The following is a 461373-nucleotide window of genomic DNA, read 5'->3' on the forward strand; positions in this document are numbered from 1 at the left end:
AACGTCCAGCTCCGCAAGGCCCACCAAATAAATATCTGAACCAGACCGATGACGTAAACGCATCGAACATAGGGGTATAGCTCAGCTGGTAGAGCAGCGGTCTCCAAAACCGCGTGCCGTGGGTTCGATCCCTACTGCCCCTGCCAAAATGGCCCGGTAGCTCAGTTGGTTAGAGCGCTAGCCTGTCACGCTAGAGGTCGTGGGTTCGAGCCCCATCCGGGTCGCCATTCTTTCTTTGGTGACAAACTGAATATGCTGTTGTAGCTCAGCAGGCAGAGCACTTCCTTGGTAAGGAAGAGGTCGACAGTTCGAATCTGTTCAACAGCTCCACAAGAGAAGCTCATAATGGGCTTCTCTTATTTTTTTACTATAACCAATCCGACGCAAGACACCATAGAAAGGAACGGTTTATTTTGGTAGGCAAAACACATTTGTGTGCAGGAGTATGCGCTGGCACAGCGTTTGCATTGTGGGCTGATTTGCCATTGGCACAGGCTGGAATTGCTGCTGCAGCCGGCCTGATCGGCGGTGTGATTCCTGATCTTGACCACAGAAAAAGTAAGGTTACGCAGAAAACCGGGTTATTTGGTTTTTTTTCCAGCCATTTATTAAAGCACCGCGGTATTTTACATACTCCTATTATCTATATCATATTATCTGCAATATTAACACTGTCTTTTGAGGACAGCCCCATGATTCATGCGGCAATCTTTGGCGCGTTCGTGGGTGAATTGTCGCATTTGTTTTTGGATATGCTCAACCCGAGTGGCATTCCGCTGCTCTGGCCGATGACACGCAAGCGAATCTCGCTGCTGCCCATTCAGACCGGTGGCAAAATGGATCGTGCGATTGGCGTTCTGGCTTTATGCCTTGCCGCATGGTTTACTGTTCAGATCCTCTTTTAATGTCTCCAAACAAAAAAGCCGCCCGTATAGAACAGGCGGCAAATGATCAGATGGGAAAAGTGCGGAAGGGGGAGAAACCGCACAGTCCCGTATCAGTGGTGAGCAGAGGGAACAAAAACGAGTCCGATGCGCTCCAGGATACTCTGGGGCAGAACGGAAAGTGTGTGAATGAAGCGGGTACCCTGACCGCGCTCTGCAAAAAATCTATACAAACGATACATGAGAAATTCTCTCCTTTCGATGGTCTTATTATACCAACATCTTGCCAAGGAGATATCACGGAATCATGGACAGACCATGAACGATTTGTAAACATTGGATTGGGTGTATCGCTTGACAAAGGGCGAAAGAACGCATAAAATGGTGCAATAAGAGCAAGAACGTATCAATATGTCGAAAGGAGACGAAACCTTGTTTATTTTAACCTGCGCCTGCGGAAATGAACTGTATTGTTCCAACGAAGAATCCCGCACGGCTTGGCAATGTGAAATGTGCGGGCAATGGTACGATATGTTTGGCTATCCGACCAGTCAGCCGGCTGGCGAAATCGTGCCCGAGGGTGTGACCTGCATGACACAGGAAGACTTTTAAGCCGATGACCGGCACAAAAGATCATAAACATGGGAGATTGAGATGAATCCACAAAAAATTGCACTTTTGACCGATTCCTGCGCAGATATCCCTGCCGAGCTGTGTCGACAGTATGATATCTTTGTCCTGCCGCTGCGATTGCTGTTTTCTGACGGTGAATACCTGGACGGGCAGACCATTACGGCAGATGAAGTCTACGAGCGGCTGCCGCACGAGATCCCCACGACATCGCTGCCGGCCGGACAGTCGGTCGAGCAGATTTTTGACCAGATGATCGCAGCAGGCTATGAGAAGGTGCTCGCCGTCCACCTTTCTGCGGGATTGAGCGGTACCTATAATTTGGTTCGCCTGATGGGTGAGGACTGCGAAGCGCTTGAGGTGCGCGCGTTCGACTCGGTCAGCGGTTCGCTGGGCATCGGCTTAACCCTGATTCAGGCTGCCCGCATGATCGAACAGGGCTGCACTTGGGAACAGCTTTTGCAGGCGGTACCCCAGATGCTTGCCGGTACCAAGGTCTTTTTCTGCGTTGACACCCTGGAATACTTGCAGAAGGGTGGACGAATCGGAAAGATCACAGCGGTTGCGGGTTCCTTGCTGCAAATTAAACCTATTATCACATTTGCACCGACCGGTGAACTCATCAACGTCGCAAAAGGCCGTGGCCGCAAGGCTGCGCTGGATAAACTCATGGCGCTGTTCCGCGAGTCCTGCCCCAAAGATGGGGACTTTTTGGCAGCGGTTGTGGATGGCGGCATCCCGGAAGAAGGGGATGCGTTGCGTGATCAGCTCATGCCGACCCTGCCGGACGGTACTGAGGTCATCCGTGGTCAAATTGACTGCACCCTCGGCACTTATGTCGGCCCGCATCTGCTTGGTGCAGGTTTTCAGGTCATTCCTGACTGGCGAGTACTGTAACATGTTTGGGAAAACTCGGCTATTTTTTAACGGTTCTGTTACCTGATTTTTGCTGAGCTTGTGGTATAATGGAATACGTACAGCAACATAGATTATATAGAAGGAGACACTGTATATGAAATGGAAAACAGGTGCGGCCTTGATGGTCGTGGTGCTGTTGATTGCCATGATCCCGGCAGCAGTCAGCGCACTGAAGACAGGCGGTCTGCCCTCGTTTGCACCAAAGCCGGACAGTCACCAGCTGGTATTGCAGATTGATAACAGCGCGGCACTGAAAGACGGCGAGGTTGTAAATCTGGACGACGGCAAGGGCAATGCAATTACCCCGTATATTGATGAGAGCGGCAACATGCTGGTGCCGATCCGTCCGCTGGTAGAAGGTCTGGGCGGTTCGCTGGTCTTTGAAGACGAGACCTTCAAGATCACGATGGGATCTAAGACCGTAGAACTCGGTCAGGATGCGTACAGCATCGAGGGCGTAGACGGCGAAAGTCATACGCTCCCGGTAAAGCCCACCCGCAATGGCAACTCGTTCTACGTTCCCGGACGTGCGGTGACCGAAGCACTGGGCGGCCAGATCGCTTATTATCCTCCGGCCGAGGGCGGCTATGTCATCTGCGCAATCGGTGACGTAGCAGAGGGCGATATGGATGCACTCAAGGCAACGGCACAGGAAAAGCTGGGCTATTCGGTACAGCAGTACCTCAAGGACTGCCTCGCAGTTCGTGATGGTTCGAGCTCTGTCATGTTGAACGGCGATACCGTACAGCTCGAGAGCAATGACAAGGTCAAGAAGGAAGAAGACGGCCTGTACTTCCCGGCAGAGTCGCTGTCCGAGATTTCCAGCGGTAGCCTGAAGTATGCAGACGGTGCAGTTACCAAGGACGGCAGCCGTCTGGATCTGGCAGTCAAGACCATTGATGATACCCCGTACGTTAAGATGAGTGATCTTGCAAGCGCACTGGGCAAGAATTACTGCGAACCGGCTGACGGTATGGCAGTACTGACCGGCTATGTACTGGATGGCCACAAGATGCAGATGGATGCCATCGCGGCACAGGCTTCCGGCCTGCCCAGCCTTGGCAATATTCCTCAGGCGGATGCGTATATCGCGCTGACCTTTGACGATGGCCCGACCGGCGGTTCGAGCGGTCTGACGGTCAAGCTGCTGGACGCACTCAAGGAGCACAACGCGCATGCAACCTTCTTTATGTGCGGCTACCGCATCAAGGACTTCCATACTCACATGGATCGTTACTTGGGTGAAGGCCATGAGGTTGGCAACCACACCATGAACCACCCGATGAAGACGCTCAAGGGACAGAGCAGCTCGTTTGTACACGAGGAAGTAGACTCCAACACCGATCTGATCGAGTCGTACGTTGGACAGAAGCCCACGGTGATGCGTCCGGTCGGCGGTGCTTATGACGATAACGTCAAGGAGTGCATGAAGGAAAGCGGACTGCCCATCATCAACTGGAGCCTGGATACGCTGGACTGGAAGAATCGTGATGCAGACATTATTTACCAGAAGATCGTAGACAACGCACAGGATGGCGATATCGTACTGATGCACGACCTGCGTCAGTGCACCGTAGATGGTGTCAGCCGTGCGATGGATACCCTGGCAGATCGCGGTTTCGCATTCGTGACCGTCTCCGAACTGGCGGCGATCAAGGGCGTGACCATGGAACCGGGCGAAGTTTACACCGACTTCCGCGATGAGACCGTTGCAAAGCTCAAGGGCACAAGCACTACTTCGGAAGAAGCATAAAGACAGGGAAAGCCACGGCTGATGCCGTGGCTTTTTTGTCGCTCATCAAGTGGTAAAAATCGTTTGCATGCGCACTTTATCCGGAAGCGGGCAGCTGTGGAGAGAAAATTTTGGAAACACTCACAATTACGAGCGGGACTTTGAATTTGTTATAATAATCCCTGCACGAAGAAGGGCAGTATTACTCGGTACTGCGTTCATCGGCCTGATCTTGTATTTTTTTAATAGAAAAAGGAGAAATATAACAATGCCTCAAAACAAGCGGGAAAGTCTGGTCTACTCGGTCATCATGTGCTTTTGTATGGTGCTGTGGATGAGTATTTACAATGTTGCACTCCAGCACGGCGGCCTGTCGCTGGAAGTTGTCCAGCAGGCATGGCTGGGATTCCCCATCGCCTACATTTTTGCCTTCTGCTGTGACTGGTTCTTTGTCTCCAAGCTGGCAAAGGGCGTCGCATTCGGCTTCCTGCTTCGTCCGGACAGCAGCGTACGCCGTAAGGTCATCACCATTTCTTCCTGCATGGTGGTTCCCATGGTGCTCATTATGTCGCTGTACGGTGCAGGTGAGGGCTGCTTCCATACCGGTATGTGGTCGGGCATCTTGATGCAGTGGCTGCACAACATTCCCTTTAACTTCATCATGGCGCTGCCGTTCCAGCTCATCATCGCTGGCCCGCTGGTTCGCTTTGTATTCCGCAAGGCGTTCCCGGTCGGCACCATTGCGGCATAAAACAAAAGACGCGGTCCAAACCGCGTCTTTTTCATTATCCGCCGATCTGGAAACCGGGGAAGTATTTTTTGACAAAAGGAACGTCGTGAACGGTAAAGGTCATGCCATCCAGATCGGACAGAATGCCGCTGTCGGTCTGGAAATTGAAGGTCAGCTTGTAGGAGTAGAGCAGCTGGCTGGTCTCTCCATAGGGCTTGTTTTTGGCATTGGTACCGTATTTTCCGTCACCCAGCAGCGGATGACCGATTGCCGCCATCTGCGCACGGATCTGGTGGGTACGGCCGGTCAGCAGGGTGCATTCAACCAGCGACAAGCCACCGCGGCTGGCCAGTACCTTATAAATGGTCTGCGCGGTCTTTGCACCCGGTGTCGGACGGGTGAATACCTCGACCTGCCTTTTGGCCTCGTCCCGGCGCAGGAAATGGGTGATCTTACCCGAACGTACCTTGGGGGAGCCGTGTACCACGCACAGATAACGCTTTTGCAGCTCGTGATTTTTAATCTTGTCGTTCATAATGCGCAGCGCTTCGGCGTTCTTGGCCGCAATGACAATGCCGCCGGTGTTGCGGTCGATGCGGTTGCACAGTGCCGGGACAAAGGATGCCTCATCCTTGGGATTCCATTGACCGGACTGCGCCAGATGTGCCTGGATGTGCGCGATCAGGGTGTCGGTGTCGCCGCGCTCGTCGGCATGTACCACCATGCCCGGCTGCTTGTCCGCAAGCAGGATGTTGTCATCCTCATACAAAACATGCACCCGCGGCGCGGTGATTTTTTCATAAGCCGCCTGCTCACTGGGTCTTTCAAAAAACTCATCATTGATGTATAATTGTAAGAGATCACCCTCGCACAGCTTGTACGCGGGCTCGGTTCGCTTGCCGTTGACCTTGATGCGCTTGAGACGCACATACTTGTGCATCAAGCCGCCGGGCAGGGCGGGAACCGCTTTCTCCAGAAATTTGTTCAGCCGCTGACCGCTGTCGTTTTTTTGAATGTGAAATTCTCTCAAAAGAGCGCCTCCTGTCGTATGCCGTAGTCTCTCGTCGTATCAATAGTATAAGCGATTGCGCGGCAAAAGAAAATATGTTTTTTTGTGATATTGCGGTTGACAAACGGGAAATGATTATAGTATACTGTTATATGTACCATGTGAGGTAGACATGAAGATTGATTTGAGAAAACTGGCACATAGCGATACGCTTCCGTTCTCCGGCACCATTGACCTGTCCGGGGAAGAGCTCTATGGCGCCAAGCCCTTTCAAAGCCCGGTCGTTTTTTCCGGCGAAGTCACCAGCCATCTGGACGCGCTCCGCTTGACCGGCGAAGTCAAGACAACGTATCATACCTGCTGCGCCAGATGCTTAAAGCCTCTGGAAATCCCGCTCTCGGCCGAAGTCGACGTGGTCCTCTCACGAAATCCGTCCGCTGAGGAAGAAGACGATGTATTTATCGTCGAGGGCACCGAGTTTGAGGTCGAGGATGTTCTCGTCCCCGCGCTCATTCTGCAGGTTGACATGATCTATCTGTGCAGGGAAGACTGCAAAGGACTTTGTCCCTCCTGCGGCTGTGATCTCAACGAGTCCGTGTGCTCTTGTGGGTCGAAGCAGGTCGATCCGCGTATGGCGGTATTGGCCAAGCTGCTTGAAGGCAATGAGGGCCGGCAGGACTGACAGGCCGTATTCCGGAAACGGAAACGACGGCGTGGACTGGTTTGCAAAAAACTTAGAACATAAAGTAGGAGGTGTTACCACATGGCAGTACCTAAGAGAAAGACGTCTAAAGCAAGACGTGATAAGAGACGTAACTCCCACTGGAAGCTTTCGCTCCCGGGCATGACCAAGTGCCCGAAGTGCGGTGAGTTCAAGCTCTCCCACAGAATGTGCAAGGCTTGCGGCTACTACAATGGCCGTGAGGTCGTTAAGACCGAAGCGTAAGCAAAAAAAGAGAAAAGTAGGGAAAGCGCAATGCTTTCTCTATTTTTTTGCCAAGAGAGCCGGAACGGCACCGGCCTGACCAATCAAAAGGGAGGAAAAAGCAAATGGCTTCCAAGATCGTATCGGTCGATCCGGGTTCCCCGGCGGAGCGCGCAGGCATCCTCGCAGGCGAGACCCTGCTGATGATCGACGGCGCAGCAGTACGCGACGTGCTGGACTATAAATTTTACGGCTATGATGCCCGCCTCACGCTCGAGCTGCTGGATGAGAACGGCCAGACGCGCACGGTGTCCGTTCGAAAGCAGGAGGGTGAGCCGCTCGGACTCAACTTCGAGCACTACCTGATGGATAAGATGAAGCGCTGCTCGAATAAGTGCGTTTTCTGCTTCATCGACCAGCTGCCCAAGGGCATGCGTGAGACACTGTACGTCAAGGATGATGACGCGCGCATGTCTTTCCTGCTGGGCAACTATATCTCTATGACCAATCTGTCCGAGGCCGATGTAGACCGTATTCTGCGCATGCACATTTCGCCGGTCAATATCTCGGTACAGACCACAAACCCCGAACTGCGCGTCAAGATGCTGCAAAATCCCAAGGCGGGCGAGGCGCTCAAACTGCTGCCCCGGTTTGCCGAGGGCGGCATCACCATGAATTGCCAGCTGGTCATCTGCGAAGGCTTAAACGACGGTGACGAGCTGCGCCGCTCGCTTGCTGATCTGGAAGCGCTCTATCCGGCGGTCAATTCCATTTCGGTCGTTCCCTTCGGCATGACCGACCACCGCGACGGCCTGTACCCCCTGAAGCCCATGACCTATGAGGGTGCCTGTGAGATGCTGGATATCGTAGAATCGTTCGCGGCAAAGTGCCTGGAAAAGCACGGCACCCGTTTGGTCTGGTGCGGTGATGAGGTTTACCTCAAGGCTGGCCGTCCGCTGCCCGATGCCGATTATTATGAGGACTTTACCCAGTTTGAGAACGGTATCGGTATGCTGTCGCTGTTCTCCGAGGAATTCCGACTGGCCTTGTCCGACTACGAAGGCCAGAGTGCGCGTCCGTGCTGTATCGCGACCGGTATGGCAGCTGCACCGACCATGACCGCACTCATTGACGAAGCGCGCCGGGTATGCGATAATTTAACTGTACCTGTATACGCGATCCAGAACGATTTCTTTGGCCATGGTGTCACGGTGGCCGGACTGATTACCGGTCAGGATCTGGTCGCACAGCTCAAAGGTAAGGATCTGGGCGAGCGGGTGCTGATCTCGGCCAATATGCTGCGCGACGGCGGCGACGTCTTCCTGGATGACATAACGCTTGCGCAGGCATCCGAGGCGCTCGGCGTACCGGTACAGACCGTTGAGATCGACGGCGGTGCACTGGTCGATCAAATTTTTGCACAATAACCCCCTATTGCGATAAAGGAGGCGAAACGCCATGTCCAAACCAACTGTTGCGATCGTCGGCCGCCCGAACGTGGGCAAGTCCCAGCTGTTCAACCGACTGGCCGGCAAGCGCCTGTCCATTGTTGAGGACACCCCGGGTGTCACCCGTGACCGTCTGTATGCGGAATGTGAGTGGCGCGGCCGCGTGTTCTCGATCATCGACACCGGCGGTATCGAGCCGTCCAACGATAACGAGATCCTGAAGTTCATGCGCTTTCAGGCAGAGACCGCGATTCATCATGCGGATGTCATCATTTTCATCACCGACCTGCGCACGGGCGTGACCGCTTCGGACATGGACGTTGCAGCCATGCTCCAGCGCAGCGGCAAGCCGGTTGTGCTGGCGGTCAATAAGTGCGACAAGCCCGGCCAGCCCGAGCCCGAGTTCTACGAGTTCTATAACCTCGGCCTGGGTGAGCCCTTCGGCATTTCTGCACTGCACGGCTACGGCACGGGCGACCTGCTCGACGAAGCATTCCAGTATTTCCCGCCCGAGGAAGAGGATGACGAGGACGAGGGACGCATTCGCGTTGCACTCATCGGTAAGCCCAACGTCGGCAAATCCAGTCTGCTCAACCGTGTCCTCGGTGAGGAGCGCGTCATTGTATCCAATGTCGCCGGTACTACTCGCGACAGCGTAGACGCCAAGCTGGACAACCAGTACGGTAAATTTACCTTTATTGATACCGCAGGTATTCGCCGTAAGTCCAAGGTCGAGGAAAAGATCGAGAAATTCTCGGTCATGCGCTCGCTCATGGCAGTGGAACGCGCTGACGTATGCGTCATTATGATCGACGCTACCGAGGGCGTAACCGAACAGGATACCAAGGTCGCAGGTGAGGCGCATAACGCCGGCAAGGCCTGCATCATCGTGGTCAATAAGTGGGATCTGGTCGAGAAGGACGGCGGCACGATGAAGGAGTATACCCTGCGCGTGCGCGAGGGTCTGGCTTATATGCCGTACGCACCGGTGCTGTTCATCTCTGCCAAGACCGGCCAGCGTGTCGATAAGATCTACGAGACCATCTGCCACGTTTACGAGCAGAACCATAAGCGTGTCCCGACCGGACAGCTCAACTCCATTTTGGCCGAGGCGACCGCGCGTGTGCAGCCGCCCACCGATAAGGGTCGCCGCCTGAAGATTTACTACATGACCCAGGCCGGTGTATGCCCGCCGACTTTTGTGTGCTTCTGCAACGATGCACGCCTGTTCCATTTCTCGTATCAGCGCTATCTGGAAAACCAGATCCGCGAGGTATTTGACCTGACCGGTACGCCGGTGCGTATGATCGTACGCCAGCGCGGCGATAAGGAATAAAAGTGGGGGAATGTGGTTATGATCCAATCACTGACACAGACACTGGGCACGGCAGGCTGCGCCATCGTCACCATGATTTGTGCCTATCTGCTGGGCTCGCTGAGTTTTGCGATCATTGTCTGTAAACTGACGCTCGGACGGGATATCCGCGACTACGGCAGCGGCAATGCCGGTCTGACCAATGCCTATCGCACGATGGGCGGCGCAAAGACCGGACTGGTTCTGTTGGGCGATCTGGCTAAGGCTGCGGCAGCACTGTCCATCGGTGGTGCGCTGCTCGGTCCGGGCGGCAAGCTGCTCGCGGGTGCGTTTGTCATTCTGGGACATGTCTATCCGCTCTATTTTGGATTTCGCGGCGGAAAGGGCGTGCTGGTCGGCGCAATGACATTGCTGCTGTTCGACTGGCGTATTTTCCTCGTCGCACTCGGCCTGTTTATCATTGCGGTTGCCCTGACGCGCTGGGTGTCGCTCGGCTCCATTCTGGGCGCCATCAGCTTCCCGTTCACCATGTACTATTTCTACCGCAGTCCGCTGTATACCGTGGTTGCGGTCATTCTGTCGGGCGCGGTCATCTATCTGCACCGCTCCAATATCAAGCGTATTTTAGCGGGTAAGGAAAACAAATTCACGCTGCACGGCAAGCCGCAGATTACGGGAGATGACCAAAAAGGAGAGAACGGCAAATGAAGATCACGGTTTATGGCGCAGGCAGCTGGGGCATTGCATTGTCGCTGGTGCTGGCGCATAATGGTCATCAGGTGACCACCTGGACGCATCGCGAGGAGCAGTGCAGACAGCTCCGGGAAACCCGTATGAATGCCAAGCTGCTGCCCGGTGTGCACATTCCCGAGCAGATCGCGCTGACAAGCGAGATCGATTGTGCACGCGATGCCGAGCTGGTCGTGCTGGCAGTACCCAGCTTTGCAGTCGCAGAGACCGCAGAGAAGGCCGCAGCCATCGTGCCCGCAGGCGTTCCGATTGTCAATGTCGGCAAGGGATTGGACGCAGCGCACGATTACTGCCGTTTTTCCGAGACCATCGACCGCGCATTTGACGGACAGAATCCGGTGGTTGCCCTGACCGGCCCTACCCACGCAGAGGAAGTCGCACGCGGCATTCCGACGGCCATTCTTGCGGCATCGGCTAGTCGTTCGGCAGCCGAACTGTGCCAGGATGTGTTTATGAATGAGGTATTTCGCGTGTATACCTCGTCAGACATCATCGGTGCAGAGATTGGCGGTGCATTTAAGAACGTCATTGCGCTGGCTGCTGGTATTGCCGACGGTCTGGGACTGGGAGATAACTCCAAGGCAGGACTAATGACCCGCGGACTGACTGAGATTGCACGCTTGGGCGTGACGCTGGGTGCCAAGCAGGAGACCTTTGCCGGTCTGTCCGGTATGGGTGACCTGATCGTTACCTGTACGTCTATGCATTCGCGTAACCGCCGGGCTGGTATTTTGATCGGTAAGGGCAAGAGCGTCCAGCAGGCCATGGAGGAGATCGGCGCGGTTGTCGAGGGATATTACGCGACCGAGGCAGGACATCACATGGCACAGAAGACCGGTGTGTCCATGCCGATTACCAGTGAACTGTATCACGTGCTCTACGAGGGCGGCGATGTGCACCGCGGTATTGCGGCGCTCATGGGACGCTCCAAGAAGGACGAGCACGAGAGTGAGACCACCTGGCTGACCTGATATATCCCCCTGTTTTTCTGATGACACAATATACCCGGGACGGAAAGTCCCGGGTTTTTTCATGTAAACGGTGCATAGAGTAAAGGGAGACATCGCGAACAAGATTGAGGCGAACTTGTTGCGCTGGGGGTGCAAATGGGATATAATAAACCTGTATACCATTTTATCATTTCTGAAAAAGGAGGCTCTTCATGCAAGATATCATTGCTGCTTTGAAGCCTTATGAATCATATATCCGCATCCGGGAACACGAACCGATGGCACATCATACGACCTTCCGCATCGGCGGCCCGGCTGATCTGTTTTTGGACTGCGCTTCGGGTGCACCGCTTGAGGAAATCGTCCCGATCATTCGCGGCGCAGGCGTTCCGCTCTATGTCGTGGGACGCGGTTCCAACCTGCTGGTGCACGACGAGGGCGTGCGTGGTGTCGTGCTGTGCACGGCTGAGATGCACGAGATCACGGTCTCGGGCAGTACCATCAGTGCCGAGGCGGGCGCATTGCTATTTTCCATCGCATCGTGCGCATTGCGTCAGGGACTGGGCGGCGCGGAGTTTGCCGCAGGCATTCCGGGTACGCTGGGCGGCGCGGTCTTTATGAACGCAGGCGCTTACGGCGGCCAAATGGCCGATATTGTGGTGCGCACGCACTATCTGGACGGCGAGGGTAAGATTGGGACAATCGAGGGGGACGCGCACCAGTTCGGGTACCGCGAGAGCGTGTTCAAGTCCAATCCAGATTGGATTGTCCTGTCGTCCGAGCTGCGCCTGTCGCCCGACTCTGCCGACGTCATCCGCGAAAAAATGCAGGATTACGCCCAGCGCCGTCGGGACAAACAGCCGCTTGAATTTCCGTCTGCCGGATCGACCTTTAAGCGCCCGGAAGGATACTTTGCGGGCAAGCTGATTCAGGACAGCGGACTGATGGGATATACCGTGGGGGGCGCGCAGGTTTCGGAAAAGCACGCTGGTTTTCTCATCAATCGCGGCGGTGCGACCTGTGCGGATATGCTGGCACTGATCGAGCATGTCCAGCAGACGGTTTTGAAAAATTTTGGCGTCGAGCTTCACTGTGAGGTTCGACTGGTCTGACCAAAGGGGGTCATTATTGTGCATTTTCTCATTGTAACGGGTATGTCTGGCGCGGGTAAGAGCCGCGCTGTGGCTGTGCTCGAGGACTTGGGCTATTACTGCGTGGATAACCTGCCCATTCCGCTGATTCCGAAGTTTGCGGAGATCTGCCTGGCTGCAACTGAGCAGTACGACAAGGTTGCGCTGGTCACCGACGTGCGCGCAGGTGACAGCTTCAGCAAACTGTTCACGTCGCTCGATAGCATCCGCAGCATGGGTTGCGACTATCGCATTCTGTATCTGGATACGGCAACGCAGACGCTGATCACGCGCTATAAGGAGACGCGGCGCAAGCATCCGCTGATGAACGAGGGCTTGAGCCTGGCTGAGGCCATCGACCGTGAGCGTGACCGTCTGGAAGCCGTGCGCGGTCGTGCGGATTACGTCGTAGATACCACAAAGCTGACTGCTGCCGGACTGCGTGAGCATCTGGTGCGCCTGTTTGCAGGTACGGACAGCGGACAGGTCTTCCAGATCATTGTCGAGTCGTTTGGCTTTAAGCACGGCATTCCGACCGAGGCCGATCTGGTGTTTGACGTGCGTTTTCTGCCCAATCCGTACTATGAGATCAGTCTGCGCGAACATAACGGCACCGAACCGGCTGTACGGGACTACGTGTTCCAGGGCGGCACGGCGGATGCCTTGATGATGCACCTCAACTCGCTGATGGATTTTTTGATTCCGCGATACATTTCGGAGGGCAAGACCTCGGTTGTAGTCTGCATCGGCTGCACGGGCGGCAAGCATCGCTCGGTTGCTATCACCGAGGCGCTGGCGGCACATCTGCGCGCCGAGGGCAATAAGAACCTGACCGTAGTGCATCGGGATTATCAGCGTGCTTGACCGGTCACCGCGCCAAGGAGGGCGACTATGCTGACCTTTTCTGCAAGAACCAAAAATGAACTGTGCCGCGCACCGGTTGGACGAGCCTGCTGTCGCACAGCCGAGCTGTATGGCATGTTGCTCTTCGGCGCGACATTTTCCTGCCGGGAAATTCGTCTGGTGAGTGAACAGCCGTCCATTATCCGGCGGGCAGCGATGCTGCTGAACAAGGTGTGCGGCGTGTCCGCACAGCCAGTGTCGGTTGGACGGCGCAAGGTCATCCAGCTGACCGAGCCGAGCGAAATCGCGGCAGTCATGGAACACATGGGCTATGACTTTCGCAGCTATATCACCTATCACTTGAATCGTAATGTGATCGAAAACGATTGCTGTGCCGCAGCGTTTGTGCGCGGCATGTTTTTGATGGCGGGCAGTGTCGCCGGGCCGGATAAAAAGAGTCATCTGGAGATCAAGACCGGACACGCTATTTTAGGGCGTGAGGTCATGAGTCTGCTGCTTGATCTGGAACTTATGCCCAAGATGATCGAGCGCCGGTCGACCTGGCTGCTGTACTGGAAGAACACCGCACAGGTCGAGGATTTTCTGACCCTCATCGGCGCACGGCATGCCGCTTTGGCGATTATGGAAGCCAAGGTGGAAAAGCAGCTGCGCGGAGAGATCAACCGCAAGGTCAACTGTGAGACCGCCAATCTGATTAAGATTACGAGCGCATCCACCAAGCAGATTTCGGCCATCGAGAAGGCATTAGCAATCGGCGGCATTGAGATTTTCCCGGAAAATCTGCGTCAGACCGTCGACCTGCGCGTTGCCAATCCGACCGCCAGCCTGGCCGAGCTTGCGGCTAAGTTTGACCCGCCAATCTCCAAGCCCGGTCTGAGTCACCGGCTGGGACGAATCATGGAGATTGCCATGCATGTCATTGATTCGGAATAAAAGGAGGGAATGCCGATTTGGAAAATTTCGCACATCTGCACGTACATACCGAATATAGCCTGCTCGACGGCGCATGCCGGATTGAGAAGCTGATGGATCGTGTCGCCGAACTGGGACAGACCGCGGTTGCAATGACCGACCACGGTGTCATGTACGGCGCCATTGATTTTTATAGAGCTGCCAAGGCGCGCGGCATTCACCCGGTCATCGGCTGCGAGGTCTACGTCACGCCGGGCTCGCGCTTTGAACGAGGTTACGCGCAGGGGCAGTGGCACAGACACTTGATTTTGCTGTGTGAGAACATGGAGGGCTACCGCAACCTCATTCATATGGTCAGCCTGAGTTTTTCCGAGGGCTTTTATGTCCGCCCCCGTGTCGATCTCGATTTGCTGCGCAAGCACAGCAAGGGACTGATCTGCCTGTCGGCCTGCCTGGCCGGTTCCATTCCGCAGGCATTGATGAACGGCGACTATGAGGGCGCCAAAAGACAGGCACTCGAGTTCCGTGAGATTTTCGGAGAGAATAATTTCTTTCTGGAAATTCAGGATCACGGCATCGAGGCACAGAAAGAAGTCAATATGGGTCTGTACCGTCTGTCGGACGAGACCGGCATTCCGCTGGTCGCGACCAATGACGCGCACTATCTGACCCGTGAAGATGCCCGTATTCAGGATGTGCTGATGGCCATTCAGATGGGCAAAACGGTGGACGACCCCACCCGCATGAAGTTTGAGACGAACGAGTTTTACATCAAGTCGGAAGAAGAGATGTTTGCGCTTTTTCCGACCCACCCGGATGCGATCGCACGCACAGTCGAGATCGCAAACCGCTGTCAGGTAGAATTCGAGTTCGGAAAATATCACCTGCCTCAGTTTGACGTACCAGACGGCTATACCGCACGGGAATATCTGGACAAGCTGTGTCTGGAAGGATTGCACGAGCGATACCCGGACGACGACGGCACGGTGCGTGAGCGACTGGACTATGAGATCAACATGATCGACAAGATGGGCTTTGTCGATTACTTCCTCATCGTCTCGGACTTTATCCACTATGCCAAGCGCAACGGCATCCCGGTCGGCCCCGGACGTGGTTCAGCAGCGGGTTCTATTGTATCTTACTGCCTGGGAATCACCGATCTTGACCCGATCAAGTATTCGCTGTACTTCGAACGTTTCCTCAACCCGGAACGTGTGTCCATGCCCGATATCGACGTCGATTTCTGCTATGTGCGCCGTCCCGAGGTCATCGAATACGTAACGCGAAAGTATGGTGCCGATCACGTCGCGCAGATCGTCACCTTTGGTACCATGGCAGCCCGCGCAGCCATCCGCGACGTCGGACGCGCCCTGTCAATTCCGTACAATGAGGCTGACGCGGTTGCCAAGCAGGTACCGATGGAACTGCATATTACCATTGACCGTGCACTGACCATCAACCCGGAACTCAAGAAGATGTATGACAGCAACCCGACGGTCAAGAATCTGATCGACACCGCACGGGCGCTCGAGGGCATGCCGCGTCATGCATCCACCCATGCGGCGGGCGTGGTCATCACCAAAGACCCGGTTGACACCTATGTACCGCTGGCGCGCAACGATGAGCAGATGGTGACCCAGTTCACCATGACTACGCTCGAAGAACTGGGTCTGCTCAAGATGGACTTTCTGGGTCTGCGCAACCTGACGGTTATCGCGGACGCTGAGAAGATGATCCGCCGTCATACGCCGGATTTCTCTATCGAGAAGGTATCCGACCACGACGCGGCGACCTTCCAGATGCTCGGTCAGGGACGCACCATGGGTGTGTTCCAGCTCGAGTCGGCTGGCATTACCAACGTCGTAACCGGACTGCGCCCGCAGTCGATCGAAGATATCACCGCAGTTGTTGCCCTGTACCGACCGGGCCCGATGCAGTCCATCCCGCGCTATATCGAGTGCCGTCACCATCCCGAGAAGGTGCGCTATAAGCATCCTCTGCTCGAACCTATCCTGTCGGTCACCTACGGCTGTATGGTCTATCAGGAACAGGTTATGGAGGCGTTCCGTAAGCTGGCCGGGTACTCGCTGGGCAAGGCAGATATGGTGCGCCGCGCGATGAGTAAGAAGAAGTTCAAGGAGCTGGAAAAGGAGCGCGTGAGCTTCATTTACGGCAATCCGGACGAGGGCATCGACGGTGCAATCGCACGCGGCGTGCCCGAGCAGACCGCAGCAGAGATCTTTGATGAGATCATGGACTTTGCAAACTACGCCTTCAATAAGGCGCATGCGGTGTGCTATGCGGTTGTATCCTACCGTACCGCTTATCTGAAATGTCACTATCCGCGCGAGTATCTGGCTGCGCTGCTGACCTCGGTGCTTGACGTGCCGGGTAAGATCTCGGAGTACATTGCCGAGGCAAAGGAGATGGGCATTCGCGTTCTGCCGCCCGATGTCAACAGCTCGGAGGACGGCTTCTCGGTATCCGGCGAGGATATCCGCTTTGGCTTGGCTGCGATTAAGAACGTCGGACGTGCCTTTATGCGCCAGCTGGTCGAGGAACGACAGGCGAACGGCCCGTATACGTCGCTCATGGATTTCTGCGAGCGTCTGTATGATAAGGACTTAAACCGCCGTGCACTGGAGAGCATGATTCAGGCGGGTGCGTTTGACTCCATGGGCTTTCACCGCAGCCAGATGCTGGCTGTATACGAGCGGGTGGTGGACGCAGTCGCCAATGAACGGCGCAAGAACGTCGAGGGACAGCTTGACCTGTTCGGCATGGGTGTTGAGAACGTGCAGGACGAGGAAATCGCCATGCCCAACCTGCCTGAGATGGGCAAAAAAGAGCTGCTGGCGTTGGAAAAGCAGACCACCGGCCTGTACCTGTCCGGTCATCCGATGGATGCCTACGAATCGCTTGCCAAGCGGGCGAATGCAGCCAAGATTCGTGCGATAGCAGATGATCTTATGCCGGACGCCGAGCAGCCCAAGTATAAAGATGGCATGTATGTCAATCTGGCCTGTGTTGTGTCGGCTGTCAAGCTCAAATCCACCAAATCGGGCAGCATGATGGCGTACGCGACTGTTGAAGATATGACCGGTATGATGGAACTGGTGGTCTTCCCGAATGCCTTGCAGCAGTTTGGCATGTATCTGAAGGAAGACGAGGCCGTTTTGATCAACGGACGTATTGACGCACGCGAAGATGAAGCACCCAAGCTGATCGTACAGTCGGCAGCGCCGCTGAGCGAGGAGAGCGTAAGCGCACTCGAATCCAAGGAACTGGCGAAAAAGCCCACCCTGACCGGTCAGCAGGCATTGGCAAAGGCTGGACAGCGCCTGTATTTGCGTCTGCCTGAACTGTCGGGCGAGCAGTTTGAACAGGTCAAACGATTTTTGGCCAAGCAGCCGGGTGAGATTCCGGTCGTCCTGTGCCTGACTTCGGGCGGGAAGCCGCGTCTTGCACCGCGCAGTTTGTGGTGTGCCGGCAATTTGCAGCTTATGCAGAACTTGCGCTTTTTGCTGGGCAATGAAAATGTCATTTTGAAGTGACCCATCCCCGTGAGAGAAAAAATTTATGAGTTTTTTTCGTGACACGAGATTGACCAACTTTCTGGAAAAATCGCAGGCAGAGTATGCGCCAAAATGGATGCGCGTGTTAGGCATCGTATGTTTGACCGCGTTATCTGTGCTTGCGGTTGCTGCACTGGCAGCGCTCCTGCTCGACGCACCGACCGGTAGATTGGAACGGGTCTGGTATGTGGCCCTGATTGTACTGGTTTTATGGTATGATGTTGGATTCTTCAGAAAAACGCTGAGACGATCTAAGAGGGACCGCCAGTGAGATTTTTAATTGAGATGATGTTATCTGCGTTCTTGGAAGGGTCGCAGTATGAAAAGATGCCCAAATGGATTCAGGTACTGGGATTGCTCCTTTTGACCGCGCTGGTCGCGCTTTCGGTGTTTGCGCTGTCTGCCGTGTTGCTTCATGCTGAACAAGGTGTTTCCAGACGGTTTATATGCCTGATGTTGATGGCGGCCATTCTGTGGTATTATATTGATGTTTTGAAAAACTTTGTCCGGCGCACAAAAAGGTAGATGTGTCCACAATACGTGCACATTGACATAACATCTGAGGGAAGTGTCTTGTACTTTGATATGAAAACTGCTATAATATATATAAATCTGCGGTATTTTTTTGCTGACCGCAGGGTGAGGGAAGAATAGCAAATATCAAGAATTAAGATCCTTTTCAGGAGGCGTAGTTATGGAACAGAAACCGATCCGAAGAATTGGCGTGCTGACCAGCGGCGGCGACGCACCCGGCATGAATGCCGTTATCCGTGCAGTCGTTCGTACCGCAGCTGCACATGGAATTTCCGTTTTGGGTATTCGCCGCGGTTACAGCGGACTGATCAACGGTGATATCATTGAACTTGCCGCACGCTCTGTCGATGGCATCAGCCGTAAGGGTGGTACCATGCTGTATACCGCACGCTGTAAGGAAATGCTGACCGAGGAAGGTCTGCAAAAGGCAGCCGACACCTGTAAGTATCTGGGCATTGACGGCCTGATCTGTGTCGGTGGTGACGGTACGTTCCGTGGCGCGCTGGCGCTGTCCCGTCTGGGTGTACCGTGCATCGGTATTCCGGGTACGATCGATAACGATATCGGCTGCTCGGAGTACACCATCGGCTTTGATACCGCGTGCAATACTGCGCTTGACTGTATCGATAAGCTGCGTGATACCATGCAGTCGCATGAACGCTGCTCGGTTGTAGAGGTTATGGGCCGTCATGCCGGCCATCTGGCACTGAATGTAGGCTGTGCCTGTGGTGCAACTGCGATTCTGCTGCCCGAGCGTGAAATTGATTTTGAGACCGATGTCATTGAGAAGATGCGCATGGGCCGTATCAAGGGCAGAAACCACCATATTATTATCGTCGCAGAGGGCTACGGCTCGGCACAGGTCGTCGCTGACCGCATCCACGACGCGACCGGTATCGATACCCGTCTGACCATTCTTGGCCATATCCAGCGCGGCGGTTCTCCGACCTCGCAGGATCGTGTGATGGGTACCCGTATGGGCTATGCCGCAGTGATCGCACTGGAAGAAGGCAAGAGCAAGCGTGTCGTTGCACTGAGAAGCGGCAGCGTCATCGATATCGATATCGAGGAAGCGCTCAGCCAGACCAAGGATCTCAATCAGTGCCTGTTTGAGGCACAGACCACGGTTGCGATCTAAGCCGAAGCAAAGTGGAATACCGACGGACAGGGCAAACCTGTCCGTCTTTTTTTGGAACAGGAGGAACAAACATGAGAAAAACCGTGTGGATTACCGGCGGCTCACGAGGCATTGGTGCCGCGGCTGTCCGCGCCTTTGTACAGGACGGTTGGAAGGTTGCGTTCTGTTATCGCAGCCGCACCGAACAGGCCGAGGCGCTGGCGGCTGAGACCGGTGCACTGGCCATTCAGGCAGACGTGACAAAACGGGAGGACGTACAGAAATGCATGGAGCGCATCCATGAAGTGCTGGGACCGGTGGGTGCTGTGGTGTGCAACGCCGGTGTCGCGCAGCAGAAAATGTTCTGTGATCTGACTGACGACGACTGGGATTATGTGATGAACGGCAATCTGCGCAGCGTGTTTTATACCATTCAGGCTGCGCTGCCCGATTTGGTGCACGATAAGGACGGTGCGATCGTGACCGTTTCTTCGGTCTGGGGCGTTGCCGGGGCATCGTGCGAGAGCCATTACGCAGCGTCCAAGGCGGGACTCATCGGTCTGAGCAAGTCGCTTGCACACGAATTGGGACTGTCAGGCATTCGAGTCAACTGCGTCGCACCCGGTGTTATCGATACCGAAATGAACGCCATGCACGATGCGGACACACTGCGCGGACTGGCGGAGGAAACTGACCTCGGACGATTGGGACGGGTGGATGAGGTTGCACGCACCATCCGCTATCTGTGTTCGGAGGACGCAACGTTCGTCACCGGTCAGATTTTGGGCGTGACAGGTGGATTTGTCATTTGAAGATTGAGACAATTTTGCGAATTTGTCCCAAAAGGTAACAGGGAGGGCAGGCTGTCACGGGGTGACGGCTTGCCCTTTGTTGCAGGTGCGCGTATCATAGAGCTGTATCAAAAATACAGCGGGGGAGAAGTCTGCCTTTTTTCCCCGGGAAAGGTTGGACGCACATGTCTGAAGAACGCAAATCCGAAGACTTCATGCTCAAACTCGCACGATTTATCGTCGATAAGCGCAAAGCCTTCTATCTGGTCTTTCTGGCAGCAGTCCTGTTCTGCGCGGCCTCGGTCAGTAAGGTGCATGTCAATAATGATATCACCTCGTACTTGCCGGCGGATACCGAGACCAGACGGGGATTGACCCTCATGGAAGAGGAATTCACGACGCTGGGCAGCGGACAGTTTATGCTGACCAATGTTACCTATGACGAGGCCGACCAGGTGGCCAAGGAGATCGAACACATAGACGGCGTGTCAGGTGTGGAGTTCGATGACACCGAAAAGCATTATACCGGCTCGTCGGCCCTCATCACCGTGACCTTTGACGGGGAGAAGGACGACCCGGTCGCTCTTCAGGCGATGGATCATCTGAAATCCATCCTTGCACCCTATGACACGTACATCTATTCTGAGGTCGGACTGGACACTTCGGCGCAGCTACAAAGTGAGATGGGCATTATCCTGGTCATTGCGGCCATTGTCATTGTCATCGTGCTGCTGTTTACCTCCAAGAGCTATATGGAAGTGCCGGTTTATGTGATCGTCTTCGGCGTGGCCGCCGTGCTCAATATGGGTACGAACTACTGGTTCGGTGAGGTATCGTATATCACAAACTCGGTCGCCATCGTCTTACAGCTTGCGCTGGCGATCGACTACGCGATTATTTTCTGTCACCGATACATGGAGGAGCGCGAGACTAAACCGGCCCGAGAGGCCGACATTGCAGCGCTGTCCAAGGCGATTGTCGAGATTTCGTCCTCCAGCCTGACCACGATTTCGGGTATGATTGCACTGATGCTCATGCAGTTCCGCATCGGTTTTGATATGGGTGCGGTCATGTCCAAGGGAATTATTTGCAGTATGCTCACGGTGTTCCTGCTCATGCCCGGATTGCTCATGCTGTTTTCAAACGGCATCGAGCGTACCCGACATCCCAATCTGGTGCCGCGTATCAGTCTGGTGGGCAAAGCGGTGGTCAAGCTGCGCTATATCCTGCCGCCTATCTTCCTTGTGACCATCATTGCGGGTATTTTCCTGTCGGGAAAGTGTGACTACTGTTTTTCGGAGAACGTTATTGACACCAATAACCCGCCTGAACAGCGCATCGCACTCGACCGTATTTCGGACACCTTCGGCAATCAGAATACGATTGCGCTCTTGGTACCCAAGGGGGACTATGAGAAGGAGGGCAAGATTCTGGCCAAGATTTCGGAACTGCCCGAAATCGATCGCGCGCAGGGCCTTGCCAATACTGAGGCCGAGGGGTATATGCTGACCGATAAGCTCAAGCCCCGCCAGTTTGCCGAGATTGCGGGTGTCGATATCGAGATGGCACGGCTGCTGTATCAGGCGTATGGTCTGGAACATGAAGAGTACGGCGCCATCTTCCAGAACCCGGATGATTATGAAATTCCGCTGGTTGACAGCTTCCAGTTCCTGTGTGAACAGAAGGATAAGGGCGTCATCAAGCTGGAGGGCGAACAGGCCGAGATGGTGGACGATCTGCAAGAGCAGCTGGATATCGGTCTGCCGCAGCTGCAAGGTGAGCACTGGTCGCGTTTGGTGTTCATCGCAGATGTGCCCGAAGAGAGCCCGCAGACCTTTGCGCTGCTCGATCAGATGCGCGCCATCGCCGCACAGTATTACGGGGATGATGTGCTGCTGGTCGGCAACTCGACCAACGCACGTGACCTGTCCGAGTCGTTCTCGGGTGATAACCTTAAGATCAGTGTGCTGACCGCACTGTTTGTTATGATCATCCTGCTCTTTACCTTCAAGTCGGCCGGTCTGCCGATCTTGCTGGTTCTGACCATTCAGGGCAGTATCTGGATCAACTTCTCCTTCCCGTATCTGACCCATACCAACTTGTTCTTCCTCAGTTACCTCGTCGTCAGCTCCATTCAGATGGGTGCGACCATCGACTACGCGATTGTCATTACCAACCGCTATATGGAACTTAAAACCATCATGAGTCACAGAGATGCGGTCATCGAGACGTTAAACCAGAGTTTCCCGACCATTTTGACCTCGGGTTCGATTATGACCGTTTCCGGTTTCCTCATCGGTATGATCTCGACCAACCCGCCCATCAGCTCGCTCGGCCTGGCGCTGGGACGCGGTACGCTGACCTCGATTTTCCTGGTCATGACCGTCCTGCCGCAGCTGCTTATTCTGGGCGATACCCTGATCGAGCGTACGGCCATCACGCTCAACATCGACCGCAAACAGCGTTTTTCGGGCGGCATTATGCACGTCGACGGACACATTCGCGGCCATGTATCAGGCTTTGTGGACGGTGAGATTCGCGGCCTGATTCGCGGTGATATCAACGCCATGATCGAGAGCAAGAAACCCATTAAGAAAGACCCGGCGGACCCGGAATCCCACACGGAGGAGGAGACAAGCAAATGAAACAGTATGTAAAACGCCTGTCCGCGCTGGGAATCGGAGTGCTGGTGGCGCTTATGCCGCTGGCACCGGGATTTTCGGCTTGGGCAGCCGATGCAAATACCCTACACATTTCGAGTGGCAGTGAATTTAAGGAATTTGCGCAGAAGTGCGCGGTAGATACCTACTCTCAGGGACTTACCGTGGTGCTCGATCGCGACATTGATCTCGCGGGCTATGGTTCGGTTACGGTTCCAGTGTTCTGTGGTACGTTTGACGGTGGTCATCATACGATTTCCGGATATAACAGCCTGGGTAAGGGTTCTGACCGCGGCTTGTTCCGATACGTCAAGCCGGGTGCGTCGATTACCAGCCTGACCGTGTCGGGTTCGGTTGCACCCGAGGGCACCAAGTCCGGTCTGGGACTGCTTGCCGGACGCAACGAGGGTACCATCCGTTCGTGCGCCGTTGAGGGCACCGTGACCGGTGATGAGAGCATCGGCGGTCTGGTCGGTGTCAACGAAAAGAGCGGTGTGATTCGCGACTGCGTCAGCCGTGTGACAGTGACCGGCTCGACCAACGCGGGCGGCATTGCCGGACGCAGTGATGGTACGATTTCGGGCTGCGTCAACGAGGGCACCATCAATACAGACGGCGATCAGGCACCGACCAACACGGGCGGTATCACGGGCAAGTCCACCGGACTGATTGAAAACTGTAAGAACACCGCCGAGATTGGTTATCAGCACGTAGGCTATAATACCGGCGGCATTGTGGGCAGTCAAAACGGTGTCGTGACCGGCTGTACCAACAGTGGCAAGATCTACGGACGCAAGGACGTCGGCGGTATCGTGGGACAGTTTGAGCCGTATGTCAATTTCACCTACGGCACATCGCCCATTGATGCCCTCGATCAGGCGCTCGATCAGCTGAGCAGCCTGATGAGCCAGCTGGCCGATCAGGTATCTTCGGCGGCAGGCGGCGCGATTGATGACTTTAAGGTCATGAATGATGCCATGAACTCCATTCGCGATACCGCGCACTCGGCAGGCACCGAGGCGATTGAGGACGCGGACGTTATGATCGGGGATGTGCACACGGCCGCGCAGTCTATCAACCATGCACTGTCCGGTCTCATCGGGGATACCGATGCATTTATTCAGGAGACTTCAGGCAATCTGGACGAAGTCAATCGACAGCTCAAAAAGGTGCGCAAGAACCTGATGGATGTACCGTACACACTGACAAACGGTATCACCACCGCAACCGAAGAGGTGGACACAGCGACGAGCAAGGTGCAGAACAACATCCAGCAGGCGATTGATGAGCTGAACGGTGCAAAGAATGACTTGAGAAAGCTGGCAACATTCAGCCAGACCGTATCGGACATTCTGCTCGGCGGCGGTTCTGCTGAGGATAAGCTGAATGATCTGGTCAGCGCACTGGAAGATCTGGGTAAGATTGACCCGTCCGCACGTGTTGAACGTGCACGGAAGGCCATGCAGGACGCAGTCGATGCTGTCAAGCTCATGACCGATAACGTCAAGTGGGGAATCAGCCAGTCCAATACCGAGATTCAGGTTGCACTGCGCGATGCGAATAACGCACTCAAGAAGCTGGAAAATCTGGCAAGTACCATCAATTCGGACACCGCTGCATACAGCAGCAACGCCATGAACAGCCTCAGACAGGTGAACGGTCATGTGAGCACGATTGAAAATACGCTGCGCTCGTATACCAGCACGTTGGGGGATAAGGGTCAGAAGACCATGGACGACGTGGATAGTCAACTGACCATCATCAATGATCGTGTTGGACAGATGACCGATGGTGCAGCCAGCACGAACACCGACCTGCATGCGACTACCCAGTCTATTATCACCACCATGTCTACGGTCGAGGACGCGATCAAAAATCTGGTCAAGGTACCGGAGAAGACCGTGGATGACGTTTCGGAAAGCCAAGGAGATAGCGGTCCGGGTCGTGTCATCTCGTGCAAGAATACCGGAGCCATTCAGGCAGACAGCAATGTCGGCGGCATCGCGGGTATGATTGCACCTGAGCTGGACATTGACCCCGAAGAAGATATTGATCTGGACAGCGATAAGCTCACCGTCGACACCCATGCATTCCTCAAGGCAACGCTCAAGGACTGCCGTAACGATGGAAATATCACGGCTAAGAACGAGTGTGCCGGTGGTATTCTGGGACGCTCCGAGCTGGGTGCTGCGATTGGATGCGTGAGTAAGTGTAAGGTTGAGACCGAGTCGGGCGGCAAAGCCGGCGGCATTGCGGGTGAGTCGAGCGGCAGCATTGAAAACTGTGCAGCGCAGGTCGATCTGAAGGGCGGAGACAACCTGGGAGGTATCGCCGGACAGGGTAAGGATATCACGAACTGTCGTGCCATGACCCGCGTGGACAGCGACGGAGAAAAGCTGGGCGCGATCGCGGGTGCAGCCTCGGGAACGGTTTCGGGCAATTACTACCTCAACGAAGACCTGGCAGGTGTGGACGGTATCAGCTATGCCGGAAAGAGCGACGGCGTGGACTTTGCCACCTTCGGCACACTGTCCGGTGTCCCAGCGGATTTCCTGACCTTTGCGGTATCCTTTGTCGCGGACGGCAAAACCATTGCCGAAATTCCGGTTTCGTACGGCGGCGCCGTGGATGAGAGCCTGATTCCGGAGGTTCCCGAAGCGGGCGGCACGTACGGCAGCTGGGATGAATTTGACCGGACTGACATCGTGCGCAGCCAGACCGTCCATGCGGTCTATGACGATCTCCGTTCGACCATCTCGTCGCCCGGACGTGTTCCGGTACTGTTGGCCGAGGGTGCATTCTCACCCGATGCCGAGATCGATGTGCGTACCTGGTCGCCGGATGATTCCCAGATTCCGAGCGGGTATGAGCTGGTTGCGGCCTACGCCTACGATATCGAGGACGATACCCCGATGCCCGATACGGTTACGCTGCACGTTGCAGCCGGAGAGAACGGCACCGACGTGGCTGTGATCCAGAATGGTGAGATGCAGGTCATCGACAGCACGCTCGACGGCAGCTATCTGATCTGTGAGGGAACACCGGAGGGCAGCCTGCTGGTTGTCAGACGCAATCACACTGTGCTGTTTGTTGCATTGGGCGGCGCAGCGGTCCTGATCATTTTGGGCTTGGCATTCTGCATCGTCCGCCGTCGCCGCAGACGCAAGGAAGCGGCAGCGCCGGATGACATCCAGAATGAGACCGAGCAGGCATCGAACGAAGAACCCCAGAAGATGGAATAAAAAAGAGGGAGTCCCTGAAAATCAGGGACTCCCTTTTGCTGTGCAGAATACTATTCTAAGATCTCCACAAACGTCTGGTAAAAGTCATAGACCACACCATCTTCGGCAGCATGGAGCAAAAAGCGGCTGATGATCGTGCCGGTTCGATGGCTTTTCTGGATGTGCGAGAGCAGTTCGGGCAGATTGCTGCGGTAGTCGTCTGGTACCGATTCCTGCACCAGACAGGCGATATAGCGGGAATCCGCAGAGCGTTCCCACAGAATTTGATCGGACGGGATGGCAAAGCGCTGCGCACGCGGTACGGTAAGTCCGCGATGCTCGATTGCAAGACAGTCGGAATGCTGCACACGGGAATACAGATAGGGATTTTCTATGTATCGACGCAGCTTCTCGATTTCGTTTAGGTCAAAGGAGACGATGCAGTCGGTATCGATCTCAGCCGGAGAGAACGGACACTGACGGAGCTTGTTCAGCGTCTTGATTGCAGAGAGGTGATTGTGCAGCTTTTGGATGCGCTGCGCGATTTCCAGCTGCTGGCGTTCCAACTCCTCGATTTTGCCGCACAGCAGGCGAGTGTGTTCTTCCGGTTCTGCTTGCTCCATCGCACCGATCTGCTGTAAGGAGATACCGAGATTTTTATAGAAAATAATGTCGGATATCGTCATCAAATCGGAGACCGTGTACTCCCGGTAGCTATTTGTATGATTTTTGTGCGGTGTCAGGATACCGACCTCATCCCAGTAGCGCAGGGTGGATGCCGGGAGATCGAAAAAGCGGGCAATCTGACCGATATGGAACTGCTGATCCAAGAAAACATTCCTCCAAATGATCTTTTTCTACATTATGCCATATTTGGTGTTGATCTTCAAGTAACTTTAAGGTTTATCATAGATGAGGGGAGGAATGAACATGGAAAAAACATTGATGTTCCGGTCGGCATCCGAGGTGCGCCTCAGCCGCGTGCTGCGGTTTATGATCCCGACCTATCTCACTTCGCTGTTCAACACGGTTTACACCATGGTGGACGGTATTTTTGTCTCGGCTTATGTGGGGACGAACGCACTGGCGGCGATCAATATTGTCTATCCGATCGTCAACGTACTGACCGGTATTGCACTGGCTTTTGCGACCGGCGGCAGTTCGATTGCAGCCCTGCATCTGGGCGGCGGACGGAAAGATCAGGCCGACCGTGCGTTTACGATCAGTGTGCTGGGCTCCATCCTGCTTGGCTGTGTGGTCTCGCTGCTGGTCTGGACCAATCTGTCTGTCATATTGACCTTGCTGGGCGCAACACCGATCACGATGGCGGACTGCCAAACCTATGCGTTCTGGTGGCTCATCGGCACACCGGTCGTCATTGGAAAAGAGCTGTCCACCTATTTTATCCGCGTGGATGGCAGCCCGACATACAGCTTTCTGACCGCATTAGCGGGTGGTATTTTAAATATTATCCTGGACTATGTGTTTGTCGGACGGATGCAGATGGGCATTCTGGGCGCGTCGCTGGCGACCATTTTGGGACTGTGCCTGTCGTTTGTTATGGGTGTGCTCTATTTTGTCGTGCGATCGGGTGCACTGCGGCTGACTCGACACGGCTTGTCGGCACGCACCGGACTATACTGCATGGTCAACGGTGCGTCGGAGTTCATCAACCAGCTTGCCATCGCCATCACAACCATCGTATTCAATCGTACTGCCATGGTGTTTGCCGGAGAGGACGGCATTGCAGCCGTGTCCATCATCATGTACTTGCAGTTTTTGTGCATCGGTATTTACTTCGGCTTTTCCATGGGCTTGGCGCCTCCGCTGAGCTATGCGTATGGCGACCACAGATATGATGTGTGTCGGGTGCTGGAACGGTACGCCCATCGTTTTCTGACCGTTGCACCGTTTGTCATGTACGCGGCAACCTATCTGTTAGCGCCGGTCGGCGTATCCTTTTTTGCGCAGCGGGGCAGCGTGGTGTATACCATGGCTGTCTGGGGCATGCGGCTGTATGGCATGGGTTTTCTGTTTTCAGGTGTCAATATTTTCTCTGCCATCCGTATGATGGCATACGGAAAGGGATATTTCTCGGGACTCATTACCTTTTTGCGTTCCTTTGCGCTGCTGCTGCTATTCTTAATTGTCCTGCCGCGCTTTTGGGGCATGAACGGCATCTGGTTGGCCGTACCCGCAGCCGAGATTCTGACCTTGATTGTCGCGCTCGGATTTCTGTTGTTTTTCCCAAAGACACTCAAACAGACAAAGGCGGAAATGAACCTGCAATCTGCCGATGAAAATTGAATGTGCGTGTGAGAACAAAAAAGACCGTCCATTTGGACGGTCTTTTGCATGCCTGCAATTAGCCTTCGGGCTGTGCAGTCTCAGTCTTTTCGGTTGTCGTCGCCGCACCGAGCAGCAGACGGAAGTACTCGAATGCCTCGGGCGCTTCGCGCTTGAGCGAGATCGGACGGCCGGCGCTCGAGAGGAAACAGTGCTTGGTCTCACCGGTCGCACGCAGGCTGCCGGTTGCATCGTCGCGAATCTCATAGCAAACGGTCATACGGGTGGGGCTGAGTTCGGTCACCTCAACGCCGATGACTAAGGTTTCACCAAAGCGGGACATCTGCTTGTAGTCACAGTGTACACTCAGTACCGGGATACCGAAGCCCATCGCTTCCAGACGGCTGTACGAGAAGCCCATCTGCTCGAGCAGATCGGTGCGTGCCTCCTCCATGAACCGGATATAGTTGGAGTGGTGCACGACACGCATGCCATCGGTTTCATAGTACTGCACTTTGTGACGATAAGGAACGAAATCCATAATAAAACAACTCCTTTGCATGAGGTGAAATGAAAATATAGGGGGAGAAATCTCCCCCTATATTGGTGTTACAGATAACAGAAGATCTTGGCGATCTCGGCACGGGTGATGCGTGCGTTGGGCTGGATGGAGCCATCCTTGTAGCCGCCAACCAGACCGATGGCCGAGACGATTTGTACATGGGTCAGTGCCCAGTCCGGGATCTTTGCCTGATCGGTGTAGGTCTTGGAGCTCGGAACATAACCGCGGGGCAGGCTGCGCGAGATGACCGTCATAACCTCGGCGCGGGTGATGTTGGAGTTCGGATTAAAGCGACCGGTGGACGAACCTTCCATCAGACCTGCGCGGACGCAGGCTGCAATCGGGCCGCGTGCCCAAGAGGGAATATCGTCATTGTCGACGAAGTTCAGACCTTCTTCGGACGAGGTGTCCAGATTCAGCGTACGGGCGATCATGGCAGCGAACTCGCTGCGCTTGAGGTTGGAGTTCGGGTAGTAGTATTTCTTGCCGTCTACCGTCGAGCCCTGCATGATGCCGCGTGCCGCCAGACGGTCGATGTAGCCGGCAGCCCAGCTGGTACCGATGTCAACGAATGCGTGATCGGTGACCTTGCCGACCGTGATCGTCACAGCCTGACGGGACAGATTGCCCGCATCGTCAGCCGCTTCGATGACAACCGTATGCAGGCCAGCGCCCAGCGAACCGGTGGGAACCGAGATGGAAGCCGAAGCCTCGTCATACTTTGCCGAGCTCAGGTTACCGTTGAGGTATGCCTTGACGTTTTTGCTGCGTACCGGATATGCACCGTTCTCCTGCGTGATCTTGGCGGTTACGGTGACCGAGGAACCGACCGATGCGGTTGTCGGCGCCGAGGTAAAGGAGATCGCCGGCGCACCGGTGGACAGGGGAGCGGTCTCGCTGACCTGAATGTGGTCGAGGTAGACTGAGCCGCTGCCGGTGATGCGCAGACCGGTGAGTGCCTGTGCACCGTCCGGTGCCTTGCACGACAGGAACTGCCAGTTTGCAGATGCAGTCGGGCCGAATGCCGCCTCGACGGTCTCACCGTCTGCCGTGGTGAAGATACCGGTCAGCGTTGCCGAACCGTCTGCCTTTGCCCAGAGCGAAACGGTCGGGGTCTTGGTAACAGCGGTCTGCGGGACGTTCAGTTCTGCCGAACCATTGACCGAAACCGCAAGCGCACCGTAGCCGCGGGCAACCTGATCGGCGTCCTTGGTCAGGGTAAGCGCAGTGCCATCCGACGTGGTCAGCGGCTGGCTGGATTCAAAGTCTGCAATCGTGGTCAGATCCTGCGGTGCGCCCATGCCGACCGTTACCGGAATGGACTTGGAGTAGCTGTCGTAAGAGACAACGATCGAGCCCGAACCCTTCTTGGTACCGGTGAACACACCGTTTTTATCGATGGTGCCGATATCGCCCTTGACCGTCCAGGTCAGCAGATCGTCGCGGGACGCGGTGGTAAAGCCGTTATAGAATACGGTAGCGTCCAGATCGATGCTCTCGTCGGCCTTGACCGATACCGAGGAGATTTCCTTGCCGCTCGAGGAGATGGTTGCCGAGGTGATGGCGCCAACGACCATGAGCTGCATTTCACCGGTTGCCGAACCCGACTGCGCGTAGACAGAAACCGGGCCAGTGGAGGAACCAGCGTGGAACTGGTTGTCCGATACCGAGCCGACGCCGCCGGCTACCGTGTAAGTGACTTCGCCGGGCAGGGAGGTCTTGACCGAAGCATCGTCCATCGCGGTGGTAGAGAAGGTCGTGGACGCGCCAGCCAGTACATAGCGGGTGACCGGCTGCATGTAGAGATAGGTTGCCACGCCGTCCGACTTCTTGTTGTTGACCAGAACGATGAAGTTGGAGACCTTGCGCTCGGAGCCGTCCGACGGCCTGGAAATGAGCTTGGAGGTGGACTCGCCGGGCTGCTGAATGCTCATCATGGACGAGCCGCCGCCGTCGAGACAGACAGCCGTGGTGCAGCCGCGTGCAATCATCTCTTCGGCCAGTGCGTTGGCGTTGAGGCCGCGGCTGTAAGAGGACTCGCCGTCGACCTCAAAGATGACAACCGTGCCGTCAGCCTTGGTGCCGACTGCTGTGCGGGCACAGTTTGCGGATGCACGGTCAATGGAAGTCGGGGTAGCCTGGCCGTTTGTGACCAGAGCCTTGCCGCCGACGGCGTACTTGACCTCATCCCAACCCTTCATCATGGTGTTGAAGGTGATGGTCAGCTCTTCGCCGATCGGATAGTCAATCCAGGCCGACTTGCAGTCATCGCGCTTGGTGAGAATCATCTGGTTTTCACCGATGGCGAAGGACTCCGAGCCGCTGACCTTGCCGACGACCTTGAACTTCGCCGGATGTCCGATGCGCAGATCGTTCTTGTTCTCGTATTCCAGAATGATGCTCTGTCCGGGGGTCGAGAAGCGGGTCTGACTGTAATAGTAGGAGTCGAGCAGATAGAGGCCGACCGAGGTGCGGGTCTTGTTGTAGCCGTATACACCGACGTTGCCCGACGCACCGGAAACCGTGATGGAGCTTACCGGCGTGCCGATGACTGCCGAGCCGTCTGCACGGAAGCCGACTGCATTCTGCCAGGTATTGCACGCGATAATGCGGCCATTGTCCACGACTAGACCGGTCGGAATACCGTTTTCGGTCGAGAAGAAGTCGGCGTTGACGCCGCCGATGACATCATAGCCCTGACCTTCCAGACGGGAAATCATCTGAGACAGGGTGATCTTGTTGCCATAGAACTGGGTACCCGAGCGCACACCCATGGGAGTGACCGCCGACGAAGGGGTGTACTCGATGGCGTTGGCACGCTGGGTGCCGGCGGAGTTTATGGCATAGGTATTGGAATAGGTTGTACCGGAACCGATCCGATACGAGTAGGTGAACCCACCATCGATCAGGGAGGCACCCGCCGCACTTACGAGCAGAACGGCGGATAATCCCACTGAAATCAAGCGGGTAACAAGCGGATGTTTCATGATTCAGCTCCTTATGCAAAAGTGTAGGGGGACAGAAAAACACCGTCCCCCATAAAGAATATTATACGCCAAAACGACAGGCGAATCAATGAAATTTTACTGGAAAAAGATAGTCGTGCAGATCGGAAATGCACAAAATCTGCGATCTGTTCGGAAATCAGATCGATTTGAGCGTGCGCTCGACGACCTCACCCAGACGCGGGCTGCGCACACGGCAGTCTGCCACCTGGTCATAGATGGGCTTGCGCATCTGGTAGAGTCTGCGCGTCTCGGCCAGCTTGTCCTCCTTTTCGAGCAGGGGACGGTTGGTCGAGTGCGACAGGTTTTTGACGATACGGAAGAATGGCGTGTCGAGCAGAATGAGCAGACCGGTGCGCTTAATGATCTCGACATTCTCGGGGCGCAGCACGGTTCCACCGCCTAGGGACAGCACACAGCCTTCCTCACGTTCGGAAATTTCGGTTACATATTTGGTCTCCAAATCGCGGAAATAAGGCTCACCATGCTGGGCAAAAATTTCCGGGATGGTCATGCCTTCCTGCGCCTCGATATAGCGGTCGAGATCGATAAACGGCAGGCCGGTCAGACGGGCGACCTTGCGGCCGACCGTGGTCTTGCCACTGCCCATGAAGCCGCACAGCGCAATGCTGCGCTTGTGGTACTTGTCGTGCAGACGCTTGCGCGCCATCTGTCCATACATGCGGCGCAGGATAGAGTCGCAGGCCGCGTCGGCAAACTGCGCATCGTACCAGATGGTCTGCGCACGCGCAGCCTGCATGACCAGCATGAACAGACCGTCACGTGTCTTGGTGCGCTTAGGGTTAGCGAGCTTCATCAGTGCAGTCACCGGCGGATTGTAGATCGCGTCAAAGACATAGCTGACCTTGTGCGGCAGGAAGTACAGCGGACTCTTGTCCTCGTGTGGGAACATACCGAGCGGGGTCGCGTTGAGAACGATCTGGATATCTCTGGGAATGCGGCGGCGGGTGCAGGTGAAGCACTTGGCACCGGGCAGAACCTCTACAAGCTGATCGCGCAGCGCGTCCGCCTTCTCAAGATTGCGTCCGCTGATGTAAAGTGATGCACCTTCACGCAAACAGTGGTAGGCCATAACTGCCGCTGCACCGCCATATCCGAGCAATAATACCTTCTTTCCGCGCAGGGAAATGCCATCCTTCTCAAGTGACTCTGCAAAGCCTAAAATGTCGGTGTTAAAGCCGATCGCTTTACAGTCCCGGAAGGCGACTGTGTTGACCGAGTGCAGGTCTGCCGCACTCGGGTCGACCTCGTCGAGCAGCGGGATGACCGCTTTCTTGTGCGGGATGGTCAGGTTGATGCCGGCGAGTTTTTGCCTGGCCAGTGCGAGCGCGTCAGAAAGCTTTTCGGGCGGCACGGTGACCGCGATGTAGTCGGCATCCCGACCGGTCGCCGCGAAGAGTGCGGCGTGCAGGTCGGGACTCATAGTGTGACCGAGCGGATAGCCGAACAGCGCGTAGGTCTCGCGCTGGGACTCGAAGGTCTGGAATTCTTCAAAAGACAGCAGCATGACAATCAGCCTCCCAAGCGGTGCAGTGCGTCGAAGAAATCGGGGTAAGAGATGGCGACGACGTTCTCGTCTAAGATCTCGCTGTCACCCGAGCAGGCCAGTGCACAGACAGCCATGCTCATGGCGATGCGGTGATCGTGGTAGGTCTCAAAGGCCGCACCGTGCAGCGGACGACCGCCGCGGATGATCATACCGTCCTCGGTTTCGGTTACATCTGCACCGGCTCTGGACAGCTCGCTGACCATCGCAGCGATGCGGTTTGACTCCTTGACTTTGAGCTCTGCCGCGTCGCGGATGACGGTCTCGCCCTGCGCGAAAGCGGCTGCGACTGCGAGTACAGGCAGCTCGTCGATCAGACGCGGAATGACCGCGCCGCCGATCTCCACGCCGTGCAGCTGAGACGAGCGCACGGTGATATCGCAGATGGGTTCGCCCTCGTCGCGCAGGTTGGAAAGCGTGATGTCAGCGCCCATGTTCTTGAGTACCTCGATCACACCGTCGCGGGTCGGATTGACGCCAACATCACGAATGGTAATTTCGGAGTTCGGGACGATGGCACCGGCAACCAGGAAGAAAGCAGCCGAGGAGATATCTGCCGGAACGACCACGTCACGTGCGGTCAGCTTTTCCGGGGGATAGAGCGTGATACGGCAGCCGTCGGTGTCCACGCGGCAACCCAGTGCGCGCAGCATGCGCTCGGTGTGATCGCGCGAGGGCGCAGGCTCGATGACGGTCGTCGGGGTGTCAGCATACAGACCGGCCAGCAGGATGGCGCTCTTGAGCTGTGCCGAGGCAACCGGCAGGGTGTATTCGATGCCGTGCAGCTTGCCCGGACGGATGGTCAGGGGACAGAACTTGTCGTCCACACCGGTGATGTCCGCGCCCATCTGGCGCAGCGGCTGGATGATGCGCCCCATCGGGCGCTTCTCGATGGAAGCGTCACCGGTGAGCGAGACCTCGAAGGACTGACCGGACAGAATGCCCGAGATCAGACGGGTGGTGGTACCGCTGTTGCCGGTGTACAGGCGCTCGGTGGGTTGCTTGAGACCGTGCAGACCGACACCGTGTACGGTGACCGTGCGGTCGTCACCGACCTCAATCGGTACACCCATCTTGCGGAAACAGTCGATGGTGGACAGACAATCCTCGCCCATCAGAAAGCCGGAGACGTGGGTCACGCCGTCGGCCAGCGCGCCCAGCATGACCGAGCGGTGAGAGACCGACTTGTCACCCGGCACCGAGATCGTGCCGTGCAGGCCGGTGGAAGGATGTAATTTCATAGCGCGTTACCTCGTTTCGGTGGAATCGGAAATGCGGTAGCTGCCCAGAATGCGGACGGTGGACAGCTCTTCGGACAGCTGGTAGATCATCGCGCGCACCGCAGGGTCGCACAGACTGCCCTCGAGATCGATGTAGAAGCGATAGTTCCAGGGCGTCTCGGGCAGCGGACGGGAGTGAATCTCGGTGAGATTGATCTCGTGATCGGCACAGACCGACAGCGCGGCCGCGAGCGAGCCGTTTTTGTGGGGCAGGGTGAAGACGAGCGAAATGCGGTTGTCGTCCGAGCGTGCGGACAGACCGCGGCTGACCGCGATGAAGCGGGTCTGATTGGTCTTGTCGTCGTTGATGTTGTGCGCGAGGACGGTCAAGCCGTAGAGCGCAGCAGCCTGTTCCGAGCATACCGCTGCCAGCGTCAGATCGCCCGAAGCCGCGACCATCTGCGCGGCAACCGCGGTGTTTGCAGCTTCCTGCTGTTCGAGACCGTGCTCTTTGAGGAAGTTCTGACACTGACCGAGGGCAGGTTTGATGGAATACGCCGTGCGCACCGATTGCAGCGTTGCACCGGGGCAGGCACACAGACAGTTGTAGATGTGGTCGACGTGGGAGTGCGAGATGTGCAGATCGTACTGCACGAGCAGGTCACACGCCTCGTGGATGGTGCCCACGGTCGAGTTTTCGACCGGAACGACACCGGCATCGGCACGGCCTTCGCTGACCGCGCGGAACACGTCCTCAAAGGTGGGAACGTGGCTGACTTCCTTGGCATCCGGGAACATGGCCGCTGCGGCCTGTGCCTGATAGGAGGCCGGCAACCCCTGATAGACCACACGGGCGGGCTGATCGCAGCGCGGTGCAAGGGTCAGCTCCAGACGGGCGGGTTCACAGGACAGGATGGTCTCATACTGGTGCTTGCGCGATACACGCATGACCGATTTGAGCATGGACACATATTCCTGACGCAGACCGTCGGGCGCCTGTGCGCCCAGCGTTTCGAGCAGATACTGTTCGCGGTCGGGCTTTAAGATGGCATCACCGGTCTTGAGCTTGTAGGCTGCGACCTGCTCAGCACAAGCCATGCGGCGCAGGAAGAGCTGCTGAATCTGCTGATCGATGGCAGTGATTTCTGCGCGCGTCTCGTCGAGGGGACGGGGATTATTCTGCATAGCCGTGACCCTCCAGGTAGAGATCGGCGAGCGCGACGGCTGCTGCGGCCTCGATGACCGGAGCGGCGCGGGTGACGATGCAGGGATCGTGACGGCCGTGGATCTCCAGCGGCTCGACCTTACCGGTCGTGACGTTCAATGTATTCTGACGCTTGGCAATGGACGGGGTAGGCTTGATGGCTGCGCGGAACAGAACGGGCATGCCGCTCGTGATGCCGCCCAGCACACCGCCGTTGTTGTTGGTCTCCGAGCGTACCTGGCCGTTTTCGTCCAGATACATCGGGTCGTTTGCATGCGAGCCGCGATACTCGGCAAAGCCGAAGCCCACACCGAACTCGACACCCTTGACCGCCGGGACGGCGAACAGGATGGAGGACAGACGGGACTCGACCGTGTCCATCATGGGCGAACCCAGACCGGCGGGCAGACCGACGGCAGCGCACTCGATGACACCGCCGACCGAGTCGCAGTCGTTGCGTGCGTCCTCGATAGCGGCCAGCATAGCGGTCAGCGCACGGGGATTGATGACCGGGTATTCCTGCATGCGCAGAGCGTCCAGTTCCTCAGCCGAGACGGCAACGTCGTCGAATGCAGTGTCCTGAATCTGAGCGATGGACTGGATATGTGCGCCGACCGTGATGCCCTTCTGCTTGAGATAGAGCTTGCACAGCGCACCGGCAAAGACCAGCGGAGCGGTCAGACGGCCGGAGAAGTGGCCGCCGCCGCGGGGGTCGTTGAAACCGTGGAAGCGCACCGAACCGGTGTAGTCTGCATGACCCGGACGGGGCTGGGCGAGCAGCGCCTGATAGTCCTGCGAGCGGGTGTTGGTGTTGCCGATGACCGCACAGATGGGGGTGCCGGTGGTCTTACCGTTGTAGATACCGGACAGAATCTGCGGCAGATCGGATTCCTTGCGGGCGGTGGATTGCTTGTTGCGGCCGGGTGCACGGCGCTCCATCTCGCGCAGTACGAACGCCTCGTCGTAGTCAATACCGGACGGGAAGCCGTCGAGCACAACGCCGATACCGGCACCATGCGATTCACCGAAGATGGAAATTTTGAGTGCGTTGCCCCAGGTAGAACCCATGTGGCGCACCTCCTTAGATTACAGATTTAAGATAAGCGGGTGCAGCGTTTCGGCTGCGATGGGTACGATTTCGGCCTTGCCGGGGGTGCGTACCAGAATAAAGTTGACGGTTGCGCCCATTTTTTTCTTGTCGGACAGCAGAGCGTGGAAGATTTCCTCGCGGTCATTGGTGAGTTCGGTGGGCAGACCAACCTTTTGCAGAATATCGATCAGACCGGGGAGCAGATCGGTGTCCGTGCCCAGCTGATTGGAAATCTGCATGGCAGCGACCATGCCGATGGCGACCGCCTGACCGTGCGTGAGCGCGGTGTAGTTGCCCAGTTTTTCGGCAGCGTGACCGACCGTGTGACCGAAATTCAGAATCATGCGCAGACCGGTGTCGCGCTCATCCTGTGCCACAACGTCGCGCTTCATCTTGACACATTCATAGATGATGTTCTCGATGTTTGCGCGGTAATCGGGTGCGGATACCATAGAAAGAATGTCCGGGTTTGCGATGTAGCCGGCCTTGATGACCTCAGCCATGCCGTCTACGAAGGTCTGCGCGGGCAGCGTGTCCAGCACGTCGGGATCGATGAGCACCAGACGGGGCTGGTAGAACGCGCCGACCAGGTTTTTGCCTTCGGGCAGATCGACACCGGTCTTGCCGCCGACCGAGGAGTCGACCTGCGCGAGCAGGGTGGTCGGTACCTGGCACAGCGAAACACCGCGCAGGAAGGTTGCGGCAGCAAAGCCGGTGATATCACCGGTCACACCGCCGCCCAGTGCGATGACCAGATCCTTGCGGGTCATACCGGCTTCCAACAGATCGCGGTAGATGGTCTCGACGGTTGTCAGACGTTTATACGCTTCGCCAGCCGGGATGACGGTCGAGGAGACCGGCAGATCGAACTGGGAAGCGAGCTTGTCAAGGTACAGCGGGGCGACGTTGGAGTCGGCGACGATGTGCACACGGCTGGGGGAAAAGACCTCAAGGATGTGCGACGCCGCCTGACCGAGCAGACCGCGGCCGATGAGAATATCCGAGCGGGACGAGGTACCGCTGAGGGTGAGCTGTTTCATAAGGGTCAACGCTCCTTTATGTTAGACGTTCCGGAAGACCGGATAGTTCCGAAAATTGACAGAATGCGCGCCGAAAAAGTTTCAGCGCGCATGGATTTGCCTGGACTTAAAAATCAGACTTCGCGGCCGACAGCTTCCGCGATGCGGCGAATGGAGGTCATGGTCTCCTGGAACGAGTCGTAGGTCAGGCTCTGCGCGCCGTCGGACAGCGCGTGTGCGGGGTCGTTGTGTACCTCGATGATGAGGCCGTCCGCGCCGGCAGCAATGGCAGCCTTTGCCAGGGGCTCTACCATCCAGTAGATGCCGCCTGCATGGGACGGGTCAACAACGACCGGCAGATGGCTCATACGCTTGAGCACCGGAACCGCCGAGATATCCAGCGTGTTGCGGGTGTAGGTCTCATAGGTACGGATACCGCGTTCGCACAGAATGACATTCTCGTTGCCGCCAGCCATGACGTATTCAGCCGACATGAGGAACTCTTCCATGGTGTTTGCGAAGCCGCGCTTTAAGAGGACGGGCTTGCGGGTCTGACCGAGCTCCTTGAGCAGATCGAAGTTCTGCATGTTGCGTGCGCCGACCTGGAAGCAGTCGCACTTATCCATGAACAGCTCGATGTTCTTGGGGTTGGTGATCTCGGTGACGACCGGCAGACCGGTTTCCTTGTGTGCCTCGTGCAGCAGCTCCAGACCTTCGGCCTTCAGACCCTGGAAGGAGTACGGGGAAGAGCGGGGCTTCCAAGCGCCGCCGCGCAGAACGGTTGCGCCCTGTTCCTTGACGTGCTTTGCCACATCAATGATCTGCTCGCGGCTCTCGACCGAGCACGGGCCAGCCATAACGACGATCTTCTTGCCGCCGATGACCACGCCGGGAGCGATCTCGACCGTGGTATCCTGCGGATGCATGCGGCGGTTTGCCAGCTTGAACGGCTCCTGTACCTTGGTGATGCGGTCGACCTGGGGATCGCGCAGCAGCGCGTCCTTGTCGACAGCGGCGGTGTCGCCGACCAGAGCCAGAACGGTGGTGCCGGTGCCGACGACCGTGTTAACGTGGATGCCGTACTGTTCGTTCAGCCAGTGGGAGAGATGGTCGATGTGTTCGTTGGTTGTGCCGTCTTTCATGACTACGATCATGGTGATTTCTTCCTTTCGATCTATGGGGATTTGAATTTAAAAACGTGATTTCAGAGGGACTCTGGAAAATAAAAAAGTCCTCCGTCCACAAACAGTTAGGGACGAAAGACAAACATTCCGCGGTACCACCCACATTCGGCACAGATTTGGCTGCGCCGCACTCATTTTTCGGATACAACATATCCTATCCCGTTAACGGAGGAATCCCGGCAAAGCCTACTGTGATTCAGCTCTGCGGCTCACGAGGGAACTTCATTTGGTCGGCGCCTGCGTCCACTTACAGTCTGGATGGACACTCCCTGAAAAGCGCGGATGACAAAACTACTTCCTCGGTCATCGCTTTTTTCAATATACGCCTTTATTATATCACTCAGCTAAAGAATGTCAAGCGTGGTCGAAGATTTTTTTGAAAACTTTTGGGACAAGGGTTCTGTGCAGGTGAGGGGTGGACATAGACTTGGGACAGGTGATGCAAAATGGACGAAAAGAGCAAAGGTTTACAGGCGTATGCGCAGGCAATTTCCTGCCTGCCGCCGCGATTGACACACGCGGCACTGAGTTTGCCGGATGATATCCGACTGCACGCAGAAGAATTGCGCCTGCGCGCGGGCCGACCGCTGTATTGGTGCGCAGGCGGTGTGGAACACGAGATTGCGGGCGAACCCATCCGCACCGAGGAATTGCGGGACACGCTGGCACGTGCCAGCCGGTGGTCGGTACATACCTATGAAGACCCCATTCGGCAGGGTTATCTGCCGCTTGCCGGCGGGCACCGCTTGGGCGTGTGCGGTACGGTGTCGATGGAAAGTGGACGACCAACCGGCGTGCGCACGGTGTCCTCACTGTGTCTGCGCATCGCGCGAGCCGTGCCGGGCGCGGCTGCGGCTTGTTTGGAGGACATACAGAACGGGGAACAGGTGCACGGCACGCTGATTCTGTCCCCACCGGGCGGCGGCAAAACCACATTTCTGCGTGATCTCATTCGCCAGCTGTCGCAGCAGGGTATCCGGGTGGCGGTTGCGGACGAGCGCGGTGAACTGGCCGCTATGCGCGGCGGGATGCCGCAGTTTGACCTCGGCCCCTCGTGCGACGTGCTCGACGGCTGCCCTAAGGCGGTCGGCGCTTTGCAGCTGGTGCGCACCATGACCCCGCGCGTGCTGGCGCTCGATGAGATCACCGACCCGGCCGATCTGGACGCCGTGCGCTTTGCCGCCAACTGCGGTGTGACCGTGCTGGCGACCATCCATGCCGCAGGTCGGGAAGAGCTGACGCGCAAACCGTTTTTCCGTGCGCTGTGCGATACCGGAGCCTTTACCCGTCTGGTTGTGCTGACCGCCGACGGTGACCGGCATGACAGCCGGATTGAGCATCTGGAAGGAGGGAAGCCGCCATGCTGCTGACCGCGATGGGCGCGATGCTGACGCTGGGGGCATGTGCGACACTGGGAATGGCGGCGCGCGGCAAATTGCGCCGCCGTATTTCAGTCCTGTCGTCTATGCTGGATGCGTGTACGTTTTTGCGTGCCGAGATTGAAGGCCCGCATACTCCGCTGCCCGACCTGATCGAAGTCCTAGCGCACAGCCAGAATCCCGACCAGAGAAGACTGTTCGGGGAGATGAAAAAGCGGATGGAACAGTCTCCGGGTATGTCGCTCGGCTATCATTGGAGCAGTACGGTGCGCGATCTGCGGGAAGAATTACAGCTTGGAGAGGAGGCGGCAGCCATTTTGCGCGACGCATCGGCATTTTTGGGACGGTATGACACATCCCAGCAGCTGCAATGTCTGTCGTATGCCATGACCCGGCTGGAGAGCTGCCGACAGCAAGCGTGCGAGGCCTACCGCAGACACGGCAGCGTGTACCGTACCTGCGGCATCGCGGCAGGCATCTTCGTGGTGCTGATTTTGATTTGACGGGAGGAAAGACCATGCAGGTCGATTTGATTTTCAAGATCGCGGCCATCGGCATTCTGGTCGCGGTCTTTAATCAGCTGCTCATCCGATCAGGACGAGAAGAGCAGGCCATGATGACCACCCTGGCTGGTCTGATCGTGGTGATGATGGTGCTGGTACAGCAGATCAGCAATCTGTTTACACTGATGAAGTCGGTGTTTGGATTTTGAGCGGGCAGATGGTAACGCTGATCGGGGCGGCATTGGCCGCAGCCGTCCTGGCACTTGTGCTCAAAAAGGACAGCCCGGCGCTCGCGCTGATGGTCGCGGTGGCCGGGGTGCTCGTGCTCATGACCGGACTGATCGAACCGGCTGGGCAGCTCATCCACGCGGCCAAAAGTTTACTGTCTGAGCTGGACGGCTCTGAGACCATCTACGTTCCGATCATCAAGGCAGTCGGGATTGCCGCGGCGGTACGGATTGCGGGTGCGGTATGTCAGGATGCCGGACAGGCCGCGCTTGCGGCACAGTTGGAGCTTGCCGGAACGGCGGCAGCGATCGTGGTCTGCCTGCCGCTTTTGACCGAGGTGCTCGAGCTGGTCAACCGTATGATCGTCTGACGGACAGATGAGGAAAGGCAGGAGGAAGATGAAATGGCATGTAAGATGCAGGAATGTGATGCGGCAGCTTGTCTGCCTTGTGAGCTGTATTTTTCTGTGTATCGGGATCGCAGGTGCGACCGATCAGACCACCGCTGCCGCGCAGCAGCAGGCGGACAGCCAGAGCGGTGTGCTGGTTGGTTCGCTGACCGGACAGTCGGCGGCACTCATGGACGGGGTGACGCTGGACGACGGCGTGGGACAGGCGGCAGCCCAGCTTTTGGACAACTTGGAGGGCAGCGGACGGACAGCGTGGACGGCTGCACTGACCAGTCTTGGCAAATTGCTCGTGGTGGCAGTTATCTGCGGTATTTTGCAGAGTGCCCGCGCAGCGGCAGGCGGCAGCGACCTGCCAATTGTGACGATGGCGGGTGCATTGGGCATGACCGGGGTCTTTCTGAGCGACCTGAGCGGTATGATGACACTATGCGAGGACACCCTGCACGAGGTGTCGACCTTTTCCAAGGCCATGCTGCCCGTGATGGCCGGTGCAATCTCGGCAACCGGTGCACCGACGACCGCAACCGTACTGCAAGGGGTGACCATGTTTTCGTTCGACCTGCTTGTGCGATTTTTGACCGGACTTTTGCTGCCGGGCGTCGGGGTATACATCGGGGTCGTGACCGTCAACACCGCGATCGGCGGCGGATTGCTCGGTCAGCTGGCCGGGTTTATCAAGTGGGTCATTACGGGCAGCATGAAACTGACCCTGACCGTGTTTATCGCCTACCTGACCATCTCCGGGGTCATTGGTGGCAGCGCAGATGCCCTTGCGGTCAAGACTGCCAAGTTTGCTGTATCCGGCTCGGTGCCCGTCGTGGGCGGTATCATCTCAGACGCTGCCGAATCCATGCTGGCAGGTGCTATGCTCATCCGCAATACAGTGGGCGTCATCGGCATGCTGTGCATCGCAGCGATTTGCCTGATTCCGTTTTTGAAGGTGGGCTGTAATTACCTGCTGTTTAAGGCCGGAGCGGCTGTACTGACACCGGTGTGCGGCAGTGCGCTGTCTGGTCTGGTTGCTGGACTGAGCGACAGTATGGGACTGATGCTGGGCATGCTCGGCACCTGTTCGGCAATTTTATTTTTTGAACTGGTATTTTCCATCACGCTGGTGAATCCAATATGATAGAGCTGTTTCAAACCATGCTGACCGGTGTCGCGGCAGCGGCGCTGTGCGGCGGGGCGGCACTGGCACTGACCAGAGGCAACGCCCTGCGTGAGGTCATCCGTCTGGCGGGCGGTCTGGCTGTTCTGCTGGCCGTGCTCCAGCCGTTGACCGGACTGCGGCTGCCCGATCTTGCGGGCAGTATCCGCCAGACCGTGCAGGACAACGCAGCACAGAGTGCGCAGTATCAGCAGGAGAACGAGGCGGTGCTGGCAGAGGCAGCCGTGCAGAGCATTGTCGATTACATCGAGCAGCGCGCGGCACAGCTTGGCGTTTCCTGTACCGTGACCCTTGTAGCCAGTCAGGACACGGACGGACGCACCGTGCTGACCGGGTTGACCCTGACCGCACAGGAGACCGAACAAAGCGAGCGGGAGACGATTGAAAGCATGATCGTGTCGGAATGCGGCATACCAAAGGAGCTTGTGACATGGAACTGGATCGAATAAAAATGCAGGTGCGGGAGGGGCTTGGCAGACTGCTGCCGCGTCTGAGTCAGTATAAATACGCCCTGATCGTGCTGCTTGTGGGCATTTTGTTGTTGTACGCAGGCGGCGGCGCACGGGATAGACCGGAGTCGAGCCAGCCCAGCGGAACCGAGGAGGCAGGCTTTGACCTGGACAGTTTTGAACAGGAGCTGACCGATAAGCTCAGTAAGATCGCGGGGATTGGACGGGTGGAGCTCATGCTGTCGCTCGAGCAGACCGGGGAGTCGGTTTACGCCTCCAATATCCGGGAGTCGGAAAGCGGCAGCGAGAGCGGTTCGTATGAGAGTACCTTGTCAACGGTCTCGGATGGCAGTTACGGGGAACAGCCTGTGCGCATCAAGGAGACCTGTCCGACCTTTCGCGGCGCGGTCGTGCTGTGCGATGGTGCGGGCGCGAGTGGGGTGAGATTGGCTGTGACCGAGGCGGTCGGCGCGGTTTGCGGACTGGGCGCAGATAAGATTTCGGTCATTCAGATGGGAACGGACAGATAAAACGAGCAGAAGGAGGCATATATTTATGGCAACGGGTAAAAAACGAGGTTTGGTGTACGGTGTGATTGGCGTCATGCTGTGCGCAGCGATCTATCTCAACTGGAGCTATGTCCAGTCACCCGAGGAACTGCTGGTCGCCGGACAGGCCGACGCCGAGCTGTCGGGTGCATCGGTGATGCAGAGCGGATCGGAAGAAGAGACTGCGGCCGATACGCAGGCGACCGTGACTTCGGGCAGCGATTACTTTGCACAGTCGAGACTGGCACGCGAGCAGGCGCGAGACGAGGCAATCAGCATTTTGCAGACCAGTTTGCAGGATGAGAAGGCCGACGAAAAGACCAAGGAAGATGCCGCAGGCCAGATTTCCCAGCTCGCGGACGATTCGGTGACCGAAGCAAGGGTGGAAAGCCTCATCAAGGCCAAAGGCTACGCGGACGCGGTGGTTTTCGTCAGTGCAGAGGCGGTAAATGTGATTATTCAGCCGCCCGCGGCCGGATTCCAGGCCGAAGACGCAGCTGTGGTGCGTGATATCGTTATGAGTGAGACCGGTGCGTCAGCCGATCAGATCAAGATCGTAGAGGCTTCATAAATAAATCTGTTTTGGGACTTAAATTTTTGCCGCTTGTGTGGTATAATACTTCAAATAGCTTTATTTTGAAGATTCCGCCAAAGGAGAGTGGCAGTATGGCAGAGCATAAGGATTATTGGGTCACTGCCGGTGACCAGGGTACGATCAAGATTTCTGAGGATGTCGTCGCGTCCATCGCGGCGCTGGCTGCGGCCGAGACCGAGGGCGTCGGCGGTCTGGCTGCCGGTCTGACGGCTGAGATTGCAAGCCTGCTGGGCAAGAAGAGCCAGAACAAGGGCGTGCGCGTGCAGCTGGGCGAGCAGGATACGGTCGGCGTAGAGCTGAGCATTCTGGTCGAGTTTGGCAAGAGCGTGGGCGAGGTTGCACTGGCCGTTCAGAAGGCTGTCAAGGCAGCGGTTGAGTCCATGACCGGTCTCAAGACTGCGGTTGTGAATGTCGTCGTGAGCGGCGTAACCTTTGATCAGCCCAAGCCGACAGAGGAAGCGCTGGCACCGGTTGAGTCGTAACTTCATACAAAACAAAAAAGCACGCGTAAGCGTGCTTTTTTATTATACTTTTTCCGGTTTTCCAAGTTTGCGATACTGTGTAAAGTACATGGTCAGGGAGGAAGCTGCGCCGCCGACAAAGTTGCTGATGGGTTCCGCCAGGAAGACACCGGTTATGCCGAGTCCGAACAGATGGGGGAGGATGAGCGTTAAGGGCACAACGATGATGATTTTACGGAAAAGAGAGAAGAAAATGGCATGTTTGGAACGTCCGAGTGCGACAAAGACCGACTGACCGGTAAATTGCAGGGACATCATAAAGTAGCCGAAGAAATAGAGATGCAGCGCGGGAATTGCGGCAGAGACCAGATTGGGGTCATCGTTAAAGAGCAGAACGAAGGGCGCGGGGAAGAAGAACAGGATTGCCCAGCATGCCGTCGCGTAGATGACGCCGGATACCACAGTGAAGCGGATGGCTTTTTTGACGCGCTCCCACTGAGATGCGCCGTAGTTGAAGCTGATGACCGGCTGTGCACCGTTGGTTAGACCACTGACCGGCATCTGGACGACTTCGCGAATGGCAATCAATACGGTCATAACACCGACGTAGAGATCACCGCCGAAGGCCTGTGCGGTCGAGTTGCAGGCAATCTGTACGACACCGTTGGTGCCCATTGCGATGAAGTTGCTCATGCCGAGGCCGATGATTCGGCGAATGCGATGCCATTCCCAGCGGAATGCATGGGGACGCAGACGCAGAAGTGCGCGTTTGCTGAACAGGAAGCCGAGTGCCCAGAGAGCGGAGACCGCCTGCGAGCAGATGGTAGCCAGTGCGGCACCGGCAACACCCATGTCAAGCACGAAGATAAACAGCGGATCAAGGATCAGATTGAGCACAGCACCGATGGAGACGGTCAGCATGCCGATTCCGGCAAAGCCCTGGGTGTTGATGAAATAGTTCATGCCCAGCGCGATCATAACGAAGATCGTGCCGACTAAGTAGATGCGCAGATAGCTTGTCGCATAGGGCATGGTCTCTGCGCTGGCACCGAACAAAGTGAGGATGGGGTGTAAAAACAGTTCGCCCAGGATGGTGAGCAGCAGACCGCAGCCGACCAGCAGGACAAAAGAGGTGTTCTGTACCTGTTCGGCTTCCTGAATGTCACCGCGTCCGCGTGCCATTGAGCAGATCGGCGCGCCGCCCATGCCAAACAGACCGGAAAAGGCAGAAATAACCGTGATGACCGGCATACACAGTCCGACACCAGTCAGCGGCAGAGCGCTGTTTCCGATATGTCCGATAAAGACGCGGTCGACAACATTGTAGAGCACATTGACAAGCTGTGCCAGCATTAGCGGCACGGCCAAACGGATGATGTTACCCGACACGCTGCCGCGTGAAAAATCATTTTGCATCGGTGAAATCCTCCTTGTTCGGAAAAAAGAACGGTATTCTTAAATTTATTATAACATAGATTTTACTGTTGTGATATACAAACGTGATACAAAAATTTTTCAAAACAAGGGGTTGACAAACGGGAAACACGAGCATATAATGCAGTACATAAAGTAACACAGCAAACCAATGAGTGAGAGGAGTAACCTCACAGAGTTGCTTGCAAAGAGAGCCGTGGATGGTGGGATCACGGTCAGGCACAGTGTGGTGAATGGACTCACGAGGGCGAGGGTGAAAGGCGTTTGTGCCGATTAGCTTTCGACGGGATCTCCACCCGTTACCAAGGGAGCATGCATGATGGTGCATGGAGCGAGCGGGTAAATATTTTTATTTACCAATCTGGGTGGTACCGCAGGAGTCAATTACAGCTCTTGTCCCTGAGAAAATCAGGGGCAAGAGCTTTTTTTAATGCTTGCCGCCAGGCGCAGACCGACCATCAAAATACAAACCGAGCCGCAAGGCGCACTATTTTGGAGGTATTTACGATGAAAAAGAAGACGATTGCAATGGCACTGGCAGCACTGACCGCAATGATGAGCCTGACCGCGTGCGGCGGCGGACAAACCGCAGAGAGCACGACGGCGGACGGCGAAAAGGAACAGTACACGATTGGCGTTGTACAGTATGCGACCCACCCGTCGCTGGATAACTGCTATGAGGGTTTTGTACAGGGTCTGGCAGCCGAGGGCTTTGTGGAGGGTGAAAACCTGACCATCGAGTTCCAGAACGCACAGGGCGATACCGGAAACTGTGACCTGATGGCAAAGACCATGGTCACCAACAAGGTTGACCTGCTGGCAGGCATTGCAACCCCGGCGGTTATGAGTGAGTACAGCGCAGCCAAGAACAGTGATATCCCGATCGTGTTCACTGCGGTTTCCGATCCGGTTTCGGCAGGACTGGTCAAGTCCATCGAGGAGCCGGGTACCAACTGCACCGGTACTTCGGATGTTCTGCCGCTGGAAGCACAGGTCAAGATGATCCGTGCATTCCTGCCGGACGCAACTAAGATCGGTGTCGTTTATACCACGAGCGAACCCAACTCGGTCAGCCAGCTGGAACGTCTCCAGACCATCGCAGCCGATAACGGCTTTGAGGTCATCGCAGTAGGCGTCACCAATTCGTCTGAGGTCGCATCGGCGGCAGCGTCGGTCGTTGCACAGGGTGCCGACTGCATCAATAACTTCACTGATAACAACGTCGTTGACAATCTGGCATCGGTCATCAAGGCAGCAAACGACGGCGGTATCCCGGTCTTTGGTTCGGAGATCGAGCAGGTCAAGAATGGCTGTCTGGCAGCTGAGGGTATTGACTACGTCGCACTGGGCGAGCAGACCGGCCGCATGGCAGCACAGGTGCTCAAGGGTGAGGACGTATCCACCATGCCGGTTGAGGAGATTAAGGAATCGACCCCGGTATATAACAAGACGGTTTGCGAGGCGCTGGGTCTGACCCTGCCCGAGGCATATCAGAACGCGGAGGATGTCAGCGCATCGTAATCTCACCGCGAAACGCAAGAAAGGAACACACTTATGGATATTCTGCTTGGTCTGCTCGTCAACGTCCTGGAAGAGGGTCTCATCTATGGCGTTATGGCGATGGGCGTGTACATCACCTATAAAATTCTGGATTTTCCCGATCTGTCGGTTGACGGCAGCTTCCCGATGGGCGCGTGCGTGACTGCCGTGCTCATCACAGCGGGTGTCAATCCGTGGCTCGCATGCATCGGTTCGTTCGTGTGCGGTGCGGTTGCAGGCTGCGTGACCGGTCTCCTGCATGTCAAATTGCATATCAGCGATCTGTTGTCGGGTATTTTGGTGATGACCGGTCTGTATAGTATCAACCTGCTGATTACCGGTGGTCAGGCGACCATGCAGTTTTACAATCAGAATACCATCTTTACATCGGGCCCGGCAGCGCTGCTGCCCGAGGCAGTCAAGTCTTACCGCGTCATCATCGTCGCGCTGATCGCGGTTGTTATTGTTAAGGTATTGCTCGACCTGTATCTGAAAACCAAGTCCGGTCTGCTGCTGCGCGCAGCGGGTAGCAATGCACAGTATGTCGTCTCGCTCGGACGCGACCCGGGCAAGATGAAGATTATCGGTTTGGCCATCGGCAACGGCTGCGCCGCTCTGTCGGGTGGATTGCTCAGCCAGCAGACCGAGACCGCGAATATTGCAAGCGGTACGGGTATGGTGGTCATGGCGCTGGCTTCGGTCATCATCGGCACCAGCCTGTTTCGCCGTGTGAAGTTCATCAAGGCGACCTGCGCGGTCGTACTGGGTGCGATTTTGTATAAGGCTTGTTTGGTCATTGCGATGCAGCTTGGTCTGCCGACCAACCTGCTCAAACTGCTCATGGCAGTCCTGTTCACCGTCGCCCTGGTTTCTAATAATCTGGTCTCCAAGAGGAGGAAAAAGCAGTATGTCGATCCCGTCCAGCGCTGAGCGTGCACAGCATAACCTCGTGAGCATGCAGCATATTTATAAGACGTTTAACCCGGATACGGTCAGCGAGGTGACCGTGTTCCAGGACTTTAATCTGGATATTCCGCGTGGACAGTTTGTCTCGGTCATCGGCTCGAATGGCTCGGGCAAGACGACCATGCTCAATCTGCTGTGCGGCAGTATTCCGATTGATATGGGTGCAATCTATCTGGGCGGTAAGACGCTTAAGGGACTTAAGGAGTACCAGAGAGCGGGAAAGATTGGTCGTGTATTTCAGGACCCGTCCCGCGGCACCTGCCCGGAATTGACCATCTTGGAAAATATGGCACTTGCCGATAATAAGGGCAAAGTGTTCGGTCTGGGTCGAGGCGTCAACCGTCGCAGAATGGATGAATACCGCACCCAGCTGGAACGCCTCAAACTCGGCTTGGAAGATAAAATGGATATCCCGGTAGGCAGCCTGTCAGGCGGTCAGCGTCAGGCACTGGCGCTGCTGATCTCCACGATGACCCCGATTGAACTGCTGATTTTGGATGAACATACCGCAGCTCTTGACCCCAATTCGAGCGCAACGGTCATGGAACTGACCGATCAGATCGTGAAAGAAAAGAATCTGACTGCGCTGATGGTTACCCATAACTTGAAATTTGCCGTGCAGTATGGCAATCGCCTGCTGATGATGCATCAGGGTCGCGCTGTGATCGATGCGGCAGATGCGGAGAAGGAAAAGCTCCAGATGAATGATATTTTGGAGAAGTTTAATACGATTAGTTTGGAACTCGGCAATTCTCTATGATTTCGCCCACAGGCGAATTAAAGTTTGGATCAAACCTTTTCAAAGGTTTGCGGAGTCTTGAGGCAGAGCCTCAAGTCGCGGCTCGCAAGCCGCGAAATCCCCTTTTTGATTCCGGTCTTTTGACCGGAATCAACCAAAATAAAAAAATAAAAGCGCGTCCACAGACGCGCAATTCTCTGGAAAGACCGTCCGACAGGACGGTCTTTCCTTTTGTGTTTTGTTTTAGTTGAAACCCGGGTGGGACACCGGGTTTCAAAGGGGAATTTCGCCCGTTGCGACGGGCGACTCAGGGCGCTGCCCTGAGAACCCGCAGCCTTTGAAAAGGCTGGCGAAACTTTTAGTGTTGGGTGCGGTGGTTTGGGTTAGGCTTGCGGTCTGGGATCGTCGTCGAACGCAGCTAGTGCATAGCGCAGCGCCAGCATGAGCGCTTCTTTTTCCTCCGAAGAGTTCGACGCTTCAATCAAATCGCGATACCGTCTGCTGACCGCGCCGCGCAGGTCATCCTGCTGTAAGTAGCGCCAGACCGGCTTTTTGGGTACGGTCTCGTCCACGACTTCACAGCTCAGAAAGACCTGTCCCAGTACCCGGCGCAGGGCAGTAAGGTTTGGCTCATAGATACGCTCACCGACCAGAGCAACTGTTGCACAGACACGGTCATGATTTTTTGGGATACGCTCAATAAGTACCTTCTGTAAACCGGTATCTGACGGGATGGGGGTCAAGTCAATTTCAAGGCGGGAAAATTCCACAGCCTTGGATTCAATAAACTGAGCCTTGATGGTTTCGCCGATTTCAATGCGCAGAAATCCTTTTCGGCCGGTCTCGGTGCTTGCGACTGCACTCATACCACCCGGGCAGCAAAAGACTGTACCGCCAGCGCGGCGCAGACCGCTGGGTGCGTGGTTGTGACCGGCAGCCAGATACGAGAATCCGCTGGCAGCGATCTCGTCGGGGGAATAGTGGTTGTATCCGCCGTCGGTTTTGAGGTCGGTATGTACCAGACAGATATTGACCGGACGGGAGAATTTGCGATGGGTGAGCGGAATGACCGCACTCTGGTCGTGGAAGGCTGCACCCCAAACGGTTGCCGCTTCACCCAGATGAACCGGTTCCAGTGTGGACTGGGTGAAAACATGCACATTGGAAGGCAGAGCGGAAGTCAGATAAGGACTGCCCGCGCAGATGTAGTCGTGATTGCCGGGAGCGATCAGAACCGGACAAGCTGCCTGAGATAAAATGGACATTGCACGGGAAAAGACCGTTGCCGAGGGCAGCGGAGAGTCGAACAAATCGCCTGCGATCAGGATTGCGTGCGCACGTTCCCGACCGGCTACGCGTACAGCGTGTTCTAGTGCAGCAAACTGCTTTTGCTGTGCGGACTCCGCAGCTTTTTGGGAGAGCATATCGAAAGCCGCGCCGAGGTGCAGGTCGGCGAGGTGGAGAAATCTGAGCATCGGGGAAAAAACCTCCTTATATCGTCCTTTTCATTATATCAGCGGCAGCAGGGGAATGCAACCGAAGACATTGGGGCGAGGAAAAGGCACAGACAAAAGCAAAAGCCCGCTCTTTCGAGCGGGCTTTCACCGGTTGTCTCACAAAATAAGGGGGTAAAAATAGGGGGGTAAAGAAACATTTGAAAGAATGATGGCATTTCTTCTATCAGGAAGGGTTTGCGGCATCCCTTGCTGATGTACTAAGTATACCCCACAAGTCAGGTGGATATGTGAATAAAGTTTGAACGACCTGTGAACCTTTTGTATCCCTTTTTCTTAAATTGTGAACAAATCATTTCAGTTCTTAAATTATAGCGTTCCACGGCGTTTTTTGGCACGAATATCGTCTCCAAAGAAGCGTAATTGTTCAAACTCGCCGGTCAGACGGGAGGCGATGGCCGGGGAATAACGCTTTTCAAATTCCGTAGGCAGGAGATTGGTGTTCACAATCATGGGACGGCGGCGCATGAGGCGGTCGGCGAGCAGGCCGTAGAGCGCAGAGACCGTGAACGCGGTCGCCATCTCGGTGCCCAGATCGTCAATGATGAGCAGGTCACACTGTTCATACTTGCGCACGCGGCGAGCGGCCTCGGACGCATCCGCAGCGCCAAACTTTACACTCTCGTAGCTGCTGAAGATACGGATGGAAGTGTCGTATGCGACCGAGAAGCCGTGTTCGGATACGACTTTTGCGATACAGGAAGACAGGAAGGTCTTGCCCAGACCGGTCGAGCCGTAGAGCAGCAGATTGGGAGAATGTACTGAGAATCTGTCCGCATACGCACGGCAGATCGACAGATTATATTCCATATTCTCGCGTGCCGACATGCCCAGACGGCCATCTGGCACATCGGAATAGTAGTCCAGACGGAAACGCTCGAAGTTCTGGTCTGTGATGGGGAGAATGGTGGATAACTCCTCGGTCAGACGGGCAGCATAGCGCTTTTTGAGGCAATCACACGGCTCGGTACCGACATAGCCGCTGTCGCCGCAGGCTTCGCACAGCGGTGTCTCATCCAGGTAGTTTGCGCCGAATCCATTCTGCTCAAGCAGCGCACGGCGCTGGGCTTGGAGTTCCAGATTGCGGGTCTTGAGCTGTTCGATGGCATCCGCCGGATCGTCTCCGGCAGCGAGCGCGGCGTGCAGGACGGCTGCTGCCGTGCCCGACAGTTCGCGGTCGATCTCGCGCACCCGGGGCAGACGGGCATAAACTTCTTCGCGGCGCTGCGCGAACAGTTCGGTGCGGGCGGTGTGTTCCCGTTCCATGTCCCGCAGGACGGAAGATAAAATCTCACGATTGTAGTGCATGGGTTATCCCTCCTCACGCGCAGCGCGGCGGCGCTTGACTTCTTCGAGCCATTCTTTTTCCCAGTCGGCCAGCTGTGCAGGCTGGGCAGATCCGGCAGCCGGGGCAGCGGCATTGCCGAACGGCGGCTCGGTGACCGGAGCGGTCGGTTGATTTTTGCGGATGGATTCCGGTTCCAGTGCGGTGATCTCAGCGACCGTGTGAACGCCCTTCTGATCCCAGGAGGACAGCATTTTACGCAGGTAGCTGGCCGAGAATTGACCGATGCCGCGCTTCATGCGCTGGATTGCAAGCTGCAACGTGTCGGGTGGGAATCCCTTTTCCAAACAAAGTGCGATGAGCGAGCGCTCTGCGGCAGTCGGCGCACGGCCAACCACGCCGAGTGTCTGAAAGAGTGCATCACGCAGCGGTTTTTCGGCTTCGACCTCGGACAGATAGCGCTGTGCGTCGGCGGTGGTCAGGATTCCCTTGTCCGACCAGATGCAGGCTTCCCGCTCGATATCACGGCCCTTGATGGCACCCTTGTCGCGCCCCAGATAGCTCAAAAGCTCAATGATGACTTCTGCGGGCAGACCGATGTGATTGTATACTGTATATAAGGTACGCTGTAAGGCATCGGTCAGCGGACGGCCGAGTATGCTTTCGGCGGTGTCGCAGACGGCGCGGAAGCGGTGGTCGTCCGCACGGGCGGCACGCAGCTCGGATGCCGTGTAGCGCGGCGCAGGGGACGGCGTGATTTCGGTGGCAGTGGGCGACTGCGCGATGGCAAGATTGGTCAGGGTAAAGACCGCACGTTCAAAGCGTTCTTTGGACAGCCGCAAATCGCGCATGGCCTGGGTCTCTTGAAAGCGATTGCCGTGCCGTATAATATAAAGATAGAGCAGCGCGGCGTCGCCGTCACCGCATTGGATGAGCTTGTCCGCGATCTCGCAGCGGATGACGCGGAACTCGCCCTCGGGCATCAAAAGGGATGCAAGGCTCATGGAAACCTCCAAACAGGCAAAGTGAAAAAATGCCGCCTCGACAGGGCGGTCTGAAACGAGATTATTATATCGTGTTTTGTCGGAATGTGCAAGGGGCGGGGCAAGACCGCGCATGACCAATGCCTGTTTGTATTGCCAGTGTTGGGCATATTGTGTTTCGGAATGTGAGACTTTGCGGGAGCAAAGCTGGAAGAAAGCAGATTCTTTGTCCAAAGGGCGTAGAACATCCAGAAAATTCCCTATAAATTTTCTCAATTTGACAGTGAAATCCCGGACATGATATAGTATAATTATATCTGGATTGGTATGGGTGCCACTGGCGCACCCGAACACGGAAATTGAAAGGACTAATTTCATGAGCCAAATTACGACAATCCTGCGTGGTGCACAAAAAGCCTACGAGACCCCTGTGCTGTTTCAGAGCGCGGGCGCATGGGTGAAGAGTGCGCTGGCAGAAGCGGGATTTCGGGAAGGGGTCATTGAGACGGCAGGAGACAACGTCCTGCTGATCGGTGCACCCTGTCCGGAACTGACCGCAGCAGAGTATCAGCGTCTGGTACAGAGCCATCTGGCCATCGGCGCAGATTTCACAGTGTTCGCCGCTCACATGCCGCCGCGCGATGCCGCCGACAGCATTACGCGCATTGCTCCGGATACTGTACCGGTCGTGTGCGCACGTACCGAAGCCCTTGCCGCCCTGCCGGACGGTGACCTGATCGCGGCTGTCAACCAGGCGATCAGTGCGGGTAAGTCGGTCGAGGTCGTTCTGGCCGAGCCGGTCGTGCCGGTTGTAGACGGCGTGAGCGCATTCGAGGCACAGAAGCGTCTGTGTGCGCGCATCAACATGCGTCACATTGCAGCAGGCGTACAGATTTTTGCACCCGACAGCGTGTACATTGCACCGGATGCAGTGATCGGCGCCGGAACGGTCATCCTGCCGGGAACCATCATTCGTGCAGGCTGCGTCATCGGCAGCGACTGCAAGATCGGTCCGAACAGCCTGCTTGAGCATGCTAAGGTCGGTGACCGCACGTCTGTCAACTCTTCTCAGGTTTACGAGAGCACCATCGGCGCAGATGCCACGGTCGGCCCGTTTGCTTATGTGCGCCCGGGCTGCAATGTAGGCAACAAGACCCGTATCGGTGACTTTGTTGAGCTGAAGAAGGCCGAGATCGGCAACGGCACCAAGGTTTCGCACCTGACTTATATCGGTGACGCAACCGTTGGTGAGCGTGTAAACTTTGGCTGCGGAACGGTTGTCGTCAATTATGACGGCTATCATAAATTCCATACTTATATCGGCGATGACTGCTTCATCGGCTGCAACACCAACCTTGTTTCTCCTGTTAAGCTCGGTGACCGTGTCTTCACGGCAGCGGGTACGACGGTGACCAAGGACGTGCCGGACGGCGCGCTGGCAGTTGCACGCGCACGTCAGACCACGCTTGAAGGCTGGAATGATAAGCGCCGCGCACGCATGGAAGCGGAAAAGGCTGATAAAAAATAAAAATGAATCTTAAAAATCAAAAAGAACAGTGTACGCAGGGGGTACAACACAAATGATTTCTCACGGTAAAAACATCAAGATTTTCTGCGGTAACTCTCACCCGGCACTCGCAATGCAGATCGCATCTGCACTGGGCCTGCCGCTCGGCAAGGCAACCGTCAACACCTTCTCGGATGGTGAAATTTCGGTTTCCATCGGTGAGTCTGTCCGTGGTTCGGACGTTTTCCTGATTCAGTCTACCTGTGAGCCGGTTAACAACAATCTGATGGAGCTGCTGATTATGATCGACGCATGCCGCCGTGCATCCGCTGGTCGAATCACCGCTGTTATGCCGTACTTTGGCTACGCACGTCAGGATCGTAAGAGCAAGGCACGTGATCCGATCTCTGCTAAGCTGATCGCTGACCTGCTGACCACCGCTGGTGCAGACCGTGTCCTGACCATGGACCTGCACGCAACCCAGATTCAGGGCTTCTTCAACATCCCGGTTGATAACATGATGGGCGCATCGGTTCTCATCCCGCATATCGCTGGTACCTTTGGCCTCAACCGCGACGATCTCGTCATCGTTTCCCCTGACCTTGGCTCGGTCAACCGTGCACGTAAGTTTGCTGAGAAGCTGGATCTGCCGCTGGCAATCATCGACAAGCGCCGTCCGAAGGCAAACGTTTCCGAGGTTATGAACATCATCGGCGACGTACGCGGCAAGAAGGTTATGCTGGTCGACGACCTGATCGATACTGCTGGTACCCTGGTACATGCAGCAGAGGCACTGGTTGAGAAGGGCGGCGCAACCGAGATTCACGCTTGCGCAAGCCACGGTGTTCTGTCCGGCCCGGCAATCGAGCGCATCCAGAACAGCCCGATCAAGACTCTGACCCTGCTCGACACCATCGCACTGCCGCAGGAGAAGATGATCGACAAGATCCACGTGCTGCAGGTTGCACCGGTATTCACCGAGGCGATCGCACGTATCTACGAGGAAGTTTCTGTTTCCCCGTTGTTCGACTAATTGAAGAACCCGGCGCATATATGCGCTGCTTACCGAGAGAGCCTGGACACAACGCCCAGGCTCTTTTCACAGCAAGAAAGGAAGCAATATGAATATTTTAGCGATTGGGGACGTGGTCTCCAAACCCGGCCTTGATACGCTCAGACGGCTGCTGCGCACGCTCAAAAAGCAGTACGCCATCGATTTCACCATCGTAAACGGCGAGAACGCTTCGGGCGTGGGCATCACACCCGATCAGGCAGATGATATTTTTGATGCCGGTGCCGATGTCATCACGCTGGGCAATCACGTTTACAATAAGCGCCAGATCATCCCGTATCTGGACGACTGCTCGTACATCCTGCGTCCGGCCAATAACGCGCCCCAGCAGCCAGGACGTGGCTGGGGCATCTATGATTGCAAGGGCTACCGCCTGCTCATCATGAACCTGATCGGCCGGTGCGAGATGGCCTTCGGCCCGGACAATCCATTTTTGTGTGTCGACCGTATTCTGCGCGAGCAAAAGGGCAAGTATGACCTAGCCGTCTGTGAGATTCATGCAGGCGCAACCAGTGAAAAACTGGCGATGGGATTTTACCTAGACGGCCGATGCAGCGCGGTCTATGGCACCCATACCCATGTCCAAACGGCCGATGCAAGAGTCAATCCGAAGGGCACGGGCTATATCACCGATCTCGGCATGACCGGTCCCTTGTGGTCGGTGCTTGGCGTGGAACCTGAGCAGTCGATTGCCATGTTCCGCGGTGACCTGACCGAGTATTTCCGTGCCGCAGGCGGTGAGACCGCCCTGATGGGTGCAGTCTTTGATATTGACCAGTCGACCGGCAAGTGCCGCAAGGTCACACCGTTGTTTGAACGCCTGGGAGGCTGACATGGACGACCGCTATCTGCGTAAGATCGTGCTGGAAGATGCAATTGCGCATGATCGGACATACATCCGTGATTTGCCGGTCGTGCGCAGCCTGCGCGAGCGGGAGGGACTGGAATTGTGTGCGCCGGTGACTTTTCTTGTGGGCGAAAACGGGACGGGAAAATCCACCTTGCTGGAAGCGATTGCGGTTGCATGGGGATTTAACCCGGAAGGCGGCTCGCGCAACTTTACCTTTTCCACACGCGAGACACATGCCGGGCTGCATCGGTATATCCGTCTGGTACGCGGCGCTTATCGTGCAAGAGGTGGATTTTTCCTGCGAGCTGAGAGCTTTTACAATGTCGCAAGTGAGATTGACCGTATACCCGACCTGTGTGAGGATGCTTACGGCGGGAGATCTCTGCATGAACAGTCGCATGGAGAGAGTTTTTTGGCTTTGCTGCAAAACCGCTTTCACGGACATGGGTTTTACGTGCTGGACGAACCGGAAGCTGCGCTGTCTCCGTCTCGTCAGATGACCATGCTGTGTGTGCTGCGCGATTTGGTGCAGCAGGGTGCGCAGTTTCTCATCGCGACCCATTCACCGATTTTGACCGCATTTCCCGGTGCGCAGATCTATGAGCTGGACGAGAACGGAATGCATGAATGCGCATACCGAGATACCCAGAACTATCAGTTGACCCGACGGTTTTTGGAAAATCCAGAGCGCATGCTGACCTATCTGTTTGCAGAACCGCCTGAGAATATGGACTGATATCTTTCGCAGAACGTAAAAAAACCGCTCAAATGAGCGGTTTTTCTTTTTATCTGACGGGTTTGGTTGTCCGCATGCTGCGCCAGTAAAGCACAACACCACAGACTGTGACAAGCAGCTCGGTCACCGGGAAGGTCAGCCAGACACCGGTGAGTGCAAAGAGTGCAGACAGTGCGAATGCCATGGGAACGATGAGCACCAGACCGCGCAGGAGCGAGATACAGTGCGCGGGCAGTGCACGGCCGATTGAGGTAAAGAAGAAAGAGAGTGCAATGTTGCAGCCTGCGACGGGAATTGCGAGGAAGTACAGACGCAAACCATCTTCGGCAATCGACTGAAGCGCAGCATCCTGCGCACTGTTGAATGCCGCAACGACCGGCGTGTCGCAGAAAATGAATAGGGCATAGATGGCAACCGAAAGTGTGAGCACGGTGACAATGAGATAGCGCATCAGCTGGCGGATGTCCGACTGCGCGTTGCGCCCGTAAGCATGACTGAGCAGCGGCTGTACACCCTGTGCAATGCCGGTGAGCAGGGCGATGACCACGAGGGACAGATTGGCAACCACACCGTAAGCCGCAACACCGGTATTGCCGCACAGACCGAGAATGATGAAGTTAAACACCAGAATGACAATGCCGGAGGACAGTTCGGTGACTAGAGAGGGCAGACCGAGTGCCAGCATGCGTCCGATGAGGGACGGGGTGACCGAACAGCGGCGCAGACCGAACCCTGCATGCTTGCGGTGGAAGGACAGTACAACCAGACTGATGCACGGTGCCAGACCGGTTGCCAGAACGGCGCCGAAAATACCCATCTGACAGGGGAAGATGAATACGTAGTCCAAAATAATGTTGGAAAAACTGCCTGCGAGCATGGCGGTCATGGACAGACGGGGAGAACCGTCATTGCGCACAAAGCAGACCAGAATGTCGTTGAGCAGGAAGGCAGGCGAGAAGAGCAGAATGACGCGCAGATAGGTTGCGGTCATGGTGAGCACCTGCGCATCAGCACCGAGCAGAGATGCGAGCGGTGTGGGGAAGAATAAACCAGCCGAGACGAAAATGATTGCGAGTAGCACAGCGGGATAGACCGAACTGACAAACGCTGCCGACGCGCCGTCGTTGTCTCGTTGGCCGCGGCAGATCGAGTACCGGGTCGCACCGCCCATGCCGAGCATCAGACCGCAGCCGTGCACCAAACTGTAAATCGGGATGGCGAGATTGAGCGCGGTCAGACCATCAGCACCCAGACCCTGGGCGATAAAAAAAGTGTCGGCCAGAATATAGCAGGAAAAGCCGAGCATGCCGAGTGCGTTGAGCGAAGCATACCGGGCGAATTCCCGGAACGCGTGTTTCATTGAAAATACCCCCTAAAACAAATAAAAACGCCGGCGTTCTGTATCTTCAAAGGCCTACGATACAGAATCCAAGCGTTTGCAGTCCGCTATCCGGCGATAACGAACGAGATAAGGATAACATGTGTGTACGGGAATGTCAAGACAGGAGAAAAAAGAAAACCGCTCCGAAAAACGGAGCGGTTTGTTTGCATGTTTTACAATCAGTCGATGGTGATGACCTGATCGCGCGCCGGGCCAACACCCAGCATGGTGACCTTACAGTCACAGATGCGCTCGAGCGCAGAGATATAATCCTTGACCGACTGGGGCAGTTCGTCGTAGGTGCGGCAAGCGGTGATGTCCTCGTCGAAGCCGTCGAACTCCTCGTAGATCGGGGTGCAGTGCTCGAGGTCGGCGAAGTTTGCCGGGAACTCGGTGATGCGCTGGCCGCCCAGATCGTAAGCGACACAGACCTTGAGCTTGGGCAGACCGCGCAGGGGGTCGATCTTGTTGATGACCATTTCGGTCAGACCGTTAACGCGAACGGCATAGCGTGCGATAACTGCATCGAACCAACCGGTACGACGTGCACGACCGGTAACTGTACCGAACTCGCCGCCGGCGTTGCGGATGTAGTCGCCGGTCTCGTCGAACAGTTCGGTCGGGAAGGGACCCTTGCCGACGCGGGTGGTGTAGCTCTTGAAGATACCCATGATATCGGTGATGGCAGAGGGGCCAACACCCGAACCGATGCAGCAGCCACCGGCAATCGGATGGGACGAAGTAACATAGGGATAGGTGCCCATGTCGAGGTCGAGCAGCGTACCCTGTGCACCCTCAAACAGAACGAACTTGCCGTCCTTGATGGCCTCGTAGGTCAGAATGGAGGTGTCACGAACATGTGCGCGCAGACGCTCTGCATAGGTGCGGTACTCCTCGAGAACGGCCTCGATGTCGATGGGCTTACCGCCGTAAACACCGGTGATGACCTTGTTCTTGCGTGCGCAGGCTGCACGCATCACGTTTTCAAAACGGTTGGGATCGATGAAGTCGTGCATGCGCACACCGATGCGCTCAGCCTTGTCCATGTAGGTGGGGCCGATGCCCTTCTTGGTGGTACCGATATCGTCGCCGCCGCGAGCCTTTTCGGACAGGGCATCCAGTTCGAGGTGCCAGGGCAGGATACAGTGGCAGCGTGCGTCGATGAACAGCTTGTCCGCCTTGACGCCCTTTTCTGCCAGACCGTCGATCTCACGCAGGATGTTGCGCGGGTCTACGACGACGCCCGGGCCGATGATGTTGATGCAGTCGGGGTAGAGGATACCCGAGGGAATGAGCTGCAGTTTGTACTTTTCACCATCAACAACGACCGTATGACCGGCGTTGTTGCCTCCCTGGCTGCGCACCACAAGATCGGCGTGTGCCGCAAAGATGTCGATGAATTTGCCTTTGCCTTCGTCGCCCCACTGAGCGCCTAAGATTACTTTGCCAGGCATAACTAGAAAGCCCCTTTCACAGATAGAAAAAATGAACAGGAAGGGAAGAAATCCCATCCTTTGGTATTGAATACAGGTTTTGCGATGCCGGAACGCATCCGGCATACATTCCATATTATAACGCAATCGGGTCCGCAGTACAATAGGACGGGTGTAAATTTTCGTATTTTGACAAAAAAACAGAGGAGGAAAGGGCGAAATAATGGTGAAAACCGTGTGATTCGAGGAGTTTCGTGCGGGAGCACGCAGTATGCAGAACGAGCGGGTGAAATCGACAGAAGGGCTTAAAAAAAGAGTCCGGCTATGGTATAATGGGTACAATCGAAAAAAATCAGGGAATTTTTCAGGAGGTTCCGATCAGATGATACACTATTTGGACAACGCCGCCACCTCGCGTGTGCTGCCTGCGGCTGCCGAGGCAGCGGTACACATGATGCGCGAGGAATTTGGCAATCCGTCGTCCCTGCATAAAATGGGCATTGAGGCTGCACGGGTGCTCAAGGACAGCCGGGAGGCCGTCGCAGCCGTTCTGGGCGGCACAGCTGCCGAGACATACTTTACTTCGGGCGGTACCGAGAGCATCAACACCGCGATTTTCGGTGCAGCACGTAAAAATCGCCATGCCGGACGGCATATCGTGACCACGGCCATCGAGCACGCAGCGACCTTGAACGCCTGCCGCAGACTGGAAAGCGAAGGCTTTGAGGTCACTTACGTCCAGCCGACCGCGGACGGTCACATTCTGGCCGAAGATATGGAAAACGCCATGCGTGAGGATACCATTCTGGTGTCCTGTATGCTGGTCAATAACGAGGTGGGCACGGTTCTGCCAGTTGCAGAGATCGGGCGCGCGCTGAAACGCAAGAACCCGTCTGCACTGTTCCATGTGGACGCAGTACAGGGACTGTTCCGCCTGCCGCTTACCCCTAAGAAGTGGAACTGTGATCTGCTCAGCGTCAGCGGCCATAAGATCGGTGCACCCAAGGGCATCGGTGCACTGTATATGAAGCGCGACGTGCGTCTCGCGCCGTACATCGTGGGCGGCGGTCAGGAGAGCGGCTTCCGCTCGGGCACCGAACCCATGCCGCAGATTGCAGCCTTTGCCGCAGCCTGCCGCGAGCGTGCCGCGCAGATGACCGAGGACGTTGCACATGTCGCCATGCTCAAGGACTACCTGACCGAGCAGGTAAATGCAAAATTTGATTTTGTGCAGTGGAACGGACAGGGAGACGTGCCCCATGTCGTCAATCTGTCGCTGCCCGGATGCAAGAGCGAGGTCATGCTGCGCGTGCTCGAGTCTAAGGATGTGTTTGTCTCGGCCGGTTCGGCCTGCTCGAAGGGCAAGGAAAGCCCGGTGCTGCGCGCCATGGGACTGGATAAAAAGCGCATCGACAGCGCACTGCGCATCTCGTTTGCACCCTTTAACACCAAAGAAGACGTGGACGCGCTGCTGGAAGGATTGGAAGCGGGCGTGCGCATGCTCAGACGATAAAGAAGAAAGGATTATCCCTCTATGAAAGAAGTATTGCTGCTCAAGTGCGGTGAGATCGTGCTCAAGGGTCTCAACCGTAAGAAGTTCGAAGACCGCCTGCTCGGCAACATCAAGCGCCGCTTGAAGCATATCGGTGACTGCACGGTGACCATGCGCCAGTCGGTTATTTATGTTGAGATTCCCGAGGGCGTAGACGGTGACGCTGTCATGGATGCCGTGCTCAAGATTTTCGGTATCGCGCTCATCTGCCGCGCAGCTGTGTGCGAGAAGACGCTGGAATCCATGCAGGCGACCGCAGAGTCCTACCTGGCCGACCGTATTGCCGATGCCAAGTCGTTTAAGGTTGAGACCAAGCGCGGCGACAAGCGCTTCCCGATGACCTCGGTACAGGTTTCCCAGCATCTGGGCGGTGAGCTGGCCGAGAAGTACAAGCATATGAAGCCGGACATGCATCATCCGGAGCTGACCATCCACTTTGAGATTCGCGACCAGTATGCGTTCGTTCATCCGGGGCCGGTACAGGGCGCAGGCGGTATGCCGGTCGGCACCAATGGCCGTGCAGCCCTGCTGCTGTCGGGCGGTATCGACTCGCCGGTTGCCGGTTATATGATGACCAAGCGCGGTCTGGAACTGATCGGCATTCACTTTTTCAGCTATCCGTACACCTCGGACCGCGCCAAGGAAAAGGTCTTTGAGCTCGGACGCAAGCTGACCGCATACTGTGGCCGCATGCCCATTCTGGTCGTACCGTTCACCAAGATTCAGGAAGAGATTCGCGACAAGTGCCATGAGGAGCTGTTTACGCTCATTATGCGCCGCTTTATGATGCGCATTGCCGAAAAGCTGGCCATTCAGTACGAGTGCGGCGGCCTGATCACGGGCGAGAGCCTGGGACAGGTGGCAAGCCAGACCATGCCGGCGATGGCGGTCACCAATGCGGTCTGTGAGACGCTGCCGGTCTTCCGTCCGGTCATCGGCATGGATAAGGAAGAAATCGTGCAGATTGCACGCAAGATCGATACCTTTGAGACCTCTATCCTGCCGTATGAGGATTGCTGCACGGTCTTCACGCCCAAGCATCCGAATACCAAGCCCAAGATGCCCAAGATTCTGGAAGCCGAGTCGCATCTGGATGTTGAGGCACTGGTAGATGAGGCAGTACAGAACACCGAGCGGGTGATCGTCTGATCATTTCCAACCATTTCCAACAAAATTTTACGCAGATTTGATTGTAGCGCGCACTGTGCTGTAGTATCGTTACATTGTACCGCGCCGCAGGCGTGAGAAAGAAGGAACCCCACTATGAAAGCAGAACTGATTGCAGTCGGTACCGAGATTCTGCTCGGCGACATTGTGAATACCGATGCCCAGGTCATCTCGCAGGGCTTGTCCGAGCTGGGCATTGACGTTTATTATCAGACCGTGGTCGGTGATAATCCGCAGCGTCTGGAGCGTGTCATTCGAGAGGCTAAAGAGCGTGCGGATATTATCATCACGACCGGCGGTCTGGGGCCGACGCTGGACGACCTGACCAAGGAGACGTTGGCACGGGTATTTGGCAAGAAAATGGCGCTCGATCAGGAGGCGCTTGCACGCATTCATGCTTTCTTTGATAACATTGGCCGTGAGATGACGCCGAACAATGAAAAGCAGGCATGGCTGCCAGAGGGCTGCGTACCGCTGCAAAACGACTGGGGTACCGCACCAGGCTGTGCGTTTGAGGCTGACGGCACGCACGTCATCATGCTGCCCGGTCCGCCGCGCGAGTGTGAACCGATGTTCAAGTATCGTGCGATGCCGTACCTGTACAAGCTGGCAGGCGGCTGCATTGTCTCGCGCAACGTGCGTGTATTCGGTCTGGGCGAGTCGGCCATGGAGACCATTCTGCACGACATGATGGCCTCGATGAAAAACCCAACCATCGCACCCTATGCCAAGACCAGCGAGTGCTTCGCACGTGTTACTGCTAAGGCAGACACGCCCGAGCAGGCCGAGCAGATGCTGGAACCTGTGGTCGAGCAGGTGGTATCCATGCTGGGCGACAGCGTGTACGGCGTGGATGTGGATTCCCTGGAACAGGTCGTGGGAGATGGCTTGCGCGAAAGAGGCATGACGCTGGCGGTTGCAGAGAGCTGCACGGGTGGTCTGCTGTCCAAGCGCATCACCGATCTGCCGGGTGCATCGGAATATTATAAGGGCGGCGTGTGCTCGTATGCCAACGAAGTCAAAGTCAAGGTGCTGGGCGTTTCTGAACAAACGCTGGCTGAAAAAGGTGCTGTTTCACCCGAAGTTGCCGAACAGATGGCGCGCGGGGTGATGGAACTGATGGGTACGGACTTTGGCGTTGGTATCACGGGGGTTGCAGGACCGGGCGGCGGAACCGAGGAAAAACCGGTGGGACTGGTTTATATCAGTGTATGCTTCCGGGGCGTATGTCACACCCGGGAAATGCGGTCGAGCCTTGGCCGTGACCGCGTTCGCAACCAGGCTGCTTCGACAGCACTCGACCTGGTGCGCCGTTTGATTCCGGAAGGTCAGTGTGACCAAAAGGGACGCTAAAAGTTCATAAAAATTGTCCAGTGTTTGCATAAAAAGCGAAATATCACTGGACTTTTTTTTGCTACGGTTGTATACTATACCTAGTAAAACAGATTTTAGCCTGCCGGAAACTGTGTAAAAACGACAAAGATCGACGGGAAGTTCTGGAATACTGAGGAAATCGCGCATTTTCGCGCATTTTAGAGGGAGATGAATGCATGACTTTGCAGACAAGGATGACAACCAAAGAAGAGCATGCCGCCTTGTTTCAATCCGGTCGGGATTGCCGTGCGTTTGAATTCATGGGTGCACATCCGCAGACGCGTGATGGTCAGGAAGGTTACTATTTTTCTGTCTACGCGCCGAATGCAGTGGAAGTTGCAGTAATGGGTGAATTCAACGGCTGGAGTCGCGACGCGCACAAAATGGTGCGCGATGAAACAGGCATTTGGGAGTGCTTTATTCCTGGTGTCAAGCAATATGATTCGTACAAGTATTCCGTTCATACGCAGGACGGACAGTTCTTTGATAAGGCCGACCCGTACGCCTTCCATTCGGAGACACGCCCGTCTAACGCTTCCAAGACCTTTGATCTTGCAGGCTATGAATGGCACGATAACAGCTGGATGGACTGGAGAGGCAAGCACCTGCCGTACACCGCACCGGTCAACATCTATGAGGTACATATGGGCTCGTGGAAGCGGCACGAGGATGGAAACTTCTATTCCTACCGCCAGCTGGCTGACGAGCTGATTCCTTACGTCAAGGAGATGGGCTACACCCACATCGAGTGCATGCCGCTCACCGAGCACCCGCTCGACGGTTCTTGGGGTTATCAGGTCACCGGCTATTTTGCCGCAACCTCGCGTTATGGCACGCCGCATGATCTCATGTATTTTGTGGACAAGTGCCATGAGGCTGGAATCGGTGTCATCATGGACTGGGTTCCGGCACACTTCCCCAAGGACGGACATGGCCTGGTTGAGTTTGACGGTTCGTACCTCTATGAGTACGCCGATCCGCTCAAGATGGAGCATAAGGAGTGGGGCACCCGCGTATTCGATTACGGTAAGGTGTCGGTACGTAACCTGCTGTTCTCCTCGGCAATGTTCTGGATTGAGCAGTTCCACATCGACGGCCTGCGCGTAGACGCGGTCGCATCCATGCTCTATTTGGATTACAACCGTCAGGGCGAGTGGAGACCCAATATCTACGGCGGACGTGAGAATCTGGAAGCGGTCGACTTCCTGCGTATGCTCAACCATATGGTACTCAGCGAGCATCCGGACGTCATGATGATCGCAGAGGAGTCCACGGCATGGCCGATGGTCACCAAGCCGGGTTCGGTCGGCGGACTGGGCTTTAACTTCAAATGGAACATGGGCTGGATGAACGATATGCTGTGCTACATGTCGGCAGACCCGTTCTTCCGCAAGGACATGCATGATAAGATCACCTTCTCCTTCATGTATGCCTTCTCTGAAAACTACATCCTGCCGCTCTCGCACGACGAGGTCGTGCACGGCAAACGCTCGCTCATCGACAAGATGCCCGAGCCGTATGAAAATAAATTTTCCTCGCTGCGTGCGCTCTATGGCTACATGATGGCGCACCCGGGCAAGAAGATGCTGTTCATGGGCGGCGAGTTTGCGCAGTTCTCCGAGTGGAACGAGGCACGCGGTCTGGATTGGATGCTGCTCGACTACGACGCACATCGCCAGATGCAGACCTACGTCAAGGCACTCAACGCAGCATACCTTGCCAATAAGCAGCTGTGGGAAAACGACATGGACTGGCAGGGCTTTGAGTGGATTTCGCACGACGATAATCGTAATAATATCATCGCCTTCCGCCGCGTCGCATCGGATGGCACCGACCTCATCTGCGTGGTCAACTTTGCACCCGTTTATCACCCGAGCTACCGCATCGGTGTCCCGTATCCGGGCACTTACGAGGAGATTTTCACCTCGGACGATGTCAAGTTCGGCGGATCGGGCGTGAAGAACGGCAAGGTTCGCTCCAAGGCAGCAGCCTCTGTCGTGGATAAGGTGCTTGATGAGGAGACCGGTAAGATGGTACCGGGCAAGATGCACGGTTTTGACGATCTGATCGATCTGGAAATCGCACCGCTGTCTGTCATGTACTTTAAGGGCAAGCCGCGCGTTGCGCGCCGCGCAAAGGCCACTCCGGCGACCAAGGTTGCCAAGGCCGAGAGCAAGACGGCAGACAAGAAGAACGAGAAGGCAAAAACCGAAAAGCCGCGTGCATCGGCACGCCGCACCAGAGCTTCCAAGACCGACGAGGCGTAAATCGCCTCGTTCGGATCGCATTCCGCGATGCCGCCGGACACAAGGCGACGGCACGATAGGGATATGGATATAAAAATAAGTGAGGAGAAACGGAGAGTAATCATGTATCGAAAGAAAGAATGCGTTGCCATGCTGCTGGCCGGCGGCCAGGGCAGCAGACTGTATGTCCTGACCACAAAGGTCGCAAAGCCGGCAGTTCCCTTCGGCGGCAAGTACAGAATCATTGACTTCCCGCTGTCTAACTGTATTAACTCCGGCATTGACACGGTCGGCGTACTGACCCAGTACGAGCCCCACGTGCTCAACGCGTACATCGGTTCCGGTCAGACTTGGGATCTTGACCGTATGCGCGGCGGTGTATACACCCTGCCGCCGTACCAGCGCGGCAAGGGCGCAGACTGGTACAAGGGTACTGCAAACGCAATCTACCAGAACATCGAGTTTGTGGACGAGTACGACCCGGATTACGTTCTGATCCTGTCGGGCGACCACATCTACAAGATGAACTACAACAAGATGCTCCAGCATCATAAGAAGGCGGGCGCGGACGCAACCATCGCAGTTATGGACGTACCGCTCGACGAGGCTTCCCGCTTCGGTATCATGAACTGCCGTGAGGACGGTTCGATCTACGAGTTCGAAGAGAAGCCCAAGCAGCCCAAGAGCACTCTGGCTTCCATGGGTATTTACATCTTCAGCTGGAAGAAGCTGCGCCAGTACCTCATCGACGATGAGAACAACACCGCTTCGTCCAACGACTTCGGTAAGGACATCATCCCGGCTATGCTGAATGCAGGCGAGAAGATGGTTGCATACCGCTTCGAGGGTTACTGGAAGGACGTCGGCACCATCGAGTCTCTGTGGGAGGCAAACATGGATCTGCTCTCGCCCAAGTCCGGCCTGAACCTGTCCGACGATACTTGGAAGATCTACGGACGCAACAACGGTGCACCCCCGCACTTCACCAGCAAGCAGTCCAAGGTTGTACACTCGCTGGTATCCGAGGGCTGTGAGATTTATGGCGACGTTTCCGAATCCATCCTGTTCTCGGACGTTACGATCGAGAAGGGTGCGAAGGTTGAGTATTCTATCCTGATGCCCGGTGCAGTGGTTGAAAAGGGCGCATCGGTACGCTATGCGATCGTTGCAGAGAACGCACACATCTGCGCAGGCGCATCGGTTGGTGCAGCACCGAGCGATGTTGCAGCAGATGACTGGGGTGTCGCTGTTGTCGCATCCGGTATTCGCATCGGTAAGAACGCAAAGCTTGGCGCTAAGGAGATGGCAGGCGAGGATCTGCCCGATCAGGAATAAGAGAAGGGGACGCAACCATGAAAAATGTTTTAGGCCTTATTATTGCTTTTGATACCGATAACGACCTGCGCGAGCTGACCGACCACCGTACGGTGGCGGCAGTTCCGTTCGGCGGCCGTTATCGCATTGTGGACTTCATGCTGTCCAATATGGTCAATGCGGGCATCTACCGCATCGGCCTGCTGATGAAGGATAAGTACCAGTCGCTGATCGACCATGTCGGTAACGGTAAGGACTGGGATCTGTCCCGTAAGAACGCAGGTATCACCCTGCTGCCGCCGTATTCTTACTCGAAGAAGGCATCTCCGCTGGTAACCGGCGAGTACCGCGGCAAGATCGACGCACTGGCTGGTGCAATCGATTACCTGCAGAAGAATCGCGCAGACTATGTTGTCCTGGCTGACGGCGACCTGATTGCAAATATCGATATCAGCGAAGTCGTACAGGCACACGAGAACGGCGGCAACGATATCACGATGGTTGTCACCAAGAAGTCTGCGGACAATCCGTTCACGACTTACTGTGAGCTCAACCGCAAGCGTGAGATCGTTGACATTCGCGTTGGCGATAACAACGACGGCAAGTGCAAGTATTCGGCACTGGGCGTTTATGTCATGTCCCGCCAGTACCTGATTCACCTGATTGCAGATTGTGTCACCCATAACTGCATCCACTTCGAGCGTGAGCTGCTGACCCGTGCACTCAACGACAGCAACATCGGCGCTTACGTATTCAACGAGTACAATACCAAGGTCTTTGATGCCAAGGATTACTTCCAGGCAAACATGGACATTTTGGATAAGGACTGCCGCAACGAGCTGTTCCTGCGTACCCGTCCGATCTTCACCCGCATTTACGATGAAGCACCGGCATACTATGGTGATCAGGCTGAGGTTTGCGACAGCCTGGTAGCAGATGGCTGCCATATCGAGGGTAAGGTTACCAACTCGGTTCTGTTCCGCGACGTACTGGTTGAGAAGGATGCCGAGATCAAGAATTCGATCATCATGGAGAATGGCCGCGTTCTGTCCGGTGCATCGCTGGCACACATCGTGCTGGACCGCGGTGTTACCATCCGTGAAGGCCGTACCATGATGGGTCACGAGAATTATCCGGTCGTTATCGCAAAGCGTTCGGTCGTATAAGCGTGACTTCAGGGTCGACAGCCCATATTTATCTTTCAGACTGTGTTCTGGATGTTCTATCTTAGATACCGTTTATATGAGCGGGAGCGTCCGATGTGGGAAGCTCCCGCTTTCTACTCTCTGGAGAGGGGATACCATTATGAAAATTATGTTTGTCAGCTCGGAGGTTGCGCCTTTTATCAAGACGGGCGGACTGGGAGATGTAGCCGGTGCATTGCCGGAGGCGCTTGCCGCCGCAGGCCATGACGTGCGCGTATTCTGCCCGCTGTATAGTGCCATCGGCCAGAACTGGCGTGAGAAGATGACCCATCTGAAAAACGCATACGTCCAGCTGGGCTGGCGCAATCAGTATTGCGGCATTTTCTACTGTGAAAAGGGCGGCGTGACTTATTATTTCATTGACAACGAATATTATTTTGCACGTACCCAGCTGTATGGCGAGTATGATGATGCAGAAAGATTCGCATACTTTAGTAAGGCAGTGCTCGAGATCCTGCCCGACCTGGATTGGAAACCCGATGTCATCCACTGCAACGATTGGCAGACCGCGCTTGTGCCGGTTTATTATAACCTGATGTTTGCCGGCCGTCCGGACTATGCCAATATCAAGACGGTCTTTACCATCCACAATATCGCATTCCAGGGCCGCTATGGCCGGGACGTGCTCGAGTATGTATTTGGCATTGACGATGCACATTTCCGCTCGGGCTTTATGGAGATGGACGGCGACGTCAACCTGATGAAGGCAGCGATTTTGGCTTCGGGCGCGGTGACAACGGTTTCCCCAAGCTACGCCGAGGAAATTCAGACGCCGTACTATGGTCATGGACTGGATTCCATCCTGCGCAATAACAGCTATAAGCTGCACGGTATTTTGAACGGTATCGATATGACGGCGTTCAATCCGGCGACCGACCCGGCACTTGCCAAGCACTATACCCCGAGCCGGATGGCAGGCAAGAAGGAAGATAAGGCCGATTTGCTGTCGCTGTGCGGACTGGAAGGCGACGAGAATACGCCGGTTATCGGCATGATTGGCCGACTGACCGACCAGAAGGGTCTGGATCTGGTCGAAGCTGTGCTGGACGATATCCTACAGGACGATGTAAGGCTGATCGTGCTGGGCAAGGGTGACTGGCGGTACGAGCAGATGTTCCTCGAGGCCAAGCGCCGTCATCCCGATAAGATTTCGGTATCTATCCTGTTCTCGGGTGAGCTGGCCAATAAGATTTATGCCGGTTCCGATATGTTCCTGATGCCGTCCAAGACCGAGCCGTGTGGCTTGGCGCAGATGATCGCGCTGCGTTACGGTACCATTCCGATCGTCCGCGAGACCGGCGGCCTCAAGGATACGGTAACCGCATTCGTCGATTATCTGGGCACGGGCAACGGCTTTACCTTCTTCAGCTATAACGCCCATGACATGCTCCATGTCGTGCGCGAGGCGTGTGAAGTGTATCGCTACAATCCGAAGGCTTGGAAGAAGCTCATGAAGGGCGGTATGGAAACCGATTTCAGTTGGACGAAATCTGCCGAAAAATATGTTGAGGTCTATCAAGCGATTTGATATGATAGAAGAGAGCCTGCGGGGCTGTGCCGGAAAACCGGGCAGCCCCTGCTTTCGCCAGAGCGTGTTTTTGCGAAGATCGATCCGCGAAGACCGTGGCGGTCTTGGCAAAAGCACTTTCCCAAAGGAGTGTCAACATGTTTGAACAGAGTATTTATACTTCCCGCGACGCAGCCTGCAAGCAGCCTTATGGCGCTGTACCGGCTGGTCAGGCGGTGAGCTTTTCGGTTTATCCCACCCGCGAAGTTTTTCTGCGCGGCGTGACTTTATATATCAGCGAGGACGGCAAGGAGCCGACGGCATACCCGATGCATTGGGGTGGCCTGCGCGGCGACTGCGACCGTTATTGTACAACATTCACCCCGGAAACGCCCGGACTGTATTGGTATTATTTTGCAGTCGAAGACCGTCACGGGGTGAGAAAATATATCTGCCGCGGCGCGGCCGGTGTCGGATATGAGAGCGATACCGTGCAGGACCTGTACCAGTTGACCGTCTTTGACGGTTCGTATGCGGTTGCCGATTGGTTTGGACGCGGTATCACCTATAATATTTTCCCCGATCGTTTCTGCCGCACCGAGGTGCCGCCCAAGGAGGGCTACCGCGCACATCGCGAGGTGCATGATAACTGGAACGATCTGCCGGTCTATCAGCCCGATGCACACGGCGAGATCTTGAACAATGACTTTTTTGGCGGCAGCCTCAAGGGTGTGCTGTCCAAACTGGACTATCTGGCATCGCTGCATGTGCAGACCATTTATTTCAACCCGATTTTTGAAGCTTATTCCAATCACCGGTATGACACCGGAAATTATAAGAACATCGATCCCATGATGGGCACCGAGGAGGACTTCAAGGAGCTGTGCGCTGAGGCTAAGAAGCGCGGTATGCGTGTCATTCTCGATGGCGTGTTCAGTCATAACGGCTATGACAGCGTATATTTCAATGCGCGCGGCCATTATGACAGCGTGGGCGCATTCCAGTCGCAGGAGTCTCCGTACTATGAGTGGTACGATTTCTCGCACTGGCCCGATCAGTACAGCTCGTGGTGGGGCATTTATACCCTGCCGCAGGTCAACGAACTCAACCCCAAGTATCTGGACTATATCATTGAGGACGAGGACAGCGTCATTCGCCGCTGGCTGCGCCTGGGCGCATCCGGTTGGAGACTGGACGTTGCCGACGAGCTGCCTGATGAATTCATCGCCAAGCTCAACGCCGCAGCGCGCCGCGAGAAGCCGGACGCACTGGTCGTCGGTGAGGTCTGGGAGGACGCATCCAATAAGATCAGCTACTCGGTGCGCCGCCGTTATTTCCAGGGCGGCGAGCTGGACAGCGTTATGAACTATCCGCTGCGTGACGGTGTTATGAGCTTTTTGGGCGGATCGCCTGCCGAGGATTTCGCAGAGAAAATGGAGTGCCTGCGCGAAAATTATCCGCGTGCGGTATTCTATAACCTGATGAACATTATCGGCACCCATGATACTCCGCGTGCCCTGACCGTTATGGGTGCAAAGCCTGAGGATTGGAGCGGTTCGCGCGACCATCGCGCACGTGCGCGCTTGATCGGAGAAGATTTGATTGCGGCACGCCGCAAGATGTATCTGGCTGCTGTCATCCAGTTCACCATGCCGGGTTCGCCGACCATTTACTATGGTGACGAGGCTGGCCTTCAGGGCTTTGAAGATCCGTTCAACCGCCGCACTTACCCGTGGGGCAATGAGGACGGCTCTCTGCTAGGCTTTTACCGCAAATTGTGCGCCGTGCGCACCCAGTCTTCGGCGCTGACCGGCGGCGAGATCGCGTTCCGAAAAGCCGAGGGTGGCCTGCTGATTTACGAGCGCTGGGATGCACAGGAGCATCTGTATATTGTAATCAATCGTGACGACGAAGCGGTTGTGCGCCTGCCCTGCCATGCGGCAGAGGACTTGCTGGACGATCAGACCCGCGTAGATACCGATACGGACGATCTGGTACTGCGTATTCCGGCCTGCTCGGCTCGCATTTTGCGCGTAACCGAGTGACATCAAGGAGGAAACTATGGATTTCACCGAGAAAAAACTGTCTGAGCGCTATTATTTTGAGGGTCGTATTATGAAGGCTCGTTTGGATGAAGCAGAATTGCCCAATGGCAAGCGCACCACCCGAGAGGTTTGTGAGCACGTGGGCGGCGTCGGCATTTTGCCGATCGACGACGAGGGTAATGTTATTCTGGTACGCCAGTTCCGCTATCCGTTTGCCGAAATGATGCTGGAGATTCCGGCAGGTAAGCTGGATCACGGCCCGAATGAAGATCATCGGGACTGCGGCGAGCGGGAACTCAAAGAAGAGACCGGCTGCACGGCAGATGAACTGACCTACCTGGGCTGCATCTATCCCTCGCCCGGATTTTTGACCGAGGTGACCCATCTGTACGCGGCACGCGGCCTGCACCAGGGTGAGGTACAGCCGGATGAAGACGAATTTTTGGAGCTGGTACGCATTCCGGTGGAAGAACTCGAGCAGATGATTGTCAACAATGAGGTGCGCGACGCAAAGACGGTCGCCGCCATGTATCGCGCAAGACTTAAGGGGCTGCTGGACGGACGGAGGTGATCCCTATGGCAAAGACCATCCTCGTCGTAGAGGACGAACAGGACATCGCAACCATTATTGATTTTAACTTAAAGCGCAGCGGATTTGATACCCTGATGGCCTATGACGGCCCGACCGGTCTCAAGCTGGCGCTGGAGAACGCACCCGACTTGATTTTACTCGACGTCATGCTGCCAGGCATGGACGGCTTCGAGATTTGCCGCCGAGTGCGCGAGAAGTCGCAGGTACCGATTATCATGCTGACCGCACGAGAAGAGGAGTCGGACAAGATTCTGGGTCTGGAACTTGGCGCGGACGATTATGTTACCAAGCCCTTTTCTAATCGCGAGCTGATTGCACGCATCAAGGCCAATATGCGCAGATTTTCGGCTGCTGAGGTACCGCAGGAAAAGACCGATGCCGGCGTAGGGCTGTCCATCTCCGAGGAGGACACTGCGGTTTATAAGGACGGCAAACCCATCGATCTGTCGGTGCGTGAGTTTGACATTCTGTCATATCTCGCTGCCGAGCCCGGTCGGGTGATATCGCGTGAAGAATTGATGGAAAAGGTCTGGGGATTTGAGTATTACGGCGATCTGCGTGCGGTGGATGTCGCTATCCGCCGCCTGCGTGAAAAGATCGAGGACGAACCGGCACAGCCTAAATACATCATTACCAAGCGCGGATTGGGTTATTATTTCGCGAAAAACTAAGGAGAACTGCTTATGTTCCGCAGTCTGCACATGAAGCTGGTGATCATACTGATTCTGTTGATCGTGTCGGTTATGGCGATCATGGGAACCTTTTTGGTCAACAGCGTCGGCAGCTATTACTTAAACGATTTTGAGACCCAGATCGAAAACGTAATGACCGAGAACAATTACGAGACCTACCGCTCACTTGAGCAGGCGGCACAGGAGAACGATGCGCCCGAGCGCATTATGGAGATCCTGTCGGCGTTTGTCGGTCGTCTGGGTATCGACTCTTACCGTACCTATGCGGTTTTGGATGGCAATGGCACCTTCCTGACCGGAGATAACGGCGCATTGGCCAGTGAACTGACGCGCACACCCAATATTCTGACCGCAGTCGGGGGTGAGGTGGGCGCTGCCAATACGACCATCGACAGCTATATGGATTACGCCATCCCGCTGGGTAAGGACGACGACGGAGAACCCAAGTACATCGTATATTTCTTTGACGATAAGCGCGAGACGCGAGACCTGTCGTGGAATTTCTTTGGTATCGTCGTCAAGGCAATGACGTTCGGTCTGCTGGTCGCGGTCTTGCTGAGCTTTTTGCTATCCAAGACTATTACCACACCAATCGAAAATATCCGTACTCGTGCGCAGATGGTTGCGGCAGGTGATTTCAGTCATCGACTGGATATCCAGTCCAACGACGAGATCGGTGAACTGACCGCAACCTTTAACCACATGGCTGACCGCCTGCATGACACCCTAGAAGAAATTCAGGGCGAGCGCGATAAGCTGGGCACGATCTTTCTGCATATGACCGACGGTGTTACCGCATTTAACGCTGAGGGCAAACTCATTCACATGAACCCGACCGCGGAGAACCTGCTGGGTGCAACCTTCCAGGAGGATGCGCATTTTAATGATGTCTTTGAGGGCATCGACGCCCCGACACCGATCGCAGCAGGGGAACAGGGCTTTGTGCAGATGGAGCTCGAGCGCATGGGACGTACATTGTCGGTACTGTTCGCGCCTTACGGTGAGAATGAGCGCGGCATCATTGCGGTGATTCACGATATCACCGAACAGCGTAAACTGGATGAGGCACGCCGAGAGTTCATCGCAAACGTCTCGCATGAACTGCGCACGCCGCTGACAAACGTTAAGAGTTACACCGAAACCCTGATCGACGCGGCAGGCGAACTGCCGACCGATACCGAGGTCAAGTTCCTGTCGGTCATCGCAGGCGAGACCGACCGCATGACGCGCATTGTTAAGGACTTGCTCACGCTGTCCAAGCTCGATTGCGGCAAGATGGACTTGCATTTCCATCGCTTCTCCATGCAGCACATGGTCGAGAGCGTTTACAATGCCATGGTGCTCGAGGCTGGCAACAACGGTCTGGAGCTCACACTCAACATACAGGGCAAAATGCCTGACATGAACGGCGACCGCGAGCGACTGGAACAGGTTGTCATCAATATCCTGTCCAACGCGGTCAAGTATACGCCGTCCGGCGGACATATTGTGCTGTCTGCCGCACGACGGGACGAGGGTCATGTGATGATTCGGGTCAAGGACGACGGTATGGGCATTCCCAAGGATGATATTCCGCGCCTGTTCGAGCGTTTTTATCGAGTCGATAAGGCTCGTTCGCGAGCCAAGGGCGGCAGCGGACTGGGACTTGCCATCGCCAAGGAGATGGTCGAGGCACACCGCGGCACGATCTATCTGGAATCGCAGCTGGATGAAGGCACGACCGTGACGGTTGTTCTGCCGACCAATCTGCCCGCCGATCAGGACGGTATGGTCTAAGTATCTATGAAACATCTCAATCCGAAACTGAAGAATCGGCTCAAAAACACAGCATTGTTTGTGCTGACGCTTTTGCTGGTCGTACTGACGGCGCTGAGCTGGCTGGGAGACCTCAACCTGGGCGACCTGCCGGCAGATTCCTGGCTGGGACGTCTGTACATTAGTCTCAGCTATGGCGAGGCAGGTGGTTTTACCTTGCGCTCGGGAGAATTTCCGGCGGCTCGTCCGGTGGAAATTGCCGTACAGACCGAAACCGGCATGAAGGGTGCCCAGTATAACGAAAATGCGGTCAGTGGATTTCTGTCGGTACTCGAGCAGCCGATCGGCGCAGCACTGAGCGCGGCGACCGATTTTGAGCTGGCAGAGGAAAACGAGCTGATCGAAGCACTGGGCAAGCCGGGCGTGTTTGTGCGGTATCATTGCGCGCTGCCGCTCTCGCTCATCGCGAGCTGGATGGGCGGAAGCTATCATGCTTCCAGTGACCCGAATGCACAGTCTCTGTTTTTTGGCGCGGATGGCGTTCTGTGGGTGCGCACCGATCTGGGCAATCTGTACCGGTGTGACCTGCACGCAGCACCCGACCCGGAACTTGCAGCAGAAGTGAGCGGACAGGCCTGCACCTTTGCGGCACAGACCATGCCCGAACAGACGGCGGTTAGGCCGGAGACTCTGCTGCTTTCGGACACGCTGACCCTGCCGACTGTGACCAGTACGCCGGTTGACATTGACATCGAGCACGCGGGAAATAGTCTGACGGTTATGCTGGAAGCGTTTGGCTATGACACCTATGTGCGTAACTATCCCGACCAGACGACCGGTATGCGTGTCTTTGTCAACAACCAGAGCACGCTGCGCGTAGGACAGGAAGGCGAGATCGTGTTCCGTGCCAATACCGCGGAAGGCGGACTGGAAGCCTACCTCAAAAATGAGATCGGCGAGAATGGCCCGCTGACCTATCAGGTGGACTACGCACGCCGACTGCTCGAGAGCATCCTGCAATCGTTTTCGACCGATGCCTCGTTTGCGTTTGACGGCTGTACCGAGAGTGAGGACGGCAAGAGCGCACGTTTGATGTTCCGCTATTTCATCGGCAGTGTGCCGGTGGAAGGGGAAGAGGGCATTTTGGCGGTGGTTGAATATCAGGATAACGTCCTGGTTTCGGCTGAAGTGCATTTGCGCACGTTTATCCAGTCGGGCATCAGCCATACCATTCTGCCGACCAGACAGGCGGCAGCAGCGGCGACCGGCGGGCCGTATCGATTGGCTGCGGGATACTTTGTATCGGGAACCGATCTGGTACCGCGCCGCTATTATCTCACAGATTGAGTGAAAGGGAAAACGACTTATGCAGTGGAGTCGCACCAAAACCATCCTGATTGTGATTTTACTCTTGGTGGATGGATTCCTGTTTTTTAATATTGCAGAAAAATATGTCTCGCGCTCTTATCGTGAGGCAGAAAATGCACATAATATCGTAGAGATTCTGACCGCGCGGGGCATCGGGATTGACCCGGGATTTGACCTGCCGGACACACAAGCGCTGCCCGTTTTGCAGGCTGATCGCAGCCGCGTCGAAGAAGACAAGTTTGCCTATGGCCTTTTGGGCGAGGATGCGATCAGTAGCGAGCAGGCGAGCGGGAGTACGGTGCGTTACACCTCCGACCGCGGCACGCTGGAGTGGCGGGACGGCGGAGCAGTTTCGGGTACGATCATGCCTGAAGCGTACACCCAGCCTGCGGATGAGGGGCAGGCGAAGGAGCAGGCAGAGCGTCTTCTGACGCAGGCAGGACTCACGACCGGCAGCCTGACGCTTGCAGCAAATGGGCAGACGGTTACAGCTTCGTTTCCGACGGCAGGCGTGCCGGTATTTAACCGTGTAATCACCTTGACGTTTGAAAAAGAACAGATTGTACTGTCAGGAGTCTGGACTTTTGGCATGCCGTATATTACAAAAAGCGGCAACTATGTGACCTTCGCAGCGGCAGATGCCCTGTTTATTTTGATTTCTGGTACGGAAATTGAGCAAATTACCGGGATGGAGCAAGGTTTTCTGCTCAGTGAGAGCGGTGGAGGACGTGTGCAGCTGACGCCGGGATGGCGGATCAACACGAACACAGGTTCTTTTTTCGTCGATTCGCTCAAAAAATCTGTATCTGTTCTGTAAAAATATGCAGGTAAAGCGGGGAAAATCTTTTGCAATCGGCCGCTAGTTATGGTAAAATGAATAATGCATGAATTTGCACATAGGAACGGTTTTACACCGCTTTCATATACTGGGGGAAAAGGGGCAGATTCCTTTTCCGATCAAGACTGGAATAGACGTTAAGGAGACGGTTGACTTGACGAAATATGTAATTAACGGCGGCAAGCCCTTGAACGGCGAAGTGACCATCAGCGGCGCAAAGAACGCAGCGGTCGCGATCGTGCCTGCGGCTCTGCTGGTTGACGGCCCGTGCCGTATTGAAAATGTACCCAAGATTATCGACGTAACCCTGCAGCTTGAGATTCTGCGCGAACTGGGCGTATCCATTCGCCTGCTCAATGCCTCCACGGTAGAGGTCAGCGGTGACTGCATGCCTGACGCAAAGATTCCGTACGATCTCATGCGCAAGATTCGCGCATCTTACTACCTCATCGGTGTCCTGCTCGGCAAGTACCACAAGGCTGAGGTTGCTATGCCGGGTGGCTGCAACTTTGGCGGCATTCGCCCCATTGACCAGCATATTAAGGGTTTTGAGGCCATGGGCGCAACGGTATCCATCCGCGAGGGCGGCTATATCCATGCTGAGGCGCCGAACGGCCTGCATGGTGCGCATATTTATTTTGACGTGGTTTCGGTTGGCGCAACCATCAATATCATGCTCGCAGCCGTTCTGGCAGAGGGTATGACTGTCATCGAGAACGCAGCCAAGGAGCCGCACATTGTAGACCTTGCAAACTTCCTCAACGCCATGGGCGCGGATGTCAAGGGCGCAGGTACCGACGTCATTAAGATTCGCGGCGTCAAGAAGCTGCACGGCGGCACTCATTCGATCATTCCCGATCAGATTGAAGCTGGCACGTTTATGGCAGCTGTCGCTGCAACCGGCGGTCAGGTGCTGATTAAGAATGTCATTCCGAAGCATCTGGAGTGCATCACCGCAAAGCTCAACGAGATGGGCGTAGAGATCACCGAATTTGACGATTCTGTGCTGGTACGCCGTACGGGCAAGCTGCACAAGGCTAATATCAAGACTCTGCCGTATCCGGGCTTCCCGACCGATATGCAGCCGCAGATGACGACTGCACTGTGTCTGGCAGAGGGTACGAGCATTGTCACCGAGGGCGTTTGGGACAATCGCTACCGCTACACCGAGGAACTGGTACGCATGGGTGCAAACATCCATGTTGACGGCAAGATCGCGGTTGTAGAGGGTGTGACCGAGCTCAAGGCAGCACCGGTACGCGCATTTGACCTGCGTGCAGGCGCCGCAATGGTCATTGCAGGTCTGGCAGCCAAGGGCGTGACCGAGGTTGAGCAGGTTACCCTGATCGAGCGCGGTTACGAGAATCTGGTTGAGAAGCTGGTCGGTCTGGGTGCAGATATGTACCGTTCGGAGATTCCGGACACCGTCAGCAACTCCATGGCAACTGCCAACTAAAGAGAATGTTGCCTTGTGCCGACATTTTGGCACGAAGCTATGGAATCGGTTTAGGCGTGTGCCGCACAGAGAAAAATCTTTGCCTGCGGCAGCGCCTGTCGAATTTCTATCATAGCGCGACAGCGCATGGGACAGGGGAGTGGGATTTTTTTTCACTCCTTTTCATTTTATGCGTGATTGAGTGCTAACCATTACGCTTTCAGGAGGCACACATGGACAATTTTTATTATAGCTTGGCCAGCGGTTCTTCGGGAAACTGCGGATTGCTTGCGCTCGACGGCACTTACATATTGATTGACCTCGGTGTGTCCGTGCGTCGCCTGACCGCATTGCTGGGAGGACTGGGCCTGACGATTGATGATCTGGATGCTGTATTGCTGACCCATGAGCACATCGACCATATCAAAGGTATGGCAACGTTCGTCAAGCGTCACAGCGTTCCCCTTTACACCGCAATTGGAACGGCTGAGGCACTTTCGCGTAAATTTCCGCAGGCAAATGACCATTTAAGACCCTTTTATAGCGGTGCAAACTTTACAGTCGGAAATGTAAAGGTTTACGCCTTTCCGACCCCGCATGACGCGGCAGAGAGCACGGGATACCGCTTTGAGGCGGACGGCATGCGCGTCGGCTACGCGACCGACCTGGGTTTTGTCCCCACACCGGTACGCGAAGCGCTGTTGGGATGCAGTACGGTCGTACTGGAATCCAATCATGACCCTGAAATGCTGCGCACCGGTCCCTATCCGTATGCCCTCCAGCAGCGCGTCGCAGGGCCGCGTGGTCATCTGTCTAACCCGGATTGTGCCAAGCTGGCGGTTGAACTGGTACAGAACGGAACGAGCCAGTTGATTTTGGCGCACCTGAGCGATAAAAATAACACGCCGGGTCATGCGCGTCTGGAAACCGAGGCTGCGCTGCGTGCTGCCGGTCTGTCCTGTACGATATTGGTTGCACCTAAGGATGAAATGGAGCAGCCGCTGCTTTTGACGCGAGAGGAGGCGTGCGTATGCTGTCCGTCCGCGTGATTTGTGTCGGGAAATTGGGGGAAAAGTTTTGGAAGCAGGCGTGTGACGAGTATATCAAGCGCCTGTCAGGCTATTGTAAACCCGAGGTCATCGAACTGCCCGAACAGAAACTGCCCGATACACCGAGTGCCGGGCAGATTCAGAATGCACTGGAGAAAGAAGCCAAGCTCATCCGCGAAAAGATCCCCCAGGGTGCGGCAGTTATCGCTATGTGCGTCGAGGGAAAAACTATGTCCAGCGAGCAGCTGGCGCAGACCATCGGCAATCTGACCGTGTCGGGTACCAGCAAGCTGGCGGTGCTGATCGGTGGCTCGTGCGGTCTGGATGAGGGGCTCAAGCGTGAGGCTAAAATTCGCCTGTCCATGTCGCCCATGACGTTCCCACATCATCTGGCACGTGTTATGGTGCTCGAGCAGATTTACCGTGCCCTGAACATTCAGGAGGGTGGAAAATACCATAAATAATCCCGATTTGAATGATTGGGACGGCAGCTGCGGATTCATTCACGTAAAGCATGAATGCGCAGAGAGATTCTGATGCAATAAAAAGAGGAGAAGATCGAAATGATCTTCTCCTCTTTGCATATCCGTGATAATTCGAACTTTCCGACGTGTACCTTCCCCACCCAACGTTAGACGGTATAAACCAGCAGAGTCTCGTAAACTTCGTAAACCTTTTTGAGCGTAGCCATTTCGGTACCAGCCAAACGCGCACAAGCACGGCCGGTTGCAACCGTAAACTTTGCCATATCTACAAAGCTGAGCTTCTTGTCGAGCGAGTTTGCAATTGCGCCGACCATCGCGTCGCCGGTACCGACAGCACCCTCATCGTAGATCTTGGGGTTACAGTTGACATACAGAACCTCAGGCTCGTTCTTGGAGGCAAACAGAGCGCCTTCTGCACCCATGGAAACACAGACAGCCTGTGCGCCCATGTCGAGCAGCTTGCGAGCGCTGTGTACCACCTGGTCGGGGTCTGCAGTGGGCTCATCACCGACCAGTTCAGCCAGCTCAAAGATATTGGGCTTGACAAAATCGGGTTCAAACTTGAGTGCTTCACGCATCAGATCACCGGCTTCGTCTACAATCAGACGGCATCCGGCTTTCTTGATGGTCTTGATCAGTTCAATAAAGTTTACAAGCGGGAATCCGGGCGGAACCGAGCCGGAGATTACAAAAATATTGTTGTTGTCCAGGTAGTGCTCAACGCGCTCGAGGAAGCGCAGGAAATCGCCATCGGAGATCTTGAAACCAGGTTCGTTGATCTCGGTGTGATTGCCGTCGAGATCGATGATCTGTACGTTCACACGGGTATTGCCGGGAACATCGACGAAATCGTGGTGGATATCGACCGAAGTCAGCGCGTCCTTCATGGCGCGGCCGTTGGAACCGGCGCTGAAGCCGAGGGCGACGCTTTCGCCGCCGAGTGCCTTGACAGCACGGGAGACGTTGATGCCCTTACCGCCGGGTTCGACCGAGGTGCTGGCTGCACGGTTGAGCTTATTGGGCTGCAATGGATGTTCGATGCGCAGGGTACGGTCCATTGCGGGATTGAGCGTGATAGTAATGATCATGAGGGTTTCCTCCTGCGGACACAATCTTAGATAAGAATATTATACCGAATGCAAAAGCGAATGTAAACAGGATTTTGTGAGCGCGTCCGAAGGGAGGGGGATTAGTCTTCCTGCTCTTCTGCCAGAATTTCGGCTAAGATTTTTTTATCCTGTTTGTCCTGCGGAGCCCACTGCGCGAAGAGATCGGGACGATCGCGGCGCGTGCGCTTGAGCGACATTTTGTGTCGCCAGCGGGCAATGTTAGCGTGATGGCCGGAGAGCAGGACGGGAGGAACCTCAAGACCGCGCCACTGGGCGGGGTGGGTGTACTGCGGATACTCCAAAAGACCGTTCCAGTGGCTCTCCTCCTGAAACGCAGTCTCATCGGGCAGGACACCGGGAACCATGCGGCAGACCGCGTCTGCGACCGCCATTGCAGGGATTTCGCCGCCGGTCAGGACAAAGTCACCGATGGAAATTTCTTCGTCTACACAGGTGTCAATGAAGCGCTGGTCAATGCCCTCGTAGTGACCGCAGACGATAATGAAGCGTTCGCGTGCGAGCAGCTCACGTGCTTTGGCCTGATTGAACGGTGCACCCTGTGCGCTCATCATAACCGTGTGCACATGCTCACCACCGGTCAGTGCCTCGTGGCAGAGGTAAAGCGGCTCGGGCAGCATGACCATGCCGCGGCCGCCGCCATACGGTGCATCATCTGCCTTGTGGTGCTTGTCCAGCGCATAGTCGCGAATGTTGGTCGCACGAATTTCGATCAGACCCTTGGCCTGCGCACGGCCAATGATGCTCTCCTGCATAACCCCTTCGATGAGCGAGGGAAATAAGGTCATGATGTCAATTCTCATTCGATCAGGCCCTCGATGGTGCGGACGGTCAGACGGCCAGCTTCCAGATCGACCGAGACCAGGAAGGGGTCGCAGGCCGGGATGAGGGCATCGGATGCACCCTCGCGGCGGATGACATACATGTCGTGCGCGGGATTGGTGGTCAGCACTTCCTTGAGCGTACCGATCACGCTTTCGGTGCGCTCGTCGTAGACGGTCAGACCGATCATGTCCTGAATGAAGACCAGATCTTCGGGCAGATCGATGTCCTCGCGGTTGAGGTAGAGGATACGGTTTCTGAGCGCCTCAGCCGCCTCGCAGGTGTCAACACCGTCAAGGTGCATGATGACGCAGCCCTTGTGGACATAGGCTTTCTTGACCTGAACGGGCTCGGACGGGGACAGATAGAGCGTGTCAAAGTCGGTCAGTACTTCGGGGGAGTCGCACCAAGACTGTACCTTGATGTCACCGGTCACGCCGTGGGTGTTCACGATCTTACCGGCCTCGAGAAATTGTTTCTGCATACAAAAAACCTCCGGGGATACAAAAGACCTGTCAAAAAGACAGGTCTGATTTGCCGGAGAGAATTCCCCGGCGATGGTTCTCAGTCACAGATATCGACCGTGACCTTTTTGTTCTCGCGATTACCAGCCGCTTTCATGAGCGTGCGGATTTCCTTGGCGATTCGGCCATGACGGCCGATGACGCGACCCATATCTTCCGGCGCAACGCGCAGGGAGTAGGTGACCTCATCGCCCTGGACAGACTCCTCGATGGAGATTGCTTCGGGGTCAGATACCAGATTCGCCACGATGTAGGTTAAAAGTTCTTTCATATCTATGATAACCTCACTCATCCTTAGAGCACGCCTGCCTTCTTCAGAAGACCGCGGACGGTATCGGTCGGCTGAGCACCGTTCTTGATCCAAGCCTGTGCACGCTCAGCATCGATCTTGACAGCGTCCTCAGAGGTCATCGGATTGTAGGTACCGAGCTCCTCGATGAAGCGGCCATCACGCGGGTAGCGGGAATCAGCGACAACGACACGGTAGAACGGGTTCTTCTTAGCGCCCATTCTGCGAAGTCTAATCTTTACCATGGATTTTCACCTCCTTGAAATAGTTCGGTTCTATTTGTAAAGTTCATTTACAACAAAGGGGAATTTAGAAGGGGAACTTGAAACCGCCGAAACCGGGGAAGCCGCCCTTTCTCTTTTTTGCACGCTTCTGCATGCTTGCGAGCTGCTTGGTCATCTTCTGCATGGCATCGAACTGCTTGAGCAGCTTGTTGACCTCCTCAATCTTGAGGCCGCAGCCGTTTGCGATACGCTTTTTACGGCTGTAGTTGATGATCGAGGGATTTTCGCGCTCCTTGGGGGTCATGGACAGGATGATGGCTTCGGTGTGACCCATTGCCTTGTTATCAACCTGTGCACCGGCGAGTGCCTTGGCGTCGACACCGGGAATCATGCCCAACATGTCTTCCAGCGGACCCATGTTCTTGATCTGCTGAAGCTGATCGTAGAAATCGGTCAGCGTGAATTTGCCGGCGGACATTTTCTTTGCGGTCTGAATGGCCTGCTTCTCGTCGAAGTTCTGCTGTGCTTTCTCAATGAGAGTCAGCACATCACCCATACCCAGGATACGGGAAGCCATACGGTCGGGGTGGAAGGGCTCGATGTTGTCGAGCTTCTCACCGGTACCGATGTACATGATCGGCTTGCCGGTAACGGCCTTAACCGACAGGGCAGCACCGCCGCGGGCGTCGCCGTCCATCTTACTCATCAGCACACCGCTGATGTCCAGTGCTTCATCGAATACCTTTGCGACATTGACCGCATCCTGACCGGTCATCGCGTCGACAACCAGAAGGATTTCGTGCGGCTTGACTTCGGCCTTGATGTTCTTGAGTTCGTCCATCAGGGCTTCGTCGATATGCAGTCGGCCCGCGGTGTCTAGAAACACCATGTCGTAGCCGTTCTTGCGTGCGTGAGCAATACCCTGCTTTGCAATCTCAACCGGATCGCCCTGACCCATCTCAAAGACCGGGATGTCGAGCTGACGGCCGACGACCTTGAGCTGATCGATTGCCGCCGGACGGTAAACGTCGCAGGCAACGAGCAGGGGACGGCGCTGCTGCTGCTTTTTGAACAGACCAGCGAGCTTTGCCGCGTTGGTGGTCTTACCGGAACCCTGAAGACCGGCCATCATAACGATCGTCGGGGGATTGGGCGCGATGGTAATGCGGGCACCCTTGCCGCCGAGCAGCTTGATGAGCTCATCGTTTACGATCTTGATGACCTGCTGTGCAGGGGACAGGCTTTCCAGAATCTCAGCATCGGTTGCCTGTTCGGTAACCGCCTTGATGAAATCCTTGGTGACCTTGAAGTTTACGTCGGCTTCCAGAAGAGCCAGACGAATTTCGCGCATTGCGTCCTTGACATCGGCCTCGGTCAGACGGGTCTGTCCACGCAGCTTTTTAAAGGCAGATGAAATTTTTTCAGTTAAGCCCTCAAAGGCCATGGGAAAACCCTCCTTCCGTCAGCGTCAGCCGGTAATGGCGCGGATATGTTCCTGCATGTGCGTTAAGATCTTACCGATCTCCGCATTTTGCATATAGTTGGCATTGATGTGCGAGAGCATCTTGATTTCCTGACCGAGCGCCTCGACGTGCTGATCGATCTTGCCATAGCGGGAAACCAGATGCAGTTTGTCTTCGAGCGCGGTGAGCGTGTGCTCGGCGCGGACGACAGCATCGCGAACGCCCTGCCGGGTGATACCGGCGTGCTCGGCGATCTCAGAGAGCGACAGATCCTCATTGTAGTAGAGGTCGAACAGCTCGCGCTGTTTGTCGGTCAGCATCTCGCCGTAGAAGTCGAACAGGAGGCAAAGTTCCAGGTGATCGTGTTTCATGGGAACCTCCTTTTCTGTAAAGGATAAGTGCTTTACAACTGCGACGATAAATATATTACACGACGGGCTGGAATCTGTCAAGAGGGCGGGAGAAAGTTTTTTGAATTTTTTGTGAAAATCGCGAGGCTTCTGGACTTTGGGGGCGGCAGGCGATATACTGAAATGGTAGGGGAAGCGCAGCGCGCCAACAAGGATGCGCAGCGTTCGACCCGCATTGTGATCATACATCCCATTTTCCGCGCTTTTCCGCCGGCAAATTTTGCTATTTTATAATAAGGTAAGAAGTACAGAAAACGGTATCAAATCCTGTCGCCTGTCGGGCGGCACGAGATCGAAAGAAAGGATGTTATATGGATAAAAAACACGAGAACCAGAGACTCAGCCGACATGAACTGGCGGAAGGGGTCAGACTGACCTGTGTGAGCACCGATGCGTTCAAGACTGCAGCGTTTTCGGCAGCGTTTGTCCTGCCGCTGGGTGCGGAGAATGCACCGTTCGCACTGCTTCCGTATCTGCTGTACCGCGGCACCGAGTATTGTCCCAATCTGACCGTGCTGGGTGAAACGCTGGACGGCCTGTACGGCGCACGGGTGGAACCGTTCGTGCGCAAGGTAGGCGAGAGCCTGTCCATCGGTTTTGTCGCAGCTGGTGTGGACGCAGGCTCGGTTCCTGCGGAGGAAGACCCGACTGGACAGATCGCGCACCTGCTGTGCGACCTCATGTGCAGACCGTGTCTGGAAAATGGACGCTTCCGCGCAGCCGAGACCGAGAGCGAGCGTCAGAACCTGATCGATCGCATCCGAGCGCTGAAAAACAACCCGCGCACCTACGCTGTGCGCCGTACACAGGAGATTATGTGCAAGGACGAACCTTTTGGCGCATGCGAGTACGGTTCGGTCGAAGGTGTACAGGCACTCACGCCCGACCTCATCTGGGCAGCCTATCAGGAAGTCTTGCAGCATGCACGCGTTGAGTTGTTTTACTGCGGATCGGCTGACCCGGCAGCAGTCGCAGCTGCATTTGCTGACGGTTTGACCCTCCCGGCATCGTCCGGCCGTTACCAGACCGAAGTAGACGTGTGCCGCATCAACTGCAAGCCGCGCACGATCGTAGAGGATTACCCGGCAAACCAGGGCAAGCTGACACTGGGACTGCGCACCGGTCTGACCGGCATGGACGAGGCCTATCCGGCACTGATGCTGTACGCGGCTGTGCTGGGCGGCTATACCGGCTCACGCTTGTTTGTCAACGTCCGCGAAAAGCTGTCTCTGTGCTATTACGCGAGCGCAACACTGGATAAGGTCAAGGGTCTGATGATGATTGCATCGGGCATCGAGAACGATAAATACGATCAGGCACTGGGCGAAATTCTGCGCCAGATGGAAGACCTGCACGCAGGCGGTCTGACCCGGGATGAACTCGAGCAGGCACGCCGCACCCTGATTAGCCAGATTCGCTCGCTGGGCGACAGTCCGCTTTCGCTGGAAAATTACTGGCACCGTCAGGCTGTGGCAGGCTTTATCATGACACCCGAGGAATTGATCGAGCGGCTGGAGCGCGTTGAGCGCGGACAGGTCATGGCGGTCGGCCGTCAGGTCGCACTTGATCTTATCTGCTTTATGAAAGGGGTGGGCGTATAATGCAGCAGTATCATAAGGAGCGCCTGCACATGGACATGCAGCAGACTGTGCTTGACAACGGCCTGAAGATTTATTACATTCCCAAGCCGGGATTTTCCAAGACCTTCGCCATGTTGGCAACCAATTTTGGCTCGGTGGACGCATCGTTTACACTGGACGGTGTGCGCTATGACACCCCGGCAGGCGTGGCACATTTTTTGGAACATAAGATGTTTGAGGACGAGGACGGCAACGCCCTGCAAAAGTTCGGCAAGACCGGCGCGTCTCCCAATGCATTCACCAGCCATAGCATGACGGCCTATCATTTTTCGTGCACCGATGGATTTGCGGAAAATCTGGAAATCCTGCTCAAGTTTGTGTTCACACCGTACTTCACCGAACAGAACGTGGAGAAGGAGAAGGGAATCATCGGTCAGGAAATCGGTATGATCGAGGATACCCCGGACTGGGCAGCTTTTGTCGGCATGTACGCCGGGCTGTACCACGAGCACCCGGTGCGCGTGTCCATCGCGGGCAGCGTGGACAGCATCGCAGGCATCACACCCGATGTACTGTTTACCTGTCACCGTGCGTTTTACAGCCCCGCCAATATGAGCCTGACCGTGTGCGGCACGGCAGACTTTGACGAGATTGTGCGTATGGCCGAGCAGCTGAGCCCGCGCGAGGCCGCACGCGTCGCGGCACGCCATTACGGCACCCGTCAGGAGACCGTCGCGTCGCCCGTGGTAGAGCGCCGTATGGCAGTCTCACAGCCGACCTTCCTGCTCGGCTTCAAGGACGCGCCGCTTGCAGCGGGCGAGAGCCGCCAGCGCCGTCAGCTGATTGGCGACCTGGCCGCCCGTATTCTGTGCGGTACGACCTCGCCGCTGTTCGGTGAGCTGTATGAGGAACGTCTGGTCAATCGCCGCTTTGAAAACAGCTATACCATCCTGCCCGAGGCAGCTGCGGCAGCCTTTGGTGGTGAGAGCCGCGACCCGGAGGCTGTGCGCGATCGCCTGATCGCCGCTGTCCGCGCGTATGCCGCATCGGGCGTGCCCGAGGAACTGTTCTCTCGCATGAAGAAGGCATGCTATGGTCTGAACGTGCGTGCCCTCGACCAGCTCGACGAGCTGTGCCGCATGCAGGCCGAACTCGGCTTTGCAGACGAGTGCTGTCTGGACTTTGCCGACGTGTACGATACCATCACAGCGGAAGACGTGCGCGAGATGTTTGCACGCTGGGCACAGCCCGACCGCACCAGCCTGTCGGTCATTCGGCCGATTCAGACCGAGGAGACTGTGTAAATGGAAAACGTGATTGCATTTCCAAACCTGGGATTGGAGGTCACGGTCAACCGCGTGGCGTTCAACATTCTGGGCAAGGATATTTATTGGTACGGTATCATTATTGCCATTGGCTTTGTGCTGGCGATTGCCTATTGCAGCCGCCGCATCGATCAGTTTGGCTTTAATAATGATATGCTGTTTGACGCACTGATCGTCGCACTTCCGTCGGCGATCGTGTGCGCAAGACTTTATTATGTGATCTGGGAATGGAGTTATTATAGTAAGCACCCGAGCGAGATCATCGCGGTATGGGAGGGCGGACTGGCCATTTACGGCGGCGTGATCGGCGCATTGCTGGCGGTTGCCGCTTATGGACGCATCAAGCGTCTGAGCATTCCGGGCATGTTCGACGTCGCCGCATTGGGGCTGCTCATCGGTCAGTGTATTGGCCGATGGGGCAATTTCATCAACGGCGAAGCGCATGGTACCGAGACGGCGAGCCTGTTTGGCATGACGGTCAACGGGGAAGGGCCGTTCCATCCGACTTTTCTCTATGAGTCGGTGTGGAACCTGATCGGCTTTTTCATCCTGCACCTGATTTCCAAGAAGTGCTATCGCTTCCGCGGACAGATTTTCCTGTGCTATCTCATCTGGTACGGCGCAGGCCGTGCTGTGATCGAGGGCATGCGCACCGACAGCCTGTATGTAGGTCAGACCGATATCCGCATCTCGCAGGTGGTTGCAATTGTTTCGTGCATCGTGGGCATCGTCCTTCTGGTGATGTGCCTGCGGCAGAACGTGAAGACCCTGACCCAGTTAGCAAAACCGCATGCGGACACGCGTGCGGTGAGAACCCAAGAGCAAAAGGAGACACAGAACACATGAGTGCAATTTTGATGGACGGTAAGGCGCTGTCTGCCAAGGTAAGAGGAAAGATTCTGGAGGAAACCCACCGTTTGGAGCAGACCGGCGTACGTCCGGGACTGGCGGTTATTCTGGTCGGTGAAGACCCGGCCAGCCAGGTCTATGTACGCAATAAGGAAAAGGCGTGCGTAGAGTGCGGTTTTTACAGCGAGAAGTACGTGCTGCCCGCTGAGACCACACAGGACGAGCTGCTCGGACTGGTAGACGAGCTCAATCACAATGAGCGCATCCACGGCATCCTGTGCCAGCTGCCGCTGCCCAAGCAGATCAGTGAGGAAGCTGTCATCGCAGCGATCGACCCCAAGAAGGACGTAGACGCATTCCATCCGTCCAATGTCGGACGTATCATGATCGGCGATTACGATTTCCTGCCCTGCACCCCGGCAGGTGTTATGGAGCTGCTCGACGAGTACGGCATTGACCCCAAGGGCAAGCGCTGCGTCGTGATCGGACGATCGAATATTGTCGGCAAGCCCATGAGCATGCTGCTGCTGCACCGTCACGGCACGGTCACCATCTGCCACAGCCGCACCGAGAATCTGGCCGAGATCTGCCGCGAGGCGGACATTCTGGTCGCAGCGGTCGGCCGTGCAAACTTCGTCACCCCGGATATGGTAAAGCCGGGCGCGGCCGTGATCGATGTTGGTATGAACCGTGTGGACGGTAAGCTGTGCGGCGACGTTGACCCGGCAGTCGCAGAGGTTGCAGGCTATATGACTCCGGTACCCGGCGGCGTAGGTCCCATGACCATCACTATGCTGATGAAGAACACCCTGAAGGCAGCGCAGAAGTAAGCCCGGCCAGACGGAAAATCACAGCACAGCACAGCCCAAAAGATTTCTGTCAAATTTTGAAGGGAAAAATGCAAAATCCCCTTGACAGAATGAGGGTTGTCTGATAATATAACAGAAGCCGCATCAAATCGGGCAAATGAAGTGTGTCCAAATGTGACACCGCCCGCAAGAGCGTGACTCTAAGAACGAAAGAGAGGTGCTACCGCAATGTATGCAATTTTAGTAACTGGTGGCAAGCAGTACAAGGTATCTGAGGGCGATGTAATCTACGTTGAGAAGCTCGGCGTAGAGGACGGCGCTTCCGTAACTTTTGACAAGGTGCTTGCAGTAGGCGAGGGTGCTGACCTGAAGGTTGGTGCACCGTACGTCGAGGGCGCTACCGTAACCGGTACCGCTGACAAGACCGGCAAGCAGAAGAAGATCAACATCTTCAAGATGAAGCCGAAGAAGGGTTACAGAAAGCGTCAGGGTCACAGACAGCCCTACACCAAGGTAACCATCGGCGCGATCAACGCCTAAGGCATGACCCGCGTCACATTTTACCGCTCCCGCAAAGATAACCTGCTGACTACTGTCGATCTGATTGGTCATGCCGGTTATGCGGAAGAAGGCGAAGACATTGTCTGCGCCGCGGTATCCAGTTCGGTACAGCTCATCCACGCATTGCTCTATGACGTGCAGCGGATCGCTGTTGATACTCTGATCGAGGACGAAGGCGCACACATCCGCCTGACGCTTCCTGAAGATCAGCTCGCAGAAGGCCAGGATGCCATGCGTGCATTCCTGCTCCATCTGTCCGAACTGGCACAAGACTATCAAGAGTTTATACAAGTTACGGAGGTGTACAACGATGCTGCAGATTAGCTTACAGTTTTTTGCTCATAAGAAGGGCGTAGGTTCGACTAAGAACGGCCGTGACTCCGAGGCTAAGCGCCTGGGTGTCAAGCGTGCAGACGGTCAGGTAGTTCCGGCTGGCAACATTCTGGTTCGTCAGCGCGGCACCAAGATCCATCCGGGCGTAGGTGTTGGCAGAGGTTCTGACGATACCCTGTTCGCCAAGGTTACCGGCGTAGTTCGTTTCGAGCGCGTTGGTAAGGACCGCAAGCGTGTTTCGGTTTACGAAGTACAGTAATCGAATAGCAACTGACATCATCCCGGACATTTCTCCGGGATTTTGTTTTTCTATACGAAAGTCTATGAGCCTCTTTTGTCTTTTCCATGGAGGAAATATATGTTTATTGACGTAGCAAAAATTAAAATCGCATCCGGTAAGGGCGGCGACGGCAAGGTCAGCTTCCACCGTGAGAAGTATGTAGCTTCGGGCGGTCCGGACGGCGGTGACGGCGGACGCGGCGGCTCGGTGGTATTCCAGGTGGATGATAACCTGTCCACGCTGCTGGACTTCCGGTATAAGAAAAAGTATGTCGCACCCAACGGTGAGAACGGTATGGGCAAGCGCATGAAGGGTAAGGACGGTGCCGATCTGGTTATCCGCGTACCGCGCGGCACCATCATCCGCGACCGTGCGACCGGTCGTATTATGAAGGATCTGTCGGACGACGAGCCGTTTGTTGCTGCCAAGGGCGGTAACGGCGGCTGGGGCAATACTCATTTTGCAACCCCGACCCGTCAGGCACCGCGCTTTGCAAAGCCCGGTCTGCCCGGCGTTGAAATGGAAATTACGCTGGAACTGAAACTGCTGGCAGACGTTGGTCTGGTCGGCTTCCCGAATGTCGGCAAGTCCACGCTGCTTTCCATGGTCTCGGCTGCCCGTCCCAAGATCGCAAACTATCACTTTACCACCCTGATTCCCAATCTGGGCGTTGTCCGCGTGGCAGAGGAGCAGTCCTTTGTTATGGCAGATATCCCGGGTATCATCGAGGGCGCATCCGAGGGCGCTGGTTTGGGACATGACTTCCTGCGTCATATTGACCGCTGCCGCCTGCTGCTGCATCTGGTTGACGCATCGGGCAGCGAAGGCCGCGATCCGCTCGAGGACGTGCAGACCATCAACGCAGAGCTTGCCGGATACAGTGAATTTCTGGCATCCCGTCCGCAGATCATCGTTGCAAATAAGACCGACCTGCTGGGCGATGACCGCGAGATTCTGGACAAGCTCAAGGCATACGCAGACGAGCACGACTTCGGCTTTCTGGAGCTGTCGGCTGCAACCAATCAGGGCGTGCGCGAGCTGATCCATAAGACCTGGGAAATGCTTCAGGATCTGCCGCCAGTATTCACTTACGAACCCGAATTCGTTCCTGTTGAAGAAGTCGTTACCGAGCGTGATATCACCATCGAGAAGGTCGAGGATTATTACGTCGTTGGTGGTGCTTGGATTGATAAGATCATGGGCAGCGTCAATACCGACGATTATGAATCTCGTCTGTATATGGATCGTATGCTCAAGAATGCAGGCGTTTATGATCGTCTGGAACAGATGGGCGTCGAAGAGGGCAGCATTGTCGTCATCGGTGAAATGGAATTCGAGTATATTCACTAAATCGGAGACCCGCCCGCAGGCGAAATCGGGATCCAGGGAACGCGTTCCCTGGCGCCTCCAGGCGCGTAGCCTGGTCGGACTCCGCAGAGTCCGAAATTCCCTTTTTAAAACCCGGTGTCCGCCCCGGGTTTCAACCAAAAATAATTTCAAAGCGCGTCCGCAGACGCGCAATACCCAAAAGACCGCTCTATGCCAGAGCGGTCTTTTTTGATTCCGACCACACAATCTTTATGTGCTTGCCTTCCCGAAAGAATCCGGGTACAATGATAGCAAAAGAAGATGCCGGACTTTTTCTCAGAGGGGAGGAAACCAGAGTGCATGGTTCACGAAAAATTTTTGTTGGAAGTATGCTCGCTGCCACTGTACTGGTAGCCGGATTGACAGAACTTTATATTTCCAGCCCTCCGATTGCAGACACAGAACAACCTGTGATACAATCAAACGCGTATTCTGCCGAATGGTATCTGTCCGAAATTGCACAAAAGTATCCGGAATTCACGGTTTTAGATTATGCCACTCCGCCAGATGAACAACAGGGTATCGTACAATTTGCGGCAATTGCACAGGGAGAAGACGATAGCCAAACCGATGTGTTTGTGGCAGATGCACACGCAATACAGCATATGAGATTGGATCTGATGTATCTTTCGGAAGAAGGGTTCACGGTTTTACCACAGGATCGTATTTGTTTTGCCGTTCAGGATACAACTACAAAACAAATTTTTGATTATGAAGTCATATATCAAAGTGATGGAAAGAATATTTCCTATCGCGTCAACAGTCAGCCGCGAGAGAAAACAGAGAATGCATCATAAATCAGAAAAGACCGCTCTATGTCAGAGCGGTCTTTTTTCTTGTTACAGATCTAAATGTGCAATGACTTCGCGCAGACGATCGGCCGATGCATGCAGTGCGGCGTACTCGCTCTCGTCGAGCGGAATCTCGAGCACCTTGTGCACACCATCCTTACCGACGATGGACGGAATGCTCAGGCACAGACCATCCAGTCCATACTCGCCATCGAGCACGACCGAAATCGGAAGTACTGCGTGCTCGTCGCGCACGATGCCTTCGGCAATACGGCCGACTGCCATCGCGATACCGTAGTAGGTCGCACCCTTGCGCGCAATGATCTCATACGCACTGTCACGTACACCCTCATACAGACGCTGCATCGAACCCTCGTGATCAAAATGACCGCGCAGCTCGCAGAAGTGATGCAGCGGGATGCCGGAAACATTGGCACCGCTCCAGACGGCAAGCTCGCTGTCACCGTGCTCACCGATAATGACGGCATGCACATTGCGGCTGTCTACGTCCAGATGCTCGCCAAGCAGGTTTTTCAGACGCGCAGTGTCGAGCACCGTACCCGAACCGATGACGCGATGGGCGGGGAATCCGGAAATCTTGTACGCAGCATAGGTCAGAACATCGACCGGGTTGGATACGATCATCAGAATACCCTCGTAGTTGCGCTTGGCAATCTCGGGTACGATGTGCTTGAGGATGGCGACGTTCTTGTCGATCAGATCGATGCGGGTCTCGCCCGGCTTCTGGTTTGCGCCGGCGGTGACGATGACAAGGGCGCAGTCGGCGATATCATCATAGTTGCCGACATGAATGTCCATGGTTGCCGTGTAGGGCAGACCGTGGCTCAAATCCATCGCCTCGCCTTCGGCCTTGTCCTGATTGGCGTCAATGAGCACCATTTCAGAGAACAGACCACGCTGAATCAGGCTGAACGCAATCGAAGAGCCAACAAAACCACAGCCAATGACGGCTACTTTTCTGGGATTAAGCATAATATAAAACTCCTTTCGGTAGGAAAACAACGGGTAAGCAGTTCTTTTGAACTGTCTTTATTCTACCAAAGCAGGAGAGAAAAGTCTGTTGTAAAAACAACGGAAAACCAACTTGTAGCATGTTCCGGTAATATATTTTAAAGAATCTAAGACTAATTTGCATAAAATATAACCAAACATCCGTGAAGCTTTTGAGGAGCAAGTTCACACGATCTACACATAAGCTACGTGGTTCGGTCACATTTTGGTCACAAAACTCTGTTACCCTAAAAGTAACAATTTGGTTACAAAGTTACAATACAAGCAAAATCTCCGAGAAAAGAGGCGCAATATATGAAGAAAAAACAAGTAATTACTGGACTGACCGCTGCCGCACTGATTGCCGGAACTGCGGTTCCGGGCGCGTTTGCAGCGCAGGTTACATCGAGCGGAGCCATGACTTTGACGGTCGGAAGCCCGTATTTGATGAACAATGGCACGTCTTCGCTCATTGATGCACAGGGCACAACGCCGGTCGTGGAGAGCCCTGGTTATACGCTGCTGCCGCTGCGCGGTGTCGTGGAGGCGATGGGAGGTACATTGACCTGGAACGCAACCACCCAGCAGATTGCAATTACCCTGAACAATGAGACTTGGACATTGACCATCGGTTCGACGCTTGCAGTCAACCAATATGGACAGACCAAGACACTTTCTGTCGCACCTAGACTGACCGAAGATGGCCGGACACTGGTGCATATCCGTGCGCTGGAATTATTTTCCGGTGTAACCTGTACCTGGAATAATACGACCCAGCAGGTTTATATCGCATATACGGTCACCAATGAAGTGCCCGATCCGGAGGAAGGCCCGGAAGGCGAGACGCTGCTGATTCTGACCAATGAGACCGGTGAGGATATCGACTCGGTCAAGTGGAGCGCAGCGGATTCCACCAGCTATTCGAGCAATGTCATGCAGGCTGAACTGCTGGGTGATGACGAGACCGAATACCTGTGGCTGGATCTGGACGGTGACGCATCGATCAATTTGAAGGTCACCTACGCTGACGGTGGCAGCGAAACCTATGAGGATGTAGACCTCACCGACGTAGGCGATGCATTTTCTATGGCCATTCAGGACGACGGCGACTATGACGAACCCGAGGACGAGGATGTCCCGGATATGGAAGACGGCCTGAAGGTCTACCTGTATAACGAGTCCGGCATGGACGATATCGCAGAAGCTTACCTGTATCCGTCGGGCGAGGATTACGACGACTACGATGATCTGGTCGATGAGGAACACGACGAAAGCACACTGGCTGCGGGTGATTACCTGAGCTTTACGCTGGACGCATCGGACGATGATCACTTGTGGGAACTGTATCTGGTCTATGACGACGAGGACGAGACCGAGGCATGGGTTGAGGATATCAGCCTGACCGGTGCGTCGGACGAGGTCACGATCGTGGTGACCGATGAGGACGAGGCGTATCGTGTGCTCGATGACAATACCATCGAGCTGGACGAAGATGCGTCTTATGATGAGATCACCGCACGCATCTATAATGATTTGGGTTCGGACTATACGATCACCACCATCGAGGCAAGCCCGGCGGATGAAGAAGATTGGTATACTGTGTCGTCGGATGAGCTGGAATACGAAGATTACATCGAAGAGGACTTCGACCTGTACAGCGATGGTACCGAATGGGACTTCTACGTCGAGGTATATAATGAGGATGCCGACGATTATGAAGACTACTATCTGTATGGTGTAGACTTCGATGAAGCATCCGATGATTATCCGTACCTGTATATTGAGTGGTACGACAGCGACGAAGACGACCTGGATTACAGCATTTTGTAATCAGACCGAACGGTTTTCTTTGTTTGCCACATAAGGTGACTGCCGGAAGTGGCTGCCGCCTGTCCAAAACGCACGGTTTGGCTGAGCCAGTGCATAGAGATCGTCTGCCAGCGCATCCCGACGCAAGTCGGCTGTGTCTGGCAGGCGTTTTTCGTTTACCGGCTTGATGACGACCGGAACCTGCGCGGTTTTGCCCATTTGCCGCAGCACCTCTCGTCCTCTGGGGCCGATGGCAAGCACGCGCAGATAGCGCGGTTCAACCGAAGTGTCAAACGGGAGATCAAGATAAGCGCGAAGCAGCGCACGGCGAATGCGGGCGAGCGGGTAGCGGCGAGTTTGAGCAGCAGCGCAGATGTCTGGAATGCTCGTGTGATCGCGAATGGACTCAAATAACCGGTTTTGCAGACCGTCTTTGCCACCTGTAAAACGCAGCAAATCGTCTGGAGACAGACGGCGCAGATAGGACAGCATGGCAGCGTCGCACACACCGACATGCGCGGGTGCTGCACCGCAGTCGAGCGCTTGCGTCAGCCGTGTAAACGCCTTGGACGGCATACCCTCCCGGCAAGCATCCACCTTGCCGTCCAGAATCAGACGGCGCAGGGCGGAGGCCGACGGACGGACGTGCAGCTGCTCGCTGTCGTGCGCAGCACCGTCACGCTGGACGGTGATCGGCTGAATGTCACAGCCCAGTGCATCGATGGCCGCACAGTATTCGATCCCCAGCGTGTTGTTGGGCGAGGAGAGCAGTGCACCGGCATCGGGATCGATGGCTTCGACCGCAGACTGCAAGGCTGCGGCGTAGGACTGCCCAGAGGCCAGATGATTGCGAATGGCAGAGCGGTCGCAGGCAGCGGCGCGTCGAATACGGGTGATGTCACCGCATTCCGAGCCGAAGGACAGATGGGTGACGCAGCCCATAGCAACCAGAGACGCGACCGCACCGCGTGCAAAGCCCTCGGCTGAGGACAGCGCAGCCGGCAGAGGCAGCTCGATCACCAGATCGACCCCGGCGCATACCGCCATCGCCGCCCGGCGGTATTTGTCCACGATGGCGAAGTCGCCGCGCTGCACGAAATTGCCCGACATAACTGCGACAATTGCCGTCTCATCTCCGATTTGACCCCGTGTTTTGGCGCAGTGATAGGCATGACCGTTGTGGAAAGGGTTGTATTCGGCCACGATGCCGCAAATTTTCATAAGAGTCCTCCAAAAAAATCCGCGATAGATGTTGTACATTTGCGCGGGGTGGTGTACAATAATATTATATGAAGTATTGTACACGTATTTGTTGTTTCTTGCAAATTTCTTTTGTATCTTTGCATCACGAAACAGTATGCGGTATGTGACACATTGCAACCAAAAACACAGCAAGGAGTTATGAAGGATGAAAGTACTGGTTATTAACGCAGGCAGTTCTTCCCTGAAGTATCAGCTGTTCGACATGGATGCCCAGACCGTTCTGGCAAAGGGTCTCTGTGAGCGAATCGGCATCGACGGCAAGCTGACCCATCAGGGCGGCTCGGACGAGAAGTATAAGGCAGACGTGCCGATGAGCACCCATGCCGACGCAATCAAGGCAGTTATTGATATCCTGCTCGACGAGAAGTGGGGCGTTATCAAGGACATGTCCGAGATCAACGCAGTTGGTCACCGTGTCGTACACGGCGGCGAGTACTTCGCAGATTCGGTTCTGATCACCGACGAAGTTATCAAGGCAATCGAGGCGTGCATCCCGCTGGCACCGCTGCACAACACCCCCAACCTCATCGGTATCCATGCATGTGAGGAAGTTATGGGTAAGGATGTGCCGCAGGTCGCAGTATTCGACACCGCATTCCATCAGACCATGCCGCCCAAGAACTACATGTACGCAATTCCGTACGAGTACTATGAGAAGTACAAGATCCGTCGTTACGGCTTCCACGGTACCTCCCATAAGTACGTATCCCAGCAGGCAGCTGAGATGCTGGGCCGTCCGATCGAGGATCTGAAGATCATCACCTGCCACCTGGGCAACGGTTCTTCGATCTCTGCAATCGACGGTGGTAAGTCGGTCGACACCTCCATGGGCTTTACTCCTCTGGACGGTCTGCCGATGGGTACCCGTTCGGGTAACATTGACCCGGCAATCATCGATTTCCTGGCAGAGCATGAGGGCATCGACGCACACGAAGTCATCAACATCCTGAACAAGAAGTCCGGTATGCTGGGTATCTCCGGTGTATCCTCTGACTTCCGTGATCTGGATTCTGCAATCGCAGAGGGCAACGTCCGCGCAGCACTGGCAAAGGACATGTTCAACCTGTCGGTTAAGAAGATCATCGGTTCGTTCATCGCAGCAATGGGCGGCGTTGACGCAATCGTATTCACCGCAGGCGTTGGTGAGAATGACCGTTCGGTTCGCTGGGACGTTTGCGAGCACATGGAATACCTGGGCATCAAGATCGATCCCGAGAAGAACAAGTTCCGTGGCCGTCAGATGGATATCTCCATCGACTACGCACGCGTTCGCGTTCTGGTTATCCCGACCAACGAGGAGCTGGTTATCGCGCAGGATACTCAGCGTCTGGTAAGCGAGGCAGCTGCAAAGTAAACACTGTGTTTTCGGTCCCCGGTTTTTACCGGGGACTTTTTTTATCTGAATACTACCTCACAGCCCACGCAGCCATGCCCGCGCCTGACCGATGAGGTCGGCGGTCTTGAACCGGAACGTCGTCTGTTCGCAGAGTTTGTCCTGCGGCGCCTGCGCGGCATCGGTACATAGAGGCGGGAAGACCACACACCACCAGTTGTGACCGCTGGCCGCACCCAACCGAATTTTGAGTCCGGTGTACTGACCGGCAGGCAGCGAAAACGTGTCGTATTTGCGGGTGGGGTAGTATTCGGTCGCCATCTGTGCGGAGAGCTGATAGGGCATACCCTGGTCGGTAAGTACCTGCTGGGCAGCGTCGGTGATCTGCTGTAAATGCTCGCTGAGAATGCGCCGCACTTCGTCTTGATCGTCAGCCTCTGCAAGCAGCGGTTCAGTGACTTCCAGTACCCGGTCACGTACCAGCAGCTTGACTTGCTGGTCTTGTACACTGTCCGAGTTCGCAATGACATGCAGACGGAGCAAACCGTCCGCAAGTGTCTGCTGACGGAGCGATACCCAAGCCGCATAGGCAAAGAGAAAGGCCATACAGAGAGCCAAAGCAAGTTCAATCGATCTGCATTTTACGCGCATCATAAATTCCGTCCTCTCATCATCGTGTCTGAGGGGAGTATGGACGAAAAAAGCCCGGGTTAAACCCGGGCTGTAAAATTTTGTATGGAATTTTAGAGGATCTCGGTCAGATGGGTGTCGGGGAAGATGGCTTTGAGACGATTGAACGCCATTTGCGCCTTGTTGGGATCGTGGAACAAGCCGAAGGTGGTCGGACCGCTGCCGCTCATCGCCGCACCGTCTGCACCACAGGAGAGCAGAATGTCCTTGATCTGTCCGATCTCGGCGTGCCGCACAGCGGTGACCGCTTCCATGACATTGTATAGACGATGGCAAACGCCGTTGTAGTCGCCTTGCGCGAGTGCCTGACACATACCAGCCGTGTCCGGACGAACATCGGGCATGTGGTCATCGATCTGGGCATAGACTGCCGCGGTCGAGACGGCAAAGGCGGGTTTGCACAGAACAACCAGACAGTGCGGCGCAGCCGGCAGGGGAGAGAGCACTTCGCCAATGCCCTCGGCCAGCATCGTGCCGCCGCGCAGACAGTAGGGAACGTCCGCGCCCAGCGTCAGACCAATTTCACACAGCGTATCCAGTCCAAGATTGGTCTCGAATAACGTGTCGAGCGCACGCAGAACAGCAGCCGCATCGGTGCTGCCGCCTGCAAGACCTGCGGCAACCGGGATGCGCTTACAGATGTCGATGCGCAGACCAGGACAGACGAGACCTGTGTGCGCGAAAAATGCATTTGCCGCACGCACGGCCAGATTGCGGCCATCGGTCGGGACATAGGGACGGTCACAGGTCAGCGTGATCTGACCGTCGTCGGTCTTCTCGACCGTCACATTATCATGCAGACCGACCGACTGCATCACCATGCGCACGGTGTGATATCCGTTATCCAGTTTGCCGGTCACGTCCAGCGTCAGATTGATTTTTGCGTGAGCATCCAGTTTGATGGAATTCATGTTGTGCCTCCTCGCGGTCAGATCGGATAGGCCTGTGCCTGTCGGTTGCGGAATACGGTCAGATGGTCAAAGCCCAGCGAGCGGATGTAGTCCGCGTAGACATCGAATCCGCGTCCAATGTCACGCGCACGGTGCGCGTCGCTGCCCAGACTGATGCGCTCACCGCCCAGACGGCGGTATTCTTCCAGAATCCAACGGTCAGGGCCGGGACGCTGCATCCAGCTGAACAGCGTAGCCGCGTTGCACTCGATGGCGTAGCCGCGGTTGACCGCTTCGCGCAGAACGGGCAGGATATGCTCCATGAAGTTGTCGAAAGACGGGTTGGTGTGCGGGCGCTTCATCACGCGCAGCGGATAGTCCAGATGGGCGAGAATATCGAACCCGCCGTGCTGTTCCATGCGTACCATTTCGGCGAAGTAGTCGCGCAGCAGGGCATCGCAGTCGATGTGGTCGTAGTCGTGGTCGTAGAGATCGACGTCGTTGGGCATGACGTGCAGCGAGCCGATGACCACGTCGAACGAGAAGTTGGACAACACTTCCTCAGCCAGTGCAGGATTTCGCTGGGGCTGACCCAGTTCAATGCCGCGCAGCAGTTCTACCTGTCCGTCAAACTGCGGACGGGCGGCGGCAATGTCGGCCTGAATGGCGGCAACGTCGCAGAAGATGGACGGTGCCTCGCGAAACAGATCATAGTGGTCGGTGACGGCCAGTACATTGACACCGGCGCGAATGGCGGCTTGCGCCATGTCGGTGATTTCAGCCGGTTCGGCTTCGGTGTCGAAGGAATATTTCGAGTGGGTGTGCAGATCGATCATAAAAAACTCCTTTCGGATGATGGCTCAGGTACCGGGTTGTGCCAGAACCAGAATGTCGCCGGTTTGAATGCGCGTGCCGCCGTCGGGGATCATCGTGCGAGTGCCGCGCTGAATGAGAATAATGAGCGTGTGCTGTGGGGTCGTGATTTCGCGTAAAGTTCGATTGTTCCACTTGTGACTGCGGTCGATGGGGATTTCGCGCAGGGACAGGTTTTCACGATCCTCGAATGCGCGCGCAGCGAAGACCAGTAAATCGCCGTCCTGCAAGACAGTCTGACCGTCGGGCACCAGATTGTCGCTATCTCGTGTGATCATAACCGCGAGCAGGTTGTGGGGCAGCTGGAGCTCGGCCAGACTGCGGCCAATCCAGGGATGACCGGACTCAATATGTACCTTGACAAAGTCCACGTCATTTTCTTCCTGATAATCGTTGAAGGTTTTGGAGACGTCCTCTGCCGGGTCGATCATGTCCAGTTTGCGCGAGACCCAAGGCAGCAGCGTGCCTTGCAGGGCGATAGACAGCAGAACGATGCAGAAGACCAGATTGAACAGATTGTAGCTCGTGCGCGCGCCGCCAAGCACGGCAAAGATTGCGAATACAATGGAAGCCGCACCGCGCAGACCGGCCCAGGATACGATGCCGATTTGGCGCAGGGGAGAGCGGAAGGGCAGGAGCAGGGCAAAGACCGCCGCAGGACGGGCGATCAGGGTCAGGAAGACCATGATGCACAGCGCGGGGACAAAGACCGCTGGCAGTTCGGCTGGCGTGACCAGCAAGCCAAGCAGGAAAAAGATGATGACCTGGGAAATATCGGTCACGACATCAAAAAAGTGGATGAGCTGACGCTTGTGTGCGATGCTGGAATTGCCCATCAGGATGCCGCACAGGTAGGCGCTCAGATAGCCATTGCCGCCCAGACAATCGGGGAGGGCGTAGGAGACCAGTGCCACAGCGAATACCAGAATGGTCTTGCCGTGCTCATCGGAAAAGGTCAGGCGCGAGAGCAGCAGGACGGCGATCTTGCCGATGACTACGCCGCACAGAATACCGATGGCGACCTGTGAGAGCAGCATGAGCGGTACGGATACCGATTCCCCAGCGAGCAGTGAGACCAGAATAACGGTCAGCATGTAGGATACCGGATCGTTGGAACCGGATTCGATCTCGAGCAGGGAAGCCGAGCCGTACTTGAGGGACAGCCGGTTGGTGCGCAGGATGTTAAAGACCGACGCGGCATCGGTAGACGAGATGACCGCACCGATGAGCAGGCTTTCATAGAGCGACAGCCCGAGCACCAAATGGACGAACAGTCCGCACAGTCCGGCGGTCAGCGCAACGCCGACGGTGGATAATAGGATGGACTTGGCGAGGACTGGACGGGCGGCGGATAGGTTTGTACCGAATCCACCGTAGAACATGATAAAGATCAGGCTGATCGAGCAAATGATGCTGGAAACCTGATAATCGTCAAAGGGAATGCGGAACAAACCATTCTCACCGAACAGCATACCGAGTGCGATGAAGATGAGCAGCGACGGCACGGCCAGACGTTGAATGAAGCGATTCATGACAATACAGATTAGAATAACGACACCCATAAGTAATAGGGGTTGGCTCATAAACGACCTCCTTTGGCGAAAAAAGATGCAAAACCCAGATAAATCATACCATATAAACGCAAAAATATCCAGTGCTTTCGCGGAAAGCACTGTGTCGAGAAGGGAAAGACAGCGGACAGGCTGATAGAAATGCAAGAGACGGAACAAAGATTTGACGAGTTTGTAAAATTTGTAGATTTGGTGAACAAATGGAGCGATTGTCCGACATGTGACTTGTAAAAACGACATAAATGTGGTAACATGGTACGGAAAACAAAAGAATAAAGGAAGTGAAAGGATGCAGAAATCCTTAAGGGGCCTTGAGAAGTTCTTCTGGCTGTACCTGTTGTTCAATCCGATTCTGGATATTGTCAACGGCTTGTACATCTGGATGCTGACGCGCGGCTACGGCATGGAGGCGCTCAACTACCGCGAGCTGACCAACGGCGGCGGTATGACGACCACGCCTGCACTGGTTGTGCGTATGGTCGTGCTGCTGATCATGGTCATCTATGTACTGATGCTGCGTGACAAACAGGCCATCCTGACGGCACTGCCGATGGGCGCAGCCTGGGCAATGTCGGTGCTGTCGGAGTTTTTGTGGACGGGAACGGCGAACATTTCGCTTGATGTGACCTTCTTCGCACGTTTTGCTTATAATGTTGCGGTTGCGATGGTTTACCTCAATGTGTTCCGAAATTCCGAGCTGTCTAAGGATCGACTGATCGAAAAAATACACGCCTATGTCAACGGTATGACCATCGTATTTTCGCTGGGCATTCTGATTCCGTACGTGCTGGGTACCGGATATAGTACCTATTACGACCGATTCGGCGCACGCGGTGTGCGTGGATTCTACTATTCGGGCAATGACATCACGGGTGCACTGATGATTCTGCTGCCGCTGGCGATTGCCTATTTCCTGTTTATCCCGCACCGCAATTTCACCAAGGGACGTATGCTGTTTTACAGCCTGGGCCCGTCGATGAGCATTATTTGTCTGATGCTGATCGGTACCAAGACCGCGCTGCTGGCGATGGTCGGTGAAGCTGCTATCATGGTTGTTTTTGCACTGGTGATGGCCGTTCGTGGTGAACGCGAAATGCTGCGCCGCGTGGTGATGCTGGCAATCATCACTGTCATTGTAGGTTTCATTTTCAACGGTCTGTCGGCGCTGCTCAATGGTGCAGGCAACAGCTTGTTTGATAAACTGGGACAGTCGCTTGACGGTATCCGCGATGCAGCGGAGGAAGAGGGCGGAAGCCTGATTTCCGGTCGCTGGAATAAGCTGGCAGCTACCTTTGCTGACTTTAAGGCAGCAGGTCCGATTGCATGGCTGTTCGGTGTCGGCCGCGGCTCGCAGGGTCATATCATCGAGATGGACCTGTTTGACATCGGCCTGATGTACGGTCTGTTTGGTTTCGTTACCATGACCCAGATGTACATTCGCTATGGCGTACAGTTCCTGATGAATATGGTACGCAACTTTAATGTTCTGGTCTTCGGTGCATTTATCTCTCTGGGTATCACTGTTGGCTACCTGATCGTTGCAGGACATATCCTGTTTACGGTCACTTCGGGCTTCTTCTTTGCCTTCGTTCTGGTCTATGCACGTCTGCTGACCACGGACAAGAACCGCTTGTAATGCCGATCGGCACGAGCGGGACATGATGAAAATGTAAATATGAAGCACGCAAGGGCGGTCTGTATAGACCGCCCTTGTTTTATGTTTATATGCAAAGAAAATGGACTAAAATTCGATAAAATAGGAGATTAGACAACTTTTGTCAATGATTTGTAAAAAAGCAGCCTTGTGGTTGCAAAAGATTTTACCTGTGCTAATGAAAAATAAATTACATTTTACTAATAATTGATCGGTATATTTACATTTTCTTGGTAGACTATGGTTGTGTCAGTGAGAAACACAAAAGAGGAGGAACACAATCATGAGCACAATGCAAAAGCAGTCCGCGGCACAATCTCAAAAACTGATGGTCTTTGTTCTGACCATGTCGCTGTACGGACTGGCAACCCTGTTTACCGAACTGATTCCCAAGTTTCAGGTTGGTATCGTAGAATTTTCGGTTGAGTATTTTCTGTTTATTCCCTTGACGCTGGCGATGCTGTTCGACCCGCTGTCTGCCGCACTGGGCGCTGCGACTGGTGAACTGGTATTCAGCGAGATCATGCTGGGACAGTTTGGCGGCCTTGGCGAGCTGGAAAAGTTTCTGACGGTCACCATCGGCGTGTACATTGCCGGCCGTCTGGTTCGAGACCCGCGCAATCGCGGCATGGTTGGTGCCGCAGCGATCATCGGCACGGCTGCACAGCTGGCTATGGGCACGGTTGTCGATATCCTGAAGGTGCAGTTTGCCGTAGAAGATTTTGAAGCAGTTGCCGGCCTGCCGGAGAGCGTTTTTGCGACCGAAGGCTTTGCTTTCCTGAACGACCTGCTGTTCTCGGGCATCCTGTTCTGTATGCTGCCCTGTGTGTATCTGGTACCCAAGCTTTATGGCAAGATTGAGCCGCTGCTGGGTATGCAGCCGCGTACGGAAAACAGCGCAGTCAGCGGAATCAATCCCAAGACGATTGCAGTTTGTGTGCTTGGCTTTGTGTGCGCGATCGTTGCTGAACTGGCCGCAACGGCTGGCCTGTCTCTGATCGACTGGGAAGCTGAGTGGGCAGAGAGCGGCACGGCGGTTGCAGTTGGCATGGTTGTCGCAGCTGTTATTGCCATTGCTGTACTGGTTGTCATGAAGAAGAACAGCGAACGGAAGGCGGCACACTGAGATGAACGTGGTACAGATCAACGACCTGATGTATACATACCCAGGCGCTGCACAACCCACGCTCCGTCATCTTTCCCTCGAAGTAGAACAAGGGGACTTTCTCGCGATCGTTGGCAACAACGGCTGCGGAAAGTCCACCTTGTGTAAAGCGCTCAACGGATTGATCCCCCACTTTATTGCGGGGGACTTTTCCGGTCAGGTACTGATTGACGGTGTGGATACAAGAGAGAGCGACGTGGGCGAACTGGCGCGCAAGGTTGGATATGTCTATCAGGATTTTGAGAATCAGATCGTTCGCCCGACGGTGTTGGACGATGCCTCGTATTCCTGCCTCAATTATGCCTATCCGGATTATCTGGAACGCGGCCGGACAGCGCTTGCACAGTGTGGTCTTGAGGGACGGGAAGAGGAATACATCTGGCAGCTGTCCGGCGGACAGACCCACTTGCTTGCACTGGCAGGTGCGGTGTCGCTGGGGCCTGATGTGCTCATTCTGGATGAACCGATTGCCCAGCTGGACCCGATGCATGCCGATCGTATCTATGAGGTGCTGCGCGAACTGAATGCGCGTCATGGTAAGACCATCATTGTCATTGAGCACCATACAGAGTATATCGCCGATTACTGCAAACATGTGCTGCTGCTCAAAGACGGACAGGTCAAGTGGAAGAAACCGACCGATCAGGCACTGCAGTGCGTGGAAGAGTTGCAGGCATGTAATATTTTTCCGCCGCAGGTCACACAGGCAGCCTATCAGATGAAGCGGTTGGGCTGTATCTGCACAGCCGAGCGCCTGCCGACAACGGTTGAGCAGGGCAAGAAGATGTTCTCGCAGCTGCGCTTTCATGCACCGGCAGTATTGCCTTGCGAACAGAACGCACAGCCGGAAACGGTAGTGTCGTTTCGTGACGTATCCATGTCATACCGTTCGGTCAAGGGCGATCCGAGAACGGTGTTTGACCGCCTGAATCTGGATATCCGCAAAGGAGAAAAGATTGCACTGATCGGCTCAAACGGTGCGGGAAAATCCACTTTGATGAAGATGATGGTTGGACTGCTGCGTCCGGCACAGGGAACGGTGTCGCTGTTTGGCGAGAGTATTGCCGATAAGAAGGCTGAAGATCTGTCCAGACAGATTTCGCTGGTGTACCAGAATCCCGAGGAAATGTTCATTCAGGATTCCATTTACGCCGATATTGCCTATGCCATGAAGGTGCGCGGCATACCGGATTGGGACAAGCGAACCGAGGCGCTGCTGGCACGGTTCCGCCTGAGTGAGCTTGCAGACCGGGACGGACGGCTGATGTCGGGCGGACAGATGCGCCGTGCCAGCCTGGCGATCGGTGTTGCACTGAATCCCGGCGTATTGCTGCTCGACGAGCCGACGGCCAATTTGGACATTGCAACCAGACGGGAGATCATGACAGTGCTGGAGGATATGAAGGATATCATCCAGACCGCGGTCATCGCGACCCATGACATGCAGCTTGTGTGCCAGTGGGCCGATCGCATCATCGTGCTGTGCGGCGGAACGGTTGTCGCGGACGGTACGCGGGACGAAGTGTTCTCGCGTGCGGACTTGGCTGAACGAGTCGGCATTCGTCCGCCGGAAATTTTTACTATGGCTAAAGCACTCGAACCGCAGGCGCTTTGCTATACGATTGATGAATTTACAGACTGTTTTAGAGAGGAGCGCTGACAGATGGAACGGCTGTCCGATAAATTATCAGAAAATATTCTGAGCAAGTTTTCCATGGATTTTCTGCGCAATCAGGTGCTCAAAAACGCATACGGAAATGATGATACCGTCATTGCAGCGCTCGATCCGCGTATTTTGCTGGCGTGGTATCTGTTTTTCGGACTGGTACCTTGGTTTGTCAATGAGCTGCCTTTTTTGCTCGGCTGTTTCTTGCTGGTCATGGTCACGACCATTCTGGCGCGTGTTGCCGGATTGGTGCTCTTTCTCTTTGCGCTTGGCGTGTTTTCTCAGACCGGTTATCTGTTTTTGGTTACATTGTTATTTGGCGGTGACGCTTCGGCAGTCATGCCGCTGCTCATTCTGACGCTCAAGGTTGCAACCATTTCGCTGGCCTCGGTCACGGTATTTTCCGGACTGGACCCTGACCGCCTGTCCAATGGACTCATGTGGTATGGCTGCCCGGAACGGCTGAGCTTTTCCATCTCTTACGCATATCGTATGCTGCCCATGCTCATGGAGGAATTTCAAAACGTACTGCTGTCCTACCGCCTGCGTGGCAACCCGCCGGCACATGAGACGCTGCGCGGCAAGGTGCGGTATCTGATCTATCAGGTCAAGATTATCATGCAGTCCTTTTATCCGCTCATGCTCAACACAGCCAAGCGCTCGCGCACAACGGTCGAAGCGCTTGAACTGCGCGGATACCGTTACGCAGCGGTCAATCAGACCGTCAAGCGTATGAAGCTTGCAGCGCTCAAGGTAAGCTATAACGACTTTTTATTCCTTGCGATATCATTTCTTTGTGTTGCACTGTCTGTGCTCTGTTGTACATTATTTTGATTGAAAGAAGGTTTTTCTCTTGCGTCTTGATTTTCATACCCATGGCAAGCTGGCCAAAAAACTGCCTTTTTCTACGGTTTATACCGATTGGCTGTTTGAGGAAGCCAAGCGAGCGGGACTGGATGCGCTGTGCCTGACCGAACATTTTAATACATTACAGTTTTCCGAACTGTATGGTTATCTGGCATCGACAAGCCGACGAACAGGGGATGTACTGGTATTGGAGAACGGCCTGCATGTCTTTCCGGGTATGGAGACCGATGTCGCTGAGGGCGGACATATCCTGTGCATCGGTACGCTGGAGGCAGTGCTGGAGCTCAACCAACGACTTGAACCTTATAAAGAGAAAGGACATTTTCTGCCGTTTACAGCACTGATGGATCTGTTTGAGCAGTATCCGGTGCTGGTGGGCTGTGCGCATCCGTATCGTGCACCCGGACATGTCCCGGAATTGCCGGTGGAGCAGCTGAACCGCTTGGATTTCCTAGACCTGAATGGCAAGGATATGGCGCTGAACCGTACCCGCACCGAGCAGCTGACTTATGATCTGGGCAATCGACTGGAAATCCCGGTGGTATCGGGCAGCGACACTCACCAGGCAGCGCAGTATGGTTGTATCGCGACGGTGTTTGAGCAGGATTTTGTCACGATGGAGCGCATGATCGAGGAAATGCAGGCCAGACGATACCATATTGAACTGTCGGACAGCGCAGCGCTGCAGGTGCGCACTGCCGGACTGCTCAAAAAGTCGCTCAAAGCCATTCATGCACTGGGCGGTGATTATGTTTCCATCCTGACAAAAGGGGACATTGCGTAAATAGATGGCAGACTGGACAAAGCCTGTCAAACATGCGTATAATAGTGACAGCGGTGTCATCTGCCTGACAGCCGTAATCTAGACGAGAACGAGGTACCTGCAATGGAGCTGCAATTGCCGATTTCTGCGAGTGAACTGACCCGCGCAGAGCAGAAAATTTTGGATTTTATCAATACGAATACCGATACTTTTCTGTTTTTGTCGATCGGTCAGCTGGCCAAGCGACTGGAGATATCCGACGCGACCCTGTCGCGCTTTGCCAGACACGCAGGATGCCGGGATTTTAAGGCACTCAAGACATTGGTCATGGAACAGGCCTCCGGTCCTGCGGTCAAGATTGCCGGAACGCTGCACCGGGAGGAGCATTTTTCTCCGGTAGGATTTTTGCAGCAGCAACAGCTTTATCTGCAAAAGACGGCAGAGCAGCTCGACGAAGCAACCTTTGACCGTGCAGCGCAGACCATTGCACAAGCCAAGCGAATTTTGATTTATGGAAAGAAAGCGTCTTCGAGCTTGGCGCAGCTGATCTATTTTCGATTGCGCAGATTGGGGCTGCAGGTGTCGCTGCTGCCGCCCGGTGGCTCGGAATTATTAGAAGGCTTGGGACAGATTGGTGAAGGTGATCTGGTAATCCTGTTCAGTTTTTCCAAACTGTCACGAGAAGGCAAGATCTTGCTGGAGCAGGGAAGGCGAGCGGGATATCAGACACTGGCATTTGTCAGCCGCACCTGTTTGCCGCCGGAAGAGTCTGCGGATATGAATTTGTTTGTTTATCGTGGGACAGAAAAAGAGTATCATTCCATGGCGGCACCGACTGCGCTGCTGGATGCTTTGGTGGTAGCCGTGACCAAACAAATGGGAGCAGACGGCGTGGCAGCGCTCAAGACATTGCACGAGCTGAAAAAGACGTATTTTTTAGATTCATAAAGATTGCTTTCCTCGTGTATGATGAAATGGATACTATCATAACCATGTTTTTGTGTCTGGCGATGTAGTTTGATTTTGGATATCTCCAAGGTAGAAGAATCTAGCGACTTCATATTTATAAAATGCAACAGCTGCATTATAACGTGACATAAAATATTTGACCGGATAGTCGTCAACGATTTCCAATGAAGCAAGTTTCTGCTTGCTTCATTTTTTTATGATTGGCTTTCAATCTGTGCCGCTTCATATTCCAAAGCCCATGTTTCAAGTGCTTCTAAAACCGGGATAAACTTTGTGCCGATGGCGGTTAAAGAATACTCTACCCTAGGAGGAACCTCGCGATAGACTTCCCGATGAATTAATCCATAGGCTTCCAGCGTGCGCAATTCCTTTGTGAGATTGGCTTCTGTAATCTGAGGCATTTTGCGTTTCAATTCACTGAATCTCAGAACATGACTTTCGCTCAAGTGATAGATAATCACCATAGGCCATTTACCTCGAATTACTTTTTGCACTTTTGCAATAGGACAAGATTCAATATTATCTGTATAATCGTTTTTCATAAAATCTCCAATACTATTATTTTTGATAGTACATCTATTTTAATATGGTACTTGTAATTTTTAATTATAAAACCTAAGATTTAAATTGTAAACTGTGGAGAGAGGTATGTTTATGAATGTGATTATATTTGGAGCAACCGGAGGCATAGGGAAGTGGGCGGTTCGTTATGCATTGCAAAGTGGCCATCGCGTCACGGCCTATGTGCGCAATGCCCGGAAGATAACGGAAGCGAATGAAAATTTGACGATCATTCAAGGAGATATTTGCGATGAGCAGAAAATGATAAAAGCACTCGCTGGACAGGATGCTGTAGTTTGGTGTGTTGGAATCCCTATGAAGAAAAGCTATCAGAAGATGGAGTCATTAGAGGGGCATAAAACTCTGATCAAAGCTATGGAAGCAAATAGAGTAAAACGATTGGTTGATTGGGGAACGCCAAGTGTGCATTTTTCAAAGGATAAAAAATCATTGATTACAGTCGTGCCGGGAATCATAGCCGGTATCGTTTTTACCCAAGCTAAAAAAGAGATGGTGGCAATTGCTAAAGTCCTTCAGGAATCCAACTTGGACTGGACACTGGTACGGTTTATGGCACCGCAAGACACATGCTACACCGGAAATGTGAAAGTCGGATTTGGTGATACAAAAATGAAATTTTCTATTTCACGTGAAGACATTGGTGCATTTATGATTAAAATGCTTGAGTCAGATACTTATATTCATTCCATGCCCATCATAGGGAGTTAATTATCATTTGATATAGCAGGGAAATACAGTATTTGCATGCTTTTGTTTGCGGGACATGCCCATGTGTGATAAAATGACGTGCAAGAATTTGACGGACAACAGCCCGAGAGTTAAGAAAACGGAGCAGATTTTAAGTCTGCTCCGTTTTTCTTTCGCTATTTTGTACTTTGTATCCTTCGCCCCATGTCCACATGGCGTCCAGGATAGGCTTCAGGCTTTTTCCAAGCTCGGTTAAACTATACTCGACTCGTGGAGGAACTTCGGCATATACCTTTCGGTTGACCAGTCCTTTTTCTTCCATATCCCGTAGTTGAGCGGTCAATACTTTCTGCGATACACTGCCAATGGATTTTTTTAGTTCTCCAAATCGTTTTGTTCCAGGCATAAGGTCGCGGAGAATCAGGACTTTCCACTTATCACCGATCAGCATAAGCGTTGTTTCCACCGGGCAGGCAGGTAACTCTTTCGTTTGTTGCATGGTATCACTTCTTTCTGTTAGTTTCTTTTAGATAACTATAGCACAATAAAGTGCTTACTTTACAATTGATACTTATGGAATTATTATAATCTTGCAAGATAGAGATTGCAATTCCAAAATGCATATTTGAAATCAGGAGGTATTCATCATGAATGAAGTTGTAAAGTTTTTGCAGGAAAATCCCGTACAGTATCTGGCTACGGTTGGTTGCGATGGAAAAGCAAAGTGCCACCCCTTTATGTTTGCCGGTGAGCTGGGTGGAAAATTGTGGTTCTGCACCAATAACCAGAAGGATGTCTACAAGGATATGCAGAGCAATCCCAATATTGAGGTATCTGTTTCCAGTCCGGCTTATGCATGGATTCGTCTAAGCGGTGAAGCTGTTTTCGAGAACAACATGGATGCCAAAAAGATGTGCATTCAAAACCCCATTGTTAAGGGTCAGTACGGTGATGCCACAAACCCGATCTTTGAGGTTTTCTATCTGAAGAACGCGCATGCGGTAATCGCCGACTTCTCTGGCAATCCGCCTAAGGAGTATAACCTGTAAGCAAAATATCTTGAAAAAAGTGAAAAACCTGGCCGACAAGACAGTCTGCGGACTGTAAAAGCAGCCTCGCAGGCAATCAGTCTCTGCGGGGCTTGTTTTATCTCATAGAAGGATTATTTTTCTATTGTTACCTGAATTTACTTTATTTTACTTCTGATTTTGGAAACATTTATACGCATCGACCAATTGGTTGATTTTTTTGATAGATTTACCCGGATTAAAGGAAAATCGGAAATAGGAGGTTTATCATGCGGGCAAGAAATTATTTGAAATATATTGCAGATGAAATCCACTCTACTGTTTTTGCCACGATAGACAGAGAGGGAAGGCCTGTCACCTGTGCCATCGACATTATGGATTATGATGAAAACAGCCTTTACTTTCTGACGGCAAAAGGCAAAAACTTTTATGATCGACTGAAAGCCAATGAAAATATTGCGTTTACCGCCATAAAGGGAAAAGACACCCTTTCTTGTGTAGCGGTATCAGTACAGGGGAAGGTGAAGGAGATCGGTTCGGATAGATTGCCTGAGCTATTTCGTAAAAATCCATATATGGAGAAAATTTATCCCGATGTACGCTCACGCAGCATTCTTACAGTGTTTCAAATTTATGAAGGAACCGGAGAATGGTTCGACCTTTCCAAACTTCCAATTGAGCGGGACGGTTTTTCTTTCGGTGATGCACAGACGAAAGAAAACGGATATTTTGTAACAGATAAGTGCATTGGCTGCAAATTGTGCTATTCTAAATGTCCGCAGAAATGTATTGATATCACGCAGAAACCTGTCGTAATCGAGCAGAGGCACTGTCTGCACTGTGGAAATTGCTTTGAAGTTTGTCCTGTAAGGGCCATTGAACGGAGATACTAAATATCACAAAAGCCGATTTTTATTCTTCGTCTGTGTGAATTAAATTGCTGGTATATTGGATTTTTCCAGACAATACATCATCATAATAATTTTGCTTCCCATCAATGTATGCAATATCTTCTTGCAGATTTTCCATCTTCTTCACAAGAAAATCGCGCTGCTTTGTTAAGATTTCTTTTCTTTGAGGGATGCTGGATTTCCCCTTTAAACAAAGTGCAAGATAGTGCTTCATGTCTGCAAGGCTCATTCCGCAGCGCTTTAAGCAGATCAGTCCCTTGATCCATTCGATATCATGTTCGTCAAAGACTCTGTAATTGTTTTTGTCACGTTTTACATTTGGAACTAACCCTTGGTTGCAGTAAAATTTTAATGCTTCATAAGTCATTCCGACTTTTTGACAAGTCTGCTTCATACTGTATAGCATATTATTCGCCTCGAAAAAGTTTATAAATTTCAAAAAACTATTGACCGGTAGTTACAACCGGGTGCTACACTTTATATGGTAACACAAAACACACGAAATGACAATTTTTCGTGAATTGAATGAAAGTGGAGGCAGCAAAGATGGAACAGATCACTTTATATAATGGAGTGAAAATGCCAATTGTAGGGTATGGCGTCTATCAAGTGTCAAAAGAAGAGTGTGAGCGCTGTGTCATGGATGCACTTGACGTAGGTTATCGATCAATCGACACGGCACAAAGCTATTTCAATGAAGAACAGGTTGGAACTGCCATTGTCAAATCAGGTATTCCCAGAGAAGATATTTTCCTTACAACGAAGGTTTGGGTTGAGCATTATGGATACGAGGAAACTAAAAAATCTGTTCTGGAATCCATGCGAAAACTGCAAACAAATTATCTTGACCTCGTTCTTCTGCATCAACCATTTTCGGATTGCCATGGGGCATATCGGGCATTGGAAGATCTCTATGACGAGGGAAAATTGCGTGCAATCGGCGTTTCAAATTTTTATCCAGACAGACTTGTGGATATCGCGTCTTTCAGCCGCGTAAAGCCTATGGTCAATCAGGTGGAAACCCATCCGTTTAATCAGCAGATAGAAGCAAAAAGATGGATGGATAAGTATGGAGTTCAAATGGAAGCCTGGGCACCTTTTGGAGAGGGGCGAGGGGGCTTGTTTGAGAATCCTGTACTTGTTCAGATTGCTGAGAAGTACAAGAAAACAACAGCACAGATTATCTTACGCTGGCATATTCAACGTGGAGTGGTGGTCATCCCAAAATCTACACATAAAGCACGTATGGAAGAAAATTTGAATGTTTTTGACTTTGTACTGGAACAAACAGACCTAAATCGAATTTCCAAATTAGATAAAAAACAAAGCTCTTTCTTTTCACACAGTGATCCGTCCATGGTTGAATGGTTTGTTCGGATGGTAGAGGAAAGAAAGGGAAAATAATAACTGATAAACTAGCTGTAGAATCAGTTAACAGTTAAGATAAACGATTTGTACCTGCCACCGACATCTGCATGTGAAATCGGCCGCTGCTTAATGAAACTGGTGCTGCCCCAATTTGGCCGACAAAAAATGAGGAGTATCCTTTCTAGGATACTCCTCATGGTGCGAGCAATATGATTTGATATAACCCATATCTACCTGTAATATAACAAGAAATGAGTTTATTACATTCTCAGCATTACTAAAGTATTGAACACTGACATTAAATGGACACCACGCAATCAGGACAGCTGGTTCTGAAAGAATTGTAAGTAGATCATGCTAGAGATCTTCGTAAAGAAGAAATAAAGAACAAGATGTAGATACGCATTTTCAACTTTGAACTTTATATGCAAAAAACCGCCGATTTCTTACGAAAAAGGCGGTTTTCTTGGTCCGAGTGACAGGACTTGAACCTGCGGCCTCTTGACCCCCAGGCGCATTAAATCGCATGAATTTCGTGAGAAATTAGGCTGTCTGACATTTAGTTGACATTTTATAGGTTGCTATGGCGCAGAAAATCATTTAATTTCTGAGCGGTCTGCGTTTTGCGGCGCTCGCGGATATGCGTATAGGTATCGCGGGTGACTTCTTCTTTGCTGTGTCCGAGAAGCTGCTGCGCGTCTTTCACATCAATGTCAGCTTCAAATAAAAGAGTTGCGTAAGCGTGGCGCAGCTGGTGCGAGGTGACCCGGTGTCGTATATAGGTCTTGATGTATTCTTCGGTTTTGCCACGGCGGTGACGAGTGCGCAAAACTTGTTCTGTATACGCAAGACCGGCAGCGAGTGCGTACCGATCAAAGGCCTTGTTGAATGCTTTGAGCGTCATGAGCTTGGCGCCACCGAACAGATAACCACGCTGATGACGATAGGGGAGCAGCTTATCATACAGATTGTCCAGCATGACGACATCGCGCATGCCGGCCAGTGTCTTGGTATCTTTCAAGTACGGCCGATCTCCGACAAAATAGACTGAGTGCCGGACGTGGATCAATCGTGCCTCGAAATCGAGATCCTTTTGAATATCGATGGCCAAGGCTTCCCCGCGGCGCAGGCCGGTGTATAGCAGGAAATAGAGATACAGACCGAAGTTATCGTCTACATGCTCGATGATCGTCTGGATCAGCGCATCATCTGGCGGTAGCCTTCGTGTCTTGGGCAAGCCGCGGGGGAGTCGGATTGCTTCACAGGGATTGATGTTAATATCTCCATGCAGTACGGCATAGTCACAGATCTGGCGCATGGCCGACAGATAGATTTTGCACGACTGATGTGAATAACCCTGTTTTGCCATCAGGCGCACGGTGCGTTCGATTTCCAGCGGAGTCATATCCTTGACCGGGCGTGTATCGAAGTTTTGCGCAGCACGTTTGAGGGCCGGGGAGTAACTCACCCAAGTATTGTGTGCCAGATCCCGGAAGTGTTCTTCTTCCCAGGCTTCGCGCACTTCTTGGAACAGCCTGCCACGCTTGCGATCAGCGCGAAACTGCCGCACTTTTAATTCGAGCTGCTTGCGGTTGCGGTCATAGAAATAGACTGGTTTTGGCAACGGATTGCCATATTCGTCATCTCGGATGACAGCCTGATACCGGCCGTCTTTTCGCTGTGTAATTGTCATTTGATACACTTGTCCTTTCGTGATTTTCGCAAAATGGGTATGCAAAACCAAGGACAGGTGGTATAATCATAGTTGCAATCCTGATAATTGGGCCTGTCCCGGTTATCATTGGTCCCGTCTGGTGTTGGCGCACTGGGCGGGGCTTTTTTATTTAGTCAAATTGATCGAGTAACCCATTGCACATGATTAGTGCCATGGATGCGGCATATCCACCGTCAATATCATAGGTATTCATGCGATCTAAGAAAGTTTGCGTAAATATACCGTTCTGGAAGACCTCATACGTCTTATCGTAATTATATTTCACGGTATCAAGATAGGATACAATTTCATTGATTTCTTTGTAGAAATCATCCGTTGGAGAGACATCCAGCGCAGCAATACAGGCGCTTTCATAGCGGCTCAGATTGGTTTGATAATTTCGTTCACAGATCGATGGATCAATGTTTGACGCATTGCCCCTCAGGCAGATGGAGAACAGGCTGCTGCTGTCTTTGTACATCTCGTTTGTGGCACGATACAGTTGATTGAGAGCCTCATAAGACGGATTGATCCCTGTAGATGCGGGACTGTTGACACTCGCTGTGCGGGTTTCTGCATCATAAGAAATATCGGCTCCCATAGATTGTGCTACGCCGCGCAGGGGGACATAGGTCGTACCGTTATACTCAAAGACCTCAACTGAATGACCGTTGGAATCGGTCATCTGAGTAAGCTGACCGTCCACGCGAATGTTGATTCCGGTATGTACGGTAATCTGCTTGACATTGGATTGTGCAGCTGCGGCGACTGGAATGGTAGTGGCAGCCAATAGAATCAGGGAAATTGCGCGTTTCGTGATACTCGAATGCATGACAGTTCCTCCTTCAAAATTGATTTTTGATGGTTTTTACAAACTTAATTGCAGCATAGTGTGCTCATTTGACACACTTATTGCACGGAGTCAGTCCACGCGCCAGCGCGTCAGAGAGTGTACTGAGATAATAAGTACCGCCGTTGCAGTTATTGTCATAGTGATACCGTTTACCGGTTTTGGTCACATAGACATTGGCGTGGGCCTCAGTGACTGCCGGATTTGAGGGTACAGTTTCCGGTTGGGACGGTGTGGAAACTGACGGGGTAGAGGGAGCAGCTTGCGACGAAGAGGGCTGCTTGGTCGAAGTAGTCGAAGCGCTCTTGTTTGCAGTGATCCGGCAGGTCTCACCGTCAGTCATGGCATAGATGGTACCATTGAGATCGGTGCGCCAGGTCGGGATGCCCGCGAGCTTGTTCAGCGTCGCCTGGGACGGATGGCCATAGCTGTTGCCGGCACCGCAGCAGATCACCGCCGCATCCGGGGAAACCGCCGAAAGGAAACTGCTGGTCGTTGAAGTATCCGAACCGTGATGACCGACCTTGAGCACATTGCTTTGAATATCGGTACCAGATTGTAGGATAGCTGCCTCAACCTCGGCTTCCGCGTCGCCCATGAACAGGAAAGAGGCGTTCTGGTAGGTCGCCCGCAGGACGATAGACGCATTATTTAGATCATCGGCAGGCTGCGCAGCAAGCACAGTGACATTGGCATCGCCGAGCTGGAACGTCGTGCCCACCTCGGGAACAGTTGCGGTCAGGCTCTTGTTTTCCAGTGCGGTCAGCACAGCGGAATAGGTCTGCGTATTGGAGGTCGCATCAGCCAGCAGAACATTCTGCACATCAAAGGCGTTGATGACATCATCCATACCGCCGATATGATCTTCGTGGGGATGGGTGCCGACGACATACTTGAGCGTGCTCACACCGGCATTCTTTAAGTATTCGACAACATCGTCGCCGTCCTCGTTGCTGCCAGCATCAATGAGCATATATTCGCCATTGCTGGACAGCAGCATACTGTCGGCCTGTCCAACGTCCAGGTATTCGACGACCAGAGACTTGTGCTCAGGGGTAATGATGTACGCAGATTGCGTATTGTTGTCCCAAAGTACCCGTGCGTCAAGCGATTCTGCAGCAAAGCGAGCGGGCACCATTGTGCGGCCCTCGATGGTCTGTGCGGGGACATCCAATACCTGAGCAGCGCCGTTTACGGAAGCAGCCGTGCTGCCGATCCGCATCGAGATCACGGTATCTTCCTTGGTGGCCGTCACGGTTTGGGTTGTCTCGTCCCAGTCTACGGTCGCACCCAGAGACTCGAAGAGCGCACGCACGGGAACCAGTGTGCGGCCATCGACCACAACAGGGGCCACATCAGACGGTACGGCTGCGCCATCTACGACGAGGGATGCCGCACCAGCTGACCCAATGGATAAGGCTGCGGTCAGAGACAGAAGCGCCAGCAATTTTTTGTTCATGCGTTTCATAGCCGGTTTGCCTCTTTAGTTTACGCACTTATTGCACGGGGTCAGACCGCGGGACTGCGCTTCGGACAGCGTGCTGGGGTAATAAGTACCTCCATTGCAGTTGTTGTCGTAGTGATAGCGCTTACCGGTCTTGGTGACATAAACGGTCTTGTTCGTGCTCGACTGCGTCGAGGTTGTGGTGGAAGTCGAAGTCTGCGTGTTGGACGGTGTAGTCTGGGTAGAAGTAGAGCCGGAGGTCGAAATCTTGACCGTGCCCGAAGCACTGTCCCAGTTGACCGTTGCATTCAGTGACTCGGCAACAAAGCGAGCGGGTGCCATGGTACGGCCTTCGATGGTCTGAGCAGGTACGTCAAGCGTCTTGGCAACGCCGTTGACATAGGCAATGGTATTGCCGATCTGCATGGAAATGACGGTACTGCCCTTGGTTGCGGTGGCAGTCTGGGTCGATTCCTCCCAGCCAACGGTCGCACCAAGCGATTCAAACAGCGCACGCACCGGTACCAGCGTACGGCCATCTACGATGACCGGAGGCACATCAGTCTGCACGCTCGCACCGTCCACAACGAGAGAAGTTGCACCGGCAGCGCTTACGGACAGAGCTGCAGCCATTGCAAAAGCAAAAATCTTCTTTTTCATCCGTTGAATCCTCCTTAATCTAAACCCTTCTTATTGCATTTGCTCTTCCAAGCGTAGAGTTTCTCGATATTCCGTTGCGGTGGGAATATCGGTGAACTGAACGGTGGCACCAAATTGATCCAGAACCAGCTGCTTGATTTCATTCAGGTCAACGCGGAAGAACTCTTTGCGGGAATTGACTTTATTGACTTTACGCGATTCAAAATGCCGATGTAGCATTGCTTCCAATTCCGGTGCATTTTCGGAAAAGATCATTGCGTGCACATCAAATGGGAAGGGGACTGAGGCGCTGCTCAGTTCCGCGATACGATCCATAGGTTCCAGACGACGTGTCATGCCGATTTTGAATACCTGATCGCCAAACGAACCGATATTGGAAATAATGTATACAAAGCCGGCTTTTGCATTGTTTTCACGTTCCAGAACTTCTTTTTCCGTGGCTTCCAAGGCGTGCAGCCGGTCTTCCAGCTCTCGGATTTTATCAATATAGAGCTGCTTCTCGACATCGCTTTCGGTTTTCTGCATATATTTCATGAGACGCTGGATTTCTTGGTTGAATTGCTGCCGATCGCGTTCGATTTTCTTTTTCTCACGTTCGATTTCGCGGCGCACCTTTTCTTCTTCCAGCATTTGCTCACGGATGGCACGTTTTTCTTCTTTTTCCTCCTCGACTTTCACAAGGTAAGTATAAATTGCACTGAGTTCTTCCAGCTTAGCTGCTAGGTAATCATGTGTCAGCTGTACACCATCAATGGAAAAAATGCGATTGTTGGCATCGAACGCACGCTGGATCTTGCTGCGGGAAGAATCAACATTTTTCACAGAGAGATGATCCAGAATGTTGGTACACTCTGCGTTGAAGCAGCGCAGGATCTGTTTGACCTGGCTATTCACAACTTGACGAGCCCCTGTGTTGGTGATCGAAAGGGCTGCACCGGTACGTACCATATCATCCTGCTGTCCGCGCAAAATTACCAATCGGTTTTTGATCTCTTCCGATGTGAACGCGTCATAATCGGCCGCCGGATGTGACATGGGAATGACGGACTCGCACTCGAGGGTTTGCAATTCTGCGTTCAATGCGTCACGCTGGGCAGTTAGATCTTGGATTTCACGCATGAGCCGATCACGTTGCTCAGCGGCTTGACGAGAGAGCTCCTGCATCTGCAAGGTCGATTGCTGAAGTTCTGGACTGGCAGGAGCATCCGACTTGCATTTTAGGTGGATTTTGTAAGTCGCCCAGAGAAGCAGCACACCGATGGCTGCAAAGATAAGTGTGCCCAGTAACCAATCGTCTGTACGCTGTATAAGTAAGGCTATACCTGCCAATACGCAGCTGACGCCCATTAGACCAACATAAAATTCAAGTAAGCGAAGTAATATCTTTTTCATAGATATATCGTCCCCCATTTTAGATAGGTGATTTTGTAGGGTTATCCTACAAAACTTTTAGATAATCCAAAGATTTTTTCTTCAAGATAGGGCATAAATTTTTCGAGCAGTTTTTTATCACGATCCGCATATGACCAACACCCTCTACGATTAAGAGTTTCGATCCTTTTGTATGCAGATGTATAGGAGACATGGAAATAGTCAGCTATCTCTAAAGCTGATATAGAGCCTTTGCGACGTTCGATCTCACGCAGGACTATTTCGGGCATGAGCAACTGTGCAGCAAAAAAATGTGCCTCTATTTCCTCAGGATCTTCATCTTTTTGATGTCCTAAATATAGATGTCCAAGATGGTCTGCTGAATTTGCCTATATTTTAGTCCGCCATTTCAAAGCACTCGCACGGCTCGTTATTCTTCTCACCGTAGAAGCGGATGTCATCGTCCTGCGACACCTCAATGTTCTTCGCGGTGCATTCGTGGTCGCCGTTGCAGATGTCGTTCGGTAGGCAGTGTTTGCATTTTCCGCAGGTCATCTTTTGTCCTCCTTTCCTCAACGGGGTTCCTCTTTCTTTACATTCTCATTATAGCACTTTTAGTCGTAAAAGTCAAGTTTTTTCCGAAAAAATTTTGCCAAAAGGAACTTTAAGTCGCAAAACGGCGAGGGTTGTCAGCCCTCGCCGTTTTATATTTTCACCGGTCGAGCATCTTGCTCAACAGGCTATCATACATCTGCCGCAGTTCCGCACACCGGGCTTCGGATTCAGCAAGGCGGGTTTCCAGCATGGGGGGGTCTCATCCCTCGGCTCGGCAGCCGCATGGGGCGCAAGTCCGAGGGAAATCATCATCGCCTCCTCGATGTCCTCCATCTCCTCGGCGGTGACAGCCCCACGGTAGGAACCGAACCGCTCGGTAGACACAGAAGTGATCTGCTCGCACAGAGCCGTGCTTTCACGGCTCAGACTGCTGATGGTGACGTGGGTGGGCAGGTCCCGCTTGGGCTGCGTGGTGAGGTACACAACCTCCACCGTGCCGCTGTACTGATTGTTGCGGTTGTTGGACACCACGATGGCGGGACGCCCCGCCCGCTGCTCACTGCCCACGCTGTACCCGCTCTCGATGTACCAGATGTCTCCGCGCTTAATATCCATTGTGCATTCCTCCTCACAAATTGAAGTCCACGTCCGCGTCATCATACTCGGTCCCGTGGGCGTGATTGTAGCTCTTGATGCTTTCGCCGGGGATATAGCTCTCACCGTCAGGCTCAAAACGACCGGCGCGAAGCACACCACGAAGCGTGAGCGTAGAATTGTGCTTGTCCTCTCCCAAGATGGCGTCTGCCTCGTCATCCGTAACGCGCAGTGTCACGCCGAGGCGCATCCACAGCTTATGGCTGGCTGCCGCAGGGACGGGAGGGTTGCGCCGGCAGCTATCGGTTTCCCTGCTGTAATCGCAGTTGCCGGTTCCGCTGTGATGACACTCATCACAGAGCATCAGACGCTCGCCGCAGTAAGGGCAGAAAGCCTTGAACCCGTCCGTATCGGTGTTCCAGAACATTTCGACCTCGCTCTCACAGTGCGGGCAATACTCGGTGACGATGTTCGTCCGAGGGCCATCCTCGTCCAGATACGCCTTGCGCAACAGCTCTGCCGCTTGAAATACCGTGTCATCGCAGGCGGGGCAGTTGTCGCAGGTATCACCCTTTGCCCACCGTTCCAGCCGCTCGATGACACTCATCGGGTCACTCGACACGACCTTTTCAGCGGTCATGTCGGTAATCTCCGAATCGAAGAAGTTGAATCCTGCGCGGGTGGCCTTGTTCTTTGCCTCCCGCTCGGACGCAGCTTCTACCTCGACTTCGCCGTAGCGAAGTTCGCTCACTCTGACTTTGTACTTCATCCGAATACTACCTCCCCAAACAAAGCATACTGGATAATCATGTCGGCTCCGTCAGCATCTACTTCGGACGGGTCGATTGAGCCGCTTCCGGCGTCAATAGCCACAGGCACTCCGTCCTCTACCGCTTGGGCCAATCCTCGTAAGAACTTGTCCAGCGTCAGCTCCCACTTGTCGCTGCTCTCGGCATCGTAGAGCATAAGAGAGCCGTCACGCGCAATCTGCTCGTGGGCGTACTCCCCAAGCCTCTTTCCAACGGGCTTTGCGGCTCCGCACCAGCCAGTGATGCCGCCATCCAGTGCGGTACACATGATGTCGTCGATGTCCTGCATTGTGACACGGGCCTTGAGTTTCAGTTCCACCTCGAACTCACGGGATTCGTTTTTCATACCTTGCGCACCTCCTTACCACGTGCGCAGCAGCCCTGCCGCGATGGAGCGGCGGGTTCCGATACAGCCAAACTCAGAGCAGTCAGGCATATCGTGGTTGTAGACATAAGCCATAGGCTCGCTGTTCGCCAGATCCTCGCGGTCCTGCGCCCACTCCTCCGGGTAATCGCTGACGTAAAGGTAGCAATCCATCTTGCCGAAATCCGTGTAGCTGCGGATGACGAGGTAGACGAGCGCGTTGTGCTTCTCCTCGAAGTCCCTGATGCGCTGCAAGTCCTCGCCCTCGGCCCAGAAGAACGCCCCCACCGGCGGCTCGCTGATGCTCACATAGCCGTCCTCCTCGAACTGCTTGATGGTCTGCGGGAAAATATCGGCCAGCTTCATGCGCTTGATGGCCTCGGCTTTCTTTTCGTCTCTTGTCATTTCAGGTATCTCCTTTCAGTCATCGTAATCATCGGCGCCGCCCAGCAGGTTCTCTTTCCAATCACGGTATCTGGGAACTCTGCTGAGGGCTTTATCAAGGAGCCAGAGGACAAAGCCTCCGGCTCCGAAGTAGGCACCGAGCAAGCAAAGGATGAACAGCCCGGTAAACAGGTCTTCACTCATCACAGTCCACCTGCTTTCTCAGCATACGGGCGTACTCGTTGTACGCATGGACGCTCTCACGGTCATTCCAGTCGGTCTGCTTGTGCTTCTCTGCGAGGAGCGCATAGTATTCGTCTCTCGTCATTTCAGTTCCTCCTCGTCGTACATATCGCCGTAATAATCGCCCAGCTCGCTTTCAAACAGCATGTGAATCACGTTGTCACCGTGCTCTTTGCGCAGGGCCTCAAGCTCGCCCTCGGTGTAGAAGTCAAGCAGGGCGGCGTATTCGTCCCGAATATCCTCCGGGACTTTCTTTAGGCTCGGAGCGTCCTCCAACACGAGCGGGTAAGTGCCTCGGCCCCAATCGCCCCAGCCGCCGTAACCGTATCGGCTGAAACGGTAGCTCTCGATGTACTCGTACTGCGGGAAGTCGGGCTTGGCCGCGTCCGCGACAATTTCCACCACTTTCTTCACCGTAGCGTTTAGATGCTTGCGGTCGATGTACTCGTGCTGGGTGTGGGCGTTGTAGTAACCGGACGAGAGGTTCACCGCCGCTACGCCGAGCGCGGGAGCGAGGAGAGAGATGTCGCTGAACGAACCCCATTCCGTTTCAAACCCCTTGCTCGTGATGTACTCCTCAAACTCCGGGTTATCGCAGTCGTAGTAAACGGCGTCGTTCCTGCCCTTGCGGTCAATCTCGACCAGCATTTTCAGGCTTTCCAGCTCTTTCTTTGGGAGTTTCCCTTTCTGGAAACGGGTGCAGAACGCGCTCGCACCAACGCCCCCAACTTCCTCATCACAGGTGAACAGCAGCCACGGCTTTACCGCAGACTGCTCGTAGACCGTCACGAGGGCGTAAACGCCGCAGCGGTCATCGCCGCCGATTCCCTGCGGGGACATCAGGATGCCGCCGTTCTGCGTCTTGCAGATGTGCTTCACAGGGGTCTTGTGAACCGTGTCGAGGTGAGCCACCAGCATAATCGGGGCCTCTCCGCGAACAAGGATATAACTGTTCTTGCAAACCGTCGTGCGGCCTTTGAACCGGTCGCACAACTTGGAAAACAGTTCTTTCTGGGTGGGCATCAGGAAATCTTCTAACTTTTTCATACCGCTTCGTCCTCCTCTTTCTCGTCGATGACGGCTCCGCACTCAGGGCAGGTCCCGTCTTCACATCTCTCAATCATCGTGTCGCAGTGCGGGCAGATTTCGTAAGAATCCATGCAATCCTCACAGACGTAGGCGTGGTCGCCGTCACGCAAGGTAACGAACGTCATTTCCTCTCGGATGTGGTACTCACCGCAGCCCTCGCACTGCTCGTAATATCTGTCGCGGCAGTCCTCGCAGACAAGAACCTCATCGCCACGGGCGTTCACAACCTCCGTCATATTGTCCGTGTGGTGATAATCCTCACATTCGTAGCACTCACTGCAATACTCATCGCGGCAGCTGTCGCAGTAATATCGGTCGTCAATTTCTGTGATGCAGTCGTTCGGCCAATACTCCCCGCAGCACTCGCAGTAGGCAAAGTTCTCATCGCGGCAGTCCTCGCAGACCTCGATCCAATTACCGCGTCTGTCTCTGACGGAATACAATTCCTCGTCAACATATCCCTCACAGCACTCGCAGTAATTACCGCCGCGACCGTCCTTGCAGTCCTCGCAATAAACTCCGTAGCTTGTCTCGCAGCCGCAGGAAACGCAAAGGCCGTAGCTCCCGACAACGAGGCTTCTGAAATCCTCCTCGTGGTCGGCGCGGATGCTCACCTTGCCGTCGAAGTTCTCGTATTCCCAATCGGGATAGCCGCCGAACCCGTCTCCGCGCTCAACGCAGAAACTCTTTTCTCCAACCGTCGGATAGGTCTTCCACAGGTTCGGAACATTTTCCAGCATCGAAATCTCGCGCTGAATGAGGTCGCGGTACAGCTTGGAATCCTCGCTGGCCCCGTAAACGCCCCCGGAGGTGTTATACATCCGGCTCTGCAAAAGCAGCCCGTTCCCCGGTTTGTATGCGAAAACCTGCCGTGTGGTCTTGCGGTTGTTCAGGGTTTCCTTGTCGGCGGGGTCTGCCACGGTGAACGCGATGAACGAAACCTTATCCCGCGCATAGCCCGTGCAGCCGTTGTTGTACTCGTACTCGGTCGAGTTGAACGAATGGCAGCTCGTCAGGGTCGTACCGCGATGGTCGCCTTTCGGATTGCTCATCGTGATGAAATGCGCCGGGTTGATGGAGACGTACAGCTTGAACCCGATTTTCTTCGAGGTCAGCTCGTCCGCAAACTGCGCGTACAGCCTCTGGAAATCGCTGCCCGCCGTTTCATCCGCAACGCCCAGCGCCTGACAAAGCGCCTTGAAAACGCGGCTCTTTTTCTTGTTCGGGGCGTAGGCTTTCGGGGCAAGCTGCTTGATGGCCGCGATACCCTGCTCCTCGTAATTGGGGTCATAGAAAAACCGAATAGCCTCATAAATGAGGTTTCGGTTGTCCGTGCGGTAAATCGCCTCGCTCAAGATGTCAGTCCCCAGCGAGTAGATCCGGTCGGGGTCAGGGTCGTGCGTTCTGGTCCCGTTGATAACCAGAGCGTCAAGATTGGCGTCCCACACGGGAGACTTGCTGAACAGCTCTCGCAGCTCCTGCTTCGCATAGCAGCTGTCGGACGCAAGCTGATTCACAAAGTTCGCTGTGCAATCGTCCATAACGCTCGTCTGGTCGGTGTGCTTGCCGTAATCGCTGATAGCCTGCCAGATATTCTGTTTCGTGCGCTCAATGAGTTCACTCATGTCCATTTTCTTTTAACCTCCTCAGCATTCCGTCGTTGATGTAATTCGCAAAGATCCAGTTGCGGCAGGTTCTCTGCCGGCGGGTGAAGTGTCCCGGCGGGTTCGGGACGTAGCTCTGGAAATCAACCCGCTTGGCGTCCGTAATCGTCAGCCGGATATTGGCGTTGTCCACGAACACCGTCTCGCCCGGAGCGGGAATGAACGCCACGTGTGTGTTCTGGTGGTAATTGAACCCCGCGCTCAACCCGCAGAGGTAATACGCGACCGCTTTGGGATTCTCTTTCACGTCGATGTCGATGAGCGCGTGGGGCTGGTGCAGGGTCCCGTGATAGACCCTGCTGTCCCGATTGCCGATGAAACACTCGGCGCAGCATTTGTAGATGTTCACGGCCTGAATGTCCCTCAGCCAAAAGAACTCGTGGTATCGCTTAACTTCCAATGTCAGGTGCATTATTCAGCCTCCTTTTTCTTTCGCCCGCGCTTCTTCGGCGCGGGTTTTTCTTTGGTCTTTTTCGTAACCGGCTCGCTGACCGCCCAGCTCAACTGGACCTTGAAGCTGCCGTCGCCCATCCGCTCGATGGTGCAGTTCCAGCCGGCGCCATCGGCGACCATCTCGTCCTCCTCGCGGTTGGTGCTCGCCGCAGCGTCCTGGATTTTCGCCAGCATCTCGTCAGCGACGATTTGCAGCGCCTCCGCAGCCTTGAGATATTCGCCCAGCCAATAGGCGGCTTTCTTGTAGCTGCGGACGGTGTAGGTCGCCTCAGCTTGGAGGCGGCCCGTCCCGATCACGATGTCCATGACGTTCTCGTGCTCGACGAAATTCGCCTGTCCGGGTTCGTGAACCTTGACCCAACGGCCCTGTTTCAACTCTGCCATGATTTTGTCCTCCTTGATTTATGTACTTGCCCTGTCATCATCAGGCCGGGTGGGGCAGTTCCCGGCGACGCCCTTTCGGGCGTTTCGACTTAGATTGCTTTCAGCCGCTTTATGTACTCGCGCTCAGATTTGATGTATTCAATGTCGTCCTCACTGGGACCGTTCTCGGATTGAATCAGTTCTTCAATGAACCTGCGCAACGCGCCCTCCATGATGTCGATGATTTTCTTATCCATCTCGAAGTCTCCTTTCTTGACTGTGAGTGTTTTGCTCAAATCCAGCAGACTATTGAGATAACAAAGATTGCAAAAACCGTGATAATCCTTGCTATGGCGCCGCTATTGCTTACAGCCTGCGGAACAGACGCTGGCAGCCAAACGGTTTTGCCGAAACCCGAGATGGCGACCAGCCAGCCGGAGTATCCAGAGGTAAAAGAAACGCCCGTCCAGAATGTGTGGACGGACGAAGAACTTGAGGCTATGGTGCTCACCCTTGCGGGAGAGTGCTATGACGACAAGGAACACGATAAACGCCTTGTCTGTGAAGTGATTCTGAACCGTGTCAGTGATGGCCGGTTTGGAGATTCCGTTTTAGAAGTTGTCTCCGCGCCGAATCAGTTTTCGGGCTATTGGGAGCAGTCCCGTGAGATTACCGAGAACGACTACGACGTGGCGACCGAGGCTCTTGAAGACTGGTATGGAAGCGGATGTGAAGCCCTTTCCGATTACCTGTTCTTTGTGGCCGGTGACAACCGTGAGAACGTATTCCGTTGTGAATACTAATCAATAAATTTCTAAGGAGGACAAAACCATGCTCGAAATGAAACTCACCATCGAGGCGCCCGAACTGGCAAACGCGCTGAACAATCTCGCCGCTGCTCTGGGTGCAAGACCTTTCCCGACCGCACAGCAGGCCCCCGCAGCGGCCTCTACGCAGCCCCAGCCCGTTGTGCCTCAGCAGGCTCCCGCCGCACCTGTGCAGCAGCCTATGCCGGCTCCCGCTCCTGTGGCTCCTATGCCTGCTCCTGCCACCACTGCGCAGCCTAATACGCCCGTGGCCGGCGTACCTCTCGCACAGCCGCCCAAGTACACGGTGGACCAGATTATGGCTGCCGGCGCTCAGCTGATGGACGCAGGCAAGGTGAACGACCTGATGAACCTGCTCCACTCCTTTGGCGTTCAGGCTGTCATGGATCTGAAACCTGAGCAGCTGGGCGCGTTCGCTACCGCTCTGCGTGATATGGGGGCGAAGATTTGAGCGCCCATGCGCTCCTCTCGCCGTCCAGTGCGCACCGCTGGCTGAACTGCCCTCTGGCCCCACGGCTTGAGGCGCAGTTACCTGAAAAGCCAAGCGAGTATGCGAGAGAGGGAACGATTGCGCACAGCATCTGTGAGGTCAGCGCCAAGCTGCACTTCAAGAAAATCAAGAAGACCGAGTACAACAAGGTCGTAAAAAAGTACAAGGCCGATCCGCAGTGGGACGACGAGATGTTGCAGACTGCGGAAACCTATTCCGAGCACCTTGCTGAAAGAGCGATGGGATTCGACAACGAGCCATACATCGCTTTCGAGGTTAAGGTGGACATATCCGATGTGGTCCCCGAAGCCTTTGGCCGATGCGACTGCATCATGTTCGGCGGTGATACTCTCGTCATTACCGACTATAAGCACGGGAAAGGCGTACCTGTTTCCGCGTCGGACAACCCGCAGCTGAAACTCTACGCTCTCGGAGCGTTGAAGCTCTACCAGCCACTTTTCGGCAGCTCGCTGAAAAACGTGGAAATCACCATCGACCAGCCCCGTATCAATCTCTACGACACGTGGGGATGTAGCGTCGAAGACCTGCTCGCTTGGGGCGAGGAAATCAAGCCGAAAGCGATGATGGCCTACATGGGCTTTGGCGAGTACCACGCAGGCAGCTGGTGTCAATTCTGCCGAGCCAACGGCATCTGCAAAGCTCAGGCCGCACAGCAGATTGGGGCGTTCGACGATTTCAAAGACGCGGTTGAGAACCGCAACGTGGCACTTCTCTCCCCTGATGGCATGAGTGATGTGCTTGCACGGGGCAAGGACCTCGTGGCGTGGTATGAGGCCGTGAAGAAGCGGGCGCTTGAGGTCATGCTTAACGGCGAGAAAATCCCCGGCTGGAAAGTTGTCGAGGGCCGCAGCTCCCGTGTTTGGAGCAATCAGGATAAGGCTCTCGATACGCTCATCGAGAACGGTATTGACCGGGCAGTCATTTACGACAGTGTTCCCAAGACACTGGCGCAGCTCGAAAAGGTTCTGGGCAAGAAGAAGTTCGAGGAGCTGGTCGGCGAGTTTGTTGTGAAGCCGCAGGGCAGCCCGACCCTCGCTGATGAGAATGATTCCCGCAAGGAGTTCAGCAGTGCCGCCGCCGATTTTGCGGAGGTGGCTGACAATGGCTCGAAATAAATACCCCGGCTACTGCTATTGCTGCGGCAGTTGGGTAGAACCCGGATATGGACACTTCGAGAGGCACAACGGCGGCTGGCGCATTAAATGCGTGAAATGCGCCAGCGGTCGGGTCCTCACAGAAGATGACCCCGGAGTTAAGTGGGCAAGAAAAACAGTGCAGAGTGAAATCGAAAGGAGAAAAACAGTTATGTATAACAATGTGCCTACGAAAGTTCTGACCGGCGAGGTTCGCCTGTCCTATGTCAATCTCGTGCAGCCGAGGGTGAATAACAACGACCCCACGGCTACCCCCAAGTATTCCGTGACACTGCTTATCCCCAAGACTGACACGGCGGTCAAGCAGAACATCGACGCCAGCATCGAGGCTGCCGCTGCCGATGCGCAGGGCAAGATTTGGAACGGCGTTCGCCCTCCTGTCATGCCTATCCCCATCCATGACGGTGATGGCGTCCGCGAGAACGGTACGCCCTACGGTCCTGAGTGCAAGGGCTGCTGGGTCATTACGGCCAGCTCCAAGAACAAGCCGCAGGTAGTCCACCAGAGCGACATCAACACCGAGCTGCTCCCGCAGGACATTTACAGCGGTATGTACGCCCGCGTGACGATCAACTTCTTCGGCTACAACCGTGCGGGCAAGCGCGGTGTGGGCTGCGGGTTGGGCAACGTGATGAAGACCCGCGACGGCGAGGCACTTGCCGGCGGCGCCAGCGCAGCAGCTGATTTTGCCGGTGTCGGTATGGAGGCCGGCGCTCCCGCTACTCCCGCCTATGGCGCGGCTATGCCAGCCACTCCGGGGCAGATGGCATATCCCAACACGGGTATGCAGCAGCCAAACCCGCTGGGCGTCCAGCCGGGGGCAATCAATCCCTTAACCGGCCAGCCGTACTTTGGATAAATCGAGCAAAGGCGCACGGCCACCCATAAGTGGTCGTGCGCCTTTTTCATTAAGGAGGATAAACGCTATGAAGAAACTGACCTGTCCTGTGTGTGGGACCGAATTCATTCCGCAAATTGCGGATCACTACGTAGCTGTGACCGATAATGCCGGTTCCGGTCTGAGCCGTCTCGCTGGGAGCGCGAAGCCTGAAACCTATTACGACGCTTTTGACTGCCCGCAGTGCGGCTGCCAGCTGCGTCCGAACACTCGTCTGGTGGAGGTTCCTGAAAAGGAGGAAGACCATGAAAAGAGCTGAGATTTTAGAGGCTGCTCGTATCTGCGTCTGCGGGGAACGCCAGCAGGACTACGGCACACCGGAGAACAACTTTGAAACCATCGGTCTGTTGTGGGGCGTCTACTTGCGGGCTGCTCATCCTGAGCTGGCTAAGGTCATGGCTATCAATCACATCAACGCCAAAGACGTGGCTACTATGATGGGGCTGCTAAAGGTAGCTCGAATTGCTACCGGGTACAAGGATGACAACTTTGTGGACCTCGCTGGTTACGCAGCCTGTGCCGGCGAGATTGCAGCCGCTGAGAGAGGAGGCGGCGACCATGACTAACGGTGTATTCCGAATCGAATATCCGACAGGTTATATGGAGCTGAATGTCAGAGAGTTCTTCGCCAACGCGAATAAGAAGCGGATGACAAAGGTTCTCAAGCTGGCGAAGCAATATTGCAGCGACATCCGCAGGGAAGAACTTATCAGCACAATGCGGTCTGAGGTTGACCGGCTGAACGAAGTGGTTAAGAAGCTGGAAAGTCTGAGACTGTCCGAACAATATCATCTGCTGGCATTCTTCCCGCAGGCGCGGATTGAGCCGTCCAGTTATGAAAAAGCCTTGCGCCGGCAGAGGGATAAACTCGCAGAGAGCGTGGCTCTGATTAAGGACGAGAGGTGGGACGGATGACGCATATCTCGATTGATATTGAAACATACAGCAGCGTCCCTATCGCAAAGGCCGGGGCGTACAAGTACGTGCAAAGCCCTGACTTTGAGGTTCTGCTGTTCGCATACAGCGTAGATGGTAGCCCTGTGGAAATCGTGGATCTGGCGCAGGGAGAGCTGCTGCCGGAATGGTTGTTTGACGCTCTGAGTAATCCCGCTTACATCAAACACGCCTACAATGCGGCGTTCGAGTGGTACTGTCTCTCAAAGTTCTGTGGGCGTCTGCTGCCGGTGGACCAATGGCGGGACACGATGCTTCACGGCCTCTACTGCGGCTATACGGCGGGCTTGGACGCAACCGGCAAGGCTCTGGGCCTCCCCGCCGAAAAGCAGAAGCTCTCGGTCGGCAAAGCGCTTATCCGCTATTTCTGCGTCCCCTGCGCCGCCACGCAAAGCAACGGCGGCAGGACACGGAATCTCCCCAAGCATGACCCTGATAAGTGGGAGCTGTTCAAGACTTACTGCAAGGGCGATGTTACGACCGAAATGGAGATTGACCGCAGGCTGTCGAACTTCCCTGTCCCTGCGGACATCGAGAAGCAGTGGCAGACCGACCTCCTCATCAACGCGAGGGGCGTTGCGGTAGATATGCAGATGGTGCGCGGGGCGTTGGAAATCGACGCCGCCTCCCGCGATAAGCTGACGGCAGAAGCTGTCTCCATCACCGGCCTTGAGAATCCGAACAGCGTGTCACAGCTCAGCAAATGGCTTGAGACCAACACGAACCAGCCGGTGGGCGACCTGCGGAAAGACACGGTTGCGGCGATGCTTGACAGCAAAGTCGTGACCGGTCCCGCAGAGAGAATGTTGGAGATTCGTCAGGAGCTTGGCAAGACCAGCACGAAAAAGTATGACGCTATCGAGGCTGCTGTGTGCGGCGATGGGCGTGTCCGGGGGCTGCTTCAATTCTACGGAGCGAACCGCACCGGCAGATGGGCGGGACGGCTCGTGCAGGTGCAGAACCTACCGAGGACCTACATCGACATGAAAACGCTCCCGTGGGCGCGGAGCGCGGTTAAGGAGCGAAGCGCCGATAAGCTGCGGTGTATGTACGGCTCTGTGCCTGATACTCTCTCGCAGCTCATCAGGACATCGTTTATAGCGTCCAAAGGCAACACCTTAATCGACGCGGATTTCAGCGCCATCGAAGCACGGGTTATTTCGTGGCTGGCGGGAGAGCAGTGGCGGCTCGAAGTATTCAGGACGCACGGCAAAATTTACGAGGCGTCTGCCAGTCAGATGTTCGGGGTCCCGATTGACCGAATCAAAAAAGGGAATCCCGAATACGAGCTGCGGCAGAAAGGCAAGGTCGCTGAACTCGCCCTCGGCTATCAAGGCAGCACGGGCGCACTGATTGCGATGGGCGCTCTGCGAATGGGCATACCCGAAGATGACCTACCGGACATCGTTTCTCGCTGGCGTGACGCAAACAGGCGCATTGTGGACCTGTGGTACGCTGTGGAGAACGCAGCGGTATCAGTCATTCAGACGGGACGGCCTGCGGGCGTGAGGAACCTCATCTTCGCCCGCGAGATGGACATTGAACACGGGGTGGACTTCCTGACAATAACACTGCCGAGCCGCAGAAAGCTGTACTACGCAAACCCGCAGCTCGGCGTAAACTCGTGGGACAAGCCCTCCATCTTATATAGCGGCGTGAACCAGACAACCAAGCAGTGGACGCAGCTTGAAACCTACGGTGGCAAGCTGGTGGAGAACTGCATTCAGGCAATCGCTCGCGACTGTCTTGCGCTTGCGATTGAGCATTTGGAGGCCGCCGGGTATCAGGTGGTGTTCCATGTGCATGACGAAGTTGTGATAGATTGTCCTGCCGACCGAGCGGATCTGGACGATGTGGTGCGGCTGATGACGCAGCCCATTCCGTGGGCGCCGGATTTGCCGCTGAACGCAGATGGCTGGGTTGGGGACTTCTTTAGAAAGGATTGACGATATGACAAGAAAAGACAGAGAGGAAAACCCCGGCGAATCCTTTGACGGCGGTTATCACCTCTACGCAAAAGAGCAGCACGATGCGCGTGTTGCAAAGAACTCCGACCGGATTCAGTACGCCATAGATCAGTTCCAGCGGAACAACATCGAGTTCGTGCTGAAAAACGCCCAGACCGGCCATTTCCACTGCCGCCGGCAGTCGGATGATAAGCTGTTTCAGTTCTGGGCGGGAACCGGCAAAATCAAGGGCTACGACTATGTTCGCGGCATCCACGCGCTGATTAAGCTGCTCAAAAGGTAGGTGAGATTATGGCGCACGATAAGAAACCACATCTCTATAAGAACTCGGAGGGCTACAACGACCCGACTGTGGGCGAGGCGATGAGCAACATCGAGGCCGAGGAGCGCCGGGTGCTTGAGCGGATAAGCGCACTCATCCCGATTATGAAGAAGACCGCTGAACTCGTCGGTTTCGAGGTGGTCGGGCGCATAATCCTCATGGATAAGGAAACCGGCAAGAAGTACAAGTAAAGGAGGGCTGGGCTTAATGCAATACGACAGAGAGATAACGATAACTGTCGGCAACAACCGAAAAAGTGTAAACTGGCAGCCCCAGTCCATCATGCTGTCAGAGTTCTACGAGAAGCTCAGGATTCCGAACCGCTCTACCGAGACTATGCAGGAATACCTGAACCTGAAAAAGTCGGAGCAGGACGATAAAAAGGACATCGGCGGGTTCGTCGCCGGTACGCTGTCCGGCCCGCGCCGCAGAGCGGGGGCCGTGACAGGGCGTGACATCATCACGCTGGATTTCGACACGATACCGCCGGGAGGCACAGATGAAATCCTGAAACGGGTAGACGGGCTTGGGTGCGGCTACTGCATCTATTCCACACGCAAGCACTCGCCCGCAAGCCCCCGTCTCAGGATATTAGTCCCTTTTGACCGGACGGTCACTGCGGACGAATATGAGCCGTCTGCGCGGTTTGTGGCGTCCCTTATCGGCATAGAGTTCGCGGACCCGACCACGTTTGAGGCCACACGCCTGATGTATTGGCCGAGCTGCTGCTATGACAGCGACTATGTGTTTACCTTTAGCGACAAGCCGCTGCTTGACGCTGACGGGCTGCTGCACATGATTGACGAACGGCTTGGGGACTGGCGGGACGTGTCGAAATGGCCGCAGGTTCCGGGCGCGGATAACGCCTATAAGAAGCTGGCGATGAAGCAGAGCGATCCTCTGAGCAAGGCAGGCGTGGTGGGCGCATTCTGCCGCACATACGACATCTACGGTGCGATGGACACCTACCTCGACGGTATTTACGAGCCGGTGGACAATTCACGCGGGCGTTTTACCTACCTCGGAGGAACGACAACAGGCGGCGCTGTGGTGTACGACAACGGGATGTTCCTCTATTCCCACCACTCCACCGACCCCTGCTGCGGCAGGCTTGTGAATGCGTTCGATTTGGTGCGTATGCACAAGTTCGGGGAGATGGACGACGGGGCTGACCCGAATACGCCCACGAACCGGCTGCCATCGTATGCGGCGATGTGCAACCTCGCCATTGAGGACCCAAAGGTCTCACGGCAGCTGGCAAAGGAACGGGCTGATTCTGCGGTCAGCGATTTTCAGGGACTGAACGAGGCGCCGGCTGCCGAAGCCGAGAACTTCGACTGGACGATGGACTTGGAGCTGAACAAGCAGACCGGTACGATAAAGGCCACCATCGACAATATCTGGCTGATTCTTGAGAACGACCCGCTGCTCAAAGGCAAGTTCGCCTTAAATGAGTTTGCGGGGCGCGGAGAGATCCTCGGCGACCTGCCGTGGAGCGCCTTTGAGAAGCGGCGCGGCTGGACAGACAATGACAATCAGGGGCTGTACTGGTACTTCGAGAAAGTCTATAAAATCACAGGCAACGGGAAAATCGACGGCGCGCTGTCCCTGCACAGCGAGAAGCACAAGTTCAACGATGTGCGCAACTACCTCTCATCCCTGACGTGGGACGGCATTTCCCGCCTCGATTCCCTGCTGATTGACTATCTCGGCGCGGAGGATAAGCCTTATGTGCGGGCGGTCACGAGAAAGGCTTTCACGGCGGCCGTGGCGCGGGCTATGGAGCCGGGGTGCAAATATGACACCATGCTTATCCTTACGGGGCCGCAGGGCATCGGAAAGTCCACGCTGCTGGACCGGATGAGCAAGGGCTGGTTCAACGACGGCATCAGGACATTCGAGGGCAAGGAGGCAAGCGAGCTGCTGCAAGGCGTGTGGCTGGTGGAAATCGGCGAGCTGGACGCTTTCAGACGGACAGATGAAGCCCGCATCAAGCAGTTCCTCAGCCTGCGTTCTGACCGATTCAGGGCGGCCTACGGGCGGCACGTAAAGGATATACCGCGATGCTGTGTGTTCTTCGGCACGACGAATACCCCTGTGTTCCTGCGGGACAAGACGGGCAATCGCCGGTTCTGGCCTGTGGATGTGGGGGTGGTCCCACGCACGAAAACGGTATGGCGGGACCTCGATGACGAGCTGGACCAGATTTGGGCTGAGGCAGTTATGCGCTGGCGGCTGGGAGAAACGCTGTACCTGACAGGCGAGTTGGAGGAGCTGGCGAGAGCCGAGCAGGAAGATCACAGAGAGGTTAGCAGCAAGGAGGGCATCGTCCTTGACTTCGTTGAGAAGCTGGTCCCAGAGGACTGGCAGAAGTGGTCGCTGGACAAGAGGCGGCTGTTCCTCAACGGCACAGTCGAGGGGTCTGCAAACCTTGTAAAGCGGGACCGCGTGTGTGCGCTGGAAGTCTGGTGCGAGGCGTTCGGCGGTCAGCCAAAGGATTTCAAGTATGCCGAGGCGACCGAGATAAACGACATTCTTCGGTCTATGCCGGGGTGGGAAAAGTCCTCGAACGGGCTGCGGTTTGGCTACTGCGGATACCAGCGTGGGTTCCTCCGTCGCTGAAACATTGGGGATGAAACATCTGGGGCTGATTTCACCATAAGTCTAACATCAGGAAAAATTAGAGAAGTTTAGGCGGGAAATTCAACCCAATGTTTCACCCCTTGAATGTTTCAATGTATCGGCCAATGTTTCACCAATGTTTCGGCTAAAACCCGCACCGTTACTGGCTTTTTGAGCTTTTGAAACATTGAAACATTCATTCTTAATAGAGAGAGAAAATAGGGATATTAGAAAGGATTTAGAATTATAGTCGCACGACTTACGCGCCTAAAGCGCCTAACGCGCCTATACGCGCGTAAAGTATAGAAACACCAATGTTTCAGGAGGAAAACATGAATGAAAGTCGAATTGAACGCCGTCTTGTTGATGGCGTGAAGAAGTTGGGAGGTATGTGCCTAAAGTTCGTAAGTCCCGGCACACCGGGCGTTCCTGACAGGCTCATCATCACTCCAACTGGACGAATCATTTTCGCAGAGCTGAAAACCGAAACCGGCCGCTTGGCGAAGATCCAGCGGTACACGATTGGAGAGATGCAAAAGCGCGGCGCCGATGTGCGCGTGGTAAAAGGCATCGACGAGGTTATGCGGCTGCTTGCGGAAATTGAGGGAGGTGGGGGCCAATGAAGTTTGTCCCTTATCCGTATCAGCAGTATTGCATTGACAGCATTATTTATAACAGGGCCGTCGGCTTATTCCTCGACATGGGCTTGGGCAAGACGGTTATTACCCTGACCGCCATTCACGACCTGCGGTATAACAGATGGGAGGTTTCAAAGCCCCTCATCATCGCGCCGAAAAAGGTTGCCGAGGCCACGTGGACTACGGAGGCAAAGAAGTGGGAGCACCTGAAAATGATGAGGGTCGTCCCTGTTCTCGGTACAGCTCAGCAACGCATCCGTGCTTTGGCTACGCCTGCGGATGTCTATGTGGTGAATCGTGAGAACGTGCAGTGGCTGGTCGAGCATTTCAAAAATGCGTGGCCGTTTGACATGGTGGTACTGGATGAAAGTTCCAGTTTCAAGAACTCCCAGAGCAAGCGGTTCAAATCCTTGAAGCTGGTGCGCAGCCGAATAAAGCGCATCGTGGAGCTGACGGGTACTCCGTCCAGCAACGGGCTTGAGGATTTGTGGGCGCAGATTTATCTCTTGGACGGCGGCGCACGGTTGGGCAAGACCCTCGGCGCTTATCGGGACAAATACTTCGTCCCCGGCAGGAGAAACCGCACGACAATTTTCAATTACTCGCCAAAGGACGGCAGTTTCGAGATGATTAAGCAGGCCATCAGCGACATCTGCATCAGCATGAAAGCAGCGGACTACCTGACCTTGCCTGATATGCTGGTGAACAATGTGCCGGTAGCTCTTGACGCTGCGGCGGCAAAAGCCTACGCACAGCTTGAGACGGAGCTGCTTTTGCAGGTGGACGAGGACACGATAACCGCCGGCAGTGCGGGAGTTCTGACAGGAAAGCTCTTGCAGCTTTGCAACGGGGCGATCTACAACGAGAACAAAACGGCGGTCAAAGTCCACGACTGTAAAATCGACGCTTTCTTGGAGTTGATTGAGCAGCTGCACGGGCAACACGCCCTTGTGTTCTACAACTTCCAGCACGACCGGGACAGGCTGGTCGAGGCTTTGGCAAAATACGACCTGCGCGTCAGGGTTTATTCTCAAGCGAAAGACGAGCAGGATTGGAACAACGGAGAAATCGACATCTTACTTGCGCACCCCGCGAGCTGCGGCTACGGCCTGAATTTACAGCGCGGCGGCCATCACGCCATCTGGTTCGGGCTGACGTGGAGCTTGGAGCAGTACGAGCAGGCAAACAAGCGCCTGCATCGTCAGGGGCAGGAGCATCCGGTCATCATCCACCACCTGATTGTGCAGGGCGGCATGGATGAGCAGGTAGTCGAGGCTCTCGAAAACAAGGGCGATATGCAAAACGCCCTGATGGACGCCTTGCGAGTGCGTATCAGTAAACTTCGCAGTTAAAAAAGGAGGTGCGTGGCGATGAACAAAGAGGAAATCGCTGAGGTGGCGCGGGTTGCGGCACAGGAAGTTCTTGCCAGAAAGGACGCTATCATTGACGAGGAGTTTGACGCTCGGTATCACGACGTTAATCTCCTGATGAAGAACTACCGGAAGTTGCGGGCGCACTACGCCCATGTTTCCCCGGAGACATTGGAGGTAAGCTGCATCTGCTCCATGCGCCGGAAGACAGGGCTGATGATGAGCCATGTGGACAAGATGCTGGCAGCGTATGAGGCTCTGTGCAAAGAGGCGGTGAATCCCGATGAGGCCCGCCGGTGGGAGGCGCTCAATCTGCGGTACATCGACGAGGACAGGCTTAGCGTGGATGAAATCGCCGAGCGGCTGAACATCGACAAGCGGACGTTCTACCGGGACATCAACCGTGCGATGGAGGACATGGCCGTTCTGCTGTTTGGCATCGAGGCCATTGGCTCGTGGAAACACAAGAAGTAACGAATCAGGGAGCTGACAAGGCTCCCTGATTTTTTATTCTCCGTTGCTTTTCGAGAAAATTTTTCTGAAAAAATTTTAGGAAAAGCATTGACGAAAACGACTTAAAGTGCTATAATAAGAATGTAAAGAAAAAAGGAAAAGCCCGTAAGGAGGTTGAACAGAATGAATGACTGCATCAAAGCTGAAATGGAATACCGCGAATGGCGTGAATGCCCGCTTTGGTATTGCGTGAAGACGCTGCTCAGAGCGGACGGCAAGATGGAAAGCGAGATTGTTTCCGACGAGAAAACCAAAATCCCCATCGCCATTCAGAGCCTTGAGAAACCGCAGGATGGCGTGTTTGAGGACGCGAGCGGCACGACATATTACACCTACCATCAGGGATATGAGGCGGCAGCGAAGCAGGTAGCCGCCGCGAGCATATAGGCAAATGCGGCAGACCTTTTCAGTCATTTGCAACTCCTACTCCACCACCGCCTCCCGGCGGCTTTTTCTTTGCCTGAAATCGTATTGGCACAGGAATAACTTGTCTCCGAGGGATGTTTCGCGGTAATATACTCCGCTTTCGTACCACTCGCGCAGTATTCTTTCGCCCTCCCTCATTTCAGGCATACCGGACTTCGCCTGCTGTGCAAGCTCCGTCGCAACCGCGAGTAGAACAGAGGTGGCGGCGGTCATTCTTCTTGCTCAGCGTCGTCGGCCAAAAGCTCCTCGATGGTGCAGCCGTACAGCTTTGCAAGAATGGGCAGCTTGTCCGCTCGCGGCTTAGCAAGACCGCGCTCCCACTTGCTTACAGCGGATTCCTGCACACCGACGATCTTTGCGACCTCTCGCTGTGTGGGAATCGCCCCGCGAAGTCTACGCTCTCTCATAACATTCATTGTTCCACCTCCTTTAGTGTCCTGCGGGTCGCTTTCTTTACTTACAGTCTTATTATAGCACTTCATTTCCTCAATGTCAACTCCCATTCTTGAATTTTTCCCGAAAAAATCCTGCATTGACAACTTGAATTAAAAGACATATAATAGACTTACAGTAAAGGAGGTAGACCTATGGACGGGTTCGGAGAACGACTTAGACGGTTGAGAAAAGACTGCGACATCACACAGAGCCAGTTGGCAGAAGTCATCGGCGTTGTGCCGTCCGCAATCGGGAAATACGAGCGCATACCGCAGGCGTTCCCGAGCGTGGAGGCGTTGATAAAGATAGCCGACTACTTCAATGTGAGCATCGACTATCTGCTGAGAGGGACGCAAACCGTCCCTGCCGTTGAGAACAATATCAGCGGCCAGCTAACAAACAGCCCATTCATCCAAGCCAACCACGGAGGCGTGGTGATTAACGGAGAGCAATCCATTTCGCCGGAGGCGATGGAGCTGCTGCATATCTACGAACAGCTGAGCGGCAGGGAGCGGTTAAAACTGCTTAACTTTGCCGTCGAGTTAGAGGAGGGTACAAAATGAAAGTATCACTGGACATTAAAAAGAAGTGCGCATTCTTCTGGCTGCGGGCAATCCGCTCCGCACGTATCGACAAATGCTGTGCGAAATGCTTTATTGGCGACGCCTTTCACGAGATATTCGAGGGGACGCGCTACAAAGACAAGGCTCATGTGGAGCTGGACATTGAACCGGACGCAAGGGTAAAAGCCTACTATCTCTGCGGGCTGAGCAACGGCTTTAAGTATGACGAGAATACGCACGTGGCTTTCGTTCCGTGCGAGGGACAGAATATTGAGATTGAAAATGACCGGATTCGGCTGGTGATTACGGATGCTCGCCAGATTGACTTCCAAAGCTACCAGCCCCACCCAGAGGGCGAATTTACCGAGGAGCAGCGCACCTGCCGTAACTGGATCTTCGCCAACTACCTGTTAGACGGGATGCCGCTGTGAGACGGGCAGCCCTCTATATCCGCGTTTCCACGCTGGAACAGGCACAAGAGGGCTACTCCGTAGGAGAGCAACGGGAGCGCCTGATTGCGTACTGCAAGGCGCAGGATTGGCTCATAGCGGACATATATGTGGATGGGGGCTACACAGGCAGCAACCTGAACCGCCCCGGCATCCAAAAGCTGATGAGCGAGACAGAGAAGTTCGATGTGGTGCTGGTCTACAAGTTGGACCGGCTCTCCCGCTCGCAGCGGGACACACTGTATCTCATCGAGGAGATATTCAGGCCGAACAAGGTGGATTTCGTCTCCATGCAGGAGAGCTTCGATACCTCGTCCCCGTTCGGCAAAGCCATGATAGGTCTGCTTGCGGTATTCGCCCAGCTGGAACGTGAGCAGATAAAGGAGCGCACGTGGATGGGGCGAGTGGCTCGTGCCAAAACCGGGCTTCACCACGGAGGCGGGAACATCCCTATCGGGTATGACTACGAGGACGGCAAGCTCATCGTAAACCCATACGAGGCAGAACAGGTTCGGAAGATATATGAGTGGTATCTTTCCGGTTCGTCACTGAAAGCAATAACCGATAAATTGCAGGACGCGGGGTACACGAACAAGTACAGCAGCTACAATTCGTGGTCGAGCGTGAGAAACATCTTGGAGAATGAAACCTATATCGGGCGTCTGCACTTCGGAGATGTCGTTGTGGATCACGCGCATGAAGCGATAATAACGGAGGAACAATTCAATGCCGCACAGATATTGCGTGGAAAGCGCAGAGAGCAGTTCGGGAGCCACGCTTTCCAATCCAAGCACGTGCTGACCGGACTTCTGTTCTGCGGACACTGCGGAGGCCGGTACTACCTGCGCAACACGGGGAAATACTCTTATTATGCCTGCTACTCCCGAACAAAGCAGATGAAGAACATGATAAAGGACCCGAACTGCCAGAATAAGATATGGCGGGCGCAGGACTTGGAGCCTATCATTGAGGAAAAGATACTGGCGCTGCTGCGCAATCCAAAGATTGCAGAGGAGCTTGCCGCCGGCAAGCCGAAAGCCGCAGCCCCGGTAAGCAAGAACACTGATATTGAGCGCCGCATCCGTGAGATAGACCGTCAGATCGGAAAGCTGATGGAGCTTTATCAGCAGGATGATATACCGCCCGAGCTGCTCGGTGAGAAGATAAACCGGCTGTACGGCGAGAAAACCGCATTGGAAAACTCCATCGCCCCGGTCGAGGAAACCAATGCTATGCCGCTCGATTTAGTGGCCGAGCTTATAACCAACGCTGCGGAAATATGGGACTTCGCCGATGAGAACCAGAAACGGCGCATCCTGCAAAGCCTCATATCCCGAATTGTCCTGACCGACGACCAAGTTGATATTGAGTGGGCGTTTTAGCGCAAAAGAAAAAGCCCTCCCGCGCAGGAATAATCCTGCACGGGAGGGCTTTTTGGCTCACTTAGTTTCGGTGCTCAGCTGAGATACCGCGATGGTAGCGGCGGTGGCAGCCGCAGTGCTGGCAGCCACTTCGGTGGCTCCGCTGGTGGAAGACGGGAGCGCAATCTTCTGGCGGCGCACCTCGGCTTCAATTTTAGTCGTCAGGTACTCGGTGAGGTCGCCATACAGAGCCTCGATAAACGCCTGAGCAGCGGGGCTGATGGACGCCAGACAAGCGGTTAGCGCCTTTCGCGCTGCCTCTTTCTGGGCCTCCAAGTCAAACTTACCGGCCTGCTTCAAAGCGTCAACGTAGGTCTGGCTGGTGGCTGCTACGGCAGCGGAAACCGCATCAGCGATTTCCGTGATGTAGCCCTGCGCCTTGACATCATCCGTCTCGGCGGCCACATTTGCGGCAACCCGCTTGATGTAGGTGATGGCGAATGCGGTCAGCACAGGAACCGCAGCCGTGATTACGGCAATCAACAGGTCAGACAAAAGTTCGTTCATGGTGATAACCTCCTAATTACATTTTTTCGCAGTGGTCGAGGGAGATCCAGCCTGCACCGGATTTCAGCTTGCCCCACTTCGAGGCTCCCGTGCCGGTGGCCTCCTGCACGATGGTGTAGACGCCCGGCTTGATTACACCTTTCTTGGCGTTGTTCGTGCCGGGGCCGCTGCGGATATTCAGGTCGGTGATTTTCACACGAACCATATAGTTGACCGCAGCAGAGCCGCCGGCCACCGAGACAGCGCTTGCGTCCACCCATCCGTAGACGTTGCTTGTGCCGTTGGTGTGGATGACGTGATACGGATGCTTGGCGTTAGCGGACACAGCTGTGATTTTGGCGGGACCAGCCTTTGCAGCGGAGCCGCTGGCGGCGTTTGCACTGGTGTAGTGCTTACCGCCCGCAAAATTCACAACCGTGCCTACGCTCAGCCCAGAAGCAGGGGCGCTCGGCGTCGAGGGCTGTACAGTGGAGCCTCCAAGCTGCGCTGTTACCTTGCTGGCGAGGTCTCCCATACGGGCGAACATCCAGTTTCCGGGGCAGCTTTTGTTGGCGAACCATCTGTGGACGGTCAAGACCATCTCATCCGACTTCGGAGAGTAGTTGAGCGTCTTGTTCTTGTCGCCCAGCCAAAGCAGCTTCTTCTTGCCGTTGCGCTTGCAGATGTCCACGCAGAGCGCGATGAGCTTCTGGTACACTACGTCCTTAAAAGCGTAAGGCTCAGTGGTGTCAGACGCGCACTCGATGGTTACGGCCCGCTGGTCGTTGGCGTTGGAAGAAGTACACCAAGAACGGTTGCCCTCGTCCACGCACAGAAGCACCCGCCCGTCCGGGCCGATGCCATAATTGCAGGACGCCTGACGGGATGTGGGGGCAAAGATATTGCCCAGCGTCTCAACAGAGCACTGGCCCACCACACAATGCGGAGTGATGCGGTCAATGGCGTGGGTGCGCTTACCCGAATGGTTCGGGCTGAGTTTTGTGTAGTTTACAAGTGGGCTGTTTCCCATAAGATTTCCTCCATTTCCGGGCTTTGCTGCTGCGGCATACCTGTCAAAGTAGGTCTGCCCATAGCCGGCCCTTTTCACCTTTACCGCCTCGCTCTGGTCTGCGGGGCGCTCAAAATTGAGAAGAACGCTGTCGCTGGCAGCCCGCACGGTGGTGGCGGTTTTCAGCGTGGACAGAACCTGCTTGTAGCTGCCTGACAGCTCTTGAAAAAGAAAATCGAGCTGCATTTCCAAGTCCCCGATGGACTTTCCTGCGGCTCGTGCGAAGTCAAGCATATTCTGTTTTCTGCTCCAAAACGTCCACTGCGCGAGGCCATATCCGGCGCTGTCACGGACAAAGTTCTGATACGAGCCGCTATCCACAGCGGCGGTATAGCTGTCATCCGTAAAGCCCAGCTTCTTCTCGTAGGTGTTTTGCAGGTTCTTCGGGGAAAGCCCGCTCTCTGCGAACAGGTTTCCCATCAACCCTGCGGCGCCGGCTTTGCTCAGCCCTTTCCCGATGAGGTAGTTCCAGATCCTCTCCTCATTCGTGCTCATGCTTTACTCCTTTCAACCGGTCCCGGAGTTTGTGTGTTCGTCAGAGGGCCTGTCCCTGTCCGGCCACCGGTTATTTTTACTCAGGTTTTCGACAGCGGATTTTATACAGTAGGCAAGCACCACACCGATAATCTCCGTAACTGCCACTTGGGACAGGCTCTCGGCAATCTGCATCTTATCGAGGTAGGCAAGGATATAGCTGCACCATACCCACGCAAACCCGTTTATCAGGCAGACCCAGATTACCTTTTTGGTAGTCTCCGCTTTCTGCTTCTTCGTCTTGCGGCTCTTTCCGCTGCTCAAGCGAATCAGCAAGAGAGAGCCTAAGACGCCGAGGAAAACGGATGCTACCGCAGTAAGAACAATTACCACGGCATTCCTCCTCCTTTTACTTCACAGGCAGCTCCATGACTTCCTCCATGAGCTTGTCCAGATTCCCATTCCCGCCAAGCGCGTTATGATAAACGCCGTGCATATCAATCAGGTCTTGGCGGTCGTCAAAGTCGATCTTGCCGTCCCGAATGAATCGTCTGCCCAGATATTTGATGCGGTCGTGCAGAATCACACGCTCACCGACCCGCAAAGAAGCAAGGTCATCTTGGAGCCGTTTTGTCGTGTCCTTTTCCTGCTGCTCATCGGCAGCCTGCTTGTCAGCGTCCCTGTCCTCTTTGGCGGCCTTGCGGTTAAGATGCCACATGATTACCCCGTCAAGGGTCTTCATCGCGGCAGCCGCAACGCCGCCACTTAACAGGCAGAGCACAATTTCGTTCATTTCAATCCCTCCTCTGAGATTACAGCCCGTCAATTACCTCGACGGCATAGTCCAGGCAGCTTTTTGCCGTCTGGTTTTTCTCCCGCCAGTATTCTGCCGCCCCTCCCGAAAGGCTGTCTGCTACGGCCTTGATGATAAGGCACGGGACGCGGTTTCGGTCGCAGGTGAGCAGAATGGCTGCGGATTCCATGTCGCAGATGTCGGCTCCGAACTCGTTGTGCAGCCATAGCTTCTCTGCGGCGTCTCCCACAAACTTGTCACCGGATGCGCAAACCACCCGGCGAAGTTCGGGGGAGGCCAGCTCCGTGAAAGCAGTGCTTACCGGCAGCAGCCGGTCTGGGTATTCCAAATAGCGGCCAGCTGGCACATTATCAACGGCAAACAGGTCGTACTGATAATGCGCCACCTTTACCACGACGCACACCTCGCCGGGGTGCAAGTTATCAGTGCAGCCGCCCACAACGCCATAGTTGAGGACCGCCGCCACTTTGTACTTGTCGATGAGGTACTGCGTCGCTGCCGCCGCATAAATTTCGCCAGCTCCACACCGTATGGCATAGAGCTGGCAATTCTTCGTCTGATAGAGGGTCACGCCCATTTTGTCTTTCGTGGGGCGGCCCTCTCCAAACCGTTGCCGCAGAGCGTCATCCTCCACGGCAACCACCAATCCTACTTTTCTCACGACTGTTCACTCGGCGCGGCAGACTTTGCCGCGTACTCCTCTCCGGTGATCTCCTTGTACTTTTCAGCGGTAATCTCGCCGTCCTCCACGCGGGACGCCAGCTCGGTCTTTACCCCGCTGCGGCGGTAATCGGGAACGGAATCCCAAACCTGTGTACCGGCAATCAGTCTGTTAGCCCAAATTTTGTTCATTGATAGTACCTCCCTCACTAATTGTGCTGATGATAGCGTCAATTTCGCATACAGCGTCCTCAACGGCGCTGATACGCACGTCGTTCGCGTCGTCCTGCTCGCACAGGGCGTCTTCGATTTCGCCCATCCGTGCGCCGGCAAGCTCGTCGTACTCGCACAGGGCGTCTTCCAATGCGGCAGTGCTCTCCACAAGCTGCTGGGCGACGGGGCCGGTCTTATCGGTAAACCGGTAGTGCCGGTCAATCTCGTACCAGTCGTAGCAGTTTCCCTCGCCGTCCTCCAAGCTGTCCAGCTTGCGGACTACGCGGAAACAGTCTGTCACGGTCTGGTCGGGATAGCTCCGCTCGATCTGGTGAAACCCGGTCAAGTCGGAATGCTCACTGCCCTTTGTCTTGAGGACTTCGATGTCTTCCTGCGTTCCAAATACATACTCCACGTCAGTTCCTCCTTTCGCTGCTTTTGACGGATGATTCTTTTCAGGTCACGCACAAGGCGTTCGCCTTTATACAGAAGCCGGTAAAGGTTGTAGTTATTGCAGTGTTTCAGCTGTCCGAGCCTTGAAATCAGGCTCGCAGCCGCTCCTGCCATGATGCGCTTGCCCTGTCTCTTTCTCTTGCGGTATCGGGCAATCGCCCGTTTGATGCGCAGGAGATTGTGCTTGCGCGGAATTGTGAAGCCTCGACCGTACCGATACCCTACGGCGTTTGGCAGACGGCTCTTTTGCCTCGCAAATCCGCGCCTCGGTGGTTCCAGCGGCGTCTTCGGGTTTACGCGGGCAATCGGAAATATCTGCCAGTCGCCTTTCAGCTCAAGCTGGTGCTCCGTCAGCCATTTCTCAACGAGAAGCCGGAGCTTTTTCAGCTTTCGCTTATTCGGGCCGAACACCGTGAGGTTGTCCATGTACCGGACATAGTGGGCGCACAGCCCGCTATTACGGATCATCTGGTCCAGCGGCTGCAAAACGGTGTTTGCGAACCACTGCGAGGTATAGGAGCCGATACGGACGCCATCTTTCACAATGCGCCAAATCAGGTCGAGGACATGCCGGTCTTTAATCAGGCGGCGCATACGGTCCATTACGACCTCCGGTTTCAGGCTGTCATAGAAATGGCGCACATCGCCGCACAGCTCGTACCGAGTGCCTTTCAGGTCGTGATTCATCCAGCTTTCGATTGCCGCCCGTGCTTGGTGCGGGCCTCTGTCCCTAATACTGCCGCAGCAGTAATGGTCCATGCCCCGCATGAAGATTGGCTGCAAAATCTGGATAAGCGCGTGATGGACATACTGGTCGGGCCACTGCGCGGGTTCGCTCACCGTTCTCCACTTCTGGGCGCTTGCGTCCCATCTGCGGGTCGTGTGAGGCGGTTTCTGTTCAAAGCCGTCGATGATAATTTGCCGCAGCTCCTTGATGCGCTCCTCTTTGGTCTCCTCCACCCAAGCAGTGCATTTATTCGGGCGGTGGTGGGTGCGCCAATGATGTGTGCGGTTTACTTCGTCGATGGCTCTTGATAAATTCTCATCTGAGATTAAAGGTTCAAATAGGTTCTTTGCTCTTTTCACAGGGACTGGTATCCTCCTTTTAGCTGTACGAGCTTTCCAACGCCTCTTTCGAGGTGTACTAACCCGCTCCCTGAACTGCTTATCTTCACCGAGAGGTGCGCGACTACCTGTGCCGTGGTTTGGAGGTTTGTCAGCAAGACACATAAAAGGGTGCGGCAGCCGATGTTCGTGTTCGAGTTCGACACGCTGTTGTAGTTGACGTAGAACAAACCGTGGTTGGTGTTGCGGTTATAGTTGCCACCAACGTAGAGGCACGGGTTCGACGAGTTGAAGTTCCAGTTATCGCACGTCACGCCGAACAGTTGACATCGGTACTGCACAGGTAGCCCCGGATGGTCCCCGCGCTCCGCGCGGGTCCCTTGTGAGGGGGCTTCGCCCCCTCACGCTCCCCCATTAAGGGAGTTCTTGGAGGCGGCAGCCGATGCTCGAGTGCGAGTACGACACGCCGTTGCAGTAGACGCAGAACAAACCGCGGTTGGTGTTGCGGCTATAGTAGCCACCAACGAAGAGGCACGGGTACGACGAGCCGAAGTACCAGTAATCGCACGAGTACGTGGAATCACTGCCGCTTGCAGCAGTCGGATAGAACATCGGGAACCCGCCAGCCGTAGCGACATTGAATGCGGACGGATAACCGCTCGACGGCGTACCGACGCTCGTGCCGCCGCTGCTGTCGCTGAAATTGTTGGGATTCAGGATGAGATTCAGCCCGTTGCCGTTATAGTAACAGCCGTCCATCCAATCCAGCACGTTATCCCACAGGCCCTCTATGTTGCGGTACTGCACACCCACGCCGTAGGTCGTGCGGGAGGTCTGCATCGTGCCGGTGTGGTAAGGCATACTGTCAGACGCTCCCATATTCTGCACATCGCTGTTGTTGCCGCAGCCGTAGCCGATTTTCGCCTGAGAATTCCAGTCAGCAAACTCCACGATGTAGAGCAGCCAGATGGTGAACCGCATGGCGAAGTCCATCTGCCAGAAGTTCGCACCGAGGCCGTGAATGCCGGACCTTGCCGCGCTTCGGGTGATGTTGTTCTTCGGCGACACACCGGTCTTGCTCTTGTAGTCGCTGGCGCAGTGATACCTGCCGATGTAAACAACGTCCCGCTCGCCACGGCCGTCGCCCCTGTTCATGTGGGCGGGGGAAACCGAGAAGCCAGCGGTCGCTTGGTCTGCGATCTGGATTTTGATGCTGCTGCCGCTCTTGGTGAGCTTGTACCAGAACTTCGGGATAGCGACCATCGAGTTACCGGAGCGCGTGGTCTTTGTCATTCCTGCCCACGGCTGCAAATTGTCAAACGGCGAGCTGTAACTGCCCGCGCCGGCCACATAAGGAACTGGGTCAATAAAGCCGGCGGCTTTATCGGTTCTCGTCCATTTTGTGGTACTCGTGCCGTCCCAGCTTGCGCCGTAGATATTTACGAAGTTCACCTCGACCCTGCAAGTTTTATCCGTAGGGGCCGTGTGGTTTGTGCCGGCGGCTACCTTTACCGTGATGGTAGCCACACCGGAGCTTTTTCCTGTGACCGTGATTTTGTTTCCGCTGACGCTGACTTGGGCAATCCCGGAGCTGCCGGAAACGGCAGAAATCGCGCCATCGCCCGCACGGGTTACGGTGATTGTCCCGGTCTTCGTTGTGTTGTTCAGCGTCATATTGGTCGGGTTAAGGCTGAGGGAGCCTGCCGCCTTTCCAATCGTCCAGTTCACCGTCTTCGCGGTCGTAGTCCCGTCTGCCCACTTGTAGTTAGACCCCGGCGTGAAGATTGCGCCGTAGGTTCCCGCATTGGTAGCGGAGTTCGTGCCGCTGATGGACATTTTGCCGGTGTCGTAGTCTGTCCATGTAGGAGACTGCGGAGAGCCTGTGTAGGTCAGGCTGCCGTTCGGCGTGGGCGTTGCGATGGACGCTCGGTTGATAGTCCACTGAACGGTCTTAGCAGTCTCCGTATCGTCAGACCACTTAAGCCCGGACTTCGGCGTGAACGTCGCCTCATAAGTACCGGCATTCGTGGCCTGCGTTGTGCCGCCGAGGGTGAGCTTGCTTTCATCGTAATTCAGCCATGTAGGGGACTGCTGGCGGCCCGTAAAGGTCAGCGTCCCGCTTGGGGACGGAACGACGTTGATTGTGTTCGTGAGGTCTGTGATGGCCTCAGATGCGGATTCCGCAAGTTCTTTTGCGTCCTGCGCAAGCGCCCTGACCGTTTCCAGCTCAGACGCGCTCACGCCGAGGATATTTACAGATCCATACGCCATGAGTGTTTCCTCCTCTTTTAGTTTTCAGGCTCTTTCATAAGAACCACCGTTGCTGTGATTTCGCTCTCCGGGGCCTTTTCCGCGTAGAGACGGATTCCACCGGAGAGGGTGCGGCACACAGGGTACAGCCCGCACTTCTTCGCCGTTGCAAGCTGTTTCGGCTGGACGTTGACAATCGGAATCAGTGCCTCCGTCACACTGTCGAGCGGGATGTCCACGTAGTAGACGCCCGCAGGAGCCTCGGACGCCCCGATGTCCCATCCGGTTTTTGGGATAGTAAGCGACCGCTCCTCAATACTCGAAAGCCCGCCATGCGCAGCAGGGTCGTTGTTGTGCTCTAAAATGGCCTGCTCGACCTCGCCGATGGTGGCGATGGCCTCCGGGTCAATCACAGCCGTAACCGTGTCCACATCGCCCACCGCAGCGATCAAATCAAATGTTGCGAGTTTCCCCACGACAGAGCTTGCGGGGCGAATCCACTCAGGCTCATTCTCCAAGCACAGATAGGTGTAGGGGACTTCGCCATCGTCGGGATCTTCCGCGAACAGGACGATGTTCGTCAGGTAAAAGCCGGATTCAACACTCTCGCTCTTGATGCGGACCGTGACCTGACACTCGCCGTCCACAGGGTTCGATACCGCCGCAATCTGCGCGTCCATCACATACCCGGCAGGGCCTGTCATGGTCTTCGGTGTCAGCCCCTCCGGGATTGTCCCGTTTCCAACGGCGGCTTTTGTGTAGTGCATTTGGCAGCGTCCGGCGAGGACTTTTCCGATAAGAGCGATACCGGTCAAAGAGCCGTAGCTGCCGTCCTCAAACTTCGACATTCTTATTCCTCCTTGTCAACTCGTTTGGATTTGATTCTGGTGTGGTACACAGCGCCCCCAGCGCCCTCCTGCGTGGCCGTATGCGCCCGGTTCTGCGGCGGGTGGGCCGCAGATACCTCCGTGGGCTGGAACGTGCCGTAGAGCGTTTTCAGGGTCATTCTGGCGCCCCTGTCCTCTGTAAACGGAGGGGCGCTCTGCTCGGTCGCCGCATATCCGCAGTGCCGCACGACAAGCTCGTGGCGGTAGGTGCTGTGGGTCCGCAGGTAAAGGCGCAGCCCCACGCCCGCCGCGAGGATTCGCTTGATGGCCTCAGCAATCAAATCCAGCATTTCAATGCGCTCCGGGGATAGGAGCTTCTGGTCTACGAACAGCTCGATTTTGGCAGGATAGACCTCATCAAGCATGACTTCGGACACATCCACTTCCAGCAGGGCGCTTGCCGCCTCGATAACAGTGTTGATGTCGCCGCCGGAAAGCTGCGCCATCAGCTTCACCTTAATCGCCATGCGGTAGAACCTGTCATCAGGGCTGATACGAGCAACGCCGAAATTGGCCCCGTACCGGTCGAGGACCGCGCCCTCCGCATAGTCGATGTCCTCCCACAGCTTTATCAGCTCGGTCTGCTCCTCGACGGAATCCAGCCCCCATGCGAGGATGGCGAACAGCTTTCCGATGTTCGTCTCAATGGGGAGGTCACGGCGGCGGTTATTGTAGTCTTTTCTCGTGTATGCGCTTGTCAGCGCGTACAGCATTTCAGAAAGATAGTTCCTCATTCGACCGTCACCTTGCTTTCGTCAGTGACCGCCTTTTCACGGGCCGCAATCGTGATGTTCTCACGGCTGAACACAGAGCCGTTTGAGCTGATTTGCAGGTCGAAGTCAACAACCCCCGGCACTTTAAGCACCTCGGTCGGAAGAGTGACGCAAATCACGTCCTGCCCGATAGCCATACCGCCTCTCGTGTTGGAGCCGATATACTCAACGATGTTCTGCTTGATACGGTCAATCCCGTCAAGCGGGAACACGCTGTCGGTTTTCAGGCCGGTGATTTTCACCCAGACGTTCACGGGCGTCGGGCGGCTGAACTTGATTTTGTGCGTCGTGCCGGCAGAGCTTACGACAGAAACGGAAGTGTTTCCGTAGGTCTGGATGCCCGCCGCCTTTCTGCGGAAGATTGCCCCCGCCACATCTTCATCAAGGCCGCCATAGGCGATAATCTCGATGGAGTGGGGAGGCAGCCCGCTCTCGCTCTGGACATCGGTATCGTTCTCCTCGCCAGCCACCGCTATGACAGCCTCAACGCTCTCGTAGATCTCAGCGACGATGGCGTCAATATTCACGCCGCCCGCAAAGTCCACGGACAGATAGTACCGCTCACGGAACTCCGCATCGGTTTCCGTATTTCTGCCGCCCTCGAACGCAGAGGCGTTCGTGACGGCTTCGATGCCGCTCATGGGGTTTACGATATTGGTGATGGTGTTCTTCTCCGTATTCCCGTCAGGCCCCGGCACAACAGCGGTCGCGGAAAGAGTGACGCTCCCACTGGTTATCACGCCGGATTGCAGGGTAATGTACTGCTCGCCGGCAGTCGTTTCAGCAAGGTAGCCCTCCGGGACCTCCACGCCGTCCTCGCCGGTAAAGGTCAGGTAGCCGACCGCTTTCTGCGCTCCGAGGAGCTTCAAGCCGATTGCTCGCCCGAGGTTATAGAGGCTCGTCCCGACAGCCGTGTCAATGAACCGGCTGTTATACACATCTTCCAGCGTGGAGAACAAGAGGTTCAGCATCCAAGCGTAGATGCGCAGGAACACGCCGAGCGGGGAGCGAACAGTCAGGTTTGCCCGCGACCCGTACAGCTCGCGAGCTTTGTATTCCAGAGCGTCCAGCAGCTCCGCGTATGTGGGGCGTCTGAAACCAGCGTCCGTCAAGCCCCAATCTGTGGTCTTCGCCATTATGCCGTCACCTCCAATGCTATTTTCTCGCCATCCGACAGGGTGGCGGTGAGTTCAACAGTTATTGTCCGTCCCTCGTAGGAGACGGAGATTGAATCAATCTGAGACACATCGGGGTCCTGAAACACAGCCTCCCGAATGACCTCTTTTATCTCGTCATCGTCAACGTCGTTCATGCTCTGGCCGACGATGCTCTCATAATCAGTGCCGTGCGTCTCATCAGCGAAGAACTCCGCTTTCCACGCAAGGAGCGTGTGACGCACGTTTTGGACGGTGGTGTCGTCCCCGTATATCTTCTTGAACGACCCGTCGGTGTCAAACACCAAATCCCTTGATTCCGGGTCGATAAGCAGTGTCATGTTATCCATACTGCCTCCTTATCCGGGCTGCCCCGTTCTACCTCCCGAATCTCCGGGGTGCGTGTGGTGGGCGCCGCTTATGCTGCTCTCGGCAAGGACATCGCCGGCAGCGGTCATGTTGCCAGCCGCGCTTATGTTGCCCGAGCTGTCCACGTTCCCCGTCACGGTCAGGTCCCCTTTTATCGCAACCCCTGCCGCAGATACCGCCACGTAGACGCTGCCGTTTTCAGCGGCGAGGACAAGGCTGTCTGACGGAAGACCGGAGGACGAGTAGCTGCCAGCCACGATTGCGCCGATGAAAATAGCGTCCGTCGTGGCATGGTTGCGCTCCGTGAGGGGCTTGGCCTCCTTGCCACCCGTAACGGTGCTGTCCATGTCGTGGTCGAGGTAGACCACCACGCCGGTATCTCCCGCCTTTATCCACGGCCTTGTGATAAACCCGCCGCAGCGGGTACACGCCACAGGTACGCCCAAAATAGGCGGCTGGCTTTCATACTTCCCGTTCTGCAAATGCTTCGAGAGCGGCTGAACGTCCACCGTCATCTTCGCGGGGTCAAACGCCACGACCTTGACGGTAGCCGCCACGCAGATGGATTCCGCAAGCCGCTTGTCGTGGATCTGCTGGTATTCGTATTCGTTGATAGCGGACATTCCGCAGCTCCTTTCTCAATAAGGTTTCAGCTCCATCGAAGTTTCCCAATCGCCCGTTCTGCCGCCCTTGTGGGAGCCTTTCACCACGATGAAACGGCCATTCAGGTTGCTCGACTGGATTTTCACCACCTCGGCGGTGGCTATCCGATAATTGAGCAGGCAGGAGCGGGAGATGGTGTCATCGTCCCGGTCCTCGCCGGTTTTCTGGGAGTTCAGGTCAGTCTCATACGGTATCGCCACTTTCTCCTCATCAGCCCTCAGCAGGCCGGTAGCGGAGGTGAGGGTCACGCCGTTGTTGATGCCGTCGTCCGCTTTGGTGATGTAGATTTGCCCTGTCGCCCGGATGATGAACCGGCTCTTGCACTCGTTCACCACAATCTCTGTCAGAACCTGCTTCAAATTTCCCCGGCACACCCGCCCTCGCGGGTAGCTGATGTCCTCGGTCAGCTCGCACTTGGACACCTCCACGCCGAAGATGTTCAGCAGGTCGCGCACGATGGCAGACGCCTTTATCCCTTTTGCATAGGTCTTGTTTATCAGGCTGCCGAGTATCTCGTCAGCGCACGGCTGTACCGTCAGGGTTGAGGTCCAGTCGGTGTTGGCCTGCTTGTGTTTCAGGCCGACCACTTTCCCGATGAGGATGCAGCCGACATCGCCCTCATATCCGGCGTTCAGCACAACAGGGTCGTTTTTCTTGATGCCAGCTCTCGTGGCTGCGGAAAGGTTTGTGACCTTTACCGTCGCCACAGGCGGCTCGTCGCTGTCCTCAAACGGGATTTCAAAGGTGAAATTCAGGCCGCCGAGGGAATACTGCTTGTTGCCGATGGTAAGCGTTGCGTCCCTGATCCAGAATGCCATGTTACTGCACCGTCCTTTCCCTGAGATACAGCTTCACGTCTTTCCCGAAGTTCTCTTTTGTGACTTCCGAAATGCTGTCTCCCGTAATGCACAAGGGGATGATAACCGGTATCGGGAACCGCTCGTCCTCCACCACGTTGAACAGCGGGCGGGCATAGCGGACGATTTCACCGAACACGAGGACATTCCCGTTTGCGTCAAGCAGGTCTATCGTATAGAACCCACCGGTGTCATTGTACTTGACCGTAAAACTGAACGTCTTGTCGGTCAGCTTGATGGAGAATGAGTACGGCACTTTCGATGCGTCGATGTTGATGTACTCAATATCTTCATTCAGGTCAATCAGTTGCAGCGCCATACCTCACACCTCCTCAACGCCGCACCAGACCGTCGTATCCGCCGGTGAGCCGCGTGAGCGGGGCGGCGCTGCCGCCCGATACGTTCACGGACCTCAGCGCCGCCGCAGCGGTAGAGCTTACGGACTGGATAGCCAAAATCGCCATGCCCGTGCTCACCGTTCTGGCAAGCTGCGGGTTCTGGCTTTTCCCCGCGTCTTGGCTCGTCATAGCAAGCTCGGCGTCCATCGGAACAAACTCCGATGAAGTCATCTGCACCTGCTTGAGCGTGGCCGAAAAAGACGCGCCGTGCCGGTTTTTATAAGACCGGTCAAACTTTAAGCTGGTGAAAACGAGATTGTTCATCCGCGTTACGCCGATGTATGTGATAACGTCCCGGCGGTCACGCATGGACTTTAGGGCGTTGATTGCCCCGTCGCCCCCGATAATCGTGCCGGAGATGTTCAGCGTACCAGCCGCATTGTTCACATGGTCGTCGATGTCAGCCCCGTCCTCCACGGGGTTGGAGGTGACGGAGCTGCTGTAACTCTCGCTTTCCTTTTCAATTACGCCGTTTTCGAGCGGGATGAAACGGACCGTGCCGCCTTTTCTCCCTCTCAGCACATACGCCATTCTCAATCCCTCCTATCAGTAAGCGTATTGGTTTTTAAGCACCATTCGCTCGCGCTCCTCCTCCCGGAACTCGTTATACAGCTCACGGACGGTATCGCGCAGCGAGGTTTTCAGGTTCTCCGTGGATTCCTCATCCGCGTTGCCCTGAACGATGACGGTAATCTGCGGAGCAAACGCAGGACTGCTGCCGCCACCGCCGCCGGGAACCGGATCTGGGTCTGGGACATCGACGTGCGTACCGTCACCGTCTCCGTCCTCCGTATTCGGGTCGGGCGGGTCAAAGTCGCCCACCACCGGCGTGACAGAATATGTGGCGTCAGCCACCACAGGAGCGGGAGCGTCGCCTACAATCGGGTTCACCTTGAAAGCGGCGTTTGCGGGACCGTTGATTGCGGGCATATCGAACTTGGTCGGAATGGCGTTCTCAATGTCTTTTGTCACGCCACCCATTGTGTTCTCAAAGCCCTGCCCAAGACCAGCGGCCATGTTGTTGCCGATGCCGGCGAACACACGGGACGGGCTGTGGATTCCCAAAAAGCCCTTAACGCCGTCAACGATTCCACTAAAGAACCCTGTTACCTTGTCTTTAATCCATCCTGCCATAGCCGTGATACCGTCCCAGATACCTCGCACGATATTCTTACCGACTTCAACGATAGAGCCAATCAGCGCCCCGATGCCATTTACGATGGCAGAAATAATCTGCGGCAGCTGCGCCACCAGCTGCGGGATGGCCTGAATGATACCTGCTGCCAGCTGGATGAGGACGTTCACACCGGTTTCAAGAATGGCCGGCAGATTCCCGCTGATGAACTCCACGATGGATGTGATGATAATGGGTAACTGTTCAACCAGAATCGGGATTGCGTTGATGATACCGTTCACGAGCATCAGGATAATCTGCGCGCCCTGTTCCAAGAGGATTGGCAGGCTCTCCGTCAGGAACGTCAGGATGCCCTCAATAAGCAGCGGGAGCTGCTCAATGAGCATCGGTATTGCCTCGATGATACCCTGCGCCAGCCCCATCAGGAGCTGCATACCCGCCTCCATGAGCAGAGGGGCGTTCTCTATCAGGGTGTTCACCGCAGACATCAAGCCCTCGATGATGGTCGGAATCAACGTCGGCAGGGAATCGCCGAGGCCAGTCGCCAGATTAGCCACAATCTGAACCGCTGCCTCTGCAAACATGGGCAGCAGATCACCGATTGCTCCGATAAGGCTGTCCACCAGATTAACCGCCGCATCCACAATCAGCGGGACGTTTTCAAGCAGCGTCTCCGCAATAAGGGAAATAGCGTCTACCGCCACGGGAATAAGCTGCGGCAGCAGGGCGATAATGGACGTAAGCACCTGACCGAACACGCTGCCCGCCGTGCTCACAAGGGTGGGCAAAAGCGAACCTATCGCCGGTATAACCTTGCTTATTGCGTCAGGCAGGGCAGCAGCAAGGTTTTCAACTACGGGCGTGACATTTTTCACCACGTTCCCGAAGCTGTCCACCACATTATCGACGAGCATTCCGATGTCGGCATTTGCGTTACCGAGGCCGGCAAGCAGGTTCCCGATTGCCGACTTTGTACTGGAAATAGAACCGGCAATCGTTTCCGACGCCTCTAACGCCGTCGTGCCGGCAATCCCCATATCCTCTTGGATAATGTGAATGGCCTCGGTTATATCTGCGAAATTGGAGATGTCGAACTTCTTACCGGACAGCTTCTCCGCGTCACTCAGCAGCCGCTCCATTTCCTCTTGCGTACCGCTGTAACCGAGCTTGAGGTTGTCCAGCATGGTGAAGTTCTGCATGGAGAATCCACGGTACGCGTTCTGGATAAGCTCAAGGTCTGTACCCATTTTGTTCGCGTTGTCGGACATATCCACAATCGCGCTGTTCGCATAGGATGCAGCCTTGTCAGTGTCGTTGCCGAGAGACTTAATCAGGCTGGCAGAAAAGCTCGTGGTGAGTTCCATGTACTGGTTCGCTGACATACCAGCGGTAGCGTAGGCATTCGCCGCATTTGCCTGTACCGTCTGAGAGGCTTTGCCGAACAGAGTATCAATACCGCCGACAAGCTGCTCATAATCGGAATAGGCAGACACGACCTGCACACCGAGCGCCACAGCTCCTGCGGCGGCAGCTGCGGAAACACCCGCGATAGCAGCCCCCGCACCTTTCAGAACGCCGCCGAGCTTTTCAAACTTGCCGCCGGATTCCTCGGCAGCCTCGCCGAGATTGGAAACATCCTGTCTGGCGCCGCCGGCAGAACCGCCCATGTCGTCTGTTGCGGTGGCGGCCCGTTCTGCGTTTCTGATGTAGTCAGTGAACCTGTCCTTTGCGGACTGAATCGCGTTGCCCAGCCCGTTTCGGATTGTAGAAATCGGGTGCGCAAAACCATTTGCGATGTTCTGCGCACCCGATACAACATTTTCTCTAAAGGCGTTTGCTTGCCCCATTACATAGGAGAAAGCCCCGCCGACGCCGGAACGCAGGGAGGAGGAAAAGGTATTTCCTCCATCCACGCCGGCAAGGAAAGAACTGCGGAACGCCGAGCCTACGCTGCTGGCCTGCGACTGCAAACCGCCGAGATTGCTCGTGACATTTCGGATGCTCGAATCAGCCTGAGAGCTATCCGCACTGATATTGATTCTGCCGCCGCTGCCCTGCAAGCCACCAAGACTGCTCGTGACGTTGCGAATGCTGGCTTCTGCCTGCGACGTGTTTGCGCGTACATTTATGCTGTACGATACACTGCGGGCTTCATCCACAGTTCATCCCTCCTCTCAATCTTTCTTGTTCCATTCGTCCTGCCAGAGCAGGCGGGCCTGTTCGGTCTCGGAGAACTCATACAGATCCATCTCTTTAAGCTCCGAATAGGTCACGCCGCCCATGCAGAACACAAGCCGCCAAAACCGCTCGTTTTTACGAGCGCGGCTTTTAGCGGCCTTGCAGTTTAGTTCGTTCGCTAAGAAAGGATTCGATCTCGCGCACCAGCTCACCCGGCGTAGCGAGGTCGTCCTGTTCGTCAAAGTATTTCAGACCGGCCTTAGCCACCTCAGCGGGGGCGGTCACACAGCCCTTGATAAGAGCGTCGGCGTACTTCGCCGTGTTCTTCCTGCCGTTGGCAGGGTTGATGTAGAGGTCGGTCAGGTTGGAATACCACGTGAAATTTACACTTTGCAGCTGGTACTCAACGTCGTTGACGACGACGGTTTTTGTTCTTGCCATAGGTCAATCCTCCTCTGAAACATTGGCGTTTTATACATTACGCGCGCATAGGCGCGTTAGGGAGACGGAGATATACATTACTCTCTATTCTCCCTATTTACACACTCTATTAAGAATGAATGTTTCAATGTTTCAAATACCTGCAAAAGCCAGTAACGGTGCGGGTTTGAGACGAAACATTGGCGATACATTGGCCGAAACATTGAAACATTCGGGGCTGAAACATCTGGTTGAATTTCCCGCCTAAACTTAGACTTTCGCGCCTAATACTTGAATTCGGGCGGGATGTTTCAACTCAATGTTTCAGCAATTACAGCTGGATGTCGGGGATGAGGAACACGATGGAGACATCAGCGGCCTCCTTGCCTCTCGCCCTGTCAGGCAGCTTCTCCACCATGCAGTTCTGGGCGAAGAAAACGGAGCCGCTGTCGTTGGCATCCGTGATAGCAAGGTTCGCCATCACGTTCTTCTCGGCGCACTGCTCAAGGTACGCCACGTCAGGAGAATCCTGCAACAGCGTGATGGTGAGCTTGCCCGCCTTGTTCGCATTCAGGATGTAGGTGCTGTCGCCCTTTACACCCTTTTTCAGCGTGACGTTGGCCTCGTCACGGGCCAGCGTGAACATACTCTCGCCGAACATACGGAGCTGCCGGTTGTTGAAAGACACATTGACTTTCATCGGGTCAAACGTAGCTAACATGGTCTATCCCTCCTTTACAGCGTCGCACGGAGGACGCCTTTGGTTTTTACCTGATGGACCGCGCCTGCCAGCTGAGCCTCCCACGTGATGTCCGGCATCACACGGTTGCGGCGCTGGTCTTCGGTGCTCTCCGCATACTTCGGGATGACAACGGTGAACACGCCGGTCTTGCTCTCCGGGTCGCGGGCGATGATATTGAGGTCTGTGGCCTCTGCCAGAGCCTGCAACACTGCCGTGCCAATCATGCCGAACCCGTCATCACCATAGTTGATGTTAGCGTTTTCAAGCAGGATGTCGTAGAGCAGGTCGCGCATACGTTTGGCGATCCAGTCCCCGCCGAGAACCACGTCGATGAACTCACCGTTGAGGCAAGTGCCGTCCTTGACGTACTGGCGCTTGTACTCCTCGGTCAAGAAGTTCACGTGGTTTTCAAGCAGGGTCTCCCGCTCGCCGTCGGTGAGCAGGGGGAGCGTGATGAGCTTGGTCGTGGAGGCGTTGCCGTCCTGCGGACGCTTGAACTTCCACGTTACGCTTGTGGGATAGAACGGCCCCACGTTGCCCGTATAGGAGGCGTCAGGCTCCTCATTCAGATTGTCTGCATCGGCGTAGATGACAGCGGCGCGGGCGGTGTTGCACACGAACGCCTTGTTGCTGGTCTGGCCCATGTAGAACTTGCGGTGGTCTTCCACGCCCGCGCCCAGCTCTGCCTCGCTTGGCTCGCTGGCCTCTGCAAACTTCGCCAGAGCGATGACATACTCGTCCTCGTCCTTGTCGGTCAGGAGATAGTACCAGTCGTTGTCAACCTCGGACTGGAACTTCTTAATCTGCTCGATGAAGCTCTCCGCAGCGGTTTTCGCGTCCTTGCCGTTGGTGAACTTGGCGGTAGGAGCGGTACACTCGGTAGTCACGGGCTTGGACAGGTGCTCATCGGTGAACACGTCCACGGTTTCGGGAATAGTGTCTGCTTCGCCCTCCTCGGTGGCGGTAAAGGTCACGGTCGCATCGGACACCGCAGCGGAATAGGTCTTGCCGCCTTTGGTGAAACTTGTGCTGTTGAACAGTGCGGCGAGGTCGTTTGCAGAGGACACAGCGGAAGACGTGGTGATCTTTACAACGGCCTTGCTGTCCCCGCCAAAACGGAACCAGAGGCTCTTTTTTGTGGCGATGTCAATAGACCCGCTAAAAGTGCAGACGAGCTTTGCGGCCGCAGCCACAACGGGGCTGGCGGGGTCAAAGCTGACGATTTTGAACTTGCTCACGAGGCTGGTAGCCAGCGTGGTCTTGCCCTGATTAAGCAGGGTGGTAGCCTTGCGCACGACCTTTGCGTTAGGGCAAGCACCCTCCGGGCCGTACACGGCTTTTACGCTCTCAACATCTCTGTACGTTCCGACCGGATAATCCCCGGTGGTAGATACAAGGAGAATGTCGAGGCTTTCTTTCTCGCTGGGCAGCGCGTCCCGCTGCACAACGACAATTACGTCTTTTGCCATTTGGCGATTCCTCCTTTATTGCTTAATATCCCCTATGGGGTTTCCCGGACGCTCCACCAGAGTGGCGGGCATCGTGTCGGTTCGTACATAGGAGAAGCGAATATCGAACCCGTACCTGCGTATCGTGTCCTCCACGAAAAAGCTGGATCGGCTTGCGACTGACCCCACATTGACTATCACGACCTCGCCTTGCTCGGTTTGGATATTGTGGGCGTTGAGCAGGAAAAAACCGTTTGCCTTTTCCGCGAGTTCAAGTGCCTCGTCCTCGCCAAAGATGTAGCCGTCCTCGGTTTCCCGATTCGTGCTGCAAAAGGTGAACGACATGGTAGCCGACACCTGTTCGGAACGGACGAGCAGCGGCCCGTCGGGAGTTTCAATAATCTCCCGCAAGCCGAACGAATACTCCGGTATTCTCGGAGCGAGAACGCTGTAATAGCAGTACGGGTATTCGGGCATATCTGCGATTTGCTCTGACAGGTTGACAGGACAGCCGATGTGGGCCTCCAACCCAGACACAATCGCGTTACGGGCCTGAGCGAACGTCACTTTTTCACCCCCTCCACGATATAGCGGACCATCGGGTGGATGGAATTGTGGGAGAGTTCCTGCGTGACGGTGTATTTCTGCCCGTCGTAGGTGTCCAGAATGATTTGCCCCGGCTTAATTTCCACGGGGTCATCGGTGTAGAGCTTCTGAGAATTGTACGTGTACGACCCCTCCGGCAAGCGTTTCAAGTCCAAGTTGGAAAGCGGCATCACAATCCCCCAAAAGGACGTTACCGGCTCGTCAACAGGTCTGGACTGCCCGCCGGCTGCGGGGTCGCGCACGAACGTCCTGTTGGAAACTGTCAGTATGTGCAGTAGCGCCCTCGGCAGTTTTGGAGTTGCGAAAAACATGGGTCATACCTCCTCAACCTTGTATGTGATACGGTCGCGGATATGCGTACCGGTCTCATACAGCGTCGTGTGCTGCGTTTTCTTGGTGAAATCCGACTGCGGCTTTACCCGATTGTCGTCAATGAAGTTCTGCACCATCTGGGCCGCCTGAGCGCCAATGGCGTTGGCGGCGGCATCTGCGGAGGTCTGTCCAGACAGCACCTTTCCGATTGCGCCCGACACGATTTCACCCAGCTTGGCTTGGTCTGCATCAAAGCTCGCCCGGATAAAGGACCGTTCCGGCAGTTTCTCTGTGCCGTACTCGTGGGCGATGGCGATTTTTAGAACTTCGGAATCTACGCCGCCGACAAGACCCACGAGGATCTTCTTGCCGGCCATATCGTCGCAGGCTTTTTTCAGCCGCTCGAAATCGTTCAGGATAACATTGACATCCATAATCAATACCTCCGATACAGGTTTACGAGCTGCATCCACTCCGATTTCTGTGTCTTGTCAAAGTTCCACGTCACATCGGAGATGGAGAACGAGCTGAGGCCCTGCGACCCGTTTTGCAGGTTCGTGTACGCCTGCGACACCATATCCCACACAAGCCCCTCAAGGTCTGCGGGGAGGGTCTGCGGCTCGTCATCGGTGGCGTCTTTCGGCAGGACGTACCCAGCCGTGTAGCTCACCTCGATAACGCGCTTCGGCGCAACGATGTCGTACGCCAGACCTTTTCGATACCCGGCTTTCATCCATCCCTCGTCACGGTAGATAACTCCCACATCTCCGGTTTGAGAATAGTCATAGCGGTTCGGGTTTACCAATCGGCCCTCCTCCTTGACATACTCAACGCTGATGATGGGGTATTCTACCGTGACGAGTTCCTGCTGCCCATCCGCATCGTACCACTGACGGTACGAGCGTTTGCCCAAATGTCTGCCGGTCTGACGCTCAATCCACGAAGAAGCCTTATTTATCAGCAGTTCGACAATTAGGTTGACCTTTTCGTCCTCGATGTCGGATAAGCCGAGCATTAGCTTCATTCGTTCAAGGGTAGTCAATGCGTTCTCTGCAAGCATAAGGGCCTCCTAAATGGGGCAACGACGGCTATTCGCCGTCGTCGCTGTCTTCTTTCGGCTCGTCCTTTTCGACGGGCTTGGTGGTTCTGGTGCGCTTAGTCTCCTTTGCGGGGACCTCAGCCTTGTTGTCGGTAGGACCCGGCTGCTGTTTATACACGCGAGACATAATCAGCCCTCCTTACACGGGCTGGACGGCATTGTCGCCCAGCGCAATCGCACAGGTGGCTTCGCACTTGGGAGACGTGCCGCCGGTGCAGTTCACGGTGACGGTAATCTTGATGAACTTCTTACAGCCCGCAAGGTCAAGGTCGAGGTTGTGCAGCTCGTTGCCGGACTTGTCGACGGTGAGGGTGATAGCGCCCTCGCCATCGGCAGTGTGGTCAACGAACACATCTTTGTCCTCGACAGCGGTATAGCTGCCGCTCTGAGTGTCGCACTCAGTAACGGCAATCTTCACGGTGATTCCGGTAGGATCGCCTGTGGGTGCGCCGAGGGACACAGCGAGAACCCCCGAAAGGAATCTCTCGCGGTCGATGGCGTCCCCGCTCTTATAAGGAATCACTTTGGTGTTTTGGATGAGTTCTCTTTTCATGTTCAGTTACCTCCTCACTTTACACAGGGACGGAGACCTTAGTAGCCACGGCAAAGCTCTCGTCGTGGCGCAGGCCGGTGTCCACGTTGTTGATAGCACGGATGAGGGTCTGGTCGTTCTCGAAAGCGGAAACGAGGTTGCCCGCGTCATCCGTCCAAGAACCCTCGCGGCTGGTTTCGATTTCCAGTGCGCCCTGCTCGCCGATAACGAGGTCGTTCCAGTTGCCGAACACAATCTGGGTCTTGCCGCCGGTGGTTTCGAGCAGGTTGGTGGTCTTGTAGGGGTAGCCCACCAGAGTACCGTTCTCATTCATCTCCTTAGCGAAGATGAAACCGCCGACCTCATCGCGCAGGGACTTGAAGAACTGCTCCACGCTGGTGTTGAACACGAAGCCCAGACCATCAGCATAAACATTGTTCTTCAAAACGGACGCCACCAGATAGTTCGGGAACGCAGCAGTCAGGACGCCCTGATTGCTGGAATACTCGGTATCAATGCTGGTAACGTCGATGTTGAGCACACCCTTGTTCTTGGTGATGCCCAAAGGCTGGAACTCGCCGCCGGTGCCGAGCAGTGCGCCGTAGTCAACACCCAGAGCCATCTGCTTGGTAACGTCCTGACCGACGATGACATCATTGTCAAAGTTGGTGGAGCGGAGCAGGTCGTTGCTCATGGGGATGAGGGCGGTCAGCTTCTTGGCAGACAGCTTGAGGTTGCCGAACTTGGGTGCGCTGCGGGAAATAGCGCGGTTCTCACCGGCAAACAGAGCACGGGAGCCGGTCTTAATCTTGGGGATGTTCAGGTTGCCGTTCGCCATCCCCAGACGGCGGGCGCCGAGGCTGTAAATGACGGTGGACGGATAGAGCAGCTCGATGATCTCGTTGGCGTACACCTCGGGAACGAGGTAGCCGCCGTCAGCGGGAACAGTAGCGGACAGCGCCTTGAACTCGTGCGCCATATCCGCATCGCCGAACTTGCGCTCGGCGGTGAAAGCCGCTCTCTCGATGTCGCCGCCAGAGGCGTGGATGCACTTCACAGCGCGGCCAAACATACCGTATACAGTCTTGCGGCGCTCAGGCGCGGACATGGACGCGATACGGGTCTGGAAAGAGTTCTGCTTCACGCCGTCGGGACCGGAGCCGGTAGAAAGAAACAGGTTGGCATACTTGCGCTCGGGCTGCTTCTGAACACCGGGGCCGCCGGACTTCTTCTCGCCAGCGCCAGTGGCGCTCTTGACGCCCTGACCCTCAAGGGCCGCGATGATGGCGGCGATGAGTTCAGGGGAAACGCCCTCGCCCTCTCCCTTATCACCACCAACAGGGTCGGCAGTAGGAGCGGGAGCGGGATTGGCAGCGGGGTCATTGGTGGCGGTGGGGTCAGCCACGCCGCCCTCACCCTCAAGGATAGCGGTCACTTCCGCAAGGATCTCCTCGGTAGAAATGCCGTCAGACACGGCCTCGCCTTTCTCCTTGCAAGCCTTTCGCTTCTCGTCGAGGTTGGTAAACACTTTGGCAATCAGCTCAGCGAGCTGTTCCTGAGTAAGTTTCATTTCAAATTCCTCCTTGTGTTACGGGATAATCTCGAAGACAATCTCCGATTTCTTGGTTTGCTTGACGGGGTTGTTGGACTTCACGATGTTGTTCTGCACAGGCGGGTCATCAGGTGCGGTGGGTTCCAGAAACGGGCCGAGAATGTCAGCCAGCTCACGGACTACCGCGATGAAAGGCTTCAAAGCGTCCAGTCTTGCGCGGGTGATTTTGCCCGTTTTGACTTCGGTTCTAAGGCCCTCCACCAAAGACTTGACCTCATCAATTTTAGCTTGGTCGTTCATCGCCCAAGTGACGATGGAAACTTCCCAGAGCTTGATTTCTTTCAGCCGGCGCACACCCTGCTCGCTGTCGTAATCGAACTCAACAGCGTCATAGCCAATGGACAGCTCATTTAGAACGCCGTCTTTCATAAGCGTCTGAATATCGCGGCCTTTGGCGGTGTCGCTGATTTTGCCCCGGATGAAAAGACCCTTATCATCTTCACGCAATTCCAGCGGCTTGCCGATGGGCAGTTCGCAATCGGTGTGTTGCGACAAGATTTTGATGCGGTCAAAATCCTCCCTGATGGTCTTGGAGAATGCGCCTTTTTCGATGATGTCGCCGCCGCTGTCCTTGTTCCCAAACACAGCTGCGTACCCGGAGAACTCGCCGCTCTCGTCCGCGCTTTCCAGCTCGAACTTAAACGACTTATACTCGCGGGTTGCCGGCGCTTTTCCAGCAGTACGTTTTCCCTTGCTTGCCATACGGTTTTCCTCCTTTCCTCAGAGTTTAGGGCATCTTAAAAACCGCCGTATGTCAGATAACACCGGCAGTTGATAAGCTCCTCGGGGCGAGGGTCATTCGGGTCACGCGGATAGCGCAGCCCGTTTGAGAACTTGGCGTCAATCGCCACCGTCTCGCCGTCCAATATGACGTGGTTCGGTCCGTGAGAGCCATCACGAGGATTTTTCTGCGGCCTGTGATGCCACGTCTTTGTCTTAGCACCGGCGGCTTTCATTGTGTCAAATTGACCTGTCGCCAGTGCGGTCATGGTTTCCTGTCGGGCAATCAGCTTTGCCCGTGCTTTGGTTGCGCCCATCGTGTCCTGAATGGATTCACGCAGGCTGATTTGGCTGAGACCCTCAGAGACACCACGAACGATGATGTCCGCAATCTTGTCCCGTGTGGTGCGCTCGATACCAACAATGCGCTTGCCGCCATTGATTTTGGCAGACGATACGAACTCTGGGCGGTCAAGGCTTGTCAAGCCGTAGTTTTCCTCGCTGAGCGCAGCCCCGTCGTCGTAGGTCTTGCGCCACAGAGGATTGAACAGGCCCATCAGCTTTTCAGCTTCTTTGTTCCAGTCGAGCAGCCCTGCCGCTATTGCGTCGGCAAGCCGCTGCTGTTCAATCTCGGGCAGCTGCGCCCACAGGTCGGGGTCAAATGTGCCGTCTGGGAGCAGATATTCGGACAGCTCCGAGAACACGTCAGAGGCATCGGCCTTTACCGTGTTGCCGAGGGCTGCTGCTATCGCGGCCTGCTGGTCAGCAAAGTGTTTGGACACCGCTGCCTCAAACAGCCGCTCGTTTTTCTGTACTGCCACAGCTTCACGCCGCAGCATGGCTGCGACGTTCATGCGGCGGGATTTCTCGCCATACACAGGACCGTCAGACAGCGCTGCCAGATCCTCCTGCATCATGGACTGCGACAGCTCTGCGGGGTCGTCTGTTTCGTTCAGGAACAGGTCGTTGATGGAAACCTTGTAGACATCCCCGCCGTCAACGTCAGGCAGGTCGAGCAGCTCTCTTGCCTCGTTCTTGGTGATGAGGCCGGCGTTGTAGGCGTCAAGTGCTTTACCTTTGTCAAACTCCTTATCGTAGGGGATAACAGGGTCAAAGCGCCACACAAGCCCGCTCCCAAACATCGGGAGAAGCTGCGTGTTGATTGCCTCCTCACGCATCCGAATCCTCGATGTCAGGACGTTCTTGGCGTAAATGTACTGCGCTGCGTCAGCGGTGGAGCGGTTGCTGTTCTCGGTAATGCCCATGATTTCACGAGGAACACCGAAGTGTTCGAGAACTGCGTCTCGCATGGCAATACGGCTCTCAATGAAGCCGAGGTTCTTACCATCGGTGCTGCCAAGCTCCTTTACATCGACGTTGCCGGAGAGGGCTGCCGCACGGTGGCTGTTCTCTACGCCCCGGTGCTTCTGATTCCAGCGGGCCAGAAAAGCGTTCCGCTGCTCATCAGTAGCGTCAGGCATGAGGAATACCACGGGCGGTGTAGCGTCGTTATAGAAGAACCGCTTTTGGAACTTGGCGGCATATTCGTCGATTTCCACCTCGTCCGCGATGCTTTCCGCAATACCCAGACCGCGCAGGAAAGGGTCGAGCGGGTTCAGCTGCTTCATCACGAACATATCGTCAACCGGCACGGTCATTGTCAGCCCGCCCGACGAGACGATTTGGTACGTGGGGTTGCCGAGGTACGGCGTCAGCTTCACCCAATGCGGAGGCACGTTCCACAACTCTACCGGCCTGCCGCGTTCATCCCGCTCGATGAGGAAGAAACTCTCACCCACGAGCATGAGATAGATTTCATGCAGCCGCCAGATCGCCGAACTCGTCATCTCGTACAGCGGGTTCGGGTGGTTCATAAAGTCAAGGAACGGGTGGCTTGTCACCTCAACCTCTGTCCCGTCCTCCTCAACACGCATCAGCTTTCCGCTGATGTTTGCGAGGTCGCTTGCGATACGGTCAACGACCGCAAGGCGGGGACTGGTTGAAAACATATTCAGCCATTCGGCTGTGTTCATAGAGGGCGGTCTTGCCCAGCGCGAGACGAAACTGTCGCTGCCGCCCTGATAAGCGTCTCGCACCTGTTTTCGTCTGGTTATTTCGATATTGAATATTCTCATTTCACACCTCATCCAAAAGAGAAGCCGAACTCCGGTTTCCCGTTTTCTAACTCCAAATAGGCGTTCGCCGAGGCGTCCACCATATCTTTCAGCTTGCCGACGGGGAAGTTTTCAAGCTGCCTGAAATAGTCATCGTTCCAGTCAGCCATCTTCACGTCCACGTTACCGGCAAGCCATTGAGAGGAGAAAGGCTCGGCGCGGGTCACTTTGTCCCCGCTTTCCAGTGAGGTTGTCACGGTATAGCCGCCGAGCATCCGAACAAAGCTCTGTGCTTGGTCTTTGCCTGCCTGTCCGGGGTCCTGCGGCAGCCGAACTGTGACGTTGCCATAAAGCGCATTGTCGCTGGCAGCGGTATTCAGAATGAGCTGACGCACATCAGCGCCATTCTCACGGACGTTGATGACATCAGCAACGAATACACGCCCATTCTTCCGTTTGCCAAGCAAAACACCGGCGGTATAGGCGCTTTCGTCGCCCCGCCGGTTGGTGCGCATGGCCTGCGGCATACCCTCCAACTCGTCCATCTCGCCGGGGGCTGTGGCAGCCAAGTCCCATGCTCGCACCCACTTGACAACATCGGTCGGGGTGGAGCGGAACATCTGTCCGACTTTGGAGCGTTTGAAGTAGTGGCCCGCAGACCGCCTGATTTTCCAGTTACCATTGAGCAGCTGTTCTTGGTCGAACTCGGACATGGCTTTCAGTGCGCCGATGTAGCCGGGGTCGTGTTTCATCATGGCCGCGTTGTCCGTCAGCTTTGCGCTGATGAACGACACGGATTTTACTTCCTCCATTTCCTCTGGGCTGTATAGATGAAACTCCTCATACAGCTGTTGCGGTGTGTCAGCCCAATGGATGATGTTGTTCCTGCGGATGAAGTAGCGCAGCTTTCCGCATCTGCTTTCATCGGCGTACCCTGTTTCCGGGTCGATCCACCAGTCGATGAACCGAGCCACCCAGCTTTCGCCGTCGGGGTTGCAGGTCGCTCGAATGTAGGGGCGGACCCCACAAGTCGAACGGTTACGGGAGAACATATAAAAGAACTGGCTCTCCGTGAAATGGACAAGTTCGTCAAACATTAGGAGCGGTATCTGGGAACCTTGCCAGTTGTATTTCTCCTTTTCGTAGAACATGTGAGCGAATGTGACCTTTGCGCCAGACTGAAATCTCCACTGGACGTTCGGCGTGAGAACGCTGGACGCCCCCAGATGCGGGTATATTTCTTGGCTCGTGGCGTAAAGACCACCGGCGCTCATAATTTGCGGACGGGACTGCCGGAAAATGACTGCCTCGAACAGCTTGTTGTCGATGTGTCTCAGGCACTCAAGCAGGAGGGCGTAGGTCTTGCCGCCGCCAGCCGCGCCGCCGTAAATGCAAATATCAGCGGGGGAGCGCAGAAACATTTCCTGCTTGCCCTGCTGAGGCCGAATAATAATTGGTTTGTTACTGGTTTTTTCCGTCTTTTTTCTCACGTGCGTCACCTACCTCCGAATCTCTCTCAGGCAGGTAGATCTGAACTTGCGGCTGAACAGAAACCGGTGTGCCGGTTATCTTCGCCTCGACCGCTTTTCGGTCGTTGAAGAAATCACCGCCGTAGACTTTGAGCGCATAAATGATAGCGGTCGTGTCCCCACTGGACACCCGCTCCATTAACTTGTTTTGGCACATCGCCACAACAGACAGGCGCCCCGCTTTGATTGCCTTTTCCAAAGCGGGGTGCTCCTTTTGGAGTTTTTGCAGCGTCCGTCGCGTGATGTCAAATACGTCGGCAATCTCCTCCATAGACTTGCCCTGCATAGACAGAGACTGGATGATGGCGAGATTGTTTTCTACCTCACCGGCTTCTACCCACTGTTCAAACAAGTCCTTTCTCTGACGCTTGGCATCAGACATACCTCTCCGCTACCTTTTCGAGCAGCTCGCGCATCAGACCACCGTGCTTGTTGTGCTTAAAGCCGCCGGGGTACTCGATGTTCAGCTCTTTTTCCAGATACTCCTCGTAAACTTCCGTCGGCAACTGCTTGGGTAGCGAGCAGGCGCAGTAGATGTAGCCAGCGTTGCAGGCGAGTACCGCTACACTGTCGAAGTAGTTTTCGAGGAGGGCGACAAAGCTCTCACGGGTGTGGAACTTCTGCTTGAAAACGATGCCGTTTGTCACGCCGAGGGTGTAATTCTTGTCGTCCAGATACCAGAGACAGTCACCAGCCCCGGCAGACAGCTTCGTCTTGTCGTATGCCTTTTCAACGTAGGCAAGGTTGCGGGTGCAGGTAATCAGCGTACCCGTGGATTTCAAGACGGCGTTGCAGGTCGTAAGCACGGCCTTTTCAAACTCATCGTCCACTACGGAGTTGATAACCGCCTCCAACACGCAGTAGTCAAACAGCCCGTGGGCCTTGACCTGCTTCTCGGCGTTGAGGATGTTGGCGATGATGCCTTTCATATCCAGCTTGTTCGCGCCTTTCACCATCAGGGACGGCTCGTAGGCGTGGATATTGTAGCCCTTAGACTTGAGCATCTTCGGGTAAGCCATTCGGCCCGCGCCGATGTCGATAAGGCTGTCCGACTTCTGCAAGCGGGGGATGACATACTTCTCATACAGAACAGAGGCGTTGGATTGCCGGCCATCGGTACTCAGGCGCTTAGGCTGCGCCAAGAACTGGTGGTAGGTCTTAACGCCGAGGTTGTCGAAGTTGTACTTGCCGTACTCTATGCCCATGCACTCAAGGAACTCGGCAACGTCCTCGTTCGGGATAGCATAGCTCAGAACGCCGTAGCCCAGCTTCTTGGAGCAGTAGGCGTATTCAGCGTTAAGAATGACATTCCCATCCCCGTCGGTCACGACGCTGCCCCATTCTCCGTAGCGGGACATCAACTTCGTGATTTCGGAGCAGATGAGCACATTCTTCGGCTCGCTCTCAATGTGTACCTTGTCGGACGGGCAGTAGTGGTAGCCGCCCACCGTGAACTCCTCAAGGCGAACGGAAGTCTTGCTCGTCTCGATGGAGTTGTGCATGAGGTTGAACAGGATCTCGTCCTGCAAATTCGGGCTATTGATTCTGATGCACGGCAGATATTCCAGCCCAATCGCCGTCGCAGCTTTCTTTCGCTGATGGCCGGCGGTAATCACGTTATTGGTGGCGTTGACGATGAGCGGCTTCACCATACCGAAACGGCGAATGCTGTGCTGCAACGCCTCTAACGCCTCCGGGGTAATGGAGCGGGGGTTGTACTCAGACCCCGTGACCTCCCCGATAGGCACTTTCTCTACGAAATCAATCACGGTTCTCCACTCCTTTCAGAAGATAGTCGGCAAAGCTGCCGCTCAGGATTGCACCGGAATCAATGTACTCCTGATACTTGGCGTTCATGCGGTCAAGCTCCACCTGAGAGATGAAGAACGACACGTCGCCAAAGCGGAACTGGCAGAACGGCAGGACCGCCTTAGATTCTTTTTTCTTAGGCTCGCCGTCGTCAGCAGCGGGAGCCACGCTCTCCACAGCAGGAGCAGCGGGGCTGTCGGCAGTCGCAGGCGCGGGAGCAGGGGTGTCGGCATGGCTCACAGGTTCGTGGTACGAAACCTCCGGTGCGCCAATTTCATCATCACCGCCCTCAACTGCATCATTTTCCGCACTGATGATGGAGTTGCTGTCGATTGTGTGGACGGTAGGTTTCTTGGGCTTTGGCCTTTCGTTGACGCCCATAAAGTTGAACGCGGGGATTTTGATTTCGGCCTGCTCAGGCTCGATGTCAAATACCTCCGTAGTCAGCTCAAAGCGTTCCAGCAAGAGCTGGTTTTCGTCGAGCGTCAGGTCAACGAGGGAAAGTTCCTCCTTGAGCTTCTCGAAGTCCCAATCGCTGTATTCGCTGGTCTTGTTGTCCACCAGACGGAACAGGTTGATCTGCTCATCAGTCAGCTCGTCCGCTACGATACAGGGGACAGTCTGAATACCCATCTCGCGGCAGGCGCGCACACGAGTGTGGCCGGCGACGATGGTGTAATTCATGTCCACAACAACAGGGAACAGGAAACCGAACCGCTCGATACTGTACTTGACCTTTTCAACCGCGAGGTCGTTGTTGCGCGGGTTGTTTTCGTAATCTCTCAGTCGAGAGACGGAAATCTCTCTGATATTCATTCTGCCTCACCTCCTGTCAGGAACATGACAAAGCCCAGATAGGTTTTGTTCTTGCTGATGTAGTCGTCGTAAACCGCTTTCAGGCGGGCGTACTCGTCCTCGGTGATAGGCAGCTCATTGTTGCCGAAAATGAGGAACTTGTTGTCCTTGAAGAACTTGCGGTCACGGTTCGGGGTAAAGAACGTGGTCTTGAAGTCAAGGCCGATGCCGCTCAGCTCCTGATGCAGCTTGCCGACATCCCACGTAGAATACTCGTGGCTCTTATTGTCGATGATACGAGCCAGCTTTGCGTCCTCCTCGGACAGATTCTGAACGATGCAGGGTACTTCCTCCATCCCCAGCTGCTTGGCAGCTTTCAGGCGGGTATGCCCCGCGATGATGACGTTGTTCGGGTCAATCGTGATGGGGTTCAGGAACCCAAACTCACGGATACTCTCGGCGACTTTTGCCACGCCCGCGTCATTCCGTCGGGCGTTTCCCTCATACTCGATGAGGTCGTCAACCCTCTTGTAGACAATCTCCATGTTTCGTCCTCCTTGTAACTGAGCATAAAAAAAGGGAGCTGCACACACTCGTACAGCTCCCATGTTTTACTGTATTAGGTTTTAGAACAGGCCCCACTCGGCGAACGCCTCGAAGCCTCCCGCGTCCTTGATGAACTTGCGGGCGATTTCCACGATTTCGTGGTAGGGCTTTCCGTCAATCTCATCGTCTCCGATGGCGCAGCACAGCTCCACCGGCTTGCCGGTTTCCTGTGCCTTGAGAAAAGCGTAGATGTTGACGGACACATCAGCTTTGGACAGGTCCTTGCCATGCAGCCCACCACCGGTCACAGAATCAGCCATATCGGAGCCGAGCTTGCGGTTGGTGGCGCCTGTGTCCACGTCCGTACCGCCAGTCCAATCGCCGAGCGGGTTGATTTCGGCGGTGGGGTACAGCTGCTCGATGTCAGCCCTCGCAGCGTTGCTCTGGCAGATGATGAGCTTATCCCCGCTCAGAATGTATTTTCCGTCGCAGGGGTACTTCTGGTAAATGTCGCGGGCAATCGCGGAGAGCGTCTTCTGCTCGTCCGTGAGCGGCATTCCCTTGAAGATGCCGTTATCGCCACAGCGGAAACCGGCCTGCTGGTTATCAGCGAGGTGGGTGTCCTGCGGAACGATGCAGAGGTCGATTTGCACGAACCCCGCAATACGGTGGATGGCATTGTGGATCGCCCTCAGCACCTCTGGCCGGAGCATGGGGGCGGAAGTCTCAACGATGGCGTGGCACACACCATGCCCGATGAGAACCTCAACTGCAACTTTGGGGTCATCCTGAACCTGATAGGCCAAGTCCACGATAGCGCCGGCAATCCTGTCGGCGATTTTGTCCGGGTGGGACGGGTTTACTTTCTCAATCATGGTATCAATTCCTTTGCTTGATTTTTTCGTTGCCGTTCAGCGGAGGCCCAAGCAGGTCACAGTCCGCGTCAGGCGGGTCCTGAACGTAGCCGTAGTGGTTTGCGTAACAATAGGCGCAACCGTTGCGGCAGGTGCTGTATGCGCCAATATCGACGCTCTCAACGCACTGGCACAGCCCGCGCTGATTGCGGTCTTTCGGTTTGTCAACGCCGAACATCTTGCCGTCTACGCAGCTGGAATGGGGCAGCCCCAGTTCCTCCGCACAGGAGGAGAGGACAATCCCGTGCTGGGCGGCTATCTCGGATAGCTGCTGCGCCAGCTCTGTCTGCTGCTCTGTTGTGAGCGGCTGGATATTCAGCGGTCTGAGGTCTACCGTGCGGTACGAATCCACGAAACTCATAACGGCCTTTGAGGTGTAGCCCTCCAATTCCTCCGCGATTTTCGTGAACGCCCGAATGTGGTAGTCCCAAGTGTAGCGGTCATTCAGGAATACCGGGTCATATCGCCAGATGGCTTTATCAGCCCCGATTCTCTTGAACGCCGGTATCACGACCTCATGCTTGTCGGGGATGTTCTTCTCAACGTCCCGACCATAGGGTGTGATGGTGTACTGGAAATAATATTTGAATGCGTCCAGCTCGTGAATCCTGTTGAGCATAGGCGCGGCATTCTTAGTCCAAAAAACGAACCCGTCTACTTTGTCGGGCGTGAGTGAAACACGCCCGACTTGTAGAGGGTTGTATGGGTTTCTAAGGAGGACAAATCCTTTCCCAACACGGTTGTAAAACCACTCGGAAAACAGTGCCGGGATGTCAGTCCGCCTGCTTGCGCTAACGATCATAACGGCATCCCATCCTTTAGGTAGTTTGCGAATATCCAGTTGCGGCAGGACCGCTGCTCTTTGGTGTAGTTCCCCGGAGGGTTCGGCACGTAATCCCAGAAGTGGATGCGGCGGGCATTCGTGATGTGCAGCTTGATTCTGTCGTTCTCAACTCTGACTTCGGAATTGCTGTCAGGCACGAATGCCACATGGGTGTTCAGCTCCCACACAAAGCCGTCGCTCAAACCGCAAAGGTAGTATGCTTTGGCGTGTGGGTGCTGCTTGACGATGATGTCAACGACGGCGTTGGACTTGTGCAGCGTTCCGTAATAGACGCGGTTGTCCTTGTCGCCGATGAAACATTTTGCGCAGCACTGCGATATATCCACGTTGCGGATGTCTCGGAGCCAGAAGAAGTTGCACTTCTTCAAAATCTCCAAGTGCAAGTGCATGGGCGCGTGCTTAATTATAAAATCCGACGGTATCATTTTATCACTCTCCTATATGACGGGTCAATGACAGCTTTGTGACACGACGGCCACCTCCGCTATCTCGGGGTTTTGCGCCTGAAAAAACTCCCCAAGCGCGTAAAGTATCGTCTCACAAGCCCCCGGCAGAGCAGGGTGGAATGCAAAGCCACACCCGGACATCGCGCTCTTGACCGCGACAAACTCACGGTCAAAGCCGCTCACACGGGTTCTGGTGGCTTTCATTCTGCGCCCGTGGTCATCAAAGCTCTCAAACAGGGCGTGGGAGAGCGGGTTGCCCGCGCTCACTGATTCGCCCACCGTCAGCTTTGCGAGGGTGATTTCATAGCCGCCCGGAATCGAACCGGTCAGTGTGAACGATGAGACGTTCGTTACATAACTCGGCAGCGGATTCAGCCCGTCGTAGGGCTGCGGCTCAAAGTTTTTAATCATTTTGTTCTACCTCCTTATCTTTCAACTGCTCACGCAGATGTTCACGCAATTCCTGACGGACCATCGCGGCCTCAACGTCATTGTGCGTAGCGTTCTCAACAAGTACCTGCCAACTGCCGTCGCTCGTCTTGAATGTGTGAACTTTCCGCTTTGCGCGGAGAGCACTCACCAGATCCACCGTGTATTTCAGAACACAGCAGACCAAAATCAAAAAGCCAAGCCAAGCCAAATCCACGGGCTGGAAAAGATAAACTTCAAAAACTCCATTACTCATCTTCCTCCAATTTCAGCCGAGCTTCAAGCTCGGTGATGCTCTGCAAAAACGCCATGCGGCAGGACAGCTCGCTTTCCTCGACCGCCACGCGCAGACTTTTCAGAGCCTCCGCTACCGGCGTGTCAAAACTGTACTTCTGGAAGACCACGCCTCTCCGGTCCTCTGTGGTAAAAATCTCAAACGCATCACCCTCTCGAATGCCGAGGCTCCTGCGAACTTCGCGCGGGATGACAACCCTGCCGAGGTCGTCAATTCTGCGGATTATACCTGTTGCTTTCATCGCACTGTTCCTCCTGTCATAATTCGTATTCTTTGTGGTGGGCAGTCTTGCCCTTATATTTGACCGAGGGCTTGACCCAAACCACCTTGCCGGACTTGTACCGGCGCAGGTGGCCTCGGACGTTGACCTCGTGGTCGGGTTTGGTGTAGCCGCGCTTCGCCTGTTCGGGCTTTACCAGTGCCGTGCTGTCGAAGTCAGTCACGGTGTAAATGCGGCGAATGAGCGGCTGCCGCACCTGCGCTGTGCGCTTTTTCTTCTTGTGCTTGGCAGGGCGGCGCTCAATGCGCTGCTCAACTTTGACCTCCTCCCGGTAGTAAGCCATGAACAGCATGAGCGCATGGTACTTCCGGGCCTCTTTCCTGCACGTGTCATCCATCGAGAGGAGAACACTGAGCAGTTCCTGATCCACAACCGGCTGACTGCCCATCGGGGCGATACGGCGGTTCCTGATTTCCGTAGTGGCAGGGTCATAGTCAAACATCACAACCGGCGGGAGGTTCGGCTTCACGGTGATGTAGACCGCCATCTCCACCCAGCTGCCCTTGCTCTCGAACGTGAATTCGATTTGCTCCTCGCAAAGCTCCACCACACCCGATTCCATCGGAGCCAGAAACTTCTCGCGGTCGAGCCATTTGAAGTTGTCAAAATACCAATCCAGCACCCGCTCCATGCGAGCGTTGCTCGTGACGATAATGCGGTCAGCTGTGTTGCGGTTCATCGTCAGCCCTCCTTTCCCTCGAACTGCCTGTGGTAGAAATCTGATAGAATGCTTTTTGCTGCGAGAATTCCCTGCTTGTAGCCCTCCTCGTACTTGAAATTACCGCTCCGACCATACGGGTTGTTCTCGGCTTTCCGGGTGAGCAGGTCTTGCAGCATTTCGTATTGCCACTTAGTCATGCCATACCTCCTCAACGAAAGCGCCGTTCTTATCGACCCACACATTCCTGCCGCCGAGCTTCGCAATCCGGCAGTCCTTACTGCGCATCTCCTCAGCTTTTTCTGCGGCGGGGTCGTGCCACTGCAATCCGCGACTTTTGTAGAGCGGAATCCAATGCTCGCTGTAAAAATCGTACCCTGCGCCGTCGATGCCGAAGAAATAGCCCCACTCCTCGTGCTGGTAAATGCGGAACCCGCAGTCGGACATCACCCGAATACCATCCGCATACCCAAGCCAGTAGTCGTCGCAGGAATCGCCAAAGCTCCACATCGTTCCCCACATTGGGAGCGTGTCTTCGTCCACGACTTCCAAATTGTCAGGCTCCACGAGAATGGACGGGCCGCCGTCCAGATCCACCCGATACTTGTTGAGGTCTGCGGCATACGCCACGATTTCGCCGAGGTGTTCCAGCGTGTCGCAGCTGTCAGGCAGGTCAAAAACGTGAACTCTGCTGCCGGCGTGAGGGAGGGTGAGTTCCTCCCACTCGTCGGGAGCCGCCCGCATGAGCCGCTCAATCATGCTCTGCGGGATAGCGTTGAACTCGCTGACCCACTTGTGGGCGGCATCGCTAATCGTCATGCCTTTAATCATTCTTCTGCACCTCCTCGTAACAGGCCGGACAATATATCAAATCACTGCCCTGCATCATCTTCATGTACTCTTTTCGCCCATGCCGGTCTATGAAACACTTGGAGCAAAATGTGTCTCCGCATTTTTCGCAGCCCCACATCTCGCCGTGAACGAGATCGCTGGCGTCCCATTCCATCTCAAACCCGCATAGGTCGCAGGTGTAGGTATCCTTTATGCAGTTATACATATCACCCGAACCTCCTCATTCGCATTTTGGAAAGGGCCTCACCGAGTTCCGGCCAGCTACACCAGCAGTTGTAGCCGCCCGTCCAGTCTTTGTCATGCGCCATTGTGCGGTACAAAACGTGGTGATACCACTCGGACGAGCAGAACCGCACATCGCTGATGGCAACGTATACGAACTCGCCGGTTGTCTCGTCCCGCAGCACTGCCGAGAACTCATAATGTCCGGGGATGAATCTGTGCAGCGCAAACCCCGCCGCCTTTGCCTGTTTCCGCAGGTCCGCTCTTGCCTCCCGCTGGAAAGCGTCGTAGTCGCTCCCGGTTTCACAACCGAAAGAAAATGTGTGGTGCAGCCACTTACCCATTCTGTTCGCCATTTTGGTCCACCTCCGCACCCGAATTTAACTTGACCGACCGGAGTATCAGCAGCAAGTCGTCTCGGGTTATGTTTTTCTCCACCAGCAAGGCGGTGAATTTGTCCATATCTTCCGTAGTTCCAATAGGGATGAATCTCCTGAAAATTACGTCGCTCATTTTTAATCGTCAACCTCCAATCTCATGGACCACCGAGCGGCTTTCTCTCTGATAAACCGCTCAACTTCTTCACGGTCAAGCCCCAGCGCTGCCGCACAAAGAACAACGTCGGCGAACTCCTCGTTCAGCCTGTGCGACGCCTCGCTTGTGCTCACTGGCGTGGGGTTGCTCTTGTCTATCGTCCTGCGCAGTTTCAGCGCCGCTTGGGACAGCTCCGCTGCCTCCTCTGCCATGCCTGCCAACAACTCGCAGCAGCCAAGCAGGGTGTGAATTTCTGTGAGTTCATGCCCCCAATCTTCAAGAGCCTTTTCGATAGAGCTGCCAAACGCAAGCTGCTCAGGAATCACATCAACCCTGATGTCGCCCAGAAATGTGTCATCGCAGCAATCTCCGGGTTCGACGGGGTAGAAGTCTGTCAGCATGATCTTTCGTTTCAGGTCTCTCGACGGGATAAAGCAATTTTGAACCGACGGCACAGTGCCATACCCGGTATCGGCGGGCCAGCCGACAGAGAAGTCTCTGCCGCTCTGCCGAAGAACATAACAAAGCTCGTTCAGCGAGAGAGGATTGCTCTTTGCAATCAACGGGTACTGGCTGATTTCGTTGCTGAACCACGCTTTGAATTCCGTGATGTCTTTCATAAGTACCAACTCCTTTGCAAAATAGAAGAAACCCGCCATTTCTGGCGGGTTTCTGTATATAGGCAAATTCGGCTATCCATCAATTTCATGTGCAATTCCCCAATGCGTACGACAAGGATTATCCTCTTGCTCATCAAAAAGAATGACAGAACAGCGAGGATAATCTACCACGCAAGCCCCGTTGAACTGCTCGCAGGTAAAATTACTTAGTGGACGATTGGTTATCTGCGCAAAGTTCTGCACAGAATCAATCACAATCGGACGATTAAATTGGAGATCGGTAACATTCACATGTAAGGTGGAAATAGTCTGTGCCAACAATAGATCAGTTGCAACATTTTGCGCTTTGTCAAAATCAGGTCTCCGAGTGTCTGCTTCGAGTTTCATTAGTCCTCCTTGGGAATTCCAATAGCGTCAAGATAAATATCAATAGCATCATGGAAGTTTTCGATCAATCGAGTACGTTGTTGTCCGGGTATTTTTTCTAGATGTCTAGCGAGTAATTTTATATTGTTATCATTTTCAACTTCTACATCATGATTATTATTTTGGTGAAGTTGTGAAGCCTCGTCATTACATTTAAGGTCCATGTTTGCTGGTTTATAAGGGCTGTGATAGATTTCATCTATTTTAATATTCAAGTAAGAAGCGATTTTTTCAGCTAATTTATATCGAACAGGATATAAGCCGGATTCAAGGTTTATCAGATCTTCCTCGGTGAGAGCAAGATCACAACTCATTTTTTGTGCAGATATATTTAGATCTTCTCGGATTTGTTTAATAGTGCGACCATATAGTAACTTTGTGTCGCAAGACGATGAATTGTCATGTGGTGTTTCGAGGAAGTCTTGCATGTTTTTAAAAGAAGTTTTTCCCAGTAGATAATCTACGCTTACCTGAAAAAAATTAGCTACTTTTGCTAATTTGTCGCCAGATGGAATGGTATTATCCCATTTTCTGATAGTTCCATTACCAAAATCCATCTTCCGCTCGAGAGAGGCCAATGTTTCGCCTCGTTCGGAACACATGTTTTTAATCTTTTCAACAAGAGTCACGATAATCCCTCCTGCATTCCTGGAAGAAATTCGTCTACAGACTATTGACTTTTAAAAAGAAGCATGGTAATATTAGCCTATAGACGAAAGTTCTTAGAGGATATGCACAAATGTGTAGTGTGTATGATATGTAGTATGTAATATATAGAAGAATTATAGAGCAATCGTCTGGCATCGAAAGGATTGCTATACCCTTATAATAGCTTATAAGCTAATCAAAGTCAATAGCAAATTTTCTATTACTGGAGGTGAGTCAATGAAATTGGATAAAATCATAGCACTGTGTTCGGCAGAAGGATCAAATCTTTCCCGTTTGGAAAGAGAATGCGGGCTTTCGAATGCAGCGATCCGTCGCTGGGAGAACAGTTCGCCCAGTGCAGAGAACCTGCAAAAGGTCGCAGATCATTTTGGGGTGTCTGTGGATTACCTGCTTGGACGCGACGACTATGATATTTCGCAGGAAGCATTGGAGTGTGCTAAGCAGTACAGTGAACTCTCCAAGGAAAAACAGCAGCTGGTACAGATCTACATGAGCGTGATCTCAAAGCAATAAGGAGTGTGATGTCTATGAATCATCTGGTATTTCTTACCCCGAACACGCAGGAGCCGTTTACCACTTCAGATGTGATCGCTGCGTTTGCCGGAATCCAACACCATACGGTGACGCGCCTGATTCAGCAGCATGAGGCCGACTTCAAAGAGTTTGGAATACTTCGATTTGAAATCGAAGAAATCAAGGGACGAGGACAACCTGCAAAGCGCTACCAGCTGAACGAAGAGCAGGCAACTTTGCTGATGACCTATCTCAAAAACACAGCACAGGTCAGGGCGTTCAAGAAAGAGCTGGTTCGCCAGTTCTACGCTATGCGTTTTGAGCTGTATAAAGTGCAGGCGGCCAAGATGGAGCGCCGGCCGGTGCGGGTCAGTATGACCGATGCCATTAAGGCGCTGCCCGATAGTCCGCATAAGGCTATGAAGTACGGACAGTACACAGACCTCGCGTATAAGTTGGCACTCGGCCGGACAGCAAGACAGCTGCGCAAAGACCGTGGTGCAGATAAGCACGCTGTTGCAAGCGACTACATGACCGCTGAAGAAATCTCGCTAGTTTCCGATGTCGAAAACAAGATTGGCGTACTGATCGGCATCGGCATGGGCTATCAGGAAATCAAAGCTAAGCTGACGCGACGCATCATGTAGTAAAGCTTAGAAGGGAGGAATCCATATGCCTTGCGAGCCGCAAGCCTACCGTGCCAATTTGGAACGGATCAAAGCGACCTATCCGGACAAGGAGATGTTAAACATAGGAGAGGTCAAGCGGTTTCTGGGAATTGACCGCGAGGTAGTTAAGCGGCGATTCCCATTTCGAGAAAATTATATTTCAGTTGCCACACTGGCGTGGGAACTGAGCATTTAGAGGAGGATATTATGAGTCAAAAAAGTGCAAAAGCTCTTCGGCGCATTGACCGGAGTAACGTCAACCTGGGCCTGCGCCTGGCGCGGCTGGAGGCCGATGTCCATGAGCTGAGAGCAAGCTGCAACGCGCTGGAGCATCAGACTAGAATGGACCGCGCGAGCAGCCAGAGCATCGGCCGGGAGCTGTCAATCGTATCGCGTGAGCAGCGCAAGCGGATGGTTAGCCGCCGCCGTATGGGCCTGCTGGTCGGATCGGCTGCGGTCATCATCTGCCTGATCGGCCTGTCGTTGAAGATCTTCGGGGTGCTGTGATGATGAATTTATCTGCGGAAGACATCGCTTTTATTCAATCGTCCTACCGGGATGCTAAGTGTAAGTCTTCGCAGCGTAATAAGCTGCGTGAGCTGTATCCAGACATTGCACCAGCAAAGTTTGCTGAGCTGACTGGTACGTTGGTTTCAGATTGGGTGAAGGGTAAGAAGCTTGATACAGTAGACAAGCCCGCGCACGATCCGGTGCTGGACTGTTTGATCTTCCGCTCGTTCGACTTGATGGTTGAGCTTGCGCGAGACAAAGGGATTCCCATTGAAACCTGTTGGCGTGATGCGCTGAGCATGCTTGAGCGCCGGATAGCCAGCAAGCGTAAACAGATCGAGAACCATCCGGCGACTGAAGAATATGAGTTGATGATCGCGGCGATCCTGACCGCGGACGATCTGGACACAAAGAAAAAGTGCCCTGCGGGAGTGCCATCCCAACAGAGCACAGATAGTAAGTGATTCACCTGTATGATACCCCGAAGGAGGGGGATTGTCAATGGAACGTAAGATTTTAATCTCGGAATATTCCGACGGCACATTTCGCGCGATTGTCGATCAGGAAGAGAGTCAGGCAGAGATTCGGTACTGCGTAGAACCGAACAATGAGATCGCGTTGGCCATTTCCGACCTCAAGCTGTTTGCTGATTTCGTGGCGGATCTGGCGCGAGAGGAGGCAACCGAATGAACACCATCATTTTGAAGTCCCTTGATCTGGACCATTTCAAGGGCATTCGCTCGCTGCACATTGATTTTGACGGCGGTCTAACCTCGATCTATGGCGACAACGCCACGGGCAAGACTACAGTATACGATGCATTGACTTGGCTACTGTTCGGCAAGGACTCGAGCGGGAGCGCCAAGTTTTCCATCAAGCCGACCGGCATTCCCGGTGTTACGCCGACGGTCACCGCCATCCTTGAGATCAACGGCGAACCTATGAAGCTGCGCAAGACGCTGCGTGAGAAGTGGTCGAAGCCCCGCGGCTGCGCGATCGCTCAGTACGACGGCGATACGACCGAGTACACCATCGACGATGTGCCGCGCAAGGAAGGCGAGTACAAGCGCATGATCTCCGCTATCATCGACGAAGGCGTTTTCAAGATGCTGACCAATGTGCACGCTTTTGCGCGGGATTTGCCTTGGAAGGAACGTCGCAAGCAGCTGGCTGAGGTGTGTGGGTTGCCGGATGACAAAGCGATCCTTACCAGTGCGCCGCAGTTTGCCGAGCTGGCCGCGGCACTGGGTCGCCGGACGGTGGATGAGTACAAGTCCGTTCTGATGGCCGAGCGTAAGGGCGCAAACAAGACGCTGGACAGTCTGCCCATCCGCATTGACGAGTGCGAGCGCCGCGCCCGCGAGCTGGATGTGTTGGACTATGACAAGGCGCAGGTAGACAAGGCCGACCTGGAACTGCGTAAGGGCGCTATCTTGGCTGACCTGTCCCGGTTGGATGGCGGCACGCTGCTGACCGCTGCGGAGGCTGATGTCAAGCATTATGAGGCGGAGTTGAAAGCACTGGACGCAGAGAATGCCGCGCACCGGGCAAGTCAGAATGTGCCTGTACAGGATGAACGGCCGGCTATTCAACGTAAGTTGGGAGAACTCTCTTGGACGTTTAACAACCTGAACAAGATGATGGATGACTGCGAGGAGAACGTCCTCAAGGCCGAAGAACAACTGGAGGAATACCGGGCGGTATGGCGCAGCATTCAGGCAGAGACCTTTACCGGCGATGTTTGCCCGACTTGTGGTCAGAAACTCCCGGCTGTCGAGGCGGCACAGGCCAAGGCTAAGTTTGAACAGGACAAGGCTGGGCGGGAAGCGCGACTGGTAAAGGACAGCGATCTGGTTAAGCAGAATCAAGCCGCGCAGAAGGCGCAGTACGCGGAGCTGAAAGAAAAGGCCGCGCAGGTGCGCGACGAATATGAGCAGATCAAGGCACAGCTGGATGCCTATATTCCGCCGGAAGCACCGGTCATTGAGGATTTACCCGGTTACGCGGAACGCCGCGCAAAGGTAATGCAGTACATCGAAGAGGCCCGCGAAAAGATCGGTCGTATCCAGTCCGATCAGCAGGCCGAGCGTGACCGGCTGAACAGCCAGCTGTCCCAGCTGAATATAGAACTGACGCGCGTGTCTCAGGTGTTGGCAGCCAAGGCGCAGCTGGACGAGACCCGCGCTCGTGTGGATGAACTCAAGGCCGAGCAGCGCACACAGGCGGCAGCTCTTGAGGAAATCGACCGCAAACTTGCAATGTGTGAGGACTTCACCCGCTACCGTTGCCAATTTATCACCGATTCCGTGAATAGCCGGTTTAAGCTCGCCCGATTCCGACTGTTTGTCGAGCAGGTCAACGGCGGTGTGGCTGACTGCTGCGACGTGATGGTGGACGGCGTACCCTATGCCGATCTCAACAACGCTATGCAGATCAATGTCGGCCTGGACATCATCGGCACACTGTCCGAGCACTATGGCTTGCGTGTACCGCTGGTCGTGGATAACGCTGAATCGGTCACCAGATTACAGGAAATCAACACGCAGGTGATTCGCCTGGTCGTGTCTGAACAGGATAAGGAGCTGAGAGTCGTATGAAGTTAAAGGACAAGGTAAAGCCTGCTATCCCGCCGCTCGAAGCTGGCGTGTATATGGCGGTGTGCGTCGTGGTTGCCGATCTTGGCGATCAGTACAGTGAAAAGTTCAAGAAATCCAGTCGCAAGGTGGTTTTCTCGTTCGATATTCCCACGGAAACGGTTGAGGTCGACGGCGAGCAGAAGCCCCGCCAGCTGTCCAAACGCTGCACCTTTTCCGTGAGCAAGAAGGGCAACTTGAATAAGATGCTGAATGCTTGGATGAATGCCAACATGAGTGAGCAGGAGCTTGGAGAACTCGACCTGTTTTCCCTGATCGGTCGGGGTTGCCAGATCCGCGTGACGGTCTCCGAGGATGGCGCACACAACAACATCGAGGATGTGATGGCATTGCCCAAGGGGATGCCTGCGCCGCAGTCCGATACCGCTCCCATTACTTATGACATTGACGAAGATGGATTTACCGGTGAGAAATGGGACGCGCTGCCGGCATGGATGCGTGAGGCCATTGAAAAGAGCGACCAGTATCAGCAGGACCCGCCGGACAAGCCGTTGGATATGCCCGCTGAATCCGCCGCACAGGAAGGGGCGTGCCCGATTTGACCTTTCGCAGTCTGGCCAGCAGCTCCAAGGGCAACGCCTATCTGGTGAGTGACGGCGAAACCGTCTTGCTCTTGGAATGCGGCCTGCCGTATAAGAAGCTGGCCGAAAAGTCTGGGTTTACCCTCATGGACACCGCCGCTTGCTTTGTGACCCACGAGCACAAGGATCATAGTCATGCAGCGGAACAGCTTGTAAAGCGCGGTATTCCGGTATTCATGTCTGAGGGCACCGCACGGGCGCTGGAACTGTGGGATGCTGAGATTATCGAACCCAATGTTCCGATCATGGTCGGGGCGTTTCGAGTGATGGCTTTCCGTGTGGCGCATGATGCAGCCGATCCGGTCGGTTATCTGATTGATGACACACGCACCGGCGAGCGCCTGATGTTCGCAGCAGATACTCGCAGCCTGTCGTATATCGTCCCGCACCTGACCTATATTGCCGTCGAGTGCAATTACGAAGAAAGCCTTCTGGCTGCATCCCAGCGCATCCCGGAGAGCCTGAAGAATCGCATCCGGCACAGCCATTTTGAGGTCGAGGACGTGATCCGGTGGCTAAAAAAGCAGGACTTGTCTCACGTCCTGACCATCTACTTACTGCACCTGTCTGCTGGGAATAGCCGTGCTGCGGCATGGCAGACACGTTTCGTCCGGGAGTTTCCGGGCGTTGACATTCAGATTTGCAAGGAGTAAAAGACCATGAACGAAAAGCATTACGACAACCTGTGTGAGATCGCACAGAATACTAGCGAGCCCGGCGCACAGCTGTTTGCGGAGCTTGCCGCCATGCATTACGCGTCCTCTGGCAAGAGCAGTCGAGCAGATCACGTCCAGAGGATTGCGCAGATGTATAACACACTGGACATTCTCTGCATTGTGCTCAATTGTGAAGACGAGGTGCAGGACATTGCAGAACAGCTTGCGGTTGCAAAACTTGCCTCTAAGGCGTGACACGATTGGGGCGGCTTCGGTCGCCCCGGCCTTTTAGGAGGTGAGAAATTGGCCGAACGCAGAATGTTTTCCAAAAAGATCGTGGGCTCTGCCCGATTCCTTCGACTTCCGGCGACAGCCCGGCTGCTGTACTACGATCTTGGCATGCAGGCAGATGACGACGGGGTGGTCGAGGCATTCACCGTGCTGCAAATGACGCACGCAGATGAATCTGACCTTAACGCGCTGGTGGAGAAGGGATTTGTTCGGATACTTAATGATGATCTTGTTTCCTTGATTATCGATTGGAAAACTAACAATTTAATCAGGAAAGACCGTTATATAGCGAGTTTTTATCGTTATCTGTTGCCTGATTTTGATGGTATACCGGATGACAACCAACGGTTAACCGACGGTAAACCAATGGTTAACCTAGGTAAGGATAGTATAGGTAAAGATAGGTTAGATCAGTATAGTATAGGTAAGGCGAGAGGTAAGGAGCCGGAACCATTCGACCCGAACGAATTCGATTCGATCAGAGAAGAATTTATAGGACGATTTTCGAGGGAACCAGACCGGGCGTTCTTACCGAGCATCAAGGCTCATATGGTAGCAGGCAAGAGTGAGCAGGATGTGATAGAGGTCATCCGGCAAGCTGCTCAGCGCCATCCACATAACCCGGAAGCCTACATACTGGCCGCGCTCAAACAGTATGAGAGTAAGCCTCAGGAGCTACCAGCCGCCGCCCGCCCGCTGGAACCGTGGGAACAGGATTGGATTGCTGAGGTCCAGCGCAGGCGGGAGCAGATGGGAGGATACGCGACGTGAAGAAGCAGATCTTCCGAACCGCCGACCAAAAGGAGTTTGTCGACCTGTTTGAGGGCCTCTGTATGCGCAGACATGCATGGCAGGCGTGGGGGGATTTCGTGGAGGCGTGCGCGATCGCGGTGTCGAACTCCTGTGATAAGGCCAGCCTAGACCGAAATAAACGGGAAGATCGCTACCGGCAGATCATGGCCGGATACGAGCCAAAGGAGCAGGAAATCTTCCCGAAGCTCTTCGGCGCACTGACTGAGGCGCTGGAACAAAACCCGGATCAAGATTTTCTGGGTGATATGTTTATGCGTCTGGAACTAGGCAGCCATTGGCACGGGCAGTTTTTCACACCGTACAACCTCTGCCGAGCCATCGCTGAGATCCAGATGGGAGATGTCGAGGAGCAAATCCAGAAACGCGGATGGGTGAGCATCAACGACTGCGCCTGCGGTGCCGGTGCGCTGCTGATCGCTGCCCGCAATGTCATGATGCGCGCGGGACAGGATTGGTCATCGGGGGCCCTGTTTGTTGCGCAGGACATCGACAGGACGGCGGCGCTCATGTGCTATCTGCAGCTGTCTCTGCTTGGATGCGCCGGGTATGTTGTGATTGCGGACAGTCTGCGATACCCGATCACCGGAAGCCTGCTGCGGCCGACACCGGCACCAGAGCAGGACATCTGGTACACACCCACCCTGTACTTGTCGCCGGTGTGGGGGTATCGAATGCTGTGGGAGAGGATCGAGTCTGTGCAGCAGTGCGAGACATCGGATCCAGAGCCAGAGGCCATGACCGACGTCGGGACGCAGCTGACTTTATTCTGAGGAGGATGGTATGGCAAAACGCAGACGGAAATACAAGGATGGTTCGTTGTGCTGGGACTGTAAAAATGCAGTTCCTCACGGTGAGCATGGGTGCAGCTGGTCGGAATCGTTTGAGCCTGTGCCGGGATGGGATGCTCGCAGGAAGGACGTACTGACTGGAGCCAAGAAAGATCGGATGGCTGAGAGTTATTTTGTGCATGAGTGTCCGGAATTTGAAAAGGGGTGAGCAATAATGAATAACCGAGAGCGTGGATGGCCGGAGGACTGCCGGAAATGCAACCTGTACGACCACGAGAAGCAAGACTGTAGTATGCGGTCAATCAAGGATGCTGTGCCGATTTGTGAGTGCATGAGTTGCAAACGGTATGATTATTTGACGAGGGAGGAATGATGGTGAAATACTCCGGAGAAAGACCGCTTGATTATCAGGAGATTATAAACTGTCTTAGAGACCCGGACTGGAACGACGTTGAAGGAGATGACGGAACCTTACTGGATGATGCAGCGGATGCTCTCGAAAAGTCCGTGATTATCAAGGACATTCTGGGTAACGACTATGGTCTCGATCGCCTGCGGGAGCTGGTGCAGGCTGATCGCGAGGGACGGTGCGTGGTGCTGAGCACTCCGATGCGGCCGATGATATGCAAGCCAAATGACACAGATGTGTATTGCCCAAGATGCGGCGAAACATTGTCAGGAGGATGGCCGGAATCTGATTACTATGATTACAGGAAAATGGTACAGTGCCCGAACTGCGGCGAATCGATTGATGATAACAAATGCGAAACCGTAGAAAGGAGAGCGATATGAGACTGATTGATGCTGATGCTTTGAGCGAATCAATAAAAGGCGGCGACGGGACACCTATGCAGAAGTTTTTTGCAGATGTTTGTTTGGCGGGCGCATCGACGGTTGATGCCGAACCGGTGGTGCATGGCAGGTGGATTCCAGAGCGCCACAAAGATCGGGTATCACAAACGGAATATCATAGTTATATCTGGTATCATTGCTCTGAGTGTGGCCGGAGATTGATTGGATACAGAGATCCACGGGAGGCACCGTACTGTCATTGCGGCGCGAAAATGGACTTGATGGAGGACGTGTGATATATAGTCCCGAAGTGATACGCTACCTGAAATGGAGGTATGAGATTGACGAGCAAGCAAGCGAAAGAATACTTACTGCGAGTGCGCCGTGTCAAACGGGAAGTGCAGCGCTATCAGGCGCTCAAGGCGCAGGCGCGTGATCTGGCGTGTTCTTCTACCGCGCCGCCGGACAAGCTGTCCGTGATCGGTGGGAAAGGCGGAGACGTATTCGCACGGTATGCCCAGTATGCAGCGACGCTGGACGAGAAAATTTCTGACCTGTACGATCTACAAAACGAGGTCACTTGCACGATTGCCCGCGTGCCAGACAGCCGTTACCGGGAGCTGCTGCTGGGGTATTATGTCGAGGGATTGACTTGGGAGCAAACCGCGGTTGAGATGGGATACTCCTATCAAAACGTTGTGCAGTTCCTGCATCCGAAAGCACTCGCGCAAGTTGGAGAAATCCTTTGATAGTTTTTGATATAGCATCTGTGGTATTGTGTATACATGGAAAGCAGGACAACGGACGGCATGTGAAACCCTCTTTTCTGAACTCCTTGATTACCCGCTGGGAAACGTCTCAGCGGGATATCGGCCAAACTGCCGCGCGAGGCAGAACGGTCGCATTTGGCATTTTACCCCGATTCCCAGCAGATGAAGCGCCTCAGAGATGGGGCGCTTTGTCATGCTCAAATTTCCCAGAAAGGCGGTGACTTCATGACCGATAAACAGCAAAAATTCTGTGAGGAATACCTCATTGACTGTAATGCGACTCGTGCGTACAAAGCGGCTTATCCGTCGGTCATGAAGGACGAGACCGCACGCGCCAACGCAAGCCGACTGCTAACAAATGCTAACGTGCGCCGCTATTTGGATGAACGGATGGCCGAACTATCCGAGCAGCGGATTGCCAAGGCCGAGGAAATATTGGGGTATCTGACCGATGTGATGCGAGGAAAGACGATTGCATCGGTTCTGGCATTGTGTGGTGACGGTTGTCAGGAGGTCATTGAAAAACCACCCGATATGCGGGAACGGCTCAAGGCAGCAGAACTGCTGGGCAAACGATATGGCCTGTTTACAGACAAGATGGATGTGAGCGGAGCCGTGCCTGTGGTGATCGTAGGGGATGACCAGCTTGAAGATTGACCAGCGGGAGCAGGTGATCCGGCTGCCCGAAGTGGTTGGTCGGGGCTATAAGACGTTTTGGAATTTCAAAGGGCGATACCGGGTGTGTAAGGGCAGCCGCGCATCCAAGAAATCCAAGACCACGGCCTTGAACATCATCAAGCGCATGATGCAGTACCCGCAGGCCAATACCCTGGTTGTACGCAAGGTATTTCGTACGCTCAAAGATTCCTGTTTTACCGAACTCAAGTGGGCTATCAATCGCCTGGGCGCACAGGCGTATTGGGAGGTCAAAGAAAGCCCGCTCGAAATGACATATCGGCCGACCGGCCAGAAGATCTATTTCCGTGGACTGGACGATCCGATGAAGGTCACCTCAATCACGGTGGAATGGGGATACCTGTGCTGGTGTTGGGTGGAGGAAGCCTATGAGATCATGAACGAGGCCGACTTTGATATGCTGGATGAGTCCATCCGCGGTGCGATCCCGGAAGAGACCGGCCTGTTCAAGCAGATTACATTGACGTTTAACCCGTGGAATGAAAAGCACTGGATCAGAAAGCGATTCTTTGGTGAAGTCACCGGGCAGGATGCCCAAGGAAACCCCGTATATCAGTTCCATGACAGCTGGACTTCGCCGGACGGTCAGATCTACGCGACCACGACCAATTATTTGTGCAACGAATGGCTGGATGAGGCCGACCGCAAGGTGTTCGAGGTCATGAAGCGCAGTAACCCGCGGCGCTATCAGGTTGCAGGGCTGGGCGGCTGGGGTATCGTGGACGGCCTGGTGTATGAAAACTGGCGCGAGGAAGTCTTTGATGTCGCACAGATCAGCCAGAAGGCGGGCGTCAAGTCGGCATTTGGCCTGGACTTTGGCTATACCAACGATCCCTCGGCTTTATTCTGTGGACTGGTCAGCAAATCAAAGCGAACGATCTGGGTGTTTGACGAACTGTATGAGAAGGCGTTGACCAACCGAGTGATCTGCGAGCGGGTGACAGCGATGGGATACGCCAAGGAGCGGATCAAGGCCGATGCCGCCGAGCCAAAGTCCATCGACGAGCTGCGAGAGCAGGGGCTGCGGCATATTCAGGCTGCCCGCAAGGGGCGGGACAGCGTAAACAATGGTATTCAGTATATTCAGGGATACCAGATCATCATTCATCCGCGCTGCGTGCATTTTCTGACCGAGATTTCAAACTATACGTGGGCGACGGATAAATTTGGCAACCGGATCAACACCCCCATCGACGACTTCAATCACCTGATGGACGCGATGCGGTACGCGTTGGAAGGAATGCTGACCGGGGAAAATTTCAGTTTTGACTAAGGAGGTGGACCGTGTTTGTGACAGAGACCGAGCGGGTCAGTCAAATCATTGCGCAGGGAGCGCGGAACGGTCTGCATGAGACCGAGTTTTTTGCCAGAGAGATTGTGGCTTGGATGCACTCGCCGCAGCGTCGGGAGCAGATCGACGGCTGGCGATATTATCATGGCGATCATGACATTCTGCGGCGCAAGCGCACAGCACTGGGTGCGGACGGCAAACCGATGGTGATTGATAACCTGCCCAATCATCATGTCATTGACAACCAGTACGCCAAGATGGTCGATCAGAAGGTGGACTATTTGCTGGGCAATCCCTTTTCCATTACCGCAGACAACCCCGACTATGCGCAGATGTTGGGACAATATCTGAACAGCACCTTTGCCCGCACACTCAAGTACATTGCAGAGGAGGCACTGTGCGGTGGAATTGCCTGGATGTTCGTCTGTTATGACGATGCAGGTACCCTGTGCTTTCGGCATTTCCCAGCCTATGAGATTCTGCCGTTTTGGTCGGATGATGACCATACCAAGCTGGATGCCGCGTGTCGGCTCTATTTGCAGGAAGTATGGGACGGACTGACCAAAAAGTACATACACAAGGTCGAACTCTATCGAGCGGATGGAATCTATCGCTATGTACTGGACGGCTCGACGCTGGTGCCTGATGTGGCGCTGGGGACGTATTCGCCCTATATCGTCATGCAGGGAGACCAGACGCAGCCGGATGTGCCGTATGCCTGGGAACGCTTCCCGCTCGTCCCGTTCAAGGCAAACAAGCAGGAGATTCCGCTCATTCGGCGGGTACGCTCTTTGCAGGATGGCCTCAACCTGTTGCTGTCTGACTTCCAGAACCGAATGGAAGAGGACAGCCGCAACACCATTTTGATTCTGCGCGAGTATGACGGGGAAAACCTTGGAGAGTTTCGCCGCAATCTGGCTGCCTATGGCGCGGTCAAGGTGCGCGGCGAGGGCGGCGTGGAAAGTCTGGCGGTTGAGGTCAGCGCACAGAACTACCAGGCTATCGTGGAACTGTTCCACAAGGCACTGGTGGAGAATGCCCGCGGACTGGATGCCAAGGATGACCGGATGTCGGGCAATCCCAATCAGATGAATATTCAGTCGATGTATGCGGATATTGATCTGGATGCAAACGGGATGGAAGTAGAGTTTCAGGCCGCACTGGACGAGGTGCTGTGGTTCATCCGGCAGGATGCCAAAACACATGGTGCCGGAGACTTTGAACAGGACGCGTGCAAGATTGTGTTCAATCGGGATGTACCGGTGAGCACGAGCGAGACCATCCAGAATTGTCAGAATTCGGTTGGTCTGTTGTCTGACGAGACCATTCTGGCCAATCACCCGTTCGTGACCGACGTACGTGCCGAGATGGAGCGCATCCGCCGGGAGCGGCAGCAGGTGAGCGGGGATGCTTGGGGAGTAGAGGATGGATCGTGAATACTGGAGAGCGCGAGCGCTTGTCCTCTTTCAAGCCATGGAGCAGGAAGCCCAGACCTATCGCAAGACCGCCGAACAAGCCTATGAACTGGCGCTTGTTCGTATTCGGCGCGATTTGGCCGACTGGTATCAGCGCTTTGCGGACAATAACAGTGTGAGCATGGCCGAAGCGCGGCGGCTGCTGAACGCTTCCGAGCTGCGGGAATTGCAGTGGACGGTCGAGGAATACATCGAGGCCGGACGTAGTTTGGACCCAAAGTGGCTTAAACAGCTGGAGAATGCGTCAGCCCGTGTTCATATCAGCCGGTTGGAGGCCATTCAGCTGCAAATCCAGCAGCAGATCGAGCTGTTATTTGCGAATCAGCTGGACGATTTGGACGGATTGCTGCGCCGTGTGTATGCGGGGCAGTATTACCACACGATTTTTGAAATGCAGCGAGCCTTTCACTTGGGCTGGCAGACCGCAGCACTCTCCGAGCGGCAACTGGCTATGGCGCTGGCAAAGCCCTGGACAACCGATAACCTGACATTCAGCGAGAGAGTGTGGAAGAATCGGACAGCCTTGGTCAATACCCTGCAAACCGAGCTGTCGCAGGCACTCATTCGAGGCGATCCCCTTAAACGGGTGACCGATGCCATGGCCCGACGGATGCAGACATCCAAACGCGCTGCCGGACGGCTGGTTATGACCGAGAGTGCTTATCTATCCGCACAGGGACAGCTGACCGCATACCGGGAATTAGGTGTCGATCAGGTCGAGATCGTAGAGACCTTGGACATGCATACCTGTGCGGTATGTCAGGGACTGGACGGCATGATTCTGCCGCTGACAGCTTATGATCCTGGCGTGACCGTGCCGCCGTTCCATCCTTGGTGCCGTGGATGCACCGCGCCATACTTTGCCGATAATACTGGCGGCGAGCGTGCTGCCAGGAATCAGGATGGCCAGACCTACTATGTGCCGGCAGATATGACCTATGAAACGTGGCGAGAGACCTTTGTATCGTTGCCTTTATCCGATTTGCCTGATACAATAGAGGCAGAAAACGGGTTGATCATCCGTGCAAAATCCGGTCATGCGCTGGAACGTGCCATGCAGCGCGGGGTTGAGAGTGTCTGGGTACAGGATGCTCTGCAATCACCGCTGCATATTCGCGCGGTTCAGTGGGACGACCACAATCGGCTCAGCCAGCGATTTATCGGAAAGGACGCGACGATCAATGTCAACCCGGAGACCGGCACGATCGTCACGGTTTGGCGCACGGGAAGCGCGACACGCAAAAAATACGGGAAGGGAGGACAATCATGACACCGGAAATAAAGTCGCTGCTCAAAAAATTGGGCTTGCCGCATGGTGAAGATTTATCCGAAGAGGACAGAGTGTTGATCGAGGAACGCATTGGTGACCATTTGACCTTGCACTGTCTGGATCACAATGCAGAACCGAATGAGGAAGGCCGGTTGTGTGAGGCTATCCTCGACCAGATCGATATTCTGTAACACGAAAAACTGAATCCGAAGCATCGTATTGTATGATACGGTGCTTTTTTGTTGCCAAAAAATGAAAAATGACCGGAAAGGATGCGAGTAACAATGAACGATTGGATCAAAGAGATCATCGGCGATAGCTATACCGATGAGATGGACGGCAAGGTCACGGCGGCGCTGACCGAGCGCTTTGTCGGCAAGGCCGATTATGACCTCATGGCAGGACAGCTTGCCACTGCACAGGCGACCCTGTCCGAGCGCGACAGTCAGCTGGAGACCCTTCGACAGACCAAGGGTGATGCGGACGCGCTGCGGCAGCAGATCAGCCAGCTGCAGGCTCAGAACACCCAAAAGGACGAACAGCATCAGGCGGAAATCGCAAAAATGCGGCTGGATGCAGCGGTGGAACATGAACTGCTTGCAGCGCGGGCGAAAAATACGACCGCAGCCAAAGCCCTGCTTGCCTCGTTCCTCAAGGATGCGAAGGTCGAGGAGGACGGCACGGTGAAAGGTCTGGCCGACCAGGTAAGCCGACTGCGCACGGGTGCGGATACTGCGTTCCTGTTTGAAGCTCAGACTGCACCCCGTATTTCGGGGGCTGTTCCGGCAGGCTCGACGGCTGGTGCCGATCCGCGCACCATGGACTATGCCACCCGTCTTGCGGATGCAAGAAAGAGTGGAAACAACGCACAGGCCGTGGCAATTCTGAATGCAGCGGCGCGTGACGGTGTCAATCTGATGTAATAAGAAAGGATGAACAACACAAATGGCAAGTAACGTAACCGGAATGGGCACCACATTCAATCTGCCCAACTATGCGGGTCAGCTGTACACGGCCAGCCCGACCAAAACCCCGTTCCTCTCCATGATCGGCGGCCTGACCGGAGGTATGCAGACCGAGAACGACGAATTTCCGACCGGTGTCCTGTATGAGTTCCCCGAGGCAGCACAGCCTGAGATCTCCGAGACCGCCTCGACCACTGCGCCGACTGGCGGTGAGCTGGTCAAGAGCCAGCAGACCAACGTGACCCAGATTTTCCATGAAGCCATCGAGATCACCTATGCACGTCTGGCCAACCGCGGCAAGCTGTCCGGCCTGAATACGGCAGGTGCACAGCCTGAGCAGCCCAATGAGGAGGACTTCCAGATCGCCCGCAAGCTCGAAAAGATTGCCCGTGATGTGGAATTTACCTTCCTCAACGGTAAGTATCAGAAGGCCAGCTCTGCGGGTCAGGCCAATAAGACCCGCGGTATGATCGAGCTGTGCAGCACGGGTACGACCATCGCCGCTGCAAATGCGCCGCTGTCTCTCGACCTGCTCGGTCAGCTTTATCGCAAGATGGCCAATGCAGGCGCGATCTTTGGCAATATGGTGCTGCTGGCGAACGCCGAGCAGAAGCAGCGCCTGACCAGCCTGTATGAAAAGCAGCTTGGCTACAATAGCCCGGCACAGCGCAATGTGGGCGGTATGAGCATCACCCAGATTGAAAACGACTTCTTCCAGATGGGCGTGGCGTATGATCCGTTTATGCCGGTGGATACCATCCTGATTGTCGATCTGGCAGCCTGTGCACCGGTCTTTCAGGCGGTGCCGGGCAAGGGCGTGCTGTTCTTGGAGGAGCTTGCTAAGACCGGCGCAGCCAACCGCAAGCAGATTTACGGCGAGATCGGTCTGGCACATGGCCCGTCGTTCCTGCATGGTACGCTGACCGGTCTGGATTACGAGGGACGCGAATGAACGCGCCGCGCGAGCAGGTCACGGCGCTTCTGACCGCAATGGGTGTGACCGGAGCCGAAGAGGACCGGCTGCTCGACATTGCCCTGACCAATGCGCAGAATGCCATCCAGAACGCGATCAACCAGCTCGAGATCCCGGACGGCCTGTCTACGGTACTGGTCTATCGAGCTGCCGGGGAATATCTGCTGATGAAGCAGGGCGCAGGTCAGCTGGAGCAAATCGGGCTGGTGGTCGATGCGGCAGTCAAGCAGATTCAGGAGGGCGATACCAATACAGTGTTCGCTCTGGGCGAAGGCGATCAGACCCCGGAGCAGCGACTCAATCACCTGATCGATTGGCTGCGCACAGCTGGGGCGGATCAGTTTGCGAGATTCCGAAAGCTGGTGTGGTGAGATGACAGCAAGGGAGAAAGCGTTATCCAAGCTGTGGACCGACCGCTGCACGGTGACCGTGCGCGAGGCAAAGACCAATCCGCAGACGCACATTACAGATTTTGTACCGCGGGTTCTGTTTACTGATGTGCCGTGCCGCCTGTCGTTTCAGACACTTTCGGCTGCTGATTCAGGCAGCGCGGCAGCTCTGACCCAGTCAGTCAAGCTGTTTTTGTCCAATGCCTACGAGGTGCCGGAGGGCAGCCAGATCACTGTGACGCGTCAGGGCAAGACGCTGACCTTTGTCCGCGCCGGACTGCCCGGTGTCTATGTCTATCATCAGGAAATCATGCTCGAACCGGCTGAGAGGTGGGCGTGATGGCCAGATGGGGACAGTGCGATTATCGACAGCTGCAGCGCTTGCAGCAAGAATTACAGCGATTTCAGACCGCCGAGCTGGACGCATTTTGCCGCAAGGCATCGGCGGCACTGGCTGCACGGCTGCTCACACGGGTTATTAAGCGTACGCCGGTCGGTGTTGTGCCGAACTTAGGTGCACGGACGGCTAAGGTCACCGGTCGGAGCGGAAAAAAGTATAAGATGCTCACCCGTGCGGGTGAGATCTACGAGAATTACTGGGCGGGCTACATGGGCGGCACGCTGCGGCGCGGCTGGACGGCCAAAACCGAGCAGGAAGCCCAGTCGGGCGGCGGACAAGATCCGGTTGCCTATGCAGCAAGCCTGCCCATCGCCCAAAATGGCGGGACGTACACCATCGAGATTGTAAACCCGGTGTCTTATGCGTCCTATGTGGAGTTCGGACACCGGCAACAGCCCGGACGCTATGTTCCGGCACTGGGAAAACAGCTGAAGGTTGCCTGGGTTGAAGGTCGGTTCATGCTTACCATGTCCGAGCAGGAAATCAAGGCGCTGGCACCGGGACTGCTGCAGCAGATGCTGGAGCAAGCTTTACGGGAGGTGTTTCGATCTTGACCAATGACATCATCGCAGGGGTAGCGGGCGCACTGGCGCAGGAATTTGGCTGCCCGGTCTATCAAAATGACGTTGCCCAGGGACTGACTCCGCCGTGCTTTCTCATTTCTCTGCTGTCACCATCCCGCAAACCCTACCTGGGTACGCGGCAGCGATACGATGTGCCGCTCGATGTCCTGTACTTTCCGGAAGAAGCTGGCGACAACCGGACGCTGACAGATGTGGCAGACCGGCTGTTCGAGACGCTTGCATGGATCGATCTGCCGGACGGTGATCGGCTGCGCGGCATGGATGTGCACTTTGAGATACAGGATCAGGTGCTGCATTTCTTTGTGGTTTATACGCTGTTCCTGCGGCAGAACATTGTGCTGCCCTACATGGAAGACCTCAAAACCGATGTGATACCGGAGAAGGGAGGGGAAGCGAGTGGCACAGAAAGTTAGGCGCACAGGGGAAGCGGTGTTTACCAAGGAAAAGCTGCTGACCTTTGCGCGATATGCCAACCGGCGTGACCTGCTTTTGGCTCTTTTAGAGGATAACAAGACCTATACGCTGCGTCAGGCCGATGCGGCGATTGCGAATTTTATGAAAAAGGAGTGATATTTGATGGCACTTGGCGGCGGCACATATCTTGTGCAGAATAAGGTACTTCCGGGCGCTTATATGAACTTTGTCTCGGCATCCCGTGCATCGGCGACGCTGTCCGATCGCGGCATTGCAGCCCTGCCGCTGGCGCTGGACTGGGGACCGGAACAGACGGTATTTGCAGTCACGAATGGAGAGTTTCAGACCGACAGCGTGAAGATCTTCGGTCATACCTATACCGATGCAGCTATGCTTCCCCTGCGCGAGCTGTTCCAGCATTGCAAAACGGCCTATCTGTTCCGCTTGAATTCGGGCGGTACCAAGGCATCTTGCACCTATGCCGAAGCTCGGTATCCCGGTGCCCGCGGCAATGCGCTGCGCGTGGTGATCGAACAGAATGAGGCGTTCGAGGAAGGGGAGAACGAAGTCTATGATGTTTCGACCTATCTGGATGCCGTGCGCGTAGATACGCAGATGAAGGTCAAGACCGCAGCCGAACTGAAAGCAAACGACTATGTGACCTGGAAGAATGCTCCTCTGACGGCAACGGCTTCGACACCGCTTACGAGCGGTACCGATGGCACGGTGCAGGATGCGGCATATCAGGTCTTTTTGGACAAGATCGAATCTTATTCTTTCAACACCTTGGGCTGTGCGAGTACGAACGAAACCATCAAGGCGCTATTTGCAGCGTTTACCAAGCGGCTGCGTGACGAGATGGGCATTAAGTTTCAGACCGTCCTGCATCGCTACATCAAGCCGGATTTTGAAGGTGTGGTCTCGATTGAGAACGGACTTGTGGACGCACAGGACGATCCGGCGCTGGTCTACTGGGCGACCGGTGCGCATGCAGGCTGTGCGGTCAATCAGAGCCTGACCAACGCAGCCTACACCGGCGAACTCACCCCGTATGTGGATTACACCCAGACACAGCTTGAGGAAGGCATCCGTGCGGGCAAGTTCATGCTGCACCGGGTGGGAGACGAAGTACGTGTGCTGACCGACATCAATACGTTTGTCAGTGTGACCGATGAAAAATCGGCAGACTTTGCATCCAATCAGGTTGTGCGTGTGCTGGATCAGATCGCAAACGATATTGCGCTGCTGTTCAACACCAAATATCTGGGTAAGGTGCAGAATGATGCTGCGGGTCGTGTTAGCCTGTGGAATGACATTGTCAAACACCATGAACAGCTTCAGGATCTGCGTGCCATCGAGAATTTCACCTCGGACGCGGTCACCGTCCTGCCGGGTGAGACCAAGAAGGCTGTGCAGGTACAGGATCGCGTGCAGCCGGTTGCTGCAATGGAGCAGCTGTATATGACGGTCGTTGTGGCGTAAAGGAGGGAGAAATGTGAGCACAGTAATGAAGGCCAAAGATGCGGTCTACGCTTCTCTGGCACAATGCTTTATAACCATTGCAGGCAACCGGTATCTTTTCATGCAGGCCATTGACCTCGAGGCTAAGATGGATAAGACCAAGACCAAGGTACCCATTCTGGGAAAAACCGGTAAGGGCAACAAGGCAAGCGGCTGGGAGGGCACCGGATCGGCAACCTTCCATTATAATACGTCGATCATCCGCGAGATGCTGAAGAAGTACAAGGATACGGGTGAGGATGTCTATTTTGACATTCAGATTTCCAATGAAGACCCCACCTCGGCGGTCGGTCGTCAGACCATCATTCTGCGCGACTGCAATGTGGATGGCGGTATCCTGGCGAAGTTTGACGCGAATGGCGAATATCTGGACGAAGACATGGACTTTACTTTCGAGGACTGGGAGATGCCTGAGACCTTCCAGCTGCTCGAAGGCATGGAATAAGGAGGAACGATCATGGATTTACAGGCATTTTTTATGGAGAACGCAGAAAAGACCGAGCAGGTCACCTTCGTTGCATCCAAACGCTTTGCAAAGGACGGCAAGCCGGTACCGTGGATCATTCGCTGCATCACAGGAGAACAGGACGACGCCATCCGTGCAAGCTGTATGCGCCGCGTGCAGGTGCCGGGACGCAAGAATCAGTTCACGCGTGAGATTGATGCGAATGCATACGTCTGTAAGCTGGCCGTTGCGTGTACGGTGTATCCCAATTTGAACGATCAGGCACTGCAGGACAGCTGGGGTGTGATGGGTGCAGAAGCCCTGCTCAAGACCATGCTGAACCCGGGCGAGTATGCAGACTATGCAGCCAAGGTACAGGAGGTTTGCGGGTTCGATGCCTCGATGGACGAGCTGGTGGACGAGGCAAAAAACTGATCGAGGACGGCGACTGGGAGGCCAACATGGCATATTACTGCCTGCACGAGCTGCACTGGACGCCGTCCACCTTTTTGCGTCTTCCGCGTGCCGAGCGTGCTTTTGTTGCTGCTGCGGCTTCCATCCGCGCCAAGGAGGAAGCCAAACGGCGAAAGGAAGCCGAACGAAAATCCAAACACCGATGACAGAAAGGAGAGTGCACGACGGTGGCAACCATCCGTACCTCTATTGCACTGTATGACGGCGTGACCTCTCCGCTGGCAAACATGAACCGTGCGCTGAATATCGTGCTCAACAGCTTCGAGGCCATGCAGGGCGCGAGCGGCCGGGCAATCGACACCGCAGCCATTCAGCAGGCGCGGGAAGAACTTGCCCGAACTGAGACCGCGCTCAATAGCATCGAGCAGCGTTTGGGACAGGCGGATAACCAGCAAAATCGATTCAATCAGTCCCTACGTGCTGGCGGAAATGCCGCAGGCGTGCTGCTGTCCAAGATCAAGAGCATCGGCCTGACTTTGGGCGGTATGATCGGTATTGGTAAGGTGATTGGCCTGTCCGATCAGCTGGCTTCGACGACTGCCCGCCTGAATCTCATCGTGGATGACGGCGGCAGTATCGAGGAATTGCAGAGAAAGGTCATGGCCTCGGCGCAGGCATCCCGCGCAGCGTATTTTGATACGGCCAAGGCCATCGCCAAGATGGGCGCCAATGCTGGCGCGGCTTTTGGTACAAACGACGAGGTCATCGCGTTCATGGAACAGGTGAACAAGCAGTTTGTCATCGGCGGTGCAACGGCAGAAGAACAGAAATATGCCATGGTCCAGCTCACGCAGGCCATGGGCGCGGGAGCGCTGCGTGGTGAGGAATTGAACTCGATTCTGGAGCAAGCGCCGGGTATTGCCCGTGCCATTGAGCAGTATATGGGCATTGCCGAAGGTTCCATCAAGACGGTCGCACAGGATGGCAAGGTCACCAGTGAGATCGTCAAGAATGCGCTGTTTGCAGTTGCAGATGAGACCAACGCGAAATTCGAGTCCATGCCAAAGACCTGGGCACAGATCTGGATCGGCATGAAGAATTCCGCGCTTTCGACCTTCAGCCCAATCTTGCGTCAGATCAACCAGATCGCCAATACTGACGACTTCCAGAACACGACAAACGGCATTTTGAACGCACTTGCAGGCATTGCAGGCGCGTTGGCTGTGGTGTTTGGTTTAGGCGTACAGGTCGGCAGCTTCCTGTATGATAACTGGTCAATCATCGCACCCGTTTTGACGGCAGCCGCGGTCGCACTGCTGCTCTACACCGGCTATCTGACCGGATACAATGCGGTACAGGCCATCTCAAATGGACTTTCGGCGGTTTCGGCTGCGCGGGCTGCGATCAAGGCAGGGGCGACCCTTGCGGAAGCTGCGGCAACGACCACCGCGACCGGCGCACAGGTTGGATTGAATGCCGCGCTGCTGGCCTGCCCGGTGACGTGGATTGTGATCGGCATTCTGACGATCATTGCAGCAATCTACGCGGCAGTTGCAGCTATCAACCACTTCAAAGGTACGTCGTACAGTGCGACGGGATTCATTGCCGGGCTGTTTGCCACTTTGGGCGCATTTATTTTGAATTCCACCGTCATTCCGGTGCAGCGTGCGTTTGCATCGGCGGCCAATTTCATCGGCAATGTGTTCCGGGACCCGGTAGCAGCTGTCAAGGTTCTGTTTCTCGATATGGTAGAGACTGTGCTGAGCTATATTCAGAAGCTCGCGCAGGGAGTTGAAGATCTGGTCAATAAGATTCCGGGTGTAGAGGTTGAGATGACTGCCGGTATCGACTACTATGTGCGGTCGGTACAGGACGCCAAGCAGAACATCAAGGACGAATCGGGCTGGACCGAGTACGTCAAAGCTTGGGACTATATCGATTATCGGGATGCTGCGGCAGCAGGATATTCCTTTGGTGCTGGTGTCGAGGAAAAAGTAGGCAATCTGTTCAATTTTGACCTGTCCGACCCGCTGGGTGCCGCCGGGTATCAAAACAATTTTGACGGCATCTATGACAACACCCAGGCTATCGCGGATAATACCAAACAGAGTAAGAACACTTCGGACGAAGAACTGGCCTATCTGCGTATGATCGCAGAGCGGCAGGCGGTCAATCAGTTTACAACGGCTGAGATCAAGGTCGAAATGCACAACCAGAACAGCATTGCAAATGCACTGGATTTGGACGGCATTATGGATGAGATGCAGACCCGCGCTGTACAGGCCATGATTGAGGCAAGTGAGGGGGTGCACATCTGATATGTATCAGCTTTATTTGTCCTCGTTCCTGTTTCCAGTAGCGCCGGAGAAGCTCACACTCAAGATCGACAACCGGAATGAGACCGTGGAACTGATCGGTGACGGTGTGGTCAGCATCCTGAAGCAGCCGGGACTGACCAAAGTCACGTTTTCCACGCTGCTGCCCAATGTGCGCTATCCATTTGCGGCCTATGAATCGGATTTTCAGCCGGCATCCTGGTATCTGACTGCCTTGGAACAGATCAAGCTGTCGGCGAAACCGGTCGCTTTTCGCCTGCTGCGCACGGCATCCGGGCTGTCCTGGCAAACCTCGGACACCACCTTGCGTGTCTCTCTTGAGGAGTACACCATCAACGAGGATGCCGCACAGTATGGCGGCGATGTGATGGTAGATGTGACGCTGCTGCAATATCGAGCGTGGGCGACTAAAACGCTGGAGATCACAAAGACCGCATCGGGCGGTGCATCGGCTGCGATCACAACACCGCGCGACACATCTGGGCGTGAGACACCGCAAAGCTATACGGTACAGGCAGGGGACAACCTCTGGAATCTCGCCAAAAAGTATTTGGGCGATGGTTCCAAAAGCGACCAGCTGTATGAAAGCAACCGCGAGACCATCGAGCAGGCGGCCAGACAAAATGACAGAGCCAGCTCGTCAAACGGCTGGTGGATCTATCCGGGCACCGTGCTGAAATTACCGGAGGGCAGTTAAATGGGAAAATATGTATGGCCCTGTCCGGGATACAGCAGAATGTCCTCAGATTACGGGTATCGAATCCATCCGATTTCGGGAGACCGTAAGTTCCATGACGGCATTGATCTGGCCGCGCCGAGCGGAACGGATATTCTGGCCTGTGGTGCGGGTACTGTGAAGGTCTCAGGTTGGAACAGCGGCGGTTATGGCAATTACATCCGTATTGACCACGGCGGCGGTTTGGAGAGTTTTTACGGACATTGTAAAGCGCTCTATGTCAAGGTCGGTGCGACGGTCAAAGCAGGGCAGCGTATTGCGGCAGTCGGTACGACCGGTGCTTCGACCGGCAACCATCTACATTTTGGAATGCACCGAAACGGCAGTTCGGTCAATCCGTTATCTTACGTCAGTGCCAAAGATACGACTGCCAATTACACCGGCAGCAGCACATCGACCAGCACGGAAAATCGCGTGCGTGCCAAGTTTACCGCATACTATCCGGCAGATAATGCAATGGAAGGCGGATTTTACGACGCACAGGGCAATCTGCTCGACCCGTCCAAGCGCACGATGGCAGCGCCGAAATCGGTCCCGTTCGGTACACAGGTCACCATCATAGGAACAGGAACCAGCCGGGACGGTACAACCTATACGGTCAATGACCGCGGCGGCGCGATTACCGTGGAAAATGGTGTCTATCACTTCGATATTTTGATGGGCACCGCAGCTGAGTGCAACAGCTGGGGCGTGAAGTATGGATATGCCATCTTGGGCGGAACCGGGGCTGCCGATACCGGCAGCGGGACAGGCGCAGTCACGACCGAGAAAAAGGAGATCACAACGGTTGTGGTGCAGTCGGTCACCGGTCTGTCTGCCGTCCAGAAGAATCAGCTGCTCGATCTGCCGCCGCACTTGACCAACGGCATGGAGCTGCGCATCCAGAATGATAAGATCTATGTGCCCTGCGTGGCAGGTGAGGTTAAACTGGAACGCTCTCGCAAGGGAGAGCCTGCAAAACTGACGTTTACCGTGATGAAGGATGCAATTTTGAACTTTCAGGAGGGTAACCCGGTCACACTGCATTGGAATGGCATACCCGCCTTTGCTGGGTTTGTCTTTGAAAAGAGCCGACAGGACTTGGAACAGATCAAGGTTATCGCATACGACCAAATGCGCTACCTCAAGAATGAGGATACGCTGTCCTACGAGAACAAGACCTATGCCGAACTGCTGCGTATGCTGGCAGCTGACTACGGCCTGAAGTGCGGACAGATCGCGGACACCAAGTATAAGATTCCCCATCGGCTGGAGGAGGGACCCCTGCTCGATATGCTGCAAACGGCATCCGATCTGACCGTGGTCGCTACCGGAAAGCTGTATGTGCTCTATGATGCCTTTGGTGCCCTAACCCTTGCGGGTCTGGACACCATGCGCATGGACAGTTATGTAGTGGATGCTGATACCGCGCAGAGTTTCGACTACACTTCGACCATCGACAAAGGCGTGTACAACAAAATCAAGCTCGCTGTGGACAATGGTGACACTGGCGTGCGCGAGACCTATGTATATAACGACACAGGCAGCCAGGCGGTCTGGGGACAGCTGCAATATTATGAAAAGCTGGACGAGGACACCGACCCGGCGCTGCTGGCCGAAAAGGCCAAAGCTCTGCTTGCGTACTACAACCGCAAAAACCGCAGTTTGAAAGTCAAGGGCGCAATCGGAGATATTAACGTGCGCGGCGGTACGTTGCTGCCGGTCTTTCTCAACATCGGCGACATCATTGTGCGCAATTATATGTGTGTGGAGTCGGTCACCCATCACTTTGTGGACGGATTGCACACCATGGATTTGGCACTGGCAGGAGGAGAATTTCAGGCATGAAGCAGTTGATTGAAGTGATCAAACAGGTTGCGCTCGCAGCTGTCCGGGAGGACAAGCCGACCGAGATCGTGTTCGGCACGGTCGTTACCGCACAGCCGTTGACCGTGCGCCTGTCGCAGAAGCGTATCTTAGGGCCGGACTATCTGGTGGTGCGTGCGTCCTGTGAAATCCAATGTCCGGGAGAGGGATGCGCACCGCGCTGTCAATGCGATGTGTACCAACCGGGAGATAAATTGATTCTACTGCGCTTCCAAGGCGGCCAGCGCTATCTGATATTCGGAAAGGAGGGGACACTGTGATTCCAACCCTGTACGGGGATGACCTAACAGCTGATTTCACGCTGCGCACACAGCCCACCCGCACCTATCGCCTGAACTTTGGCGGCAAACCATCGACCGGGATGCTGGATGGTCAGGAAGCGATGAAGCAGACCATTTTTATGATTCTGCACAGCGAGCGATATGCACATGAGATTTTCTCGTGGAATTACGGTGTGGAACTGGTCAGCCGGATTGGACAGGCAAACACACCGCTTTTGGAAAGCCTGATCCGGCAGTCAATCTCGGAAGCGCTTTTGCAGGATGACCGGATCTTGCGTGTTGAAAATTTTGCATTTGTTCGTAATCGCAAGCAGCTGACGGTGCGATTTACGGCGGTGACAACCGAGGGAGAGGTTCCAAGTGAATATGACTGGTGGGGAAAAGGTGAGGAGGTGACTGCATAATGGCGTATCGGGATGGCATTACCTTTGACAGCGTTATGGCCGATCTGCTGGCAGCGGTGCCGGATACCGTGGATAAACGAGAAGGCTCGGTGATTTATGATGCCCTTGCACCGGCTGCGGCAGAGATTGTCAAATGCTATATCGAATTGGATGTCGTCATGGATGAGACTTTCGTGGACACGGCATCGCTTTACGGCCTGATGAAGCGCTGTCGGGAGCGAGCCGTACCCATTCGGGATGCATCTGCGGCCGTCATTGAGGCGCAGTTTACCCCGGCAGAGATCTCGATTCCCAACGGTACACGATTCAATCACGATGGCGTGAACTATGCGGTGACCGATCGGGTGTCACCGGGTGTGTACCGCCTCGTATGCGAACAGACCGGTACAGCGGGCAATGTTTCCAGCGGCTTTTTGCTGCCCATCGAGTACATTGCCGGACTGGCTACTTCTCAGATTACCAGTCTGATCGTTCCGGGCGAGGACGCGGACGACGCAGATACCTTGCGCAAGCGTTACTATGATAGCTTGGAAGGCTTGGCATTCGGCGGCAATATCTTGGATTATAAACAGCGTGTTGGACTGCTGGATGGTGTAGGCGGCGTCAAGGTGTATTCGGTATGGAATGGACCGGGAACGGTCAAGCTGACGATTTTGGGCGCGGATGGGAAACCGCCATCCGGCGCCTTGGTAGAACAGGTGCAGACAGCGGTAGATCCGGAGCAGAATCAAGGGGAAGGGTTGGGGATTGCGCCGATTGGTCATACGGTTTTGGTGACTGGTGCCAGGGCAGAGCCAATCAATATTCAAACCCAGATTACATTTGCAGAGGGCTGGGAATTTGACACAGCGCAAAGTGCGCTGCGGGAAGCGGTCATGGCGTATTTTGTCACGCTGGCAGATGCCTGGGCGGATGAGACTGCGACCATTGTCCGCATCTCACAGATTGAGAGCGCCCTTCTCGCGCTTGATAGTGTTCTGGATGTGGCAGACACCAAACTGAATGGTACACCTGCCAATGTTCAGCTGGATGCGGATGCGGTTCCGAGTCTTGGTACATTGGAGGTGACGCAGCCGTGAAGCCATTGATTACTTATCTGCCTTGGGCCTTTCGTGATGTTCTGGAATATCGGTATCTCATGGCAGCGGAAGACGTGCAGCTGGAACGACTGCACAAGGCCGAGAAAAGCCTGATGGATAATCAGTTCTTGGACGACATGGACGAGCTGGGAATTCGTCGTTGGGAAGGAATTTTGAAGCTGCATCCGCTGAAAACCGATCAGCTGGATGATCGGCGTGCACGGGTGAAGGCGCGGCTGCTGGAAAATCAGGCGTTTACAATGCGATATCTCAGACGCTTTTTGCAATCCATGTTTGGAGAAGGGAATACACAGGCGCACGTTCAGAATTACGTGCTGCACGTTGAAATTCCGGCTGATACACAGGCAAAAGAGCAGATTTTGCGAGAGCACATCCTGCGCATTAAACCTGCGAATATCGCTTATGAACAGGCAACTGTTGCTCAGCCGATGCAGACAACCCTGTACCTCGGCGGTGCATTGATGCCGTCGCCTGTGACCACCCAGCTTCCACAATACCTACCAACCTATGACGCTGTCTCGGCTTATCCGGGCGGCGTGATGTGCAGCGTAACAACCCTCAGACTACCACCGATGGAGGTGACCAATTAAATGTATGGATTTATCATTCCGGCCAAAGGCATGGAGCTTTTGACCGGCCTGCTCGCCGGGGACACGCTGACCATTACCCGGTGTATGGTCGGCACCGGTCAGGTCCCGGCAGAGATCCAGCCGACAGCCTTGACCGATCTGGTTCAGCCGATTGCCCAGGCCACAAGCACCCAGCCGCTTGTGCACGGCAAACAGGTTGATTTTACGATTCAATATCGCAACGACCTGCACGGCGGTTTGGAAAACGGCTTTTATTTGCGTGAGTTCGGCGTTTTTGCTCGCGATAAGAGCGGTACAGAGGTAATGATCTATTACGGCAACTTGGGCGACTATCCCCAGTGGGTGCAGCCCTACACCCAGGGTGCGGTCGAAGTCAGAAGTTTCCCCGTCGCCATTGGAGTCAGCAACGCGCCCACTGTGATCCTGGAGTATAACGCGGATGCCTTTATGACCGCTGAGGATGTGGCCGATTATTGCACCGTTGTCATTCTGCCGCTGTTTTTGGACGAGGCGCGGCAGCTTATCGCGCAGCACAACACCGACCCGGCAGCGCATCCGTATATCCTGGGTATAACCGATCAGCTGGACAGCCGTATGTCTCTCATTGAGCTGCAATACAGCACGGACGTCAACGGAAACCCGTTCCGCGTGACGTTTGAAAATCTGGACAGCGTGGACGTTGCGGGTGTCTGGAATCAGCAGAAAGCACGCGTGGAGTTTTAAATAGGTGAAAATGAATGGCAAATTTTAATTACCAATACGAAGGGAATCATGCAGCAGATGATCCGTACCGTATGCGCTGTGATGCGTATGTGATTGGTGAATCAATCTCGGTAAGTGCTAGTTTTAGTTTTGATGCATACTACACTGACAGCTATCCAGGTAGAGAAGCTAAGTTCTTTTTGTATTCTGATGCCGCATTCTCTAAATTGATTTACAGTGCTACAGATGGTGCATCAGTTAAACCTGGCCTTAATAATACTGCATCAATAGTATATTCGCCGAAGATTAGTTGCGATATTTGGGTTAAAGTCGAAGGCTGGCGTTCTACCAGTGGAAGTGACAAACATTTTATTACCGCTAAGACGGATTCCCCAATACATGTAACTGTAAATGCATCCCCAACGGTGCCAGTATCTATTTCTATCCCAGACACCATTCGTGGCGGGGAAGATGCAAAAGTTAGTTGGCCAGCTGCAACCGACCCGGATGGCAATCTCGACGGATACATCGTTGAGCGTTCGTACAACGGCGGCTCGTCTTGGTCGCAGATCTATCAGGGACGTGAGACGAGCACGACAACCATGATTCCGCTTGGCACGGAAACAGTTATGTTCCGTGTTTGCGCCTACGATACTGCTGGTGCAAAATCCGGTTGGCGGACAAGTGAAAACCGCACAGTCATTAACAACCGCGCACCGGCAGCACCGCCGTCGATCTCCGTGCCGCTCAAGCCTGCGGGCGGCGAGAAATTGACCGTAACTTGGACGGCGTCCACCGATGCCGATGGCAACCTAGAGGGCTATGAGCTCGAACGCCAGTGGGACGGCACGGGTGCATTCACGCAGATTTACAAGGGCACGGGCTTGTCCTATCAGGACAGCATCCCCAAGGGTGAGCACACCAGCGTCGTCTATCGCGTCCGGGCTTACGACAGCTTTGCGTCCTATTCGTCCTACACGACCAGCCCGAGCCGCACGATCGACAACAACACGGCGCCGGTCATTGAGTGTAGCCAGTCGGGTGACCTGGGCGAGAAATCCGAGGGGTTCAGTATCCAGTATACAATTAAAGACGCTGAAAAACAGGAGGTAACGGTCACTGAAAAGGTGGGTGATATGGTCAAGCGTACCTATAAGGCGACGCTGGACGAGCAGGCCACCTTTGAAATTACCGACGAGTATTTCCAGAAGATTCTCAACGGCGCACAGACCGTGCAGATCGTGGCTACAGACTCGGCGGGCAAGTCGTCCACACTCGAGCTGACCTTTACCAAGGCTGTACATAAGGCGGTCATTACACTGGAAGAACCGTTAGCAGTCGAGGAACAGATCACGGTCGCCGTGCTGGCCATCACCGGCAAAATTCCGGCCGATGCAACCCAGCTCATCGAGCTGACCAACAACGGCAACGACCCGGAACCGGTATGGGAAGACGCGACCGCCGACGTTAAGGCTGGACGCAATCACCCGTTCACCAACAAGACCCAGACCAACGGCTGGGCGTTTAACTTCCGCGTCACCGTCGAGCGCGGTGAAAGCGGCGAGGACGGCAACATCGTATCCATCCAAGGAGGTTTTCAGTAATGGCACTTTGGTATGATGACAAAAAGCAGACCCGACCGCCCACACAGGGCGGCGGCACTGACCCGGCACTCGAACGCCGGGTCGAGACTCTTGAGACGACCAGCGGAGAGCAGCAGGCTGATATTGACAGCATGACCTCTGTGATGCAGCAGACCGCGCCGCAGCAGTTGGCAGCCTTTGCGCGTGTCATGGCCGTGCAGGCCGCGCCCACGATGACCGATTCCCAGGCACTCACCATGCCCGACCTGTTTCCGACTTGGGAGCAGGTGCTGGAGGAAGCGCAGCCGCTTAAAAAGGATGCGATCATCAACGACGGCGGCACGCTGTACCGTGTTGTGCAGGACAACACCACGCCGCAGGAGGGACAGCCGCCGCACGGCGAGGGCGTGCTGGCTGTCTATCGCCCGATCGACCAAAGCCACGCAGGCACGGCAGAAGACCCGGTCCCGTGGATCTACGGCATGGACTGCCACGAGGGCACATATTACAGCTACAACGGCAAGACTTACCTGTGTAAGTCGGATATGCTGCCGTGTGTCTGGGCCCCGGATACCGCAGGCCTGTGGCAGTGGGAAGTACAGGAGGGATAATATGATTGTACATCTGACAGACACAAAAGCCGTCCTGATGGGCGGTGCAGCGATTGCGGGCGGCGCGATCAGCCAGGCGTTTGGCGGCTGGGATGCCGCCATGATGACGCTGCTCATTTTTATGGCCATCGATTATGTGTCCGGCCTGATCGTCGCGGGCGTGTTTCAGGCATCGGATAAGAGCGCATCTGGTAGCCTGAGCAGCATTGCCTGCTGGCAGGGACTCCTTAAAAAAGGCATGACGCTGATCATCGTCTTGGTGGCTGCGCGGCTGGACATTGTCCTGGGCACGGCGTTTGTCCGGGATGCGGTCGTGATTGCCTACATTGTCAATGAGACGATCTCGATTATCGAGAATGCTGGACTTATGGGCCTGCCGGTGCCCGATGTCATCATGCAGGCCATTGAGCAGCTGCAAGGTAAGAATGGGCAAAAATAAAACGTGTCCAAATTGGACACGCACGGTGAAAGGAGTACATATATGGCAAAGGTTTTTCTGGGAGTCGGTCACGGCGGCAGCGATCCGGGCGCACAGGGCGGCGGTCTGGATGAGGCCGACATCAATCTCGGCATTGCGGTTGCGTGCCAGGCGGAACTGGTGCGCCACGGCGTACAGGTTCGCATGAGCCGTATCAAAGATGAGGACGATCCGCTGACCGAGGAGATTCAGGAGTGCAACGCCTACGATCCGGATCTGGCTGTGGACATCCACACCAACGCGGGCGGCGGCACCGGCTTCGAGGTGTATCACACGCTGGGCGGTGGTAAGGGTAAAATTCTTGCGCAGAATATCGAGGCTGAGGTCAAGGCCATTGGTCAGACCTCACGCGGCTGTAAGACCAAAGCAAATAGCGCAGGCCGTGATTATTTTGGGTTTATCCGGGAGACAGCGTGCCCGGCGGTCATCTGTGAGTGCGCGTTTATCGATACAGCAGCCGACCGGGTGAAGGTTGATACCGCGGACAAGCAGGCCGTGTTCGGAAAGGCGTATGCACGCGGCATTCTCAAGACGCTGGGTATCGCGGTGCAGCTTGAGCAGGTGACCGATCCTGATGTACAGACCGCGATCGACACCATCCAGATCAAGGCAGGGCTGGAGGAGCAGACGATTCGTTATCTGCTGGATTACCAGTACGGCGAGGCATTGGTCAAAAAGCTGGCGCGAGCAATGGATAGAAATTTAGTGGTTAGTTCCTAATTGTGGTAGCGTGTATCTGAGGGGCAGTATAATAAATGGCCGGATAATTTCCGGCCATTTAAAAATGGAATATAAGGTTTTGAATTATATATGCTACTTTGTGAAGATTTATGATCCATGCAATTATGTCTAAACTAAGTATAATCAATGCAAATACATTAAAATAAAACACATAAGGTAGTCTAGACTTTAGACGCTTAAGTGGTGAGCAATTTGTTTGTGAAGTATCATTTACACAAGTGCAATTGTGCTCATTGCATTGAGTCAGGATGCTTAACTTTGTGATTTTAGATACAAAGTACATTAGGCCACATATTGTATTAAACACAACAAGACCACAAATGGTTGCAATAAAAATGACTTTGTAAATAGAAGAATTTTGCATACTCTCGAGGACGCTACTGCTAAATGACATTCCACCCATGAATGCAAGAACTACTGCAGAAAAGATACTTAATACGGTCAACACTTCAGTTTTTAATCCGTGTGCGTGTTCTATTGCAACTTTGAGGGAGTCTTTTGCTTGATTTAGCTCGAGCTTTGTAGCCGTTAATTCTGAATTTAAGTCTTGGATTTGTTGTGTCTGGGATTGGGAAAATTGAATTCGTGCAATTTCTAAATTTATATGATCTTGTAATTTGAAGAAATGGGATAATAATAAGTCGTATTGAACGGAATGTGCGGAAATGTAATTGCCCAGAATGCTTAAATTATTTGTAAGATATTCAAAATTATATGGGCTGTCAGCTTTGGTAAAATCGAGCAATAAAGGGAAAAAGCGAGAGTAATAATGACGAAAAGGCTCTTGTTCGCCGTCTCGATAAATGTGATAAAGAGTTCCGCTGATTCGTTCCAGCTGTTCTGTATCTTCGGGATCGAGAACATCTCCGGATAAAGAGCATAGTAAACTTTCTAGATTGCGTTGCTTTGTTTGGACGCTAGCCTCTTCCATTTTAGACAATACACTCCTTCCGGATAATCAAATCAAAAGGAATGGTACCACGAGGCGAGTGTTTGGTATTGAATATATCATCCCAAGGATGATTAGGTAAGTGTGTTAAATTTACTAATTTACTTACGGTTATTGGAAGGTATTTTTTCAAGATAGAAGAAATGATTTCTTGATCTTCTTGGTCTATTTGTTGTGGATCATAAAGACAGTCAATGGGCATTCCGCCATAAGCACAAAACTCATAATAAACTTCGGGGATAACGGGACCAAACTGCCACGCCGAAAATACATCATTAAATAAGTATTTTCCGGTTTGTTTGTAATAATCAATCCAAAGAAAATATAAAACTTTTTGCAATTTTAAGTTGCTTATAGGCTGATTTGTTCGAGAACAATAATCAACGATATGCCGAGAAATAGTTGTTGCAGCATACATGGCTAAAATCCCTCCCTTCATTTATGGTATGAGTAATAGATAACTTTGTTGTAAAGTTATCATAGCATGTGGTTTATGGAGTGTCAATCTTATACTTGACTTTTGATAGGGAATCTGATATAATATCAGAATTTTTTTCATAAAAAAGATGATAGAAGAATCTTTTTTTTAGTGAATTTGTTATATTTTTGCGATCTAAAAATTTTTATTACGCTATATTAGGTGAAATATAGAGTGGCAGTCGCTTTTTAATCACATATTTATAATGGTGAAACATACGCTTAAATTACACGAATCGACTCACATGGAATATGATAATGTCGATTAATGATACAAGCGACCCGATCGTCTGGGTAGTGTCTTTGGAGGAATGTCGCTAAAAGATAGAAATTATGCAAGCAATTCAAAGATAGAGAGGCCTTAAACTCGTCTAAAAGGTCTGGATATAAATCAAAATCTGCATTAGCCCATTCATTGGATAAGTAATCGGCTAAGTTTGGTAAAAAATCATCACCACCATCTAATTTGGTATAAGCAAGAGGTGTTACAACTTCCAACAGCACAGACTTTGTTCGTTTGGTCCAGTCCTCTAATAAGTCTACCCGTGTTGGATCAATATATTGCATTAAATCGTGGACAGCTTTTAAGAATTCGGGGCATGTTTCTATGCAAGAGTAGTCTGTAATATTGAGATGTGGAGGACACCATAAGAATCCCTCTATGCCTCCGTAATCCGTTGAATCTTCATGCAATCTAGAATATAAATAATTTATTTGCTCATATATCTCACGTTCGTGATTATTTGCGTTGAAATCAATTGTATTTAGATTGCTAAAGTCCAAATTGTCTGATAGCAATTTATCAATATCATATAATTTAATGGAAAATGAGCGCTTGTTAGGTCCGTTGTAGATCAGAGAAGCTTTAGCAATATCAAAGTGAATTAGGTGTTGTTCAAGAAATTGCCGCAAAGGAGTGTCGTTAGTCAGTAAGTCGCATAATGACAAAAAGCCATACTGTTGAAAGGGTGCTAGATCACCGTCAATGGTTGTTGTAAGATGATGCCAAGTGACTTTGACGTTATCAATTGGAGTTTCCAAGTTGATTTCCAATTCATTGATTATATCTGAAATATCGTGGGCGCTTTGGTATTTATCGAGAGTAGCGGTTAAATCTTTTTCTGCGATAGAAAAATGTCGACAGAACTCTGATGTGCAATCAGATTTAAAAAAATTAAAAATGATGGAAGTATCTTTGTCCACAATCTTACCTCACAGAGTTCTAAAAAAAGCTGACATCAAATTGACACCAAACAATCCCGAAAAATCGCCAAAAATCCAAGAAAATCCCGAAAATGCACTTTGAACAAAATTCAAGTGTAAAAGGCGATAAAATACAAAGAAACCGCTTAATCGATCTCTTTTGAAGATCTATAAGCGGTTTTTCTTTGGTCCGAGTGACAGGACTTGAACCTGCGGCCTCTTGACCCCCAGTCAAGCACGCTACCAGCTGCGCTACACCCGGATATTTACTTGCTGCGTTGTTACTTGCTGAACTCAGCTTGTATATAATACCATGGGTGACAAGGAATGTCAACAGGAAAACTCAAAGTTTTTCAAAAAAATTTCTGACGCGTTCCGGGAGGGTATCGAGCGGGGGATGGTTGTCAAAATAGAGATCATAGGGGTAGGATTCGACCTCATCATCCGAGCGATTGCCGTAATGCCGTGCGGAAAGACCGGAGCGGCGTACGAGCAGCGTGCGGCAATCTGGGCCAATGGCAGTTTTGAGTCGTTCAATTTCTTCCGGCTCGCGCACATGTAAAAATAGAATCTCATCATCACTGCCCAGAAAATCCTGATAAGCTTTGAGACAGTAGGTGAAGGATAGATCGTTAAATTCGGTGAAAGCTTGTTTGAGCTGAGATAAGAGCCGGCGTGCGGCCAGTGTTTTTTGACCATCCCAACCGGCGAATCGAGCGATTTCAACGATGGGGGTGATAGACGAGACATTACGGACACGAAAATATTGGGCGGCACAGTTGCAGATGGTATCCTTACCGACACCGCCCTGACCATTGATGATAAAAACTTGCTTGCGCATAGAAGAAACGCTCCCTTTTCCCTTGGGTCGGGTACTAGAATGTATTTATCATACCCTGATGGGAACCAAAAATCAAGTATCCGCATGGAATGTCCATTGCTAGGGAAGAGAGCATATACGTGAACGATTTATCCAGTATGCAATAAATGTACTTACAACAAAATACAGATCAGACCGCCGGTACTCTCGTTGATGATGCGTTCCAGGGTTTCGCGGAATTTCTCGCGTGCATCTTCGGGCATACGGGAGAGTTTGCCGGACAGTTCTTCGCCGACTAGTTCGGACAACGGCTTACCAAAAATATTGGTATCCCAGATTTTTTCGGGAGCGCCTTCGAATTCTCCAAGCAGGTAACTGAGCAGCTCCTCGGACTGTTTTTCGGTGCCAACGATAGGAGTAACCGATGCCTTGATTTCGGCTTTCATCAGATGGATGGAGGCAGCGGAAGCGCAGAGTTTGACTCCGTACCGGCCACCTTGACGAATGATTTCGGGAGGTGCAAGAGACAGATCTTCCAGACGCGGCATGACGACACCGTATCCGGTTGCCTGGGCCTGTTCAAGCGCACCGGCAATGCGCTCGTATTCTTTGGCGGTGGCAGACAGTCGGGTGAGGACGGGGATGAGGTCGGCTTCGTCCTTCATCTGGATGCCGGTCTGTTCGGTGACGATTTGGTAGAAGACACGGTTTGGGACATCGGCGACCAGACGCGCACATCCTGTGCCTAAGTCCATGTTTGCGATGCGTGCATCGTCAATCCACTCATTTTCACAGAGTGCCTGTGCCATTGCTTGCAGGTCGCGCATGGTATGCGCAGCACTGCCTGCCTGTCGCAGACTGTCATAGACGCTGGACTGCACCGGATGATTGGCGCTCAGGATGCTGACGAATCGGGGCAGCGCGACGGCGATTTGCTGGATGGGGAATTCATAGAGCACTTCGGTCAGAATGGTGCGCAGGTCGGATTCTCCAAGCGAAGCGCAGTTGACCGGAACGGCAGACACGCCGTAGGTCTCCTGTAAATGCTGGACGACTTGCTGGGCGGCTGCACTGTGTGGGTCGACCGAGTTGACCAATGTCAGAAAGGGCTTGCCAATGGATTGCAGTTCCTGAATGACACGGCCTTCGACCGCGGCATAGCTTTCGCGGGGAAGATCGGAGAACGAACCGTCGGTCGTGATGACAAGACCGATGGTGGAGTGATCTTCGATGACTTTTTTGGTGCCGATCTCAGCGGCTTCGGCCATAGACATGGGTGTGTCACGCCAGGGGGTTGACACCATGCGCGGGGCATCCTCTTCCATGCTGCCAAGTGCACCGTCAACTAAGTAGCCGACACAATCCACCAGACGTACCCGGCAGGTACTGCCCGGTGCCAGTGTGATTTCGGCAGCCTGTTCGGGAACGAACTTGGGCTCTGCGGTCATGATCGTGCGGCCCGAACCCGATTGCGGCAGTTCATCTTTCGCCCGCTCGCGCTGGTATACATTGTCGATTTGCGGAATGACCATACATTCCATAAAACGCTTGATGAAGGTGGATTTACCCGTGCGAACCGGGCCGACGACACCAATGTAGATATCACCGCCTGTGCGGGTGCCGATCTGTTCGTAAAGACCTTTGTTTTCCATTTGTGTTTTCCCTCCTCGGTCACTGCGCATAGACTGGGATAAGCAGCATGGTGTCTGCGACGGTATCCGTGCCGTCGGGCAGCGCGTTTGCCTGCCGGATGGCCTGGGCGGTGGATGCGTATTGTTTGCCGATCTCCCAGAGCGGAACAGCGGTGTGAATGTATCGCAAAATGAGCGTTGTACCGGCTGGTTCCAGCGGCGGACGGGGCGTATCGGCAGAGAGTGCTGTGATGTCACGCACCGGGACCTGAGACTGTGTGATCAGATCGCCGCTGACCGTGATACGCAGCGGGACGTTGCCATCACTGCCCGGAGATGCCGATACGCGGGCAGAGAGATCACAGGGACGCGCCCCGTCAGGAAGGGTCAGATTGGGCAGCGGGGCAGATACGATTTGCTGTTCAGCGCAGAGAGCGCCCGCAGGGTCACGATATAGCAGAGAGACCTGCACCCTGGCTTCCGGGGATGCCGATTTGGTGTCGAGCGATAGACAGATGCCGTCCGCCATCAGGATTTCGCTGGCCGGTCGGACGATCGGAAGCATGGCCGAGGATTCCAGCACAAAGGGCGTGTCGGTGTGGTAGGCGCAGAGCGAAACATCTCGCGTGTCGAAGTTCAAGATGCGGTGCAGGTGATAGAGGTCTCGTACCGTTTGAATGTTTTCTTCACCTTGCTGCAAGAGCAGCGCACGGACACCCAATCCAACAGACAGAACGCCATCCTCGCGCAGCATACAGTCCAGATTGCGCAGCGATAAACGCGCAGAGGTGGGCAGGGATGCATGCAGTCCGGGCGCATCGAGTACCTGTGTGTAGGGGATGACCTGAGACATGGGCTGAATGGCACCGGTGTCGTCGAGCAGCAGGAGCGAGAGCACGGCCTCACCAGACAGTGTTACCTGACTTTCACCCGATTGACAGGAAACCGGACGCAGCGTTCCGCGCGCACTGATCAGGCGCAGCCCCTGCGCACCAGCGAGCTCTACATCGTCCAGCACGGTATAGTCACGCACGTCGGCGTGCCGCAGCAGCGGGATGGTCTGAGAGCCGTATAAAACCTCGAGTGCATCGTCCCCTTCGGTATCGATCTCTTCGGTCAGAGAGACCCCGCTTTCGGCGAAGACCTCCACTTCAAGAGAAAGAGTTGCGGTCACGCTGACCTTGCGGGAGTTGACCGCAGAGGCCGACACATCAGCGACCTGACAGCGCACAAAGCAGGGACTTTCGGGCAGAATGCCCGGTGTTTCCTCGATGTGCGCAAAGCTCAGCGGGATTTGCAGAAAGCGGATGGTATCCTGCCCGTCGGGGCGGAAGAGTACGACGGTGTTCACCGTACCGGAAAGCAGGATGCGGTCATTCTGCGGCAGCTCGTCCTTCACACTGACCGAGGCGTAAGCGCAGAGGATGCGTCCGATGTCAGGTTCCGCGTCGGGGACGATGGCGTCAGTACGCTCGGTGAACGATGTATGAATGGTGTGGGTGGGTTCGAAGTATTGCAGATCGGTGCGGATTGGTTCCATGTCAGTTTCCTCCTTTTTGCTGCTTCTGCTCTATGTATATGTGGCAGAGCCGGCAATATGAAGCGAGGCAATAAAAAAACGCGGCCGTGAGGCCGCGTCAAATGACAGCGCAGATTGAGGAAGAATCTGTGATTGGTTGGATGAGCTTAATCACCTCTGCGAATGCCGAACATTCTGCGCAGTACACCGCATAGACAGCGCGGACTTTTCCAGATCACGACTTTCATGGAAATGAGCCTCCTTTTATCGAGCCAGCAGTATGATACCGCACGCGATGAGACCGACGGCACAGAGGAAGAGAACGAAGAGAGCCGGGATCAGTCCGCCGAGAATGATTCCAATACCGACCCCGAGACAGAGCATCCCGATGAGATATCGCAGACAGTTCATAGCGCGGATCACACTCCTTATACCGCAGTATAAGCGCGTGCAGCGCAAAGTGTGACAGACAGCTCAGGCTTTGCCGGTGCTGCCGTGACCGCCGCGATCAGGGTTGCCCAGCGTGTCGGACTCGAGGAAGGTGATTGCGGGCTGGTGCTCCATAATGCGGAACTGGCAGATACGGTCGCCGACGTGAATGACCGTGTCACGCAGCGCATAGGCCGGGAAAAACCATTGGTCGTTATCACCACAGTAGGTTTCATCAATGATTCCCATGCTGTTTGTCTGGATAATGCCGAAATTTTTGAAGGTTGAACTGCGCGGCACGACATGCGCTTCGTATCCGGCAGGCAGCTGCATGGCAATGCCGAGCGGGATGAGCGCGAACTCTCCGGCCTTGAGTGTGACTTCCTGCGCCGCACGCAGATCAATCCAGTCGGATTTGCCATCAATGTAGCGCAGACGCTCGATGGCATCGGTAAAATATTTAATCTTGATTTCCATTTTGTGTACTCCTGAGGGTAAAATAAGGATAGCAATATGATACCACGGGAGGCGGGAAAGTGTAAATGACAGAAAAAAGAACGTCCCCGACGGTGCGAAGACCGACGGGGACGCCTTTTACCCAAATCGCAAACCTGCGATATCCACAAACAGGGAAAAATCTTGGAAGAAAACCCCTGTTTTAGAACAATTTTATTATAACATGGATGATTTTACACGGCAAATCAATTCGTTCGACAAAATTCGACAAAGCGTGAGAGACTTTCCATTCTGGAACCGGTCTGTTATAATAATCATATCGTGATCTTTTGCCACATACCCTGACGACAGGGGAGGCGGAGAACATGAAACAGCGAATTTTGCAGCACTTCAGGCGGCGCTGGTTTTATTATATTGCGCTGGGACTGGTTGGTCTGCTGATTTTGGATCAATTGCATGCGGGTGGACGGCTGGACGTATTTTCTGCCCAAAGGGAGATTCCAACCCTGGTGCTGGACGCCGGACACGGTGGATTTGACGGGGGCGCGGTCAGTCCGAATGGCGTGACTGAACAGCAGATCAACCTGTCAATCACATATAAGGTGCGCGACCTAGCCGGATTCTTTGGCCAGCCCAGCGTGCTGACGCGTCCGGACGATCAGGCACTCGACTATGAGGCCGGGCGAAGCGTGCGGGAAAATAAAGCGGCGGATATCCGTGCTCGTGCCCGTATTTGCGAACAGACTGCGCATCCGATCTTTGTCAGCATCCATCTCAATAAATTTGAGCAGTCTCGATATTTTGGTGCACAGGTGTTTTACGGTGCGGCAGACCCGGACAGCAAAGTGCTGGCAGAAGCCATCCAGACCGCACTCAAAGACGGTATTCAGAACGGAAATACCCGTGTTGCCAAGCCTGCGGGTGACACCATTTACCTCATGCGGCATTTGACCTGTCCGGCACTCATTGTCGAGTGCGGCTTTCTGTCCAATCCCGAGGAAGAGCAAAAGCTGTGCGAGGACGGATACCAGACGCAGCTTGCGACCTGTATCGTGGCAGGATATTTGCAGGCATAACACCCCAAGTTGGAGGAAGTACATGAAACAAAAGACCATTTTTCTGTGCAGCGATTGCGGCTATGAGAGTCCCAAGTGGTACGGTAAGTGCCCGTCGTGCGGTGCATGGAATACACTGAGTGAATATAAAGTCAAGCCCGAGACCGCGACCCGCGGTGTCCTGGCAGCTGACCATCGGGGGACGGGACAGAATAAGCCGACCTTGCTGTCGGATATCGACTCTGCGACCGAATCCCGCTTCCAGTCGGGTATCGGAGAGTTGGACCGTGTGCTGGGCGGCGGCGCCGTGCACGGTTCGTTTGTTCTGGTTGGCGGTGAGCCGGGTATCGGCAAATCCACCCTGCTCTTGCAGATGTGTCAGGAAATGTGCCGCGCAGCCAAAGTGCTGTATGTGTCGGGCGAGGAATCGCTGCGGCAGATCAAACTGCGCGCCAGCAGACTGGGCATTCGCGCGTCCAATCTGTTTATTTTGGCCGAAACCGATATGGATGAAATCATCCACGAGACCGACCTGCTTGAGCCGGATATTCTCATCATCGACTCGATCCAGACCGTGTACCGTCGCGATTTAACCGCGGCACCGGGCGGCACGACCCAGATCAAAGAGTGTGCCATGAGCCTCATGCAGTATGCCAAGCGGCACAGTGTGACCATCTTTATCGTCGGACACGTCAATAAGGAGGGTACCCTTGCAGGCCCGAAAATTCTGGAACACATGGTAGACTGCGTGCTGTATTTTGAGGGCGAGCAGACCGGCCCGTTCCGTTGCCTGCGTGCGGCAAAGAACCGTTTCGGCTCCACCAATGAGATTGGTGTCTTTGAGATGAGCGACCGCGGCTTGCTTGAGGTGCAGAACCCGTCAGCTGCCATGCTGGCCGGTCATCCGACCGGTGCGTCGGGCAACTGCATTGCCTGTGTCATGGAGGGCAGCCGACCGCTGCTGGCCGAGGTGCAGGCACTGGTTGCCAAGACCCAGTTCGGCGTGCCGCGCCGCACGGCAGCGGGTGTGGACTATAACCGTATGGTGCTGCTGCTTGCCATTCTGGAAAAGCGAGCCGGACTGTTTTTGTCGGGCAGTGATGCGTATGTCAACGTCGTTGGCGGCATGAGACTGGACGAACCGGCAGCCGATCTGCCAATGGTGCTTGCAATCACGTCCAGTTTCCGGGATAAACCGCTGCCCGAGGGCGTTATGAGCTTTGGAGAAGTCGGTTTGACCGGTGAACTGCGTGCGGTCAGCTGTGCGTCCCAGCGCATCTGGGAAGCCTATCGACTGGGTTTCCACACCTGCATTGTGCCCGACCAGGATGTCGGTGAGGTTCCGGAACATATGAATGTCGTCAAGGTTAAGACTGTGCAGCAGGCACTGCAAGCAGTCTTATAATCCGAACCGTTTTGCACCCGTAGGCCAGACCGGCTTGCGGGTGTTTTGCTGTATAAAAAACGGTGTTCTGCCGCAAACTGTCAGCGAGAATGTTTGCGGAGGGAATGATGTGTATGCGTGACAGGCGTTATCGCTGGGTGCTTGTGCTGACGGCCTGTGTTTTGATCGGAATGCTGATTGTCTCAGCCCTGTCTCGACCGGATTTGCCCGAGACTGTGCCGGTGACCCAGGCGGCAAAGGAAGATGTCTACAATACCGTGTCGGTGAAAGGAACGGTGCGCGCAAAACGGGAAAGCCAGGAGTTTGTCTATGCACCGGCGCGGGTAGAGACTTGTTATGTATCTCTCGGAGAAACCGTGGAGGCCGGTCAACCACTGATTCAGGTATATTATCCGGAGGTTTCCGAGGAAGTGCAGCAGGCAGCAACCGCTTTTTTCGAGGAGACGGCCAATGCGTCACCCGAGCAGGCTGCACAGAACGGAACCATCGTGCGTGCGTCGATGGATGGCACGGTCGCTCAGCTGCCCGAGGAGGGAGATCTCTTACTGCCAGGTGTGACCGCTGTGCGCATAGGGGATTTTTCCGATTTGAGCGTCGAAGCCAAGGTGCCCGAACTGTATGCGACCGATTTGGAGGTTGGACAGAGAGCGAATATTACGTCGGTGGCAGACAGTGGGAATACCGTGTCTGCAAGTCTGACTGAAATCGCACCCTATGCCGTGCAGACTTTCAGTATTACGGGAGGTAACCAGTCAGCAGTTGTGCGGTGCAGCTTGCAGATCACCGATACGGATGCCGAGCTCATGCCGGGAACGACGGTGGATGTCAAACTGTTCACCGATACGATAGAGAACGCGGTTACCGTGCCGTATACGGCCATTCGGCAGGATGGTACCCAGCAGTATGTGTTCGTGTGTGAGCCGGACGGAACCATTCATCGAAAGGATATCGAGACCGGGTACCAGCTCAGCCAGGGCGTACAGGTTACTTCGGGCGTATCTGCCGGAGAATGGATTGTGTGCGATAATCAGACCCCATTGCAGGATGGAGAGAAGGTGTACCCGGATGCGGGGCAGTGATCTCATCCGGCTGGCGTTTGGACAGGTCAAACGAGGCGGTGTGCGCAGCTTGCTGTGCGGCTGCACCGTAGCGATCGGCGTGTGCGCCATCTCGGTCATTGGTGCAGTCGGTGATGTGGCACAGGATGAGATGCACGAGGCCATTCATGCAATCGGCCTGCGTGGTATGACCTGTTATTTGGAGGACGCACAGTCAGGGGAGGTTCTGACACCGGCGTTTGCCGAAGCGGTGATGGAATCATGCCCTGATGTGCAGACGGCTATGCCGGTCAAATACCAGACCGGACGGTATCAGAACGGCTTTCACAGCGGGGACGCATTGCTGTTTGGCGTGGATGAGAATATGGGGCAGGTGTTGGATGTGGACCTGCTTTCCGGTCGATTGCTGACCGCAGGCGAAGCCAACGGACAGGTGCGGCGGGCGGTTATCAGCCAGACGCTGGCCGAACAGCTTTACGGAAGAGTGGACGTTGCTGGGCGAAACTTGTATCTGACGATCGACGGACAGGAGCAGATTTTTGAGATCGTGGGTATCATTCGGGATCAGACACAGATGTTGTCCGGCATTGCGGGAGGCTCGGTGCCGACGATCATCTATCTGCCTTATGCGGTGGTGGCCGATGCCGGACAGGGAGCCGATCAGGTGCTGCTGTCCTGTACGGGAGATACACAGACTATCGAACGCCAACTCAATGCCATTGCACAGGGGCCGCTGGGACTGCATAGCAAAATTGGCGTGCAGGATCTGAGCGGATATCTGGGAACGGTGGACAAATTGGCAGAGCAGGCTGTCTGGGTGTTCCTGTTGGTGGCTGGAATTTCTATGATCGTCGCCTTGGGCGCTGTCGCGGGTGGAATGCTGTCGGCAGCACATGAAATGCGTGAGGAAATCGGCATTTACCGTGCGATTGGAGCCAGACAAACCGACGTGTTTTGGCTGTTTGTGCTGCAAGCGGCATTGATCTGCGCACTGGGCGCAGCCTGCGGACTGCTGGCAGCACATGGGCTGTGTCTGGCGGCTTCGCATTGGACGGGATATGCAGTCAGCGCATCCCCACAACTGATGACCGGCTGTTTTGGGGTTGCGGTCGGCTGTGGTGTCCTGTCGGGCATTGCACCAGCACTCCATGCAGCGCATTTAGACCCTGTACAGACCATGCGCGGATAAAAGAAGACGAGCGTACCCGTAAGTTGGGATGCGCTCGTCTTTTTGTGATCAATCTTGGTCAGAATCGACATTTTTAGGTTGTTTGCTGCGCGTCATATGCGCGAGCGGGTTGCGCTCGGCAGCTTCCCGCACATGCTGGTCGGCAATGTGGGTGTAGATCATGGTGGTGTCGACACGGGCATGACCGAGTACATTCTGCAAGGTACGGATATCCACGCCGTTCTGATACATGAGCGTCGCGGCCGTGTGCCGCAGCTTGTGCGCGGAATACTTAGTCGGGTCAAGACCGGCAGCCGTAATGTATTTTTTGACCAGCCACTTGACTGTCTGGACATTGATGCGGTTGCGATTACGGCTGACGAACAGGGCGTCACGGTCGGCCTCGTGCGGTATGATGCGCTGGGGAAGATATTGTGCGATTGCTTCTTCGCAGGCCTCGTTGAGATAGAGCATGCGCTCTTTGTTGCCCTTACCGCGTACACGCAGTGTGCCTTCGCGCACATCGGTCAGGTTGAGTCCGACCAGCTCGGACACACGCAGACCACAGTTTAAGAACAGCGTGAGAATGCAGTAATCCCGCTCGGCGTATTTTCCCTCGATGCTTTGCAGTAGATGGATGGAATCATCGGTTGTGAGATAGCGGGGCAGTTCCTTGGGTTTGGAGGGCAGTTCCAGACCACCAGCCGGGTTGGAGTCCAGTACGTGAACTTTATCGGTCAAGTAGCGGAAGAACGAGCGCAGAGAAGATACCTTGCGTGCGCGGGAAATCGGGGACAGACCGTAATCGGTTGCCGGGCTGTTGGCCTGAGTCGGACGCTGCTCGCCGATGTAGGTCAGAAAATCGTAAATATCGGTCAAGCGGATGGTTTTCAGCAGCGACTCATCCACGTCGAAGATGGAAATTTCTTCAAACGGGGTATCACGCGATACAAGCCCACGGCTGATTTTGATAAAGCGCAGAAAAAGGCGCAAATCCAGAAAATATTCAAAGGCAGTCTTGGGCGACTTGCCGCGAATGGTTGTCATGTAGATAAGAAAGTCGCGTAAGAGCGGACAGGCATCGTGCGCATATTCAGAGATGACATATCGCATAAATAGAACCTCCTGTTGTCTGTCTGTTTCTCATTTTACTACGTTTGCGGGTGTTCGTCAAAGCATGATTGAAAGATGAAACCATTGGACAGCTATGCGTACCTTGTAAAAAAAGAAGGGGTGTGGTAAGATAAGACAGATTTCAACGGGGAAGAGGGAACGTAAATGGAACCGAATGCATATCGTCATTGTACCCTGTGTCCGCGCGGCTGCGGTGTCGACCGTACCAGTGGCGCATGTGGATTCTGCGGCGCATCTGATGTGGTTTATGTCGGACGTGCGGCACTGCATGCGTGGGAGGAACCGCCGCTGTCTGGTGAGCGGGGATCGGGTACGGTCTTTTTCACCCATTGTGCTTTGGGGTGCGTATTCTGCCAGAATCGGACAATCAGCAGACGGGAAGCGCAGGGGAAACCGGTGACGCAGGAGCGTTTGACCGAAATTTTTCTGGAGCTTCAGACACAGGGCGCACATAACATCAATCTGGTTACCGCGTCTCATTATGCACCCACGGTGCGAGCAGCCTTGCAGCAGGCACAGGCACAGGGGCTGCACATACCGGTCGTCTATAATTGCGGCGGCTATGAGACAGTGGAGACGCTGCGCATGTTAGATGGCCTGATCGATATCTATTTACCCGATTTCAAGTATTATAGCAGCTATTATGCCGGAATGTACTCAGGTGCGCCTGATTATCCTGATTTTGCCAAGGAAGCCATTGCCGAAATGGTACGCCAGACTGGTGCACCGCAGTTTGACCAGACGAGGATGATGACGCGCGGCACGATTGTCCGTCATTTGATGCTGCCGGGACTGGCGGGAGATACCGCACAGGTGCTGCGCTATCTGGCCGAGCACTTTGGTGATCGGATTCTGGTGAGCCTCATGCGTCAGTACACACCGTTTGGTATGGCAGAACGTTACCCGGAGCTTGACCGAAAGATTACCGACGAGGAATACGAACAGGCAGTCACGTTGTTTTCTGAGCTGGGACTTGCCGGATTTTTGCAGGATAAAGAGTCGATCAGCGAGAGCTTTATTCCATCGTTTGAGGGGCAGGGCGTGTAACCGAAAATCGGTTGACAAACCGGAAAACGGGTGTTATACTGACCTCATAGTGAAACAGATTCATAGCGTAAAGGCGATGAAAAGGAAAGTACAGCGTGACCGAAAGCACAGAGAGCCCCGGTGTGGTGTGACGGGGACTGGAAGCGCGTCTGGAAAATGGCCTTGGAGCCGCGTACCGACCTGCGTGGGATGATCACGCAATAGGATGCGATGGGTGCGCCCATTACAGCGCCTGGATATCGAGCGGCAGTCTGTCCGTTCCGTACCCGCAGAGGTTCGCATCGTGAGGTGCGGATAAAGTGAAGGTGGTAACACGAAGCGATTTCGCTCTCGTCCTTGCACGTAGTCAGGGACGAGGGCTTTTTTATATCCCTTATCCCACAAACCAATACCATTTGATGGAGAAAGGGAATGTAAGATGGAGATTCAGATTCGTACATGGAGACCGGAAGACGCTGCGGCATTGGCAGAGCAGGCCAACAACGAGAAGGTAGCAGAGCACCTGCGCAATGTATTTCCGCATCCGTATACCGAGGAGGATGCACAGTTCTTTATCAACGGCGCATTGCGTACCCACTGCGACCGAGCCTGGGTGCGTGCAATCGAGGTGGACGGTAAGATTGCGGGCGGCATTACGCTGACGTTTGGAGACGATGTGTACAGTAAAAATGGCGAATTGGGCTATTGGCTGGGAGAGTCCTATTGGAATCGCGGCATTGCCACCCGTGCAGTTGCTGACCTGTGCGAGCGGGCGTTCCGTGAAACCGATTTGGTGCGTATTGAAGCCGAGGTGCTCACCAATAACCCGGCATCAATCCGCGTGCTGGAAAAAGATCATTTCCAGCGAGAGGGATACTTCTGCAATCGCGTCTGCAAGAATGATCAACTAATTGACAGCGTTGTCTTTGCACTGCTCAAGTAAACGAAAAAACGCCCCGACGATATTTGTCGGGGCGTTTTTGTATGCGTTTTAAGATGCGCTGTCCTTTGCTGAATCAATCGGTTCGGGACAGATGCGTTCAACCAGAATAAACGAGATATAACGACCGTTGGTCTGTTCGATCGTGAATCTCAGACCGTTGAACACAAAGACTTCCTTGTCATAGATCGAGCTCAGCTGAGACATCAGCCAACCGTTGACCGTTGTCAGGTCGGTTTCTGGTGTATCCAGGTCAAGCTCGTCGAAGAGCTTGGACAAACGGGTCTCACCGCGTACCCGGTAGGAAGTTTCCGAGAGCTGTTCGATCTCGGGTTCTACCGTATCGTGTTCATCCCAGATTTCGCCGACCAGCTCTTCCAAGATATCTTCCATCGTTACGATGCCGGCCGTACCGCCGTACTCATCGGTGATGATTGCCAGGTGGGTCTGACTCTGCTGGAAGAGACGGAGCAGATCGGAAATCTGAAGGGAAGGTGCAATATAGAGCGGGGGCTGAAGGACAGACGAGAGCGGCTTGTGCTCAGCAATCACATGATTGTAGAAATCCTTCTCGTGCAGGATACCGACAATGTGATCAATGTTGTCCTGATAAACCGGCAGACGAGAGAATCCGGTGTCGCGGAACACTTCGATAATTTCCTCGGTTGTAGCGGTGTCCTCGATGCCGCAGACCGATACACGGGGCGTAAACACATCGATGACGTCCAGATCGTTAAATTCGATTGCCGAGCGAATCAGGTCACTTTCCTGCTCGTCGAACGTGCCGTCGTTTGTCGCTTCATCCACGATCGTCAGCAGCTCATCCTCGGTGATGCTGGTTTCCGCTTCGGTGGGGAAAATGTGAGAAAGCAGTTTTTTCCACTGACCGAACAGGAAATTGAGCGGTGCGAGAATAGTGAGGAAGATGCGCAGGATGGGGGCAGAGAACATCGCGAACTTTTCGGGAGATTCCTTAGCCAGACTTTTCGGAGAAATCTCACCGAAGATCAGAACCAGAACGGTCATGACAACGGTAGAGAGCGTCGGACCGGTGCTCGAGCCGAACCATGCGATGAAAAGAACGGTGGCGATGGAGGTCGAGCAGATGTTTACGATGTTGTTGCCGATCAGAATGGTCGAGAGCAGACGATCGTATTGATCTGCCATATCCAACGCGAGCTGAGCACGCTTGTTGCCATCAGCTGCCATGTTTTTCATGCGGATACGGTTAAGGGATGAGAACGCGGTCTCAGTGGCTGAAAAGTAGGCTGAGCCAACAATGAGAATGACGATGGCTATGACCAGGGGTATGTGACTACTGTCCATGGAAAAAAGAAACCTCCCAAAGATGAAATATAGGGTTAATAAATAGATTTATGGTGATTATACCATGAAAATCAAACAGCGTCTATGAAAACTTTGTAAAAAATTACGGCAGAGCATGCCAGATGAAGAAAGAGAAAGATCCGGAGACAGGCTCCGGATCTTTGAAACTTTATTTGGTTTGGAAAGAACCGGTTACTGTGCTGCAATGACGTGACTCATGTTGTAGAGTCCGGGTGTCGTCTGCTTTGCCAGAAAAGCGGCAGCGTTGACTGCACCGACAGCGAAGACTTCACGCGAGAGCGCAGAGTGCTTAATTTCGATTACTTCATCACGGCCACAGAACATAACACTGTGCTCACCAACGATGGTGCCGCCGCGGATGGAATGAATGCCAATCTCATGCGCCGGACGCTTTTCGCGGCGTTCGTGACGATCGTAGACATACTCGGCATCATAGGGCAGCGCCTCGGAAACAGCATCGGCCAGCATCAGCGCGGTACCGCTGGGCGCGTCAAGCTTCTGGTTGTGATGCGCTTCCACAATCTCAACGTTGTAATCCTCACCGAGAACGGACGCACACTTTCTCAGCAGATCCATCAGCAGATTAATGCCAATGGACATATTGCCCGAACGGAAGACTGGAATCTGCTCGGAAGCTGCCTGAATCTGAGCGAGCTGCTCGGGCGAGTGACCGGTGGTGCAGATTACGACCGGAACATGGCGAGACAGGCAGAACGCCAGCAGCTCTTCGGTCAGTGCTGCGTTGGAAAAGTCGATGATAACATCGCAGTCACCGGTAAACTCTGCCGGATGGGAAAAGACCGGGTAATCGGACAGAGAAACCGCATTGAGATCGAAGCCAGCTACGATCTGCATGTCGGACTTTGCCGCACAGATATCGGTAATCGCGCGGCCCATACGGCCATTACAGCCGGAAAGAACAATTTTAGGCATGGGATACACCTCAGATCTTGCAGCCCATGCGCTCGAGCTCACGACGCAGCAGCGCTTCGTGTTCCTCGGTTACGCCAACGAGCGGCAGACGCAGGTCGCCAACCTTCCAGCCCAGAATCTCCATGGCCTTCTTGACCGGAATCGGGTTGACTTCGCAGAACAGTGCATTGATGAGGGGCAGATAATCGAGCTGCATACGGCGCGCCTCTTCGTATTTGCCCTCGAAGCACAGCTGGGTGAGCTTGTGGGTCTCAGCCGGTGCGACGTTGGACAGAACCGAGATAACGCCCTTGCCGCCCATTGCCATCAGAGGAACGATCTGATCATCGTTGCCCGACCAGAAGTTCATTTCGTCACCGCACAGATGCATTGCTTCAGCCAGCAGGGAGAAATTGCCGCTTGCTTCCTTTGCACCGTTGATGTTAGGATGCTTGGACAGTGCAGCGTAGGTTTCAGCTGCAATGCTCAGGCCGGTACGGCTGGGTACGTTGTACAGAATAACCGGGCAGTCGCTGCAATCTGCGATTGCCTCAAAGTGTGCGATCAGACCGCGCTGGGTGGTCTTGTTGTAGTACGGGGTGACCGACAGAACGGCGTCTGCACCGGAAGCCGCAGCCTCACGGGTCAGCTCGATGGCAGCTGCGGTGTCGTTGGAGCCGGCACCGGCAACAACCGGAACGCGGCCTGCAATGTAAGAGCAGCCGAAGTCGACAACCTCTGCATGCTCCTTGAGGGTCATGGCAGAGGACTCGCCGGTGGTACCGACAATGACGATTGCATCGGTACCATGCTCGATCTGATGATCGATGATCTTCTTGAATTCGTCATAGTTTACATCGCCGGAAGCGGTAAACGGGGTGACGATAGCAACAGCGGCACCGGTAAATACAGGCTTTTTCATAGTAAACTTGTTTCCTCCTTGCCGATTAGTCCAGATAACCCTCGGCGCACAGCAGCTCAGCCATCAGAACCGCACCACCTGCTGCGCCGCGCAGGGTATTGTGCGACAGGCTGACAAACTTGTAATCGAATACGGAATCCTCACGCAGACGGCCAACCGAAACGCCCATGCCGCCTTCAAGATCGCGGTCGAGCTTGGTCTGGGGACGATTGTCCTCTTCAAAGTAGGTCAGGAAGTGCTCGGGAGCAGAAGGCAGCTTGAGCTCCTGTGCACGGCCGGAGAATGCACGCCACTTGGCAATGATCTCTTCCTTAGAAGCCTTGTTCTTGAGCTTTACGAAGACAGCAGCCATGTGACCATCGGCAACCGGTACGCGCAGGCACTGTGCGGTGATCTTGGGAGAAACTGCGGGCTCAATGTGGTCGCCCTCGATGTGACCCCAAACCTTCATCGGCTCAACCTCGGACTTTTCTTCCTCGCCGCCGATGTAGGGGATGACGTTGTCGATCATTTCCGGCCAGGTGTCGAAGGTCTTGCCGGCGCCGGAGATTGCCTGGTAGGTGCAGACAGCGACTTCCTCTACGCCCAGATCCCAGATGGCCGACAGTGCGGGAACGTAGCTCTGAATGGAGCAGTTAGACTTAACTGCGATAAAGCCGCGCTTGGTGCCCAGACGCTTTCTCTGTGCCTCGATGATCTTGGCGTGGTCTGCGTTGATCTCGGGGATAATCATGGGAACGTCGGGAGTCAGGCGGTTTGCGCTGTTGTTGGAGATAACCGGGCACTCGAGCTTTGCATAGCGCTCTTCCAGTGCACGGATCTCATCCTTCTTCATATCAACGGCACAGAAGATGAAATCGACCTTGGAAGCGAGAAGCTCTGCGTCCTCGGTTGCATCCAGAAGAACCATATCCTTCATGGACTCGGGGATGGGACGGGTCATCTTCCAGCGACCCTCAACGGCCTCTGCATAGGTCTTGCCCTTGTTGCGGCCGGAAGCTGCGAGAGCTACGACGTGGAACCAGGGATGATTTTCCAAAAGGAGAGAGAAACGCTGACCGACCATGCCGGTTGCGCCCACAATGCCTACCTGATACTGCTTCATGATTACAAGATCCTCCTGTATCTTAACCGTTCACTTGAAATCTCCGACAGATACGAAAAAAACCGGTTGAAAAACCGGTATAGACTCACTATAATGGAAAGACAGGATCATTGTCCTAACTAAACCAAGACAGCACTCCACCGGCACAGCGCGAATCGTTCTATGCAGTGACAGACGACGGGATATTCTCCGCGGCATCCAGGACGACCGTGCCGTAACGCAGGCTGACCTTCGGCGATGGTCCCTTTTTCGTATGGTCACCGGGGTTACGGCCCCTCCCAGACGATACTGATGAACACCGCGCCTCTATCTGAAGGAAATTTCTTTATTTAGGTAAAGTATAATATGCCTTTATTCTATTGCACAGGATGCGGTTTGTCAAGACGAGATTCATGAAAAAAGGAGGCAGTTCGTATGAGACGTCGATTTGCAGCATTTTTGCTTGCGGGCGTGCTGCTGTGCACACCGGCTTCGGCGGCGGTATCCACTGTGCAGAGTCAGACGATTGTACGTGTGGGACTGGCGTATGATACGACGGCGATGGCCGCACCGCAGCTTCAAAATGTTGACGGTACGGGATATGACATCGGCACCATGAACGGTACATCGTTTTCGGCGGCGATCAGTGTGAGCCAGACCCGACTGACGATCAAGCCGCAGGGAACTGGTTTGGCTGTACTGGATACCGATTCCGGACAGGTGCTCTATCAGACGAGCGGGACGACACTTGCCATTTCGCCGCGCGGAACACTGACTTGGTTTAACAAGTATAAGTATCGCGGCGACTTTGTATATACCCGAACGGGCAACGCTGTGACAGTGGTGAACTATGTCGGTTTGGAGGACTATATCAAGGGCGTTATTCCGTATGAGATGTCGGCCAGCTGGCCTAAGGAAGCGCTCAAAGCGCAGGCTGTCTGTGCGCGGTCGTATGCGGACGGACAGATGGATCGCCATAAGAGCCAGGGATTTGACGTCTGCAACGGCACTCATTGTCAGGTATATAAGGGAGCGAATAGCGCAACCGCAAATTCAGACGCGGCAGTTGATGAGACGCAGGGAAAGTATATTTATGAGAACGACAAGAAGGTCGTGGGATGTTTCTTCTCGTCGGACGGCGGAGCGACCGAGTCTTCGGTCAACGTCTGGGGCGGTAATTATGCATACCTGACCGGCAAGGTTGACCCGTATGAAAATACGGCTGCGGCATCGAATGGCGTGTGGAGCGTGACCCTGACTGCGGCTGAGCTGCAGTCCAAGCTGCAAAGCGCGGGATATTTGATTGGTACGATACAGTCGGTTCAAGTAACAAAGCGTACTGCGGTGGGCAATGTCAATGAACTGACCATCACCGATACGAGCGGGAAGCAGGTCGTGCTGTCCAAGGATAAATGCCGTACCGCATTGGGACTCAACAGCATTCGCTATACGGTGAACGGTCTGGGTTCCACGCAGGCAGTTACGAGCAATTCTGCGGCGAGCGGACTGTACATAAACGGTACCCTGGCAACCGATGGCAGTTTGTATGCAGTGTCGGAAAATGGCACGGTGTCTGCGATTGGTTCGGCAAACGGCAAGACTGCACTGACCGGAACAGGCACCCAGACCATTACGACGACCACATCTGGCAGTCAGACAACCATAAATACAGCAGACCCGGCAGCGACCGGAGCAAGCTATACATTCAGTGGAACCGGTTGGGGACATGGCGTTGGTATGAGCCAGTACGGCGCGAAGGCAATGGCTGAGCAGGGATATACCTACGATCAGATTTTACAGTTCTACTTTACCGGCGTTACGGTAAAGTGAGGTTTGAGATAGAGCGGGAACAAACAGCGAAGGAGGAACCAGGGCGAAACCGCCCGATTTACTATGAAGAAGAGTGATTTTTATTTTGACTTACCCGAGCGATTGATCGCACAGCATCCGATGGAGCAGCGCGACGCATCGCGTATGCTGGTCATGGACCGCAAGACGGGAGAACTGTCGCACAGACATTTCCACGATCTGATTGAATATTTAAAGCCGGGTGACTGCTTGGTTATGAATAACTCGCGCGTCATTCCGGCACGCCTGATGGGACAGGCCGAAGGACGCACCACACCGATCGAAGTCGTTCTGCTGACCGATCATGGTGACGGTGTGTGGGAATGCCTGACCCGACCGGGCAAGAAGACCCGAGAGGGTGTCAAGCTGTCGTTCGGTGACGGACTGCTGACCGGTGTGGTTGAGTCGGTCAATCCCAAGGATGGCAACCGTATGATTCGCTTCCAGTATGAGGGTGTCTTCCTTGAACTGCTTGAGCAGCTGGGTACCATGCCGCTGCCTCCCTACATAAAGGAAAAGCTGGATGACCCGGAGCGCTACCAGACCGTTTACTCCAAGACACCGGGCTCGGCAGCAGCACCGACTGCGGGACTGCATTTTACCCCGGAACTGCTGGATGAAATTCGTGCTAAGGGTGTAAAGACCGCGTTTGTGACTTTGCATGTTGGTTTGGGAACCTTCCGTCCGGTTAAGGAGGAAGAGATTACCGATCATATCATGCACTCTGAGTTCTATACCATGGATGAGGAGACAGCACGTATTATTAACGAGACACACGCGCAGGGACATGATGTATTTGCAGTTGGCACAACCGCATGCCGCACGCTGGAGACCATTGCAGCGGAAGACGGCACGGTACGTGCGCAGTCTGGCTGGACGGATATTTTCATCTATCCGGGCTATCGCTTTAAGTGCATCGATCATCTGGTGACCAACTTCCATTTGCCCGAGAGTACGCTTATGATGTTGATTTCGGCATTTGCCGGACGCGAGCGGGTGCTGGATATGTATAAGACTGCGGTAGAACAGGAGTATCGCTTCTTCTCGTTTGGCGATAGCACGCTGTTTTTGTAAGAGAGTTTCAAATCAAGAGGTGACACAATGGAAATTGGAGCATTTGAGTTAAAGAAAACCGAGGGTAAGGCACGACGTGGTGCGTTTCAGACCGCACACGGCCTGGTACAGACCCCTGTATTTATGAATGTCGGAACGGCTGGAGCGATCAAGGGTGCGGTTGACGCATTCGACCTGAAGGAACTCGGTTGTCAGGTAGAGCTGTCCAATACCTATCATCTGCACGTGCGTCCGGGCGACGCGATTGTAAAGCAGATGGGCGGCTTGCATAAGTTCATGCGCTGGGACGGTCCCATGCTGACCGACTCGGGTGGATTCCAGGTATTCTCGCTGGCTTCGCTGCGCAAGATCCGAGAGGAAGGCGTGACCTTCAACTCGCATGTAGACGGCAGAAAGATCTTTATGGGTCCGGAAGAGAGCATGCGAATCCAGTCTAACCTGGGTTCGGATATCGCGATGGCATTTGATGAGTGCATTGAGAATCCGGCGCCTTATGAGTATGTAAAGGACTCCTGTGCTCGTACCACGCGTTGGCTGGTACGCTGCAAAGAGGAGATGGCACGATTGAACAGCCTGCCGGATACCGTCAATCCTCATCAGCTGCTGTTTGGTATCAACCAGGGCGGCACCTATGATGACCTGCGCGTTGCACACATGGAGGAGATCGCAAAGCTGGATTTACCCGGATATGCAATTGGTGGTTTGGCAGTCGGTGAGAGTACGGATGTGATGTATCATATTCTGGACGTTGTTCTGCCGCATGCGCCTGAGCATAAGCCGCGCTACCTGATGGGCGTTGGTACACCGTCCAATATCATTGAGGGCGTTGCACGCGGCATTGACTTCTTCGACTGCGTCATGCCCACCCGCAATGCACGTCATGGTCATCTGTTTACCTGGGATGGTATTATGAATATCCATAATGCGAAGTACCAGACCGATGACCGTCCGATTGAAGAGGGCTGCCAGTGTCCGACCTGCCGCAAGTTCTCGCGTGCGTATGTGCGTCATCTGCTCAAGGCAGGCGAGATGCTGTCCCAGCGCCTTCTGGTACAGCATAACCTGTGGTTCTATAACAATCTCATGGTTAAGATTCGAGAGGCATTGGATCAGGGAACCTTTGCTGAATTCCGCGCACAGTACAGCGAGAAGCTGGCAAAGCGCATTTGATTTCAAATATATGACATTCAAGCGGTGCAGATACCTTTTCTGCATCGCTTTTTGTTTGGTCTTTTTTGGAGCGCTGTCCCGTATACTTGGAACGAGAACAAAGGGGGCGTGTCCATGCGGAAGTGTGATAGTTTCATGGGAAGGCTGTTTTTGCTCTGTGTCTCCAACATTGGCCTTCAGCTTTTGGGATTTGTATATCGTATCTTCCTCAGCCGGTTTGCGGGAGCTGAGGGACTGGGCGTTTATCGTCTGGCATTTTCTGCGTATATTGTTATTCACGCAGCGACACTTTCGGGTGTTACGATGGCATGTACCCGCCTGTCAGCCGAGTGGAGTGCCCAAGGGCGAGCGGGAGCAGTACGACAGCTGGTGTATCGAGCCGCACGTACTTTTTTGTGTTTTTTCCTGTGCGCAGGCACCATCCTGCTGGGGTTCCGGGATTGGATCGGTACCGAGTTGCTTGGCGATGGGCGTACGGTGGATGCCATGCCCATTATGCTGGTATGCATTTTACTGACCGGTGTTGAGAATATCCTTAAATCCACCATGATCGGCATGAATCGCGTGGATAACGCCGCGGCAAGTGAACTGACCGAACAGATTGTACGCATCGGCGCGACCATTGCACTGCTGTCTTTTGAGCAGACTGCTGATCTGGGACGCATTGCCGTGCTGATTTTCACCGGTATGGCAATCAGTGAGTGCGTCAGTGCTGCGATGATGGTACACATGTATGGGGGACTGCATTTGCCTGCGCATTGTCCACCGCCAACCGGAAAAGACCCGTTTTGGAAGATTGTCCTGCCGGTTTCGGCCTCGGCCCTCGTGACCAATGGCATTGCGTCTGCCGGTGCGGTCATTCTGCCGACTCGTCTGGTCGCTTCCGGGTTGTCTCGTATCGAAGCCATTTCTGCACTGGGTATTGTCTCGGGCATCGCGTCACCCATCATGTTTTTGCCGATCGCGCTGTTGGCATCCTTGTGCACGGTAGCCATGCCTCAGGCCAGTCGATACGCCTCCAAGCACAATCAAAGCAGATTGCAGCATTTTACCTCACAGAGTTTGTTCGCGACCGGCATCGTGGGCATTCCGGCAACTGCACTGCTGTTGCCGCTTGCCCCGGTTATCGCCCGACTGTTTTTTTATCGAGCTGTTCCCACCGGGTATTTTTGGCTCATTGGTCTGTCTGCAATCTTTTGCTATTACCAGATGATTACTGGCTGTCTGCTCAACGGCATCGGACGACAACAGTTTACGGTCATGAGCGCATTGTCCGGTGAAGCACTTCAACTGATTTTGGTATATCTCATGGCAGGACAGCCGCATTTGCGTGTGTATGGCTATCTGATTGCCCAGTGCATCGCGCCGATCTATGTGGTTTTGTGCAACCTGATTCGCTTGGTTTCCTGCGGCGCTCTGGTCATCCGGCTTCAGCGTTTTTTGGGTGCACCGCTGCTCTGTGGATTTGCTGTATGGCTGTGGACGCGGATTTTCTATTCGTTCTTTGTCGGTTGGCTGGGTGGCCAGTGGATGGGACTGTGCTGTGCGGTGGTATGTTCGATCGCGCTGTACCTGTGCTTTCTGCGGCTGTTTGACATCAAAATCGAAAAATACCTGTCCGTTCGCGGGCGTCCGATGCATGATTTGATGCTGTTCTATTGACTTTTTGACAGAAACAAGGTATTATGAGGTCAGAAAAAGTGATTGGCTCCTGTCTCAGGACAGGAGCCTTTCTTTTGCAGAATGCTCGCTGTTTTAGATGTTGAGGTGGAAAGATGAAATTAGAGTTTTGTTGTCCGACGCTGTTCGGATTGGAAGGAATCGTTGCCGATGAGCTGCGTTTCGGCGGTAAGTTGACCGATGTACGCGCGGAAAACGGCCGCGTCCTGTTTTCCGGCGATGAAGATACACTGATCTGGGCAAATATGAATCTGCGCTGCGCCGAGCGCGTGCTGATTCGTCTGGCAGCGTTCCGGGCGGATACGTTTGACCAGTTGTTTGAAGGCGTTAAGGCGATTCCATGGGAGGATTTTCTGCCGGTAGATGCGGCATTTCCGGTTAAGGGACATGCACTGGATTCCAAGCTGCACAGTGTTCCCGACTGTCAGAAGATCATCAAGAAAGCGATTGTCACCCGACTGGGTGGACATTATGGTGTGAGCTGGTTTGAGGAAAAGGGTGTCCGCTGTCAGGTTCAGTTTTCGATCATGCACGACATGGCAGAAATCTATCTGGATACCTCGGGATCGGGACTGCACAAGCGTGGCTATCGTGCCAATGCCAACGCGGCACCGCTGCGTGAGACACTGGCAGCAGCGATGGTCAAGCTGGCACGCTGGCGCGGCCGCGATGCGCTGATCGACCCGTTCTGCGGTTCGGGCACGATTGCCATTGAGGCAGCCATGATTGCGCTCAACCGTGCACCCGGACTCATGCGCACTTACGATGCGGAGAAGTGGTCGTGGGTTGGAGATGCGCGCTGGAAGGCAGCGCGCGAACAGGCGATTGCAGCAGTGCGTACCGATCTAACGCTGGATATGTGCGGCAGTGATATTGACCCGGCGTGCGTGGTGCTGGCGCAGGAGAATGCCAAGAAGGCAGGCGTCGGACATTTCATCCGCTTTGAGCAGGCAGACGCAGCCAAGCGAGTGTATCCGCAGTCCGGTGTCCTGTTTGCCAATCCGCCGTATGGCGAGCGCCTGATGGACCGCGAGAGTGCGCAGGCGATTTACCGTGCAGTTGGTCGTGCGGTCGGAAAGAGTGAACTGCGTCAGTATTACCTGACATCCGACCCGGAATTTGAGCGTTTTTATGGATATCAGGCGGACAAGCGCCGCAAGCTGTATAATGGTATGATTAAATGTGATCTGTATATGTATTTCCGTCCACAGGAGGCGCGCCGACCGTTTGGCAGGAGAGACAGCAAAGTGCCAAACTCCGGAAAGCGGGAACGTCGATAAGCATTCATAAATTTTTCACAAATTTTTTGTTAGATTCTTCAAAAAACCACTTGCGTTTCCAGTATACTTGATGTATCATAATAACCGGATTAGCACTCTGATGTTTTGAGTGCTAAGTGATTTTGTATTCTAATCTTTTAGGAGGAATAGATTATGACTTTGAAGCCCCTTTCTGACCGCGTTGTCATCAAGATGGTCGAAGCAGAAGAGACCACTGCAAGCGGTATTATCCTGACCGGTTCCGCAAAGGAAAAGCCCCAGGTAGCTGAGGTTCTGGCGGTTGGCCCCGGCGGCATCGTTGACGGCAAGGAAGTTGTCATGCAGGTAAAGGTTGGCGATAAGGTAATCACCAGCAAGTACTCCGGCACCGAAGTCAAGATTGACGGCGAAGACCTGATCGTTGTCCGTCAGGGTGACATTCTGGCTGTTGTTGAGTAAGCGTATTCCATTTGATTATTTGTTTGATATTGTAAGGAGTAATTGAGTTATGGCGAAGCAGATTCAGTTTGGCGAAGAAGCACGCAAGTCGCTGATGAATGGTATCGACCAGCTGGCCGACACCGTTAAGGTTACTATGGGTCCCAAGGGCCGCAATGTTGTTCTGGCAAAGAAGTTCGGCGCTCCGCTGATCACCAATGACGGTGTCACCATTGCAAAGGACATCGAGCTGGACGATCCGTTTGAGAACATGGGTGCACAGCTGGTTAAGGAAGTTGCAACCAAGACCAACGACGTTGCAGGCGACGGTACCACCACTGCTACCATGCTGGCACAGGCATTTGTACACGAGGGCCTGAAGAACCTGGCTGCTGGTGCAAATCCGATGGTTATGCGTAAGGGCATGAACAAGGCTGTTGAGACCGCTGTTAAGGCAATCGCTGAGCAGTCCAAGAAGGTAGACGGCGCAGCTGATATCGCACGTGTTGCAGCTGTTTCCTCCGGTAACGACGAGATCGGCAAGCTGATCTCCGAGGCAATGGAGAAGGTTTCCACCGACGGCGTTATCACCGTTGAGGAGTCCAAGACCGCAGAGACCTACTCTGAGGTTGTTGAGGGCATGCAGTTTGACCGCGGTTACGTTACCCCCTACATGGTAACCGATACCGAGAAGATGGAAGCTGTTCTGGACGACGCACTGGTACTGATCACCGATAAGAAGATTTCGGTTATCGCTGACCTGCTGCCCATTCTGGAGCAGATCGTAAAGATGGGACGCAAGCTGCTCATCATTGCAGAGGATATCGAGGGCGAGGCTCTGTCTACCCTGATCGTAAACCGTCTGCGCGGCACTTTCACCTGCGTTGCAGTTAAGGCTCCGGGCTTCGGTGATCGCCGCAAGGATATGCTGCAGGATATCGCAATCCTGACCGGCGGTACTGTAATCTCTGAGGACATCGGCATCGAGCTCAAGGATGCAACTCTGGAGATGCTGGGTCAGGCTCGTCAGGTTAAGGTCAACAAGGAGACCACTACCATCGTTGACGGCGCTGGCGATTCTGAGGCAATCAAGGCTCGCGTTGCAACCATCCGCAATGCAATCGAGAAGACCACCTCTGACTTCGACCGTGAGAAGCTGCAGGAGCGTCTGGCTAAGCTGGCTGGCGGCGTAGCAGTTATCAAGGTTGGCGCTGCAACCGAGGTTGAGATGAAGGAAATGAAGCTGCGCATCGAGGACGCACTGAATGCAACCCGTGCAGCAGTTGAGGAAGGCATCGTTGCAGGCGGCGGTACCGCATACGTCAACGCAATCCCGGCAGTTGAGAAGCTGCTGAGCGAGGTTGAGGGCGACGAGAAGACCGGCGTACAGATCATCATGCGTGGTCTGGAAGCACCGGTTAAGCAGATCGCTGCAAACGCTGGTGTAGACGGCGCAGTTGTACTTGACCGCATCAAGAACTCCGGTAAGGTTGGCTTCGGCTTTGACGCTTACAAGGAAGAGTTCTGCGACATGATCCCGTCCGGCATCGTAGACCCGACCAAGGTAAACCGTTCGGCTCTGCAAAACGCAGCATCCATCGCTTCGATGGTTCTGACCACCGAGAGCATCGTTGCAGACAAGAAGGAGCCTGTTGCTCCGGCTGCTCCGGCTCCGGACATGGGCGGCATGTACTAATTCTGAGACAATTTGGTACAAAAGAATGTTTTCAGGCGGCTGTTCGTATGAACAGCCGCCTTTTTTGGTGACAATCTGGTATCAATATCAGAAAGCATAGACATTTTAACACCGGTGCAGTATAATAGCGATAAACAGCCGGGTAAGATACTTGTGAAAGGATCGACCCAGTTCAAAGGAGGGATACTCGAATGTTTTGGCTGTCAGACAACGCGTGCTGGATTCTTGTCATCGTCGCGGCGTTGATTGTGGAAGCGATTACACTCAGCCTGAATGCAGTTTGGTTTGCATTGGGCGGAGTCGGAAGCCTGATCGCAGCTTCATTAGGCGCTTCTGTGCCAGTGCAGTGGGTGGTATTTATCATCGTGTCTGCAATTTTTATGCTTTTGATTCGTCCGTTTGCGCGGCGTGTGCTCAAACCGAAGGGAGCAGCCACCAATGCCGATCGTATTCTGGGCGAGCAGGCAATTGTGACACAGGCGATTGACAACACACAAGCACAGGGTGAAATCAAGATTATGGGACAGTATTGGACGGCACGCTCGGCGGACGGCGCACCCATCGCACAGGGGAGCGTTGTACGCGTGCGAGAGATTGTCGGCGTGAAAGCAATCGTCGAGTCTGTCCCGACGACCGATAAGGTATGAAGAAGTAAGGAGGTCAAGTATGGCTACTATCGCGACTATCGCTGGTTGGATTATTCTGGCACTGATCGTTCTGATCATCATTGCAAAGAACATCGTCATCGTGCCGCAGGCACATGCGTATATTATTGAACGTCTGGGCACCTATCAGGGCACCTGGAACACCGGTTTGCATGTAAAAATTCCGCTGTTTGAGCGCATTGTCCGCAAGGTAACGCTGAAGGAGCAGGTTGTTGACTTTGAGCCGCAGCCGGTTATCACCAAGGATAATGTTACCATGCAGATTGATACCGTTGTATATTTTCAGATTACCGATCCGAAGCTCTATACTTACGGCATTGAAAATCCCATGGCAGCGATTGAGAACCTGACCGCAACGACGCTGCGTAACATTATCGGTGATCTGGAACTTGACCAGACGCTGACCAGCCGTGACATCATCAACACCAAGATGCGTGCGATTCTGGACGAAGCAACCGACCCCTGGGGTATCAAGGTGGGACGTGTCGAGCTGAAGAACATCATTCCGCCGACTGCGATTCGTGAGTCGATGGAAAAGCAGATGAAGGCAGAGCGTGATCGTCGAGAGGCAATCCTGACCGCAGAAGGTGAGAAGCAGTCCAAGATTCTGGTTGCAGAAGGTGAGAAGGAGTCCATGGTTCTGCGCGCAGAAGCAACGCGACTGGCAAAGATCAAGGAAGCGGAAGGCGAGGCAGAAGCACTGCTCACCGTACAGAAGGCGCTGGCAGATTCCATCCAGATGCTGAATGATGCTGCACCGACCGACCCGATCATTCGTCTGAAAGCACTTGAGGCATTTTCCAAGGCAGCAGACGGTAAGGCAACCAAGATCATCATTCCGTCTGAGATTCAGGGCCTTGCAGGACTGGCAGCCGGACTTAAGGAAGTCATTACGAGCGACCAGATTCAGGAAGATAAGAAAATCAACCGATAAACATAAAAGTGCAGCTGAAATCAGCTGCACTTTTTATATTCCAGCAGTTTTCCTCCCTTATATGAATGATACAAAATGTGGGATATCTAAAGTATGAATTCTCTGAAAATGTCATTAAAAGGACGAAAAACGTCAAAAAGAGCGGAATAGAGGGCAAAATAGAAAATATGTTTGAAAAACAGGGCGGGAATCGTGTATAATAGATGTACCGGCTCGGAGAGAGACCGGGTAGAACGGTATGAGGTGAAACTATGGTGAACGAACCTCTGATGTGCTGCGAAGAAAACTGCGTACACTGTGAAGCGGTCAAGCAGGTTGGCTGCCGGATGCCGGACGAGCAGACTGCACGGCTGACTTCGGATTTTTTCAAGGCATTTGCGGATAAAACACGGGTGCGGATTCTGTCCGCGCTGGCGATTCACGAACTGTGTGTATGTGACATTGCTGATCTTTTGGGCATGACCCAGTCGGCCATTTCACATCAGCTCAGCTTTCTCAAACAGGCGCGTTTGGTTGTCGGACGCAAAGAGGGAAAAACGGTGTATTATACCCTGTGCGATGGTCATATTCGCACCATTTTACGGCAGGGCATCGAACATGTACAGGAAGAAACGACGGGAGACGTGTAAAGCGTCTCCCTTTGTCATGTAGATGGTCTGCGATTCGTTGAAAAAAGAAATTTTGATACGCACGAAATTTAGCTTAAAAGCACAATCTTTTCCGCGGAAAAAGCATTTTCTAGATTTTGAATTGCGCTTTTTCGGGATTCGTAATATAATAAACTCTGTATATGAAATGGAGGATTGTCATGCTGCATACTGCTCTGGAACAGATTTTGCCCCGTGTACAAAAGCCTGCCCGCTATGTCGGCGGTGAATGGGGATCTGTGACCAAAGATAAAAACAATGTTGATTTACGCTTTGCGTTCTGTTTCCCCGACGTTTATGAAGTCGGTATGTCCCATCTGGGTTCGCGCATTCTGTACGGACTGCTCAACGATCAGAAGAATATCTGGTGTGAGCGTGTCTTTGCACCCTGGATTGACATGGAAGACGAGATGCGCCGTGCAGGAATTCCGCTGTACGGCCTGGAGAGCGGCGATCCGCTGTCTGATTTTGATATCATCGGCTTTACGCTGCAATACGAGCTGTCGTTTACCAATATTCTGAACATGCTAGATCTGGGCGGCGTGCCGATTTTGGCTAAGGATCGTCCGGGCCTTAAAAATCTGGTTGTCGCCGGCGGCCCGTGTGCTTACAACCCCGAACCGCTCTGCGATTTTATCGATCTGTTTATGATCGGTGATGGCGAGGAGATCATGCTCGATCTGACCAATCTGTATCAGAGTGCGGTACAGCGTGGTCTGTCCAAGCACGAATTCCTGGTCGAAGCGGCCAAGATTCCCGGTATGTACGTTCCGGCGCTCTATGAGGTTAGCTATAAGGAAGACGGTACGATTGAGGCAATTACGCCCAAGGACGGTGCACCGGCATTCGTACAGAAGCGCATTGTACGTGATCTGGATACCATGTACTATCCGGACTACTTTGTCGTTCCCTCGACCGATATCGTGTTTGACCGTGCGATGATCGAGCTGTTCCGCGGTTGTCCGCGTGGCTGCCGTTTCTGTCAGGCAGGTCATACCTACCGCCCGCTGCGCCGCAAGTCCAAGGAAACCCTGATGAAGCAGGCCGAGGCTATCCTGAAAAATTCGGGTTACGAGGAGATTTCGCTGTCCTCACTGTCCACGAGTGATTACGGTGAGCTGAGTGAGCTGACCGAGTGCATGCTCGACTACTGTGAGCCGCGTCATATCAGCCTGTCGCTGCCGTCGCTGCGCGCGGACAGCTTCAGCTCGGAGCTCATGCAGCGCGTCCAGAAGGTGCGCAAGAGCGGTCTGACTTTTGCGTGTGAGGCAGGTACCCAGCGTCTGCGCGATGTCATCAACAAGAACATCACCGAAGATGACGTTCTGCATGCCTGCGAGATTGCATTCAAGGGTGGCTGGAATAATGTCAAGCTGTACTTTATGATTGGTCTGCCGACCGAGACCTCGGAAGACCTCGACGGTATCTCTGAGATTTGCAAGAAGGTTGCTTATTGCTGGCGCATGAACACTGACAACCGTCAGCGCGGCGTCAAGATTACTGCTTCGGCTTCGTGCTTCGTGCCCAAGCCGCAGACCCCGTTCCAGTGGGATGCACAGAACTCGCTCGAGGAGTTCCGCGGCAAGCAGGATTATATGAAGAAGATCATGCGCACTAAGAACGTGACCTATAACTGGCATGATGCTGAGACTTCGGTTATGGAGGGTGTCATTGCACGCGGTGACCGCCGTCAGGGTGCTGCGATCTATACCGCGTGGAAGAACGGCTGTAAGTTTGACGGCTGGGATCAGTGCTTCTCGTATGAAAAGTGGATGGACGCATTTGCATCCTGCGGACTGGACCCCAAGTTCTACGCATACCGTCAGCGCCCGCTCGACGAGCTGTTCCCGTGGGATCATATCGGCTGCGGTACGCTCAAGGATCACTTGAAGCGTGAATGGGAGCGTTCGCGTCAGGCGATTGTCACCCCGGACTGCATGCAGCAGTGTGCTGCCTGCGGCTCCAATCGACTGCTCGAGGGAGGTAAGTGCTGTGTTTAAGGCTAGAATGCGATTTGCCAAGGAAGGCCGTGCGAAATATATTTCTCACCTCGATCTGATGCATACCATGCAGCGTGCAATGGCACGCTGCCAGATGCCGCTCTGGTTTACCGAGGGTTTTAACCAGCACGCTTACGTGTCGGTTGCCCTTCCGCTCTCGACCGGTTACTCGGGCGAGTATGAGTTTTTGGACTTTAACCTGTTGTCCGAGAATGTACCGATCAATGCCGTGGAAGCACTCAATGCCGTGTTCCCGGAAGGCCTGCGTGCCATTGAGATTTATCCGCTCGCAGACGGCGGTATGCCGCTGCGCGATATCGCATGGTCGAAGTATCGAATTACCTGGTCATTTGCAGACGGTGTGCCCGCGGACTTTGCAGAGAATGTCAATAAGCTGTTTGCACAGCCGACTGTGGAGATCGTCAAGCGTTCCAAGCGCGGCGAAAAGACCGTCAACATGCGCGAGCTGATGAATGGTTTTGCACTCACCGAGCAGGACGGTCAGGTGATCGCTGAGGTCGTGACCGCTGCGGGTAACAACAATATGAGCCCGGAGTATCTGACGCGTGCGATTGCGCAGTATTTGCCGCAGTATGAGATTTCGAGTGCGGCCTATCACCGCCTGTGCGTCTATAACGATAAGATGCAGGCATTCCGATAATTGAATTCGTTCGGCAGAAAGGAAATTACATGCCAAATAACAAGACAGTTGTCTCGCAAGAACAGATTGCACATCAGTATGAATATATGCAGTTCATCGCCCGTATGAACGAGGACAAGGCACAGGTGCGTGGACAGCGCCCGAAAGCCTTCACCCAGACTTTTGGCTGCCAGCAGAACGAGGCAGATACCCAGCGGATCGCCGGCATGCTGGACGAAATGGGCTATGAAAAGACCGACCGTACCGAAGATGCCGATGTCATTGTCATCAACACCTGTGCGGTGCGTGAGCATGCAGAGAGCCGTGCGCTGGGCAATGTCGGCGCACTGTCTCATCTGAAGAAGGCACGTCCTGAGGTTACCATCTGCCTGTGCGGCTGTATGGTCCAGCAGGAGCACATGCCGGACAAAATCAAGAAGAGTTATCCGCAGGTTGATCTGGTGTTCGGTACCCATGCGCTCTGGCGTTTTCCCGAGCTGCTGTATCGCCGCTTGACCGGAGATAAGCGCGTCTTTGATACCAGTGGAGACGCGGCAGGCTATATCGCCGAGGGCTTGCCGGTACTGCGTGACGGCGGTACCAAGGCATGGCTGTCCATCATGTACGGCTGCAACAATTTCTGCACCTATTGTATCGTACCCTATGTCCGCGGCCGCGAGCGCAGTCGTGCACCGGAGGAGATCGTACACGAGTTAGAGCAGCTGGTCGCAGACGGCTATAAAGATATCACTCTGCTCGGTCAGAATGTAAACTCCTATGGTAAGGACTTGGACGAGCAGATTGATTTTTCCGATCTGCTCATGCGCCTGAACGAAGTACCGGGAGATTTCCTGCTGCGCTTTATGACCAGTCATCCCAAGGACGCTTCGCATAAGTTGTTTGATACCATGGCTGCCTGTGATAAGGTGGCAAAGCAGCTGCATCTGCCGTTCCAGTCGGGCAGTGATACCGTGCTCAAGCGCATGAACCGCGGCTATACGGCTGAGCATTATCGCGAACTGATCGCGTATGCACGCAGCAAGATGCCGGACATCACCCTGTCGAGTGATATCATCGTTGGATTCCCGGGAGAAACCGAGGAAGACTTTGAGAAGACGCGCACGCTGGTTGCAGAAGTTGGTTTTGACATGCTGTACACCTTCCTGTACTCCAAGCGCAGCGGTACGCCTGCGGCAGAAATGCCCGATGACACCACGCACGCAGTTAAGCAGGCACGCTTTGAGCGTCTGCTGAAGACACAGGACGAGACGGTGCAGGCAAGACAAAACGCCTATCAGGGCAAGCGCCTGCGCGTGTTGGTAGATGGTACGAGCAAGGGAACCGAGTATCCGCTGACCGCACGCACCGAGGGAGGTCTGCTGGTCTGCTGCGCGGGTGATGACTTGAAGATCGGTGAGTTTGCCGATGTTGTGATTGAAAAAACTTCCCTGCGCTGCCTGTTTGGCCGAAGCGTATGAGACCGAGAAAAGAAGGAAAAAACATGGCAGAGCTAACCCCAATGATGAAGCAGTACTTCGAGATCAAGGAGAAGTGCCGCGATTATATTTTGTTTTATCGTCTGGGCGACTTTTATGAGATGTTCTTTGACGATGCCATTTTGGTCTCGCGTGAACTGGAACTGACGCTGACCGGACGCGACTGCGGACAGGAAGAGCGTGCGCCCATGTGCGGCGTACCCTATCACGCCAGCGAAAGCTATATTGGTCGTCTGGTGCGAAAGGGTTATAAGGTAGCGATTTGTGAGCAGGTGGAAGACCCCAAGACCACCAAGGGATTGGTCAAGCGTGATATTGTGCGCATGGTCACGCCGGGTACGGTCATTGAGGCATCTATGCTGGATGAACGCCGCAATAACTTTCTGTGCTGCCTGTTTACCGAGGGCGCTGCCGGCGGCGTATGCTTTGCCGATATTTCCACGGGTGAAGTATATGCGACCTCGACGACCACCGCAGGAGAACTGCTCAGCGAAGTGGGACGTTTTCTGCCCAGCGAAACCCTGCTCGGCGGTGACGCTGTGACTGATACCTCGCTGCAGGGCTTTTTGAAAGAGCGTGTGGATTCTATTTTCTCGCCGCTCGATGCTCAGGCATTTGATGCAGAACAGGCGTATGCACTGGTTGAAACCCATTTCGGTGCGCAGGCAATCGAAGCCAACGGACTGGGAGAAAATGGCATTGTCGTGCGCGTACTGGGTGGTCTGTTGCACTATCTGGAGGAAACGCAGAAAGCCAGCTTGGGCGGACTCAATACACTCAACGTCTACCAGCAGGGTCAGTACATGGAACTTGACCTGACTGCACGACGCAATTTGGAGCTGTGCGAGACCATGCGAACCAAGGAAAAGAAGGGTTCGCTGCTCTGGGTGATTGATCGTACCAAGACGGCCATGGGTTCGCGTATGATTCGTCAGTGGCTGGAAAAACCGCTGCTTAATCCCTTGCATATTCGCAAGCGTCAGCAGGCAATCGGTGCACTGTGTGACGATCCGGTACTGCACTCTAATTTGACCGATGAGCTTGACCAGCTTTTTGATATTGAGCGTCTGATTGGACGTGTGGTCTATGGCACGGCAAATTGCCGCGACCTGCGTGCCATGCAGACATCGCTCGAGCGCTTGCCGCTCATCAAGCAGCTGCTCTCTGAGCTGGACAAGATCCCGCTCGTGCACGAGTTGAACGAGCGCATTGATCCGCTGACCGATATTTGTGAGCTGATCGGCAGCGCCATTGTGGACGAGCCGCCGGTTTCGGTGCGTGAAGGGGGACTGATTCGACCGGGCTTTCGACCGGAAGTTGACGACCTGCGCGGTCTGGCATCGGGCGGTAAGGGCAAGATTGCCGAGATCGAGCAGCGGGAGCGCGAGGCAACCGGTATTAAGGGACTCAAGATCGGATACAATCGCGTATTCGGTTATTATCTGGAAGTCACCAAGACCAATCTGGATGCAGTCCCGGAACATTATATCCGCAAGCAGACGCTTGCAAACTGTGAGCGCTACATTACCGAGGAACTCAAGCAGCTGGAAGGCCAGGTACTCGGTGCACAGGAGCGTTTGACCGCATTGGAGTACGAGCTGTTTTGCGAGGTGCGTGAGCACGTTGCAGCGCAGGTACACCGCATCCAGCGCACGGCGCATGCACTGTCCAATATCGACGTGCTGGCAGCCCTGAGCGATTTGGCAGCCAATGAGCATTATGTATGCCCGGAGGTGGATTTCTCCGGACGGATCGATATTAAGGATGGCCGTCATCCGGTTGTCGAGAAGATGCTGCGCGGTGGTCTGTTCATTCCGAACGATACGCTGCTCGATCAGGATGACAACCGAGTCGCTGTCATTACCGGCCCGAATATGGCAGGTAAGTCCACCTATATGCGTCAGGTTGCCCTGATTACCATTCTGGCGCAGATGGGCTCGTTTGTACCGGCGGCTTCGGCACGTATCGGTATTGTAGACCGTATTTTCACCCGTGTCGGTGCATCTGATGACCTTGCAAGCGGCCAATCTACGTTTATGGTCGAGATGAGCGAAGTTGCAGATATCCTGCGCGGAGCAACGCGCAATAGCCTGCTCATTCTGGACGAAATCGGACGCGGTACGTCCACCTATGACGGTATGTCCATCGCACGTGCTGTTGTCGAGTATGTCGCCGATAAAAAACGCATCGGTGCACGCGCTCTATTTGCCACCCACTACCATGAACTGACAGCACTGGAAGATCTGGTGGATGGCATTAAGAATTACAATATCGCCGTCAAAAAACGCGGCGATAACATTACATTTTTGCGTAAGATTGTGCGCGGCGGCGCAGATGACAGCTACGGTATTGAGGTTGCTGGTTTAGCTGGTGTGCCTAATCCGGTCATCAAGCGTGCCAAGCGTATTTTAGCCGATCTTGAGAGCAATACGCCCAAGGTTGAAGTGCATGCAGTCGCGGATAGTGAACCTGCGCAGGTATCGCTGATGGATTTGGGAACCAATGCGGTTGCCGACCGGCTGCGCAGCATGCAAATTGAGACCATGACGCCGATTGAGGCGATGACCGCACTGTATGAGCTCAAACAGATGCTCAGTTAAAGAGAAAGGAGGCTGTAACTCATGCCGATCATTCATGAATTGTCCGATCATCTGGCCGACCTGATTGCGGCTGGTGAAGTTGTAGAGCGTCCAGCCTCCGTTGCCAAGGAGCTGGTCGAGAATGCAATCGACGCGCACGCAACACAAATCACGGTAGAGATTGAGAACGGCGGCATTTCTTACCTGCGTATCGCAGACAATGGCTGTGGTATGTCACCAGAGGACGCACCCATTGCGTTTCGCCGCCATGCGACCAGTAAGCTGAGAACCGAGGATGACCTGTCCGCGATTGGAACGCTGGGATTTCGCGGTGAGGCGCTGGCAGCCATCGCGTCGGTTTCCCGCATCGACCTGTTTACCAAGCAGGCGGATACCCTTGCAGGTGTGCATCTGCACTTGGAAGCGGGTGAGATTCTGGAAAATGAGGAAGCTGGCTGCCCGAACGGTACGACCATCATTGTACGGGATATTTTTTACAATACCCCGGCACGTATGAAGTTTTTGCGTAAGGATTTCACCGAAGCAGGCTATGTCGTCGGTGTTGTCCAGCATGCAGCGCTGTCTCATCCCGAAATTGCGTTTACCATGATTCGAGACGGCAGACAGGTCTTTGCAACGCCGGGCAATGGCAAACTGATTGCACCGGTGTTCTCGGTGTTCGGCAAGGAGATGACAGCAAACCTCATCGAGGTACCCGCATTTTCTCGCGGAAGTCTTTCGGCTTGGGGCTATATTACCAAAGCACATGCCGGACGGCCAAATCGCTCCATGCAGCACTTTTTCGTCAATGGCCGTTATGTCAAGTCGCGCGTCATGCAGGCTGCGATGGAAGAAGCCTATCGCAATAAGCTGATTACCGGCAAGTATCCGTCGGGCGTTATGTTCTTGACGCTGCCGCTGCACATGGTCGATGTCAACGTGCATCCGGCAAAAACTGAGGTCAAATTTGCCGAGGAAAAGGCAGTTTTTGACGTGGTCTATGTGGCTTGTAAGAATGCACTCGAGCAGGATGACAACGTACCCGAGATCAAGGCACATGCTGAAAAGAAACCGGCTCGCGAAGACCACCTGACGCAAGAACAGCAGCGCATGACCATGCCGCAGCCGACTGCGGTCAAGCCGGTCGAGGAAAAAACAGTTTCCGCTCCGGTTACGCCGCCTGTGCAGGTACAGGAGCAGCCCAAGGTCGAAATCAAAGCAGAACCTGTTATTTCGACCGCTACACCGATGCCTGAGCGTACGGCGCCTGCACCGGTCGAAAAGCCTGAGCCGCAGCCCAAGCCGAGCAAACCGGAAAAGTATCCCATTACCGATTCGTATTCCCTGATGGGACGCACGGTAAAGGTACATTCTCTTTACGCATCCAAGGCGGCAGAGCTGGGTACAGGAAAGTTCCCGCTGCATCAGAATAGAATTAAACAGCCGTATGTCAATGCAGATGATGAGGACGGTCTGGACTGGGATTACCTGCCGCAGCTGGTGATTCCCGGAGATGATCGAGATCGCTCTCCGGCGGCTGAAACCGCATCGGTACAGCCTGAGCCGCAGCCCGAAACCGAGGCGCAGCCGGTCATTCCGGAACATAGTGCCCGTGTGCTTGGCGAGGCGTTCCAGACTTATATTGTGGCAGAAGACGACAAGGGACTGCTCCTGATCGATAAGCATGCAGCACATGAACGCATGATTTTTAATCATCTGCGTGCAAGCGTAGATATTCCGAGACAGGAACTTTTGACACCTGTGATTGCCGAAGTGACCGCACCTGAATACGCGGCGCTCTGCGAGCAGTTGGAGCGCATTCGGGAGATTGGCTTTGATATCGAGCCCTTTGGACAGAATAGCTTTGCCATTCGTGCCATTCCGGCTTATCTCGATAGCGGCGCAGTACAGGAGACGGTCACCGAAATGGCGGATAAGCTGATGAACAATCGGACGCCGGTGCCCGATCGTCTGGACGATGTCATTCATACCGTGTCGTGCAAGGCGGCAATCAAGGCGGGCATGACGACATCGCTGGCTGAACTGCAAGACTTCTGCAATCGTGTACTGGAAGACTCAGACGTTGTCTGTTGTCCGCATGGCCGACCGGTCACGGTGCGTTTAACCAAGTATGAGCTTGACAAGATGTTCAAGCGCGTCAATCAGTGAGGAGAGCGATATGCAAAATAGGCTGATTTGTATTACGGGGCCAACGGCAAGCGGAAAGACCGCACTGTCGATTGCGCTTGCACAGCGCCTGCAAACTGAAATCATCTCCTCGGATTCCATGCAAATCTATCGAGAGATGGATATTGGAACAGCCAAGCCGACGGCGGCTGAGCAGGCAGCAGTACCGCATCACATGATTGATATTGTCGACCCGGGTGAACCGTTCTCAGTCGCTCGGTATGTCGAGCTGGCCGATCAGTGTGCACAGACGCTGTTGCAAGCGGGCAAAATCCCGCTCGTAGTCGGCGGTACGGGGTTATACCTGGACGCTTTGATTGAAGGCAGCGCATTTCCCGGAGATGAAACCGATCACTCAATCCGTGAGAAGTACGAGCGTATGGCACGGGAGCAGGGAAACGAAGCGGTACATGCCTGTTTGCAGCAGGTAGATCCTGTGGCAGCTGAGCGCCTGCATCCGAACAACCTCAAGCGTGTCATTCGGGCACTGGAAGTATTTGAGCAGACCGGGCTGACGCTTGATGCATTCAATCAGCAAAACAAACGACCGGAACCCAAGTATCAGGCGATTAAAATTGGCCTGTGTCCATCCGATCGAGAGATTTTGTATGCACGCATCAACCAGCGGGTCGATCAGATGCTCGAGGAAGGACTACTAGAAGAAGCCGAGCACCTGTTCCGGGAAGGAAAGCTGACTGGTACAGCAGCGCAGGCGATTGGCTATAAAGAACTGGCCGACTACTTTTCCGGAAATGGTTCGCTGGAGGAGTGCGTTGAGATTCTCAAGCGACGCACGTGCAATTATGCCAAGCGGCAGCTGACCTGGATCAAACGTGATCCAACGGTATTCTGGCTGACCTATGATGCGGGTGCGGATTTTGAACAGGTGCTTCAGCGTTCGACAGATTATCTTGCGCAGCAGGGTATACAATGATTCCATAATTTTATACAATTATGGAGGGAATATCTTGTGAAAAACGATATCAATTTGCAGGACGCTTTTTTGAATGTCGTCCGCCAGCAGGGCCAAGTGATTACGGTGATTTTGATGAACGGTTATCAGATGCGCGGTATTATTCGCGGTTTTGACAGCTTCATTGTAATCCTGGAGAGCGACGGCCGGCAGCAGATGGTTTATAAACACGCGATTTCGACGATGATTCCCAGTCAGCGAGTCGAATTTTATACTCGCCGGGAGGAGCGTGCGTCGAACTAGACAAGGAGACTCTGGTTGTGGGAAAACAATCTATCTGGAAACGGATTAAGCCCGCGAATGTGATGGTCGCAGTATTGACCGTGGTCGCTGTGGCTTATTTGATCGTGCAGTGCGTAAATTCCATGCAATCCAACATTGAGACGACGCCTGCGGTCTATGTGACGATGGATGAATCGATCTCGGCAGAGGGATGGTTTGTGCGCGATGAGACGGTGGCCGAGGGTACGTCAAGCAACTCGGTTAAGCACATCGTTTCAAACGGCGAAAAGGTACAGGATGCGGCGGCGCTTGCGATTGTGTATGAAGATGAGAGCATCATGGAAGCCAGCCGACGGATGGAAGAAATCGACAATGAGCTGAGCTTGCTCAATTCGGCGGTACAGTCGGTCGATAACTACACCAATGACAATACCAAGCTCGATCAGCAGATTACGCGAGAGATGCAGCAGTTGGCAGTCCGGGTGGACGACGGCATGTTGTCCGACGCTTATGAGACTGCAACAGAGCTGCGCAAGCTGGCGCTGCGCAGAAATGCATCTTCTCTGGATGTGGCATCCATCAAGTCGCAGATTGTTGCATTGGAGAATGAGAAAAGGCAGCTGACCGGACAAGCCTCCGGCCGCAGCAATACCATCAGCGCGCCGGCTTCGGGATATTTCTCCGAGGTAGTAGACGGCTATGAGGAGATTCTGACTCCGGAGAAGGTCAGAACCATGCAGCCGGAAACCTTCAAGCAGCTGACCGAGCAGAAGGTCACGGCACCGACCGGAAAGCTAGGTAAGGTCGTCAGTGGGTTTACGTGGGACTTTGCGACCGTCTTGAGCGAAGAGAATGCCGCACGCCTGTCGGTTGGACAAAAGGTAACGCTCAAGTTCTCGCAGATCTCAGCGAATGCCGATGCCGAAGTGGTAGCGATCAATTCCAGCAAAGAGAGCGGGGAAGCGCTCGTTGTTTTCCAAAGCCAGATCATGAACGGAGAACTGGTCTCCATTCGACAGCAGAAGGTCGATATTGTGGTGGCCACACATTCGGGACTGCGTGTTCCGGTTTCTGCGATCACGATGAATGACAAGGGCGAGACGGGTGTATTGATCCTGACCGGAAATACGGCTCGTTTTAAGTACATTGATGAAAAGAATTCGTACAAGGGTGAACAGTATTACATCGTTCCCAAGGGAACAACATACAAATACCTGCTCATGAATGACGAGATTGTCATTCATCCGAGCGGTTCGAATAATTTGAAGGTGATTTCATCATGATGACAGAGACAGAACGCAGTACATTGGAAGAACGCTTGCATGACGTACAGCAGCGGATTGCACAGGCAGCCCGTGCGGCTGGACGAGATCCGAAGGAGGTACTTCTGGTTGCGGCGACCAAAATGAACGACGCAGAGCGCGTGCAGGCCGCAATCCAGGCAGGACTTACGGCCTGCGGCGAAAACCGCGTGCAGGAGCTGTTAGAAAAATATGAGCAGGGTGCATATCAAGGTGCGGACTTGCAGTTTATCGGCACCCTGCAAAGCAATAAGGTAAAATATTTGCTTGGCAAGGTCTCGCTCATTCAGTCGGTTAGTTCGCTGAAACTGGCAGAATGTATTGCAAAAGAGGCAAAAAAGCGTAATATGTGCCAAGATATTTTACTGGAAGTCAATATTGGACGGGAAGAGGCGAAAAGCGGATTTCTGGTAGAGACACTGGATTCTTCGCTGGAAGCGCTTTCCAAATTCCCTGAAATTCACATCCGCGGATTGATGGCCATTCCACCGATTCCAACAGGCACAGACAAAAATTCGCGTTATTTTGCAGAAATGCGACAACTCTTTGTTGACATATCGGCAAAAAAATACGATAATGTATCTATGGACTATTTGTCTATGGGTATGACTGCTGACTTTGAAGAGGCGATTCGGTTCGGCGCAAATATCGTGCGCGTCGGTACGGCGATCTTTGGACGGCGGCCTTATCCAGTAGGCACCGGTCTGTCAAGGGAGATCCAATAAAAAAGAATTAAAGTTATCCACAAAGGAGTTTTGGAATATGGCATCGATCAAGGGTTTTCTCGATTGGGTAAAGGGCGAGGACATGGAAGAGAATTTCGACGATTTCACCCCCGTACAGCGTGAGGAAACGCTGGAGGACGATCAGCCCGCTGAGGAGTCCTCTTACAATAGCGCATCCACTTCGTCGGCTGCAGGCCGCCGCAACAATGTTGTAAACATCAACACCACGGCTCAGCTGGCAGTTGTTCTGGTTAAGCCCGACCGCTTCGAGAATGCTGCGGAGATCGCAGACCATCTCAAGGAGAAGCGTACGGTTGTACTCAATCTCGAGCAGACCAATAAGGATGTTGCCCGCCGCCTGGTAGACTTTTTGAGCGGTGTTGCATACGCACAGGAAGGTAAGATTAAGAAGGTCGCAAACAGCACGTTCATCATCACCCCCTATAACGTAGATATCCTGGGTGATCTGATTGATGAACTAGAGAACAACGGACTTTACATCTGATTGAAGGAATAGCGTGTTTAACTATTTTGTCATTTTGGTAATACAGCTCATCAGAATCTTTGAGTTTTTGATGTTTGCTCGGGCGATCTTTTCCTGGTTCCCGCAAGTGCGCGGCAGTAAGATCAGTGAGTTGCTGTATCTGGCAACCGAGCCGATCGTTATGCCGTTTCGTTCGCTTTTGGATCGCGTGGATGCGTTCCGCGGCATGATGTTTGACATCCCGTTTCTTTGCGGGTTCGTGTCGCTGATGATTGTGGAGCGTATCCTATACAGTCTGGTCATATAACAAAGTGAGGTGGCTGGGGGTACTCCGGCCATTTTGCCTTGCAGGAAACAGGTTCACTTCATGTATTTCGGAGGATAAAAACTATGCTGACGGTTCAGGAAATTCAGGCATTGACTTTTGAAAAAGCAATGTTCAACGGATATGACCCGAAATCTGTTGACGAGGTGATCGAGCAGATCACCGAAGACTATGCAGCAATGCAGAAGGAGAATGCCGCGCTCAAGGCCAAGATGAAGGTGCTGGTCGACAAGATCGATGAGTATCGTTCGGTTGAGGACGGTATGCGCCGTGCACTGGTTTCGGCACAGGGTATCGCACAGGAGACTCTGGATAAGGCCAAGCTGGAGGCACAGCAGATCATTGACGAGGCGAAAGAAAAGTACGAAGTACGCGTCAAGGAGCTCAAGGCTGAGATCGTAGCCGAGGAGCAGCGTCTGGAAATCGCCAAGAAGAATAACGCTGATTTTCTCAGCAAGATGACGGCTGTTTACGAGGCGCAGAAGAAGATTCTGGTTAAGCTCGCTGCTGCACCCGAGCTGCAGCCGGCAGAGCCGACTGTAGAGAGCGCAGAGGCTGCAATGCCGGTCGCTGAGGACGCAGCAGAGCCGGCTGTGACCGAGAATGCACCGCAGGCTGTTGAGGAAGCAGCTGCTCCGGCTGCTGCACCCGAGCAGGTTAAGGTTCCGCGCAATGAGGAGCTGCCTGAAGAGGTCAAGCAGTACGTCGAGCTTCAGAAGGAAAAGAAGTTTACGATTTCTGAAGTGAACCTTGCGTCGAGCAGACAGCATGGCGTCAACTCGGATACCCAGCGTCTGCATGAGCAGGCAACTGCACGATTCGATTTCGGCGAGCTGAAGTTCGGTGCGGACTACAAGCCCGAGAACGATTAAGAGAGAAACAAACGAAAGGACGGACACGGTACAATGCCGCAGGATTATAACGAGACAATCAATCTGCCCAAGACCGACTTTCCCATGCGGGCAAATCTGCCCAAGAGAGAGCCTGGCTTCCTGGCAGGTTGGGAGCAGGATAACAACGCGCTTTATCATGCGCTGATGAAGAAGAACGAGGGTAAGCCGCTTTTCGTGCTGCACGACGGCCCTCCGTATGCGAATGGTAATCTGCATATGGGTCATGCCCTCAATAAGGTACTCAAGGACTTCATCGTTCGATACAAGAACATGGCAGGTTTCTATGCCCCCTACGTACCCGGCTGGGATACGCACGGTCTGCCGATCGAGCGTCAGGCAATTCAGGCGTATGGCATGGATCGCGATAAGGTATCTGTATCGGAGTTCCGTCAGAAGTGTGAGGAGTTCGCTCGCAAGCACGTTAACACGCAGCGTGAGCAGTTTAAGCGTCTGGGCGTTATCGGCGATTGGGAGCATCCGTACCTGACACTGACCCATGACTTCGAGGCCAAGCAGATCGAAATCTTCGGCGAGATGGCCAAGAAGGGTTATATCTATAAGGGTCTGAAGCCGGTTTACTGGTGCCCGCATGACGAGACCGCACTGGCTGAGGCTGAGATTGAGTATCAGGACGAGCCCTGCTCTTCGATCTACGTTAAGTTCGCGGTAACCGACGATAAGGGTGTTATTGAAAAGGCAATCGGTACCAAGGAGAACGTCTACTTCGTAATTTGGACGACCACCACCTGGACGCTGCCCGGCAACCTTGCAATTTCGGTCAATCCGTTCTTTGAGTATGATCTGGTTAAGGTACCCAATGGCGAGATTTACGTTCTGGCGAAGGAACTGGTCAACAGTGTCATGCAGGCTGCTGGCATTGAGTCTTGGGAAGTTCTGGCGACTCTGCTGGGCTCTGACCTGGAAATGATGAAGACTCAGCATCCGATTATGGATCGTGAGTCTGTAATCATCACCGGCGAGCATGTTACGCTGGATGCAGGTACCGGCTGCGTTCATACCGCACCTGGCTTCGGTGCAGACGACTTCATTGTCTGCCAGAAGTATAATATTCCGATCATCGTTCCGGTTGATGGCAAGGGCTATGCAACCGAGGATGCCGGCAAGTATGCTGGTATGTATTACGAGAAGACCACCCCGATCATTCTGGATGACCTGCGTGCATGCAATGCACTGCTCGCAATCGAGGATATCGTTCATAGCTATCCGCATTGCTGGCGCTGCAAGAACCCGATCATCTTCCGTGCAACCGAGCAGTGGTTCTGCTCTGTCGATGCACTCAAGGATGACGCGGTCAAGGCTTGCCATGAGATCACTTGGCTGCCCGGCTGGGGCGAGGAGCGCATGACTTCCATGATTATGGAGCGCTCTGACTGGTGTATTTCCCGTCAGCGTATCTGGGGCGTTCCGATCCCGATCTTCTTCTGCAAGAAGTGTGGCAAGCCGTTGGTCAATGAGCAGACCATTAAGCTGGTATCCGATCTGTTCCGTGAGAAGGGTTCGAATGCTTGGTTTGAGATGGATACAAGCGAGATCCTGCCGTCCGACATTCATTGTGAGTGCGGCTGCGGCGAGTTCGATAAGGAAACCGATACCATGGACGTATGGTTCGACTCCGGTTCGAGCTGGGCAGCAGTCATCGAGCAGCGTGAAGGCCAGCCTATCCCGGTTGATGTATACCTTGAGGGTAACGACCAGTACCGCGGTTGGTTCCAGTCTTCTATGCTGACTGCGATTGCAACCAAGGGTATTGCTCCGTATAAGACGGTCATCACCCATGGTATGATCGTTGACGAGGAGCGTCAGAAGATGTCCAAGTCTCTTGGCAACGGCATCAGCCCGCAGGAGATTCTGGATCAGTATGGCGCTGATATCCTGCGTCTGTGGGTATCCTCGGCAGATTACCGTCAGGACATGCGCATTTCCAAGGAAATGTTCAAGCATCTGGCACAGAACTACCTCAAGATTCGTAACACCGCTCGTTACATTCTGGGTAACTTGGAAGGCTTCGATCCCAAGACCGATATGGTTGCATACAACGATCTGTGCGAGCTCGATCGTTGGGCACTGATGAAGCTGAATGATCTGGTTGCAAAGGTCATCAAGGGCTACGACGACTATGAGTTCCATGTCGTTCTCCATGCAATCCATAACTTCTGTGTCGTTGATATGTCCAACTTCTACCTGGATGTTATCAAGGATCGCCTGTACTGTGAGGAGAAGAATGGCGTACTGCGTCGTTCGGCTCAGACCGCAATGTACGAGATTCTGGATGCACTGGTACGCATGATTGCACCGATCCTGTGCTTCACCGCTGACGAGATCTGGCAGGCAATGCCGCATCGTGACGGCGATGACGCTGCAAACATTGTTCTCAATGCAATGCCTAAGGTAAATCCGGCATGGGCATTTGCAGAGGAAGCTTCCAGCAAGTGGGACAAGCTGATCGCACTGCGTGACGATGTCAACAAGGCACTGGAAGAGGCTCGTAAGAACAAGGTAATCGGTAAGCCGCTGGAGGCATGGGTCACTGTCTATGCCGACGATGAGACGGCAGCTCTGCTGGAGACCGTACCGGCTGATGAGCTGGCTGCACTGTGCATCGTTTCCAAGCTGCGTGTCATCCGTGGAAACGGCGAGGGCATGCAGGGCGAGAACCTGCCGGTTCAGATTGCAATCGAGCGCGCTTCGGGCGACAAGTGCGAGCGCTGCTGGATGTATGTCGATTCGATCGGCCAGGATTCCAAGCATCCGACGCTGTGTGCACGCTGCGCCGCGGTTGTAGGCGAATAAAATATTGAAAATAAAAGGACAGGCAGCAATGTCTGTCCTTTTTTAAGGAGTTTTGTTATGATCATTGCGATCGTGATTATTTTAATGGTTTTGCTCGATCAGCTGGTAAAATACTGGGCACTGGTAAAGTTGTCTGCAATCGGAACAATCCCGCTGATTGACGGTGTATTTCACCTGACCTATGTCGAAAATCGAGGTGCAGCATTCGGTATTCTGCAAGATCAGCGTTGGCTGTTTCTGGTGATGACACCGATCATTCTGGCTGTACTGGCTTATGTGCTGCATAAGAAGTACATTCGCACCAAGCTTGGCCGCGTGTCGGTTTATCTTATTGCAGCCGGTGCGGTGGGCAATCTGATTGACCGTGCATGGCATGGATTCGTGGTTGATCTGTTTGACTTCCGTCTGATTCATTTTCCCGTGTTCAACGTGGCCGATATCTATGTCGTCATTGGCGTAGCACTGTTTTTCTATTATTACCTGATTCAGCACGATAAGGCGGTGCCGCATGAATGAGCAGATTTTTGCCGTTTTGCCCGAACAGGAAGGCAAGCGTATCGACGCATTTGTCTGCGAGCAGCTTGACGGTATTACGCGCAGCATGGTGCAGAACTGGATTGAACAGGGTCACGTAACACTGGCTTCCGGAAAGGCAGTCAAGAAAAATTATAAGGTTAGTGCAGGCGATGAAGTGATCGTACAGGTGCCAGAGCCGCAGTCTGTGGAGATTGAACCGGAAAACATCCCGATTGATATTGTTTATGAAGATGAAGACATCATTGTTGTCAATAAAGCACGCGGCATGGTGGTTCATCCGGCTGTGGGAAATTGGAATGGTACGCTGGTCAATGCACTAATGTATCACTGCGGTGACCGGCTGTCAGGTATTAACGGAGAAATTCGTCCGGGCATTGTGCACCGTATCGATAAGGATACCAGCGGTTTGCTTGTGGTAGCAAAAAATGATCTAGCGCATCAGTCATTAGCTGAGCAGATTGCCTGCCATTCTGCCGCACGAGAGTATCAGGCGATTGTGGTAGGCGCACCGCGTGAAGATCAGGGAACGATCGATCAGCCAATCGGTCGACATAAAATTGACCGTAAAAAAATGGCCATTCTACCGGATGGACGACATGCGGTGACACATTATCAGGTTCTGAAACGTTTTCGGGGATATAGCCTGTTGGCATTTCAGCTAGAAACCGGACGTACACATCAGATTCGTGTGCACATGGCATCCATCGGTCATCCGATTATTGGAGATCCGCTGTATGGTTTGAAAAAGGATCGGTTCAGTAACTTGGACGGACAATGTCTGCATGCTTGGCGCTTGTCTCTCGATCATCCGAGAACAGGGGAACGTATGGTGTTCGAAGCGCCCCTGCCGGAGTATTTTACAGCAATTTTGAATAAAATGGTGCAGGAAAATGGGTAAATTTGACGGAATTGTATTGTTAAGTGATATGGATGGTACGCTTTTGGACGATCAAAAGCAGATTTCCGAAGAGAATCAGCGCGCAATCGATCGATTTGAGCGAGAAGGCGGCTGTTTTTGCATTGCAACAGGTCGTCCACCGATGACAACAGTCGATTTTGAGGAGCTTCTTCCGGCGGATGCGCCTAGAGTATACTTAAATGGTGCATTTGTTCGAGATGGAGCGGGGAAGACGTTGGCGGCGCTGCCGTTAAATGATGAGATTTGGACGTTAATTGACCGTATTGAGCAGGAATTTCCGATGGTTGGCTGTGAATTGTTCGCATCTGAGCAGATTTATCTGCATCGTTCCAGTCCAGAGTCGATGCGGCATCAGCAGATGGCGAGCTGTGAATTTACAGATTTTGCGCAGTATAGTCCTGGAGAACCGCTGTATAAGGCGAATTTCACCGGACAGCCTGAGATTTTAGCACAGGTACGTGAGACGTGCGCGGATTTACTTGCACAGTATGAGGCTGCATCGTCAACACCAATTTTTCTGGAAGTGACAGAAAAGCGTGCAAGTAAGGGTGAAGCATTGCGTACGATCAAACGAGAGCTGCATGCAAAACGAGCGTATGCAATTGGCGACAGCGGAAATGATTTGTCAATGCTGCTGGCAGCAGATTTTAGCTTTGCGCCGGAAAATGCAGATGCAGATATTTTAGAGATTGTGTCACAAGTCGTGCGCAGAAATACACAGCACGCAATTGCGCATGCGATTGAAGTGATTGAACAGCAGTTATAGCGTGTAGCACATGAAAAAATCAGCACCGGAGATTGGGAGGTGCTGATTTTTTGAGATATTATTAACTATACAAAATAAAGATTTTGTATAGTTGAGAGTAGGGACTTCTCCGGCATTCTGGAAATTTCTATGTACATGTACGTTTTTATTTCTTCAGGGATTCATGCGATCATTTTTATAGTTTCTTAGTAAATTCATGTTTGTGATTGCAGATCAGATCGTCTTAGATATTTTGTCCATCTCAAAATTTCATTTCAAAAACAAAATCTTGATTGATTTTAAATTTGTATTTTGCCAATCTATTTGTATTTACATATATTTACCCATATTGCAGCTGTGTTTGTCAAACGAAAATGTGAGCAAAAGGGCTCCAAAAAAGTGAGCACCTTCAGCACCAGATTTCATGTCGTTAGCAATGTTTTTCCCAAGTACCAAATGCTCACCTTTTGAGTACCCGGAAAGATGAGGGTCTTTTGCAAGAGTGAGTGCCCTGGGGGCCTAATGCTCACATCGGTCCCCCGGAGGCCAAACGCTCGCATCGGTGCCCAAAGCCCTTTTGCACTAATTTTGAGTACCCTAAGTGTATGCCCTCTGGCGGTTTAGGGACTGGGTAAGCCGGTAGCTTTCCCCAGAGAAAATCACAATATGGCTGTGGTGGATAAGCCGGTCAACGAGCGCCGCAGTCAGGCGGTTGTCCCCAAAGACAGTGTTCCACTGAGAGAACTCCAGGTTTGAAGTAATAATCAGGCTCTTGCGCTCGTAGCAATCGGAAATCACTTGGAACAGCAGTTCAGCGGCGTCCTTGTGCAGAGGGACGAAACCAATCTCGTCAATCACAACAAGCTCTACCTTTTTCAGCGTACCCAGGTAGTTGTTCAAGGTTCCCTTGGTGTTCTTTTCCAGCAGTATGTTTGCCAACTCAGCCGCAGTAAAGAAACGGACACGCCGCCCCTCCTGGCAGGCTTTCAAAGCAATAGCCGTAGCCAGATGGGTCTTTCCCGTCCCAACGCTCCCCATAAAAATCAGGTTTTCTTTTGGGGCAAGGAACTGGAGGTCGGTCATGTATTCCTGTGGCAAGCCGCCAGGAAGTTCAATGGCGGAGTTCCACACAAAATCATCCAGTGTCTTCATCACCCGGAAACCAGCCGTCTTTACCATGCGGTTAATCCGGTTGGTTTCTCGTTCCTGCAATTCCAGTGTCAAGAGATCGGTCACATACTGCTCGGTATTTTCGTAGGGGACGCTCCGCCAGCCTTTCGCCATGCCGCCCAGCTTCACTTGCCGCATGAGCTGTTCAATCTGTTCAGCCATGAGCCTCACCTCCCATCAGGCCATCATAGGCTGAGAGGTTTGGATTGTAGTTCAGCAATGGGGCTCCGGAGAGTTTAAGCGGATCTGGGCGGTACTCCTTCTTGGCAATCATGTAATAACACTGCCGCAGGCTGTCCACATCGGCCCGGCCATTGGCGGCTGCCATTTCCAGAGCATCATCACAGAACTCAGAGTTTCCGTCAGCAACGATTTCGCTGAGAAGTTGCAGGGCGCTCTTCCGCTCTTTTCCCTTGGTGGAAGCAAGATAATCCTGCCACCGTTGCGGCATTTGGTGGAAGAAACGGGTATGCTCAATCGCTCCTGGCTTTTTGCAGAGGGTGGACACATACTGCGTCCAGTCGTAGACCTCATCATTGGTCTTGTAGCTTCTGGGAAAGCGTCCAACCGGTCTGTGGTCGTGGTAAAACTCTACATGGTCATAGAAGATTTTGGCCTGTACTTTTTCGCCGGCCAGCATGGGAGATAGCCCGTATTTATTCGTCTCAATCGTTGCAAAGCCTGTTTTACTCACGGTAAGCGTCGTGTAGCGGAACACAGAGAAGGGATACTGCGGCAGCTCTAAAAGTGCCGCCTTGTCCTCTTCCCAAAGTTCCCGGATGGGAACCTTGTGCTTGTAGTGGAGCCGGTCAGCGTCCTTTTCGCACCACTCCAAGAGCTGTTCATTAAATTCCTCAAACGAGGTAATGACTGGGACCGGGACAAACGCATTGCGGCGGCTGTAACCAACCTTGTTCTCTACATTGCCTTTTTCGTTGCCGGAAGCCGGATTGCAAAAATCAGCTTGGAAACGGTAGTGGAGCATAAAGCGGGTAAAGCCGTCCGTAAGGACACGCTCACCATCTTTTAGTACCTGAGCAACCGCCGTGGTCATGTTGTCAAACCGCAGCCTGGGAGGGACGCCGCCAATGTGCTCAAAAATCCGCTTCATGCCTTCCAGCAGGCACTCTTGGTTTTGAGACGGGAACGCTTGCGTTACTCCGTTGTTAGAGCCGGGGAATGAGATCGTCAGCGCATAGAACGGAAAGCGTTCTCCGGTAGCGGCCCATTCGCCTTCCGCAAGGCCAAAGTCCACCTGTCCCCAGCCTTTGGGGTGCTCCAGAGGGAGATAACCGGCACTCAGAGTTTTCATGACATATTTTTTCTTGCGGACATACTTCTTCACGGTGGAATAGCAGCCAGTAAACCCATGCTCATCACACAAGCGGTGGTAAATCCGCATTACTGTATGGCGCTGTTTCCTGGGGGCCTTTCGGTCCTCCTCCAGCCATTTATCAATGATGGGGATGAAGTCTTGCAGCACCGGATAGCTCTGTGGCTCAATATCCGGCAGATTGTCCTCGCTCCAGTTTTCCTGGTAGGCGTACTTGCGGACAGTCTCAAAGCTGTGGCCGGTTATGCGGCATATTTCCCGCAAACTTGCCTCTTCATTTTCGTAGAGGTCTTTGATATACTTGATTTGAGCCATTCGTAACACCTTTCTGCTACCCCCTTATGGTTATCCCACCTAAAGGGTAGCGTTTATTTCAGGTGCTGACAATGGCTCTTTTTATTTGCCATTGGGGTGCTCACTTTTTGAGTACCATTTGCTACATTTTCATTTTACCGAAAACACATATTGCAGCCATTTTGAAATTAAAATCCCCTGATTTCAGCTTGATTTTGAGAGTTTTCTGCATAAACACATATAAAAAGCCGCCTGCACTTTGCAAGCGGCTTTTCGGGTATAAATTTGAACAATGACTTAATTAGTGGTTGCCGGATGATGTACACTCAGACGCTTTTCCTTAATAAATACGCTCAAGCGCTTGTAAACCAGCATGGTAATGGTGGTCAGGATAATGCCCTTGATCATGGTGAACGGGAAAACACCCAGGAACAAATATGCGTTCATGCCATCAATGGCCGGGTTTACACTCTTGCACAGATCAAAGATCATATCCAGGTTCCAGCCCATACCCTTTACGTAGAACGGCAGAATGATTAGCTTGTTGGTAATCATTGCAACGATCGACATAACAACGGTACCAACTGCACAACCAACAAATGCGCCCTTGCGAGAGGTATGGAGACGATAGAACGTAACAGCGATTACAATCAGCGTACAAGTCAGCAGAAAATCCTGCAGCTCACCAGTGCCGGCCGTCTGGGTCTGCGTTACATGAATGAGATCCTTAATTGCAGCCATCGCGATGCCGGGGCCAACGCCAAAAATAAAAGCACCAATCAAAATCACTGCACCGCTCAGATCAATTTTGAGGAACGGCGGCATAAACGGCAACGGAAATTCGAAATACATCAGAACCGTTGCGATTGCTGCAAACACGGCCGTGTACGTGATTTTCATGGTTTTTGTCATTTTGGTTGACATAAGAATACAGCTCCTTCTTTCCTACCGTCCTGTTGAGGAAATAGAACAACCCCGAGGAAACAAATCAAATTGCTCCAAGGGGCTTAAAAAGTAGGCATAGAAAAGCAAGTATGCTTTGTGCTATGTCACCTGTTTCTTTCATCCGGACTTTAACCGTCGGTTGGGATTCTCACCCATCATGCCATAAGGCTCGCAGACTTACAGTACAGAAACTGATTCACTGCCGGTGGAGACTTTCACTCCGCCCTGAAACAGAACGATCTTTAATTTCTGATATCATTATACTATATCGAGATGGATTGTCAAGCGTCTAGCCTTACTTTTTTCTGATTTCTTCGACAAGCGCAGCTAGTTCATCGCGATTGGAAATCACATTGAGAAATTCGATCAATGCATTAGCAGAAAGTGTAGTGGGAAGCCCAAGTTCACGCAGGACTTGCGTGCGCAGTTTCTCACTGCCCGGTTGACCGGACAATCCAAGTGCATAGAGATCGGCTTTCTTGATCGGAGAGATTGCGCGCTGAGCATGCTCAGTACACTTCCCTGTCTCTTCCCCACTTGTATCATCTAAGATCGTGGCACCTGCACGCCGCAGCGCTTCGCGCAGTACATCGGGCTTCATACCCTCGACGCCGAGCTTCCCTTCTTTGGATGCTGTGCGCTTGCGCGGTTCCTTGCCGAAGATCTCCGGAATATAAGCATGCTTAACCTGAGATGCTGGAATGGAACCTTTCAGATAGTTTCGGATGACCAAGCCAGCACCATCACTATCGGTCAGAATGAGCAGCCCGCGTTTTTTTGACAGTTGACGGAACATCGACAGGCGCTCTTTGTCAGAAAAAATGCGAAAGCCACCGGTTTCAAGCACGATGGTATCGACCAGCTGCTTGACCGTGTTTACATCATATCGACCTTCAACGATAATTGCTTCTTTAATGCGAATCATGAGCGCTCCAATCCGGCTGCCATTTCCAATAAGGCAAGCTCAATCAGTTTTTGTTTGTCTGCCGCACTGCTTTTGAGTGCAGCATCGGTCTGACCACACAGTAAGACCGATTGCCGCAGCCAACTTTCGGGCAGCTTGTGCGCAGCGGAACGAATGCGCTTTGCATAGTACGGAGAGGCAGAGCCCAAAAGGCTGAGCAGCTCCTTTTCACTTCCCCGCGCAGATTCGTTCAGTTTGGCGGCATATAGACGCTGCATGTGACGTGCAATCGTGGAAAAAATGACGACCTCAGGATTTTTCTGCGCAAGTAAGTCATTGACCAGAGCGATTGCCTTGTCAAAGCGACGCTCTGTGATTGCATCACTCAGGTCGAATACAACTGCATCGAGTACCTTGGTGCATACCGTGTCAATATGATATCGTTTAATCATGCCCGTGGTGCAAAATGCCGCGGCCTTTTCGATTTCCGTGATCAAATTGGTCATGGAAGTGCCGCACAGGAAAATGAGATATCGTGCGGTATCATCATCAATGCCGCGATCGAGCGCGCGGAAGCGTCTGCGAATCCAGTCTACCAGCTGTCGTTCGTCCAAGTGTTCAAAGGATACGAACGTACCTGCTTTGGATAGCACCTGATGGATTTTCAGGCGTTTGTCCGGTTTACATTCGATGACATCATAGTGGAAGATCAGACAAATGTATTCGGGCAGATCAGCGAGCAGCGAGGGCAGAAATTCACTGAAGGCCGCAGGCATTTTGTAGAGATCAAAGTCATGGACGATGACCAATTTGCGTTCGGCCATAGCAGGATAGCTCTCGATCGCATCGCGTAGCTGATCGGGAGACATCGATTTCCCGTCAAATTCAAATAGATTAAACTCTGCAAACGGACTGTCCCCGATGATTGACTTTTTGCACTCACCCAGATAATGCATACGCAGATAACTCTCCTCACCGGAGAAAATATACAGTCTGCCAAGCTCACCTGTCTTTAACGATTGCTTGAGTGCAGAAAATCCATTTTCTTCTTGCTTTTTCGCCATAATATTTCTCCTTAGAGATGAGGAATTTTCCAGGTCAGATCTCCGACTAGATTGGTGGAACGGACAGGAATGTCAAATAAAGTGTCGGATGCACCGTATCCGGTTGAGAGAATGATTTCGGTGGGCTGAAGTTGATTCAGTGCACGCTGTAAATAGTCTTGCTTTTCGAACGAATTGTCCAAGACAACCCGGTCACTTTGTAGAGGCGTGGATGTTAACAGTGCATCGAGCATATTTTGCGTCATGCTATGCAGCGTCAGTAGTTCAAAATCTCCGTCCATAAGACGAACGCCGAGCTTTCGATCTACTCCGCCGATCAAAGTTGTCTGTGCAATTCCGGGAAGCGGGTATGCACTCTCCCCTGCCTTTTCCCAGACTGTTAAGGTGATGCCAGTCTGTTCAGCGGCTTGTGTGAGTGCAGTCAGCGTCTCACTTTCTTTCACATGATTGGGTAGGATGCAATGTGAAACCGGAATTTCGGTCAGAACCTGTGCGATGTTGCGGGCATGGGCTTTGTCCACGGCAGTCAGAATGACCGAGTCCAGTTCAGAGAAACCATACCAGTTCATTGTCTCACGCAATATTGCCATGCCGTCCTGATTGGAAGCACAGCCACAGTCGATTAAAGACATCGAGTTAAACCCGTCGATCACCGAAATCATCTGTCCGTCTCCAACTGCATGCAGCGTCACACGTGTGGTGTTGCTGTGGAGATAGTAAGCATATCCGGTCGTTGCGATGAGAAAGCAGCAGCAAAGCGGAATGCTGATTTTGGGATAGACATAGTGACGTGCAAGAATCAGTACAATGAGCAGTAGGATGGAAAGAACAGCGAGTCGACCGCTGGTTTCCTCCCAATACAGAATGCCCCAGTGCTGCGTGCCAAGTGTCTGCGCACACCAAAAGACATAGTCAATCAGGGGCACTAAAACATGCACCAGCACACCAGTTAAAAATGGGAAGAGACAGAAAAATACGCCCAAGCCGAAAATGATACTGATGATACCTAAAATCATCAGGTTTGCCGGAATGGATAACAGCGTGATATAGCCAAAGGTACTAACCAGAATGGGTGTCGTAAATAACATTGCACACAGCGAGCAGCTAACTGCAGCGCCAAAGGCGTGTGCAAACTTCTTGCCGATATGACCGGGAATAAGAACATAAAGCTTTCCAAACAGGGTATGCTCCAGACGACCGGCATAACGTAGGATGCCGAAAGTGGATAAAAAGGACAGTTCCAGACTGAGACTGAACAGCGCGTAGGGATTGATACAGAGTAAAACCAGAAGAGCTGCACCCAAGGAAGTCTGTCCATCGCTTTCTCGTCCAAAGAGAAAAGCGATACCGGAGAGTGTCGCCATGATTCCTGCGCGGATGATGGAGGGCGAAGCACCCGCCATAGGGATGAAAAACAGGATGGCGATAAAGGAAACCAGAACGCCGATCTTGCGGCTGAAGAGTCGATAGATCAGACCCACCAGAAACATCAGATGCAGACCGGATACAGCGATAATGTGGCTGAGACCTACCTTCTGTAAGTTCTGCTGGTCTAAAGGATCTAAATAGTTGCGATTACCCAGCAAAAGCGCATAGAGAAAGCCGCCTTCGCGTTCGGGTAAATGCTCCATGATATAGCTGCCAAACTGTCGCGCGAGGGCTTGCGGGCGATAGAAAAGCGGCGTTTCCTGGGCCTTTTCCACTTCAAAGAGTGCGGCTTCTTTGGTTTCTTTGTCCTTCAAATAGGAAAAGGAAAGAAAATTGCCGTTTGCCATCTGATAGCGCTGTCGGTCAAATCCCTGGCGGACGGTCGGCTGGTAAAAGGTCACCAGCACTTGTACCCGATCGCCGAGAGAAAGAGGCTCTTCGGTCAAAGGTAGATAACCGATGGCGGAAAACGATTGCCCAGGATAGGAAGAAAGTCCAACCGAATCACAGGATACCTTCACCTCGACACGCTGATTTTGGTCGTAAATATTAGGATCGGCGCGTACTTCGGCTTGCATCACCATCGTGCGCTCACATAACGCATCCAGCGGTGCGACCATAACCGTATGATACGCTGCGGTATAAATTCCGCCTGCGGCAAGACCAGTCAGAATACAGATGACTATGGGCTTACCGAAATACCGTGCCAGATAAATGCCATAGACGGCTAACAAAAGAATCAGCGGACTGTGCTTTACTAGCACAGGTGCATATTCGGTGAATTGCAGTACCAGAAAGAGCGCGGCAGCAAATGCCAGGGCGAAATAAAATAGATAGCGACGCATATCCCCGATCCTCCCTGCGTGCATAGGAAAAGAAGTGGCGGCATTGCTGCACGCCACTTCAACATTCCATTTCTAACAGCCGGAATTAGCCCGGAGGCCAGGTCATATCACGGCCGGAGAGCACATGAAAGTGCAGATGGAAGACCGATTGTCCCGCCTGCTCGCCGATATTCGACACGACACGGTAGCTTTCCAGACCCAGATCCTTGGTAATCTGTGCGATCACAGAAAAGATGTGACCGACAACCGCCTGATTTTCCGGGGTAACCTCGGAAACCGAAGCGATATGCGCCTTGGGAATCACGAGAAAATGGGTCGGAGCCTGGGGATCGATGTCATAGAATGCGTAGCACAGGTCATCTTCGTAGACCTTTTTGGACGGGATCTCCCCTGCTGCGATTTTACAGAACAGACAATCCATAAGAACCCTCCTTTTTAGAGATATGGAACAGACTGATTTAGGACAGCTGTGCCTCTACAATGTTGTTGACAGCTTCCAGAGCTTCTTCCAGCTTGGAAACATCCTTACCACCAGCAGTTGCGTTGTCGGGACGACCGCCGCCGCCGCCGTTACACATCTTAGCGACTTCCTTGATGATCTTGCCAGCGTGTGCGCCAGCCTTGACAGCCTCTGCGCCGCAGACACATACGAAGTTGATCTTGCCGCCCTCTACAACGGTCGACAGGACAGCAACCATCTTCGGAGCCTTCTCCTTGATCTGGTCGCCCATGACACGCAGCATATCCGGGGTTACATCCTCGAGCTTGGCAGCGATGACGTTGACGCCCTTGACATCGCGGGACAGGTTAAACAGATCGATCATCTGCATGTTCGCAACCTTTGCGCTCAGCTTTTCGACTTTCTTGTTGGTGTCACGGATTTCCTCGAGCAGCTGCTCAACCTTGCCCAGCAGATCGTGCGGGGTGGTCTTCAGCGCCTTGGCAGTATCCAGAATCAGGGTCTGCTTTTCCTGCAGGAAGTTCAGAACGCCCTTACCGGTCAGTGCTTCGATACGGCGAACGCCGGCAGCAACCGAGCTCTCCGAGATGATCTTGAACATACCAGCCTGAGCAGTGTTGGTCAGATGGGTACCGCCGCACAGCTCGATGGAGAAGTCACCAGCCTGTACAACGCGAACGGTAGAGCCATACTTCTCGCCAAACAGTGCCATTGCGCCGCGCTTCTTCGCTTCATCGATGGGCATTTCCTCGGTGATAACCGGATAAGCGGCAAAGATTGCATCGTTGACGATATCCTCGATCTTGACCAGCTCTTCCTGCGTAACAGCTGCAAAGTGGGTGAAGTCGAAACGAACGTGGTCAGCATCGGTGTAAGAGCCAGCCTGCTCAACATGAGTACCCAGTACCATGCGCAGAGCCTTCTGCAGCAGATGGGTTGCAGTGTGCGAACGCGCGATTGCCTGACGGCGTGCGGTATCGATGGCAGCGTCTACCAGATCGTCAACGGCAATGACACCAGACTCTACGACACCGATGTGCATGAACTTACCGTCCTTGGTCTTCTGTACGTCGGAGATGCGAACAACCAGACCCTTGTCATTGGTCAGCAGACCGTGGTCGGCAACCTGACCGCCCATTTCAGCGTAGAACGGAGTGTGGTCGAGTACGACGGTAACCTGATCGCCGGTTGCAGCCGAGCCGGAAACCTCACCGTTGGCAACGATTGCCAGAACAGTTGCCTGCTCGTCCATGATGGTGTAGCCGTCGAAACGGGTCTTGATGGACTTGTCCAGACCCAGATTCTCCGAAGCCCAGCCGAGGTCACCCATCTTCTTGCGGTCTTCACGTGCACGCTCGCGCTGCTCGTTCATCAGTGCGTCAAAGCCTGCGCGGTCGGTGGTCATGCCCTGCTCTTCCAGAATTTCCAGCGTCAGGTCGATCGGGAAGCCGTAGGTATCGTACAGCTTGAAGGCATCCGAAGCCGGCAGCTCGGTCTTGCCCTCTGCCTTAACTGCGGCTACCATATCGCCCAGAATGGACAGACCGCTGTCGATGGTTGCATCAAAGCGAGCCTCTTCCATCTCGATAACCTTGTGAATGTAGTCGCTCTTCTGTGCGAGTTCAGGATAGTGACCTTCGTTCTCTGCGATGACCGTATCCAGAACCTCAGACAGGAAGGGACGGTTGATGCCCAGCAGCTTGCCATGACGCGCTGCACGGCGCAGCAGACGGCGCAGGACGTAGCCACGGCCTTCGTTCGAAGGAATGACACCGTCGCAGACCATCATAGCGGTCGAACGGATATGGTCGGTGATGACGCGCAGCGAGATGTCGATCTTCTCATCCTTGTGATACTCGACACCAGCGATGCGCTCGATGTGCTTCATGATGTTGCGGACGGTATCAACCTCGAACAGCGAGCCAACGCCCTGTACAACACAAGCCAGACGCTCCAGACCCATACCGGTATCGATGTTCTTCTGCTTGAGCTCGGTGTAGTTGCCGTGGCCGTCGTTGTTGAACTGGGAGAATACGTTGTTCCAGACTTCCATGTAGCGGTCGCAGTCACAGCCAACGGTGCAGTCGGGCTTGTGGCAGCCATACTCTTCGCCGCGATCGTAGTAGATCTCAGAGCACGGGCCGCACGGACCAGAGCCATGCTCCCAGAAGTTGTCGGCCTTGCCAAAGCGGAAAATGCGCTCAGCGGGGATACCGATTTCCTTGTTCCAGATTTCAAATGCCTCATCGTCATCGACATAGATGGACGGATAGAGACGATCGGGGTCGATGCCAACCCACTCAGGAGAGGTCAGGAATTCCCAGCTCCAGTGAATGGCTTCACGCTTGAAGTAGTCACCGAAGGAGAAGTTACCCAGCATCTCGAAGTAGGTGCCGTGACGTGCGGTCTTGCCGACGTTCTCGATGTCGCCGGTACGAATGCACTTCTGGCAGGTGGTGACACGATGACGCGGGGGCTCCTGCTCACCGGTGAAGTAGGGCTTCATCGGTGCCATACCGGAATTGATGAGCAGCAGGGACGCATCGTTCTGCGGGATCAGCGAAAAGCTGGGCAGACGCAGATGACCCTTGCTCTCGAAGAATGAGAGATACATCTCACGAAGCTCGTTTAAGCCTCTGTACTGCATGTTTGGTTTCCTCCAATGTAAAATTAAAATAAGCAAAATGGATTTTTGTAGACACAGCGGAAAAAGAAACAGCTTCCGCCCCGGTTTAGGGGCGAAAGCTGTAAAACTTCCACGGTACCACCCTAATTGCCATAATCATGGCGTCTCAGGCTTCCCTTAACGCGGGAATTACGTTCCGGTCATCCCGGAAAGCTCCGAACTGGCTGTCAAAACCGCTGGCCGAAGGGCTTCCACCGTCCCCTTCTCTCTAAAGACTGCGTGTCTGACTGGGTTCATCATCGCATACAGACGATATTACATAACTATTTTAACACATTCTGCCCGATTGTCAATCAATTCTTGCGCTCGTGACGCAAGATTGCAAACGGTTCGACGGTGAACGGGAACTTCAGATGGAAGCGCATTTCGGGATGGTGTACGACTTCGAGTGCATTGCCCTCGTCGTCGGTTACCTGATCGACAGTAAAGACATAGGGTTCCTTACCCGGCTGAATCAGTTCCAGCGTATCACCGGGATAGAAACGGTTTTTGAGGGTAAAGACCGCTTCCCCGTTGTCTTTCACCTCGGCCAAAAGGCCGGTGACCTCCCAGTCGCGGATGTACTGGCTGTCCTCGTAGTACTGGCCATTTTCCTCGCTGCCGAAATAGAAACCGGTGTAATAGTTGCGGTGGCTGACCTTACCGATCTCCTCATGGATATCACGCGGCAGGACAAAACCATCCGGATTTGCACAGTAAGCATCTACCGCACGGCGATATGCCGAGGTGATGCCAGCGGCATAGTATGCGGTCTTGTTGCGTCCTTCGATCTTGAAGGAATCCACGCCAGCCTGTACCAGCTCGGGAATATGCTCAATCATGCACAGATCCTTAGAGTTGTACAGATAGGTGCCGCGATCGTCCTCGACAACCGGGAAATATTCACCCGGACGTTTCTCTTCGACCAGAGAGTACTTCCAGCGGCAGGGCTGCGCACATGCGCCATGGTTTGCGTCGCGGCCGGTCATGTACTGAGAGATCAGGCAGCGGCCGGAGTACGAAATGCACATCGCACCGTGTACAAAAGCCTCGATCTCGAGTGTCTTGGGGGTCTTGGCACGGATTTCTGCGATTTCTGGGAGCGAAAGCTCACGCGCCAGAACGATGCGCTCAGCACCCTGGTCAGCCCAGAAGTTCGCAGCTTCATAGTTTAAAATGCTGGTCTGGGTGCTGATATGCAGCGGAACCTTGGGGGCATACTTTTTCGCCAGCGATACGACACTGACATCAGCTGCGATGATTGCATCCGCGCCGCAGTCCTGCAGCAGTGCCAGATAATCGGGCAGCGCTGCAAGATCGTCATTGGACGGGATGATGTTTACGGTGATATAGCACTTAACGCCGTGCGCATGCGCATAGGCAATGCCGGTACGCAGCTCGTCGGCACTGAAGTTTGCCGCAGCCGCACGCATACCGAAGGACTGACCGGCCATATAAACTGCGTCCGCACCGTATGCGATGGCATATTTCATTTTTTCAAAGTCACCAGCGGGTGACAGAATTTCAGGTTTTTTCAAGATATTGTCTCCATAGATGTTTTATTCATTGTTTGCTTCGGCCCAAGCCTCTTCAGCACGCTCACGGTTGCGATTGTGCTCGCTGTTGGTCTCGGCGAAGAGATGGGTACCATCAGGCATCGCGACATAGTAATAATAGTCGTGGTCGTCCGGATGGGTTGCAGCATACAGCGCATTATAGCCAGGATTACAGATCGGTCCGGGCGGCAGACCCTTGTTGGTATACAGGTTGTAGGGGCTGTCCAGCTTGAGGTCTTCCTCGGTCAGCGGATTGTTGTGACCGACGGCATATTGCAGCGACGCGTCAATCTGTAAATAGGGATATTCTTCGCTGTTGTTGAGTCGGTTGTGAATGACGCCGGAAATTTTGGAAAATTCATCCGCTTCCTTGGCTTCTCGTTCGATCAGAGACGCAATGACGACAACTTCATGCGTGGTCAGACCGAGTTCCTTCGCGCCTTCTTCGATCTGCTCGTCATACTTCGTATCGAAGTTGTTGAGCATGACGTTCAGCACTTCATAAATCGGCTGTTTGCTGTCCTGCACGAACTCGTAGGTGTCCGGGAACAGATATCCTTCCAGCCAGTTTTCCCTGGGTGGCTGCTCGTCCTTGAGGAAATCGTGCTTAAAGGCGTAATTGTTCAGCGCATCGTCCAGAAGAGCCTCAGAGGTCACGTTGTTGTCAAGCAGCGTCTGACGAATTTGGGCGATGGTGTAGCCCTCGGGGATGGTGACCTTTACTGTGGTGGTGGACGTGGTCTCGGTCAGAGCGCTGACGATCTGATCGTAGTCCATCGTCGGGTTGAGCGTATACACACCAGCAGAAATGATGACATCTCCATCACCCTGGAGCGAATTGAACAGACGGAAGAACGTGCCGTAATTGACAACACCGCTTTGGTCAAGCTGCTGGCTGATACCGCTGACGGTGGTATCTTCTGCAACAACGAAAGAGATATCCTGATCGTCTTTGACCAGAGCAAGCGCGTCGTTTGCGGCGAAGATCAGCACAACAGACAGACAAACCGATATGCCGAAAATCACAATAAAATAAAGCGAAGCCAGTGCGCAACCGGTTTTTGATTTTTTGCGACGCGGTGTGCGGTACGCGTGCGTTTCGTTTTCGAATAGATCGTCTGCCTGCGAGCGGGAGCCGCGGCGCGTCGATCGAGATTCCGTATTCAGGCTGCGCCGCATACTGTTGTGCGTCGGCACCTGATCGGAAAACAGATCGGCATCTTTTCTGCGGTAAGGTCTGCGTGCAGAATCCACAGAATCACGCGTACGGCGGGAAGCATTGCTGGTAGCCCTGGAACGCGGCTTGTTTTCCGAATGCTTGGGGGTATAGCGATGATTTTCCATGATAATACCTCGTTTATATAATACCGATCACGGCTTTTGCGATGAATACGAACAGAAATGCAAGTGCTGCCGCATTGCTTGCAAATTTAGTGAACGAATAATCGCTGTGCTGCACATAGTGCAGTTTTCTGAATGCTTGGCGCAGGGTAAGACGTTCGGCGAGACGCAGTGCAATGTAGAAGAACAGCAGTGCGAAGATGATGCAGAGTGCAGGAAGAAAGCGCAGAATGCCGTATACCATAAACTTACCGAGCAGCCAGTTCAGGAAAAGGAACAAAGCCGATGATACCGCATGTGCAATGACCGCATACCAGAACGATCCAAATACAAAGGTGAGCCAGCTCATGCCGAAAGCAAAGATAATACCACCCGGCAGTGCGGGCAGAGAGCCGTACAGCATGGCACTGATACAGGTGATCAGTCCGATGACCTGACGGGTGCTCATGTACTCACTCAGGAAGGTCTGGATATACCCGCGCAGATAAAATTCTTCGATCAGGGCGGGTACCAGAATGGCAGCCAGAATCGCGAAGAACGAAACCGAGTTGCCAAACGGGATGGTCAGCAGTGAAAATGAGAGATTGATCTCACTGGCACCGGTGATGCGATAGACCAGATATTCAATATCAAAACGAATAAAGGATAATCCCAAAGCCATGCAAAGGGTAAAACCAAGCATTTCGGCTGAGATATGGGAGGGCTTCAACTTTGGCCGGAAGTTCTCTTTGCGCGGCATGAGAACATGCAGCAGAACAATGGGAATGAACATAGCGGCAAAGTCGAGCAAGATACCGAACCATTCAGGATAGAGAGTTAAAATATTCGGTAAAAAGGATTGCGCGCCGATGAGCAGCGCAAAACAGATGAAGAGCGACAGGCAGAGCCGCAATGCGGATTTACTTTTCACTATGTACCTGCCTTTCCGTTATAATACAGTCACAAGGGATATCGGTAGCTTCTCGGGGCAGCGGTGTGCGCAGCAGTCGGGAAAAATCGCACAATGCTGCCGTGAAAGCTGAGGTTTGACACAAAAAGCGATCGTAATATCCACCGCCGTAGCCCAGACGAAATCCTTCGAGATCGGCACACAGACAGGGCACGATGCAAAAATCGATTTCTTCCGGCGCGATGATGGGACGATCAGCCTGCGGTTCGCGGATTCCAAATTTCCCGGGAATGAGCTCATGCAGAGATTGAATTTCCCTAGCCGTCATTTCTCCGGGACGCTCACAGCGTGGGACACACACTCGCTTTCCGCGCGCCAGCGCATCGGAAATAATCGCGTCAGTTGCGATTTCTTCTGCTGTCGCGCAGTAGCAGAAGATCGTGCGCGCCGATTGGTATGCGTCCAGTCCGCACACGGCCTCAGTAATAGCACGATCCCGAAGGCGACGTGCCTCCGGGGTCTCTGCTGCCCGCAGTGCAAGCATTTTTTTGCGTAAGAGAGCTTTTTCAGCGTGCATAGCAGACCGAAGCGGCAATCTTATCCGCGGTTTCCCGACCGCACAGTGCCTCGCAGAGTGTCAGTGCAAAGTCAAACGCCGCGCCAGCGCCGCGACCGGTGATAATCTTACCGTCCCAAACACAGGGAACAGCCTGTGCAATGGCACCGACCATGCCGTCTTCCATGCCCGGATAGCAGGTTGCACGCTTGCCGTTGAGAATACCCATACCGCCCAGAACGATAGACGGTGCAGCACAAATCGCGCTGACATAGTGACCGTCAGCCAGAACCTTCTCAACTGCATTGCGAACGAAATCCGATGCATAGAGATTCTTGGTGCCCGGCATACCGCCCGGCAGGAAAATCAGGTCGGCCGATGCCAGATCGGTCTCTTCAGGCAGTAAATCGGCGATCATCGGTACACCGTGCGCACCGGTCACCGTCTTTCCAGTCACACCGACCGTGCGGACATCGACACCAGCGCGGCGGAGGACATCAATCGGGGTCAATGCTTCGACTTCTTCAAAACCGTCAGCTAAAAATACATAAACCATGACTGTTCTCTCCTTTTCAGTTGAGCATAAGATTCATATAGCCGTGCATGGACGGCTGAGACGTATAAAATTTAATGCATCCCAAAGAATGAGCGGGCTCGTCGGCCGGGCCGGACATGCGCACTGAGGTGCAGCCTGTCTGATGTGCCAAAGCGGACAAGAAAGCCTCTCGATTGGCACGGTCTGCACAGACACATTCCTGTGCCCAGATGCCAGCTTCTTCCTGCCAGACGAAAGCGTAGCCTGTTAGTTTCCCATCTTGCTCCCAGCCATAAGCACCAGCACCCAAAGTTTGAAAGAGGGCGAGCTGCTGCTGCCATTGTGCAGCCGAGCGGATGACTGCCATATCATATTGCGCAGTCTGCGCATCATAGAGTGCCTGACACGCATTGAGATCGTCTGCAGTCAAGGGACGCAGGCAAGCATTTGGAACGGGTGCAATCTGCTCGGTAAACGTTTGGATAGAAAACTGAGGCAGATAGCCGAATGGACGATAGAAATCGAACAACCATTTCTCTTGTGGAATGAGCATGGAGGCAACACGGCCATGCTGTTGATCCCAGTCGAAAGAAGCGGACAGCAGTTGACTCATCAGATGCTGACGGCGGAAGTCAGGATGGGTACAAGCGCCGTAGATATAAGTGACCGGAAAATCCTGATCGTGCACACGAAGTGTATAGGGCAGCATCTGCACCATCGCAGCGATACAACCGTCAAGTTCACATACCAAGGTGTCGTTCAGGGAAAACAGATGATCGAAGTAATAAGGGTTAAACCCGGTGTCATCCGGGAAACAAATCTCCCAGAGATCACGAATTGCCGAAAGATCACCCGGCTGAGCGAAGCGGATCATTGCGCTTCCCCTTTCGGGACGGCGACATATTTTTTGGACAAAAATGCCGGATAGTAAGACTGCTTTGCCTTGCGCAGACCTTCCAGACCGAGATCTTCCTCACGATTGACGTACATGACATCGGTGCAGTTGCGTTTGACGAACTGCTGGTTGATCATCTGATAGGCACCGGGAATATTATGGTCAGCCTTTTCGATCTGAACGACGTACATGTCATCGGTTGCGCGACAGCCGAACGTGAATGCGATCACTTCCCCATCCAGACGCAGCAGACCGCCGCGTAGACCGAGGGCATCCCAGTTATTCAGGCCAATACCAACCGCACAGGTTTCACCAAAGAAGGCGTGGTCACGCATGCAGCCATTCATCTCACACCACTTGAAGTGGAATTTGAGTGCTTCACGCACGTTATCCGGGGTAATATCCTCGTAACTCCAGCGGCCTTCATAGTTGGCCAGGAAACGGTTGACCAGATTGCGCTTGGACTGCAACTTTTTGCCCGATAAGGTCTGTAATTTTTCGCTCAGATAGACATAGTCGGCTGCACCTTCGTTGTAGGAGTAGTCGAACTGACCCGGACAGCAGGTTTCCATGCGCTCGATCATGTCCTCAGCAACCGAGACCATAATAAACGGGTTGCCGCGCTCAGCGGCATCCTCACGCAGTGCTGCGACCGGCTGACACAGACTTCCCTCTCCGATCGGTGCCAGATACATTTCCTTTCCGGAATCTGCATCCCGCATTTTAACCAGTAAGAAGTCACCTAGAAAACAGATTTTGGTATCATAGTGATCGCGCCAGATATACAGATCAACAAAGCAGTGCTCGCACAGATGGTAGTTGTGCGCTCTGGCACAGGCTTCAACACGTTCCTTATCTTCCAGCGTGATTTCTCGAAAATCTAACATAAAATCCTTTCTCTCTCGTGTAGATCGCTCTTATTTGGATGATTTGCAGCCGAAAACGAATTATTCAGCGTTCTGCAGTTCCAAATAATGGGCGCGAACCTGACTTGCCTGACCGCAGGTCATTTTGCCTTCCGTGCAGGGACCGGACACGCACGGCGGGCCGGCATGACGGAACAGCGTGGGCGCTACGGCATAGACAAGCTTGTACATTTCTTCTGCCAGTGCACGAATCTCCCACTGTGCGCGGTTGCAGCAGCGCAGACGGAAGAAGTTTTGCAGAGAACGTGCATTGGCGGTCATGACGATGCGGGTTGTGCAGGCGTTGGGCAGGACATAACGCGCATCCTCAATGGCTTTTTTCTCCGCCTTGGAGCGAGCAGCCTTTTCGCTCATACCCGCAGCCAGATTTTCGGCTAGATAACCTTCCATCAGCGTTGCGGTCAGCGCTTCATAAGTGCGCTGATCGTCTTCCATCGCCTGGATAAACTGTGCTTTGGCTGCCGGGATTTTCTCGATCTCGGGCGGGACAACATATTCAAAACCCTTCTCGCGCACATAGCGCTGGGACTGGACGCTGTAAGAAGCCATACGGTGGCGGGTAATCTGTGCCAACAGCGAGCGGGACACACCTTCGATTGCAAAGGTGAACGAAACGTGCTCAATCGGGCTTTCGTGACCGATTTCGGTCAGCATCTGTAAGAAGGACTGTGTTTTTTCCCCGGTCAGTCCGTCCAGAATACCGTCAACATCGACGGACGAGTAGCAGTTTTTAGCCGCGGCGGCGATCAAACGCTCAGGGTCGGGCGTGTGTGCCAGCAAACGGACTTTCATCATGATTGTTTTCCTCCAAACAGTCTGGTCTTGATGGTGATCAGCAGAAACAGCGGCAGTTTCATCATGCGTCCGAAGCGGCTGGGCTGCTTGAGCAGACGGTGGAGCCATTCCAGATTCAAACGGCGGAAAAGCTCGGGCGCACGCTGTACGGTTCCGGCGAATACATCCAGCGAACCACCCAGACCACAAGACAGCGTAACCGGGAGCTCGTCCATGTGACCAGCCATAAAGCGCTCTTGTTTGGGTGCACCGAGGCAGGTAAACATGACATCGGCTCCGCCTGCGGCCTTGACCGCATCGATTGCCTGCTGGTCGTCCTTGAAGTAGCCGTCCTGTGTACCGGCGATGACCAGTCCGGGATATTTCTTTTTGATGTTTTCAGCAGCCTTTTCAGCGACACCCGGCTTGGCACCGAGCAGGAACAGGCGCATTCCTTCCTGTGACATGCGATACATAAGTGCGTCTGCAAAGTCGATACCGGGCACCTTGCCGGCAAGCGGAACGCCCAAAATGCGGGCAGCATAAATAACGCCGATGCCGTCGGGCAGAACAAGAGAGGCACGGTTAACGATATCGCGGAAGACCGGATCCTCAAACGTTGCATATACGATTTCCGGGTTCGGGGTTACGACATAACCCTTTTTTCCGGCGCGGATCTGATCCATTGCCGCGTCGACCGCGTCTTTGAGTGTGACATTATGAAAAGTGACACCTAAAATATTTGCAGTTTTCACAGCTGATTCTCCATCTATATATATTTTATATCTATTCTATTCTAGCGCATTTCCCGATAAACCACAAGCCTAATTTGTTCGGGATATCTGTAAAGGTATACAAAAACAGCCGACACAAATCGGTGCCGGCTGTTGAAATTTCAGATATTTTAGATCAAATCACGAATGACCTGCCCCATCTCGCTGGTGGACAGAGCGGTCTGACCGGGAGACGCGATATCGGCAGTGCGGCAGCCGTTGTCGAGTGCCTTGCCGACAGCCTGCTCGATGGCATCGGCTTCTGCCGACAGACCGAACGAGTAGCGCAACATCATGGCGCAGGACAGAATAGTCGCAATCGGGTTTGCAATGCCCTTGCCTGCGATGTCGGGTGCAGAACCGTGAATGGGTTCGTACATGCCGCGGCCGGTTTCGCCGATCGAAGCGGACGGCAGCATACCGATCGAGCCGGTAATCATGGAAGCCTCGTCGGACAGAATGTCGCCGAACAGGTTGCCGGTCAGCAGAACGTCAAACTGACCCGGGCTATGTACCAGTTGCATGGCAGCGTTGTCAACATACATGTGCTGCAGTTCAACGTCGGGATACTCGGCAGCAATGCGGGTTACGGTCTCGCGCCAGACGCGGGAGGTCTCGAGTACGTTGGCCTTATCTACGCTGGTGACCTTCTTGGAGCGAACACGCGCCATCTCAAACGCACGGCGTGCGATGCGCTCTACCTCGTAGACCGAGTAGTTCATATCGTCGCATCCCATTTCGCCCCAACCACAGTCACTTTCCTTGCGGTAGTGATTGCCAAAGTAGACGTCACCAGTCAGCTCGCGGCAAACGACGATGTCGAAACCGTCGCCAATGATTTCCTTCTTGATCGGGCAGGCATCCGCGAGAGCCTTGTACATCATCGCAGGGCGAATATTTGCGAACAGACCGAGCGCTGCGCGCAGACCGAGCAGAGCCTTTTCCGGGCGCTTTGCAGACGGTACATTGTCCCACTTGGGGCCGCCAACGGCACCGAGCAAAACCGAGTCTGCATTTTTGCAGATTTCGATCGTCTCATCGGTCAGCGGAATGCCATTTGCATCGATGGAGCAGCCGCCGGCCAGAACTTCCTGAAATTTAAAAGTGTGACCAAACTTTTCGCCGATCTTTTCCAGAACCAGCATAGCCTCAGAAACGATTTCCGGGCCGATACCGTCACCCTTGATGACTGCAATATTGTAATTCATGGGACTCACTCTCCTCTTTCCTTCAGCGACTTGAGCAGACCACCGGCATGGATGATGGACTGAATAAACGGCGGGAATGCAGCTGCCTGATAGGTCTCGCCCTTGGTGACGTTGGTGATGACGCCGGTATCAAAGTCAACCGATACCTCATCCCCTGCCTCAATACCGTTTGCAGCGGCTTCGCATTCCAGAATGGGAAGGCCGATGTTGATGGCGTTGCGGTAGAAAATACGTGCAAAGGAAGCTGCGATGACGCAGGAAACCTTGTTTTCCTTCAGAACGAGCGGTGCATGCTCACGTGAGGAGCCGCAGCCAAAGTTACGGTTTGCCACGATGATGTCGCCGGGCTGAACCTTCTTGACAAATTCGGTATCGATATCCTCCATCGCATGGGTAGCCAGCTCAGCCGGATCGGCGATATTCAGATAACGTGCAGGGATGATAACGTCGGTGTCGACGTTATCCCCGTATTTGAAAACAGAACCTTTTACGATCATGGTAGACTTCCTTCCCTGTTACTTGACATCTTCGGGGGCACAGATGTAGCCCATAACGGCGGATGCGGCAGCGACTGCCGGGCTTGCCAGATAGATTTCGCTCGTGATATGACCCATACGGCCGACAAAGTTGCGGTTCGTGGTCGAGATCGAGCGCTCGTTCTGCGCCAGAATACCCATGTGACCGCCGAGGCACGGGCCGCAGGTCGGCGTGGAGACAATGGCACCAGCCTGGATGAAGATTTTCGCCAGACCTTCCTCGATGCACTGGAGGTAAACTTCCTGCGTCGCCGGAATAACGATGGTACGTACACCGGGAGCAACATGACGGCCCTTGAGGATGGAAGCCGCAATGCGCATATCTTCAATACGGCCGTTGGTGCACGAACCGATGACCGACTGCTGAATCTCGATGTGGTCGAGCTCATCAATGGTCTTGGTGTTCTCGGGCAGATGCGGGCATGCAACAGTCGGACGCAGCGTGGACAGATCGATCTCGTAGGTCTCGTCGTAAACTGCGTCTGCGTCGGCCTCGAATACCGTGACTGCGCGGTGTACACGATCTTTAATATATTCCATGGTCTTGTCGTCAACCGGGAAGATACCATTCTTAGCGCCTGCCTCAATGGCCATGTTGCAGATGGTGAAGCGGTCGTCCATGGACAGCTCTGCAACACCCTCGCCGGTAAACTCCATCGACTTGTACAGCGCACCATCTACACCAATCTTGCCGATAATGTGCAGAATAACGTCCTTGCCAGAAATCCAGGGAGCCTTCTTGCCCTTCAGAACAAACTTGATGGCCGAGGGAACCTTAAACCATGCCTTACCGGTTGCCATACCGGCAGCCAGATCGGTCGAGCCAACGCCGGTGGAGAACGCACCCAGTGCACCGTAGGTGCAGGTGTGGGAGTCTGCACCGATGATGAGCTCACCCGGAGCGGTCAAGCCTTTTTCGGGCAGCAGTGCGTGCTCGACGCCCATCTCACCGACATCGTAAAAGTTTACGATGTCGTACTTCTTCGCGAACTCACGGCACTCTAAGCACTGCTGAGCAGACTTGATGTCCTTATTCGGTGCAAAGTGGTCCATAACAAGCGCGATCTTGGTGCGGTCAAAAACCTTGTCAAAACCTGCCTTTTCCATTTCGCGGATGGCAACCGGGCCGGTGATATCGTTGGCCAAGGTCAGATCGACCTGTGCCTCGATGAGCTGTCCGGCGGTCACCGCGTCAAGTCCCGCATGTTTTGCGAGGATCTTCTGAGTCATTGTCATTGCCATAGTTGTAATCCCTCTTGTTTATTCCATAAAGAACTTATTGATACCGTTGATATATGCCTTGATCGAAGCCTCGATAACGTCGACTGCAACGCCGCGGCCGGTGACGAGCTCGCTGCCGTCTACCGAGATCTTGACGATTGCTTCGCCCTGTGCGTCCTCGCCTTCGGTCATTGCCTTCAAGGAGTAATCCTCCAGAACAACTTCGCGGCCGACGATCTTGTTGATGGCACGGAATGCGGCATTGATCGGGCCGTCCGATGCTGCAACACGCTCGATGGTCTCATCGCCGTGCTTGACGCGGATAACAGCGGTCGAGGTGATGGAGTTACCCGAGTTGATAACGAAGTTGACCAGCGTGTAACGCTCGCTGCCGGAAACCGGAACTGCACCGACCAGAGCTTCGAGGTCGCGATCCTTGATGATCTTCTTCTTGTCTGCGAGGAGCTTGAACTTTGCAAATGCCTTGTCGAGCTTTTCAGCATCGAGCTGATAGCCCAGCGTGCGCAGACGATCTTCGAATGCGTGACGGCCGGAGTGCTTGCCGAGAACGATGGCGTTCTGCGGAATACCGACGGATTCGGGAGTCATGATCTCGTAAGTTTCCTTGTTTGCCATGACACCGTGCTGATGGATACCGGATTCGTGTGCGAATGCGTTTGCACCGATAATCGGCTTGGTCGGAGCAACCGGAACACCGGTGATGGTCTGAATCATGCGGCTAGCACGATAGATCTGGGTGGTATCGATGTTGGATTCTGCCTGATAGTAGTCGCGGCGGACATGCAGCGCCATGACGCACTCTTCCATGGAAGCGTTGCCGGCGCGCTCGCCGATACCGTTGATTGTACATTCGATCTGGTTGATACCGGCCTCAACGCCTGCCAGCGAGTTGGCAACCGCCATGCCGAGGTCGTTGTGGCAGTGGCAGGACAGCGTGACGTTTTCAATGCCGGGGGTGTGCTCACGCAGATAACGAACGAGTGCAGCGTACTCATCGGGAGCCATATAACCGACGGTGTCGGGAATGTTAAGCGTGGTTGCACCAGCCTTGATGGCAGCTTCAAAGGTCTTTGCCAGGAACTCGGGCTCGGTGCGGCAAGCGTCCTCAGCGGAGAACTCGATATCGCTCAAATACTTCTTTGCGTAAGCAACATTGTGCGCGATTGCTTCCAAAACTTCGTCCTGAGACATTTTCAGCTTATACTGTCTGTGGAGCGGAGATGTTGCGAGGAATACATGAATACGAGCGGAGTTTGCACGCTTAATTGCGCTGTATGCCGCATCAATATCCTTTTCTACACAGCGAGCCAGCGAGCAGACCGTCGAGTTGTGAACGTTGTCTGCAATGGCTGCGATCGCTGCCGCATCACCCGGGGAAGCAATGGCAAAACCGGCCTCGATGATGTCGACCTTCATGGATTCCAGCTGACGTGCAACCTCAATTTTTTCATTCAGGTTCATGCTGCAGCCGGGAGACTGCTCGCCATCACGTAAGGTTGTGTCGAAAATCTGAATCGTTCTTCCCATGATCAAAATCCTCCTGATAGACAAAGTTTGGGATCTGCGGGACAAAACAAAAAGCTTCGTCCCTTAAAATACTTTAAGAGACGAAGCTAGAAACTCCGCGTTACCACTCTCATTGCCGTCCGTAGACGACCACTCAGTGCATATCAAACAATATGCCTTCCCTATAACGGGGGACAACCGGTAGAACCTACTGGAAAATTTCAGTCCACAGCTCCCGGGCGAGTTTCACCGGTCACAGATACTGTTTTGCACCAACCAACAGCTCTCTGAAATCTGGGGAACGATTACTTTACCCGTTCATTGCTTTTACTAATTTAGCTTGTGAAAGAATATAGGTATATGATAGACCATTTGTGCAAAGCTGTCAAGAGAAAATTTGGGATTTTTTTGAGACAAATTTTAAGACAATACAAAAAGTCAATTTCTTCGCTTGCAACTTCCGACCGGATTCTATACAATAAATAAAACGAACAGGAGGAGTTTGGCATAGATGGAATGGATACAGGGATTAGATCATGATATATTGCTGTATATTGCCCAGCATGTACGACAGGACTGGCTGACACCCATTGTGACACTGATCACTTCACTGGGAAATGCAGGAGCGATTTGGCTGGTGATTGCGTTTGTGCTGGTGATTCGTCCGCGTACACGGCGGTGTGGTATTGCGATGCTGCTGGCATTGCTGCTCGGATTGTTGATTGGAAATCTGGCCATTAAGAACATCGTGGCACGTCCACGGCCGTTCCGTACTTATACCGATATTATACCGCTCGTCTCGCCGGGAGATTTGTATTCCTTCCCTTCCGGACATACATTGTCTTCCTTCTGCGCGGCGACTGCATGCTTTGGTTTTTACAAAAAACCGGGAATCGCATGCGGGGTACTTGCGGTATTGATCGGACTTTCTCGCCTCTATGTCGGCGTTCATTATCCGACCGACGTGCTGTGCGGTGCACTGTTGGGCATTGTGCTGGGCTGGATTTCGGTCTGGATTGTCAATCAGATCGGTGACCAAATGCATTTTCGCCGCATGAAATATTGAGCTTCAGGGATATGCACAAAAGCATATCCCTTGTTTTTTCTACGAAAATCGTGTATGATAGGCTACAAGGAAAAATGACATGGAATATGTCAGAAAGAAAGTAGGTTTCACTATGAAAAAAGGAAATCCGTGGGCGCTGCTCCCGATTGCGGTCTTCTTGGTGCTTTTCATCGCGGTTGGCATCATAGATAATCGTATGGGCGGCATGTTCGGAGATTCCCTGCCAGCAATTGTTGGCTTTTTGATTGCGCTGATCGTTGCATTTTTGCAGAATCCCAAGGGAACCAAGCTGACCTTTGAGGAAAAGCTGAATACGATGGCGCGCGGCGCTGGTGAGGAGAACATTATGATCATGTGTCTGGTGTTCATTCTCGCAGGTGCATTTTCTGCTTCGGTAAAGGCGGCAGGCGGCGCAGACGCGACGGTAAATTTCGGTCTGTCCATTCTGCCGGGCAATGTCGCAGTTGTTGGTGTGTTCATTATCGGCTGCTTTATCTCGACCTCGATGGGTACTTCGGTCGGTACGATCGTTGCACTGGCGCCGATTGCCATTGGCATCAGTGAGAAGACTGGCATTTCCATGGCACTGTGCATTGGTGCGGCGGTCTGTGGTGCAATGTTTGGCGATAACCTGTCCATGATTTCGGATACGACCATCGCGGCAACACGTACACAGGGCTGTGCGATGAAGGACAAGTTCCGCGAAAACTTTAAGATTGCACTGCCTGCTGCGATTGTCACGGCGATTATCTTTTTTGTCAGCACGATGGGCACAAATTATGCGCCTGCCGAGGAGCTGACGTATAATGTGGTTCGCATTATCCCTTATCTGGTTGTCCTGATTGGTGCACTGGTTGGCTTGAATGTATTTCTGCTGCTGGTTGGCGGCACGGTGCTTTCTCTGGCCATCGGCATTGCTTACGGAGACTTCGGTCTGCTGGATATTTTCAAGATCATGGGCGACGGTATTATGAGCATGTATGACATTACCGTTATCTCGATCCTGGTAGCTGGTGTCGTTTCTCTGGTTCGCCAGAACGGTGGTATCGATTGGATTTTGTACGTGATTCGTCGCTGCATTCACGGTAAGAAGGGTGCGGAAATTGGTATTGCAGCACTGTCTTCAGTTGTAGACTGCTCGACTGCAAACAATACGGTTGCGATTGTCATTGCAGGCCCGATTGCAAAGGAGATTGCAGAGGATTACGATATCAGCCCCAAGCGTACCGCTTCCCTGTTGGATATCTTCACCTCGACCTTCCAGGGTATCATCCCTTACGGTGCGCAGCTGCTGTACGCGGCAGCCGCGACCGAGATGGCAACCCAGAAAATCTCGTCGGTGCAGATCGTTCCCTATTGCTACTACCCGATTCTGCTCGGTGTGAGTGCGCTGCTCTTCATCATCTTCGGAAAAGAGACTGCAAAGAAATAAGACATAAGAAAAGAGCTGTCCGTTTTGGACAGCTCTTTTTTACTGCACAGAAATCAAAGAGAGAAATCGATGTGCTGTTCTTGGATATTGTGCTTTTCCGCGTAGCCGGTGAGCATCAGGGTGAGCGCTCCGTCACCGGTAACGTTACAAGCAGTACCGAAGGAATCCTGCAGTGCGAAGATGGTGAGCATGAGCGCCGTGCCGGCATCGTCGAAACGAAGAACGCCGGTGATGAGGCCCAGAGAAGCCATAACCGTACCGCCCGGAACACCGGGTGCACCGATCGCGAAGATGCCGAGCAGTGCGCAGAACAGAACCATGGTGCCAAAGCTGGGCAGAGAGCCATACAGGATCTTGGAAACAACCATGACGAAGAATACCTCGGTCAGAACCGAACCGCACAGATGGATATTCGCAAAGAGCGGAATACCAAAGTCAATCATGTCGTGACGCAGAACCTTGGACTTCTTTGCGCAGCGCAGTGCAACAGCCAGCGTAGCAGCCGAAGACATGGTGCCGACAGCGGTGATGTAAGCGGGACCGTAATTGCGCAGAACATCCCAGGGATTCTTACCCGAGTACGCACCTGCCAGACCATACAGAACACCCAGCCAGATGTAATGACCGATCATAACGATGATGACGACGATTAGGAAGACAGGCAGCTGCTTGGTGATCGTGCCCTCGTATGCCAGCGTGCAGAAGGTGGTGCTGATGAATACGGGCAGGATGGGGATGATGACACAGGTAACGATCAGCAGAACGATGCGCTGGAACTCGTCAAGCGCCTGAGAGATCACCTTTGCGTTGCTGACCGTTGCAGCCAGACCGACCATGACCGAGATGACCAGTGCACTCATAACGGACATAATCTGCGGAATGTCCAGCTTGAAGACTGCTTCCGGCGTATCGCGCAGGCCGTCAACCGCACTGGCGATATTCAGGTGCGGAATGATGGTGAAGCCAGCACCGGTGGACATGAGTGCAGCGCACAGCGACGATACATACGCCAGAATCAAAGCCACGCCCAGCATGCGCGATGCATTGGAGCCCAGCTTGGTGATCGAGGGTGCGATAAAGCCGATGATGATGAGCGGTACACAGAAGTTGATCAGCTGATTTAAGATATACTTTGCCGTCACGATGACCTGAAGGATACCGGTGTTAATCGAAGCCGGAAGCAGATCCTCTGCGAGGAACAGGCCGACAGCCATACCGATGATAACGCCGAGAACCAGCTTCGCGGGCAGGCTCTTCAGAATTTTCATAATGTAGATTACCCCTTCCAATAAAATGACTTAGAGACCGGTCATAATGCGGATGATTTCCTTATCGGTCTCACGCATACCGTCGTGCCCCAGACGACCGATATTGCGGATGGTGTTTTCGACACCCTTGGTGACAATACCGTCACCGCCATAGAACTGCTGGCCGTCACAGTACATCTGGTGACCCAGAATACCGGCGTCGACGGCTGCCGCAATCTTAGCCGCACACGAGGGTTTCGCACCGTCACAAATGACACCGGATACCGTTGCCAGAGAGTTAACCAAGGTGTGTGCGATATCCTCGTATCCGCCACCCTGCAGCCATGCAATCGCGGAACCCGCCGCACAGCCGGCGCTGACAGCGCCGCAGTATGCGGATAGGCGACCGATACCTGTTTTGAGGTGGATGGTCAGAAGGTCGGACAAGGTGACCGCCTGAATCAGTTTGTCATGAGACACTTGCAGTTCCTTGGCATATTCAATGACAGGAACCGATGCGGTGATGCCCTGATTACCGCTGCCGGAAACAATGATAACCGGCAATTCACAGCCGCTCATACGAGCATCGGAACCCGCTGCTGCCATAGCGCGTGCGCGAATCTTGACATCGTTGCCGTAATGATGCAGTAAAACCGAGCCAATATTCGCGCCCCAGTTGCCGTCGATGCCGGCCTGTGCGATGGCAGAGTTATACTCGATCTGTCGTTCCACCATTTCGCGAACATCGTCAATGCACATGGTCTCGACGAAATCCAGAATGCCCTCGACGGACAGACTGCTGCGGTCGGTGAGCGTAGAAGCTTGTACATTTTCTGCGGTGTGTCCAGCTTCCAAGAGCAGAACGCCGTCCTTTTCTACATGGACGATGTTGGTGTGATAGTCTGCAATGCGCAGCTTCACATAGGAGTCACCGGAACGCAGCGTCAGGATGATATCAAAAATGACATCTCCTTCGGCGGGACGGACGGTGATTTCGTGTTCGTCCAAATAAGTGCGGATGGCTTGCTTTTCGGCATCAGATACCGATGCAATGACTTCCAGAATCTGATCGGCGTGTCCTGCAACGATACCCGCTGCTGCAGCTGCTTCAATACCCTTCAGACCATCGGTGTTCGGCACGACAACACTCTTGACATTTTTGATGATGTTGCCGCTGGCTTCAACCAGAACGGTCTCGGGTAAACATCCGAGGATTTCCCGTGCCTTGGCTGCACCGTATGCGATCGCAATCGGTTCTGTACAGCCCATAGCCGGAACAAGTTCCTCTTTCAGAATCTGAATATAATTCTGATAACGGATGTCAGTCGGCTGCATGTGAGTTCCCCCTTTCCTGATAAAGCAGATAGAAATAATGCGAGGCCAAAGCCCTGTATCATTGTAGCATCAAAGGACAAAATATACAAGGAAATTCCACCAGAGGTTGTGCCTATTTTGGCATGGCGCACAAAAGATACCTCGTAAAATGTAACAACTTATAGAAAAACATAAAAATATGCTGAAACGTGAAACCTTGATTTGGAAAATAAAAAAAGCAGTTCTCATTCGAGAACTGCTTTTCAGTGGTGGACACTAAGGGGCTCGAACCCATGACCTTCCGCACGTCAAGCGGATGCTCTACCAGCTGAGCTAAATGTCCATATCAACGTTGGAGTGAACCAACGTTGAATATTATATCAGACTTCTTCTTCGTTGTCAAGCTCTGAAAGATCAAATTCTAATTCTTCTCCGCAGGCATTGCAAACGATAGAACCGGCGCCCAACATATCCTGATCGAGGTAAATGATCTCGCCGCAGGTCGGACAAACAACCTGATAGAGATCCTGATCGGGATCGGGGGCAATTTCATCCTCAGTGTCGTCATCGTCGAGGAGAAAATCCTCGGTAATTGCCGACAGCTCTTCGTATACATCGTCAAGCTCGTCGAGCAGTTCCTCGTTCTGCTGCTTGAGGGTTGTTACAGCCTCAGCCAGCTCATCGAGGGCGGACAGCACACCACTGAGTAATTTGCCTTCCTTTTTCTCGGTATCGATTTCAAGACCTTCAAACAGTCCTTTCAAGTAGGCAACACGTTCTGTGACAGTCATTTAACATCCTCCTCCGTGAAAAGTGAAGACAGTATATGAAATTGGGACTTAGCCCTTTGCGCGCTCGAGGTACTCGCCGGTACGGGTGTCGATCTTGATGCGGTCACCGATCTCGATGAAGAGCGGAACCTGGACGGTAGCGCCGGTCTCGAGAACAGCGGGCTTCAGGGTGTTGGTAGCAGTGTTGCCCTTGAAGCCGGGATCGGTCTCGGTGATCTCGAGCTCAACGAAGAGCGGGGGCTCAACTGCGAATACGCTGCCCTTGTAGGACAGAACCTTAACGTTGGTATTCTCCTTGACGAAACGGAAGTCATCGCCCAGAGTGGACTTGTTGATCGGCAGCTGATCGTAAGTCTCGGTATCCATGAAGTAGTAGAGATCGCCGTCAGCGTACAGGTACTGCATCTCCTTGCGCTCAACGTAAGCGGGCTCGTACTTATCGGTGGGGTTGAAGCTGCGCTCGGTTACAGCGCCGGTGATGACATTCTTCATCTTAACGCGAACGAAAGCAGCGCCCTTACCCGGCTTTACATGCTGGAACTCAACGACCTGAAGAACCTGGCCGTCCATCTCAAAAGTAACACCGTTTCTGAATTCACCTGCAGAAATCATAATTTTGAATCCTCCAAATCATTAAACACCAGTGTGTTCTAATAAATTCTAAATGAATGCTCATATATTCTACCCTATTTTGAGCTATTTGACAAGTCCCTTTTTCACGTTTTCGTGGAAATGCGCAGAATTCGTCGAGAATTCTATGCATTTTTTACGGGCAGGAAAAAAGCGCGGAGAGAGTTCTCCGCGCTTTTTTGTGGGACAGGATCGTTTAACGGCAGCCGTTGCAGCCGCAGTCGAGAGCGGGCGTGTTGCAGCAGCAGGTATCCTGCGTGTTGCTTCCGCAGCAGATCCAGAGCAGAATGATTGCAAACAGGATGATGATCCACCAAGAATCGTTGCCCCAGCAAGAAGAATTGAGATACATAATGTTTTCCTCCTTTTGTGGATTACATCTTATCCTATGATATCAGGAGGAAATTGGTTCTTGATTTACAGGCCTTTTTTCTGGACGGCTTCCAGCTGGCTCTGAGAGAAGACACCGGCAGCGACGAGATCATCACATAGCCTGCTGCCGCGCTTGGTCTTGACGAAGAGCGCACGATAAGAGGTATAGGCGACGTGATCGCGCAGGAATTTTCCGCTTTGCAGGATGGCCTGCCGCTCCCCTGCCGTTTGAATGCCCAGATCAACCGCGCTCTGGTCGGATGTTGCCCAGCTGAAATCGCCACCTGTGTCGGAGTAGCCGAGAGCACGGAGCAAAAAGGTCATGTAATCCAGATAACGCAGATCCATGGTAGAGCCAAACGTCGTGGCATCAATTCCGCTGGTGTAGCCTTGTTGATAGGCGTAAGCAACGTAGCGAGTCGCCCATGCGGGAACATCGGTAAAAGGATGCGAACCTGTACAGGATAGCGCAGCCTGTTCTTTTCCCAGCAGACGAATGAGCATTACAATGCCTTCCAACCGGGTTGCAGGACGTTCCAGCTCATAGCCTTTGCTGGTGCCCTGAAACAGACCCAGTGATTGCAGCGCATCGGCGTATGCCATGTATTGCACGGTGACATTTGAACCGGAGGAAGAAGTTCCGGTTGTGTATTGCCCAGAAATCAGAACCGAACTACTGCTTTGCAGTTTGATCGATACATTATCATCTGCGGCTAAATAGATCTGATTGATTTGCAGTGCAGAACCAGCGGACACGGCCTCTCCAGTCGTCAAATTGATCCAAGTGCCCTGCGAGACAGCTGCACTACCCGATTGCAGCGTGATTTCGGTACCGGTCTGTGCGGTGATGACCGTGTTCGCTGCCAGAGAGGACGAAGTTTTGTCGCCGAGTGCAGCCATGATTTCGCTTTCCAAACGGGTTGTGATCATTTCGGTGTCGTATTGGCTTTCCAATGCGGTTAATTTGGTGGTAACCGAGGTGTTTAAGATGGATTTCGCCTTTGCAGATGCCTGCCCCGCAACAGATTCAAGGTATGTACCGAGTACGTAAGATTGACTGATTAAAGAGTCATTTGCCGAACCCGGAAGGCTGAGCGCTCCCGCAACCGTTCCGCCTATAAAGAGCGCAATTGCAATCCAAACGATGGGCTGACGCTTCATAATGGTGCACCGCCCTCCTTTTTGTAAATGTACTGTTTTTCAGTATAATCGCTGCTGAAAGTTTTGTCAAAGACAGATCTTTCCGGACAATCCGCTTTCGGTCAGACCGGTGATTTGCACGGGCAGCTGCTTGTTTTTGGAGATTGCCGGGTGCGCAGCCTGTACAGGAAAGCAGAAGTCACTGTGTCCACTCCATAGATCGGAACCGCTCACCGGGTGTTCAAACAATACGTTCATGGTGCGGCCAATAAATCGACTGCGGTAGTCTGCGCTCATCTGGGCGGCAATCGATTTTGCTTTTGTCGCGCGTGCAGATTTTTCTGCATCGGGAATCTGCATGGGCATGGATGCTGCCGGCGTACCCGGACGAACGGAGTATGGGAATACATGCATGTCCGAGAACTGACATTGCTGGATAAATTGTAGGGTCTGCTCAAATTCTGCATCGGTTTCACCGGGAAATCCCACGATCAGATCGGTCGTGATTGAGCAGTCCGGGAAGTATGTGCGTAATTGTTCGCAGCGTTCAGCAAAGAATGCAGCCGTATAACGGCGCTTCATGCGAGCCAGCGTGCTGTCGCAGCCACTTTGCAAGGATAGATGAAAATGGGGTCGTAAATTTTGATATGCGGCGAGCGATTGACAGAAATTTTCGTCAATCGTGCGTGGTTCCAAAGAGCCTAGACGAATATAAGTGTGCGGAACAGCTTGGCAAAGCTGCACAATCAAATCCAGCAGGGATGGCTGTTTGGGAAGATCACGCCCATAGGAAGAAATTTCAATGCCGGTCACGACAATTTCCTGTACTCCCGCCTCGGATAGACGGATCGCTTCGGATACCGCGGTATCCATGGGCATGGAGCGAACATGTCCGCGTGCATACGGGATAATGCAGTAAGTACAGTAGTTGTCACACCCATCCTCTACCTTGAGCAGCGCGCGTGTGCGTCCAACAGGTACGCCAGCAGGCAATACTTCGTAGCTGCGTCCGGGACAGCGGAACTTGTCCAGATCGTGCGGGAATCTTCCCTGTATGGCTTCTTCGCACAGTGCGATGACTTCAGAGCGCGCGGAGGTACCGCAGATGAGGTCGATCTCTCCGCTGGCTTGCAGTTTGTCGGGCTCAGTCTGGGCAAAACAGCCGCAGGCGGCAATGATTGCATGCGGATTTTCCCGACGAATTTTATGGAATGCGCGCAGGTTTTTGTGATCGCTGATAGCGGTGACACTGCAAGTATTGATGATGAAAGCGTCGGCATCGTGCGTGCAGATTTCATGTCCGCGCGCCTGTGCCTGCTGCATCAGTGCCTGTGTTTCGAACAGGTTCACTTTACAGCCTAAAGTGTAAAAACCGAATTTCATGGATAGAACTCATTTCTTGTAAGATTGCCTTATATTATACGCGAAAGTGCGCAAGAACACAATAAGAACGGTCGGATTTCGCTTGTTTAGTAAATTTTAGTTTGACAATCACAACTTATTGTGATATTATATACACGTATTGTAATTCGCGTTTGTAACCAAAATGTAATTTACAACATCGTTTTGTAATATTAGAGAAGGAGATTTTGTATGGCATCTATCGTCAAAGACGGAGAGCTCCTGATGTACAAGGGCCATCCTCTGATGCGAAAAGAGAACATTATTTATTACGGCAGCATGGAAGATCGCTACATCATTATGATGCAGATTCTCGAGACCAAGAAAGAGGGCGACCTCGAGGTTGCGACTAAGGTTGCGGTTCAGCTTCAGCAGACCAGCCAGACCGTTCGCATGAAGGATCGCATCGTTAAGAAGAGCGAAAAGAGCAGCCTGTGGAGCGCGATGGATATTGCTTCCATTTGGCTGAGCCGTGCGTTGTCGGCGAAGTAAGACAGAAACCCACGTTTGAATCGCCGATCCGCATGGTTCGGCGAAGAGAAGGAGTATTCATATGAAGATGAAGCACGTAAAGGTGGTGCTGACGACCGCACTTTCAGCAGCGATGGTCATCGGAAATGCATCCGCCCTTTATGCGGGTGTTAATACCGCTTCTACCAACTTGAATTTCCGTGAATCCGCAGGAGGCACTGTAATCGGTGCAATTCCGAGCGGCGCGAGAGTAGCAGTCATCGACAATACCAGTGAATGGTATCGCGTTGCGTATAATGGCGCAATTGGTTATGTTAGCGCAGACTATATTCAGTACAGCGAAGACGGAGACGTAGATCTGGGAACGGGTATCGTAAACGAGGATTCGGTTAACATCCGTACCGAGCCCAACACCGATTCCGAGGTTATGCTCCAGCTGAATACCGATGATTGTGTTGACGTCAATGGCGTTGTCGATGGCTGGTACCGCGTTGCGATTGATGATACGGCAGGTTATATCTATGCTGATTATCTGACCTTCGAGCATACCATGACCGATACCCCGGCACAGCATCATGAGGCTGCTGCTACGCAGGAACAGTCCAGCGCAGAAGCGGACAAGCTGCTCAGCTATGCAGAGAAGTTCCTGGGTACCCCGTATGTTTACGGCGGCAGCACGCCGAGTGGTTTTGACTGCTCTGGTTTTACTACATACGTATTCCGTAATGCACTGGGCATTTCCCTGCCCCGTACTTCTTCGGAACAGAGCCAGACTTACACCCGTATCAATTCGATCTCTGAGCTCAAGCCCGGCGATCTGGTATTCTTCGGCAATGGTTCCAAGGTAAACCATGTTGGCATTTATGTTGGTGAGGGCGAGTTCATTCACTCTCCGCACACCGGTTCGTATGTCAAGTATGATACCCTGAACTCTGGCAACTATTACAAGAACTTCATGTGGGGCGGCCGCGTCCTGTAATGAGCAAATGACAAGACCTAAAACCAAATTGGTTTCAGGTCTTTTTTTATTAATCTAAGTTGATGTATAGGATTTCATTTTCAATCGAGAGCGATTGCAGCGAAATGCCCTGTGCACGCAGTCCATTGGTTGCAGCCTCAGCAAGCGTATCACAGACTGGCTCCAGTAAGTTGTGCGGCAGTGTAAGTCCTCCGATTTCGAGCGCCTGCGGATGCAGGATGATGGAACCTTCCTGATATCCGATTGAGACAACTGCGGTGAGTTTGCATGTATTGGGCAACAGGATCGAGGCAGCGCGCGGCAATTCCAGCGCGCTGGGGTCGATGTCTGCGGTAAAACATGCACTTCCCTGCTCGGTCAATTGAATGTTCAAATTGGTCAGCGGGAAATCAACCGGAAGCTGCCGGGAAATCAGAGTAGTCAGGGCACCGCCGTCGAGTGTGATTTGTCTGGTATCCTGCTCAGCGTCACGTCCGGAAACCCGCTGAACGGTTGTGCGCGGCATGTGCAGCGGTATGTCACTGTGCAAGACGACTCGTCCGATTAGAAGCACACAGAGCAGCAGACAAACGAACATGCAGACAGAGGGCAAATATTTACGCAGCATGATAGGACGCCTCACTTCCCGACTCTTTTGATAAAAGATATGTCGGTAGGCGCATGGTTATGTTTTCCGAGCATAGAAAAAAGCATCCCAAACTGGGATGCTTTCTTGTACGCAAAGCGATCAATTACTGATTCTCTTCGATGTACTTGCAGATATCACCGATGGTGGACATCTTCATAGCTTCCTCGTCGGAAATGGAGATACCGAAGTTCTCCTCCAGATCCATCATCAGCTCAACGATGTCGAGGGAGTCAGCGTTCAGATCTTCCTTGATCTTGGTGTCCATGGTCATGGACGCTGCGTCTGCGTCGAACTTCTCAGCCAGCAGCTCACAAATCTTTTCAAACATAGTGTGTCTCCTTTTTGATAAAGAGTTTTTATTCTGCGAAAATTCCGATTTTGCGGAATTTCTCGTAGCGTTTTTCAAGCAGTTGGTCAATCTGCGATACATTCATCAGCTCTCGCAGCTGTTCACCAATTGCTTTTTTGACATTGCGCATCAGGGAACTACTTTCCGGAATGATGCCTTCAATCATGCCGAATGCATACAGATCATCCGCAGTGATTTTCAGACGCTCCGCAGCTTCAAATTCCCGGCTGGCGTCCTTCCACAGAATAGACGCACATCCACGCGGCGAGATGACCGAATAAATGGCATTTTCCAGCATCAAAACGCGGTCGGCTACGGCCAGTGCAAGCGCACCGCCCGAACCGCCTTCACCGGTTACAATGCTGATAACCGGGGTGCGCAGCGCCATAAAATCACTCAGGCAGCGAGCAATCGCCTCACCCTGTCCGCGCTCCTCGGCACCGACACCGCAGAATGCACCGGCGGTATCAACAAAGCAGATGACCGGACGATGGAATTTCTCAGCCTGCTTTGCCAGACGCAGTGCCTTGCGGTACCCCTCAGGATGCGCCATTGCAAAGTTTGCCTTGATGTTTTCCTCGGTGTTTTTACCCTTGCGATGGCCGATGACCGTAACCGGAATGCCCTGGAAGGTAGCAACACCAGCGCAGATGGCATAGTCATCCGCATAACCGCGATCACCATGCAGTTCGATGAAATCATCGAAGATGGTGCGGGTGTAATCGTCGATCGTGGGACGTTTGCTGTCGTGAATGATACGCATTTTCTCGCGTACAGGGAGTTTTTCTTTTGTACTCATACCGAATCCCCCTGTCTCTGATGCATCCGCAGGAGCGTTTCCAGCGTGTGCTTCATTTGATTACGCGCTACAATTTTATCACAAAATCCGTGCGCAAGCAAGAACTCTGCGGACTGAAAATCGTCCGGAAGTTTTTCGCCGATGGTACCCTCGATGACGCGTCGGCCAGCAAAGCCGATCGTTGCACGAGGCTCGGCCAAAATAATATCTCCGAGCGAAGCGAAACTTGCCGTTACACCGCCGGTCGTCGGGTCGGTCAGAACGGTGATGTAGAGCAGACCAGCGTCCGAGTGACGGCGTACCGCACCGGATACTTTGGCCATCTGCAGCAGAGAGAACATACCTTCCTGCATGCGAGCGCCGCCGGAAGCCGTGAACAGGATTACAGGCAGCTTGTGGCGGGTCGCATATTCAAACAGGCGGGTCAGCTTTTCACCGACCACGCTGCCCATAGAAGCCATCAGGAAATGGCTATCCATGACACCAAGGCAGGTCTCAAGACCGCCGATGGTGCACACACCGGTAATCACGGCGTCTTTCATGCCGGTCTTTTCCTGAAGGGTTTCCAGCTTCTCGCTGTATCCCTCGAAGTCCAGCGGATTGCAGGGACGGATGTTGGAAAACAGCTCGGAGAAAGAATCCTTGTCGGCAGTAATGCGGATACGCGTGCGAGCAAGCAGACGCGCATAGTGTCCGCAAGACGGGCAGACGTAAAGGTTACGGCCATAATTGCGTGCCTGCAAGTGGGTACCACAGGCTTTGCAGACAATCTGCGGCTTTTCCTCAGGCAGCGTCGATGCAGATTTCATCTGCATGGAGGTTGTTCTTGTTTTCTGAAAAAGATCGATCAGCATATAGAAAACCTCCTTTCTTAGCGGTCAAAATCGCCGTTGGCGATGGAATTTGTGTGGAAATTACCCGAAATAAATGCATCCGATGCCAGCAGATGTAAGTGGAAATCGGTGCTGGTGGTAACGCCGTCGAACAAGGTCTCAGCGAGCGCACGACGCATGCGAGCGATTGCCTGGGTTCGGTCTTCGCCGCTGACGATCAGTTTGCCGATCATGCTGTCGTAGAACGGCGGGATCATGTAGCCCTGATAGGCAGCGGTATCCATGCGGACACCCGGACCGCCGGGCAGATGCATTGCGTTGATTCGTCCCGGACAGGGTGCGAAATCACGTGCGGGATCTTCTGCGTTGATACGGCATTCAATGGCGTGACCGCGCAGATGCAGGTCTTCCTGCGTAAACGACAGCGGCTCTCCTGCTGCAATACGAATCTGCTCGCAGACCAGATCAACACCGGTAACTTGCTCGGTGACCGGATGCTCTACCTGAATGCGGGTGTTCATCTCACAGAAGAAGAAATTCTTGTCGTTATCGACCAAAAATTCTACCGTACCGGCATTGATGTAGCCAACCTTTTTGGCAAGATCACGCGCAGCACAGCACATCTTTTCGCGGGTTTCCGGATCGAGGAAGAACGAAGGTGCTTCCTCCAGCAGTTTCTGATGACGGCGCTGGATGGAGCATTCACGTTCAAAGAGATGTACGACGTTGCCCTGCGTATCACCCAGAATCTGCACTTCGATGTGGCGCGGATTCTCAACGTATCGTTCGATATACAGACGACCATCACCAAAGTTTGCCTGTGCCTCACTCGATGCAGTGTCGTAGGCGCTCTTGAGCTCTTCCGGAGTCTTTGCGACACGGATACCCTTGCCGCCGCCACCGGCGGAAGCCTTCAGCATAACCGGATAGCCGATCTTTTTTGCCCAGGCCTCAGCCTCGGCATAATCGGCGACCGCGCCGTCCGAACCTAGAGCAACCGGTACACCAGCTGCGATGGCGGTACGCTTTGCCTCGGACTTATCACCCAGCAGATGAATGGTCTGTGGCTTGGGGCCGATGAAGGCAATGCCGTTTTCAATGGCCATCTGTGCAAATTCAGCGTTCTCAGACAGGAAACCGAAACCGGGATGAATTGCCTGCGCCCCCGATGCCAGCGCTGCCGAGATCAGGTTCTGCATATTGAGATAGCTGTCACGCGGATTGGCGGGGCCGATGCAAATGGCCTCGTCAGCAATCTGCGCGTGCAGTGCCTCGCGATCGGCTTCTGAATACACAGCAACCGAGATGATGCCAAGATCACGGCAGGCGCGGATGATGCGCACTGCGATTTCACCGCGATTGGCAATTAGGATTTTTTGAAACATAATACAATCACCCGAATCACTTGCCGATGAAGCACTTAATTTCTGCTTCGGAAGCCAGTTCTCCGTTTACGAAGGTCTTGCCCTGTGCAATCGCAAGCGGGCCGCGCTGCTTGACCAGCTCGATCTCCATGCACAGCGTCTCGCCCGGATGAACCATGCGGCGGAACTTGGCCTTGTCGATGCTGGTGTAGAAAGCGGTCTTACCGCGGTTCTGCTCCTGAGAGAGCAGTGCAACTGCGCCGACCTGAGCTAGTGCTTCCAGCTGGAAGACAGCGGGCATGATCGGTGCGCCGGGGAAATGGCCCTGGAAGAAGAATTCTTCGCCGGACAGATGCAACTCACCCTTTGCGCCATTGTCAGACTGTTCGGTAATGGTATCAACCAGCAGCATCGGCGGACGATGCGGGATGATCTCCATGATTTGTTCTTTGGTTAGCATGTGATTGCCCTCCTTACTCGATGACGACAAGTACCTGCTTGTATTCGACCATGTCGCCGTTCTGAGCGAGAATACGGCTGACTGTGCCGTCACAGGGGGCGGTAATTTCGTTCATGGTCTTCATTGCTTCGATGATAAACAGCGTGTCGCCCTTCTTGACCTGCTGGCCGACCTCGATAAACGGCGGCTCTTCGGGAGCGGGAGCGCTGTAAAAGATGCCGACCAGAGGTGCCTCAACCGGCGTGCCGGAGAAGGATTCCTCGACCGGAGAAGCGGCTGCGGGCTGTGCCTGCGGTGCTGCGGCAGCTGCCGGAGCAGCGACTGCAACAGCGGGAGCGGCTACAGCAACCGGAGCCTGCTGCGCTTCGATGCGAATCTGAAAATCCTCACACTTGAGCGAGAACGCGGAAAGATTGCGCTGACGGACGGCATCCATCAGGTCAATCGAGAGTGCCTTTAATTCTTTTGCGTCCATTTAGTCCTCCATTTTCCGGAACAGCAGAGCTGCATTGTGACCGCCAAAGCCCAGAGAGTTGCTCAGTGCGATATTGACGGGCGCTTCTACTGCATGGTTGGGTGTGATGTCCAAATCACAATCCGGATCGGGTTCCTTGTAGCCGATGGTGGGCGGAATGATGCCGTTCTGGATTGCCATGACACAGGCAATCGCCTCGACCGCACCTGCTGCGCCGAGCAGATGGCCGGTCATCGACTTGGTAGAAGAAATGTGCACCTTGTATGCACTCTCGCCCAGTGCCTTCTTGATTGCCATGGTCTCGATCTTCTCATTGATCGGAGTTGAGGTGCCGTGTGCGTTGATATAATCAACCTGATCGGGGGTGATGCCAGCGTCAGCCATTGCAACCATCATAGCGCGTGCGCCGCCCTCACCTTCCGGATCGGGAGCTGTGATGTGGTATGCGTCCGAGGTTGCGCCGTAGCCGATGACCTCAGCCAGAATTTTCGCACCGCGTGCCTTTGCATGGCTCAGGCTCTCGAGTACAAGTGCACCAGCGCCCTCACCCATGACAAAACCGCTGCGGCGTGCATCGAACGGAACCGAAGCTGCCTCCGGGTCTTCGCCGGTATGCAGTGCCTTCATGTTCTGGAAGCCAGCAGTCGCGATGCGAATGATGCATGCCTCTGCGCCGCCTGCGATCATAACGTCCTGATAGCCATGCTTGATGGCGCGGTATGCCTCGCCGATTGCATGGTTGCCGGTTGCACAAGCGGTAACCGGGCAGATGGATTCGCCCTTAAAGCCGAGCAGCATGGAGATATGCGCTGCGCCCATGTTGGCGATCATCTCGGGAATGCAGAGCGGAGACACGCGGCCGGGGCCCTTTTCGACCATCTTGGGGAATTCATCCTCAAATACCTTCAGGCCGCCAACACCGGAACCGAAGAACACGCCCGAACGATAGGGATCGAAGGAACCTTCGACCAGTCCGGCCTGATCTGCGGCCTGCTTGGCTGCTGCGACTGCAAAATGGCAGTAGCTGTCCATGCGCTTTGCCTCGCGCTTATCAACATACAAAGTCGGGTCGAAGTCCTTGACTTCAGCCGCAAGCTTTGCTTTAAAGTTGGTAGTATCAAAATGGGTAATCGGTCCAATACCGTTTTTGCCGGTCTTCAGACCCTCCCAGAAGGTCGGGACATCATTACCGATCGGGGTAACTGCACCCATACCTGTGATAACGACTCTTTCCATGTATGATCCTCCTTAGATGCCCATGCCGCCGTCTGCGATGATAACCTGACCGGTTACGTAAGATGCGGCGTCGGATGCGAGAAACGCAACGACATTTGCGATCTCTTCCGGCTGGCCAAAACGGCCGAGAGCAATTTGCTTTTTTGCGCCTTCCTTGACAGCGTCCGGAAGGTTTTGGGTCATATCAGTATCGATGAAACCGGGAGCGACAGCATTTACCGTGATGCCGCGCGCACCGAGTTCCTTTGCTGCGGATTTGGTCATACCGATCAGACCGGCCTTTGCAGCCGAGTAGTTGACCTGACCAGCGTTTCCGGCGACGCCGGAAACCGAGCTGATGTTGACGATACGGCCAGCCTTGGCACGCAGCATCATCGCACCACACAGACGGAGCATGTTGAATGCACCCTTGAGGTTGGTGTTGATGACCTCGTCAAACTGTGCCTCGCTCATGCGTACGAGCAGACCATCGCGGGTGATACCGGCGTTATTGACCAGAATACCCGGCACGCCAAGCTCTTCCTTGATTTCCTTGAGCGCTGCGTCACATGCTGCAAAGTCAGCGACGTTCCAAGCCTTTGCAACGGCACGAACACCGTGTGCACGGCACTTTTCTGCAACTGCTTCCGCCTTTTCTACCGAAGAAGAGCAGTTGATGACAACGTCGTGACCCTGCTCGGCCAGTTTTTCAGCGATCGCGGCGCCAATACCGCGGGAACCACCAGTAATGATTGCTAATGCCATGCGTTAGCCTTCCTTTCCAACAAAACGTGCGGCGCGAGCGGCCAGTACTTCCTCAGCTCCGCCGATGAGCTTGTCCATGATTGCCTTACAGGTGGTGGGCTCATTGAGCAGACCAGCAATCTGACCGGACATGAAGGTACCTTCCTCAAAGTTGCCGTCCTGAACAGCCTTGCGCAGCGAACCTGCGGTCATGGCCTCGATTTCCTCAAGCGAACGGTCGTCGCCGGTCTTTTCCAGCTGTGCACACTTGCGCACCAGCGGAGACTTGATGGAGCGAACCGGATGACCGTTTGCACGGCCGGTAACCATGGTCGAAATATCGCTTGCCTTGAGCACAAGTTCCTTGTACTTGTCCGAGATTTCGCACTCTTCTGCGGTCAGGAAGATGGTGCCGCACTGTACGCCTTCTGCGCCCAGTGCCAGCATTGCAGCAACACCGCGGCCATCACCTGCGCCGCCGGCGCCGATTACCGGAATGCTGACTGCATCGACAACCTGCGGCAGCAGAGCCATCGTGGTGGTCTCGCCGATGTGACCGCCGGACTCCATACCCTCAGCGATGACAGCATCTGCACCAGCGCGCTCCATGCGCTTTGCCAGTGCAACCGATGCAACGACCGGAATGACCTTGATGTTTGCAGCCTTCCAGTCTGCCAGATACTTGCCGGGGTTGCCTGCACCGGTGGTGATGACCTCGATCTTTTCTTCTACAGCCAGCTTTGCCAGATCATCTGCATTGGGGCTGAGCAGCATGATATTTAAGCCCAGCGGCTTTTTGGTCAGAGCACGTGCGGTGTGGATCTCCTGACGGATGACTTCAACCGGAGCAGCACCGCCGGCGATGATACCAAGGCCGCCAGCCTCGCTGACAGCAGCTGCCAGATGACCGTTTGCGATCCAAGCCATAGCACCCTGGAAAACAGGGTATTCAATTCCGAGAAGCTCTGTAATTCTGGTTTTCATGATATCCTCCTCAAATCCGAATCAGTGCAGCGCCATAAGTCAGGCCGCCGCCGAATCCGCTAATAACGATGTGCTGGCCGGCCTTGAGCTGACCATTCTTGCGCATTTCATCCAAACAAAGTGCAACGCTGACACCAGAGGTGTTGCCGTAACGATCAATGTTGACGTAAACCTTTTTGGGGTCCAGACCATAGCGTGTGGTGACCATTTGCAGGATACGTACATTTGCCTGATGCAGAACGAACCAATCAATCTGATCGGCAGTCATATTTGCCTGATGCAGTACCGCATCAATGGCCTCGGGTACAGCAGATGCAGTGAAACGGAATACATCGCTGCCAGCCATTTTCAGGAAACGGTGGTCGCACACAGCGCGGGGACCCTGTGCCAGAGGATCTTCTACCGGCAGGCATTGTGCCTTGAGGCACTCACCCAGCGTACCGTTTGCACGCATGTAGGTCGTCAGGACACCTTCCTGCTCAGAAGCCTGGAATACAGCAGCTGCTGCACCATCACCGAAGATGACACAGGTAGAGCGGTCGGTGTAGTCGATGATGCGGCTGAGCGTCTCTGCGCAGATGACCAAGACAGTCTTGGCCTTCCCTGCACGGATGAAGCTGTCTGCAACATCTACACTGTACACAAAACCCGAGCAGGCCGCGGACAGATCAAAAGCCATTGCCTTGGATGCGCCCAGCTTGCCCTGTACCATACAGGAAACCGAGGGCGTGAAGAAGTCCGGGGTTGCGGTGCCGACGATGATGAGGTCGAGCTCGGATGCGTCCAGAGCAGCATCCTCCAGTGCACGTCGACCAGCCTCGAGAGCCAGTTCCCAAGTCGCGGTATTTTGTGCAATACGGCGCTCGCGGATACCCGTGCGTTTTACGATCCATTCGTCGTTGGTATCTACCATGCTTTCCAGCATTTCGTTCGTCAATTTCAGGTCCGGCATGTAACTGCCAGTACCAATCAGTCTCGTACCGATATTGTTCACGCTCCTCGCGTTTTATAATATAAATCCGGTGTTAAATCCTGCCAGATTTGCAGCGGAAAAAAATTTACTTTATCAATCGCCGGAAACCACCAAATCGACAAAAGATTTAGAATTTGGCGATAGTTTGATTGACAAAGTAATCTTATAATATTATAATAAGACCCGATTGTGATGTCAACCTTTTCTTGATAGAAAAAACGGAAAAGATGGAAAAATACGTGGTTTTGAAAACCATGAACAATGGAGGAGAAGGTAATGGAATACGGATTTGCATTTTTCCCTGGACAGGGCGCACAGCACACACAGATGGGTCAGGCGCTGTATGAGAGCAGCGAGGCGGCACGCCGTGTATTTGATCGCGCATCGTCTGTTGCAGACCTGGACGTTGCAAAACTGTGCTTTGAGAGCAGCCAGGAAGAGCTGAATCGTACGGTCAATTCGCAGATTGCGATTTTCACCCATTCGCTGGCTTGCTATGAGGCACTCAAGGATGCCGGTGTTACTTTCAAGGCATGCGCAGGTTTTTCGCTCGGTGAGTATACCGCGCTGGTAGCAGCAGGAATTCTGTCCGTTGAGGACGGTATTCGTCTGGTACGCCGCCGCGGACAGCTGATGCAGCAGGCAGCAGATTCCATGGATGGCTGCATGGCAGCGATTCTGGGACTGGAAGACGAGCAGGTTGAGCAGGCTTGTGCATCGGTCGACGGCATTGTGTTCCCGGTAAACTATAACTGCCCGGGTCAGCTGGTTATCGCTGGTGAGCGTCCCGCAGTTGAGAAGGCAATTGCAGCTTGCAAGGAGGCTGGTGCACGCCGTGCCCTTCCCCTCGCAGTCAGCGGCGCATTCCATACCAGCCTGATGGCTGAGGCTGCAAAGGAACTGCGTGCATTCGCGCAGGATCTGACCGTACACGAAGCAGTGATGCCGATTTACACCAATGTAACGGGTGAGAAACTGGAAGTTACCGATCTGCCCGCACATCTGGAGCGTCATATGTGCTCTCCGGTACGCTGGAAGAGTCTGGTTGCAAACGGCATGGCAGACGGTCTGACCACTGGTGTTGAGATCGGCCCGGGCAAGACTCTGGCTGGTTTTGCTAAGAAGATCAGCAAGGAACTGACCGTGCGCACGGCAGAAACACCGGAAGATGTTGCAGCAGTTGCTGGCGCATAATTCAGAAAAAGAAAGGCGAAATAAAATGAAAAGAACCTGACATTTGTCAGGTTCTTTTTGGTTATAGAATGGAATCTCGAGTATAATCGGTCAGTCCATCGGGTAACTTCTCAAGCAGCGCAGAGACCGTTGTTTTGTCCTCTACAAGGGCTTTCAGCTCAGCATCGGTGGCACCGACCAGCTGAACAAACTGTACCTTGCCGTTCGGTGTATCCATTGTACCTAGCTTATCTTCCATAGTTAAAAATCCGGTGATTTGCGAGCTTCCATCCGCATCAATGCCGGTAGTCTGGCCGGTATAAATATACTCTTCGGGAGAGAAAATATCGCCGTCTTCAAAGGACATGCGTGCGAGCGTCTGCAAAATGCCGCAGATATTTTTATATTCCTTGTCGCGCTTGCGGATGCCGTCTTTTTTGAGCTTTAACGTCAGTTCAAAGCCCAGACCGCTGTATGCAGCATGCTGAGATTCCTTTTCGTAGAGCTCGGAAAATCCATAGGTGACAAAGTGGTAGTACGAACCGCCGTCGTAAATGCTGATGCCGTCGAGCGGGTCGTTGCCGCCCATACGATAGCTCAGAACTGGTGCATAGTGGATTGGATTAGTTTGGTCAGGGTATAAGGTGAGCATGGCCTGCGTAATGGCGTCCCAACCGCTGGTTTCGGGCATATCCATGATTATATCATCTCCTTATCACGAAAAAGCGGCCAAAAACAGGCCGCTTTTGCTTACTTCTTGTTTTGCAGCAGAGAATTGAGCTCTTCCAGGAAGGTATTGATGTCCTTGAACTGACGATAGACCGACGCGAAGCGTACATAGGCCACTTCGTCGACGTTTTTCAACTCCTGCATGACCATTTCACCGATTTTCTGAGAAGAAATTTCGGTTTCCAGTGTACCGAACAATTTTTGTTCGACGGTATCTACCAGTTGCTCCAAGCGTGCCTGAGGTACCGGGCGCTTTTCGCATGCTTTCATCACACCGCTGAGCAGTTTATTACGATCATAAGGCTCACGGGTGCCATCACGTTTGACCAGCATAAGGGGCAGGCGCTCAATCGTCTCGTAGGTTGTGAAACGCTTGAGGCAGTGAAGGCATTCGCGTCTGCGGCGGATGCTAGTTCCCTCGTCTGTCGGTCGAGAATCTACGACCTTGCTGTCGGGGTAATTACAGAACGGGCACTTCATAAGATCACTCACTTATCTTCACATAGGTTCATGCATATATTTTACCATAGAACCAATCTGCGGCAAAGAGATTTTTGCAAAAATCGCAAAAATCTTTGAGGGCTCAATATAATTTTGCGCGAAGCAAATCGCCTGCACATTGTACTTGAGAATCGTCAGAAAAGTTTGCAGAATAGACCTCGATCAGCATCTGATGGTCGTATTGATACCGTTTCAGCGACTGCATGAGCAGGTCGTAATCCATACTTCCCTCCCCTGGCAGCAGACAGCTGTGGGTGGTATCGTAATCGTTAATATGGATATTGCGCAGACGATTTCCCATCACATCCAGGTAGGCCGACCAATGCTGACCGGCACGGTTGGCCTGCTTGATATCCAGCGTGTAGCGCAGTTCGGGGACATGTTCGGTCAGCAGCCGCAGATATTCCGGGTCACGGGATTTACACCATGCGACGTTCTCCTGCGTTAGTGTGATCCCCTCCTGCTGTGCCATATCGCATAACGTGTGATAGACCTCATAGGTGCGGTTCATGTGTTCAAACAGAGTCTCCTGTGCCATGAAACGCTCTCCGTGAAAGGTCAGATATTGAGCGCCCAATCGTGCTGCGGCACGCATGTATTTGCGGTATTGTGTCAGTCCATCCTCTGTTCGGCGTGCGTAGTTTGAGAATAAAAGCATGCCTTCCATCAAAGACGTGTAAGGATGAATGGAAATGATTTCGATACCGTTGCGATCGGTTAATCGCTTCAGCGTATCCAGAAAAGACGGATCATATTCGCTTTCGGTGTTGAAGAAAATCTCGATGACCGAGAAACCGAGGGATGCAATCCGGTCAATGGTTTCTTCGAGCGGCTGCGGATAAAAACAAGCGGTGGAGATGCCGAGGCGCATGGACGCCCTCCTTTCGTGAAAGAAAAGAAGGACACCAAAACGGTATCCTTCTTTATGGTTGTTATACGCGGTGCTTCTTGAAGCGCTTTCTGAAGAAAGCCCACAGAGAGCTGGACAGGAAGATAGACGAGTAGGCACCAGATACAATACCTATCAGAAGCGGCAGCGTGAAGTTGCGCAGCGACGGTACACCCAGAATGAACACCATACCGATGGTGAACAGCGTGGTGAGCGTGGTATTGATGGTACGACCCATGGTCTGCCAGATCGAACGATCGGCAATCGACTCGAAGCTTTCCTTGCGTGCGGTGCGCAGGTTTTCACGAATACGGTCGAATACGATGATCGACGCATTGATCGAGTAACCGAGAATGGTCAGCGCGCACGCGATAAAGTTCTGGTTGAACGGCAGCTGGAAGATGACGTAAACCGACAGCATGGCCAGAAGGTCATGAATCAGGCAGATGACAGCAGCCAGACCAGAGGTAAACTCAAAGCGGAACGAGATGTAGACGAGCATCAGAACAACGGCAACGATTGCAGACAGGAAAGCTGCCTTCTTCAGGTCGTCACCGACCGTCTTGCCGACGTCTTCGTTGGAGATCAGATCGTCATCGGTCAGACCATACTTTTCCTGCATCGCAGTGATCACGTCTGCACGCTGCTCACTGGTGAGGCTGGTCGAACGGATGATAACTTCGTTGTTCTCATCGCCCGTGATCTGCGGTGCGTTGGGTTCTACACCGGTCGTGTCCTTTACCAGAGCCTGAATCTCATTGAGGACATCTGCGTTGAGCTCGGTGTTTTCCATGCGGAATTCCATCTGCGTGCCGCCGGCGAAGTCGATGTCAAAGTTATAAAGGTTCACACCGAACGGAAGTGCCAGCAAGCTGACCAGACCGGTGATGCAGAGCAGGACGGAAATAACAGCAAAAATCTTAAAATGCTTTACGATTGAAAAATGGTTCTTCATTTTGGCTCCTCCCCTCCTTACGCACCGTAGACCTTAGGACTGCGAATCTTAAAGTCGACCATGCGATTGAGCAGGAAGTGCGTGAGGGTCAGCGCAGTGAACATGGAGATGATGACACCCAGTCCAAGCGTTGTAGCAAAGCCGACGATCGTACCGGTACCCAGGAAATACAGGACGCCAGCAGCGATCAGGGTCGTAACGTTAGAGTCCAAAATTGCAGTGAATGCACGCTTAAAGCCCGAATCAATCGCGGATTTAACCGTCTTACCTGCACGCAGCTCTTCCTTGACGCGTTCGAAGATAATGACGTTTGCGTCAACTGCCATACCGATCGACAGGATGATACCGGCAATACCGGGCAGCGAAAGGTTAACATGCAGCAGCCCCAGAATGATCAGCTCGAGAGTGCAGTAGAAGGCCAGCGCGATGCAGGCGATGAAGCCAGGCAGACGATAGACCAGAATCATAAAGATGCAAACGAGAGCAATACCGATGGCTGCGGCGTAAACGCTGGTTTTGAGTGCATCAGCGCCCAGCTGCGGGCCAACCGAACGCAGCTCAACCTGCTGCAGCGAGAACGGCAGCTGACCGACGTTGATCAGGTTTGCAAGCTCACGCGCGGAATCCTCGGTGAAGTTACCGTTGATTGAGCAAGTGGAGCTGTTGATTGCCTGACTAACGGCCGGAGCGGAAACGATCTGATCGTCCAGAACGATGGCGAGCAGATTCTGACCGCTGGCTGCATCCATCTGAGAGATTGCAGAAGTGGCTTCGTAGAACTTCTGAACAGCATCGGAGTTAAACTCCAGTGCAACATACCATTCATCGACAACCGAGCTTGCGGACGGCTTGCCATAGACAGCAGTTGCCTGCTTGATGTCCGAACCGGTCAGCCATTCCTTACCAGTCATATCCATAAAGGACAGCTTTGCCGTAGCACCCAGCATCTGTACCGCGTCTTCGGGATTCTTGATGTTGGGGATCTCGACCAGCAGACGATTGTCACCCTGGATGGAGACGTTGGCTTCGGTGTAGCCTTCGGCAGTCAGACGGCTGCGCAGCAGGCTCTGTGCGGTAACCATGTCATTTGCCAGGTTACCGTTGTCGTAATCCTCGGGCAGAATGGCCTCAAAGGTGATAGACGAACCGCCTACCAGGTCCAGACCACGACGGATACCATTGGTAGCATCGTGAATGCTGGGGATGATGACCGTGGCGTTTTCGGCATCTTCGGCCGACATGTTGACCGGGGTGACGAATCCGCCAGGGATGGTGAGTCCCTTAATTGTCGCGACGGCCATCACACCAATGAGCAGGATCACGGCAATAAAAGAGAAAATACTCTTTTTCACGTTTTAAACCTCCTAAATAAAATACACATAACGTGTATTATAGCCCCATTCGACAGGGTTGTCAAATCGGTCGATTACAGATTGATTTCGACCGTAATATCTGCGTCTGCGAGGTAGGGCTTGATACGAGGCTCAACTTCGTTGTGCAGGAAATCGTCGACCTGTGCCGGGCAGCGTCCGATGTAGCGAGCGGGATCGAGCTCTGCCATGATTTCTTCACGGGTCAGACCGAACATCGGGTCAGCAGCAATGCGATCGATCAGGTCATTTTCCAGACCTTCCTCCTTGATGCGCTTGCCAGCTGCCATGGAGTGCATACGAATCTGCTCATGCAGCTCCTGACGGTTGCCGCCGCGCTTTACAGCACTCATCATGATGTTCTCGGTTGCCATAAAGGGCAGCTCGTTCATGACGCGCTGATGAATGACCTTGGGATATACAACCAGACCGGAGACGACGTTGATCATGATGTTCAGGATGGCGTCGACAGCCAGGAAGCCTTCCGGAATGGAGATACGCTTGTTGGCGGAGTCGTCCAGCGTACGCTCGAACCACTGATTGTAAGCGGTAAAGGCAGGGTTCAGGCTGTCGCAGATGACATAGCGAGCCAGAGCGCAGATACGCTCGGAACGCATGGGATTGCGCTTGTAGGGCATTGCAGACGAGCCAATCTGATGTGCTTCGAAGGGCTCTTCGATCTCCTTGAGGTGCTGGAGCAGGCGCAGGTCGGTTGCAAACTTACCGGCAGACTGTGCGATGCCGGACAGCGTAGCGAGTACCTGAGCGTCGATCTTACGGGAGTAGGTCTGACCGGAAACCGGAACAACACCAGCGAAGCCGAAATCGTCAGCGATCATCTGCTCCATCTTCTTGATCTTCTCATCATCGCCGTCGAACAGTTCCATAAAGGAAGCCTGCGTACCGGTAGTGCCCTTAGAGCCCAGCATGCGCAGATTCTCGATACGGTAGTTGATCTCATCGAGGTCCATGAGCAGCTCGTTCATCCAAAGGGTTGCACGCTTGCCGACGGTGGTCAGCTGTGCGGGCTGGAAATGGGTGAAACCAAGGGTGGGCTGCGCCTTGTGCTCTTCTGCGAAGACAGACAGCTTTTCCAGAACAGCAACCAGCTTTTTACGTACCAGCTTGAGGCCTTCACGCAGCTGAATGATGTCGGTATTATCGCCTACATAAGCGCTGGTCGCTCCCAGATGAATAATGCCGGCAGCTTTGGGGGCAACCTTACCGAAAGCATAGACATGACTCATAACGTCATGGCGGACTTCCTTCTCACGTGCACGGGCGACTTCGTAGTCGATGTTGTCCTTGTTGGCCTCCATTTCATCGATCTGCTCCTGGGTGATGTTGAGACCCAGAGCCTTCTCTGCCTTAGCCAGAGAGATCCACAGACGACGCCAGGTGGAGAACTTCATGTCGGGAGAAAAGACATACAGCATCTCCTTGGAAGCATAACGTGCCGAGAACGGACTTTCATAAACAGCGCTCAATGTTAGACATCCTTTCGCATACAAAATTGGTCAAATGAACAAAAAAGACGGACGAAAACGTCCGTCTTTATTTTAGCAGTTTTCGCAGGTGCCTGCAAGAAAAAATGCAGATCGCCGATGATTTTAGGCGTTTTTAATAAACTCTTCCAGTCGGTCGAGGCCCTTATCGATTTCTTGCATAGACGTTGCGTAGCTCCAGCGGATAAAGCCGGGGGCTGCGAACGCAGTACAAGGTACGGTTGCAACCAGACCCTTTTCCAGGAACAGCTTGGCAAAGTCATTGTCATCGTTGATTTTCTGGCCGTACATTTCCTTGCCGATAAAGGAATGCATGTCCATCATAACGTAGAATGCACCCTGCGGCTTAATGCAGGAAACGCCTTCGATTTTATTCATGCGCTCAACCAAGTGGTCACGACGTGCCTGGAATGCCTTGCGCATGTATTCAATATCTTCCTGCGGGCCGTTCAGTGCTTCGATGGCAGCATACTGGGAAATGGTGCTGGGCGCGGAGGTCGAGTGACTGACATAGTTGCTCATTGCACGCGCGATTTCGGGGGACGCTGCGGCATAACCGATACGCCAACCGGTCATAGCATAGGACTTGGATACACCGTTGATGACGATGCAGCGGCGGTTGATCTCTTCACCCAGAGAGGCAATCGAGCAGTACTCCAGATCATCATAAACCAGATTGCTGTAAATATCGTCAGCGATTACATACAGATTGTGCTTGATGCAGACATCAGCGATTGCCTGCAGCTCTTCCTTGGTGTAAACCATACCAGTCGGGTTCGAGGGAGAGTTGAGCATAAACGCTTTGGTCTTGGGCGTAATAGCAGCTTCCAGCTGATCGGCGGTGATTTTGAAGTGCTGATCCTGACCTGCTGCAACGATGACCGGAATTGCGCCTGCCTGCTGAACCATTTCGCTGTAAGAAACCCAGTACGGTGCTGCGATTACGACCTCATCACCCGGATCGCAGAGAACCATGAGCGAGAGGAAAACGACGTGCTTTGCGCCGGAAGCGACAACGATCTGCTCGGGACGATACTCCAGACCGTAATCTTCACGCATGCGGTAGCAAGCAGCCTTTTTCAGCTCAAGCAGACCGGATGCCGGTGTATATTTGGTTTTATTGTTTTCAATTGCGAGAATACCAGCCTGCTTGATGTGCTCGGGCGTGGGAAAATCGGGCTCGCCGGCGCCAAAACCGACAACATCGATACCGTTGGCCTTCATATCTTTGAACATCGAGTCAATCACCAATGTGGTAGATGCCTGTACACGGGATGCAATTTTTGAAATGGGCTTAAGATCCTGATGCATTTATAGTGACCCCCTTGGTTTAGTAATTCTATTATACGGCAATTGATCGATTTTTGCAAGATGAGAGCGAAAAAGCTGCAAGGCATAGAAAACAAAAAAATCGCTCTGACTCCAGAAGAATCAGAGCGATTGTGACAAAGTGCGAAGATCAGCGAGCGCGATCACGGGAACGAATAATAAACGCTCTTCCCTGTTTGATCGCAATGCGCGCGTGCGATGCGGTCACTTCGTTTGAGATTGTGTACATCGTGCTGCGCGTGACCGATGCATCAGATAACGGATATTTTGCACCTGTGATGGAGACACCGTGCAGTGTGTAGTCCAGCGGAATGATGGAAAAATACTTATATGCATCATCCCGTGCAAGTTCAATGGTGTCGGAATCGACAAAGAACAGTTCGTTCTGTGCATCCAGAATACGGCAGGTGCAGCCGCGCTCCCAGGCATATTCACATAGGGAGAGATTGGACAGCAGATGATCGAGCCGTCCACCGGTTGCACAGGCAATCCAAACTGAGGTGCACCCGCGATCGATGACAACCTGCAAGGCGTGCATGGTGTCTGTGTCATCTTTTTCGGGTACCAGCTGAATGCGCTCACAGTCGATATCCGGACAGACACTGGAATCAAAGTCTCCGACAATCAGGTCGGGATGACAATGCAGCTTGGCAAGATGGCGTGTACCGGAGTCGGCACAGACGACTTTAACAGACGGATGCGCCTGCAAAAAGTTTGCAACATAACCGACTTCCTGCTCCGGGGAACCGGATAAAATCAGCGCTTCTGTTCCTTGCCAAGTTTCCATTCTTTCAGATCCTTTACACTTTCGTACAGTTTGACATAGCTGTCATAGCGTGACTGCGCGATTTCACCCGCCTCCACGGCTGCTCGGATGGCACATCCCTTTTCTTTGACATGTGCACAGCCGGTAAACTGGCACTGCATCAAGTAGGGTTCGAACTCACGGAATGCATATTGCAGATCTTCTCGCAGGACAAGATCCATCTGCTCGGTGTCGAACGAGGAAAAGCCCGGCGTGTCGGCAATATATCCACCATCATAAGGAACAAGTTCAACGTGACGGGTTGTGTGACGGCCACGGCCGATACGATCGGAGATTGTACCGGTTTCGGCAGCGAAGTCCGGAATCAATCGGTTGAGCAGGCTGGACTTGCCAACGCCGGAATTACCGGCGAAGGCAGCCGCCTTGCCGCGCAGGAAGGTGCGCAGTTCCTCTACGCCCTCCCCAGTCGCTGCACTCAAACGGAATACTTCGATTCCGACACTCTTGTAAATTTCATAGAGTTCCTGACTATCGTTGAGATCGCATTTATTCAGCACGACACAGGAGTCGATGCCCTTGTTTTCTGCAATCGCGATGACCTTATCGATCAGAAACGGTTCGGTTTTGGGTTGTGCTTCGGTCGCAACGATGACAACCAGATCAAGGTTTGCGACAGCCGGACGGATGAGACTGTTTTTGCGAGATTTAATCTCAAGCAGATATCCTGTTCCGTCCGCTTGTACTTCGAGCTCTACCAGATCACCGACAATCGGTTTGCCGATGGTCTTACGGAACTTGCCGCGTGCTTTGCACTCAACGACACCTTCCTTGGTATCGACGTAGTAAAAACCACCGATACCCTTTAAAATACGTCCTTCCATGTACATTGCGGTTTACCTGTACATAAACGTGAACGAGTTCGCGTTGCCGTTGATGTAGTATTTTACGGTTTCCGACTGGCCAACAGGACCGTGCACGGTGTAGGTAAATGCACCGTTAGACGGATCGTAAGGACCGGAATGCAGAACCGTACCATCACCCAGTTCAACCGAGAGCGTTACCGTGTTCTGTGCATTGATCGGAATGCTGATCTCGTAAGAACCGTCACCCGTACCGGTGCTGCCACCGGAAGAGCCGCTCTGCTCGGGATCACCGTTGCCGCTCTGCTCAGGATCGCTGCTCTGATTGGAATCAGAGTTGTTATTCTCCTGATTATCCGAATCATTGTTATTGTTTTCCGGACCCTTGGAGATGTAGAGCGTGATCGAGGTATCCGGCATAATCTTTTCACCGGAATCCGGGCTCTGACGGAAGACCTGACCAGCCGGTGCATCGTTGTACTCCTCGCTGGTGTTGATCGAGGTGAAGTTGAGCGCATTCAGCTCAGCGCGAGCAGCCGAGATGTCCTTACCGACTACATTCGGCAGTTCAACAGCCTCCGGACCATCGCTGACATACAGATAAATGGTGTCACCCTTCTTGACTTCACGGCCAAGCTCGGGGCTGATGCTGATGACCTTATCCTTTTCGACGGTCTGATCGTTCTTGTGCTCAATCTGAACTTCGAGACCCAGACCGGTCAGCTTGTTCTCAACCGCCTGATAGTCTTCGCCGAGGATACCGCCGATGATGCTTTCATCCAGAACGATGACATCTTCATCCTTGGTGTCCTCTTCTTCGTTATCGCATACAACAACGGTAATCTGACTATTCTTGTCAACCTTACCACTTGCGGGGTCCTGCTCGAGGATTTCGCCATCTTCGGCATTTTCATCTGCACGGCTCTCGCCCTCAACGATAATAAAATCATTGCCGTACTGGGACTGTGCATCTTGCAGCTGCATACCGACCAGATTAGGTACATCGACCTTACCCGAACTGCTGAACAGGTTTCCGGCCTGCATCATAAAGACTGCAACACCGGCTGCAATCATTACAAAAACAGCGACTGCGATACCAGCCATTGCAGCGGGAGAATCGCTGAGCGAGCGTTTTTTCTTTTTGCGCTTGGAAGAACGACGACCGTCCTCATCCTCTGCCTCGTAGCGATCACGACGGTCACGGTCCGCGGGAGTCGAGCGCGACTGCGAGGGCTTCTGACTGGGGCGATAAACCTGATCCTGCGGTTGCGGATCGTCAAACGAACGGCTGTGCGCAGTTGCTGCGGCAGCCTGCTGGCGATTCATACGCGGCAGTGCGATGGTTTCATCAGTAGCAGCACGACCGCCGCCAGGCATGCGTGCCTCGGCACCAGCCGAGGTAAAGCGCAGATTCGGGTTGTTCTTGAGACGTTCCAAATCATTGTAGATGTCGTCAGCCGATGCATAGCGCTGAGACAGAACCGGGCACATTGCGCGCATGACGATGTCATCCATACCGCGCGGAATGCCGGGAACCAGTTCGCTCGGGAGCGGTGCCTGTGCATTGATATGCTGCATGACAATTGCGATCGGGGTATCGCCGTCAAACGGTACACGACCGGTCAGCATTTCGTACATAACAACGCCGAGCGAGTACAGGTCTGCGCGGTGATCGATGCGGGAGCCCTTGGCCTGTTCGGGAGAAATGTAGTGAACCGAACCGATGGCTTCCTGAATGACGCGTGTTTCCTGATTCTTTTCAAAACGAGCGATGCCGAAGTCGGTTACCTTAACCGTGCCATCACGCAGCAAGATGATGTTGTGCGGCTTGATATCCTGATGGATGATGCCGCGGCTGTGCGCGTGAGAGAGTGCTTTGGAGATCTGCTGCGCAAAAAACAGCGTTTCCTGCCAGGACAGACTGCCCTTGCGCTGCAAGTAATTCTTGAGCGTGATACCCTCGATCAGCTCCATAACAATGTACTGAACCGGGCTATTGGAGGGCGAGACGTCGAAGATCGAGACGATATTGTTATGGGACAGCTTGGCAACCGCCTGTGATTCATTGCGGAAGCGGCGATGGAATTCCTCGTCGTTTGAGAATTCCTCCTTCATGATTTTGATGGCTACAAAGCGATCCAAAACGCGGTCACGCGCTTTATAGACCACAGCCATGCCGCCGACACCAAGAATCTCCAACATTTCATAGCGGTTGTCGAGCAGCTTTCCTATGTATTTATCCATTTTCAGCTTCTCCTTGTTTTGAAATCCCTGCGCCTGTAAACAGGATTGCGGTAATGTTATCAGAACCGCCATTGTCGCAGGCGGCGGCGATCAGATGTTCAACCGCTTCATCAAGAGAGCGGGAAGCGTTGACGAGAGAGACGATTTCAGCATCTTCCAGCATACCGGTCAAACCGTCGGAACACAAGAGCAAAAGATCGGTCGGGGCGAGCTCGCCCTCAAAAATATCGGCTTCTACGAATTCATCCACACCGACAGCGCGGGTAATCAGGTTGCGATTGGGATGATGACGTGCCTCCTCAGCGGTGAGCTTGCCCTTGCGGTAGAGCTCCTGCACGTAGGAGTGGTCGAGTGTAAGCTGCGTGATGTCATCCCCGCGGATGCGGTAGGCACGGCTGTCACCGATATTGATGAGCGTTGCATGACGGCCATCAATGACAGCGGCAACCAGCGTTGTTCCCATACCTTCCAGATCGGGATCACTGATAGACTCCCGGAACACCGCCTCATTTGCACGGTCTACGGCAATGCGCAGTGCACGGACGGAGGGTCTGCTGGTACCGGAAAACAGTTCTTCGACCTTGTCGGCAAAGGTATGAGCGGCGATGGTAGAGGCAATATTTCCGGCTTTTGCACCGCCCATGCCATCACAGACAACCAGAAGCGCATTATTTTTCTCTTCATGTAAGATGGTCAGAAATGCGTCCTGATTGTTCTTGCGTACCATACCCTGGTGGGTTTTTCCAGAGACGATCATTGTATGATTTCACCTTCTTCAAGGGTTCTGCGACGGAGCTGACCACAGGCTGCGTCAATATCCGGGCCGAGCTTGCGGCGAACGGTTGCGGTGACGCCGTGACGTTCCAAGATTTGCTGGAACTTACGCACGGTATCACGCGAACTCGGCTGTAAGGGACTTTCCTTGACCGGATTGAGCGGAATCAGATTGACGTGTGCCGGACGGCCACGCAGCAGAGAGGCAAGTTTTTCCGCCTGCCAGGGGCGGTCGGTCTTGCCGCGAGCCATCATATATTCGTAAGAGATACGGCGACCGGTTGTATCAAAGTAGTATGCACAGGCCTGCATGAGACGTGCAACCGGATAGCGCTTGTCGACCGGCATAATACTGCTGCGGCTCTCGTCGTCTGGCGCGTGAAGCGAGATCGATAACGTGATCTGCAATTTTTCATTTGCCAGTAATTCTATTTTATCAGCTAGACCGCTTGTTGACAAGGAAATATGGCGCTGACCAATCTGAATACCGCCGGGACAGGAAACCAAATGGAGAAATTTTAGTACATTTTCATAGTTATCGAGCGGTTCACCGGTGCCCATCAGTACAATATTGCTGACCGGTTCGCCGGACTCCTTTTGAATAAACAGCACTTCATCCAGAATCTCGCCCGCGCTGAGGTGACGCTTAAGCCCAAACAGACCGGACGCACAGAACTTGCAGCCCATGCGGCATCCGACCTGTGTGGATACACATACCGTATTGCCGTGTTCGTATCGCATCAGGACACTTTCCACGCAGTCGCCGCCGCGCATCTGCCAGAGATACTTTCTTGTGCCATCTACTTGGGATACCTGCTTGCGAACGCAGATTGGGACAGTCAGCTCATATCGCTCGGATAATTTTGCGCGAAGCTCCTTGGATAAGTTGGTCATTTCATCGAAAGATTCAACGGCTTCGTGCAGCCACTTGAAGATCTGACCGGCACGGAAGGGCTTCTCACCCATTTCTTTCAGATCGGCTTTGAGTTCTTCGATGGAAAGACATTTGATTTCTTTTTTCTGTATTGCTTCGCTCATGTCAATCTCCTCAGTTTTGCAATAAAGAAGCCGTCCGTATCATGAATAGACGGTAATAATGTAATCATGCCGTTTTCTGATGTACCAAAGACAGGGTGCTCGATGGGGACGGCTTCAAATTCTGGATGCTGCTGCAAAAATTCCTGTACAACAGCTTGGTTTTCGCGTTCCAGAATGGTGCAAGTGGAATAAACCAGCGTACCACCCGGCTTGACATAATTTGCGCAGTTTTCCAAAATCTTTTTCTGGATTTCCGGAAGATTTTGAATCTCATCGGCATCCTTATAGCGAATTTCTGGCTTTTTCCGAATGATTCCCATGCCCGAGCACGGAACGTCACACAAAACAGAATCTGCCTTCCCTACCCATTCGGCACGCGGCTGTGCAGCATCCTGTAAGGTGGGCTGAACAATGGACAACCCCAGACGCTGGGCACCAGCCTGGATTTTTTCCAGTTTATGTTCGTAGATATCGCAGGAAATCACCGTTCCCTGATTGTGCATGCGTTCTGCGATGTAAAAAGTCTTGCCGCCGGGAGCTGCACAGCAGTCCAGAACCAATGTATCGGGCTGCGGGTCAAGCAGCTCGACACAAACCGCGCTGGCGGTATCCTGAATGGTCACAACACCTTCGGTAAAAAGCGGATGGGATGCAATATCACCGCTTTCCGCAAGGATCATAGATGCAGCTTTGGGATGCGGATGGACGGTAAATCCATCTTCGATCAGACGTTTCAGCACGGTATCCCGATCACTGCGTAAGAGATTTACACGGATAGACACCGGAGCGGTCGCGTTGTTTGCCGCTAAAATGGCTGCGGTCGGTTTTTGACCATACTGTGCAGTCAGTAAACGCACCAGCCATTCGGGATGGCTGTAATGCAGACTGTAAAAGCTTTCCTTGTCCGGACAGTTCAGACGCGGCAGCTGATTGTCTGCCGCAGCCTGCGCGACAGCACGCAGCACACCATTGGCAAAACCGACGGTGCGCTCGTTTGCGTGCGCGTAATTGCGGATGAGCGTGACGGTCTCAGCCACTGCGGCATGCGCTGGGATGCGATCGGTCAGAGCAAGCTGATAAATACCGAGCTGCAGACAGATGTGCACCCGAGGTGCAATCTTAGATAAACGTACCTTGGAAAATTGCCGCAGATACCAGTCGCATAGCAGACGGTTTTGGATGATGCCGTAAGCGAGGCGGGTAGCCAGTGCACGATCACGCGGCGCAAGATCGGCACGATCTAAGTAGTGGTGCAGTGCACCATCTGACCATGCGCCCTCCTCTTCCATGGAGAACAGTGTAAATGCCGCGACTTCTCGAGCGGTATGGGGTCTTTTTTTAATCATCACGGCGGCCTCCGAACAGAATGATCAAACGCAGCAGCTGCGCAAGAGATACGGCGAGCGCTGCGACATAGGTCAGTGCAGCGGCGGTCAGCGTCTTGCGTGCCATGGGATATTCGTCGTCATACAAAATACCTGCATCCTGAATGGCAGCCAGCGCACGGCGGGATGCGTTGATCTCGACCGGCAGCGTGATCAGTTGGAAGAGCGTGGACAGACCAAACAGTGCAATGCCGAAGATTGCAAGATTCTGCGAGTTCAAAATGATACCCAGAAGCAACAGCGGCAGGGACAGTGCGGAGCCTGCGCGGGTCAGCGGAATGATCGCAGCGCGGACGCGGATGGGAGAATAGCCCTTTGCGTACTGGACTGCGTGTCCGGCCTCGTGGCAGGCAACACCAATCGATGCAACCGAGGTAGAGTGATAAACGCTGTTGGACAGACGAATCACATTTGCACCCGGCTCATAGTGGTCGGTCAGCTTGCCGGGAATCTCCTCAATGCGCACATTGGTGATGCCATTGCGGCGCAGAACAATGCTGGCAGCCTGTGCACCGGTGATTCCACGGCGAGAATACACCGCAGAATACTTGGTAAACGTCGAGTTTACGTTATGCTGTGCCCAGAGCGCTAAAATAATGCAGGGTACGACGAGAACAAGATAGGTCCAATCAAAGCCGTAGTAATATCCAAACATTTGAGAACCTCCGTGAAAGGATCGTGTCAGGTACCGAACTGGGTACCGACGGGAATTGCGTGGCCGCGCAGATAGTCGCAGGCAGACATACGCTTGCCGCCAACCATCTGGAGCTCTGTAATGCGCATCGCACCGTCGCCGCAGGCGATGAGCAGACCGTGTTTTGCATCGGACTCAAGTACGGTGCCCGGTGTACCGGAGCCAGACTCCGGAAGCGCAGCATACACTTTGACGCGTGCGCCATCTAACGTAGTCAGCGCGATCGGCCAGGGATTCAGTCCGCGAATGAGACAGTCGATTTCATGTGCGGACTTGCTCCAGTCAATCACAGCCATTTCTTTATCGAGCATGGATGCGTAGCATGCCTGGGCTTCATCCTGCGGAATGCCGGACATATCCTGTACTTCCAGCTGTGCGACAGTTTTTTCGAGCAGCGCAGCACCCATGATTGCCAGGCGGTCGAAAAGTTCGCCGGCGGTCTCCTGTGCGCCAATTTCGGTTCGTTCCACAAGCAGAATGTTGCCGGTATCCAGTCCTTCTGCCATTTTCATCGTGGTCACACCGGCCTCGCGGTCGCCAGCGATGACAGACCACTGAATCGGTGCAGCACCGCGCCAGCGCGGCAGCAGTGAACCGTGTACATTAACACAGCCCAAACGCGGGAAATCCAGTACATACTTGGGCAAAATCTTGCCATAGGCTACAACGATGATGAGATCGGGCTGGGTTTCGCTGAGTAGGTCAGCAATCGCGTCGTTTTTGAGCGTTGTCGGCTGGTGTACCGGAATATTATGTGCAAGCGCAAGGGTTTTAACCGGCGGAGGGGTCAAGATCTGCTTGCGTCCCTGCGGTTTGTCCGGCTGGGTCAGGACACCAACGACCTCGTGCGGGCTGTCGATCAGCATTTGCAGCGACGGCACCGCGAAGTCAGGTGTACCCATGAACAAAATTCTCATTCCTGCTCCACCTCGACGTACTCGGTGACCTTTTCGGTGAACAGATGGCCGTCCAGGTGCTCGGTCTCGTGGCAGAAGCACTGCGCAACGATGCCCTCGCCTTCACGCTCAAACCAGTTGCCGTTGCGATCCTGCGCACGAATCTTTGCCCAGGTCGGACGCATGACATAGCCGTACTTGCCGGGAACGGACAGACAGCCTTCAATAGTCTGCTCCAGTTCGTTCATCTCAATGACCTCGGGGTTAATGAGTTCGATGACCTCTTCCGGATCCTTGTTGACATCGAGCAGTACGACAACGCGGCGCAGAATGCCAATCTGCGGTGCGGCCAGACCAACACCGCCGGACTCAAGCAGGGTCTCGGTCATGTCATCGAGCAGCGTGTGCAGATGATCGTTGAATTCGGTAACCGGACGGCATTTCTTTTTCAGCGTTTCGTCGCCGACCGTTAAAATGGTTCTCAGTGCCATAATGATATTATCTCCTATAATGTATCGGGGTTCAGGTCTGCAAAGAGCGATACCCCACGGTTTTTGTTGTCTTTTGAAAATTCGATCAGTACACCGGAAATCAGCTGTCTGCGTCTCTTGTTGTCCGGGCATCGCAGGATGAGGTGATAGCGATAGCGCCCCATGACGCGCACAACCGAGGCTGGTGACGGTCCAAGCACGGGATAATGAAAATCGGAAAATTGGCCTTCCATTAGGCTCAGGATGCGCTGTTTCAGACGCAACAGCGCAGCCAGCACATCGCTTTCGTTTTCACCTGTGCCGGTCAGCATGAGCATCTGCTCTACCGGTGGCATCAATAGTGCCTGACGGCTTTCAATCTCATCGGCATAGAACTGTTCATAATCCTGCCGTGCGGCGCATAACAGTACCGGGTGATCGGGATTGTATGTCTGAATGATTGCACGTCCCTGTTTGCCGCGCCGTCCGGCACGACCGACCACCTGCGTGATCAGCGAGAAGGTACGTTCTTTGGCGCGATAATCCTGTGCAAACAGTGATTGGTCGGCATCCAGTACACCGACCAGAGTCACATGGTCAAAATCCAAGCCCTTGGCGACCATCTGTGTACCAAGCAAGATATCAGCGCGGCCTTTGGCAAAGATTTCGAGCAAATGGTGGTGAGACCCCTTTTTGCTGGTTGTATCAGCATCCATTCGGAGCACACGCGCCTTGGGAAGAATGGCGTGCAGTTCTTCTTCCACCTTTTGCGTACCCGGACATTCGGTAAACAGATGCGGCGAATAACAGACCGGACAGAGTCCGCTGATTTCGATAGATGCACCACAGAAATGACACATGGCACGTCCACTGACCGAGTGATAGGTCAGCGTCGTGGAACATGACGGACATTCGGGAACCCAGCCGCACATACTGCATCCGATGACCCGGCTATTGCCGCGGCGGTTGAGAAACAGAATGGACTGTTCGCCGCGTTCCAGATTTTCCTGCAATGCTTCATACAGTGTCTGACCGATCGTATACGTCCACCCTGCCCGGGACTCTCCGCGAATATCGGCGATCGTTACTTGGGGCAGTGCAGCGCCTTGATAACGCTCACGCAGTGTGAACATGGGATATCTCCCCTGCTGTGCACCGTAATAGCTTTCGATGGACGGTGTGGCAGAACCCAGTACGAGGACAGCGTTTTCCTGCTGTACACGGCGCTTTGCCACATCACGGGCGTGGTAGCGCGGAGACTGTTCAGATTTGTACGCACTGTCCTGCTCTTCGTCCAGCACGATCAGGCCGAGGTCACGCACAGGCGCAAAGACCGCCGAACGTGTTCCGATTACGACCCGGGCACGGCCGGAACGAATTTTTTTCCAGCTGTCGTATCGCTCACCGGCTGACAGCGCGGAGTGCAGAACAGAAACAGTATCTCCAAATCGACCGACAAACAGTCGGATAAATTGCGGAGTTAGACCGATCTCGGGTACTAACATGATCGCCGAGCGGCCTTGTGAGAGGACATTGTCGATGAGCTTGAGGTAGATTTGTGTTTTACCACTGCCCGTTACGCCAAACAGAAGCGCGGCCTCGGGTTTTCCAGAGTCCAACAACTGTCGAATGCCTTGATAGGCCTGTTCCTGTTCATTGCTGAGCACAGGCGCAGGAATCTGCTCGATCATGGAGTAATCGGGAACGCGCAAAGTCTCGATGGAACTCTGTTCCAGAATGCCCTTGCGTACCATACCCCGCAGAGCAGATTCCGAAATGCCGGTCATATACAGCACTTCTTTTTGGCTCATAGAACAGCCGTCCGAAAGCAGTGACACGACGTCCATCTGCGCAGGGGTTCGTGCGCGGGAGGCTTTTTGCATGGCCTCTGCGGGATCAATCGCGAGCGATAGAATCCGTTCGGTTTTGTCCAAAGTTTTCTGTTTGATATTGCTGTGATAGACCAGATATCCTTCGGCTTCTAGCTGGCTGAGCATGACACCGGTACAGCGGCCGTTGGTAAACCGACGGATTTCCTCGACCGTACGTTCGGGCACATCCTCGGAAAACAAGTCCATAATTTCCTGTAAGGGCTGTGACAGTGAGAGTATGGGCTGCTGCACAAGCGTATAGGTTTCCTTGCGCTGAAACCACAGACCGCTGGGCAGCATCAGCCTCAGACAATCAAAAAAGGTACAGTACAGATGCTCACGCAGCCAGATACCCAGCTTGATTTGTGTGGCATCTAAAACGGGTTCCTCGTCGAGCACTTCGGTCACGGGTTTGAGCCGCTGTGCAGAATATGCTTCGGGACGCAGAACGAGAACCATGCCCTCTACTTTTTTGTTGCCGCGACCAAAGGGAACCAACACCCGGCAGCCAACTTTGACTGCTGGGATGAGCGGTTCCGGAATGGAATAATCGTATAGTTTGTCGATGGCATAGGTTGCAGCGCTGACTGCAACACCACAAACGGGCATGATCAATCAGCCTTTCTTGCGGTGCAGAGCCAGCATGCGATCGAGCACGATGTCGGCGAGAGAATCCTTCTGCATCAGGCTGAGCGGTTCGCTGGAACCGTCACGATACAGCAAGGTTGCGACATTGGTGTCGTGTGCGAAGCCGGCGCCTGCGGTTTTGAGATTGTTGGCGACCAGCATATCACAGTTTTTCCCTTCCAGCTTTGCACGCGAGTTCTCGATCAAATCACGAGTTTCCATCGAGAAGCCGCATACAGTCTGGTTATCTCGCTTCTGCATGCCGATTTCCTTGAGAATATCGGGGTTTTTGACAAGTGCGACCGACATTTCGTCTGCTTTCTTTTTCAGTTTGTCATCGGCCTGAGTCTCCGGACGATAATCGCCGACAGCGGCAGCTTTGATGACCCAATCTTGATGGGGCAGCTGCTCCATCACTGCGTCGTGCATTTCCATTGCGGAGGTGATCGGGATAACCGAGACATTTGCCGGTGCATCAAGCGCAACCGGACCGGATACCAGAGTTACCTTTGCACCGCGCATTTGCGCGCGCTGCGCAATTGCATAGCCCATTTTTCCGGTCGAGTGATTGCTGATGAAGCGAACAGGATCCATTGCTTCGCGGGTCGGGCCAGCTGTTACCAGAACCGACAGGCCTTCCAGGTCGTGCGGCGTTGCAGCAGCTTCGATTGCATGGGCAATGTCAGCCGGATCGGCAAGCTTACCCTTCCCGGTATCACCGCAGGCAAGACGACCGCTTGCAGGCTCGACAAAGGACACACCGCGTGCCTTGAGCAGCGCAATGTTCTGCTGTACGATGGGATTTTCGTACATATTGGTATTCATTGCCGGAGCAATGACCATGGGTGCCTTGGTGGCCATAAGGGTTGTAGATACCATGTCATCCGCAATACCATGAGCCGCCTTACCGATGATGTTTGCAGTCGCGGGAGCGATGACAAATACATCAGCGCGCTTGGCAAGAGAAATATGTTCGACCTCCCAGGTAAAGGTACGGTCGAACATATCGGTCACAACGCGGTGCTCAGACAGCACCTCAAGCGTCAGCGGGGTGATAAAGTGGGTGGCAGATTCGGTCATGATGATATAGACCTGCGCGCCCAGCTTGCGCAGACGGGAGGTCAGATCAGCTGCCTTGTAGGCTGCGATTCCGCCGGTAATGCAAAGGACAACATTCTTTCCCTGTAACGAGCTGCTCATTTAGGCATCCTCGTCGGTATCATCATCCAGGGTGTCCTCGTCTGCGGTGTCATCCTCGACATGATCTTCATGGACATCTGCATCTTCGTGGTCATCCAGATCCAGCATGCCGGGCAGCAGATCGGAAGTCAGTCGATACTCGGGCTCAACCTTGGGGCCGGGGCAATAAACGATGGTGCCGGCAGCGATCTCGTCGAGTGCCAGCTTGACTGCCTTATCCGGCAGCTGCTCATCCTTCTCCTCTGCTTCCTGTGCGATGTCGCGGGCACGCTGTGCGGCCAGATTTACCAAAAGATAGCGATTGCCTACCTTGTTCATCAGTTCCTTCATAGACGGTTTTAACATAGCTCTTTACCTCTTTTATGCTTAGAATTTTGGATTAACAATAGAAATTAGCGTACAACGCGGCAGCGCTCGGCGCGCAGAATTGCCCGCAGATCGGCGATTGCCTCGCCCAGATCATCGTTTACGATGACGTAATCAAACTGAGACTGATGGGACAGCTCCGTTTCCGCCTGTGCAAGACGGGCTGCGACCTTTTCCGAACTTTCGGTGCCGCGGCCGTGCAGACGGTTGGACAGTTCCTCCATCGAAGGCGGTGCAACAAAGACCATAATGGCATCCGGACGCTTTTTGTGAATCTGCATGGCACCCTGTACTTCGATTTCCAGAATGACATCATAGCCCTCTGCAAGCTGGTCATTGACCGGCTGTTCGGGAGTTCCGTAATAATTTCCAACATAGCAGGCATGCTCTAAAAACGCATCGTGTTCGATTTTGTTTTCAAATTCTGCCTGAGACATAAACCAATAATGTACACCGTTGACCTCACCCTCACGCGGCTGGCGTGTGGTTGCCGAGACCGATAGACGCAGCTGCGGCTCGCAAGCCAAAACCTGGCTGAGAATGGTGCCCTTTCCGGTTCCAGACGGGCCGGTGAATACAAACAATTTACCTGGATTCATTTTCATCCCCCTCATCATCATCTTCTCGTGTATCGACGCGGCCGGCAATGGTTTCCGGTTGGATTGCAGACAAGATAACGTGATCACTGTCAGTGATCAGAACGGCGCGGGTGCGTCGGCCGTAGGTGGCATCGATGACGATACCTCGGTCGCGCGCTTCCTGCACAATACGTTTGATCGGTGCGGAATCCGGACTAACAATGGCCACAAGCCGGTTGGCAGAGACCATGTTGCCGAATCCTATGTTAATCAGTTTCACTGCACTCCCCCATTTCTGTACCGCGGTGTGATTTCGGAAGATTATTCAATGTTCTGAATCTGCTCTCGGATTTTCTCGATTTCCGACTTGAGCTCAACGACGAGCTTGGACAAAGTCACGTCGTTTGCCTTGGAACCGATTGTATTGGACTCACGGTTCATTTCCTGAACCAGGAAATCCAGCTTACGGCCGATGGGCTTGTCGTCGCACAGCATCTGCTCAAGCTGGCTGAGATGGCTGCGCAGGCGTACGGTTTCCTCATCGATTGCCGTGCGATCGGCAAAGACCGCAGCTTCGGTCAGGATGCGCTGCGCATCGATCGTGGTATCGGACAGAAGCTCCTGCATGCGCTTTTCCAGCTTTTCGCGATATTCAACCGTGCGCTGGGGTGCACGTGCCTCAACCTGCTCAAGCAGGCCGATGATCGTCTGCTTACGGAAACGAACGTCATCTGCAAGCTTTTCACCTTCACGGCCACGCATGCCTTCGAATTCATCAGCTGCCAGATGGAATACAGACACAACGTCCTGCGTGAGTTTTTCCGTATCAGGCTCAGCCTGTTCTTCGGTCAGAACCTCGGGCATTTTTGCCAGCGTCAGCAGCGAGACATCATTTGCAAGTCCGGTTGCCTCGCTCAGCGAACGCAGCGCAGTCAGATAGTGCTGTGCGAGCGGGATGTTTACCTTGACGACAACATCATCGGTGGAATTGCCGATGATCTGTACAAAGATATCCACCTTGCCGCGTGCGATGCGTTCACCGGCTGCTTTCTTGAGCGCTTCTTCCAAAAAATTATAAGCGCGGGGGCACTTGACGTTTACATCGAGGTAGCGATGATTGACCGCGCGAACCTCTACCGAGATTTCGCGTCCATCAATGGCCATACGGGCACGGCCGTAGCCGGTCATACTTTTCATGATTCAATACACCCTTACTTGAAAGAATTATTTTGCAGTCGCTGTGCCAGGCCGCGCAGTCCGGGAAAAATGCGGGACAGACACAGGTCATAGTAAATCAGAATGAGATTTCCTGCGATAAAGACAATCAATGCGGTGAAATCCGATTGAATTGGGAAATTTGGCAGAAAACCGGTGCGGATGCACCAGAGTACAATCAGCACCCAAATATTTCCAAAGATCAGCTTGCACACCCAGCGCAGCACACGGCTGGGAATACGTTCAAACAGGAATCGCAGAACGGTATAGAGCCCGAACAGTCCTGCATACAAGACCGCAATTACCTTGTCCGGCAGGAGAAACAGAGAAAGTACCGAAGTTGCCGCATAGACTAGATATCCGGTTTTCTTCTGTCCGGTGAGGAAAAACAGTTCAGGGATAAAGCCGATCAACATACAAGCGGCCCAGCTGGCGATCGAGAGAAAGGTTGCAATGTATAGAAGCGCAACCGATACACCGGTCATCATGCCGCCGCGTGCAATTTGATTTGCGTGCATCAACAGCCACCGCCTCCGCAGCAGCAATTGAGCAGACAATTGAGACAGAGAAGCTGACCGCAGCAGTCACAAGCGTTGGCCGAGTTCATGGGACGATAGCCACCGTAGTTTGCGCCCATGTTGAGATTGTTGAGTGCGTTGCGGTACTCGAAGTTGTTGGGATCAAGCGTACATGCCTGCGTATAACATCGCTGTGCTTCGTCGTACCAACCCTTTCGGAAGTACACCGTACCCATGAGGAAATACCATTCGGCATCGCGGGTCGGACAGCGTCCAAGCAGTTCTTCTGCGATTGCCAAATTACCTGACGTGATGGCGCTGCGGATCTGGGCATAGATACCGGTACCGCTCTGACGTTGCTGGTAGTATTGCTGTCCCTGCTGAGACTGCGAAGAACCACCATTTTTGGCCGCATTGCGCTCGTTCATAATCATGTCGTATGCTTCGTTGATTTCTTTCATACGAGCTTCGGCAAGGTCAGCGAGCGGATTGTTTACGTAGTTATCCGGATGATACTTGCGAGCAAGTTCGCGGTATGCGCGCTTGACATCATCGTCGCTGGTCTGCGGTGTTACGCCTAATACTTTATAGGGATCCATGCGTTTCATGTCCTCCGTTTGCATGATAGGTTCCATCCAGTACCTGCCGCGTGACGAGCGGCAGTCCCAGATCGATAATATTCTCAATTAAACCCTGATCACGATACAGGGGTAAGAGCTGATATGCGGTGTGGATGTCGAGCAGAGATCGCTCCAAAGTGCGCTCCAGCGGCTGCTTCACTGAGTCGATCTCAGGTGACTGCAATTCATATCGCAGCACGATGGGGTTATAAGAGCCGGACGCAAAATCATCTTTGACATCAGCGCACGCGTCCAATAGATAAATCCATCTTCCAGTATGATAAAACATTTGGGATAAGATTCGCTGGACGTCTGACGGATAATCCGCTGGAACTGCGGCAGAGAGCAGCCGGGCAAAGGTGTCGGCTGGCCGATCGAGTGAAGGGGTCTTTGCTTGCTCCAGCGCGGTCAAATCATCCAGACAAGCGCGCATCGTGTTGTCCAGTGCAGGAAGCGCTGCCTGTGCTTTGGCATAAGCTTTGCGCATCAGACGGCGCAGTAGCCGCGCAGCAAAACGCTTATATCCAGTCTCATCCTGGACGCTGTCCTGTACCTTGTGGTAGGTTAACAGAACGCTGACATCGGCAGCATAGGATAAGGTAGACGAGGTGCATGCCACTTGCTTTTTACGAAAAGGACTGGCATCACAGCGACAGCGTTCGGTTCCGGGATCGGACGGCTGGACAGCACCGATCACAAGCGCAAAAAAAGTCATGTCATAGCTCAGAAAGTAAGTTTGCAGTCGACCATATCGGCGCTTGAGTTCGTGACATAAACCGCAATATACGGCCTGGAAGCGATCGACTTCCTTGACGCGCAATTCCGGTTTGAATGGGCGGATAAATCCGAACATGACACCTCTCCTCTGTCCGCCTGAAAGCAGGCATACCATATTCATTATATTTTACAGGATATTTTGAGAAAAAACAAGACTGCCCGGCAAAAGGCAGCCTGTGTTCAAAAAATTTTTACCCTTTTTTAATAATGGTAAAGACGATCTCACCAGAGGTCTTCATGCGATGATTGCGGCGGATTGCCACCCAAATGCCGAGTGCAAAGCCGACAACACCGGCCAAGATGGAAAAACCTTCCGAGACATGCAGCAATGCACAGATGCCATAAAAGACAAAGAACAGAATCAGCGGAATGGCATAAACAATAGCAGCCATGCCTAAAATCTGCTTGCTGGAGCCTTCTACCGTCACAATATCGCCGACTTGTGCATCCACAGAGTTGACAGCGGTTGCCTTGATGCGCTCGGTGGGCGTGCCGCAGCCGCCGCACTTTGAGCAATCATGACCGCACGCAGACTGACGCTGTACTTCAATTTCTGCTTGTGTCGGGTTCAAAATTTTTTTTACTACAGCTTTTTGTACCATGATGTTTTGTCACTCCAAGTTTTTAGGTTGCTGATGGGATTCGATAATCTGGCAGGCAGCGCGCAGACCGTCAACGGCTGCGGACATGATGCCGCCAGCATAACCAGCGCCCTCGCCGCACGGAATGATGCCGCGAACAGAAACGCTGGACAGGTTTTCCCTGCCGCGTGTCATGCGCACCGGAGAAGAGGTTCGGGTCTCTGGACCGGTGAGAACGGCATCTTTTGCACCAAACGCACGCAGTTTACGCGCGAAAACCGAAAGACCGGTGTGCATTTGCTCGTGTACGAACTGCGGGAACAGTGTATTGAGATCACAGAACTGTGTGCTGATCGGATAGGTCGGATGGACTGCACCAAAACGATGTGAGGTGCGCTTGTCCAGAAAATCACCGACCAGCTGACAGGGCGCTGCATAACTGCCGGTCATTTGATACGCGCGGCGCTCCAGCGTGCGCTGGAACGCAATACCGCCGAAGGGCGTGCCATCATCGTAGTCGGAAGGATCAACCGAGACAACAATCGCAGCATTTGCGTTTTTGCCGTCACGGGCATGATAGCTCATACCGTTTGTGACGATACTTTCCGCTTCACTCTGTGCGGCTACAACATGACCGCCCGGACACATACAGAATGAATAGCATGCACGTCCGTTCTCACGGTGCGATAAGTTGTATTCACCTGGCGGAAGCAAGGGATGTCCGGCATGTTTTCCATACAGCGCACGGTCAATTTCACTTTGCAGGTGTTCAATACGCGCACCAACCGAAAACGGCTTCGGCTCAAAGAATACGCCTTGTCTATGCAGCGCAAAGAAGGTGTCTCGCGCACTGTGACCGAGAGCAAGAATAGCGTGTTCGCAGGCGATGCTTTGATTTTCTGCATCGATTGCACAGAGCACGTCTCCCTGCTGACGAAGGCCGGTCATTGCGGTTCTGAAGTGGACTTCACCGCCCCAGGCGATGATCTGTTCACGCATATTGCGGACAACCTGCTTTAAGATATCGGTTCCAATGTGGGGCTTGGCCAGTCGGCCGATTTCTTCCGGTGCACCATGCTCCATCAGAATGTGAAGCACCTCATCGCAAAGCGGATCGTTAATGCGAGTGGTCAGCTTGCCGTCTGAATAAGCACCGGCACCGCCCTCGCCAAATTGGATATTGCTTTCCGAGCGGAAAATACCCTGCTTCCAAAATGCGTCGACATCCTGGTCGCGCTGCTCGATGGCCTCGCCGCGTTCCAGGACGATCGGACGATAGCCATACCGTGCAAGCAGGTATGCAGCGAACAAGCCTGCAGGGCCAAGACCGACAACAACCGGCCGATGTTCCATAGGAGCAGTGCCGATTTGCGGAGACAGGCGCACACAAGGCTTGTAACGGACAGAGGGCATTTGCAGCTGTGCTGCAAATGCCTCCTCATGGTCGATTCCATCAAGCAGAACCGAATATACGCGATCGATTTTTCCGCGGCGGGCATCCAGCGATACACGATAGATGGATGCCTGCGCGTCATTGGCGGTCAGTCCGCACAGAGACAATGCCTGTGCGACAGCCGCACCGCCATTTTCGTCAAACGGCAGACGGATGCCGGATACAATGATACTCACGTAGTTTCGTTTTCCTCCGTGGGAGTAGTGGTTGCGGTTTCACCAGTTTGTTTGATCTCGATGGTCACCTTTTCATCCGGGTTCAGCAGCGTGAAGCTGGAATTCGAACTTTCAAGCTGTTCACATTGCACCTCGATCGGAACCTCGTGAATACCGGGGCCGAGCTCATCGGCATTAAAGACAGCGATGACATGGAATGCATCTGCGGTCAAATTTGCCAGTGCAGCGGTCTCTGCCTGAATTCGGATATTGACCGACGTCGTGCGCAGCGTTGCGGTAAGATTGGGGTCACTGCCGCTGTTTTGCAGCGTGATTCTGGTAACAGGCATCTCGCGGGTACTCATACCAACAGCCTGAATCGTTACCTTAGCCGATGTCGCTTCGCCTTGTACACGGGTGACACCTGCGGGCAGTTCGATCGGAATGGTAATCGGATCATCTTCGTCCAGACTTACCGTGCTCAGCTGCAAATCACCGAGGCTAATCGCGGTAAGTTTGCTGATGACTTCCTCTGCACCATAGACCGCAATTTCCTGCGGATCAATGGTTGCCTTGACCGAGTTTTTGTCAACCGTATCAGAACTGATGAGGTTGATGGTCAGCGGAAGTTTTGCCACAGCATAAACCGGGATGGTTACCGAGTAGTCGTTGGGTTCGCTGGTCAGATGGGTCTGATCGACCGGCTGGTTCTTTTCATCGAGGAAGGTAAAGGATGCCAGCACACTGGTTGTCTTGGTCAGACCGGTGGAATCTTCTGCCGGAACCACAGCCGTTGCCTTGCGAATCTGGTTTACAACGGTTTTCGGACCAGTGACGCTAACCGAATCCTGTTCACCTTCGGGGTCATCGTACATATATCCAGTAGAAGGCGTGCCGTCTACCTGGATGGTAACAGGTACTTCCTTGGTGATGACTTCATCAATTACAATCTGAAATGAGTTTGGCGTAGAAATTTCTGATTCACGTACACTGGAAGAATTAACAATCAGCGTGCAGTTCGTGGACTGCGAGGACGTGTTGATCGTATAGGTGCCGGGTTTTTGGAAGTTTGCCAGATTGACACGAACTTGAATATCGTTTGTTGTCAGAGGATATAGGCTGGCATACGGGCCAGTTACCTTGACAGCGACCGTTTGGTCTTGACCTTCGATCAGGCGAAGACCATAATCATCTTCCAAAACATCTTCGTTTGTGTAAGTGATTGGAATGTTTGCAATCGTGTTCGTACGCATCAGATCATCATTGTTCGCGACAACGATGAACCAAAGCGCAATCGCCATTAAAATGGCAATCAACTTATGTGCCAAGTCGTGCTTGGTGAAAAACTCTTTTATTTTGCTCATTTAGACTTCCCCTTCCGTTCCGCCTGGGTGTTCCGTTTACGCGGCAGGAAGCCGTTGCGCTTGGGGGGCTGTTCTTCTTTTTCTTCGGGCATCAGCTCGGCAACCAGAATTTTGCGCAAGGTTTCGGGTGATAAATGACGTTTGAGCATGCCGCCGATGGCAACCGAGATTGCACCGGTCTCCTCGGATACAACGACCAGCACGGCATCGGATGCTTCGCTCATGCCCACAGCGGCGCGGTGTCTGGTGCCCAAATCGCGGGACAGATTTTGATTGCTGGAAAGCGGCAAGACACAGCCTGCTGCAAACAGGCGTGCGTCACGCACAACCAGCGCGCCGTCGTGAAGTGGTGAGTTGTGGAAAAAGATATTTTTGATTAACGGCTCAGACGGCTCAGCGTCAATGCGCGTGCCGGTCGTGATGATCTCGCTCAAACGCTCCTGGCGCTCGAAAACCATCAGCGCACCAGTGCGCGTCCAGCTCATCGATTCGCATGCCGCAACTGTCTGGTTGATGCACTGCTCGATGGCGACAACGTCCACCTCGGTACCGGTCAAAAACTTTCGCAGCTGTCCCTGACCTTTGCCGAGCTGTTCCAGCATACGGCGCAGTTCGGGCTGAAAGACAATTGCGAGGAACAATGCACCGAATGAGAAGACCTGCTGTAAGATCCACGAGACTGTATTCAGCTGTAAAGATTCCGCGACAATTTGTGCCGCGAAAATGATTAGTATGCCCTTGGCCAGACGCATTGCGCTGGTATCTTTCAGCAATTTCATACCGCGATAGATGACATAGGCAATGATACCCATGTCAATCAAGTCTTGGATAGAAATGAGTTGGATACAGCGTTGCAGGGTGCCGAGCGTCTCTAGAATCGCTTCTTGCATATTATGTAAACACCTAGATTCTATATTCCGTATCGTTAAAATTTCACATAGTTCATATACATTTTACCATATTCCTTGCAGCATGTGAATACAATTCAAAATTTTTTCACATTTTTCCAACAAGTTCCTGCAAGATTTCGGCCGTACGCTGCATTTCTAAGCGTGTATTGTAAGGGCCGACCGAGAGCCGCACCGTTCCGGTCGTCTGTGTGTGTGCACTCTGATGTGCAAGCGGTGCACAGTGCAGTCCGCCGCGTACGCAAACACCCCGATCAGCCAGCGCTTGTGCCAAAATTTCAGAGGACTGATTGGGAATGCGAATGGACAGCACGCCGGCTTGCCGTTCGGGTTCTTCGGCAGCGAATACTTCCAGATTTGGAATGGTGCGGAGCGCTGCAATACAAGTCTGAATGCAGTCCTGTTCGTGGCGATGGATTGCGTCAATTCCCTGTTCGAGTAAAAACTGCATACCAGCGTAAAGTCCGGCAATACCGGGAACATTTGGCGTGCCGCTTTCCAGGCGATCAGGCAGAAATGCGGGTTGTTCCAAACTGGACGATGCACTTCCGGTACCGCCTTGCAGGAGTGGCCGCGGCAGGTCGTCCGGATTGGATAAAATAAGCATGCCAGTGCCCTGAGGTCCTAGGAGTCCTTTGTGACCGGGCATACAGATTGCACGGAGAGAACGCAGTCTGCGCACGGAGATTGGAATGGTTCCGGCAGATTGCGAGGCGTCCAGAATCAGTGGAATTTGATAGGCTTGCAGCATGGCATCCAGCTGCTCGAGCGGGACAATGGAGCCGAAAACGTTGGAAACATGGTTTATGATAAAAATTTGAACACCGGCATCAATGGCACGTTCGGCTTCGCGCAAAAAATCGGCGATGTCAAAGAGTTTACTGCGCAAAATGCGCAGCGGACATCCCAGCGCGTGAAGCGGTCGCATGACTGAGTTGTGTTCGTAGCTGCTGACAGCTACAACGGTTGATGGGGTGCAGAACCCATGAATGGCCAGATTTAGGGCGTGTGTGGCATTCATGGTGAAGATAATTTGTTCGGGATTATCTACGGAGAATAGTTGCGCTGCGGCTTCACGACATTGATAAACCACCTCACCGGCACGCAGCGCGGGTGCATGGCCGCTGCGTGCATATCCGGCACAGGTCTTGCAGGCAGTCAGCATGGCCTGGCAGACCTCGGGCGGCTTTTGCAGTGAGGTCGCAGCCTGATCGAGATAAATCATAAAACCCTCCCAGACTGATCCATCCAAAAGTTTGGACGGACGTTGTGATTAAGACATATTTGTCGCGCCTGTTGTTCGGATTCCGGCGGAATACCGACAGCCCAAATACAGGTATGCTGCGCGTTTGCCGGTCGCGGTGGCTTTCGGAGTAATCCAGCGATACCATTTTTCGCCAGCACATTTCGACAGTGAACGGCCTGTGTTTGACCGTAAAAGACAATCCAAATCATAAAAAGATCCTCCTCATCCGAATGCTTGTGAATCATGCTATGCAGTGGGATTGAGGATTGCCAACCCTATCCGTGCGTGTTATACTGATAAAGTATTAAAATCTGGAGAGGAGTTTTAGATAGTATGGATTTGCAAATGTTAGCGTTAGATCTGGACTTCTTATCGGTTCTGCGCAATTTGGCACAACATCCACTGGTTCAAAAATATCGCAATGCGCTGCGGGCATTGTCTGGTACGCCGCATGACTTCGCCGAGGCGTATGGTGCACTGTGCGCAGAGGTCTATCAAAGTGGCGATCAGGGACAGGTGTTGCTGCGCAGTCTTCACTGTGACACCAATGCACTGACCGATACCATCGATCATCCGAGTGCAAATGTTATTTTAGCGGTATCCCATGATGTACGCACTTTGAATGATTTGCTGTCTGTCAGCGGTTCCGAGCTGTTGGATACAGCAAAATCTATTTTCGGACAGGCTCTGCCCAGCATCAGCGTCCTGCCGACATTCGCTTCCGGGTCTGCCCTCCCCTTTACGGACGGAGACGGACTGCGCGCGTATTATCAGGATAAGGGCTTTGGATTTTTTGCAGATGCGACATTCTATGCTGTGGATAAGGAAAAGATTGTACCGGTTGTACATCCCGATCCGGTACGCTTGACCGATCTTAAGGGTTATGCGCATCAAAAAGCACAGATTCTCACCAATACGCGAGCATTTCTGGCAGGCCGTGCAGCCAATAATATTCTTTTGTACGGCGATAAGGGTACTGGCAAGTCCTCTACGGTCAAGGCTGTAGTCAATGAATATGCAAAGGAAGGCCTGAAAATCATAGAGCTTTCTGTGACGCAGATTTCCATGTTCCCTGTCATCTGCACTTATGCAGCGCATAGTCCGTACAAGATTATTGTATTCTTGGATGACCTGACGTTTGAGCGAGAAGATGAGAATTTTGCAACGCTGAAAGCGTTTATTGAGGGCGGTCTGACAGGTAAGCCGGACAATTTGATTTTGTATGCGACATCTAACCGCCGCCATTTGATTCGGGAACGCTTTTCCGATCGTGAAGGTGATGATGTACATCGCCGCGATACGCTTGAGACCGTGACCTCGCTGTCCGACCGTTTCGGTCTGGAGATTACCTTCTCGGTACCGGAGCGTGACGAGTATTTGATGATCGTCGATCAGCTGGCCGAAGACTGCGGCATTGAGATGGAGGCCGAACAGCTTCACCTGCTTGCCGAACGCTTCGCTCTGCGACGCAATGGTCGTTCTCCGCGTACGGCCAGACAGTTTATTCAGATGCAGCTGGCACAGGAAATGGCATAAAAGAAAATGCCGGACGACAGATTCGTCCGGCATTTATTATACGCAAAAATAGATGGAAGAAGGTATCATAGTTTGTCGATCAGACATACCGCATGTGCGGCAATGCCCTCTTTGGCACCAGTAAAGCCTAATCCCTCTTCGGTGGTTGCCTTGACGCTGATTTGGTCGATCGATACGCCCAAAGCATCGGCAATGTTCTGACGCATCTGCAAAATGTGAGGTGCCATTTTGGGCGCTTGCGCCAGGATCGTGGCATCCAAGTTGCTCAATACCCAGCCGTTCGTCTGAAGTACGCGCCCGACTTCACGCAGCAGCGTCAGAGAGTCTGCTCCCTTGTATTTCGGGTCATTGTCGGGAAACAAATGCCCGATATCGCCGAGTGCAGCTGCACCCAACAGTGCATCCATCACAGCGTGCAGCAGTACGTCGGCATCACTGTGCCCCAAAAGTCCGGTCTCGTGCGGGATATCGACACCGCCAATGATGCATTTACGGCCAGAGACCAGTTTATGTACGTCATATCCATGTCCAATTCGCATGGTTAGTCCTCCTGATTGAGTAGTGCTTCGGCCATCGGAATATCTTCCGGGGTTGTGACTTTGAGGTTCCGATAGCTTCCGGATGTTGCAGTGACCAGCGTGCCCAGACGCTCAACGGCGGCACAGTCATCGGTGAGCGCAGCGCCGGCGGCGATGGCTTCTTTGAGCGCAGTCGAGATCAGCGCACGGTCGAAACATTGGGGGGTCTGTACAGCGGCGATGCTGTCGCGTGCCACATCGGCAATGATTTTTCCGTCAGAGATCCGCTTGATGCTGTCTTTGAGCGGAACCACGGGTGCAGCCGCGCCAGTGTCCATAGCAGCGGTAATCGCTTCTTCAATTACGGTTTGCGGAACGAGCGGCCGTGCGCCATCATGGATGGCAACATAGGCGGTATCCGGCTCACAGGTATTCAGTCCGGCAAGAACCGATTCCGGCCGGGTTTGTCCACCGCGCACAATGTGACGCACTTTCGTGCAGCCAAATTCCTGAGCCAGTTTGCCGTACGGAGCGATATCCTGTTCTCGACAAACAATGATGATGTCATCTACCAAGGGGCATTGTTCAAACGCAAGCAGGGTGCGTGCGAGAACGGGAATGCCATTCAGCGGTAACAGTAATTTATTGGTACCCATGCGGGTAGATGAGCCGGCAGCGGGGATGACAGCTGCAATACGAGGACGAACCTCCTCTTTTTTTTGTCGAAAAAACATAGAGTAAACCTCCCAAAGTACTTTATATTTTACCTTGTATGCGGAGGGAATGCAAGCCTGTTTGCCGTTCGAGTGTTAAGAGAAGGCCGATCAGACACAAGCCCCATCCGTTATGACAGATACCGGCATAGATACCAAGAAACAGGATGAGCGCAGAGAAAAAAGCTGCAAGTGCTTGTGGCAGCGGATGACCGGGAGCAAATAGACAGTCCAGCGCACGGCCGCCGTCCAGCGGCGGAATGGGCAGCAGATTAAAAATACTGAGAACCAGACTTGCACCAGCGAGTAGCTCATGGTGTAAAAGACCTGCCACAAGCCAAAGCATTAGACCGAACAAAGGGCCGCCTAGCGCGATCAAGACCTCTGACCGGACGGATAATCGTGGCAAATGATACTGCATTGCGCCGCCTGCGGCAGAAATTTCAAAACGAGTTACTGTACCATGGCACAAACGAATTACAATCCAGTGCCCTAGTTCGTGCACAGCAGCCGCGGCGAGAAAGTAAAGAAAGATGCCGTTCGGGTCGAGCAGTATAATGATGGCGAGCAGTAGCCAGAAAGAATCTTTTACACGTATTTTTGAAGTCATAAAGCGATGTAATCCTCCGGATTGAGCAGTTTCCCCGCGTACCACAGTTCAAGATGCAGGTGATATCCGGTTGCGGTACCGGTATCCCCTACGGTTGCAATGGTCTGTCCAGCTTGTATGTGCGCTCCTTCTTTAACCAGCAGCTGTTCGCAGTGAGCATAAAGCGCGCAGACCCCATCGGCGTGCTGTAAGATTAAATAATTTCCATAGCTGTCGTTTTGAGCAGCCGTACGCACAGTACTGTTAGCCAAAGCATGAATCGGACTTCCCTGCTCAGCGGCAAGATCAATCCCCTTGTGAAAACTGCTTTGTTGTCCGGTTACCGGATGAGCGCGTGGGCCGAAGGAAGAGGTTAATACAGCATTTTCAACCGGCTGGGTGTTAGATAGCGAGATTGGATATACCGCATCTGCTTCCTGAGTTGGAAAAACGCCCGCCGCAGTTGCGGCGAGCGTCTCGCTTGGTACGGATGATTCCATGACCGGTTGATTTTCCTGTGGGTTGATGGTCGGAAACCAGTCCGAAAAAACGGCTTGCAGCTGATCGGATTCCGTGAATGATCCAACTGCCTGCACAGCCTGCTCGATGGACTGATTGCCTGTGAGAAAGGTTTGTACGGCTGTCTGCACGCGTAAGAACGGTTCAAATTGTATGGTGCGCAATACAGTGACCGATAAAAAGAGGAATGCGATTCCAAGCAGGAGTTTTTCAAATCCGTTGAGCCGATTGGGCTGCTTGCGTGGCATTCCAATCCCTCCTTCCCGACTGAAAGTAGATACCATACTATATGAAAACGCCGAGGGCAACATGCCTTCGGCGTTTTGTTTCGGTTAAATTTCTTTTTCGAGATCGGGCTTTTGCAGATTTGCGATGATTTTCCGTATGCGCCAGAGGAAGAAAGTCATCGTTGACATTGCTGCAATAAAGTCGGAGATCGGCTCTGCAAGGAATACGGCGAACAGCTTGTCGTCGAAGAAGTTCGGCAGAATTAGAATCAACGGAATCAGCAGGATGATTTTGCGCAGAAGTGCGAGGAACAGCGAAATACGCGCCTCACCCAATGCGATAAAGGACTGCTGGAAAGAAGTCTGGATACCCGAGACAAATACCATTGCCATATAGATGCCCAACGCCCAAACGGTAAAGGTTTGCAGTTCGGGGTCGCTCGTAAACACGCCGACCAGCAAACGCGGTGCGATACGGGTGAGCAGCCAGCAGAAGGTTGCGTACGCAACTGCCGTCGTCACAAGGAGGCGGATGGCCTTTTTCATGCGATCGATCTTTTTTGCACCGAAGTTGTAGCTGATGATGGGCTGTGCACCCTGTGTCAGTCCGGTCAGTGGTAAACTAATCATCTGTGTCAGGCTGGTCAGGATGGTCATGGCACCGACTGCCAGATCTCCGCCGAACTTGGCAAGCGAGATGTTGAATGTAATGGACAGCAGGCTTTCGGTCGACTGCATGACAAACGGAGACAGACCCAAACTGATGACAGGAATCAGCTGCTTGAGCTCAGGACGCAGATATTCTCGACGCAGACGCAGAAGTGCCTTAGAACTAGTCAGAAAACGTACAACCCAAATTGCGGAGACAAACTGCGAGAATACGGTTGCAATCGCTGCACCGCGAACGCCCAGATTGAATACAAAAATGAAAATGGGATCAAGGATGATATTGAGCGCTGCACCGATCAAGACCGTGCACATAGCCGTTTTTGCCTTGCCCTGGGTTGTGATAAATCCATTCATGCCCAAGGCGATCTGAATAAAGATCGTGCCCAGGACATAGAGGTTTAAATACTCGAGCGCATAGGGCAGTGTATCTGCACTGGCACCGAATAACATCAAAATCTGCTTTTGCGTGAGCAAGAAGAGAACGGTTAAACAGATTGAGATGATGATGAGTGCGGTAAAGCAGTTGCCCATAATCTTCTCTGCGCGTTCGTTGTGTTTTTGTCCCATTGCGATGGACGCACGCGGCGCACCGCCCATACCAATGAGGGAGCTGAACGCGGTGATCAGAATGATAATCGGGAAGGTTACGCCGACACCGGTCAATGCCTGAGAGCCGATGTTGGGGATATGGCCGATGTAGATGCGGTCAACGATGTTATAAAGCATGTTGACGATCTGGGCTGCAATATTGGGAACCGCCAGCCGGACAAGCAGCTGCCCGACTGGGGCGGTTCCCAGTTCATTTTCCTGGGGATTGGTTGCCAAAGTTATTTCTCCTCTCGATCCTGTTGGATCAGAATTTTCAGTGCCTCTACGGCGGTCTTTACGCCGCGCTCTGCCATTTCAGGGGAAGCGTCCAGCGTATCATCTGTATCTGCGTTCCACAGCACGTTGAGTACGCCGCCGCAGCGCACATGGCGTACAGCACCGACAACAAAGACCGTCGAGCATTCCATTTCGCTGGTCAGTACGCCGGCAGCTTTCCACGCTTCCCACTTTTCACGAAGCATAGAAGCGGTTGGCTGTTCGGAAGGACGGATTTCACCGTAAAAGCTATCTTTAGACTGAATGACGCCGACGTGCTGGCGGTAACCAAGCTGCTTGGCTGCCTGGTGTAGCGCGCTGACTACGGAAAAGTCAGCGGCAGCCGGATACTCAATGGGCATGTATTCTCGCGTGGTACCTTCCTGCCGAACGGCTGCGGTTGCGATGACAACGTCACCGCCGCGCACAGAGTCCACGATACCGCCCGAAGTGCCAACGCGAATAAAGGTGTCCGCGCCGCACTCTACGAGTTCTTCCAGCGCGATTGCAGTGGAAGGGCCGCCGATGCCAGTGGAACATACCGCGACCGGTTCGCCGCACAGCCTGCCGCGCCATACGGTGTATTCACGATTGGAAGATAAAAATTCCGGTTCGTCGAAATACCGTGCAATGCGCTCGCAGCGACCGGGATCACCGGGCAGGATGACATAACGTCCAATATCGCCTTTTTGAATCTGGATGTGCATCTGTTTGCCTTGAATCAACATGAAGCATTCTCCTCTCGCACAACTTGACGAATATTTTTTTCAATTTTACTGCGAGGAACCATGATTTCATGGCCGCAGCCGCAGCAGCGCATCCGGAAATCCATTCCGACGCGCAGTACGATCCATTCCTTGCTTCCACAGGGATGGCCTTTTTTCATGGTGAGTCGGTCGCCAACTTGAATGTCCATGGGACAATACCTCCAGGGTTCTAAAATCAATGCGATCTTCCAGGATAAAATGTCTGTTGTCAAGCATATAGTAGACCAACGCAAAAAGGAGGTCTGGATAGGCATGACACAAATATATTTCCCGGAAGGAATCAAACTATATGAAAAAGAAAACTTGAATGCGGTCAGTTCACTCGAACAGCTCCGACTGGCACAAAAGCGAGGAATGATCTTGGAAGGACTTGCGGTTGCCTGTACTGCCGAACACGACCTCGTTGTAGAATTGCCCTGCGGACGTGCAGTCATTCCACGAACTGAGTGCGCACGTGGGATTGCCGAGGGCACGACACGCGATATTGCCATTTTATCGCGCGTCGGTCGACCGGTGTCCTTTGTCGTAACCGATGCACAGTCTCAGCCGATACGCCTGTCGCGCCGCTTGGCACAAGAACAGACGGTTGCCTGGGCGTTTGATACCCTGGAACCGGGAGATATTATTGCTGCTCGTGTAACGCACTTAGAGCCATTCGGTGTATTTGTCGACATTGGCTGTGGCGTGCCTTCATTTATTGGCATTGAGCACCTCTCGGTGTCCCGGATTTTCCATCCAAGTGAACGATTTACTGTGGGACAGTCCATCTATGCAGCTGTACTGTGCATGGATCGCGCACGATCACGGATTTCGCTGACACATCGTGAGCTGCTCGGCACTTGGGAGCAGAATGCCGCGCTGTTTCATCCCTGCGAGACTGTTCCGGGCGTTGTGCGGAGCGTGGAAGAATACGGGATTTTTGTTGAACTGACGCCAAACTTATCCGGCTTGGCAGAGCGAAAACCAGACATGAAAAACGGAGATCGGGTGTCGGTCTATATCAAGTCGATTCTGCCAAGCCGTATGAAGATCAAATTGAATATTATTGATTTGCTGCGGGATCAGCCGCCGTTCCAGCCGCCTTTGCATTACTATATCACCGAAGGACGGCTGCAAGAGTGGGTCTACTCCCCTGCTTCCTGTGTCAACAAACACATTGCAACCGTGTTTTGCTGACCTCTCTTATTGGGTCACACGGAAAATATAGCTGCCGAGCGGCGCCAGAACAATTTGCGCACGGTTGTGGTCATCTGAATAGATCACCCAATCATTCGTCACGTCCCGACCGCCGTATTTTGATGTATCCGAGCTGATCAGCTCGCGCAGCGTTGTGGGACGGTCAAACTGTAAAGTGTAATTGGGATATTTTCGATTGGACAGATTGAGAACGACCAATAGTGTCTGTCCTCCAGCCGTGCGGAAGTAGGAATATACTGAGTGCTCACTGTCATTGGCATCCAGCCACTGAAAAGCACGCATATCGTATTCGTCCTGATGCAGAGCAGGATTTTCCAGATAGAATTGAGACAAATCCATCAGATAATGTTCAAATCCGATGTGCTTTGGATATTCCAGCAGATTCCAATCCAGTTGCAGCGCTTCGTCCCATTCGCGGAATTCGCCGAGCTCATTGCCCATGAAATTCAGCTTTTTGCCCGGATGGGTGTACATGTAAGTGAACAGCGTCCGACACTGTGCAAACTTCTGATCGTAATCACCCCACATCTTGTCAAGCAGCGCTTTTTTACCGTGCACGACTTCGTCGTGGGATAACGGCAAAAGATGCAGATTATCGTAAAAATAACTCATGGAGAATGTGAGTCGGTGGTGTGCCGCAGGACGCTGCTCTGGCGGCAGCATAAAGTAAGATAAAGTGTCATTCATCCAGCCAAGATCCCATTTATAGTCGAAGCCAAGACCGTCATATTGAACGGGAGCCGTGACTTTAATGAGATTTGTGGAATCCTCTGCGATGAGCAGTGCATGAGGATGCCGCGCCCGCAGACCTTTGTTGCATTGCTGCAAGAAATAAGTGCCGGACGGGTTGACACCATTGCGCTCATCGCCTTGCAGATAAATGACATTGCGGATGGCATCAAAGCGCAGGCCATCACAATGGCAGACGGTGAGCCAGAAATCGGCAGCAGACTGGAGAAAGGAGCGCACGATCGGCTTAACCAGATCGAAGTTGCACGATCCCCACTCGCTCAGCCGCACGCCGCTGTGATCGGGGTATTCATAGAGCGTAGAACCATCAAAACGTGCGAGGGCGTATTCGTCCGGAATAAAGTGAACGGGCACAAAGTCCATAATGACACCGATGCCGTGCTTGTGGCATTGGTCAACCAGATAGCAGAAATCTTCCGGTGTACCATAGCGCGAAGTGACGGCAAAATAACCGCTCTCCTGATATCCCCACGATCCATCAAAGGGATGTTCTGCGAGCGGAAGAAATTCGATGTAATTGTAGAAATGCGCTTTGCAGTATGGAATCAGTGATTCGGCCAATTCCCGATAGTTCAGCCAGCTGCCGTCTTCGTGTTTGCGCCAGGAACCGGCATGGACTTCGTAGATGTTGATGGGCTGATTGTAGTGATTGCCGCGCGCAGCACGCCAGCCACTGTCGGAGAACTGATATTTTGCGCCGTCGGTAATGATGGAAGCTGTGTTGGGACGAAGTTCGGAACAACGACCAAAGGGGTCACAGCGATCACGATAAGAATCCTGTTCAAATGCGTGCACACGGTATTTATAGCGCTGACCGGCTTTTGCTTCCGCCCAAAAGAGCTCAAACACACCTGATCTGGAAGGTGTCATTTGAACCGGAGTCCAGTTGTTAAAATCGCCGATGAGTTCTACGACGAACGCATTGGGCGCATATACGCGGAATACGACACCCTGCTGGTGATTGCGGATGGTTGCATGCGCGCCAAAGTAATCGTAAGCGTTAAAGCAGGTTCCTTGAAAAAATTCTGAGAGAATAGGATTCACACAAATCAACTCTTTCTGTTTTAGGGCTGAGATCCCTTGGTTTTTTCCCAGTAAGCGCGTGCTGCCTGCTCGGTTTTGTTCGGGCCGTACTCATAGTAGCGATGATCGGCCAGATGATCGGGCAGGAATTGTTGTTTGACCCAATGATTGGGATAGTCATGCGAGTACATGTAGGTTTGTCCGCGACCGAGTTTTTTTGCGCCGCCGTAGTGGCAGTCTTTCAAACTGCTCGGGATGTCTCCGGGGCCATTTTGGCGAATGTCAGCGATGGCCGCATCGATGGCGCAGATTGCGGAATTGGACTTGGGTGCGGTTGCCATTAGGATAACCGCCTGTGCGAGCGGGATGCGCGCCTCAGGCAGACCGAGCTGAAAGGCACTGTCCACACAGGCTTTGACAATGGCTGCGCATTGCGGATAGGCCAAACCGATATCCTCGCTTGCGATGACCAGCATGCGCCGTGCCGCGGAGATCATATCTCCGGCTTCCAGCAATCGTGCCAGATAGTGCAGTCCTGCGTCGGGGTCGGAGCCGCGGATGGACTTCTGGAATGCAGAGAGAATATCGTAGTGGCTGTCACCGTCGCGATCATAACGCATATTGGAGCGCTGCGCAACTTGCGCGGCGCTTTCCGGTGTGATGGTTTCCCCGTCGGCTGTGCTGTTGACCAGCAGTTCAACGGCATTCATGGCCTTGCGGACATCGCCGCCGCAGCTGTGCGCGATCTCCTCAGCTGTTTCGGGTGCGATGGTAATAGATCGTCCTTCACAGGCGATTTGAAAGCCGCGCTCTACCGCACGCACCATTTCCTCTGCTTCTACGGGCAAAAACTCAAAGACCGTGCAGCGACTTAAAATTGCATTGTAAATATAAAAATAAGGATTCTCGGTCGTGGAGGCGACCAGCGTAATACGACCGTCCTCGATAAATTCCAATAAACTTTGCTGCTGTTTTTTATTGAAATACTGAATCTCGTCCAGATAGACCAAAGCACCATTGGGTGCTAAAAAAGTGTCTAACTCGTCTACGATGGACTTGATATCTGAAATAGATGCGGTCGTAGCGTTCAAATGGTACAGCTTTCGGCTGGTCTGACGTGCAATGATAGAGGCAACCGTCGTTTTGCCAATGCCGGAAGGACCATAAAAAATCATATTGGGAATGTTTCCGCTGTCTATAATCCGGCGCAGCAGGCCGCCTTCTCCGAGCAATTGGCGTTGGCCGACCACATCGTCGAGAGATTTTGGGCGAATCCGGTCAGCAAGCGGCTGATACATGAGATCCTCCCCTTTCCGTATATGTTGAATAAAAATATTATAGCAGTTTTTACAGAGAAAGACAACGGCGGCTTGACTTTATCGATTTATTATATTAAAATATAGGAAATTGTAATTTGACTGGATGAGGTGACCGTGTTATGGCCGGAAACTGGCGCAAAAATGTAAGAGAGATTGCTCCGTATGTGCCCGGGGAGCAGTCCAAGGACGCAGACTTGATCAAATTGAATGCAAATGAAAATCCCTACCCGCCTTCTCCAAAGGTGCAGGAGGTATTTCGCAGCTTTGATGCCGCTGCACTGCGGCGTTATCCTGATGCCAACAGCACGGAACTGCGCCACACGCTAGCCGAGCATTTTGGAGTTGGTGACAATCAGGTTTTCCTGGGAAATGGTTCGGATGACGTGCTGGCGCTGTGCTTCCAAACCTTTTTCTGCTCGGATGATCCGATTTTGTTCCCGGATGTGACCTATTCGTTTTATCCGGTCTGGTGTTCGCTGTTCCGGATTCCTTTCCGTAAGGTTCCGCTCACCGCAGACTATCGCATTGATCCGCAGGACTACGCGGTCAAAAATGGCGGTGTTATCCTGCCCAATCCCAATGCACCGACCGGTATCGGAGAAGGCTTGGAATTTGTAGAAGTGCTGCTTCAAAACAACCCGGACAGCATTGTGATCATCGACGAGGCATATATTGATTTTGGTGGTACGTCCTGCCTGCCTCTGCTCGAAAAATATGAGAATCTGGTTATCGTGCAGACTATGTCCAAGTCGCGTTCGCTCGCTGGTATGCGTGTCGGTTATGCAATCGCATCGCCCGAGCTGATTGCAGCACTGGAAGCAGTCAAAAACTCGTACAACTCGTATACCATGGATATGCTGACGCTGGATGCGGCAACTGCATCGGTCAAGGATAACGCGTATTTCCGCGAAACCTGTGCACGCGTCATTCAAACGCGAGAGCGTTCGGCCCAAACCTTCCGGGAGATGGGCTTTACGGTACTTCCCTCTCAGACCAACTTTTTGCTGGTAACCCATCCTGAGAAATCGGCTAAGGAATTGTTTGAAAAACTCCGTGCACAAAAAATCTTTGTGCGCTACTTCAATCAGCCGCGGGTTGACAATCACCTGCGTGTGACCATCGGAACCGATGACGAGATGGACAAACTGTTTGAGGCTTTGCGGAATATCATGTGATTTGCAGTAAAACAAAAACGGTATCCCACTTGGGATACCGTTTTTTCTATTGTTATTTGTCCAGAAGTGCGATGATTTCATCCAGCTTTGCGTCCCGTTCTTTGGAATCTTCGCAGGATACCGCATCTCGCACACAGCCATTGAGGTGACCTTTGAGTACCTCTTTGCGCGCTTTGCGCAGCAAGGCTTCGGTGGCAGAGAGCTGATTGATGATATCGATGCAGTAGCGGTCTTCGTCGATCATTTTAAGGACCGCTTCAATCTGTCCGCGTGCGGTTTTGACTAGCGGCTCTACTTTTTTACGATCTGCGCGCATTACTCGATCCCCACAACCTTGTAGCCGGCGTCGGTAACAGCCTGGATCAGGACCTCGTTTGCAACATCCTCCGACAGCGTGCAAATCGCCTTGCCGGTCTCGTGGCTGACTTCAGCAGACTGGACACCGGGCAACTTGCACAGTGCGTCGCGAACATGACCAGAGCAGTGCGGGCACATCATGCCTTCAATTACAATCGTTTTTTCCATTGTGGATTCATCCTTTCTTGTATCAGTTGCTTCTGCCATAGAAACGGCAGGTGTTTGCGGATTGATTTCTGCATGAAGCGGGCGGAAGAACTTCAGACGCAGTGCATTGGATACTACGCAGACCGATGAAAGACTCATAGCTGCCGCGCCGAACATCGGACTGAGTTTGAGTGCAAACGGAATCCAGAATACACCGGCAGCAAGCGGAATACCAATGCAGTTATAAATAAATGCCCAGAAGAGGTTTTCCTTGATATTGCGGATGACCGAACGAGACAGCCGAATTGCATTGACTGCGTCCATCAGGTCGGATTTCATCAGAACGACATCGGCAGAGGAAATGGCGACATCGGTACCGGCGCCGATTGCGATGCCGACATCAGCACGTGCCAGTGCGGGTGCGTCGTTGATACCGTCACCGACCATTGCAACCGTCTTGCCCTCTGCTTGCAGGCGGCGCACTTCCCGTTCCTTATCCTGCGGCAATACTTCGGCAATAACATGCGGGATGCCCAGCTGATTGCAGATTGCCTGTGCAGTGATACGATGATCGCCAGTTAAGAGCGTGACATCGATGCCCAAATGCTTAAACTGGTCAATCGCCTGCTTGCTGGATGGCTTAACGACATCAGCAACGCCAATCACGCCGATGAGGATACTATCTCGCGCAAAATAGAGCGGAGTCTTACCCTGTTGTGCCAACTCATTTCCATAGTCCGCACCTTGCGATGTCGAAATGCCCTGTGCTTCCAGCATAGCAGCCTTGCCTGCTATGCAAGCATGCCCGTCAATCAGAGCTGTGATGCCCTTGCCAGTCTGGGCTTCAAAGCCGGAGATGGATAAACTGCGTGTCTGGTTTTCCTGCGCATAGGTAACAATTGCCTCGGCCAAGGGGTGTTCGGAGGGCTGCTCCAGCGTGTATGCAATCTCCAGCAGTTCTTTTTCGCTTATGCCGAATGCCTTGAGATCGGTCATCACGGGATGACCCTCCGTGACCGTTCCGGTCTTGTCGAGCACAACCGCGTCGACCTTGTGTAGCAGTTCAAGTGCTTCTGCCGACTGGAACAGCACACCGTTTTCTGCACCGACACCGGTTCCAACCATGATTGCAACGGGTGTCGCGAGTCCCAAAGCACAGGGACAGGAGATGACCAGAACGGCAATTGCACAGGATAGCGCAAAAGTGAAGGTCTGCCCGACGAGCAGCCAAACAATCAGCGTGATAAGCGCAATGCCCAGAACGATGGGGACGAAGACACCGGCAACACGGTCGGCCAGTTTGGCAATCGGAGCTTTAGATGCGCTGGCTTCCTCGACCAGACGAATGATCTGGGATAGGGTTGTTTGATCACCGACACGCGATGCGCGGAAAGTGATGAATCCGTTTTTGTTGATGGTCGCAGCGATTACGGTGTCTCCAACACCCTTTTCAACCGGGATACTTTCACCAGTGAGTGCCGCTTCATCGAGAGCTGCCTGCCCTTCTGTGATAATGCCATCCACAGGAATGTTTTGACCGGGACGTACAACGACGAGATCACCGACTTGAACCTCCTCGATGGGGACGGTCACTTCGGCACCGTCTCGCAAAATGACAGCAGTTTTGGGTCGCAGATCCATCAGTTTGGAGATGGCTTCGCCGGTTTTCTTCTTTGCGCGTGTCTCGAAATATTTTCCAAGGGTCACGAGAGTCAGAATCATGGCAGCCGATTCAAAATACAGATCATGCATGTACTGGTGCACACGCGGCATATCTTGATGCCCCAGTCCCCAGCCGAGCTGATAGAGTACAAAGACGCCGTAAATCAGTGCAGCACTGGAACCAACGGCGATCAGTGCATCCATGGTCGGAGCACGGTGCCAAAGGGTCTTGAAGCCGTTGATATAATATTTCTTGTTGACAATGACAATGGGTATGGTCAGTAAAAACTGAGTCAGTGCAAAGTTGACTGCGTTTTCTGCACCGGATAAGAAAGACGGTATCGGAAGTCCCACCATACTGCCCATCGAGATATACATGAGCACGATCAAGAACACAAACGATGTGATAATGCGCTGCTGCATGGACTTTAATTCCTGTTGTCCGTTATCAGCAGCACTCGCCTGCTGTGCAGCAGCTTTTCCTTTGACCGATGCACCGTATCCGGCATCAATAACCGCTTGGATAATCTCCTGATCGGACAGTTGGCCTTCGGTATATTCGGCTGTCATGCTGCCGGCAAGCAGATTGACTTGAACGTCCTGTAAACCGGGCAGCGCGCGCACGGCTTTTTCGACATGTGCAGAGCATGCAGCACAGCTCATGCCCGTCACATTGAACTGTTGTTTCATAACACTCCCTCCAATTGCACCCCCTCCCTACGGGGGGTGAGTATTTACAGCATTAGTATACCGACCCCGTCTGTATTTGTCAAGCAAGATCACAAAAAAGAAAACTCCTCTCTGAAAAGAGATCAGAGAGGAGAAACTGTTTATTCGATTGTAACACGGAAAGACAGTGTTTCGGAGCGTCCGGCAGCTACGGTACGAATACCGACTTTCTTTTCCAGCTCCTTGCCCAGATAAGCACAATCCGGCAGCGTGCTCCAAGGCTCCAGACAGATAAACGGAACATCACAGTCGGGCTTATAGGGGCTCCAGACGGCGAAGTAATCGATTTCGGGGAATTCCATAATTACCTTTCGGGAATGGCTCAGGCATCCCAAAGTGCAGCGATGTACCGGGAGACGATCGAGCATCAGGGTGTTATCCTTGGAGAATGTCTCACGCGACAGATACAGTCGGCCATCCTTAAGCGGTACAGCGTGATGCGACTGCATCAGCATGACATCAGCATCACAATCGATGACATCCAGCGCATCAATGCCTTCAAACTCAAGATAGTAGTCGGACAGCGCCGCGTCATCAAAGGATAGCATGTACGCATCATGTCCGCCAACTTCGTAATACATGGTATGATTGCTGTCGTTCTGTACGATGTGTTCCTTTTTGAGCGTCTTGCCGTCGAGCGAATAGCGAATGGTGAAGGTAAAGTCGTAGGGATACATTGCCTTGGTGTACGCATCCGCACTGAGCGAAAGTTCTACACAAGTATCGGATGCCTGTACAACGGTAAATTCCTTGTCTCGCGCAAAGCCATGTCGGGTGATTTCGTAAGTAGTTCCATCCAGCGTATATTCCTGATCTTTGAGTCGGCCGATGATCGGGAACAACAGCGGTGCATGCTTGCCCCAGAATGCAGGATCTGCATTCCAGACATATTCCGATTGGTCGGATTTGCGTACAATAGAAGTCAGTTCTGCGCCAAATTCGTTGATGGAAACGCGCAGAAATTCATTTTCGAGAAATTGCATGAGAGCTTCCTCCTTGAAATTTTATAATTTGCTGATGGGACAGCATACGAACAAACGAGGATACGATGACGATGCCCATTGCCATAGCACCAGCGATGCCGATGGTGTTGATGCAGGCACTTAAAGCTTCCTCCGGCGCACCACGGATGCAAAAGAGCATCGTGCGGTAGATGCCGCCGCCCGGAACCAAAGGGATTACACCGGCAGCCAGATAGACGATGGCCGGTGTGCGCAAGACACGCGCGAAAAATTCCGCATAGATCGTGGTGGCCACGGCCGCTAGGAAATATGCCGGGAGTTCGCCTAACCCGGCACCGGATACTGCGTAAACCAGCCAACAGACTCCGCCAGCTGCTGCCGCACAAACTAAGTTGCGTCCACGGACTTGAAATAACACGGCAAAACAGAGACTGGCAAAAAAACTTGCAGCTGTTTGATGGAGAATTGCACCCATCGGTCAAAACACCCCCAGAAGCAGCGTGCGCATTCCAAGCGGTATGGCCGCACCGGCTGCGATACCGGCCGCGATCAGGAGCGCTTCAGAAAAGCGGCTGATTCCAGCCATGAAGTCGCCAGCGATCATGTCGCGGATGGAGTTAGTCATCAATAAACCGGGAACCAGTGGCATGATAGAACCGATGATTACAACATCGTAGTTGTGTCCGAACCCGACGGCAATACCTAAAAGCGCAGCCAAACTAATCCATACACCACCGAGCAGGTTGGTAAACAGCGCGTGCATATACAGTCGTTCGGTGTATGAGACGAGGATTTGAAGCAAAAAGCCAATTATGAATGCTAGAAGTCCTTCGGTGAAGCTGCCGCCGAAGAGCAGCGTGAAAAAAGCAGCGACACCTCCGCAGGCAAAATACTGAACCTGTTTGGAGTATTGCGGACGTGCCTCAATCTGCTGCATGTCTTTTTGAAATTGACCGTAAGAGACCGGACAAGTGCACACAGCACGGCAAAGTCCGTTAAGCGCGGCCACTTTGTCCAGATCAGTTCCGCGCTGTTTGATTCGGCTGGTCTGTGTGAGAATTTCTTCTTCGTCGATACGAATGGTGGCGATGATCGCCGTGGGAACCGCGTACACATCGGCACTCTGCGCGCCGTAAGACAGACACATGCGCTCAATGGATTCTTCTACGCGGTAAATTTCTGCACCGCATTCCAGCAGACGGCGACCGAGCAGCAGCGCACAGCTTAACAGTTCGGCCGATGTCATACATGTAATCAATCGGGCACTCCTCCCCTTTCAATAACCTTTTGTCACATTCAGCATACCTTGTTTGCCTTATAAAGTCAATGAAAAAAAGAGCCGCCATAAGGCGACTCTTTGCAGCAAACGATCAGCTTTCTGCCGAAGACAGCATGAGCTTAATACGGTTTTCCTGATTGATTTTGGATGCACTGGGGTCGTAGTCGACGGCAACAATGTTTGCCTGCGGGTAGTGTTCGCGAATTTTACGAATCATACCCTTGCCAGCAATGTGGTTCGGCAGACAGCCAAAAGGCTGTGTGCAGACGATGTTGTTGACGCCCTCAGTGATGAGTTCGACCATCTCAGCGGGAAGCAGCCAGCCCTCACCCATCTTGACGCCCTGACCGATGATTTGCTGAGACAGCTTGCGCACCTCGTCAAACTTTGCGGGTGCACGGAACTTTCCGTGCTGTTCAATCAGACGAATCATGTCCTTCTGCTTACCCAACACAAAGTGATACAGCATCTGGTTGCGCATAGCGACCTTGGAGGAACGGCCATACAGTTCGTGGTCAATGACACCGTTGTAAATGCTGTACAGGCAGAAGTCCATCAGACCGGGCAGAACGGGCTCGCAGTTTTCTGCAACCAGAAAGTCTTCTAGGTGGTTGTTGCCCAGCGGCGAGAATTTAACATAAATCTCACCAACAACACCAACCTTCTTCTTGGGTTTGGAGTGGTCGAGCTTGACCTTGCCGAACACTTCCAGAACAAAGCGGTACAGTCGACGTACTTCGCTGTAATGGATGAAACGGTTTCCGGTGAAGCGCTCGGTGATGGTCTTCATGCACAGTTCAACCGCTTTCTGCGAACTTCCGGGAACAACCTCATAGGGACGGCACTGGTTGTAAATCTGCATAATCAGATCACCAACCAATACACCGTAAGCGACCTGAAGCAGCATCTGCGGGGTCAGCTTGAATCCGGGATTGTCTTCCAGACCGGAGAAGTTCAACGAAATAACCGGAATGTAAGAGTAACCGTTGTTGACAAGTGCCTTGCGCATCAGATGAATATAGTTGGAAGCACGGCAGCCGCCGCCGGTCTGCGGCAGAATCAGAGCGATCTTGTGCGTGTCGTATTTTCCGCTCTCGATGGCATCCATCAGCTGGCCAATGACCAGCAGAGCGGGATAACAGGTATCGTTGTGGACGTTTTTCAGTCCCTGATCGACAATGCCGGGGCCTTCGGTGTCCAACAGTTCCATGTTGAACCCATAATTGCGCATCAGCTGGCAGATCAGACCGAGCTGAATGGGCAGCATGTTGGGTACTAAGATCGTATAATCTTTTTTCATTTCTACCGTAAACGGTACATGAACGTAATTATTGTTGTTTTGCAAGTTTTTTGCCCTCCTCAATGGCGGCCAGCATACTGCGAATACGGATCTTGGCAGCACCAAGGTTGTTGATCTCGTCAATTTTGAGCTGGGTGTAAATCTTGCCGCCGGATTCTACGATCGAGCGAATTTCGTCGGTCGTGATCGCGTCAATACCGCATCCGAAGGAAACCAGCTGAATGAGCTGTGCATTCGGCTTGTGCACGACATAGTTTGCAGCGGAATACATACGAGAGTGGTACGTCCACTGGTTGAGGACGTGTACTTCGGGCTCTTCGGCCAGATTCCATACGGCATCTTCCGAAACGATAACCATGCCGTAGGAGGCGATCATCTGGTTGAGACCGTGGTTGATCTCAGGATCGATGTGGTACGGACGACCGACAATGACAGCCAGCTCCAGACCATTTTCGTCCGCGTATGCGATTGCCTGACGGCCCTGTTCGCGAACGGCTGCGTAATAGGCATCCAGTGCACGATAAGCCGCGTCGGAAGCGCGTACAATATCCTTTTTCTTGAGACGCGGGTACTTCTTGCAGAAGAACTTGATTGCCTGCGCCTGGAAACGCTTGGAATCTACTAACTCAAAGTACGGCATCATAAAATCGAGAGATTGCAGCCCTGTGACATTTGCTTCGAGCAGCTCGGGATAGTATGCAACAACCGGGCAGTTATAGCAGTTCGAAGCACGGCCCTCGTCCAGATTGTAGGTCATACATGGATAGAAAATGGAATGAACACCCTTTTCAATCAGGTTTTCAATGTGACCATGTACGAGCTTTGCCGGATAGCAGACCGTATCAGAAGGAATGGAGTGCTGACCCTGCATGTACATCTCGCGAGAGGACGGATCGCTGACAACGACTTCAAATCCCAACTCGCCTAAGAATGCATTCCAGAACGGAAGCAGTTCGTAGAAGTTCAAACCAAACGGGATACCGATCTTCTCGCCACCGGTTTTGGTCGGCAGATTGCGCAGATATTCATACTTCCACTTGTAAAGATCGGGCAAATCCATAGCCTTGTTTTTGCCGAGCGGGCGCTCACAGCGGTTGCCGGAGATAAAGCGACGGCCGCCCGGGAAACTGTTGACAGTCAGACTGCAATGGTTGGTGCACAGACCGCAGCGAACGTTGCTGACGGTGTGCGAGAAGTGGCTCAGCTCTTCGGGCAGAATCAAAGAGGTCTGCTCGGGGCAGTTATCCTTTGCGTGAAGTGCAGCACCGTAAGCACCCATCAGACCGGAAATTGCAGGACGAGTGACTTCACGGCCGATTTCCTGTTCAAACGAGCGCAGAATCGCATCGTTGAGGAAGGTACCGCCCTGTACAACGATGTGCTTGCCCAGATCGTCCGGAGAATGCGCACGAATAACCTTGTAAAGTGCGTTCTTGACGACAGAAACCGACAGACCAGACGAGATCATGTCGATCGAAGCACCATCCTTCTGCGCCTGCTTGACCGAAGAGTTCATAAAGACGGTGCAGCGGGAACCAAGATCGATGGGATGCTCAGAGAACAGACCGAGTTTACAGAATTCCTCAATGGAGTAACCCATAGAGCGTGCAAACGTCTCGATGAAGGAACCGCAGCCCGAGGAACATGCCTCGTTGAGGAAAATGTTATCGATACAGTTGTTACGGATCTTGAAGCATTTGATATCCTGACCGCCGATATCGATAATAAAGTCAACTTCGGGGCAGAAATGACGTGCTGCACGGAAGTGCGCAACAGTCTCAACCAGACCGTGATCTACACCGAAAGCATTCTGAATCAGCGCTTCACCATAGCCGGTGACGGCCGAAGACAGAATATGGACACGGTCGCCGCAAAGCTCATACAGCTTGTTCAGCTGCTGCTCGATGACATCAACCGGATTGCCCTTGTTGGGAGAATAGTGGTGATACAGAATCTGATTGTCTTCGCTGATTAAGACGAGTTTCGTGGTCGTCGAGCCACAGTCAATACCCAGATAAGCGTTACCTTCGTACATGGTAACGTTCTTGGTCATAACGTCGTGCTTGCTGTGACGTGCAGAGAACTCGCGGTACTCTTCCTGCGACGTGAAGAGAGGCGGCAGGTAGTTGCTGACCGCGGGTACACCGGCAGCCTGCTCCAGCGTTTGCAGAAGATCGGTGTAGGTGTAAGATGCCTGCGTATCCTTTGCGTACTCCGCAGCACCGGCGGCAATGGCATAGGGTGCAAGATCCGGGAAGTGAGCATGCTCATCGTCCAGCTTCAGCGTCTCGCGGAAGCGATTCTGGAGACCCTTAAAGAAAAACAGCGGGCCGCCGAGGAAAAGGATATCACCAGCGACCTGGCGTCCCTGCGCCAGACCACCCAAAGTCTGGTTAACAACCGCTTGGAAAATGGAAGCCGCAACATCTTCCTTGCGAGCACCCTCATTGAGCAGAGGCTGAATATCGGACTTCGCGAAAACGCCGCAGCGCGAAGCGATGGTGTAAATGCGCTCTGCATGCAGGCTGAGTTCGTCGAGTTCGGTCGGTGTAACATCGAGCAGGACGGCCATCTGATCGATGAACGCACCGGTACCACCGGCGCAGGAACCGTTCATACGCTCTTCCAGCTGACCGGATAAGAAAATAATTTTAGCGTCCTCGCCGCCGAGCTCGATGACAACATCGGCTTGCGGTACATGTACGCCAACAGCCTTGCGCGTCGCGAAGACTTCCTGTACGAAATCCACGCCGCTGGCCTTGGCCATGCCCAGACCGGCAGAACCGGTGATTGCGACATGCAGCGTATCCTGACCAATGATTTCCTGGGCTGCACGCAGCATTTCGCATGCTTTTTCGCGTACTTTGGAGAAGTGACGCTCGTATCGTTTATAGATGATCTGACCGGCGCGCACCGCGACCAGTTTGACCGTTGTGGAACCGATATCGATTCCGAGATAAGTAGTGGTGTTCATAAATCGCTCCCCGTTCGCTCTATTGACCAATTGGAAAGATTCAGTCATACTTTTTGCACTTGCCCAAATGAAATACGGGTATGCAAGAGAATATACTCATGGTACAACTTTCAATTTTCAAAGTCAATTTGAATGTTTGCCATAATCAATCGATCAAAATAGGATGAATTTTGACGAAGCAAACAGAAAAAAGTCCTGTCATAACGCTATGAGATCGATTCCATGATACCATAGGATCAAAGGCTTAACGTTTGACAGGCTGATATACATATTTAATATAACACACGCTGCGCGAATTTTCCAGCACTAACCTTCTCGATTTTACAAGATTTTTACACAAAAATGCGCAAAAGATTATAACCAGCTGTATCAAGAACAAGAATTGGACTGTTTTCCGAAAAAAATATGGACATGTCGCTACTTGACAAAAGACGACACAGCCGGTATAATATAGCCACTTTAAAAAATAGCATACCTTATCAAGAGTGGTGGAGGGATCGGCCCTATGAAACCCGGCAACCTGCAAGGACTTGTAAGGTGCCAAATCCGGCGGTAGTATCGTAAAGATGAGGCTTCGATCAGCGAATGTGCTCCCGCCTGTCGGGAGCTTTTCTTTTGCTCTGAGGTATGCGCGACTGGAAGAAAGGAATTTTTAACATTATGGCAAGACATCTGTTTACCTCTGAGTCTGTTACTGAAGGCCATCCGGACAAAATCTGTGACCAGATTTCGGATGCTGTTCTGGACGCAATCTATGCACAGGACCCCAGCGCACGTGTTGCTTGTGAGACCACTGTGACCACCGGTATTGTTTCGGTCATGGGTGAGATCACCACCAACTGCTACGTCGATATTCCGAAGATTGCACGTTCGGTCATTGAGGATATCGGTTATACCCGTGCAAAGTATGGCTTTGACGCAAACACCTGCGCAGTTGTGACTTCCATCGATGAGCAGTCTGCGGACATCGCACTGGGCGTTGACAACTCTCTCGAGCGCAAGGAAGGCGATGCAGACGCAGCGCTGGAAAATGGCGCAGGCGATCAGGGCATGATGTTCGGTTATGCTTGTGATGAGACCCCGGAGCTGATGCCCCTTCCCATCTCGCTGGCACACAAGATGGCAAAGCGTCTGACCGAAGTGCGCAAGAACGGTACCCTGCCCTACCTCCGTCCGGATGGTAAGACCCAGGTTACCATCGAGTATGACGAAAACAACCGTCCTGCTCGCGTAGAGGCGATCGTTGTTTCTTCGCAGCACGCACCCGAGGTTTCCCTCGAGCAGATTCGCGAAGATATCACCGAGCATGTTATCCGTGCGACCGTTCCGGCAGAGCTGCTCGACGACAAGACCAAGATTTACGTCAACCCGACCGGTCGTTTTGTAATTGGTGGTCCGCAGGGTGACTCCGGTCTGACCGGTCGTAAGATCATCGTTGATACCTACGGTGGTATCGGCCGTCATGGCGGCGGTGCATTCTCCGGTAAGGACCCGACCAAGGTTGACCGTTCGGCAGCATACGCAGCACGTTATGTTGCGAAGAATGTTGTTGCAGCAGGTTTTGCTAGCCGCTGCGAGGTCCAGCTGGCATACGCAATCGGTGTTGCAGAGCCGGTATCGATCATGGTTGACACCTTTGGCACCGGTAAGGTAGACGAGGCAAAGCTGGAAGCTGCAATCGAGAAGGTATTCGACCTGCGTCCGGCTGCAATCATTAAGAATCTGGAGCTGCGCCGTCCGATCTATCGTAAGCTGGCAGCTTACGGCCACATGGGTCGTGAAGATCTGGGCGTTCGCTGGGAGGATACCGATAAGGTAGACGCTCTGCGTGCTGCACTGGCAGAATAAAATAAGATTTAAACATTTAAGGGGAGCGTTTCCACTGGGAGACGCTCCCCTTTTTGCACCGAAGTTTGGCTTGCTGCATACGCTGGCGTAGATAGAAAACGTAATAACCAGCGAAAGGATGGATGAACTTATGACATGTTGCAAGAGCAGTTTGTCACAGATGCCAGCTGGACAGCAGGCAGTCATTGGTCGAATTGAGGTGCCAGAGACGCTAGCCGAGCGCCTGACCGCCTTAGGGATTTTAGAAGGAACCACGGTAAAATGTCTGGGTGCGGGGCCTCTCGGTGATCCGGTTGCCTACGAGGTGAGAAGAACGGTCATCGCCCTGCGGCGTGCGGACTGTATGGGAATAGAGGTGTGCTAGATGGCGGAGCGCATCTTCGCGGGGAAAATAGCGCTCGCAGGCAATCCGAATGTGGGAAAAAGTACGGTTTTTAATGCCTTGACCCATTTGCATCAGCATACCGGGAACTGGACGGGTAAGACCATTACATGTGCTAACGGTATTGTGCGATGGAATGGAAAGACCTTCTGTTTGGTCGATCTGCCGGGGACATACGCACTGCATTCGCACGTGGCGGAGGAAGATGCTGCACGCGAATTTTTGCAGTCGAACACAGCAGATTGCATTATCATCGTCGTGGACGCAACGTGTCTGGAACGCAATCTGATTTTTACGCTGCAAATTTTATCTATGACCCAAAGAGCGGTGTTATGCCTTAATTTGATGGATGAAGCGCGAAAAAAGAGCATTTCTATTGATGTTCCTGCGCTTGAAAAACGGTTGGGAATTCCGGTGGTACCATGTACCGCAGCTACGGGTAAGGGTTTGGATCACCTGATGGAGACCGTAGAAACACTGGTTGAGAACAACAGCATAAAGACCACAGATCAGAAAAACGTTACGGAGTTCCCTCCCTTGTCATCCTTTGTTCATGCAGCCGAGCAGATTGCAGTAGAAACCGTTACGGTGGATGCGAGAATACCTGACCGAGACCGTAAAATTGATGCGATTCTGACAAGCCGTCGTTATGGCATTCCGATTATGCTTGCGCTCATTGCACTGGTGTTCTTTTTGACTATTACTGGTGCAAATGTACCATCGGAATGGCTGTCTTACCTTCTGTTTGCATGCGCACAGCCGCTCAATGACTTGATTACATGGTTGGGGGCGCCCGAGTGGCTGCGCGCCATGTTGATTGATGGTGGATGGAATGTATTAGCATCCGTTGTGTCAGTCATGCTGCCGCCAATGGCGATCTTCTTTCCCCTCTTTACTTGCTTGGAAGACATCGGATATTTGCCACGTATTGCGTTTAATCTGGATCATGTATTTTGCAAAGCGCGTACATGTGGAAAGCAAGTGTTGACGCTCTGTATGGGACTGGGATGTAATGCAGCTGGTGTGGTGGGATGCCGCATTATAGATTCCGAGCGTGACCGAATGATTGCCATTTTGACCAATACGATGGTGCCCTGTAATGGACGTTTTCCGGCGATTATCAGCCTGATTACCCTGTTTATTGTCGGAACGACCCAGTCCAGCGCCAAAACATTTCTGCTCGCTGCAATCAGCTTGACCTGTGTGGTAATAGTGGGTGTTTTTATGACACTGGTCGCTTCGTGGCTTTTATCCAAAACCATTTTAAAGGGCATGCCTTCGGCCTTTTTTCTAGAGCTTCCGCCATATCGCAGACCGCAGGTTGGAAAAATTATCGTAAGATCACTGCGAGATCGCACCATGTTTGTTCTACTGCGTGCTGTGTGTGTTGCAGCTCCTGCGGGATTGCTGATCTGGTGCATTGGAAATATACAGGTGGGTTCGGATACACTACTGACCATTTTTGCTGGCGCATTAGACCCGTTTGCACGCTACATTGGTCTAGATGGCATGATCTTATTGGCCTTTATCTTGGGCTTTCCGGCAAATGAAATTGTGATTCCGCTTGTTCTCATGGGATATCTCTCTTCTGGAACCTTAGTTGAGATCAATCAGTTATCCGATTTGGCCGTCTTATTGGCTCAAAACGGTTGGACATCGGTGACTGCGGTATGTTTTATCCTGTTTTCTCTTTTCCATTGGCCGTGTTCTACAACCTGCTTGACCATTCGGAAGGAAACTGGAAGCACAAAGTGGATGCTGATTGGTATGATTTTACCGACTCTGTTTGGTGTCACTCTGTGTTTTATCGTACACAGCATATCGGTATTGTTATAAATATCCATAAGAAAAAGACCTTCAAATGCCAAAATGGGATTGAAGGTCTTTATATATTTAGATTTTATGCATAAACTGCGAAGCAGACTTAGCCATTAACCGCTTGGTACCCTTGGCTGTAAAAGCGATCTCGAGTAGCTGATCGCCGCCCATGGGCTTGACCGAAGTAATCATACCCTCGCCGAATGCCTTGTGCATCACACGATCACCGCATGCAAAGGTAGGAACAGACGAAGTGGTCATGGAAGACTGCAAAGCAGAAGCCGAACGATAGGATTGATTGACCGTAGAGCGCGGGCGATATGCTTTTTTCTGCGCTTGTTCCGCTTCAGCCTGACGCGCACGTTCGGTCAGGTTGGAGTCCAGCAACTCTGCGGGAATTTCCTGCAAGAAGCGGGACGGACGCGCGTATCTGGTTTGACCGTACATCAGCCGGCGTTCTGCACAGGTCAGGTACAGCTGCTGCTTGGCACGTGTGATTGCCACGTAGCACAGTCGGCGCTCTTCTTCCAGATCTTCGTCACTCTCGTCTGCGCGGAAACTCGGGAATAGTCCATCTTCCATGCCGCACAGAAAAACGGTCGGGAATTCCAGACCCTTGGCCGAATGCATGGTCATCATCAGAACGGTATCGTCCTCTTCTTCGTCCTGGTCAGCATCGGTATACAGTGCCATTTCTTCCAGAAATCCTGCAAGAGAAGGATCTTCGGCCTTGTTCTCGTATTCTACGATGTTGGACTTTAATTCCATAATGTTTTCCAGGCGCGAGCGGGATTCCATATCATTTTTGTTTTCCAACGCCTCTTGATAACCAGACAGATCAAGCATTGCGTCGTACAGTTCGGACAGTGATGCAGTCTGCTGCATGTCGCGCAGCTCCTGCATCATGTCACCAAATCGCTTCATTGCAGCTGCACCGCGGCCAAGTTCGCTGTATGCATCTGCATGGCTTACGATGTCGTAAAGCATGGTGTTGTGCTGTGCTGCGAGTTCCTCGGCAATCTCAACCGATCGAGCACCAATCTTTCGTGCCGGAACATTGATGATGCGCTTGAGGCGCAGGGTGTCAGACGGGTTTTCAATCACCCATAAGTACGCGAACATATCGCGAATTTCCGCACGACTGAAGAAGTCGCGGCCCTTGTAAATGCGGTACGGGATGGAGTTGCGGCGGAATGCCGACTCTACCGCGTTGGAAAGGACGTTGTTGCGGTACAGAATGGCAAAATCGCTCCACTTACAACCCTTTGCAACGCCTTCCAGAATGCGTGCTGCGATGTACTGTGCTTCGCTTTCCTGTGTATCCGAACGATGCAGTTTAATTTTGCTGCCGCCTTCCTGCTTGGTCCAGAGTTCCTTGCCTTTTCGGTTGACATTGTTGCGAATCAGACCGTTTGCCGCATCCAGAATGGTATTGGTCGAGCGATAATTCTGCTCCAAGCGGATGGTGCGGGCATTTTTGAACTGCTTCTCAAATTCCAGAATATTGGTAATGGTCGCACCGCGGAACTTGTAAATAGACTGGTCATCATCACCTACAACACAGATGTTTTGATAACCGCCTGCAAGCAGCGAGGTTAAAACATACTGTGCATGGTTGGTGTCCTGATACTCGTCAACTAGGACGTAACGGAATTTGCGCTGATAGTGTTCCAGAATATCTGGATTGTCCTGGAGCAGCTGAACCGTTTTCATAATGATATCATCAAAATCCAGTGCGTTATTCTCGCGCATTTCCTTTTCGTACAGGGTGTACAGATCGGCAATACGACCCATGTAAAATTCGCTGCGCTGCTCGAGTGCAAAGGTACGCGGTGTGATGAGATTGTCCTTGGCGCGGCTGATTTCGCCCATGACCTTGCGTGCATCAAAGATTTTCTCATCCAGTTTTAACCGGCGGATCAAATCAGTGATAACACGTTTTTTGTCATCTTCATCATAGATGGTAAAGGTACGGTTGTAGCCCAGACGTTCAATATCACGGCGCAGAATACGAAGACAGCAAGTGTGGAATGTATAAGCCCAGATCGCGGATGCATCTGCCTCGCCGACTGCACGGGTTAAGCGATCTTGCAGCTCGCGAGCGGCCTTGTTTGTGAATGTAATAGCAACGACTTCCCAAGGCTTTGCCGGAGAAACTGCACAGAGTTCCATCGCACGTGCTTGGTTTTCCGGCTTGGGATCGGCCGTGTAGTCGGCTAAAAATGCGAGATCTTCCATCGTAGCGCCCGGCGTTGCATAGGGACTATCGTAGCCATGTCCAAAACGCAGGATATTGATAATACGATGAATGAGCACCGTAGTCTTGCCGCTTCCAGCGCCAGCCAGTACCAGCAGAGGCCCTTCGGTCTGAAAGACTGCTTCTCGCTGGCGGTCGTTCATGCGCGAAAATACCTGCTCAATGACAGCTTTGCGCACGGATGCGAATTTTATGTCAAATTTTGTTGGTTTCATGGGAATATCCTCTCTTATGGTTCTGATCATACATCATTATACCATGTAAGGCGCGGTGTGTAAAAGAATTTCACAAGAGAAAAGAACCTGCAAGAAAAGCAGGTTCTTTTGATGGAGGTTATGAAATAAGTTCTTGACGTAAAAGATCGACCGCTTTATGCTCCAAGCGTGAGATTTGCACTTGGGAGACGCCCAAAACGCGAGCGGTTTGCTGTTGGGTCATTTCTCGACCATAGCGCATGGCGATGACCTGCGCCAGACGGCTCGGAAGTTTGGAAATGGCCTGTTGAAGTGAAATGCGCGTGGTGATATCCTCTTCGGGGCTGCCGGAGGATAAGGTGTCTAAAAGACAGAAGTCTGATTCGCCCGCAGGACACTCCAGAGATTGTACCGGCTGAGCAGACTGGAGTGCAGCGGCGGTTTCCTCGATGGATAATCCGACATGTGCGGCAAGTTCTGAGACTGTAATCGAACGACCGGATTTACGCTCTAAATCTTCCTGTGCTTGCCGCAGACGAAAGGACTGTTCCTGTAAGGTTCGACTGACCTTGACTGGTCCATCATCGCGCAGATATCGTCTGATCTCACCTGCGATTTTGGGAACAGCATATGTAGAAAATTGCGTGCCATATTGAGGATCAAACCCACGAGCGGCCTTTAGTAAGCCGATGCAGCCAAGCTGATACAGGTCGTCGGTTTCCACACCGCGTCCTTGATAGCGGTGTACAATGCTCCACACAAGACCGCTGTGTTCCTTGAGCACATTCGCCTCGCGATCAGTCATTGGCACCTGTCCCGCGACCGGTGATTTTGCGCAGCATGGTGACGGTGGTACCGCGTCCCACAGACGACCGGATTTTGAGCTTGTCCGAAAAACTTTCCATGATGGTAAAGCCCATTCCCGAACGCTCGCTGTTTCCGGTTGTGAAGAGTGGTTGACGTGCCTGGTCGATGTTGGGAATGCCGCAGCCATGATCTTTGACCTTGATCTCGATAAAATTTCCCTCAAGCAAGCGCGCACTGACCAGAATTTCACCGACTTGATCGCGGTAGCCATGTACGATGGCATTGGTGACGGCTTCGCTGACGACGGTTTTGATATCGTTGAGTTCTTCCAGTGTCGGATCAAGCTGAGCGACAAATGCGGCGACCGTCATACGCGCAAACGCTTCATTCACCGAGCGGCTGTCGAAGCGCACGGACATTCGATTTAAGATCTGCATACTGCACCCTCCCCTGCTTGATCGATGAACTGAATTTTGCGCTCCAGATGAGCGGCGTGAAAAACACGCATGGCCTGCGGAGGGGTGTGTCGAATGATCAGCGTGCGGCCGCTATGTTCCAGTGAGCGGTATAGATTGACCGCCACAGCAAGTCCGGAGCTGTCCATAAAAGTGAGTCGGCTGAGATCTAAAATGATCGATTCTTCTGGATACAAAGTAACGATACGATCGAGAGCATCAATGACTGTGCGTGCGCTGTGTTGATCGAGCTCGTCCACTAAGTAAACGACTAAATTGGTTCCTTCCCGTTCGTGTATAATCTGCATAAACTTTCACTCCAATGTCGTAATGAGTTGCTGTCGATGGCAGTGAATAGTATAGCAGATTAGAGAGAAATATTTTGCCCCTTTCTGTCAGCGCGCAGAATTTCTTCTGCCTCACCAACCAAATAGAGAGAACCACAAATCAGGATGAGATCATCTGGTGCAGCCTGTGCTTTTGCTTGTGTTATGGCCTCTGCGCAATCTTGACAAATCACCGTATCCTTACAAATAGGATGCATCAGTGCTGCCAACTCGTTTGCATCCATAGTGCGCTCGTTCTGCAACGGTGTAACATAGCATTTTTGCGCTGGAAAGTTAATTTCCTTTACAGCATCGTGGATTGATTTATCTTTGCACATGCCGATGACCAGGTGGATAGAGCCTGTAATGTTAAATGACTTTACAGAAGATGAAAGTTTTCGAATTCCATCTGGATTGTGGCCACCGTCTAATAATATATAGGGATTCGTTGCGCATACTTGCATTCTGCCGGGAATGTATGCAGAGAACAAACCGTCAGAGATCGCTTGATCGGAAATATGCCAACCTCTTGTTTTTAGCTGCTGTAAAGTGGTTAACACTGTCGACGCATTGGAGACTTGGTAGAGTCCGGGTAAGGAAATTTGATAGGTTCTTCCCTGCCAAATAAATTTAGAACCTGATAGATCAGCGGATATAATCTCTGCATCGGGAGCGATGATGAGATCGGGTGCACATGCTTTTAATTGCTCATATACTGCATCAGCTTGTCCGTTCGATGTGATGTGAATGCTGCCCGGCTTGTAAATTCCGGCTTTTGTTCGGGCAATTTCCTCAACAGTATTTCCCAGTACTGCAGTGTGGTCGAGAGAAATTGAGGTGATAATGGCGGCTTCTGGCGGTGCAATAATATTCGTTGCGTCGTATGAACCTCCAAGCCCGGTCTCCAGCACAACAATATCACAGTTTTGTTCCAGAAAGTACAGAAAGGCGATTGCAGTTACAAATTCGAACTCACCGATGTGCTCGTTTTCAGGAAGCGTCAGGGCGTTTGCAGCAGCCTGCACCTGCTCGAATAAACGACTCAAATCGGAGTCGGAAATCATAGTGCCATTGACACGAATGCGCTCGTGGAAGGTCACAAGGTAAGGCGAAGTGTATAGGCCGGTACGATAGCCTGCATGCTGTAATACCGATGCCAACATGGTAGCGGTACTGCCCTTTCCGTTGGTGCCGGCAATATGGATGAATTTCAACCGATCTTGCGGATTGCCCAGCGCATCACATAATGCCCGGATGCGGTGCAGTCCGGGCTTGCCGGAAAAGCGTCCAAGTGCATGGATGCTTTCAACGGGAGAAAGTTGATTCAAGAGAATCCCTCCTTTTTGATAAAAAGAAAGAGCTCAATATGAGCCCTTTCTTGTCATGTTTACTTGAGTGCTGCCAGGCTTGCATCCAGCTTAGCCATCAGCTCTTCGAGCTTTGCAACCTTTTCGCGCTCCTGCTCTACGACAGCAGCCGGAGCCTTTGCGACAAAGCCAGGGTTGTTCAGCTTCTTGTTGACAAAGTCAAGATCCTTCTGAACCTTAGCCTTTTCCTTGTTCAGGCGCTCGCGCTCCTTCTCAAAGTCGATCAGTTCACCCATCGGCATGTATGCGGTTGCACCCTTGGTGACAACCGATACCATGGAGTCAGCATTCTCGGGCATTGCATCTGCGAAGATGACTTCGGATGCGTATGCCAGCTTGCTGAAGAACAGGATACCAGCCTCGTAAGCAGCACGCTCGTCGGTCAGTAGAATGACCTGTGCACGCTTGGAGGGCGGAACGTTCATCTCTGCACGGCGGGCACGGATAGCGCGGATGGTATCCATCATGGTCTCAACCTGCTCAGCCTCAGCAGCGAAGCACAGCTCGGTCTGATACTCAGGCCACTTGGAAACCATGATCGACGGGCCCTCGTGCGGCAGAGCCTGCCAAATGCTCTCGGTGATGAAGGGCATGAAGGGATGCAGCAGCTGCATGGTGCCACGCAGAACATAGCACAGAACCTTCTGGGCACGCTCGTTTGCTGCAACGTCGTCGTGATTCTGCAGACGCGGCTTTACGATCTCGATATACCAATCGCAGAAGTTGTCCCAGATAAAGTCGTACAGCTTCTGAACGGCGATACCCAGCTCATACTTATCGATATTCTCGGTAACTGCCTTGACCAGTTCGTTGTACTTGTGCAGAATCCACTTGTCTTCCAGTGCCAGATCAGCGGGAAGCTCTGCATTGTCAATGGTCAGGTTCATCTGGATAAAGCGGGATGCATTCCAGATCTTATTTGCAAAGTTACGGCTTGCCTCAACCTTTTCGGTGGAGAAACGCATGTCGTTTCCGGGCGAGTTGCCGGTAACCAGAGTAAAGCGCAGTGCGTCAGCGCCGTACTGCTCGATGATTTCCAGCGGGTCAATACCGTTGCCGAGCGACTTGGACATCTTGCGGCCCTGTGCGTCGCGTACCAGACCATGGATATAGACGGTCTTGAACGGCTCCTCGTGCATCTGCTCCATACCAGAGAAGATCATACGAGCAACCCAGAAGAAGATGATGTCATAGCCGGTGACCAGAACCGAAGTCGGATAGAAGTAATCCAGCTCGCGGGTCTTTTCCGGCCAGCCGAGGGTCGAGAACGGCCACAGTGCAGAGGAGAACCAGGTGTCCAGAACGTCCTCTTCCTGATGAATGTGCGTACCGCCGCACTTCGGGCAAACGGTGACGTCTTCCTTAGCAACGGTCATCTCGCCGCAGTCCTCGCAGTAGTAAGCCGGGATGCGGTGACCCCACCACAGCTGACGGGAAATGCACCAGTCGTGAACATTTTCCATCCAACGCAGGTAGGTGTTTGCAAAACGACCGGGAACGAACTTGACGCGGCCGTCATGGACAACGTCCATAGCGGGCTTTGCCAGCGGAGCCATCTTAACGAACCACTGTGCAGAGGTCATCGGCTCAACGGTGGTGCCGCAGCGATAGCAGGTGCCAACGTTGTGCTCGTGGTCCTCGGTCTTGACGAGGTAACCGCCCTCTTCCAGATCACGCAGAACAGCCTTGCGGCACTCGTAGCGATCCAGACCCTGATACTTGCCGCCGTTTTCGTTGACCGTTGCGTCCTCGTTGAAGACCAGAATCTGCTCGAGGTTGTGACGCTGACCCATCTCGAAGTCGTTCGGGTCATGGCACGGGGTGGTCTTAACACAGCCGGTACCAAATTCCATATCGACATAATCGTCAGCGAAGATCGGAATTTCACGGTTCATGATCGGCAGAATGCAGGTTTTGCCGACCAGATGCTTGTAACGCTCGTCGTTGGGGTTGACTGCAACACCGGTATCGCCCATGAAGGTCTCAGGACGGGTGGTTGCAACAACGAGGTACTCGTCGGAATCCTTGATCGGATACTTGATGTGCCACAGCTTGCCGGGCTGGGTTTCGTACTCAACCTCAGCGTCAGACAGTGCGGTTGCACAGTGCGGGCACCAGTTGATGATGCGGCTGCCCTTGTAGATCAGACCCTTTTCGTACAGGTTTACAAAGACTTCCTTAACAGCCTTGGAACAGCCCTCGTCCATGGTGAAGCGCTCACGGCGCCAGTCACACGAAGAACCGAGCTTCTTGAGCTGAGAAATGATGCGGTTGCCATACTGGTGCTTCCAGTCCCAAACGCGCTTGAGGAACTCTTCACGGCCCAGATCGTAACGGGTCTTGCCCTCGTTGACACGCAGGTTTTCTTCAACCTTGATCTGAGTTGCGATACCTGCATGGTCGGTACCGGGCATCCAGAGTGCGGAATAGCCCTGCATGCGCTTGGTACGGATCAGGATATCCTGAAGGGTCTCATCGAATGCATGACCCATGTGCAGCTGACCGGTAACGTTCGGGGGCGGGATGACGATGGTAAAGGGCTTCTTGTTCTCGTCTACCTCTGCGTTGAAGAATCCGGAATCGTTCCAGAACTGATACAGTTTATCTTCTACGGCAGAGGGATCGTATGTCTTGGGAAGTTCGTTCGCCATTTAGATCTCTCCTTTTATGATATTAAGATTTGATATTTTTGCGATTTCATGCCTCTGATGATCAATCAGAGAAATAAAAAACGGTTTTCGTCCTCAATAGGACGAAAACCGTAGATTTCCGTGGTACCACCTAAATTCGCAGCAGTTCTGCGCACTTTTCGCCGATAACGGGACGTCCCGGGAATATTTACTGAATTTCAATATTCCAGCTCCAAAGCGACCTTCCCTCTTCCCTGCCTGCAAACCTTGCACCAGATGGTTCGCTCTCTAAAAGACAGGCTGTAAGAGGTACTCCTCTTTTTCACTGCATTTGCGATATTCACGAAAAGAAATGGAGGTACCACCCAGAATCGAACTGGGGATCAGGGAGTTGCAGTCCCACGCCTTACCGCTTGGCTATGGTACCAAATCAGTTCTTGTCTATTATATCGGCTTTGCCGGAATTTGTCAATCAAAAAGTTTTCCAGCCTATGCAGGCTGGAAAACAATTAGCTTTTGCGTGTAAAGTCCAGAAAACGAGTGCCCTGAAAGGACAGCGTGCCGCGATCTCCTTCGGCTAACATGCCATAGTCTGAGCCGCGTAGAGAAAACTCCATTCGATCACCGCTGTCAAACTCAAAAGTTGCGTAATAACTAGTCGACGTATGCATGTGATTGTCGTGATGATGGTGATGTGTTTCGGTTCGCTTGGCCACGACTCTTGCAGTCACCGATAAGCGCGGAGACTGGTTGTTCGTATGCCATTGCGCGATTCCTCGCACCAACTGTACAATAAAAAGAATTAAAATAATACCGAAAAAGATCGGAAATAATGAAAATACCAGATTAAACCCAAACAAACCGATGACACGCCTCCTTTTTCTGTGTAGGTGCTATTGATATAGCTACATTATAATAGATATTATGACACTGTGCAACAAAAAGAACGAAGAATCGTCAAGTGATTTTATCATTCGGGGCTTGAAAAGTCAGAAAAGCTGTGATATAGTGATAAAGTATTCTTTATATATTGATAATTGCGATGAGCAGGAAAAGTAACCTGATCGGATCTTTCTCAGAGAGCGGCAGTCACCGGCTGAAAGCTGCCGTGTCAGAAGTTTGGGTGAAGTTCCCCTGTGAGCTGAGGCGCTGAAGATATGAAGTAGGTGTCTCCGTATTCTTCCCACGTTACGGGAAAACGAGCGCGCAGACAGATTGTTCTGCGAAGCTAGGTGGTACCACGGAGTTATGCGGCCTTCGTCCTAGATTTACTGGGACGAAGGCTTTTTTGTTCCAATTAAATAGATGCCGCAGAATATTTTCTCACAAGCAGAAACGTATTATAAAATATTGCAAGGAGTGTTCCACTATGAAAGAACAGCTCGAAGCCATCCTCGCAGAAGCGAAGGAAGCGCTGAGCAGCGTGAAAACCGCCCGTGAGCTGGGCGACGTACGCGTAAAGTATCTGGGCAAAAAGGGTGCGCTGACCGCCATCCGTAAGGGTCTGAAGGATGTCGCACCGGAAGATCGTCCGGCAATGGGCCAGCTCATCAACGATGTCGTTGCACAGCTGGAGCAGGCGCTGACCGCACGCGGTGAAGAGATTGAGCGCATTGCGCTGGAAGAGAAGCTGGCAAGCGAGACGCTGGACGTTACGATGCCCGGCAAGCCCATCGCACTGGGCAAGAAGCACCCGCTGAATGTCGTTCTGGACGAGTTTAAGGAAATTTTCCTGGGTCTGGGCTTTTCGATCGCAGAAGGTCCTGAGGTAGAGCTCGATCATTACAACTTTGAAGCACTGAACATTCCGAAGGATCATCCGGCACGCGATACGCAGGATACCTTCTATATTTCGGATAATGTGGTACTTCGTACCCAGACTTCTCCGATGCAGGTACGCACCATGGAGAAGAAGAAGCCGCCGATCCGTATTATTGCGCCTGGCCGCGTATACCGTTCGGATGCAGTTGACGCAACCCACTCTCCCCTGTTCCATCAGATCGAGGGCCTGGTTGTCGATAAGGACATCCGCATGAGCGACCTGAAGGGCATTCTGGAGCTGTTTGCAAAGAAGCTGTACGGTGACGATACGGTTGTACGTTTCCGTCCGCACCACTTCCCCTTCACCGAGCCGTCTGCTGAGATGGACATTCAGTGCTATCAGTGCCACGGCGAAGGCTGCCGCCTGTGTAAGGGCGAAGGTTGGATCGAGATTCTGGGCTGCGGTATGGTACATCCTCACGTACTTGAAGTATGCGGAATCGACCCCAATGAGTATTCCGGTTACGCGTTCGGTATTGGTCTGGAGCGTATGGTCATGGGCCGTTTCAAGATTGACGATATCCGTCTGTTCTATGAGAACGATGTCCGTTTCCTGCACCAGTTCTAATTAGATTGTGTACCGATTATTATCCATATTGGGAGGAACAAGAAAATGAAACTGCCGCTTTCATGGCTGAAAGATTATACGAATATTGATGGCATTTCGCTTAAGGAATATGCCGCAGCGCTGACGATGTCCGGTTCGAAGGTTGAGGGCATTGAAAATCTGGGCGCTGAAATTGATAATGTTGTGACCGGTGAGATTCTGTCGGTTGAAAAGCATCCGGACTCCGATCATCTGGTAATTTGCCAGCTGAACGTAGGTCAGGAAGAGCCGGTTCAGATCGTTACCGGTGCACCGAACATCACCCCTGAGACCGTTGGCTGCATCTGCCCGGTTGCGCTGCATAAGTCTACCCTGCCCGGCGGCGTCAAGATCACCAAGGGCAAGCTGCGCGGTGTGGTATCCAACGGTATGATGTGCTCGTTCCAGGAACTTGGCATCGACCACGGCTGCGTACCGTACGCATGCGAGAATGGCATTCTGCTTCTGCCCGAAGGCACTCCGGTAGGCGCAGACATCAAGGATGTACTGGGTCTGAACGAAGATGTCGTTGAGTTCGAAATTACTTCCAACCGTCCGGACTGCCTGTCTATGATTGGTCTGGCACGTGAGACCGCAGCGACTTTCGACCGTCCGTTTGCTGTTCGTGAGCCGGTTGTTAAGGGCTGCGGCGACGATATCAAGAATTATATCTCGGTTGAGGTGAAGGAGCCTGAGCTGTGCCCGCGCTATACGGCAAAGGTTGTCAAGAACATCAAGATTGAGCCCTCTCCGGCTTGGCTGCGTGAGCGTCTGAATGCTGCTGGTGTTCGCCCGATCAACAATATTGTCGATATCACTAACTATGTCATGCTCGAGTATGGCCAGCCCATGCACGCATTTGACTATGCTTGCCTGTCTGACGGTAAGATTGTTGTTCGTCGTCCGGTTGAGGGCGAGGCAATTCAGACGCTGGATGGCCAGGATCGTGCCATTACCAATGAGATGCTGGCGATTTGCGATGGCTCCAAGCCGGTAGCAGTTGCTGGTGTTATGGGTGGCGCAAACTCCGAAATCACCGACTCGACTAAGACCGTTGTCTTCGAGTCTGCATGCTTCCATGGTGCAACCGTTCGTATCACGGCGAAGGCACTGGGCATGCGCACCGAGGCTTCCGGCCGCTTTGAGAAGGGGCTGGACCCCAGCCTGACCATGCCTGCTCTGCTGCGTGCTTGTGAGCTGGTTGAGGAGCTGGGTGCCGGTGAAGTAATCGATGGTGTCATCGATGTATATCCAGGCAAGCAGCCTGCAAAGACCCTGCCCTTCGAGCCGGAAAAGATCAATGCACTGCTGGGTATCGACCTGACTCCCGAGCAGCAGATTGCATACCTGGAGCGCCTTGAGTTCCGCGTTGAAGATGGCGTAATCATCGTTCCGGATTTCCGTGTAGATATTGCGCGTATGTGCGATGTTGCTGAGGAAGTTGCACGCATGTACGGCTATGATAACATTCCGACCACGCTGTATGCTGGTGAGATGGTACAGGGCGAGTATACGCCCAAGCAGCAGCTGGAGCGTGACGCTTCTGCCGTATGCCGCATGGCTGGATTTGACGAGGCAATGAGCCATTCGTTCATCAGCCCCAAGTTCTATGATGCAATCAATCTGCCCGCAGATGATGTACGTCGCATTTCGACCACGATTCTGAACCCGCTGGGTGAAGATTTCTCGGTTATGCGTACCACCGTCCTGCCGTCCATGCTGGATAATCTGGCACACAACCATGCACATCGCAATCCGACCGCTTCCCTGTTCGAGATGGGTACGATTTATACCCCGAGCATCAAGGACGGAAAGGCTGACCCGGAAGTTCTGCCGCACGAGGAAAAGATTTTGACGCTGGGAACCTATGGTCAGATGGATTTCTTCCAGTTCAAGGGCGTCATTGAAGCAATCTGCCGTGAGCTGAACGTTAAGGATGTCTCCTTTGTTCCGGAGAAGACCAACCCGTCTTATCATCCGGGCCGCTGCGCAAAGGTATATGCTGGTGAGGCGTATGTCGGCGTATTTGGTGCAGTACATCCGCTGGTTTCCAAGAAGTATGGCATTGGCGGTGAGGTACTGGCTGCTGAGCTTGCAATCGACGCACTGTTTGCTGCATCGGATAACACCAAGCTGTATCAGCCGCTGCCCAAGTTCCCGGCTTCTACCCGTGATATCGCCGTTCTGTGCGACGATGAGATTCCGGTTGCGTCTCTGGAAAAGGCAATTCGCAATGCTGCAGGCAGCCTGCTCGAGAATGTATCGCTGTTTGACGTTTACAAGGGCGATCAGATTCCGGCTGGCAAGAAGAGTGTCGCTTATTCGATGAGCCTGCGCGCAGCAGACCGTACGCTGACCGACGAAGAGTGCGATGCAGCCATGAAGAAGGCCATTGTAGCCCTTGAGACGGAATTCGGTGCAGTACTTCGCGGATAAAAGACTTTACTTTTTCGACGAAATGTATTATTCTATAAGCAGAGCTTTTCACGATTGAAAGGAGGCAGCCAAAATGCTCGATGGAACCAGAAAATTTAGCCTCGTAGATGATAAGAACGCCGAAATGAAGCGGGTTCTGACTACGGTTTACGATGCCCTGAAGGAAAAGGGTTATAATCCGATCAACCAGATCGTCGGCTATCTTCTTTCCGAGGATCCTACCTACATCACCAATCACAACAATGCACGCAGCTTGATTCGTAAGATCGATCGTGATGAGTTGATGCAGGAGCTTGTTGCACATTATCTGCATAGCTAAGGTAGTAAGACCAATGAAGGCCTTCCCGTTTTGGGAAGGCCTTTTTGTTTCCTTATACCCATGTGTGAAATGACAGTTTTTGATTAAACGACCAAAATATTTGAAAAAAATTTATCATACTTGGTGAATTTAACAACGAAAAGCAACAAAAATTGTCAACTATTCCTCTATATTTTTTAGATATGCAGTGATATCATGTTGGGTATAAAAGGTAATACCTATTACGTCTTATCAATTTGGGAGGGTACAATATGACTCACGAGGATCACATCAAGTACTTAAAGCGCTGCATTGAGGTTTCCAAGGAAGCACGTGCAGCCGGAAATACGCCGTTTGGCGCTTTGCTGGTTGGTCCGGATGGAGAAATCCTGATGGAGCAGCAGAACATTGAGATTACCACCAAGAAGTGCACCGGACATGCGGAATGCACGCTGGCAGACCGTGCGTCTCAGGAATACAGCAAGGATTTCCTGTGGAAGTGCACGCTGTACTCCACCGCAGAGCCGTGTGCAATGTGTACGGGTGCTATTTACTGGGCAAACATCGGCTGCATTGTATATGGCATGACCGAGCGCCGTCTGTTGGAGCTGACCGGCAGCAATGAACAGAATCCGACGTTTGATCTGCCGTGCCGTGAGGTTCTGGCACGCGGACAGAAGCAGATTCAGGTATTTGGCCCCTTCCCTGAGGTGGAAGAAGAGGCTGCAGCAGTCCATGAGGGTTTTTGGGATTGATCATTCAATTCTCAGGATAAGGATATTTAAGATTTGAAAGAAGGAGTGAGCGTTTATGAAAACTGCTACCGCATCTGCGCAGCAGAATACAGATTATGAGCTCAGCGCAGTTCCCGCAAATCAGAGAAAGAGTTTCTTCAGCTTAACAATTGTCTGGACCGGTTTTGTATTTGTCATTACCAGTATGATGGCTGGCGGCGGCCTCGCAGCTGGATTGAACTTCAAAGACATTATTCTCGCGACTTTCTTAGGTAACCTGTTTTTGAGTGCGATTGCGATTCTGGTGAGCGTCATTGCTTGTAAGACTGGTCTGACGTTTGCACTGATTACGCGATACAGCTTTGGTGCGAAGGGTACGCGCTTGGCTTCCCTGTTTGTGCCGATCGTAAACCTTGGATGGTACACCATTCAGTCTGCAACTTATGGCCATTTCATTGCCCAGATTTTTGATTTTGGCCCGGTTGCCGAAGGCATTACGATGATGCTTTCTGCTCTGGTTATGGGCGTATTCGCTCTCATTGGCATTAACGCAATTACCATTTTGGGCTATATTGCGATTCCTTCGATCATTTTCCTGTCTCTGGCAACCGCGATTAAGTCGGTTGGCGTAGCAGGTGCATTCTCGGTCATTACCGAGTTTATTCCTTCTGATCCAATGAGCATTGCAGGTGGTACCACGGTTGTTATCGGTACTTGGATTCTGTCCACAGCGACCTGTATTGCAGACATCATGCGTTATGCAAAGAACATGAAGCAGGCAGCGCTGAGCGCAATCGTTGGCCTAGTTGGCGGCAATAGTCTGTTGGTCATCTGCGGTGCAATTGCATCTATTGCGGTTGGTAACAGTGACCTGACCGGCGTTCTGTTGACGCTGGGCCTGGTTGTTCCGTCCATCATTCTGATGACTACGAACATCTTTACTACCAACGCATCCAATATTTATTCGACTTCGCTGAATTTGTCCAATGCGTTCCACATGGATCGTAAGATCCTGATCAGTGTGATCCTGGTGCTGTCTGCTCTTCTGACGCTGACCAAGCCTTACCAGATCGATTCTCTGTTTACCTTCCTGAACGTGCTGGGTGTTATCGTTCCGCCGTTGGCCGGCATTATCCTCTCGGATTTCTACATCGTGCACAGAGGTCACTATGCACCGCTGGATGAAGCTGCACTGAGAGACTGGACGATTTCCCCGTGGGTCACTTGGGCACTTTCCTACGGTATTGTCGTTCTGCTTGAGCGCATGAGCTTTGGACTCAGCTCACTCAACGGAATCATTGCCGCTATTGTGCTCTATCCGATCCTTGTTAAGATTTTCAAAGAAAAGCAGGATTAAGGGAGGATGAAAGTCATGAAACAGCAAGCTAATTTGACCAAGTATAAAATTATCGCATTCATCGGCCTGATTATCATGGGCATCGGTTCTTTCATGTCCTGTCTTGCACCGACTGCCGCAATGTGCAACGTTGGAAGCGGTATTCTGATTGTAAGCATCATTATTATGGCATATGCGTTCTATTTTTGGCGTCCCTGACTGGACTTTGCGGTGCAGGCATGATATACTGATACCGGAAAGGATGGTTTCATGGCACCGCAAATGATTCAGCGAGAGGATCTCAAAACCCAGGCAAAGCGTGCATTGATGCAATACATACGTACGTTGGACTTGGAACATGATAATAAACTGCCAAGAGAAGAACAGCTGTGCACGCTGATTGGCGTGAGCAGAGTGACCTTGCGCAGTGCGCTTAATGAATTGGCATCTGAAGGTGTGGTGCTCAGACGGCAAGGCAAAGGAACCTTTGTCAATCGAACCTGTATGAATATGAAGGCTACACTGAATCCGGCAATGCACTTTGGTGATATCATTGCACGCAGCGGATATACGCCGAATGTTCGTATGGTTGGTTGGGAGGTCTTCCCTGCCGATGAAGAGATCGCTGCGGGGTTGCAGATCGAACCATCTACCGCCTGTATCCGCGCAAAAAAGATTTTTTACGCAGATGATCGTCCTTGTGTCTATTGTGAGGACATCCTCCCCGCTTCTCTGTGGGGAGATGCTCCGGTGCCGGAAGGTGAACCGTCTCTGTTCCAACTGATATATGAACGGTCGGGCAGAAAAGTCGCCTGGGATAAGGTGGAACTGCATGTGTGCATGAGCGATGATTTGCGGGACTTGAGCCCATTTGGTTCTCGTCCAATGTTGTTGCTCAAAAGTCTGACGTATGATAAGGATGATATTCCTTTGTTCTTTGCTTCAGAGTATATTGATACACAGCTGCTGACGTTAAGTCAAATCAGACAACGTGAGTTTGTTTACTCAGGTTGAACGGTTAAAAACTGAAAGAGGGACTCAAATGAGTCCCTCTTTTTTGTATTGTATTATTTTCTGGCGATTAAAGTAAGAAAAAGCCTCGCAGAGATATCTCTGCGAGGCTGATTTTTATGAGTTCTGCGAAAACTCTGCCAGTCTCAGATTTTCATTATGATCGAGTGCCCAAGTGATATTCCAGGGGCTGGTGAACAACAGAAGCAGATGATCGCGGAAGTCCTGTACCACACGGGTATCGGACGTCAGCATAAGCTTCTTGTAGTCAAAGTCTTCCTCATCGTTTTCAATCCAGCGCAGATGCTCATACGGAAGCATATCGCGAATGATATCAACGCCGTATTCGTTTTTGAGGCGATATTCAAGTACTTCAAACTGCAGCTGACCAACAACGCCTACGATAACCTCTTCCATACCGGTATTCGGCTCGTGGAAGATCTGGATTGCACCTTCCTGTGCAATCTGGGTAACACCCTTGACGAACTGCTTGCGCTTGAGCGTATCCTTCTGGCGAACGGTTGCGAACAGCTCGGGTGCAAAGGTCGGGATGCCCGAGTAAGTGCACTTGAGCTTGGGATCACATACGGTATCGCCAATCGAGAAGATGCCGGGGTCAAATACACCAATGATGTCACCGGCATAAGCCTCATCTACGATCGAGCGATCCTGCGCCATCAACTGCTGCGGCTGCGCAAGCTGAATTTTCTTGCCGCCCTGAATATGGAACACTTCCTTGCCGCGCTCGAATTTACCCGAGCAGATACGCATAAATGCGATGCGGTCACGGTGTGCTTTATTCATGTTTGCCTGAATCTTAAAGACAAAGGCAGAAAAACGCTCGTCAAACGGATCGATGACACCAATATCCGAGTTACGCGGAAGCGGCGAGGTGGTCATGGTCAGGAACTTCTTCAGGAAAGGCTCAACACCGAAGTTGGTCAGCGCCGATCCGAAGAAGACCGGAGACAGCTTACCGTGACGCACAGCATCCAGGTCAAACTCATCGCCAGCACCTTCCAGCAGTTCGATATCATCCGCCAGCGTCTGATACTGTACCTCGGACAGACGTTCTTTGAGCTCATCCGAGCCGAACTGCAAATGCGTTGCCGTAACTTCATGGCGGGCATCCACACCTTCAAAAGCAATAACTTCGTTGTCCATGCGGTCGTAAACGCCGCGGAATTCCTTACCGGAACCGATCGGCCAGTTCACCGCATAGGTACCAATGCCGAGCTCGTTCTCGATCTCCTCCAATAGTTCATACGGATCACGTGCTTCGCGGTCCATCTTGTTGATGAAGGTAAAAATCGGGATATCGCGCATGACACAGACCTTAAACAGCTTGCGAGTCTGCGCCTCGACACCCTTTGACGCATCGATAACCATGACTGCAGAGTCTGCTGCCATCAGGGTACGATAGGTATCCTCAGAGAAGTCCTGGTGACCAGGAGTGTCCAGAATGTTGATGCAGTACTGGTCATAGTGGAACTGAAGGACAGACGAAGTAACCGAAATACCACGCTGCTTTTCAATTTCCATCCAGTCAGAAACCGCATGGCGGGAATTCTTTTTACCCTTAACCATACCTGCTTCCTGGATTGCACCGCCGTATAGCAGAAATTTCTCTGTAATGGTTGTTTTACCGGCGTCAGGGTGCGAAATGATCGCAAATGTACGCCGATTTTGTATCTCTTGTCTCAAATCGGACAAAGTCGATTCCTCCAACGTGTCAAAATAGGGATTTTAGATCTCTCGTCTGCCTTCGAGAGCACGCATGAGCGTGACTTCATCGATGTACTCCAAATGTCCGCCGACCGGAATACCGTATGCCAGACGCGTGACAGCAACACCGAAAGGCTTGAGTAAGCGAGCCAAATACATGGCGGTCGCCTCACCTTCGGTGTCAGGATTGGTCGCGATGATGACTTCGCGTACATCAGTGTCTGCTACGCGCTGTAACAGCTCACGAATGCGGATGTCATCCGGGCCGATGTGATTCATCGGGGAGATGACACCGTGCAGCACGTGATACAAACCGTTGTATTCGCGTGTGCGCTCAAATGCCAGTACATCGCGCGGGTCTGCAACCACACAGATTACACCGGGGTCACGGTTGGGATTGGAGCAGATCGGACAAATTTCGGAATCGGTCAGATTTTGGCAAACCTTGCAGGTAAATACTGTGCTTTTTGCCTGCATAATCGCATCCGCAAAGCGCTGTGCATCTTCTTTGGACATGTCCAATACGTGAAATGCCAGTCGCTGCGCAGTTTTCTGACCGATACCAGGTAAACGAGCAAATTCTTCTATCAGCCGCTCAACTGGCGGCGCAAAGAATTTCATCCCTTAGAGTACACCCGGGATACCGCCGCTCATGCCGCCGGTGATTGCGCGCATGTTGTTCTCGGACTGCTCCTGTGCCTTGCGCAGAGCCTCGTTGATTGCAGCCATAACCAGATCCTGCAGCATCTCGATATCTTCGGGATCAACAACCTCGGGCTTGATTTCGAGGGACTTAAGCGAAGTGGTACCCAGTACGACAGCCTTTACAGCGCCGCCGCCAGCGGTTGCCTCGGTCTCGGTCTGTGCCATTTCTTCCTGTGCACGCAGCATCTCCTGCTGCATCTTCTGCGCATGCTTGATCATGGCCTGCATGTTCATGCCGCCGCCGATACCGCCGAATTTACCCTTTGCCATCTTGAATTCCTCCTAGAATTAAAACTCTGTGACTTGAATGTCAAATTCTTTTGCTTTCTCTAAAATTTCATCAGACACTGCCTGCTTGTGCCGCTGCGGCTGTTGATCAGGTCCAAAGACCTTGAGTCGAACCGCATGTCCGGCAACTGCCGAGGCAATTTCTGACAATCTATCGATGGTCGGATGCGCTCCAGCGAGCCCAGCCGTTACATCATCTTCACAAAATACCAATACTTGTCCGTTATCCAGCTCAGCGCGAGACGAAATCTGAAGACAAGTCAGTGCACCCATATTGATAGAACCGGAAGCCTGTTCCAGAACTTGCGGCCAGCCGGGCCAATCTGCACGCTGCGGTTCCGCAGACGCGGACGCATCGTTTGCCGCGGGTTGTCCCTCTTCCTGAAGCCAAGGCGGTGCATCTTCATCCCCTGGCGGCGGAGGGCCGTCGTTATCCGAGGCCGCAGCCGACACGACTTTTTGCACAACAGGGATACCGTTTTTAATTTTTTCTTCGAGTGCTTCCACGCGTCCGGACAGAGAATCATAAGCCTGCGCCCCCATGGTGCACAGACGAATCATACACAGTTCGGCTTCTACGCGACGATTGCTCGCAGACTTAATATGTGCAGCTGCGTCCTGTAGGATGCGGCTGTACGCGATGAGCGTGGCAGGGGCAAGCCCCTCCCCTAACCGCTTGAGCTGTTCTGCTGTGTATGCCGGTGAGATCATCGCGGAGACATCGCCATGCGCTGTCTTAATTAGCAGCATATCGCGGATAAGTCCCAGCATTTGATCGATCACACCGGATAGATCACGACCAGCTTCATAGGCACGTCCGATTTCGGCAATCGCAGCTGCCAGATCGGCAGTTTTCACGGCCTCCATCAGTGCAAGGGTATCGGTAGAACCTAAAATACCCAGACTTTTGGAAACTGCTTCGTCATCTACTACCTCGCAGCCAGCCGTACGGTCTAACATGGACAGTGCATCACGCATCGCACCATCGGACAGTCGTGCAATCAATTTTGCACCATTTTCGGTCAGTGCGATTTGCTCCTGTGCTGCGATTTCCATGAGTCGCTTGGCGATTGCGTCCGGCGTGATTCGTCGGAAATCAAAGCGCTGACAGCGCGACAGAATGGTCGCGGGAACCTTGTGGATTTCGGTTGTCGCCAAGATGAACATGACGTGCTCCGGCGGCTCCTCCAAGGTTTTCAGCAGCGCGTTGAATGCACCTGCTGAGAGCATGTGCACCTCGTCGATGATAAAGACCTTTTTACGCACCGAGGAAGGCGCATAGCGGACTTCATCGCGAATCTCACGCACGTTATCCACGCCATTGTTGGACGCTGCATCGATTTCAACAACATCGAGAACCGAACCGTCCAAAATACCGCGGCAAGATGGGCACTCGTTACAAGGGTCACCGTTTACCGGGTGCTCACAGTTGACTGCGCGTGCTAAGATTTTCGCGCAGGTTGTTTTACCAGTACCGCGCGTACCGGTAAAGAGATAGGCATGGGAAAGCCTGCCGGTGCTGAGCTGTGCACGCAGCGTGTCCGTAATATGTTGTTGCCCGATTACGTCTGCAAAGCAGAGCGGGCGCCATTTACGGTAAAGAGCCTGATACATGAATTACCGATAAGCCTCCCTGAGATTAAGATGAAAAAATGGGCAGATTCATCACCTGCCCACCAATCCAACGTTGTTTTCTGTTATGCAGTGCCTTGTAAGACCGCACACCAGAAGATCGAAACGAACATCCGGACAGCCTTTTTACCAAGCCCGTTCAAAATCGGCAAACCTGTGGCACACGCAGGGTTCTGTTTAATGCTGCTCGGTTCCCCGCCTGACATGGTTCACAGTCCCACGTTGCACAGTACCAATCTCTCATCACCGGCCTGTTAACTGCAAGCATCCAGATGCCGCACCTCCCAACCGGAATTCAGCCCTGCTATAGCGGATTGCAGGAAGAGGGCACCGCTACCGCCCCGCCTAGTGCAGCCTTACAAGACACTGCATAACATACTTATACATTATACTATATGATTTTCAAAATTTCAAGTCCTAGATTGACTTAATTTTCAGGATCGGACTCAGAATCCGATGTGTCCGAAGTGCTGCCGCCAGATGTGTCAGTGTTTCCACTATCTGTACCAGTTTCACCTTCCGTACCTTCGGTTCCCTCAGAGGATTCCTCCTCTTCGTCGTCGTTTCCAAAGTCGAAGATCGAATGACGATCGTGGCAGACGCCAAGGTATCCACCGGAGACTGTGACATCACCCGAGCCAACAGGCTTATTGTCTCCTGTGAAGCAAGCATCAGCATCTTCGATTGCGGGAGAGAAGTCCATCGGGAACAAGCGCGTCAGATCCAATTTGGATACCGTGCTTGTCCAGCGGCAATTATCCCCTGCAACCAGACCGGTCTGTCTGCAAATGGTCACATACTTATGCAGATTGCAGTCCTCGCTCGGCTCGTCGCCCTTCCAGAAGCGACCAACTGCAACGCGATCACCACGAGAATCCGCTTCGCAGGCATCGGTCGGAGACATGCCGCTGTCAATACAGTAGGTTGCATTGACAAAGTTGGAGTCATCGCCCATGTCGAACTCAGCATCGGGCAGATCGGCGTGAATGCGGCGCATAACAGCCGTCCAGAGTGAAAGTGCAGTATTACCCGAAATGCCATCCAGATTGTAGCTCTGATCATAACCAAACCAGGTAGCACCTACATAGTATGGGGTGAGACCGCAGAACCATACATCGCGCTTGGAAGTTGTAGTACCCGTCTTACCAGCCGTTTCAATGCCGCTGATGGTAGCCTTGGTACCGGTACCGGAGTTGGTGACCTCTTTCAAGCAGTCGAGCATGTAATATGCAGTCTTTTCATTCTGGAATGCGTTGATTTCTTCCGGCTCGGTGTAGTCAATCAGTACATTGCCTTCGCTGTCGAGTACCTTGGAGTAGGTACGGGAACCGGAATATTTGCCGTTGTTTGCAAAGATGGTATATCCTGCCGCCATTTCGCGGACGGTCACACCACCGTTCATACCACCCAGAGCGAGCGGTGCGTAATCGATATCTGCACTGGGGTTGAGATGTTCAAATCCCAGCGTGTTATGCAGGAATTCATACGAGGCTTGCGGCGTGAGCATGTCCAGAACACGTACAGCGACACAGTTGATCGATTTTGCAACAGCATTTTTAACGACCATCTGGCCCTGATAGCGACGATTGTCGTTACGCGGCCAAGCCTTGCCGTCATAGACCTTAAACGGCATATCGGTCACGACCGAATAGGGCGTGATCTTGCCGGCATCCATTGCAGGACCGTAAACAGCGAGCGGTTTGATCGAAGAACCGGGCTGTCGCGTGGTCATAGTAGCACGGTTTGTCAGCAGACTGCCTTCCTTTTCACCGCGTCCACCGACAAGTCCCAGGATATTTCCCTGCTTATCGCAGATGACCATAGCGGCTTGCGGAACGACACCGTTCTTTTGTGCGCTGGGGAAATTGGCTTCGTTGGTGAAGACTTCATCCATCGCATTCTGAACATTTTGGTCGATGGTCGCATAGATCTGAAGGCCACCGGACATAACGCGAGAACGTGCAAGGTCATACGAAATATTCTCAGTTTCCTGCAGGTCCTCGGTCAGTTCAGAGATGATCGCCTCGGTAAACCACGAGTAGGGTTCGTTCGTGTCTTGTTCGTATGCATCAGAATGATAAACCAGTTCGGTGTTGATTGCCTCGTCATACTCAGCCTGCGTAATAAATTCCAGCTCGAGCATTTTCTGCAATACCAATGTCTGACGTTCCTTTACGTTTTCCGGATTGCGGAAAGGGTTGTAACGTGTGGGCGCATTGGGGATTGCGGCAAGCACAGCGCATTCGGCCAGATTCAGTTCGTCAAGTTCCTTGCCGAAGTAAGTCATTGCGGCGACTTTCGCACCAGCTGCGCGGTTACCGTAAGGAATTGTATTCAAATACATTTCCAAGATCTGATCTTTTGCCGTATCACCGAGATTCTTTTCCAGAGTCAGCGCCTGGAAGATCTCATTGATCTTACGTTTGACAGATTTGTCATTGTTTCCGGTCAGGTTTTTGATCAGCTGCTGGGTGATGGTAGAACCACCACCGCGGTCATCGCCGGTGATAAAGCCCTGAACTGCACCAAGGGTGCGGAACCAGTCTACACCATGATGAGAATAGAAGCGCTGGTCTTCGATGGCGACAACTGCTTTTTGCAGATCTTCGGGGATCTCGTCCAACGATACCCATTGCCGGTTGACGTCTCCTTCCAGAGTCTCATATATTTCGTACTCGTCCGTGTCTGGATTTTTGGCATAAATGACGGTAGTCTTTGCCAGATCCTTGCTATAAGAGGATACGTCGATATCGGAATTGGGAATTACGTACACGCCGATATAAAAGGCGAGCGCAACACCGCACAGACAGGCTGTGACAACGGCAATGAGCGGGATGGCCAGAATGGCCATCATGAGCTTATGGGCAAAAGAGCTCTTTTTTCGTTTTGCCATATTTTTCGATACCTCCTTTTGCATGGCTGCAAAGGTTGCCGATGACGCACAAGTACACGGCCATACTCAGGCGACAGATAGGCGAATACAGTATACCATATTCTGATGAAAATTGCCAATATTTTTATTGAATGCGCATAATTTAGCGTTAACTTGTTCACACTAGAGGATATCAGTTACAAAATAGAAGGAGGAATTGATCATGCAGCCGCACAATCGTTCACTTGGATTTAACATTTTGGTTCTAAGTTTGACGTTTCTTGCTGTAACCTTTTTGCTTTTGGCTTTATTATGGCCAAAAGCACCCGCTTCTAGCAATGTTTCTGGTGATCTCACACAATATGTTGCCAAAAGTGTGGGATATCAGGTGGTAATTTATCAAACTGGCCGCAGTGATCCGGTTCTGATGACCGGTGTAGATATCCGAACTTTGCCGCAGGCCGATCAGGAAGCACTGGCAGAAGGGATCCCGCTTCAGGATGCAACTGCGCTCGCACACTTATTAGAAGATTACGACGCATGATATCGGTTATAACCGCCTCCCTGTCCGCATATTTTTAGGACAAAACCATGGAAGGCGGTGTTTTATTTGTTGTGTTCTCTGTCAAAGCGGAAACGAAAGAAAATTTGGACGGTTCTGGGCGCAGTCGCTCTGGTATTGATGCTTGCAGGTGCGGGTACAGCGTATGATAAATGGTTTGGACCGGTGACCACAGTCAATGCGGAAGTGACCAATTGGGGGCTCTCCTTCCCTACCCCTGGACAGCCTCCGGTTGGCAATGCTTCATCTGAGGAGTTGGAAGCCTTGTCAGCGCGTTACCTTGGTGATGTCAGTGAACCCGTAATTTATCTGACATTTGATGCGGGGTTTGAAAATGGAAATACTCCGGCGATTTTGGATGCGCTCAAAAAGCATCATGCTCCGGCTGCCTTTTTTCTGGTCGGCAATTATCTTGAAACTGCACCGGATCTGGTGCGGCGTATGGTGGAAGAAGGTCATGTCGTCGGAAACCATACGACTTCTCATCCTGATATGTCTAAGATTGCCGATCTCGAGACCTTTCAGCAAGAGCTAAAAGGCGTCGAAGATCTCTATCGTGAAGTCACGGGACAAGAAATGCCCAAATTGTATCGACCGCCGCAGGGAAAATTCAGCTTGGAGAACTTAAAGCAGGCACAGCAGCTGGGATATACGACGGTGTTCTGGTCGCTGGCCTATGTTGATTGGTATACGGACAACCAGCCGACCAAGGAGCAGGCGTTTGACAAGCTGCTTCCGCGTATCCATAACGGCGCGATTGTATTGCTGCACTCGACTTCGTCTACCAACGCACAGATTTTAGATGAACTATTGACCAAGTGGGAACAAGCGGGATATCGTTTTGGCAATTTGAAGGAATTGATGATCGAAACGGCTCCTTCTTCTTAATAGACGATTGAGCAATAATTTGGTTCCCCGAGTATAAAAAATGACCGGTGAAAATCACCGGTCATTTTTTGTAAACATATTATTTATTCGCAGGTTTGCAGCTGCTTTTCCTCGAATGCAACACGACGCTTGACATCGGCCATAACAGTTTCGAACATCGGGATGTTCAGAGACTGCGCTCCATCGCACAGTGCGCGCTTGGGATCATTATGGACTTCGATCATCAGACCGTCAGCACCCGAAGCGATTGCTGCGCGGGACAGCGGCTGTACCATATCGCGCTTGCCTGCTGCATGGCTGGGATCGATGATGATGGGCAGATGGCTCAGCGTCTTGACCAGCGGAACAGCAGAGATATCCAGATTATTGCGGATCATGGTCTCGAAGGTACGGATGCCGCGCTCGCAGAGGATGACATTGTGGTTTCCGCCAGCAAAGATGTATTCTGCCGCCATCAGGAACTCTTCCATGGTAGCAGACAGACCGCGCTTGAGCAGGATCGGCTTCTGAGAGCGTCCGAGCTCCTTGAGCAGCATAAAGTTCTGCATGTTGCGTGCACCCAGCTGGATGATATCAACATCGGCGAACAGATCCAGATGCTTTTCGCTCATGATCTCGGTGACGATGGGCAGACCGGTCTGGCGCTTTGCTTCAAGCAGCAGCTTGAGACCTTCTGCTTCCATACCCTGGAACGAGTACGGAGAAGTGCGAGGCTTGAATGCACCGCCGCGCAGGAAGGAAGCACCGGACTTCTTGACAGCCTCAGCAACTTCGAGAATCTGGGATTCGCTTTCGACCGAGCACGGGCCGGCAAATACGTTAAAGTATCCCTCACCGATCTTGCGGCCTGCAACTTCCAAAATGGTATCCTGCGGATGCATTTTACGGTTGACGCCCTTAAACGGTTCGGTGACGCGCTGGACTCGTTCAACCAGATCATATACCATAATGTCATTTTCGTCGATACGAGAGGTATCGCCAAGCAGACCGATAATGGTGGTGGACGAACCTTCCGAATAGTTCGTGTTCAGCCCCATATCGTGGAAGTGCTTAATTAGACGTGCGACCCGTTCTTTGTCCGGGTTGGGCTTTAAGATGACAATCATGGCAGGTAAATCCTTTCATTGAAATAAGATAAGATACACGGTTTTGAAAAGGTGTACTGAAAGGTATTATAGCATATTAGCAGATAAAAGCAACTATTTTGAAAGATTTAATTTTTTTCGCCATTTTGCTGAAAATAGACATAATTTTCCTCGACCATTTTGCAAAATTCATCCCAACGATGTTCGTTGATCAAGTGCGCGGGGCAAATTTTTCCAGAAAAATCCTGATGCTTTTTCAGCGCGTCCATATTCAGGTCATATTTCCATAGCAGATATCCGGCAAGCAGCGCACCGTTTTGCAAGGTTTTTTCATAGTCGTTATCTTCTGCAACGCAGAGCTCAACGCCGATACCCGAGGTGTTTCCCCCGTTTGGCTCCATCCCATCGCCTGCGTGATAAGCAGGTTCGTTGTCCGGAATGTGATGATATGCTTCGTGGTCATCTACGGTATAGTGCCAGGATAATTTTTCGACCTTTGCATTTTCCTGAATAAACGCATCATGCCTTGCGGCATTGGCTCCGGCAGCAAAGTTGTCGGTTTCGTGGATGACAACGTATTCGATCTCACGTGTTCCGCCAGGACGACCGATTGCGTCTTCGGAGACAAAATGTTCGTGAACCGGCAAGCTGCCAACGTATGTAATGGGATATCCGTTTTCATCAGTATCTGTTTGAGAGAAAACTTGGTGAATTGCAAAGCCGATTGCGCATACAATCAGCAAAAAAATAGCTAGTACCAGCAGTGGACGATAATTTCTTCTGCGTCTCCTGCGTCGTTTGGGTGTTGCAGCACGTGAAGCATGAAATGCAATAATTTTCAATTACGACCCTCCCTTATTGTATATCATACTACGTGGGATTCCAGGGATGCAAACTTTCAACTTTGAACTTTTTGTAAATTCCAGATGAGCGTGCATTGCTGAAAGTTTGAAAAGAATTGTGTCAGTTCTGTAAATGTGATAAAATTTACACAGAAAGGAGGCAGTTGCGATGGGAAAAAAGCGATTGCTTGCGATTATTGACTATCAAAACGATTTTGTTTGCGGAAGTTTGGGCTTTTCGGGTGCGGAGAAATTAGATGAGGGAATCGCCCAGCGTGCACAGGAATATCTGGCTATGGGCGATCCGGTTCTGGTGACCTATGATACACATGGGGAGAACTATTTACAGACCCGAGAAGGACGAACCCTGCCTATTCCCCACTGCCAGCCGGATACCGAGGGCTGGAGATTGTACGGAAAGACACAGGAGCTCATCAGCGGCACGTGTTGTACTGGTCTCTTGCATCCGGTTTGCAAAACGACCTTCGGCATTGCGCCGGAGACATTGGTTGCACTCAAAAAAGAGATCGGTGATCTGGATGAAATTTTGCTGGTCGGATTGGTAAGCAATATGTGCGTCATGGCAAATGTATGTACGCTGCAGGCTGCATGGCCGGAGGCACAAATCATTGTAGACGCGTCGTTGTGCGCAAGTTTTGACCCTGCTTTGCATGAAAAAACGCTGGATGTGATGCAGGGCATGCAGGTTCAGGTTATCAATCGATAAGCAAAGAGAAACGCCTCCTGGAGCGGAAAACCCGCCGAGCAGGAGGCGTTTTTTATGTATTGATTGCGATAGGATGGATTCCTACACCCCTGAAACTTACTTCAGGCCGGCAGTGATAATAGCCATCTTGTAGACTTCTTCTGCGTTGCAGCCACGAGACAGATCGTTGATCGGAGCGTTCAGACCCTGGAGAATGGGGCCAAATGCCTCAAAGCCGCCCAGACGCTGAGCGATCTTGTAGCCGATGTTACCAGCGTTGATGTCCGGGAAGATGAAGGTGTTTGCCTGGCCAGCAACCGGAGAACCCTTGCACTTGGTCTGAGCAACGACCGGAGAGAAAGCAGCGTCGAACTGCAGCTCGCCGTCGACAGCCAGATCCGGAGCAGCTTCCTTGACCTTAGCAGTTGCATTGCGCATCATGTCAACGGTATCGCCCTTACCGGAGCCCAGAGTCGAGTAAGACAGCATAGCGACCTTGGGATCGATGCCGAATGCCTTTGCAGTGCGAGCGGTCTCGATTGCGATTTCAACCAGATCATCCTCACCCGGATTGATGTTGATTGCGCAGTCGCCCATTGCGTACTTCTCATCGCCGCCATCCTTAGCAGGACGGTGCAGAATGAAGCAGGAAGAAACGATCTTGTTGCCCGGCTTGGTCTTGATGATCTGCAGAGCCGGACGAACGGTATCAGCGGTCGAGTAGGTTGCGCCGCCCAGCAGAGCGTCAGCCTTGCCCATCTTAACCAGCATGGTGCCGAAGTAGTTGCCCTTGGACAGAGCCTTGCGGCAGTCCTCTTCGCTCATCTTGCCCTTGCGCAGCTCTACCATCTTTGCGACCATAGCGTCCATTTCCGGATAGGTTGCAGGATCGATAATCTCGATGCCCTCGATGTCGAAGCCGCACTTCTCAGCAGCAGCCTTGACTTCGTCGACATTACCGATCAGGATGGAAGTCAGGATGCCGTCCTTCTTCAGGCGGGAAGCAGCTTCCAGGATACGAGGATCCGGACCTTCGGTGAAAACGATAGTACGCGGATCAGCTTTCAGGGTTGCAATCAGATTTTCTAACATAGTTCCAATAACCTCCTTAGAACTCTCTTCTCATATTATACACCAACTTGTGCATAAATCTCAATAACTGTGTGCAAAAGTTTGCAAAAAAATCATCTAAATTTTCCGCCTTGATCGGCATTACGTTTTGCAATCTGCATTACGAACAATCGCGAACGCGCGGAAAAGTTGGAAATGACAGCCATCATGAAACATTTTTATAAGATAAGCCCTCTGAAAGTTCCAGCGTGAGGGTGACTTAACAGAGGGCTTTTTGCACAATTACTTTTTAGTATCGTCGTGTTCAGAGGGCTTGCGGCGCTTGAAACGCTCCAGTTTTACCGCGGTAGGCGCTATGGTATCCTTAGTAATCGGAATCATTTCGCCGCTTTCCGCATCAATATGATCGAGGGTAATATAGTCAGCCGTTTGGACAGACAGCTTCTTTTTTCCGAGAGAACGGTTGACCAGTCCGGAAACTGCGCTGTAAATAACAGCAAACAGCGGGACACCAACGACCATACCGGCAAAACCAAACATACCGCCAAACAGCAGAATGGCAAACATAACCCAGAAACTAGCCAGACCGGTAGAGTCACCCAAGATCTTGGGACCGAGGATATTTCCGTCGAACTGCTGCAGGATGAGGATGAAGATAACAAAATATACACCCTGAAGCGGGCTGACCAGAATGATCAGCAGCGTGCTGGGAATGGCACCAATGAAGGGACCAAAGAACGGAATGATATTGGTCACACCAATAATGACACTGATCAGCAGAACATACGGCATTTGCAGAATAGACATTGCAAAGAATGTAATCAAACCGATGATCAGAGAATCCAGCAATTTACCCGTAATAAATCCGCCAAAGACCTTGTGGACGAAACGGATATTTTCCAGAATCACGTTTGCGGTATCGGTATGGAACATGCTGTAAATGAGTTTCTTACCCTGCGCAGAGAAGGTATCCTTGCTGTTGAGCATGTAAACAGCACTGATAAAACCAACCAATACTGTTTTGAGGAAAGAAATGGTGTTGGATACAAAGCTTCCCACAAAATTTCCTCGCATGACCTCTAACAGCTGAGGTACCAACTGGGTGTTTGCCCACTCCATGAGAGAAGAAGAAACAGAAGCATATAATTGCTGCACATTTCCTTCAAGAATGGGATTGTTGGAAAACAGGTGTACGGTCAGCCATTCTTCGGTGCGGTTGAGGTATTCGGGCAGTTTCTCCAACAGACCCATAACGCTCTCTGCCAGCTGCGGGAGTACCATCGAGAGCAATGCCACAACAATGAGCAGGAAGAACGTGACGCTGATCAAGCTGCAGAACAGTTTGTTGAAACTTTTTGCCTTTTTGGGATTGCGAATGACACGTGAAAACCAAGGATTGGTCTTACGCACGAGCGTGTTAAAAATAGGAAGCAGCAGATAGGCGACAACGAATCCGAACGTAAACGGTCGTAAAATAGAAGACAGCTGTCCGAGGATTTCTTTGATTGTATCAAGCTTATAAAATGTAAAGAAGCATAAAATGCTCATTACAATAACAAGCCATGCAGAGACAGCAACACGGAAATATTGATTTTGAAATGGACTTTTCATGAAATATAACTTAGGTACTCCTTATTAGTTCTGATTTGTGGTGTCATCTTGGAAAAAGAGTCGCCAGATCAGATAGACCCAAGATGCAAGAAAGCCGATGAAAAACAAGAACTTGAATTTTTTTGCCTGTTTGGAGAATACTGTGGCGATAAAAGCGCCGAAGCAAACCAAACAAGTTTTGAAGATTGCGAAATCCAGAATGCTGAAGGTACGTGCGCGAGCCAGTAAATATTTCACCAGGAAATTTACCTTTTCACAGCATTTTTTACAGGTGATCGATTGCATCATTGATCTTCCCCTTTCCCTTGTACCGCATTGGACGCGGTTTTTCGATGCCTGCCGGTATGTGATTTTCTCTCAGTCCCGGACTTCTTTGCAGAGGAACACTGTCGCCGCCCTGCGGGTGAAATCACACCGAGCTGCATATCAAGATGTTCCGCCAAAGCCTGCGCGTCGGCACAGTGTGTTTCGCGCAGGGCACATTGTAAAATTTCCCCACAGGCATGTGCGTCAGAACCAGCTTCGTGATGGTTCAGCGTAATGCCTAAAGCATCTGCAACGGTGTTTAGTTTGTGGTTTTCTAAATCAGGCCATACTTTTTGAGAAACCTTGACCGTACAGATATACTGACAGGTCGGGAGTGGAATGTTGTAAAACTCCAGACAGCGGCATAATACTTCGGTATCAAAGACCGCATTGTGACAAACAATGACACTGCCATCAACCTTGTCTTGGATTTTACGCCAAATTTCGTCAAAGGTCGGCTGATCTTTTACATGAGAGCGTTTGATACCATGAATTTTGACATTATACCAATGAAACTTACCTACGGAATCAGGCGGACGGATTAGGAATGTTTCGGTTCCCACCAGTTGATCGTCTTCATAGTAAGCCAATCCGATGGAACAGGCACTGGTATAATAGCTGTTGCCTGTCTCAAAGTCCATTGCGACATATCTCATGCACGTCCCCCCTGTCCAATCTTCGCGCGATCACGCAGTGTGCAGAGAAAATGATAGAACGGAGCCAATTTGGCAAAACGCTCGAGCATCAGAGGAACAAAGCTGCCGTCAAACACCGGGTCAAAATTCTGCGTTTCTTCAAAATCAATCCCCAGCTGCTTGCGGTTCAGCCACGGCTGATAAATCTCCTTTGCCTCGGGATGCTTGGGACGTTTGTATAATTCTCCGGATAGGTGCATTTCAGGTATAGCTTGCACTGCACGGTAAGCATCTAAAAACAGCTTGTCCTCTCGCAGAATCATATCGCGCGCTTCTGCCATTTCGCCTCGTCCGAAGCCACCCCAACAGCCGTAGCGCCAAAAATCAGGCCCAAGTTCCATATAATAAAAAGGAACTTCCTCAAACTGTGCGCGCGGACGGCGGAAAAACAGCCACAAATTAGCGCGATAGAGTGTTTTATCTTTGGTGTATCGCGTATCTCGACGCACACGGGAAACCATACGGGAAGGGGCAGTCACGAATAGTGGATCAATCAGGAGCATATCCTCCCGCATCCGTTCACATAACGCATAGAAAGGTTCGATTGCCAGGCGCTTAATGTCTGCTTTATGCGCCTCATAAAAATCGGGCGAATCCATCATGCGATTTTCAATCAATAGGTCTAGTCCTTGCGGACAAAATCCTGTAAATTCCATCTAGGGAAGCACTCCTTCAAAATACCTATACTCATTTTATCCTCTTTGCAATAGAAACGCAATAGAATTTAAAAATCCTTGGTTTCCTTTTGCGAAAAAATGGAGTATAATAGCACTATTAAGCGGCTGTCCGCTTCCCTACTTTGACATAATTGGGAGGTATCCTGACAATGAATGAACATGAAAAGATTTTAACGATGCTCGAACAAGACGCACGTCTGACTCCGGAACAGCTGGCAGATATGGCGCAGATGGATCTTGCGGATGTCAAAGCCATCCTGCGAGACTTGGAAAAGAATAATACGATTTTAGGATATAAGACGGTCATCGACTGGGATAAGACCGAGCGTGAACAGGTCACGGCACTGATTGAGGTTAAGATCACGCCCCAGAAGGGCATGGGCTTTGATGAGATCGCGCGTCAGATTTATTCGCACCATCAGGTTGAGAGTGTGTATCTGATGTCGGGTGGTTTTGACCTGACGGTCATCATTTCCGGACGTACCATGCGTGAAGTTGCACGCTTTGTATCCGAACAGCTGGCACCGATGGAGAATGTGCTGTCTACCGGTACCCATTTCATCCTGAAAAAATACAAGGAACAGGGAGTGACCTTTGACCCGAGCGAAGTTGATAGTCGGGAGGTAATGATGTAATATGATCGATTATTCCAAAGTGCTTTCCGAGCGGGTGCAGGCGGTCAAACCGTCGGGCATTCGAAAGTTTTTTGATTTGGCATCTACGATGAAGGATGTCATTTCGCTTGGCGTTGGTGAGCCTGATTTTGAAACACCGTGGCAGGTACGCCGCGCAGGCATTGCTTCGCTGGAAAAAGGACGAACTTTCTATACTTCAAACTGGGGCCTTCAGCAGCTGCGTGATGAGATTGCGGGACTGGCGCTGCGTAGATATGACCTGTTTTATGACCCGCATGATGAGATCGTCGTGACGGTCGGCGGCAGTGAGGCAATCGATAATGCTCTGCGTGCAATCGTTTCTCTGGGAGACGAGGTTTTGATTCCGGAGCCTAGTTTCGTGTGCTATACGCCCTTGACGACTTTGGCAGGCGGTGTACCGGTTGCGATTCCGACCGTTGCGGAAGAAGGCTTCAAGTTGACACCCGAGCGCCTGCGCGCCGCGATTACGCCCAAGACCAAGGCGCTCATTCTGCCCTACCCCAACAATCCGACCGGTGCGATCATGAACCGCAAGGAGCTGGAAGCAATTGCAGACGTGCTCCGAGATACCAATATTGTTGTGCTTTCAGATGAGATTTACTGTATGCTGACCTATCAGGGCGAGCATGTAAGCATTGCACAGATCGATGGTATGCGTGAACGTACCATTGTAATTGACGGCTTCTCGAAATCTTATGCGATGACCGGCTGGCGTTTGGGCTGGGCAATGGGCCCGAGAGAATTGATGAAATCGATCTGCAAGATCCACCAGTTCGGTATTATGTGTGCGCCGACGACGGCACAGTTTGCGGGTATTGAAGCGATTCGTACCGGTGATGATGATATTATCCACATGCGCAGTCAGTATGATATTCGTCGCCGTTTTCTGGTCAGCGAGCTGCGCAGTATGGGTCTGGAATGCTTTGAGCCGCATGGCGCGTTCTATGTCTTCCCTTCCATCAAATCGACCGGTTTGACATCAGAAGAATTCTGCAATCGTCTGCTGCAGGAGCAGCATGTCGCAGTAATTCCGGGCGATGCGTTTGGCGAGAGCGGTGCAGGCCATGTACGTATTTCCTATTCGTATTCCATGGCGCATCTGCGTGAGGCGTGCAGCAGAATACGCGATTTCCTCCAAACACTGTAACGTAATATGAACCTCCGCATAGTTTGAAATAGAAGGTTTTCTTCTAATTCATTCCATACGGAGGTTTTTGTTATGGCTGAAAAAATGTGTCCTGGTCCCCTGAGCGGTGCTGCCAGTTTCCGAGAGGCTGTTTGTGTTCACACTAAGAAGGTCTATGATCAGTGCCGGAGCCGTGATTGCATGCGCGATCTGCGCGTCTATCTGCCGACTGAAGATCAGTGCTTTATCGAGGGCAATGCGGTCACGGTGAAGCCGAGATGTGCAGAGCTGCTCTCGGCTGTGATGGATGTGGAGCCCGTTGCATTCCGCCGCGGTTTTTACAGCGTAGACATTCGATTCTTCTATAAGGTATCGGTTGAAGCATGCACCGGTATCGGCTGCCCGCGTATTCTGGAAGGTCTGGCTGTCTATGATAAGCGCTGCATGCTGTTTGGCAGCGAAGGCGGTGCGCACATCTTCTCCTCGCAGTTTGTAGCGGATGGTGATGATGTACAGCTTGCACGCAACACCAACCTGCCGACGGCAGTGCTGGAGACGGTAGAGCCGATTCTGCTCGAAACACGCGTGGTTTATCCCACCCAGCCGTGTGCATGCGCATGCACTTGCGGCGAGCTGCGTGAAGTTCCGCGTGCAATTTGCGGCTGCTTTGCCGGACGTGACCTGTCCCTTGATTCTGCAAGCAATCAGCTGCGTGTCACCATTGGACAGTTCTCGATTATCAAGCTGGAACGCGATATTCAGCTGCTCATGCCGGCATTTGATATCTGCATGCCGGAGAAGGACTGCTGTGAAAATATCGGCGGCGATCGCTCGGAAGATCCCTGCGATGTATTCTCTCGCTTTGATTTCCCGGTTGACGAATTCTTCCCGCCGCGTCGTGAGTCCAGTGGCTGTGGCTGCAACACTTCTCGCAGTACCTCTACCTGTGGTACGTCTTCGTGTGGCAGCTCGAACGCAAACTCCAACACGCGCAGCGGCAGCTGTGGATGTGGCTCTGCGGCATCCAATACCAATCGCAGCGGCTGTGGCTGCGGCAACTAAACAGTTTCCAAGTCAAAGAGGTGGGCGCATCTGCGCCTGCCTCTTTCTTTGCTATGCTGCAAAAAAATAAGCTCCGGAATATTCCAGAGCTTATAAAATAAGTCTTAAATCAGATTAAATCTTCATCTGTGATAAAGAAATCGGCGTTATTAGCTTCGCAGCGACGATCCAGTTCTGAAGTGGTGCCAAGCAGCGCACGCACGCTGTCGTATTCTGCCTTTGCCTTGGGATTTTCTCGATTGGTTCGCGTGGCGCGGATCAGCAGGTTTTTCGGGGTATCCAGCGGAGAAATGTATTCTACAACGGATACCTTGTAGCCCTCGGCTTCCAGCTTCAATGCACGCATACTATCGGTCAGTACGTCATTGAATCTGGCTTTGAACACACCAAACTTGGTCAGTGGCTCCAGCCCGGGAATATGATACTGGTCAAGCAGCTCTTTGTGACAGCAAGGAACGCAAGCAATGTATTTTGCCTGGGCACGGATTGCAGTTCCGAGTGCAAGGTCGGTCGCGATGTCACATGCGTGCAGAGAGATGACGGCAGTTACCTGCTTGGGCGGCTGATAGGTGCGAAGATCGGCAGCAATGAATTCCATATTGTGATAGCCCAGACGCTTGGCCATCTTCTGGCTTTCCGATACAACGTGCGGGTTGATATCGATGCCGATGATGCGGCAGCGACGGCGCAGCACATCACGCAGGTAATAGTTCATGACAAAGGACAGATACGACTTACCGCAGGCACAGTCAAGCAGCAAAATTTCCTCACTGTCATCCTGCTCGAACATGGGGGCAACCAATTCGACATAGTGATCGATCTGATTGTACTTTCGGATCATGTCGTTTTTGATTTTGCCGTCCGCAGTCAGAATGCCGATCTCACGCAGCAGCGGTGCAGCCTTATCAGCCTGAATCAGATACTTTCGGCTGTGGTCGAGCAGCGGATTATTGACGGCTGCGGCATCCTGCGGAGCAGCTTGCTGCTCGGTCTGCTTCATAGATACACCCTTTGCATTGACCGTAATGGTAATAACGGTACCGCGTTCGGTATATACAAGCGTGCTGTCGTCATACAGCTCGGTTTGCTTGTCAAAGAAGGAGACCACTTCCTCCGCGTCAATCGGACGTTCGGTTCCCTGAAAGACCAGCAAATAATCGTTTTCTTCGCCAGCCTTCAGCGCAGCTTTAAATTTTTTATTGCCGGATTTGAAGATAAATTCGGCAGAAACGAAATAATCGCGATTTTGTTTGAGTCGAGCCTGAATGCCGATCAGCAACAGTTTGAGCTTGTTCTTTTCGCCCTTTTGCATAGATAGCGCCCTTTCCGTAGTCAAATGATATTCGTGAGCTTATTATAACGGGATTTTATCCGAGACGCAAGTACTTTGCCTGCGGAAAAACATTGACCTCAACATGCGAAGACAGGATGATCGTTTTATCTGCAGCATGTTTTAGGATGCATTGTGCTGTGCGGGCAATATTTGTCTCATCCAGTCCGGTGAAGGGTTCGTCGAGGACAAGGATGTCGGCAGGAACGGCAAGCGCGCGTGCGATGGCGACGCGACGCTGCATACCGCCGCTCAGGGTGCCGACAGGCTGCTCACAGTCCTCAGGTGCGATGAGTTCGCATAATAGACTGCGTATTTGTTCTGTATCCAGATCACAAACAAAGCGAACATTCTCGATTGCATTTTGCATGGGCAATAGTCGATTCTCTTGAAAGACTGGTGCAAAGCGAACCGACTCACTTGTGATGATCTGGCCGGAAGACGGACGCTCTAGTCCCATCAGGAGGCGCAGCAATGTGGTTTTTCCCAGACCGGAGGCACCTTCAATGCGCCAGATCTCATGGTCATGGATTTCCCAATCGATATGGTCCAAGACCATTTTTCGGCCAAAACGCTTGCTTACTTGTTCAAATCGGATTTCCATGCGAGTCCTCCCTGCCAGCGTGTTTCTGCGCTGCGAAGTATTCGAACGACGATTTTTTCACACAACAGACTGATGCAGATGATTACAATTGTCCAAGCAAACAATTCGTCTGTGTTGAGATATAGTTTGGCTAGATAGAGCTGATCTCCGATGGATAGATCGGGCAGGCCAATGATTTCACCGGCAATTCCTGCTTTCCATGCCATGCCCACACCCAGACGGCAGCTGGAGAGTAAATACGGCATGACTTGCGGCAGATACAGCGCTTTGATTTTCTTTCGACGCGGTACACGAAAGACCTGTGCCATTTCGAGTAGTGAACGATCAACCTGCTGTAATCCCTGCATGAGATTGATATAAACTGCGGGAAAAACAACAAAAAAAGCGACTAAAACGGAGATGTGTGCCGATGAAAGCCAGATGAGAGCGACAACAATAAAGCATGCAACAGGAACGGTCTTCATGATTTGAATGGCAGGTTCCAGTAAGATGCCGATGGGACGGATGTAGTAGCCTGCAATTGCCAGCATTGCGCCAAAGAGAAACGCCAGAACAAAGCCGATTGTGATTTTACACAGCGAGTGCAGAATGGACATCCAAAATGTTGTCGTTTGGATCTGCCGCAGTAAGCAGCGCAGCGTATCGAGCGGACCGGCAAAGAGTACATCCGGTAAATAAGCGGCTAAAACAGACCAGACCGTCACCCAAAAAAGGATGACGGTCAGTCTTACCAATACATGTTTATGCGCCATAGAATGCATCATCCGGCAGCTTTCCACCGATCATCTGCGGATCAAAGGTGTAAAGTGCATCGAGATATCCGGAAAGTGCAGTGCGCATTTCTTCGCCGGTCATGCAGACCAGATTGCAGCGCGGAATTGCCAGCTTGGCAATCGGAGCCTTGACAATATCAAGCGATTCAATCTTGGTTGCAGCGTCCTCGGGATGGCCGTTGACGTATGCGACCGACTCCGCGGCATCTGCTGCAAACTGAAGCATTGCAGCCGGATGTGCCTCTGCAAACTCCTTGCGCACGATGGTGACGCCAGTCACAAGCTGGCTGCCGTTGTCGGATACACGATCCCACTCATCGCCCAGGCTGAGTGCAATATGTCTGTTGTCCAGCTGCTGAATAGCAACCGTTGCAAACGGCTCGGGCAGTACCGCGAATGCAGTCGGATCGGTCTGCAGCGCAGAGACAACTTCGGTTGCTTCGGTCTTAAACTCTACGGTCATGTCATCCCAGCTCATACCATTCTTTTCGACCAGATAGCGCAGAGAAGCCTCCGGTGTGGTACCCTTGCCGGTCATATAGATGGTCTTACCCTTAAGTGCAGTCAGGTCACTCATTTCCACGTCACCGGGAGTTACAACCTGCAGAACGCTCAGGGTATTGATGTTTGCAACTTCAATTGCGCCATTGGTTTTCTGGTACAGCGTTGCAGCCAGATTTGCAGGAACCAGAGCGATATCAACCTCACCCTTTACAACCAGCGGGACGATCTCGTCTGCGGCTGCGTAGATGTTGAATTCGTAGTGTTCATTTTCAGACGTCATCAGTGCAGACAGACCCATAGAAGTCGGACCCTTCAGCGAAGCAACCTGAGTAACCAGACCGTCTTCGTATCCGGCCGTAACTTCGGTTTCGGTAGCTTCGGTTGTCGCAGGCGGCGTGGAAGCCTCCTCTTGCTGGGGCTGTGCGGATTGTCCGCATCCAGCCAGCGTCAGGGCCAAAAATGCAGCCAGTGCAAGCAAACGTTTCTTCATGTGTATATTACCCTCCTAAGAAATAAAAAATCAGCAAGTTTATTTCCCGTATTGTGCTTTGGCCTGTACACCGGGCAGGCGGCCCAGCTTTCCGGCCAATGCACTGATGATATCGTTTGGAGCGTCCAAAACAACGCAGATGACGGATACTTCCCGATCACGATGCGGAATTCCCAAACGGCCAATGATATATTGACCATAGGTGTGCAGCAATGCATTGACCTGCTCGCTCTGCTCGATATCATGGATAAAGATGCCTAAAATTGCCATACGGTTTTCCATCGAAGTTCCTCACTTTTTGCATAATAAAAGCGCCCTGTGACATAGATGACAGGGCGCTGTGATTTCTACCAGAATTTTACTTCATCTCAGGAACCTACGCTGCTTCGATGTCGAAAAAAGATATTTTCCTTGTCCGCAGAAAAACTTTGGACGCGGAGTATTTTTTAATAGTTTTCAGCCTTGATCTGGAAATAAGCCTTGGGATGAGCGCAAACCGGGCATACTTCCGGAGCCTGCTTGCCAACAACGATATGGCCGCAGTTCGAGCACTGCCAGATCATGTCGCCATCACGAGAGAAGACCAGACCGCTCTCAATGTTAGCGAGCAGCTTGCGGTAGCGTGCTTCGTGTTCCTTCTCGATCTCACCAACCTGCTCAAACAGGAATGCGATATCGTCGAAGCCTTCTTCACGAGCTTCCTTTGCAAAGGTTGCGTACATGTCGGTCCATTCGTAGTTCTCGCCGTCAGCTGCATCCTTGAGGTTTTCAACCGTAGAAGGAATGCCATCGTGCAGAAGCTTGAACCAGATCTTTGCATGCTCCTTTTCATTGTTTGCAGTTTCCAGGAACAGCTGTGCGATCTGCTCGTAGCCATCCTTCTTCGCCTTGGAAGCGTAGTAGGTGTACTTGTTGCGTGCTTGGGATTCACCCGCGAATGCCGCCATCAGGTTTGCTTCCGTCTTTGTTCCCTTTAAGTTTGCCATAATAAGTCTCCTTTCTCATTCGAACAAGAATTATTATTGTTTATAGTATACCCATTTATACAATTTTTGTCAATGCGGAAATTTAATTTTTCCGAGACATGATGTATATGGTATAGCAATTTCACACATACTTTTTATAAAGTTTTCAAGGAGGTAATCCAATATGGAGAACAAAGCAATTCGTTGTACTGTGAAACAGTGTGCAAATCATGCAAATGGTGCAGACTACTGCGCGCTTGATCATATCACGATCGGTACGCATGAAGCCAATCCCTGCACGCAGCAGTGCATTGACTGCATGAGTTTTTGCACCAACCGCTGATACAGAGAAAGGTGTCAAATCTAATATAATTATGTAGATGTAGGTGAATTCATAACCATATTTTGAGGTTGTGAATTGATCTATCCTGATCGTTTTTGCGATTCAAAAGCGAAAACATCAGAAAAAAGGCCATCACACAGCAGAAAACTGTATGGTGGCCTTTTGCAATACATCGCATTTTATTCAGTGAGCAAATGAATTTGATCCAGTGGCAGATATAGCCGGATGGATTGATCTCTTTGCAGTGAAGTGTTACAGGTACGCCAGTGTAAGACGCCACTTCCCTGTTGTGGGGTTATTAAAACGATGGCATCTGTAGGCCCGTGCATAATGCGTGTGATACAACCGTTCACCGTCAGGTAGTCTGATGGCGGCTCTTCCAAAGTAAAAGCATGTGCAGAGACAGAGACCGCGCGAACGTTTGGCACTGTATTCTGCGGTGTGAACGAGACATTCCAGGCTGGGATATAAATTGTGCCATCGCTCTGCTGTTGTGCATCCAGCACGTTTTCCATACCAACCAGATGTGCCTCTGCTTGCGTTTTGGGATGACAAAACAGCTCGCGTTTTTCGCGCAGCCCATGTGTCTTTCCATCCTGCACAACTGCAATCTTTTGACACAACCGATAGGCCTCTTCCCTGTTATGTGATACCAGAATGGTGGTACCTGGGAAAGACTCGATGACCTCAGACATTTGCTGCTCGACTTGCCAGCGCAGAAAGGCATCCAGAGCGGAAAAGGGCTCATCTAACATCAAAATGCGTGGTTGACTGGCCAGAATGCGAGCGAGTGCAACCCGCTGCTGTTGTCCGCCGGATAGTTCACTTGGCAGACGTTTGTCCAATTTTTCCAGCCCGAACTGCTGAATCAGCGCATCCACACAGGTGTATTTTCGACTTCTGCGTGCACCGCACATAATATTTTGTCGTACGGTCATGGTGGGAAACAGCGCATAATTTTGGAAAAGCAATCCGGTACCGCGTTCTTGTGGCGGAAGATTGATTTTTTTCTCACTGTCAAATACACATTGCCCGTCGATTACGATTTTTCCACGATCAGGTTTTTCCACACCTGCGATACAGCGTAGCGTCATGGATTTGCCGCTGCCAGAAGCGCCCAGCAAGGCAATCGGGATGTTATCGGCTTCGAGCTGCATATTTAACCGAAAGCCGTCTAAGTTTTTTTCGATATCGACAAAGATTGACATTATGGCTTCCTCCGTTTGCGTTCCATGAGATTCACGGCCATAAGTACGCAAAATGAGATGGCCAGATTGACAAATACCCAGCGATATGCGAGATCGGTATTTCCCTCGCGCCATAGCTGATATACGGTCGTGGAAATGGTCGCCGTACGACCGGGCGTGTATCCGGAGACCATGCTGGTTGCGCCATACTCACCCAGTCCGCGTGCAAATGCTAAAATCATGCCAGCAAATACCCCTTGTTTGCATCCCGGCAGTAAAATTCGCCAGAAGATATATCGGCCGGATAATCCAAGGGTGCGCGCGGCATCCAGAATATTGGGGTCAAAGCTTTCAAACGCACCGCGCGTCGTTCGATACATAAGCGGAAACGTGACGATGATGACTGCGAAAATAGCAGCTTGCCAGGTCATAATGATTCGAAGATCAAACCATTCCAAAAGTGGCGAACCAATGACACCCTTCGGACCAAGCAGCCGGAGCAAGAAAAAACCGACGACAGTAGGCGGTAAAACCATTGGAATGGTCAGAATGACATCACAGATTCCCTTTACACTGCGCGGCAGATGACAAACCAGATACGCGGCAAAAATGCCAAGAAAAAATGTGATGACAGTTGCTGCTGCGGCGATGCGCAGCGAGTTCCATAATGGAAACCAATCCAAGGAACACTCCCCCTATTTTATGATGACGGTGTTAAGCCTCGTCCGGACGCGAGAAACCGACCGATGCAAATACATCCATTGCCTTATCGGTCTTGAGGTAATCCAGAAATTCCTGTGCCTCTTCTGCCTGTGCGGCATTAGTCAGAACGGCGGCAGGATAGATAGCCGGAGAATAAGACTCCGCCGGTGCAGTTGCAACGACCTCAATTTCCGGTTCGCTGGCAGCATCGGTGCGATAGACAATACCGCAGTCAACAGCCGCTGCTGCAACCTGCGAGGTAACTTCCTTTACATTGGAACCGAACGTGATCTTGCCGTCTGCATTCAGGCCGTCCCACAGTCCCATATACTTTAAGATTTCTTCGGAATACTGTCCAACCGGAACATCAGAGTTGCCCAGTGCGATGGAAGATACATTTGCCAGATCTTCAAACGAAGCGGGTGCGTTTTCTGCACCCTTGGGCGCAACCAGAACAACGGTATTTTCAAGCAGATCTACACGAGAGTCACTCTTGACCAGATCACCCAGACCATCCATCTGCTTTTGACCAGCGGAGATGAACAGATCACAGACGGCGCCCTCTTCGATTTGAGTCTGCAACGTACCGGAGGAATCAAAATTATATACCAGCTCTACTTCTGGATGTTCGGACTCATAGACTTCCTTAATTTGATTCAGCGATTCTGTGAGAGATGCGGCTGCGAATACGGTTACTTCGGTGGGATCGGTCGATGCTGCAGCATTCGAAGCATCATCTGTCTGCGTATTGCTATTGCCGCAAGCGGTTAAAGTCATCGCTGCAAGACACAGTACTGCCAATCTTTTTTTCATGGAAAATCGCGCCCCTTCATTCGTTATATTTTTAAAAGTATAGCGATAGTATAACAAACAAAAATGCAAACTGCAAGCGTGATGAAATCAGAAAAATCGACTGATTGATTGTTCAATCAGTCGATCTTACGGTTTTGGGAGCAGTTAAAATGCTTAAAGCACGGTAATTGTTGGAAATTTCCACTTTTTTGGTCGTTCCACCAAATTCTCCGTCCAGTGTCCAGGAAATCTCTTCGTCAGAGAAGATCTGGAGTTTGGATGCCTTACAGCGCAAGAGGAATTTGGAATCCCCTTTTGATTGCATCAGTTCATTAAAGATAGTCTGCCAATCCAGCGGATTTTTGGGCTGACGAATCAATACAACCTCAAATAGTCCGTCATCCATGCGGACATCGTGTGGCGTGAGTTCTTTAAATCCACCGATGGATGTGGCGTTGGAGACCATACCATAGATGAGTTCATCTTCCAGACTCTGTCCACATGAGGTCTCGATTCGAATATGGTAGGGTTTTAAATGCGGCAGGGACTTGATGCCTTCCAAAATATATGCGGTTCGTCCAAGCAGATTTTTTTGTGCTTGCGGTGTGGTATAGGATACGTTGGTAAAGGCTCCGAACGCTGCAATATAGCAAAAGTTGCGGTCAGCAAAGCGGCCAATATCGACTTGCTGTATCACGCCGGTAGCAGCAATTTGTGCGGCTTCCAACGGATGTTTGGGAATACCCAAGCTGGAAGCAAAGTCATTTACCGTGCCCGCTGGGATATAGCCCAGCGGGATACGGTCGGTGTGCTGCAGAAGACCGGTCACAACTTCGTTGAGTGTTCCATCTCCACCGGCACACACAATGCGGTCAAATTGTGCAGCGCGCTCTATGACAATATTGGTAGCGTCCAGAGGCTTTTGGGTCGTGTATACCGTAACGTCGAACCCGGCTTTTACGAAGATATCGATACAGCCCAGTGCGGAATTTTGGATGGCACCTTTTCCGGCGTGCGGATTTATGATAAAAAGTAATTTTTGATTCATCTCATCCAATTCCTGTCCCTAACCTCTCGTGAATTGTGATTATACCAACAGTTCGCAGACGGTATTTGCGTAAGCTACCGGGTCTTCCAGCGGCAGGCCTTCAATCAGCTGTGCCTGTGCGTACAGAACAGCAGCGTATTTTGCCAGCGTATCCTGGTTAGCGGTCTTAAGCTTCTGGAAGATCGGATGCTCTGCATTGAGTTCCAGAACACGTTCTGCATGGATTTTCTCCTGACCCGGCTGCTGATTGAGCACCTTTTCCATTTCCAGAGAAAGCATACCCTTGGTGGTCAGACAGCAGGGATGGCTCTTCAGACGGCTGGTGAACTGAACGGCAGTGACCTTTTCGCCGAGTGCCTGCTTCATCGTATCCAGAACAGACTGATACTCCTTGGTCAGGGTTTCAATCTCTTCCTTCTCGTCCTGAGTTTCCAGATCCAGATCATCGTCAGAAATGGACTTGAATTCCTTGCCCTGATAGTCGTGCATCATCTTCATGCAGAACTCATCAATGCTGTCGGTCAGGCACAGAACCTGATATCCCTTGTCGCGCAGACGCTCCATCTGCGGCAGCAGCTCGATCTTTGCCTTGGTTTCGCCGCATGCGTAATAAATATACTTCTGCTCTTCCTTCATCTGCTCGGTGTACTCTGCCAGAGACAGCATTTTATCCGAATCCGCAGTATGATACATCAGAAGATCCTGGAGCAAATCCTTGTGCATGCCATAATCCATGTATGCACCGTACTTGAGCTGCAAGCCAAAGGCCTGGAAGAACTTTTCGTAGTCCTCGCGCTTGTTCTTCATCATAGATGCAAGCTCGTTCTTGATCTTCTTTTCGAGCGCACCTGCAATGAGCTTGAGATGACGGTCATGCTGAAGCAGCTCACGGGAAATGTTCAGCGACAGGTCGGCCGAGTCAACCAGGCCGCGAACGAAGCTGAAGTAATCAGGCAGCAGGTCGGCACACTTGTCCATAATCAGCACACCGTTAGAGTACAGAGCCAAGCCCTTTTCGTAGTCCTTGGTGTAATAGTTCATAGGTGCATGGCTGGGGATATACAGCAGCGCATGATAGGTAACCGAACCCTCGGTATACATGTGAATATGGTGAATCGGGTCCTGATAATCAAAGAACTTCTGCTTGTAGAACTGGTTATAGTCCTCGTCCTTCAACTCGGACTTGGACTTGCGCCATAACGGAATCATGGAGTTGAGCGTGGTCAGTTCCATGTATTCTTCCCATTCCGGCTTTTCCGGATCGCAGCCTTCCTTCTGGCGCGAACGCGGCATTTCCATCTGAATGGGATAACGAATGTAATCAGAATACTTCTTTACCAGTTCCTGAATGCGGTAGGGCTCGAGGAACTCACTGTACTTGTCCCCTTCGCTGTCCGGCATCAGGGTCAGAATGATATCAGTACCCACTTCAGCACGCTCTGCGGGTTCAATGGTGTATCCATCCGCACCGTCGGAAACCCAGCGGTTTGCAGTATCAGCGCCCTGTGCACGGGAGACGACTTCGACCTTGGATGCAACCATGAATGCAGCGTAGAAGCCGACACCAAACTGACCGATAATATCGATATCGTCCTGCTTGTCATTCTGCTGCTTAAACTGCAAGGAACCAGAGTGTGCGATGGTACCCAGATTTTCTTCCATCTCTGCAACCGACATGCCGCAGCCGTGGTCAGATACGGTCAGTGTACGGGTATCTTTATCAATGGTAATAGTAATGGGCAGATTATCGCGCAGGATACCGGTCTGTCCCTGCTGCATTGCATGATAATACAGCTTATCGGTCGCGTCCGAAGCATTCGAGATCAACTCGCGCAGGAAAATATCCTTGTGAGAATAGATCGAGTGGATCATCAAATCGAGCAGTCTTTTCGACTCAGCTTGGAACTGTTTCTTTTCCATAATGAAAAACACCTCTGTGATGTAAATAAAATAAATGGGTTTAGCACTCTAACACTTCGAGTGCTAACGATATTATGATAATCCCAATGCACATAAAAATCAAGAGCCCATATTATCTTTTCACAGAAAGTTCAAGAACTCACCGCAGCTTGTCCTGTGGTACTTTTCGCTTGGCCAAGCGATTGTAGGTATAGCGGCGAATGAGTGCATAGATGACTGAAAACAGCGGAATATTGATCAGCATGCCCAGAATACCCATGGTGCTGGCACCTGTGGTCACGGCAACCAGAACCCAAATAGACGGCAGACCAACCGAGCTTCCCACAACATGCGGATAGATGAGATTGCCTTCAATCTGCTGCAGAACCAAAAACAGGATGATAAACCACAAAGCCTGCATGGGATTGGCAATTAGAATGAGGAATGCACCGATAAAGCAGCCAAAGAATGCGCCGAAAATCGGAATGAGTGCCGTGAAGGCGATGACAACGCTGGTGACAGCTGCATAGGGGAAATGGAAGATTGACATGGAGACGAAGAACAGCATACCCAGAATGCATGCTTCTAAACACTGACCGGAAATAAAATTGGAGAATGTCCGCTGGGTCAGACGCAGGATATCCAATGCAGTATCTACGGGATGCTCCGGGAACCAGGCATACATGATCTTTTTGCACTGTGCGGCAAGCTTTTCTTTTTGCAGCAGCAGATAAAATGCAAAGATCAATCCGATCACTGCGTTGGTCATGCCGCCGATAATGGAAGATGCAACAGAAAACGTATTATCCAAAAGATTACCGTTTTTGAGGAAATCCAGAAGATTTTGCAGCTGTTCCGTCCAGTTGATTTGACGCAGCGTATCAATCGAACTGTTTACATAATCGGTGATTGCCGGATAGCGTTCGATCAGATCATTTCCCCATTTTGTAATTTGGGCAATAAATCCTGGCATAGATGCACTGAGTGTGCCGATCGAGTTTGCGATTTGAGGTGCCACAATGAAAACCATCAGGGTAATGATGCCAACGATCAGCATGAGTGTGATCAGAAGGCTGATGGGGCGATGTAATTTGCGAAGAACAGAATGATTTCTTGTGACTTTATCTGTGAACAGCGTATGTTCGATTGCCCGCATTGGTACATTGATGATAAATGCGATGGTACACCCAATCAAAAAGGGCATCAAAAACCGAAATATGGTGCTGATAGTTCCCGTCCATACGCTGATGTTTTGCAGACCTAAAAATAAAATGATGCCGAAGGCAATCAAAAACATGAGATGCTGCATGTTTTTACGATTAAAATCCATTTTTGCTCACCTGATTTCCTTTCTATATGAATGGAGCAAACCATTATATGTTATTGTATCATTTCTCCCATAAAATTGTACATCTAAATTGTAAATAAAATATAACAATCTTCCCTTTGCGCGTCATGTGTGTGATAATAGAGTTATATAGATGGGAGGGTTATGATATGAGTCAGCAAACCATGCAGGCAGTTGTATTTCAGGCACCGGGTAAATTCGGTTTGGAAGAGCGACCGGTTCCTCAGCTGCAAAGTGAGACCGACGCAATTGTGCGTGTCACTTTGGCGTCAATTTGTACGAGCGATCTGCACATTAAACATGGCAGTGTACCGCGTGCAGTGCCAGGAACCATTGTTGGACATGAGATTGTGGGCGTAATCGATCAGTTGGGCACAGCGGTTGCAGGATTTTCGGTCGGTGACCGTGTTACGGTCAATGTAGAAACGTTCTGCGGCGAGTGCTTTTTCTGCCAAAGAGGTTGGGTCAATAATTGTACCGATCCGCACGGCGGTTGGGCGCTGGGATGCCGGATTGACGGCGGACAGGCAGCCTATGTTCGTGTTCCGTTTGCACAGAATGGACTAAATCACATTCCCAATGGCTTGACCGATGAGCAGGTGCTATTTACAGGAGACTTACTGGCGACCGGATATTGGGCGGCAAAAATCAGTGAAATTCAGTCAGGTGATACAGTTGCAATTCTGGGCGCAGGCCCGACCGGTTTGTGTACGCTGCAATGTGTACGCCTCTATCACCCGGGACATATTGTTGTTATAGATCCTGATACCGAGCGTTTACAGCTGGCAAAACAAATGGGAGCGGATTTTGTGATTGATCCGACCAAGGAAGACCCGACTTCCCTTCTGCACAGCCTGACCGATGGACGTGGGGCTGATATTGTTTTAGAAGTTGCAGGAGTGAAAGACACATTTCAGACTGCGTGGAAGATAGCACGTCCGAATGCGGTAGTGTGTGTTGTTGCAATGTATGATGAAGCTCAGATGCTGCCGCTGCCCGATATGTATGGAAAAAATCTGGTTTTCAAGACAGGAGGCGTAGATGCATCGGACTGTCCGGCTATTTTAGAGCATATTGCCCGCGGTGAAATTGATGTGACACCGCTCTTGACGCATGTATATCCCCTATCGAAGGCGATGGAAGCGTATGAGCTGTTTGAATCCAGACGAGACCATGTCATTAAAGTTGCACTCAAACCCTGAAAGCAAGAAATCCTTCCTGCGTGTATGCAGGAAGGATTTTTTTATCAGATTTCGCGCAGTGCATCCTGACAGTGAGAAATGAACAATTCACCAATGCTGGGAATGGTGCCAAGTCCGCGCAGAACGATTTCAACTTCATATCCTTCTGCGGTCAGAATAGATTTCCAGCTGTCCTCTTCTTCTCCGGCCAGATCATTTTGGGCATGGTCACCCGCTACAATCATAAAAGGTGCAAGCCAGACCTTACGAATGTTGTGTGCGCGTAAGCGCTTTTGTACGTAGTCGAGTGCCGGGAATCCTTCGACCGTACCAACATAAACGCGCTCTGCGTCTAAAAAGCGGAATGTGTTTTCAATCTGGCTGTATGCTGCATTGACGGCATGCTCGGTTCCGTGACCCATATAAACATAGGCTTCATCGGCTGCCAGTGCGGGCATCTCACCAAGCAGCGCCTGGCAGACTGTAATGTAATCTTCCTGTGAAGTCAACATGGGCTGACCGATTTTGACAGTCATCTGTCCTGCGGCCTGCCGGATTTGTGCACACATTTTTTCATATTCCAGACCGGGAATGACATGCAGACTTTGGCAAATAACTTCTTCATATCCAGATTCTTGCAGCTGCTCCATGAGCTCTGCGGGATTGGGAATATGAATGCCCTCTTCCCGTTCGATTTTTCGGATAATCATACCCGAGGTGAATGCACGATAAAAGTCATAACCCGGCATGGAATTGGCCAGAGACTGTTCCAAAACCTCAATGGCATGGCGGGCATCGGGATAGCTTGTACCAAAGCTGATGATTGCAAGTGCTCGTTTTGTCATAATCGGTTAAAAACCCTCTCTTTTTACCAGTTGATATTGCAAAGCATTGATAATTGCAGCGGCGACATTGCTTCCGCCCTTGCGGCCACGTGCAATGATATAAGGTGTATTTCCGCCGATAAACAGTTCTTTGGATTCTACCACGTTGACAAATCCAACCGGAACGCCAACGACCAGTGCGGGATGGCATACACCCTGTTCAATCAGCTCATGCAGACGAATCAGTGCAGTCGGTGCATTGCCAATTGCAAAAATCAGAGGGCCATCCAGTTTGGCAGCATGTTCCATAGAGACAATCGCACGGGTCACACCGCGGGTCTTGGCTTCGTCAGCTACTTGTTTGTCTGCCATAAAGCAGCAAACTTGTCCGCCAAGACTGGACAGAATCGTCTTACTGATGCCTGACATTGCCATGTTGGTATCGGTAATGATAGTCGCACCATGAGACAGGGCATCTTTTGCCGATTCGATTGCATTCTCAGAGAAACAAAGATTGTCCGCGTAGTCAAAATCTGCTGTGGTGTGAATGACGCGCTTTACAACTTCTTCCTGACCGGCAGGAAAGGTGCGATCGCCTAATTCTTGTGTGATGATTGAAAAGCTTTTCTTTTCGATATCTGAAGGTTTTATAATAAGATTCACTGCTCAATGCCCTCCCGTGCGGCAATACCGCGGTCAAATGGATGTTTGCGCTTGCAGATTTCGGAAATATAGTCGGCTTCGGCCTGTAAGCGCTCGGATGGATCGCGGCCGGTCATGACCACTTCCAGGGTGTCCGGCTTGTTTTGCAGGAACGAGAGAACACGTTCTTCTTCCAGAAATCCGCAGGTAATTGCAGCACAGACTTCATCTAGGATCAATAAGAATGCATGTTCACGTACTGCAAATTGGGTCGCAGCTTCGAAAGTGCGTACGATCGCGTTTTTGGTCACGTCCTTTTCTGTGTCAGTCATTGCAAAGGAGAACTTTCCGACCGGATTTGCAGCCAGAACGGTCACATGATCGAGCGCACCTAGGAAGCGACACTCTCCTGAGGTACCATCTTTTAAAAACTGTGCAATGACGACCGGCTTACGATGTCCAATGCTGCGCAGCGCGAGACCCATGGCTGCCGTGGTTTTTCCCTTGCCGTCACCGCAATAAATGTGGACAAGTCCGTTTTCACGCATAATCTGCCTCCAAAATTTGATAGATGCGCTCCATGTCTAATGCCGACCGCACCATATCTGCGAGTTTATCGTATTGTTCTTCTTTATATTGTACCGGGTCAAAGACCGTAATATCGCTTGCAGATATTCCCTTTCGGGCGAGCAATGCCCGAATGAGCGGCTCCAGAACTTCCGGGGTATCAAGCACACCGTGCATATAAGTACCGTATGCATCCCCTGCATAGCATCCATCGGTGACAAGCTCGATTCCGCGCATGAGCTGCTGGAACGGTACGGCACCTTCAAGCAGCGTGGTATCACCCATGTGGATTTCATATCCAATCGTCGGTACACCAGCAAGATCGTGGAAAATACCACCGGGAGATAAAATTTTTCCGGTCGCCTGCGTTGTTGTTTTCTGTGCGCGGAAGATGGTTTCCGTCGGGAGCAGTCCCAGACCGGCAATACTGCCGCCGCCTTCTACCCCTTCGGGGTCGTGCAGATGCCGTCCCATCATTTGATAGCCGCCACAGATACCCAGTACCGGTGTACCCTCGTGGTGCAAGCGCTGGATCTTTGCCTCGAGTCCGGAAGTGCGCAGCCATTTCAGATCATCAATCGTGCTCTTGGTGCCCGGAATGATGATGAAATCAACGCCGTCGAGCTGCTTGGGCGTGTCGACGTAACGAACAAAGACCGCAGACATGCGCTCCAGAGATGCAAAGTCAGTAAAGTTTGACAGATGCGGCAGGCGAATGACTGCGATTTGCAGCGCAGCCTTGGAAGAGTCCTTTGCGGTCAGGCGCTCGGATAAACTGTCCTCATCATCAATGTCTAAATGTGCGTAAGGCACAACACCAATGACAGGCTTGTCTGTTAATCGCTCTAAATCATCTAGTCCGGGTCGGAGAATTTCCAGATCACCACGGAACTTATTGATGATCAGACCTTGAATGCGATCTTGTTCGTCCGGTTCCAGAAGCTTTACCGTACCATATAACGAAGCGAATACACCGCCGCGATCGATATCGCCTACGAGCAAAACAGGAGCATGTGCCATTTTGGCCATTCCCATATTGACCAGATCATCCTGTTTGAGGTTAATCTCTGCCGGGCTGCCGGCACCCTCAATTACGATAATATCATAGTCATTTGCCAGACTGTCGAAGGCCTGCTGAATAAAGGGGCGCAGCGCTTTTTTATCACTCCAATATTCTTTTGCAGTACGGTTTCCGATTGCTTTGCCGCAAAGAATGACTTGAGAGCCAACATCGCTGGTAGGCTTTAACAGAATAGGATTCATTCGAACATCTGGAGCAATTCCTGCGGCTTCCGCCTGCATCACCTGTGCGCGGCCCATTTCCAGACCATCAGCTGTGATATAGGAGTTGAGTGCCATGTTCTGCGACTTAAACGGAGCAACGCGATAGCCGTCCTGTTTGAAGATACGGCAAAGAGCTGCTGTCAGGATACTTTTTCCGGAATTCGATGCAGTTCCCTGTATCATGATTGTTTTAGCTGCCATGCGTCAGCACCTCCGAAATGGTTTGAATTAAAATTTGATTATCTGCATCCGATTTAACTGCAACACGGTAATAGCCTTGGCCAAGTCCGCGATAATTGGCACAGCTGCGAATCAAGACACCGTGCGGCATCAGCTGTTCCCGTAAGTCGTAACAGTCGGAGTAAAAAAGCAGGTAGTTTGCCTCGCCGGGAAATACCTGAAATCCGCAATCGGATAGCGCAGAAGATAGCGTTTGTCGTGATTTGGCGATTTCAGATGCGGTCTGCTCTTCCCAATCGGTGCACGTTAGTGCAGCCACGCCGCATGCCTGTGCAATCACCGAGACATTCCAGGGTTGACCGGAAGTAGATAACTGAGCGATCAAATCCAGGTTTTTTGTCATGCACCAACCTAAGCGTACACCCGGAACAGCATACATTTTGGTAAATGCACGAACGATGATGAGACGATCATATTGATCTAGCCAGGAGCGCATTTCATGTGCGTGTGCATCCAGCAGAAAATCTCCAAAACATTCATCCAGAATGAGCCATGTCTGATGTGCTCGACACCGTTCAATGATTTGAATCAAAAGCTGAGGATCAATCGTGCAGCCGGTTGGATTGTTGGGATTACAGAGAATCAAGAGGGATAAATCATCCGTAATTTGGTCCAGAATGCGTGCGGTAACCCGGAACTGCTCCGAGGCATTTAATGTGAAAAAGTCGATATCACATCCAGTAGGACGGAGTGCCATTTCATACTCGCCGAAGGTGGGTGCAGTCAGGAGTGCACGCGAGGGCTTGAGACAAGTGGCAAGGCGATAAAAGATCTCTGCTGCACCGTTGGCACAAAAGAAATACTTGGGATCTAATTGCCAGCGCTGCCCCAACGCTTTGCGTAAAGCTCTGCAATGCGGATCGGGATACTGTGTGCAAAGATCGATTGCATCGTGCATTGCAGCACGTACACGAGCGGGAATTCCGCGCGGATTGATATTGGCCGAAAAGTCCAGCGGAGTCGTTCCGGGGAATTGCTCGCTGTAACTATACACATCACCGCCATGCTGATATTGCATGATGATTCTCCTTTACAACAAATTCACCGTACAGGCAATTCGAATCGCCGTGCCAAGCGCTAGCATGATGAGAGACGCACCGGTCATGAGGCGCTCTGCATAGGCGATATCATTGCGTGTGATCGGTCGGTCAGGGTCACCGATGAATGGCTTTTCCATTTTCTTACCAAAGTACACGGCATCCCCTGCAAGCTGGATATGCAGCGCACCGGCACATACAGATTCGGTCTGTGCGGAATTGGGGCTCTTATGGTTTTTGCGATCCCGTCGAAAGATGCGCAGTGCATTGCGATTATCGAAATGCAGCATACCCGCGGCCGCGATCATGCAGATTGCTGATATACGAGCGGGAATAAAATTGAATATGTCATCGACTTTTGCAGAAAATCTGCCGAAATACTCATATTTGTCATTGTGATAACCGACCATAGAGTCCAATGTGTTGACCGCTTTATAGAGAAAACCAAGCGGAGCACCGCCGATCAGCATAAAAATCATCGGAGCAATGACACCGTCTGTCGTATTTTCCGCAATGGTTTCAACCGTCGCTTTGATGACGCCAGTTTCATCCAACGCCTGCGTATCGCGGCCAACATACATGGAAACTGCCTTGCGTCCGTCGTCTAACGATCGTGCAAGAGCGGTATAAACATCCTTGCCGGCATCAGCAAGGCACTTGCGGGCAAAGATCTGATAGCAGAAAAAGGTGTTTGCAATAAACGCAAGTGCAGGATGAATGCGGAACAGCAAATATAACACGATGAGTGGAATAAGGAAGCTGAGACCGCACACGATGAACCATAATAGAATGCCTGCTATAAGGAGCGCGTTGGGTGTTGACGGAAAGACACGACGCAGCAGCGCTTCGGTTTTTGAAATCAGCTTGCCAATCGCGCAAATCGGATGCCAAAGATTGGCAGGATCACCAAACAGGCAGTCCAGACAAAAACCGATTAAAACCGATAAGACAATGGTCATGCTTTTTTCTCCTTAATGCACTGCGCAATCCCTGCACGCAGCCAATACACGGCATCAGCGCGCTCGGCCAGATCACAACACAATCGACCGGTTGCCTCTCTCCAATCGTTCTCCGATTTTTCAGCAGGTACGACACCGCATCCCAGTTCATCGCACAACACGATGTGTCCGTCCAGCCGTTCCAGTAGACCGGACACAGGCTGGTTGCTCTCTAACATACGTTTGACCAGTAAGTGCAGATGATCGACTGCAGGTGCAGAGATTTCGCCAGACAACGGCATGTCTGCACCGTCGGCAAACGCATTGTCAGTTAAATGAAATGTTTTCTCAGCAAATGCACGTTTTCCCTGATAGGCGCCGCCTATAATTAAAATGTTCATGCACATAAACCTCCGATTACTGCGATGAGCAGCAGGAGCAGCTCGGTTGTTGAAATCAAGAATCCTGCTAAGTCGCCTGTGATTCCGCCGAATCGCTTTTGACACAGTCGCGCATGTCCAATACACCACAGGACGACCGCTGCAATACTGATTACCACCCAAATACTGCGGGAAATTACAGCTAAGGCAAGAAATGCTGCAATGAGCTCAAACAGCATTGCATGCTTGGTGCGCTCCTTTTCGCTGTTCTCTGCAAAAATATAAGCAAGTCCCGTGTTTTTTGCACATGGCAGGGATACAATCGCACGGCCACCGACGATACGCGCCAGTGTAAATCCGCAGAGCGCTAAAAATAAGTAGTTTGGTGTCTCGTAGAGCTGTGCAAACAACGCAGTTTCACACATTAAGAAGACAACCATACCCAGAACACCAAATGCACCAACATGAGGGTCTTTCATAATTTCCAGTCTGCGTTCCGGTTCGCTGTGTGAGCCTAACGCGTCTGAAGTGTCTGTCAGACCATCCAGATGGATGCCTCCGGAAATCAGTACCGGAAGTAAGGTCGCACCGATGGCGTAGAATAGCGTATTGGCCTCAAAATGCGTACAAAACAGAAACCATAGATATTGGCACGCACCAATGAGCACGCCGACAAAGGGCAGAAAACAGAGTGCATAGCGCATGGTTTTTTTATCCCATGTGAGCTGTGGCATGGGAATGAATGAATACATGGAGAATGCGACACAAAAGCCGCTCAACAGGCTGTTCATAAGAGGTCTGCTCCTTTCAGTGGAAGAAGAATACCGCAGACCGAGTGCACGACAATATCAGCCTTTTGCGCGAGCACGGCATTGAGCTGTGCCAGCTGTTTCATGTATTGCATGGTTTGTGCGGGATACTCGATACCATCTGAAAAAATTTCGTTTGTCACAACGACCAATGTTTGGCAGCAGCGCGGATAGAGTGAATCGACAGCTTGAAGAATGGCAGAAACGGCTTCCTCCCCTGCCCCATCCGGGCTGAATATTTCATTGGCCAGAAGCGTTGACATGCACTCGAGCAGGATACCGTCGTACATTTTTTCAGGCAGTTCGATATGTGTCAAATCCGTGTATCGCTCTACGGTTTGAAATCCTTTTCCTGCGCGCAACGCGTGGTGCCGCAGCATGCGTGCCTGTGCCTCGGCACCAAACGGCTGCATGGTCGCTAAGTATAGCCGGCTGCCTTCACGCGCACGCTCACACAGCAAGCGCTCTGCGTGCTGAGATTTTCCTGATGCTGCACCGCCGGTCACTAAAATGAACATGGCAGTGTCCTCAAGTCAACGGCTGGTAGGCTTCGATTGCAGTATCGGCAAAACAGGGCATTTCATCATACACAGCAAAAGCCAAATCTAACAATGCGATTGCAGCAATCGCGCCGGTGCCCTCACCGAGACGCATGCCTGCGGTAATAAAGGGATGCACGCCAAGGGTGTCCAGCAGAACTCTGCCTGCGGGTTCCTGAGATTCGTGCGCAAAAATGATGTAGTCCTGTACAGCCGGACAAAGACGAACGGCGCAGAGTGCAGCTGCTGCTGTGATTACACCGTCGGCGACGATCGGCATTCCCTGTGCAGCGGCGCCCAGATAAAATCCGGTGATACCAGCAATATCAAAACCACCGACCTTGGAAATGACATCAACGACATCGGAAGGGTCGGGCTGATTGAGCGCAATGGCTTTTTTGATTGCTGCGATTTTTCGATGCAGTCCTTCGGTAGACAATCCAGCACCGCGGCCGGTCACTTCGGTTACCGGTCGGCCGGTTAAGACAGCCGTAACGGCAGCAGTGGATGTCGTGTTGCCGATGCCCATTTCGCCTACCGCAACGATATGGTCACCGTCGGCCTTGCATTTTTCAGCCATTTCAATGCCGACTTCGAGCGCACGAATACAATCTTCGCGCGTCATGGCGGGTGCTTGGGTCATATCCTGCGTACCGTAAGCGATTTTACGGCGGATGATTTTTTCGCCCTGCACATCGCAGGCGACGCCGATATCGATGGGCAGCACCCGGACGTTGGTATGGAGCGCCATTCGGCATACAGACGTTTGGGCACGATTGAGGTTTTCGGTTACGATTGCCGTGACATCCTGTCCGCACTGGGTAACGCCCTGTGCGACAACACCATTGTCAGCACAGAATACAGCCACCGATCGCTGAGAGATCTTAGGATGCGCCTGATGCTGAATGCCTGCAATCTGTACAATAGCATCCTGAAGCATTCCCAAACTACCTAAAGGAATGGCAATCGAAGAAAAATACTGTTTTGCCTCTTCTGCGCTTTGTGCACAGAGAGGACGAATAGCCGCAATCGTTTGTTCCAAAGTCATTATTTTGCCCTCATTTCTATACAAATTTCAAGAAATTGACGAATGGATGCGGGAATAGCGCGAAAATATAGATGAGGATATCCTGCGTATAGGGTGTGTGACGCGAATACACAGTCCCATTGCTTTCCGTTTGGTTTTTTGGCTGTAAAATCACAGCCGGAGAATTCAGATTTTGAGTAATGAAACTCATGTGCGGGTAAGACTTGTCCTTGTTTACAGAGCAGACAATCTTTTTTTGCTGTTAAGGCGGTATAGCCGAAATTTTGAAGACGTGCAGTCAGCTCAGCACGTCCGGGCAATGCGCCAACCATGGGGAACACACCGGTTTCACAGCAAATTTCTTCGCCCAGGTACATAAAACCGCCGCATTCCGCAATGGTGGGAAGTCCTTGACCGATTTTCTCTTTGAGTTCGGCACGTAATTGCCGATTTGCAGCCAAACGTGGCGCGTAAAGTTCGGGATACCCGCCGCCAATATACAAACCGTCGATTGCTTCGGGCAAGGAGGTATCCTCCAAGGGAGAAAATGGTACTAGTTCTGCTCCCAAAGCGGTGAGCATGTCCAGATTGTCCTGATAATAGAAGCAGAATGCACGGTCTTGCGCAACACCAATGTGAATGGGAGTCTGTGCAATTGGCGTAATCGGACTGAACTGGTCTGTGAGCGGCGGTGCGGTATGTGCAAGCTCCAACAGTCCATTAAGATCTAAACATTCCTCCGCCGCATCAGCTAAGCGATCCAGTTTTGTCTGGATATCTCCGATTTCTGCTGCAGTTACCAATCCAAGATGACGGTCTGGAATTTCAGATTCTGGTACCGGCGGCAAAAATCCATAGACTTTCACACCGGCTTGTTCCAGTATGTTGCGGTAAAACGGATACATCCCTTTGGACACATCATTTAAGATGACACCCTGAATGGTGTTTGGTGCAAATTGCAGAAAGCCTTGCACCATAGCGGCCAATGACAAAGACTGTCCCTTAGGGCGTACGGTTAAGATGGCCGGTGTTTGCGTGGCTCGCGCAAGATGCGCAGCAGATGCTTGGTCGGTTGTACCGGACACACCATCATAGAATCCCATGACGCCTTCCATAATGCCGACCGTCTCGTTTTGTAGATGCTGTGCAGTCAGCGCACGAATTTGAGATTCAGACAGAAAGAATAAGTCTAAGTTATAAGACGGAAGCCCTAGGGCTGCGCGATGAAACATAGGGTCGATATAATCCGGACCGCATTTGAAAGCGCACAACGAAACACCGCGTCGTTGCAATGCACGTAAAATCGCACTCGATACCGTGGTTTTACCACATCCACTTCCGGTGCCACCAATTAACAGGCGCGGCTGAGAACCGGTCACGGCTTACCACCTCCGGAAATGAGAAAGACAGGATTGTTTGCTGTCATCATGGTATAGCTTGCCACCTGTCTGCCGCGTGCGGCACTGATCTGGCAGACCTCTATGTTGGAAAATTCCAATTTTTTGAGGGATTCCAGCGCACAACTCATGGTTTCCAGTGCAATGGCACTAATACAAACGCGGACATGCGGATTTCTCTGTTTCAATACAGCTAAAATTTCGGGTAACTCTCCCCCGCTGCCGCCGATAAATACTGCGTCCGGTGTTGGTAGACCTTCCAGCGCTTCGGGTGCATATCCCGAGACTGGAATTACATTTCCAGCACCCAAAGCCAGTCGGTTCTGTTCAATCAGAGAGAGTCCGGCATCTTTTCGCTCAATGGCGTAGACCAAACCTTGGCAGGCATGCCGTGCCATCTCAATAGATACCGACCCGGTTCCTGCACCGATATCATATACGATATCGCTTTTTTGCAGATCGAGGAGATTTACAGCAGTCCAGCGCACCTCCTGCTTGGTCATTGGCACCTCACCACGCACAAAGTCGCGATCTCTCAGAGCTTTTTGGCAGTCAGCTGCATTGGGATTTAGCACCAACAGTACAGCCAGATCACTGTACGACTGTAACGCCAGTTCCTGTGCTGTTCCGGCAGAAATACGCTCTTGCGCAGCGCCTAGGTCTTCGCCAACATAGACAAGCAGATGACCGAGTCCGGCGTTCACCAAATCTTGACAGATGCTTTGTACCGTGTGGGTGCCGCCAGTCAATGCGAATACTTTCTTGTGATAGCTGACGGCACCTAAAATACTGCCGGATCGGCCGTGCAGGCTGAGAATGTAAGCATCATCATAGCTTTGTCCGCATTTTGCGCAGAGGTATTGCATGCTGCTCAATCCCGGTAAGATTTCAACCGAGCCGTGTGCCATCAGCTGATGCTGAATGGATTTCGTCAGACTGAAGAATCCTGAATCACCAGACACCAGCAGTGCAATCGGAGATTGCGTGCATGCAATCGACCATTCCACCATTTGAGACATGGTCGCCGACTTGATCTCGCGCAGGCCTCCCAGCTGCTCGGCTAACCGCGGCGCAGCAAATACGCAGGCAGCGTCCATCAAAGCCTGCCTGGCTGTTTCGGTCAGATTGGCAGCCTGTCCTGTTCCTGCTCCAATAATGATAAACCGACGACTCATATCGTTAGACTCCTTTTATAATGCGTTGATGACTGCCGCAGCTGCCTGACAGAATGCTTCGATATCTTCTTCTGTGTGGCTGGCGTTGACAAAGGTTGCTTCGTACTGCGAGGGCGCAATGTACATGTGATGATCCTGCATACCCCAGAAATACGTGCGGAATTTTTCGAGATCCGACCGCTGCGTGTCTGCAAAGCAGCGTACAGGTTCGCTGGTAAAGTACGGACACAGAAGCGCACCGCACTGATTGACTTGTAATGCAACCTGTGAAGCCGCAGCGGCCTGACGCATTGCATCTGCCATGTGCTGTGCCTTATGTTCGATTTCGGTATAAATTTCAGGGTGTGCATTCAGAATCTGAAGCTGGGTTAAGCCTGCGGCCATCGCAACCGGATTGCCGGACAGGGTTCCGGCCTGATAAATCGGGCCAGTCGGTGCAACCTGCTCCATAATTTCGCGCTTTCCGGCATATGCACCAACCGGCATACCGCCGCCGATGATCTTACCGAACGTTACAAGATCGGCACGTACGCCGAAGTATTCCTGTGCACCGCCGCGTGCGAGGCGGAAGCCGGTGATGACTTCGTCGAAGATCAGCAGAGCACCATGTGCATCGCACAACGCACGAAGTCCCTCTAAAAATCCGGGTTCAGGCGGGACAACACCCATGTTTGCAGCGATCGGCTCTACAATGATTGCTGCAACCTGTCCCGGGTTCGCTTCTAACAGTTCGCGCACCGAATTGAGATCGTTGTACTGTGCAATCAGCGTATCGGCTGCAACCGCAGACGGAACGCCCTTGGAGTCGGGCGCACCTCCGGTCAGAGCACCCGAGCCAGCCTTGACCAGCATAGCATCGCTGTGACCATGATAGCAGCCTTCAAACTTGATGATCTTGTCGCGACCGGTCACACCGCGTGCAACACGCAGCGCACTCATAACCGCTTCGGTACCTGAATTGACCATGCGTACCATATCGATATTGGGAACCATGGATACAATCAGTTCGGCAACGTCTACTTCGATTGCCGTCGGTGCGCCAAAGGACAGGCCGTGCTGCATGGCCTGTCCGACCGCTTCCAGTACAGCCGGATGGCTATGACCGAGAATCAGCGGGCCCCACGAGCCGACGAAATCGACGTATTCATTTCCGTCTTCATCCCATACATGACTTCCCTCTCCGCGTACCAGAAACGGAGGCGTACCGCCGACCGAACGATAGGCACGTACCGGAGAGTTTACACCACCGGGAAGGACTTTTTTTGCACGTTCAAACAGTGCTTCGGAATGGGCTTGCGTCAACATTAGCCAATCTCTCCCTTCCGAATGGCGTCTGCCAGTTCACAGGCATAATAAGTAATGAGAATATCTGCGCCAGCACGGAAAATGCTAACAGCAGACTCGCACATAACGCCGTGCTCATCGATCAAACCAGCCTTTGCAGCGGCCTTGATCATAGCGTACTCACCGCTGACCGAATATGCTGCGATCGGCAGATCAAAACGGCGGCGTGCCTCATGGATGAGATCCAGGTAGCTCAGTGCCGGCTTGACCATCAGGATATCTGCGCCTTCCTGTACATCCAGCTCACATTCCCGCATGGCTTCACGGGCGTTATGCCAATCCATCTGATAGGAACGGCGATCACCGAACGACGGAGCAGAGCCAGCTGCGTCGCGGAACGGGCCATAGAAATAGGACGCATACTTTGCAGCATAAGACATAACCGGGACATTCTGGAAACCATTGGCATCTAAAATCTCACGGATGCGTGCGACACGGCCATCCATCATATCGCTGGGTGCAACCATATCTGCACCAGCCTGTGCGTGGCTCAGTGCGGTTTTGCACAGAACCTCAAGGGTTTTGTCATTGTCTACATCATGACCGCACAGAATACCGCAGTGGCCATGCGAGGTATATTCACACATGCACACATCGGTAATGACATACATTTCAGGCGCCAGTTCTTTGATTTTGCGGATGCCCTGCTGTACGATGCCGTCAGCAGCCCAAGCACCCGAACCGCATTCGTCCTTGTGCGCAGGCAGACCGAACAGAATGACACGGGACACGCCGTGCGCACGTGCGCGTTCGATCATGCGGTACAGCTGATCCGGGCTGTAATGATACTGACCGGGCAAGGACGGGATTTCTTCATAGATATCCGTACCTTCGCGTACGAAGATCGGCCAGATCAGACTATCCGGTGAGATACGGGTCTCGCGCACCATACGGCGCAGACAATCAGATGTGCGCAGACGGCGCGGACGAATGGTTTCGTTAAACATTGTTTATTCCTCCAATAAGCATGCGATCATGCTGTCAATGGTCGCAGTTTTTGCAATTTTTACCTGCATACCATAGCTTTGTGCCTGAGCAGCAGTTTGCTGACCGATACACAAAGCGGTAAATGCCTGAAAATCAAGATCGCCTACGGCTTCGACAAAACCACGCACGGTGGATGCGCTGGTGAATGTCACAACATCCAACGTGCCGTTAGCAAGTTCTGTGCGCAGCAAGTCGCCCTGATCGGTGCGGTAGACGGTTTCATATGTTGCAACATCGGCGAATGTGATTTCCGCTTCTCGCAGTTTGGCCGTGAGTTCTGAACCTCCCTGCGCCGAGCGCAAAATCAAAACGCGTTCCTTTGGGTCTAATGTATCGACGAGCGCCTGACCTAAGTGTGCCCCATCATATACGTCGGGCATTAAGTCGGCTTCAATCCCGTAAGCCGCCAGTGCTTGCGCAGTACCCGGGCCGATGACGGCAAATTGCATGCCATATAAAGCACGTAGATCATAACCTGCACGCTGCAAAGCATGAACCATCGCCGAAACGCCTGCTGGACTGGTCAGTACAACCCAATCCCAGCGGTCGGTCAGTTCGTATTTGAGCAGTGCAGTGTCTTCGCTTTCCTGCGTCTCAATGCAGGGACACTCGATTACGTTCGCGCCCAATGCGCGTAGTTTTTTGGACAGCGTGCCGATACGCTCCTTGGGACGAGTCACCGCGATGGTTTTGCCATGCAGCGGCAACGGCGTAAACCAGTCCAGTGCCGAATGAAGTTCGCAAACACGACCGACGACGATCAGCGCGGGACTTTTAAGCCCTGCTGCTTGAACTGCATCATACAGCGTGGAAATCGTGGCAATGACTTTCTTCTGATTGCCACGGGCACCGTTTGAAATGACTGCTGCAGGCATATCCGGCGACATTCCAGCAGAAAGCAAACCTTGCATAACTTCAGACAGAGCACTCAATCCCATCAGGAAAACCAAGGTACCACCGGTCTGTACCAATGCGTCAAAGTGAATGTCAAGCGGTTTGCCTGCACGCGCATGCGCAGTCACAATATGTACCGAAGAACAGTAGTCACGATGGGTGACCGGAATACCTGCATAGGCAGGCACAGCCAACGCGGATGTTACGCCGGGGACAACTTCGAATGAAATACCATGCTCTAACAGATATTCGCATTCTTCTCCACCGCGACCGAATAGATAACAGTCGCCGCCCTTCAAACGAACGGTCTGCTTGCCCTCCTGCGCCAGACGTACCAAAATTTCATTGATCTGATCTTGCGGAACCGGATGATGATTGTTTTCCTTTCCGACATTGACGCGTTCAGCAGTTTGAGGGATGAGTTCCAGAATATCCGGGCTGACCAAGCGATCATATACAACTGCTTCGGCAGTTTGTAGCGCTTCCGCACCGCGCAAGGTGAACAGATCGCGACCGCCAGGTCCGGCGCCGACTAATATTACTTTTCCTGTCATATCCATTTACCTCGCTTGTTTGAGCTGCTGTGCCAGCTGAATGCCGAGTGCAACTGCCTGAGAGCGATCCCCTTCGCATTGACCGAATCGCACAATCGATTCGTCTTCGCTGACATACATACCATGCAGAATGAGGTGATCGTTCTCTAATTTTGCATAGGCAGCAACCGGAGAAGAACAGCCACCGTCTAACGTACGGGTAAAGCTGCGTTCTGCCAATGCGCAATCGCGTGCCTCTGCATCTGCGAATGCCGAAAGGCAGGATAAGTCGCTGCCTTCCCTGCCCTGCACCGCGACAATTGCCTGACCAGCAGCCGGTAAAATTTCATCCGGAGAAAAATACCGATGAATGCGTCCTTCCAGACCCAATCGGTGCAGACCGGCAGCTGCAAGAACAAGCGCACCGTACTGACCTTCATCCAGTTTGCGCAAGCGGGTCTGTACATTACCGCGTACCGGCTGAATGTCGGCCTCGGGAAAGAGTCGCTTGAGCTGAATCCGGCGGCGTGCGCTGGCGCATCCGATCGGCTTGGATAAGTCGAGCTCCTGCAAACCGGCTTGCAGCACCAGTGCATCGCGTACATCAGCACGCTTGGAATAGGCAACAATGGGCAGTCCATCAGGCTGCTCCATTGGCATATCCTTGAGACTGTGTACGGTAAAATCTACCTCTCCGGCAGCCAGTGCACGGTCAAGTTCCTTAACAAATAAGCCTTTTCCGCCAATCTGATCTAGTGTTCGATCCAGAATCATATCTCCGGTCGTTTTCATAGTAACCAGTTCGCACGGAACCGGAACCGCTGCCCGCACCATTTCTGCTTGGATGACTGCGAGTTTGCTGTCTCGGCTACCTAATTTGATCGTTTTCATTTTTTACTCCAATATCTCGCGAATTTTTTTTGCAGTACGCGATACTGCGTGATGGTCGGAACCATCTGACACTAATCCAGCAATCAATCCGCTGCCTTCACAGATTGCAGGAAAATAAAAGGTACTCTCCTCTGCACAATCCGCGACGCTTACCGGAATCTCGTGCTGTTTACAGAGTGCGGCGATTTCATGATTTACATTGCGATCATTGGTCGCGGCAATGACCAGAAATGCACCGTCAATATCTTCAGGCTGAAAACTGCGCGCTTGATAATGAATCTTTGACAAGTCGATATTCTGTGAAATTTCGGGGGCAATCACATGAATGTCTGCACCGAACTTTTGCAGGACACCGATTCTGCGTGCTGCAATTGCTCCTGCACCAATAATTACCACTTTTTTTCCAAGCAGAGAGACGAACAAAGGAAATCGAGGAGGCTTCTGTACATCAAATTCTGCTAAGAGCTTTTGCTGCATTTCTTCCAGCGTAAATCCCTCTTCGCTTTGCGGACGGGCGATCATCAGTACCTGTACGCCTACCTCGCGTGCGGCCGATAGCTTTTCTGCAAATCCACCGCTCTTTCCGGTATCCTTTGTGACCAGAATCGACGCACCGGTCTTATGAAGCAGGGCGACGTTCATCTCGTGGGAGAAAGGCCCCTGCATTGCCAAAATGGATGCACCGGGGAAACCAAGTGCCGCACATTTTTGAAGCACTTCGGCTGTGGGCAGTACACGCGGATAGAGGCGCTGTTGATAATCTGGAATCGCAGTATAGGCATCTAATTCCTTACTTCCGGTTGTGAGAAGAACTTTACTGGGTGTCTGGCAGAGCCATTGCACTGCAGCTGCTGTGTCGGGTACGATATGCACGCCGTCGGATGATTGTGCAGGTCGAACCAGACGCAGATACTGGGCACCGGAAGCTGCACAGGCCGATTTGATATTCTCGGTCACTTCGCTTGCATACGGATGGGTCGCATCGACAACCACGCAGTTTTCGTGCATCTGCTGCGCCATCTCAGTATATGAGAGGCGACCCGTGTGTATGGTAATTCCGGGCATTTTTTCCATGACCGCTTCTCCGTAGGCAGTGGCCACGTACACATGCGCCGGAATACCGTGCGAAGATAAAAACCGGCATAACAAATGTCCTTCTGTTGTACCGGAAAAAATCAGTAGCTGTTTCATACGCCGTGATAACCGCGCGGGGTGACCAGATGGCCGTTGATAACCTTGGTCTGAGAATTTCCGATAAATACAGTCGTTAACATGTCAACGTTGGTATCTCGCAGTGCGCCAAGGGTTGTCAATGTGAACGCTTCCCCTTCGCGACCGATGTTGCGCACGATGCCGCAGGGTGTTTCCGGTGCACGTTCGCTCAGCAGAATATCACATGCCTTCTGCAAATGATCGGTGCGGCGTTTGCTTGCGGGATTGTACAGACACAGACAAAAATCACCAGCTGCCGCAGCATGCAGACGCTTTTCAATGGTTTCCCAAGGGGTAAGCAGGTTGCTAAGGCTTACAACTGCAAAGTCGTTGGTCAAAGGTGCACCCAGAACAGCGCCGCCAGAGCTTGCCGCCGTGATACCGGGGATGACTTCAATTTCAATCTCCGGATGGGATTCGCATACTTCAAACATCAGTCCAGCCATGCCGTAGATACCGGCATCGCCGCTCGAAATGACAGCGACTGTGTGACCCGCCAGAGCAGCATCTCTTGCTGCCGTGCAGCGATCAACTTCACGAGTCATTCCGGTCTGAATGCGTTCCTTTCCCTGAATGAGAGAATCAATCAGATCCAGATATAAACCATAACCTGCGACGCAGTCGCACTGCTCGAGTGCGCGGACTGCCCGCAGCGTCATCTGCTCTTCGCCACCCGGGCCGATGCCAATTACATATAGTTTCATTTTCCGTTTCCTTTCTGCATCTTGGACAGACACGACTGCACCTGTGCCGCAGTCAATATTTCTTTCATGCCGCCGAGCAGCATGTCAATGGTTTTGTGTACTGCAAGTTCGGTCAAACCGTCCAGATCACCGTCTGCATAGAGTCCGGAGAACGCGTGATCATACTTGACCCGTGCAACCGCAGTGTCTTTGATCTCTGCGATCAGCGGCAGCGCCTTTCGATATTCATACCAAGCGTAAAACTCAGTTTCTTCCTCTTCCAGGATCTGCTTTGCGGCTGCGCGCTCGTCTGCGTTTTCATCTGCAAGCTGTCCCAGATCATCGAGATTATAGACAGTCGTCAACTGAGCGATTCCATCGTCAATATCACGCGGCATCGCCAGATCAACGATCAGTTTCGGCGGTGTTTGCATAGCATGTACTTGCTCGTGAGTGAGTGTAAAGTGCGGGCTGGTCGTCGCACTCACCACAAGATCGGCACCGTCGATGATAGAAAATCGATCATCGTAGGGATGGGTTTTACATCCGGCCGGAACGATGGTTTCGCCATGCCGGTAGGTACGCAGCGTGATGGTCACTTCGCATCCTGCCTGATACAGGAGCGTAGCAGTCAGGCGACCCATTTCACCGTTTCCAATCACGACAGCGCGCTTTCCGTTTAATCCGTGCAAGGCGTCTCGCGCTTTTTCTACACCGCGATGTGCAGCCGAAGTCGGAACTCCGATCAGATGTGTCTCGGTTTTGACGCGCTTTCCACCGGTCACTGCGTGACGAAACAGCGTATCCAGAACACTGTCCGCACAGCCTAACCGACGAGAAAGTGTGATTGCATTGCGCACCTGAGATAAAATCTGATCGTCGCCGAAAATCTGTGACTGCATTCCGGAAGCGACTTCCATCAGATGTGCGACGGCGTCCTGATCGGTTCTCACAGTAGAGATTGCTGTGTAAGCATCATAAGGGATGCCTGCAGTTTTACATAAAACGAATAAAGGATCAATGTCGGGATGTTCGGTGTGCAGATACAATTCGGTTCGGTTGCAGGTTGCCAGAAGAGCACAGCCCAATACACCGTCAAATGCTCGAATCTTAGGCAGTAAGGTTTCGACCTGTCCCTGCACAAACGATACAGGTTCACGAGCTGAAAGATTTGCGCGCTGGAAGTCAATTCCAGTCATACAAATATTCAAAAATGTGCCCTCCAATCCTCAATCGCCAAGGCAGCAGTCATACCGTCTCGAGCGGTTTTCTTTCTCAAAATCGTTCCGCCGCAGCTGGAAAGAACTGCGGAACGCTCACACACATTATCTACACCGACCGTTTTTTGCACAAAATTGGAAGTTGTAAACGAGCCCGGCGCTTGCGCTAATGCGGGTGCGGAATATGTGACAAACGGGAGATTGTGCTGCTTGCAGAACATGCATAATCCCAACTCATCCTGTTTTAAATCAATGGATGCCACACGGCGGATGGCTGAAAATGGGATGTGCTCCTCTGCTAAAATTTCTGTAATGAATGCTTCAATTTGTTCCGCAGAGGTCCCGCGCCGACATCCAATTCCCAAATGCACCACACGCGGAATTACATGCAATGTGTGAGCAAAAGGCTGCAGCTGCGTGCGGACGGATAAGACGATTCCACAGGTTGCGGGTTCATTTACCCGAATTTCTTTGGGAAGCTCTCCTTCTAAAGGAAAGTCACTATGCAGCCCGACAGGATCACCCGCTAAAATTGCACCAGAAATATGCTTGATTCGTGGCACCTCATGCACGGTACAGTCATTTTGTTGTGCCCAGGTATCGACAGCGAATGCGTTCCGACCATCGGTTGCCGTAGTAATCACTGCTTGCGCACCAAGCGCTTGCGCAAGCTGTTCTGTCAGTGCATTTGCACCGCCAATGTGACCGGATAACAGTGAAATCACAAATTTTGCGTTCTCATCGACGACAAGTACAGCGGGGTCATATTGTTTTCCCTGTAAATAAGGTGCACAGGAACGAACGGCAATGCCGCAAGCACCGACAAAAACAATTAAATCGCAGTCAACCATCGCCTGCTGCACCATACGGGACAGGCTGGTCTTTTTAATTGATCGATCGGTTCCGCGTGCGTACTGTTCTGCATGAGCCGGATACAGCGCTTGTGCAATCCGACTGCCGGTTTGTGCACCGCGCGCCGTAAAAGAGATAATTTTTGCACGAATCACTGTTTGGCCTCACGAAATTCGGTTGTAAAGGTTGGGTCGTACAGCTTAGATCGCTCGTAATTCGAGCCTAAAAAGTTGCCAACAGTGATCAAAGCGGTCTTCGTAATATTATGCTCCTTTGCAGCCTGTGCCATCTGTGCGATTGTCGTTCGTACGACCTTCTCATCAGGCCAGGTTGCCTTATACACAATGCCGACCGGCGTATCCGGTGCATAGCCGCCAGCAATCAGACGCTCAGAAAGCTGTTCCATCTGACCGGCAGACAGGAAAATAACCATGGTAGCACCGTGCGCTGCAAGCAGTTCGATCTTTTCTTTTTCCGGTACCGGGGTACGGCCTTCCATACGAGTCAAAATGACTGTCTGGCTGACATCAGGCAGCGTATACTCGGCTTTGAGTGCCGCGGCTGCACCGCAGAAGGACGATACACCGGGAACGACTTCATACGCGATCTCATGTGCATCCAGGATATCCATCTGCTCACGATGTGCGCCATAGACGCAAGGGTCACCAGTGTGCAGGCGTACGACAAGCTGTCCAGCTTGTGCGGCCGGGATCATAACATCCATGACTTCCTCGAGGGTCATGGTTGCGCTGTTATAGATCTGGCAGTCTGCTTTGCAATACTCTAAAAGTGCAGGATTTACCAGAGATCCGGCATAGACAACAACATCTGCCTTTTGTAAGAGATTGGCACCGCGAATGGTAATCAAATCGGGTGCACCTGATCCTGCACCGACAAAATAAATCATTTCTGTTCCTCCCGTACTAAGATGACCGAAAAGTAACCTGTGGGATCGTCCAGTTCCCGTAAATCCCGTACAACGCGCTCGCCTTCCATGCTGCATCGTTCTATCAGTGCGGCACTATCAAGCTTACCATCGGCCTCCAACAGATCGCGCACTTCAAGAATGGATTTTCCTGCCTTCATCAGAATCTTATTGCCGGACAGCGCAAGACCTTCCTTGGTAGAAGAATGCGATGCCGGGATGATGTGCAGCATCTGGCTGCCTTCACACAGAGCCTGCCCAAGGCGTGCGGCTGCAGCACAGAAAGACGGTACACCGGGAACGATTTCAACCGTATATCCACGCGCTTGCACACGTCGATGTACATACCAGTAGGTCGAATAAACTGCGGGATCACCCAATGTCAAAAAGGCAACATTTTTTCCTTCATCTAAAAGCGCACAGATATCATCAGCTGCTTGATCATGGCAGGCATTGAGTACAGCCTGATCGCGTGTCATGGGCATATCACAGTGCAGGATTGGCTTGTCCTGAATGAAAGCTGCGGCGATCTGTAATGCAGTTTGTTCTCCGCTGCCGCCCTTAGGAACTGCGATGACATCGCATTCCTTGATGAGGCGGACAGCTTTACAGGTCAAAAGCTCGGGATCTCCAGGGCCAACGCCGATTCCATATAATTTTCCTTGATTCATAATAGACCTCTGAATTCTTCACAAAGTTTTACAGCATTTTTCGACTGTGCTAAAACACCGCTTTGATTGGTAAACATTAAATATCCGATCTCAGCTTTTCCGCGTAAACGGTAATGCAGTCGTTCGTCGATAGCCTTACCGATTCGCTCCAAAACGGGATCGCGTAGATTAACCTTATCTAATACTTCTAAGCATGCGTCGATTGTGACCGATTGCATGAGAGCTTGCAGAGTATCGTGCGGTGCACCGCAAAGTGCAGCGTGCGCGGTGAAAATTTCCTGTCTGCCATCGGCGACCGATGAATGTGTATTCATCACGCCTGCTGCGATTTTGACCAATTTTCCGGCATGTCCTACCAGAAAAATCTGCTGGAAACCTTTCCAGGCAGCATAATCCAGTGCATCACCGATAAAATTGGAGCACTTAACAGCTTGGTCTAAGTCAAGTCCGAGCTGATCACGTGCAAAATCTGCACCGTAATTTCCGGGACAGATTAAAACTTTTCGTGCTCCGGCAGCATACAGACTGTCAAGTTCCAAGTGCGTCGTATCCATGAGTGCAGTTTCACTCATCGGTTCCACAATACCGCTGGTTCCCAAAATTGAAATCCCGCCTACAATACCTAAGTGTTCATTGTAGGTCTGTTTGGCAATTTGGTCGCCGTTTTCGGCTGAAATTGTGATTTGCAATCCACCCGTATATTCAGCCTGCTGCACCGCAGTGGTAACTGCTGCGGTAATCTGTGCCCGCGGGCCGGGATTGATGGCCGGTTGGCCAACTGCGACAGAAAGTCCGGGTCGTGTGACAACACCAACACCGTCGCCGCCGAGAATTACGATTTCTTGCTCTTGTTTTTGAACAGCTGCATAAATACAGATGCCATTTGTTACATCGGGATCATCGCCGCTATCTTTGCGAATACCGCAGCGTGCGACCGTGCCGTCGAAGCTGGCCTGCTCGGGATGAAGGAAAAGATCAATTCCTTTTGGCGTATGCAGCTCGATCACTTCGGGCAGTTGTCCGGTAAGGAGCAAGAGCGTTGCAGCTTGTGCAGCTGCAGCAGCACAGGAACCGGTCGTATAACCTCGTCTGAGAGTGGTCTGATTTTTGTAAACCAGATTTGACATTTGCTTCCTCCTTCCCTGCGCAACAAGATGATTGGTATTATGATGTGCGCAGAGTCTGAAAAAACGCACAAAAAAAATCGCATACCATCCAATGACAGATCAAAGGTGGCTGCGATTTGAATTCAGAAAACGATCTGGGACCTTTGGCAGACCGTATATTCCCCTATCATCACAGCATCCGTTCCTCGTCGTTGCGTGTATATTGACCAAAAAGGCAGGTTTTCTGACTCTGGAATCAACGTCACATGCGGCCTTCCCGGTGTGTGTTTACCAGTGACCATATATTTGCATGCGGCTCTTCCATTACAGCGGCGGGCCCGTTTGGGATTTTCACCCAATTCCCTTTTACCCTGTCCAAAGGCAGGCACCTCTTTGGTGGACTGATCGTCCCATCTGATTTATTCCATTGTATCGCGTTCCTCTTCTCTTGTCAATCATACAACAAGGCTCTAGGATATTTGTCCTAAAAATTGATAAAATTGTCCAAAAAATTGCGACCAGAAATCGTTCTATTTCGAGTGATTCAAAAGGGGCGAAATATAGATGTAAAGGTAATTTACTATTCTTTCTTAGTATTTTTTTGTTTTGGTTTTAATTTATATTACCTACGTTTTGTATAATTCATATTTTAAATTGCTTCTTTTCTCTTTAAATACAATTTCATATCTCCCACCATATAATATAAGAAAAAGGATGCAAGCAATTTTACGCTTGCATCCTTCTCTTCTCTTATAGCAGGCCTGCCATTTGCGGCAGCCCCAAACTAATTACGGGCACGTAGGTGACGAGCAGCAAACCGATGAGGATTGCAATATAATACCATAACATGTATGGCATCACCTTAGATAGACTAGATCGCCCTACCTTGATTGCAACAAACAGCGTATTGCCAACCGGCGGTGTAATGTTGCCGATGCAGAGGTTGTACACCAAAATCAGACCGAACTGTACCGGATCCATACCGAAAGTCTTTACAACGGGTAAAAACAGAGGCGTAAAGATCAGAATTGCCGGTGTAACATCCATAAACGTACCTGCGATGAGCAGAATTACATTCATAATCAGCAGAATGATAATCGGATTCTGTGTCAAACCCAGCAGCGCTTCGGAAATCGCCTGCGGAATCTGGGTGAACGCCATAACCCAACCAAGAATGTTGGATACACCAATCAGGAATACGACCATGCCGCTCATCTTCGCACTATCAACAACGATTTTCCAGAACGACTTGACCGTGATATTGCGATAGCAGATACCAAGAATCAATGCGTACACGACAGCGATTGCAGAGCCTTCTGTTGCGGTGAAAATACCACCGACGATACCACCGATAACAACAATGATCAGAGACAGGGACGGTAGCGCAGCCAGTGTTGCTTTACCGAGATTCTTCCAATCAAACTTACCCGGTGTTCCCTTGTATCCCTTTTTCTTTGCAATGACGATGGCAACCACCATACATGCCAGTGCCCAGATGATGCCAGGTACATAACCAGCGAGGAACAATGCTGCAACCGATGTACCGCCTGCCGCAAGCGAGTAGGTAATCAGTGCATTGGAGGGCGGAATCAGCAGACCCGACGGAGCCGACGCACCATTCGTTGCTGCACACAAAGCCTTATCATAGCCCTGCTCCTCTTCTCCCTGCTCTACCATGCTGCCAACTGCTGCCGCGGCTGCAGAGGCCGAACCAGAAATTGCGCCAAACAGTGCATTTGCGCCGACGTTGGTGACAAGCAGCGCTCCCGGCAGCTTGCCCAGAATCGCCATAACAAAATTAACAAGTCGTTTTGCAATACCGCCCTGATTCATCAAGTTACCCGCCAGAATAAAGAACGGGATTGCCGTCAAGCTGAATTTGCTCATGCCGACGAAGATACGCTGTGCACCTGTTACGACCGATACATCCATCGAAACGGTCTGCAAAATCGCAATCAGCGAGGAAATACCGATAGAATAGGAGATCGGTACGCCGACAACCAGAAGAACCGCCAGCACACCAACGATAATCAATAAAGACTGGATTGCCATAGCTTACGCCTCCTCCTTCTTCTCTTGTGTGACGCCATTACAGATATCTGCAATGTTGAGGATGGTATAAATCATGTTAAGTATACCGCAGAGAGGCATAACCACATAGAAAACACCAACCGCAACGCCAAGCGACGAAGTCATCTGTCCCATCGCCAGCTGAGAGATCTGAATACCACCGTAGACCAGAATGATAGCCGAGAAGGCAAAGGCAACGATTTCACCAAAAATTCCAAGCGCCTTCTGCGCACCGGCATTCAGACGTTCTACGATAATCGGAATATTCATGTGACCGCGCTCGCCAGTGATCAGGGATGCGCCAAGCAAGCTGGCCCAGGCAAACAGATACGATACCAGCTCTTCCGACCAAGTCGAAGGACTTTTCAGAATATAGCGCGCGAAAACCTGCCAGCAAGTCAGAATGACCATTGCAATAAAGCTGATTCCTGCCAACGCATTGAGCAGTTTTGTCAGCACATTTCTTAAAGCTTTCATCTTCCGGCACCTCCCTTATGAATCAGACGGATACTGCTCGTTGTATGCCTGGATAGCGTCGTAGATCGGCGCAAGATCAGGATACTGTTCGAGCATTGCCTCGTGCATCGGCGCACAGGCTTCCTGGAAGGGTTTGGTGTCCGGATAAATGAACTGAACGCCCTGCTCATTGGCTGCACGTTCCTTTGCTTTCTCTACCGCAGTGACCCATTCTTCACGCTGGACCTGGTTAACCAGATCAAAGCCCTCTTCGAAGATATCACGTTCCTCTTCGCTCAGTGAGTCGAGGAATGCAATATTGCCGATCAGAATATCGGGAATCATCTGATGCATGTCGTACGAATAGTACTTACATACGTCACCATGGCCATTATCGGTCAATGCCATCTCATTGTTTTCTGCGCCGTCGATGATCTTGGACTGGAGCGCTGTATAGACATCACCAAAGCCCATCGGCGTTGCCGAACCACCCAGCAGATTCATCATCTGCACATTGGTCGGAGACTGCTGGACACGGATCTTTAAACCGCGCAGATCCGCAGGCGTCTCAATAGGCTTATCTACGGTGTAGAAATTACGCGTACCGGCATCCAGCCAAGTGACAGCCTCAAAGCCTGCCTGCTTGGTGGACTCAAAGATCGGTCCGGTAATATTTTCATCATCCATCGAAGCATGGTATGCCGTGCTGGATGCAAACAGATACGGAAGATTAAACAGCGTATAGTTCTGGCTGAAGGTTTCCAGAAGCGAATTTGAAGCAACACAGAAGTTGATTGCACCCGTCTGGGTCAGCTGAACCATTTCGTTCTGAGAGCCCAACAATTCACTGGGGAAGACTTCTACATCATACTTATCTCCCAGCTTACTCTCAATGAATTCCTCAAAAGCAACCAAAGCGATGTGAGTCGGATGGTTCGTGGACTGGTTGTGTCCGATGCGGATGATCTCCCTATCCTCCGCAGTCGACGTACCGCCGCAGCCAGCCAACGTACCCAATGTCAACGCCGCCGCCAGTGTCAGTGCTACCGCACGAATCCTCTTGTTCATAAAGCTCCACCCTTTCTTTCGGAATGCTTTCTTATCCCGGACTTATACGCCGGAGTAAGCAGCATAGCCGCCGTCGATCGGAATGCAGACACCAGTGATAAAGCCGGCAGCAGCATTGTTCAGCAGGAACAAGACAGCACCTTCCAATTCGTTGAGCTCACCAAAACGACCCATGGGCGTACCTGCGAGAATCTTTGCAGTACGTGCAGTGGGTGTACCGTCCTCGTTAAACAGCAGACGGCGATTCTGGTTGCCAACGAAGAAACCGGGAGCGATTGCATTGACGCGAATACCAGACTTTGCAAAGTAAGTTGCCAGCCACTCGGTAAAGTTCACGATTGCAGCCTTTGCACCCGAATAAGCCGGAATCTTGGTCAGAGGGGTATAAGCGTTCATGGACGCGATATTCAGAATGTTGCCATCACGATCGATCATATCGACAGCGAATACCTGCGTCGGAAGCAGCGTGCCCAGCCAGTTCAGTGCAAAGACAAATTCAACACCCGACTTGTCCAGATCAAAGAAAGTCTTGCAGCCTTCGATGTCCTTAGCCTCAAAGTGGAATTCATTGTCGGTCGTAGCACGCGGATTGTTGCCGCCTGCACCGTTAATCAGGACATCGCAAGGACCCAGATCAGCCAGTACCTGCTGGTGAACTGCTTCCAGATTCTCCTTTTCCAGCACATTTGCCTTGTAAGCCTTTGCAATGCCGCCCTCTGCGTTGATCTCATCAGCGACCTGCTGCGCTGCCTGCTCGTTGAGATCGAGCACAGCAACCTTGCCGCCTGCACGTGCCAGCGTCTTTGCGAACATGCCGCAGATTGCGCCGCCCGCACCGGTTACAACGCAGACCTTGCCAGTCAGATCGGTGTTCAGAACGTTCTTCATCATGGTGATTCTCTCCTTTTTCTTCCTATATCTTTATGCGCCTCAAAATTGAGGCGCATAACCGTTTCAATTACTTACCCAGCGACTTCTCACAAGCCTCGAACAGACCGTTGAGATAGGTTGCACCCAGTGCACGGTCATACAGACCATAACCCGGCTTGCCAGTCTCGCCCCAGATCATACGGCCGTGGTCAGGACGAACATAGCCGTCAAAACCGGTCTCAACCAGCGCCTTGACGATTTCGTACATATCCAGAGAGCCGCAGCCGGACAAGTGCGCGCGCTCCTCGAACGAGCCGTCGTCCATGATCTTTACGTTACGCATGTGCATGAAGCCGATACGTCCCATAGAAGAGTATTTGCGTACCATGGACGGAATATCATTGAACTTTGCGCAGCCCAGCGAACCGGTGCACAGGCACAGCGTGTTGGACGGCGAATCTACGATAGACAGGTAACGATCCAGGTTCTTTTCGCAGGTGATAACGCGCGGCAGACCAAAGATCGGGTACGGGGGATCGTCCGGGTGCAGTGCCATCACAACATCGCATTCCTCAGCCACCGGAATGACCTTCTTGAGGAAGATTTCAATGTTCTTCCACAGACCTTCCTCACCCAGTTCACCGTACGCACGAATCAGATCACGTACCTGATCCTGGGTGTAACTTGCATCCCAACCGGGCAGATTGATATCGTCCTTGAGCGGATCAAGACCCTTCATCTGATCCCAGTACATGACAAGGCTGGTTGAGCCGTCCGGCGCCTTCTTGTCCAGCTGGGTGCGCGTCCAGTCAAAGACCGGCATGAAATTGTAGGTAACACACTTGACGCCGTACTTTGCGCAGCGGCGAATATTCTCGCAGTATGCTTCGATGTGCGCGTCACGCTTGTCGGTACCCAGCTTGATGTCCTCGGATACCGGAATGGACTCAACAACATCGAATACCAGGCCGTGCGCTTCACACTGTGCCTTCATCTTAGCCAGACTCTCTTCCGGCCATACCTCACCCGGCTTTACATCATAGACAGCCGAGACGATCGAGTGCATACCCGGAATCTGGGAAATGTACTCCAGAGATACCGGATCGGACTCGCCATACCAACGAAACGACATTTTCATGTGAATTTCCTCCTTTTATGCATCCAGTCCAATATAGTTCCAAACATTGTTGAAGCAGATATCTTCAATCATCTGACCGATACCGTCGTAATCTTCCGGTGCCATGCCACGATCAATCCAGCCACCGACAACCTCACAGAGAATACGGCGGAAATATTCATGACGCGGATAAGACAGGAACGAGCGAGAGTCGGTCAGCATGCCGACAAAACGGCTGAGTACGCCAATATTTGCCAGCGACTTAATCTGTGCGGTCATGCCGTCGTAGTGATCGTTAAACCACCATGCCGAGCCGAACTGTACCTTGCCTGCCGTGCTCTCATCCTGGAAGCAACCAGCTGCAGCGATCAACTTGTCATTATCTGCTGCGTTGAGCGTGTACAGGATGGTCTTAGGCAGCTTATCACGTACCGCCATACGGTCGAGCAGCGCTGCCAGAGAAGCAGCCGATACGACATCACCGATTGCGTCACCGCCAACGTCAGCGCCCAGTGCGCGATACAGCTTGGTATTCAGGTTGCGGATAGCGCCGATGTGCAGCTGCATGGTCCAGCCATGATTGCTGTACTGCTCACCCAGGAAGTCCATCAGGAACGACTGATATGCTGCGACTTCGTAATCGAGCAGCGCCTCACCCTTCAGCGCCTTCTGCATCGCCTCTTCGGCTGCACTCTCATCCCATACGGTAAAGTCCGGAGAACCGAAAGAGTGGTCGGACAGACGGCAGCCGCAAGATGCAAAGTAGTCAATTCGATTGGACAGTGCCTGCTTTACATCATCGATGGTGCGAATATATACATTCGCTGCTGCGCCGAGCTTCTGCATATACGCAGGATAGTTAGGATCAGCAATATTAAGCGCCTTTTCCGGACGGAAGGTCGGCAGAACCTTCGTGTGAAAGCTCTGATCCTGCGCCAGCAGACGATGATACTGCAAATCATCGATCGGATCGTCGGTCGTGCACAGTGCACGTACATTGCTCTCTGCAATCAGCGCACGCGCGGTACCCTGTGCGCTTTGCAGCTTGCTGTTTGCACGATCCCAAATCTGGTCGGCGGTCTGTGTGTTCAACAGCTCATCAATGCCGAAGAAACGCTTGAGCTCCAGATGAGACCAATGATAAATCGGATTGCCAATCAAAGTAGGCATCACAGCTGCGAATCGATCAAACTTTTCACGATAGCTTGCCTCACCCGTCACATACTTTTCAGGCACTGCATTGGCACGCATGACGCGCCACTTGTAGTGGTCGCCTGCCAGCCATGCCTCGCCAATATCGGCAAACTGCTTGTTGTCATAAATCTCCTTCGGATTCAAGTGACAATGGTAGTCGAAAATCGGCATACGCTCCGCATGCTCATGGTATAATCTGCGTGCTGCCTCGGTGGTGAGAAGGAAATCTTCACTAATAAAGCTTTTCATCCCAAATACCTCTCTTTCTAATGATTTCCTAACGGAAATCTAATTTTTTCTTTCCTTTATGCCTATATTATACAAACTATTTTATGATACTTCTCGGAATATCCTGCTTGAAACCTGGTGAAAATTGCTATATAATATAAACGTGACCAAAGAAAAGGAGATGATTTTGTTGAATTCTCCCAAAGATATATTTACCTTGCGTCAAACGATGGAACGACAGGATTTTGAGTGCTATCACTATTACGATCCCATCCCCCCTGTCATTGACTTTCACGAACACGAATTTTTTGAGGTGTTCTTTTTCCTGTCTGGAGATGTCTCTTATGTGATTGAAGGCCGTACCTATCAATTACGACCGGGCGACATTCTATTGACCGATAACCGCGATATTCATAAACCAGATATTCACAGTGATAAACCCTATGAACGATTTGTCATCTGGATTCAGCCGGACTTCCTGACACGCACCAAAGAACTGGGCTCCGATCTTACCGCGTGCTTTACCGATGCCAGTGCCAAGAAGTATAAACTCATTCGCCCTGAGAGCGGTGTGCTCACGCATCTGAAAGGCATCTGTGAAAAAATGCTCCGTAGTAGAGACGGCAGTGAGTTTGGCAGCAGCACCTTGTCCTATATTTATCTGATCGAATTTCTGGTCTATCTAAATCGTGCGTATTTTGCAACACCAGATGCTATTCGTAAGGATGTCACAGAAAACGAAAAAATAAACGAAGTCGTCGCATATATCAATGACAATTTATCCAGTGACCTGACTCTGGATCGTCTGGCAGATGTCTGCTTCATCAGCAAATCTCATTTGGCACATCAGTTCAAAACCTATACTGGACTAACCCTATATCAGTTCATCATCAAAAAACGTGTCACAGTGGCAAGAAATATGATCCGTGCAGGTTCCCCTGTCATGGATGCCTGTATGCGCTGTGGTTTTAATGATTACTCGAACTTCCTAAAAGCTTTTAAGCGAGAATTCGGACGCAATCCAAAAGAATTTCAACCTGGAAAATAAACAAAAGGGCCGATACTTGTAATGAATTACGGGTACCGACCCTTTTCTGCTCTTATAAATATTGATACAAAAAAAGACCTTGCACAATCAATGCGCAAGGTCTTTCTATATGACTGTATTTATTTTACGTAAATGAACTCATACTCCCGCTCGACACAATCCATTTCATGAACTGTCTCGAGGCACTTAGAGCGACGTGTACGCTTCATCACTGACACTTTCCAGCCATTCATTTGTGCAGTTTACACCTGGAACCTCAACTGCCAAATGTGAGAACCAGCTATCGGGGGCTGCACCGTGCCAATGCTTGACGCCCACAGGAATATTCACTACATCACCCGGATGCAGCTTCTGTGCTTCTTTTCCCCATTCCTGATAATAGCCTTCTCCTGCTACACAGATCAAAATTTGGCCGCCGCCGTGATCTGCATGGTGTACATGCCAGTTGTTTCGGCATTTGGGTTCAAACGTCACATTGTAAATGCCCACCTGGCTAGTCGAAAGCGGTGCAAGATAGCTGTTACCGACGAAATACTGCGCAAATCCATCGTTAGGCTGTCCGATCGGGAAAATCATGCTATTTTGATGCTTCGCTTTCTCATCCGCATTAGAATCTGTGATTTCTTCTTCGAAGACTTCCTTTGCCATACGGAATGCAGCCCAAGCTTTAGGCCAGCCCGCATAAAAAGCTGCATGTGTCAAAATCTCCGCCATCTCAGTCTTGGTGATTCCATTTTGCTTAGCACTCATTAGGTGATACCGAAACGAGGAATCTACCAATCCCTGAGACATCAAAGATACGACTGTAACGAGCGAGCGATCTCGCAGCGAAAGCAAACTTTCTCTGCTCCAAACCTCTCCAAACAACACATCATCGTTCAGCTGTGCAAATTTAGGTGCAAACTCTCCGAGTGCATCTCTGCCTGCTGTCTGTTTTACTGCCATAGTTATTCTCCTATTCCAACGAAAACGTCGCTTGAATTGTTCCGCTTCCAAGCTTCTCTTTCAATCCTTCCGGATCATCAATCTTGGCAAGTCTGGTAAAATTCCAGGTATTCGTACCATAGTAAATGGTAATCTGATCCCCCTGATAAAGAATGACATCGCCAGGTTCTGTGGTAATGCGTTCATCCGTGCGCGTAAGCTCTGTATCAAGTGAGCCTACCTTCTCAAATCCACCGTAATCCTGCATTTCTACTGTGATTGCACCTTGAGAAAGCAGCTCCTGAAATTCATCGGCTGAGGGATTCTCCGCGAACGTTGCATAGAATGTATGCTCACCAACTGTAACCTTCAATGCAGATTCCTCCTGATTGTCTTCTTTTTGATCCGAAGATTCGTTGTATGATTCTTCTACCGAAGGAGTTGGCGTTATTTCAGTATCTGCCGGTAACTCTCCTGTTCCACAGCCGGAAAGGCTGAGGGCTGCAAAAAGAATTCCAAATAGTCTTACCATAGGACTCACCTTTCCGTAATCTAAGTTATTTCAGATATGTGTTAAAGAAGCATGCCATTTTATCAAAGGGAATGCTATCTACACGATCATATAGATCTGTATGAACTGCATCCGGAATCAACATCAGTTCTTTATTGTCTCCTGTCAACTGCTTAAATGCATCTTTGCTGAAATAGCAGGAATGCGCCTTTTCTCCATGGATAAGCAGTACAGCGCTTCGAATCTCATTACTATACTGTAAAATCGGCATATTCAGGAAAGAAAGCGAAGACGTTACATTCCAGCCATCATTGGAGTTCAGCGAACGAACATGATATCCGCGATTGGTCTTGTAGTAATCATAGTAATCCTTGACAAAGAACGGTACATCTTCCGGCAGCGGATCTACAACCCCTCCCGCTCGGGCATAAGTACCATTCTTATAATCTACTGTTCTCTGTGCATTGAGTGCTTTTCGCTTCTCGTATCGAAGTGCTTCGCTATCTTCAGAATCAAAATATCCCTTTGCAGTGACTCGAGTCATATCGTACATGGTAGAAGCAACGGTAGCCTTGATTCTTGTATCAATCGCGGCAGCATTCAGCGCCATTCCTCCCCATCCGCAAATACCGATAATGCCAATCCTTTCCGGATCAGCCTGATCGTGTACAGACAGAAAATCAACGGCCGCCTGAAAATCTTCGGTATTGATATCTGGAGATGCAACATAGCGAGGCATACCACCGCTTTCACCCGTAAACGAAGGGTCAAACGCGATGGTCAAAAAACCACGTTCTGCCATAGCTTGTGCGTATAATCCCGAAGATTGTTCTTTGACAGCGCCAAAAGGTCCGCTGACCGCAATTGCCGGTAATTTACCTTGTGCATCCTTAGGCATATAGAGATCAGCAGCCAATGTAATACCATAACGATTATGGAACGTCACTTTTTGATGATCTACCTTGGGACTTTTTGCAAATGTTTTATCCCACTCTGAAGTTAAATTCAATTTTTCTTCCATCATAAATACTCCTTTTATCCAACCGCCTTGCCCATCTCATAGGCTTTTTGCAGTGCAGGATGTCCTTTGATTTCTCCAGCTGCACCTACACCACCGCCGAAGACCGTTCCTGCAAGATGTGCTCTTTCAAAGCAGGCAATCCATCCTTGCAAACCGTTGATCGCACCATCCATTGTACTGTCGTCTTCTTCCGCAGCAGCTGCCAGTAAATAAATGTCTTGGAAACGATAATCAGAGCCATACAACGGATTGGAGCGATCCAGCATGGTTTTCATCTGGCCACACATCTCGTAGTAATAAATCGGTGTTGCAAATACAATCACATCAGCAACCAACATTTTCTGTACAATTGTGTTAGCATCATCAGCTATGGCACAGCGTCCAGTATTTAAACAAGCCAAGCATCCCTGGCAAAATCCAATCTGCTTATCTCTCAATGTAATCTTCTCTACTTTATGACCTGCCTCCTGTGCACCACGTAAAAACTCGTCCGCCAGCAGATCCGAATTGCTGCCTTTACGAGAGCTGGTCGAAATAATTAAAACATTCTTACTCATACATTTTCCTCCTCATCAATTTCTCGCATGACTCTTGCAGGGACTCCAGCTACTATGGTATTTTTCGGAACATCCTTTGTCACAACGGCTCCGGCTGCAATAATCGCACCGTCCCCAATCGTAACGCCTGATAGAATCGTAGCATTTGCACCAATCCATACATTTTCTCCGATGCGAATCGGTGCTGGAATCATGGTACTGCGTTCCTTGGGTGACATCGCATGATTTAGCGTCGCCAAAACCACATTATGTCCAATCAATGTTCCATCTCCGATGAAGATACCGCCCTGGTCTTGAAACTTGCAGCCCATATTGATGAATACGTTTTTGCCAATCGTAATATTTTTTCCGCAGTCCGTATAAAACGGTGGAAATAATGCAAAACTTTCATCCACTTCTTTTCCAATCAACTTCGAAAATAATCTTCTCAGCTCTTCAGGTTCGTGATAGCTCCCATTGATTTCTGACGTAATCTTCAATGCTTCTTGACTGACGCGATGCATAAATAGATGAACTGCACCGCCTCCTGTCACCGCATTTCCACTATTAAGATGATCTAAAAAATCTTTTAACTCCATTACAACCTCCAGCATAGCATGTTAGCTATTTTTATTGTAACATCTTCGATATATAATAACAAATACCTATAATCAATGTCTTACTATACTTGAAAACTATAGCTATTTTCATTTATAATGACATTAAGGAGTGAGTTTTATGGAATTACGTGTATTGCAATACTTTCTTGCCGTTGCGAGAGAACAAAATATTTCAGCAGCCGCACAATCGTTACATCTCACGCAACCTACACTTTCCAGACAATTAAAAGAGTTGGAAGACACACTAGGAAAACAACTCATGATTCGCGGAAATCGTAAAATCACATTGACCGAAGATGGCATACTCTTGCGAAAGCGTGCAGAAGAAATTTTAGATTTGGTTAACCGTACCGAAAAAGAAATCATGCAGTCAGATGAAATGATTACGGGGGACATTTATATTGGAACCGGTGAAACCGACGGTGTACGGCAAATCGCTAAAACAGCGAAGCAACTGCAGGCAAGCTATCCCGGTATTTCTTTTCATATTACCAGCGGAGATGCAGCCGATGTGTGCGAGCGTTTGGATCGCGGGCTATTAGACTTCGGTATCCTTCTGGGCGATATCGATAAAATGAAATATAACTACATGGAACTGCCCATGAAAGATATTTGGGGCGTTTTAATGCGGCGTGATTCTCCTCTCGCAGGGAAAAATACCATTACACCAAAAGATTTATGGGACAAGCCTCTGATTTTATCTCGCCAAGTAGGAAATAAAAGTGGTCTTTATCGCTGGTTAGGAAAAGAACCAGTTGAACTTCATACTGTCGCAACATATAATTTAATCTACAACGCTTCGTTGATGGTAGACGAAGGCATGGGCTACGCTTTTACCTTGGATAAACTCGTTAATACATCAAATAGTAATCTATGTTTTCGTCCGTTAAAGCCAAAATTGATGTTAGACATGTACTTGGTTTGGAAAAAATCTCAGGTCTTTTCTAAACCAACCGAACTATTTCTGGAATCTCTCAAAAAGAATTTAGCGGAATATAGCGAAGATTAAGCCTATATATCTTGCCTGTATGGAAGTAAAACAAAAAGACCTTGAGTGATAAAACTCAAGGTCTTTCTTCTAATGCCTTATTTAATTACGTGCAGCCTCATTGAAAATCATTTTGCACATTGAGTGAAAATCGGGTTGCACCATAACATCTGAAATCATTCCCACTCGCTCCTGTTTAAGAAAAACTAAGCTTTTTTAGTTAGTGGAAGTTGCATCTCGTATCATTATTATTCTCATTATCAGAATAGTATAAGCTATCTGATTTTATGTTGCCAAAGTGTTGCCAGAAGACTTACTCATTATACCTGTTTTCTTCCGCAATTTCAATAATTAAAGTCATGTTTGCTCTCATCATTTCGCAGGATCTCAATTAGTCTTTTTCCTTGGCTGAGAAGATGGTCGTATGTGAGAACAGTTACGCCATTCATTCGGCTATTAAGCCCGTACAATGCCCTATGCTTAGGTTGGTCCCAAGTATTACTCCTGCCTACAATGATAGTGGCTCGTGGATGATATGCTACAATTTCAGGGTTGTCTCTTAATCCATTTGCTGCATCTTCAGAAAACACATCCAGGTATCGGTGGCATTGACCGATAGCTTTAGAAACCTCGGCAGAGAAATAGTAGGAATCATGGCTGGAATCGTAATTCAACACAGTAAAAGATGGCTTTTTTAACTCGATTACATCACGAAATCCAGATATGACCGATGTAGCCAACAAATCAACGGTATCGTTACGAGAGATTTTTCGTTCATCATCCTTCATGACATATTGATTGCCAAAAATCCAGCCATTTTCTTCACACCACTCCTGATAATACTGTTCGCTATCCTCTGTTTCAAGTGCCTCTTCCAACTCTTGCATTGCTTTAATTAGCCCCTTCACACGAATGGAATTCCTGAATGCAAAAGCCAAATCATCTGAAAAATCAACAGCATCTATGCTTTTTGTGATTTCTTCATTTTCGAGAATTGAAATAACCGCTTTTGCCACATCGTGCGAATCCAGCCCATTCAGATCAACTTTAGTCCCGGATCCCATTCGGATCACTAAGAAATTTCCTTCCTCCGGCACTCTCCTGACAGCAAACAGTTCGTTTAACTTATCTTTAAGCATACCAGCTGCAGTAGGGTTTAGATTGATTTCGCAATCTTGCTTATATGCTGGTCCTGCTTTTTTGTAGTGAATAACCTTTATGGACAAATCTCTCTCTTGATTAGGATCTGAATGTCGAATGAAGAATGGTACTAATGCAATTTTTGACTGAGATGATTTGTGCAAAAGAGTCTCCTCGCAATATTCAATTTGTTCATTATTTTTTGCTGGCTTTCTGTTAATAATTGAAGATTGCATTTTGCACCTCGTTTTAGTCTTCCGATGGTGAGATCAACGGCATACCATCTTCCAAGACCGACGGCATAAGATTATCAATTTCTGCGACAATTCTGGTGTGTGTTTCAAGTGTATTAAGGAAATTCAGCAACTTTTCTGCATCCTGAGGAGTAAAATCGCAGTGCGTAAAGTTATAAGAATTAAACTTTAACCATACATTTTTGACCACATCATATCCGGAGATGTTCAAGTTCTGCAAAGCCGTTGGACACGGAACTTTAATTATTTCTGTTCCATCAGTCAAAACCAATTCCTCATTCTCTTCATCAAACGGATGGGGAGAATTGCTTAAGTGGAAATTTCTCGGAATTTGACTACAAATCATGTCATAATCAAACTCCAATAGATTTTCTGGGCGATAATCTGCTTTCTCAAGTTCAGCAAGCCTAATCCCAAGATCACGGATCCGGATAAATAATCCTCTATCTGCTACCATCGGAATCCGAGCCCGTATATCAGATTGATTCACAGTAAACAACGCACCCTCAAACTCATCCAGATATACTTGAGAGCACAATACTGCATAAGCGTAGAAAACTATGCTCGATGCAAATTCTTCATAATTGCATTGCAGTACAGGCCCCAATTTCTCAAAAAGGTCAGGACTTACATTCAAACGATACATATTTCTGCGCTTATCATAATACTGGTTCATATAGATATGTGAATTTCCTCTTGTGCACATATCATTATCTGGATAATACCAGCAGAACGAAACGAACTGACTTAATGTGGGATGAAGATCCTTAGGGGCATGGGCCATTGCAAAGCCAATTGTGCCCTGATGATTGAACCCTTTTATTATTTCAGGTCGCAGTCTGGTTCCACCACCACCTACTGTTGAATAGTTCTTTAGCACATCCTCCCAGAGCAGCACATTTGATGTCAAATACGGTCTGAAAGAATATGTGGCAATGTTTTCACTCAGAAGCTGATCCATTGCCGGTGCATTACCGCAGGAATTCAGTGCAGATTGGAATGCTTCAACTTTTTCGGCTACAGGCGGCTTATCTTGACCCGAAAACCATTCTCGGGCAGCATCTACACCTCCAGCAGCAATATCTCTGCTTCTTCGTTTTAACATTGGTGCTTTCACATGTGTGAACAAAGCCGTAGGAGCAAGCTTAATACCAGAACAATGGTTCATAAATATTGCATTATGATCATTGTCATCACTGATAGGCCAAAACAAGTTATACTTATCCTCATCAAATGGCTTTGCTGGGTAGAATGCCAGTGTGTTTACATCAATGTTATATGTTCTAAACTGCCCTATAACTTGGTTTATATCTTGATTTAAGCAGTTTTCTTTTTCGGATATACTGCCCTTTGAAAAGTCAACAAACTGATACTCACTAAATCCTGGATCCTCTCCGAATTTACGGGTAAGAATAATCACCGCCCGACCTTGTAAAGTATGGAACAGACTATTGCTGCGAATTCCTGTTCTGGCATCAGCATCAATTGGAACCACCCAAATATTAGAGAAATGTTCCATTAAATATTTCCTTGCGTACCTATAGGATTCTGCTTCCAGGAACGAAAGTGGAACAACCAGAGATAATACAGAGTTGTTTTGCAGTCTCAGTAATTTCTCACAACTCCATCGGATAAATTGCATAAACGGATTATTTATCTGCTTTTGTATATTTTGTCTTGCTCGACGGGCTGTTTTGGGTGGGCGAAAATCATCCATTAAACCGTTTATAAAAGAAAATTCGCTATCAATATTTTGACGCATGGAATCTGAGCAAGGTGGGTTGCCAATAATCAGCTTTAGGGGCATTTCTGCCCATGTGCTGGCTCTGGCAATTTCTGCACCCTCGATAGTAGACTCATCAACAACTTCGCCAAACATACCGTTACACAATGTGTTTGCAAGCATAATGTTTTCCGTATGTGCACCAGCCCCATGTTGTCTGCTAACTATGGAAAGCCGATAATTTGAAAGCATATATGGTGTAGGTAAAATTTCAAATCCACACAGATTATAAGCTCCATCATTAGGATCGTTTAAGATAACTTCTTCTAAAAAAGATCCTGTTCCACAGCATGGATCCGTTGCCACACCGAAATTGATACAATGTAACGATGCACCGGATACCCCATTAACGATGAACACGCCACCCCTTTAACGATAGTGAAGAGGTGCAGAATGGAATGGTCTTAATTATAAATAAGGCTGTCGCATGAGTCTCACTCAGTGCGACAGCCTTTTATTTTATGCTTTTTCCGATTTTCGCCTTTACTTTTTATTAAAGAATTGGTTCAATCACAGCCCGAAAATAGCGATCTAATTCCTCTGGTGTCTGCTTCATCCTTCCTTTGATCCACCAAAGCACCATCTCCACGAAACTTCCCGAAATGTGGTTTATCAAAAAGTCATCCGGCAAATCTTTATTGGTGTAACGGTTTTGCCCGACAAACTGAGATTGAATCAGCCCACTTAGACTATCCTTAAAATAGCGAAGAAAAATCTCGCTGCTCTCACAGGAAAGTAATTCGAGAACATTATTGTCATTTTCCTGCAAGTGTTGAAGCAGATGGCAAAAAATCGATTCCGGCGCACTGCCATCTGAGTATAGCCCGTGGGTATGGGTACAGTCTTTTGCGCTGGAAATAATGTGTCCGAATAGATTTTCACATAATGCCTTCAATAGTTCGTCTTTGGTCTCAAAATGGGCGTAAAAGGTGGTACGCCCTACATTTGCCCGGTCTATAATTTCCTGCACGGTAATGTGGCTGTAGCTTTGTTCCGCCAGGAGCGAACCAAATGCCTGAAATATAGCCACCCGTGTTTTTTGCTGTCGTCTATCCATTTGCTTTCTCCTTCCCGTACAATTTCCCAAAAGTGTTCGGTAACGAATACTTAGCGTAAATTATCTATTGCCATCCGGCCACTTTCTCTATACAATAAAAGTGAACAAGGTGTTCGCTATCAAATTCATTGTACGGAAGGAATTGGCCTTTGTCAAGCGCCTTTCGTGAGAGGAGGATATTCTATGGCAAAGACATTGAAGAAAATCAACGATTTTCTGGCCGGTCTGCCGATGACTATTGTGGCAGGAGTTTTCCTGTTGATTGATCTGGTTCCTCACTTGATGGAGGAATTTGGAGGGACAGAAATTCATTTGAGCTTTTTGCCTTTTGACCCTGCATGGGTGACAGTAATCATCAGCGGCATTCCCCTGTTGTATCTGGCGATCTGGCGAATCATTTATAATCGAGGTATCGCAAAGATTTCTTCGGCACTGCTCATCTGCATTGCCATGTTTGCGGCGCTTGCCATTGGAGAAATGTTCGCAGCGGGCGAAGTCGCCTTTATCATGGCTCTGGGTGCGCTGCTGGAGGACGCCACTACGAACAGGGCTAAAAAAGGCTTGAAAAAGTTAATCAGCCTTGCCCCAACCCAGGGACGCCGCATCCGGGACGGAAAGGAAGAAATGATACCCGCAGAGGAAATCCGCAAAGCGGATGTGCTGCGTATTCTTGCCGGTGAAACTATCCCGGTAGACGGAAAAATCCTGACTGAGGAGACATCAGTAGACCAGTCCATTATGACCGGCGAATCTCTCCCCGTAGATAAAACTGTCGGGGATGAGGTGTTCTGCGGTACGATTAATCGTTTTGGAGCCATTGACATTACGGCAACAAAAGTTGGCAAGGACAGCTCCCTGCAAAAGCTGATCCGCATGGTGGAGGACGCCGAGAATAAGCAAGCCCCCATGCAGCGTATCGCCGACCGGGTGGCAAGCTGGCTGGTGCCGGTGGCTCTGCTGATCGCTATTCTGGCCTATGCATTTACAGGAAATATCGTTACAGGTGTCACGGTACTGGTCGTATTTTGTCCCTGCGCTCTGGTGCTTGCAACCCCCACCGCTATTATGGCTGCCATCGGGCAGGCCACGAAGCATGGTGTCATTATTAAATCAGGTGAATCATTGGAAAAGATGGGAAAAGTAGACACGATTGCTTTCGATAAGACCGGCACGCTTACCTATGGCCGGTTGGAGGTCAGCGATGTCATTCCCTTTGATTCCACCCTCACGGAGAAGGAACTACTTACTTTAACAGCGTCTGCTGAGGCGAAAAGCGAACACCCTCTGGGTAAAGCAATCGTAGCCAGAGCAAAAGGTCAGAATTTGCCCTTAACGGAATCCGAGAATTTCAAGATGGCTGCCGGTAAAGGTATTTCCGCAAATGTGGATGGCAGGAGTCTGCTCTGTGGCAATGAAAAGTATCTCACGGAACGTGGCGTCTCCATTGATGGGCAGGTTCACAGCACACTGGAAAAACTCCGTACCGAAGGGAAAGCGTCGATTCTTGTGGCGGAAAAAGACACCTGTATTGGGGTAATTGCCCTGTCCGATGTGCTGCGGCCCGAAGCAAAAGACATGGTTTCTCGCCTAAATGCCATGCACACGAGTACCGTCCTGCTCACCGGCGACCACAAGAAAACCGCCGACTATTTTGCAAAGCAGGTAGGCATTTCCGAGGTGCGGGCCGAATTGCTGCCGGAGGAAAAGGTGCAGAATATAGAAGCCCTGCGGGAAGCTGGGCGGAAAGTCTGCATGATTGGTGACGGTGTAAATGATGCGCCTGCCCTGAAAACCGCAGATGTAGGCGTGGCTATGGGAAGCATGGGAAGCGACATTGCAGTGGAAGCCGCTGATATTGCCCTGATGAGCGATGATATTTCTAAGATCCCTTATTTGAAACGGCTGTCCAACGCTACGGTAAAGACCATCAAGTTCAGCATTACTCTGTCTATGTGCATCAACTTTGTGGCAATCGTGCTTTCCCTGTTGGAGCTGCTCACTCCGGTTACCGGCGCACTGGTACACAATGCAGGTTCCTGCTTTGTGGTTCTGATCGCGGCGCTGCTGTACGACAGGAAGTTTGAATAATTCTGATGCAGAGAGACCCCTGCCGCAAAAGCGGGGATCTCTCTGTTTGTTCTGCGGTTGCAAACCGCTCTCTTTGGATGGAATATATGCAAAACGCCAAATCGCATTTTGCCTCTTGACTTATTACAACATCTCCTGTATAATATAAAAAACACGTTGAAGAAAGGAATTGAAACAATCGCAATGGACGACGCCGACAGTAGCGACGCTGACCGAAGTAACATTCACTGTAAATTAAATACGTTTTATATATAGGCATAACCTGCGTCTAACCGTTAGACAGCAGGCTATGTCTTTTTGTGTTTCTTTTTGCTGACCACCGCTGAAAGGCGGTCAGAATATAAATTTTATCAAAGAAAGGAGTGATTGATCCATCATGGATCGACACAGACAGACGCCTTGGCACGCACTGAAACTTACGGAGGTCTATGAGACTTTACATACCTCCGAGGAAGGATTAAGTGATGCCGAGGCTGCCGAAAGGCTGGAAAAATATGGGCGCAATGCATTGCGCTCGAAACCGCCCAAAACCATTCTTCAAATGCTGAAAGCGCAGATCATTGACCCGATGGTACTTATCCTCATCGGCGCATCCGCTTTTTCCGCAATTTTACAGGAGTGGACAGAGGCGGCGGTAATCTTTATTATTGTAATCGTCAACGCCGTCATCGGTATTGTGCAGGAAAAGAAAGCACAGTCCTCTCTGGAAGCTCTGCGCAATATGAGTGCCCCAACGGCTCGGGTTTTGCGCCAGGGGGAGGAGAGCGTTATACCCGCCAGCGAGTTGGTAGTGGGTGACGTTGTGATGCTTGGCGATGGAGATATGGTTCCGGCGGACTTACGCCTGATAGATTCCGCCAGTTTGAAAGTGCAGGAGGCTTCTTTGACCGGCGAATCCGTCCCTTCTGAAAAGGAAGCAGAAGATATTCTGCCAGAAGACTGCCCTCTGGGTGACCGCAGTAATATGGCGTACACCTCAGCCATTGTCACATACGGACGAGCGACCGGCGTTGTAGTAGCCACCGGCATGGATACCGAGGTAGGTAATATCGCCGGTATGCTGGACAATCAGGACGATACGGATACACCCTTAAAGCGGAAACTGAATGCGGTTGGTAAGACTCTGACCATCGTTGGACTAATCGTCTGTGCCCTGATCTTTGCCATCGGCGCTTTCTATCAGCGCCCGCTGATTCCGCAGTTTCTGGTCGCGATTTCGCTGGCAATTTCCATCATCCCGGAAGGTCTGCCTGCCACAGCCACGATTGTGATGGCACTGGGCGTGCAGCGTATGGCAAAGAAAAATGCGTTGATTCGCAAATTGCCCGCCGTGGAAACTCTGGGTGGTGCAACTGTCATTTGCTCCGATAAAACCGGTACTCTTACACTCAATAAAATGACGGTAACACATATTGCAGTCAACGGAGATTTTGAAAACGGCACAACTACCCCGATTGAAAATGCCGCCAAACAGCATCCTGCGGTATATAGAGAATTGGTTTATGCAGCAGCTCTTTGTAATGACGCCAGCCTTGACCCAGATAGAAAGGGAGAAATCATCGGCGACCCCACAGAGGGCGCGCTGATCTATATGGCACAGGCGTTTGGAATCGACCATGAAGCCCTGGAGGATGAATATCCCCGCTTTTTTGAGCAGCCTTTTGATTCTGAGCGTAAGAGGATGACCACTGTTCACCGCATCCATGAGAAGTGGGTTTCTTATACCAAGGGTGCGGTGGATGAAATGCTGCCTCTGTGCACCCACATTCTGACTTCGGAAGGTGTGCGGCCCATCACGGGGGCTGACAAAGAAAACATTACAAAACTTTGCCTATCCATGTCGGAGGACGCTTTGCGTGTGCTGGGCTTTGCTATGCGTACCCTCACGGCACTGCCCACAGATGATGATGAGAATGTGGAATTTGACATGACTTTTGTGGGTGTGACCGGAATGATCGACCCGCCCCGAAAAGAGGTGGCCGACTCTGTACGCACCTGCCGTCAGGCGGGCATCCGAACGATTATGATCACCGGCGACCATAAGGTGACAGCCCTTGCCATTGCGAAAGAGCTGGATATTTACCGAGAAGGCAACACCGTCATATCCGGTGAGGAACTGGATACGATGACGGAAGACGAGTTGGACGATGCGGTAAAAACAACGACCGTCTTCGCCCGCGTATCCCCTGCGGATAAACTGCGTATCATCCAGAGTTTGAAACGCACTGGCGAAGTAGCGGCCATGACGGGTGACGGCGTCAATGACTCCCCCGCCCTGAAAGCAGCGGACATCGGTGTTGCGATGGGTATCACCGGTACGGATGTGGCAAAGGATGCCGCCGACATGATCTTGCTGGATGACAGCTTTACCACGATTGCTTATGCTATCAAGGAAGGCCGCCGTGTCTACCGCAATATCCAGAAGGTAATCCAGTTCCTTTTGGTTGGTAATATCGCAGAAATTCTAACCTTGTTTGTTGCAACCCTATTTAACTGGGATGCACCCCTTCTGGCCGTTCACATTTTGTGGGTAAACCTTGCCACGGCTACCTTGCCTGCCCTGGCACTGGGTGTTGATCCGGCCAGCAAGAACATTATGAAGCATAAGCCAGTAAAATCGGGCACTCTGTTTGAAAAAGATCTGGTACGCCGTGTTATTATACAAGGCATCTTTGTGGCGGCCATGACCACCTGCGCTTACTGGATCGGCGCAAGCATGGGCGGTCATGTGACCGGTCAGACAATGGCGTTCTGTGTGCTGGCCTTCTCTCAGATGCTTCGCGCTTTTAACCAGCGTTCCAATACGGAGCCTATCTGGGTGCGGGCAGAGGGGATCAACCCCTGGCTGATTATTTCCTTCGTGGTGTCCGCCCTTCTGATGGCGTGCATCCTGTTTGTCCCTGCACTGCAAAGTGCGTTCCAATTGACCTTGTTGGATGGCACACAGTGGCTGATCGTCATAGGATTGTCCCTTATGTCGATCCTGCAAGTGGAAATCGTAAAAGCGATTAAAAAACATATCCATAAATAAGTAGAAAGGCGGAGGGGTTTCCTCCGCCTTTCTAAAGCCAATAAAAGCAGGGACTACATCCAATTTTTACAGCTAAGCCGCTTCTCTATATCATCTTCTCTTATGCCTGTATCTCCGTTCCATCCTTAAAGGTCACTCGGATGTCCTTCTCGCTGTACAGCATCACAAAATCCACCAGGCTCGACCATAGCCGTTCGTCAAATTCTGCAATCGGCTTCTGCGTCTCCACCGTATGGAGAAACTGCTCCAGCAGCTTTTTGCGGTCGGCTTTATCGGAGACCGTTTGAGTTACCTCATCAAACTGTGCCTTGACCGCTTCATAGCGGCTGACCAGCCCGTTATAACGCTCGGTATACTCGTCCTGATCGAGGGCGACACGGGCATTCTCCGTCACGCACCGCTCTACCAGGCCAACCACGACCTCCAGTTCTTCCTTCAGTTCTGTCTGTCGCTTTTCCAGTTCTGCACTGTCGCACAGCATGGCGATGACCATCTGCACATTGGCAGATAATTCTTCCTTCTCTGAGAGCAGGATGTTGACTGCCCGGACGAAAGCGTCCTTGACCTGCTCCTCCGTGACATGGGGCGTGCCGCATGGCTTCCCGCCTTTGTATTTGTGGTTGCACTGGTAAATGACCCGGCGGTATTTGTCCGTGGAGTGCCAGACCTTGGAGCCGTACCAGCACCCGCATTCACCGCACTTGATTTTCGAGGAAAACATACTCACGCCGCTGTAGCGGTGCTTGTCCTTTGTCCGTCTCGCCATCTCTGCCTGGACATAATCGAAGGTTACCGGATCGATGATAGCCTCATGGTTGCCCTCCACATAGTACTGCGGGACCTCGCCCTCGTTCTTTTTTGTTTTCTTCTGGAGGAAGTCCACCGTGAACTCCTTCTGCAGGAGGGCGTCGCCCTTGTACTTCTCATTGGTAAGGATACTGCGGACGGTACTCTGGCTCCAGACTGCCTTGCCGCCAGGGGTCGGAAGTTTCCGCCCCGTCAGTTCCTTGGCGATGGCGTGGCAGGTCAGCCCGTCCAGAAATAACTTGTAAATCAGCTTGACAGTCTTTGCCTGCTCCGGATTGACCACAAAGCCGCCGTTCGGCCCCCGGTCATAGCCCAGGAACCGCTTGTAGGCCACGCTCGCCTTGCCGTCTGCGAACCGCTTCCGCTGGCCCCAGGTGGTGTTCTCCGAAATGCTCCGGCTCTCCTCCTGGGCAAGGCTGGACATGATGGTGATGAGCAGCTCGCCCTTGGCGTCCAGCGTCCAGATATTTTCCTTCTCGAAATAAATCTCCACGCCTTTTTCCTTCAGCATCCGTACCGTGGTTAGACTGTCCACGGTATTTCTGGCAAACCGGCTGACGCTCTTTGTGACGATGAGGTCAATCTTCCCGGCAAGGGCGTCCGCCACCATTGCCTTGAAGCCCTCGCGCCGCCGGGTGTTCGTTGCAGAAATCCCTTCATCCGTATAGATGGCAACAAACTCCCAATCGTCCCGCCCCTTGATGTAATTCGTGTAATAGTCCACCTGCGCCTCGTAGCTGGTGACCTGGTCCTCATGGTCGGTGGAGACGCGGGCATACCCGGCAACGCGGCGTTTCTGCTTGCTGCCGATGGGGATGGCGGTGTATTTCGTGATGGTCGCCGGAATCGCCGTTACTTTTCTTTGCGCCATTTGTCTCCACGCTCCTTCCGTAATTGCTTCATGTGTTCACTCATCTGCCGGCGCCGCTCTGGCGTATAGGCGCCCTTAATGGATTCCTTAAATTTTGCCCTCTGCTCCTCAGTCCAAGGCCGCCCCACACGTTCCGGCGGCTGCCAGTTGCGGCTTACGGTTCTGCCATCCTTAAAACAGAAGCGGAGTTCTGAAGAGGAAAGCACCTCAACTCGGTCGATCTTCTCACGAAAAGCGGCGGCGTCAAACGCATCCAGCCCAAGTACCTCTGCGGCCATCTGTTCCAGCAAATCCTCCCGCAGGCTGGGGGAATCGCAACCGTTATGCTCTGCGCACCGCCAGTGGCTGACCTTGCTGCCATCTTTGCAGTTCCGTGTTGCCTTGCGGAAATTACAGCCGCAGGATACGCACTTTATCTTCCCCGTGAAGCAGGATGCACCGATGGGATTCGTGCCGTTCTTGCGCCGTTTCATGGACACTTCAGCACGCCGCTCCGGTGTCCAGCAGTCCCGATGCCCCGTGTTCAGGCAGTCCTTTGTTACCACACAGCCATCCGCCATGTGAAACTCCAGCGTATAGCGTTCTGGCACATCGATATGGTCCACCTTTTCCAAGAAGATGGCTTCATCAAATTTATCAAGCCCCAGAACTTCCGTACAGACTTTAACCATGTTTTTGTGGTTGATGGTGCCGCCCACAGGACAGCCGGTGCCTTTCTTCTTTTTCTTCTTACTGCCACAGTTCCAGAACTCCATATCGCCCCGGTCTGTCCGCTTGTTGTGCATATAGCTCTGCCCGCAGTATGGGCATTTGATCTTTCCCGTAAAGCAGGACGTGTTCAGGCTCTTATTTGCCAGTGCGCCAAGCTCCCTGCGCCTTGCCATCTCCTCCTGTACAAAGTCAAAAGTGGCCTTGTCGATGATGGCAGGATGGGTGTCCTCCACATAGTACTGGGGAAGTTCCCCTCGGTTCTTTTTCCGCTGCTTGGAGATAGGGTCGGAGATAAACTCCTTTTGCAGGAGAAGGTTTCCCGTGTAGGTCACATTGGTCAGTACCACCTTGATGTTGGAATCCACCCAGCGGCAGCCGTCCCTGGTTGTGATGCCCTCGGCAGCAAGCTCCCGCTCGGTTTCCAACCGGGATTTCCCGTCCAGGAAGTTCTGGAATATCCGCTTTACAATTTCCGCTTCCTCCGGCACGATGACCAGTTCGTCACCCTCCCATCGATAACCGTAGATGCGGAAGTGGCCGTTGGGGATGCCGTTCTGCATCCGCTTTCGGATGCCCCATTTCACATTGTCGGAAATGCTGCGGCTTTCCTCCTGGGCAAAGGACGCCAGGATGGTCAGCATCAGTTCGCCGTCCCCGTCCATAGAGCGGATACGTTCCTTCTCGAACCGCACCTCAACGCCTAAGTCTTTCAAACGCCGCACCGTTTCCAGAAGATCCACCGTATTCCTGGCAAACCGCGAGATGCTCTTTGTCAGGATGATGTCGATCTTGCCGGCTTCGCAGTCGGCAAGCATCCGCTTGAACTCGTCGCGCTTTACCGTGTTGGTACCGGAAATAAAATCGTCTGCGTAGACCCCGGCATACTCCCAGTCCGGGTTCTTCTGGATCAGCCCGCTGTAGTAACTCACCTGTGCGGAAAGGGAGTGGAGCATCCGTTCCGACTGCATGGACACTCTGGCATAAGCGGCCACCTTTTTCTTTTCCCGGATGGCGGGAACGGCCGCTTCGATTTTTCTTAAATTCGGCATGAAATCGCCCTCCTTTCCGCTTCTATACATCACTCTAAAGGTGCGTAAAGTCAACGGATTTCGGAAAATAATGTGCCGAAAACAGGGCGGTATTTCTCCAGAAACATTGTATCGATCTGACGGTACTCTTCCTCGGAGATAAGCCCCTCTGCGAGCATCTTTCTGACCATGCTCATGGTCGCCTGGTAGAGCTTTTCATTCGTCAGCTGCTCCTTACTCATCCGCGCCACCTCCGAACCGATGCTGGATGTAGCAGGCATGGCTGCAGTACTTCCTCTCGGCGCGCCCGTAAACCGAAAAGGTCCTGCCGCAGTTTGCGCAGGTGACCCCCCGGATCGCCCTGCGGTCAACTTGATCAAGATGGGCATTCCACCACTTGTTCCTGCATTTGTCAGAGCAGAACTTTTTCTCCTTCCGACCGACGTGCTGGGCAATCGGCGCCCCGCAGCACAGGCAGTGGTGTACCCGACTTTTGGTATCCTGCTGTGGTGCTTCTGCTTTCTGTGCGTTCCTGCGGCAGAAGGATTTTACTGTATTTTCTGAGATCCCGACTTTCCGGGCGATTGCACCGTAGCCCATGCCCTGCGCCCGGAGAGCGGATACGATCATTCTCTGTTCGTTCGTCACCGCTGTCCCTCCAAATCTGTAACCTTCTACCTCTGAAAGGACAGAAGCCGGGGATTTCAGCGGATAAAAAAAAGACCCGTGCGCAGCCGACCGTCAAAGATCGATTGCACACGGGTTTTCTTGTTTCCTTATTCGGTTTTCACTGCATAGTCCAGAGAAATCCATCCTGCGCCGGACTTCAAGCGTCCCCAGCCAGCAGTGGAACCCTGGCCGGACTGGACCTCCACGATGGTAAACACGCCCTTGCCGGTAAACTTCCCGGTCTTGGCATAGTCCGTCCCCGGCCCTTTGCGGATGTTCAGATCGGAGATGCTGACCTTGACGGTAAACGGAACATCTGATGCTGTCTGCGTTGATGTGTTCGGTGTGTAGATGTTTACACCGTTATTATCGAACACGCTATATCCCGGATTGGCATCAGCGCACTTCTTGGCATTAGAGAGGATCTTGTATGCGCCTTTCTGCGATTTACTGTCAGACCATGCCTTACGGACACGGTAATAGCCCTCTGTCAGCTTTTCAGGATACTCAGTCTCGGTGCCCTCGGATGCCCCGCCGCCAAGCTGTGCTGTGACCTTTGCGGCAAGATCACCCATCCGGGCATACATCCAACTGCCCGGACAGGACTTGTTGGCAAACCAGCGATGGACAGTCAGCACCATCTCATCAGACTTCGGCTCATAACTGAGTGTCTTATCCTTATCACCCAGCCAGAGGAGCTTTTTCTTGTCGTTGCGCTTGCAGATATCCACGCAGAGCTTAATGAGCTTCTGATAGACCACATCCTTAAACGCATACGGCTCCGTGGTGTCAGACGCGCACTCAATAGTGACCGCCCGCTGGTCGTTGGCGCTGGAGGAGGAACACCAGGAGCGGTTTTGCTCCTCCACATACATTCCCACACGGCCGTCCACGCCGATGCCGTAGTTACAGCTTGCCTGTCTGGAAGTCGGCAAGAAGATATTGCCCAGCGTCTCCACCGAGCATTGCCCCACCACGCAGTGGGGCGTAATGCGGTCGATGCTGTGCGTCCGCTGCCCGGAGTGGTTTGGGCTGAGTTTCGTATAAGATACCAATGAACTGTTTGTGTAAGTCACTTAATTTTCCTCCTTTTCCGCTCTGTCATGGAGCTGTGCCAGGATGTCCTTCATCTTCTCCGGCACAGGAAGCCCCAGGTGCGCCGCGTTCTCCAAAAGGCTCACACCCTCGTTGGAGAGGTAAAAGAAGATGACCGCCGTGCGAAGGACGCTGCCTGTGCCAATCACCTGCACATCCAGGATGTTGGCGATCCCAACCAGCAGGAAGATCAGCACCTTCCGGCAGATGCCCTTAAAGCCCACCTCGCTGGACAGTTTCTTGTCCGAGATGGCGCACATCACGCCTGTGACGTAATCCACCGCCACGAATACCACCAGGGCGATGAACAGCCCATCGCAGCCGCCCAGGAAATAGCCCAGCCACCCGCCGATGGCCGCAAAGATCACCTGCGCCGTGTTCCAAAGTTCCTTCATGTTGATACCTCCGTTTCTTGAAATGGTTTTGTGTATGAAAAAAGCGGCCGCCCCGCAGGGCAGTCGCCAGTTCCCGTAAGTTATTCTGTTTGCTTCGGCAGCCATTCCCACAGCCGCATATCCTCCTGACCCAAAGACCACATACACATCCCCCGGAGCTTCCAGCGGTACGCCGCCTGGTTTGCCCAGTAGACCAGGGAATCCACGTCCTGGTAGTAGAGGATGGAAAAGCCGTCCGCGTCTCCAAGGAACAGCCGGGAGATCCAGATGTTGATGTCCTTCGGTATGACCTTTGCCGTGTAGCTCCCGCCGCAGGAAATCTCCAGAAGGTCGGAATGGAAGAAGTCATAGTCCAGGGAGATGTCCTCGCTCCGGGTGGAGGTTTCCTCCACATCGGCGGTCAGCGTGAACACCTGGAACTCCTCATCCCAGGTGCAGTTGGAACGGCTGATCCTTCCATAGCTTTTGAAGCTGCCGTCCGGCATCTCCACATCAAACCGCTCATACGGCTCGTAGGTCCAGGCGTCCCCCAGCCGCAGAAGTTCACAGACCGTGGTGTTGTCCGAGCGGTACCCGGCATAGCCCCCGGAAAAGCCGCTGGCCGCCGCCGTAAAGCGCAGGGTGTAGGAAGAACCGGAATACACCCGCACCTGGTTCCCACGGACGCGCATCTCCACCGTGTACATGGTAGGGTTGCCCCGCAGATCTGCCGCCGATGTCCTTGTAATCTCCTGGCTGTAGCTGCCAAGGAGCGTGGAACCATTGTACAGTTCCACCGCCTGGGTATCATAGTTCAGACAGCAGAACAGGCTGCCGCAGAATACGCCGGCCTTGCCGCTCCCGTTTGCCGGGAAGGCCAGCCTTGCCCGCAGATGCAGCTCCGAAAAGCCGTCATACTGCCACGCAAGCTCCCCATGCCCTTCAAGCTGGGAGTAGACACGCTCCATCGAATATTCATCCGACCGCCACACCTCGAAGGAGCCGGAGCGCACCGTCCAGTAATCCGTCTCCAGCACGCCGTAATCCTGGAAGTCCTCATACCATACAAGCGCCGAGTCCGGCTTCCTGCGGAGCATCTCCAGCGTCAGCTTGAAGCCTTTGTCAGGGACAGCCATATTGCCGTCCACATCCTTAAAGCTCCTGGGCGCAAGGGCGAAAGTGGCCTCCCCGGCGGTAGGTTCCTCGGAAAAAGCCGAGCAGACCCGGAAGCCGTAAAACTGGACGCCTTTGGCATCCACTGAAATGGTAATGGTGTGTGTCCCGGCCGAAAGCGTTACGCCGCTTGCGAGGGACGCCCAGAAGGTACTCCGCCAGTACGGCCACCACAGGCGGCTTTCCGTGAAGTGCTTTGTGCTGCCGTCCAGCGCCGCATAGATGCCGTTCTTGTCCCAGAAGGGGTAGCAGAGCCGCACCGCCACATCGTAAGTTCCCGCCGTGTTCACGGAAAAGCTGTAGGTCACCGAGCCGTTATCGCCCAGGGTTGCGATACCGTTTTCAATGGAGACAATGCCGGACGCGCTGGAGTAGCCGTCAGCGTCCCGGTCGATGAAAATAGTTCCGAACTCGGTTTTCTGCTCCTTGCCGTAGGCAGTCAGGTAGCGCCTGCGGTTGTATGTGTCCGCAAGCTGAGGGTACTCGCGGGAAACTGCGTCCGCTCCTTCCATGTAATCGTAGACATGGGGAAAGGCGTAAGGCACCTTGTCATAATCATCCCAATAGGCCACGATAGGGAGAAAGGGCTGGGGCGGCGCGTCACCTGTGAAGTTGTACGCTCCCGTCATCCAGTACCTTGCGGCGTAGTAGGTGTTGGAAACGCCCCGGTAGGTCTCGCCCAGGTTCTCCGGCGTATCGTAAATCTGCCAGTTCCAGCCGTAGGCCGGCATTCCCAGGAAAATCTTATCCGGGTCCATGACCTGGGTGGCGTAATCGTAGATGCCCTCCAGCCAGCTTCTCGGAGAAACCGGCCCCGGCGCGGAGCCTGCCCAGGCCATGCCGTAGCTCATAATAGACGCCGTGTCACAGTAGGCATCGAGGTCCCCGTAGACACACCAGTTCTCGCCGCCCACCGAGCCATTAACGGAAGTCATCCCCGGCAGGCAGATGTTCATGTGCTTCGTGGCATCGTAATTCTTTACCGTATTGTAGATGTTCTGGAACATGGCGGTTGACGCGGCATGGGTGGAGTAGCCGTCCCCTCGTTCCAGGTCAATGTCGATGCCGTCACACCAGGGATACTTCTCCATGATGCGGATGATCTCCGAAAGGAACATCTCCTGCGCCCCGTTTGTGTTGTCCCGCAGGGCGCGGAAGATGCTGTTCGCCCCGTCGTTTGCCACCGTCAGCAGCCACTTGATATGGGGCCATTTGTTGATGTAGGTGAGCATATCCGAAATCGCCACGCCGCTCTCGTAAATCTCCCCGGTGGCCCGCACCTTAAAGGAGAACAGCCCGATCTGGCTGATTATGAGGGTGTTTCTTAAAATTTCTTATTTTTTGTTGATGCTTGAAAAAGCGATATTATATAATAAAACTATCAAATACCTTTACATTGAGGTGAAATTATGCGGCATAAGGAAGTGGGCAAAGCTCAAATTTTGATGGTAGATGATGAAGCAGAAATCCGTGAAGTCATAAAAATTTTACTTGAAAGTGAAGGATATGAAGTATTGGAAGCAGAAACAGGAGAATTGGCACTAGCAAAGTTCAGCTTGTCTACTGATTTAATTATCTTGGATATCAATATGCCTGGGGTATCTGGTTATCAGGTGTGCCAAAAGATCCGCAGTATATCAAATGTCCCTATTTTATTTCTGACAGC

At 52.8% G+C, this 461373-nt stretch carries 469 protein-coding genes, 6 tRNA genes, 1 other RNA gene, 3 pseudogenes, 4 riboswitches and 5 other annotated features (1 of these 488 only partly in view); of the genes and pseudogenes, 203 read left to right on the forward strand and 276 right to left on the reverse strand.

From position 1 onward, the window contains the following. The first annotated feature begins 70 nt into the window (after positions 1-70). The 8 genes from B5D52_RS04070 (at position 71) to B5D52_RS04105 (ending at position 4915) form a co-directional block, all read left to right on the forward strand. Positions 71-146: transfer RNA gene (locus B5D52_RS04070), tRNA-Trp, on the forward strand. 4 nt (positions 147-150) lie between these two features. After that, positions 151-227 (forward strand) — tRNA-Asp (locus B5D52_RS04075). Positions 228-254: 27 nt separating this feature from the next. Further along, positions 255-330, forward strand: a tRNA-Thr gene (locus B5D52_RS04080). A gap of 83 nt (positions 331-413) precedes the next feature. Then, positions 414-905, forward strand: coding sequence for a metal-dependent hydrolase (locus tag B5D52_RS04085; RefSeq protein ID WP_016146316.1), 492 nt, complete (start codon positions 414-416; stop codon positions 903-905). Positions 906-1316: 411 nt separating this feature from the next. After that, positions 1317-1496 carry a hypothetical protein gene (locus B5D52_RS04090; RefSeq protein WP_016146318.1) on the forward strand — a complete coding sequence of 60 codons (180 nt, stop codon included), beginning with the start codon at positions 1317-1319 and terminating at the stop codon, positions 1494-1496. A gap of 42 nt (positions 1497-1538) precedes the next feature. Then, on the forward strand, positions 1539-2411 hold the full coding sequence (locus B5D52_RS04095) for a DegV family protein (RefSeq protein WP_016146319.1): 873 nt from the start codon (positions 1539-1541) through the stop codon (positions 2409-2411). A gap of 115 nt (positions 2412-2526) precedes the next feature. Next, positions 2527-4185 (forward strand): polysaccharide deacetylase family protein, encoded by a 1659-nt coding sequence (locus B5D52_RS04100; protein WP_016146320.1) that lies wholly within the window; start codon positions 2527-2529, stop codon positions 4183-4185. A 247-nt stretch (positions 4186-4432) separates the two neighbouring features. Further along, positions 4433-4915 (forward strand): DUF2798 domain-containing protein, encoded by a 483-nt coding sequence (locus B5D52_RS04105; protein ID WP_016146321.1) that lies wholly within the window; start codon positions 4433-4435, stop codon positions 4913-4915. 34 nt (positions 4916-4949) lie between these two features. Here the strand turns inward: B5D52_RS04105 and B5D52_RS04110 are convergent, their stop codons facing one another. Then, a complete protein-coding gene (locus B5D52_RS04110) occupies positions 4950-5924 on the reverse strand; it encodes an RluA family pseudouridine synthase (protein ID WP_016146322.1) in 975 nt (324 codons plus the stop codon). Positions 5925-6075: 151 nt separating this feature from the next. Here B5D52_RS04110 and B5D52_RS04115 point away from each other — a divergent pair, with 151 nt between their 5' ends. The 15 genes from B5D52_RS04115 to B5D52_RS04190 all read left to right on the forward strand — a co-directional run bounded on the left by B5D52_RS04115 (position 6076) and on the right by B5D52_RS04190 (position 26116). Continuing rightward, complete coding sequence (locus tag B5D52_RS04115; RefSeq protein WP_016146323.1) at positions 6076-6585, forward strand: YceD family protein; 510 nt, start codon at positions 6076-6078, stop codon at positions 6583-6585. 81 nt (positions 6586-6666) lie between these two features. Then, positions 6667-6849 carry a 50S ribosomal protein L32 gene (gene rpmF / locus B5D52_RS04120; protein WP_016146324.1) on the forward strand — a complete coding sequence of 61 codons (183 nt, stop codon included), beginning with the start codon at positions 6667-6669 and terminating at the stop codon, positions 6847-6849. Between the two features lie 104 nt (positions 6850-6953). Then, positions 6954-8255, forward strand: a complete 1302-nt coding sequence (locus tag B5D52_RS04125) for a DUF512 domain-containing protein (protein WP_016146325.1) — start codon at positions 6954-6956, stop codon at positions 8253-8255. A 31-nt stretch (positions 8256-8286) separates the two neighbouring features. Beyond that, positions 8287-9612, forward strand: coding sequence for a ribosome biogenesis GTPase Der (gene der, locus B5D52_RS04130; RefSeq protein ID WP_016146326.1), 1326 nt, complete (start codon positions 8287-8289; stop codon positions 9610-9612). Positions 9613-9630: 18 nt separating this feature from the next. After that, positions 9631-10299, forward strand: coding sequence for a glycerol-3-phosphate 1-O-acyltransferase PlsY (gene plsY, locus B5D52_RS04135; protein ID WP_016146327.1), 669 nt, complete (start codon positions 9631-9633; stop codon positions 10297-10299). Continuing rightward, positions 10296-11312: an NAD(P)H-dependent glycerol-3-phosphate dehydrogenase gene (locus B5D52_RS04140; RefSeq protein ID WP_016146328.1), complete on the forward strand. Its 1017-nt coding sequence runs from the start codon at positions 10296-10298 to the stop codon at positions 11310-11312. The genes plsY and B5D52_RS04140 overlap by 4 nt, the downstream gene beginning before the upstream one ends. Positions 11313-11503: 191 nt before the next feature. After that, positions 11504-12403 (forward strand): UDP-N-acetylmuramate dehydrogenase, encoded by a 900-nt coding sequence (gene murB, locus B5D52_RS04145; protein ID WP_016146329.1) that lies wholly within the window; start codon positions 11504-11506, stop codon positions 12401-12403. An 18-nt stretch (positions 12404-12421) separates the two neighbouring features. Continuing rightward, positions 12422-13285: an RNase adapter RapZ gene (gene rapZ / locus B5D52_RS04150; RefSeq protein WP_016146330.1), complete on the forward strand. Its 864-nt coding sequence runs from the start codon at positions 12422-12424 to the stop codon at positions 13283-13285. A 27-nt stretch (positions 13286-13312) separates the two neighbouring features. Next, a complete protein-coding gene (gene whiA, locus B5D52_RS04155; RefSeq protein ID WP_016146331.1) occupies positions 13313-14218 on the forward strand; it encodes a DNA-binding protein WhiA in 906 nt (301 codons plus the stop codon). A 17-nt stretch (positions 14219-14235) separates the two neighbouring features. Next, entirely contained in the window at positions 14236-17751 is a 3516-nt protein-coding gene (locus B5D52_RS04160; RefSeq protein WP_016146332.1) for a DNA polymerase III subunit alpha, read from the forward strand. 25 nt (positions 17752-17776) lie between these two features. After that, positions 17777-18043, forward strand: a complete 267-nt coding sequence (locus B5D52_RS04165) for a hypothetical protein (RefSeq protein WP_016146333.1) — start codon at positions 17777-17779, stop codon at positions 18041-18043. A 423-nt stretch (positions 18044-18466) separates the two neighbouring features. After that, positions 18467-19444 carry a 6-phosphofructokinase gene (pfkA, locus tag B5D52_RS04175; RefSeq protein WP_016146335.1) on the forward strand — a complete coding sequence of 326 codons (978 nt, stop codon included), beginning with the start codon at positions 18467-18469 and terminating at the stop codon, positions 19442-19444. A gap of 71 nt (positions 19445-19515) precedes the next feature. Further along, complete coding sequence (locus B5D52_RS04180) at positions 19516-20235, forward strand: SDR family NAD(P)-dependent oxidoreductase (protein ID WP_016146336.1); 720 nt, start codon at positions 19516-19518, stop codon at positions 20233-20235. Between the two features lie 164 nt (positions 20236-20399). Then, on the forward strand, positions 20400-22859 hold the full coding sequence (locus tag B5D52_RS04185; protein ID WP_016146337.1) for an efflux RND transporter permease subunit: 2460 nt from the start codon (positions 20400-20402) through the stop codon (positions 22857-22859). After that, positions 22856-26116 carry an LXG domain-containing protein gene (locus B5D52_RS04190; protein ID WP_016146338.1) on the forward strand — a complete coding sequence of 1087 codons (3261 nt, stop codon included), beginning with the start codon at positions 22856-22858 and terminating at the stop codon, positions 26114-26116. Before B5D52_RS04185 ends, B5D52_RS04190 begins: the two co-directional genes overlap by 4 nt. 50 nt (positions 26117-26166) lie before the next feature. Here the strand turns inward: B5D52_RS04190 and B5D52_RS04195 are convergent, their stop codons facing one another. Next, a complete protein-coding gene (locus B5D52_RS04195; protein ID WP_016146339.1) occupies positions 26167-26925 on the reverse strand; it encodes a MerR family transcriptional regulator in 759 nt (252 codons plus the stop codon). Between the two features lie 100 nt (positions 26926-27025). Between B5D52_RS04195 and B5D52_RS04200 the strand changes: the two genes are divergently transcribed. After that, positions 27026-28402 (forward strand): MATE family efflux transporter, encoded by a 1377-nt coding sequence (locus B5D52_RS04200; RefSeq protein ID WP_016146340.1) that lies wholly within the window; start codon positions 27026-27028, stop codon positions 28400-28402. Positions 28403-28460: 58 nt separating this feature from the next. On the opposite strand, the gene B5D52_RS04205 is transcribed toward B5D52_RS04200, so the two are convergent. The 8 genes from B5D52_RS04205 to aroF (B5D52_RS04240) all read right to left on the reverse strand — a co-directional run bounded on the left by B5D52_RS04205 (position 28461) and on the right by aroF (B5D52_RS04240) (position 39202). Next, positions 28461-28922 carry an acyl-CoA thioesterase gene (locus B5D52_RS04205; RefSeq protein ID WP_016146341.1) on the reverse strand — a complete coding sequence of 154 codons (462 nt, stop codon included), beginning with the start codon at positions 28920-28922 and terminating at the stop codon, positions 28461-28463. 68 nt (positions 28923-28990) lie between these two features. After that, entirely contained in the window at positions 28991-31930 is a 2940-nt protein-coding gene (locus B5D52_RS04210; RefSeq protein ID WP_016146342.1) for an S-layer homology domain-containing protein, read from the reverse strand. A 157-nt stretch (positions 31931-32087) separates the two neighbouring features. After that, positions 32088-33476 carry a shikimate kinase gene (locus tag B5D52_RS04215; protein ID WP_016146343.1) on the reverse strand — a complete coding sequence of 463 codons (1389 nt, stop codon included), beginning with the start codon at positions 33474-33476 and terminating at the stop codon, positions 32088-32090. A gap of 5 nt (positions 33477-33481) precedes the next feature. Beyond that, entirely contained in the window at positions 33482-34756 is a 1275-nt protein-coding gene (gene aroA / locus B5D52_RS04220; protein ID WP_016146344.1) for a 3-phosphoshikimate 1-carboxyvinyltransferase, read from the reverse strand. Between the two features lie 6 nt (positions 34757-34762). Next, positions 34763-35920 carry a bifunctional chorismate mutase/prephenate dehydratase gene (locus B5D52_RS04225; protein WP_016146345.1) on the reverse strand — a complete coding sequence of 386 codons (1158 nt, stop codon included), beginning with the start codon at positions 35918-35920 and terminating at the stop codon, positions 34763-34765. Continuing rightward, complete coding sequence (gene aroC / locus B5D52_RS04230) at positions 35910-37007, reverse strand: chorismate synthase (RefSeq protein WP_016146346.1); 1098 nt, start codon at positions 37005-37007, stop codon at positions 35910-35912. The genes B5D52_RS04225 and aroC overlap by 11 nt, the downstream gene beginning before the upstream one ends. Before the next feature lie 18 nt (positions 37008-37025). Further along, entirely contained in the window at positions 37026-38069 is a 1044-nt protein-coding gene (gene aroB, locus B5D52_RS04235) for a 3-dehydroquinate synthase (protein ID WP_016146347.1), read from the reverse strand. A 113-nt stretch (positions 38070-38182) separates the two neighbouring features. Beyond that, positions 38183-39202, reverse strand: a complete 1020-nt coding sequence (gene aroF, locus B5D52_RS04240) for a 3-deoxy-7-phosphoheptulonate synthase (protein WP_016146348.1) — start codon at positions 39200-39202, stop codon at positions 38183-38185. Positions 39203-39296: 94 nt separating this feature from the next. Further along, positions 39297-39548, reverse strand: a binding site (T-box leader). Between the two features lie 130 nt (positions 39549-39678). Here aroF (B5D52_RS04240) and B5D52_RS04245 point away from each other — a divergent pair. From B5D52_RS04245 to B5D52_RS04285, 9 genes are all read left to right on the forward strand, one after another. Then, positions 39679-40602 carry a type IV secretion system DNA-binding domain-containing protein gene (locus B5D52_RS04245; RefSeq protein ID WP_016146349.1) on the forward strand — a complete coding sequence of 308 codons (924 nt, stop codon included), beginning with the start codon at positions 39679-39681 and terminating at the stop codon, positions 40600-40602. After that, positions 40593-41114 carry a stage III sporulation protein AB gene (locus B5D52_RS04250; protein ID WP_016146350.1) on the forward strand — a complete coding sequence of 174 codons (522 nt, stop codon included), beginning with the start codon at positions 40593-40595 and terminating at the stop codon, positions 41112-41114. The genes B5D52_RS04245 and B5D52_RS04250 overlap by 10 nt, the downstream gene beginning before the upstream one ends. A 14-nt stretch (positions 41115-41128) precedes the next feature. Continuing rightward, a complete protein-coding gene (gene spoIIIAC / locus B5D52_RS04255; protein ID WP_016146351.1) occupies positions 41129-41323 on the forward strand; it encodes a stage III sporulation protein AC in 195 nt (64 codons plus the stop codon). Continuing rightward, entirely contained in the window at positions 41320-41712 is a 393-nt protein-coding gene (locus B5D52_RS04260; protein ID WP_143287349.1) for a SpoIIIAC/SpoIIIAD family protein, read from the forward strand. The genes spoIIIAC and B5D52_RS04260 overlap by 4 nt, the downstream gene beginning before the upstream one ends. Before the next feature lie 79 nt (positions 41713-41791). Beyond that, positions 41792-42880, forward strand: a complete 1089-nt coding sequence (locus B5D52_RS04265) for a stage III sporulation protein AE (protein WP_207651144.1) — start codon at positions 41792-41794, stop codon at positions 42878-42880. Further along, positions 42877-43368, forward strand: coding sequence for a stage III sporulation protein AF (locus B5D52_RS04270; RefSeq protein ID WP_016146354.1), 492 nt, complete (start codon positions 42877-42879; stop codon positions 43366-43368). Before B5D52_RS04265 ends, B5D52_RS04270 begins: the two co-directional genes overlap by 4 nt. After that, on the forward strand, positions 43350-43898 hold the full coding sequence (locus B5D52_RS04275) for a stage III sporulation protein AG (RefSeq protein ID WP_016146355.1): 549 nt from the start codon (positions 43350-43352) through the stop codon (positions 43896-43898). The genes B5D52_RS04270 and B5D52_RS04275 overlap by 19 nt, the downstream gene beginning before the upstream one ends. A 25-nt stretch (positions 43899-43923) precedes the next feature. Continuing rightward, on the forward strand, positions 43924-44487 hold the full coding sequence (locus tag B5D52_RS04280) for a SpoIIIAH-like family protein (RefSeq protein ID WP_016146356.1): 564 nt from the start codon (positions 43924-43926) through the stop codon (positions 44485-44487). 95 nt (positions 44488-44582) lie between these two features. Next, complete coding sequence (locus tag B5D52_RS04285; protein ID WP_016146357.1) at positions 44583-44993, forward strand: Asp23/Gls24 family envelope stress response protein; 411 nt, start codon at positions 44583-44585, stop codon at positions 44991-44993. Between the two features lie 42 nt (positions 44994-45035). Here B5D52_RS04285 and B5D52_RS04290 read toward each other — a convergent pair whose 3' ends face one another. Continuing rightward, complete coding sequence (locus tag B5D52_RS04290) at positions 45036-46388, reverse strand: MATE family efflux transporter (RefSeq protein WP_016146358.1); 1353 nt, start codon at positions 46386-46388, stop codon at positions 45036-45038. 160 nt (positions 46389-46548) lie between these two features. Then, positions 46549-46810: a binding site (T-box leader), on the forward strand. Positions 46811-46913: 103 nt separating this feature from the next. Here B5D52_RS04290 and B5D52_RS04295 point away from each other — a divergent pair. Genes B5D52_RS04295 through B5D52_RS04305 form a run of 3 tightly spaced genes read left to right on the forward strand, consistent with a single transcriptional unit; the run spans position 46914 to position 49671 of the window. Continuing rightward, a complete protein-coding gene (locus tag B5D52_RS04295; RefSeq protein ID WP_016146359.1) occupies positions 46914-47927 on the forward strand; it encodes an ABC transporter substrate-binding protein in 1014 nt (337 codons plus the stop codon). 33 nt (positions 47928-47960) lie between these two features. Then, the gene (locus B5D52_RS04300) at positions 47961-48875 is read left to right on the forward strand and encodes an ABC transporter permease (protein ID WP_016146360.1); all 915 of its coding nucleotides are present in this window, start codon (positions 47961-47963) and stop codon (positions 48873-48875) included. Then, positions 48853-49671, forward strand: coding sequence for an ABC transporter ATP-binding protein (locus B5D52_RS04305; RefSeq protein ID WP_016146361.1), 819 nt, complete (start codon positions 48853-48855; stop codon positions 49669-49671). The genes B5D52_RS04300 and B5D52_RS04305 overlap by 23 nt, the downstream gene beginning before the upstream one ends. A gap of 362 nt (positions 49672-50033) precedes the next feature. Here the strand turns inward: B5D52_RS04305 and B5D52_RS04310 are convergent, their stop codons facing one another. The 3 genes from B5D52_RS04310 to B5D52_RS04320 all read right to left on the reverse strand — a co-directional run bounded on the left by B5D52_RS04310 (position 50034) and on the right by B5D52_RS04320 (position 53453). Continuing rightward, positions 50034-51125: a metallophosphoesterase family protein gene (locus B5D52_RS04310; protein WP_016146362.1), complete on the reverse strand. Its 1092-nt coding sequence runs from the start codon at positions 51123-51125 to the stop codon at positions 50034-50036. Positions 51126-51473: 348 nt separating this feature from the next. Further along, on the reverse strand, positions 51474-52472 hold the full coding sequence (locus B5D52_RS04315; protein WP_016146363.1) for an ATP-binding protein: 999 nt from the start codon (positions 52470-52472) through the stop codon (positions 51474-51476). Positions 52473-52475: 3 nt separating this feature from the next. Next, the gene (locus B5D52_RS04320) at positions 52476-53453 is read right to left on the reverse strand and encodes a DnaD domain-containing protein (protein WP_016146364.1); all 978 of its coding nucleotides are present in this window, start codon (positions 53451-53453) and stop codon (positions 52476-52478) included. Between the two features lie 355 nt (positions 53454-53808). Here B5D52_RS04320 and B5D52_RS04325 point away from each other — a divergent pair, with 355 nt between their 5' ends. From B5D52_RS04325 to B5D52_RS04340, 4 genes are all read left to right on the forward strand, one after another. Continuing rightward, on the forward strand, positions 53809-54960 hold the full coding sequence (locus tag B5D52_RS04325) for a DapH/DapD/GlmU-related protein (protein ID WP_016146365.1): 1152 nt from the start codon (positions 53809-53811) through the stop codon (positions 54958-54960). 52 nt (positions 54961-55012) lie between these two features. Continuing rightward, positions 55013-55972: a ribose-phosphate pyrophosphokinase gene (locus tag B5D52_RS04330; protein ID WP_016146366.1), complete on the forward strand. Its 960-nt coding sequence runs from the start codon at positions 55013-55015 to the stop codon at positions 55970-55972. Positions 55973-56060: 88 nt separating this feature from the next. Then, positions 56061-56843, forward strand: coding sequence for a TIGR00282 family metallophosphoesterase (locus B5D52_RS04335; RefSeq protein WP_016146367.1), 783 nt, complete (start codon positions 56061-56063; stop codon positions 56841-56843). A 1-nt stretch (position 56844) separates the two neighbouring features. Then, on the forward strand, positions 56845-57597 hold the full coding sequence (locus B5D52_RS04340) for an AAA family ATPase (protein WP_016146368.1): 753 nt from the start codon (positions 56845-56847) through the stop codon (positions 57595-57597). 49 nt (positions 57598-57646) lie between these two features. On the opposite strand, the gene B5D52_RS04345 is transcribed toward B5D52_RS04340, so the two are convergent. After that, a complete protein-coding gene (locus B5D52_RS04345) occupies positions 57647-58957 on the reverse strand; it encodes an MATE family efflux transporter (protein WP_016146369.1) in 1311 nt (436 codons plus the stop codon). 200 nt (positions 58958-59157) lie between these two features. Further along, positions 59158-60432 carry an adenylosuccinate synthase gene (locus B5D52_RS04350; protein ID WP_016146370.1) on the reverse strand — a complete coding sequence of 425 codons (1275 nt, stop codon included), beginning with the start codon at positions 60430-60432 and terminating at the stop codon, positions 59158-59160. 361 nt (positions 60433-60793) lie between these two features. On the opposite strand from B5D52_RS04350, the gene B5D52_RS04355 reads away from it, so the two are divergent. The 16 genes from B5D52_RS04355 (at position 60794) to rlmH (ending at position 81014) form a co-directional block, all read left to right on the forward strand. Then, a complete protein-coding gene (locus tag B5D52_RS04355; protein WP_016146371.1) occupies positions 60794-61924 on the forward strand; it encodes a cysteine desulfurase family protein in 1131 nt (376 codons plus the stop codon). A gap of 21 nt (positions 61925-61945) precedes the next feature. After that, a complete protein-coding gene (gene thiI, locus B5D52_RS04360; protein WP_016146372.1) occupies positions 61946-63112 on the forward strand; it encodes a tRNA uracil 4-sulfurtransferase ThiI in 1167 nt (388 codons plus the stop codon). Between the two features lie 114 nt (positions 63113-63226). Continuing rightward, positions 63227-64483, forward strand: coding sequence for a competence/damage-inducible protein A (locus tag B5D52_RS04365; RefSeq protein WP_016146373.1), 1257 nt, complete (start codon positions 63227-63229; stop codon positions 64481-64483). 215 nt (positions 64484-64698) lie between these two features. Continuing rightward, a complete protein-coding gene (glgB, locus tag B5D52_RS04370; protein WP_040332579.1) occupies positions 64699-66771 on the forward strand; it encodes a 1,4-alpha-glucan branching protein GlgB in 2073 nt (690 codons plus the stop codon). 102 nt (positions 66772-66873) lie between these two features. Further along, the gene (locus tag B5D52_RS04375) at positions 66874-68085 is read left to right on the forward strand and encodes a glucose-1-phosphate adenylyltransferase (protein ID WP_016146375.1); all 1212 of its coding nucleotides are present in this window, start codon (positions 66874-66876) and stop codon (positions 68083-68085) included. A gap of 17 nt (positions 68086-68102) precedes the next feature. Continuing rightward, complete coding sequence (gene glgD / locus B5D52_RS04380) at positions 68103-69230, forward strand: glucose-1-phosphate adenylyltransferase subunit GlgD (protein ID WP_016146376.1); 1128 nt, start codon at positions 68103-68105, stop codon at positions 69228-69230. Between the two features lie 139 nt (positions 69231-69369). Next, the gene (glgA, locus tag B5D52_RS04385; RefSeq protein WP_016146377.1) at positions 69370-70797 is read left to right on the forward strand and encodes a glycogen synthase GlgA; all 1428 of its coding nucleotides are present in this window, start codon (positions 69370-69372) and stop codon (positions 70795-70797) included. A 137-nt stretch (positions 70798-70934) separates the two neighbouring features. After that, positions 70935-72821, forward strand: a complete 1887-nt coding sequence (locus B5D52_RS04390; RefSeq protein ID WP_016146378.1) for an alpha-amylase family glycosyl hydrolase — start codon at positions 70935-70937, stop codon at positions 72819-72821. A 16-nt stretch (positions 72822-72837) separates the two neighbouring features. Next, positions 72838-73392 carry an NUDIX hydrolase gene (locus B5D52_RS04395; RefSeq protein ID WP_016146379.1) on the forward strand — a complete coding sequence of 185 codons (555 nt, stop codon included), beginning with the start codon at positions 72838-72840 and terminating at the stop codon, positions 73390-73392. A gap of 5 nt (positions 73393-73397) precedes the next feature. Further along, a complete protein-coding gene (locus tag B5D52_RS04400) occupies positions 73398-74084 on the forward strand; it encodes a response regulator (protein ID WP_016146380.1) in 687 nt (228 codons plus the stop codon). A gap of 12 nt (positions 74085-74096) precedes the next feature. Further along, positions 74097-75881, forward strand: coding sequence for an ATP-binding protein (locus tag B5D52_RS04405; protein ID WP_016146381.1), 1785 nt, complete (start codon positions 74097-74099; stop codon positions 75879-75881). Positions 75882-75887: 6 nt separating this feature from the next. Next, entirely contained in the window at positions 75888-77207 is a 1320-nt protein-coding gene (locus B5D52_RS04410) for a hypothetical protein (RefSeq protein ID WP_016146382.1), read from the forward strand. Between the two features lie 67 nt (positions 77208-77274). After that, positions 77275-78045 (forward strand): hypothetical protein, encoded by a 771-nt coding sequence (locus tag B5D52_RS04415; protein WP_207651145.1) that lies wholly within the window; start codon positions 77275-77277, stop codon positions 78043-78045. Between the two features lie 175 nt (positions 78046-78220). Next, positions 78221-79522, forward strand: coding sequence for a UDP-N-acetylglucosamine 1-carboxyvinyltransferase (locus B5D52_RS04420; protein WP_016146384.1), 1302 nt, complete (start codon positions 78221-78223; stop codon positions 79520-79522). A 212-nt stretch (positions 79523-79734) separates the two neighbouring features. Next, positions 79735-80550 carry an MBL fold metallo-hydrolase gene (locus tag B5D52_RS04425; RefSeq protein ID WP_016146385.1) on the forward strand — a complete coding sequence of 272 codons (816 nt, stop codon included), beginning with the start codon at positions 79735-79737 and terminating at the stop codon, positions 80548-80550. Further along, positions 80532-81014 carry a 23S rRNA (pseudouridine(1915)-N(3))-methyltransferase RlmH gene (gene rlmH / locus B5D52_RS04430; RefSeq protein WP_016146386.1) on the forward strand — a complete coding sequence of 161 codons (483 nt, stop codon included), beginning with the start codon at positions 80532-80534 and terminating at the stop codon, positions 81012-81014. The genes B5D52_RS04425 and rlmH overlap by 19 nt, the downstream gene beginning before the upstream one ends. 167 nt (positions 81015-81181) lie before the next feature. On the opposite strand, the gene B5D52_RS04435 is transcribed toward rlmH, so the two are convergent. From B5D52_RS04435 to ylxM, 7 genes are all read right to left on the reverse strand, one after another. Then, complete coding sequence (locus B5D52_RS04435) at positions 81182-82123, reverse strand: 1-phosphofructokinase family hexose kinase (RefSeq protein ID WP_016146387.1); 942 nt, start codon at positions 82121-82123, stop codon at positions 81182-81184. Positions 82124-82224: 101 nt separating this feature from the next. Further along, positions 82225-82965 (reverse strand): tRNA (guanosine(37)-N1)-methyltransferase TrmD, encoded by a 741-nt coding sequence (gene trmD / locus B5D52_RS04440; protein WP_016146388.1) that lies wholly within the window; start codon positions 82963-82965, stop codon positions 82225-82227. After that, positions 82962-83468 (reverse strand): ribosome maturation factor RimM, encoded by a 507-nt coding sequence (gene rimM, locus B5D52_RS04445; protein WP_016146389.1) that lies wholly within the window; start codon positions 83466-83468, stop codon positions 82962-82964. The genes trmD and rimM overlap by 4 nt, the downstream gene beginning before the upstream one ends. A gap of 80 nt (positions 83469-83548) precedes the next feature. Next, entirely contained in the window at positions 83549-83779 is a 231-nt protein-coding gene (locus tag B5D52_RS04450; RefSeq protein WP_016146390.1) for a KH domain-containing protein, read from the reverse strand. 23 nt (positions 83780-83802) lie between these two features. Next, positions 83803-84042, reverse strand: a complete 240-nt coding sequence (rpsP, locus tag B5D52_RS04455) for a 30S ribosomal protein S16 (protein WP_016146391.1) — start codon at positions 84040-84042, stop codon at positions 83803-83805. Between the two features lie 64 nt (positions 84043-84106). Continuing rightward, positions 84107-85465 carry a signal recognition particle protein gene (ffh, locus tag B5D52_RS04460; protein ID WP_016146392.1) on the reverse strand — a complete coding sequence of 453 codons (1359 nt, stop codon included), beginning with the start codon at positions 85463-85465 and terminating at the stop codon, positions 84107-84109. A gap of 24 nt (positions 85466-85489) precedes the next feature. Then, the gene (gene ylxM, locus B5D52_RS04465) at positions 85490-85855 is read right to left on the reverse strand and encodes a YlxM family DNA-binding protein (RefSeq protein WP_016146393.1); all 366 of its coding nucleotides are present in this window, start codon (positions 85853-85855) and stop codon (positions 85490-85492) included. A gap of 350 nt (positions 85856-86205) precedes the next feature. Here ylxM and yfmF point away from each other — a divergent pair, with 350 nt between their 5' ends. The 9 genes from yfmF (at position 86206) to B5D52_RS04510 (ending at position 93796) form a co-directional block, all read left to right on the forward strand. Further along, positions 86206-87495, forward strand: a complete 1290-nt coding sequence (yfmF, locus tag B5D52_RS04470; protein ID WP_016146394.1) for an EF-P 5-aminopentanol modification-associated protein YfmF — start codon at positions 86206-86208, stop codon at positions 87493-87495. Continuing rightward, on the forward strand, positions 87495-88778 hold the full coding sequence (gene yfmH / locus B5D52_RS04475) for an EF-P 5-aminopentanol modification-associated protein YfmH (RefSeq protein WP_016146395.1): 1284 nt from the start codon (positions 87495-87497) through the stop codon (positions 88776-88778). The genes yfmF and yfmH overlap by 1 nt, the downstream gene beginning before the upstream one ends. Continuing rightward, complete coding sequence (lgt, locus tag B5D52_RS04480) at positions 88779-89645, forward strand: prolipoprotein diacylglyceryl transferase (RefSeq protein WP_016146396.1); 867 nt, start codon at positions 88779-88781, stop codon at positions 89643-89645. Next, entirely contained in the window at positions 89642-90478 is an 837-nt protein-coding gene (folD, locus tag B5D52_RS04485; protein ID WP_016146397.1) for a bifunctional methylenetetrahydrofolate dehydrogenase/methenyltetrahydrofolate cyclohydrolase FolD, read from the forward strand. Before lgt ends, folD begins: the two co-directional genes overlap by 4 nt. 207 nt (positions 90479-90685) lie before the next feature. Further along, the gene (rplU, locus tag B5D52_RS04490; RefSeq protein WP_016146398.1) at positions 90686-90997 is read left to right on the forward strand and encodes a 50S ribosomal protein L21; all 312 of its coding nucleotides are present in this window, start codon (positions 90686-90688) and stop codon (positions 90995-90997) included. Between the two features lie 3 nt (positions 90998-91000). Beyond that, positions 91001-91342 (forward strand): ribosomal-processing cysteine protease Prp, encoded by a 342-nt coding sequence (locus B5D52_RS04495; protein ID WP_016146399.1) that lies wholly within the window; start codon positions 91001-91003, stop codon positions 91340-91342. Beyond that, entirely contained in the window at positions 91329-91610 is a 282-nt protein-coding gene (gene rpmA / locus B5D52_RS04500; protein WP_016146400.1) for a 50S ribosomal protein L27, read from the forward strand. The genes B5D52_RS04495 and rpmA overlap by 14 nt, the downstream gene beginning before the upstream one ends. 99 nt (positions 91611-91709) lie before the next feature. Beyond that, on the forward strand, positions 91710-92981 hold the full coding sequence (obgE, locus tag B5D52_RS04505; RefSeq protein ID WP_016146401.1) for a GTPase ObgE: 1272 nt from the start codon (positions 91710-91712) through the stop codon (positions 92979-92981). A gap of 263 nt (positions 92982-93244) precedes the next feature. Then, positions 93245-93796, forward strand: a complete 552-nt coding sequence (locus B5D52_RS04510; RefSeq protein ID WP_040332452.1) for a type 2 periplasmic-binding domain-containing protein — start codon at positions 93245-93247, stop codon at positions 93794-93796. Positions 93797-93838: 42 nt separating this feature from the next. On the opposite strand, the gene B5D52_RS04515 is transcribed toward B5D52_RS04510, so the two are convergent. Further along, entirely contained in the window at positions 93839-94783 is a 945-nt protein-coding gene (locus B5D52_RS04515) for an L-lactate dehydrogenase (RefSeq protein WP_016146403.1), read from the reverse strand. A 333-nt stretch (positions 94784-95116) separates the two neighbouring features. Between B5D52_RS04515 and B5D52_RS04520 the strand changes: the two genes are divergently transcribed. Beyond that, positions 95117-96631, forward strand: coding sequence for a stalk domain-containing protein (locus B5D52_RS04520; RefSeq protein WP_016146404.1), 1515 nt, complete (start codon positions 95117-95119; stop codon positions 96629-96631). On the opposite strand, the gene B5D52_RS04525 is transcribed toward B5D52_RS04520, so the two are convergent. Further along, complete coding sequence (locus B5D52_RS04525) at positions 96632-97831, reverse strand: tRNA(Met) cytidine acetate ligase (RefSeq protein ID WP_016146405.1); 1200 nt, start codon at positions 97829-97831, stop codon at positions 96632-96634. A 187-nt stretch (positions 97832-98018) separates the two neighbouring features. Between B5D52_RS04525 and B5D52_RS04530 the strand changes: the two genes are divergently transcribed. Next, entirely contained in the window at positions 98019-99227 is a 1209-nt protein-coding gene (locus B5D52_RS04530) for an acetate/propionate family kinase (protein WP_016146406.1), read from the forward strand. Between the two features lie 57 nt (positions 99228-99284). Here the strand turns inward: B5D52_RS04530 and B5D52_RS04535 are convergent, their stop codons facing one another. From B5D52_RS04535 to B5D52_RS04550, 4 genes are all read right to left on the reverse strand, one after another. Further along, a complete protein-coding gene (locus B5D52_RS04535; protein WP_178139595.1) occupies positions 99285-99812 on the reverse strand; it encodes a stage II sporulation protein R in 528 nt (175 codons plus the stop codon). 137 nt (positions 99813-99949) lie between these two features. Then, the gene (ispE, locus tag B5D52_RS04540) at positions 99950-100807 is read right to left on the reverse strand and encodes a 4-(cytidine 5'-diphospho)-2-C-methyl-D-erythritol kinase (RefSeq protein ID WP_016146408.1); all 858 of its coding nucleotides are present in this window, start codon (positions 100805-100807) and stop codon (positions 99950-99952) included. A gap of 17 nt (positions 100808-100824) precedes the next feature. Further along, complete coding sequence (locus B5D52_RS04545; protein WP_016146409.1) at positions 100825-101622, reverse strand: histidinol-phosphatase HisJ family protein; 798 nt, start codon at positions 101620-101622, stop codon at positions 100825-100827. A gap of 24 nt (positions 101623-101646) precedes the next feature. Next, positions 101647-103242: a potassium/proton antiporter gene (locus B5D52_RS04550; RefSeq protein WP_016146410.1), complete on the reverse strand. Its 1596-nt coding sequence runs from the start codon at positions 103240-103242 to the stop codon at positions 101647-101649. A 277-nt stretch (positions 103243-103519) separates the two neighbouring features. Between B5D52_RS04550 and B5D52_RS04555 the strand changes: the two genes are divergently transcribed. From B5D52_RS04555 to B5D52_RS04580, 6 genes are all read left to right on the forward strand, one after another. Further along, positions 103520-104866 (forward strand): O-antigen ligase family protein, encoded by a 1347-nt coding sequence (locus B5D52_RS04555; RefSeq protein WP_016146411.1) that lies wholly within the window; start codon positions 103520-103522, stop codon positions 104864-104866. A 301-nt stretch (positions 104867-105167) separates the two neighbouring features. Next, the gene (locus B5D52_RS04560) at positions 105168-106010 is read left to right on the forward strand and encodes a DUF8171 family membrane protein (protein ID WP_016146412.1); all 843 of its coding nucleotides are present in this window, start codon (positions 105168-105170) and stop codon (positions 106008-106010) included. Position 106011: 1 nt separating this feature from the next. Then, complete coding sequence (locus tag B5D52_RS04565; protein ID WP_016146413.1) at positions 106012-107709, forward strand: ABC transporter ATP-binding protein; 1698 nt, start codon at positions 106012-106014, stop codon at positions 107707-107709. A 3-nt stretch (positions 107710-107712) separates the two neighbouring features. After that, positions 107713-108549: an energy-coupling factor transporter transmembrane component T family protein gene (locus tag B5D52_RS04570; RefSeq protein ID WP_016146414.1), complete on the forward strand. Its 837-nt coding sequence runs from the start codon at positions 107713-107715 to the stop codon at positions 108547-108549. A gap of 19 nt (positions 108550-108568) precedes the next feature. After that, positions 108569-109366 (forward strand): PHP-associated domain-containing protein, encoded by a 798-nt coding sequence (locus B5D52_RS04575; RefSeq protein ID WP_016146415.1) that lies wholly within the window; start codon positions 108569-108571, stop codon positions 109364-109366. A 102-nt stretch (positions 109367-109468) separates the two neighbouring features. Continuing rightward, positions 109469-110293, forward strand: coding sequence for a MurR/RpiR family transcriptional regulator (locus tag B5D52_RS04580; RefSeq protein WP_016146416.1), 825 nt, complete (start codon positions 109469-109471; stop codon positions 110291-110293). A gap of 215 nt (positions 110294-110508) precedes the next feature. Here the strand turns inward: B5D52_RS04580 and B5D52_RS04585 are convergent, their stop codons facing one another. After that, positions 110509-110856: a winged helix-turn-helix transcriptional regulator gene (locus B5D52_RS04585; protein WP_016146417.1), complete on the reverse strand. Its 348-nt coding sequence runs from the start codon at positions 110854-110856 to the stop codon at positions 110509-110511. 112 nt (positions 110857-110968) lie between these two features. Between B5D52_RS04585 and B5D52_RS04590 the strand changes: the two genes are divergently transcribed. Then, entirely contained in the window at positions 110969-111604 is a 636-nt protein-coding gene (locus B5D52_RS04590) for an NAD(P)-dependent oxidoreductase (RefSeq protein WP_159446500.1), read from the forward strand. A gap of 130 nt (positions 111605-111734) precedes the next feature. Here B5D52_RS04590 and B5D52_RS04595 read toward each other — a convergent pair whose 3' ends face one another. Continuing rightward, entirely contained in the window at positions 111735-112082 is a 348-nt protein-coding gene (locus B5D52_RS04595) for a winged helix-turn-helix transcriptional regulator (RefSeq protein ID WP_040332453.1), read from the reverse strand. Between the two features lie 148 nt (positions 112083-112230). On the opposite strand from B5D52_RS04595, the gene B5D52_RS04600 reads away from it, so the two are divergent. Both B5D52_RS04600 and B5D52_RS04605 read left to right on the forward strand, forming a co-directional pair. Next, complete coding sequence (locus B5D52_RS04600) at positions 112231-112632, forward strand: pyridoxamine 5'-phosphate oxidase family protein (protein ID WP_016146420.1); 402 nt, start codon at positions 112231-112233, stop codon at positions 112630-112632. Between the two features lie 248 nt (positions 112633-112880). Then, the gene (locus tag B5D52_RS04605; RefSeq protein WP_016146421.1) at positions 112881-113504 is read left to right on the forward strand and encodes a 4Fe-4S binding protein; all 624 of its coding nucleotides are present in this window, start codon (positions 112881-112883) and stop codon (positions 113502-113504) included. Positions 113505-113523: 19 nt separating this feature from the next. On the opposite strand, the gene B5D52_RS04610 is transcribed toward B5D52_RS04605, so the two are convergent. Then, entirely contained in the window at positions 113524-113928 is a 405-nt protein-coding gene (locus tag B5D52_RS04610; RefSeq protein ID WP_016146422.1) for a MerR family transcriptional regulator, read from the reverse strand. A 140-nt stretch (positions 113929-114068) separates the two neighbouring features. Here B5D52_RS04610 and B5D52_RS04615 point away from each other — a divergent pair, with 140 nt between their 5' ends. Beyond that, positions 114069-114926: an aldo/keto reductase gene (locus tag B5D52_RS04615; RefSeq protein WP_016146423.1), complete on the forward strand. Its 858-nt coding sequence runs from the start codon at positions 114069-114071 to the stop codon at positions 114924-114926. Positions 114927-115461: 535 nt separating this feature from the next. Here the strand turns inward: B5D52_RS04615 and B5D52_RS04620 are convergent. The 18 genes and pseudogenes from B5D52_RS04620 to B5D52_RS16060 form a co-directional block, all read right to left on the reverse strand. Continuing rightward, a complete protein-coding gene (locus tag B5D52_RS04620) occupies positions 115462-116583 on the reverse strand; it encodes a tyrosine-type recombinase/integrase (protein ID WP_016146424.1) in 1122 nt (373 codons plus the stop codon). 151 nt (positions 116584-116734) lie between these two features. Beyond that, positions 116735-117436, reverse strand: a complete 702-nt coding sequence (locus B5D52_RS04625; RefSeq protein WP_016146425.1) for a stalk domain-containing protein — start codon at positions 117434-117436, stop codon at positions 116735-116737. A 64-nt stretch (positions 117437-117500) separates the two neighbouring features. Then, positions 117501-118922 carry a stalk domain-containing protein gene (locus B5D52_RS04630; protein WP_016146426.1) on the reverse strand — a complete coding sequence of 474 codons (1422 nt, stop codon included), beginning with the start codon at positions 118920-118922 and terminating at the stop codon, positions 117501-117503. A 15-nt stretch (positions 118923-118937) separates the two neighbouring features. After that, positions 118938-119558, reverse strand: coding sequence for a copper amine oxidase N-terminal domain-containing protein (locus B5D52_RS04635; RefSeq protein WP_016146427.1), 621 nt, complete (start codon positions 119556-119558; stop codon positions 118938-118940). Between the two features lie 30 nt (positions 119559-119588). Further along, positions 119589-120950: an SNIPE associated domain-containing protein gene (locus tag B5D52_RS04640; RefSeq protein ID WP_016146428.1), complete on the reverse strand. Its 1362-nt coding sequence runs from the start codon at positions 120948-120950 to the stop codon at positions 119589-119591. Positions 120951-120991: 41 nt separating this feature from the next. Continuing rightward, positions 120992-121288: pseudogene (locus B5D52_RS04645) on the reverse strand (ImmA/IrrE family metallo-endopeptidase); the annotation flags it as partial. Between the two features lie 37 nt (positions 121289-121325). After that, positions 121326-121484: a hypothetical protein gene (locus B5D52_RS16050; protein ID WP_016146429.1), complete on the reverse strand. Its 159-nt coding sequence runs from the start codon at positions 121482-121484 to the stop codon at positions 121326-121328. A gap of 177 nt (positions 121485-121661) precedes the next feature. Continuing rightward, complete coding sequence (locus tag B5D52_RS04650; protein ID WP_016146430.1) at positions 121662-122099, reverse strand: type II toxin-antitoxin system PemK/MazF family toxin; 438 nt, start codon at positions 122097-122099, stop codon at positions 121662-121664. Positions 122100-122112: 13 nt separating this feature from the next. Further along, positions 122113-122847 (reverse strand): hypothetical protein, encoded by a 735-nt coding sequence (locus tag B5D52_RS04655; protein ID WP_016146431.1) that lies wholly within the window; start codon positions 122845-122847, stop codon positions 122113-122115. After that, on the reverse strand, positions 122844-123233 hold the full coding sequence (locus B5D52_RS04660) for a hypothetical protein (protein WP_016146432.1): 390 nt from the start codon (positions 123231-123233) through the stop codon (positions 122844-122846). Before B5D52_RS04660 ends, B5D52_RS04655 begins: the two co-directional genes overlap by 4 nt. A 15-nt stretch (positions 123234-123248) precedes the next feature. Beyond that, a complete protein-coding gene (locus B5D52_RS04665) occupies positions 123249-123656 on the reverse strand; it encodes a hypothetical protein (RefSeq protein WP_016146433.1) in 408 nt (135 codons plus the stop codon). A 15-nt stretch (positions 123657-123671) separates the two neighbouring features. Beyond that, positions 123672-123839 (reverse strand): hypothetical protein, encoded by a 168-nt coding sequence (locus tag B5D52_RS16055; RefSeq protein WP_016146434.1) that lies wholly within the window; start codon positions 123837-123839, stop codon positions 123672-123674. Further along, the gene (locus tag B5D52_RS16680) at positions 123832-123963 is read right to left on the reverse strand and encodes a hypothetical protein (RefSeq protein ID WP_016146435.1); all 132 of its coding nucleotides are present in this window, start codon (positions 123961-123963) and stop codon (positions 123832-123834) included. The genes B5D52_RS16055 and B5D52_RS16680 overlap by 8 nt, the downstream gene beginning before the upstream one ends. Further along, on the reverse strand, positions 123960-124925 hold the full coding sequence (locus B5D52_RS04670; protein ID WP_016146436.1) for a zinc-binding metallopeptidase family protein: 966 nt from the start codon (positions 124923-124925) through the stop codon (positions 123960-123962). Before B5D52_RS04670 ends, B5D52_RS16680 begins: the two co-directional genes overlap by 4 nt. Beyond that, positions 124922-126592: a hypothetical protein gene (locus B5D52_RS04675; protein WP_207651146.1), complete on the reverse strand. Its 1671-nt coding sequence runs from the start codon at positions 126590-126592 to the stop codon at positions 124922-124924. Before B5D52_RS04675 ends, B5D52_RS04670 begins: the two co-directional genes overlap by 4 nt. Then, positions 126585-127043: a hypothetical protein gene (locus tag B5D52_RS04680; protein WP_016146438.1), complete on the reverse strand. Its 459-nt coding sequence runs from the start codon at positions 127041-127043 to the stop codon at positions 126585-126587. The genes B5D52_RS04675 and B5D52_RS04680 overlap by 8 nt, the downstream gene beginning before the upstream one ends. Further along, entirely contained in the window at positions 127043-127468 is a 426-nt protein-coding gene (locus B5D52_RS04685; protein ID WP_016146439.1) for a hypothetical protein, read from the reverse strand. The genes B5D52_RS04680 and B5D52_RS04685 overlap by 1 nt, the downstream gene beginning before the upstream one ends. Before the next feature lie 89 nt (positions 127469-127557). Beyond that, entirely contained in the window at positions 127558-127704 is a 147-nt protein-coding gene (locus B5D52_RS16060; RefSeq protein ID WP_016146440.1) for a hypothetical protein, read from the reverse strand. A 93-nt stretch (positions 127705-127797) separates the two neighbouring features. Between B5D52_RS16060 and B5D52_RS16065 the strand changes: the two genes are divergently transcribed. The 15 genes from B5D52_RS16065 (at position 127798) to B5D52_RS04760 (ending at position 139610) form a co-directional block, all read left to right on the forward strand. Then, positions 127798-128250, forward strand: coding sequence for a cell wall hydrolase (locus tag B5D52_RS16065; protein ID WP_016146441.1), 453 nt, complete (start codon positions 127798-127800; stop codon positions 128248-128250). A gap of 28 nt (positions 128251-128278) precedes the next feature. Next, positions 128279-128725, forward strand: coding sequence for a hypothetical protein (locus B5D52_RS04695; RefSeq protein WP_016146442.1), 447 nt, complete (start codon positions 128279-128281; stop codon positions 128723-128725). Further along, positions 128722-129900, forward strand: a complete 1179-nt coding sequence (locus B5D52_RS04700; RefSeq protein ID WP_016146443.1) for a DUF2800 domain-containing protein — start codon at positions 128722-128724, stop codon at positions 129898-129900. Before B5D52_RS04695 ends, B5D52_RS04700 begins: the two co-directional genes overlap by 4 nt. A 190-nt stretch (positions 129901-130090) precedes the next feature. Beyond that, a complete protein-coding gene (locus tag B5D52_RS04705; RefSeq protein ID WP_016146444.1) occupies positions 130091-130798 on the forward strand; it encodes a DUF2815 family protein in 708 nt (235 codons plus the stop codon). A 67-nt stretch (positions 130799-130865) separates the two neighbouring features. Continuing rightward, positions 130866-131096 (forward strand): hypothetical protein, encoded by a 231-nt coding sequence (locus B5D52_RS04710; protein WP_016146445.1) that lies wholly within the window; start codon positions 130866-130868, stop codon positions 131094-131096. After that, positions 131083-131403 carry a DUF6378 domain-containing protein gene (locus tag B5D52_RS04715; protein ID WP_016146446.1) on the forward strand — a complete coding sequence of 107 codons (321 nt, stop codon included), beginning with the start codon at positions 131083-131085 and terminating at the stop codon, positions 131401-131403. The genes B5D52_RS04710 and B5D52_RS04715 overlap by 14 nt, the downstream gene beginning before the upstream one ends. Further along, positions 131396-131752, forward strand: a complete 357-nt coding sequence (locus B5D52_RS04720) for a hypothetical protein (RefSeq protein ID WP_016146447.1) — start codon at positions 131396-131398, stop codon at positions 131750-131752. The genes B5D52_RS04715 and B5D52_RS04720 overlap by 8 nt, the downstream gene beginning before the upstream one ends. Then, positions 131749-133737 (forward strand): DNA polymerase, encoded by a 1989-nt coding sequence (locus B5D52_RS04725; RefSeq protein ID WP_016146448.1) that lies wholly within the window; start codon positions 131749-131751, stop codon positions 133735-133737. Before B5D52_RS04720 ends, B5D52_RS04725 begins: the two co-directional genes overlap by 4 nt. A 4-nt stretch (positions 133738-133741) precedes the next feature. Further along, on the forward strand, positions 133742-134041 hold the full coding sequence (locus B5D52_RS04730) for a hypothetical protein (RefSeq protein WP_016146449.1): 300 nt from the start codon (positions 133742-133744) through the stop codon (positions 134039-134041). Between the two features lie 8 nt (positions 134042-134049). Next, entirely contained in the window at positions 134050-134271 is a 222-nt protein-coding gene (locus B5D52_RS04735; protein ID WP_016146450.1) for a hypothetical protein, read from the forward strand. Positions 134272-134287: 16 nt separating this feature from the next. Beyond that, entirely contained in the window at positions 134288-136702 is a 2415-nt protein-coding gene (locus tag B5D52_RS04740) for a virulence-associated E family protein (RefSeq protein WP_016146451.1), read from the forward strand. Positions 136703-137034: 332 nt separating this feature from the next. Continuing rightward, positions 137035-137325: a PDDEXK family nuclease gene (locus B5D52_RS04745; RefSeq protein ID WP_016146452.1), complete on the forward strand. Its 291-nt coding sequence runs from the start codon at positions 137035-137037 to the stop codon at positions 137323-137325. Next, positions 137322-138692 carry a DEAD/DEAH box helicase gene (locus B5D52_RS04750; protein ID WP_016146453.1) on the forward strand — a complete coding sequence of 457 codons (1371 nt, stop codon included), beginning with the start codon at positions 137322-137324 and terminating at the stop codon, positions 138690-138692. Before B5D52_RS04745 ends, B5D52_RS04750 begins: the two co-directional genes overlap by 4 nt. A gap of 18 nt (positions 138693-138710) precedes the next feature. Beyond that, positions 138711-139184 (forward strand): helix-turn-helix domain-containing protein, encoded by a 474-nt coding sequence (locus tag B5D52_RS04755; RefSeq protein ID WP_016146454.1) that lies wholly within the window; start codon positions 138711-138713, stop codon positions 139182-139184. Positions 139185-139346: 162 nt separating this feature from the next. Then, the gene (locus B5D52_RS04760; protein WP_016146455.1) at positions 139347-139610 is read left to right on the forward strand and encodes a hypothetical protein; all 264 of its coding nucleotides are present in this window, start codon (positions 139347-139349) and stop codon (positions 139608-139610) included. A 248-nt stretch (positions 139611-139858) separates the two neighbouring features. On the opposite strand, the gene B5D52_RS16070 is transcribed toward B5D52_RS04760, so the two are convergent. Then, positions 139859-140065, reverse strand: coding sequence for a helix-turn-helix domain-containing protein (locus B5D52_RS16070; RefSeq protein WP_016146457.1), 207 nt, complete (start codon positions 140063-140065; stop codon positions 139859-139861). A 171-nt stretch (positions 140066-140236) separates the two neighbouring features. On the opposite strand from B5D52_RS16070, the gene B5D52_RS04775 reads away from it, so the two are divergent. Genes B5D52_RS04775 through B5D52_RS04785 form a run of 3 tightly spaced genes read left to right on the forward strand, consistent with a single transcriptional unit; the run spans position 140237 to position 142478 of the window. Beyond that, complete coding sequence (locus B5D52_RS04775) at positions 140237-140647, forward strand: helix-turn-helix domain-containing protein (RefSeq protein WP_016146458.1); 411 nt, start codon at positions 140237-140239, stop codon at positions 140645-140647. Continuing rightward, on the forward strand, positions 140644-141078 hold the full coding sequence (locus B5D52_RS04780; protein ID WP_016146459.1) for a hypothetical protein: 435 nt from the start codon (positions 140644-140646) through the stop codon (positions 141076-141078). The genes B5D52_RS04775 and B5D52_RS04780 overlap by 4 nt, the downstream gene beginning before the upstream one ends. Next, positions 141075-142478, forward strand: coding sequence for a recombinase family protein (locus tag B5D52_RS04785; RefSeq protein WP_016146460.1), 1404 nt, complete (start codon positions 141075-141077; stop codon positions 142476-142478). The genes B5D52_RS04780 and B5D52_RS04785 overlap by 4 nt, the downstream gene beginning before the upstream one ends. Before the next feature lie 57 nt (positions 142479-142535). On the opposite strand, the gene B5D52_RS04790 is transcribed toward B5D52_RS04785, so the two are convergent. The 50 genes and pseudogenes from B5D52_RS04790 to B5D52_RS05020 all read right to left on the reverse strand — a co-directional run bounded on the left by B5D52_RS04790 (position 142536) and on the right by B5D52_RS05020 (position 179848). Continuing rightward, a complete protein-coding gene (locus tag B5D52_RS04790; RefSeq protein ID WP_016146461.1) occupies positions 142536-143024 on the reverse strand; it encodes a hypothetical protein in 489 nt (162 codons plus the stop codon). A gap of 16 nt (positions 143025-143040) precedes the next feature. Further along, positions 143041-144033, reverse strand: coding sequence for an N-acetylmuramoyl-L-alanine amidase (locus B5D52_RS04795; protein WP_040332599.1), 993 nt, complete (start codon positions 144031-144033; stop codon positions 143041-143043). Positions 144034-144084: 51 nt separating this feature from the next. After that, positions 144085-144567: pseudogene (locus B5D52_RS16840) on the reverse strand (phage tail tip lysozyme); the annotation flags it as partial. A 12-nt stretch (positions 144568-144579) separates the two neighbouring features. Then, complete coding sequence (locus B5D52_RS04800) at positions 144580-144939, reverse strand: hypothetical protein (protein ID WP_016146463.1); 360 nt, start codon at positions 144937-144939, stop codon at positions 144580-144582. Positions 144940-144955: 16 nt separating this feature from the next. Further along, positions 144956-145339 carry a hypothetical protein gene (locus B5D52_RS04805; RefSeq protein ID WP_016146464.1) on the reverse strand — a complete coding sequence of 128 codons (384 nt, stop codon included), beginning with the start codon at positions 145337-145339 and terminating at the stop codon, positions 144956-144958. Between the two features lie 19 nt (positions 145340-145358). Next, on the reverse strand, positions 145359-146021 hold the full coding sequence (locus B5D52_RS04810; protein ID WP_040332455.1) for a 5'-methylthioadenosine/S-adenosylhomocysteine nucleosidase: 663 nt from the start codon (positions 146019-146021) through the stop codon (positions 145359-145361). After that, on the reverse strand, positions 146018-146212 hold the full coding sequence (locus tag B5D52_RS04815) for an XkdX family protein (RefSeq protein WP_016146466.1): 195 nt from the start codon (positions 146210-146212) through the stop codon (positions 146018-146020). The genes B5D52_RS04810 and B5D52_RS04815 overlap by 4 nt, the downstream gene beginning before the upstream one ends. Next, positions 146193-146648, reverse strand: coding sequence for a hypothetical protein (locus tag B5D52_RS04820; protein WP_040332456.1), 456 nt, complete (start codon positions 146646-146648; stop codon positions 146193-146195). Before B5D52_RS04820 ends, B5D52_RS04815 begins: the two co-directional genes overlap by 20 nt. After that, on the reverse strand, positions 146576-147772 hold the full coding sequence (locus B5D52_RS04825) for an RNA-directed DNA polymerase (RefSeq protein WP_016146468.1): 1197 nt from the start codon (positions 147770-147772) through the stop codon (positions 146576-146578). Before B5D52_RS04825 ends, B5D52_RS04820 begins: the two co-directional genes overlap by 73 nt. 393 nt (positions 147773-148165) lie before the next feature. Then, positions 148166-150022, reverse strand: coding sequence for a hypothetical protein (locus B5D52_RS04830; protein WP_016146470.1), 1857 nt, complete (start codon positions 150020-150022; stop codon positions 148166-148168). Between the two features lie 17 nt (positions 150023-150039). Beyond that, positions 150040-150849 (reverse strand): hypothetical protein, encoded by an 810-nt coding sequence (locus B5D52_RS04835; RefSeq protein WP_016146471.1) that lies wholly within the window; start codon positions 150847-150849, stop codon positions 150040-150042. Positions 150850-150851: 2 nt separating this feature from the next. Continuing rightward, positions 150852-151622, reverse strand: coding sequence for a hypothetical protein (locus B5D52_RS04840; protein ID WP_016146472.1), 771 nt, complete (start codon positions 151620-151622; stop codon positions 150852-150854). Next, positions 151619-152797 (reverse strand): baseplate J/gp47 family protein, encoded by a 1179-nt coding sequence (locus B5D52_RS04845; RefSeq protein ID WP_016146473.1) that lies wholly within the window; start codon positions 152795-152797, stop codon positions 151619-151621. Before B5D52_RS04845 ends, B5D52_RS04840 begins: the two co-directional genes overlap by 4 nt. After that, positions 152797-153165 carry a contractile injection system sheath initiator gene (locus tag B5D52_RS04850; protein WP_016146474.1) on the reverse strand — a complete coding sequence of 123 codons (369 nt, stop codon included), beginning with the start codon at positions 153163-153165 and terminating at the stop codon, positions 152797-152799. Before B5D52_RS04850 ends, B5D52_RS04845 begins: the two co-directional genes overlap by 1 nt. 9 nt (positions 153166-153174) lie before the next feature. Then, on the reverse strand, positions 153175-153807 hold the full coding sequence (locus tag B5D52_RS04855; RefSeq protein WP_016146475.1) for a Gp138 family membrane-puncturing spike protein: 633 nt from the start codon (positions 153805-153807) through the stop codon (positions 153175-153177). A 15-nt stretch (positions 153808-153822) separates the two neighbouring features. Beyond that, positions 153823-154665 (reverse strand): phage protein, encoded by an 843-nt coding sequence (locus B5D52_RS04860; RefSeq protein WP_016146476.1) that lies wholly within the window; start codon positions 154663-154665, stop codon positions 153823-153825. A gap of 1 nt (position 154666) precedes the next feature. Further along, positions 154667-155023 (reverse strand): phage baseplate plug family protein, encoded by a 357-nt coding sequence (locus B5D52_RS04865; RefSeq protein WP_016146477.1) that lies wholly within the window; start codon positions 155021-155023, stop codon positions 154667-154669. 13 nt (positions 155024-155036) lie between these two features. Beyond that, positions 155037-155633: a phage baseplate protein gene (locus tag B5D52_RS04870; RefSeq protein ID WP_016146478.1), complete on the reverse strand. Its 597-nt coding sequence runs from the start codon at positions 155631-155633 to the stop codon at positions 155037-155039. Positions 155634-155648: 15 nt separating this feature from the next. After that, positions 155649-158396, reverse strand: coding sequence for a phage tail protein (locus B5D52_RS04875; protein ID WP_016146479.1), 2748 nt, complete (start codon positions 158394-158396; stop codon positions 155649-155651). A gap of 169 nt (positions 158397-158565) precedes the next feature. After that, complete coding sequence (locus B5D52_RS04880) at positions 158566-158856, reverse strand: hypothetical protein (protein ID WP_016146480.1); 291 nt, start codon at positions 158854-158856, stop codon at positions 158566-158568. Positions 158857-159166: 310 nt separating this feature from the next. Next, positions 159167-159556 (reverse strand): phage structural protein, encoded by a 390-nt coding sequence (locus B5D52_RS04885; protein ID WP_016146481.1) that lies wholly within the window; start codon positions 159554-159556, stop codon positions 159167-159169. Positions 159557-159570: 14 nt separating this feature from the next. Next, a complete protein-coding gene (locus B5D52_RS04890) occupies positions 159571-161046 on the reverse strand; it encodes a DUF3383 family protein (protein WP_016146482.1) in 1476 nt (491 codons plus the stop codon). A 15-nt stretch (positions 161047-161061) separates the two neighbouring features. After that, positions 161062-161592, reverse strand: coding sequence for a phage neck terminator protein (locus B5D52_RS04895; RefSeq protein ID WP_016146483.1), 531 nt, complete (start codon positions 161590-161592; stop codon positions 161062-161064). Continuing rightward, positions 161589-161942, reverse strand: coding sequence for a hypothetical protein (locus B5D52_RS04900; RefSeq protein WP_016146484.1), 354 nt, complete (start codon positions 161940-161942; stop codon positions 161589-161591). The genes B5D52_RS04895 and B5D52_RS04900 overlap by 4 nt, the downstream gene beginning before the upstream one ends. A 3-nt stretch (positions 161943-161945) precedes the next feature. Continuing rightward, a complete protein-coding gene (locus tag B5D52_RS04905) occupies positions 161946-162377 on the reverse strand; it encodes a hypothetical protein (RefSeq protein WP_016146485.1) in 432 nt (143 codons plus the stop codon). A 2-nt stretch (positions 162378-162379) separates the two neighbouring features. Continuing rightward, the gene (locus B5D52_RS04910) at positions 162380-163003 is read right to left on the reverse strand and encodes a hypothetical protein (protein WP_016146486.1); all 624 of its coding nucleotides are present in this window, start codon (positions 163001-163003) and stop codon (positions 162380-162382) included. A gap of 28 nt (positions 163004-163031) precedes the next feature. Beyond that, positions 163032-163169 carry a hypothetical protein gene (locus B5D52_RS16075; RefSeq protein WP_016146487.1) on the reverse strand — a complete coding sequence of 46 codons (138 nt, stop codon included), beginning with the start codon at positions 163167-163169 and terminating at the stop codon, positions 163032-163034. Positions 163170-163181: 12 nt separating this feature from the next. Then, a complete protein-coding gene (locus B5D52_RS04915; protein ID WP_016146488.1) occupies positions 163182-163595 on the reverse strand; it encodes a hypothetical protein in 414 nt (137 codons plus the stop codon). Between the two features lie 19 nt (positions 163596-163614). Beyond that, positions 163615-165144 carry a phage major capsid protein gene (locus B5D52_RS04920; protein ID WP_016146489.1) on the reverse strand — a complete coding sequence of 510 codons (1530 nt, stop codon included), beginning with the start codon at positions 165142-165144 and terminating at the stop codon, positions 163615-163617. A gap of 18 nt (positions 165145-165162) precedes the next feature. Continuing rightward, entirely contained in the window at positions 165163-165888 is a 726-nt protein-coding gene (locus B5D52_RS04925; protein ID WP_016146490.1) for an HK97 family phage prohead protease, read from the reverse strand. Between the two features lie 35 nt (positions 165889-165923). Further along, positions 165924-168041, reverse strand: coding sequence for a phage portal protein (locus tag B5D52_RS04930; RefSeq protein ID WP_016146491.1), 2118 nt, complete (start codon positions 168039-168041; stop codon positions 165924-165926). Between the two features lie 8 nt (positions 168042-168049). Continuing rightward, positions 168050-169510 carry a phage terminase large subunit gene (terL, locus tag B5D52_RS04935; RefSeq protein WP_016146492.1) on the reverse strand — a complete coding sequence of 487 codons (1461 nt, stop codon included), beginning with the start codon at positions 169508-169510 and terminating at the stop codon, positions 168050-168052. Continuing rightward, complete coding sequence (locus B5D52_RS04940; protein WP_016146493.1) at positions 169482-169931, reverse strand: hypothetical protein; 450 nt, start codon at positions 169929-169931, stop codon at positions 169482-169484. The genes terL and B5D52_RS04940 overlap by 29 nt, the downstream gene beginning before the upstream one ends. Then, entirely contained in the window at positions 169924-171318 is a 1395-nt protein-coding gene (locus tag B5D52_RS04945; RefSeq protein WP_016146494.1) for a ParB N-terminal domain-containing protein, read from the reverse strand. Before B5D52_RS04945 ends, B5D52_RS04940 begins: the two co-directional genes overlap by 8 nt. Continuing rightward, positions 171311-172174: a ParB N-terminal domain-containing protein gene (locus tag B5D52_RS04950; RefSeq protein WP_016146495.1), complete on the reverse strand. Its 864-nt coding sequence runs from the start codon at positions 172172-172174 to the stop codon at positions 171311-171313. The genes B5D52_RS04945 and B5D52_RS04950 overlap by 8 nt, the downstream gene beginning before the upstream one ends. Next, the gene (locus tag B5D52_RS04955) at positions 172171-172698 is read right to left on the reverse strand and encodes a ParB N-terminal domain-containing protein (protein ID WP_016146496.1); all 528 of its coding nucleotides are present in this window, start codon (positions 172696-172698) and stop codon (positions 172171-172173) included. Before B5D52_RS04955 ends, B5D52_RS04950 begins: the two co-directional genes overlap by 4 nt. A gap of 81 nt (positions 172699-172779) precedes the next feature. Further along, positions 172780-173574, reverse strand: coding sequence for an S-adenosylmethionine synthetase N-terminal domain-containing protein (locus B5D52_RS04960; RefSeq protein WP_016146497.1), 795 nt, complete (start codon positions 173572-173574; stop codon positions 172780-172782). Between the two features lie 4 nt (positions 173575-173578). After that, positions 173579-174415: a DUF1848 domain-containing protein gene (locus tag B5D52_RS04965; RefSeq protein WP_016146498.1), complete on the reverse strand. Its 837-nt coding sequence runs from the start codon at positions 174413-174415 to the stop codon at positions 173579-173581. After that, the gene (locus B5D52_RS04970) at positions 174412-174882 is read right to left on the reverse strand and encodes a hypothetical protein (protein ID WP_016146499.1); all 471 of its coding nucleotides are present in this window, start codon (positions 174880-174882) and stop codon (positions 174412-174414) included. Before B5D52_RS04970 ends, B5D52_RS04965 begins: the two co-directional genes overlap by 4 nt. 24 nt (positions 174883-174906) lie before the next feature. After that, positions 174907-175314, reverse strand: a complete 408-nt coding sequence (locus B5D52_RS04975) for a hypothetical protein (RefSeq protein ID WP_016146500.1) — start codon at positions 175312-175314, stop codon at positions 174907-174909. Continuing rightward, positions 175307-175588, reverse strand: a complete 282-nt coding sequence (locus tag B5D52_RS04980) for a hypothetical protein (protein ID WP_016146501.1) — start codon at positions 175586-175588, stop codon at positions 175307-175309. The genes B5D52_RS04975 and B5D52_RS04980 overlap by 8 nt, the downstream gene beginning before the upstream one ends. Positions 175589-175685: 97 nt before the next feature. Then, positions 175686-175868 (reverse strand): annotated as a pseudogene (locus B5D52_RS16495) (AbrB/MazE/SpoVT family DNA-binding domain-containing protein); the annotation flags it as partial. A 16-nt stretch (positions 175869-175884) separates the two neighbouring features. Then, on the reverse strand, positions 175885-176586 hold the full coding sequence (locus tag B5D52_RS04990) for a hypothetical protein (RefSeq protein WP_016146503.1): 702 nt from the start codon (positions 176584-176586) through the stop codon (positions 175885-175887). 2 nt (positions 176587-176588) lie between these two features. Beyond that, positions 176589-176765: a hypothetical protein gene (locus tag B5D52_RS16080; protein ID WP_016146504.1), complete on the reverse strand. Its 177-nt coding sequence runs from the start codon at positions 176763-176765 to the stop codon at positions 176589-176591. After that, complete coding sequence (locus tag B5D52_RS04995; RefSeq protein WP_016146505.1) at positions 176758-177396, reverse strand: hypothetical protein; 639 nt, start codon at positions 177394-177396, stop codon at positions 176758-176760. The genes B5D52_RS16080 and B5D52_RS04995 overlap by 8 nt, the downstream gene beginning before the upstream one ends. After that, positions 177389-177622: a hypothetical protein gene (locus B5D52_RS05000; protein WP_016146506.1), complete on the reverse strand. Its 234-nt coding sequence runs from the start codon at positions 177620-177622 to the stop codon at positions 177389-177391. The genes B5D52_RS04995 and B5D52_RS05000 overlap by 8 nt, the downstream gene beginning before the upstream one ends. A gap of 1 nt (position 177623) precedes the next feature. After that, positions 177624-177995, reverse strand: coding sequence for a hypothetical protein (locus tag B5D52_RS05005; protein WP_016146507.1), 372 nt, complete (start codon positions 177993-177995; stop codon positions 177624-177626). A 159-nt stretch (positions 177996-178154) separates the two neighbouring features. Next, positions 178155-178793, reverse strand: a complete 639-nt coding sequence (locus tag B5D52_RS05010; RefSeq protein ID WP_016146509.1) for a hypothetical protein — start codon at positions 178791-178793, stop codon at positions 178155-178157. Positions 178794-178865: 72 nt separating this feature from the next. Next, the gene (locus B5D52_RS05015; protein ID WP_016146510.1) at positions 178866-179180 is read right to left on the reverse strand and encodes a hypothetical protein; all 315 of its coding nucleotides are present in this window, start codon (positions 179178-179180) and stop codon (positions 178866-178868) included. After that, on the reverse strand, positions 179180-179848 hold the full coding sequence (locus tag B5D52_RS05020) for a helix-turn-helix domain-containing protein (RefSeq protein ID WP_016146511.1): 669 nt from the start codon (positions 179846-179848) through the stop codon (positions 179180-179182). Before B5D52_RS05020 ends, B5D52_RS05015 begins: the two co-directional genes overlap by 1 nt. A gap of 256 nt (positions 179849-180104) precedes the next feature. Between B5D52_RS05020 and B5D52_RS05025 the strand changes: the two genes are divergently transcribed. From B5D52_RS05025 to B5D52_RS05230, 43 genes are all read left to right on the forward strand, one after another. Continuing rightward, positions 180105-180401 (forward strand): helix-turn-helix domain-containing protein, encoded by a 297-nt coding sequence (locus tag B5D52_RS05025; protein ID WP_016146512.1) that lies wholly within the window; start codon positions 180105-180107, stop codon positions 180399-180401. A 14-nt stretch (positions 180402-180415) separates the two neighbouring features. Continuing rightward, a complete protein-coding gene (locus tag B5D52_RS05030) occupies positions 180416-181048 on the forward strand; it encodes a Rha family transcriptional regulator (RefSeq protein WP_016146513.1) in 633 nt (210 codons plus the stop codon). 228 nt (positions 181049-181276) lie between these two features. Continuing rightward, positions 181277-181576 (forward strand): hypothetical protein, encoded by a 300-nt coding sequence (locus tag B5D52_RS05040; protein ID WP_016146515.1) that lies wholly within the window; start codon positions 181277-181279, stop codon positions 181574-181576. Next, entirely contained in the window at positions 181576-182043 is a 468-nt protein-coding gene (locus B5D52_RS05045) for a hypothetical protein (RefSeq protein ID WP_016146516.1), read from the forward strand. The genes B5D52_RS05040 and B5D52_RS05045 overlap by 1 nt, the downstream gene beginning before the upstream one ends. Positions 182044-182080: 37 nt before the next feature. Then, positions 182081-182269, forward strand: a complete 189-nt coding sequence (locus B5D52_RS05050) for a hypothetical protein (RefSeq protein ID WP_016146517.1) — start codon at positions 182081-182083, stop codon at positions 182267-182269. Then, the gene (locus B5D52_RS05055) at positions 182266-184176 is read left to right on the forward strand and encodes an AAA family ATPase (RefSeq protein WP_016146518.1); all 1911 of its coding nucleotides are present in this window, start codon (positions 182266-182268) and stop codon (positions 184174-184176) included. Before B5D52_RS05050 ends, B5D52_RS05055 begins: the two co-directional genes overlap by 4 nt. Continuing rightward, positions 184173-184775, forward strand: a complete 603-nt coding sequence (locus B5D52_RS05060) for a phage replication initiation protein, NGO0469 family (protein ID WP_016146519.1) — start codon at positions 184173-184175, stop codon at positions 184773-184775. Before B5D52_RS05055 ends, B5D52_RS05060 begins: the two co-directional genes overlap by 4 nt. Beyond that, entirely contained in the window at positions 184763-185467 is a 705-nt protein-coding gene (locus B5D52_RS05065; RefSeq protein ID WP_016146520.1) for an MBL fold metallo-hydrolase, read from the forward strand. The genes B5D52_RS05060 and B5D52_RS05065 overlap by 13 nt, the downstream gene beginning before the upstream one ends. Positions 185468-185473: 6 nt before the next feature. Continuing rightward, positions 185474-185725 (forward strand): hypothetical protein, encoded by a 252-nt coding sequence (locus B5D52_RS05070; protein ID WP_016146521.1) that lies wholly within the window; start codon positions 185474-185476, stop codon positions 185723-185725. Between the two features lie 48 nt (positions 185726-185773). Continuing rightward, on the forward strand, positions 185774-186532 hold the full coding sequence (locus B5D52_RS05075; protein WP_016146522.1) for a hypothetical protein: 759 nt from the start codon (positions 185774-185776) through the stop codon (positions 186530-186532). Continuing rightward, on the forward strand, positions 186529-187344 hold the full coding sequence (locus B5D52_RS05080; protein ID WP_016146523.1) for an N-6 DNA methylase: 816 nt from the start codon (positions 186529-186531) through the stop codon (positions 187342-187344). The genes B5D52_RS05075 and B5D52_RS05080 overlap by 4 nt, the downstream gene beginning before the upstream one ends. Positions 187345-187354: 10 nt before the next feature. Then, positions 187355-187570 (forward strand): hypothetical protein, encoded by a 216-nt coding sequence (locus B5D52_RS05085; RefSeq protein ID WP_016146524.1) that lies wholly within the window; start codon positions 187355-187357, stop codon positions 187568-187570. A 161-nt stretch (positions 187571-187731) separates the two neighbouring features. Beyond that, a complete protein-coding gene (locus tag B5D52_RS05090) occupies positions 187732-188154 on the forward strand; it encodes a hypothetical protein (protein ID WP_143149475.1) in 423 nt (140 codons plus the stop codon). Next, a complete protein-coding gene (locus B5D52_RS05095; protein ID WP_016146526.1) occupies positions 188151-188450 on the forward strand; it encodes a hypothetical protein in 300 nt (99 codons plus the stop codon). The genes B5D52_RS05090 and B5D52_RS05095 overlap by 4 nt, the downstream gene beginning before the upstream one ends. Before the next feature lie 45 nt (positions 188451-188495). Further along, positions 188496-188903: an RNA polymerase sigma factor sigma-70 region 4 domain-containing protein gene (locus B5D52_RS05100; protein ID WP_016146527.1), complete on the forward strand. Its 408-nt coding sequence runs from the start codon at positions 188496-188498 to the stop codon at positions 188901-188903. Between the two features lie 246 nt (positions 188904-189149). After that, positions 189150-189581 (forward strand): terminase small subunit, encoded by a 432-nt coding sequence (locus B5D52_RS05105; protein WP_016146528.1) that lies wholly within the window; start codon positions 189150-189152, stop codon positions 189579-189581. Beyond that, complete coding sequence (locus tag B5D52_RS05110; protein WP_016146529.1) at positions 189562-190893, forward strand: PBSX family phage terminase large subunit; 1332 nt, start codon at positions 189562-189564, stop codon at positions 190891-190893. Before B5D52_RS05105 ends, B5D52_RS05110 begins: the two co-directional genes overlap by 20 nt. An 11-nt stretch (positions 190894-190904) precedes the next feature. Continuing rightward, on the forward strand, positions 190905-192347 hold the full coding sequence (locus B5D52_RS05115; RefSeq protein WP_016146530.1) for a phage portal protein: 1443 nt from the start codon (positions 190905-190907) through the stop codon (positions 192345-192347). Then, positions 192337-193656 (forward strand): minor capsid protein, encoded by a 1320-nt coding sequence (locus tag B5D52_RS05120; protein WP_016146531.1) that lies wholly within the window; start codon positions 192337-192339, stop codon positions 193654-193656. The genes B5D52_RS05115 and B5D52_RS05120 overlap by 11 nt, the downstream gene beginning before the upstream one ends. Further along, positions 193653-193847: a hypothetical protein gene (locus B5D52_RS05125; protein WP_016146532.1), complete on the forward strand. Its 195-nt coding sequence runs from the start codon at positions 193653-193655 to the stop codon at positions 193845-193847. The genes B5D52_RS05120 and B5D52_RS05125 overlap by 4 nt, the downstream gene beginning before the upstream one ends. Positions 193848-193940: 93 nt before the next feature. After that, positions 193941-194579: a phage scaffolding protein gene (locus tag B5D52_RS05130; protein WP_016146533.1), complete on the forward strand. Its 639-nt coding sequence runs from the start codon at positions 193941-193943 to the stop codon at positions 194577-194579. A 22-nt stretch (positions 194580-194601) separates the two neighbouring features. After that, positions 194602-195573 carry an SU10 major capsid protein gene (locus B5D52_RS05135; RefSeq protein WP_016146534.1) on the forward strand — a complete coding sequence of 324 codons (972 nt, stop codon included), beginning with the start codon at positions 194602-194604 and terminating at the stop codon, positions 195571-195573. After that, positions 195570-195965, forward strand: coding sequence for a hypothetical protein (locus B5D52_RS05140; RefSeq protein ID WP_016146535.1), 396 nt, complete (start codon positions 195570-195572; stop codon positions 195963-195965). The genes B5D52_RS05135 and B5D52_RS05140 overlap by 4 nt, the downstream gene beginning before the upstream one ends. Before the next feature lies 1 nt (position 195966). Further along, entirely contained in the window at positions 195967-196323 is a 357-nt protein-coding gene (locus B5D52_RS05145) for a hypothetical protein (RefSeq protein WP_016146536.1), read from the forward strand. Then, positions 196323-196937, forward strand: coding sequence for an HK97 gp10 family phage protein (locus B5D52_RS05150; protein WP_016146537.1), 615 nt, complete (start codon positions 196323-196325; stop codon positions 196935-196937). Before B5D52_RS05145 ends, B5D52_RS05150 begins: the two co-directional genes overlap by 1 nt. Then, positions 196934-197380 (forward strand): phage tail terminator family protein, encoded by a 447-nt coding sequence (locus B5D52_RS05155; RefSeq protein WP_016146538.1) that lies wholly within the window; start codon positions 196934-196936, stop codon positions 197378-197380. Before B5D52_RS05150 ends, B5D52_RS05155 begins: the two co-directional genes overlap by 4 nt. Then, the gene (locus tag B5D52_RS16215) at positions 197364-197537 is read left to right on the forward strand and encodes a hypothetical protein (RefSeq protein ID WP_016146539.1); all 174 of its coding nucleotides are present in this window, start codon (positions 197364-197366) and stop codon (positions 197535-197537) included. The genes B5D52_RS05155 and B5D52_RS16215 overlap by 17 nt, the downstream gene beginning before the upstream one ends. Positions 197538-197543: 6 nt before the next feature. After that, a complete protein-coding gene (locus B5D52_RS05160; protein ID WP_016146540.1) occupies positions 197544-198863 on the forward strand; it encodes a phage tail sheath family protein in 1320 nt (439 codons plus the stop codon). Between the two features lie 25 nt (positions 198864-198888). Continuing rightward, positions 198889-199347, forward strand: coding sequence for a phage tail tube protein (locus tag B5D52_RS05165; RefSeq protein ID WP_040332458.1), 459 nt, complete (start codon positions 198889-198891; stop codon positions 199345-199347). A gap of 12 nt (positions 199348-199359) precedes the next feature. Further along, positions 199360-199782 (forward strand): phage tail assembly chaperone, encoded by a 423-nt coding sequence (locus B5D52_RS05170; protein ID WP_016146542.1) that lies wholly within the window; start codon positions 199360-199362, stop codon positions 199780-199782. A gap of 26 nt (positions 199783-199808) precedes the next feature. Further along, on the forward strand, positions 199809-199967 hold the full coding sequence (locus tag B5D52_RS16220) for a hypothetical protein (RefSeq protein WP_016146543.1): 159 nt from the start codon (positions 199809-199811) through the stop codon (positions 199965-199967). Between the two features lie 21 nt (positions 199968-199988). Beyond that, positions 199989-202079 carry a tape measure protein gene (locus B5D52_RS05175; RefSeq protein ID WP_016146544.1) on the forward strand — a complete coding sequence of 697 codons (2091 nt, stop codon included), beginning with the start codon at positions 199989-199991 and terminating at the stop codon, positions 202077-202079. Between the two features lies 1 nt (position 202080). Next, entirely contained in the window at positions 202081-202794 is a 714-nt protein-coding gene (locus B5D52_RS05180) for a LysM peptidoglycan-binding domain-containing protein (protein ID WP_016146545.1), read from the forward strand. After that, positions 202795-204660, forward strand: a complete 1866-nt coding sequence (locus B5D52_RS05185) for an XkdQ/YqbQ family protein (protein WP_016146546.1) — start codon at positions 202795-202797, stop codon at positions 204658-204660. Next, positions 204657-204959, forward strand: coding sequence for a DUF2577 domain-containing protein (locus B5D52_RS05190; protein WP_016146547.1), 303 nt, complete (start codon positions 204657-204659; stop codon positions 204957-204959). Before B5D52_RS05185 ends, B5D52_RS05190 begins: the two co-directional genes overlap by 4 nt. Continuing rightward, complete coding sequence (locus B5D52_RS05195; RefSeq protein ID WP_016146548.1) at positions 204956-205384, forward strand: DUF2634 domain-containing protein; 429 nt, start codon at positions 204956-204958, stop codon at positions 205382-205384. The genes B5D52_RS05190 and B5D52_RS05195 overlap by 4 nt, the downstream gene beginning before the upstream one ends. After that, entirely contained in the window at positions 205384-206463 is a 1080-nt protein-coding gene (locus B5D52_RS05200) for a baseplate J/gp47 family protein (protein WP_016146549.1), read from the forward strand. The genes B5D52_RS05195 and B5D52_RS05200 overlap by 1 nt, the downstream gene beginning before the upstream one ends. Continuing rightward, positions 206460-207074, forward strand: a complete 615-nt coding sequence (locus B5D52_RS05205) for a putative phage tail protein (protein WP_016146550.1) — start codon at positions 206460-206462, stop codon at positions 207072-207074. Before B5D52_RS05200 ends, B5D52_RS05205 begins: the two co-directional genes overlap by 4 nt. Next, on the forward strand, positions 207075-207797 hold the full coding sequence (locus B5D52_RS05210) for a hypothetical protein (protein ID WP_016146551.1): 723 nt from the start codon (positions 207075-207077) through the stop codon (positions 207795-207797). Positions 207798-208201: 404 nt separating this feature from the next. Then, entirely contained in the window at positions 208202-209380 is a 1179-nt protein-coding gene (locus tag B5D52_RS05215; RefSeq protein WP_143149476.1) for a fibronectin type III domain-containing protein, read from the forward strand. Continuing rightward, positions 209380-209970, forward strand: coding sequence for a hypothetical protein (locus B5D52_RS05220; RefSeq protein WP_016146553.1), 591 nt, complete (start codon positions 209380-209382; stop codon positions 209968-209970). The genes B5D52_RS05215 and B5D52_RS05220 overlap by 1 nt, the downstream gene beginning before the upstream one ends. A 1-nt stretch (position 209971) precedes the next feature. Further along, the gene (locus B5D52_RS05225; protein ID WP_016146554.1) at positions 209972-210409 is read left to right on the forward strand and encodes a phage holin family protein; all 438 of its coding nucleotides are present in this window, start codon (positions 209972-209974) and stop codon (positions 210407-210409) included. 42 nt (positions 210410-210451) lie between these two features. Beyond that, entirely contained in the window at positions 210452-211168 is a 717-nt protein-coding gene (locus tag B5D52_RS05230; protein WP_016146555.1) for an N-acetylmuramoyl-L-alanine amidase, read from the forward strand. Positions 211169-211226: 58 nt separating this feature from the next. Here B5D52_RS05230 and B5D52_RS05235 read toward each other — a convergent pair whose 3' ends face one another. The 7 genes from B5D52_RS05235 to B5D52_RS05265 all read right to left on the reverse strand — a co-directional run bounded on the left by B5D52_RS05235 (position 211227) and on the right by B5D52_RS05265 (position 217809). Further along, complete coding sequence (locus tag B5D52_RS05235; RefSeq protein ID WP_016146556.1) at positions 211227-212120, reverse strand: hypothetical protein; 894 nt, start codon at positions 212118-212120, stop codon at positions 211227-211229. A 1-nt stretch (position 212121) separates the two neighbouring features. Beyond that, complete coding sequence (locus tag B5D52_RS05240) at positions 212122-212556, reverse strand: Panacea domain-containing protein (protein WP_016146557.1); 435 nt, start codon at positions 212554-212556, stop codon at positions 212122-212124. A 281-nt stretch (positions 212557-212837) separates the two neighbouring features. Then, a complete protein-coding gene (locus B5D52_RS05245) occupies positions 212838-213818 on the reverse strand; it encodes a hypothetical protein (protein WP_016146558.1) in 981 nt (326 codons plus the stop codon). Positions 213819-214004: 186 nt separating this feature from the next. After that, positions 214005-214080 (reverse strand) — tRNA-Pro (locus B5D52_RS05250). Positions 214081-214161: 81 nt separating this feature from the next. After that, on the reverse strand, positions 214162-214659 hold the full coding sequence (locus tag B5D52_RS05255) for a hypothetical protein (RefSeq protein ID WP_016146559.1): 498 nt from the start codon (positions 214657-214659) through the stop codon (positions 214162-214164). Between the two features lie 152 nt (positions 214660-214811). Then, positions 214812-216290, reverse strand: a complete 1479-nt coding sequence (spoIVA, locus tag B5D52_RS05260; RefSeq protein ID WP_016146560.1) for a stage IV sporulation protein A — start codon at positions 216288-216290, stop codon at positions 214812-214814. A gap of 19 nt (positions 216291-216309) precedes the next feature. Continuing rightward, positions 216310-217809, reverse strand: a complete 1500-nt coding sequence (locus B5D52_RS05265; protein ID WP_016146561.1) for a DUF3794 domain-containing protein — start codon at positions 217807-217809, stop codon at positions 216310-216312. 225 nt (positions 217810-218034) lie between these two features. Between B5D52_RS05265 and B5D52_RS15885 the strand changes: the two genes are divergently transcribed. After that, positions 218035-218232, forward strand: coding sequence for a hypothetical protein (locus B5D52_RS15885; protein WP_147535076.1), 198 nt, complete (start codon positions 218035-218037; stop codon positions 218230-218232). Positions 218233-218262: 30 nt separating this feature from the next. Here B5D52_RS15885 and B5D52_RS05270 read toward each other — a convergent pair whose 3' ends face one another. Beyond that, positions 218263-218694, reverse strand: a complete 432-nt coding sequence (locus B5D52_RS05270) for a dUTP diphosphatase (RefSeq protein WP_016146563.1) — start codon at positions 218692-218694, stop codon at positions 218263-218265. A gap of 344 nt (positions 218695-219038) precedes the next feature. On the opposite strand from B5D52_RS05270, the gene B5D52_RS05275 reads away from it, so the two are divergent. The 4 genes from B5D52_RS05275 (at position 219039) to B5D52_RS05290 (ending at position 223380) form a co-directional block, all read left to right on the forward strand. Next, positions 219039-219749, forward strand: a complete 711-nt coding sequence (locus B5D52_RS05275; RefSeq protein WP_016146564.1) for an N-acetylmuramoyl-L-alanine amidase — start codon at positions 219039-219041, stop codon at positions 219747-219749. A gap of 22 nt (positions 219750-219771) precedes the next feature. Continuing rightward, on the forward strand, positions 219772-221133 hold the full coding sequence (gene radA / locus B5D52_RS05280) for a DNA repair protein RadA (RefSeq protein ID WP_016146565.1): 1362 nt from the start codon (positions 219772-219774) through the stop codon (positions 221131-221133). Positions 221134-221246: 113 nt separating this feature from the next. Continuing rightward, complete coding sequence (locus tag B5D52_RS05285) at positions 221247-222212, forward strand: efflux RND transporter periplasmic adaptor subunit (RefSeq protein ID WP_040332459.1); 966 nt, start codon at positions 221247-221249, stop codon at positions 222210-222212. Then, entirely contained in the window at positions 222199-223380 is a 1182-nt protein-coding gene (locus tag B5D52_RS05290; RefSeq protein ID WP_016146567.1) for an ABC transporter permease, read from the forward strand. Before B5D52_RS05285 ends, B5D52_RS05290 begins: the two co-directional genes overlap by 14 nt. A gap of 48 nt (positions 223381-223428) precedes the next feature. On the opposite strand, the gene B5D52_RS05295 is transcribed toward B5D52_RS05290, so the two are convergent. Then, positions 223429-224472 (reverse strand): tyrosine recombinase XerC, encoded by a 1044-nt coding sequence (locus B5D52_RS05295; protein WP_016146568.1) that lies wholly within the window; start codon positions 224470-224472, stop codon positions 223429-223431. A gap of 165 nt (positions 224473-224637) precedes the next feature. Between B5D52_RS05295 and B5D52_RS05300 the strand changes: the two genes are divergently transcribed. Both B5D52_RS05300 and B5D52_RS05305 read left to right on the forward strand, forming a co-directional pair. Beyond that, entirely contained in the window at positions 224638-225540 is a 903-nt protein-coding gene (locus B5D52_RS05300) for a radical SAM protein (RefSeq protein WP_016146569.1), read from the forward strand. A 418-nt stretch (positions 225541-225958) separates the two neighbouring features. Next, entirely contained in the window at positions 225959-226462 is a 504-nt protein-coding gene (locus B5D52_RS05305) for a GNAT family N-acetyltransferase (protein ID WP_016146570.1), read from the forward strand. Between the two features lie 48 nt (positions 226463-226510). Here the strand turns inward: B5D52_RS05305 and B5D52_RS05310 are convergent, their stop codons facing one another. From B5D52_RS05310 to asd, 4 genes are all read right to left on the reverse strand, one after another. Beyond that, a complete protein-coding gene (locus B5D52_RS05310; RefSeq protein WP_016146571.1) occupies positions 226511-227785 on the reverse strand; it encodes an HlyC/CorC family transporter in 1275 nt (424 codons plus the stop codon). 192 nt (positions 227786-227977) lie between these two features. After that, the gene (gene dapB, locus B5D52_RS05315) at positions 227978-228739 is read right to left on the reverse strand and encodes a 4-hydroxy-tetrahydrodipicolinate reductase (protein ID WP_016146572.1); all 762 of its coding nucleotides are present in this window, start codon (positions 228737-228739) and stop codon (positions 227978-227980) included. Between the two features lie 10 nt (positions 228740-228749). Continuing rightward, positions 228750-229640, reverse strand: a complete 891-nt coding sequence (dapA, locus tag B5D52_RS05320; RefSeq protein ID WP_016146573.1) for a 4-hydroxy-tetrahydrodipicolinate synthase — start codon at positions 229638-229640, stop codon at positions 228750-228752. A 25-nt stretch (positions 229641-229665) separates the two neighbouring features. Continuing rightward, positions 229666-230745, reverse strand: coding sequence for an aspartate-semialdehyde dehydrogenase (asd, locus tag B5D52_RS05325; RefSeq protein ID WP_016146574.1), 1080 nt, complete (start codon positions 230743-230745; stop codon positions 229666-229668). 122 nt (positions 230746-230867) lie between these two features. Next, a riboswitch (Lysine riboswitch) is annotated at positions 230868-231062 on the reverse strand. A 97-nt stretch (positions 231063-231159) separates the two neighbouring features. Here asd and B5D52_RS05330 point away from each other — a divergent pair. From B5D52_RS05330 to B5D52_RS05455, 26 genes are all read left to right on the forward strand, one after another. Then, complete coding sequence (locus B5D52_RS05330; protein WP_016146575.1) at positions 231160-232554, forward strand: SpoIID/LytB domain-containing protein; 1395 nt, start codon at positions 231160-231162, stop codon at positions 232552-232554. A gap of 63 nt (positions 232555-232617) precedes the next feature. Next, the gene (queA, locus tag B5D52_RS05335) at positions 232618-233646 is read left to right on the forward strand and encodes a tRNA preQ1(34) S-adenosylmethionine ribosyltransferase-isomerase QueA (RefSeq protein ID WP_016146576.1); all 1029 of its coding nucleotides are present in this window, start codon (positions 232618-232620) and stop codon (positions 233644-233646) included. 27 nt (positions 233647-233673) lie between these two features. Continuing rightward, on the forward strand, positions 233674-234816 hold the full coding sequence (tgt, locus tag B5D52_RS05340; protein ID WP_016146577.1) for a tRNA guanosine(34) transglycosylase Tgt: 1143 nt from the start codon (positions 233674-233676) through the stop codon (positions 234814-234816). A 114-nt stretch (positions 234817-234930) separates the two neighbouring features. Then, on the forward strand, positions 234931-236478 hold the full coding sequence (locus B5D52_RS05345) for an MATE family efflux transporter (protein WP_016146578.1): 1548 nt from the start codon (positions 234931-234933) through the stop codon (positions 236476-236478). Between the two features lie 113 nt (positions 236479-236591). Continuing rightward, entirely contained in the window at positions 236592-237776 is a 1185-nt protein-coding gene (locus tag B5D52_RS05350) for a THUMP domain-containing class I SAM-dependent RNA methyltransferase (RefSeq protein WP_016146579.1), read from the forward strand. A 153-nt stretch (positions 237777-237929) separates the two neighbouring features. Further along, positions 237930-238214 (forward strand): co-chaperone GroES, encoded by a 285-nt coding sequence (locus B5D52_RS05355; RefSeq protein WP_016146580.1) that lies wholly within the window; start codon positions 237930-237932, stop codon positions 238212-238214. A gap of 49 nt (positions 238215-238263) precedes the next feature. Next, entirely contained in the window at positions 238264-239889 is a 1626-nt protein-coding gene (gene groL / locus B5D52_RS05360) for a chaperonin GroEL (RefSeq protein ID WP_016146581.1), read from the forward strand. Positions 239890-240080: 191 nt separating this feature from the next. After that, positions 240081-240536 carry an NfeD family protein gene (locus B5D52_RS05365; protein WP_016146582.1) on the forward strand — a complete coding sequence of 152 codons (456 nt, stop codon included), beginning with the start codon at positions 240081-240083 and terminating at the stop codon, positions 240534-240536. Positions 240537-240555: 19 nt separating this feature from the next. Then, entirely contained in the window at positions 240556-241488 is a 933-nt protein-coding gene (locus B5D52_RS05370; RefSeq protein WP_016146583.1) for an SPFH domain-containing protein, read from the forward strand. A 251-nt stretch (positions 241489-241739) separates the two neighbouring features. Further along, complete coding sequence (locus B5D52_RS05375) at positions 241740-242117, forward strand: ArsR/SmtB family transcription factor (RefSeq protein ID WP_016146584.1); 378 nt, start codon at positions 241740-241742, stop codon at positions 242115-242117. A gap of 179 nt (positions 242118-242296) precedes the next feature. After that, positions 242297-244135 (forward strand): TIGR03960 family B12-binding radical SAM protein, encoded by a 1839-nt coding sequence (locus B5D52_RS05380; protein ID WP_016146585.1) that lies wholly within the window; start codon positions 242297-242299, stop codon positions 244133-244135. Then, positions 244128-244796 (forward strand): TIGR03936 family radical SAM-associated protein, encoded by a 669-nt coding sequence (locus B5D52_RS05385; protein WP_016146586.1) that lies wholly within the window; start codon positions 244128-244130, stop codon positions 244794-244796. Before B5D52_RS05380 ends, B5D52_RS05385 begins: the two co-directional genes overlap by 8 nt. A 29-nt stretch (positions 244797-244825) precedes the next feature. After that, a complete protein-coding gene (gene miaB, locus B5D52_RS05390; protein WP_016146587.1) occupies positions 244826-246253 on the forward strand; it encodes a tRNA (N6-isopentenyl adenosine(37)-C2)-methylthiotransferase MiaB in 1428 nt (475 codons plus the stop codon). 23 nt (positions 246254-246276) lie between these two features. Beyond that, complete coding sequence (gene mutS, locus B5D52_RS05395; RefSeq protein ID WP_016146588.1) at positions 246277-248871, forward strand: DNA mismatch repair protein MutS; 2595 nt, start codon at positions 246277-246279, stop codon at positions 248869-248871. A 21-nt stretch (positions 248872-248892) separates the two neighbouring features. Then, positions 248893-251019, forward strand: a complete 2127-nt coding sequence (gene mutL / locus B5D52_RS05400; protein ID WP_016146589.1) for a DNA mismatch repair endonuclease MutL — start codon at positions 248893-248895, stop codon at positions 251017-251019. A gap of 10 nt (positions 251020-251029) precedes the next feature. Continuing rightward, positions 251030-251971 carry a tRNA (adenosine(37)-N6)-dimethylallyltransferase MiaA gene (gene miaA, locus B5D52_RS05405; protein ID WP_016146590.1) on the forward strand — a complete coding sequence of 314 codons (942 nt, stop codon included), beginning with the start codon at positions 251030-251032 and terminating at the stop codon, positions 251969-251971. 36 nt (positions 251972-252007) lie between these two features. After that, complete coding sequence (gene hfq, locus B5D52_RS05410; protein WP_016146591.1) at positions 252008-252253, forward strand: RNA chaperone Hfq; 246 nt, start codon at positions 252008-252010, stop codon at positions 252251-252253. Positions 252254-252270: 17 nt separating this feature from the next. Further along, positions 252271-253515 carry a biotin/lipoyl attachment domain-containing protein gene (locus tag B5D52_RS05415; protein WP_016146592.1) on the forward strand — a complete coding sequence of 415 codons (1245 nt, stop codon included), beginning with the start codon at positions 252271-252273 and terminating at the stop codon, positions 253513-253515. Further along, positions 253515-254258: a YggS family pyridoxal phosphate-dependent enzyme gene (locus tag B5D52_RS05420; protein WP_016146593.1), complete on the forward strand. Its 744-nt coding sequence runs from the start codon at positions 253515-253517 to the stop codon at positions 254256-254258. The genes B5D52_RS05415 and B5D52_RS05420 overlap by 1 nt, the downstream gene beginning before the upstream one ends. Before the next feature lie 37 nt (positions 254259-254295). After that, complete coding sequence (locus B5D52_RS05425) at positions 254296-254763, forward strand: cell division protein SepF (RefSeq protein ID WP_016146594.1); 468 nt, start codon at positions 254296-254298, stop codon at positions 254761-254763. Between the two features lie 13 nt (positions 254764-254776). After that, the gene (locus B5D52_RS05430; RefSeq protein ID WP_016146595.1) at positions 254777-255049 is read left to right on the forward strand and encodes a YggT family protein; all 273 of its coding nucleotides are present in this window, start codon (positions 254777-254779) and stop codon (positions 255047-255049) included. Between the two features lie 83 nt (positions 255050-255132). Then, positions 255133-255939, forward strand: a complete 807-nt coding sequence (locus tag B5D52_RS05435; protein ID WP_016146596.1) for a DivIVA domain-containing protein — start codon at positions 255133-255135, stop codon at positions 255937-255939. A gap of 33 nt (positions 255940-255972) precedes the next feature. Next, positions 255973-258771 carry an isoleucine--tRNA ligase gene (gene ileS / locus B5D52_RS05440; RefSeq protein WP_016146597.1) on the forward strand — a complete coding sequence of 933 codons (2799 nt, stop codon included), beginning with the start codon at positions 255973-255975 and terminating at the stop codon, positions 258769-258771. 57 nt (positions 258772-258828) lie between these two features. Further along, positions 258829-259287, forward strand: a complete 459-nt coding sequence (gene lspA / locus B5D52_RS05445) for a signal peptidase II (protein WP_016146598.1) — start codon at positions 258829-258831, stop codon at positions 259285-259287. Then, the gene (locus B5D52_RS05450; protein ID WP_016146599.1) at positions 259280-260206 is read left to right on the forward strand and encodes an RluA family pseudouridine synthase; all 927 of its coding nucleotides are present in this window, start codon (positions 259280-259282) and stop codon (positions 260204-260206) included. Before lspA ends, B5D52_RS05450 begins: the two co-directional genes overlap by 8 nt. Continuing rightward, positions 260199-260993 (forward strand): Cof-type HAD-IIB family hydrolase, encoded by a 795-nt coding sequence (locus B5D52_RS05455; RefSeq protein WP_016146600.1) that lies wholly within the window; start codon positions 260199-260201, stop codon positions 260991-260993. The genes B5D52_RS05450 and B5D52_RS05455 overlap by 8 nt, the downstream gene beginning before the upstream one ends. 576 nt (positions 260994-261569) lie before the next feature. On the opposite strand, the gene istB is transcribed toward B5D52_RS05455, so the two are convergent. From istB to B5D52_RS05560, 21 genes are all read right to left on the reverse strand, one after another. After that, on the reverse strand, positions 261570-262304 hold the full coding sequence (gene istB / locus B5D52_RS05460; RefSeq protein WP_016146601.1) for an IS21-like element helper ATPase IstB: 735 nt from the start codon (positions 262302-262304) through the stop codon (positions 261570-261572). Then, complete coding sequence (istA, locus tag B5D52_RS05465) at positions 262297-263790, reverse strand: IS21 family transposase (protein WP_016146602.1); 1494 nt, start codon at positions 263788-263790, stop codon at positions 262297-262299. The genes istB and istA overlap by 8 nt, the downstream gene beginning before the upstream one ends. A 276-nt stretch (positions 263791-264066) precedes the next feature. After that, the gene (locus B5D52_RS05470) at positions 264067-264693 is read right to left on the reverse strand and encodes an ECF transporter S component (RefSeq protein ID WP_016146603.1); all 627 of its coding nucleotides are present in this window, start codon (positions 264691-264693) and stop codon (positions 264067-264069) included. 126 nt (positions 264694-264819) lie between these two features. Next, positions 264820-264951: riboswitch (FMN riboswitch) on the reverse strand. A gap of 58 nt (positions 264952-265009) precedes the next feature. Beyond that, on the reverse strand, positions 265010-265639 hold the full coding sequence (locus tag B5D52_RS05475; protein ID WP_016146604.1) for a ribonuclease M5: 630 nt from the start codon (positions 265637-265639) through the stop codon (positions 265010-265012). Beyond that, on the reverse strand, positions 265636-266682 hold the full coding sequence (holA, locus tag B5D52_RS05480) for a DNA polymerase III subunit delta (RefSeq protein WP_016146605.1): 1047 nt from the start codon (positions 266680-266682) through the stop codon (positions 265636-265638). Before holA ends, B5D52_RS05475 begins: the two co-directional genes overlap by 4 nt. 11 nt (positions 266683-266693) lie before the next feature. Further along, complete coding sequence (locus B5D52_RS05485) at positions 266694-268955, reverse strand: ComEC/Rec2 family competence protein (protein ID WP_016146606.1); 2262 nt, start codon at positions 268953-268955, stop codon at positions 266694-266696. 85 nt (positions 268956-269040) lie between these two features. After that, positions 269041-269376 (reverse strand): histidine triad nucleotide-binding protein, encoded by a 336-nt coding sequence (locus tag B5D52_RS05490; RefSeq protein ID WP_016146607.1) that lies wholly within the window; start codon positions 269374-269376, stop codon positions 269041-269043. A gap of 37 nt (positions 269377-269413) precedes the next feature. Then, positions 269414-272062, reverse strand: a complete 2649-nt coding sequence (alaS, locus tag B5D52_RS05495) for an alanine--tRNA ligase (RefSeq protein ID WP_016146608.1) — start codon at positions 272060-272062, stop codon at positions 269414-269416. A 332-nt stretch (positions 272063-272394) separates the two neighbouring features. Next, positions 272395-273618, reverse strand: a complete 1224-nt coding sequence (locus tag B5D52_RS05500; RefSeq protein ID WP_016146609.1) for a peptidase U32 family protein — start codon at positions 273616-273618, stop codon at positions 272395-272397. A gap of 21 nt (positions 273619-273639) precedes the next feature. Next, positions 273640-274980 (reverse strand): endolytic transglycosylase MltG, encoded by a 1341-nt coding sequence (gene mltG / locus B5D52_RS05505; RefSeq protein ID WP_016146610.1) that lies wholly within the window; start codon positions 274978-274980, stop codon positions 273640-273642. A 13-nt stretch (positions 274981-274993) separates the two neighbouring features. Then, the gene (locus tag B5D52_RS05510) at positions 274994-275887 is read right to left on the reverse strand and encodes a CPBP family intramembrane glutamic endopeptidase (RefSeq protein ID WP_016146611.1); all 894 of its coding nucleotides are present in this window, start codon (positions 275885-275887) and stop codon (positions 274994-274996) included. Beyond that, positions 275877-276443 carry a 5-formyltetrahydrofolate cyclo-ligase gene (locus tag B5D52_RS05515; RefSeq protein WP_040332463.1) on the reverse strand — a complete coding sequence of 189 codons (567 nt, stop codon included), beginning with the start codon at positions 276441-276443 and terminating at the stop codon, positions 275877-275879. Before B5D52_RS05515 ends, B5D52_RS05510 begins: the two co-directional genes overlap by 11 nt. Next, positions 276433-276978: a DJ-1 family glyoxalase III gene (locus B5D52_RS05520; protein WP_016146613.1), complete on the reverse strand. Its 546-nt coding sequence runs from the start codon at positions 276976-276978 to the stop codon at positions 276433-276435. Before B5D52_RS05520 ends, B5D52_RS05515 begins: the two co-directional genes overlap by 11 nt. Positions 276979-276994: 16 nt before the next feature. After that, positions 276995-277831, reverse strand: coding sequence for a GNAT family N-acetyltransferase (locus tag B5D52_RS05525; protein ID WP_016146614.1), 837 nt, complete (start codon positions 277829-277831; stop codon positions 276995-276997). After that, entirely contained in the window at positions 277828-278739 is a 912-nt protein-coding gene (locus B5D52_RS05530) for a DUF2156 domain-containing protein (protein ID WP_016146615.1), read from the reverse strand. The genes B5D52_RS05525 and B5D52_RS05530 overlap by 4 nt, the downstream gene beginning before the upstream one ends. A gap of 60 nt (positions 278740-278799) precedes the next feature. After that, on the reverse strand, positions 278800-279573 hold the full coding sequence (thyX, locus tag B5D52_RS05535) for an FAD-dependent thymidylate synthase (RefSeq protein ID WP_016146616.1): 774 nt from the start codon (positions 279571-279573) through the stop codon (positions 278800-278802). After that, positions 279570-280307, reverse strand: coding sequence for a WecB/TagA/CpsF family glycosyltransferase (locus tag B5D52_RS05540; protein ID WP_016146617.1), 738 nt, complete (start codon positions 280305-280307; stop codon positions 279570-279572). Before B5D52_RS05540 ends, thyX begins: the two co-directional genes overlap by 4 nt. Before the next feature lie 149 nt (positions 280308-280456). Beyond that, positions 280457-281533 (reverse strand): 3-isopropylmalate dehydrogenase, encoded by a 1077-nt coding sequence (gene leuB / locus B5D52_RS05545; RefSeq protein WP_016146618.1) that lies wholly within the window; start codon positions 281531-281533, stop codon positions 280457-280459. A 5-nt stretch (positions 281534-281538) separates the two neighbouring features. Beyond that, a complete protein-coding gene (gene leuD, locus B5D52_RS05550; RefSeq protein ID WP_016146619.1) occupies positions 281539-282030 on the reverse strand; it encodes a 3-isopropylmalate dehydratase small subunit in 492 nt (163 codons plus the stop codon). Between the two features lie 18 nt (positions 282031-282048). Beyond that, complete coding sequence (gene leuC, locus B5D52_RS05555; RefSeq protein ID WP_016146620.1) at positions 282049-283311, reverse strand: 3-isopropylmalate dehydratase large subunit; 1263 nt, start codon at positions 283309-283311, stop codon at positions 282049-282051. A gap of 18 nt (positions 283312-283329) precedes the next feature. Further along, entirely contained in the window at positions 283330-284838 is a 1509-nt protein-coding gene (locus tag B5D52_RS05560; RefSeq protein WP_016146621.1) for a 2-isopropylmalate synthase, read from the reverse strand. 73 nt (positions 284839-284911) lie between these two features. Further along, positions 284912-285148: a binding site (T-box leader), on the reverse strand. 180 nt (positions 285149-285328) lie between these two features. Here B5D52_RS05560 and B5D52_RS05565 point away from each other — a divergent pair. Then, positions 285329-285883, forward strand: coding sequence for a phosphatase PAP2 family protein (locus tag B5D52_RS05565; protein ID WP_016146622.1), 555 nt, complete (start codon positions 285329-285331; stop codon positions 285881-285883). 112 nt (positions 285884-285995) lie between these two features. Continuing rightward, on the forward strand, positions 285996-287315 hold the full coding sequence (locus tag B5D52_RS05570) for a Na+/H+ antiporter NhaC family protein (protein ID WP_040332642.1): 1320 nt from the start codon (positions 285996-285998) through the stop codon (positions 287313-287315). A gap of 53 nt (positions 287316-287368) precedes the next feature. On the opposite strand, the gene B5D52_RS05575 is transcribed toward B5D52_RS05570, so the two are convergent. From B5D52_RS05575 to mtaB, 8 genes are all read right to left on the reverse strand, one after another. Then, on the reverse strand, positions 287369-288586 hold the full coding sequence (locus tag B5D52_RS05575) for a dicarboxylate/amino acid:cation symporter (RefSeq protein ID WP_040332643.1): 1218 nt from the start codon (positions 288584-288586) through the stop codon (positions 287369-287371). 27 nt (positions 288587-288613) lie between these two features. Continuing rightward, a complete protein-coding gene (locus B5D52_RS05580) occupies positions 288614-289897 on the reverse strand; it encodes an L-cysteine desulfidase family protein (protein WP_016146625.1) in 1284 nt (427 codons plus the stop codon). A gap of 246 nt (positions 289898-290143) precedes the next feature. Next, a tRNA-Val gene (locus B5D52_RS05585) sits at positions 290144-290219 on the reverse strand. A 37-nt stretch (positions 290220-290256) separates the two neighbouring features. Then, a complete protein-coding gene (locus B5D52_RS05590; RefSeq protein WP_016146626.1) occupies positions 290257-290667 on the reverse strand; it encodes a CD1247 N-terminal domain-containing protein in 411 nt (136 codons plus the stop codon). A 48-nt stretch (positions 290668-290715) separates the two neighbouring features. Next, positions 290716-291279, reverse strand: coding sequence for an elongation factor P (gene efp, locus B5D52_RS05595; protein ID WP_016146627.1), 564 nt, complete (start codon positions 291277-291279; stop codon positions 290716-290718). Between the two features lie 214 nt (positions 291280-291493). Then, positions 291494-291649: a hypothetical protein gene (locus B5D52_RS16085; protein ID WP_016146628.1), complete on the reverse strand. Its 156-nt coding sequence runs from the start codon at positions 291647-291649 to the stop codon at positions 291494-291496. A 65-nt stretch (positions 291650-291714) separates the two neighbouring features. Further along, on the reverse strand, positions 291715-292830 hold the full coding sequence (locus B5D52_RS05600; protein ID WP_016146629.1) for an S-layer homology domain-containing protein: 1116 nt from the start codon (positions 292828-292830) through the stop codon (positions 291715-291717). Positions 292831-292896: 66 nt separating this feature from the next. After that, positions 292897-294192 carry a tRNA (N(6)-L-threonylcarbamoyladenosine(37)-C(2))-methylthiotransferase MtaB gene (gene mtaB, locus B5D52_RS05605; RefSeq protein ID WP_016146630.1) on the reverse strand — a complete coding sequence of 432 codons (1296 nt, stop codon included), beginning with the start codon at positions 294190-294192 and terminating at the stop codon, positions 292897-292899. A gap of 210 nt (positions 294193-294402) precedes the next feature. Between mtaB and B5D52_RS05610 the strand changes: the two genes are divergently transcribed. Both B5D52_RS05610 and B5D52_RS05615 read left to right on the forward strand, forming a co-directional pair. Continuing rightward, positions 294403-294702, forward strand: a complete 300-nt coding sequence (locus tag B5D52_RS05610) for a hypothetical protein (protein ID WP_016146631.1) — start codon at positions 294403-294405, stop codon at positions 294700-294702. A gap of 67 nt (positions 294703-294769) precedes the next feature. Beyond that, positions 294770-295660 (forward strand): C40 family peptidase, encoded by an 891-nt coding sequence (locus B5D52_RS05615; protein ID WP_162608071.1) that lies wholly within the window; start codon positions 294770-294772, stop codon positions 295658-295660. A 49-nt stretch (positions 295661-295709) separates the two neighbouring features. On the opposite strand, the gene B5D52_RS05620 is transcribed toward B5D52_RS05615, so the two are convergent. The 11 genes from B5D52_RS05620 to B5D52_RS05670 all read right to left on the reverse strand — a co-directional run bounded on the left by B5D52_RS05620 (position 295710) and on the right by B5D52_RS05670 (position 304505). Continuing rightward, complete coding sequence (locus tag B5D52_RS05620) at positions 295710-296267, reverse strand: hypothetical protein (protein WP_016146633.1); 558 nt, start codon at positions 296265-296267, stop codon at positions 295710-295712. Positions 296268-296391: 124 nt separating this feature from the next. Then, on the reverse strand, positions 296392-296616 hold the full coding sequence (gene acpP, locus B5D52_RS05625; protein ID WP_016146634.1) for an acyl carrier protein: 225 nt from the start codon (positions 296614-296616) through the stop codon (positions 296392-296394). 28 nt (positions 296617-296644) lie between these two features. Next, positions 296645-297436, reverse strand: a complete 792-nt coding sequence (locus B5D52_RS05630) for an acetyl-CoA carboxylase carboxyltransferase subunit alpha (protein WP_016146635.1) — start codon at positions 297434-297436, stop codon at positions 296645-296647. Next, entirely contained in the window at positions 297433-298284 is an 852-nt protein-coding gene (gene accD, locus B5D52_RS05635) for an acetyl-CoA carboxylase, carboxyltransferase subunit beta (RefSeq protein ID WP_040332645.1), read from the reverse strand. The genes B5D52_RS05630 and accD overlap by 4 nt, the downstream gene beginning before the upstream one ends. 23 nt (positions 298285-298307) lie before the next feature. Continuing rightward, complete coding sequence (gene accC / locus B5D52_RS05640; RefSeq protein ID WP_016146637.1) at positions 298308-299654, reverse strand: acetyl-CoA carboxylase biotin carboxylase subunit; 1347 nt, start codon at positions 299652-299654, stop codon at positions 298308-298310. 16 nt (positions 299655-299670) lie between these two features. Beyond that, on the reverse strand, positions 299671-300093 hold the full coding sequence (gene fabZ, locus B5D52_RS05645; protein ID WP_016146638.1) for a 3-hydroxyacyl-ACP dehydratase FabZ: 423 nt from the start codon (positions 300091-300093) through the stop codon (positions 299671-299673). A gap of 13 nt (positions 300094-300106) precedes the next feature. Continuing rightward, positions 300107-300568, reverse strand: a complete 462-nt coding sequence (accB, locus tag B5D52_RS05650) for an acetyl-CoA carboxylase biotin carboxyl carrier protein (RefSeq protein WP_016146639.1) — start codon at positions 300566-300568, stop codon at positions 300107-300109. Further along, positions 300569-301804: a beta-ketoacyl-ACP synthase II gene (fabF, locus tag B5D52_RS05655; protein ID WP_016146640.1), complete on the reverse strand. Its 1236-nt coding sequence runs from the start codon at positions 301802-301804 to the stop codon at positions 300569-300571. A 12-nt stretch (positions 301805-301816) separates the two neighbouring features. Beyond that, positions 301817-302548, reverse strand: a complete 732-nt coding sequence (gene fabG / locus B5D52_RS05660; protein WP_016146641.1) for a 3-oxoacyl-[acyl-carrier-protein] reductase — start codon at positions 302546-302548, stop codon at positions 301817-301819. Between the two features lie 3 nt (positions 302549-302551). Then, on the reverse strand, positions 302552-303511 hold the full coding sequence (gene fabK, locus B5D52_RS05665; protein ID WP_016146642.1) for an enoyl-[acyl-carrier-protein] reductase FabK: 960 nt from the start codon (positions 303509-303511) through the stop codon (positions 302552-302554). Between the two features lie 10 nt (positions 303512-303521). Then, positions 303522-304505, reverse strand: coding sequence for a beta-ketoacyl-ACP synthase III (locus tag B5D52_RS05670; protein WP_040332464.1), 984 nt, complete (start codon positions 304503-304505; stop codon positions 303522-303524). Between the two features lie 255 nt (positions 304506-304760). On the opposite strand from B5D52_RS05670, the gene fabD reads away from it, so the two are divergent. Continuing rightward, entirely contained in the window at positions 304761-305678 is a 918-nt protein-coding gene (gene fabD, locus B5D52_RS05675) for an ACP S-malonyltransferase (RefSeq protein WP_016146644.1), read from the forward strand. Between the two features lie 61 nt (positions 305679-305739). Here fabD and B5D52_RS05680 read toward each other — a convergent pair whose 3' ends face one another. The 31 genes from B5D52_RS05680 to B5D52_RS05830 all read right to left on the reverse strand — a co-directional run bounded on the left by B5D52_RS05680 (position 305740) and on the right by B5D52_RS05830 (position 335750). Then, complete coding sequence (locus B5D52_RS05680) at positions 305740-306354, reverse strand: suppressor of fused domain protein (protein ID WP_016146645.1); 615 nt, start codon at positions 306352-306354, stop codon at positions 305740-305742. 53 nt (positions 306355-306407) lie between these two features. Next, complete coding sequence (nrdR, locus tag B5D52_RS05685; RefSeq protein WP_016146646.1) at positions 306408-306866, reverse strand: transcriptional regulator NrdR; 459 nt, start codon at positions 306864-306866, stop codon at positions 306408-306410. Positions 306867-306969: 103 nt separating this feature from the next. Then, entirely contained in the window at positions 306970-307758 is a 789-nt protein-coding gene (locus tag B5D52_RS05690) for a sugar phosphate isomerase/epimerase family protein (protein WP_016146647.1), read from the reverse strand. A 61-nt stretch (positions 307759-307819) separates the two neighbouring features. Further along, positions 307820-308731 carry a protein translocase subunit SecF gene (gene secF, locus B5D52_RS05695; RefSeq protein WP_016146648.1) on the reverse strand — a complete coding sequence of 304 codons (912 nt, stop codon included), beginning with the start codon at positions 308729-308731 and terminating at the stop codon, positions 307820-307822. 17 nt (positions 308732-308748) lie between these two features. Further along, a complete protein-coding gene (gene secD / locus B5D52_RS05700; RefSeq protein WP_016146649.1) occupies positions 308749-310083 on the reverse strand; it encodes a protein translocase subunit SecD in 1335 nt (444 codons plus the stop codon). 74 nt (positions 310084-310157) lie between these two features. Then, positions 310158-311588, reverse strand: coding sequence for an adenylosuccinate lyase (gene purB, locus B5D52_RS05705; RefSeq protein ID WP_016146650.1), 1431 nt, complete (start codon positions 311586-311588; stop codon positions 310158-310160). A gap of 123 nt (positions 311589-311711) precedes the next feature. Next, a complete protein-coding gene (locus B5D52_RS05710) occupies positions 311712-312917 on the reverse strand; it encodes a pyridoxal phosphate-dependent aminotransferase (protein ID WP_016146651.1) in 1206 nt (401 codons plus the stop codon). A gap of 148 nt (positions 312918-313065) precedes the next feature. Further along, the gene (locus B5D52_RS05715; protein WP_016146652.1) at positions 313066-313722 is read right to left on the reverse strand and encodes a thiamine diphosphokinase; all 657 of its coding nucleotides are present in this window, start codon (positions 313720-313722) and stop codon (positions 313066-313068) included. Further along, positions 313692-314588, reverse strand: coding sequence for a ribosome small subunit-dependent GTPase A (gene rsgA / locus B5D52_RS05720; protein ID WP_016146653.1), 897 nt, complete (start codon positions 314586-314588; stop codon positions 313692-313694). The genes B5D52_RS05715 and rsgA overlap by 31 nt, the downstream gene beginning before the upstream one ends. Positions 314589-314594: 6 nt before the next feature. Further along, positions 314595-316805: a Stk1 family PASTA domain-containing Ser/Thr kinase gene (pknB, locus tag B5D52_RS05725; protein WP_016146654.1), complete on the reverse strand. Its 2211-nt coding sequence runs from the start codon at positions 316803-316805 to the stop codon at positions 314595-314597. Beyond that, positions 316798-317562, reverse strand: coding sequence for a Stp1/IreP family PP2C-type Ser/Thr phosphatase (locus B5D52_RS05730; RefSeq protein ID WP_016146655.1), 765 nt, complete (start codon positions 317560-317562; stop codon positions 316798-316800). The genes pknB and B5D52_RS05730 overlap by 8 nt, the downstream gene beginning before the upstream one ends. Further along, positions 317559-318617, reverse strand: a complete 1059-nt coding sequence (gene rlmN, locus B5D52_RS05735; protein WP_016146656.1) for a dual-specificity RNA methyltransferase RlmN — start codon at positions 318615-318617, stop codon at positions 317559-317561. The genes B5D52_RS05730 and rlmN overlap by 4 nt, the downstream gene beginning before the upstream one ends. After that, positions 318614-319963 carry a 16S rRNA (cytosine(967)-C(5))-methyltransferase RsmB gene (gene rsmB, locus B5D52_RS05740; protein ID WP_016146657.1) on the reverse strand — a complete coding sequence of 450 codons (1350 nt, stop codon included), beginning with the start codon at positions 319961-319963 and terminating at the stop codon, positions 318614-318616. Before rsmB ends, rlmN begins: the two co-directional genes overlap by 4 nt. Then, positions 319956-320657 carry a zinc metallopeptidase gene (locus B5D52_RS05745; protein ID WP_016146658.1) on the reverse strand — a complete coding sequence of 234 codons (702 nt, stop codon included), beginning with the start codon at positions 320655-320657 and terminating at the stop codon, positions 319956-319958. Before B5D52_RS05745 ends, rsmB begins: the two co-directional genes overlap by 8 nt. A 26-nt stretch (positions 320658-320683) precedes the next feature. Continuing rightward, positions 320684-321613 (reverse strand): methionyl-tRNA formyltransferase, encoded by a 930-nt coding sequence (gene fmt / locus B5D52_RS05750; protein WP_016146659.1) that lies wholly within the window; start codon positions 321611-321613, stop codon positions 320684-320686. Then, a complete protein-coding gene (def, locus tag B5D52_RS05755) occupies positions 321610-322083 on the reverse strand; it encodes a peptide deformylase (RefSeq protein ID WP_016146660.1) in 474 nt (157 codons plus the stop codon). The genes fmt and def overlap by 4 nt, the downstream gene beginning before the upstream one ends. A gap of 14 nt (positions 322084-322097) precedes the next feature. Continuing rightward, positions 322098-324542, reverse strand: coding sequence for a replication restart helicase PriA (gene priA / locus B5D52_RS05760; protein WP_016146661.1), 2445 nt, complete (start codon positions 324540-324542; stop codon positions 322098-322100). A 6-nt stretch (positions 324543-324548) separates the two neighbouring features. Next, complete coding sequence (gene coaBC / locus B5D52_RS05765; RefSeq protein WP_016146662.1) at positions 324549-325760, reverse strand: bifunctional phosphopantothenoylcysteine decarboxylase/phosphopantothenate--cysteine ligase CoaBC; 1212 nt, start codon at positions 325758-325760, stop codon at positions 324549-324551. Then, positions 325761-326105, reverse strand: a complete 345-nt coding sequence (gene rpoZ / locus B5D52_RS05770) for a DNA-directed RNA polymerase subunit omega (protein ID WP_016146663.1) — start codon at positions 326103-326105, stop codon at positions 325761-325763. A gap of 47 nt (positions 326106-326152) precedes the next feature. Then, the gene (gmk, locus tag B5D52_RS05775; RefSeq protein ID WP_040332466.1) at positions 326153-326731 is read right to left on the reverse strand and encodes a guanylate kinase; all 579 of its coding nucleotides are present in this window, start codon (positions 326729-326731) and stop codon (positions 326153-326155) included. Beyond that, complete coding sequence (gene remA, locus B5D52_RS05780) at positions 326712-326984, reverse strand: extracellular matrix/biofilm regulator RemA (RefSeq protein ID WP_040332467.1); 273 nt, start codon at positions 326982-326984, stop codon at positions 326712-326714. The genes gmk and remA overlap by 20 nt, the downstream gene beginning before the upstream one ends. 41 nt (positions 326985-327025) lie before the next feature. Next, a complete protein-coding gene (locus tag B5D52_RS05785) occupies positions 327026-327901 on the reverse strand; it encodes a YicC/YloC family endoribonuclease (protein WP_016146666.1) in 876 nt (291 codons plus the stop codon). 14 nt (positions 327902-327915) lie between these two features. After that, positions 327916-328437, reverse strand: coding sequence for a hypothetical protein (locus tag B5D52_RS05790; RefSeq protein ID WP_016146667.1), 522 nt, complete (start codon positions 328435-328437; stop codon positions 327916-327918). Beyond that, positions 328437-329045, reverse strand: a complete 609-nt coding sequence (locus B5D52_RS05795; RefSeq protein ID WP_242825608.1) for a J domain-containing protein — start codon at positions 329043-329045, stop codon at positions 328437-328439. The genes B5D52_RS05790 and B5D52_RS05795 overlap by 1 nt, the downstream gene beginning before the upstream one ends. After that, the gene (locus tag B5D52_RS05800; protein ID WP_016146669.1) at positions 329023-329910 is read right to left on the reverse strand and encodes a DUF5685 family protein; all 888 of its coding nucleotides are present in this window, start codon (positions 329908-329910) and stop codon (positions 329023-329025) included. Before B5D52_RS05800 ends, B5D52_RS05795 begins: the two co-directional genes overlap by 23 nt. 115 nt (positions 329911-330025) lie before the next feature. Continuing rightward, positions 330026-330406 carry a SoxR reducing system RseC family protein gene (locus tag B5D52_RS05805; RefSeq protein ID WP_162608069.1) on the reverse strand — a complete coding sequence of 127 codons (381 nt, stop codon included), beginning with the start codon at positions 330404-330406 and terminating at the stop codon, positions 330026-330028. Between the two features lie 39 nt (positions 330407-330445). Beyond that, positions 330446-332044, reverse strand: a complete 1599-nt coding sequence (locus B5D52_RS05810) for an NAD(P)/FAD-dependent oxidoreductase (protein WP_016146671.1) — start codon at positions 332042-332044, stop codon at positions 330446-330448. Next, the gene (locus tag B5D52_RS05815) at positions 332041-333387 is read right to left on the reverse strand and encodes a CdaR family protein (RefSeq protein WP_016146672.1); all 1347 of its coding nucleotides are present in this window, start codon (positions 333385-333387) and stop codon (positions 332041-332043) included. The genes B5D52_RS05810 and B5D52_RS05815 overlap by 4 nt, the downstream gene beginning before the upstream one ends. Continuing rightward, entirely contained in the window at positions 333384-334277 is an 894-nt protein-coding gene (gene cdaA, locus B5D52_RS05820) for a diadenylate cyclase CdaA (RefSeq protein ID WP_016146673.1), read from the reverse strand. Before cdaA ends, B5D52_RS05815 begins: the two co-directional genes overlap by 4 nt. Positions 334278-334383: 106 nt before the next feature. After that, the gene (locus tag B5D52_RS05825; RefSeq protein WP_016146674.1) at positions 334384-335520 is read right to left on the reverse strand and encodes an aminotransferase class V-fold PLP-dependent enzyme; all 1137 of its coding nucleotides are present in this window, start codon (positions 335518-335520) and stop codon (positions 334384-334386) included. Further along, the gene (locus B5D52_RS05830; RefSeq protein ID WP_040332469.1) at positions 335517-335750 is read right to left on the reverse strand and encodes a hypothetical protein; all 234 of its coding nucleotides are present in this window, start codon (positions 335748-335750) and stop codon (positions 335517-335519) included. The genes B5D52_RS05825 and B5D52_RS05830 overlap by 4 nt, the downstream gene beginning before the upstream one ends. Positions 335751-335874: 124 nt before the next feature. On the opposite strand from B5D52_RS05830, the gene B5D52_RS05835 reads away from it, so the two are divergent. Further along, positions 335875-337077 carry an ATP-binding protein gene (locus B5D52_RS05835; RefSeq protein ID WP_016146675.1) on the forward strand — a complete coding sequence of 401 codons (1203 nt, stop codon included), beginning with the start codon at positions 335875-335877 and terminating at the stop codon, positions 337075-337077. A 65-nt stretch (positions 337078-337142) separates the two neighbouring features. Here B5D52_RS05835 and ispF read toward each other — a convergent pair whose 3' ends face one another. The 7 genes from ispF to B5D52_RS05870 form a co-directional block, all read right to left on the reverse strand. Beyond that, a complete protein-coding gene (gene ispF, locus B5D52_RS05840) occupies positions 337143-337616 on the reverse strand; it encodes a 2-C-methyl-D-erythritol 2,4-cyclodiphosphate synthase (RefSeq protein WP_016146676.1) in 474 nt (157 codons plus the stop codon). A 2-nt stretch (positions 337617-337618) separates the two neighbouring features. Then, entirely contained in the window at positions 337619-338329 is a 711-nt protein-coding gene (gene ispD, locus B5D52_RS05845; RefSeq protein ID WP_016146677.1) for a 2-C-methyl-D-erythritol 4-phosphate cytidylyltransferase, read from the reverse strand. A gap of 22 nt (positions 338330-338351) precedes the next feature. Next, entirely contained in the window at positions 338352-338918 is a 567-nt protein-coding gene (locus B5D52_RS05850; RefSeq protein WP_016146678.1) for a metalloprotease, read from the reverse strand. Then, positions 338915-339664: a M23 family metallopeptidase gene (locus tag B5D52_RS05855; protein ID WP_016146679.1), complete on the reverse strand. Its 750-nt coding sequence runs from the start codon at positions 339662-339664 to the stop codon at positions 338915-338917. The genes B5D52_RS05850 and B5D52_RS05855 overlap by 4 nt, the downstream gene beginning before the upstream one ends. 84 nt (positions 339665-339748) lie before the next feature. After that, positions 339749-341137 carry an MATE family efflux transporter gene (locus B5D52_RS05860; RefSeq protein ID WP_016146680.1) on the reverse strand — a complete coding sequence of 463 codons (1389 nt, stop codon included), beginning with the start codon at positions 341135-341137 and terminating at the stop codon, positions 339749-339751. A gap of 2 nt (positions 341138-341139) precedes the next feature. Further along, positions 341140-341904, reverse strand: a complete 765-nt coding sequence (udp, locus tag B5D52_RS05865; protein ID WP_016146681.1) for a uridine phosphorylase — start codon at positions 341902-341904, stop codon at positions 341140-341142. Then, positions 341898-342092 carry a DUF951 domain-containing protein gene (locus B5D52_RS05870; RefSeq protein ID WP_016146682.1) on the reverse strand — a complete coding sequence of 65 codons (195 nt, stop codon included), beginning with the start codon at positions 342090-342092 and terminating at the stop codon, positions 341898-341900. The genes udp and B5D52_RS05870 overlap by 7 nt, the downstream gene beginning before the upstream one ends. 103 nt (positions 342093-342195) lie before the next feature. Between B5D52_RS05870 and B5D52_RS05875 the strand changes: the two genes are divergently transcribed. After that, a complete protein-coding gene (locus B5D52_RS05875; RefSeq protein WP_016146683.1) occupies positions 342196-343119 on the forward strand; it encodes a S1 RNA-binding domain-containing protein in 924 nt (307 codons plus the stop codon). 6 nt (positions 343120-343125) lie between these two features. On the opposite strand, the gene glgB (B5D52_RS05880) is transcribed toward B5D52_RS05875, so the two are convergent. Further along, on the reverse strand, positions 343126-344934 hold the full coding sequence (gene glgB / locus B5D52_RS05880; protein ID WP_016146684.1) for a 1,4-alpha-glucan branching protein GlgB: 1809 nt from the start codon (positions 344932-344934) through the stop codon (positions 343126-343128). Positions 344935-344954: 20 nt separating this feature from the next. Next, on the reverse strand, positions 344955-346211 hold the full coding sequence (locus B5D52_RS05885; protein ID WP_016146685.1) for a replication-associated recombination protein A: 1257 nt from the start codon (positions 346209-346211) through the stop codon (positions 344955-344957). Between the two features lie 140 nt (positions 346212-346351). On the opposite strand from B5D52_RS05885, the gene hisC reads away from it, so the two are divergent. Continuing rightward, on the forward strand, positions 346352-347407 hold the full coding sequence (gene hisC, locus B5D52_RS05890) for a histidinol-phosphate transaminase (RefSeq protein WP_016146686.1): 1056 nt from the start codon (positions 346352-346354) through the stop codon (positions 347405-347407). A gap of 52 nt (positions 347408-347459) precedes the next feature. Here hisC and B5D52_RS05895 read toward each other — a convergent pair whose 3' ends face one another. The 7 genes from B5D52_RS05895 to B5D52_RS05925 form a co-directional block, all read right to left on the reverse strand. Continuing rightward, positions 347460-347723, reverse strand: a complete 264-nt coding sequence (locus B5D52_RS05895; protein ID WP_016146687.1) for a metal-sensing transcriptional repressor — start codon at positions 347721-347723, stop codon at positions 347460-347462. Next, positions 347723-350263 (reverse strand): heavy metal translocating P-type ATPase, encoded by a 2541-nt coding sequence (locus B5D52_RS05900; RefSeq protein WP_016146688.1) that lies wholly within the window; start codon positions 350261-350263, stop codon positions 347723-347725. The genes B5D52_RS05895 and B5D52_RS05900 overlap by 1 nt, the downstream gene beginning before the upstream one ends. A gap of 140 nt (positions 350264-350403) precedes the next feature. Continuing rightward, positions 350404-351285, reverse strand: coding sequence for an aldose 1-epimerase family protein (locus B5D52_RS05905; protein ID WP_016146689.1), 882 nt, complete (start codon positions 351283-351285; stop codon positions 350404-350406). After that, complete coding sequence (locus B5D52_RS05910; protein WP_016146690.1) at positions 351266-351739, reverse strand: threonine/serine exporter family protein; 474 nt, start codon at positions 351737-351739, stop codon at positions 351266-351268. Before B5D52_RS05910 ends, B5D52_RS05905 begins: the two co-directional genes overlap by 20 nt. 3 nt (positions 351740-351742) lie before the next feature. Continuing rightward, positions 351743-352522: a threonine/serine exporter family protein gene (locus tag B5D52_RS05915; protein ID WP_016146691.1), complete on the reverse strand. Its 780-nt coding sequence runs from the start codon at positions 352520-352522 to the stop codon at positions 351743-351745. A gap of 112 nt (positions 352523-352634) precedes the next feature. Continuing rightward, positions 352635-353888, reverse strand: a complete 1254-nt coding sequence (locus B5D52_RS05920; protein WP_016146692.1) for a 2-hydroxyacyl-CoA dehydratase — start codon at positions 353886-353888, stop codon at positions 352635-352637. Continuing rightward, complete coding sequence (locus B5D52_RS05925) at positions 353872-356817, reverse strand: acyl-CoA dehydratase activase (protein WP_016146693.1); 2946 nt, start codon at positions 356815-356817, stop codon at positions 353872-353874. Before B5D52_RS05925 ends, B5D52_RS05920 begins: the two co-directional genes overlap by 17 nt. Before the next feature lie 473 nt (positions 356818-357290). Further along, positions 357291-357390: riboswitch (SAM riboswitch) on the forward strand. Between the two features lie 87 nt (positions 357391-357477). Here B5D52_RS05925 and metK point away from each other — a divergent pair. The 3 genes from metK (at position 357478) to feoB (ending at position 360883) form a co-directional block, all read left to right on the forward strand. Beyond that, positions 357478-358665, forward strand: coding sequence for a methionine adenosyltransferase (gene metK / locus B5D52_RS05930; protein ID WP_016146694.1), 1188 nt, complete (start codon positions 357478-357480; stop codon positions 358663-358665). A 130-nt stretch (positions 358666-358795) separates the two neighbouring features. Continuing rightward, positions 358796-359029: a FeoA family protein gene (locus tag B5D52_RS05935; RefSeq protein WP_016146695.1), complete on the forward strand. Its 234-nt coding sequence runs from the start codon at positions 358796-358798 to the stop codon at positions 359027-359029. Continuing rightward, the gene (feoB, locus tag B5D52_RS05940) at positions 359030-360883 is read left to right on the forward strand and encodes a ferrous iron transporter B (RefSeq protein WP_016146696.1); all 1854 of its coding nucleotides are present in this window, start codon (positions 359030-359032) and stop codon (positions 360881-360883) included. Between the two features lie 57 nt (positions 360884-360940). On the opposite strand, the gene B5D52_RS05945 is transcribed toward feoB, so the two are convergent. From B5D52_RS05945 to B5D52_RS05980, 8 genes are all read right to left on the reverse strand, one after another. Then, entirely contained in the window at positions 360941-363337 is a 2397-nt protein-coding gene (locus tag B5D52_RS05945) for an ATP-dependent helicase (protein WP_016146697.1), read from the reverse strand. A 118-nt stretch (positions 363338-363455) separates the two neighbouring features. Further along, positions 363456-364121, reverse strand: a complete 666-nt coding sequence (locus B5D52_RS05950; RefSeq protein ID WP_016146698.1) for a sigma-70 family RNA polymerase sigma factor — start codon at positions 364119-364121, stop codon at positions 363456-363458. Next, on the reverse strand, positions 364114-364560 hold the full coding sequence (gene spoIIAB / locus B5D52_RS05955) for an anti-sigma F factor (protein WP_016146699.1): 447 nt from the start codon (positions 364558-364560) through the stop codon (positions 364114-364116). Before spoIIAB ends, B5D52_RS05950 begins: the two co-directional genes overlap by 8 nt. Beyond that, entirely contained in the window at positions 364548-364886 is a 339-nt protein-coding gene (locus B5D52_RS05960) for an STAS domain-containing protein (RefSeq protein ID WP_016146700.1), read from the reverse strand. The genes spoIIAB and B5D52_RS05960 overlap by 13 nt, the downstream gene beginning before the upstream one ends. 59 nt (positions 364887-364945) lie before the next feature. Then, positions 364946-366232 (reverse strand): bifunctional folylpolyglutamate synthase/dihydrofolate synthase, encoded by a 1287-nt coding sequence (locus tag B5D52_RS05965; RefSeq protein ID WP_016146701.1) that lies wholly within the window; start codon positions 366230-366232, stop codon positions 364946-364948. Positions 366233-366291: 59 nt separating this feature from the next. Continuing rightward, positions 366292-368922, reverse strand: coding sequence for a valine--tRNA ligase (locus B5D52_RS05970; RefSeq protein WP_016146702.1), 2631 nt, complete (start codon positions 368920-368922; stop codon positions 366292-366294). Between the two features lie 94 nt (positions 368923-369016). Beyond that, positions 369017-369236, reverse strand: a binding site (T-box leader). Positions 369237-369254: 18 nt separating this feature from the next. After that, positions 369255-369328: transfer RNA gene (locus B5D52_RS05975), tRNA-Cys, on the reverse strand. A gap of 82 nt (positions 369329-369410) precedes the next feature. Further along, complete coding sequence (locus tag B5D52_RS05980; protein ID WP_016146703.1) at positions 369411-369761, reverse strand: DUF2500 domain-containing protein; 351 nt, start codon at positions 369759-369761, stop codon at positions 369411-369413. 173 nt (positions 369762-369934) lie between these two features. Next, positions 369935-370169: a binding site (T-box leader), on the forward strand. 101 nt (positions 370170-370270) lie between these two features. Here B5D52_RS05980 and pheS point away from each other — a divergent pair. The 7 genes from pheS (at position 370271) to B5D52_RS06015 (ending at position 377126) form a co-directional block, all read left to right on the forward strand. Next, positions 370271-371290, forward strand: coding sequence for a phenylalanine--tRNA ligase subunit alpha (pheS, locus tag B5D52_RS05985; RefSeq protein WP_016146704.1), 1020 nt, complete (start codon positions 370271-370273; stop codon positions 371288-371290). A gap of 45 nt (positions 371291-371335) precedes the next feature. Next, positions 371336-373744, forward strand: a complete 2409-nt coding sequence (gene pheT / locus B5D52_RS05990; protein ID WP_016146705.1) for a phenylalanine--tRNA ligase subunit beta — start codon at positions 371336-371338, stop codon at positions 373742-373744. A 73-nt stretch (positions 373745-373817) separates the two neighbouring features. Then, complete coding sequence (locus B5D52_RS05995) at positions 373818-374063, forward strand: IreB family regulatory phosphoprotein (RefSeq protein WP_016146706.1); 246 nt, start codon at positions 373818-373820, stop codon at positions 374061-374063. A gap of 251 nt (positions 374064-374314) precedes the next feature. Continuing rightward, a complete protein-coding gene (locus B5D52_RS06000) occupies positions 374315-374797 on the forward strand; it encodes a nucleoside deaminase (RefSeq protein ID WP_016146707.1) in 483 nt (160 codons plus the stop codon). Positions 374798-374852: 55 nt separating this feature from the next. Further along, positions 374853-376133 (forward strand): cytosine permease, encoded by a 1281-nt coding sequence (locus tag B5D52_RS06005; protein ID WP_016146708.1) that lies wholly within the window; start codon positions 374853-374855, stop codon positions 376131-376133. Between the two features lie 15 nt (positions 376134-376148). Beyond that, positions 376149-376331: a hypothetical protein gene (locus tag B5D52_RS06010; protein WP_016146709.1), complete on the forward strand. Its 183-nt coding sequence runs from the start codon at positions 376149-376151 to the stop codon at positions 376329-376331. Positions 376332-376382: 51 nt separating this feature from the next. Further along, a complete protein-coding gene (locus tag B5D52_RS06015) occupies positions 376383-377126 on the forward strand; it encodes a GntR family transcriptional regulator (RefSeq protein WP_016146710.1) in 744 nt (247 codons plus the stop codon). 114 nt (positions 377127-377240) lie between these two features. Here the strand turns inward: B5D52_RS06015 and B5D52_RS06020 are convergent, their stop codons facing one another. The 6 genes from B5D52_RS06020 to B5D52_RS06045 all read right to left on the reverse strand — a co-directional run bounded on the left by B5D52_RS06020 (position 377241) and on the right by B5D52_RS06045 (position 384366). Then, entirely contained in the window at positions 377241-378836 is a 1596-nt protein-coding gene (locus B5D52_RS06020) for a peptide chain release factor 3 (RefSeq protein ID WP_016146711.1), read from the reverse strand. A gap of 33 nt (positions 378837-378869) precedes the next feature. Continuing rightward, a complete protein-coding gene (recR, locus tag B5D52_RS06025; RefSeq protein ID WP_040332474.1) occupies positions 378870-379469 on the reverse strand; it encodes a recombination mediator RecR in 600 nt (199 codons plus the stop codon). 3 nt (positions 379470-379472) lie between these two features. Continuing rightward, a complete protein-coding gene (locus B5D52_RS06030; RefSeq protein ID WP_016146713.1) occupies positions 379473-379823 on the reverse strand; it encodes a YbaB/EbfC family nucleoid-associated protein in 351 nt (116 codons plus the stop codon). An 18-nt stretch (positions 379824-379841) separates the two neighbouring features. Next, the gene (gene dnaX / locus B5D52_RS06035; RefSeq protein WP_016146714.1) at positions 379842-381455 is read right to left on the reverse strand and encodes a DNA polymerase III subunit gamma/tau; all 1614 of its coding nucleotides are present in this window, start codon (positions 381453-381455) and stop codon (positions 379842-379844) included. 103 nt (positions 381456-381558) lie between these two features. Further along, an RNA gene (gene ffs, locus B5D52_RS06040) (signal recognition particle sRNA large type) lies at positions 381559-381827 on the reverse strand. Positions 381828-381900: 73 nt separating this feature from the next. Beyond that, positions 381901-384366, reverse strand: a complete 2466-nt coding sequence (locus tag B5D52_RS06045; protein WP_016146715.1) for a transglycosylase domain-containing protein — start codon at positions 384364-384366, stop codon at positions 381901-381903. Between the two features lie 202 nt (positions 384367-384568). On the opposite strand from B5D52_RS06045, the gene B5D52_RS06050 reads away from it, so the two are divergent. Together B5D52_RS06050 and B5D52_RS06055 are read left to right on the forward strand one after the other, a co-directional pair. Continuing rightward, positions 384569-384889 (forward strand): hypothetical protein, encoded by a 321-nt coding sequence (locus tag B5D52_RS06050; protein WP_016146716.1) that lies wholly within the window; start codon positions 384569-384571, stop codon positions 384887-384889. A gap of 66 nt (positions 384890-384955) precedes the next feature. After that, positions 384956-385795 (forward strand): polysaccharide deacetylase family protein, encoded by an 840-nt coding sequence (locus tag B5D52_RS06055; protein WP_016146717.1) that lies wholly within the window; start codon positions 384956-384958, stop codon positions 385793-385795. A gap of 83 nt (positions 385796-385878) precedes the next feature. On the opposite strand, the gene aroF (B5D52_RS06060) is transcribed toward B5D52_RS06055, so the two are convergent. Together aroF (B5D52_RS06060) and B5D52_RS06065 are read right to left on the reverse strand one after the other, a co-directional pair. Next, positions 385879-386901 (reverse strand): 3-deoxy-7-phosphoheptulonate synthase, encoded by a 1023-nt coding sequence (aroF, locus tag B5D52_RS06060; protein WP_016146718.1) that lies wholly within the window; start codon positions 386899-386901, stop codon positions 385879-385881. A gap of 107 nt (positions 386902-387008) precedes the next feature. Beyond that, positions 387009-387722: a peptidoglycan recognition protein family protein gene (locus B5D52_RS06065; protein WP_016146719.1), complete on the reverse strand. Its 714-nt coding sequence runs from the start codon at positions 387720-387722 to the stop codon at positions 387009-387011. 169 nt (positions 387723-387891) lie between these two features. Between B5D52_RS06065 and B5D52_RS06070 the strand changes: the two genes are divergently transcribed. Then, positions 387892-388449, forward strand: a complete 558-nt coding sequence (locus B5D52_RS06070) for a cysteine hydrolase family protein (RefSeq protein WP_016146720.1) — start codon at positions 387892-387894, stop codon at positions 388447-388449. Between the two features lie 96 nt (positions 388450-388545). On the opposite strand, the gene pta is transcribed toward B5D52_RS06070, so the two are convergent. From pta to B5D52_RS06095, 4 genes are all read right to left on the reverse strand, one after another. Beyond that, complete coding sequence (gene pta / locus B5D52_RS06075) at positions 388546-389520, reverse strand: phosphate acetyltransferase (protein WP_016146721.1); 975 nt, start codon at positions 389518-389520, stop codon at positions 388546-388548. Between the two features lie 261 nt (positions 389521-389781). Continuing rightward, positions 389782-391110 carry an AI-2E family transporter gene (locus tag B5D52_RS06080; RefSeq protein ID WP_016146722.1) on the reverse strand — a complete coding sequence of 443 codons (1329 nt, stop codon included), beginning with the start codon at positions 391108-391110 and terminating at the stop codon, positions 389782-389784. A gap of 284 nt (positions 391111-391394) precedes the next feature. Further along, the gene (locus B5D52_RS06090) at positions 391395-392072 is read right to left on the reverse strand and encodes a 3'-5' exonuclease (RefSeq protein ID WP_016146724.1); all 678 of its coding nucleotides are present in this window, start codon (positions 392070-392072) and stop codon (positions 391395-391397) included. Continuing rightward, entirely contained in the window at positions 392069-392767 is a 699-nt protein-coding gene (locus B5D52_RS06095; protein WP_016146725.1) for a DUF2461 family protein, read from the reverse strand. Before B5D52_RS06095 ends, B5D52_RS06090 begins: the two co-directional genes overlap by 4 nt. 170 nt (positions 392768-392937) lie before the next feature. On the opposite strand from B5D52_RS06095, the gene B5D52_RS06100 reads away from it, so the two are divergent. The 3 genes from B5D52_RS06100 to B5D52_RS06110 all read left to right on the forward strand — a co-directional run bounded on the left by B5D52_RS06100 (position 392938) and on the right by B5D52_RS06110 (position 395632). After that, the gene (locus tag B5D52_RS06100; RefSeq protein ID WP_016146726.1) at positions 392938-393423 is read left to right on the forward strand and encodes an Lrp/AsnC family transcriptional regulator; all 486 of its coding nucleotides are present in this window, start codon (positions 392938-392940) and stop codon (positions 393421-393423) included. A 1-nt stretch (position 393424) separates the two neighbouring features. After that, a complete protein-coding gene (locus tag B5D52_RS06105; RefSeq protein ID WP_016146727.1) occupies positions 393425-394591 on the forward strand; it encodes an aminotransferase class I/II-fold pyridoxal phosphate-dependent enzyme in 1167 nt (388 codons plus the stop codon). Between the two features lie 72 nt (positions 394592-394663). Beyond that, positions 394664-395632: a hypothetical protein gene (locus B5D52_RS06110; protein ID WP_016146728.1), complete on the forward strand. Its 969-nt coding sequence runs from the start codon at positions 394664-394666 to the stop codon at positions 395630-395632. 109 nt (positions 395633-395741) lie between these two features. On the opposite strand, the gene B5D52_RS06115 is transcribed toward B5D52_RS06110, so the two are convergent. The 6 genes from B5D52_RS06115 to rbr all read right to left on the reverse strand — a co-directional run bounded on the left by B5D52_RS06115 (position 395742) and on the right by rbr (position 400319). After that, positions 395742-396944, reverse strand: a complete 1203-nt coding sequence (locus tag B5D52_RS06115; RefSeq protein WP_016146729.1) for a class I SAM-dependent methyltransferase — start codon at positions 396942-396944, stop codon at positions 395742-395744. 55 nt (positions 396945-396999) lie between these two features. Then, positions 397000-397566 (reverse strand): ABC transporter ATP-binding protein, encoded by a 567-nt coding sequence (locus B5D52_RS06120; RefSeq protein ID WP_016146730.1) that lies wholly within the window; start codon positions 397564-397566, stop codon positions 397000-397002. Next, complete coding sequence (locus B5D52_RS06125; protein ID WP_016146731.1) at positions 397542-398318, reverse strand: ABC transporter permease; 777 nt, start codon at positions 398316-398318, stop codon at positions 397542-397544. The genes B5D52_RS06120 and B5D52_RS06125 overlap by 25 nt, the downstream gene beginning before the upstream one ends. Beyond that, complete coding sequence (locus B5D52_RS06130) at positions 398308-399333, reverse strand: ABC transporter substrate-binding protein (protein ID WP_016146732.1); 1026 nt, start codon at positions 399331-399333, stop codon at positions 398308-398310. The genes B5D52_RS06125 and B5D52_RS06130 overlap by 11 nt, the downstream gene beginning before the upstream one ends. A 39-nt stretch (positions 399334-399372) precedes the next feature. Continuing rightward, complete coding sequence (locus tag B5D52_RS06135) at positions 399373-399603, reverse strand: TM1266 family iron-only hydrogenase system putative regulator (protein WP_370812369.1); 231 nt, start codon at positions 399601-399603, stop codon at positions 399373-399375. 176 nt (positions 399604-399779) lie between these two features. Further along, the gene (gene rbr / locus B5D52_RS06140; RefSeq protein WP_016146734.1) at positions 399780-400319 is read right to left on the reverse strand and encodes a rubrerythrin; all 540 of its coding nucleotides are present in this window, start codon (positions 400317-400319) and stop codon (positions 399780-399782) included. 163 nt (positions 400320-400482) lie between these two features. On the opposite strand from rbr, the gene B5D52_RS06145 reads away from it, so the two are divergent. Then, complete coding sequence (locus B5D52_RS06145) at positions 400483-400641, forward strand: DUF1540 domain-containing protein (protein ID WP_016146735.1); 159 nt, start codon at positions 400483-400485, stop codon at positions 400639-400641. A gap of 179 nt (positions 400642-400820) precedes the next feature. On the opposite strand, the gene B5D52_RS06150 is transcribed toward B5D52_RS06145, so the two are convergent. The 6 genes from B5D52_RS06150 to B5D52_RS06175 all read right to left on the reverse strand — a co-directional run bounded on the left by B5D52_RS06150 (position 400821) and on the right by B5D52_RS06175 (position 407578). After that, a complete protein-coding gene (locus B5D52_RS06150) occupies positions 400821-401849 on the reverse strand; it encodes a sulfate/molybdate ABC transporter ATP-binding protein (RefSeq protein WP_016146736.1) in 1029 nt (342 codons plus the stop codon). Continuing rightward, complete coding sequence (gene modB / locus B5D52_RS06155; protein WP_016146737.1) at positions 401849-402511, reverse strand: molybdate ABC transporter permease subunit; 663 nt, start codon at positions 402509-402511, stop codon at positions 401849-401851. Before modB ends, B5D52_RS06150 begins: the two co-directional genes overlap by 1 nt. 31 nt (positions 402512-402542) lie before the next feature. Further along, positions 402543-403343: a molybdate ABC transporter substrate-binding protein gene (modA, locus tag B5D52_RS06160; protein WP_016146738.1), complete on the reverse strand. Its 801-nt coding sequence runs from the start codon at positions 403341-403343 to the stop codon at positions 402543-402545. Positions 403344-403455: 112 nt separating this feature from the next. After that, on the reverse strand, positions 403456-404370 hold the full coding sequence (locus B5D52_RS06165) for a diacylglycerol/lipid kinase family protein (RefSeq protein ID WP_016146739.1): 915 nt from the start codon (positions 404368-404370) through the stop codon (positions 403456-403458). 39 nt (positions 404371-404409) lie between these two features. Continuing rightward, positions 404410-406290 (reverse strand): molecular chaperone HtpG, encoded by a 1881-nt coding sequence (gene htpG, locus B5D52_RS06170; protein WP_016146740.1) that lies wholly within the window; start codon positions 406288-406290, stop codon positions 404410-404412. Positions 406291-406429: 139 nt separating this feature from the next. After that, entirely contained in the window at positions 406430-407578 is a 1149-nt protein-coding gene (locus tag B5D52_RS06175) for an AI-2E family transporter (RefSeq protein ID WP_242825611.1), read from the reverse strand. A 203-nt stretch (positions 407579-407781) separates the two neighbouring features. Between B5D52_RS06175 and B5D52_RS06180 the strand changes: the two genes are divergently transcribed. Beyond that, on the forward strand, positions 407782-408819 hold the full coding sequence (locus tag B5D52_RS06180; RefSeq protein ID WP_413813321.1) for an alcohol dehydrogenase: 1038 nt from the start codon (positions 407782-407784) through the stop codon (positions 408817-408819). 44 nt (positions 408820-408863) lie between these two features. Here the strand turns inward: B5D52_RS06180 and B5D52_RS06185 are convergent, their stop codons facing one another. The 29 genes from B5D52_RS06185 to uxaC form a co-directional block, all read right to left on the reverse strand. Beyond that, the gene (locus B5D52_RS06185; protein ID WP_016146743.1) at positions 408864-409643 is read right to left on the reverse strand and encodes a sirohydrochlorin cobaltochelatase; all 780 of its coding nucleotides are present in this window, start codon (positions 409641-409643) and stop codon (positions 408864-408866) included. 6 nt (positions 409644-409649) lie between these two features. Continuing rightward, positions 409650-410285 carry a precorrin-8X methylmutase gene (locus B5D52_RS06190; protein WP_016146744.1) on the reverse strand — a complete coding sequence of 212 codons (636 nt, stop codon included), beginning with the start codon at positions 410283-410285 and terminating at the stop codon, positions 409650-409652. Next, positions 410282-410812, reverse strand: a complete 531-nt coding sequence (locus tag B5D52_RS06195) for a cob(I)yrinic acid a,c-diamide adenosyltransferase (protein WP_016146745.1) — start codon at positions 410810-410812, stop codon at positions 410282-410284. The genes B5D52_RS06190 and B5D52_RS06195 overlap by 4 nt, the downstream gene beginning before the upstream one ends. After that, on the reverse strand, positions 410805-412316 hold the full coding sequence (locus tag B5D52_RS06200) for a cobyric acid synthase (protein ID WP_016146746.1): 1512 nt from the start codon (positions 412314-412316) through the stop codon (positions 410805-410807). Before B5D52_RS06200 ends, B5D52_RS06195 begins: the two co-directional genes overlap by 8 nt. Continuing rightward, positions 412306-413373: a threonine-phosphate decarboxylase CobD gene (gene cobD, locus B5D52_RS06205; RefSeq protein ID WP_016146747.1), complete on the reverse strand. Its 1068-nt coding sequence runs from the start codon at positions 413371-413373 to the stop codon at positions 412306-412308. The genes B5D52_RS06200 and cobD overlap by 11 nt, the downstream gene beginning before the upstream one ends. A 12-nt stretch (positions 413374-413385) precedes the next feature. Continuing rightward, positions 413386-414351: an adenosylcobinamide-phosphate synthase CbiB gene (cbiB, locus tag B5D52_RS06210; protein WP_016146748.1), complete on the reverse strand. Its 966-nt coding sequence runs from the start codon at positions 414349-414351 to the stop codon at positions 413386-413388. After that, positions 414348-414731 carry a bifunctional adenosylcobinamide kinase/adenosylcobinamide-phosphate guanylyltransferase gene (locus B5D52_RS06215; protein ID WP_016146749.1) on the reverse strand — a complete coding sequence of 128 codons (384 nt, stop codon included), beginning with the start codon at positions 414729-414731 and terminating at the stop codon, positions 414348-414350. Before B5D52_RS06215 ends, cbiB begins: the two co-directional genes overlap by 4 nt. After that, entirely contained in the window at positions 414728-415501 is a 774-nt protein-coding gene (cobS, locus tag B5D52_RS06220) for an adenosylcobinamide-GDP ribazoletransferase (protein WP_016146750.1), read from the reverse strand. The genes B5D52_RS06215 and cobS overlap by 4 nt, the downstream gene beginning before the upstream one ends. Further along, positions 415498-416037 carry a bifunctional adenosylcobinamide kinase/adenosylcobinamide-phosphate guanylyltransferase gene (locus tag B5D52_RS06225; RefSeq protein ID WP_016146751.1) on the reverse strand — a complete coding sequence of 180 codons (540 nt, stop codon included), beginning with the start codon at positions 416035-416037 and terminating at the stop codon, positions 415498-415500. Before B5D52_RS06225 ends, cobS begins: the two co-directional genes overlap by 4 nt. A gap of 10 nt (positions 416038-416047) precedes the next feature. Further along, positions 416048-417106 (reverse strand): nicotinate-nucleotide--dimethylbenzimidazole phosphoribosyltransferase, encoded by a 1059-nt coding sequence (gene cobT, locus B5D52_RS06230; RefSeq protein ID WP_016146752.1) that lies wholly within the window; start codon positions 417104-417106, stop codon positions 416048-416050. Continuing rightward, entirely contained in the window at positions 417106-418464 is a 1359-nt protein-coding gene (locus B5D52_RS06235; protein WP_016146753.1) for a cobyrinic acid a,c-diamide synthase CobB, read from the reverse strand. The genes cobT and B5D52_RS06235 overlap by 1 nt, the downstream gene beginning before the upstream one ends. Beyond that, positions 418461-419657: a bifunctional cobalt-precorrin-7 (C(5))-methyltransferase/cobalt-precorrin-6B (C(15))-methyltransferase gene (locus B5D52_RS06240; RefSeq protein ID WP_016146754.1), complete on the reverse strand. Its 1197-nt coding sequence runs from the start codon at positions 419655-419657 to the stop codon at positions 418461-418463. Before B5D52_RS06240 ends, B5D52_RS06235 begins: the two co-directional genes overlap by 4 nt. Positions 419658-419672: 15 nt before the next feature. Next, positions 419673-420962, reverse strand: a complete 1290-nt coding sequence (gene hemL, locus B5D52_RS06245) for a glutamate-1-semialdehyde 2,1-aminomutase (RefSeq protein WP_016146755.1) — start codon at positions 420960-420962, stop codon at positions 419673-419675. Continuing rightward, positions 420962-421948 (reverse strand): porphobilinogen synthase, encoded by a 987-nt coding sequence (gene hemB, locus B5D52_RS06250; RefSeq protein ID WP_016146756.1) that lies wholly within the window; start codon positions 421946-421948, stop codon positions 420962-420964. The genes hemL and hemB overlap by 1 nt, the downstream gene beginning before the upstream one ends. A gap of 3 nt (positions 421949-421951) precedes the next feature. Then, complete coding sequence (gene cobA / locus B5D52_RS06255; protein WP_016146757.1) at positions 421952-423436, reverse strand: uroporphyrinogen-III C-methyltransferase; 1485 nt, start codon at positions 423434-423436, stop codon at positions 421952-421954. A 6-nt stretch (positions 423437-423442) separates the two neighbouring features. Continuing rightward, the gene (gene hemC / locus B5D52_RS06260) at positions 423443-424306 is read right to left on the reverse strand and encodes a hydroxymethylbilane synthase (RefSeq protein WP_016146758.1); all 864 of its coding nucleotides are present in this window, start codon (positions 424304-424306) and stop codon (positions 423443-423445) included. Between the two features lie 3 nt (positions 424307-424309). Continuing rightward, positions 424310-425497: a precorrin-6A reductase gene (gene cobK / locus B5D52_RS06265; RefSeq protein ID WP_016146759.1), complete on the reverse strand. Its 1188-nt coding sequence runs from the start codon at positions 425495-425497 to the stop codon at positions 424310-424312. After that, positions 425494-426222 (reverse strand): precorrin-3B C(17)-methyltransferase, encoded by a 729-nt coding sequence (gene cobJ, locus B5D52_RS06270; RefSeq protein WP_016146760.1) that lies wholly within the window; start codon positions 426220-426222, stop codon positions 425494-425496. The genes cobK and cobJ overlap by 4 nt, the downstream gene beginning before the upstream one ends. After that, entirely contained in the window at positions 426219-427412 is a 1194-nt protein-coding gene (gene hemA, locus B5D52_RS06275; RefSeq protein WP_016146761.1) for a glutamyl-tRNA reductase, read from the reverse strand. The genes cobJ and hemA overlap by 4 nt, the downstream gene beginning before the upstream one ends. Beyond that, on the reverse strand, positions 427409-428428 hold the full coding sequence (locus B5D52_RS06280) for a cobalt-precorrin 5A hydrolase (RefSeq protein WP_016146762.1): 1020 nt from the start codon (positions 428426-428428) through the stop codon (positions 427409-427411). Before B5D52_RS06280 ends, hemA begins: the two co-directional genes overlap by 4 nt. Next, a complete protein-coding gene (gene cobM, locus B5D52_RS06285; protein ID WP_016146763.1) occupies positions 428425-429180 on the reverse strand; it encodes a precorrin-4 C(11)-methyltransferase in 756 nt (251 codons plus the stop codon). The genes B5D52_RS06280 and cobM overlap by 4 nt, the downstream gene beginning before the upstream one ends. Next, positions 429177-429869 carry a precorrin-2 C(20)-methyltransferase gene (gene cobI, locus B5D52_RS06290; protein WP_016146764.1) on the reverse strand — a complete coding sequence of 231 codons (693 nt, stop codon included), beginning with the start codon at positions 429867-429869 and terminating at the stop codon, positions 429177-429179. Before cobI ends, cobM begins: the two co-directional genes overlap by 4 nt. Beyond that, a complete protein-coding gene (gene cbiD / locus B5D52_RS06295; protein ID WP_016146765.1) occupies positions 429866-430996 on the reverse strand; it encodes a cobalt-precorrin-5B (C(1))-methyltransferase CbiD in 1131 nt (376 codons plus the stop codon). Before cbiD ends, cobI begins: the two co-directional genes overlap by 4 nt. Positions 430997-431192: 196 nt before the next feature. Then, positions 431193-431383, reverse strand: a riboswitch (cobalamin riboswitch). A 342-nt stretch (positions 431384-431725) separates the two neighbouring features. Beyond that, a complete protein-coding gene (locus B5D52_RS06300) occupies positions 431726-433027 on the reverse strand; it encodes a TRAP transporter large permease (protein WP_016146766.1) in 1302 nt (433 codons plus the stop codon). A gap of 3 nt (positions 433028-433030) precedes the next feature. Next, complete coding sequence (locus tag B5D52_RS06305) at positions 433031-433522, reverse strand: TRAP transporter small permease (RefSeq protein WP_016146767.1); 492 nt, start codon at positions 433520-433522, stop codon at positions 433031-433033. 15 nt (positions 433523-433537) lie between these two features. Continuing rightward, the gene (locus B5D52_RS06310; protein WP_016146768.1) at positions 433538-434569 is read right to left on the reverse strand and encodes a TRAP transporter substrate-binding protein; all 1032 of its coding nucleotides are present in this window, start codon (positions 434567-434569) and stop codon (positions 433538-433540) included. Positions 434570-434611: 42 nt separating this feature from the next. Continuing rightward, complete coding sequence (locus B5D52_RS06315; RefSeq protein ID WP_016146769.1) at positions 434612-435460, reverse strand: SDR family oxidoreductase; 849 nt, start codon at positions 435458-435460, stop codon at positions 434612-434614. Between the two features lie 67 nt (positions 435461-435527). Continuing rightward, positions 435528-436577, reverse strand: coding sequence for a mannonate dehydratase (uxuA, locus tag B5D52_RS06320; RefSeq protein WP_016146770.1), 1050 nt, complete (start codon positions 436575-436577; stop codon positions 435528-435530). A 15-nt stretch (positions 436578-436592) separates the two neighbouring features. Next, the gene (uxaC, locus tag B5D52_RS06325) at positions 436593-437999 is read right to left on the reverse strand and encodes a glucuronate isomerase (RefSeq protein WP_016146771.1); all 1407 of its coding nucleotides are present in this window, start codon (positions 437997-437999) and stop codon (positions 436593-436595) included. 142 nt (positions 438000-438141) lie between these two features. Here uxaC and B5D52_RS06330 point away from each other — a divergent pair, with 142 nt between their 5' ends. Further along, positions 438142-439026 carry an AraC family transcriptional regulator gene (locus tag B5D52_RS06330; protein ID WP_242825612.1) on the forward strand — a complete coding sequence of 295 codons (885 nt, stop codon included), beginning with the start codon at positions 438142-438144 and terminating at the stop codon, positions 439024-439026. A gap of 186 nt (positions 439027-439212) precedes the next feature. Here the strand turns inward: B5D52_RS06330 and B5D52_RS06335 are convergent, their stop codons facing one another. From B5D52_RS06335 to B5D52_RS06355, 5 genes are read right to left on the reverse strand one after another with little or no spacing between them, the layout of a single operon-like run. After that, a complete protein-coding gene (locus B5D52_RS06335) occupies positions 439213-439971 on the reverse strand; it encodes a carboxymuconolactone decarboxylase family protein (protein ID WP_016146773.1) in 759 nt (252 codons plus the stop codon). Between the two features lie 10 nt (positions 439972-439981). Then, positions 439982-440482 carry a cyclophilin-like fold protein gene (locus tag B5D52_RS06340; RefSeq protein WP_073993826.1) on the reverse strand — a complete coding sequence of 167 codons (501 nt, stop codon included), beginning with the start codon at positions 440480-440482 and terminating at the stop codon, positions 439982-439984. Between the two features lie 25 nt (positions 440483-440507). Beyond that, entirely contained in the window at positions 440508-441485 is a 978-nt protein-coding gene (locus B5D52_RS06345; RefSeq protein ID WP_016146775.1) for an alpha/beta hydrolase, read from the reverse strand. An 11-nt stretch (positions 441486-441496) separates the two neighbouring features. Next, positions 441497-442039, reverse strand: a complete 543-nt coding sequence (locus B5D52_RS06350) for a flavodoxin family protein (RefSeq protein WP_016146776.1) — start codon at positions 442037-442039, stop codon at positions 441497-441499. Beyond that, positions 442036-442617 carry a sugar O-acetyltransferase gene (locus B5D52_RS06355; RefSeq protein ID WP_016146777.1) on the reverse strand — a complete coding sequence of 194 codons (582 nt, stop codon included), beginning with the start codon at positions 442615-442617 and terminating at the stop codon, positions 442036-442038. Before B5D52_RS06355 ends, B5D52_RS06350 begins: the two co-directional genes overlap by 4 nt. A gap of 139 nt (positions 442618-442756) precedes the next feature. Between B5D52_RS06355 and B5D52_RS06360 the strand changes: the two genes are divergently transcribed. Beyond that, the gene (locus B5D52_RS06360) at positions 442757-443647 is read left to right on the forward strand and encodes a LysR family transcriptional regulator (protein ID WP_016146778.1); all 891 of its coding nucleotides are present in this window, start codon (positions 442757-442759) and stop codon (positions 443645-443647) included. 323 nt (positions 443648-443970) lie between these two features. Here B5D52_RS06360 and B5D52_RS06365 read toward each other — a convergent pair whose 3' ends face one another. From B5D52_RS06365 to B5D52_RS06375, 3 genes are all read right to left on the reverse strand, one after another. Further along, on the reverse strand, positions 443971-445002 hold the full coding sequence (locus B5D52_RS06365) for a Shedu anti-phage system protein SduA domain-containing protein (RefSeq protein WP_016146779.1): 1032 nt from the start codon (positions 445000-445002) through the stop codon (positions 443971-443973). A 13-nt stretch (positions 445003-445015) separates the two neighbouring features. Next, entirely contained in the window at positions 445016-447163 is a 2148-nt protein-coding gene (locus B5D52_RS06370; protein WP_143149482.1) for a type ISP restriction/modification enzyme, read from the reverse strand. Positions 447164-447296: 133 nt separating this feature from the next. Beyond that, on the reverse strand, positions 447297-447860 hold the full coding sequence (locus tag B5D52_RS06375; protein WP_016146781.1) for a TetR/AcrR family transcriptional regulator: 564 nt from the start codon (positions 447858-447860) through the stop codon (positions 447297-447299). A 183-nt stretch (positions 447861-448043) separates the two neighbouring features. On the opposite strand from B5D52_RS06375, the gene B5D52_RS06380 reads away from it, so the two are divergent. Further along, positions 448044-449948 carry a heavy metal translocating P-type ATPase gene (locus B5D52_RS06380; protein ID WP_016146782.1) on the forward strand — a complete coding sequence of 635 codons (1905 nt, stop codon included), beginning with the start codon at positions 448044-448046 and terminating at the stop codon, positions 449946-449948. A 376-nt stretch (positions 449949-450324) separates the two neighbouring features. After that, complete coding sequence (locus tag B5D52_RS06385; RefSeq protein ID WP_016146783.1) at positions 450325-452979, forward strand: cation-translocating P-type ATPase; 2655 nt, start codon at positions 450325-450327, stop codon at positions 452977-452979. Positions 452980-453079: 100 nt separating this feature from the next. Here B5D52_RS06385 and B5D52_RS06390 read toward each other — a convergent pair whose 3' ends face one another. Genes B5D52_RS06390 through B5D52_RS16225 form a run of 3 tightly spaced genes read right to left on the reverse strand, consistent with a single transcriptional unit; the run spans position 453080 to position 456677 of the window. Beyond that, on the reverse strand, positions 453080-454657 hold the full coding sequence (locus B5D52_RS06390) for a recombinase family protein (RefSeq protein WP_016146784.1): 1578 nt from the start codon (positions 454655-454657) through the stop codon (positions 453080-453082). Continuing rightward, positions 454639-456417 (reverse strand): recombinase family protein, encoded by a 1779-nt coding sequence (locus B5D52_RS06395; protein ID WP_016146785.1) that lies wholly within the window; start codon positions 456415-456417, stop codon positions 454639-454641. Before B5D52_RS06395 ends, B5D52_RS06390 begins: the two co-directional genes overlap by 19 nt. A gap of 50 nt (positions 456418-456467) precedes the next feature. Continuing rightward, positions 456468-456677 carry an SHOCT domain-containing protein gene (locus B5D52_RS16225; protein WP_178139594.1) on the reverse strand — a complete coding sequence of 70 codons (210 nt, stop codon included), beginning with the start codon at positions 456675-456677 and terminating at the stop codon, positions 456468-456470. Between B5D52_RS16225 and B5D52_RS16740 the strand changes: the two genes are divergently transcribed. Then, the gene (locus B5D52_RS16740; RefSeq protein ID WP_330365054.1) at positions 456676-456960 is read left to right on the forward strand and encodes a hypothetical protein; all 285 of its coding nucleotides are present in this window, start codon (positions 456676-456678) and stop codon (positions 456958-456960) included. The two genes, B5D52_RS16225 and B5D52_RS16740, sit on opposite strands and share 2 nt — an antisense overlap. Positions 456961-457172: 212 nt before the next feature. Here B5D52_RS16740 and B5D52_RS06405 read toward each other — a convergent pair whose 3' ends face one another. The 3 genes from B5D52_RS06405 to B5D52_RS06415 all read right to left on the reverse strand — a co-directional run bounded on the left by B5D52_RS06405 (position 457173) and on the right by B5D52_RS06415 (position 460939). Next, entirely contained in the window at positions 457173-458141 is a 969-nt protein-coding gene (locus tag B5D52_RS06405) for an N-acetylmuramoyl-L-alanine amidase (RefSeq protein WP_016146788.1), read from the reverse strand. Next, entirely contained in the window at positions 458142-458555 is a 414-nt protein-coding gene (locus tag B5D52_RS06410) for a phage holin family protein (RefSeq protein WP_016146789.1), read from the reverse strand. Positions 458556-458635: 80 nt separating this feature from the next. Further along, complete coding sequence (locus B5D52_RS06415; protein ID WP_278246314.1) at positions 458636-460939, reverse strand: glycosyl hydrolase family 18 protein; 2304 nt, start codon at positions 460937-460939, stop codon at positions 458636-458638. A 177-nt stretch (positions 460940-461116) separates the two neighbouring features. Between B5D52_RS06415 and B5D52_RS06420 the strand changes: the two genes are divergently transcribed. Next, a protein-coding gene (locus tag B5D52_RS06420) for a response regulator transcription factor (protein WP_016146791.1) crosses the window boundary here: on the forward strand, positions 461117-461373 show its 5' portion. Its footprint extends 457 nt past the window's final position; only the first 257 of its 714 coding nucleotides appear in the window; its start codon is at positions 461117-461119; the stop codon falls past the right edge of the window.

It is taken from the genome of Butyricicoccus pullicaecorum DSM 23266 (assembly GCF_900167005.1).
GTDB lineage: Bacteria > Bacillota > Clostridia > Oscillospirales > Butyricicoccaceae > Butyricicoccus > Butyricicoccus pullicaecorum.

Coding starts and splice junctions, on each gene's coding strand:
- B5D52_RS04095 (WP_016146319.1), top strand. CDS start 1,539: ATGAATCCACAAAAAATTGCACTTTTGACCGATTCCTGCGCAGATATC.
- B5D52_RS04100 (WP_016146320.1), top strand. CDS start 2,527: ATGAAATGGAAAACAGGTGCGGCCTTGATGGTCGTGGTGCTGTTGATT.
- B5D52_RS04105 (WP_016146321.1), top strand. CDS start 4,433: ATGCCTCAAAACAAGCGGGAAAGTCTGGTCTACTCGGTCATCATGTGC.
- B5D52_RS04115 (WP_016146323.1), top strand. CDS start 6,076: ATGAAGATTGATTTGAGAAAACTGGCACATAGCGATACGCTTCCGTTC.
- rpmF (WP_016146324.1), top strand. CDS start 6,667: ATGGCAGTACCTAAGAGAAAGACGTCTAAAGCAAGACGTGATAAGAGA.
- B5D52_RS04125 (WP_016146325.1), top strand. CDS start 6,954: ATGGCTTCCAAGATCGTATCGGTCGATCCGGGTTCCCCGGCGGAGCGC.
- der (WP_016146326.1), top strand. CDS start 8,287: ATGTCCAAACCAACTGTTGCGATCGTCGGCCGCCCGAACGTGGGCAAG.
- plsY (WP_016146327.1), top strand. CDS start 9,631: ATGATCCAATCACTGACACAGACACTGGGCACGGCAGGCTGCGCCATC.
- B5D52_RS04140 (WP_016146328.1), top strand. CDS start 10,296: ATGAAGATCACGGTTTATGGCGCAGGCAGCTGGGGCATTGCATTGTCG.
- murB (WP_016146329.1), top strand. CDS start 11,504: ATGCAAGATATCATTGCTGCTTTGAAGCCTTATGAATCATATATCCGC.
- whiA (WP_016146331.1), top strand. CDS start 13,313: ATGCTGACCTTTTCTGCAAGAACCAAAAATGAACTGTGCCGCGCACCG.
- B5D52_RS04165 (WP_016146333.1), top strand. CDS start 17,777: ATGAGTTTTTTTCGTGACACGAGATTGACCAACTTTCTGGAAAAATCG.
- pfkA (WP_016146335.1), top strand. CDS start 18,467: ATGGAACAGAAACCGATCCGAAGAATTGGCGTGCTGACCAGCGGCGGC.
- B5D52_RS04180 (WP_016146336.1), top strand. CDS start 19,516: ATGAGAAAAACCGTGTGGATTACCGGCGGCTCACGAGGCATTGGTGCC.
- B5D52_RS04185 (WP_016146337.1), top strand. CDS start 20,400: ATGTCTGAAGAACGCAAATCCGAAGACTTCATGCTCAAACTCGCACGA.
- B5D52_RS04190 (WP_016146338.1), top strand. CDS start 22,856: ATGAAACAGTATGTAAAACGCCTGTCCGCGCTGGGAATCGGAGTGCTG.
- B5D52_RS04200 (WP_016146340.1), top strand. CDS start 27,026: ATGGAAAAAACATTGATGTTCCGGTCGGCATCCGAGGTGCGCCTCAGC.
- B5D52_RS04205 (WP_016146341.1), bottom strand. CDS start 28,922: ATGGATTTCGTTCCTTATCGTCACAAAGTGCAGTACTATGAAACCGAT.
- B5D52_RS04210 (WP_016146342.1), bottom strand. CDS start 31,930: ATGAAACATCCGCTTGTTACCCGCTTGATTTCAGTGGGATTATCCGCC.
- B5D52_RS04215 (WP_016146343.1), bottom strand. CDS start 33,476: ATGCTGCTGTCTTTTGAAGAATTCCAGACCTTCGAGTCCCAGCGCGAG.
- aroA (WP_016146344.1), bottom strand. CDS start 34,756: ATGAAATTACATCCTTCCACCGGCCTGCACGGCACGATCTCGGTGCCG.
- B5D52_RS04225 (WP_016146345.1), bottom strand. CDS start 35,920: ATGCAGAATAATCCCCGTCCCCTCGACGAGACGCGCGCAGAAATCACT.
- aroC (WP_016146346.1), bottom strand. CDS start 37,007: ATGGGTTCTACCTGGGGCAACGCACTCAAAATTTCCATCTTCGGTGAA.
- aroB (WP_016146347.1), bottom strand. CDS start 38,069: ATGAAACAGCTCACCCTCAGCGGTACCTCGTCCCGCTCGGATATTCTC.
- aroF (WP_016146348.1), bottom strand. CDS start 39,202: ATGATCGTAGTCATGAAAGACGGCACAACCAACGAACACATCGACCAT.
- B5D52_RS04245 (WP_016146349.1), top strand. CDS start 39,679: ATGGACGAAAAGAGCAAAGGTTTACAGGCGTATGCGCAGGCAATTTCC.
- B5D52_RS04250 (WP_016146350.1), top strand. CDS start 40,593: ATGCTGCTGACCGCGATGGGCGCGATGCTGACGCTGGGGGCATGTGCG.
- spoIIIAC (WP_016146351.1), top strand. CDS start 41,129: ATGCAGGTCGATTTGATTTTCAAGATCGCGGCCATCGGCATTCTGGTC.
- B5D52_RS04270 (WP_016146354.1), top strand. CDS start 42,877: ATGATAGAGCTGTTTCAAACCATGCTGACCGGTGTCGCGGCAGCGGCG.
- B5D52_RS04275 (WP_016146355.1), top strand. CDS start 43,350: ATGGAACTGGATCGAATAAAAATGCAGGTGCGGGAGGGGCTTGGCAGA.
- B5D52_RS04280 (WP_016146356.1), top strand. CDS start 43,924: ATGGCAACGGGTAAAAAACGAGGTTTGGTGTACGGTGTGATTGGCGTC.
- B5D52_RS04285 (WP_016146357.1), top strand. CDS start 44,583: ATGGCAGAGCATAAGGATTATTGGGTCACTGCCGGTGACCAGGGTACG.
- B5D52_RS04290 (WP_016146358.1), bottom strand. CDS start 46,388: ATGCAAAATGATTTTTCACGCGGCAGCGTGTCGGGTAACATCATCCGT.
- B5D52_RS04295 (WP_016146359.1), top strand. CDS start 46,914: ATGAAAAAGAAGACGATTGCAATGGCACTGGCAGCACTGACCGCAATG.
- B5D52_RS04300 (WP_016146360.1), top strand. CDS start 47,961: ATGGATATTCTGCTTGGTCTGCTCGTCAACGTCCTGGAAGAGGGTCTC.
- B5D52_RS04305 (WP_016146361.1), top strand. CDS start 48,853: ATGTCGATCCCGTCCAGCGCTGAGCGTGCACAGCATAACCTCGTGAGC.
- B5D52_RS04310 (WP_016146362.1), bottom strand. CDS start 51,125: ATGCTCAGATTTCTCCACCTCGCCGACCTGCACCTCGGCGCGGCTTTC.
- B5D52_RS04315 (WP_016146363.1), bottom strand. CDS start 52,472: ATGCACTACAATCGTGAGATTTTATCTTCCGTCCTGCGGGACATGGAA.
- B5D52_RS04320 (WP_016146364.1), bottom strand. CDS start 53,453: ATGAGCCTTGCATCCCTTTTGATGCCCGAGGGCGAGTTCCGCGTCATC.
- B5D52_RS04325 (WP_016146365.1), top strand. CDS start 53,809: ATGAGCCAAATTACGACAATCCTGCGTGGTGCACAAAAAGCCTACGAG.
- B5D52_RS04330 (WP_016146366.1), top strand. CDS start 55,013: ATGATTTCTCACGGTAAAAACATCAAGATTTTCTGCGGTAACTCTCAC.
- B5D52_RS04335 (WP_016146367.1), top strand. CDS start 56,061: ATGAATATTTTAGCGATTGGGGACGTGGTCTCCAAACCCGGCCTTGAT.
- B5D52_RS04340 (WP_016146368.1), top strand. CDS start 56,845: ATGGACGACCGCTATCTGCGTAAGATCGTGCTGGAAGATGCAATTGCG.
- B5D52_RS04345 (WP_016146369.1), bottom strand. CDS start 58,957: ATGAAACACGCGTTCCGGGAATTCGCCCGGTATGCTTCGCTCAACGCA.
- B5D52_RS04350 (WP_016146370.1), bottom strand. CDS start 60,432: ATGCCTGGCAAAGTAATCTTAGGCGCTCAGTGGGGCGACGAAGGCAAA.
- B5D52_RS04355 (WP_016146371.1), top strand. CDS start 60,794: ATGATACACTATTTGGACAACGCCGCCACCTCGCGTGTGCTGCCTGCG.
- thiI (WP_016146372.1), top strand. CDS start 61,946: ATGAAAGAAGTATTGCTGCTCAAGTGCGGTGAGATCGTGCTCAAGGGT.
- B5D52_RS04365 (WP_016146373.1), top strand. CDS start 63,227: ATGAAAGCAGAACTGATTGCAGTCGGTACCGAGATTCTGCTCGGCGAC.
- glgB (WP_040332579.1), top strand. CDS start 64,699: ATGACAACCAAAGAAGAGCATGCCGCCTTGTTTCAATCCGGTCGGGAT.
- B5D52_RS04375 (WP_016146375.1), top strand. CDS start 66,874: ATGTATCGAAAGAAAGAATGCGTTGCCATGCTGCTGGCCGGCGGCCAG.
- glgD (WP_016146376.1), top strand. CDS start 68,103: ATGAAAAATGTTTTAGGCCTTATTATTGCTTTTGATACCGATAACGAC.
- glgA (WP_016146377.1), top strand. CDS start 69,370: ATGAAAATTATGTTTGTCAGCTCGGAGGTTGCGCCTTTTATCAAGACG.
- B5D52_RS04390 (WP_016146378.1), top strand. CDS start 70,935: ATGTTTGAACAGAGTATTTATACTTCCCGCGACGCAGCCTGCAAGCAG.
- B5D52_RS04395 (WP_016146379.1), top strand. CDS start 72,838: ATGGATTTCACCGAGAAAAAACTGTCTGAGCGCTATTATTTTGAGGGT.
- B5D52_RS04400 (WP_016146380.1), top strand. CDS start 73,398: ATGGCAAAGACCATCCTCGTCGTAGAGGACGAACAGGACATCGCAACC.
- B5D52_RS04405 (WP_016146381.1), top strand. CDS start 74,097: ATGTTCCGCAGTCTGCACATGAAGCTGGTGATCATACTGATTCTGTTG.
- B5D52_RS04410 (WP_016146382.1), top strand. CDS start 75,888: ATGAAACATCTCAATCCGAAACTGAAGAATCGGCTCAAAAACACAGCA.
- B5D52_RS04425 (WP_016146385.1), top strand. CDS start 79,735: ATGGACAATTTTTATTATAGCTTGGCCAGCGGTTCTTCGGGAAACTGC.
- rlmH (WP_016146386.1), top strand. CDS start 80,532: ATGCTGTCCGTCCGCGTGATTTGTGTCGGGAAATTGGGGGAAAAGTTT.
- B5D52_RS04435 (WP_016146387.1), bottom strand. CDS start 82,123: ATGATCATTACTATCACGCTCAATCCCGCAATGGACCGTACCCTGCGC.
- trmD (WP_016146388.1), bottom strand. CDS start 82,965: ATGAGAATTGACATCATGACCTTATTTCCCTCGCTCATCGAAGGGGTT.
- rimM (WP_016146389.1), bottom strand. CDS start 83,468: ATGCAGAAACAATTTCTCGAGGCCGGTAAGATCGTGAACACCCACGGC.
- B5D52_RS04450 (WP_016146390.1), bottom strand. CDS start 83,779: ATGAAAGAACTTTTAACCTACATCGTGGCGAATCTGGTATCTGACCCC.
- rpsP (WP_016146391.1), bottom strand. CDS start 84,042: ATGGTAAAGATTAGACTTCGCAGAATGGGCGCTAAGAAGAACCCGTTC.
- ffh (WP_016146392.1), bottom strand. CDS start 85,465: ATGGCCTTTGAGGGCTTAACTGAAAAAATTTCATCTGCCTTTAAAAAG.
- ylxM (WP_016146393.1), bottom strand. CDS start 85,855: ATGAAACACGATCACCTGGAACTTTGCCTCCTGTTCGACTTCTACGGC.
- yfmF (WP_016146394.1), top strand. CDS start 86,206: ATGGATAAAAAACACGAGAACCAGAGACTCAGCCGACATGAACTGGCG.
- yfmH (WP_016146395.1), top strand. CDS start 87,495: ATGCAGCAGTATCATAAGGAGCGCCTGCACATGGACATGCAGCAGACT.
- lgt (WP_016146396.1), top strand. CDS start 88,779: ATGGAAAACGTGATTGCATTTCCAAACCTGGGATTGGAGGTCACGGTC.
- folD (WP_016146397.1), top strand. CDS start 89,642: ATGAGTGCAATTTTGATGGACGGTAAGGCGCTGTCTGCCAAGGTAAGA.
- rplU (WP_016146398.1), top strand. CDS start 90,686: ATGTATGCAATTTTAGTAACTGGTGGCAAGCAGTACAAGGTATCTGAG.
- B5D52_RS04495 (WP_016146399.1), top strand. CDS start 91,001: ATGACCCGCGTCACATTTTACCGCTCCCGCAAAGATAACCTGCTGACT.
- rpmA (WP_016146400.1), top strand. CDS start 91,329: ATGCTGCAGATTAGCTTACAGTTTTTTGCTCATAAGAAGGGCGTAGGT.
- obgE (WP_016146401.1), top strand. CDS start 91,710: ATGTTTATTGACGTAGCAAAAATTAAAATCGCATCCGGTAAGGGCGGC.
- B5D52_RS04510 (WP_040332452.1), top strand. CDS start 93,245: ATGATAGCAAAAGAAGATGCCGGACTTTTTCTCAGAGGGGAGGAAACC.
- B5D52_RS04515 (WP_016146403.1), bottom strand. CDS start 94,783: ATGCTTAATCCCAGAAAAGTAGCCGTCATTGGCTGTGGTTTTGTTGGC.
- B5D52_RS04520 (WP_016146404.1), top strand. CDS start 95,117: ATGAAGAAAAAACAAGTAATTACTGGACTGACCGCTGCCGCACTGATT.
- B5D52_RS04525 (WP_016146405.1), bottom strand. CDS start 97,831: ATGAAAATTTGCGGCATCGTGGCCGAATACAACCCTTTCCACAACGGT.
- B5D52_RS04530 (WP_016146406.1), top strand. CDS start 98,019: ATGAAAGTACTGGTTATTAACGCAGGCAGTTCTTCCCTGAAGTATCAG.
- B5D52_RS04535 (WP_178139595.1), bottom strand. CDS start 99,812: ATGGCCTTTCTCTTTGCCTATGCGGCTTGGGTATCGCTCCGTCAGCAG.
- ispE (WP_016146408.1), bottom strand. CDS start 100,807: ATGAATTCCATCAAACTGGATGCTCACGCAAAAATCAATCTGACGCTG.
- B5D52_RS04545 (WP_016146409.1), bottom strand. CDS start 101,622: ATGATCGATCTGCACACCCACTCGAAATATTCCTTCGACACCGAAGCC.
- B5D52_RS04550 (WP_016146410.1), bottom strand. CDS start 103,242: ATGAGCCAACCCCTATTACTTATGGGTGTCGTTATTCTAATCTGTATT.
- B5D52_RS04555 (WP_016146411.1), top strand. CDS start 103,520: ATGCAGAAATCCTTAAGGGGCCTTGAGAAGTTCTTCTGGCTGTACCTG.
- B5D52_RS04560 (WP_016146412.1), top strand. CDS start 105,168: ATGAGCACAATGCAAAAGCAGTCCGCGGCACAATCTCAAAAACTGATG.
- B5D52_RS04565 (WP_016146413.1), top strand. CDS start 106,012: ATGAACGTGGTACAGATCAACGACCTGATGTATACATACCCAGGCGCT.
- B5D52_RS04570 (WP_016146414.1), top strand. CDS start 107,713: ATGGAACGGCTGTCCGATAAATTATCAGAAAATATTCTGAGCAAGTTT.
- B5D52_RS04580 (WP_016146416.1), top strand. CDS start 109,469: ATGGAGCTGCAATTGCCGATTTCTGCGAGTGAACTGACCCGCGCAGAG.
- B5D52_RS04585 (WP_016146417.1), bottom strand. CDS start 110,856: ATGAAAAACGATTATACAGATAATATTGAATCTTGTCCTATTGCAAAA.
- B5D52_RS04590 (WP_159446500.1), top strand. CDS start 110,969: ATGAATGTGATTATATTTGGAGCAACCGGAGGCATAGGGAAGTGGGCG.
- B5D52_RS04595 (WP_040332453.1), bottom strand. CDS start 112,082: ATGCAACAAACGAAAGAGTTACCTGCCTGCCCGGTGGAAACAACGCTT.
- B5D52_RS04600 (WP_016146420.1), top strand. CDS start 112,231: ATGAATGAAGTTGTAAAGTTTTTGCAGGAAAATCCCGTACAGTATCTG.
- B5D52_RS04605 (WP_016146421.1), top strand. CDS start 112,881: ATGCGGGCAAGAAATTATTTGAAATATATTGCAGATGAAATCCACTCT.
- B5D52_RS04610 (WP_016146422.1), bottom strand. CDS start 113,928: ATGCTATACAGTATGAAGCAGACTTGTCAAAAAGTCGGAATGACTTAT.
- B5D52_RS04615 (WP_016146423.1), top strand. CDS start 114,069: ATGGAACAGATCACTTTATATAATGGAGTGAAAATGCCAATTGTAGGG.
- B5D52_RS04620 (WP_016146424.1), bottom strand. CDS start 116,583: ATGACAATTACACAGCGAAAAGACGGCCGGTATCAGGCTGTCATCCGA.
- B5D52_RS04625 (WP_016146425.1), bottom strand. CDS start 117,436: ATGCATTCGAGTATCACGAAACGCGCAATTTCCCTGATTCTATTGGCT.
- B5D52_RS04630 (WP_016146426.1), bottom strand. CDS start 118,922: ATGAAACGCATGAACAAAAAATTGCTGGCGCTTCTGTCTCTGACCGCA.
- B5D52_RS04635 (WP_016146427.1), bottom strand. CDS start 119,558: ATGAAAAAGAAGATTTTTGCTTTTGCAATGGCTGCAGCTCTGTCCGTA.
- B5D52_RS04640 (WP_016146428.1), bottom strand. CDS start 120,950: ATGAAAAAGATATTACTTCGCTTACTTGAATTTTATGTTGGTCTAATG.
- B5D52_RS16050 (WP_016146429.1), bottom strand. CDS start 121,484: ATGACCTGCGGAAAATGCAAACACTGCCTACCGAACGACATCTGCAAC.
- B5D52_RS04650 (WP_016146430.1), bottom strand. CDS start 122,099: ATGGATATTAAGCGCGGAGACATCTGGTACATCGAGAGCGGGTACAGC.
- B5D52_RS04655 (WP_016146431.1), bottom strand. CDS start 122,847: ATGAAGTACAAAGTCAGAGTGAGCGAACTTCGCTACGGCGAAGTCGAG.
- B5D52_RS04660 (WP_016146432.1), bottom strand. CDS start 123,233: ATGAAAAACGAATCCCGTGAGTTCGAGGTGGAACTGAAACTCAAGGCC.
- B5D52_RS04665 (WP_016146433.1), bottom strand. CDS start 123,656: ATGACAAGAGACGAAAAGAAAGCCGAGGCCATCAAGCGCATGAAGCTG.
- B5D52_RS16055 (WP_016146434.1), bottom strand. CDS start 123,839: ATGAGTGAAGACCTGTTTACCGGGCTGTTCATCCTTTGCTTGCTCGGT.
- B5D52_RS16680 (WP_016146435.1), bottom strand. CDS start 123,963: ATGACGAGAGACGAATACTATGCGCTCCTCGCAGAGAAGCACAAGCAG.
- B5D52_RS04670 (WP_016146436.1), bottom strand. CDS start 124,925: ATGAAAAAGTTAGAAGATTTCCTGATGCCCACCCAGAAAGAACTGTTT.
- B5D52_RS04675 (WP_207651146.1), bottom strand. CDS start 126,592: ATGAGTGAACTCATTGAGCGCACGAAACAGAATATCTGGCAGGCTATC.
- B5D52_RS04680 (WP_016146438.1), bottom strand. CDS start 127,043: ATGCACCTGACATTGGAAGTTAAGCGATACCACGAGTTCTTTTGGCTG.
- B5D52_RS04685 (WP_016146439.1), bottom strand. CDS start 127,468: ATGGCAGAGTTGAAACAGGGCCGTTGGGTCAAGGTTCACGAACCCGGA.
- B5D52_RS16060 (WP_016146440.1), bottom strand. CDS start 127,704: ATGGATAAGAAAATCATCGACATCATGGAGGGCGCGTTGCGCAGGTTC.
- B5D52_RS16065 (WP_016146441.1), top strand. CDS start 127,798: ATGGCGCCGCTATTGCTTACAGCCTGCGGAACAGACGCTGGCAGCCAA.
- B5D52_RS04695 (WP_016146442.1), top strand. CDS start 128,279: ATGCTCGAAATGAAACTCACCATCGAGGCGCCCGAACTGGCAAACGCG.
- B5D52_RS04705 (WP_016146444.1), top strand. CDS start 130,091: ATGTATAACAATGTGCCTACGAAAGTTCTGACCGGCGAGGTTCGCCTG.
- B5D52_RS04710 (WP_016146445.1), top strand. CDS start 130,866: ATGAAGAAACTGACCTGTCCTGTGTGTGGGACCGAATTCATTCCGCAA.
- B5D52_RS04715 (WP_016146446.1), top strand. CDS start 131,083: ATGAAAAGAGCTGAGATTTTAGAGGCTGCTCGTATCTGCGTCTGCGGG.
- B5D52_RS04720 (WP_016146447.1), top strand. CDS start 131,396: ATGACTAACGGTGTATTCCGAATCGAATATCCGACAGGTTATATGGAG.
- B5D52_RS04725 (WP_016146448.1), top strand. CDS start 131,749: ATGACGCATATCTCGATTGATATTGAAACATACAGCAGCGTCCCTATC.
- B5D52_RS04730 (WP_016146449.1), top strand. CDS start 133,742: ATGACAAGAAAAGACAGAGAGGAAAACCCCGGCGAATCCTTTGACGGC.
- B5D52_RS04735 (WP_016146450.1), top strand. CDS start 134,050: ATGGCGCACGATAAGAAACCACATCTCTATAAGAACTCGGAGGGCTAC.
- B5D52_RS04740 (WP_016146451.1), top strand. CDS start 134,288: ATGCAATACGACAGAGAGATAACGATAACTGTCGGCAACAACCGAAAA.
- B5D52_RS04745 (WP_016146452.1), top strand. CDS start 137,035: ATGAATGAAAGTCGAATTGAACGCCGTCTTGTTGATGGCGTGAAGAAG.
- B5D52_RS04750 (WP_016146453.1), top strand. CDS start 137,322: ATGAAGTTTGTCCCTTATCCGTATCAGCAGTATTGCATTGACAGCATT.
- B5D52_RS04755 (WP_016146454.1), top strand. CDS start 138,711: ATGAACAAAGAGGAAATCGCTGAGGTGGCGCGGGTTGCGGCACAGGAA.
- B5D52_RS04760 (WP_016146455.1), top strand. CDS start 139,347: ATGAATGACTGCATCAAAGCTGAAATGGAATACCGCGAATGGCGTGAA.
- B5D52_RS16070 (WP_016146457.1), bottom strand. CDS start 140,065: ATGAATGTTATGAGAGAGCGTAGACTTCGCGGGGCGATTCCCACACAG.
- B5D52_RS04775 (WP_016146458.1), top strand. CDS start 140,237: ATGGACGGGTTCGGAGAACGACTTAGACGGTTGAGAAAAGACTGCGAC.
- B5D52_RS04780 (WP_016146459.1), top strand. CDS start 140,644: ATGAAAGTATCACTGGACATTAAAAAGAAGTGCGCATTCTTCTGGCTG.
- B5D52_RS04790 (WP_016146461.1), bottom strand. CDS start 143,024: ATGAACGAACTTTTGTCTGACCTGTTGATTGCCGTAATCACGGCTGCG.
- B5D52_RS04795 (WP_040332599.1), bottom strand. CDS start 144,033: ATGGGAAACAGCCCACTTGTAAACTACACAAAACTCAGCCCGAACCAT.
- B5D52_RS04805 (WP_016146464.1), bottom strand. CDS start 145,339: ATGAACGAAATTGTGCTCTGCCTGTTAAGTGGCGGCGTTGCGGCTGCC.
- B5D52_RS04815 (WP_016146466.1), bottom strand. CDS start 146,212: ATGAACAAAATTTGGGCTAACAGACTGATTGCCGGTACACAGGTTTGG.
- B5D52_RS04830 (WP_016146470.1), bottom strand. CDS start 150,022: ATGGCGTATGGATCTGTAAATATCCTCGGCGTGAGCGCGTCTGAGCTG.
- B5D52_RS04835 (WP_016146471.1), bottom strand. CDS start 150,849: ATGTCGAAGTTTGAGGACGGCAGCTACGGCTCTTTGACCGGTATCGCT.
- B5D52_RS04840 (WP_016146472.1), bottom strand. CDS start 151,622: ATGAGGAACTATCTTTCTGAAATGCTGTACGCGCTGACAAGCGCATAC.
- B5D52_RS04845 (WP_016146473.1), bottom strand. CDS start 152,797: ATGGCGAAGACCACAGATTGGGGCTTGACGGACGCTGGTTTCAGACGC.
- B5D52_RS04850 (WP_016146474.1), bottom strand. CDS start 153,165: ATGGATAACATGACACTGCTTATCGACCCGGAATCAAGGGATTTGGTG.
- B5D52_RS04855 (WP_016146475.1), bottom strand. CDS start 153,807: ATGTCCGCTATCAACGAATACGAATACCAGCAGATCCACGACAAGCGG.
- B5D52_RS04860 (WP_016146476.1), bottom strand. CDS start 154,665: ATGGCATTCTGGATCAGGGACGCAACGCTTACCATCGGCAACAAGCAG.
- B5D52_RS04865 (WP_016146477.1), bottom strand. CDS start 155,023: ATGGCGCTGCAACTGATTGACCTGAATGAAGATATTGAGTACATCAAC.
- B5D52_RS04870 (WP_016146478.1), bottom strand. CDS start 155,633: ATGGCGTATGTGCTGAGAGGGAGAAAAGGCGGCACGGTCCGTTTCATC.
- B5D52_RS04880 (WP_016146480.1), bottom strand. CDS start 158,856: ATGGCAAGAACAAAAACCGTCGTCGTCAACGACGTTGAGTACCAGCTG.
- B5D52_RS04885 (WP_016146481.1), bottom strand. CDS start 159,556: ATGTTAGCTACGTTTGACCCGATGAAAGTCAATGTGTCTTTCAACAAC.
- B5D52_RS04890 (WP_016146482.1), bottom strand. CDS start 161,046: ATGGCAAAAGACGTAATTGTCGTTGTGCAGCGGGACGCGCTGCCCAGC.
- B5D52_RS04900 (WP_016146484.1), bottom strand. CDS start 161,942: ATGTTTTTCGCAACTCCAAAACTGCCGAGGGCGCTACTGCACATACTG.
- B5D52_RS04905 (WP_016146485.1), bottom strand. CDS start 162,377: ATGGATGTCAATGTTATCCTGAACGATTTCGAGCGGCTGAAAAAAGCC.
- B5D52_RS04910 (WP_016146486.1), bottom strand. CDS start 163,003: ATGCTTGCAGAGAACGCATTGACTACCCTTGAACGAATGAAGCTAATG.
- B5D52_RS16075 (WP_016146487.1), bottom strand. CDS start 163,169: ATGTCTCGCGTGTATAAACAGCAGCCGGGTCCTACCGACAACAAGGCT.
- B5D52_RS04915 (WP_016146488.1), bottom strand. CDS start 163,595: ATGAAAAGAGAACTCATCCAAAACACCAAAGTGATTCCTTATAAGAGC.
- B5D52_RS04920 (WP_016146489.1), bottom strand. CDS start 165,144: ATGAAACTTACTCAGGAACAGCTCGCTGAGCTGATTGCCAAAGTGTTT.
- B5D52_RS04925 (WP_016146490.1), bottom strand. CDS start 165,888: ATGGCAAGCAAGGGAAAACGTACTGCTGGAAAAGCGCCGGCAACCCGC.
- B5D52_RS04930 (WP_016146491.1), bottom strand. CDS start 168,041: ATGAGAATATTCAATATCGAAATAACCAGACGAAAACAGGTGCGAGAC.
- B5D52_RS04940 (WP_016146493.1), bottom strand. CDS start 169,931: ATGTCTGATGCCAAGCGTCAGAGAAAGGACTTGTTTGAACAGTGGGTA.
- B5D52_RS04950 (WP_016146495.1), bottom strand. CDS start 172,174: ATGAATATCAGAGAGATTTCCGTCTCTCGACTGAGAGATTACGAAAAC.
- B5D52_RS04955 (WP_016146496.1), bottom strand. CDS start 172,698: ATGGAGATTGTCTACAAGAGGGTTGACGACCTCATCGAGTATGAGGGA.
- B5D52_RS04960 (WP_016146497.1), bottom strand. CDS start 173,574: ATGATTGAGAAAGTAAACCCGTCCCACCCGGACAAAATCGCCGACAGG.
- B5D52_RS04965 (WP_016146498.1), bottom strand. CDS start 174,415: ATGATCGTTAGCGCAAGCAGGCGGACTGACATCCCGGCACTGTTTTCC.
- B5D52_RS04970 (WP_016146499.1), bottom strand. CDS start 174,882: ATGATACCGTCGGATTTTATAATTAAGCACGCGCCCATGCACTTGCAC.
- B5D52_RS04975 (WP_016146500.1), bottom strand. CDS start 175,314: ATGATTAAAAACTTTGAGCCGCAGCCCTACGACGGGCTGAATCCGCTG.
- B5D52_RS04980 (WP_016146501.1), bottom strand. CDS start 175,588: ATGAGTAATGGAGTTTTTGAAGTTTATCTTTTCCAGCCCGTGGATTTG.
- B5D52_RS04990 (WP_016146503.1), bottom strand. CDS start 176,586: ATGAACCGCAACACAGCTGACCGCATTATCGTCACGAGCAACGCTCGC.
- B5D52_RS16080 (WP_016146504.1), bottom strand. CDS start 176,765: ATGACTAAGTGGCAATACGAAATGCTGCAAGACCTGCTCACCCGGAAA.
- B5D52_RS04995 (WP_016146505.1), bottom strand. CDS start 177,396: ATGATTAAAGGCATGACGATTAGCGATGCCGCCCACAAGTGGGTCAGC.
- B5D52_RS05000 (WP_016146506.1), bottom strand. CDS start 177,622: ATGTATAACTGCATAAAGGATACCTACACCTGCGACCTATGCGGGTTT.
- B5D52_RS05005 (WP_016146507.1), bottom strand. CDS start 177,995: ATGGCGAACAGAATGGGTAAGTGGCTGCACCACACATTTTCTTTCGGT.
- B5D52_RS05010 (WP_016146509.1), bottom strand. CDS start 178,793: ATGAAAGACATCACGGAATTCAAAGCGTGGTTCAGCAACGAAATCAGC.
- B5D52_RS05015 (WP_016146510.1), bottom strand. CDS start 179,180: ATGAAACTCGAAGCAGACACTCGGAGACCTGATTTTGACAAAGCGCAA.
- B5D52_RS05025 (WP_016146512.1), top strand. CDS start 180,105: ATGAAATTGGATAAAATCATAGCACTGTGTTCGGCAGAAGGATCAAAT.
- B5D52_RS05030 (WP_016146513.1), top strand. CDS start 180,416: ATGAATCATCTGGTATTTCTTACCCCGAACACGCAGGAGCCGTTTACC.
- B5D52_RS05040 (WP_016146515.1), top strand. CDS start 181,277: ATGAGTCAAAAAAGTGCAAAAGCTCTTCGGCGCATTGACCGGAGTAAC.
- B5D52_RS05045 (WP_016146516.1), top strand. CDS start 181,576: ATGATGAATTTATCTGCGGAAGACATCGCTTTTATTCAATCGTCCTAC.
- B5D52_RS05050 (WP_016146517.1), top strand. CDS start 182,081: ATGGAACGTAAGATTTTAATCTCGGAATATTCCGACGGCACATTTCGC.
- B5D52_RS05055 (WP_016146518.1), top strand. CDS start 182,266: ATGAACACCATCATTTTGAAGTCCCTTGATCTGGACCATTTCAAGGGC.
- B5D52_RS05060 (WP_016146519.1), top strand. CDS start 184,173: ATGAAGTTAAAGGACAAGGTAAAGCCTGCTATCCCGCCGCTCGAAGCT.
- B5D52_RS05070 (WP_016146521.1), top strand. CDS start 185,474: ATGAACGAAAAGCATTACGACAACCTGTGTGAGATCGCACAGAATACT.
- B5D52_RS05085 (WP_016146524.1), top strand. CDS start 187,355: ATGGCAAAACGCAGACGGAAATACAAGGATGGTTCGTTGTGCTGGGAC.
- B5D52_RS05090 (WP_143149475.1), top strand. CDS start 187,732: ATGATGGTGAAATACTCCGGAGAAAGACCGCTTGATTATCAGGAGATT.
- B5D52_RS05095 (WP_016146526.1), top strand. CDS start 188,151: ATGAGACTGATTGATGCTGATGCTTTGAGCGAATCAATAAAAGGCGGC.
- B5D52_RS05105 (WP_016146528.1), top strand. CDS start 189,150: ATGACCGATAAACAGCAAAAATTCTGTGAGGAATACCTCATTGACTGT.
- B5D52_RS05110 (WP_016146529.1), top strand. CDS start 189,562: ATGACCAGCTTGAAGATTGACCAGCGGGAGCAGGTGATCCGGCTGCCC.
- B5D52_RS05120 (WP_016146531.1), top strand. CDS start 192,337: ATGGATCGTGAATACTGGAGAGCGCGAGCGCTTGTCCTCTTTCAAGCC.
- B5D52_RS05125 (WP_016146532.1), top strand. CDS start 193,653: ATGACACCGGAAATAAAGTCGCTGCTCAAAAAATTGGGCTTGCCGCAT.
- B5D52_RS05130 (WP_016146533.1), top strand. CDS start 193,941: ATGAACGATTGGATCAAAGAGATCATCGGCGATAGCTATACCGATGAG.
- B5D52_RS05135 (WP_016146534.1), top strand. CDS start 194,602: ATGGCAAGTAACGTAACCGGAATGGGCACCACATTCAATCTGCCCAAC.
- B5D52_RS05140 (WP_016146535.1), top strand. CDS start 195,570: ATGAACGCGCCGCGCGAGCAGGTCACGGCGCTTCTGACCGCAATGGGT.
- B5D52_RS05145 (WP_016146536.1), top strand. CDS start 195,967: ATGACAGCAAGGGAGAAAGCGTTATCCAAGCTGTGGACCGACCGCTGC.
- B5D52_RS05150 (WP_016146537.1), top strand. CDS start 196,323: ATGGCCAGATGGGGACAGTGCGATTATCGACAGCTGCAGCGCTTGCAG.
- B5D52_RS05160 (WP_016146540.1), top strand. CDS start 197,544: ATGGCACTTGGCGGCGGCACATATCTTGTGCAGAATAAGGTACTTCCG.
- B5D52_RS05165 (WP_040332458.1), top strand. CDS start 198,889: ATGAAGGCCAAAGATGCGGTCTACGCTTCTCTGGCACAATGCTTTATA.
- B5D52_RS05170 (WP_016146542.1), top strand. CDS start 199,360: ATGGATTTACAGGCATTTTTTATGGAGAACGCAGAAAAGACCGAGCAG.
- B5D52_RS16220 (WP_016146543.1), top strand. CDS start 199,809: ATGGCATATTACTGCCTGCACGAGCTGCACTGGACGCCGTCCACCTTT.
- B5D52_RS05180 (WP_016146545.1), top strand. CDS start 202,081: ATGTATCAGCTTTATTTGTCCTCGTTCCTGTTTCCAGTAGCGCCGGAG.
- B5D52_RS05185 (WP_016146546.1), top strand. CDS start 202,795: ATGGGAAAATATGTATGGCCCTGTCCGGGATACAGCAGAATGTCCTCA.
- B5D52_RS05190 (WP_016146547.1), top strand. CDS start 204,657: ATGAAGCAGTTGATTGAAGTGATCAAACAGGTTGCGCTCGCAGCTGTC.
- B5D52_RS05200 (WP_016146549.1), top strand. CDS start 205,384: ATGGCGTATCGGGATGGCATTACCTTTGACAGCGTTATGGCCGATCTG.
- B5D52_RS05210 (WP_016146551.1), top strand. CDS start 207,075: ATGTATGGATTTATCATTCCGGCCAAAGGCATGGAGCTTTTGACCGGC.
- B5D52_RS05220 (WP_016146553.1), top strand. CDS start 209,380: ATGGCACTTTGGTATGATGACAAAAAGCAGACCCGACCGCCCACACAG.
- B5D52_RS05225 (WP_016146554.1), top strand. CDS start 209,972: ATGATTGTACATCTGACAGACACAAAAGCCGTCCTGATGGGCGGTGCA.
- B5D52_RS05230 (WP_016146555.1), top strand. CDS start 210,452: ATGGCAAAGGTTTTTCTGGGAGTCGGTCACGGCGGCAGCGATCCGGGC.
- B5D52_RS05235 (WP_016146556.1), bottom strand. CDS start 212,120: ATGGAAGAGGCTAGCGTCCAAACAAAGCAACGCAATCTAGAAAGTTTA.
- B5D52_RS05240 (WP_016146557.1), bottom strand. CDS start 212,556: ATGTATGCTGCAACAACTATTTCTCGGCATATCGTTGATTATTGTTCT.
- B5D52_RS05255 (WP_016146559.1), bottom strand. CDS start 214,659: ATGCGCAAGCAAGTTTTTATCATCAATGGTCAGGGCGGTGTCGGTAAG.
- spoIVA (WP_016146560.1), bottom strand. CDS start 216,290: ATGGAAAACAAAGGTCTTTACGAACAGATCGGCACCCGCACAGGCGGT.
- B5D52_RS05265 (WP_016146561.1), bottom strand. CDS start 217,809: ATGGAACCAATCCGCACCGATCTGCAATACTTCGAACCCACCCACACC.
- B5D52_RS15885 (WP_147535076.1), top strand. CDS start 218,035: ATGGAAATGAGCCTCCTTTTATCGAGCCAGCAGTATGATACCGCACGC.
- B5D52_RS05270 (WP_016146563.1), bottom strand. CDS start 218,694: ATGGAAATCAAGATTAAATATTTTACCGATGCCATCGAGCGTCTGCGC.
- B5D52_RS05275 (WP_016146564.1), top strand. CDS start 219,039: ATGAAACAGCGAATTTTGCAGCACTTCAGGCGGCGCTGGTTTTATTAT.
- radA (WP_016146565.1), top strand. CDS start 219,772: ATGAAACAAAAGACCATTTTTCTGTGCAGCGATTGCGGCTATGAGAGT.
- B5D52_RS05285 (WP_040332459.1), top strand. CDS start 221,247: ATGCGTGACAGGCGTTATCGCTGGGTGCTTGTGCTGACGGCCTGTGTT.
- B5D52_RS05290 (WP_016146567.1), top strand. CDS start 222,199: ATGCGGGGCAGTGATCTCATCCGGCTGGCGTTTGGACAGGTCAAACGA.
- B5D52_RS05295 (WP_016146568.1), bottom strand. CDS start 224,472: ATGCGATATGTCATCTCTGAATATGCGCACGATGCCTGTCCGCTCTTA.
- B5D52_RS05300 (WP_016146569.1), top strand. CDS start 224,638: ATGGAACCGAATGCATATCGTCATTGTACCCTGTGTCCGCGCGGCTGC.
- B5D52_RS05305 (WP_016146570.1), top strand. CDS start 225,959: ATGGAGATTCAGATTCGTACATGGAGACCGGAAGACGCTGCGGCATTG.
- B5D52_RS05310 (WP_016146571.1), bottom strand. CDS start 227,785: ATGGACAGTAGTCACATACCCCTGGTCATAGCCATCGTCATTCTCATT.
- dapB (WP_016146572.1), bottom strand. CDS start 228,739: ATGCCTAAAATTGTTCTTTCCGGCTGTAATGGCCGTATGGGCCGCGCG.
- dapA (WP_016146573.1), bottom strand. CDS start 229,640: ATGAAAAAGCCTGTATTTACCGGTGCCGCTGTTGCTATCGTCACCCCG.
- asd (WP_016146574.1), bottom strand. CDS start 230,745: ATGAAGCAGTATCAGGTAGGCATTGTGGGCGCAACCGGCATGGTCGGT.
- B5D52_RS05330 (WP_016146575.1), top strand. CDS start 231,160: ATGAGACGTCGATTTGCAGCATTTTTGCTTGCGGGCGTGCTGCTGTGC.
- queA (WP_016146576.1), top strand. CDS start 232,618: ATGAAGAAGAGTGATTTTTATTTTGACTTACCCGAGCGATTGATCGCA.
- tgt (WP_016146577.1), top strand. CDS start 233,674: ATGGAAATTGGAGCATTTGAGTTAAAGAAAACCGAGGGTAAGGCACGA.
- B5D52_RS05345 (WP_016146578.1), top strand. CDS start 234,931: ATGCGGAAGTGTGATAGTTTCATGGGAAGGCTGTTTTTGCTCTGTGTC.
- B5D52_RS05350 (WP_016146579.1), top strand. CDS start 236,592: ATGAAATTAGAGTTTTGTTGTCCGACGCTGTTCGGATTGGAAGGAATC.
- B5D52_RS05355 (WP_016146580.1), top strand. CDS start 237,930: ATGACTTTGAAGCCCCTTTCTGACCGCGTTGTCATCAAGATGGTCGAA.
- groL (WP_016146581.1), top strand. CDS start 238,264: ATGGCGAAGCAGATTCAGTTTGGCGAAGAAGCACGCAAGTCGCTGATG.
- B5D52_RS05365 (WP_016146582.1), top strand. CDS start 240,081: ATGTTTTGGCTGTCAGACAACGCGTGCTGGATTCTTGTCATCGTCGCG.
- B5D52_RS05370 (WP_016146583.1), top strand. CDS start 240,556: ATGGCTACTATCGCGACTATCGCTGGTTGGATTATTCTGGCACTGATC.
- B5D52_RS05375 (WP_016146584.1), top strand. CDS start 241,740: ATGGTGAACGAACCTCTGATGTGCTGCGAAGAAAACTGCGTACACTGT.
- B5D52_RS05380 (WP_016146585.1), top strand. CDS start 242,297: ATGCTGCATACTGCTCTGGAACAGATTTTGCCCCGTGTACAAAAGCCT.
- miaB (WP_016146587.1), top strand. CDS start 244,826: ATGCCAAATAACAAGACAGTTGTCTCGCAAGAACAGATTGCACATCAG.
- mutS (WP_016146588.1), top strand. CDS start 246,277: ATGGCAGAGCTAACCCCAATGATGAAGCAGTACTTCGAGATCAAGGAG.
- mutL (WP_016146589.1), top strand. CDS start 248,893: ATGCCGATCATTCATGAATTGTCCGATCATCTGGCCGACCTGATTGCG.
- miaA (WP_016146590.1), top strand. CDS start 251,030: ATGCAAAATAGGCTGATTTGTATTACGGGGCCAACGGCAAGCGGAAAG.
- B5D52_RS05420 (WP_016146593.1), top strand. CDS start 253,515: ATGACAGAGACAGAACGCAGTACATTGGAAGAACGCTTGCATGACGTA.
- B5D52_RS05425 (WP_016146594.1), top strand. CDS start 254,296: ATGGCATCGATCAAGGGTTTTCTCGATTGGGTAAAGGGCGAGGACATG.
- B5D52_RS05435 (WP_016146596.1), top strand. CDS start 255,133: ATGCTGACGGTTCAGGAAATTCAGGCATTGACTTTTGAAAAAGCAATG.
- ileS (WP_016146597.1), top strand. CDS start 255,973: ATGCCGCAGGATTATAACGAGACAATCAATCTGCCCAAGACCGACTTT.
- lspA (WP_016146598.1), top strand. CDS start 258,829: ATGATCATTGCGATCGTGATTATTTTAATGGTTTTGCTCGATCAGCTG.
- B5D52_RS05450 (WP_016146599.1), top strand. CDS start 259,280: ATGAATGAGCAGATTTTTGCCGTTTTGCCCGAACAGGAAGGCAAGCGT.
- B5D52_RS05455 (WP_016146600.1), top strand. CDS start 260,199: ATGGGTAAATTTGACGGAATTGTATTGTTAAGTGATATGGATGGTACG.
- istB (WP_016146601.1), bottom strand. CDS start 262,304: ATGGCTGAACAGATTGAACAGCTCATGCGGCAAGTGAAGCTGGGCGGC.
- istA (WP_016146602.1), bottom strand. CDS start 263,790: ATGGCTCAAATCAAGTATATCAAAGACCTCTACGAAAATGAAGAGGCA.
- B5D52_RS05470 (WP_016146603.1), bottom strand. CDS start 264,693: ATGTCAACCAAAATGACAAAAACCATGAAAATCACGTACACGGCCGTG.
- B5D52_RS05475 (WP_016146604.1), bottom strand. CDS start 265,639: ATGATTCGCATTAAAGAAGCAATTATCGTTGAAGGTCGATATGATGTA.
- holA (WP_016146605.1), bottom strand. CDS start 266,682: ATGGCGAAAAAGCAAGAAGAAAATGGATTTTCTGCACTCAAGCAATCG.
- B5D52_RS05485 (WP_016146606.1), bottom strand. CDS start 268,955: ATGCGTCGCTATCTATTTTATTTCGCCCTGGCATTTGCTGCCGCGCTC.
- B5D52_RS05490 (WP_016146607.1), bottom strand. CDS start 269,376: ATGGATTGTCTGTTCTGTAAAATCGCAGCAGGGGAGATCCCGTCCAAA.
- alaS (WP_016146608.1), bottom strand. CDS start 272,062: ATGCAGTACAGAGGCTTAAACGAGCTTCGTGAGATGTATCTCTCATTC.
- mltG (WP_016146610.1), bottom strand. CDS start 274,980: ATGGAAAATCATCGCTATACCCCCAAGCATTCGGAAAACAAGCCGCGT.
- B5D52_RS05515 (WP_040332463.1), bottom strand. CDS start 276,443: ATGCACGCTGAAAAAGCTCTCTTACGCAAAAAAATGCTTGCACTGCGG.
- B5D52_RS05520 (WP_016146613.1), bottom strand. CDS start 276,978: ATGGTTTATGTATTTTTAGCTGACGGTTTTGAAGAAGTCGAAGCATTG.
- B5D52_RS05525 (WP_016146614.1), bottom strand. CDS start 277,831: ATGATCCGCTTCGCTCAGCCGGGTGATCTTTCGGCAATTCGTGATCTC.
- B5D52_RS05530 (WP_016146615.1), bottom strand. CDS start 278,739: ATGTTAGATTTTCGAGAAATCACGCTGGAAGATAAGGAACGTGTTGAA.
- thyX (WP_016146616.1), bottom strand. CDS start 279,573: ATGATGAAAGTCCGTTTGCTGGCACACACGCCCGACCCTGAGCGTTTG.
- leuB (WP_016146618.1), bottom strand. CDS start 281,533: ATGAATTACAATATTGCAGTCATCAAGGGTGACGGTATCGGCCCGGAA.
- leuD (WP_016146619.1), bottom strand. CDS start 282,030: ATGATCGTAAAAGGTTCTGTTTTCAAATACGGGGATAACGTCGACACC.
- leuC (WP_016146620.1), bottom strand. CDS start 283,311: ATGGCAATGACAATGACTCAGAAGATCCTCGCAAAACATGCGGGACTT.
- B5D52_RS05560 (WP_016146621.1), bottom strand. CDS start 284,838: ATGGGAAGAACGATTCAGATTTTCGACACAACCTTACGTGATGGCGAG.
- B5D52_RS05565 (WP_016146622.1), top strand. CDS start 285,329: ATGGAATGGATACAGGGATTAGATCATGATATATTGCTGTATATTGCC.
- B5D52_RS05570 (WP_040332642.1), top strand. CDS start 285,996: ATGAAAAAAGGAAATCCGTGGGCGCTGCTCCCGATTGCGGTCTTCTTG.
- B5D52_RS05580 (WP_016146625.1), bottom strand. CDS start 289,897: ATGCAGCCGACTGACATCCGTTATCAGAATTATATTCAGATTCTGAAA.
- B5D52_RS05590 (WP_016146626.1), bottom strand. CDS start 290,667: ATGACTGTCACAGAACGTGTTGCCTACTTGAAAGGACTGTTTGAAGGT.
- efp (WP_016146627.1), bottom strand. CDS start 291,279: ATGATTTCTGCAGGTGAATTCAGAAACGGTGTTACTTTTGAGATGGAC.
- B5D52_RS16085 (WP_016146628.1), bottom strand. CDS start 291,649: ATGTATCTCAATTCTTCTTGCTGGGGCAACGATTCTTGGTGGATCATC.
- B5D52_RS05600 (WP_016146629.1), bottom strand. CDS start 292,830: ATGAAGCGTCAGCCCATCGTTTGGATTGCAATTGCGCTCTTTATAGGC.
- mtaB (WP_016146630.1), bottom strand. CDS start 294,192: ATGAAATTCGGTTTTTACACTTTAGGCTGTAAAGTGAACCTGTTCGAA.
- B5D52_RS05610 (WP_016146631.1), top strand. CDS start 294,403: ATGGCATCTATCGTCAAAGACGGAGAGCTCCTGATGTACAAGGGCCAT.
- B5D52_RS05615 (WP_162608071.1), top strand. CDS start 294,770: ATGAAGCACGTAAAGGTGGTGCTGACGACCGCACTTTCAGCAGCGATG.
- B5D52_RS05620 (WP_016146633.1), bottom strand. CDS start 296,267: ATGCTGCGTAAATATTTGCCCTCTGTCTGCATGTTCGTTTGTCTGCTG.
- acpP (WP_016146634.1), bottom strand. CDS start 296,616: ATGTTTGAAAAGATTTGTGAGCTGCTGGCTGAGAAGTTCGACGCAGAC.
- B5D52_RS05630 (WP_016146635.1), bottom strand. CDS start 297,436: ATGAGTACAAAAGAAAAACTCCCTGTACGCGAGAAAATGCGTATCATT.
- accC (WP_016146637.1), bottom strand. CDS start 299,654: ATGTTTCAAAAAATCCTAATTGCCAATCGCGGTGAAATCGCAGTGCGC.
- fabZ (WP_016146638.1), bottom strand. CDS start 300,093: ATGCTAACCAAAGAACAAATCATGGAGATCATCCCGCATCGTCCGCCG.
- accB (WP_016146639.1), bottom strand. CDS start 300,568: ATGGACGCAAAAGAATTAAAGGCACTCTCGATTGACCTGATGGATGCC.
- fabF (WP_016146640.1), bottom strand. CDS start 301,804: ATGGAAAGAGTCGTTATCACAGGTATGGGTGCAGTTACCCCGATCGGT.
- fabG (WP_016146641.1), bottom strand. CDS start 302,548: ATGGCATTAGCAATCATTACTGGTGGTTCCCGCGGTATTGGCGCCGCG.
- fabK (WP_016146642.1), bottom strand. CDS start 303,511: ATGAAAACCAGAATTACAGAGCTTCTCGGAATTGAATACCCTGTTTTC.
- fabD (WP_016146644.1), top strand. CDS start 304,761: ATGGAATACGGATTTGCATTTTTCCCTGGACAGGGCGCACAGCACACA.
- B5D52_RS05680 (WP_016146645.1), bottom strand. CDS start 306,354: ATGGATATGCCCGAAACCAGCGGTTGGGACGCCATTACGCAGGCCATG.
- nrdR (WP_016146646.1), bottom strand. CDS start 306,866: ATGAAGTGCCCGTTCTGTAATTACCCCGACAGCAAGGTCGTAGATTCT.
- B5D52_RS05690 (WP_016146647.1), bottom strand. CDS start 307,758: ATGCGCCTCGGCATCTCCACCGCTTGTTTTTATCCGCAGCCGCTCGAA.
- secF (WP_016146648.1), bottom strand. CDS start 308,731: ATGAAGAACCATTTTTCAATCGTAAAGCATTTTAAGATTTTTGCTGTT.
- B5D52_RS05710 (WP_016146651.1), bottom strand. CDS start 312,917: ATGCATCAGGATCTTAAGCCCATTTCAAAAATTGCATCCCGTGTACAG.
- B5D52_RS05715 (WP_016146652.1), bottom strand. CDS start 313,722: ATGGAAACTTGGCAAGGAACAGAAGCGCTGATTTTATCCGGTTCCCCG.
- rsgA (WP_016146653.1), bottom strand. CDS start 314,588: ATGTACATGGAAGGACGTATTTTAAAGGGTATCGGTGGTTTTTACTAC.
- pknB (WP_016146654.1), bottom strand. CDS start 316,805: ATGGATAAATACATAGGAAAGCTGCTCGACAACCGCTATGAAATGTTG.
- B5D52_RS05730 (WP_016146655.1), bottom strand. CDS start 317,562: ATGATCGTCTCTGGAAAAACCCACCAGGGTATGGTACGCAAGAACAAT.
- rlmN (WP_016146656.1), bottom strand. CDS start 318,617: ATGAGCGAAGCAATACAGAAAAAAGAAATCAAATGTCTTTCCATCGAA.
- rsmB (WP_016146657.1), bottom strand. CDS start 319,963: ATGATTAAAAAAAGACCCCATACCGCTCGAGAAGTCGCGGCATTTACA.
- B5D52_RS05745 (WP_016146658.1), bottom strand. CDS start 320,657: ATGTTTGGATATTACTACGGCTTTGATTGGACCTATCTTGTTCTCGTC.
- fmt (WP_016146659.1), bottom strand. CDS start 321,613: ATGAGAATTTTGTTCATGGGTACACCTGACTTCGCGGTGCCGTCGCTG.
- def (WP_016146660.1), bottom strand. CDS start 322,083: ATGGCACTGAGAACCATTTTAACGGTCGGCGACGAAACGCTGAAAAAG.
- priA (WP_016146661.1), bottom strand. CDS start 324,542: ATGCCCGTTTGTGGTGTTGCAGTCAGCGCTGCAACCTATGCCATCGAC.
- coaBC (WP_016146662.1), bottom strand. CDS start 325,760: ATGAGCAGCTCGTTACAGGGAAAGAATGTTGTCCTTTGCATTACCGGC.
- rpoZ (WP_016146663.1), bottom strand. CDS start 326,105: ATGTTAAAACCGTCTATGAAGGAACTGATGAACAAGGTAGGCAATCGC.
- gmk (WP_040332466.1), bottom strand. CDS start 326,731: ATGAAAATGAATCCAGGTAAATTGTTTGTATTCACCGGCCCGTCTGGA.
- B5D52_RS05785 (WP_016146666.1), bottom strand. CDS start 327,901: ATGAAAAGTATGACCGGCTACGGCCGTGCCCGTATGGCCATTGATGGA.
- B5D52_RS05790 (WP_016146667.1), bottom strand. CDS start 328,437: ATGCACGCAAATCAAATTGCACGCGGCGGCATGATGACCGGTGTATCG.
- B5D52_RS05795 (WP_242825608.1), bottom strand. CDS start 329,045: ATGAAACGCATGGATCCCTATAAAGTATTAGGCGTAACACCGCAGACC.
- B5D52_RS05800 (WP_016146669.1), bottom strand. CDS start 329,910: ATGTTCGGATTTATCCGCCCATTCAAACCGGAATTGCGCGTCAAGGAA.
- B5D52_RS05815 (WP_016146672.1), bottom strand. CDS start 333,387: ATGAGCAAAATAAAAGAGTTTTTCACCAAGCACGACTTGGCACATAAG.
- cdaA (WP_016146673.1), bottom strand. CDS start 334,277: ATGCAAGAAGCGATTCTAGAGACGCTCGGCACCCTGCAACGCTGTATC.
- B5D52_RS05825 (WP_016146674.1), bottom strand. CDS start 335,520: ATGATTTATCTCGATCAGGCTGCGACCTCACTGCAAAAGCCGCCCGAG.
- B5D52_RS05830 (WP_040332469.1), bottom strand. CDS start 335,750: ATGATTTGGATTGTCTTTTACGGTCAAACACAGGCCGTTCACTGTCGA.
- B5D52_RS05835 (WP_016146675.1), top strand. CDS start 335,875: ATGGATTTGCAAATGTTAGCGTTAGATCTGGACTTCTTATCGGTTCTG.
- ispF (WP_016146676.1), bottom strand. CDS start 337,616: ATGCGAATTGGACATGGATATGACGTACATAAACTGGTCTCTGGCCGT.
- ispD (WP_016146677.1), bottom strand. CDS start 338,329: ATGTTTTTTCGACAAAAAAAAGAGGAGGTTCGTCCTCGTATTGCAGCT.
- B5D52_RS05850 (WP_016146678.1), bottom strand. CDS start 338,918: ATGACTTCAAAAATACGTGTAAAAGATTCTTTCTGGCTACTGCTCGCC.
- B5D52_RS05855 (WP_016146679.1), bottom strand. CDS start 339,664: ATGCCACGCAAGCAGCCCAATCGGCTCAACGGATTTGAAAAACTCCTG.
- udp (WP_016146681.1), bottom strand. CDS start 341,904: ATGTTGATTCAAGGCAAACAGATGCACATCCAGATTCAAAAAGGCGAT.
- B5D52_RS05870 (WP_016146682.1), bottom strand. CDS start 342,092: ATGGACATTCAAGTTGGCGACCGACTCACCATGAAAAAAGGCCATCCC.
- B5D52_RS05875 (WP_016146683.1), top strand. CDS start 342,196: ATGACACAAATATATTTCCCGGAAGGAATCAAACTATATGAAAAAGAA.
- B5D52_RS05885 (WP_016146685.1), bottom strand. CDS start 346,211: ATGTATCAGCCGCTTGCTGACCGGATTCGCCCAAAATCTCTCGACGAT.
- hisC (WP_016146686.1), top strand. CDS start 346,352: ATGGCCGGAAACTGGCGCAAAAATGTAAGAGAGATTGCTCCGTATGTG.
- B5D52_RS05895 (WP_016146687.1), bottom strand. CDS start 347,723: ATGCGCGCAGATCGTAAAAAAGTAGAGCCGCTAGTCAAAACCGCACGC.
- B5D52_RS05900 (WP_016146688.1), bottom strand. CDS start 350,263: ATGAAACAACAGTTCAATGTGACGGGCATGAGCTGTGCTGCATGCTCT.
- B5D52_RS05905 (WP_016146689.1), bottom strand. CDS start 351,285: ATGCAATTTCTCGAAAATGAATTTCTGCGCGTTTCCATCAACGAATTT.
- B5D52_RS05910 (WP_016146690.1), bottom strand. CDS start 351,739: ATGGGTGCAATTCTCCATCAAACAGCTGCAAGTTTTTTTGCCAGTCTC.
- B5D52_RS05925 (WP_016146693.1), bottom strand. CDS start 356,817: ATGAACACCACTACTTATCTCGGAATCGATATCGGTTCCACAACGGTC.
- metK (WP_016146694.1), top strand. CDS start 357,478: ATGGCAAGACATCTGTTTACCTCTGAGTCTGTTACTGAAGGCCATCCG.
- B5D52_RS05935 (WP_016146695.1), top strand. CDS start 358,796: ATGACATGTTGCAAGAGCAGTTTGTCACAGATGCCAGCTGGACAGCAG.
- feoB (WP_016146696.1), top strand. CDS start 359,030: ATGGCGGAGCGCATCTTCGCGGGGAAAATAGCGCTCGCAGGCAATCCG.
- B5D52_RS05945 (WP_016146697.1), bottom strand. CDS start 363,337: ATGAAACCAACAAAATTTGACATAAAATTCGCATCCGTGCGCAAAGCT.
- B5D52_RS05950 (WP_016146698.1), bottom strand. CDS start 364,121: ATGACTGATCGCGAGGCGAATGTGCTCAAGGAACACAGCGGTCTTGTG.
- spoIIAB (WP_016146699.1), bottom strand. CDS start 364,560: ATGCAGATCTTAAATCGAATGTCCGTGCGCTTCGACAGCCGCTCGGTG.
- B5D52_RS05960 (WP_016146700.1), bottom strand. CDS start 364,886: ATGCAGATTATACACGAACGGGAAGGAACCAATTTAGTCGTTTACTTA.
- B5D52_RS05970 (WP_016146702.1), bottom strand. CDS start 368,922: ATGGCGAACGAACTTCCCAAGACATACGATCCCTCTGCCGTAGAAGAT.
- pheS (WP_016146704.1), top strand. CDS start 370,271: ATGAAAGAACAGCTCGAAGCCATCCTCGCAGAAGCGAAGGAAGCGCTG.
- pheT (WP_016146705.1), top strand. CDS start 371,336: ATGAAACTGCCGCTTTCATGGCTGAAAGATTATACGAATATTGATGGC.
- B5D52_RS05995 (WP_016146706.1), top strand. CDS start 373,818: ATGCTCGATGGAACCAGAAAATTTAGCCTCGTAGATGATAAGAACGCC.
- B5D52_RS06000 (WP_016146707.1), top strand. CDS start 374,315: ATGACTCACGAGGATCACATCAAGTACTTAAAGCGCTGCATTGAGGTT.
- B5D52_RS06005 (WP_016146708.1), top strand. CDS start 374,853: ATGAAAACTGCTACCGCATCTGCGCAGCAGAATACAGATTATGAGCTC.
- B5D52_RS06010 (WP_016146709.1), top strand. CDS start 376,149: ATGAAACAGCAAGCTAATTTGACCAAGTATAAAATTATCGCATTCATC.
- B5D52_RS06015 (WP_016146710.1), top strand. CDS start 376,383: ATGGCACCGCAAATGATTCAGCGAGAGGATCTCAAAACCCAGGCAAAG.
- recR (WP_040332474.1), bottom strand. CDS start 379,469: ATGAAATTCTTTGCGCCGCCAGTTGAGCGGCTGATAGAAGAATTTGCT.
- B5D52_RS06030 (WP_016146713.1), bottom strand. CDS start 379,823: ATGGCAAAGGGTAAATTCGGCGGTATCGGCGGCGGCATGAACATGCAG.
- dnaX (WP_016146714.1), bottom strand. CDS start 381,455: ATGTATCAGGCTCTTTACCGTAAATGGCGCCCGCTCTGCTTTGCAGAC.
- B5D52_RS06045 (WP_016146715.1), bottom strand. CDS start 384,366: ATGGCAAAACGAAAAAAGAGCTCTTTTGCCCATAAGCTCATGATGGCC.
- B5D52_RS06050 (WP_016146716.1), top strand. CDS start 384,569: ATGCAGCCGCACAATCGTTCACTTGGATTTAACATTTTGGTTCTAAGT.
- aroF (WP_016146718.1), bottom strand. CDS start 386,901: ATGATTGTCATCTTAAAGCCCAACCCGGACAAAGAACGGGTCGCACGT.
- B5D52_RS06070 (WP_016146720.1), top strand. CDS start 387,892: ATGGGAAAAAAGCGATTGCTTGCGATTATTGACTATCAAAACGATTTT.
- pta (WP_016146721.1), bottom strand. CDS start 389,520: ATGTTAGAAAATCTGATTGCAACCCTGAAAGCTGATCCGCGTACTATC.
- B5D52_RS06080 (WP_016146722.1), bottom strand. CDS start 391,110: ATGAAAAGTCCATTTCAAAATCAATATTTCCGTGTTGCTGTCTCTGCA.
- B5D52_RS06090 (WP_016146724.1), bottom strand. CDS start 392,072: ATGAGATATGTCGCAATGGACTTTGAGACAGGCAACAGCTATTATACC.
- B5D52_RS06095 (WP_016146725.1), bottom strand. CDS start 392,767: ATGGAATTTACAGGATTTTGTCCGCAAGGACTAGACCTATTGATTGAA.
- B5D52_RS06100 (WP_016146726.1), top strand. CDS start 392,938: ATGAATGAACATGAAAAGATTTTAACGATGCTCGAACAAGACGCACGT.
- B5D52_RS06105 (WP_016146727.1), top strand. CDS start 393,425: ATGATCGATTATTCCAAAGTGCTTTCCGAGCGGGTGCAGGCGGTCAAA.
- B5D52_RS06110 (WP_016146728.1), top strand. CDS start 394,664: ATGGCTGAAAAAATGTGTCCTGGTCCCCTGAGCGGTGCTGCCAGTTTC.
- B5D52_RS06115 (WP_016146729.1), bottom strand. CDS start 396,944: ATGCAAAAGGGCGAAAAGAACAAGCTCAAACTGTTGCTGATCGGCATT.
- B5D52_RS06120 (WP_016146730.1), bottom strand. CDS start 397,566: ATGGAAATCCGATTTGAACAAGTAAGCAAGCGTTTTGGCCGAAAAATG.
- B5D52_RS06125 (WP_016146731.1), bottom strand. CDS start 398,318: ATGGCGCATAAACATGTATTGGTAAGACTGACCGTCATCCTTTTTTGG.
- B5D52_RS06130 (WP_016146732.1), bottom strand. CDS start 399,333: ATGAAGAAACGTTTGCTTGCACTGGCTGCATTTTTGGCCCTGACGCTG.
- B5D52_RS06135 (WP_370812369.1), bottom strand. CDS start 399,603: ATGGCAATTTTAGGCATCTTTATCCATGATATCGAGCAGAGCGAGCAG.
- rbr (WP_016146734.1), bottom strand. CDS start 400,319: ATGGCAAACTTAAAGGGAACAAAGACGGAAGCAAACCTGATGGCGGCA.
- B5D52_RS06145 (WP_016146735.1), top strand. CDS start 400,483: ATGGAGAACAAAGCAATTCGTTGTACTGTGAAACAGTGTGCAAATCAT.
- B5D52_RS06150 (WP_016146736.1), bottom strand. CDS start 401,849: ATGTCAATCTTTGTCGATATCGAAAAAAACTTAGACGGCTTTCGGTTA.
- modA (WP_016146738.1), bottom strand. CDS start 403,343: ATGAAAAAAAGATTGGCAGTACTGTGTCTTGCAGCGATGACTTTAACC.
- B5D52_RS06165 (WP_016146739.1), bottom strand. CDS start 404,370: ATGAATCAAAAATTACTTTTTATCATAAATCCGCACGCCGGAAAAGGT.
- htpG (WP_016146740.1), bottom strand. CDS start 406,290: ATGGAAAAGAAACAGTTCCAAGCTGAGTCGAAAAGACTGCTCGATTTG.
- B5D52_RS06175 (WP_242825611.1), bottom strand. CDS start 407,578: ATGCAGCATCTCATGTTTTTGATTGCCTTCGGCATCATTTTATTTTTA.
- B5D52_RS06180 (WP_413813321.1), top strand. CDS start 407,782: ATGCAGGCAGTTGTATTTCAGGCACCGGGTAAATTCGGTTTGGAAGAG.
- B5D52_RS06185 (WP_016146743.1), bottom strand. CDS start 409,643: ATGACAAAACGAGCACTTGCAATCATCAGCTTTGGTACAAGCTATCCC.
- B5D52_RS06195 (WP_016146745.1), bottom strand. CDS start 410,812: ATGCGTGAAAACGGACTTGTCCACATTTATTGCGGTGACGGCAAGGGA.
- B5D52_RS06200 (WP_016146746.1), bottom strand. CDS start 412,316: ATGGCAGCTAAAACAATCATGATACAGGGAACTGCATCGAATTCCGGA.
- cobD (WP_016146747.1), bottom strand. CDS start 413,373: ATGCAATATCAGCATGGCGGTGATGTGTATAGTTACAGCGAGCAATTC.
- cbiB (WP_016146748.1), bottom strand. CDS start 414,351: ATGACCATTGTCTTATCGGTTTTAATCGGTTTTTGTCTGGACTGCCTG.
- B5D52_RS06215 (WP_016146749.1), bottom strand. CDS start 414,731: ATGAACATTTTAATTATAGGCGGCGCCTATCAGGGAAAACGTGCATTT.
- cobS (WP_016146750.1), bottom strand. CDS start 415,501: ATGAACAGCCTGTTGAGCGGCTTTTGTGTCGCATTCTCCATGTATTCA.
- B5D52_RS06225 (WP_016146751.1), bottom strand. CDS start 416,037: ATGTTCATTTTAGTGACCGGCGGTGCAGCATCAGGAAAATCTCAGCAC.
- cobT (WP_016146752.1), bottom strand. CDS start 417,106: ATGACTTTGGAACAAACGATTGCGGCTATTCGTCCTCTCTGTGCACAA.
- B5D52_RS06240 (WP_016146754.1), bottom strand. CDS start 419,657: ATGAGTCGTCGGTTTATCATTATTGGAGCAGGAACAGGACAGGCTGCC.
- hemL (WP_016146755.1), bottom strand. CDS start 420,962: ATGTTGACGCAAGCCCATTCCGAAGCACTGTTTGAACGTGCAAAAAAA.
- hemB (WP_016146756.1), bottom strand. CDS start 421,948: ATGTTTAACGAAACCATTCGTCCGCGCCGTCTGCGCACATCTGATTGT.
- cobA (WP_016146757.1), bottom strand. CDS start 423,436: ATGACAGGAAAAGTAATATTAGTCGGCGCCGGACCTGGCGGTCGCGAT.
- hemC (WP_016146758.1), bottom strand. CDS start 424,306: ATGAAAACGATCAAATTAGGTAGCCGAGACAGCAAACTCGCAGTCATC.
- cobK (WP_016146759.1), bottom strand. CDS start 425,497: ATGAAACAGCTACTGATTTTTTCCGGTACAACAGAAGGACATTTGTTA.
- cobJ (WP_016146760.1), bottom strand. CDS start 426,222: ATGAAACTATATGTAATTGGCATCGGCCCGGGTGGCGAAGAGCAGATG.
- cobM (WP_016146763.1), bottom strand. CDS start 429,180: ATGATTTATTTTGTCGGTGCAGGATCAGGTGCACCCGATTTGATTACC.
- cobI (WP_016146764.1), bottom strand. CDS start 429,869: ATGAATCAAGGAAAATTATATGGAATCGGCGTTGGCCCTGGAGATCCC.
- cbiD (WP_016146765.1), bottom strand. CDS start 430,996: ATGTCAAATCTGGTTTACAAAAATCAGACCACTCTCAGACGAGGTTAT.
- B5D52_RS06300 (WP_016146766.1), bottom strand. CDS start 433,027: ATGGCAATCCAGTCTTTATTGATTATCGTTGGTGTGCTGGCGGTTCTT.
- B5D52_RS06305 (WP_016146767.1), bottom strand. CDS start 433,522: ATGAAAGCTTTAAGAAATGTGCTGACAAAACTGCTCAATGCGTTGGCA.
- B5D52_RS06310 (WP_016146768.1), bottom strand. CDS start 434,569: ATGAACAAGAGGATTCGTGCGGTAGCACTGACACTGGCGGCGGCGTTG.
- B5D52_RS06315 (WP_016146769.1), bottom strand. CDS start 435,460: ATGATGAAGAACGTTCTGAACACCGATCTGACTGGCAAGGTCTGCGTT.
- uxuA (WP_016146770.1), bottom strand. CDS start 436,577: ATGAAAATGTCGTTTCGTTGGTATGGCGAGTCCGATCCGGTATCTCTG.
- uxaC (WP_016146771.1), bottom strand. CDS start 437,999: ATGAAAAGCTTTATTAGTGAAGATTTCCTTCTCACCACCGAGGCAGCA.
- B5D52_RS06335 (WP_016146773.1), bottom strand. CDS start 439,971: ATGGCAGTAAAACAGACAGCAGGCAGAGATGCACTCGGAGAGTTTGCA.
- B5D52_RS06340 (WP_073993826.1), bottom strand. CDS start 440,482: ATGGTAAGACTATTTGGAATTCTTTTTGCAGCCCTCAGCCTTTCCGGC.
- B5D52_RS06345 (WP_016146775.1), bottom strand. CDS start 441,485: ATGATGGAAGAAAAATTGAATTTAACTTCAGAGTGGGATAAAACATTT.
- B5D52_RS06350 (WP_016146776.1), bottom strand. CDS start 442,039: ATGAGTAAGAATGTTTTAATTATTTCGACCAGCTCTCGTAAAGGCAGC.
- B5D52_RS06355 (WP_016146777.1), bottom strand. CDS start 442,617: ATGGAGTTAAAAGATTTTTTAGATCATCTTAATAGTGGAAATGCGGTG.
- B5D52_RS06360 (WP_016146778.1), top strand. CDS start 442,757: ATGGAATTACGTGTATTGCAATACTTTCTTGCCGTTGCGAGAGAACAA.
- B5D52_RS06365 (WP_016146779.1), bottom strand. CDS start 445,002: ATGCAATCTTCAATTATTAACAGAAAGCCAGCAAAAAATAATGAACAA.
- B5D52_RS06375 (WP_016146781.1), bottom strand. CDS start 447,860: ATGGATAGACGACAGCAAAAAACACGGGTGGCTATATTTCAGGCATTT.
- B5D52_RS06380 (WP_016146782.1), top strand. CDS start 448,044: ATGGCAAAGACATTGAAGAAAATCAACGATTTTCTGGCCGGTCTGCCG.
- B5D52_RS06385 (WP_016146783.1), top strand. CDS start 450,325: ATGGATCGACACAGACAGACGCCTTGGCACGCACTGAAACTTACGGAG.
- B5D52_RS06390 (WP_016146784.1), bottom strand. CDS start 454,657: ATGGCGCAAAGAAAAGTAACGGCGATTCCGGCGACCATCACGAAATAC.
- B5D52_RS06395 (WP_016146785.1), bottom strand. CDS start 456,417: ATGCCGAATTTAAGAAAAATCGAAGCGGCCGTTCCCGCCATCCGGGAA.
- B5D52_RS16740 (WP_330365054.1), top strand. CDS start 456,676: ATGGCTGCAGTACTTCCTCTCGGCGCGCCCGTAAACCGAAAAGGTCCT.
- B5D52_RS16225 (WP_178139594.1), bottom strand. CDS start 456,677: ATGCCTGCTACATCCAGCATCGGTTCGGAGGTGGCGCGGATGAGTAAG.
- B5D52_RS06410 (WP_016146789.1), bottom strand. CDS start 458,555: ATGAAGGAACTTTGGAACACGGCGCAGGTGATCTTTGCGGCCATCGGC.
- B5D52_RS06415 (WP_278246314.1), bottom strand. CDS start 460,939: ATGCTCACCTACATCAACAAATGGCCCCATATCAAGTGGCTGCTGACG.